Source organism: Vibrio sp. 1249-1 (genome assembly GCF_033340495.1).
In genome coordinates this window covers 418,566-804,618 of the sequence record NZ_JAWOWJ010000001.1, presented here as the reverse complement: position 1 = coordinate 804,618, position 386,053 = coordinate 418,566, and the positions used below count along the sequence as shown (strand labels likewise).

Sequence of the window (386,053 nt, the reverse complement as noted above, 5' to 3'; positions counted from 1 at the left end):
ACCCAAACGTTTTTGATCTATAAACTGCATATGTTTCTTCAGATCTGGTAAGTCAAGATACCTCGGTGAACGCTTACATGCAATAAAGACAGCGAAAGACCAGAAAGAAGCCCGTCAAGGGTAGCATTCACCGAATATCCACAAAATCAGGTGCTTACACCTAGTGACAATGTAACGTAACCGACGGGGGGTCGTTTCAGGTGAGACGATCCCTCTGAGAACTCGCTGTGCCCTTTCCTCGCGAAAAAATGACATTTTCAGAATTATTTTTTTCAGTGTACTGACATTAGTGTGAGATATGTCAGTATGAGCACTGCATTATGTTAGACAATTCTGATATATTGTTTGTGCAAAATACAAAATTATAATTAAGGTTGGGTTGTGTCTGGGATACAAATAGATCGCTTGAAGTCATTACTTGAAGTCAATGAAGTGTGTCGTGCTGAAACGGTTGAAACAGGCTTAAAATTATTTCACGGTTGGTGGGAAGGCTGTGTTTCTGTTGTCAGTAGTCTTATCGTTATTGATCAAGAAATCGTAGCAATTAGCAACGACTGGTCTGAGTGTGATGTAGTAGAAGCGATACGGATCAAATCGAGACTTGTCATATCAGATAAGCTAAAACAAATAGAGTCATATCTATGAAAACGAAAGACGCATAAGCGTCTTTTTTTATGCCTATCAATTAAGCATCACTGCCATCGGCATATTGTTTTATCATTCTTGCAATCACACCTTATTGCCAAATAGCCCCAATTAAGGGGCTTTTTTCGTTTTGATCTAAATACTTTCTTTAACATAAGAGAGTGATCATGGCGAAGATAACCAAATCTCCCCAAACTCGCCTGAATATTTTATACGGTATGCTCGAAGAGCTATACGCTCAGCTTGCAGAACAAGGCGTTGTGTACAACGCCACATCTACCCAAGGCGAATCCGTACCAAAACAAAATCCAGCATGGAAAGTCTTTCTAGAAATCAACCAAGAAATTCGAATGATCGAAGTAGAGCAAGGCCGTACGGCTTTGGGCAAGGAGCGACGTAAAAAATTAGCCGCCGAAGCCAAAAAGCTAGAAGCAGAAGCTAATCAACTAGATGCGCCGAAAGACGAAAAAGTAACTCAATTCTTACTCTCTTAGGTGATCGCGATGAACATCATACTAAGAGAAATTGCAGAGCAAGCGTATACAGACGCTTTCGACTATGCAGAACAGATTCTAACGGGCGAAACTCCCGCTTGTAAGAACGTCATTAACGCAATGAAGCGATTCAAAGCTGATCTTCAGCGTTGTGAAGAACAACCCGATTATATTCGCTTTGACAAGCAGAAGGCACTTGAAGCACTCGCGTTCTTCAGCTCATTGCCGCATGTAAAAGGTGAGTGGTCAGGTAAACGCATTCACTTAATGCCGTTTCATAGCTTCATCATCGTCAATATCTATGGTTTCGAGCTAAAGCGCACTAAAGGTTGGACGCGTCGATTCCGAAAGGCACACCTTTCTGTACCGCGTAAATCAGCTAAATCGACTATGGCAGCAGGTATTGCGCTTAACGAAATGATGCGTGATTCGGGTGCTGAAGTTTATTCAGCGGCACGTACTCGCGACATGGCTCGAATTTGTTGGCGTGATGCGGCAGAAATGATCAACAAGTCGCCGATTCTGAAGCAGTTTTTTACATCGAACAAATCAATCATTGAGCAACGCAATGACAACAGCTTTTACAAACCATTGTCGTCTGATACGAACGTTCTTGATGGTTTGAACACGCAAGCAGCGATCATCGATGAGCTTCACTTACTTGATACAGAAGACATCTACGGTGTCATGGAAACATCAATGGGTGCTCGTCGAGAACCACTACTAGTATCGATCACTACTGCGGGATTCAATCTAAACGGTTTCTGTTATTCATTAGAGAAAGAATATCTTGAACCGCTACTACGTGGCGATACAGAAAACGATTCGTTCTTTGCATTGATGTATGGCATAGACGACGGTGATGACGTATTCGACGAAGCAACTTGGTACAAAGCAAATCCAGCACTCGGTATTTCAAAGTCAATCGATGACCTTAGAGACTTAGTTACTCGTGCGAAGCAGCAAGCAAGCGCACTCGTTCAGTTCAAGACTAAGCACTTAAACATGTGGGTCAGTTCTGGACAATCGTGGCTTGATATGGAGGTGTGGAAAGCTGCACCTAAGTCATTACCAGACGAAGAACTGATTCATTACCCTTGTTACGTTGGCATCGACTTAGCACGTGAAACCGACTTTACCGCAATCGTAGCTGTATTCGATATTGGTGATGGTACTTACGACATTAGACCGCACATGTTGTTGCCAGAAGAATCAATTCACAAAGGTTCATCAACATACCAATCGTTACTTGCCAAGTTTGTTGAGAAAGGCGACATCATATTGACTGACGGTAATGTAATGGACGAAGAGACAATCGTTCAAACCGTTCAAAATCTCGCTACTAAATATTCGATAAGAGAAGTTGTATTTGACCCGCAGGGTTCAACTGGTACGCAAGTCAAATTGTATCGTGAAGGTTTTAATGTCATGACTGTTTCGCAGTCAACGAAGACGTTTACACCAGCGATGGTTCGTGCTGAAGCCCTTATTGTTTCTGGACGCTTACGTAACCCACGAAACAGTGCGTTCAACTGGATGATGGGTAACGTTGTTCTGAAGTATCCCGATGCTAAATCTTGCTACCCAGCTAAACCAACCGCAGAAGCAAAAATCGATGCACCAGTAGCAATGCTAATGGGGCTTAATCGTGCCTTGCTGAACGACGACGGCGATATCAACGACTTCATTAACAATCCAATCGTAATTTAGAGGTCAGCATGGGATTTTTCCGTTGGGCTACCAATATGTTCGGGGGTAAATCTACTTCTGTGCAAGGTGGTGGTCAAGTTAACTACCCAGACCAATACCTTCCGTCGCCAAAAGATATTAACGAAGACACGGCATTGCAACTTGCCGTTGTCTATCGCTGTATTGATTTGACTGCGAAAGCTATTGGTGCGATGCCGCTTAATGTCTACGAGACAAAGAACGGTATCAAGTCCCAAGTTAAAAACGACTTGTGGGACTTAATTCAGAATAAACCAAACCCACATATGACGGGACAAGAGTTCAGAGAAACGATGATTCTGAACTTGATGTTACACGGTAACTTCTACGCGCGAATTGCGCGTAACTCAGTCGGCGAACCAGTTGCGTTGTGGGTAATGCCGAGTCAGCGAACATCTCCGAACTTAGATAAGAACGGCAATATCACTTACTTGGAAACGTACGAAGCTGATGGTTCGTTTCAAGAGCGTACGCACAAGTTCGAGAACGTACTGCATATCAAAGGAATGGGTAACGGTCTGACAGGGCTTTCACCGCTTGCTTATCATCGTTCTTCGTTTGGTACAGCGACTGCACAAGACCAATTTACGGGTGATTTCTATCGCTCAGGTGGAAAACCTGGTGGTGTGTTGTATCGCGACGGAGTTATTCCAGAAGCACAGCGTAAATCGCTAGAGCAGAACATCTTACCGCGCATTAGTTCAAACGGTGATGTAGGCAACCACGGCATTTTGCTACTTGAGGGCGGGTTTAAATATCAACAGATACAGCTAACGCCCGAAGACATGAACACGCTTGCTTCTCGCAAGTTTCAGTCTGAAGAAATTGCACGTGTATTTGGTGTGCCATTAGCACTACTGAACATGGGTGAAAACAGCGCAGCGCGTACAGACAAAATCGAAGACGTTTACCGTTCATGGGTAAAAACAGACTTGAAATCACTGATGACCAAAATCGTCAATGCAATTCAGTTCGATGTTATGACTCGTGAAGAGCGCAAGAAGTACACAGTCGAGTTCGAGACTGGCGCAATGTACGACTTCCCGACGTTATCAAAGTCAGTCAACGAATCGGTTCAGAACGGCGTACTTACGCAGAACGAAGCGCGTGAAAAGCTTAATATGCCACGTAAAGACGACCCTGAAGCAGACAAACTTCGTCAGCAAATGCAAATGGTCGCTTCTGACGGCTCAACTTCAAATCAATCTGAGGAATCAAATGGAAATTAAAGAATTGGCACTGTCAGAAGTCAAGATGCAGACAACTGGCGACGACGGCTACCATTTTAAAGGTTATGCATCGGTATGGGACGGCAACGATGCATACAACGACACGATCAAGCGCGGAGCTTATCAAAGCGTTATCGAAGCAGTCAAAGCAGGTACAGCAGAAATGCCGTTGTTGCTTTTTGGTCACGAACACAACTCGATTCCAGTCGGGAAAATCTTAGACATGAAAGAAGATGACCACGGGCTTCTTATTACCGCAGAACTTACACAAGGTTTGTCAGTAGCTGAAGACCTTAAAGCTGCACTGAAACACGGCACAATCAAAGGGCTATCAATCGGTTATTCGCTATCAAAAGACGACTACGAAGTGAAGCAAGAAGGTGGGCGAACTATTAACAACATCACTTATCTTGGCGAAGTATCAATCGTGTCATTTCCCGCAGACCGCAAAGCAAAAATCGACTTGCTAAGCGTGAAAGACGCACTGCAAGAAGTAGATTCACTGAAATCTCTAGAGCAATTTTGTCGTGCTGAGTTCAATTGTTCACGTGAAGCTGCAAAATCGTTCGTAGCACAAGCTAAGAGCGTGATTCTAGCTGCAAACGATGAGCAAGCAGAGATCGAGCGTAAAAACGCTGAGATTGCGGCTGAAGAGCAAAAATCAGCAGAAGAAACCGAAATTCTTACAGCACTTCTGTTGAAACAGCGTCTTGCCTCATAGGCGCTGATTTTTCCGATCTAAATACAAGCAAGAAACAAATCTGATGCAGGCGAGTCAGTCCTGCGTTTTTCCCTGCGTGATGCTGCGGATGCAACTCTGACAACTTTTAAATCATTTCCAAATTTAATTCAAGACACAAGGGAAAACTATGTCTAAAGAAATCCTAGACGCTATTGGTCAAATGGCGACTAAATCTGAAATCGAAGCAACTGTCGCGCCAGTAGGAGAAGAAGTTGCAGAACTGAAATCACGTCTTCGTGATATCGAAGCTAAAACATCTGCGGGTGATCTACACGGCGCAATTGCTGAAGCTAAATCAATCGGTGAACAGTTCGTAGAATCAGACGAATTCAAAGCTATTCGCGAAGGTAAAGCAACTCGTTCACGTATTGAAGTAAAAGCTGCGACTAACGCTTCTGCACTTACTTGGGACCAACGTTTGCCGGGTGTTGTAGCTGCACCACGTCAAGACCTAAGCATTCTTGACGCGCTACCAACACTAGCAGCAAATTCTCACTCACTACGTTATTTCCGTGAAGTACTAAATGGTGGCAACGCAGACGTTCGTGCAGATGAACTAGCAGCGTTCAAAGAAACTGATTACACACTTGACGAACAGACTCTTGATATTCAAGAAGTTGGTCACTTCACTAAACTTTCTGGTCCGATGCAAGAAGACAACGCACTTGTTGTTTCTTTAATCAACACTCGTCTACCAGAACAAGTTGCTGAGAAGATTCAAGACCAAATCGTTAGCGGTACTGGTACTGCTGGTCAAGTTAAAGGTCTGACTCACACTGATAACCATATCGTGTTCACGCCTGAAGCGGGTGACAGCTCAATCGAATCTATCCGTAAAGCAATGGCACAAGCTGAAGCTGGTAAGTACAACCCACAAGTACTAATCATGCACCCACTCGACGCAGCAGCTTTCGATCTAGCGAAAGGTACTGATGGCCATTTTGTTGCAGCTTCTGTACGAGATGCAAACGGTGCTCGTATCTGGGGTCTACCAATCGTTAAGTCAACTGGTATCGCTCAAGGTTCATTCATGCTTGTAGATACTCGCTACGTATCTGTAGTTGCGCGCAACGGTATGACTATCGAATCAAGCAAATCAGATGGTACTGACTTCCAATCAAACATCACAACTGTACGTGCTAATCAACGTGTAGGTCTGATGGTTACTCGTAAAGAAGGCGTGATCTACGGTCAACTAGAATCAGCGGCTTAATCACACGTTAACTAACTGAATGCCTCTCCATCGGGAGGGGCGTTTTTGTTTTAAGGAGCACTACATGAAATGCAATTTATCGTTCGCGTGTGAGTTTGGTTCTTTTGATGTCGGTGATGAAGTGGAAGATGTTCGTGTTCTAAGCAAATACCCGAATTACTTTGCTTCTGCGCCAGTACTTGAGACTAAGCCAGAACCAGTAGCACTCGAAACTAAAACACCGAAGAAGAGAACGCGCAAAGCTAAGGCGGAGTAATGATTGAACTTTCAGAGATCAAGCTTCAGTGCCGAATCGAAATCGAAGATACCTACGAAGACCGTTATCTAGAAATGCTATTAAAAGCGGCGCAGTCGTACATAGATACTTTCTTGAATCAGAAAGTGCGCTGGGACGGTTCGACGGGTGATATCCCTTTGTACCATGACATTAAACTTGCGGTATTAATGCTAATTGGCCACTGGTACGAGAATCGCGAAGCTACAACCGCAATCAATCTAAAAGAAGTCCCGCTTGCTACGAACTGTTTACTTGAGCAGTACCGAGTTATCCAAACTGGTTACTTGAGGGATAGCGTATGAGAGCAGGGCGTTTAAGGCACAGAGTCGAGCTTTACGACATTGTAGAAGCACAAGACAAATACGGTGCGCCAACTAATTCAAGAGTCAAAGTAGGTCAGTTTCAAGCTGATGTTGAACACGAAAAAGAAGTCGTCGATGGAACTCTGCTTCGTCGAAACGTCGAAAGCGTTGTTTTCTTTTGCAGATACAACCGACAGATCAAAGGTCGTCGAGACACGATGTATATCGTGTTCGAGGGTGAAGAGTACGAGATTCAATCAGCAATAGACCCTGACTTCATGAAGCGCACGATGATCATCACAGCGAAGAAAGTCAAGGTAGGTCGTTAATGGCAATGACTAACAGCGGTATTGAAGTAAATGCAATACCAATCAACTTCGACCATTTGAACGAAGCACTCAAAGGAATGGCAGATCACGATACTCGTGGCAAAAAGTGGATGAAAGATGCATTCATGAGAGCGGGTACTGAAGCTTTCAAGCCAGTTGTTAGAGCATCCCGCTCATTCGCACCTCGTGGAAGAACAGGCAATACCAAACGATATCTAACAGCGACTCGTGGTTATTACAACCATGAACCAAAAGTAGTTAAATCAGGGAAGGTAAATAAGAGTAGTCGAAATCAATACATGATCGAGACAACACTTTCACCGAAGTTCGACCAAGCAAACAGATCGAAAACATGGCGCGGTAAGTCATTGCGCTACCCGTTCATGAACGAGGTGGGTGTGCCGTCGCAGAAGTACGGGCGAATGAGTCGAGAACCATATCGAAACTTACACACTGTTCATAGGAAAGCACCAAGAAAAGCAATGGCATTCATGCATCGTGGCTTAGGTACTTCAGCAAATCGAGTCGTCAACATCTGGGCGAAGAGAATGAACTTCTACATCGGAATGTACGCGAAAACGACATACAAATCGTTGCGTGGCGCACGAACAAACTACATCAACACACGAGGCGGCAAAGGCAAGAAATGGCTTTGACATTAGTACACGACAAATTCAAAGCACTGCTTGATACAACGACAGGTGGCAGTGCTTATCCCGTCTATATCCCTCGAAATGCTAGTTACCCTGCTTACGCATTCGCTCAAGACGCTTTGAGTAGAGATATAGATTCGCGACTTCGAGTTACATCGATCTCAACACATTCATTCACGGTGTTTGTAGCGCACGAAGAATATGCACAGTGCCATGCAGCGGCACAAGCACTTCTAAATAAGTTAGACCAGCATAGCGACTCAGACTTCGCTCTTGTGTTGGTAGAAGACTGCCAAGACGGTTTTGACCCCGACATGATGGTCTACACGAAAACGCTAACTATCACCATGAAACACAAGGAACAATAACATGGCAGGTTTAACTGACATTTCTCTTGGTAACTTCACCAAGGTTTATTACGAAGATCTTGATTCTGGCAACGCAGAAGTCGAGATCGCGAACGTTCAATCATTTAGTCACCCATCCGATGAACGAAACATTATCGACGTACCGCAATACGGACAAACGTATCAACGCAAACTAGCAGGTTCAGCATCAACAGGTGCAGCAGAACTAGTTGTTAACTTCAACCCAGCAGACGCGACTCATCAATACCTACTTGCAGAGTACAAATCAGGTCGTATTCAGACATTCAAAGTTGAAGTTCTTGCGGATGAAGCAGGTACGGCGGGTTCTTTCTACACATTCAAAGGTCAAGTTGCGAGTAAATCAGCTTCTGGTGATTTCGACTCAGTAACATCTATCACTTTCAGTCTGTCCGTAGACGGTGCTCTAGGTGATTGGACTGATAACGCTTAATTAACCACTAAATAATTTCACAGAATATGCAGCCCTTCGTTTCTCTCTTTGCGTTGGGCTGCTCTTTAAAGAGGGATAAAAGATGAGCATTAAAGAACGTTTACTAAAACTCAAAGATCACATTCACACAGTCGAAATCGACGGTGAGAAGTACTACTACAAACACATGACTGCACCGCAACTTGCGATTGCTCAAAGCTGTAAATCAGAACAAATGAACAGTGCTGTTTTTGCACTATGCGCTTGTGAAGAAGACGGTTCACCGATTTTCACAATTGAAGAGCTAGACGAAGTAGAAGAATTGCCTATTAGTTTGGTTAGCAAAGTCGTTGATGCAATCTTCAACGGTAATGAAAAAAAGCCGCAAGACGCTTAATCGAACAACCAGACTACAAATTCATGCTCCAACTGGCAATAGCTACAGGATGGAGTCTTGAATACATCGAACAACTGCCTTTCGAAGTACTTGCCGAGTTCAAAGCACTGAACGCATGGCATCCATTTACTGATGACCGACAAGCACACCAGCTCGGGACAATTGCGTCTCTATTGTCGCATCAAGTCTACAAGAAAGGTCTACAGCCACATGAAATGTTCCCTTATTTGCAAAACGGTGTACCTGACTTCTTAGAAGATGAACGGGTATTCAAAGCACGCCAGTTAGTAAATCAGACCGTCATGATGCCTGATAATGTTCGCGTTAAAGCGTTAGAAAACATTCATCTGAAAATTCGTGAAGAAATCGACATTGAGCAAGCAAACGAGTTTCCCGACTTGTACGTGGTCAGGGAGTTGAACAAGTTACTAAGGGAGTAACCAATGTCGCAACAATTAAGTCAAGTTAACGTTCGCCTGACGGCGAACAATATTGACTATATCCGAAAGCTAGTCAAAGCCCAAGACGAAACCAAGAAAAACACCGAAGCAATGGGCAAGCAGTTTGATGCCATGAACAAGAAGATCAAAACTGCTGCTCAGGGTATGGGTTATCAGATTCAGGATATTGCAGTACAGGCACAGCAAGGCACTGACAACTTGATCATCTTGGCTCAACAGGGTCCACAAATCTTATCGCTACTTGGCCCAATGGGTGCGCTTGCTGGTGCAGGTCTTGCTATCGCGTCTGCAATGGGTATGGCTGCTAAAGCAGGTACAGACTTAGACGCAAGCAACGAATCGCTTGTTCGTTCAAGTAAATCTGTCATTGAAAAACTACGCGAAATGGCTGACGAAGCTCAGTATCTGAATACTGTTCAAGTTGAATACTTACAGAAGCAAGATAAAGCAACGATCAAATCACTGAACGAACAAATCACGAAACAGAAAGCTGTAATGGAAACGATTGACCGTCGCGTACAGCAAACTGGTCGTTTGTCTAAAGAAGACCAAAAGCAGTATGAACAAGCTCGTGCTGCAATGAGCGTCTACGAACAAGACTTAAAAGAAGCAGAAGAACGTCATGATAGTTACAACAAAGTACTAAGACGTTCGACTGCTGCAAATGATGACGATGTAGATTCGATCAACCGAAAACACCAAGCAATCGAAGACATGATTGAATCGTATCGCTTGCGTTCAGAGATTCAAGATAAATCAGCACGTCAACAAGCGATAGAAAATGCATTGTCTGAAGCTGGTTCTAATATCTTGCCAAAACAGCGCGAGCGACTTGTCCAGTATATCAATACGTTATACGACAAAATCGACAAGCAGAAAGCAGATGCCAAAGCAGTTAAAGATGCAGCAAAGGCAGAAGTTGAGCGTCAAAAGCAACTAGCTAAGACACAACGCGAACAACGTAAAGCAGCAGCAGAGCAGAAACGCTTCAGAGAGCAACAAGCAGCAGAATTAGTCAAACTTGAGCAACAGCGCATCGAAGAGCGTAACAAGCGTCTAAACGACGTAGCGAAGCAAATAGCGTCGCAACGCAATAGCATGATGACTCCTGAACAGATTGAACTTGAGCAGTTCAGAAAAAATTCAGAGCTTCTAAAAAACGAACTAAGTATGACCAAACAATGGGAATATTCAGAACGTGCTCGAATCAATCAGCTAATTGAGCAAGAACAGCAACGCCATGCTGATTCGATGTCGATGATTAGTACTCAACAGACTATGAACGACTTGAACAACATGAACGTGTTCTTGGGTGGTATGTCTGACATTACGAGCAAGCTTGGCAATATCTCGAAAGAGAACGAAACACTTGCAAAAGTAGCATTCGTTGCCAACCAAGGCATTGCTATCGCGAACACTATTGTCGCAACAGAACTTGCCGCTGCTAAAGCACTTGCTTACACAGAGAACATGACATTACCACAAGCTCTAGCTTCACAACAAGCAATTCGAGCTATGGGTTATACATCTGCGGGTATTATCGCTGGTACAACTATCGGTGGTCTAGCTACTGGTCAGTATCACGGTGGTACAGACTTAGTTCCTGAAAGCATGAACAACAAATCGTTCTTATTGAAAGCTGGTGAACGTGTCGTACAGCCGAAAGCTAACCAAGATCTAACTGAGTATCTTGCTAATAACAAAAGCGGTAACAACGGTACTACGACTATCTCAGCACCAATGACTATCAACGGTAACGTGACAGATAAAGCTTGGTTCGCTACAGAGCTTTCTAAGCACCGCAACTTGATAGCTGCAATGAACGACAAAGTTAAACGCGAACGTCCGAGACGCTAAACGTGGCTAGTAAATCTAAGACTCCTTCGGGAGTCTTTTTGTTTCTCACTAAATAAAACAATAAGGGAGAAACAAATGACAACTCTACATTTACCTGACGAAATCATAATTTCAAACGTGCAAATCAAGCACAACATGCCGAGCTTTAATACCGAATCGATATCTCTGAAAACACGTTCTCGTGATCGTGGATTACATCGTATTGAAGGCTCTTTTGATGTCTCTATTCAAGGGCTGAAAGCACAGAAAGCATGGACAGCATTCATGCTCAAACTACGTGGTCGATATAACACGTTTTATCTCGACTTACCGATGCACTTCAAAAGTGACATTTACAGAAACCCGACTCTAGCAAGCCCAGCAAATATCGGCGCTAACACGATAAACCTTGGTGGTTTGTTTACAGAGATATCAGCAGGCAGTTGTTTCACGATGCTTAATGATCCTAAGACCTATTTCGTAGTCGATGACGTTACGCGAGACGGTGTTGTAGAAATCTATCCCACTTTGATGAAAGAGCAACTTGATACATCACCTGTTGAGTTCGTAGCACCGAAGATCACGTGTCGCCTAGATGATCAAATACCGACTATCGACTACTCAGAAAACGGCTTACTCGTAGAGACAACTATCAACTTTATAGAGGCAATCTAATGGACATCGTTTTAATTTCACTAGATATGACAGCCGCCCCAGCGGGTAGAGTTCATCGTATGTGTACAGCACCGTTCAACGTAACTTACAACGGTTACGAATATATCGGTATTGGCGACATCATCAATATTGATGATCTTGATTTGACCGCTGACTTAACAAGTATCGGTTTAAGTTTCACGTTAGGTGGTATCGACCCCGCTTACCGTAGAGAAATCGATAACAATGGGTTTAAACGAGCGCCGATTGAAGTGCTACTTGCGACAGTGGCAGATGGTACGAACGTAGTACCTGACAACACAGCAATTTTCTATCACAGAGGCACTTGCGATACGCCAAATACGTCAATTGACCACGATACAGGCACGCTTGTTATCAACATCACAACACAGTCAATGCTCGGAAATCTGAAGAAAATCCCCGACTTATGTAGAACAAGTCAAGCAACGCACACAGCAAGACATCCTGGTGATGATTTCTTCAAATTCGTAGCAACTACGGAGCAAGAAGAACTATGGATCTCGTAGCAATCAATACGGTTCTTAGACGTTATCGAAACAAGAAGCTCGTCTATGGCGAGCTTGATTGCAACCTAATGTTTCTTGAAATCTTCGAACCTGAGTTATTCAAAATCATGCAAGGTCGCTACACGACAACGAGAGGTGGCGCTCGTGTAGCGAAGAAAGAAACGGGACATGCCTCAGTCAAATCGTTCGTTATAGCTAGCGATAAATACAAGCAGAAATCATTCAACGCTATATCGGCGGGTGACATCTTGATCAACGGACTTCATGTAGCTATTTGCCTTGGTCATTACACGTTCAATCTCGACGGTGAAGTATTCAAATTAATCGAAACCAGACATTTCAAACACTGTTTGGTTTTTAGTAGGGAGTAACAATGGGACAAGCAGCTATACCATTTGTCGTAGCTACCGCAGTAAGTGCGGGTATCTCGATTTACATGGCATCTCAGTTTGATAACTCGGTCAACGATATAGGTACATCGGTTAATAAATCAGGTACAAGTGCAGCAAGAAACCCTGTTTATGGTACTTGCGTTGCAAATGGCATTCCTGTTTACAACAACGTACAGAACCGTAACCGAGCAAACCTATTAAATGTATTTGCATGTGGTATCGGTGTTACTGGTATTCGACAGTTATACATTGATGATGTCGAAGTACTAGGCAGTGATCTAGTTTCTCGTAGAGAAACCCCCGATGGTGGCACTAATCAGCTACGTTATGGTAGCAGTAGCTTGATCAATGGCTTTGAAAAACAATGTGAGCTTCAATTGCGTGCAGGGTTAGACACTGGTGTTCCAATGCAACTAGCGATTGATTACGGCGATGGTGAATGGACAGATGCAATGCGTGGTGATCGCGTGTGTGCAGTCGCTATTCGTTCTCGTCGTATTGTCGATGAAGAAGCTGTTCGTATTATGGCTGACCAATTCAAGGTTTCGATGCTTGTAGATGGTCTTCCTCTTTACGACCCGCGATATAATCAAATTGGCGAAAAGCAGTTCTATCATACAGACCCTGATATTCCAGAAAATCATCGCGAATGTGGCCGTAACCCAGCATTAGCAATTTTAGATTATCTAACCAATGACTACTATGGCATGGGTAAACCGCTTGAATTCTTCGATATCGAATCATTCAAAGCTGCCGCTACTTGGTGTGATGAAAATGACTTTCATATTGATGGTCAGCTAGACAACACGCAAGAGTTCTCAAAGAACATTGATGATATGTTGAAATGTGCGAACTTGAGTCTAACAAACGGCGGCGATTTCATTCAGTTGCGTTATGAAGACGTAGAAATGCCAGTTCAAGATTTTGATGAGCACAACATTATCAACGGCACGCTAGAGATCACTGAACAAAACTCAAGTGACTACGCAAACGTCATAGAAGTTGAGTTTAATAACACAGAGCTTGATGAAGAAAAAGATGTCTTTACGTTGCCTGAAGATGTAAATAGCGATCCGCAAATCATTGAAGATGGGTTCGTTGAATCGGTAACGCTATCAATGCCACTTGTTCGTTATGCAGGCTCAAAACGCAACGATACTTACTCTCCGATGAAAAAGATTGCTAACCGCGAACTAGCTCGTCGCAAGTATCAGAAACAAATAAGATTTGACGTAGATTTGTATGAAACACCAGTTCGTATCTTTGATATCGTCACAGTGACAGATGAAGAGCTAGGTTGGGAACAAAAAGAGTTTCGTGTTACCGCTATCGAACGTTCGCTATCAAGTGACCGATTCAACATTGCTACGATCTCTCTAACCGAATATGCAGACGAAATCTACTTGGGAACGAGAAATGGTGGGGGTGGTTCGGCGAAGCCAGTTAAGACCGAAGTATCTGCACCTACAAATTTAAACTTCAGCATCGAAGATTACACATCTCGTGGTTACGGAACATTGACTTGGAATCGAACTTGGTTTGAAGCTGATGCCGAGTTTCTTGTTGATTACAAGCGTTCGAGCGAATCTGCATGGACGCGCCTAGGCAGAACGAAAGATAGACTATGGAAAGTAGCTCGCTTGTTCCCAGATAGCTATGACTTCCGTGTCGCAACGCATTCGAATCTGTACGGTACGTCTGATTTTGTTCAAATCGACAATTATATTGTGTCATCGCTAGGTACGTTGCCCAATGTTACTGGCGCGGTAGGCGAGTTCGATGGTCTTGTTTGTGAATTCAAATGGGACGATATGCTTGACCGTCAAGTAGAGGGAGACTTTGAAGATATAAAGCTCGTTCGCGAGGTATTCAGCCATTATAGAGTTTCATTGTTCGACGTGAGTAATGGCGAGAGTCTGATAGATACGTTTACAACTGCTAATAACACGTTTACTTGGACTTATGAACAAAACGTCTCAGCGTCGCTTACACGAAGCTTGAGAGTCAAAGTTGAAATCGTTGCGATAGACGGATCTATGTCTAACATCACGAGTTCAGCTACAGCAACAGCTATTAACGCTCAGTGTGATGTACCTACTGGATTAAACAATTATGGTCGATTGGGTGCAATTTGGTTCAACTACGACCCGAGCGCAGATTCTGATTGGTCCGGTACTGAAATTCACGTTTCAGAAACAGCAGGTTTTGTACCGTCAAGTCAAACACTAGCAGGTGTGCTTGGCAAACAAACATCATGGACATGGTATTACCCAGAAGGAACGCCAGACAACGAAATCAGGTACATTAAAATAGGTCACTTCGACTCTTTCGGCAGAGATAATATCAAGTTCTCGCCAGAACAAGCGATTCAGAATTATCACATCGATAATGATGCAACGCCTTTTGATGATACCGATTTACAGAATCGAATTGCAGCAAATGATGCAGTACTTGCGGCACATGAAGCTGAGTTAGGACAGCATGATGCACGTATGGATGGTCATGACAGTACATTAGCAAGTCACAACTTACGTATGAATGACCATGATACGACTCTTGCTGCACATGAGACGACCATGAACAACTTGCAGTCTGATCTAGATGCAGCAGAACAAGCATTCAGCGAGCAGATACCTAATGTTTCAAATGAACTAAGTCAGCTACGCAATGCAGCTAACGCACCAACTTTACCGAGTGGAACGCCGATTGATACACGTATCAACATCGTAGCTTCGCCTGATAAGACTGAAACAGCCGCTTGGGGCTTGTTTGCTAGTAATAATGGCAAATCGCAGTTTATTGTTGCAGCAGATGAGTTCATTGTTGCTGGTGGTAATAATGGCAATGCAGCAAACGATGATGTTGCTTTCTATTTCTCGAATGGTCAGTTGTTAATTAACAATGCGACAATCAAGAACTTAACGGCTTCGAACATCGCAGCAAACGCGATTAACTCAAGTCATATCGCAGCAGGTTCTATCGTTGCTAGTGACATAGCTACAGGTACGATTACATCAACGCAACTTGCCGCAAATAGTGTAACTGCGAGTGAAATCGCAGCAGATGCCGTGACCGCTTCGAAGATTGCTGCGAACGCTATTACATCAAGTCATATTGCAGCAGGTTCTATCGTTGCTAGTGACATAGCTACAGGTACTATTACATCAACGCAACTTGCCGCAAATAGTGTAACTGCGAGTGAAATCGCTACAAATGCGGTAACGGCTAATAAAATCGCAGCGGGTTCTATAACAGCAGCTAAAATCAGCTCGAATGCCATTGAAACCAATCACTTATCAACGGGAGCTATTACAGCAGCCAAGATTTCATCTGGTGCTATTACTGCAAGTAAAATATCGGCTGATGCAATCAATGGATCACATGTCAGTGCATCAAGCGATATCGTTGTTGGTTCTGGTCATGACATTGTACGTTTGAATGGCTCTGACTCGACTTGGCGTATAGCTGCGGGTAATGCATCTATGTCGTCTTCTCCGTTTAGAGTCGATAAAGACGGTAAGATGTACGCGACTAATGCTGTTGTTTCAGGCTCGGTAACGGCAACGGGTGGTCGTATCAGCGGTTCTTTGTATGTAGGTACTGGAAACAACTCTAGTGATTACACTGTGTGGTACGGAAACAAGCATCCGAATACCAACGGCGAGTCATTCAGAATGGTCAGTGATGGTAAGTATCGTCTTCGTCAATGGTATAACGGACGAACTATTTGGTATCAGAACGATGGTTCAAGTTACTTCTTAGATGTAAACCCAGCGGCAAACACTGCGAAGTTCTACGGAACAGTACAAGCAGAAAAAATTGTCGGCGATATCGTCTCTGCAACAGCTAAAGACATGAATTACCGCAGCAGTAATGCGTCTGTGTCGAGATATTCATGGTTGAATGTTACGCAAGTAACAATAAGTAATTCAAGACCTTATGATCGAACATTGATTATTGAACCGATGAACATCGATTCTATCTTTGTCACGATCTACTCGAATTCAGATGGACAGTACGATGCTATCTATCGTCTGGTTGATGAAAACGGAACCGTTTTCTTCGAAAGTCGAATAGATAATAAGTTTTTCACTGGTAGCACACCACCTTATAAAGCAAGTCCGTCAGTTAGAAGAGTATTTGCTAGTATCCCTGCATATACTCCAGCGGGTGTACTGTACCTTCAGTTTAGATGTACGTCGCGAGATACATTATCAACGCATATTGATTACGACGGTGACAGAAGACTTAATCATAAACTGACTGCTCAGTTGTTCCAAAACAGTAATGAAATCCACTAATTGAAAGACTCCTTCGGGAGTCTTTTTTGTTTCTTCTAAATAAACGTATCAGAGGAGAAACAAGCAAATGGCAAAGATTACTGAACATATCACCGAAACTCGTGGTGATACCATTTTTAGTCCAACGTGGTTCATTCTTGTCGAAGATTTACCGCCAAATGTAACTTATCAAGAAATCGTAACTGGTATTGCTAATGGCACATATACGCCAGTTGACCTAACAGCATACGAAATTAAAGGGCAGGTTCGAGCAACACCCCAAGGTACGGTCGTTCTTGACTTACCGCTAGTCGTTACAGACGACTACAAGCTTTCATTCACGATCCCCGCTGAAATCACCGCAGCATTTACAAACGAAAATCAAAGCTACGGCTACGACATTCAGTTCAAAACAATTGCGGACGGCACAGTAAAAACTTGGATCGCTGGAAAACTAACAATCACAACTGATTACACATACACAGAATAAGGGGGCGACATGCCATCATTTGTCAGTGTGAAGTCTCCGAACTTCGGTTCAGTGGCTCAGATCAACAAAGAAGAAATTACAAACGTTTACAAGCTCGATAATGCTGATATTCAAAGTTACTACAACGAGCAATCGCGAGAATATCGCGACAAAGCACATCTGTGGGCTGAAGAGTCAGAAAACGTTGAAGTTCAACCAAACGAATATTCAGCGAAGCATTACAGCTTGAAATCACGTCAAGCAGCGAATGATGCGTCATTTGCACAAACTAAAGCAGAACAAGCACAAGCATTGTCAGAAAGCGCAGAAGAAGCGGCAGCACTAAGTGAAGTTAATGCATCAACGAGTGAAGCCAATGCCAAATCTAGCGAAACAAGTGCAGCAGAATCGGCTTCAGCAGCGTCACTAAGTGAATCTAATTCAAAAGTTAGCGAACTTGCTGCTAAGGATAGTGAAAATGCTTCAGCCACTAGTGAAGCAAATGCTAAAGCTAGTGAGTCAGCAGCAGCTACAAGCGAAACAAATGCTAAAACAAGTGAACTTGCTGCAAAGTCATCTGCGACTAATGCCGATACGTCTGCATCTGAAGCGAGAGCTGATGCTATTAGAGCAGAAATCGCTGCGGACGCAGCCGCTAGTGCTTTATCACCTAAAGGGGATTGGGATGCCTCGACAGGTCTATTTCCATCGCCAACAATGTCACCAGAGCGTGCAGATTTTTATCAAATTTCTGTAGCGGGAACGATGAGTAACTCGAACGCAGCGCAGCCTGATATCTCAGTCGAAGTTGGTGATCAATTGTATTGGAATCTTGAGAAAGACATCTGGTACAAAATTGATAACACCGATTTGGTTCGCACAGTAGACGGAATGCAGGGTGATGTCGTAATCGACAAATATACAAAAGCAGAAGTCAATGCAATTGAATCGGGATTACAGAATCAAATTGACACAATCACTCCAACATCTATCGGTGCTTTACCTGTAAACGGTACGGCGAACAAAGCTGATAAATGGACTAATGCTCGCAAAATCACTCTAAACGGCGACGCGAGTGGTATGGTATCGATTGATGGTAGTTCAGACGTTACTTTGAATGTCACTGTAGCAAATGATTCACACACTCATGATGACCGCTATTACACAGAAAATGAAGTAGATGCTATCGAGAGCGTATTGCAAAGCCAGATTGATAATCGTATCGATAAAGATGTTGGTTCACTTTCTGAATCCGAAGTAGATGCCTTATTTTCAGCAGGTAAGATCGAGATTGATCGTACTGACTCAAATATTTCAGGTATTGCAGGCACACGCTCACTGATTCACTTACCGAATGGTCAAGGTGGGTTTCAGTTAGCAGCTCGTAGTATTGGTTCAGAGATCCATGTGCGTTCTGCGAATGCAGGGGATGGGACTATTGGCCCATGGGAACGAATCTATACGACAGGGTATAGACCTTCACCGTCTGATATTGGTGCTTTGCCTGACAGTGGTACGGCAGTAGCTGCTGATAAATGGGCTACAGCTCGAACCATAAAAGTAGATGGTGATGTAACTGGTTCAGTTGCTATTGATGGCTCATCTGATGAAACAATTACTACAGAAGTAAACCCATACATCGTATGGAAAGTAGGCACAGTTGATATTACTGATGATGATGTACGTAGCGTTTACTTTATTTTAGATGATTACGATGGAAACGGTTTTTCCGGTAAATTAATTAGTCATCGCAGAACGGGCAACACTTGTTCATTTAACTTTGATGTACATGCTATCAAGCAAACTACAGCAGGAGATAATGGTTCATATCATGCTACGGGTACTATCGCTCAAGATAGTCTAGAAGTTTCTATTGTACGTGTGATGTATGAAGGTGTTGAGAAGTTGGCATTGAAATTTGCTGATGTTCCTCGGTTCCATAAACCAGCACGTTTCACTTTCTTCAATGCAGCATCTGGAGCAGAAAGCCATGATGTTATTTGTGTCACTGATGACAAGATTACGTCAGAATCAGCAGTAGTTGTATCCCAGAGTTCATTTAAGAAAACCTATGGTGTTAACAATACCTACTTGTCTGGTTCACTGACTGTAACGGAAGGTATTACATCTAAGGAAATCAAACATCCAGATAACCCGAGTGAACATGGTACTTACCTATATTCATCGGGATATACCTTTGTTACAGCTAATGAAGGCAATATTGAGTTGCGTCCCAAAGGTCTAACGGATTCTTCGAAACGTTGGACTCTAGATAGTAGTGGTAGAGTAGTTCAATACCATAATGGCGGTTCTGCTTTTAAATTCCGTGATGGAGTAAATTCAGGTACTGGTACATCTTCTTTTATGGAATGGGAACACGATGATGGTGTTCGTCGTGGTTACTTGGGTTACGGTACAGCTAGCAACAATCACATGACATGGAGTAATAACGAAGGTTCTAATGCTATTACTCTTAAAGATAATGGGCGTATTACTTTAAATCCTGGTACTGATAACTCAGTAGATATGGAAAATGCTGCTCTGTACTATGGACGCAGTTACTGTAATTCTGCTGTTGGTGGTTCATGGGGACATGGTTCATATGCTGCTACTGCTTTGCTAAATACAAACTCAGGTTTAGCCTACAGTGTATTCAAGATGGGTGCTGATGGTCCTAAGATGCAAGCATTGGGTGAAGGTGGTAGTACTGTTCGTTTGTACCCAGAAGGCGGTAGTTCAAACTTTATAGCGTGGCAACCGCATAACATGACCCATTACTATACTGGTAATACTAGTATGAGTTGGGATATGCAGGCGCAAGCTAACAATGTAAATACATCTCTTAGGTTACGAGAATCTAATGGCGTACATGGTACTGAGTTTGGTTACGCAGGCGCATCTAGTACTAATGAGTTTTTTCTTAACATGCGTGAAAATAGCGTAGATAAACGTGCATTTAGTATCTATCGTGACCGTAGTCGTGCAATATTCAATACTAACCGTTTGGATGTTGAATCTAGTGGTGCTGAGAAGATGCTTCTGTACCGTTCAGACGGTGATGCTAACGTAAACATCCGTTACTCAAGTAACTTAGGTATTGATGTATGGGCAGGTAAAACTCTAAGTAGTTGGGCTGTTGGTGAAGCTTCAGACCTATCATCAGCAAGTAACCAATGGATGATTATTAGCGGTAGTGCTGCTACATTCCGTGTACCTGTTGTATTGGACGGTGGTTCACCTACAGGTAGCCATGCTATTCGTCGTGATTGGGCTGAAGATAACTTGTTACGTCGTAGTGTACAGAGTGTTACTTCTTCATTGGATTGGAATACACTATACCGTTCAGGACATTCGTCTGTAAATAATGGTACTGGCTCTAACAGCCCTGCCACAACATTGACTGGTTCTGCGTATCCTTATGGTTCCCTATTGGCTATGTCTCATACCAATACAAACAGCGGTGTTAAAACTCAGTTGTATTTTCCACATAACCAAAACTCTCCTGATGCATCATCGCGTCTACCTGTTTACCGTACAGGTTATACCGGTGATTATGGTAACTGGCGTAACCTATTGACGTTCCAATACGCAGAGAACCGATACACTCAGATTTCTTCTGATGAACGTTTGAAGGCTGACATTGAAGAAGTTAAAGGTGCGTTGGACTTAGTGAACCAAATCGGTTCTTACTCATACATCAAAGAGAATGCTGAGGTTACTCAGATGATTGAGGAAGATGGTGAGTATACAGGTTCAGAAGAACACTATCGTTTTGAGATGGGTTTCATTGCTCAAGAAGTTGAGAAAGTGCTACCTCATCTTGTGAAGGAAGATGCTCGTGGTTACAAAGCTATTAAGTCTGATGACAACACCTTGCTTGCGGTAGCTTACCAAGCTATACGCGAAGTTTCACTTGAGAACCAAGAACTGAAAGAACGTCTAGCAGCTATCGAAGCTAAGCTAGAACTTTAATGACAAAGCTCCTTCGGGAGCTTTTTTGTTATTAATGATCGCGACCTTTTTTGTTTCTAAATAATAGATACAACTAAGAGGTTAAGATATGCATCACTATTCAATCAAGATGTGCCGCGGCGATACCTTTCAGAGTGATTATTTCAAAATCTACGACGATTCAATCCCTGATACGCTTTCCGTTCAAGAGTTAGACGAAGCGGTCGCTAATGGCACTTACAAAATCATCAATGTCTCAGACTTAACGATAACCGGTATGGCTCGTAGTGGCTATGACGGACTAAAGATATTCGACTTAGATATCATCAAAGAGTCAGACCGATTTTACTTCGAAATTACCCCGACAAAAACAACTCCACTCAACGGCGGCTCACAAACACTTGTATACGACATTCAAGTAAAAGACGCAGATGGAATTGTCACTACGCTGATCAACGGAACGATTACAGTAATGCCAGACGCAACTACTGAACACGTTTTATAAGGGGGCGATATGTATGTAGTACGAATTCCTAGGAAACGTTTTTCAGTTATCAGAACAAAACGGCCACGTCTAAGTGTGGTAAGGGGGAAAAATGTCATTTAAGACAGAATGGTTAGCTTGGCTAATCCCTCTCGCAGTTGGTTACGGGGTTTTGCAACAACAAGTTACTGAAGGGGCCGAAGTTCAGAAGAGGCTCGATGTCAAAGTCGAAGCAATAACGACAATACAACAAAACCAGCAAGTTGATTTAACTCGCATTAAATCAAACGTTGATCAACACGATAAAGAAATCGAGTCGATGCGTCCGATCTATATCGATTTGCAGAAAACGCTCGCGAGCTTAGATAAAACACTAGCTCGGCAGCAAGTAAAGATGTCAACCATCGAAGATGACATCAAAGAAATCAAACAAGCAATAGTGAGAGACTAATGGCAATCAATCTTAAAGCGATAGCATCGGCAATGAACATCATCACACCGATTGCTAGTAAATTAAAAACTTGGATTTTCTCTGATGGGAAGTTCAATCTGAAAAGGGCAGCAATCTTGCTATTGTCTGCATGTTTAATTGGTGGTTCGGTTCACTATATGGGATATGAGCAAACCGAACAAATCATCGAATTAGTTGATCAAGCGTCTGACATCATCGGTTACGCTGAGTAAACCGTATAACTTGCAATGTAGCTAATTCATTGAAAAAAAGTGTCCTTTTCCATCAAAGCGAGTATTATTGATATCAATATGCATCCAATTTAACTTATCTTGAAAGTAGGGCACACGTATGCAAGATGATGACTCTAAACTACCACGTAAAGGCTTCAGGGCAGTGAAGGCTAGCGGCGCATCTCTATTATATCCAAGCTATTTTGATTCTATGGGTGGACTCGGTGCTTCAGCGTCAAAATCGCACGAGGCAGCATTCGACGCAATCCCAGAATCATCTGGTGCTTATGATGTATTGAAAGAATTAGCGAAAAATGCAAAAACGGATGAGCAGATACAAAAAGTTATCAACGCAACTGAAAAATGCAGAGAGCAAGACGCCGAAACCACGCAGCACATTGTAAAGGCCAACGGCGATAATAATGAGATGTTCAAATATCTCGCTTACGGCATTACTGGTGCAGCGCTGGTAGCGGGTGGTTATGGCTACTATCTAGCAAACAAGAAAGATGAAGACTGAAACATCAAATTAGTGAACGAGCATTGAGCAAGTTTAATATAGCTTGCTCGTTGTATCGTTTGTAAGCAACAACAGCAGATTTTTTCGCGTAGTTCTTATCTTTGTACTTCAATTCTTCAATTACGACACCAGTACCGGACATATGCTCGGGCTCTTTGAACATCTGCCACTGTGTCGTCGTCACGCCTAATTTCATCACATCACTACGTCGCCAACGAAGCACATCATGTTCATCGAGGTAGTCAGATACCGCTTGTTGCACAATGCCTAAATGGTCGGTTTTTTCCCTGATTGCAATACGAGTAATAAAAGTCTGATTGATATTGCACGCTGATTTGAATCGCTCTAATTCACTTTCTAAGCAGTAGACATCTGAAAGTGCGGGATTAGTCAATGTGACCATTTCAAGTGTTTCAGAGTCAACTACGTGAACTTTGCAGTAGACAGTATCGTGTGTGTTATCTTTCACTATATGACGGTATATCTTTTTACCATCTACCATAGTGATTGTTATCAGTTGACCGTCAATATCTATGCGACGTACTAGCTTCTGTACTTTGTCACGTAATTTAATAATCTCTTCGTCGTCTCGCTGTTCTTGAAACTCTGATATCGCAGCTTGCCACTCGGCATAAGACTTGAGATCTACATCTTCAATTACTGCGTGCTTCTTACGTTCAGCCATGATCTCCTGCTCGACTTGCTCTATCTCAAGCTTAGACTTGCGCAATTGCTGCTTAAACTCTGGCGTGAAGAGATCAGGGTCACTCATCAACATCGATTCTTGCTTAGAGTACTTGATACGCATTAAGTCAGCTTTAGATAGCAATTCGTTCAATAGCGTATCGTCAAACTTCTCAGACTCGAATACATGGGTCTGAATAGCATCGAGAACTATACGATCAACAACTCTCAAGCTTATGTAGCTTATGCATGGGTTGAGAATATGTAAGCAGCGATAAAACGCAGGGCTATCTTTTGGAGTAATTCCACCCATAGCGCGACCACAAGAGCAGTAAAGCCGACGAATACCGCCGAGAAGAGTAGGGCGTGCTCTATTACCGTTCGACACGTATTTCTCTTCTTTTCGCAAACTCATTTGGTGAAATTCGAGATCGGTACATACTCTTTGGTAATAGTCTTCCAATTTGTATTCAATATCTTCTAGTTTGACAGAACGCAAGCCAGTTAATGCTTCTTTACGATGAAACGAGGCAACAAGAGAGTATGACCAATCAATGCGTACACCGTCTTTGTCATACCTTGGATGATTTTCTTCAAGATAACGCATGATTTCACGATTACCTTTACCATCGATGATGAGCTTGACAATATCTTTCGCGGCTTGAAAGTACAGACGGTGGGGTTGTACGACTTTATTATCTAGCTGAATCCAGAACGGGTGTTTACCGACGCCGATATCCCATGCGGTTCCGTTTTCGGGCTTCTCTCCGCGTTGAAATTCTTCTATACGATGCAGAGCGTATCGATTAGTAAGATATGCTTTCTTTGCACTTTCTTCATGTGCAGTATTCAGAGCAAGAGTCTTCAGAATAGCACTATGCACACAGTTCGGTTTGTACAGGTGATTATCAATGGTTGTGTAGATATTAACACCTGCCCCGACGATGCGGTTGTATAGATTTTCTGAATCTGTCAGTTCTTGACGACTTAGGCGGTCAAGAGCACGCATTACAATAATGTCGCCTTTCTTGATGCGACCTTTTTCGATATCGCGCACAATTTCGCCAAGCTGACCCGATTCTAAGTTTTTGCCTTTGTAAGACGATACGCCTTCATCTATGTAAATTCTGTCTGATACCGTAGTGTGATATTCTTTAGCAATTCGAGATAAAAGTGCCTCGTCACCTTGGAGAGACATGGACAAACCCTCCAATTGCTTCCCGCTGGAAACCCGACAGTATGCATATAACATATTGATATTCCTACTTTCAATGCATCATTTTTCAAACTAATGTATCACACTATTTTACTTTAAGTGATGCGAAAGAAAGTGTTGAGTCTATTTTTAAAGCACTTTAACCATTCTTGATTTAAAACTATACAGGGTCAGCAATCGCTGGCCCTTTTTTGTTCCGTTTCAATGTTATAGTAATGCAAATCCTTCTGTTAGCAGATGTCAATTGCTTGTAGATTGATGTATAGTTTTGGCTAATGTAACAAGTGACGGTAACAGTTTGATTAAAAAGTTTTTGCTCGGTTTTGCAACTGTATTGCCGCTTTTTTCGGCACCTGCATTTTCCGATTCACTACCAGAAAGAATAGATACGTTTACAGAGCTATTTAACTATGAAGTAGCTCTTAAGTCGTACGATATTCGTATTCTGCAATCAAATTATCCTACCAAGTTACTTGCGCCAGATTCGCTTCTGCCGCAAACGTCTGACTATCCGTTAAAAGATATCCAACAGCTTTACAGCTTGGCGAATACTTGTCGTGGCAAATTACCATTAAGTCCTTTAATTACTGAGCCTTTAGTATTTACAAGAGCGATTTGTAAAGGGACGCAGCTGACACCTCGTTGGTTCTCGCGTAGTGGTCTCATTCACCCTGGTGGTGGGACGTACGCGGCACGTTATGTGGATAAGTATCCAGAACTCAAACCCAAACTATCTCAGTACATGCATATAAAAGAGCGTGATGACGAGGAAGGGGATGAGTTGCTAGAAAGCTTGAAAAACATGGATGACGACGCCATTAATGCTTTGATTGCAGGCGCGAGCATGTTTATTGAAGGTAACGAACTTTGGCTAAGACGTGGTGACCGTTACTTTGTTTTCGAGAAAGATATCTGGCAAGAGAACGTAGCGAATGCGGGTCTGTCATACGCTCTAGCCTCTCAAAGCAAAAGTTGCTTTGTTAAACGAGGCAATATTTGTTGGGATGTAGAAGATCACTCGCAAGTTTTGCGGATCAGTATGATCATACTGGTAATCGCCAATATTCTTTTGGTGATTGGTTGGGCGGTATACCGTTGGAATAGCAAGCGAGAAGAACTACGTAGTAGAATGCTCGTGTTGCAAATTTTAACGCATGAGCTCAGAACACCGATTGCATCTCTATCACTAACGGTTGAGGGCTTTCGTCGAGAGTTCGAGCATTTGCCTGAAAGTGTGTATGACGAATTCCGCAGATTGTGTGAAGATACGCGCCGCCTGCGTCAATTGGCAGAAGCGAGTAAAGATTATTTGCAATCTGATAACCAAATGCTTGCAACAGACTGGGTACCATCCGTTGCAGATTGGTTAGAATTTAAGATCGAAGAAGAATTTGATAGTGCCGTGCTTTTTAACATCAATGAAGATGTGGCTGCTAAAGTTAATGTGTACTGGTTAGGAACTTGTATCGATAACTTGCTTCGTAATGCGCTTAAGTACGGTGTCGCACCGGTTGAATTGGATGTCTCAACTAGTGAAGAAAAAATAGTATTCCAAGTCCGAGATGCAGGAGGCCTAACGGCTAAAGATTGGGCAAATTTGAAGAAACCGTTCGTAAGTAAGAGCGGGTTAGGACTTGGATTAACAATCGTTGAATCTATGGTAGGCCGCATGGGCGGAAAAATGTCCTTAATGGGACCACCTACAACTTTTATATTGGAGATACCTTGTGAAACAGACACTGCTTCTCGTTGAGGACGATAAAAACTTGGCTGACGGCCTGTTAGTAAGCCTGGAACAAGCAGGATATGAGTGTTTACATGTGGAGCGTATTGCAGACGTAGAGCCACAATGGAAAAAAGCTGACTTGGTAATTCTCGATCGCCAACTCCCAGATGGTGACTCTGTACAATGTCTCCCAGAATGGAAACAGATTAAAGACGTACCAGTTATCTTGTTAACGGCACTTGTTACCGTAAAAGATAAAGTTGCAGGCCTTGATTCCGGCGCGAACGACTACTTAACAAAGCCTTTTGCTGAGGCGGAGCTTTTTGCGAGAATCCGTGCACAGCTACGAGCACCGGATTCAGCAGAACAAAGCAACGCTGATAAAGTGATTACAAAAGACTTAGAGATTGACCGCTCGACTCGTGAAGTGACTTATAAAGACGAGCTAATTACGCTTACTCGAACAGAGTTTGATTTGCTGCTATTTTTGGCGTCAAACTTAGGTCGCGTGTTTACTCGTGATGAGCTACTTGACCACGTTTGGGGTTACAATCATTTCCCGACAACACGTACGGTTGATACACATGTACTACAGCTTCGTCAAAAACTGCCAGGACTGGAAATTGAAACACTTCGTGGTGTTGGCTACAAGATGAAAGCATAAGTCGTAATGAAAATACTACTCCCTGTAGTTGTCTCATTAGCGTTAGTGAAACCAGTCCATGCGATGGACTGGTTTCAAACTAACACGCCTTTAACACAGGCACATCAACACTTACTTGAAGATGATCTTGCGGGTATGTTCAACTCTCTTGTTGAACTCTGGCAAACGGAACCAAGTAAAGATTTGACTCCTCACCTTAATGATCTTCTTGGTCAGTCACTATCTAAAAACTGTGGCAAGGCTCTCACTGGTGTAACGCTGCCTGATTGGATAAGTGGTGTGAACGTTATTCGTCAGACTATTCAAAGCCCTGGGCGAGATACATTTAGATTGGTGATCAAGCTAAGAGCTACAACTGACATCGAAAATATTTCATTTAATCGATGGGTGGATGATTCTATATCCGCGGACAGTTCATTCAGCTATGAACAACAGCCGAACGGGACAGAACTTGCCAACGAGCGTAGTTACTCGAAACGCTATAACTTAACAGGTAAGCTTGAAGCTGGTTTATATCACTTAACCGTTGTTTCTACTGATAAACAAGAGTATCGAACTTGGGTAATACTTGGAGATTCAAACTCTTCTCAATATGTTCGTTGGACATCTAAAGAGAATTGGAAAGTAGAAAAGAGCGCACTTCGTAATCCCCATTGTCCATTACCGCAACTTGAAGTCGGTTTGTATGACTACATTGATGGCCAGTACGAGCAAATGTGGAAAAAGACTTACGAGTCTAATTATCCAAATTCATTGGAGCTAGCGGGTGTCCCAAACGATAGATACGTATTGGCGGTAAGTATCAATAGTCGCCGTTGGCAGGGCGATATAATTGTTGAGCAGGCTCAAACTATTAGCCGAACCTATGATCTTTCCCAGGAAGAATAGTTAAAGAAATACTACTTGTGCCGATAAAGGTTCAGGACGAACTAAAATCACAAGTGTAGTATGAAAAACAAATATAAAATTCTTGCCACTTCTGTTGCTACTATTCTTTTCGCTAATGCTGCCTCTGCTGCTACTTATGCGATAGAGGCTCGTAGTGATGCAATGGGTGGCGTTGGTACCGTATCAGCAACTTATCTAACTGCGCCTTTTTTCAACCCCGCTCTTACTGCGATTTATCGCCGAAATGACGATGCAGGCATGATCGTGCCAAGTTTTGGTGGCAGCTACGATGATCAATATGATCTAGTTGATGAGATCGAACGCATCAGCAAATTGACAGACGTCGATGAAATCAAAAAATCGATGGATGCTATCGATGGGAAAAAGACAGACTTTGATCTTGGTGGTGTCGTTGCCATTGGTATTCCCAACAAATTCTTATCTGCAACTGCATACGGTAAGCTATACACTGAATCATTCGTACAACCAAATGTTGATACCTCAGGTACTAATCCATTAGATGATAGCTATGTACAAGGTGTTTCTATTGGCGTGGCTGAAGCTGGTATTTCACTTGCTAAATACACTAATTTCATGAACCAACACCTTTCTTTTGGTGTTACTCCTAAACTTCAGCGTATATACACATACTCATACGCCACGAGTTTTCAGAATTTTGATACTAAAGACTTACGTGAAAATGAGACCGCGGAAACGATGTTTAACTTAGACGCCGGCGCACTTTGGTTCTTTGGCCCATATCGTCTCGGTATTTCAGCGAAAAATTTGATCGGAAGAGACGTTAAAACAAAGTCATTCCAATATGGCAGCGATACGATAAAATCATACGAATATAGCATGCGTCCTGTATACACCGTTGGGGCAGGGATTGTTGCCGATTACTTTACGATGAGTGTTGACTACGATCTTAACGAAGAAAAACGTTTTTCATCCTTTGATGATAATACGCAAATGATTCGAGCTGGTATTGAATTTGATATTTTGCGTCAAATGGCATTACGAGCAGGGTATATGAAGAACTTAGCTCGAAGTAATGACGAAGGAACCATTACTGCTGGTATCGGGTTGTCTCCACTTAAGTTGTTCGAATTGGATATCGCAGCTCAGTACACAAACGAGAACGCTATGGGTGCATCCATTAATTTCCTTGCTACCTATTAATTGAATCGTTATAGTCAGCTCCTCAAAATGAGGAGCTTTTTATGTTTGACGATTTACCCCCTCTATCTCACCAAGAGCAACAACAAGCTGTAGAGAGAATTCAAGAATTGATGGCGAAGGGCACAAGTACTGCAGAAGCTATCAAAATTGTTGCCGAACGGATTCGATCTGAGTACGCAGAAAAACAACAGCAACAAAACTAATCAATTCATGGACAGGGCATACGCCCTGTTTTTTTTGCGTTTCTATTTTCTATTCCTTTACATTCCCAAATACCACCCTGGTTACGCTGTAACTAAAATTTACTATACCTCTATGATTGTAATCTTGTTCAATTACCTTTAAAACTAAATAGCGGGTTAGTAAAATTTTACCTCATCATATTAACCTTGGCTTACACAGTGCAGGTAATTAGGCATTTTTTAAAGAACTTATAAATTAAACTCAATTATATCAATTATTTACCTCGGTCTTTTAATCTGCCAACCATATTGGTCGCGATTGATCTTGTAATTTAATTACAAAGCCCAAGAGAGCCTCGTTCTCAGGCAGAAGATTATGCTAAAAAAAGAAAAAAGAGACACCGTAACTTATAACGATAATTCAACTGGAGTTATTAAATAAGCGATATAAAAACAGTAAGCACTCGCAGACATATGTAATAGATGAAGCGAAATTCATCTTATTGAGCTGCTTTTTTTAGCCGAAATACGTCTCCTGGATTTGAGCGGAGCGTTACATATTGAGCATGCTTAATCTAAAGTAGTTTTACTAAACTAGGCGACGTTGAAGTGGGTAATATGAAACCTCAAGAGTAGTAGAAATCAAGAGTAGTAACGCGTGTTACAACGTAATGTTTTCTGGCATCCTTCCTGTTAAATAGTCCGATAATTAGAGAAGAAATTGGAAAAACATCGTTGATCTTTGGATGAGAGGAAGCAACAAGGTTGCAATGAAAACTATTTGCCTGTTTTACACTAAACTCCTTTAACTATCATGTAGCAGTAGTTTTGATGTTGTGTTCGCTCTATGTGGACTAGACTTAATATGAGAACAAAAACTAACCTAGGGAGGAATGATGGGTTATAAGCACGTTTTGGTTGCTGTCGACTTATCTCAATCTAGCCAAGCCGTTATCGAAAAAGCAATAATGCAAGCAGATAACTCAAGCAGCAAACTCTCATTTGTTTACGTAGATGTTGATCGCATAGTCATGGAAGCGAAGGAAGAGCAAGAATTGGAAAGAAGGCTGCAAGAGCTCGCTGATAAATGCTTATACCCAGTAAACGAGACCATGGTAGTAATAGGCGATCTTCATATAAAACTATCGGGAATCGTCAAAAAAGAGGGGATAGATTTAGTTGTCTGTGGTCATCATCACAACTTATTGAGTCGCTTTTTTTCATCGATACCAAAGGTTGTGAACGAAGTTGAAGCTGATTTATTAATCGTCTATTTAGACGAGTGATCGACAACTCTTGTTCGCACTCATCATTTTTTGTCACTAAAAAGCCGAACGTTTATGTTCGGCTTGGTGTATCGGTGATAATAAAAGTTTTTAGCCAGGAATGATTGATGCCTCATGAGATAAAACAGATGCAGACTCCGCGTTTGACTGCAGATCAAAATGTACGTTAACTTGCACGCCTTCTCGCTCAAAAGTGACATCATCAAAATCGGTCATAGTGATTTTGAATCCATTTCTAGCAAAAAAGCCAGTCACCATAGTTCGCTGCTTAATTTCTAATGCAGACGCGAGTAGCTTATCCATGGCATTCTCCTTGGTTATTGTGGGGATATGGGTAGAAGATACACATAGATTGGTATGAAATCAATTTTATACAAAGTTGCTTTTGATGAAAATTTTAATGTAAGTCAATCTATCGTTTACCCCACGTGATTTATTCCACGCAAAACCTTGATAACAAGACGGCAGAGCATCTCACATTGTGATAGCAAGCATAAAGATGGGGGTGTTAATAAATACCGCTGAAACAATATGTTACAAAGATTAGCGTTAGGCCTAGTTGCGTAGACAACGCAAAATTCTAAATCTGAACAACCGCCCTAAAATGACTCACTCTTCAATACTTGTGATAACTCAGACCTAATAAAAGTAGATATCTCAGCTAGCTTTCTTGGCAAAGGGTTTTGATAAGGGTAGGCAATATACATGGAACGTTCTATATCAAAAGTTTGCGATATTCGGATGTTTTTGTCTATATAGTTACTTTTAATAAGATAGTTTGGAATGACACCAACCCCAACTCCCTCAGAAACAAAGTTTATTAAAATAGAGGTGTTATCAACTTCGATAACATCAATATATTGATTTTTAATTGATTCCTTATTCGAATGATGTTTGTAGATTAATAGTGTTTTGTTGTTGGCATTACTTATCCTAGATATCAAAACATCACTATAATCACCAATTTTATGTGCAATAAGAGTGTCATCAATACATTATTAAGCCTAATCGCTAAATCTACATTGCTTTCTAATAAATTTTCTACATTGTTACTTGACGATATTTCAAAATCAACTTTTGGATATCGTTCTTTTAAGTCTTTAAGAACAGAACCAAAAATAGAAGAGGCTATAGAGTTGGGCATTGTGATTTTAAACTTTCCATCAATGCATTCACTCAACGAGCTAGCTCTGTAATTTAACTCGTGCAAACTCTCTAACGTCTTGATAGCAAGCTCTCTAATGCTTTCGCCATGATCAGTTAAAACGAGTTTCCTTGTTGTTCTGTGGACGAGTGTTACGCCAAGTTGTTTTTCTAATGCTGCTAGCTGCCTGCTGACTTGAGCCTTCGACTTTCCAAGTTCTTTTGATGCCTCTGTAAGAGAGAGGTGTTTACAAATGGCTGCAAAGCAGATCAGCTCATTGTTCATCAATTCCATGATTGTTACCTTTTTGCAACTCTGAGTCACGTTGTCTTTTAACTGGTGGGAAAGTATAACTTGCATCATCGGAGGGGGACAATGATATTTAAAAGCCGCCATGAAATAATGGCAGACTACTATCTTAATAAAACTATATTGGATATTAAGTTAAACCGATATCCTGAAGAAATTAACTCAATCGGATTAAATATAGAAAATAAAGATTTAAAAATAAAGAATTTGTCTCGTGAAATTACTAAGTTGGATTCGGGTGATTTAATTGTTGATTGTGCATCATTGATAATGACTCATTACATATCGAAAAAAGTAATAATAAAAGTTGAAATTGATTTTTTAAATTATAAAGTTAAACGTGTAAGGATATTGAAATATGAAGACTGCAATACAAAATTCGAAAAGATGTGTTTATCAGAAAGATACATTGTATAGAATAATAAATAATATTAGTACTTTGTATACCAAATCACTAGTAAAATTATTTGGTGAAGAGTTGAGAATCCATCATTGCAAACATAAGATTAATGTAAGAACCACTAACGAGTTGAGTGAACATATGAAGAAAGATCTAGGTATAGATTGAAAAGTAGAGAGTTTACATCTGTTAGATTCCTTGTTCCTATAAAACTAATGTAGTACTTACACGTTTGGGTTAAGCAAATGCGTGTCCATGTTGACTCATGTTGAATGAGCAAGATGCAGAACCAACGTGTACTGTGTTGAACGTAACCCAAGATACAATGAAGGAACTTAATTAGCCACACGGTTTTAAAGTTGATGACTGGTTATTATCAAGTTGTCGCTGTGGTGAAATCGAAGTTCACGGTCCATACAAGACAGCTGATGAGGCTTGCAAAGCAGCAACAGCCAAATACGGTGTAACTAAACTGACTTCACCAATGATAATCTTCTAACCCTTAAGTTCGCATTATTCCTATTATGTTAAATTGTATATCGCCGTACGCCAAATGTTGTCTGAGTATGCTCCTATTCCCCTGCAGATTTTAAATTTAAGGGCCTTACTGTGAGCATTAAACATAATGGTTATTTACCATAAAATAGCTAATATCGATCTATCAATCTACGATTGCTTGCTCTTCAATTAGCAACTTATAAAAAATGGCGTCTATTTCTTTAGACGCCATTTTTGTTTACTGGAAATATTAAATTAGCCACCGGCTAATTTGACTGTCATGCCTTTCTTTTCAAGATGTGCCTTGATCTTGTCTCTAGCATCACCTTGAATCTCGATATTGCCATCTTTTACAGAGCCACCACAGCCACAGACTTTTTTGAGTTCTGCCGCTAATAACTTTAAAGGTGCATCATCCAAGTCTAAACCTGTAACAATGCATACGCCTTTACCTTTACGGCCTTTCGTTTGGCGCTGAATCCGAACAACACCATCGCCTTTAGGGCGAGATACTTTTTCTTCTTCCGGTTTAATTCGACCGGTTTCTGTTGAATATACCAGAGTCATTCTATTGTTTCTTTTGTTGTTGAGCTTGCATCGCTTTTTGCTTTGCAACCAAATAAGCTTCGATATGGCGTTGAATAGCGGCTTTACTGCCCTTAATCAGTTTACCATTAAACATACAGTACCAAGAGTTAGGTTGGCCTGTATCGTTTTGAATAGTATAGCCGTTAAAGACCTCTGATTTTGCAACACCAGTTTGCTGCACTCTTTGCCCGAGTGAAGCAAACTCTTTGGGATCAATAATCGATGCGGTGTCACACCACCAATCAATGCTTTTCTTTACCGCCGTCAAACTGCCCTGTAAAACGTGGTTCTTGATTTTAACCTTCCAAACACTGCCATCTGATCCGACTGACTGCAGGTTAAAACCTCTATAATTTGAAATCGCCATACCACTGAGTCATCTGTTTAATGCGTTGATATAATCATAATTGCTACTGAGCAATATTCAAATACGGCTTGAATAATCCTTGCTCTAGAAAACAACTTGTATCATAAAACGCGTCTCGATAACGTTAATCACTTTGCACTGTTTATACAATCTTCCAAGAACTCATGAAATTTGTGCCCGTTGTTTTGAAGCATTTTAGGGAACATTGAGATCGGAGTCATTCCTGGAAATGTGTTTACTTCGTTTAAGTAAATCTCATCATCTTCCGTTAGGAAAAAGTCGATACGAGATAAATGACGAAGATTCATTTGTCTAAATACCGTCTCTGACGCGTGTTGGATGGAATCTAATTGTACTTGAGTTAGATTCTTCGCCTCAACTTCTGTGAGCGAGTGACTTGAACTGCTGTACTTTTCATCGTACGAGTAAAAAGCACCATCAGGCGCGATGACCTCGCCTGGCTTAGTGATATGTAGTTGGCCATTCATCTCATATGCAGCAACTTCAAGTTCTCGAGGTTTTACTGCTTTCTCAACCAACACTTGGTCAGAAAACCCAAAAGCATCATTTACTGCATTAGAAAGCTTGCCTTTTTCTGTGACACTGTAACAACCAACGGAAGAGCCTTGGCGAGCGGCTTTAACAAAAACTTTTCCCCATTTTTCAAAGGCTTTATGAGCTTGAACGTGAGCTTCTTCATCGTTTCGCGTTAAGAATAAGTATGGCGTATTGGGTATGCCGATAGCGTCGTACCAAAGCTTAGATGTGATTTTATTGAAACTATTGCTACTCGCTTCTGGCCCGCAGCCAAGATAAGGAATACCTGCGATTTCAAACAGAGATTGAATGTCGCCTGTTTCGCCAGGAAAACCATGTATACAAGGCACGATGAAATCAATGGTTTGATTAGATTCACTTGAGCACAACTGCTTGGTATTGAGATCCAAGTAAACCAACTCACCTTGGTTGGTCATCCAACCTTCGTTTTTTATTTCTACGCGTGTAACGTGAACGTCTTCAATAAGATTTAGTTGTTGTTCGACAAAGTTTGCAGACAATAATGAAATCTCGTGCTCAGAAGAGCCACCGCCGCATAGTAAAAGAATATTTTTAATCATGAATCCATCTTTCCGTGACCTACAAAAGATACTATTTATTATGATAAACCTTTGAAGTGTGACGTACAGTAATTTTAATGTGAGGAATGTTGTTCGAATAGGATTTGAGCAAATAAATAAGGGAGCTATTCGCTCCCTTATTTGATGTGTTAATTTAATTTGTTAAGCGTTGGGTAAGCTGAGTTTTTGATTGCATCAATGCTTTTAACAAATGGTCTTAACTGCTGAAATTGAGCTGGCAAAGTCGAAATCGCTTGCTTGGCTTCTGCGCTTGTTGCGTAGTCTCCGTATAAAACTGAGAACCACTTAGTACCGTTTACAACTTTGTAGTTTTCCCAAATAGGCTGACCGTTCTGTGGCAGCTTATTTGCAAACTGATCGACTTTAGCTTGGCTACCCACAGCTGCGACTTGAATGGTATAGCCGAATCGTTGAATGCCAGCTTGCTTTTTACTTGGTGGTACGATCTTAACTGGCTTCGCCTGCTCTTTTGGCGTTAGCTTGACTACTTTCTTTTCTTCAGGCTTTGCCGTCATTTTCACAACAGTTGGTTGTACGTCTTTTTCTACTACAGCGTTTTCAGACGCCATAATTGGTTTAGAGATACGATCTGATTTGTAGTCCTCTCGGTAACTTTCTGAGGTCACATCCGTGATGTAAGTTTCAGATGCACAAGCAGAAAGCAGAACTGACAAGCCGATGATTGCGATTTTTTTCATGAAGTAACAAATGCTCTGGATAAATATTACGATAAATCATGCCGATAGCAGGGCCGTTTATCAAGCATCAAATACAATAATCTGTGATTTTGATGTGATGAATAACACAAACTCCATAAGCATCGTACACATTTTCTGCAATGTCTGGTCTGAAGATGTTTTATCAGTAAATTATTCGTTTATGATTGATATGAAACCGAGAAGCCAACGTGACTTACAAACGGCCAGGAGTCAGCATGAATAAACTACATAAACTCTTTAAACCCAACTCTGTGGCCGTTATTGGGGCATCTCAAAAAGCATTGCGAGCAGGACATGTTGTGATGCGCAACCTTCTACAAAGTGGATTTGGTGGCGCGATTATGCCAGTAACGCCGCGATATAAAGCCGTATCTGGCGTGATCGCTTACCCTGATGTAGCTTCCCTGCCCTATACGCCAGATATTGCAATTTTGTGTACGAACGTTTCACGTAACGAGCAATTGCTTAAAGAGCTAGATGAGAGAGGCACACCGTTTGCGATTGTTATCTCTGATGACCCTAATCCTTTAGATATCTCATCATTGAACATTCGAGTCTTAGGCCCAAACAGCTTAGGTATCATCCTTCCTTGGCACAATTTTAACTGCACGTTTTCCCCTGTTGCAGCTAAACCCGGAAAAATTGCTTTCATCTCACAATCCGCGGCGGTTTGTACCACGGTTTTAGACTGGGCAAATGATAAGAACATTGGTTTTTCTTCGTTCATTTCGATTGGGCGCGGACAAGATATCGATTTTGCAGATTTGCTCGACTATTTGAGTATGGATGGAAACACTGAAGCTATTCTGCTTTATGTTGATAATATCCAAGACGCTCGCCGATTTATGTCTGCTGCGCGCGCCGCTTCACGTAACCGACGTATATTGGTGCTAAAAGCGGGCCGCTCTAAAGAGATGAATACTTTTGAGCAGCAAGACGGAGATACACTTGACGTAATTTACGATTCTGCTATTCGCAGAACTGGTATGTTACGAGTCAGCAATACGCATGAGCTTTTTGCCGCGGTAGAAACACTCACGCATTCTGTGCCACTTCGTGGAGAGCGTTTAGCGATCATCACCAATGGCGGCGGCCCTGCTGTTATGTCCGTTGATACTTTGATTGAACGTGGTGGCCAACTCGCAACGCTTGATGACGCTTCCATTGAGCAATTACAAGCAGTACTTCCATCCAACTGGCGTGCTCGAAATCCAATTGATCTGTCTGGTGACGCAACCCAAAAACGCTATATTGATACCATTAACGCACTGATGAATAACGACTGTGCAGATGCGATATTGATTATGCATAGTCCTTCTGCTGTTTCTGATCCTCTTGAAACTGCTCAAGTCGTTATTAATGCAATCAAATCTCACCCTCGGCATAAGCATTTTAATATCTTGACCAACTGGTCAGGAGAACAAACGTCGAGAGAAGCGCGACTGGCATTTACTCAAGCAGGTATTCCAACCTATAGAACACCTGAAAGTGCGGTTGTAGCATACATGCACTTGGTCGAATACAGACGAAACCAGAAACAACTAATGGAAACGCCAACGACGGCAGAGCCATTACATTCTGGAAGTGTGAGTTCAGCAAAAGAGTGGGCAAATGAACGACTACTGGATAAAAACACAGTCACCTTAGATACGCATCAAACCAGCCCATTATTTAAGCTGTTCGGGTTTAACGTTTTGCCTACGTGGATTGCATCTGACGACATTGAAGCTGTTCATATGGCAGAAAATATTGGATATCCTGTTGCGGTAAAATTGCGTTCTCCAGACATTCCTCATAAATCGGATGTTCACGGTGTTGCTCTAAATTTAAGAAACAGTCGAGAAGTTTCCAACGCAGCGCTATCCATTTTAGATACCGTAAAGCTCAGTTACCCTTCCGCCAATGTACATGGGCTGTTAGTACAAGGGATGGCAAAGCTCGGCAGCGCTGAAGAGCTACGGATTAGTATTGCAGTAGATAAAGTCTTTGGACCAGTGATCTTGCTTGGTCAAGGCGGCTCTGAGTGGAATATCGCCCAAGATGCCGTCGCTGCACTTCCTCCTTTGAACATGACGCTTGCGCGCTACCTTGTCGTTGTTGCCCTAAAGTCTGGAAAGATTCGCCTGCAGAAACACAAAGATGCGCTCGATATTACTGAGTTGTCGAAGTTCTTGGTTCGTATCTCCCAAATGGCAGTTGAGATACCAGAAATACAAAAACTGGATATCCATCCAGTGCTAGTGTCCGGAAGCGATTTAACTATCCTTGATGCAGATGTCACACTGTGTAAATACGAAGGAGACGCCCAAAAACGGCTAGCGATTCGCCCTTTCCCGGCAGAGTTTGTCGAAACTGTAACGCTTCGAGATGGCCAACCTATCCTGCTTCGTCCTATCTTGCCTGAGGATGAGCCGCTGCATGCTCAATTCATTAATAGCGTATCGAAAGAAGATCTCTATAAACGTTTCTTTTCTGAAGTTGGAGAGTTCAACCATGAGGCTTTGGCAAACTTTACTCAAATCGACTACGACCGCGAAATGGCGTTTGTTGCGGTAGCGTTTAATACTGACGGACCGTCTATCATAGGGGTAGCCCGCGCATTGATTACACCAGACAATAGTGACGCTGAGTTTGCTATTTTGGTTCGTTCAGATTTGAAAGGAAAAGGTTTAGGCAAAGTGCTGATGCAGAAAATAATCAGCTATTGCAAAGTTAAAGGCACAAAGCAAATGTCTGGAATGACCATGCCAACAAACAGAGGAATGTTGATGTTGGCTCAGAACTTGGGGTTTGAGATCGATGTCCAGTTTGCAGACGGTACGGCAGATATGGTGCTCCCTTTAAATTGAAAAGCGCAGCATTAGCGATGACTTTTACTTCTTACATTCGATAATCAATGGGAATCTAAGAAGTAAAAGTTACGTTGTTACTTTAGTTTCCAATTCTTTTTTAAGTACTGAATACACCAGGATTTTGCCTCACCCATAGTGTTCCGGCGCCATGCCAAAATAATATCCATCGGCTGTTCTTCAGTGCCTTCGATTCGTTTCAATACACCACTATCAATAAGAGGTTGTGCAATTTGGCTTGGTAATGTACCAATACCTAAACCTGCAGTGAGCGCTTCTACTTTTGCCGTAAAGTTGGTGACGGTCAAGCGAGGCTGTTTTTGAATGATATTAATTGAGAGCGCTGGTTGCTCACGTGCGGTATCTGCAATAGCAATAATCCGATACTTTTCTCGCGCTGCTTCATCAAACTTACCACTACGCTTGTGAACATAGTGATCAGCGGAAGCTACCCAATACATACTCATTTTACCAATTTTTTCTGACTTAACTTCTTGAGGAAGCGTATCCAGTGATGGGCAAATCAGTAAATCAGCTCTCCCCGTATTCAACGACTCCCAGCTACCAGCCAGAATCTCCTCTTGCAGCCTGACTCGAGTTGAGCTGACCTCGGCCAGCGCATCAACCATCGGGAAAAAGTTGGATATAGGAATAATGCCATCGAAGGCAATGGTAATATCCAGTTCCCAGCCATTCGCCAATAACGTTGCATCGTTCACTAACTTTTCACTGGCTTGTAAAATGGCTCTTCCTCTTTCAAGAATAAGCTTACCTGCTTCAGTAAAATGGGCTTTGTGACCAGAGCGATCGAAGATAATAATGTCTAAGTCTTGCTCGAGTTTCTGGATTTGATAGCTCAGCGATGACGGGGCTCTGTCTAACTCATTCGCAGCAGCAGCAAAACTCCCTCTTCGATCAATAGCATCTAGAATATGGAGTGCTTCTAACGTAATTGGACTCTGCACATGGCCTCTCTTAATGTGATATTCATCACATTCGTTGTATTTGGATGAACTTATCAAGAACTAACGACAAATAATATAACATATTGATAACTAAAGACTAGGAATGCTCATAGCCAAAGAAGAAGATTCAATACAAACCAATAAATGACAATGGTAATGATAGTAATTACCATTTAGATCCATTAATATCCGCGTGTTGTTACCTATTATGGATCTAAGGTATTGAAGCCAATGTATAAAAAATCAATTTTGTCAGCCTCCATTTTAGTTGCCCTTTCCCATACTGCTTATGCGGAAGAAGCTTCTAAGTTTGAAGAAGTCGTTGTGTCGGCCACCCGTACCAACCAAACCATAAACACTGTTGCTGCTTCTGTTGCTGTTGTATCAGAGAAAGACATCGAAGAAAACATGGTAAAGGACTTGAATGACCTATTCGAGTATACGCCAGGTGTTACTGTTAATGGCACTCAACGCCAAGGCGTCCAAAGTATTAACATTCGCGGGATGGAAGGTAAACGAGTTAAAATCTTAGTAGACGGTGCATCTCAACCAGGTGTATTCAGCGGTGGACCATATTCGTTTATCAATTCTAGTGCCGTTACTGTCGACCCCGATATGCTAAAGAGTGTCGAAATTGTTAAAGGAGCAGCTTCTAGCCTACATGGTAGTGATGCAATTGGCGGTGTTGTCGCATTCGAAACAAAAGATCCGAAGGATTTCCTCAAAGATGGCAAAGACTTTGGTGGTCAAGCTAAACTCTCTTATTCATCGGAAGATAACTCTTTTAGTGAGCATGTAGCTTTAGCAAAGCGTTTCGGTAGTACAGAAGCACTTGTAGCCTTTACACGCCGTGATGGTGCAGAGCTACAAAATTTCTCTAAGGCGCCTTACGATAACTATTCTGTGGACAACCAAGATTATTACAAAAACGATCTATTGGTAAAACTTCAATCTCAATTGAATGACGCTCATCGCTTGGAGTTTTTGGGAGAAGTTATTTACAACGAGACTGACTCAGAGATCGCACATAAAAGTTACAAAAACTTCAACGCTGAAGACACAACCAAGCAAAATCGCATTGGGCTCAAGCACATTTGGTTTGCAGATGCAGCTATCTCGGATACGATCACGTCCAAGCTTACATGGATTGGTAAAGAAGAAAACGGCGTCTCTAATCGCTTTATCGAAGCTAGCCCTGGTTACCCACCTTACGTACCGCCTAGTGGTGACAACCAACAGAAAAAAGATTACGAATATACTGAAGACAAATTTGAATTCGAAACTCAGTTAGATAAAGAGATTCAAAATCACTATATTGTTTACGGAATATCGTACAAACATAGTGACATCAGTAATACCAATCGCGAGTTTAATTCCGATCCTGGCACGCCAGATACTGTTTACGTTTACACACCGGATGCAAAAGAAGAAAGCTTTGGTTTATTCTTGCAAGATGAAATTTCGCTTCTTAATGACAAGCTAATTCTGACTCCAGGTGTGCGTTACGATTACTTCTCTACTAATCCTTCAAATACTTCTGAAGAGTCATTCGAGAAGTTTAGCGACTCTGCATTAACTGGTCGTTTAGGAGCAACTTACTCTATATCGCAACCAGGCACGATCTTCGCGCAAGTGAGCCAAGGGTTCCGAGCGCCATCGTTCGACGAGCTTTACTACACCTACGATAATCCGGCTCATGGCTATACCAACCGCCCTAACCCAAATTTGGGATCTGAAAAGAGTTTGTCTTATGAGCTTGGTTACCGTCATAACACTGCAGCGTCGGCAACTGAAGTAGCGTTCTACTACAGTGATTACAGTGACTTTATTGAGCAAACGTCATCAAACAATGGTGGTTTAACTGAATTCACAAATATCAATATTAGTGAAGCAAACATTAAAGGGGTTGAGCTCTCTAACCGTCTTGATTGGCATGCCATTGCTGGTCTTCCATCAGGCGTGACAACTCGCTTTGTTGCAGCATACACAGAAGGTGAAGATGGTGATGGTAATCCTTTGAACAGTGTAAACCCATGGAATGCCGTAGCTGCTGTAAATTACGATTCACCAAATGCACTTTGGGGGACAAGCCTAAAAGTAAACTACACGGCTAAGAAATCGAACAGTGATATCAACTCTGATGGTGATAAAGGCGGAATCAAAGACCAAGTTGCTTTGCCGTCTGCGACAGTCGTTGACTTAACGGCGTACTACAAACCAATGAAAGATATAACCATTCGTGCTGGTGTTATGAATCTAACGAATGAAGAATACCATCTTTGGAACGATGTTCGCGGTAAGACTGAGTTAAGTCGAGACAAAACGCAAGCTGAGCGTAATTATAACATTAGTGTTAAATACGAGTTCTAAACCTTAAAAACACAAAAGCCAGCGTAATGCTGGCTTTTTTTATGGCTTTCATTTCAAAAATGTAAAGAAAAGTATGAAAAATGAAAGTTTACTGTTTTGCCATCTCTTTTTTCACCATTACTGCTGCTGCAATGATGAAAGTGATGATCAGACCGAGTTCCATGAACTACCCCAATAGCTATGAGAAAATTTATAACCCAAATTAAGAGTCGGGCATAGTTTAACAGCTCTATATATACTTGCTACCTTTTAACCAGTAATTTACGATTTTTTCCGATTTGGATCAAAAAAGACGCAATCACGCGCCTTTTTGTTACTATTATGTAAATTAAAGATTAGGCATCTGGATAACCTTGAGGGTTAGTAGACTGCCAGCGCCATGTATCGCCAGTCATTTCTTCTAGAGTGCGAGTTGCTTTCCAACCTAACTCATTCATCGCTTTTGATGGATCCGCCCAACACTCTGCAATATCACCTGGACGACGCTCAACAAGTTGGTATGGGACATCTTTACCACTTGCGGCTTCAAATGCTTTCACCATGTCCAGTACACTGTAGCCGTTACCAGTACCGAGGTTATAGATATGAAGGCCAGCTTTGCTACCTACTTTTTCTAATGCAGCAACGTGACCATCAGATAAGTCCATTACATGAATATAATCACGTACGCCTGTGCCATCTTTGGTCGGATAATCACTACCAAACACAGAAAGGAACTCTCTGCGCCCTACCGCAACTTGAGAAACAAACGGCATTAAGTTGTTTGGAATACCTTGAGGATCTTCACCTAGCTCGCCTGTTGGATGTGAACCTACCGGGTTAAAGTAACGAAGAAGTGTAATGCTCCAGTCAGGGTTCGCATTTTGGAAGTCGGTTAAACACTCTTCTACCATTAATTTGCTGCGCCCATATGGGTTAGTTGCGCTAGTTGGAAAGTCCTCTGTGATGGGTACAGATGCAGGATCACCATATACAGTCGCTGATGAACTAAATACCAACGATTTAACTCCGGCTTCACGCATTGCATCAACCAATACTAAAGTGCCATTAACGTTGTTGTCGTAATACTCTAAAGGTTTTGCTACAGACTCACCGACGGCCTTTAAACCTGCAAAATGGATAACAGCTTCAATATTGTGCGACTTTAGTGCTTCTACCATCGCCAATTTATCTCTGATATCGGCTTTAATGAAGGTTGGCTTTACACCACATACCTTTTCAATTCGATCTAATACCGTAGATTTACTGTTGTACAGGTTGTCTAGAATCACTGGCGTCATGCCAGCTTCGATCATTTGAATACACGTATGACTACCGATATAGCCCATACCACCCGTAACGAGTACTTTCATTTTATTATTCCTTCTGACGCGAATTGAGTTAGTTTAAAGCTTTGACGTTACGATTTAAACTGTCTCTTGTAATTCGCATCCCATTAATATTGCTTGGCCTTTTCCGGCTTTCTTTGCTTGATACATTGCCGTATCCGCACTTTTTAAAACTCGAGTAGCATCGCGCTCATTTACGCCGACTAATTTTACGCCGATACTAACGCCAACTTTGAGTAAGTGACCTTTGTACTCAATTGGAGCACATATGCTCTCGAGCAACTGTTCTGCTATTCGGGTGACCACTTTTTGATTGGCGGGATTTACCAACATGACAAATTCATCACCAGAAAGTCTTGCGATTAAATCACTATGTCTCGTCGCAGATGTTAGACGCTCGGAAACTTTTTTCAAAACTTCATCACCTGCATCATGACCGTAGGTATCGTTAACTTCTTTAAATCCATCCAGATCGAGGTACAAAACTGCAAATTCGTCACGCAAGTATCCAGAGCGTTGTACTAGTTGTTCCAACTCTAAATGGAACTTAGATCGATTGGCTAACCCCGTTAAAGCATCGTGATGAGCTAAATGCTCCAATCGTTCCATCTCTTTTGCGCCGGAAAGGTCGGTAAGAACAATAACCAGATCATAGAAACCATAGTCTTCACACTTAACGATACGATTGACTCGAGCAAACATCGGTACAAACTGACCAATATGGTTCTTCTCGATAACTTCACCTTGCCAAACGCCATAATTTTCTATCGACTCGATGATACTAGGCATCATTTCCTGTAACTTGCGCCACTTTAGCGTTTGGATGAATGATTTCCCAATAAGCTGATCCACCTCTAAGCCGACTAACTTAGTGACGGCAGGGTTTGCCATCGTAATGACACCGCGATGATTAAGAACAATGAGACCATCTTGGCTGCTTTCAAAAACACGCCCCGCAACACGTTGCCGGTTTATGGCTTCTTCAATTTCGGTGATATCTTGAATCGAAAACAGTAAGTATTCATGTGTCGAGAGGCGACGACTGGTTAGGCTCAACTGCTGTTCGTTATCTGCATTTTTGAGGTGAATATCATCGCACTCTAGGCCTCGACTCAGGATCTGACTCAGCTCATTCGGTGTTTTGGTTTTAATTAGATCACGAATATTGGCATATTTAAGTTCATCTAATTTTTTTTGAAATATTTGCTGGGTCGCCGTATTACAATGAATAACACGTCCGGAATTGTCGGTAATAACTAATGCATGCTGAACAGATTCGATAACCTCTTCTGAAAATGCGCGCTTTTGTTCTAGTGTGTCTAGCGAATGTTGCCGCTGCTTCTCACGTACTGTTAACCTATTCATCATTTGATTGAAAGAGCGCGCGAGGTCTCCAATTTCATCCTTGGCGTAATAGCGAGCTTGATGTTCCGTGTTTCGTCCGTGTGTCACATTCTCTATTACGCGGTTGAGTTCCATCACGGGCTTGAGAACAAGCCTCTCGATACTTATGTAAAAAACAGTGCCACCAGCGATCAGAAACAGAAGAAGTAAAGCGCCATCTTGAAGTGAAGATTGTATGGCTTCTACAATTGGGCGATGAGAAAGCGTAACTCTCATGCTACCAATGACATAGCCATCATGGATAATCGGCTCTAGAACATAAAGAAATTTGGTTGATAAGGCATAGCCTAGAGCGTGCAACCTACTTCTTTCGGTTTGACTGGGAACGGGTGCTAGTGCCCCACTTATCTCCATAACAGCGAATGGTTGGTCATCTTGGTCGTAAAGTTTGACCCGCGTTACATTTGGCTGGTTTAAAAAGTTGGCGAGAATAGTTTGAGCTTTTTGCTTGTCCTTTGTTGTCAGCGCATCTTTAATTGAGAAAGAAACATTGTTAATCAGCTTTCTTGTCTGCTCGACCAGTTCATGCTTAGACGATTGGTATACAGTATACGAGGTGTAACCTTTTGAGATAACAAAGATAGCCGTTAAAAAGACCAGAAGAGGCCAAATAAGCTTCGCTCGTAATGACATATATATTCCTGTCGCAGACAACCACAAAAATGACAGAAGAACCATTATGCAATCTATCACCCATGAAGGGCGACAAGATTAACACGATGCTAATGCAAAATAACCTTAAATTCTCAAAAATTGGATGGAAAAGAAACGAAATACCTCAAAATTCGGATCAACTCAAATAACGGCAACATCTTTATGGACTAACGTGATCTTTTTCGTCACCTATCTGCTCAAAAAGCCTCGTTTTCATGATAGAAGAATGAAGTGAGTCACTGAACCTAGATGCATTTTCCTGCATCGTAAACCCATTGCTTGTGTAGAAATAAAACGTATGACATTGAATAAACAGCAACTTACATTGAACTGTGATATGGGCGAGAGCTTTGGCTCTTGGAGTATGGGCGCAGATGAAGACGTGATGCCCCATGTTGATATGGCGAACATCGCGTGTGGTTTTCATGCCTCCGACCCTAATGTCATGCACGACACTATCACCCTAGCGAATGACAACGATGTTGATATTGGCGCACACCCAGGTTACGCCGACCTACAAGGCTTTGGCAGACGAAGCATAAGCATGACGGGTGATGAAATTACGAACATGGTTATATATCAGGTTGGTGCTTTACAAGCATTATGCCGGGCGCAATACACAGACATCAGTTACATAAAGCCTCATGGTGCTCTATACAACGACATGATGAAAAGTGATGCGATATTTAGAGCGGTAGTAAAGGCGGCAGCACTGTTCAAAGTACCGTTAATGATCCTAGCTTCACAGGAAAACGAAAAATACTTAGAAATCGCAGACGATTATGATGTTCCCTTGCTATTTGAAGCATTTGCAGATCGTTTATACCAAGATGACGGCTTACTGACTCCTAGAACACAGCCCAATGCCGTGTTAAAAAGCGAGCACGCGATACTTGAGCAAGTCCGGACCTTAGCTGACTCTGGGCGTGTCAAAACCGCTTCAGGCGGTTACATATTATTGGAAGCCGACACAATTTGTGTTCATGGTGACAATGAAGAGTCGATCGCGCTGATCCAAAAGATCCGCCAAAGCCTATACGCTGGAGGAAATTAATGCATAAAGAGAAATTTAATATCTCTTTGATCTCCGAGTGCAGTATTTTCATTAAGTTTGATGAGAGTATTTCTGAAAATGCAGTCGGAGAGCTTGCTCGCAGCATAAGAGAAACTTTCGCTTCAATTGTTATGAACGTTGTCCCCTCCTATCAAACTATTCTCATTGATTACTTACCTTTTCGAATCAACGAAAAGAACTTAGTCAATGAGCTGCAACAAATCGTGAGCCAGTTTGATACTCAATCACTTAAGCTTTCCCAGCCGAATCACATTACTATCCCTGTATATTACTCTGAAGAAACCGCGTTAGATCTATCTCGTTTTCAAAAGCGAGGTCTGTCATTAGACGATCTTATTACCCTGCATACGAAAACCGAGTACGCGGTTTCTGCAATTGGCTTTGCTCCAGGCTTTGCATTTCTCTCTGACGTTGATACTCAATTGCACATGGCAAGGCTTGCCACACCAAGAACTCAAGTGCCGGCCGGAAGTGTAGGAATCGCAGACTCTAAAACGGCCGTCTATCCATCAGATAGTCCTGGCGGATGGAACATTATTGGTAAAAGCCCGCTTGCGCTCTTCTCCGACTCTCCTCCTTTTATACCGTTTGAAGTGGGTGACAAGGTCACCTTTAATGCTATTTCAAAACAAGAGTTTATCGATTTAGGAGGCGTACTATGAGTTACGGTGGATTACTGGTGGAAAAGCCAGGACCGCTCTCTTTAGTTCAAGACTTTGGTCGTTTTGGCTTAGCGCATGTCGGTGTGACTCAAGGTGGCCCGGTCGACGACTATGCTTACAGTTGGGCCAACCATTTGCTTGGTAACGTAGTCAATTGCGTTGCGATTGAAATTACTCTGGGTAACGCTTGTTTTATTGCATTGCATAACTGCCACCTTGCTATATGTGGCGGTGACTTAAATGCGAAAATAGATGGTGAACCTATTTCAAATTGGTCTGACTTTACGTTGAAAAAAGGACAGAAGCTTCAGTTCGGAGTCGCAAGGAATGGACTTCGCTCCTACCTAGCGGTTAAAGGTGGATTCAATGTTGCTCAGCACTTAGGAAGCGCATCGACCGTCTTGCGAGAATCTCTAGGTGGTTATGATTCAAATGGTGGCGCTTTGAAAGCTGGTGATATTCTTCCCTTTGTCCCTCATAACTTACCGAAACGTAAACCAAGGCAAATGACGTTTCGCTTTAAGCCAGATTACAACTTACCCATTAAGCTGAGAGTGATTGAAGGCTATCAGAACGAGGACTTTGATGAAGACGCTCGCCAAGCATTTTATAACAAAGCATTCATCATCTCCCCAAATTCGAATCGCATGGGCTACCGTCTTGAGGGCAATAACATTCGTCCACCTTACGAAGGCGTCCTATCAGAGGGAATTGCATTAGGTTCAATTCAAGTACCTAGCGATGGTAACCCTATTGTGCTGCTCAACGATCACCAGACTATTGGCGGGTATCCTAAATTTGGCTGCGTAGCTCGTATTGACTTACCTAGACTGGCACAGGCGAAACCCGGACAAAAAGTCAATTTTGTGAAAGGAGATAGACTAGGCTTGCAAGAAGTATGGTGCCAATGGGCTCAGTTTTTTGGGTATTAATACAACCACTGAGCCCAAACACAGCCGATTATGCAGGCATACCATAACGCACTGCTAAAGCTTGTGGATAGCCTCGCTCTTGAGTGAGTTTAATCGCGTACTGCTCGACCTCTTGTTCAGACCACTTCACAGCGACCGGATGCTGTGTTTCCACATTTTGGTTAGGATCGATGTCAAACCAGAATTGAAGCATTTTTTGCGCTGCGAGTAGTGTCGATGACGCTTTTACCACCTCTATTCTCGCGTAGTGGTTATCTTCAAAAGTCACATCTGCCGCTCTGAGTACTGGGTCTGTTCCGGGAATTTGCTGAGCGCCAAATAATGCTTTTCCTCCTTTTACAGCAGAGTGATAGTCGGGAATGAACTGTGCCATGTGTTTGATGGCGTTGTTCGTTCGCTCTTCTAACACTTCTTCTCTCCAGCCGTTACGGATCTTCGAGAGTAAAGGCATAGGCAGTTCAGGTTGAGCAGATGAGTTCGTGCTCTCCACTAAACCATCTTCAAACAGCGTGATTCCTTTTGTCATACCATGAAGTTGAAAGTAACCATCGCCATAAGGCGTCAATTGAGCCATTCCTTTATCGGTTCCACGCGGGCCATGAAAAATAACTTCTGGCCATTGTTGTTGACAGTCTGCCCACCTCGTAACGTAAGCGGCTTTAAACTCCACCAACCTGTCACGCTTGGCACCAACTGTGTTGTCAATTGAGCCTGTTTCAAAGCCACACGCGTTAACCAAGTAGTCGCATGTCATAAGGTAATCGATACCTTCACGTTCATAGCCAAGTTGCCAGTGTTCCCCCATCCAATCGGCTTGCTTAAACGTTGCTTGTGTGAAGACCGAAGCATTAGGAAGCGTATCTAGTGTTAAGTTGGCAATTGCGGCGAGGCGAAAAACACTCCAACCATATTCTTGAACTGCGACAACAGGATACTTTAGCGCTTCAAGATCAGCATGTTGAGCAAAAGGAATGCACCACTCATCGAAGTTTGTAGGATGACTTGGTTGAGTACGTTGCGCGAGAGCTTCTAGCTCCGCTTTTGAATACAGTTTGTAGTATTCGCTTGGCTCGCCGAGCACTTTATTACTCTCATCTTTATCAACGAGCGTCTGATAAGCACTTTTCACAACCTCTAATCGCGGAACTAGTGTGGATGGGTCTCCACCATCGGAATGAGGAACCGCGATGATTGTCGGACGAATATTCAGTGAAAGCGGATACAGGCGAACAGTATCGATAGATTGTGCTAACAAGTCTAAGCATTGTTGCTCGGAAATCTCTCGATATAAATTACCACCAGCATGCAAATGACAAATGGGTGGACCATTTACTAGTGATACGCCCTTCTCTATTACGGAAACTTTAAAACCCAGCTCCGCAAAATGAATTGCTGCTGTTGCACCTGCTACACCGCCACCAACAACAGCGATATGCTTATCTTTATAACTTGGAAACTCAGACTTCATTGCTTCACTAAAAATTTTATAAGGAAAATTCTTTACTAACGGTGGATTCTACTCGTGTTTGGACTTGATTAAAATCACAAAAAGTTCATGGGTTTGCGAAATATCCAACAGCGCCTGTAAAGTGCATTAAAGTAGAAAAAATTTGCGAAAAAGTACTTGACGACATGGTTAAGAAGACACTTTTTTGTGTCTATGTGAATAAGAATTTCACTGTAAGACCCATGGCGCAAAGCCTGCAGAAACACCCCACTTTTTACCCCATTTAGTTATCCCAAAAGTTATCCACTGTTTTTGTGGATAACTAAAATAAAAGTGTCATGGAGTGTTCCAAACTTGATAACACTCGCTGCGATTAAGTGTTTACTGGCGTTAACAATCTTTTCAACAAACTCATCACTACAAGTGCCAACGTAACAAATGTTACAAGCGGTAAAGCTATCCACAATTCGGGGTGAATTTGTACATTGAGATCGAATCCATATGTCATGACTGCGGCCACACAAACTTCCGCAGCGAATACCGCAACACCACTAGCAATCAACGCCATAATTCCGTACTCGGCCCACAGGGTTGTGTTGATCCGTTTCTTACTTGAACCTAATGTGCGATACAAACGAATCTCTTGTTGACGTTGGGACAAGCTTAACCTCAGTAGAGTAAAGATGAGCAGCAGACCAGCAACAACGCCTAAAAGAGCAAGGATGGTGATTGCTGATACGATTTGCTGAATCAAAGCCTGAATTTTCTCGCCCATAGTTCGGATATCTAAAACAGAGACCGTTGGGTGAGCACGTGACATTGACGTCAACAACGCTTCATTTCCTTCTTCAATCCTATAACTGATGAGGTAAGAACCAGGTAAATTAGCCATCACGTCAGATGAGAAAATAAAATAAAAGTTAGGCTTCATGTCACGCCATTCGACATAACGGATGGTATCTACTACTGCATCGTAATTCTGACTGTTTATTACAAAGCGCAGCGTATCACCGAGTTTGATGCCTAAGTCATTTGCTACATCCGCTTCTACAGATACACTCCCTTTGTTTGTCCATTCACCCGAAAGCACATCATTATATTCTGGTAGGCTGTCTCCCCATGTCAGGTTTAGCTCTCGACGTATCGCGTCAGAACCTTCTCCTTCGTACTCAACCTCTTTGACGTTTTGACCGTTGATCTCTGTTAGTCGTCCACGAATTATTGGATAAGCTTGGGACCGCGTAACTCCATTTTTATCTAGGGTTTCTAGGTAGTTATCGAGCTCATAATCACCAATGTTTAAAGCGAACACATTTGGCGCGTCTGCAGGTAAGGTTCTCTCCCAATCAGCGAGAATATCGCTGCGCACAAGCCAAATGATAGACAGCAACATCAAAGATAATGCCAAAGCACCAAACTGTAGACCGCTGGTTACTGGCGTCCGGTTGATACGACTCAACGCAAGCTTCATTGCAGAATGGGTTGACATACGTGCAAACAGCTTTGTGAGTGTGACGCTAACTGCTGCGAGTACCACAAACAGTACCGCTATACCAGTGAGCACGATCCAAACTAAGGTGTTATCAGCATACAGTAAAAGTAATGGAACAACGGGAACTAGAACAAGTAACATTCGCTTCCAAGAACGTTGCGCTTTGCCCTGCTGTAGCACTTCTAACGCGGGAGTTTTAATCAAGCCTAACAATGGTATACCGAGAGCGGGCACCGTAATCAAGACTGCTGAGATAAATGCCACCAAAAATGGTGTGACGCCGTAACTAGGGAGTGGATCGGGTAATAAGTCTTTGAGTGGAATGCGTAATAAATACTCCAGCCCGCTCCCTAGCAGTAGGCCGACGACACTGGCACTAATGAGAAGGATTGTGACTTGAATAAATAACCACTTTTCAATCCATCGGCGGCTCGCACCAAGACTTTTCAACATCGCAATAGTTTGTGTCCGGCTGTTCACGTAATTTTGACAAGTAAGAACCAATGTTGTCGCCGCCATAATGATGACAATTGCTACGGTCAAAGACAGATACTGCGTCGTACGTTCAAAAACCTCATTACTACGACTGGCAGTATCTTGCGTGCGCCAGCGATCGCTCGGAGAAAGCCGCGTATCATCTTGTAAGCTCTTTAGTGTTTTATCATCGGCTTGTAAAAACAGACGGTATTGAACTCGGCTCCCAACTTGAATTGCTCCTGTTTTATCTACGTCACTTTGATGAATGTATGCAGAAGGCATTTGCTGAAATGGATTAAAGCTCAAGCCAGGTTCCATCAATACTGCGCCTGATACAGTAAACTCGGCATCGCCTATCGTGACACTGTCACCTGACTTTACGCTTAGTTGAGTCATAATCCGTTCATCAAGCCAGAGTTGGTTCTCTTTAACGCGACCGGCTGGATTATTTTCAAGAACGAGCTCTCCCATTAAAGGGTAATTATCATCCACCGCCCTTACAGAAATAAGCTGCATACCATTATCGCTAAATGCCATAGTGGCAAAGCGTGTCATCGTCGAACGGTCAAGACTTTCAGTCGAGGCTAACAACGTGTCCGGAATGGGATTAGCAGACACAAACACCGCATCTGCCGTTAATGCGTCCTTCCCCTGCTTGACGATCACCTGCTCCATTCGTTCTGCTAATGCAGAAAGCGCAAAGATACTCGCAATCACGAGAATAAGAGCAACGCTAATAGGCCAAAGATTCCCCTGCCTTATTTCGCCGAAACTCCAGCGTATCAAACTTTTATTCGACGAGTGCTGTGATGTACTGTTTTGCTCTGTGGATGTTGCTTCACTTGATGATACTGCAGACATTACATCTCCTCCTTAAGCTCACCCGCCTCCATACGATAAATACGGTCACATCGGCTTGCTAGATGACCATCGTGTGTTACTAAAATCAGAGTTGTCCCGTGCTGTTCATTAAGATCGAATAGCAGCTCAATCACTTTGTCTGCGGTTTGATGGTCAAGATTGCCGGTAGGTTCGTCTGCGAACAACAGTTCAGGTTGTGTCATAAATGCGCGCGCTAGTGCAACTCGCTGTTGTTCACCACCAGATAACTGGCTTGGTAGATGGTCGACACGTTTTTCCAATCCAACAGCAGCTAATAATTCCGCTGCTCTTGCTTCATCTTCGGCTTCACCACGTAAAAGACAAGGAAGTGTGACATTACGTAATGCACTCAAACTCGGGATTAACAGGAAACTTTGGAAAACGAAACCTAAAGAGTCAGCGCGAATTTTCGCACGTGCTTCATCGTCCAGTTTTGATAATTCATGACCTAATAAAGTAATTTCGCCTGATGTCGGCGTATCAAGACCAGCTAGCAACGTCATCAATGTTGACTTACCTGCACCGGAAGTTCCGACGATGGCGATTTTTTCTCCTTTTCGGATGTCAACATTTACGTCTTTGAGGATTGTTAATTGTTCTTGATTAGTAGAGACTTGTTTAGAAACCAAATTGGCTTGAACAATAGGTGCATTAAGTACAGGTGTTTGCATGATTCGTATACTTTCCTTAGTTCTATTTTTTTGTTTTTCCGCTACTGCACATGCGAGCGAAAAGCTACTTGTCTTGGGTGATAGCTTGAGTGCAGGCTATCAGATGCCGATCGAAGAGAGTTGGCCTAGCTTACTCCCTGATGCGTTGTCAGAACATGGTCAAGATGTAACAGTTATTAATGCCAGCATTTCTGGCGATACCACTGGCAATGGCTTAGCACGGTTACCTCAGTTGCTAACTCAGCATAGCCCTGACATGGTACTTATTGAGTTAGGTGCCAACGATGGCCTAAGAGGTTTCCCTCCTAAACTTATTACGTCGAATCTTTCAAAAATGATTACCATGATAAAAGATTCTGGTGCGGACGTTGTCATGATGCAAATTCGGGTTCCGCCTAATTATGGTAAGCGCTATAGCGATATGTTTTACGATATCTACCCTAAGCTTGCACAGCATCAACAAGTTGCCTTGATGCCATTCTTCTTAGAGCATGTTGTCACCAAACCAGAATGGATGATGGATGATGGCCTTCACCCAAAACCAGATGCACAACCTTGGATCGCTGATTTCGTTGCTCAAGAATTAATTAAACATCTCTAATTTTAATGGTCTAGCTCAATAAGTTTTACGTAACTTTACGTTAATCTATTTTCAATTCCACTCATCGAGGATAGATAACAACATGCGAATAGAACCGTTAATTCAAGGTGTTGTTGCTCGCTCTGCGCACCCCAAAGGGTGTCATGCATCTATTAAAGAGCAAATTGAATACGTAAAACGCGCCCCACAGATCAAAAAAGGCCCAAAACGGGTTTTGATTATTGGTGCCTCCTCTGGTTTCGGCCTAGCGGCCCGAATCGCCCTAACGTTCGGTGGCGCTAACGCCGATACCATTGGCGTCTCATTTGAGCGTGGCCCTTCAGAGAAAGGGGTTGGGAGTGCGGGTTGGTATAACAACGTCTTTTTTAAGCAAGAAGCAAATCAAGCCGGGCATACCGCAATAAATATTGTTGGTGATGCATTCTCTGGTTCGGTGCGCAATCAAGTGATTGAAGCCATTGAAACGTACTTTGAGGGTGAAGTTGACTTAGTCATCTATAGCTTGGCAACCGGTGTTCGACCTAAACCTAAATCTGATGAGTTTTGGCGCAGTGTCATTAAACCGATTGGTGAGCCTGTCACTGGCGCTTCTATCATGCTGGAGAACGATAAGTGGATAGAAACCACCTTAACGCCAGCAACAGAAGAAGAAGCCAACGCCACCATTAAAGTAATGGGCGGCGAAGACTGGGAAAGCTGGATTGACACACTCATCAATAACGACTCTATTGCAAACGGCTGCAAAACCATCGCCTTTTCTTACATGGGCCCTGACATTACGCACCCAATTTATCTCGATGGTACGTTAGGTCGAGCGAAAATCGATTTACACCAAACCAGTCATTCATTAAACCTCAAACTCGCCAACTTTGACGGCGGTGCTTACGCAACCGTGTGTAAGGCGTTGGTGACGAAAGCCAGTGTATTCATCCCTGCGCTAAGTCCCTACCTGTTAGCGCTTTATCGAGTGATGAAGGAAAAAGGTACTCACGAACGCTGTATTGAACAAATGCAGCGACTGTTTACTACGAAGTTATACGATCAAGAGAAAGTGCCAGTTGACGGCGAACGCTTGATTCGAATAGATGACTTGGAACTTGAACCGCAAGTTCAACAAGAAGTCCACGCTCTTTTAGAACAGATGAATGCTGAAAACTTTAAAGAGATTGGTGATTACCAAGGTTTTAAAGATGAGTTTATGAAGCTCAATGGCTTTAACTTTGAAGATGTCGACTATTCGCAAGACATTTCTATTGAATCGTTAATGTCGCTTAAGCCTTGATACTTGTTACCTGTTTCAAGGATGAGATATGTGACAACTATTCCTAGTCCTGAACACTTTTCAGGACTTTTTTTTGTTTCGAGCCCTAGCCACCCTATACTTAATTAAAAAGCGAGAACAAAATAGAGCAGTCTGCATTTTTAATTCACAGGAAGTGAAACCACGTAAAGGATGACCTATATGGGGAGATTGCAAACATTAGACTACGAAATCCCTGAGTCTATGCGAAGAAGTTGGCAGGAAATCGTCAACTTACTGGCTCAAATAACACACGTACCCACCACATTAATTATGCGTATCCATCCGGATCGCATAGAAGTAAATACATCTAGCGAAACTCTAGGTAATCCTTATCGTACTGGCGATGCAGAGCAGCTTGGTAACGGTTTGTATTGCGAGCAAGTTATAGAACAGAAAGGCGAGCTTGTAATCCCCAATGCGCTTGAAGATGAAGAATGGCAAAATAACCCAGACATCAAACTAGGCATGATTTCTTATTGCGGCTTACCGCTATTCTGGCCAAATGGGGAGACATTTGGAACAATCTGTATGCTTGACTCTGAGAGAAACGAGTACAACGATAGTTACCGTCAGTTGCTTGAAACTTTCAAAGATTCAATCGAAGCACAGCTTTCAGTTGTGTACCAACAACATAAACTTCAGCGACTTAACACCGAGCTAAAGAGTCGAATTGAAAATCGTACCACGGATTTAGCCCAGTTAAGTTACTCCTTAACACAAGAGATTGATCGCCGTAAAGCCGCGGAAAAACAAGTGAGCTACCAAAAAACACATGATCAGGGAACTGGATTTCTAAATCGTTCTGCACTTGAGAACATTGTCCAATACACCTTACAGTCCCTTGATAGTGATCAGCAATCGCTTGTGGTCATCAACATTGGTTTTAGTAACGCTCGCAGTATTCAGACCAGGCACGGGTTCGAGGTCTTTGACAACATTTTAAAAGAATTTCACTCCAGATTAACCAGACACGGTGCTAGCGGATTTATCACTGGTAGACCAAGTTCGAATGACATGGTTTTATTGATTTGGGGAGAGGATATTGAAGCTCGGTTAAATCAACTATTAGATGATATCACTAAAATTAGCGTAGATGGATTTGTCTTCAACAAAACAGAAATACATTTGCACACGTATATCGGTATAGTTCAAGCTTACAAAGATTGCAGCAATGCTAAGCGTATCCTTCAACATGCATGTTACGCGATGCTTCTATGTAAAGAATCCGGCGAACCTTTTAGTTATTTTAGAGAAAATCATTCGGCGGATCTCAATAGTCACAATGAACTGGAAAGTTACCTTTTACAAGCAGTGCGTAACGACGATTTAGTGTTGTACTTTCAACCTCAAGTAGACTCCAAAACACGTAAATGGATTGGCGCAGAAGCCTTGCTTCGCTGGAGACATCCAATACTTGGCGACGTTTCCAACGAAGCATTGATACATATGGCCGAACAAAACGGGCTTATCTTTGAAGTTGGCTCTTTTGTTCTGCGTACCGCGATAGACAAAGCGAAACAATGGTCTGAGTTAATCGATAACTTCAAAATTGCCGTCAACGTTTCTCCCATTCAATTACAAAACGTAAATTTTGCAGAACAAGTGCAACACCTACTCGACACTTTCCATTTGCCAGCACACTTTCTCGAACTCGAAGTAACCGAGAGCGCTCTAATTGCTGATGAAATAGTAGCACGCACAACGTTAAATAAGTTGCATAAACTAGGTGTGACATTGTCACTTGATGACTTTGGTACAGGATATGCTTCGTTCAGCTATTTAAAGAAATATCCGTTTGATGCCATCAAAATTGATAAAAGCTTCGTCCAGCAAATGGAAAAGTCAGATGATGATCGCGAGATCATTTGTTCAATCATACACATTGCAAAAAAACTGGAACTCCAAGTAGTGATCGAGGGCATTGAATCCCACCAACAAGAGCAGTTTCTTATTGGTGAGGGTTGTGATATCGGACAAGGTTTTCTTTATGGTAAACCTATGCCTTGTAATGAATTTGAGCAAAGTTTGTTTAATCAGCGCCTTTCTGGCGGGCAATACGCCTACTCTTCCTAAGCATTCTCTTTACTATGAGGGCGGTGGTTTCTATAATCGCCGCCCGCTTCTATTAAAAGGCCAATATCTTCATGGATCAGTTGACTGCCACGCTTAAGAAAATTGAAAAGCAGAACTACCGAGCTTATCAGCAAATCAAAGGTCAATACGACTTCACTGATTTCACTTTGTTTGTCGATCATGTACAGGGTGACCCTTATGCATCGGCGTCACGTTTTCGTGCGACTCGCGCATGGTCTTTGACTGGTCTTGAGTGGCTAAGAGACGAGTCTCCTGCATTTCAAAGAGGTGCACGTGATTTTATTGCGCGTAGTTTTGAACAGTTTGCTAAACAAGAAAACTCAGTATCAATTTCACTGACAGGCCAAACTGTACTGGATAGCACCGCGGTGTTGTTTACTGAAGAAGGTATTGAACTGCGTTTTCGAGTTAACTTACCGGCTGAAGGTCGTTCAGTATTGGGGAAAAAAGCCAACAACATACTGACTTTCCACCTGCCTAAGTTTATCCGTCGAGCAACTTTAGAGCGTGAACTCGACAAAGCCGCTTTAATTAAGCACTGCCAAGTTGTTGAAGACCAAGATGCCCTGCGAGAACAGTTAGAGGCCAATAACTTAGTCGCGTTTGTCGCAAACGGCAGTATTCTTCCTCGAATTGCAGGTAATTGCGACCTTCCAATGAAAGAAGCCGTTGAGTTTAAAGCCCCTGAATCTCTACAAGCCACTTTACATGCGCCAAACAAGGGCCATGTCACAGGATTAGGAATTCCAAAAGGTATCACACTGATCGTAGGTGGCGGCTTCCACGGTAAATCTACCTTATTAAATGCAATAGAGCGTTCAATTTACGATCATATTCCAGGAGATGGCCGCGAATACATTGTTGCCGATAACAAGGCTATGAAGATTCGTGCCGAAGATGGCCGATGCGTACACCACTTGAACCTGTCGAACTACATCAACCATTTACCGATGGGTAAAGATACGGCGGACTTTTCTACTCAAGACGCATCAGGCTCAACGTCGCAAGCCGCTTGGCTTCAAGAGTCTATTGAAGCGGGTGCAAGCACATTATTGATTGATGAAGATACTTCTGCTACCAACTTCATGATTAGAGATGAGCGTATGCAGGCATTGGTGGCAAAAGGTGATGAGCCAATTACTCCTCTCGTCGACCGCATTGGTCAATTACGAGATGATCTTGATATCTCTACCATTATCGTTATGGGTGGGTCGGGCGACTACTTAGACGTTGCCGATACCGTCATTCAAATGCACGACTACCAAGCCGTTGATGTGACTGAAAAAGCGAAAGAAGTTATCGCTCAGCACCCTACTCAACGCCATAACGAGTCAGAAGAACGTTTACAGACCTTCCCACCTCGAGCACTGAACCGCGTTGCGTTGATGAATATTCTGACTGACGGCAAGTTCCGTGTGAATGCGAAAGGCAAAGAGTCACTTCGATTTGGTAAAGAGTTTACTGATCTTAGCGCTTTGGAACAGATAGAGTCAGCCGATGAAGTCAACACAATTGGCTGGTTATGGTTCCAAATTGCTCAACTTCCAGGTTGGTGTAATCATCCGGCGAAGGAGATTGAAGAAATGCTGTCTGGTGAGTGGCATGCCGCTCTTCCTAAACAAGGCGACTTAGCCAAACCACGCACACTAGACGTTATGGCTGCCCTCAACCGCATGCGAAAATCTCAGTTTAAGTCATCATGCTAGTTTTGATACGCTGACAGAGACAGTTCAATCAAAAGGCAGCTATAGTTAGCTGCCTTCCTTTATCTTTATTCTTAGCGAATCATTCGTTTCTCAGTACATTCCACGCTTCACAAAGAACTCTAAATCTTTCTGCATCGCCATTTTCTCGATCAGGATGCCAACGAAGCGCGAGTTTTCGCCATTGTTTTCTAATTTCCGCAGGCGTAGCGTCAGTGTTAAGTTCAAATAGTGACAGTGCCTTTGTCTTATCTACGCTGGCTACTGACGAACCACCGATGAACTTTTGATAAGTTGTCCAAAATTCATTCAACAGTCGACGCACTTCATCTTCGTCCGCTTCGTAATTGCGCCAATCTAAGTAATACTCACGCAAAGGATCATGAATATCGATCTTATGCCTCAAAGCTTCCATCGAAGACATGAGCTGAATATCCATGGCTTCGACTTGAAGCCAGCTATCCGGATACAGAGTGTCTTGCAGTTGATATAATGCATTCATGATCAGGAAGTTTCTTTTGAATAAATCCTTATCGGGAGAGTCGTCCAGCTTTGAAATATAACCTTGTTCACCCAACGAGCTTGCCAAGGTGTGCACTTTCCAATTAGAGGGCTGTTTTCTCAGAATTTCTAGCATTGGCCAAAGCAGCGGATTTTCTATTGCATGAGGCTCAATACTATTGACAGTACGTTGTCCTTCCATTCATCCTCTCTGACACGAGTTTAGGGCCCCATTCACGGCACAAAAAACATAGTTTCCACTTTGTAGCATAAATGCAAAAAGGCCGATAGTCATTCACCATCGGCCTTTGTAAGGAGATCACGTAAAGGTTAAATAACCCCTAGCTCACGTAAACGTTCCATAAGGTAGCTATGTGCAGTGTAGCGCTCAGATAACACCACTTCCGGCTTTGGATGCAGGAACAACGGTAATGAGATACGTGACTTTTCTTGACGGCCACCCGTAGGGTTGATTACACGGTGAGTCGTTGAAGGGAAATAACCACCTGACGCTTCTTGAAGCATATCACCAATGTTGATGATTAAGTTCCCGAAGTCACATGGTACATCGATCCAATCACCCTCTTTACTCTTTACTTGCAGTCCAGGTTCATTAGCAGCAGGCAAAACCGTTAACAGGTTAATGTCTTCATGCGCAGCAGCACGAATAGCGCCTGGCTCTTCTTCGCCTGTCATCGGTGGGTAGTGAAGCACGCGTAGTAATGTTTTGTCACTGTTATTGATCATTTCTGACAACGCGATAGAGAACTTCTCTTGAACGTCCTTAGGTGCGTACGCTTCAACCCAACCTAATAGCTCTTGAGCAAATGCATTGGCACGCTCGTAGTACTCTAAGATTTCAGCTTTAAGCTGCTCTGGGATCTGCCCCCAAGGGTAAACATGAAAGTACTCTTTGATGTCTTTCACTTTGTGCCCTTTCGCCACTTCAGACACAGAAGGTGGGAAGTAGCCATCTTGGGTGTCTACGTTAAAGTGAAAATCATTCTTTTGATCTGAACAGAAAAACTCATGCCAGTTTTTGTAAATTGACTCTACAAGCTCTTGTGGAATCGGGTGGTTTTTCAACACACCAAACCCCGTTTCTCGTAGAGAGGTAACGAACTGTTGAGCAGCATCGTCAGCAAGATAATCGACAGTTTCCAGTTTCATGGCTTTACTTCTTTTTTATTAGACTGAATCATGGATTCTATGGATGGGCATGTTGTAAATCAAACTTTAATGAAAAGTGCACGCGCAAACGTTTTAATGTTGAGCAGTTTGCCAATAAATCAACATTTTCAGTGATCAAAAAACCCATTAAAATATCAATTGCACACCGTTCAATTAAGTGCAATCATTAACACAATCTATGGAGTCCCACTGTAAGATAAATTGAAGGATCAAATAACTCTATGAAAAGCACCTCGACACTCTTAGGATTAACGATTTTTTATGCCATCGTGTTTTTATTTTCTGCGTTGGAACCTAACTCACGTGCAGTTTGGTTTGCGGAGATTATCCCGGCGATTGGTATTCTTGTTGCTATTTGGGCGATTTCGATTCGCTATCAGTTCAGTAATACGGCTTACTTTTTAATGTTCATCTGGCTCTGTTTGCACACTATCGGTGCGAAATATACGTTCTCCGAAGTGCCGTTTGACTGGTTTAACGACATGATTGGTTCAGAGCGAAATAATTTTGATCGCGTTGCGCACTTTTCAATTGGCCTTTACGCATATCCGATCGCTGAATACTTGATAAACAAAAAACGGTTCAACAAAGCGTTCTCTTGCTGGTTTGCTTTGTTTGCTATCATGTCACTTGCTGCTGGCTATGAGATTATCGAATGGTGGTATGCGGAGTTGGCTGGTGGCGATGAGGGAATTGCCTTTCTGGGCTCGCAAGGTGACATATGGGACGCCCAGAAAGATATGTTGTGCGATACCGTTGGTGCAGTGTTGTCGTTATTCTTAATGTCGGCTCAACGTCGATTCTCTCAACCATTCTAAATAAGGGTTAAACCCATCAACAATTGGAACCTGTACGATTTGAGCTACCTCGTATTCGTGCAGGTTTTCTATTTTCTCTTCCACCAATTCATAAAGTTCTCGACGAGTTTTGATGACTAGCAACCATTCGTTGTCAGTACAAACCTCCCCTTTCCAAACGTAGTGGCTTTCAATAGGCATTGTTTGAATACACGCGGCTAATTGGGCATCTAGCAAACCTTTAATGATCTGATCTCGATTTTTTTCATTACTGGTTGTACTTAAAACCATGCAATAGTCATGTTTCATACTCATTTTCTAGCCCTTTATTATTTCATCGTCACTTTGCCGCCAATCATTTTGTAAGCGGGGGTTCCTCTTACTAGGGTATCTCTTGCAAACTCTTGTCCGCAAGCGGGGCAAATACATGGGGTTTGTGTGAAATCGTCAACAATGCGCTCTTTGAAGCATTTAACCAGTGCGCCTTTCCCGCTTTTACGGTACTTAAATAGTTGAGTTTTACATTTAGAGCAAAAGATATCGACGGTTTTCGTCGGTTGTTTTTTATTCGGTTTCGCCATGGTTACTTTCTATATCCGGTTTGACCCATACATTATTAAAATCAAACCAACCTAAGGCATTACACTTTGCATTTTGTAACGCACCGCTGTGGTCTTTATTCACGCCTAGCCAGCAGTGAAACATAGGAATCACCTGACAGCTTTTTACTAACTGTCGTCCTAGCTCACGCGCAGGAAAGTCTGTGTGCATGCCGGCACGCCATTGATCGACAAGTTTAGCCCATTCACTAAAATCGTAACCTGAACTGAACTTCTCAATATCACTGTAATCCAGGAGCCAGCCCGCCAACGCGTCATTTCGGTTCGTTGCAATGCCCATAGCTTTCACCCAGATATCCACTTCCTCAGGCGCGGGCGGTTGAGAATCATAACAAATAAACTCAACCTCTATACCGTGCGGTTTTAAGAGTGTCTTGATGGCCTTGGCAACTACTGGAAACATCGGATGCTTTTTCTGATACGCTACGGAAATTACCTTATTAGCCTGTGGTACGCTGCCCGCTTCCGCTGGCCTGAGGTCAATCCAACCGGGCTTAAGGCCAAAGGCTTGCAATACTCCCAGTTCCATCACTTTATCTTGTGGAACATGCGCGTAAATCTGGTGACTGTTGAGGGTTTGCGAGAGGAACTCTGCCCAACGTGGATCTTTTGCAATTCCGGTGTTTTTGTTTAGTAATAGGAATGTACAGCCAGGGTCCAGCTCGACTTCATCGGATGAACCTTGTTTATCCATCTTCGGCTTTGACAGGCTTGGATAAACCATTGAAGAATAGGCTTCATCGATTACCCACACCTCCACTTGGTCAAGTAAAGGGCGAAAACCAAAGTAGCCATCAAAAGCAGTCAAAATAAGACGCTTATCATCATTCATTTTAACTTGGAACGGCCCTGTCCCTATCGGTTGTCTATCGAAGCTTTCAGAACGCAAAGCACTCGGTAGCAAAATTTTTGCTTGCGACTCACTCAGAGCCAGAGGAAGGTAGCGATCAGGACGGACGAGCTCAATATCAACGGTCCACTCTTGTGGTGAAGACACCCGCTTTATGTGAGAAAACAAGTTCAAGCTATTTAACGCAAGCACACTTTCAAGAACACAACTAGTTGTTAACGGTTCACCGTTATGAAAGCGTACTCCACGACGAAGATAAAAACGCCAATGTGTATCAGAAATTGCTTCCCACGTGTGGGCTAAATCTGGTTGAAGTTGTTCATTTTCATCAAGGCGAGTGAGTCCGCTAAAAATTTGTCTGGCGATGTGCTGTTCAGAACGCCGCATCGGTTTCTGCGGGTTTAACATCGACAATGGTCGATAATAAGGCAAACGCACGACCTGCTCGCCCTGTCGATGCTGAAGCCCTAAATAACCTTGGATAACCTGCGTCAATCGTGCCGCATCGTTATCAAGCGCATCTAGAGCCTGACCGATTTTCCCTTCATCGAGATAACGCCTGGCGAGGTTTTCGCTGACGTCGCTTCGATTACGTTTAAAAACGAGTTTCGAAAGTTTTCCTCGACCCGCTGCCGGATGCCACTCAATCCAGCCCTCTTCTTCAAGTTTATTTAGAACAATACGAGCATTACGACGTGTACAAAACAACGCTTCGGTGATGTCTTCGAGCTGAACGTCCGTATCGTGACCGGAAAATTTTTCAAACAGTGTTTCGAACTGAACACGTAAACGAGGGCTACTCATAAAGAGGAAATTCTTATCTTGTTGTCGATAAGCTAAGTTTCCTCATTTTTACCAAAAAGTGCAAACATCACACTATAAATTATTGAATATCGATACCAATTTCTCGCGAAAGTTCAGCCAGTTGTACCTCGTTGTCGAGCTTGATAGACCATTTGCACTCTGCTCCATGAGATAAAACAACGTTCGCTCCTCTACCCAGCAACTGAATTGCATCGGTTTGCGCTTGCAAGGTTACCATTGCACTACCGGAGAGCTTAATCACTATTTCACGCTGGGTTGCAATGATTTTTCCTAATGAAAACTCAATCACCATCTTAGTTTATACCGACTTTGTTTTGTGTTGTTTCACAGCGATGGTCAAGCGACTGGTACACACTAAACGGCCTCGCTCATCAGTGATATCGATTTGCCACACTTGCGTTGAAATACCCAGATGAAGCGGTTTTGCCGTACCAATCACATGACCACTTCGCATGGCTCGCACATGGTTCGCGTTAATATCTAAACCGACGCAGTAGCTGCCCTCATCGACAGAGAAGTTTGCAGCCAATGAGCCTAATGTTTCTGCGAGCACGACTGATGCACCACCGTGAAGCATTCCTAAAGGTTGATGAGTAAAGCTGCATACGGGCATGGTTGCTGTAAGGGAGTCGTCAGTGAAATCTGTATATTTAATTTGTAGGTGCTCGATCAGGGTATTTTTTGACGTGGCATTCAGAATCTCTATGCTTACGGGCTTTTTCCATATACTCATTGTTTTACTCTTAGTTTCACAAACTGGTTTGTTAGGTTTTAACGATGTGCTAGGAAGCTAGCATAGACGCTACTTGGGCATAACTTCAAGACGTAACATCTCACCTTCTTTATTAATCAGATGAATAACTTGATCCATGCATCATGTTACTATTTGGGTATATACTATTGCTTCAAAACAAAAAATTAAATGGAGCCTATTATGAAGGTATGGATGAAAGCCTCTGCTCTTTTAACTATCGCGGGTTTAACAGCGTGTAGCGCATCACCGACGGGTCGCAACCAGATCCTGATGTTTTCAGATCAGGAAATGTCATCGCTTGGCGCTAAATCTTTCGAACAAATGAAGAAAGATATCCCAATCAGCAAAGACCGCAAAACGAATGCCTACGTTCAATGCGTTGCCAAACACATCACTGACACCATTCCCGCTCAATCTGGATTTAAAGACTGGGAAGTCGTTGTTTTTGATAGTGAACAAGTCAATGCGTTTGCTCTACCAGGTGGGAAGATCGGCGTGTATACCGGGCTTTTAGATGTCGCGAAAAACCAAGATCAGTTGGCAACAGTCATTGGTCACGAAGTCGCTCACGTCCTCGCTGACCACAGTAATGAACGTCTCTCACAAAGTCAGTTAGCAAATGCCGGGTTGTCTCTAGCAAACGTTGCCATTGGCGCTTCCGAGTACAAACAGTATCAACAAATGACGATGGCGGCACTTGGTGTCGGTGTCCAATACGGTGTTATTTTGCCATACGGTCGTACTCAGGAATCTGAGGCTGATATTGTCGGGCTGGAATTCATGGCAAAAGCAGGTTTCGACCCACGTCAAAGTGTCGATTTATGGAAAAATATGAGTGCTGCATCAGGTGGTTCTCAACCACCTGAATTCTTCTCAACCCACCCATCGCACAGTACGCGCATTAAAGATTTACAAGCAACCATAAATAAGCTGCCTGCGTATAACGCGAAAGCACCAAGATGTGGCTAATTCATTGCTACTATCGTCTACTACTTAAGCTTGCCAAATAAAAAAGCTCCCTAGGGAGCTTTTAATGATTCTAATCAAGTGCCCAATATCTGTAGCGGCAAACTTAACAAACTATCTCCGAGAGTGGCAAAATACCAGATGATAGAAACAAAACCTCCGACAGAGACCAAGTACCAAGCCAGTGAGAATAGCTGCCCATAACGGGTTAATGGCAATAAATGGCTTTGATGTCGAGCTCTCCATTCCATCACCACTTCCAACATTCCCATTAACAATAAAAACCCTAGCAACGTCAGACCGAAATAGTAACTGATAAAAATGCCTAATAAAGCGGTCGCAATACTGCCAACTAACCCGACCCAAGTATTCATTGAGAAGGTAATACTTTTGAGCACATGGCCACCATCTAATGGTAAAATAGGCAGCAGATTAAATAGGTTTAGCAAGGCGTTAAACACAGCAAGCCCAGCGAAGATCACCTCACCAGTCATCCAATAAAGCAAAGTAAAAACAATACTAAGTACTAAACCGAAAAATGGTCCCATGATTGAGATAACCACATCCTGCCAGCGCGTGTTTATCTTTTCGTCACTTAGCGCCAAACCACCTAGGAATGGAATCAAATAGATTCCTTTGGTCTTCATTCCAAAATACTTCATCGCTCTAATGTGACCATATTCATGGAAAACCAAACAAGCGATCAACGCTAGCGCGAACTCGATGGAAAATAGCCAAGAATATGCAGCGAGACTTGCAGACGCTAACGCCACTTTAATAACTTTCGCACTTTTAAGTGCTTTCATCCCAAGAGATACGAGGCCTATTACACTTAAACGCTTTTCGGATGGTGGCGTAACTTCTGGCACTTGGCGCTCGATGTCTTTTTCATTTCGACAACCTTCATTGATGAGCTCACCGTTAATTGTGACCTTGTAACTCAATTCAAACGGTTGCCATGTTAAAGAACACTCCAAATGACAGTTCAGGATTTCCTCACCCGCAGAGAGCTTAAACTGGTGTAGACAAGTCTCTGCGGTATTGTCACTGGCATCGATTTGAGACACCAACGTATTATCCCAATATAACTGCTGCCACCCAGCCATCGATCCTTCGAGCCTTAGCGAACGACCTAAAAATTCAACATTCAGTAATTCCAATGCGGTTCCTATTGCGTCTATTGAATAACTACATAGCGAGCGCGAATTATGCCTGTGAAGTGAAGAAACCGCAAAGCGAGCTATCTCTTGATTTGATCGTTATTTAACTATAAAGCTCGCAAAACAATTCTGGTCGTACCATTCTCTTCAAAAATATAACGATAATACATGCCCTTACAAGCCATCGTTTGACCTATGCATCATATTTAAAACGCAAAATACGCTCAAACTTTGACAAGTTATTAAACATACAATTAACATTACATTTACATCACCGTTGTATTTCGCGTATTAACAATTGGTGTAAGTACCACACAACAATTACAAGGACTTCGGTCCAGCATTATGACACCCTAGGAGGGTCAAGGATGAACAAGAAGCACTGCTCTCTGCTTACAATTTCAATATTGTTTGCGTGTAATGCCCACTCAGCGGGCTTCCAGGTAGCTGAACATTCGGCATCTGGTCTTGGTCGAGCATTTTCAGGTGAAGGGGCTGTCGCAGATAATGCCAGCGTCCTTGCCCGTAACCCTGCAGCAATGACACTTTTCAAAGAAGCTCAATTTTCGGGCGCGTTATCTATCATCGACCCTGAAGTCGATGTGTACGACACTGTAAACAATGAACACGCGAAAGATGTCGCCCCTTTACAGATCGTGCCAGCAGGTTATTACATCAGCCCTATCAATGATAACTGGGCTTGGGGTATCGGTATGTTCACAACATACGGTGTTGCTACTGACTATCCAAATGATATTTCCGCAGGTGATATGGCGGGTGACACTTCCCTACTTTCAGTAAACATCAACCCTAATGTCGCTTACCGTATCAACGAGTCTTTCAGTGTCGGTGGTGGTATCAACCTCGTATACGCTGAAGCAGAGCTGACTCGCCACAAAGGCGCACTCGCCGGTATTTTAGGTGGTAATAAGTCCGATAACCTTGTCGGCATGGAAGGTGAAACTTTCGCTTGGGGTTGGAATGTCGGCGCTTTATTTGAGCTAAATGAAAACAACCGTTTTGGCTTTGGCTACCGCTCTAAGGTTGATCTAGATTTTGATGACGGTGAGTTTAGTAGTTACGACTCTGGTCGAGCTTCATCACCAAAAGTTGATGGCCGTTTAAAAATCTCTCTCCCTTCAATTATCGAATTATCGGCTTTCCATCAACTGAATGAACAATGGGCTGTACATTACGGCTGGCAACAAACCGACTGGAGCACATTTAAAGAACTAAAAGCGACCAGTAACGAATGTAATGACGGAGTATGTTTCTTTAAACCTGAGAAATATGAAGACAACAATCGCTACTCCATTGGTGCAACTTACATACTTAATACAGACTGGACATTCCGTGCAGGCTTTGCGTACGACGAACAAGCAGGTGAAGCGACATTGAGTATTCCTGACAGTGACCGTTTTTGGTACAGCGCGGGCCTAACTTACGCAATGAGTGAGAATTTAACTTTCGATGCAGGCTTTGCACTTGTTAAGAGTAAATCAGGCTCTTTCACTGAGACAAATGCTCTGGGTGAAGAGATTAAGTTTGACTCAGAAGGTACTGCTTACATCAGCGCGGTACAGATGAACTACACCTTCAAATAATGGGATTACGGAGTAAACCAATGAAACACACGTTTAAATTATCAATGCTTTGTTCTGCAATCCTTCTTGCTGGTTGTGGTGATGATACCTCCAGTTCTGGTACTTCCGACAAAGTTCAATTTGAAGATGAAGTCCAAGCATTGCTTGATCGCGAAACATCCATCAGTTTTACGCTTCAAGGAGCGAACGCAGATGTACCGGCACCGTCTTACTTATTAATGGACACAAGCGATGGTACGCTTGGTCTGCCAACTGATGGCGATGATGCTTTAACCAACCCTAGAGCCTCAATGAACACGATGGATGGATGGTCAACGTCTATGCCAATCGTTCTTAACTTCAACGGCGACGGTTTTGCAACGGGCATGCTGTCGTCTGGTGTTAAAGTCATCAAGATTAATCAACGCTTAACCGAGTGGGACCGCAAATCTAACCCAATCGAAGAAGAGCTTGTTCAGAACCAAGACTACGTAGTTCAAGCAAAAGGTAACTCTCTATACATCCAGTTCTTGGCTGCACTTGATGAGTCAAGCGAGTACATTTTTGCGGTCACACAAGATGTTACTGACGTAAATGGTGAGCCAATTGGTACATCTGCAAGCTATGCAACTGGTAAATCGAAAGAGATCGTTTATGAAACTGGCGACCTTGCTTCTGTTCAAGCAGTCACTCAGGCGGTTGAAGGAATTTTTGGTATTGCCAAAGTAAACCCTGCAGACATCGTTTATTCTTCATGGTTCAGCACCCAGTCAGTAGGTGATACGTTAGCGGCAGTCAAAGGAGTAACCGCTACTGGTTTTTCTACTGGCGCAAACACACTAAATACCGTTTACAAAAATGACTCAAACGAAGGTTCAGTTGACTTATCAACGGCCTACACAATAACGCTCGGTGAAACCCAAGACTTTAGCACTGCGCTAGACTCTGACGATGACTTTAGTAAATACATTAGCGATCTAGACGCAGCTAAAACGGCAATTAAAGGCCTTTACATGCAATCAGGTGCCGATGTAAGCGTGACACAAGGTGTGGTAAGACTGCCTCATTACTTGGAAAAAGGCGCAAGCTGGAACATGCAACCAATGGTATCTGCGATGCCAAGCCTAGCGAAGCTAAGCGCAGCATTAGCGGATCCGAACGAGCAAGCAAACATGGTTCAGCAGCTATCAACAGGCGTTTTTGCAAATGATCCTGTTGATGTGACAAAGCTTGCTACAGATCCTACAGAGCAGCTAAAACTTGTTGGAGCTAAGCTTACTCTTACCGATGGTACCCAGCTTGATAGTGAGCGTATTATTACTCGCTACTCGCCTGTTCCCGTAGTGAAATCGGTTGAAGATGTCGAAGTACTGGTCTTCACACCTAAATCTGGCGTCGCGGCAGACGTTGTGATTTATCAACACGGCATCACCTCAGCGAAAGAGAATGCGTACGCGTTCGCGTTCAATATGGTAAAAGCAGGTGTGGCAGTTATCGCTATTGACTTACCTATTCATGGTACGCGCAGCTTAGATGAACAACGTTCCGCAAATGCGAATGTACTGGCTTATCTAAATCTTTCCAACTTAGCCGTTGCGCGTGACAACCTACGTCAAAGTGTTCTGGATGTGTTAGGTTTGCGCGCTAGCTTGGTAGTATCTGCTCAAGGCGGTCTTTTAGCTGGAGGTCCTCTGCAAGGCTTCAACCCAATGACGGGTTCAAAAGTCAAAATGCTAGGTCATTCACTTGGCGGTATTGTAGCTACATCTGCCGTCGCAGCAGCAAACAATACATTGGGCAGCCCTACTGCGGATGCGCTGTACACCTTTAGTTCTGCATCAGTACAGAACTCTGGTGGACAAATTGGTAATTTGTTACTGGGTTCAGACAATTACGGCCCTCAGATCAAACATAACCTCGCTTATGCAGCATCAAAAGACTATGCGAATTACGCTGATGCATCATGTGCGGATCTAGAAGATAAAACATGTTACGAAGCATTTGAGGCTGCGGCAACGGAAGCTCAAGTAGCAGCGCTAGAAGCAGGTTTCTCACAATTTATCTATGCAGCACAGACTACACTAGACACTGTCGATCCGTTCACAAACGCTTCAGATTTAGTGGCATCTGGTTCGCTAACGACACCATTCTTTATGACAGAAGTGGATGGCGATAGCACAGTACCAAACAGCGTTCCAAATGCACCATTCGCGGGTACTGAACCGCTTGCTAATAAGCTAGGGTTGAAGACTGTGAACAGTACGGACACTGATGTGAATGCAACTGCGAGCTTTGTACAGTTTAATGCTACTGCATCGCACAGTACTTTTGCTTCGCCAAATGGCACTCTGTCTGATATTGATCATCATGTAGAGATGCAGATGGAAAACACTGACTTCTTAATGGATGACGCACTAACAGGTGTCACTAACACTTCTGTTTTGAAGTAATCGCAACGCCCTTCCTACCAAAGCCCAGTTTCTACTGGGCTTTTTCATTTCAATTGTATTCAAACCCACTCATATTTCCTCTGCTATAGTTAAAACGATGTCTTTGCCTAACTCACTTGTTTAAAAGGAAAACTCTATGCGCGTATTGACTGTTATTGCCACTGTATTACTTCTTGCTGCATGCGGAAGTAGCCAATATCTGATGTCGACAAATGAAGGGAAAATTATTACCTCTTACGGTAAACCAGACCTGAACGAGGAAACGGGTATGTACGAGTATGAAGACATGGATGGTAAAGAAATGAGTATTTCAAAAGAGCAAATTGTCCAGATTGTCGAACGTTAACGACAGGCCCTCTGTAAATTAGAGGGCTATGTTCTAGCCACCCTCTCTCTACATTTACCTCTTTTAGGTTTGTAATCGTTGTAGAAATTGACACAACCAATTCATAAACCAAAACAATTAATAGTGTCTTTTATACTTCCGTATTATTTATTTAGCGAATATTTTACATCTTCACCTTAATCAGGTTGGAGTATTGTAAAATCTAATCTTTAATTCGCTAACACCCTTTTATTTCTCAGGATAAAGTGGATAATACCGCCACAAAATAACATTACTAAGGTGAGTCCTTATGTCTATTGAAGCTACTCTGCTTGCGCGCTGCGAGTCAAAATGTGAACTGTGTTCTTCTGAATCTCAACTAACTGCATACGCTGTCCCACCTCACGGTAATGTGACGGTTGATACTGCCATCATGGTTTGTGATAAGTGTCTGGGTGAGATCGATGAGCCAAAAGACATTAACCACTGGCGTTGTCTAAACGAAAGCATGTGGAGCCAGGTTCCTGCTGTACAAGTGACTGCATGGCGCCAACTCACTCGCCTAAACACAGAAAGCTGGGCTCAAGATGCTCTTGACATGATGTACATGGAAGAAGAGCAAATGAACTGGGCAATGAAAGGGATGTCTGCTGACGATAAAACGGTTGACTGTAACGGCACTGAACTTAAGAAAGGTGACGATGTAACAGTAATTAAAGACCTACCAGTAAAAGGCACTAACCAAGTAATCAAACAAGGTACAGTGATTCGTGGTATTAGCCTTGGCGATGATCCAAAGCTAGTTTCGGGTAAGGCAAATGGTGGTCAGTCGATGTACGTGATCGCAGAATACTGCCGCAAGAAGTAATATCGCACTTCAGTCATGTCAAAACGGGGCACCAATGGTGCCCCGTTTTTCTATACAACACTTAATCTACTATCATGTCTACCTCCTCTAGAGTGTTTCTTTTCTAGGGCGTAGGTTGAGTAGGCATGTTTTACAAATAAAAAAAATACCGGCTCATAGGCCGGTATTTCTTACACTATTTCAATATCAACGGTACATACCGATGTCTTTTTGAATATGTGCTGACAAGTCTTCTGCGTAGTAACTGCGTGGCGCAGTGTTATCTACAAATAGAATGTCCAGTAAGTGAGCAATCAGTCCTTTGAAGTTAACCGCGTAGGTTTTCTTATCCATAGAGGTTGGTAAAGCTACATTTGTGATTTGCATTGCTTGTGCCATGATTGCCTCTCTTTAAAAGCAGTAGTCTGTTTAGTTGGTTGTATATTAGTCAGTTTCTTATTGTTTAAGAAATGACAAATTTTACCCATTCAAATTAGAATTTCTAATAAAACAAACTCATTACAAAACTCAAAAATACAAATGAATAATAACGGCATAAATAATCACAATTGCTGTAATTACATTGAATAACTGAACATTACCTGCATAATTGCCCCTTAAGCAACAACATATATTTAACAATATTTTTCGTTATTTCTTTTGATTTTAGTGCTTACTTTATATTTTTTGATTAGTAATATTAACGCTAGTTTGACGCTTCGCTTTATTTTTTAGGAGTGATGCAACCACTGCCGATGTCATCACAACAACTAAAAATGTGAGAGACCATGCTGTCGGAATCTCATATTCTGTTCCAACCAATAGCATTTTTACCCCGATAAACATCATGATTACTGATAATGCTGGTTTTAAGTATACAAACTTGTCTAACATTACTTGAAGAACAAAGTACAGCGATCGCAAACCCAGTAATGCAAATACGTTCGCGGCTAAGACTAAAAATGGCTCTCGTGTTACCGCGAATATAGCTGGTATAGAATCCAACGCAAACATAACGTCCATTACTGCAATGACACCAACAACGATCAGCATCGGTGTTGCCACCCACTTACCAGCTTGCTTTAAGATTAAGCGATTTCCTTGGTAGTCATCTGTAACTGGCAATACCTTTCGAATCAACTGCTCCGGATATGGATTAACCTCTTCTGCTTCGCCTTTGTCGCGAGCTAGCTTAACACCCGTCCAAATAAGAAAAGCAGCAAATAAGTACAATACCCAGTGATACTGTGAAAGTAACTGAGCACCAACCGCAATCATGACAGCGCGTAAAACTAGCGCACCTATCACCCCCCAAAGCAATGCTCTCGGACGCAAGTGCTCCGGCACACTGTATTGTGCAAAGATGATGGCAAACACAAACAAGTTATCAACGCTTAACGACTTCTCTAGTAAGTAACCAGTTAAGAATGAAATCGTTGCTTGGTCGTTCGTATAAGCGCTATGTGGCGCGTAAAAGTCCCAGAATAAATAAATAGAACCTGCAAAAACAAAGGCAAGCAAGAACCAAAAAACACTCCAAACGATGGCTTTTTTCATCGTGATAACGCCACCACGTGTTTGATAGATATCAAGCGTAACAAGAACAAGGGTAAATAAACCAAAAGCACCATACATCGCTAATGATTCTTGAAGAGGCACCGATTGGCTCAATTGGGTGGTATTTTCGATAAGAGACATATTTCCTCCCATGGCGGAAGGACTTCGTTTGGTGACCTTCCGCAGACAATAACAACCAACAGCCACATAACGATTATGTGCTGCTAGTCAATGAATGCGTTGGTCTCGTTGAAGTGTTGATGTGAATAAACCACGTAACACCTTTACTTACCGGATAAGCTGATGCTTAACGAGATGACGATAAATAAACTTGCGCTAACTACTCCCCAAACGTCGACATAATAACGCCGAGCGTCAGGCTTTCCAACAAAAAAACCTTGTCTTATCGAAATAAAATTCTTATCAAAAATCAGGAAGCACTATAAAAAGAAAGAAATGGATTCAACCACCTGAACTTTAGTAAACAGACAAAAAGCAGCAAATGGCTCAAGACAAACTCTTCATTGGTTAGAGCCCTAACGGGGAAGATAGATACAAAAAAGGAGCATTACTGCTCCCTTTTGTAACATCCACATTCTTAGCAATTCAAAAGCCGCTTAGAGGCACAAAGTAGACCAGTGTTGACCAAATTGCGATCCAGGCAACCACGACTGCCGTATCTGCCCAATCTTTATTCCACATACTGCCATCCTCATCAACCCATGTAGTAAGTGGAGAGCAGCAAAATGAATACCAGTATCTATTATCGACGTCGCTTTGTGGAAAGTTTGTGACTTTGATTCAAACAGTTTGGCTCATCGGTCAGGAGTTCAATAAAACAATCAGCCATGGACAAACTGGTCACACGCCCTTCTCCTTTCATCTCCTGCAATGCGTCGTACCCCTCTTTCCCTTTCATCGTATAGGCAGAAGAAGTCCCTCGATACCAAACATCATCTTGAACACCTACCCATTGTTTACCATCAAAAATCACTAATGATTGAACTCTTTCACCTTTTGGGGCATCTGCGTGGTACTCGAAGTTTAAATTGTAAGTGTACGGATAACTGCCAGATCCAGTGCCTTCTACGCCATTGTTGAGTGCATTATTTATCGCGCCTTCAAGTGCACGGCGAATAGCGCTGCCTTTTACATCGTAAAAGCCGATAGGAACGGCAAAAGGCAACAGCCGTCCGGCAATGTCTGCCACTGTAATGTTGCCAGGGTTCAAAGAGGTTCGCACGCCACCCGCATTATGAATTGCAAATTGAACGTTATATCCACGTTTGTTTAAACAGTGCAGAAATGATCGGGCAACGGAGGAAGCCAACTCACTCTCACCAAATTCATCGGGAATTCTCACATGACGCTTTTTGGTGTCAACACTAGCAATGACTTGTGACTGTAACTGCCTGACCTGAGGAATATATTTATCGCTCAGGATCGCTTGAGTTTCCGGGTGTTTCTTACAAACCACGACATTCGGTTGACCATGGATGAAGTCGCACGCGGTTTCGAATACACCTTGGTCGAGCTGTTGGTTTAGCGTCGAGTCCCAAAAAATACGTCGACCCAGCAACAGTTCATTTTGTCCACTCAACATCGTTGCTTTACCGTGTTCATCAAACTCAATGACACAGTGCCCCATTGTCAAAGCATGGAAACCCGCTTGCACCACATAGGTATCATTAATTTTGATACCGTAGGGATCGTCTTGTCCTAACCCTATTGATGAAAAATCACCTTGCAACCGGTGGCTGTGTCCACCAACAATTATTCCAATACCTGCAACTTGCTCAGCTAACTCTAAATCACCTTCATAACCTAAGTGGCTCAGAAGAATAATATTTTTTATACCTGATGAATGGATTTGTTTTACGGTCGCCTTGGCGGTTTCAATTGCTGAGTGAAAAGGCGTGTCTGCATCAGGGTTTGCGATGTCGCTCATTTTATCTATGGATAATCCGAAAATCGCGACCCGCTCACCATGGAATTCTTTAACAATGTATTGAGCGCTCTGTGTATCCGGTTGGTAACTATATACATCCTTGCAATCACTGATACGGTGAGGTTTTTTAAGTGATTCATTGGATAAATCCCAGTTGCCAGCAAGCAATGGGAACTGAGTACGTTGGCAAAACAATGCAACTGGCTCATTCCCCATATCTAATTCATGGTTACCTAACGCCATTGCATCAATCTTTAATGCGTTCAATAAGTCGGCATTGGCTTTGCCTTTAAATAGTGAGAAATACAGCGTGCCTTGGAAGCAATCTCCGGCATGGAGGAACAACATCCCATGACCTTGGCGCTGAGCATCATCTCTTAACTGCTCGACTCTGGTTGCGATACGAGAAAAGCCGCCAGCACTGACATAGGGTTCTAGCGTGAGTTCATTGTTTATCTTAAGCTTTAACTGTAATGACGTTGGTTCAAAGTAGGAATGTGTGTCATTGATGTGTGCCAGTTTGATTCTCACTGGCTTATGATTGTTATTCATCTTCATCTTCTCTTTTTTCATTCCTTATAATAATAAGAAGTGAATCATGACAGAATCATGAATTTTATGAAACTGCGATTTAGGATTTCATGTTTAAGTGATCACGATGCTGTCCCCCAGCTTTGAAAGCAAGCCTCGCTTGTAACGGTCTCTATTCAGTAAGAGGCTCTCGTAATTTTGTGAACTGAGCTTAACTCAAAAATTCCGAATTCATATATGCTTAGGAGTAGCAAAATAACTCTCGATAATTCAAATAATTGCAAGGAGGATTGAGATGAGACTAGAACGCATCGAAATCTCCGGGTTTAGAGGCATCAAACGCCTTTCACTCTCTTTTGACGAACTCACCACGCTTATCGGTGAAAACACGTGGGGCAAATCATCATTGCTCGATGCCCTTTCCATCGCACTACCTGCCAATGGCTCATTGTATCAATTCAAACTGAAAGATTTTCACGTTGACTACTCAATTTCTCATCCACAAACACAACACTTACAGATCATTGTTTGTTTTAAAGCACAGGATAAAAACGAAGTAAAAGCGGGACGCTACAGACGCATAAAGCCTACATGGTGCACCAACGAAGATGGTGAGCAAGTCATTTACTATCGTATTAGTGCGTCTCGCGATGAGCACGGCATTAATACAAAGTACGCGTTTTTGGATCATAACGGCAAACCCAAAAAACTTCACCACTCAGAGAAACTCGCTATTGAGTTAATGACACTTCATCCTGTAATCCGACTACGTGACTCCCGACGCTTCCCAGATTTAAACCATGTCAACGGCGATGGTAAAAATGCTCGGATTGAAAAACGAATCAACAACACCTGTCGACGCTTATTGGCTATGCCTGGCCATGTGAATAAAGGTGAGATTCGTAGTAGCCTCGACTCAATGCAAACGCTTGTTGAACACTATTTCGCGTTCAGAAGTGTCAGTAAAGGCAACCCACGCAAACCTCGTGATGGTCTTTTCTATACAAGCCCTTCCTCTGATAAAGGCTTGAGTCAGTTCTTGAAAGAAACCAATGACAAACAAAGCCGCTTGCTTTTAATGGGGTTACTCAATGCCTATCTTCAAGCTAAGGGTCCCACCGATTTAAGGCGCTGTGCGAGACCAATACTGATCATTGAAGATCCAGAAGGTCGACTGCATCCAACTCATCTAGCGAGAGCGTGGTCCTTATTGCAATTGTTGCCAATGCAAAAGATATTAACCACCAACAGTGGCACGTTACTTGGTTCTGTTCCACTGTATTCAATCCGACGTTTAATTCGGTTATCAGACAGAACCATCGCTAAGAGTTTAAACTCAACAAAGTTTGGTCGAGACGAGTTGCGCCGAATTGGTTTCCATATTCGTTTTCATCGTTCAGGAGCATTATTTGCGCGGTGCTGGTTACTTGTTGAGGGCGAAACCGAAGTTTGGCTTTTTCATGAACTTGCTCGTCAATGCGGGTATGACTTGGCTGCCGAAGGGGTTCAAATCGTTGAGTTTGCTCAATCAGGTCTAAAATCACTCATCAAAGTAGCAAAAGAGTTTGGTATTGATTGGCATGTCGTTACTGATGGCGACCCAGCAGGGAAAAAGTACGCGCATGCAGTGCGAGCACAGCTCGACCATGATCAGGAAAGGCATCGACTTACGGAGTTACCCGACCGAGACATCGAGCACTTTCTGTACAACAATGGTTTTGAACTTTTCTTTAAGGACATCATCAAAGTTCCTCATGACCACCCTATCCCTGCTAAAAAAGTCGTAAATCGTGTTTTGAAAAAACATGCAAAACCGGACTTAGCTTTGGCTATTGTTTCTCATTGTGAAGAGAAAGGCATGGAGTGTATTCCTGTTCTTCTGCGCTGGACACTTAAACGCGTTGTTACCATGGCCAACGGCAATACATGAGTTAGGCGTATTTCACACTCAGCGTATTGTCTTGTAATACAAAAAAAGCACACCAATTTGGTGTGCTTGTATCAAACATCATTAATTTTGATTAAGGGTATTGAGAGGGATAAAACTCAATACACAGTGGATACCAATAAGATCGGGGGTTCACTACTGTGCTTGCTCAGCAAGCGAAGAAGAAGTAGCGGTTGATTTCGTATGCAACCATAGCCCTGTCGCTTTCATTAGATAGCCAAACACACCACCTAGCAACAACGATGGAATGACAAGTTGCCAGTTTCCGTCAGCCGCAAATGTTGCGCATGAACCAATAAAAGTACCAGGGATGTACGCGAGCCAAGCCTGTTTAGCTTGAATACACATGAAGAATGCCACAATAGCGGTAATCACATAGCCAATAATTTCCAACCCCACGTAAGTGGAACCGTGAATAATTACCATTGCCCAGAATACGCCTGTCATATTGGTGATTAAGCTGATGCCTAGTCCTTTCAATCCGCTCTTTGGCGCTGCAAAGTAGCTCGTGCAACCTAAAAAACCAGCCCAAGAAAGCAAACCTAAAGAGATGGCGATCCAACCCCATACGCCAGATAAAATTCCAGTAGTAATAGAAATAGCTAAAAGTGTCGTCATGGTAGTCATACCTACTCGGCTATTATCGTACCTATATGGTTCAATAACTGCCTTCATACATTGAAATCAAGGACACATGTTAGATACATCAGCTCAGCTTATCGGTGATATTGATCACAATAAGATATTATTATTTTCACAATTTACATTAAAAGTTTGACGCAACCGATAAATCAACAGATTTAGGGAATAAACCAACTCATCTCGTAGGCATATTTAATCAACCTTTAAAGAACTGAAGGCTTCCCTTTCATCATTCGCAGCCCCTCTCTTTTAATGCAGTCGACTAATGGGTTTTCTGCCATATCTGAACGCCATATAAATGAAAGCGTCCTTTCCATTTTTAACTCAGGTACATTTAATGCCACAAGGTGACCTGCTTCTATATATCGCTCTACATCTAAATACGGTAAGCAAGTAAGGTACTGACCATTAGCAACTAAACTACGTAACACCGGAACGTGTTCGTACTCGCGCCACACATCCAAATCTTCAATAAGGTGGTGAATAGAACTATCAAATGTTTTTCGTGTGCCAGAGCCATGCTCTCTTAGTACCCACTTCGCTTGCTCTAACTGCGCAAGGCTAACAGACTGATTACGCGCAAAAGGATGATGAGAAGCTGCGACAACAGTAAGATGATCACGACACCATACTTCTTGGTGTAAACGGTTATCATCACAGCGCCCTTCAATAATCCCTAAGTCATACTTGTAATCTAATACCCCATCAATCACCCCTTTTGTACTTTGTACACCGAGAGAAATACGCATTTCTGGAAAGTCATTATCAATGATACTGATAAGGTCGGGAACTAAGTGCTCTGCTGGGGTTTGACTCGCTCCCATACGAATCTCACCACTCAATAAATGTTGCTCATAGAAGCCCATTTCAATCTGCAATGCATCTTGTAGCAAGCGTTTTGCTTTTGGTCGTAACCACATCCCCCAATGGGTTAACGCCATTTGCTTGCCTTGCCTCTCAAACAACGGCCTGCCAAGCATCTTCTCTAATTGCGCAAGCGACATGCTCGTCGCTGATTGTGTCAAAGCCAATTTTTCTGCGGCTTGGCTTACACTGCCGGTATCTGCAACTGCGTCGAAAACCGCTAATTGCTTAAGTGAGTAGCGCAAAGTGTCCTCCATTATTAGTGGGTATTTCCCAATTCCCACAATTGTTAAAGCATGCCCCAATAAGCAATAGAGTTCATTTTACCTAGCCCCGTAAAGTTATCAATTAATTTGATGAGGTTTCTAAATATTATCAATTTTACCTTACTAACCGCTCTCCCTATTCTGAGTACGCGGTTCGGGAACACCGCAAGCCTCAATGGTTTTGAAACCGAAGTCATTGAGGCTCTTAATAAAAACAACAATTTCATTTTTGAGTTAATAACCAAGGATTTTTTATGCGATTACAAATTAAGGAGTCAATATGGCGGTGACCAGTTCTCAAAATCACCAGTATTTTTCTCCAAAAGAGATGATGGTTGAAGCGGAAAAATTTGCGTTAAGTAAGGCAAACAAAACCAGCAGTATGACATTAAGCCTCGCCATTATGGCCGGCGCGTTCATCGGGTTAGCATTCTTGTTTTACATCACGGTGACCACCGGTAGTACGGGCGCTGGTTGGGGCTTGAGCCGCCTAGCTGGTGGACTCGCATTTAGCATGGGATTGATCCTCATAGTGATCTGCGGTGGTGAATTATTTACCAGCTCCGTCCTATCCAGTATTTCTTGGGCCAATAAGCAAATATCGTTCGGTAAGATGCTTTCGATCTGGGGCAAAGTTTACGTTGGTAACTTTATTGGTGCGATGTTCCTACTTGCGCTGGTTACTGCTGCTGGTCTTTATCAGATGGATGGCGGTCAATGGGGATTAAATGCGCTTAACATCGCACAACACAAACTTCACCACACTCTCATTCAAGCGTTTGCACTCGGTATTCTCTGTAACCTGTTGGTCTGCCTAGCGATTTGGCTGACATTTAGTTCTGCAAATGCAATGACAAAAGCAGCAATGACAATTTTGCCTGTGGCAATGTTTGTCAGCAGCGGTTTTGAGCACTGTGTTGCGAACATGTTTATGGTTCCACTTGGTATTGTTATCGCGAATTTTGCACCTGAATCTTTTTGGGCATCTGTCGGTGTGCCCGCGTCACAATACACAGACCTAAACATTAGCCACTTTATTACCGCTAACTTAATTCCTGTCACGCTTGGCAACATCGTCGGCGGAGCGGTATTAGTTGGCCTTTCAAACTGGTGTATTTTTCGCCGACCAGAACTAAAAGCAGCGAATATTTCTTCTATCACTACAACTACAACACTGTCGTCAGTTAAGGATTTCACCATGAAAAATGCCTCTTTTGTTAAAGACATTATGAACCCAAAACCAGTCACCATTCGTGCAGAAACGCCAATTGCAGCCGCGCTGGATGTGTTACTTGATAACAACGTAACTAGCGCACCTGTTGTAGACGTACAAAATCGATTAGTTGGCTTCTTCTCTGCTCACGATGTGATGGTAGAACTATGGTGTGAGGACTACATTCCGGTGAAAGACCAAAAAGTCGTCGACATCATGAGCAGAGATGTGGTCGCAATTGACGCTGATGATCGCCTCGTTGATGTTGTGGAATTCCTATGTATCGATAAAGAGCAGTTGTACCCAGCGAGCAGTATGGGTATTGCCACTCGCTTGACGTCTTTGTCTCTCGAAGAACGCGCTAAAAGTATCAAAGTAAGTAAGCCACAAGTGCTTCCTGTGCTTGAAAATGGGCAGATGGTCGGGGTGGTTACTCGTACTGAAGTATTAAAAGCACTACGCCCGATTTTTGGTGAGCGTTTAAACTTAGTGGAAAAAAGTGAGTTAGAAACAGCGTAATTCGCTAAACATTTACAACGTCTATTGGCTTTCAATCGCTATCACTGACTGGTTTATCGATGTTAGTGATGTGATTAAGATAATAAAAAAGCGCTCTTCAAGTGAAGAGCGCTTTTAGTGTATCTAAAAGGAACTAATTACTTCTTAATACCTTCGATATGAAGTTCCATATCGACGTAGCTTGAAGCACCCATTACTGGGATGTCAAAGTCAGCAAGCTCTAGGCGAGTGTTGCCAACAAAGCCAGCGCGCTCGCCGCCCCATGGGTCACTGCCAGCACCAACGAATTCAGCCTCAATAGTAATAGGCTTAGTAACACCGTGTAGCGTTAGATCACCAGTTACATCTAGTTTGCCATTGCCTTTATCAACCACTTTTGTGCTCGTAAAGGTTGCTTCACTGTATTTACCAGCATCGATGAAGTCACCACTACGAATGTGTTTGTCACGTTCAGCATGGTTTGAATCTAGGCTGGTTGTATCAACAACAACATTTACTTTTGAATCAGCAATGTTGTTTTCATCAAAAGAAAAGTCACCAGAAAATGTATTGAAACGACCTTTGATGAAACTGTAACCCAAGTGGCTAACTTTAAAGTTGATTGAAGCGTGAGCACCTTTGGTATCGATGACATAATCTGCAGCTTGCGCACCAAATGGCAGTGCCATAGCGATAGCTAATCCTGTAGCGAAAAGTGACTTTTTCATTTTGAAGCTCCTAACATTTTTCTTAATGTGTTGTCTTTATCGATAAAGTGGTGTTTTAGTGCAGCAATAGCATGTAAGCCTGCAATCAGGATGACTGCCCAAGCTGCATAGAAGTGAATCTCACCTGCAATATCTGATTGGCCTGGGAATAACTCTCCCGCTCCTGGCACGGTGAACCAATTAAACACTTCGATGCCGCGTCCATCAGACGTTGAAATGAGGTAACCTGAAACAAAGATGGTGATCAATAGTAGGTACATGACACCATGCGCTGCTTTAGCAGCAAGCACTTCGTAACGTTTGCCTTCTACCTTTGGTGACGCCGTCACATGTTTCCATACGATGCGTGCCAAAGTTAAAATAGCGAGTAAAATACCGACAGAGCGATGGTAATGCGGCGCAGTTCGATACCATTCGCTGTAATAGCTAAGGTCGACCATCCACAAACCCACTGCAAATAGACCAATAATGCACAGCGCTGATAACCAATGCATCACGCGTGCAGTAAGGTTGTAATTCTTTACCAGTGTATCCATCTCAAGTTCCTAGATATATTCCTAAGTTAATGCTGAGCAAGAAACACTACATTAACCTATTTACGTCATATGAAACAGATTATTTACCATCATTTACATCCAGCCAATGGTACCGTATCTATCAAGTTGTTCGAATTTTTTGAAGGAACTTTAAATCGTTTGTAAAACTGAAACTTACAGCTTAACTTCTTGTTCTATCTCATACAGCTCTTCGGAAACTTCTAACATTCTGCGTTCAACCAGTAACTTAGCATCTTCAACACCCTTGTTATAATAAATTGGCCCTAGTTTTTCTGTAATAAAATCAATTAGAAACTCACTATCGAACTGGCCAATTTCAACATCTAGCTCGTCTTGCATGTAATCTTGAATGGCGGTGGCCAACGCCTCTTTTTGTGCGCGTTCTAGCTTTATCATTTTTTCCCTTTCAAATTTTTGTTCAACTTCTGCTTCTTTCGTGTTGCTCTATTAAAGATTAGACACGGTCATTTGTGGAGAAATTTGGTGTTTAGATCAAGAAGTTGCCGAAGTAAATTAGTCTATTCTCAAAAGACTATGCTAACCTTTTGCAGTTCGTTTTGTAATTATTAAGGGATATTCTTTGCTACTCGACCTAGTTATTCAAAGTGTTAATGATTTTCAAGACGACTGTCTTAAGCTGTGTGAAAAGCATTACCCTGCGGTGCATAACCAAGGCATGAGTGAGCATCATCTTGGTCTCGCTTTTTCAAGAAGGATGGAACATACTTTTCGTCACTTTGGATACAACTGCGTGATAAAGCCAATCGAAGTGTTGGATTCTCCAGACCTTCCCCATCACTATCGAATTTCATCCGACATTGGCACTGTCTGGGTTCTGAGTCACCATATGGTCAGTGCCGGAAAATCTTGCCGGGAAAACTTACTCTCATCAATTACGGAATGGCAGAGTGAATATGGTTATGCCTTACAGCCTAATGACCTACTCTTTTTGGTTTGCGATCATTGGATAAGTCGCAGCAAAACGAGCCGAGAATTGCTTCATTGGTGGATGGGTGAACTACCCGATCAGATCAACGAATACACAGAACAAGGAATCACACTGTACACCAGCGAGTCGCAACTCACGCAATCTTTGGACACTCGATTCGGTATTAGCCCTTGTTACATTAAGTTTGGGCATCCTTTACGGCGTTCGAACAAACAGCAGTTAGTCAGAAAATATTTGCAGTTGTATGCCGTACTGCAATGGTAGCATCAAATTGAAGTGCTGAGATTATCAATTATTTCATCAATTTGTTTGATATCACTCGACAAAGCTACCCATCCATTACCATCGTTCTTGCTTGAGTTAATGAGCACACTTAGATTCATTGCCAATGAAATAGAAAAATTAGCGCGATAACGCTGATGTTGAGACATTGATTTAGGTTGTGGTAACAATGATGAACATCTCGCAACTACTTAGTTGCATCCGGAAAGAAGCCAACGGGCAGTATATTGCGAAATACGCGAACTTCACTCTCCGCAGTGTCTTTCAACCCATATATAAGAACGATATTTCCATCGTTGGCCTTGAAGCACTGGTAAGAATTAGCAATGCCAATGGCACCATGGTTAGGCCAGATCAGTTTTTCCAATCCAAAGCGACTCCCACTCAAGATTTGCTCAATGTTGAACGCTTAAGTCGCCTAATCCATATCAAAAATTTCTCTCAGTCTCGCTTTCACACAAAACAATTGTTTCTCAATGTATTACCGGTAGCGGCAGAGATACTAGTCAAAGACATCACGTATAACCGACTGCTAAAACAAACCATTTATGAATCGCATTTGATGAATGAACAAATCGTCATGGAGTTACTTGAATTGAAGGTGGAGGATGAACTCTCTTTGTCTCAAGCTGCTCGGGAGTTAAGTCTTGAAGGATTTAAATTAGCGATTGACGATTATGGCGTCAATGCATCGACAACTGAGCGAGTGAGAAGCGTTTGCCCAGATATAATCAAGATGGATCGCTCTTTATTGCTAAGGTATGAAAACGGTGATTTTAAAGCGCTTAACGATGCATTATCACTCGCAAAAGCGTTATGCTCTAAAACCGTTATCGAAGGAATTGAAACCGAGCATCAACTTCGCTTAATGAAAAAGCTCGGTTTCGATATGTATCAAGGGTACCTACTTGCTATCCCCCAAACGTTAGACGTCTATGAAGAGGCAAAAACAGCCTGATTATGTAAGAACAAAAATTTGCGCGGTTTAGCGAGAGCTACGTGATTTACCACGATTCTTATGAATCGCCAATTTTGCTTTTAGCTTACGCTTCTCAGATGAACGACTACGACGGCGCCCACCCCCATTTTGTTCAGGCTCAACTTCTTCTACAAGACTTGGTTCGAAACCTGCCAGCCATTCTTGGGGTAAGCGTTGATCAAGCAGGTTCTCGATAGCTTGCAACAAGTACTCCTCATCTCTACTCATCAGAGAAACCGCCAAACCTGACTTTCCTGCTCTTCCAGTGCGGCCAATTCGATGGACATAATCTTCTGCTTTGAATGGCATATCAAAGTTCACGACTTGTTCTAGCTCTTGAATATCTAACCCTCGTGCTGCCACATCGGTTGCAATCAAAGCACGTACCTTACCTTGTTTAAATTCATCCAAAGCTCTTTGGCGGGCACCCTGTGATTTATCACCGTTGATAGAAACCGCTTTGATGCCATCTAACTTGAGCTCTTTCGCTAACTCATCACTGCCTTGCTTCGTTTTTGTAAATACCAGCACTTGCTGCCAATTCCGCGAGCCAATTAAGTACGCTAGCAATTCACGTTTCCGTTTTTTATCCACTGGATAAACCATTTGTGTTACCGTTTCAGCAGTCGTATTTGCTGGTGAAACTTCGACTTCAACTGGCGATTCCATGAGTTTATACGCAATAGTTTTGATTCGCTTCTCAAATGTCGCAGAGAACAATAGGATCTGTTTCTCTGCAGGTAAACGTCGGAAGATGCGCTGCAAGTCAGGCCAAAATCCCATATCTAACATACGGTCGGCTTCGTCTAACACGAGCATACCGGTTTTAGAGATGTTTACGTTACCATTAAACAGGTGATCCAAAAGGCGGCCTGGCGTGGCAATCAAAATATCAGCGCCCTCTTCTAACTTTCTCTTTTGTACGCCAATGCTTGTACCACCATAAACACACACAATGCGAAGTTCTGTTTCTGCCGAGTACTGATTCAAATTATCAAATACCTGCTGTGCAAGCTCGCGTGTTGGAACCAAAATCAATGCTTGAGGTGTGCCGTTAAGTTTCTTTTGCTGAACGGTTTGTATGATAGGTAAACCAAACGCAGCCGTTTTTCCCGTACCAGTTTGTGCAGCAGCAAGTAAGTTTTTTCCTGCAAGGACGTGTGGAATTGACTTTTCTTGCACTGGTGTTGGCGTCACGATATTTAGATTGCCTAGCGTCTCGATTAGCTTTTGTTCGATGCCTAAATCAGCAAAATTAACAGACATGTGTAACCTCATTATTTTTGGAGCGCAGAGTTTACCAGAGCCCCTAAAGCCATACTACTTTTCTATCTCATTGAGTTGAGTCATTAAGCTGTTGCTGAAAATCATACGACTGGCGCAAAACATCTCGATAAAGTGACGAGAACTTCTCTTCTAATTCGGTGTAATCACTTTCAATCACTTTAAATGTTGTGGTTAAGTCTGCCATCCTAGGACTTCTTTGCGACATCCGATGTAGTGCAAATTCTATATTGCCTAGATCTTGATAGGATTGAAGCCATCGGCCATGCCACATTCTGCTGTGGAGCACCAAAAAACGTGGCGGCAAATGTTCATGAACCTCTCGGTTTACTCTCTCGTATGCCGTTTGGACAAAGTGTTCGAGAGGCTCGGAATGAAAGTCGTTCCAGTGTTTTGCAAGGCAATGATCCCAAAACATATCCAAAGCGATAGGTGCAAAACGTCGCGCAACACCAGTGAAATGAGGCTTACATTCGTTGACGATTGGATGATGATCAGTAATACGGTCAACAAATCTATGTAATCTGATGCCGTTTGAGATATCGCGCTCATACAGCTTGCTTGGATCTCCTTTTACGAAGTCTCCAAGCAAGTTTCCCAATAAATGGCTGTTACTGTGATCTGCGATATGCAGGTGGGCTAGAAAGTTCATTCGACGCCAGTTTTGGCCTCTAGGGCTTGGTGTGACATGAACCTAGTATAACGTCAATTACGACGAGATGAGAGTGTTCCGCTATTCGGCTTCGTTGTCTGAGCCAACGTATTCCGACAAGATAATGCCAATTTCAAGCGCATCTAGCAGCTCTAGGCTCTCATCGTTTTGGTATTGGTCGCTCATTGTGACCTCCTTTATTTTAAGCTCTCTTGCTTTTACTTGCTGACGGCCTGACTCTTGCCATATCCACATCAGCAACTCCTTTTTATAGTCTTTATATGACACATTCATGACAGCGAGAAGTAAAGATTTAAAAACCTATGAGCATAATCAAAAGTAAACGATTGCAATTAGGTTTCATATCCGCTTAACACTTTAGAGAAATGACTCTTTTATCAACATTCATGTCAATTTAAAGATATAACATACTGTTATAGGCGTCCTTAGATCTCATTTCTTAAACTAAATTTAGTATTCGTTACATATTTTGCTGATTAACTTCGCATATTTTGTTTCGATATAGCAATAGATTTGGTCAATATCTTTTATCTCTAGTGGAGCTTTAAATGAGAGAAGTTGAGTTTAGAACGATAGACAGGCTGTTTATCAAGATGTCTATCAACGACAAAATGTGGGTTATATTCCTACTGTTTTTAGTAGCCCTCACTTCAGTGGCTGGAAGCCGCTACTTCAATGAAATACAACAATTTGAGCAGCAAGCCATCTCGGCGAGCGAAGCGAAGCTTTCTGGTATCGTTGATGCTCAATCAAACCGCGCTACAGAAATTGACGGCGTATCGAAATCGAACCGCGTAAGCGAGAGTTCTTTTGTCGATGGGTCTGTGACCGCTTATGCCAAGTTGCATTCTGGGGAAGTGATTAAGCTGACTCAAAATGTGTCCACACAATACGAATCGTTAAAATCATCAGCTCTATCGTCACTATTACTCAGCTTCTTATGGGTTATTCCTTTTGCCCTATTCTCTTACTGGGTGGCAACGTTTATCGGAGGAGCTCTGTGGGTTTTATATACAACAACCGAAAAAATTGGTGACGGTGACTTAACCTCTCGTCTTGGTTTCCATCCAGGTCGAGATGAATTCGGTACCATCGGCTGTGCGCTAGACAAGTCTATGGATACCTTAAGTGAACTGGTTAATAGTGTTAAAAATAATGCAACGATGTTGAGCGAGACATCTTCTGCATTCGAAAAAGATATGCAGTTGAGTGAAACCCAGATATCTCATCAATATCAAACGCTTGATTCAGTCGCGACGGCAATGGAAGAAATGACAGCCTCTGCAAAGGAGGTATCAAGTATTTCTCAACAAGCAACGACGCAGTCAGACCAAGATGCCCAGAAGATCGAACTAAGCAGAAGCCGTGTACAAAACGTGATTGGCGAGATAGAGACGTTATCTAGCTATATTGAACAAGCCTCTACGTCAGTAACCAATTTAAACGAGAATACGACGCAGATTAATGACGTGATCACAACGATTAACGCCATTTCAGAACAAACTAATCTGTTGGCACTAAACGCAGCAATCGAAGCAGCCCGTGCTGGTGAACAAGGTCGTGGATTTGCAGTGGTTGCCGATGAAGTACGTACATTAGCAAGCAGAACTCAACAGGCAACAGTAGAGATCCAAGCCATGATTGAGAAGCTTCAAATTGAGAGCCAGAACATTGCTTCAATCACCAACCGAACCGTTCAGCAAGCTCAAACCAGCAGCCAGCTTATTGATGAAATCGGCCATGATGTTACCTCTATTGCCGAGTCAGCACGCTCATTAATGGACATGAGCATTCAGATTTCCACATCTGCTGAAGAACAAAGCGCAGTTGCTAACGATATTGCATCGGAACTTTCAGAAATTCGTAGTCAATCAAGCACAATCAGAGAAGTGGCGGAGCAATCTACCGCTGGCGTCGCTAATCTCACGCAAGCCTCCGTTTCTCTTGGTGAGATATTACAACGCTACCGCACCGCATAACGTTGTGGAACTTATGATCAACAAGGGCTCCTTAAGGAGCCCTTTTCTTTAAACCGTGTTCAACTATTACCTTCGATATTTTCTACGACCTCCAAGTGGATATTTGAAGTGAATCTCAAGTTCTCGCTGTACCGGATGAAATAATGTTCTTAAACAAAGCGTTCCGCTATGCTTGATCTTGCCAATTCCAATTTGCTGCTGGAAAACAATATGAATAATTACAAAGACACAAAAGACATAGAGAACCTGAACTGCCCACTCTGCCAAGGAGATGAATATCTCATTTCATCGGATGGCGAGAAATTCACATGCGCTGCTTGTGGATTTCATACAAAAAACTTCTCATCTATCCAATGTCTACATCAAACGCCTTACCTACAGTCTAAACTTAAGCACATCCACAGCTTGAGTCCGGTTTGCCATTAGTAGGTCAAACAGAGCAGCCACACAGCTGCTCTTTTAATTCATCTAAATGATGGATGCGAATTACACGCTCGTCATCAACAAGATTGATAGCTTCACCATTAAATAACTGCACCGTTTTGATACCGGCGTTTAGTCCCGCCTCGACTCCTTTAGGCGTGTCATCAATATAAAGACAGTCACTTGGTAAAAAGCCCATGCTCATAGCACTGTACATGATTAAATCGGGCTCAGGCTTCCAACTATTCGCATCGAATGCCGAGAACACTTTCCCTCGGAAAGCATCGAGTAAACCGGTTAACTCCAAAGCGTATTCAATTTTATCTTTAGGTCCATTAGACGCCACACAATATTCGATATTATGCGAATCCAAAAACTGAATTAATCGTTTTGCGCCATCCATCGGCTGTAAGTGACGCACAAAAAGAGACTGGACTTCTTCTCGGTATTGCGGCTCTAAAACATCAATTGGGACTTTGATATCTTTCAATTCTTTAGTATCTAAAAGGATGTCAGCGAGCTTTCCTCCTTTAAAGTGAGAAACGCACTCTTCCATCGTTAACTCAGCCCCATGCTGGTTAAATACATTGACGAGCGCTTGGCAACACAGTCTTTCGCTGTCGACCAACGTACCATCACAGTCAAATATCACGCACTTAATATTGGTAATTGCCATAGCCATCTCCAGACGTCTTAAAGGCTCAAGCCCAAGCTGATTTTAAGAATGTTTGGATTAATCTTATTTGAGTTTGGGATTGTTGAAACGACGAGCTTGGCATTTCATGGAAATAGAAGGGAGCAATTACAGTTTTTCTAAGCAAGATCACCCAACGTCATCTTGCTTTACTTTTTATGCACATTGATGTGTAAGTTAGTTTTCGATAACCACTGAGTCTAACAGTTTTTGCTCGGTGCTTAGTCTTTTAGCCAGATCAGCCACAAACGAGCTTTTGTATTTTGATTCAGAAACAGCAACATCAGAGATGAGTGTATTTCCTTCGAGATGGCTAACAATAGCAGCACCAATTGGGACTCCAGATTTAAAACCAACATATAATTCAAAATCTGGCGTGAGGATAATCTGTGTCAGATATTCAATGATCATATCTTTATCATACTGCTGTTCCCAGCGCTGAGATTGCAAGATAGAGAACATAATGGTCAGTCGATGAAAATCGACCAGAAAAATATCGTCGGGGTTAAATTCAGAGTCACTTTCCAGTAGTGTGTCTTTGTCGACTACTTGATACGTTGCTTTTTCTAGCGTTTTGAAATAGACATCGCGCCCTTTCAAACTCTCTGGTGTCGGAAATTCAACTTCGACCAGATCATACAGCCATGTATTTTTACGCTCGATACTGGCTAACTGTTGTTCATTCATCTTGATACCTTCGTTTAGAGCAGTACATTAGCATGAAGCCCGCAACAAACCTAGCGCACATAGACCTTTCCGTGGCTAAATTTTGTTTTAGGTGCAAACCTCTGATAGATTTCATCAATATCTTTCCTAGTTAAGGACAAAAATAATGAAAAAGATGCTGTTAAGTGCATTGCTTGCTACTACTCTAGTTGGTTGTTCAGATAACGATGTTGCTGACGTGGGGCTCGGTTGGTTTACTTTGAAAGACATCAAAGTCGGTGAGTTGAAAGACGAGGTGGTAACAGGTGTCACATGTCACATCGCCTCTATCGAAGCGGATTTCAGCTTAGCAGATCCAAGTGATAGCTCAATATCATGTCGTCAGACTGGCGAAATCACACCGGAAATGATTGCAAAAATAGATAAGAGTAAGTCCGGTGAAATTGTATTTAAGAAGTCAAAAAGCATTTTCTTCAAAACAATGAAGGTTCGCCGTATTTATGATGCCGATAACCAAACCTTACTCTACTTGTCTTATACAACAAAAGAGACCGATGGTAGTTTTAAGCATAGCCTTTCGACAGTCCCACTTTGGGGTACCAAGGCTTACGTTGAGCCAACTGAAGTGAAAAAGTAACGCGGGTAAATTTAGTTAGCGCGGAGCAGGCTCTTTCCGGGCGCTGCTGAGCAACAAGTTTAAAAAACAACCCATTGCAATACGACAAGCGTCATAAATTGCAGCTGCTTTGGTTGCTATTTACTCAGCTCGCTGATTTTTTCAGCGAGCTGACTTCTTTGTAATAAATCGCCACGATTTTCATTTTTTTGTGATACAATCCCGCCTCTTTTTTTTCTCACTCAAGAACAAGCATGAAGTTTCCTGGTCAGCGTAAATCTAAACACTACTTCCCAACTCACGCTCGAGATCCATTAGTAAACCAAATCCGACAGGCACCTAAGCTATATCGCCCAACTATTGTTGGTGTCGGTCAAACCATTGTAGATATCGAAGCACGTGTAGATGACGCGTTTTTAGAGAAATACAACCTGAGTAAAGGACATTCGCTCGTTCTTGAAGAAAGCAAAGCAGATGCACTTTACGAAGAACTGGTTGAGCAAGGCCTGATCACACACCAATACCCAGGTGACACGATTGGCAATACTCTTCACAACTACTCAGTTTTAGCCGATAGCAAATCCGTTTTGCTCGGTGTGATGTCTAAGAACATTCAAGTCGGTTCTTTTGCTTATCGCTACCTTTGCCGTACGTCTTCACGCATGAACCTTAACCATTTACAAACGGTAGATGGCCCTATTGGTCGCTGCTACACCCTAATTTCTCAAGACGGTGAGCGTACATTTGCTATCAACGAAGGTCATATGAATCAACTACTTCCGGAAAGCATTCCTGAAGAGATCTTTGAGAAAGCATCAGCCCTGGTTGTTTCTTCTTACCTAATGCGTGGTAAAGAAGAAGATCCAATGCCTAAAGCGGTACAAAGAGCAATCGACTTTGCTAAGAAGCACGATGTCCCTGTTGTACTTACGTTAGGGACGAAGTACGTTATCGAAGGCAACGCACAGTGGTGGCAAGAATACATTCGCGAAAACATTTCTGTTGTCGCTATGAATGAAGAAGAAGGTGCGGCGCTAACAGGTGAAACAGAGCCGCTAGCAGCTGCTGATAAAGCACTTGAGTGGGTTGATCTCGTACTTTGTACAGCAGGACCAAATGGTCTGTACATGGCTGGTTACACCGACGAGAAAGTAAAACGAGAAACCACACACGACATCCTTGAAAGCTCCCTCGAAGCCTTTAACCAGTACGAGTTTAGTCGTGCGATGCGTAAAGAAGACTGTCAAAACCCAATGAAGGTCTACTCTCACATCGGCCCTTACCTTGGTGGACCACTAGAGATTAAGAACACTAACGGTGCAGGTGATGCAGCCCTTTCAGCCTTACTGCATGACATGGCAGCAAACTCTTTTCACCAAAAAGAAGTGCCTAACTCAGAAAAGCACGAAGTACGATGCTTAACCTACTCCTCACTTTCTCAGATTTGTAAATACGCAAACCGAGTAAGCTATGAAGTGTTGACGCAGCACTCTCCTCGCCTATCGCGAGCGCTTCCTGAACGAGAAGATAGCTTAGAAGAGACTTATTGGGATCGTTAAAACGACAACTTTAAAGCTAAAAATATATCAAGGTCACCATTTGGTGGCCTTTTTGTTTTTATCTAGCACTATAACGAGTAGATTTCGTTAGTATGTCGCACAATACGAAGCAGTAAACTCTTTACAAGCCTAACCGAAACAGTACCATCACCAAGCAGACCTTTGCCTCACAATAATACTCGTTATAACTCAGGTAGTTTTTCAACGCTACCTGTGCCACTTTGGGGATTCTCCATGCAGTCAGATATCGAAATTTGCCGAAACACACCACTTTCTTCTATTGATGTTATCGCGGAAAAAGTAGGACTATTGCCCGAAGAGTATGACACTCACGGGAAGCACAAAGCCAAAGTCCACCCAAAATGTTTGGAACGACTCAAAGCAAATGATGACGGTAAACTTGTACTCGTCACTGCGATCACGCCGACTCCTCTTGGCGAAGGAAAAACCGTTACGACGATAGGACTGGCGCAAGGTTTAGCAAAGCTTAATCAATCTGTTATTGCATGTATAAGGCAACCTTCGATGGGACCCGTCTTCGGTATTAAAGGTGGCGCAGCGGGCGGTGGTTATTCTCAAGTAGCTCCAATGGAAGAGTTAAACTTACACCTTACTGGTGACATTCACGCAGTGACAGCGGCGCACAACCTTGCTTCAGCCGCTCTTGACGCTCGCTTGTTCCATGAGCAACGCGAGGGTTATGATGCCTTTGAATCACGCACCGGGTTAAGAGCACTTAAAATCGACACGGCAAGTATTACTTGGAAACGAGTGATGGACCATAATGATCGTGCACTACGTAAAGTCAAAATTGGCCTCAATGATGCAGGAAAAACCATCAATGGTTTCGAGCGTGACGAAGGGTTCGATATTTCAGCGGCTTCCGAGTTGATGGCTATCATTGCACTAGCCAAAGATTTAAAAGATTTACGTCAACGTATTGGGAAAATTGTCGTAGCGTACGATTTGAACGGAAACCCCGTCACTACGGAAGATCTACAAGTTGCAGGAGCAATGGCAGTAACACTAAAAGAGGCGATTGCACCAACACTGATGCAAACTCTAGAAGGTGTTCCTACGTTGATCCATGCAGGTCCATTTGCAAACATCGCCCATGGAAATTCATCCATTATCGCGGACGATATTGCGCTAAAACTGTCAGGTTACACGGTAACTGAAGCCGGTTTTGGTTCGGATATGGGATTTGAGAAAGCGTGTAACATTAAAGCTGCTGCCGCCAACAAAGCCCCGGACTGTGTAGTGATCGTAGCAACATTACGCGGCCTCAAAGCGAATTCTGGACACTACGATTTACGCCCAGGTATGGCTATTCCAGATTCCATTTTTAATCCGGACCAAGCAGCATTGGAGGCTGGGTTTGAAAATTTAAAATGGCACATAAATAACGTTCATAAATACGGTTTACCTGCTGTCGTTGCCATTAACCAGTTTCCACAAGATTGTGTGAAAGAGCTTAAAGCTCTTGAAGAGCTGATTCACCAATTTAATCCCGAAGTTAAAGTAGCCATCAGCACCGCTTTTTCGCAAGGCGGACAAGGCGCAACGGAACTAGCTCAACATGTTATTGATGCGTGTACCACGCCTGTAGAGTTTTGTCCGTTATACAACAAAGAGCAATCATTACTCGAAAAGCTCATGGCAGTATGTGAAGCGGGCTATGGAGCAACCAATATAGAAATGACTCCTATCGCGACTGAACAGCTCAAACATTTTGAGCAATTAGGCTTTAACAACTTAGCGGTTTGCATCGCGAAGACACCACTATCGATAACCACAGACTCCGCAGTCAAAGGCGCACCAACTGGTTTTACCGTCCCAATCCGCGAGCTGCGCTTGTGTGCGGGCGCAGGATTCGTTTACGCATTATCTGGTACCGTGATGACGATGCCAGGCTTACCTGATAAACCCGCATTTATGAATTTAGATCTTGATGATGAAGGAAATATCATCGGTCTCTCTTAGTACAGTGATAACGTATCGCTATCAGTGAAGTGAGCATATTCATTAAGTGAGTGGTCTACTTACCTACCCACTCACTCTCAACAACTGTGAAAAGAGTTGTCTCAGGCCTTCTACTCTTGAATTGTTGATACAAAGCTCTCCTGCCTTACATCAACGCGCCTGTTTTAGACCTTTAGAGTTAAGACGCTAACCCTAAGCCTTGTTTAGCCATAGTTATTAAGATAGAAAACCCTATTTATCTTCTTGTTTTGTCGCCACTTTACATTGTAAATCCATACTTGTTGACTTCTCCTTTCTACAATTTTGCGCCAATTTGATGCACGGGCTATTTAGCGCTTCACTAATATGGTGCAGTTGTCTTACAGTGAAATTTTAACCTCCTTGATTTTTAAGGAGATATTCTATGGCTCGATTCTTGTAGTAGACTTTTCACTAATAAGCACATTAGCACATGCTTTTCAAAACCTCTGCGTTGCATACCACCTCCTTCAGGTTAGCACCGTTTTGATGCATGTCAGAAAGGGAAAGGGAATACTATGGAAGACGCACTTGCCGTAATTTTAGCAGGAGGGATGGGGTCTAGACTCAGCCCACTCACCGATGACAGAACCAAGCCAGCCGTACCTTTTGGCGGAAAATATAGAATTATAGATTTCACACTAACCAATTGTTTACATTCGGGTTTACGCAAGATCCTTGTTTTAACCCAATATAAATCTCATTCACTTCAAAAACACTTACGAGACGGCTGGTCGATATTCAATCCAGAGCTAGGCGAGTACATCACTGCTGTTCCACCACAAATGCGCAAAGGTGGTGCATGGTATGAAGGAACCGCCGATGCGATTTATCACAACATGTGGTTGCTATCGCGAAATGATGCAAAGTATGTGGTTGTGTTATCCGGCGATCATATCTATCGAATGGACTACGCCGCAATGCTTGAAGAGCATAAAGAGAAAGGTGCTAAGCTCACCGTTGCCTGTATGGATGTTCCCGTAGAGGATGCTTCAGCATTCGGTGTAATGGGCACCGCAGAAAACGGGCTCGTTACTTCGTTTATAGAGAAACCTGAAACCCCACCAACTCTTCCTGGAAGCGCGACCAGAAGCCTTGTTTCTATGGGAATATATATCTTTGATATGGATGTTTTGAAAGAAGCGCTTGAAGAAGACTCAAAACTCGATTCATCAAGCCATGACTTCGGAAAAGACATCATACCTAAGCTGATTGATACGGAATCCGTTTACGCTTATCAATTCTGTGGCAGTAAAGGGCGCGTCGATAAAGATTGCTATTGGCGCGACGTGGGTACCATTGACTCCTTCTATGAAGCGAATATGGATCTACTAGAACCTGTGCCGCCAATGAACCTTTATCAGTCCAATTGGGCGATTCGTACTTACGAGCCGCAGTTTCCACCAGCTCGTACTGTATCGTCGGCCACGGGTAATGAAGGTATTTTTATTAACTCCATCATTGCTACCGGTGTCATCAATTCCGGCGGCTCAGTACAACACTCCATTATTTCTTCTAATGTACGCATTCAAGATAGTGCAACGGTAGTCGATTCCATCATTTTTGATGACGTAGAAGTCGGTGAAGGAAGTCAGTTGGTCAACTGCATAGTTGATAAACATGTTCGTATTCCGCCACATACTCAAATTGGCATCAACAAACTTGAAGATGCGAAGCGATTTAAAATCTCAGACAAAGGTATTGTCGTCATACCCGAAAGTTACCAATTCGATTAAACGACAAACTATCACAACAAAAAAGCGCACGATAATCATCGTGCGCTTTTGTTTAAGTGCCTGTAAACATTAGGCTATAACAAATAATCAATAATAATTAGATGTTACATACCGTTGACCAGCTACCATCTGTACCCGGTTCAGCCGCTGTCCACCAGTTCGCTTGGTAAACCACACCGTTGTGGATGATCTTATCACCTTGGTTAGCGTGGCTTGGATTACCTGCCCAATCCGTTTGTGGCAGAGCTGGGTATGTCACTAAACCTGTCGTATCACACGTACCTGGTTCAGTGGTACCACCACCCGTGCCCGCATTGAGATCACCAATTGGTAGATCTGGCTGTTCAAACTTGAACGCAAACTCTTTACCACCAGAAATCACTGAGTAGTTAGCCGGACCAGAGATTGGTAGGTAGTAAACCATATCAAGCTCGTAAGTGCCGCCCGCTGGCAAGTCTTTCCATGCTGGTAGAGAGAACGACACACGGTGCATTACGCCATCTAAGCCACCAATGTTGTTTGCTCGAGTATGTCCAGAAGCAATCACTTTCAAACCACCACCTGATTGGTCTTTCGCGTTGTCCGGCGCAGATGCTGGGATATCGAATTGGAATTCAGTACCGCCAGGGATCGCTTGACCAGTGTTGTTCGTAAACGTGATTTTCGGGTTAATTGGGTAGTTTTGATCGCCAACTTTGAAGCCGCCAACACTAACAGTAATGTCTACTGCTTCAGTTGGTGTTGGACCAGTCGCTACTTTATTACCGTAAGGCGTCGCAGACTTAAACTTGTCGTAGATAGCTTTGGTCATAGTGTTACCCATGTGGTATTCACCATTACCTGCCGCACAAGCTTGTTCAGTGGCATCTACTGCCGTACGATTACCATTTGCATCCAGTACGTAACAGTTGTAGTCACCGGCTAGTTCCCAGAACATGATACCGCCGATCTCTTTATCGATAACGTAATCGGCTTTCACCTCGATAGAAGCTTTATCTTCCGTAGATAGGAATACGCTCTTCTCTGCGTTCCACAACCAAGGTGCCACAGCAACGCTATCGTAATGACGGGTATAAGTACCAACAAACTTATCTGAAGGATCGTTGACAGGGTCAAGACCGTAAGCAGCTGCGTAAGAGCCCCAAATACCGTTTTCTAGGTTCTTAGCATGCCACATTGGGTTAGAACCAGCGCCCATTTCGTTTCCTTTAGGGTCGGTATCATGCCACATGTTGTCGATACCAATAGCGCCGTGACCACAGTTGTTCTTCTCACCTTCACCTGTGCCCGGTTGGCACTCTGCTTGGTTTGGTAGTGCCGCTCGGCCCCAAAGGCCATTGTCGCCACCAGTAACACCTTGCCAACCACGGGTGTAGTAAGGAACACCAATGTTGATACGACCTGCTGGCATAGAGCCACGGAAGTAATGGTAAGCCCAGTCTGTGTTCAAGTAACCGATACCACCGTATGCAGCAGTGCCGTATACGTTCCACTGCGCTAGCTCAGAGTCTTTACCTGTATCGAATAAAGCCGCGTTATGACCAACGTGATCATTCCAAGCCCCATGCAAGTCGTAAGACATGATGTTTACGTAGTCTAGGTACTTAGTTACATCGAAGGTTTCCATCCCACGTAGCAAGTAACCTGAAGATGGTGCTGCGATAGTCAGCATATAATGAATACCATCTTGCGCGGATGCCGCATCAAGTTTCTCACGCAATACTTTCATCAGCTCTTGGTAAGACGCCCATAAATACTGACGACGTGGTTCCATGAAGTCTTTGTCGTAAGGGTTACCAGCACCAGCCATTGACGTCGGGTATTCATAGTCGATATCCAGGCCATCGAACTTGTACTGACGCATCATTTCAACGGCTGAAGTTGCGAACTTCTCAATACCAGCATGATTAATAGAACCGTCCGCATTCGTCGTCATGGTGTAGAAGCCACCATCAGCTACACGATCGCCGTTCGTATCGAAGTGACCGCCCGTTTCAGCCCAACCACCAATCGAGATTAGCGTTTTAACATCATGTTTTTGCTTGTAAGTTGCTAGTGCACCAAAATGACCTTTAAAACCAAGAGCAGGATCTACCTCAACGCCTGGCCAAGTTTTACCTGTAGCAGGGTTGTTAGGATCATTAACGTCGCCAACGTTTACTTTGCCGTCAGAACCAATGCTCACAAACGCGTAGTTAATGTGAGTAAGTTGTTCCCAAGGAATGTCTTTAACAAGGTAAGTCGATTGTGGGTCGTCACCTGCTCGCCAACTGGTGAAGTAGCCGATTACACGACGTGGGTGATCAGCCCCCATTTTCTCACGGCCTTCTTCGTCATAAATAGAACAGTAAGGAACATCTACACCCGTTGTTTGATAAAGACCATCAGGACGACAATTAGATGTCACTGCGCCGCCGTTTACCGTTAACGTCGCAAGTGCAGAATCTGCTGTTGCTCCAGCATCATCGGTAGCTCTCGCATAAACACTTAATGAGCCAGCTTGTGAAGGGGTTACATCCAGCGTGTATGGCGCTGCTGTAGCAGTGCCAGCAAGTACACCTGCAACATAAAAATCAACTTTAGAAACGGTACCATCCGCATCCGTAGCATTTGCAGTCAGTGTGACGGAACCACCCAGGTCAATAGAGGTCGCAGAAAGCGCGACATCCACTGTCGGCGCTTCGTTACCAGGTTGCGCTGATGCCACAGTTAACGTCACAACACTTGCCGTACTAACGGCACCTGCATCGTCATAGGCCTTGGTAGAGAACTCGTGCTGTCCTTCAGTTGCTGTCCACGATGCAGCATACGGCGCAGACGTTGCCTGACCAACTAATATACCATCAACAAAGAACTCTACTTTGCTAACAGTCCCATCAGTATCTGCCGCATCTGCAGCTAGGTTAACAACATCACCCGCAGTCACAGAAGCCGACGCAGAAGGCGATGTCAGAGTAACCGTCGGGACTTCATTCTGAGGTGGTTCAACCGGTCCAGTGCCATCACAAGCGCCAAGTGTTTCCCACTCGCCCCACTCACCAGATTGCGCTGGATTGTTGTTTTGCGTCCAGTAACGCGCTTTATAAGCATTACCTTCATGCTGAACTTGGTCGCCACCGTTATAAACTTTTGATGATTGCCAAGTTTCTAGAGGGGCACAGTCAACTGCTGCGTAGCTATTGAAGGCCATAAGACAAGAAGCGGTGAGTGTGCTTAGTGTGAACACGTTTTTCACTGCGTTGCCGTTTTTAAGGTGCATAATCGCTCTTCCTTAAGTTATTGTTAAAACAATACTAAATGCGCTAAACGAAGCGCATCTATACTTTTATTTCGACGTAAAATAACTTAAGTACAAGTTGGTGATTTCACACTATCTATTTACGAGTTTTCCACACCGCCTCGCAACAATCCACTAAATGATTGCAACAACGTACCTATTATTTGGCACCAGTAACTAATTTTATAACTCAAATAAATATGTCACTCGCAAATTAATAAAAAAGGTAAAAAAAGTCGCCATTTTGAAATAAAGATCACTAAGCCTTTGTTGACCTTGGCGTTTCATTAAAATGCCGCTTGTACTCGCGACTAAACTGTGATGGGCTCGTGTACCCGACCATTCTCGCTGCATCATTAACACGTCTCCCCTCTAACTGGATCAATTCGCGCGCTTTGTTAAGTCGAACTTTCTTAATATATTGCAACGGAGATTCAAGCGTGACATTGCGAAATGCTTGATGGAAAGCAGACACACTCATGTTGGCTTCTTCAGCCAATGCTTGTACGTTCAACTGTTCATGATACGCTTGATGTACACGATTTAGTGCTTTAGCTACCCTCGCGTAAGAACCTTCTTGATGTGCTAGGTCAAATAAAACATACCCCTCTTTGCTCACCAAAGTACGATACACAATTTCCTCAAGAAGCAACTCGCCAAGCATGATGACATCAAGCTCGTTACACATTGCTTTCATTAACCGTTTGCACGCATCCAACATACCTTCATTCATACGTACCGACTTAAGGCCGCAACGGGTAGCATCCAGACACTTATTACTGAATTTTTCAGCCTCTAATTTTTTAACGAGTTTATGAAGAAGCGTTGGCGAAATATCTATCGAAATGCCAAGTAAAGGCTCATTGTTTGTCGCAAACGCTTCGCACTCTAGTGGCATGGGAACCCCGACAACAAGGTAATCATCGGGCCCATATTGCACTGGTGTATCACCAATATGAATGTTCTTATGCCCTTGACCCAATACGATGATGCCGGACTGATAGACAAACGGCTGGCGATGATTCCCTTTGCTACTGCGATAAAACCATACGCCATCTATCGCTGTTTTCTTCATACCTTCTAGGTCATGCATCCCCTGCTTTTCAACATATTGCTGCATGATATTTGCGAGAGTGTGCATTAGAGCGCTCCATCAATGACCAACGAGTTTGGTCTCTATTATCGTTTCGAGCACTATACTTCCTCTCGACTTTAACTTTCTAGCTCAAGAGCATTAATTTTGTAGAAATAGGCAAATTATTTGCAGAAATCGACCTGTTAACCATCATTAATCAGGACTAATATGCATGTATTCAATCTCCTTCACTGGAAGCAAGAGGGCTAATAATGAACTTTTCTTATGTAAACCCAACCAAGATTTTCTTTGGTCAAAAACAAATCGCAGCAATCAAAGAAGCTATCCCATCCGACCAAAAAGTTTTAGTGGTATACGGTGGTGGCTCCATCAAAAAAAATGGCGTGTACGACCAAGTAGCAGAAGCTCTTGAGGGACATGAATGGCTAGAGTTTTCAGGTGTTGAACCAAACCCAACCAAAGAAACACTCGATAAAGCAGTCGCAATGGTAAAAGAGCATGGTGTTGATTTTATTCTAGCGGTAGGTGGTGGTTCAGTCATCGATGGTTCCAAATACGTAGCAGCGGCATCAATGTATGATGGTGATGGTTGGGATATCATGATTGGTAAGCACCAAGTCACTGAAGCGACGCCTCTAGCTGCAATTTTGACATTGCCAGCAACAGGCTCAGAGTCAAACATGGGCGCAGTTATCACTAAAAAAGAAACTCAAGACAAACTTCCGTTCATGTCTCCAGCAGTGCAGCCAAAATTTGCCGTGTTAGACCCAGATGTAATGAAAACACTGCCAGAACGCCAGCTTATCAACGGCATTGTTGACGCATGGGTGCACGTATGTGAGCAATACTTGACGCTTCCTACCGGTGCAATGGTTCAAGATGGTTACGCAGAAACACTGCTGAAAACTTTAAAAACACTCGGAGAACAGTTTGCGGAACGAGACGACGATATGTGGCGCGCAAACTTAATGTGGTCTGCTAACCAAGCATTGAATGGGTTAATTGGTAGTGGCGTTCCACAAGACTGGGCGACACATATGATCGGCCATGAATTAACCGCTCTATGGGGCGTTGATCATGCGCGTTCTCTTGCAATTGTCCAACCATCGTTACTTCGTAACCAAATGCAGTTTAAGCGCCCTAAGTTAGAACAAATGGGTCGCAACGTATTTGGTCTTGAAGCAGGTGAGGATTTAGCAGAGCGCACAATCGAAGCTATCGAAGCGTTTTATCATCAACTTGATGTCGCAACTAAGCTCGAAAACTATGGTGAGAGCCGTGAACAAGCTATCGATGCCATCATTGATCAACTAAACAAACACGGCATGACTGTTTTAGGTGAAAACCAGGCGATCACACTTGAACGTAGCCGAGAAATCTTAGAGTTAGCTGTCTCATAACTGCAACAATTCTTCACTGCCCTTCCTAGGGTTTAACGGTATTGTGACTTAACAGTCACAATACCGTTTTTTTATGCTATTTTGTAAGCCACATCACGTTCAAAACGAGGAGGCTTCTAAAAACAACGATTCCCTCCAGACAAAAAATCGGCCGTGTTGGTTAGTAAAGAGACAACTGTCCAGCTTTACACAAATAAAAATAATTGAGATCAAAGAACGAGTTAACTCGTTAATTAAGTTTTGATTTGTTGTAGTGATGTACTACATAATTTTGTCTGTTCGAGAAAACACTTTATGTGGCTAGTTGTTGTCGTATTAGCATTCATACATATCATCAGTATCCGTAAAGGCTCTAAATGGCTCTTTTACGTTTCTAAACCATTACCAGTACTCTGTATGCTTGGTATTTTAATTCAGTCCCCGGCTTACCCAATGCCATATGCGCATTGGATTTTGATTGGCTTATCGCTCTCGTTGCTTGGTGACGTGTTATTAATGCTCCCTAGAGACAAGTTCATTACAGGATTAGTGCTCTTTTGCTCTGCCCATCTCTCCTATAGTTATGGTTTTGCCATCATGTCAGCGTGGCATTTTACACCTTGGCTCCCAATTGCCTTGTTCGGACTCGGTATATGCGTCTACTGGTTGTTCCGACCGGATCTCGGTAAAGAGAAACGGCCAGTTGCCAGTTATATATTGGTACTGATGACTATGTGCTGGGCTTCGATCGAGTATTATTTGAGTGGGAAAACACAATCCTCCTCTTTTGCAGTGCTCGGAAGCTTTATCTTTATTATCTCTGGCATCGTATTGGCTTTCGAACGCTTTGGAGGACGGTCAATATTTTCACGACAAGTTGTCATGGTGACCTACTATTCTGCACAGACATTAATGGTTATGTCTGTTGTTGCGATTGTTGTTCGTTATCCGTATCTCGTTGAACTGAGTTAGTCATACTCTAGACTGCACCAACATTAAAGAAACATGGATGTATCTTGTAAGCGATCTGAATAGAGTCTTAAAATCATCGCCTAAACATTAGCTTATTCTTAATGAAATTACGTGCACAACTTGCTATTGTAAAAGGATATTTTTCCGTTATAGCGTGCCCCTTTGAAAGAGAATACTCCCGTCGTTGAGTTTAGCGACGTAAATAAGTGGTATGGCGATTACCACGCTCTAAAAGACATCAACTTCTCCGTGCATTCTGGCGAGATCGTCGTGGTGTGTGGCCCTTCAGGTTCCGGAAAATCAACGCTCATTCGTTGCATCAACCATCTTGAATCGATTCAAGATGGCCAGCTTCATGTGTTCGACCAGCCTTCTCACGCAAAATCTCTCAAGCCCGGTAAAATCGGCATGGTGTTCCAACACTTTCACCTTTTTCCTCACTTGACTGTACTGGAAAACCTCACCTTAGCGCCGATTCGCACACTCAAATTATCAAAACAAGAAGCGGAAAAACGCGCAAAACATTACCTAAAGCGAGTCAATATTGAAGAGCAAGCGAGTAAGTATCCTATCCAGCTTTCTGGCGGTCAGCAGCAACGCGTCGCGATTGCCCGCTCCTTGTGTATGGAACCGGATTTACTCCTGTTTGACGAGCCAACTTCAGCGCTTGATCCGGAAATGATCAACGAAGTGTTGGATGTCATGGTTGAGCTGGCTCAAAGCGGAATGACGATGATTTGCGTCACGCATGAAATGGGATTTGCCAAAAAAGTAGCGAACCGCGTGGTATTTATGGATGAAGGCCAAATCGTGGAAATGAACTCTCCAGTCGCCTTATTTGAGACACCACAGCATCCACGAACCCAAGCATTTTTGAACCAAATTTTAAGTTACTGATGATAATTCGCGTAATCAAACCTGTCCTTCAAGCTTTACTGCAAATGACGCTCCTCTTCATCGCGATTGTGTGGGTGTTGGACTCTGGTGCCGACGCTATGGGCTACCAATGGCAATGGGAGCGCGTACCTGATTACATCGCTTTTTATGAAGATGGCGAATGGTGGCCGGCAGAACTTATTGATGGGCTATTGGTCACGCTTAACATCTCGGCTATTAGTCTATTTTTTACCTTAGTATTAGGGTTAGTTACCGCGTTACTAAGGCTGAGCGATTCGAAAGTCGGCAATATTATTGGTACAACTTACGTCGAAGTAATACGTAACACGCCATTGTTGGTGCAAATCTATTTACTCTACTTCGTGTTTGGCCCCGTGATTGGTTTGGACCGATTCAGCACTGCCATTTTGGCATTATCCCTTTTCCAAGGTGCCTACACTGCAGAAATATTCCGCGCAGGTTTAAACAGTATTCCTAAAGGGCAATTCGAAGCAGCACAAACACTCGGGTTATCACCGTTTTACACCTACAAAGACGTGATTTTGCCTCAGGTTTTACAGCGCACATTACCGCCATTAACCAATGAAGTGGTTTCTTTGATCAAAAACTCTTCCATTGTAAGCGTGATGGCGATTTTTGATCTGACAACACAGGCACGCAACATCGTCTCAGAGACGGCGATGCCGTTCGAAATTTGGTTTACCGTGGCAGCAATTTATCTTGCTCTCACTCTGTCACTTTCTGGCTTGTCTGCATGGCTAGAACACAAACTCGGAGCCAGTTGGCGCAAATTATAAGGAGATAACATGAAGTTATTCAAAGCGACCATTACTGCATTATTAGGGCTAGCCATCGCTATGCCTACTCTCGCGAAAGAAGGTGTTGCCACACCCAATGTAGATCAAATCAAAGAACGAGGCACTTTGCGCGTTGGTATGTCAACATTTGTACCTTGGGCAATGCGTAACAAGCAAGGTGAGTTAATCGGTTTTGAAATCGATGTTGCCAAACGCTTAGCACAAGATTCAGGTTTGAAAGTGGAATTCGTACCGACTGCGTGGGATGGCATTATTCCCGCACTACTGGCGAAAAAGTTCGACGTGATCATCGGTGGCATGTCGGTTACGCCTGAGCGTTCCAAAAGCGTGTTGTTTACTGAGGCCTACTCGCACTCAGGCGTTCAAGTAGCAGCAAACAAAGAACTCGCCTCTGGTTTTAGCGAATTTTCGGATTTTGATTCACGACGCGTAAAAATTGCGGCTCGTCGCGGCGCATTCACCGTTCAAGTAGCCAGAGAAACCTTCCCGAAAGCGAAGATCCTGCAATTCGATGACGACGCACAAGCGTTCCAAGAGGTGCTGAATGGTAACGCACACGCGGTCATTGCTTCTAGCCCAAAACCAGAACATGAGACAGTGAAACACAGCGACAAACTATTCCTTCCATTCTCTGAGCGACTATCACAAGGTAACGAAGCCTTTGCAGTTCGCTTGGGGGAAGAAGATAAAAAGGCCTTTTTCAATAAATGGATTGAAGCAAGAACCCAAGATGGATGGTTAAAACAACGTTATGAATACTGGTTCTCGACATTAGATTGGCAAGATCAAGTCGCGCAAGGCCAGTAATCTAAATGGCTCGTGGACGCCGCGAGCCTATACTCTCCAATCATCCATTTTACTTTTCCATCATCTATCGGAGTTAAATTTTTGGGCGAACACACTACCACTCGCACTGCACCCGCGAAATCCAGCACAGGCTACCTTTTACCGCAATTAAACACACTAGACTGGGTACTACTTGTTATGTGCGGTATCGGTGGTGTTTGGCTGTACCATCGGTCCACTATTGGTGTGCATTATTTGTGGCAGTGGAAAGAGGCGCTTGAATTACTTTTCACGCCTAGAGCAGATGGTGGTTTGCCCTACTTCTTCCAAGGTTTGATTTCGACGTTAAGGCTCAGTATTTGGGGCATCAGCTTCGCATTAGTGTTTGGCACTTTGTTAGGCTTAGCACGCTTCTCTCGTTCCGTATGGTTGCGCACACCTGCCAATGCGTTTATCCAGTTAGTGAGAAACATCCCTCCGTTGGTGTTTGTTTTTATTTTCTACTTTTTCATATCTAACCAATTGATCCCGTTACTCGGTTTGGAAGATCTTCTACGAAACTACAACGGCGAACCAAATGCGCTACAGCGCTTTCTGTTTGGGCCTTCGAACCTTTGGGAAAACCTTGCCTCTGGCGTGTTATGTGTCGGCTTACTCTCTTCTGCCTACATTGCAGAAGTTGTGCGCGGTGGTTTACAAAGTATCGACCAAGGTCAGTGGGAAGCGGCTGACTCATTGGGCTTGTCTCGGTGGGTGAAATACCGATTTGTTATCGCGCCACAGGTGCTTAAATCAATAACACCTGCACTTGCCGGTCAAACCATCGCTTTGGTGAAAGACACCTCTATTGTTTCACTGATTTCGATACAAGAAATGACATTTGTTGGGACAGAGATGGCAAATTCATCAGGGTATATATTTGAAATTTGGCTGATTGTCGGCCTTGCTTACTTCTTAATCTGTTTTGGTCTGTCACTTATTTTTCGCCATATTGAAGCAAAATCGGAAGCCATTTCAAATTAACTCAACCACATATGTAATTAGGCACATTTGATTCTTCAAATCAGAATTGCACCCTGTTACATTGGCAAGATGCTAAATTTTCGGCGTTTTTCATGGAGTTAAAGAATCAATCCGACTACGAGCGATACATAAAACAAGATAATCTTGGTGAATATTACGTAGTTCTCAATCAATTCACTTTTCACAGTGTTTATCAGCCAATTTTTGATAGACGCCAACGTATTATTGGTATGGAAGCCTTACTGCGTATTCGTGGCATTGATGGTTCCCTAATTCGTCCTGATGTATTTCTGGCCAATAGTGGTCTTGATCCCTACTTTCGCTTATGTGTAGAGTTTTTATCTAGAGCAATGCACATTCGAAATTTTGCACGCTATTTCGCAGGGACGCCGATCAAACTGTTTCTTAACGTCATGCCTCAAACGCTACTCACACTAACCAAAGACATGGGCTTTAAAGATAACGGCCTGCTTTACAAACGCCTTTCCGAACTTGGTATGAGCCCATCAGACGTAGTTTTTGAAGTAGTCGAAGAGTCATGCGGAGATACGGATTTATTAATCAAAGCCGTACAGTTAATGAAAGCGAATGGTTTTATCTTTGCTATCGATGATTTTGGCGCCCAACATTCTGATATCGCACGTGTTCAGCAGCTCTGCCCTGACATCATCAAAATCGATCGTTCCTATTTGCTAGACTACTGCGCCGGAGAAACCTTTTCCATACATAGCGCCGTTGATCTAGCGGATCATATGGGAGCAAAAGTCATTATAGAAGGGGTTGAAGAAGACGTGCAACTACAAGCTATGTATCAACTTAATTTGGATTATTACCAAGGCTTTTACTTAGGAAAGCCTTGTGCCATTCATCACTGGACAGATAGCCTAAACATCGAGACGACAGTGCATTAACACTGCCCACTTACAGCACAGTGAAACCAAAAAAGCGCCGATATAATATGCTCGGCGCTTTTTAGTTTTACTCAGATGTCACTTATTTAGTTAAGCGTTCATTTCCCTAGAAAAAATCAATAGAATTACGTCCGCTCTTCGGATCACGAGTGGCTTGCGGTTTGTCTTCTTTTTTGCCTTTCTTAGCAGACTGAGACAACGCTTCTTTCTGCGCTTTACGCTCTTTATGTGCCGCTTTACGGCCTGTTGATTTAGGCCCAGAGGCTTTGGGTGACTTACTTTGACGAGACTTATCTTTACGAGAAGACTGTGCTTCTTTTTTCGCTTTCTTTTCTGCTTTTTGCTCTGCCGTTTCAGGTTCGGTTACTGGCGCATCGCAAACCACAACATAATATTCCTGGTTAAACTCAAAAAAGTCACCATCATACATCTTGCGGCGCTTACGTGTTTCTAGTTCACCATTCACCGCGACGTAGCCTTCCTCAATGATATGTTTTGCTTCGCCGCCACCGCTGACCAAGTTTGCGATTTTAAAAAGCTTGTACAGTTCGATTGGATGCGCATCAACATCGATGCCAATCGCTTCGATCTCAATCTCTTCGCCTTCTAAATACTCTTCGTGGTCGTAATCTTGGGTCATGTTACTTACTCTTACTATTTGATGCCCTGAAGTTTAAACGCAATGCTTAAAAATAGAAACCTCTGCCGATGTTCAATCACCGATTCGCCTTGGCGTTTGAGCACCTCTTAACCCATTTAACTTGTCGCTCGTTAGCTTGTATCTCGATGCGTAGCTCAAACGAAGCTGCAATTACGCAACCTGAAGGTATATACTCTCTAAGTTATTGTTGAAAAGAGCGAATACTTTGTCTCAACCAAGTAGAATTACCTTTGTCACTGCGAACTTGTTTAATTTTGTCGCACCGCCTAACGCCTACTATGATTTCGAGAACATATACTCGTTAGAGCAATGGCGAGACAAACTTTCGTGGACGCAACGTCAAGTTGAAAAACTGGAAGGCGACGTGATTGGCTTACAAGAAGTGTTCAGTATCGAGAAGACCCAGGCATTTTTTTCAACCATCGGCTACCCCTACTTTGCGACCGTTGACACCCCACATGTTGAAGATGAGTACATTTACTCAAGCCCTGTTGTGGCAATCGCATCTCGGTTTCCAATAGAAAAAGTACAAGCGGTAGAGTTTGACTTAGCAACGCTTGAGCCTTTTGGAGTAAGTGTTGTTCCAGAGTTCAGTCGCAAACCTATCTATGCCCAAGTAATACATCCTGTACTTGGTCATATCGCCGTTTACGTAACGCACCTGAAATCTCAACGCCCGGCCGACTCAGAACAACCAGAAACGTCTAGCACGATTATTGGGCGCTGGTTATCCACCCAGCAAAGAGGCTGGGAAGCAGCGATGTTAAGAGACGCGATGCAAAAGAGGTATCGAAAAGAACCAATGCCGACAGTGTTAATGGGCGATATGAATCAACCTATCACTCCTATCAGCGTTAACAGCGCATTGGTATCCAATACTGGTGACAGCGTCACTGAATTACAACTCAAAGATGGTTGGTTGTTGCAAAGTGACACCCTGAAGGATGAACGCCCAGCCACGCACTATCATTTTTCCACTGGGAATGTACTCGACTATATCTTGCTCTCACAAGAGTTTGATACCTTATCAGATATATCGGTTGCCGAGGTTGTTGACTATCAGGTGTCTAACCAACATCTGATCAACCCGATTTATGACAGAGATAAAAACGCCAGCGACCACGCATTTGTGGCGCTGACTGCTGAAGTAAAGCTTTGAGCAACCTATTTAGTTACTTAGTGACGTTTCACAATTTTACGCGGGATAAGTTCTACGCCAGGCTTGTAACGCTTGGCGGAAGCGTTGAGTGCTAACTCCATTGCGCTGTCCGCGATCAACTCAAACTGTTGAGGCAAAGAGTTGATTTTCACAGGCAAGAAGTCCAGCAGTCGATTATCACCAAATGTTGCTAAACGCACCTTTCCCATCAGTTCTGGTTTTTCTAGCATTACATCCAACACACCTTCTAACAGTGTGTATGACGTTGTGACAATGGCATCTGGCAATGCGTTCTCTATTAACCATCTCTCTAAGACTTTCTTGCCTTCTTCCCGGGAGAAGTGTTGTCCATAACCCACTGTTGCCGTTTTACCACCTTGTTGAGAAGCAGATAGAAAACCGAGCTCACGCTCTTTTGAGACTTGAAGATCTTGCAATGCACCGATTAAGCCAATGGACTTAATATCCTCTGACAGTACTGACTGAGTGAGTTCAAGTGCGGCATCAAAATCTTCGCTGATGACACAACAAAAGTGCTCATCATCCATTGGACGGTCTAGCGCGATAACTGGCGTACCAGAATTTTGCAACTTAAGGTAATACTCGTTTGCAGTGGGCATACCACTTGCCACAAACAACGCATCAATACGACGACTGACTAATGCTTCCGCCACCTTTTGCTCTGTATCAGGATCATCATCAGAGCAGCCAATCAAAATTTGGTACCCCGCTTTCCGAGAGTTTTGCTCTATCAGCTTTGCAAGACGCGCATAACTGGTGTTCTCTAAGTCTGGGATGATAAGCCCAAATGAGCGTGAATTACCTGCCCGCAAGGAAGACGCCGCATGATCTGGCTTATAATTGTACTCTTCTACAACGGCCATCACCTTTTTCTGAGTCTTCTCGCTGATGCGGTATTTCTGCGCTTTTCCGTTAATCACATAGCTTGCAGTTGTCTTAGAAACACCCGCTAATTTGGCTATTTCATCCAGTGTCATATTCTAAACCTTATTCTGTGCGCGCGATCATATTAATACATCAACGATCTTTCGATAAGTTGAATTATAAGCTGAACCGATTCAGTATAAAAGCTGAAAGGATTCAGCAAAACTTAAAAATTGACGTAAATCACCCGAACACGCAACAAACCAATTTGTGAGCTAGGCTATAGGACAGCGGCAAAGGCTCGTTTGTTAACGTCAGTTTTTAAAACAGTTTTTCTGAGTCTTTTAAAAAATTTACCAACAAGCTGAATCGATTTAGCTTGAAATATAAAAGGTTTGAGGAGTGATAAGCGCTCAGAAGAAGCGGCGTTCAACTTCTCACACAGAGTACATTTTTAAATTGATACCTTAAGGCTGGAGAAGCACCATGCTTAAGCTAAATAAGAACGACATTACCCTCTCGCAATCAGCGACAGATAAGTTTGAAGCAATAAAGAGTATTGCTCATAGCCTGACTGATAAAGGCCTAGTTGAACGCGGTTACGTTGAAGGCATGCTAAACCGTGAAAACCAAAACTCTACGTTTTTGGGGAACGGTATCGCCATCCCGCACGGTACAACCGACACTCGTGCAATGGTGAAAACAACGGGTGTTGCTGTGCATCACTTCCCACAAGGTGTCGACTGGGGTGATGGCAATACTGTGTTCGTCGCTATCGGTATCGCAGCTAAATCTGATGAACACCTTGGCATTCTTAAACAGCTCACCAAAGTGCTAGGCGCAGATGGCGTAGAAGAGCGTCTGCGTAATGCAAAAAATGAAGACGAAATCATCGCCCTACTGCACGGTGATGTTCAGCTTGAAGCAGACTTTGACGCTTCTTTAATTCAACTGATGTTCCCTGCGAGCGACATGCTACAGATGAGTGCTGTTGCAGGTGGTCTGTTGAAAAATACGGGATGTGCTGATAACGAACTCGTTGCCGATCTCGTTACCAAACAACCAACTCACTTAGGTAATGGCCTGTGGTTAATTGGCAGTGACAAACATGTCACTCGCACAGGTGTGTCATTTGTCTCGACGGCAAACGACTGCGAATATGAAGGTCAAAAAGTGCGTGCACTTTTCGCGTTCGCAGCATGTAACAATGCTCACCAACCTATCCTAAAAACGCTTTCTAATATTGTGTTTAACAATGAACACGGCAAGCTTTTAGATGCATCAGTAGAACAGATTCTTGCTTTGTTCAAAGGTGAAGAAGTCACAGCCGCATCTTCAGAAGAAGGCAATACCGCTGTATTTAAAATCAAAAACTCTCACGGCCTACATGCTCGTCCGGGGGCAATGTTAGTCGCAGAAGCGAAAAAGTTTGAATCCACTATACGTGTTGCCAACCTAGACGGAGATGGAAAAGCAGTAAACGCGAAGAGCCTAATGAAAGTTATCGCGCTGGGCGTTAAGCACGGTCACCAACTTCAATTTACAGCAGAAGGCCCTGATGCGCCGCAAGCCTTGGAGTCTATCGGAAATGCAATCGCTTCTGGCCTTGGTGAAGGTTAAGGATCCGATATGACAAACAAAACAAATAAGGTTGTCACTATTACGCTCAACCCGGCATTGGATTTAACAGGTTCAGTAAATGAACTAAACGTTGGTTCCGTGAGCTTAGTACAGCAAAGCAATCTCCACGCTGCAGGTAAAGGTGTCAACGTAGCAAAAGTGTTGAGCGATTTAGGCGCAGATGTCACGGTTACCGGCTTTCTTGGTAAAGATAACCCTGAGCTATTCCATCAGCTTTTCAATGACATCGGCGTTAAGAATGAGTTTGTAGAAGTACAAGGTGCAACTCGTATCAACGTCAAGCTCGTTGAGGCTAATGGAAACGTTAGTGACATTAACTTCCCTGGTGTTCAAGTTACGGCAGAAGAAATCGCGCGCTTTGAAGAAACCCTATTCCGCCTTGCTGAAACACACGATTACTTTGTATTGGCAGGCAGCCTACCGGGCGGTGTTACTGCAGAGCAATGCGCTGCATGGATAGAAGCACTGCATCAACAAGGCAAAAAGGTGTTGTTCGACAGTAGCAAAGCCGCATTGAAGTCAGGTATTGATGCTCACCCATGGTTAATTAAACCTAACGATGAAGAACTTGGTGATTTTGTTGGCGAACATCTAGCAACACCTGAACAGTGCCAAGCTGCAGCGCAAACACTGAGCGACAAAGGCATAGAAAACATCGTGGTTTCTATGGGACCTGACGGTGTTATGTGGCTCAACCAAGGCGAATGGCTTAGTGCAAAACCGCCTCGAATGCATGTCGTGAGCACCGTTGGCGCAGGCGATACGCTGGTCGCTGGCTTGTGTTGGGGCCACATGCAACTGATGCCTAAAAACGATTTATTGCGCTTCGCTACGGCACTTTCTGCTTTGGCAGTTAGTCAAGTTGGCGTAGGGCTAACCAGTCAGGAAGAACTGGAAAATATCAAGCGACAAACTGAAGTTAGCGCGCTTTACCCTATTACAAACTTAGAACAAAACTAAGGAACAGAAGGTTATCGTATGAATATTGCCATTATTACTGCCTGTCCGAGCGGTGTAGCAAATAGCATCCTTGCGGCAGGATTACTAGAACAAGCCGCCGCAAAATTAAACTGGAATGCCAAAATAGAATGTCAATCAAGTGTGGTTGAACCAACACTATTGACGGAAGCTGACGTTGAACAAGCAGAAGTCATTGTCATTGCGGCAAATACTAGCGTCGACACTTCTCGTTTTGTAGGAAAAAAGGTTTACCAAGCGGAAATTAGCGAAGTAGCAAAAGACGCAACTGCGTTTCTCCAGCAAGCGGTTGAAAACGCCACTTTACTTGAAAAAGCAACCACACTTGCAGCCCCTATCACTACAGATACAACATCAGCATCAAAGAAGATTGTTGCAATCACGGCATGCCCTACTGGCGTTGCGCATACCTTTATGGCGGCAGAAGCTTTAGAAGAAGAAGGCAAGCGTCGTGGCCATCAAATCAAGGTGGAAACTCGTGGTTCAGTTGGCGCTAAAAACCAACTGACTGAGCAAGAAATTGCAGACGCCGATCTGGTGATCATTGCTGCGGATATTGAAGTGCCACTTGATCGCTTTAACGGCAAAAAGATGTACCGCACGAAAACAGGTCCAGCTCTGAAGAAAACAGCCGAAGAGATGGACAAAGCATTCGAGCAAGCCACGGTGTATCAACATTCTGGTTCAGCTAACTCTTCATCTTCCACCGAAGAGAAAAAAGGCGCTTACAAACACCTAATGACGGGTGTTTCGCACATGCTTCCTGTCGTCGTTGCAGGTGGTTTGATCATCGCTCTATCTTTCGTGTTCGGTATTGAAGCATTTAAAGAAGAAGGCACACTAGCAGCAGCCTTGATGAACATTGGTGGTGGCTCTGCATTCGCATTGATGATTCCTGTACTTGCTGGTTACATCGCGTTCTCAATTGCTGACCGTCCGGGTCTGGCTCCTGGTCTTGTTGGCGGTATGCTAGCAAGTTCAACGGGTGCTGGTTTCCTAGGTGGTATCGCAGCTGGCTTCATTGCCGGTTATGCAGCGAAGCTCCTTGCGGACAAAGTAAAACTCCCACAATCGATGGAAGCGCTTAAACCAATTCTGATCATTCCATTTGTAGCAACATTGTTCACTGGCCTTGTCATGATCTACATCGTAGGCGGCCCAGTTTCAGGCATCATGAACGGCCTGACTGACTTCCTAAACAACATGGGCTCTGACAGTGCAGTACTACTGGGTATTATCCTTGGCGCAATGATGTGTTTCGACCTAGGAGGCCCGGTAAACAAAGCCGCTTACGCATTTGGTGTTGGCCTTCTGGCTTCACAAACTTACGCACCAATGGCGGCAATCATGGCCGCAGGTATGGTTCCTGCGCTAGGTATGGGTTTAGCGACCTTCATTGCGAAGAACAAATTTGAACAAAATGAACGTGAGGCAGGTAAAGCATCATTTGTCTTGGGCCTGTGTTTCATCTCTGAAGGCGCAATTCCATTTGCTGCGAAAGATCCAATGCGCGTGATTCCATCTTGTATGGCAGGTGGCGCGCTTACTGGTGCCCTATCGATGCTATTCGGTGCGAAATTAATGGCACCACACGGCGGTCTATTCGTGCTGCTAATTCCTAACGCAATTTCACCAGTATTAATGTATTTAGTGGCTATTGCAGCGGGTACAGCGGTAACTGGCTTTACTTACGCATTCTTAAAAAGCAAAGCAGAAGCGAAACAAGAAGTCGCAGCTTAATTAGAGCGACTCCGGTTAACAATGCCACCCTCGAATTTGGCATTTAGCACCTCCCTTTAATTCCGGTTAAGGGAGGTGTTTTTTATTCCGCAGCCGGAACGGCTACAATGTCTACTTCCCCACTGCTCATATCCACCGTTGCTTGATAAGCGCTATGCGGGTCACCGTAGTGCTTGAAGGTAAAGTGGTAAACGTTAGCTGGCGTCCACAAGGTTTTTGATTCTGCGGGCAGAATGTCATAGCCGTCTTGCTGATAAAGCTCTGTCGCCATTACATTTGCGATTGCCGCCTGCTGGTTAGCGTCTCGATCCACCTTTGGCTCTAGTGACGGGTTACTTGGATAAGACTCACCGTTGTAACTCATGAGTCGATAGGAGCCATTACTCCAAACGATAAAGTCCTGCCAACCATTACTGTAACTGTCGGCTAGTACAATAGGCGTGCGAGTTACCGACATTCGATTAATAACGTTTCCCTCATTATCAAACATATATGCAGAGCAGCCACCACTACCACAGAAATAGCGATCTTGAAGCAACACTATGTGTTCTGCCTTGCCGTCGCTGTTTAGGTCGGCGCTACCCGATAGATAACGTAGATTGTCTTGCTCGAGCGACAGCCCTTCAGGGGCTAAAACCTTACTATCAATCCAACTGGAAATGACTTCAGCACTAACACTGTTGACTTTAGGGGCAGGTTGTTTGGTTTCTGTCGGCATGCTATCCGTCGCGGTGCAGCCAACCAAGGTGAAAGAACCAATGAAGAAGAGTCCGTTTAATATGCGCTTATTCATGTAATCTCAATCTTTGATGTGTCGTTACATGAGTATACGCATGATTTGCATTGTAATCGTAAGAAAATCATTAAAATCAAGCAAATGAATGGTTTGGTATATATTAGTAAGATCAAAAAAGCCCCGAAGAAAACCTTCAGGGCTAGGCAGGAAGCTGGCAAATAGCCAGGAGTCCCTATGCAGTGGTCGGTTTTACCCTAAACAGAATTGCAAACATCACTGGCACCACTATCAGTGTCAGTACAGTAGCAAAACCAAGACCTGCCATAATCGTTATTGCCATCGAGCCAAAGAAGGCGTCGAAGACCAGTGGAATCATCCCCAAGATAGTTGTTAGCGCAGCCATACTTACCGGACGAACGCGGCTTATCGCACTATCAACAATCGCGAGGTAAGGATCTTTACCTGACTCCAACTCAAGGTTAATTTGGTCAAGCAACACAATACCGTTTTTCAAAATCATGCCACTTAGGCTTAACAAACCAAGGAATGCTGTAAAACTGAACGGCATGTTCGTGGTAAGCAAACCAAAAGCAACGCCAATGATCGCTAACGGAACGGTGAACCAAATTACCAACGGCTTTTTGATTGAGTTAAACAATAAAATAGTAATGATGAACATCAACAAGTAACCCATCGGCAATGAACCGAATAGGCCTTCTTGTGCATCTTTGGATGATTCGTACTCACCACCCCATGTGATTTCGTATCCTTCTGGAACATGCAATGCCATCACTTTAGGCTGTACACGAGCAAATAAGCTTGCTGCCGTGTCGTCACTCAACACATCATGGTCCGCGAGAACGGTTAACGTACGCTTACGGTCACGACGCTGAATTAGCGGCTCACTCCAATCCAGTTGAACGCCATCAATCACTTGATCAACCGGAATATACGTTTGCAACGAAGGACTCCAAATGGTCACGTTTTGTAGTGATTCAAAATCTACGCGTTCTTCTTCAGGAAGACGTGTCATAATTGGCAACGTATGTGTACCATCACGCAAGTAACCTAAGGTGCTACCACCAAACGCCATTTGCAGTGTGCTTGAAAGATCTTCTTTCGAAATACCTAAGCGACGAGCTTTAGACTCGTTGAAAACGGGTACAAGTTCCTTGGTGCGCTCTCGCCAATCGTGACGAATGTTTCGGGCACCAGGGTCGGTATGAAGGATGTCTTCAACTTGCACCGCCAAGTCACGTAAAACTTGTGGATCAGGGCCAGTAATACGCGCTTCGATCTTAGACGCTGGTGATGGACCAAATTCCATCAATTTAAACTGGAACGTAGGCGCATCAAATGTTTTCGCCAGATTCGCATCTAACTTATGCAGCAAACCAAACATTTTCTCACGGTCAGTCGCGCGAACTTGGAACTGAGCGTACGCTTCGTAACTTTTTTCTGGTTGATAGGTTAAAGCAAAACGCTGTAGACCCTGCCCAATCGAAGCAGAAACAAAGTCAATATCATCTTGCTGACGAATGTAGCTTTCGACCTCTTCAGCTTTTTTGATCGTTTCACGGATGTCAGTACCCTCTGGCATCCACATATCCACGTAGAACATCGGCGTATTCGATGGTGGGAAGAACTGCTGTTTTACATTACCAAATGCCACGACAGCACCCACTAACAGCGCCACCATGCCAGCAACGGTAAGCCAGCGGAATCGTAATGCAAATTTCAGCGATGCCCCAAATACGACAAACAACCAGCCTTTATAAGGATCATCTTCGCTAGTACCCTGCTCTTTGTTTTCCTCTTTCAACAAAAGATCGGCAAGGAAAGGCGTCAGTGTAATAGCGGTAATCCAGCTTAAAAATAGGGAGAAACACAGCACCCAGAATAGAGAGCCCATGAACTCACCTGTCGCATCTTGCGACAAACCGATAGGTGCAAAAGCCGTAATTGCAATAACAGTTGCGCCCAGCAAAGGCCATTGTGTTTGCTTTACAATATCGACAGCCGCTTGAACTTTGGTACGCCCTTTCTTTAGGCCAACCAATATGCCTTCCACGACAACAATCGCGTTATCAACCAGCATACCTAAGGCAATAATTAACGCGCCAAGAGAAATACGATGCAGTTCGATGTTGTTGTAATTCATCAAAATGAAGGTACCAAATACCGTCAATAACAACACAACTCCAATGATGACACCACTGCGTAAACCCATAGTAAACAGCAACACAATGATTACGATCGCCACTGCCTCCGCTAGACTAATTACAAACGCTTTAACAGATTCATCCACCTCATTGGCTTGGTTGTAAAAGTAGTTCATATCGATGCCAGCAGGCTTGATAGACTCAAGGCTCGCGAGCTCCGCATCCAAACGTTCACCAACCTCAACCACGTTCACACCCGATGCAAACGAGATACCGATATTAATCGCTTTTTGACCGTTAAAGAGTACGACGTTGCTTGGCTTCTCTTGAATACCGCGAGAAATCGTTGCTACGTCTTTTAGACGAATTAGATTTCCTGTGTCACGGCCATGAATGATCAGATTTTCTAGTGCTTCTACAGTGTTTAAAGTGCCGCTTGGGCGAATAACAAGGCTTTCGCCATTGACCATCACTTCACCTGCTGAAACCACATTGTTTTGCTGGTTCAACAAGCTCGAAACCACATTCATGTCTAAGTTCAGTGCAGCAAGGCGATCAAGTGAGATCTCAACGAATAGCATTTCTTGCTGATCGCCCGTGATGTCTACCTTACCAACACCATCAACAAGCTCGATTTCACGGGTCAGGTAATCCGCATAACGTTTCAGCTCTACATAGTCGTAATCGTCACCAGTGAGCATTAACATCACGCCATAAACGTCACCGAAATCATCAATGATCTGTAAAGACTGAACACCTTGAGGCAATGATGGTCGTAAATCATTAATTTTACGGCGCATTTCATCCCAAATTTGCGGCAGTTCATCAGGACCATAGTCCATTTCCATGCTCACCGTTATTTGAGACATACCATTAGAAGACGTAGAGGTAATTTTGTCGATATAAGGGAGTTTTCGAATCTCTTTTTCTAGAGGATACGTCAGCTCTTCTTCAACTTCTTTTGACGTCGCGCCAGGGTATGTTGAGATGATCATGGCATCTTTGATCGTAAATGCCGGGTCTTCTAATCGTCCAAGCTCCAAAAATGACGTTAAACCACCAACAGCAAGGATAATAATGAACAACCAGCTGATGACTTTGTTTTTTATTGAATACTCAGCAATGTTCATTATTGGTTATTCTCCACAACATCCACATGTTTACCTTCGCGTAATTTACGCAGATTTGAATTAATCAGAATATCGCCCTGGCTAACACCTGACGACACAATGGCTCCATTGCCATTCACTTGAGAAATCATGACAGGCACTCGTGTGACAATGTCACCTTCTTTTTTCCACACAAAGAACTCATTCCCTTCACTGCCTGCTTGAAGCGCCGTGACAGGAACACTGTAACCATCGATAGAGGTAATGCCCGCCTTCACCATATCGACCAAAACGCTTACGCTGGTTCCCGGCAATATCTCTGTTTTTGGCTGTGGCATCGTCAAGTACATTTCGTAGGTTTGAGTTTCAGCGTTGGGTTCACTTGTGTGCTCTAAATAGTCCAAAGCAAATCTGCCATCGATGCCGGAGAAGGTTGCTCTAGGCTTGTAGCTCATGCTGTCTGAGTTTGGGTCTACCATCGCTAAAACATTGTCGGAAAGCTCAATACGCACGTAAACCAAATCGTTTTGGTATAGGTTTAACACGGGTTCACCAATTGCCACACGCTCAAAACGTTCTTTGAAAACATCGGATACTTTACCGGCGAACGGGGCGAATAAACGGGTGTAATTCAATTGATTGGTCGCGTTATAGAAAGTAGCCTCAGCTAGCTCTTTATTGGCGGTTAGCTCATCAAGTTCCGCTTTTGAAATCATTTGACGTGCATGCAAGTCTTCACCGCGTTTAAGCTGACGAATTGCGAGTGTGTATTGTGCTTCTGCGTCATTCACGGCTTGCTTCTCTTTGCTATCATCTAGCTTTGCGAGCATTTGCCCCTGCTTCACAACGTCACCCGCTTTAACCAATACGTGCTGAACTTCCCCAGCGCGGCGAAATGCCATTGGCGTTTGCTCTGCAGGCACTACTATGCCTTTGAACGCGCGATGTTGCCTTTGTACTGGTGCATCCACCGAGATAGTCGACACAAAAAGTGGCTGCTCGACGATAGCTTGGTTTTCATTTTTGCACCCTGTTAAAACTGCAAGTGCAATCGCAGAGATCGTAAGTAGAGAATGTTTCATTAAATGCCTCCCTCACGAACCCAAGCTTTCACCACTTGTCCTTCAACCAGTCTCTCAACACCAGCAATAACAACGTAATCATTGTTATCAAGCCCGGCTTTCACACCACCTGCTGCGTCAAGTGACACAGTGACTTTATTGACCTGCTGCGTGCTTCTGTCCATTACCCAAACTTCACCTTGCGTCCCATTTTTGTTGACCCAAGCAGACTGAGGTAACGTCATCGCGTCCGATACATGTTGTTTAGCAATGTGTACCTGCCCAGTCATACCTGTCAGCAAATTGCGATCTTCTGGTCGAGTGATGGTCACGATCGCCTCATAACTATTGGTATCGATGTTTGGCTGCGTCGAAATTTCTTTAAATTGCCCAGGGATACGTTTTCCTGGCTCGCTATCCATCGTCACCCACATATCGGAGTTTTGCAGTGACTCAAGTGATACAGATTCCGCATAACTTACTGGCAAGGTGAACGACACATCCAACGTCGTGTTATCAATGAGATTCAAGATCTCCTGCTTCTCTGCTACTACTTGAAACGGGTTGACATAGGTATATGACACAATGCCATCAAACGGTGCGTGAATTTTGGTATAGCTCAAATCGGTTTTAGCTTGTTCGTAGTTCGCCAATGCCGCTTTATATTGAGTTTCTTTCTGATCGTACTCATCAGTACTAATGAGTTTTTTTCCGTAAAGGTTTTTCGCGCGGTCCCATTGTGTTTTCGCTAACGCGTACTGCGCTTGAGCGGCATCTAACGCAAGCTGAAGATCTTTAGGGTCTAACGTTGCGAGCACTTCACCTTTTTGGACTTTTTGACCCATGCGTACACGTAATTCATCAACCTCTCCACCAACCTGAAAAGAAAGCTGCGCGCGATGTGTTGCATCAATACGCGCTAAAAAGGCGTGCGAGTCTTCAAGTTCTAGGTCTTTCACCGCCAGTAATTTTACAGGTTTGATTAAAGGTTCAGACGGCTCAGAAATGGCTTTATTACACCCAGTTAGCATCCCAGAAAGACTTAATGTCACCACTGCGCCAACTAAAGTGCGCTTTAAATGTTGTTTTCGCACCCGCTTTCTCCGTAGGTTTTATATATTACACAGCCGTGCAGTATAAGCAGAATTTGAAATTGATCAACATATTTTCCAGGTGGATAGCAAATTAATTAGTCAAAGCGTTCGGTTTCTGGTAAAAGTAAGCGCGTGATTAATATTCGGGAAAATTCGAACTATGAATGAAAGAAAGCAGGGGCGTAGAAGTGCTGAAGCAGCAGAACAAACTAAGTGTCTGATCCTTAAAGTGGCAGCAGATATGTTTTGTGAACTTGGTTACGAGCGTGTCTCGCTGCGCAATATCAGTGAAAAGGCTGGTGTTTCACATAGTTTGATCCGTCACCACTTCGGCAGCAAAGAGAAAATCTGGCAAGCGGTTAGCGATGCAATGGACGAGTTCATGCAGTGCTATATGGCTGAACTCATCAATGAAATGCCGGAGAACACACCTTCGAATAGAAAAATTTATCTGTTTATGGTTCGCATGCTAGCATTTGCTCTCGTCAATCCTCATCCAGTACAGATGATCGCCGATGCCATTCGACAAGGCGATGACGGTGCTCTACTGCAGTATTTCTTAAAGTCAAAAGATGAGTTCGCTGCAATATTTACCGGAATTTTCGAGCAGTACAACAGCGAAAACCCTAATGCACAATTTGATCAGTGGGAATCAAAGTGGCAAATGTTGATCTTCGCACATGGTGCTGTCAGTCTCGCGCCAATGATGCAAGAAACATGGCCGGATATTGCAGATAATCGCGAAAAACTGCTGATCAAGCATTGGGAATTGTTTAATACCATTATGGCCTCTCAATTTGGGATCCCAAAAGAAGAGATGATTCATCCGGAAAAGCTTGAAGATATCGTTATTGATATGTGCTGTACTATTGATGAAGCAGTAAACTAAAAGCAAACAAGCGAAAAGAAGACATAAAAATGCCGAGCTACAAAGCTCGGCATTTTTGTTTCAATTCGTTTTAACCACGGTAGTAGCGTTGTGGTACGAACGGCATTTTTTCAACTGTCATTGGTAGCATTTTGCCACGCACTTCAGCGAACACTTCAGTACCAATCGCCGCCAAATCCGCACGAACATACCCCATTGAGACTGGCTTACCTGCATTCGGGCCCGCCGTACCGCTGGTTACAACGCCAATTTTAACGCCGTCAGCATCAAACAGTTCAACCCCTTCACGCACTGGCGCTTTGGTTTGACCTACTAGACCCACACGCTTACGCGCCACATCTTTAGTCTCAATCTGCTTAAGAATAATGTCTGCGCCAGGGAAACCACCTTCACGTTCACCACCAATACGACGAACTTTTTGGATACCCCATAGCAAGCTCGCTTCAACAGGTGTTGTTGTTGTGTCTAGGTCATGACCGTATAGACAAAGGCCACACTCAAGACGAAGTGAATCACGAGCACCAAGGCCAATCCATTCAACTTCATCTTCCGCAGTCAGTTTACGTGCTAGCTCTTCCGCTTTGTCAGCAGGAACCGAGATTTCGTAACCGTCTTCGCCTGTATAACCACTACGAGAAACAATGCACTCGGCGCCTAAAATATCGACTTTACGAATATCCATGAACAGCATTTCAGAAACTTCTGGTGCAAAACGCGCCAATACAGCCGCCGCTTTAGGGCCTTGGATTGCAAGTAGAGCTCGGTCTTCGATAATTTCTAGCTCAACACCAGATGGTAAATGCGCTTGTAGGTGTGCGATATCTTGCGCTTTACATGCTGCGTTCACAACCACAAACAGATGATCGCCTAGGTTAGCCACCATCAAGTCGTCCATGATGCCGCCCTCTTCATTAGTGAAAAAAGCGTAACGCTGTTTACCAGACTCAAGATCCACAATATCCACTGGAACTAATGTTTCTAGGAACGCAGCTGCACCGTCACCAATTAGGCGAAGCTGTCCCATGTGAGAAACGTCAAACAGACCTGCCGCATCACGAGTATGTAAGTGTTCCTTCTTTACGCCTAGAGGATACTGAACAGGCATATCGTAACCCGCGAACGGGACCATTTTGGCACCAACTTCAACGTGAAGTGCGTGTAGTGGTGTTTTCAGTAGTTCTTGAGTCATTTTCGTCTCCATTTAGATAGACCCGAGAATGCTATCGGCATTCGATGTGTTTCCAATAATAAACATGGCTCATTCTATTTTGCACGAACAAGACGTAGATCGACTTGCAAAAGTGTGACTCTTAACATTTTAATCACAACAAATCGTACAAAAAAAGCGCTTTAATGAGCAAGTTCTCATCAAAAAAGCGCCTTTTCATCATAACGACCACCAACAGCAATCGTTTGCTTTCACTATAGGAAATTTACAAGTATTTATCACTATTTGGCTGTCACCCACAAAATGAGCGCATCTTCTTCGCTAACACTGGTCAACATATGTCCCATATTTGCATCGTAATAAACGCTGTCTCCCTCGCTTAAAACAACAGGTTCGTAAAACTCAGAATAGAACATGACCTCACCAGATAAGATAAGCAGAAATTCTTCGCCATCATGACGAACCCAGTCTTTATATTCATCAAAACTACGAGCTCGAATTTGGCTCTTAAACGGCATCATTTTCTTGTTGGAAAGTTGTGTCGCGAGCAGTTCGTGTTCATAGGTTTGTGTTGGGTGTGGTTTACCTTCATTCTTCTTGGTAACATCCCTGCGCCCTGTCGCTACCTTTTTTCTAGGTGGCTCAAAGAGTTGTGGCATGTCAATTTGTAAGCCAAGTGCCAATTTTTGCATCGCTTGAAACGTCGGGGAGATCTGCTCATTTTCTATTTTGCTCAGTGTAGATCGAGCAAGCCCGGTTCGCTGACTGGCCTCTTCTAATGTGATACCGAGTTTCGAGCGGATATCCTTAATACGCTGGCCCAGTTTTAACGGCTCGATATTTTGGTCATGTTGCTCTTTTGCCAACGTCATCGATGGGTATTCATCGTAAATACTTTCTGCCATAAATCCCTCTATAGATATCCATATTTTTTGTCTTACTCGCATTGTGCATGAAGCACATAGTGGATAGAAGTCCACCAAGTGAATTAAAGCGTGCTCTTGTTAACAAATTTTGAAATCTTGTTTCCTATAGGAAATTTTTGGTTGATTGTTCCCGTCACAGGCGCTATGTTACCAACTTGTTAGATGTAGAGATGCATATTTCCGTAAGAGATTGGTAAAGGAAACACGCAATCCAACGGAGTTTTTGCCCAAATTTAGGGCCGGATGTTCACTCTGTTCTGCTACGCAGTTCAGCTGTTTTTGAGGACAAATGAACCACAACCGCAAATCATAACTCATCTATTGCGGGTTCATTTTCAGATTTGGAAGGTCAACTACCATGAATAAGAGTTACCCTAACCACAGCTTGGAAAACTTTTTCTCTACCAACCTCTCTGCGACAGATGATGCTGTCTTTGCTGGAATTCAAGCGGAATCCGCTCGCCAAAACGAACAAATCGAACTTATCGCTTCTGAGAACATTGTTTCTAAAGCGGTAATGCAAGCTCAAGGCACATGCCTAACAAACAAATACGCTGAAGGTTACCCAGGTCGCCGTTACTATGGTGGTTGTGAGCACGTAGATACAGTGGAAGCCATTGCTATCGAACGCGCAAAAAAACTTTTTAATTGTGAATACGCAAACGTTCAACCACACTCAGGCGCGCAAGCAAACGGCGCAGTAAAACTGGCACTGCTTCAACCTGGTGACACCATTCTTGGTATGTCTTTAGACGCAGGTGGTCACCTGACGCACGGTGCACGCCCTGCACTTTCTGGTAAATGGTTTAACGCAGTTCAATACGGTGTTGATCGCGAAACACTGGAAATCAACTACGAAGATGTTCGTGAGCTAGCACTTGAGCACGAACCTAAAATGATCATCGCAGGTGGTAGCGCCATTCCACGTACTATCGACTTTGCAAAATTCCGTGAAATCGCAGACGAAGTAAATGCAATTCTTATGGTCGACATGGCGCACATCGCTGGTCTTATCGCAACAGGCGCACACCCTAGCCCACTGCCACACGCACACGTTGTTACGACTACAACACACAAAACATTGCGTGGCCCTCGCGGCGGTATGATTCTTACTAACCACGAAGACATCATTAAGAAAATCAACTCAGCCGTATTCCCTGGCCTACAAGGCGGCCCACTGATGCACGTTATCGCAGCCAAAGCGGTCGCATTTGGTGAGGCGCTTGGCCCTGAATTTAAAACTTATATTGATTCGGTGATCAATAACGCAAAAGTCCTAGCGGAAGTATTGCAAACTCGCGGTTGCGACATCGTAACTGGTGGCACAGACACGCACCTAATGCTGGTTGACCTTCGTCCGAAAGGGTTGAAAGGCAATAAAGCAGAAGAAGCTCTAGAGCGTGCTGGGATCACATGTAACAAAAATGGCATCCCATTCGATACAGAGAAGCCTATGATTACATCGGGCATCCGTTTAGGAACGCCTGCGGGTACAAGCCGCGGCTTTGGCGCTGAAGAATTCAAACTCATCGGTAATTGGATTGGTGACGTACTGGACGGTTTAGTGAACAACCCTGAAGGTGACGCAGAAGTTGAAAAACGCGTTCGCAAAGAAGTAAAAGAACTTTGCAGTCGCTTTCCTCTATACCAGTAAACGATTTTTTTGAAATCATAATAATTCCTGACAAGTTATTCGGAGATTAAGCAATGGACAAAACACTGAAGTTTGCAGATAGCCACGAGTGGGTACGTGACAACGGTGACGGCACAGTAACAATTGGTATTTCTGAGCATGCACAAGAAATGCTAGGTGACGTGGTATTCGTTGACCTACCAGACGTAGAAGACGAAGTTGAAGCAGGTGAAAGCTTCTCTCTCGTTGAATCTGTAAAAGCAGCGTCAGACATCTACGCACCAATCACTGGTGAAATCGTAGAAATCAATGAAGAACTAGAAGACAGCCCAGAGCTAATTAACGAAGAGCCGTACGAAGGTGGCTGGATCGTAAAAGTGAAGATGTCTGATGTATCTGAACTAGATAACCTGAAAGACGCAGACGAATACCTAAACTCTATCGAAGAAGAGTAATTAGGATGTGACGAAAGCTGTTCCCTAGCCTGTTTAGAGAACAGCTTTTTTTCTAGGTTCGGACGTATAATTTAATTTATCAGTAACGCAAATCCGTTACCCGAACCAAGGAGTAGGTAAAGGACAATGACTGAATTACTTCAAAGCCTCAGCACACAAAACGAGTTCGTTGCTCGCCACAATGGACCAAACAAATCTGACCAACAGAAAATGTTGGAAGCGATCAACGCAGTTAGCCTAGATTCGCTTATCGACGAAACCGTACCAGCACAAATTCGCCTAGAGCAACCAATGAGCTTGGCAGAAGCGAAAAGCGAAGCAGACATGCTGGCAGCAATGCGTAAGTTCGCCGATCAGAACCAAGTTAAACGTACATTCATTGGTCAAGGTTACTACAACACCTTCACGCCGAACGTAATTCTACGCAACGTGATGGAAAACCCGGGCTGGTACACTGCTTACACCCCTTACCAACCAGAGATCTCACAAGGTCGTTTAGAAGCACTTCTAAACTACCAACAAATGGTGATGGATCTTACTGGTATGGAAATCGCGAACGCGTCATTGCTTGATGAAGCAACGGCAGCCGCAGAAGCGATGACACTTTGTAAGCGTGCGGGTAAAAGCAAGAGCAACGTATTCTTCGTTGCTGACGACGTTCACCCACAAACCATCGAAGTGGTAAAAACTCGTGCGAAATTCATCGGCTTTGAAGTCTTGGTTGGTTCTTTAGAATCACTACCAGAGCAAGACGTGTTCGGCGCACTAGTTCAATACCCAAGTACAACAGGTGAAGTTCGTGACCTAACGGACATCATCGCTAAAGCGCAAGCAAACAAAACACTAGTGACTGTAGCAACGGACCTTCTTGCTTCTACCCTACTTAAACCTGCAGGTGAAATGGGCGCAGACGTAGCAATCGGTTCAGCACAACGTTTTGGCGTGCCGATGGGTTACGGCGGTCCACACGCTGCTTTCATGGCAACGCGTGATAAGCACAAGCGTACAATGCCTGGTCGTGTTATCGGTGTTTCTATCGATACCAATGGTAACCAAGCACTGCGTATGGCAATGCAAACGCGTGAACAGCACATCCGTCGTGAAAAAGCGACATCAAACATCTGTACTGCTCAAGCACTGCTAGCGAACATGGCGTCTTTCTACGCGGTTTACCACGGCGCAGAAGGTCTACGCACGATTGCTCGTCGTACGCACCACATGACAGCCATCCTAGCCGCTGGCCTAACTAAAGGCGGCTTCGAGCTTGCTCACAACAGCTTCTTCGACACCATCACTATCAACACAGGTGCACAAACTGAAGACCTATACGCGAAAGCACTAGCCGCAGACATCAACCTACGTAAGTTGGGTACTCAGCTAGGTGTGAGCTTCGACGAAACCACAACCGTGGCAGATGTAGAAGCCCTATTCGCAGTATTCGGTGTGAAAGAAGAAGTCGCAGCACTATCAACTGAAATCGCAGGCAACGAGTTTGCAGCCATTCCAGAAGCATTGCGCCGCACAACAGAATATCTAACACACCCTGTGTTTAACACGCACCACAGCGAAACACAGATGATGCGTTACCTAAAACAGCTAGAGAACAAAGACTTCTCACTCACGCACGGCATGATCCCACTGGGCAGCTGTACGATGAAGCTGAACGCAGCAGCGGAGATGATTCCAGTAACTTGGCCTGAGTTTGGTTCGATCCACCCGTTCGCACCAGCAGAACAAGCAGCTGGTTACGCAGCACTCGCAAAAGATCTTAAAGAAAAGCTATGTGAAATCACTGGCTATGACGCATTCTCACTACAACCAAACTCTGGTGCATCGGGTGAGTACGCAGGTCTTATCGCGATTCAACGCTACCACGAAAGCCGTGGCGAAGGTCACCGCAACGTATGTTTGATCCCAAGCTCTGCGCACGGTACTAACCCTGCAACAGCATCTATGGTGTCAATGAAAGTGGTTGTGGTTAAGTGTGATGAAGAAGGCAACATCGACATCGACGACCTAGCAGCGAAAATCGAGAAACACAAAGACAACCTATCAAGCATTATGATCACTTACCCTTCTACGCACGGCGTTTACGAAGAGAAAGTGAAAGAAGTGTGTGAAATGGTTCATGCCGCTGGTGGTCAGGTTTACCTAGACGGCGCTAACATGAACGCGCAGGTTGGTCTAACATCACCAGGCTTCATCGGTTCAGACGTTTCTCACCTAAACCTACACAAAACCTTCTGCATCCCGCACGGTGGTGGCGGTCCGGGTATGGGTCCTATCGGTGTGAAATCTCACCTAGCTCCTTTCTTACCAGGGCATATTGAAGACGGTGTAGAAGGCGCAGATTTCGCAGTATCAGCAGCAGATATGGGTAGCGCTTCTATCCTGCCTATCTCTTGGGCTTACATCGCAATGATGGGTGAAGCTGGCCTAACAGATGCTACAAAAGTAGCAATTCTGAACGCAAACTACGTGATGGAAACACTTCGCCAACACTACCCTGTTCTTTACCGTGGCAAAAATGGCCGCGTAGCGCACGAATGTATTATCGACATTCGTCCGCTGAAAGAAGAAACAGGTATCAGCGAAGAAGACATCGCGAAGCGTCTAATGGACTACGGTTTCCACGCACCAACTATGTCGTTCCCTGTAGCGGGCACGCTAATGGTTGAGCCAACGGAATCGGAAGATCTAGAAGAGCTAGACCGCTTCTGTGATGCGATGATCGCTATCCGCGAAGAAATGGAGAAAGTGAAAAACGGTGAATGGCCACTGGATAACAACCCACTTGTTAACGCGCCACACACACAAGTTGATCTTTCAGCTGAAGATTGGGACCGCCCTTACTCTCGCGAGATTGGCTGCTTCCCGTCTAAAGCGACCAAATCTTGGAAGTACTGGCCAACGGTAAATCGCGTAGATAACGTATACGGTGACCGTAACCTAATCTGTTCATGCCCAAGCATCGATAACTACGAAGATTAATTTTTGTAGAATCTAAATAAACAAAGGCGAACCGATTGGTTCGCCTTTGTTTTTGGTGTGCCGCCCTAACATTTGTTGATACATCGAGAAGGAATGATGGCTAGTTATTGTTTGCACAAAAGTGATTTAGAAATACAGTGACTTCTGAGAACCTTTGAATTAGCACTAATATCTCAGAGCCTTAAAAGCTTGTTGGAAACTCCTCATGAACACTATGTTATGCAGGTGCTGTGTAGTTTCTCAGTTCAGTTGCAGTAAGTCCCACTTATTACCATAGAGATCTTGGAACACCACCACTGTCCCGTATTCTTCCACACGAGGCTCTTCATTAAATACAATACCATTTTTCTTCATCAACTCGTAGTCACGCCAAAAATCATTAGTTTGCAGAAACAGGAAAACACGACCACCTGTTTGATTTCCTACTGCATGCGTTTGCTCCGGTGTACTCGCTTGAGCTAAAAGTAGGTTTGTACCATTGGAGTTTGGAGGAGAAACTTGAACCCAGCGTTTACCACAACCTAGGTTGGTATCTTCAACCAGAGTGAATTGAAGTTTTTGAGTATAGAATTCGATAGCATCGTCGTAATTTTCAACGACTAGAGCAATGTTTCCGATTTGCTGCTGAACAGTTTTGGCCATGATGATTTCCGCTGTGTCAAAACGCTAATTGTACGCTATTTTGAGACTTTTCCAGAAAGCACGTAACGCCTTGCAAATGTTTAAGGCACACAATACGAATGTTTACGCGCGGCGCCTTTGTCACTAGAACCGACAAACAATATAGCTGCCACCAGTGTCGAATCTTGATTGAGCAACTTATTAAAGCCTTAGCTATAACTCAAGAGTAAACCTCTAACCTAATAACGAAGGCTGCTCGTATACCATGGTATTATAGTTCTTCTAGTTTTCCCTTAGCTAAATCTTCTTGTTGCTTAAGGAACATGAAGAAGTTTGCCTCACTGATAAACGGGTTACCGCTTGTGCCGAGCTTCTTCCTATTTTCAAAAAGGAAATTTTTATGTGGATGGTTCGAAAGGTTAACGTTCACAATAGGTGCCTGTAGTGAAATTTTTCTAATTTTCTCCATGCTAGTCAGGAACTGGCCAATAACTTCTGGATCATTGCTACTTACGCTATGCCCACCAACGATAAAAGCACGATATTGTTCGCCATTATCTTCAACAGCGAAGTCTAAGGAATAATCACCTTCCGTGTGGCCAGGTGTGAGATAGAACTTAAACTCATGTCCACCAATAACCATAGAGCTATCGCTTTTTATCTCTATGTCTAAATTTGGAGGAAGGAACTTGTTCTCACCTTCGCTTTTGTTTGATTGCTGTATAGATAGTTCATGAGCGCTTTTGGTCATCACGACTTTGGAACCATACTTCTCTTGAAGTAACTGGGCGCCCCCAACGTGGTCAGAATGCCCATGAGTTACCAATATGTGCGTTATTGGCTTATCTTTTAGCCCTAGCTTCTCTAGGTTGATAGGTATCCACTCAGAGTAAGGGAAGTCAAGCGTATCAATGATAACAAGTCCGTCTTCTGTAGCAATGGCATATGATGAGACCCACTTGTCTCCTACATAATAGACATTATCAAACATCTGAAATGGTTCTACATAACCGTTCTTATCATTCATTGCTGGAACATATTGACTTAAGGAAGCAAAAGACGAAGCACTGAAAAGTAAACCTACAATAATTTTTTTCACGAAATCGCACACAAATATATCCTTAATAATTTCTTATAGAACTTCGCGGATGAGAAAGCTCTAAACGATTTTCAGAGGCAAATACAACTGCAAATACTTTCTACTTAGCTTGAGTTTTAGCTGACCGAATCACTTGTAAACTCGAATCCTATTAACTGCCTATGTATTCATGATTCTTTTAGAGGTTAAATAAATGAACTCAATTGAAGCAGAGTCATGAAGCTTCACTTGAGGTTACCGGCACAGCACAATGTGATAAACCTCTTTCAAGCAAACATTTGAATGCGATTTTTCCAATTTAAGACATGTTCAATAAATGCATCAACTCTTGCAGGCCTTTTATCGCGGTCTCGATACATAATGAATACTTCTTTACCCGAGCATTGCCATTCTGGCAACAAAGGCAGCAGGTTATGTTGATCATGATTTAGCTCATGAAAGTAATAGGTTGGAATCCAAGCAATTCCTAAACCATGGATGACGGCGTCTCTAACTAGTAGTACATCATTTGAAGTGAATTGAAACTTTAGCGGACGATCAAATGTTTCATTGGTGATTTGATTAACTAATTTCCATTGGCTGTCGTTGTTTACCGTAATTAGGCGATGATGAACAAGTTGTTCTGGATGGGTAATCGGTTGGTGTTGTTCTAAATAGCTTCGTGATGCACAAAGCGCAAATGGAATCGACCATAATTTCTGAGCAATCCAGTCTTGTTCAATAAGATCACCAAGACGAAAACTAACATCGACACGGTTAGATACAAGATTGATTTTTTCATTCTGTACATCTAAATCGATACATATCTTCGGATGTTGCTCTGCAAATTCATAAACGCACCGCTTTAACCACATCTGTGTCATGTTAATTGGCGCTGATATTTTGATCGTTCCGCTTAAAGACTGACGCTCAGTCGCAATTCTCGATGTCACATTATTTAAGCTAAGAAGTAACGGCTCACAGAGTTGATAATATTTTTCGCCATCAGTTGTTAACGCAAAGTGGTGTGCACTGCGGTTAAATAGTCTGCAATTTAAGTTTGTTTCCAGCCTTTTTAACTTCCGGCTTAGCGTGGCTAACGGGACATTAAGACGCTCAGATCCTTGTGTTAGGCTTTGATAGCGAGCAACAGAAACGAATAACAAAAGGTCATCCAAAGAGTGACGTTCCATATTTGGGATTAACCCTCTTAAATTTGGCTATTAAAAATCAAATATGAAATATATAGCATTATCGCGTCAAGTTAATTTTTATCAGGAAGATCTATGTCTAAGCATTTATCAATTTGGTGCGGTGTTGTTGTCGCTATCTTTTTTTGGTCTAGTAACTTTAACGTAATAAAGGCTATTAATAGCGATGTCTCTCCTTTGGATTCAGCGACGTTACGATTTTCCGTTGCAGCTTTAATACTCTTACTGATAAGAGGTACTAAACGCTCTCCATATGGAGCCAAACTCACACGAAAAAGTATGTTGTCGTTGTTTGTTATAGCAACCGTGGGTGTAACTATCCAAAACTTCTCTATTTTCTCTGCAATGAGATTTACTACCCCAGTTAACGCAGCGGTTGTTCAGGCAAACCTACCACTTGTCACTATCTTGTTGTCGGGCGTTATTCTCAAGACTTCCATTTCGGTTAAAACTATTTTAGGTGCACTAATCAGTTTTTGTGGAGTGGTAATCGTCATTACAGGGGGAAATATTCATTCTATTAGCAGCAATAGTAATATTGGTTATCTATACATGTTATTTGCTTTAATTAGTGGGTGTTTATACACAATTCTAGCGAAGCGTTTAACATCTCATATCCCAGTAACTCAGCAGTTACGTTGGGTGTTAAGTATTGGTGCCATTCAAATGGTCGCTATAGCGATGTACCACGGCGACTTTAGCCGTAGCTTAAATGCCATAACATTTAAAGACCTAGCATTAATAGCTTACATGAGCCTGTTTGGAACTTTGATTGCTTATTACTTTTGGATGAAAGGCGCTATCGTTCTTGGTCCAGATAAGATGTCTCCATTATTTAATATTATGCCGGTATTCACTCTACTGATTTCGTTCATTTCTGGTGAGCAGGCTCAATGGGAAAATGTTTTAGGCGTCTTTATCGTTGCGGCTGGTGTGTATATAGGTAACTCAGCACCTTTTGCTCGTTTACGGAAGGTGGTGGAGTAAAAATAGACGCCAACCTTAAGTCCATTATTTAGAGCAATACTTTGTTAATTGGCATAAGTTTTCTTGGTTTCCAATAGGTACACTTTTCGCTTTCGTCGTTCACTCTTTTATCTAACTTTATTGAGTGCATGTCGAAAATCTTCAATCTTTTGCTAAGAGCGTTTTTTACTATGTAAAAAACAGAGGAGAATGGCCATGAAAAAACGACTCAACTATATTGAAGTAGCGCCAAAAGCAATAGAAATCCTATACGCTCAGGAAGCTTACTTCCATGAACAATTTAGCCAATCAGAAACTATGAACATGATCATATGGGAACTGGTTAAGTTACGCATATCGCAAATCAATCAATGTGCATTTTGTATCGACATGCATAGTAAAGATGCGCTTAAGTTAGGTGAAAAGCCGGAACGCATATGGGGGCTTAGTGCATGGAAAGATATGCCATTCTACAGCGATGCAGAACACGTTGCACTAGGTTGGGCTGAATTACTAACTGCTGGCCTACCAGTAGATGATGATAGCTATCAGCTGACCTTGAATACCTTTGGAGAAGAAGCTATGGTCAACCTAACAATTGCGATCAACGCGATCAATAGTTGGAACCGAATAGTTAAGGCATTTAAGCCAAAGGTTGGAGTCTATAAACCTCGATAATTCTATTTGACGGTTCTTACTTGTAAGCCACTGCTTATACCTCAACTTAATAGGATGAAAAGTACATGTGTATCACTTTCTCATTTAAGTTGAGGTTAAATAGGATGATTCATTTGAACTTAGAATTTGATATTTTAAAACCTCAAAAGGCTTTAGCTGGCTATGTTCAAGCCATTTGGTCAGCATCCGTCAAACCTGATACGACGCAAACCGTACGTAAACAATTACTCAGTGATGCTGGTACAGGTGTGGTATTCATTTTACAGAATGAAGTACAAATAGATGGTGAGTGGCAGACGCCGGGGGTTGTCCTACTGCCTATAAGCATTCTGGCACATCAGGTCTGCCTACCGCCAGGCGCGGTGATGACTGGCGTACGCTTTCATCCTGCTGTTGGTTATCAACTATTTGGTAAACGTCTAGAACAGCTATTGCGGATTCAAGACGACCACCCTTTGGCTTCTTCTGCACTAGCAACATTTGAGTCTCTGCAAACAGCTCGTTCGCCATATGCAAGGATTTCTACGTTATATCGCTGGGTTCAAACACTGATTGAGGAATATGAACCGCAGTATGTCGGCCACATTATTGAACAACCTACAGGGACCATCAGTCAGCGCCAGAGAGAGCGCAATTTTCAGAAATGGTTGGGGATTACTCCTAAACATTACCAACGCATTAAACGAGTGAAGCACACTTTAGAGCAACTCCGAGCGCAACCCGATCTTACTTTATCGGAATTGGCGCTGGAGCAAGGCTTTTCCGATCAAGCACACATGACTAGAGAGTGTAAGCAGATTGCGCGCATGACACCGAAGCAGTATGTCCGAAAGAGAAACCTCTAAGCCTTATTAGCTTTCTACATCAAACCCAATTGATTCAGAATCGACGATATACTTGCTACAATGTTCGATCATATATCACCTACTTTTTAGAACGCTCATTCCAGCTTGATATGAGCTGGTTAGCTCGCTTTTGATGCCGCGTGCTGCTCTACCATAAACGCGATCACTTCTTCGTTTAAGCAAGATTTGCTGATGTATTGGCGTTGTTTACCAAGGTGAAGGATAAAGCCCAAATCAGTTTGTTCGAGTTGGTCGATTTCATTCCAAGCGAGGCTGCGGTCAACTTTACCGCTTTTGTAGCGCACGCCATCTGCATTCACTTCAAACACCACTTTACTGCCGCGGCTTGAGCTGATGGTTTGACGCCACAGCCACCAAGTTCTTTTGAAGTAAACGCTGCACGCTTCAATCACACTCAATACGATAAAGAACCAACCGACGTAACCGTTAGGTAGCAGTTCAAACTCCAATAAAACCACACCAAAAATTAGAAAGAGGATCCCTTTCAAATACGCTTGCGGGAACTTAACTGGCTGGCTAGTTTGATCATAACACTCAGCAAAAAATGGCTTGTCGAGTGTGTATTCTGTAGTGAATTCGAAATCTTTAGACATGTATGGTTACTTCAAGGCTTCTGTAAATGAGTATTCTTGGTTGCACTCTTGCAACGCGAGCATTGTAGCGCTTCTCTGGCTTTATCTTTAGCCCTTTTGATGCTGTTTTGTAAATCAATGATAACGAAACATTAGAAGACCTCGGTGCACTCGCCAAGATCAAACAAGGCGAACCATTTGGCTCGCCTTGTTAATTAATGACCTATATGACTTATGAGGTTTTCTACTTTAGAGGGTCGTTGTCTGGCAATGCACTGTGTATCCAGACTGCCAGTCGGTGTTTGATGCTTGCGCCGTCTAGCTTGCTTTCCGGTAATGGGGTGATCTGTTTGGCATCAACCAAGAATAGGTAAATCGCTTTTACTCTTAGAGGTTGTGGTGACTGAGGAAGGTCAAAGCCTTGTAGCTTCGCCATCTTCCCACCAATCTCTAGTGCCTTCTTAACCAGTTTGTCTTCATTGTGAAGTTTGGAGCTTTTTGACATTGATAAATCCTCTTCTTCGCTTCAATTAAGAATACATGAAGTGTCGCGTATGGCGTGTTAGTAAGCTCGCATATTGATAAGTTTATGCCTTCTTACCGAGTAACTGATTGAAAAACGACCTTAATTCGTCATCACCAAGATTGAGCAGGTAGTCACCAATATACCATTCAACAATCGATTGATTTGGATGTGCCGTGACTTGCGGGTTACCAAACCAAATGCCCTTTTCCGTGGCAAACGTGTGTTGGAGTTCTTTCAACTCTTCGCAGCTAAATGGCAGGATAAGGTGCAACATATTTGCTTGAGGCTGGGTTGGTCTTACCGCCAAAGATGGGAACTCATCAATGATCTTGTAGATTTGTTTTGTTCGCTCAAACAGAGCCCGCAGCTGCGCCAACCTTTCATCGAACGGCATTGCCGCAGACACTACATAAGGTGTTCCATTAATGATTTATTTAGAACAGAGATCATGCTCACCGTAAACGAGCCACTTTGGCAAATATGCGGTTTCTGGAATTGTCCAGCCATACTTATCGTATGCCAATGCAGCAAGACCAATCAGTTTCAAAGAAACATTCCCTTTTGGCGAATAACGAACATCTTCATTCATGTAGAACTGGTAATGCGCCTCTAACGCATCTCTCAGTGCTTCTTGATAATGCGCCTCATCGCCATCGATAATGGCAACAAACACATTCACAAATGGAATAAACAAAGAGTGTACATATGGCACTCTGGTTGATTCTAAGTATTGCGGGGAGGATTTCTCCATCACAGTTTGCAATAACTCTGGTAACGCTGATGAATTGCTAAATACACCGTTAACGAACTCGACTAGCGCAACATCGAATGGATCTTTTAAACGCACTAACGACTCATCCATGATGGTCATCAGCTCTACGCAGCGCCAATCTCTCGCAGCCATCGCTAAACAGATTTCATCCAACCATGCATCCATTGTTCCTTCTGCAACAGAACGGTTACCTACTTCCGAAAAGTGTCGGTGCCCAACGGAGAATTCAACCACTTTGTCTGAATGATTGGCCAGCAAGTACACGTTATTCAGTAACTCAAGTGCTCTTTTTATATAAGCTGGCGAGGCCTGATGTTGTCCGTATTTTGAAGCAGTGAAGAATGAATCAAGCGAATACCAAGCGTCGCCTTTCATTCTTTTGAGAGGTTGCTGATAAAAAGATTGTTTTTCATCAAGCATTTCTTCCCAGAAGTTGTAAAAATCTTCATCTTCCTCACGAAAAATACGCAATTTTCTTTCTTCAGGTATATCTAAATAGTGATTTTTTATTGTTTCCATCGTTCCCTAGCCTCGCATTATAAGTTGTTCTAATTTTTTGCTATGATGATATTCATCCTCAAAATCAAGCCGTGAATGATGCCGAAGTTGATTTATAAAATCAATTTATAATCAGTATGTTGTATCGAAAGTTAATGCTTAATTGAAATGAATCGAAAAGCCGAAAAACATTTGAAATATAAGGCTACCGCACAAGCCGCGATGGGTAAGCCAGAACGTACCTGTCCATAAACAGTGGACGACGAACACTGACTTTGTGGAGTAAAGATAGACAGATATTCACCATTGTGTTCGCCTTTCTTTTTCTGTCGCTTTCGATAATACTCTTGCGCAACATTACTCAGCTGGAAAATTTTATGCCTCAAGCAAACTCTGTGGTCGTACTCGACTTTGAAACCACAGGTCTCTCTCCTACTTTAGGTGATCGCGCAATAGAAATTGGTGCAGTAAAGTTAGTCAATGGCGAGGTTGTCGATAGTTTTCAGCAACTCATGAATCCCGGTTTCAGAGTGAGTTCTTTTATTGAGAACTACACCGGCATTACCAACAATATGTTGCGATCGGCACCAAGCTGCGAAGAGGTAATGGCGTCATTTAGTGAGTTCATTGCTGGCGAGAACCTTATCGCTCACAACGCGTCCTTCGATAAACGATTTTTAGATGCAGAGCTTGAACGAATCAACTGTGGTTATTCGGGTGAGTTTGCTTGCTCCTTACTGGTAGCAAGACGGCTCATTCAAGAAGCCCCATCACATAAGCTAGGTGAACTTGTTCGCTATAAAAATATCGACAACGACGGTGTTTTCCACCGTGCACTAGCCGATGCGCAAATGACAGCCAAGCTTTGGCTCTTAATGGTCGAAGGGATAGAAAACTCAGGCGTCGAAAAACCAAGTTTTCAGTTGATGCAAACAGTTAGTAAAACAGCCAAAGGAAAAGTCGACCTGCTACTCGCCAAAAGCCGTGCGTAACCCCCTCCGAACTAAAAGCTGGTTCTAGTCTCTTCGACGTTTAAGTGATTTTCGATATACATGCGATATTGGTTATCCCAGTGAACTTCCTAATCCGAAAGCGGTAGTTCGCTGGTCTCACCAACCAAACTGGCTTACTATGCCAGGTACCTAAAACGCTTTGTGAGTCACTCATGAGCAGAAAAAATAACAAAAATCTCAGCATTCTTCTTAAACTCAACACCTTTATTGCACCGTATAAATGGCGGGTTGCGGCGGCCTTGGTTGCCCTTGTTGCGACAGCAAGTTTGACGTTATCCGTTGGCTATGGAGTACGCATACTTATCGACCAAGGCTTTGCTCAGCAATCATTGCAAGAGCTTACCAATGCGATTCAGTTTATTGTCGGTGTCACATTGTGTATTGCCATTGGGACTTTCTTTCGCTTTTACCTTGTCTCTTCCGTAGGTGAGCGCGTTAGTGCGGATATTCGCCTTGCGGTGTTTAACCATGTGATTACGCTGCATCCGAGCTATTTTGAGACCAACAGTAGTGGCGACATTATGTCGCGCTTGACTACCGATACCACATTGCTGCAAAGCATTATTGGTTCATCGTTCTCGATGGCGATGCGTAGCGCTTTGATGTGCTTTGGGGCCATCATAATGTTGTTTGCCACTAACGTTAAGCTCACGCTGATTGTGCTTGCTTCTGTGCCTTTGGTTCTGGTTCCGATTTTGTTTTATGGACGACGCGTGCGTGCGCTCTCTCGCCAAAGTCAGGACTCAATGGCCGATGTCGGAAGCTACGCTGGAGAAGCGATAGAGCATATTAAAACCGTGCAAAGTTTTAGCTCAGAGTCGCATGAACGAGCGGCTTTCGCTGTCGAGGTGGAAAAAGCTTATGAAGTAGGTAGACAGAGAGTAAAGCAGCGAGCGATCCTGATATCAGGCGTTATTGTGATTGTGTTCAGCGCGATTGCAGGCATGCTTTGGGTAGGCGGCAGCGATGTGATTCACGGAAAAATGTCTGCGGGTGACCTAGCCGCATTTGTGTTTTATGCCATTATGGTTGCCTCATCGACTGCAACCATTTCCGAAGTCATGGGTGAATTGCAAAGAGCCGCAGGTGCTACCGAACGGCTGATTGAGATCCTTCAAGTAGCCAGTGATATTAAAGCGCCAAGCAACCATTTGCCTGTCCGTGCCGACATGCCTGCTGAGGTTAACTTTAATTCAGTGAGTTTCAACTACCCTTCTCGCCCAAATCAACCAGCTATCAAAGAGTTAAATCTAACCGCTGATCAAGGAAAAGTGTTGGCGTTGGTCGGCCCTTCTGGTGCAGGTAAAACAACACTATTCGAACTGCTGCAACGCTTTTATGATCCGCAAAAAGGGCAAGTGTTGTTTGGTGGTGAAGATATTCGACAGTTCGATCCAAACGAGCTTCGACGTCAAATGGCGCTCGTACCACAACAACCAGCGCTGTTTAGCCATGATGTTTTCCATAATATTCGCTACGGTAATCCTGAAGCGACGGATGAACAAGTTATCGAAGCCGCGAAAAAAGCCCATGCCCATGAGTTTATTGAGAAGCTTCCCGAAGGCTATCACAGCTTTTTAGGGGAGCGCGGCGTTAGGCTATCAGGCGGACAAAAGCAGCGCATTGCGATTGCTCGCGCGATTCTAAAAGATCCAAAAATCTTACTGCTAGACGAAGCTACCAGCGCCCTTGATAGTGAAAGTGAACATCACGTTCAGCAAGCACTTGAAGCTCTAATGAAAGGACGCACAACGCTGATTATTGCTCATCGTCTTTCGACTATCCAACATGCGGATAAAATTGCGGTGCTCGACAATGGCGAGTTAGTCGATGTTGGTAACCACCAATCATTAATGCAAAGCTGTGAGTTGTATCAGCGACTTGTGGCATTGCAATTTAAGCACTTGGAGTAACGCCTAGTTAAGCGTTCAAAAGTAAGCAAAGGCGGACCAAATAATTTAATAACAGGAGTTTAACGATGTTTTTGTGTCAGTCCAGCGAGCCTTGGCGAGACTAAGAATCTAGCTCTGAGTGGTTAATGAGATAATTTAGACCATGAAGAGCTAGGATAGAAGATCCCACATCATGTCCCATCGTCGCTGTACAAGGTGACGAAATACAAAAGATGCCACTCGCAGTTAAACGAGCGGCATTAAACCAAGCAGCTCGCCTTTTAACAAAGGAATTCCAGTAAGAATCCAGTAACCAGCGTATTCTCCCTTCAACTAGAAACACTCGTTCACAACTACCATATAAAACCCAATCAACTTCATTTGTAACAATTAAGGTTTCAAAAATAGGAAATCATTACTGAAAAAGTTTACCGCGTTTTGTGTTGCTATCTATGGTTACAATGTTTGAGACATCAATGCCTTCAAACCAAGCAACACAAAAGCGGCACCGATATGAACAGCGAAGCGAAACAACTATTTTCTTATCTATGTCAGCGATACGATGCGCTTTCTCAAGAGCTTGAGTCTCGCCCTTTTCCTGAATTTTCTGAGACTATTACTCATCCTCTTGGGCACTGTTTAGTCCGTTGCCCAGCAGGTAGCCAACGCTTTTCTATTGTAGCAGTCAACTTTGCACCCTCCGTTCGCGGGCAAGGCGTGCTTACTGCATTTATCGACTACATCAAAAGCAATCCTTACCACTACCAAGGTGTTGAGGTTGCAATCATTGAAAACAAGAACTTAGCTAAACGGCTTTTGTCTCTTGGCTGGAAGTACAAGTCCCTGTTTGGCAAGATTTTCTTCGCTAGCAAGCCAACCCTAGTAAAGGACTTTCAGTCTGCGTAATAGTTATTACGAAACCGCATCGACATCCAAAGTAAAACCATCACTCAAAATCCGTAAGCATGTTGAAAAAAACTTGGCGATCTTCTGCAGTACTTCCTCGATGAGCAGTGTATTCAACGTGCGCGTCTGCGCTGGCTTTTGGGGATAGATTGATGCCCCATAACGCATTAATTTGGTTTGGTACGATGGAATAACGCATATCAACAATTCGCATTTCATTATTCGGATCCGTCGCTACAAAACCGTTTGAAAACCAACGGAAACGTTCGATGTCTCTTGCTTGTTGCGATTGCGGGTTTAGCCACGGAAATTGCTCTTTTATATTTAACTTTGGAGTTGATTCGCCAGGGTAAATTTTTATTGAACGCCCCACCCTTACGGCATCTACATAGTAGCTCTCTTCCGTTTCATAAATTAGTTTCCAAACCAAAAGATTGCTAAAGCTTGGTTTGGCTTTTAATTGTATAGCGTTGTGTTGTCGCTCTTTGACGATTTCCCAACCAGCTGCTTCTGCTCTATCTCGTTGGATCATTCCAAGGCTTAGGTAAGCCAGACACCATAAAAATGCAATGCGGGCATAGTTTGGGCTTCGCTTCAGTGCAGCAAACAAAAGCAATATTAAAATAGGGAGTGTGAACGCGGGGTCGATTACCGAAATAGTGTTCCAAGCATAACGCGTGTTGCTTATCGGCCATAGAAGCTGTGTTCCATAACTGGTGCATGCGTCTAATAACGCATGGGTACTATAACCAAGCGCGCAGTAAAACCAACTCTGCCGGAAGCTTAGTCCTCGCTTTTTTGCGAACAATGGATACAACACCAAAGCACAAATGAAACTACCAAACGGGATAAACAAGAGCGAGTGAGTAAATTGGCGATGGTATTCCAAATACAGCAAAGGATCAGTTGAAGAACGGATTAGCACATCTAAATCCGGAGCCATCCCAGAGACCACGCCCAACACGCCAACAACTGCAAGGTTTCGCTTGTTGCTCACCGCCAGTGGCAAAGCTGCACCCAATAAACCTTGCGTTAACGGATCCATCGTTCACTTCCTTTAGATAGATGAAGCTCAGCTGGAAAGCGTACACGCTCAATAGTCGGTTCCAATTTAAAAACCAGAAGGTTCTTCGACATAAATTATCCGCATTTAAGTGGAAAATAATACACGACTTAGTCATGCATTTGCTTGTTTAGCAACAAACACCTTGATTTAGTGTAAGAAGGAATCACGCCGTTCGCTAGTGAACGAACAAATCTGAGTCTAGGCTTGTTTGGTATTTCAAACCCGAAGGTTTATCTGACGCGAAAAAACAAGGCGATCCAAATGGCTCGCCTTGTTTCTAATTTACTGAACGATAAACGACAGGTGTTTAGTCTTGAGGATTCTCTTTCGCGTTGATTTCAGCGTAAGTGTGCAGCAGCTCCGTCAATGTTTTTACCCACGCAAAAACATCCGAAGGTGCATTTTCGATTAGTTTTTCCACTAGCGCACAGTGTGTTTCTAGCGTGATGGCCTCTTCCAAACGGAATGAGATCGCGTAGAAATGCCAAAGCACCAATCGCGTCATTCGCTCGCTATTTTGCTTTGCGTTGTCTGAGTCATCAAACGCTTGTTGAATTTCACTCAGTGCGATTGCTGTCATGCGTAGCATTGCATCAAGACGTGCAGACAACATGCGGTCTTCACTATCCACTTCTTCTTGATCAAAAGTGAACAGCTCATTCATCACGTCTTCTGGCACCATTTTACTGATCATACGAGCACTAAACTCTTCCAGCTCATGGCGAGGCATAGTTACAAGACAATCGAAGGTGTAATCACGAAGCATAAAATCACTCTAGGTTAGAAATCAATTTCAGCCTCGCATTCTAAATATTGAAATTTCAATTGCCAGTGTTAATTTCTATCCATCTACGAAAAACTACAAAACACCGTTGATTGCAATACCAACACCAATCCGCTGCTGATTATGATCATAGTCGATCAAGCTCTTACCATAACCCGCTGAGTATTGTGCGTACCCCTGAACTTTGCCCCAAATCGGAAATGACACACCCAGTTCTGCAAAACCCTTATGTGTTTGAAAGTTCTGGCGACCTAAAAAGGTAAACTCGTAACCATTCCACTTGTAAGCACTCGATAGCTCAAAGTGTCCCATATAGTCTTCGATATCCGGGTTATCATCACCTTTGGGATCATTAGGCGATGTCTTTTCATCTTCAGGTATACGCCACCAAGGCTGGATAGAAACCGCAAAATTGTCTTTTGCAAAGGTTAAGTTGGCATAGACACGGTTCCAACTGCGCGATAGCTCCTGTCTCTGACCGTTAGACTCATGTTCAATACCAAAACCTAACCAAGTCGAACCATCAAGTGGTTTCCAGTCTGTTGGGGTGTAGTAAAAAAGCTCTGGACGATAATTGGTTTCACGGAATGGACGAGATGCTGCACCCGTGTATACCTGCCAAAATGATTTAAGAGTCATTCCAAAAAACAGACCATCGCCATCAAACAACAAGTCATCATAGTTCATTGGTACTTTAAAACTGATTTGGAACTCCGCCTCTTCCTTACGCAGTTCATCGCCGTATTTGGTGTCGGCATACGCGCGTTTATTTACACGATCACTGTATGTAAACGGAAGAATATAGTTAACGCGATGCGCGACTAGGCTAAACGGTTCGAACGCGTTTTCTCGTTCTGATTCCAAACGCTTGTCGACCAAACTTTCCTGAAGTTCTTCAGGCTCTTCAATTTCTGGATCTGCGGGCACTGTGCTGGTTACTGTGTCAAGCTCACACTGCGCGCGAATGCTCTTTATGGTTTCTTCACCTTTGCTTTGCTTTATTTTGTCTAGCAAACATAAATCATAAGCACTGGCTGTTTCTCCCATCGCAACTGGCGCTGCCAATAAACTCAGTATTGATATCCCTGCCACTTTTGAAGCCATCTGAAACCCTTAATATTCTTTATGTCAAACCAGATAATTTTAGTTTTTCTTGGTAAACCGCTTGCCATTCTGACGTTAAGGCAATGTTAAATGTCCGCCGACTTTACGTCTTGGATAAATGCAACAGACTTTAGACATATCGGTCAACTATGAGCAAAGCGCAAAAAACAACCAAGAGTTGAGCATCATAGATAAAAACCACTCGTTTGCATGATGCTCATTTTATCTATGCAAAATACTGGCTCGTAACTTTGATTGCAAACCCGGCTATGAATAAACCCAAACCATAACCCAAATGCGCCAATGTGCTAAGAAAACGGGCTTTCCAAGGTGTTGGGGTTTTACTCGCAGCAAAACCAAATCCTAGACAAGGTTGAATGACCAAAAATGGGAAGATCAACGTTACCACGCCTGTAATTAAGCTGGGCATTAGACTGGGCTCTACCAACCAATGATGACCAAAAACAGTAACGTGAGCCAAAGCGAAAGTAACGCCGATGGCATAATGCAAAAACCAGCCCAGTGACTTTTCTCCCGGCATCGCCTCTGACGCCATAATTGGCGCATGCATAAGCTTTCCTTGGGGCATGTACAAAACCCAGCGCGCAACCAACGCATAGTTTAATGAAGGAATACCAAACACTCTCCTTTGTAACCATGCCCATAAATCCATTATCAAAGTGGCACCAATCCCTATTAGCACCGCTTGCAATCCCATTAAAAGCAGCATTTTTCTCTCCTCAAGTTTTTGATTTGTTAAGGTCTTAGTTGCATGCTACAACTTAAAGCCAACTTGAAGTCAATGGGGAATAATATGGATATTGCAGAAGTGGTTAGAAAATCAGGATTGCCGACTTCAACGCTCAGGTACTACGAACAGCTGGGGTTAATTCGCTCGATAGGAAGGAATGGATTGAGACGCCAATATTCACCAGAGGTACTCAATACACTCAATTTAATTAGTTTGGGGCGTATCGCTGGAATATCGCTTAACGAAATGGCAGAAATGTTGAATCAATCAGAAGTTTCAAAGCCATATATCGATCGTGACTTACTAACGAAAAAGGCACTTGAGATTGATGAGCAAATAAAACGTTTGAAAGCGGTGCGAGACAGCCTAAACCATGTTGCCACCTGCCCTCATGAGTCACATATGGACTGTTCTTCATTTCAAAGGCTTATGAAGGTCGTAAAGCGTTATGTCCCCCAAAAGCAGAGATAAACCGCTCTCCCTACCGTCCTATTCTTGATTTACAAGGAAGTAACTCGCGGTTGTGAGTTACTTCCTTTCATATTACTTAGCTTGCGATTTTACGTACTTCTTCACTTTTTTCATCGCCATTTTTTGCTTCAGCGGTGAAAGGTAATCAATGAACAAGTTACCAGATAGGTGATCAATTTCGTGCTGCATCACAATCGCCAAGAACTCATCGCTCTCGATTGTAATCGGGTTGCCATCACGGTCTAGTGCAGAAACAACAACTGACGTGTAACGCTCTACATCTGCGTAGTACTCAGGAACAGATAGGCACCCTTCTTGACCAAGTGCTTTGTTTTCTCCGCTCACCACTTCTGGGTTAACCAAGATTAAAGGATCATTGCGTTCGTCAGAGATATCGATGACAACAACCGCCTCTTTTCTGCCTACTTGGGTTGAAGCTAAACCGATACCATTGCCCGTTGCGTAAAGTGTTTCTAGCATATCGTCTATCAGCGTTTGTACTGTCGATACATCAGTGACTTTTTCTGCTTTTACTTTAAGCCTTGGGTCTGGAATGGAGAGAATTTCGAGGACTGCCATACTTACCTTTCATATCTATAAATCGTAATTCGTGGCGAATTATACACACGTTTCTCGATACATAAACCTGCTAAGCTATCTTGCGCACAAGGCATAAACCATTAACTCAAACTACAACACAATAAATGGGTTTGCCTTTTAGATAAAAATCCTACAAACAGGAAACTAAAACGCCAGCACATTATGGCTGACGTCTTGTCATGATCCTAATTGAATCGTTTGTTGTATTTTATCTACTGACTTTCCTTGGCTTTGAGTAATACTCTAATCGCCATTTTCTCACCACTTTTTAAAATTAAGTAGGCGATGCCAATCGTTATTAGCATTATGATAGCAATAAAAATACTTACCCCACCGAGCTCAGATAATAAATAAAACGGAGAAATATCTAACGACATTAAGATAAGAGAGAACACTACCAAACTTGCTAAAGTCCACAGTAAAACAGCATACCATCTTGTTTTTGATGGCATTACATCTCCAGTCTTGTAGCCGAAGTAATAACCAACACTCATGGCTGGGATTAACGTGCTAAGAAAGCCTGTACCACTCATTTCTATCCCAACAATATATTCAATGGCCAACAGCAATGCAGCCCAACAAACGGACGCCAGACACAACAGAGACGTAACAAGAAGTACCGATGGTGGCTGGTTTATTTCTGATTCTGAATAGTTATTTTTTAATTCCACTTTCATTTCTTTCCATTTATTTGAATAAAATAAGCGTTTTAGATCATGCTTCCGCTTGGACAACCTAGAGAAACAACACCACAAGAAATACAACTTGTAGCTTTTTAAATAGTTTTATTTTCATTTAACCTAGATTCCAACTAACTGTTATTTTTAATAACTAAACCCTCTCTCTCAAATTGTATATTCAATAAGTTTACTCATATGGGCCCAGTGCAACCATGTTAATACGTTCTATGTATCAGAAACAATTCATTTATTTCCAATGACACTAGTGAGATCATGCGACGTGATTGGAATCTCACTTAAGTTTTCATGGACCTATCGCGCTGAAAATTGAATCCTCTACCTGTCATAGAATAAAAAGCCGTCAAAACCAGTGATTCTGACGGCTTTTTGTAAGCGCCCCGTGGGCATTACCTACACCATTATTGCTTGAAGCTTATCTAGTGACAGACCTAGATAGCTAATAGTCGCACTTGCTGTCGGAGGATTTTATTGGCTTTTACGTGGACTTTAACCAACACATCACCATCGACCAACCTAAGGTCGAATATTGGTGAATGTCGCGCTGGTGACTCCATCACTTTGTGACGACAACGATTTTACGTCTGCGCTAAAGTAATATGGATTAAGTGGCATTTTATTCTCTGCTGGTCGCGCGTAGTAAAGCTTGGCAGGCTGTTTTGCCATTTGTTGCGCGTACAAATACCCGACCAACGCATGTTCAAACTGGTGGTAACCATTTCCCCAATGGAACGCTTTGGTTGATTTAGGGCTTAGACCGACGCCTCCATATTGATGATCCACCCATGCATCCATAAAAGTGGGTAACGTGTATTGAAGCGTTTCTTTCATCGAACCATCAACAAGGGAAACTGTCATTGCCGCTTGATCGAGCTCTGCCCATTCCCAAGACGAGCTATAGTGCTTGTATGGTCTTGATTGCCAAGCAGGAATGCTCTCTTGCGTCCATTTACTCTGCCATTCTGGTGAGAAAAGCGCTTTGACTTGCTCAAAGTTTTGCTGGTATTGCGCTTGCTTAAGCGTGTGTTTCATTCCTTTGAAACCAAACTCTGTCCAATTGGAATTTTCCAACAACTGACCAGTGAGATACGTCATCCAATACGCTTTGATGGTGTGTCCAAAATCATTGTGTTTCGCATCTGGCATCATTACCGCTTTGTGGTGTATCGCGCCATAAAAGCGCTGCTCTTTGACGGAATAGTAGTTATCTAGCATCACTTGCGTCAGCCATTGCAGATCTTGCTTCCACTTGGCTTGCGCTGGCGGTGGTAAAAGTGGCGTCATTAACAACAGGTAGCCATTAATTTGGTCAAGTTGAGCGACTAACTCTTGCTGCTTCTCACTTTCCCCATCACCATCTTTCAAAACCCACGCCAGACCGCGATCATCGCTTCGTCGGTATTGTTTAAATATAAACGCTTGCTGGTCGATAAGCGCTTGTTCGACCTTTGGGTCTTGCGTTAAGTAGTAGTACATCGCCAACCCCACCAAAGCGTAAGCTTGGTCTTGAGAAGTTCGTTGTTGCCACTTCATCCCCGGTTTTCCACTACGCGTAAAGCTCACAAAGCCGCCGTTTTTCTCATCTTGTAGGTGATCAATCAGGTAATAAGCCCCTTTCTTTGCCAGCTCTAATGCTTGCTTGTCACCCGTAAGATGAAAAAGCACGCCATAAGCGTAAGTTTGGCGCGATTTCATGCGGGTGTATTCGCGATCGAAGTGCGGGCTAATCCACCCTTTGTTTAATTCTTCACACGGCTTTTGTGGGTCGAGAATGACACCGTTATCACAACGAAATGTCGGAAAATTCCCCGCAGGTTGCCCATGCGCGCTTTCCATCATCCAATATGGGGCTAGGCCATTCGTCACATGGTTTAACCAATCATCCCCCGAAGGCAGGTCTACATCAGCAAAGCTGCTCATGCTCGTCGTTGCGAGCAATAAGGTAAGATATTTAAAAGACATAACACTCAATTAAGTTATTGAATTTTATCCAGTATAAATAACTCCCTTTACGCATATTGTTGTCGTGCTCACAATCGCCTTACGCATATTGTTGTCGTGCTCACAATCGCCTTACGCATTTGTTTGCATCAATCATCTTTCAGCCTTGTTCGATAACTGAGCCGAGAATAAACGCTACTCTGTCTTCGACTGATATTTTGGGCACTTCGATCAATTGATAACCAAACTTGTGGTATGCATCGACCATCTGTTGATACGTGGCGACCGCTTCAGAAAAATCTTGCTTTCGCTCTTCGTCGTTGCTGAATATCGACGTCCACGGTGGAAAAATGAACACTTGAGAATGATAACGAAGCATCTGGCAATGCGTGATGAGCTCATGCGAGATTGGAAGTTGTTCCAACTTACTGTAGCCATATACGTCCACAATACTGCGATCAAAAAACACATTCCCTTGGTGGACATTGAAAGCTCGGTAATTGCTCACTTCTGCCTTCATCATTTCGTCTCGAAAAGCTTGTTTGTCATTCCAAGGTAATGCTGAACCGTGATTGGCAACCTGCGTTTGTATTATTTGACGGCCGGTTTCTGGCGCGCAGATAAAGCCTTGTGTTTTTAGTTGTTCGATAACCGAGGTTTTTCCTGCACCGGGACCACCAGTGAATACGATGAGTTTATTCAAAATTGTTTCCTTATTTTTTTGTTTGAGTGAAGTAATGCGTGTACAGCCAAGAAAATTGGCATCATCTGGCGTTTGAAATTGGCATTTGGCACGCCAGCGTTAAGCGAGATCGGTAGTGGGAAATTTGGGGGAATAGAACTGGGCAGTGAAGAGATATACAAAGTAAGAACCGAAACGACGTGTTCATCGGTTATGGAAAACGGAGGAATGCTGAGTGAAGCAAGCTCGCCCAAAATACTGGGTTGGGAAATGGTGCGATTGGTTCTGCTAGTTAACGCGTCAATTGGATATTTATATCAAGAAAATGGCACCTAAGCCTAAGAACGCAAAGAAACCAACGACATCGGTAACGGTCGTCAATACTACCGAGCCAGCCACGGCGGGGTCAATGTTAAACTTTTTCAACGTGAATGGTATCAACGTACCCGATGCCGCGGCCGCCAAACTATTGAGGAAAATGGCACAGCAAATAATAAGCGCCAATGGCAAAGAGTCAAACACCATGTAAACGACACCCGCGATCACCAATCCCATAATTAAACCATTAATGGTGGCGATTTTTAATTCCTTATTCACCAATAGCTTCAAGTTACTTTGGTGCAAGTGGTTTAGTGCGATACCTCGAATGGCCACCGCTAAGGTTTGGCTACCCGCGATGCCGCCCATACTCGCCACAACGGGCATTAAGATCGCAAGCGCAACGACTTGCTCGACCACATTATCAAAAAGCCCAATGATGGCGGAGGCTACGAAAGCGGTCAGCAAGTTAATCACCAACCAAAGTGCTCTTAGCCTTGTCGCCACGCTTAATGGTGTGAACAAATCTTCTTCGCTTCGTACGTTTTCTGCCACTACAGCTTGTAGGCTGAGTTCGCGCAACGTAATCGCAATGGTCGCCATCGACAAGACGCCCATAATTTTGCCACCAGCCATGATAGGAAACCAATGTGCTCCACCATCAATCGAGACTTGTTTGCTGACGCTTTGAATCGTTTGAATATCTTCTAGAATTGGCGTAACTACGGTCAAGTCGGTAAGTTTGATATGATTTTCGTGCAGCAATAGGGTATGCGGCTCTATCGTACCAATCACACCACTCGCATCACGCACAATAATCAACCGCACTGGACTTTGCCCACGTTTTAGCAGCTCGGTTTTGATGCCTCCTACGCTGTTTTTAGGGTTTGCGACCAGAAAGTGAGGCTCGGCATAACGTCCAACTTTGTTGTCTGCATACGACAATGCTTGTTGGATATGCGCGACAGACTCTTCACTTTGATCAATAAGGTATTCATCTACAAATTCGGTCGGTAGAAAGTCCGCAAAGATGATCAGTTCTGAATCCGTTATGTACGCCAAGCGTTCATGTTGTAAGTCTTTATTGAGTGATTGATGAATGTGCTTGGCGGTGTCGTATCGGAGCAAATTTAATACCGTCCAATACTTCTCAGGCGGCACTGCTTCTATGACACGTTTACGGTAAGCAATGTTGACCGATTCCAAAATGTTCGCAATCTGTGCTTCTTGATAGTCTTTCAAAAAGCTCAAGTCTTCGGTCGATTCTATCGCTTTAATGATCTCAGCAAGCAAATGTGGCACTTTGCGGTTAATTTGCAATTGGTTGGAATCTATCATTACTTTTACCTATAGCTTTCACTACCACATTCGCCGCATTGACGATATGTGCTATCCGAAGGCATGAATTCTTGATGTTAAAATTCTAGGCGATAGTTGACTTAATTGCGGAATTTATATTTCGCTCGCAGAAACAAAACGCCTCTGCATCAGTTCATGGTATAGACTTGAATGTGTGTCAGGCTCATTCGCCTTGTTTGATAATGGAGTAATCAATGGCACCTGTATTTTTTCTGACTCAGCAGGCCGCCTTACCAAGTCGTAAGGTGCTTCGTAAAGTGATTCAATTTTCGACAGCGCTGGCTCAGCCTATTGTAGTTTTAGTGGAAGACCATCGCCGAAGTGAAGATCACGCATTCGCTCATTTTCTCAGTTTCAACTCTGACCATATAGAAAAAAGACAAGCTGAGTTTGAAGCTTGGACCTTAAAGTTCAACGCATTAATTGTCGAACTTTGTGAAGAAGAAGAGCTTGAAACACCAAAGCTCTCTTACGAGCATTTCAAAGGGAGCCATTGGGTTGAGCAAGTTGCGAAACGGCTTGTTGACCACACTGACTTACTGCTCGTGGGACACTTTAACAAACACGAGATTCAAACGATGCTCACAGAACTAGCACAACAAGATTGCGACTTGTTGCTACTGAGTGAGCGGTCATGGCCTTCTCACGCCAACATGCTTTGTGCAATCGACCCACTTCATCGAGGGGATGAAAAGTCGATAGTAGATAAAGCCATCGTCTCGCGAGGCTCAAAATTAGAACAAACCTTAAGCGGGAAAATGACGCTCGTTTACTGCCGATACGTCGCACCATACCTCTCTCGCTATCGTGCAGAGATATTAAGCAATCAAAAAGCAGGCATTACAGATTTTATTAGTGCGCAAAAGTTAACGCGAGTTCCATTACTATTACCGGAAGGAAACCCTGAAACGGCGTTACCAAAAGCAGTTAAGCAATCACAAGCAGCGATTTTGATTATGGGGGCATGTAAACGAAGCATGTCATCTCAATTTTGGTCTGGCAGCACTGTAGACACGTTACTTGACCAACCACCTTGTGACCTACTGTTGGTCAACAGCTCCAAGGGCTGACTAGGTATTCCCTATTAACCAACCCTTTCAATACCAAGCGCAGTTATTGGCTCTTTACATCTTCTAACTGCGCGGCTTCATGCTCTGCGTTCAAGGCTTGTTTCTGCTGCTGTTTTATCTCATCCCAACTGCGTCCCGACTCAATCGCAGATACACGCTGATCGTATTTGTTGCAGGCTCTTTCGAGTACTTTCTCAGGATCTATACCCTTTTCTCTTTCCAGCGCTTTTAATACGTTAAGGTAGTTCCACAACACATCGCCTAACTCGTCTTCCAAATGACAAAGGCGATCCTCACGAATCTCTTCGCGGACTTCATCAACTTCTTTGCCAATGGCCTCCAGATAAGTCTCTACGCCTTTAAACCAAGTGTTGGTTTGGTCATATTGAGATTTTCTCGTCGCAATTGCATACAGCTCATCAAATTTCTTCATTGCCTCTCCGTAGAACACGTTTTTATTTATGCCTTTTTAGGACGAATAAACTTCCCTTTAGCCGTCACTCTAACTTCGCTATTGACCCGCAATTGAGCCACCAGTTGATATATACCGCGTCGTTCACCTTCACAGTGTGCAGTAATCGTGACTCGATCATCTAACTGAATAGGTGCATGGTAGCGCACATCCAACTGCGCCGTAAGGGCTTGAATGTCTCTAGATAACAAACAATGCGTCATTGCACCATCGAGAAGCGAACTGGCAATACCACCATGCAACAGGTCTGTGTAACCTTGATGACGCGGTAAAACGTGAAACTCTCCGACAACAGAACCATCGGCTAGGTATTGGTAGTTCACGGCCAAAGAGTTCGGATTCACATTAATTGAAGAACAAACCGTACATTGATGATGAGATTCGTGAGTGTAATGACAATAGCTGTTTGTGGACATGATAGTTACTCGGTTTCTCAAAAGAGTAATTAGCATATGCCAACAATTAAAAAGAAACGGCGAGTAATCTTTGTTTGCATGTTGCAGGGCCAGCAACCTCGCTTTTCATAACACTAAATAATCATTTTAATAATTAACGATAATTTCCAGTTTATTTAGAGTGGCGATATGGTTTGCATAGTGATTACGCAACGTTATGAAAAGGCGACTTATGAAGTTTCTCCACACGATGATCCGTGTAGCTAACCTAGACAAATCTATCGAATTTTATACAAAAGTTCTGGGAATGAGTGTTTTGGATCGTTTTGAAAACCAAGAATACCGTTACTCACTGGTGTTTGTTGGTAACACTGATCAACCAGATAGCGCGACCATCGAGCTAACTTATAACTGGGATACCGACAGTTACGACTTGGGTAACGCATTCGGACACATGGCACTGGGGTCTGAAGATATTTACGCCGCTTGCGAAAAAATTAAAGCGCTTGGTGGCAACGTTACTCGCGAGCCAGGTCCAATGAAAGGCGGAGAAACTCACATCGCGTTCATTAAAGATCCCGATGGTTACCAAATCGAACTCATCCAAACTCAAAAATAACGAGGTTTCCTATGACAGACGCATTATTTCAACCCATTCAACTTGGCTCTCTCTCATTAAAAAACCGTATCGTTATGCCTCCGATGACGCGCTCTCGTGCTTCTCAACCAGGTAATATCGCTAACGATATGATGGCGACCTACTATGCTCAACGTGCTGAAGCGGGCCTAATCGTTGCTGAAGGCACACAAATTTCGCCAATGGGTCAAGGCTATGCATGGACACCAGGCATTTACAGCCCAGAGCAAATTGCTGGCTGGAAAAGGGTAACTAATGCGGTGCACGAGAATGGCGGCACTATCTTCGCGCAATTGTGGCACGTTGGTCGCGTGACTCACCCTGATAACATTGGCGGTGAGCAACCTATTTCTTCTTCTGCGCTAAAAGCAGAAAACGTGAAAGTATTTGTCGATAACGGCACAGACGAACCGGGTTTTGTCGACGTGGTTGAGCCACGTGAAATGACCAAACAAGACATCAAGAACGTTATTGAAGAGTACCGCCAAGCCGCCCTAAACGCGATAGAAGCCGGATTCGATGGTATCGAGCTTCATGCAGCGAATGGCTACTTGGTTAACCAGTTTATCGATTCTGAAGCGAATAACCGCACCGATGAATACGGTGGCTCTATTGAAAACCGTCTGCGTTTTCTTGGTGAAGTGATAGAAGCGATTACGCAAGCTATTGGCGCTGAGCGTGTTGGTGTTCGTCTTGCACCATTCACTTCGTTAAATGGCACCGTTGATAGTACGCCAGTCGAAACCTACACCGCCGCTGCAGCGCTGCTTGATAAACTCAATGTGGTTTACATTCACATTGCAGAAGTAGATTGGGACGACGCGCCAGACACTCCGCACAACTTTAAAACCGCAGTTCGTGAGGCGTACAAAGGTACACTGATTTATGCCGGTCGTTACAACGCTGAAAAGGCGCAACACGCGATCGAAAGTGGTTTAGCTGACATGATTGGCTTTGGCCGTCCGTTTGTTGCAAACCCAGACTTACCAAGCCGCATCAAACATGGCTATCCACTGGCAGAACATGACCCTGCCACATTGTTCGGCGGCGGTGAAAAAGGCTTAGTGGACTACCCTGCGTATCACGCGGGTTAATTCATCTACGTAAAGCTGATTCGCAACTCGCGACAAACCAATAGCTAACCCAAAAGAACCTTGCTCTTCCCCCTGTGACGCCAAGATGCAGGGTTCTTTTTAGGCAAGCCACCAGAATTAACGTCTTTGACAAGATGTACAACCTCGGCACGCAGAGCGCGTCGTTTTACTGAGCAAACGGCGTTGTACTTTACAGTAAGCATTCTTTAAAGCACGACGACCTGAAAACCAATCATCCGGTTTAGTGAGGATTAAGTAGCCGTTAAACCTCTTAACCAACTCGGTTCGGTTGTTTTCGATAAATCGGCTATCAAACTCGATGTCGAAGTAATCCAAAGCCTCTTCGATACAAGTAAAGCTGGCAATTTTTTCCTGAATCGTATTCTCTGTCATCGTTTCTTTAGCGTAATCATTTTCAATGAAGTCTAAGTGCCTCGCGCTTTACGTTCTTTGATTTAGCGCTTCTTAAGATCATTCTTTATGGGGTTTCCATATTGAAATTCAATTTGGGAATTCGTTAACCCACCTAGCATTTTCATTTTGACAATCACTTTAAGGCACTGATTTAAATAAACATTATTTCTGGTTCATATTTTGCTCTACTTCATTAAACGGAATGTTGGAGCAACACGATATGACTTACAGAGCAGAAGTAGACGGATTAAGGGCGATTGCTGTCACGTTGGTGATTTTGTTTCATGCAGGAGTTGAGCAATTCGCTGGTGGCTTTATTGGCGTCGACGTGTTCTTTGTGATCAGCGGCTATTTGATCACTGCCATCGTGATTAACGACTTAGAAAACCAGAAGTTCAGCCTTGGTGATTTTTATGAGCGACGCATTCGTCGCATACTCCCCCTCTTACTGGTGGTGATCGCCGTCAGCTATTTGATGTCTTGGTGGCTATTTTTGCCGCAAGCACACAAAGACGTTGGTCAATTTGCAGTGTCTTCCATTCTCTCTTCATCCAACATTCTTCTGTATTTGAAAGGCCACAATTACTTCGGTTTAGAAGATCAAGCCAACCCGCTGTTCCACACATGGAGCTTGGGCGTTGAAGAACAATACTACATTGTCATTCCTTTGCTACTCATGCTACTCGCTCGTGGCAAAAACGCGTTTTACCTGACTTTTTTTATCACGGTATTTGTGCTGAGTTTGATGACTATTGTCTACGCGAGCAACGATCCTGATTTCGCTTTTTACATGATCTTCTCTCGCGCTTGGGAGCTGGCAACCGGTTCATTACTCGCATTAGTGATGAGAAAAGTCCAAGTTCAATCTAACGATACTCTAGCAACCATTGGCATCGTTTTGATATTGGCTTCCTCGCTTTTGTTTGAAAAATCGCAAGATGGCGCGGGCATTACGCTGCTGGTGCCGGTCATCGGTAGCGCGTTGGTGATTTTGTTTGCCTCTAAAGACAATGTCTGCGGTAGATTACTGAGCCTAAAGTGGGTCGTGTTCGTCGGCTTAATCAGCTACAGCTTATACTTGTGGCACATTCCATTATTTGTCTTTTACCGCTACGTGTTGGACACAACACAAGACATCAATATCCCACTTTACGTTGTCACTCTTTTTGTACTTTCTTACTTCACTTGGCGCTTTATTGAAAAGCCGTTCCGTAGCCGAAAAGCCATGAGCATGCGCACTGTGTCCGCGGTTATTGTGTTGTTGACGTTGCCCTTGCTAACGCTCGGCGTTATCGGTCATCAAAACGGTGGTTTTCCAGAAAGAAGCGCATTTTTCGAGGCTATGCGCGTTAACAACGGTTATGGTTTAGATTGCAACGGCAACACCAACGTTAACGATGTGTGCTCGTCTGCGCCGCAGCCCGCCATCGCTGTGTTAGGCAATAGTCACAGCATGGTTTACGTGAAGCGTCTATCCGAAGTAACACCAACTGGCGTGGTGCAACTTACTCAAGATTCCTGTGCGGTCGGTTATGTCGACATCCTAGAAGCTGCTGGCTCAATTTCTTGCCGACAGTTCTTCAATGAGGCTGTCGATACAATTCTAAGTACCCCTTCCATTCGTCGCGTTGTTATCTCTTCTAATTTCAATAAAGAGCTTTCACAAGCCGATTATGAAGCATCATTAACCAAATTATTGAATGAACTGAAAGGAAAGGAAGTGGTCGTTTTCGGTCCAACCCCTTCTGCACCGTTTGCGGTAGGAGAATGCCTTTGGAAAGCGCGTTTGTTTGGCGAGACAGAAGAGTCTGCCTGCGACTTTTCTCCCAAACAACATCACCCTCAAAACGTGGCGAAGTTAGTTAACTACTTTGAGCAATTTGAGCACGTTGAGTTTGTCGACTTGACCGATGCCATTTGCAGAAATGGCGTATGTCGAATGAGAGTTGGAGCAAACAATGCGATGTATACGGATGACAGCCATTTATCTTACAAAGGTGCTGAGTTGGTGCTTGGGCATTACCTCAACACTACAAATGAAGCGCAACAGTTCACTTACGACCGACAATAACCAAGGAAATAAACTTTTATGCTTCAGCGTTTATCTCAGGTAAGCGCTGAATGCTTTAAAGCAAGACAAAGCTAGGCGTCTATTTGAAAATGCGCGGATCAAACGCGAAATCGAGCTTTTCGGCTTTCTTGATGATCTCTTTCATTTTGGGATGATTTGGATTCACCACGTAGTTTTTATCACGAGGTGAAATCGTTGAAGGCACTTGCAGCGCGGCAAACTCTGGATGAGGATCATTGAGAAACTGATCACCAATGTACTGCGTAGACTCGCTCGCCGGTATTGCTCGCCACGTCACAGGGAGATCTTCTTCATCTAAGGTGGCGATGAGGTATTCTGGCATTTCAATACGATATAAATCGTAAAGTTTGGTGATAGCAGGATCGTTGTTTACGTGAACAAACACTTCCAACGAGCAAAGGGATTCCGATTCAGAGAAGTAGAGGGCTTCGGTTCCTTTTGAGTTCCATCGCCCTCCAAATAACTTTGCGCCAACGGGGCTGAATGGCGTGTCAGCAAATTTCTTTTGTGTGAGACGATAGAGCTTCATATTACGAGAATACCCCGTGCTCTAAACGGCCGATCAAATCTTTTACGATTTCAAAATCCACCGTGGTCGAGACCATATCAAGTGGACGTTTTCCACCTAAGCCATACACATTCTCTCTCATCCATTTTAACGCGCGCTCTTCGTCGTCAAACAGTTCTGTCGCGAGTTTCAATAACATCGCTAATCGATAGATTGCATCACTTTCTTGCGTATTGAAGCGTTCATCGTTTTTTAGACGACGCTTGATCGTGCTAACAGGTATCAATGTGACGTTTTGAAACTCACTCTGAGAAAGCTTCACACGCTCAACAATATTGCGATACACCTTTGGCTCAAAGCCTTTGTGAACCGCATCAGTGCGACCTGTTTCAGCGTCTTCAATACCCAACATAAACCAGAAATTGGCTTTATGAGGTTGTTTCGGTTTGAAGCTTTTTAATGCTGCAGTTGCCATATCAAGCTCCTATGGTTCATATGGTCCAGTTATTATGGTTCAAATGAGCTTAACTTTCAATCAAAGTAACAATCAAAGTAAAAAGATAGGTAAAGAAAAAGGCGAGCTTTTCGCCCGCCTCTCTTACTTATTCATCAACCCATCTACCGACGGGCATCGTTTCACTTATTGCAAGTCAAAACGATCCGCGTTCATGACTTTCGTCCATGCGGCGATGAAGTCATGGATGAATTTTTCCTGATTATCATCTTGCGCATACACTTCCGCATACGAACGCAGGATCGAGTTTGAACCAAAGACAAGATCCACTCGAGTAGCCGTCCACTTCACAGCGTCGGTTTTACGATCACGGATTTCATATTGATTAGCACTCACTGGTTTCCACGTATATGCCATGTCAGTAAGGTTCACGAAGAAATCATTCGACAAAGTGCCGACTCGGTCAGTAAATACGCCCTCTTTTCCACCGCCGTAGTTACTGCCTAGAACGCGCATACCACCGATAAGTACCGTCATTTCTGGCGCCGTAAGCCCCATAAGCTGAGCACGATCTAATAAAAGCTCTTCTGGCTTAACCGCGTAGTCTTTCTTCAACCAATTTCGGAAACCGTCAGCAACAGGCTCAAGTACTTCGAACGATTCCACATCCGTCATCTCTTGGGTGGCATCACCTCGGCCTGGCGCGAATGGTACGGAAACATCATGACCTGCGGCACGCGCAGCCAGTTCAATACCTACGTTCCCAGCAAGCACGATAGCGTCTGCAACACTACAGCCCTCTTCTGCTGCTATTTTTTCTAGCACCGCAAGAATACGTCTTAGACGTTCAGGTTCGTTCCCTTGCCAATCTTTTTGCGGAGCCAAGCGAATTCTCGCACCATTTGCGCCGCCTCGGCGGTCAGAGCCACGGTAAGTACGCGCACTATCCCAAGCCGTGCTTACTAGCTCACTAATGGATAGGCCACTTGCTTCGATTTTTGTTTTCACTAAATCGACATCGTAGTCTGTCTTACCTGCAGGCGTTGGGTCTTGCCAAATAAGATCTTCGCTTGGCACATCAGGGCCGAAATAACATGATTTTGGTCCTAGATCGCGGTGTGTCAACTTAAACCAGGCACGAGCAAAAACGTCATCAAAGTACGCTGGGTCATTTTGGAACTTTTCTGCAATCTTGCGATATTCAGGGTCCATTTTGAGCGCCATATCGGCGTCGGTCATGATTGGATTGTAGCGCTTAGAACCGTCTTCAACATCGACAGGCTTGTCTTGTTCTTCAATGTCGATTGGCTCCCATTGCCATGCGCCGGCTGGGCTCTTTTTCAGTTCCCAGTCATACTTAAATAGTAGGTGGAAGTATCCGTAATCCCATTGTGTAGGGTGTGTTGTCCAAGCACCTTCAATACCACTCGTTACCGCGTCACGGCCAATACCACGTGTTTTGTGATTAATCCAGCCAAGACCTTGCTCATGAACGTCTGCTGCTTCGGGCTCTGGGCCAAGGTTTGCGGCATCACCATTACCATGACACTTACCCACCGTGTGACCACCAGCTGTGAGCGCGACGGTTTCTTCATCGTTCATTGCCATTCGCGCAAAGGTCACTCGCATGTCATGTGCTGTTTTGAGAGGATCTGGGTTACCGTCTACCCCTTCAGGGTTCACATAGATAAGACCCATCATTACCGCAGCAAGCGGGTTTTCTAAATCTCGCTCACCAGAGTAGCGGCTGTTATCAGCGTCACTTGTGGCTAACCATTCTTGCTCAGAGCCCCAGTAAGTGTCTTTTTCTGGGTGCCAAATGTCCTCTCGTCCAAACGCAAAGCCAAAGGTCTTAAAACCCATGGATTCGTACGCCATGTTACCGGCAAGGACAATCAGGTCTGCCCAACTTAGTTTGTTGCCATATTTTTTCTTGATTGGCCATAAAAGGCGTCGAGCCTTATCGAGGTTGGCGTTATCTGGCCAAGAGTTGAGAGGAGCAAAGCGTTGGTTGCCTGTAGCAGCACCGCCACGGCCATCCGCAATACGATAACTGCCCGCTGCATGCCATGCCATTCGGATCATTAAACCACCGTAGTGTCCCCAGTCGGCAGGCCACCAGTCTTGGCTATCAGTCATTAAATCTTTTAAATCTTTTTTAAGTGCTTCGACATCTAGCTTTTTCAGTTCTTCTTTGTAATTAAAGTCCTGACCAAATGGGTTGGTTTTGGAGTCGTGTTGATGCAGGATGTCTAAGTTCAAGGCATTCGGCCACCAATCCATCACCGACTTATCTGTAGATGTTTGCCCACCATGCATAACTGGACATTTACCTACCGAACCGCCGTTTGCTTTGCTCATATAATGCTCCTTCGTGTCGTGGTTGTGGTAACCACTCTTTGTTATTCAATAAATCGAATATCCACCTCAAACAGCGTAGTTCATACACTGTTTTTTTAGTTAACGCCAAGTCAAAATTTCAAACATTTCAGCGAATAAATAATTGTTATCAAACATTTACCTATATGCAGAAAATATGGATAGAGATCAGTTTAAGTCCATACCTGAATACTTAATCCCAGACAGCCTCGCCATGTTGTGATCCCAGGTCGCTAAATCATGATGACTAAATTCATTCAGAGCGTGATGACCACACGCCCTCGCCATGACTTTCATGAGCTCGACCGAGGATTCGAAGAAATTTTTCAGTTGCTGGGATGACTTTTCAACGTCGAGACGCTGCCTCAAATCGGCATTTTGTGTCGCAATGCCTGCTGGGCAATTATTGGTGTTGCAGATGCGAGCCGCGACACAACCGATCGATTGCATCGCACTGTTTGCTATCGCTACTCCGTCTGCTCCAAGTGCCAACGCTTTGACAAAATCCGTAGGAACTCGCAACCCACCGGTGATGATTAATGTGACACAGTCACTTACGCCTTTTTCATCTAAGTACTTACGTGCACGAGCTAATGCAGGGATGGTGGGCACACTAATATGATCACGGAGCATAGTTGGCGCCGCACCCGTGCCACCACCGCGACCATCTAAGATGATGTAATCAGTCCCAGCATCAAGCGCAAACTGAATGTCTTGCTCAATATGGTTGGCACTGAGTTTAAATCCAATTGGAATACCGCCTGTGATGCCACGAACTCTGTCAGCAAACTTTCTGAAATCGTGAGTAGTGTGAAGATCTTTGAACGTTGGTGGTGATATCGCTGGTTGTCCCTCGGGGATGCCTCTCACCTGAGAGATCTTACCTACATTTTTATTTGCAGGCAGATGACCACCCGTGCCCGTTTTTGCTCCTTGCCCACCTTTAAAGTGAAACGCCTGAACATTAAGAAGCTTAGATTCGTCGTAGCCAAATTGAGCACTAGCAAGCTCATAGAAATACCGTGAATTAGCGGCTTGTTCTTCCAGTAACATGCCACCCTCACCAGAGCAAATCCCAGTCCCTGCCAACTCTGCACCTTTTGCTAGTGCAATTTTCGCCTCTTCAGAAAGTGCGCCAAAACTCATGTCCGACACCAACAAAGGAATGGCGAGTCTGAGCGGCTTACGCGCGTTTGGTCCCACAATCAACTCGGTAGACACAGGAACGTCTTCCAACAACGGTTGTGTCGCCATTTGCGCCACCATGATTTGTATAGCATCCCAATGTGGTAGCAAATGCCTAGGAACCCCCATTGCAGCCATCGGACCATGATGACCGAGTTTAGAGAGTCCTTCTCTCGCTAATTGGTGGATAAACTCGAGGGTTGGTTCTTCTTGAGTAGCAGACGCCGTTGGTTTGTCTCTTTTCTCTCGCTTTTGTTCCGGTCCCTCTTTACCGACTTGCTCTGCGGTAAATCGCTTGTGTGTACCATCACAAAAAGGAGCATTGGCGGTATGCTTACATTGGCAGAGATAGGCATCTTCGTCTTTTTCCGCACTAAAGCTCATTGGCTTTAAGCCGGTTCCCGAATGAGACCCATCGCAGTAAGGTTGATTTTTAGAACGCCCACATCGGCAGAAGTAATATTCTTGCCCAGCTTTCAACTCTACTTTGATCGGCTTGTTATCAGCGATGATTGGCTTGCTCATGTTGCCCCCTATTTATTATTGTTAACCATGCTTTCTCGCTGGCTTGCAATAAGCGTAGAACAGGAGCGTAAAGAGCGTCAGTGTAGCCGAGTAAAATGCGCGATTGTCGCCCGACTAACCTATACTTTTTATGGGTCTCATACACGTGGAGGCTATATGACGATTGCAACCCGATTAGATGAATATTTGACTGAGCATAACATTCACTTTCAAACCGTGAATCACAGCCACAGTCATAGCTCGCTACAAAGTGGTGTTGCAGCAGGTGTGCCTTTAATGAATATCGCAAAAGGTGTGATTCTTGAGGATCATGAAGGGCGTCATATGATGGCGGTCTTACCTGCCAACAACAAAATCAGTTTGTCGAGATTAAACGACGAGTTTAACGCCACCTTCCACTTGGTGAAAGAGCGTATGGTTTACCGACTCTTCACCGATTGTGAACACGGCGCTATTCCACCGATTGGTAGTCCTTACCACATGTCGACAGTTTGCGATGAAAGACTAGCAAACTTGGAACATGTCTACCTTGAAGCTGGCGATCATGAAACTCTGATTAAGCTGGACCGAAAGGCGTTTAAAGAACTGATGAACGACTGTAGATATCTAAGATTCAGCAGTGAAGTTCTGCATTAAACTTGCCAAGATCTCTCGACACTTCCTGAACAAGGCTCTATCAACAAGAGCCTTTCTTTGTTTTGTTGGTAGCACGCGATGGAAGTTTCTCGGACTTTGGTGCCCAGCGTTTCAGAGCATATAGAAACAAAAAACCGCCTATTCGGGCGGTTTTTTATCAATCAAATCATAATTATTATCGAACAAAGATCTTTTGGATCGCTTTTATCGCCATAGCCCTACGGCGCATTAATACGCTCGTTCTTGGCAACCATTTCGGTGTGTGAAGAATGGTTTTCGCATGACTAAAAGTTCTGAATCCTTCCTCTCCGTGATAATGCCCAATACCCGATTCACCAACGCCACCAAAAGGCGCATCTTCAGCGCCAACATGTAAAACCGTATCATTAACGCCGACGCCACCACTGTGGGTGTTGCGTACAATATGTTTGATAGTCGATTTGTCGTCCGACATAACATACAGCGCAAGTGGTCTTTGGTGCTGATTAATGTAGTCAATCGCTTCATCAACGGCATTGTAGGGCTTAACAGGTAGAAATGGCCCGAAGATCTCCTCTTGCATGATTCGCATATTCGGCGACACATCCGTGACCAAATGAGGATACAGAAGTCGTTCCTCTTGGGGCGACGCCTCAACAGTGTGAAGGTTAGCACCTTGCGCTTTTGCATCCTCAAGTAGCGCAGTCAAACGATCATATTGTCGTTGGTTGACAATATGGGTCAGCTTTTGATTCTTGTTGGATTTTAAATAGAGCTTTTCAAAACGTTTTAAGAATAGCGAAATGAACTCTTCGACACGTTCTTGCGGTACAAATGCGTAGTCAGGCGCGACACAAATCTGGCCTGCATTAATGCATTTACCAAACAAGATAGCATCAACGGCTTTCTTCATGTCTGCATCTTTTGCAATGATCACCGGGGACTTTCCACCCAACTCTAACGTCACCGGGGTAAGGTTTTCCGCTGCCGCTTTTGCCACTGCGCGACCAACACTCGTAGAACCCGTGAACAAAAGGTGATCGAATGGCAGTTGGCTGAATGCTTGTGCGACGTCTGCTTCACCCTCAAAAACTTCGACATACTCAGACAACCCACGGCAAATATCGACGATGACTTTATTGGTTTTTGGCGTAAATTCGCTGAGCTTCATCATCACGCGGTTGCCAGCAGCCAATGCTGTCACTAAAGGCGCAAGGCTCAAAATCACAGGAAAGTTCCACGGTGAAATGATCCCGACGACACCTAACGGTTGATACTGAACGGTGACTTTAGAAGGTGCGAGCAATAAGCCGGATTCGCGCTTGCTGGGTTTGCACCATTTTTTTAGTCGTTTGAGGGTATAATTAATATGCGAGACCGTTGGCAAAACGTCGGTCATAGCGGTATCAAATTCTGAGCGATAGCCAAAATCGTCACTTAACGCTTCAACCAGCGCTTGTTTGTTCTCAAGCAGCGATTTTTTTAACAAAACGAGGCGCTGTTTACGTTCATCTAAACTAGGATAAGGCTCGGCTGCATATGCCGCTTTTAAGCGTTCGAGGCTTTGCTGTAACAAGTTATCTACTTCAACCTCTGTGATTGCGTTCATGATGCTTCTCCTAGCCTAGTTTCTACCAATGACGCCCCAAGTTAACACGAGCGCAACAATGTTACTATTGTAGCGCTCGTGAAGTTAGAGTTCGAACTCTGATTAAAATATCTCTAGGGTGGATACTACGTCAAACGTAGTTCATAAATGCCTAGTCGTTGAGAGCGGTCAAGCATATCGAACTCATGATCAACGTATTCTTTTAATGTGGCGCCTGCACGCTCAGCAATATTGATGCTAGCGATGTTATCTTCCATACAATGGAACTGAATGAATTGTGCGTGCCCTTTCTTCTTCAAGAAAGGGATCAATACTGCGAGTACTTGATCAATCACACGATGGCCTCGCCCATTGTTAGCAAGCCAGTAGCCAATTTCAGTAACACGTGTATGTGAATCCACACCTTTAATGCCAATAACACCCGTAAGCTGCTCATCAAAATAAATTGCACACCAGTGGGAATCAAGCGCGTTACTGTTCACTCGCTGGGAAATGTAGTTCACGGCCTCTCGATGATTCGTGACAGAATCCGTCCAAGGTAGATAGCCCTCAAGGCTCTCTCGGTGAGTGTTCACAACCTCTAGTAAAGCGGACGCGTGTTTCGTGTTGAGGGGCTCAATTGAGACCCTTTGCGAGACGGAAAAACGCTTCTGTAAGTGATTTCCTTGATACGTCTCTTGGCATGTAACTTCATCCATAGATGTTATTCCTTTTTATTGTGAACGCTCAGCGCAAATCCTAACGCTTCATTTTATGAGAACAAACCTCTCTATAAAAACTAATCAAAGCCGTTGCCGTTCATTTAGCCCTTTTGATCGATCAGCGTAAATGGCGTTAGTGATGCCACATCTACATAATGCTTCCATACATGTTCATAGAGGTGATGCTGATTGGCAAACGGAGCCAGCTGCTTAGCTTCTTCAAGCGTACACCAGCGATACTCTGTATGCTCTTCGTTAAGAACAACTGATTGGTTAGGCGGACAAAATAGCACAAAACATGGGATAACCATGATACGGTTATTTTTTGCTTCGTAGAACTGCTCTAGAAAGTCTGCTGTATGTAACTCAACTTGGTCAATTAGTGTCTCTTCTTTTAACTCTCTTAAAATGGTTTGCCACCCGGCTTCACCCGCTTCGATACCACCTGCAACATGGCACCAATAGCCACCTTTTACGCGTTTGAGTAACAGCATTTTTTCTATGCCATCAATTTTTGAAATGACAACGCCTGAAACATGCGTTGCTTTTATCGGGATCATGTAAGCTCCTTAAATATCGAGTTTTTATTGTTACGCTGAGAGAGGCAGATTAATTGCTACGTATTTTACTGTTTATTCATCTTGTCGACAGAAGTGTTTGAGTTGAGAGGATTTAATCGCTAACTAAGTATGCTAAAGTGAGATCTGTCGCAACAAATGAGCAGTAAAATGTCCAATTCATTCAACACTATGATTCCCATCGGTGTGCGCTTTATGGTGCTTTCCGCGTTCGGCTTTGCTCTGATGTCGGCTACAGTAAAGCACGTCGGCAACTACGGTATCCCCGTTTTTGAAATCGTTGCAGCAAGAGCGCTCGTTTCACTTATCATTAGTTATTTCGATGTAAAGCGAAAACGAATTTCTGTATGGGGCAATAATAAGCCATTACTATTTGCACGCGGTGCTGTGGGTACGATGGCTCTGATGTGTGTATATTATTCAGTGACCACCTTACCTTTGGCAGAAGCGACGATATTCCAATATATTCATCCGGTATTTACTGCACTACTCGCCGTATTTTTCTTGAAAGAGCGCATCCAGCCGTCAACTTTCCTTTGTATTGCGTTGTGCTTACTCGGCATCTATATCATGGTAAGCCCAGAAACTGGGCAAGGCTCAGATAGCGCTTTACCAATGTTTAGCGTCATGATTGCGATCTTAGGCGCATTTGGTAGCTCAATTGCCTACGTCATTGTCAGAAAACTGAGTCAGACAGAAGACAGCTCAGTGATCATTTTCTATTTCCCGTTGGTTGCTCTCCCCGCTTCACTCTTACTGATTGGCGACGATTTTGTAATGCCCGATCTATATCTGACTTTCATGTTGGTTCTAGTTGGTGTCTTTACCCAAATTGGACAATTGGGGTTAACCAAAGCGATGCAAACTCAACAAGCGGGTAAAGCCTCCGCTTATTCGTATATCCAGATCGTATTTTCTGTGTTGTTGGGCATCATTTTCTTTGGCGAGGTTCCGATCATTTGGACGTACGTCGGTGGCGGTCTGATTGTTACAGGCGCATTAATTAATGCGTTTGGTCATCACTTACGGTTACCTTTTATTAAGCGCAACGCTTGATATACCTACCCAGAACCGTAAACACGATATTTAGAAAAACAGCCAGAGTGACTCTGGCTGTTTTGTGTTTAGCCTAACGTTAAGCTGATATTTTTAACCCTGCGATACCAGCGACAATCATTAGCAAGCTTAAGGCTTTGATAAGTGTTGCTGGCTCATTGAACAGATAAATACTCACGACTGCCGTGCCTATTGCGCCAATCCCTACCCATACGCCATAAGCAATGCCTAAAGGCAAAGTTCTTAACGCAATGCCAAGCAACCAAAAGCTCAATAACATAAAGACAATAGTGAATGCCGAAGCACCGAATTTGGTAAACCCTTGTGAATATTTAAGACCGACAGCCCATGCGATTTCACACAAGCCCGCAATGAAGAGAATTCCCCAAGCCATGTCACATTTCCCAACGAGATGGGGTCGTCCCCGAGAAAAGATAGAGCGGTGAGGTCGTCCTCACTTCTGATTGACTGCTTATTATATACAGAAATTTAAACATAAAAAATAAAACACGGCGATAAACATACAACTCAAACATCTCATGTACGCTTAAATTCTACGCTTTTCTTTTTAACGGTGGCGGACTCTCTATTTCGCATCAATAACGACACCGTTTTTTAACAATTTACATATAACCTTCTGGTGTTGAAAGTGTTGCATTTATTGCACAAATCACACAAAAACTAATTGAACATGTAAATATGAAAACGTTTGTGTGACTAATATCGCTTAAAACAATGACTGATGACTTTAATATTCAGCCGAATTAATTATAAGGTATGACGTACCCATGAAAGCAATCAAAACCTCTATCGCTATCCTTGTTGGCGCCGCTCTACTATCTGGATGTAATGACGATACTGAATACGTCAATGTTCAGCCTAAAGAAGTAAAAATAGCGACTTACAACCTCTCTTTTGACCGCGCTACCTTCGAAACTTTGGTAGATGAAATGCAAATTGAACCAACGCAGCAAACTGCGTTGGTCACCTCTTATTTAGACGGTTCAATCGCAGCCGAAGACAAAACCACTGCGGAAAAAGTCATTCAAATTCGTAACGTTGCAGCAATCATTCAAAAGAATCGTCCTGATGTTCTTATGATGGCGGAATACAACAACGAGGGAACAGGCGAAAACAAAGCAGCCATTGAAGGATTCCAGAAGAACTACTTGTCTGTCGCGCAAAGCATCAATGGCGCGGGCGGTGAAGCAAACCTTGAGCCTATTGAATACCCTTATGCTGAATCTTACTCAACTAATACAGGGTTGTTGAGTGAGTTTGATCTCGACAACAACGGAACCGCAGGTCAAATGCCAGGTGATGCATGGGGCTTTGGCATGTACCATGGTCAATATGCATTTGCCCTTATGTCTAAGTATAAAATTGACACAGCAAACACACGTACATTCCAAGCATTTAAATGGAAAGATATGGAAGGTGCGAAAATTCCAACCATTACTATCTGCGATGGTTCGCAAAAGATTCCAGACGGCATGAAGTGTGGTGATGAATGGTACTCAGCGGAAGAATGGGATCAAGTGCGTCTATCTTCGAAAAACCACGTTGACGCACCAATCATCATTCCAACTCGCAACGGCGAAGAAGTTGTACACTTGTTGATGTCTCATCCTACTCCACCAGTATTCGACACCGGTAAAAACAAAGCGCAAAACGCAGCAGAAGTGGAGTTTTGGCATCATTACATTCAAGGCAAAGACTATTTTTACGACGATGCGGGTAAAACAGGTGGCTTAACGAACGGCGCTAAATTCGTAATGATGGGTGATCAAAACCTTGATCCAGTGTCTGGTGACGGTATTAGCTCTGTAATGCAAGAGCTGCACAACGATCCATTGGTTAATCAAACCGTGATGAATGGTGAGCTTTACCCAACAAGCTTTGGTGCAGCCGAACACGCTGTTGACCGCAGCTCAACTCACCCATATCCGAATCGCATCACTTCAACGTTTGGCTTAGGGGTAGACTATGCCTTGCCTTCAGCAAATTTGAATGTAATAGACTCTGGTGTGTACTGGTCAGCGTCTTATGAAGAAGGGCGTAAACTATTTAACGATGCACGTATCGGTAAGTATGGTGATGGTAAAGATGTATCTTCTGACCATCGCATGATCTGGATTAAAGCACAGTTCTAGATTGCATAAAAAAAAGCCAACCACAAGGAGTCGTGATTGGCTGTATATATTTGTGAACAAGATGGTTCACTAACAACGTCAGTTGGCTAGGTGACCCTCGGCTTAGAAAGGGTCACTCATACTAAAGCATGAGGCGTGCCAACTTTTCAGCGCACAAAAACAGGTTGTTATTTAATCACTTTCATTAAAACTTAACCAATAGCTACTGTTTGCTCACAGAATAAATTGCAATTTGCAAACTACCATTGGCATTTCGCAATAAACCTGATCTTTAGCTCTTGCTTTTATTGCTTCCTAGCTAAGTCGCGTGCAAGGATTAACGCAAGTCCGAATACTTGCAAGAAGAGTCCGATATTCTTGTACCAAGCGATCTTTTCATCCTGCTTTGCCATTACCTCATTGAGCCCTACATTCTCAATGTAGTAATTATCGATGCGGTCTCTATACGAAGCTTGTGCCTGATTTATCTTTGACATTAGTTGAGGAAGTTGATCAATTTTTATTTCATCCGACTCGTTATGAACCCAAGAAGATAAATGCCCTGCTAATACCTCTTCTAGCTCTAAAGGTATCGCTACGCTATGACTTATGTGCACATGCAGCAGTAAAGCTTCTCTTTTCCTTTCTAGGGTTTCCACACTGTTCCATGCGAGTTGGATGGAATACAAGTTTTCTGCTGTTTGCTCTGCGAGCTGCGAGTGCTGTTTACCCAACTTATCAAGGACTAAGCTAGTAACGATGATCGCGCCAATATTCAGTACTAATCCAATCAGAACGAGTACCCAAGGTGGTGGAATGTAACGTCGCAGACTTACCATAACTTATCGTATGGCAGGTAAATCATATTTAACACAACCAATGAAAGTATCACCAGAAATGTCACCTGCATCCCTCTAATGCGCTTTTTCAAGTCTTTTCTCAATATGCCTTTAGCATGAATAACTCGACCAATTACAAAAATAATACCGGTGAGATGTATCCATGTTGGGTAAGCACTATTGAATTCTAAAAGTGCCATTAAAATTAGGGTGATGGGGATATATTCTGTCGCATTGCTCTGGGCACTACGAGCAATTTGTAGAGCCTCTACCCCACCATCGGCATAAGCAATTTGATTTAAGCGACGTTGCTTAATTACTTGAACAGCCAACCAAATAATGAGTATTGCGAGAATGTTGGCATACAGAGCTGTGATCATATGTCGTCCTTCTTGATCTGGTTTTCACTAATATAAGCGTGTCACTTGGCTATAACTATAGCGGTATCATTATGATAATGCGTCAAATAATCTCAAGTTATGATTTCTATTCGGGCAAAAAACGAAAGCCAATGCTTCATGACATTAAAAATGCCCTCGAATGGAGGGCATAAGAATAAAGAAGCTAATATGTGAGAATATTGAAACCACTATAAGGGGTGTTTGACCAGCTTTTTGCGCCGATGCCCTTTGATAATACTTTCAAAAATTGTGAACAACAGCCCTACCCAAATAAATGCAAAGGTCACCGCTTTCACTTCGTCAAACAACTCGCCAAAAAACATAACTGCCAACACAAACTGCAAGCTTGGCTCGATGTATTGCATTAGACCGACGGTTGATAAATTAGTTATACGTATTGCGATAGAATAAAATACGAGTGGTAAAAGTGTGATAGGTGCACTGCCAAAATACAAAAGCAATGTTGTGGTATCTGTGCCCGAAGCCAGTTCGCCAGTTGCCCATTGTTTATAGAGCAAATAGGCGAGTGCAACTGGAGTCAGTAACAACGCCTCAACAAACAAGGTTGTACTCCAGTCATAATTTATCTTCTTCTTGTACAGCCCATACAAAGCAAAGAACAACCCCATCGTTAGTGCGATAACGGGCAGCTGACCATAGTGAATCACTTGGTACATAACACCAATTGTTGCCAGCACGATTGCAATAAGTTTGCCTTTTGAGAGCTTATCCCCAAGAATAAATACGCCCAGCGCAACAGATACTAATGGCCCAATAAAGAAGCCTAAGCTGGCATCGATGACCCGATGATGGGTCAAAGCCCAAGTGAACGCACTCCAAGAAATACACATCAAACTGCTCGCCACAAACGTGTACCACAAGGATTTTTTATCAAGCCAGATTTCTTTCCAATTCAGCCCTCGACGGGTTATCCCAAGTACAATTAGAAACCCGACAGGTACAGACCCAATGATTCGCCATGCTAGCAACTCATCCATAGAAGCATTTGGTAAATAACGATAATAAATTGGTAGCAATCCCCAGATCACAAAGGAGAATGCTGCCATAAAAGTGCCATAACGAGTGTTATTCATAAAACTATCGCCCATCTAAACGACCAAATTTGGCGTAAGTAAACAAGTCCGCCATACATAAAAAGGAATGCAATCCCGCAGTGACTTTATGATGCAGATGGCATTATTGGCTCAACGCTTGTACGACGGCGGTAAAGCCACTCACAAAACACAACATAAGTGCCCCAAACCGAATCTTTTCTTTTGGTAACGACTGGGTAGTTTTCATTGCTAGCCAGTAACCAAGCGCCGCAGCAGGTAATAGAGGAATAGTAATGACCAAATGATGCAATGTGAAGAAGCCCACTGGGATTTGTACTATTAGTGAAATAATCGAACTGAAAACAAAAAAAGCCGATAAGTTGCCGCGTAACTGATTCGCTTCTTGATGCTGCAACAATAACGCCATCGGAGGGCCTCCAATCGCAGAACTGGTACCAAACAACCCAGAAAAGAAACCAGCACATGTCATACGCGAAGGCGTAGGCTCAACCCGAAACGGTAAAACACTCACCACGACTGCAAACAGCACCAACAAACCAATCCAAAGCGTGAGAGTTTGTGTAGATACAAAAAAGAGTAGCAAGCCACCAGCAATTGATCCCGGCACTCGCCCAATCAACGCCATCTTTAAGCCGCCGATTTCAACACTACTGCGGTGCTTCATCGCATTCATCAACGAAATAAATAACGCGACTAAACAGATTGGCGCAGGAACATATTCTGGCGCCCAAAGAATCAGTAAAGGTGCGGCAACAATAGCCAAGCCAAAACCGATTGCGGTCTGGACATAAGAGCCAAGAAATATCAAACCTATTGCAAGGAAGTTTATCGAATCGAATTCCATTTAGATTATTCTTATATTTGAAAAATAAACACAAAACCAAAGCACATTCGCATGCCGAATACCTCAGGCACACTGCGATATGAATTCCGCGTAGCATTCATCAAAGTGAATAAAAAGACAATCCATTTGTGCGGTTCGCCCTCATTTGCATTTTGTATTTCATTCCACTGATGTACATGTTTGCTTACATCGAAGAGGATTCATGCTCGCCTGTTCACGCAGCATTTCTTCAGCGGAATTAATGACCTCTTAAAATCTAGCAGAATTAGACCCGTGAATTCTCCGTAGCATTTAATGGATTCAGTCAATTAGTGCGGCGTCGGTATAGCACTTTACAACTCACCTCCTTATACTACTGATCGATTTATCATTACCGTACTTATTTACACAATAAACAAGTGTACGGTCAGTGTTTTTCTACCTTTAACTTGCTGTGAAAATAATATGAAAAAACAAACGGGATTTACTCTAATAGAGTTAGTCGTAGTTATTGTCGTGCTCGGTATTCTTGCTGTCACTGCCGCGCCACGCTTTTTAAACCTTCAAAGTGATGCACGTGAAGCTCGTTTGGAAGGAATGAAAGGCGCTATTGCGTCAGCATTAGGCGTAGGTTATGGGAAAATGGCGATTGCGGGATTGGAAAGCAAGCCTTACGTTTCAAACTTCGTAGACAGTGCTTTAATGGCAGATTTACCATTTGACGGCTGTAATATTGGTGGTTCAAAGCGCTGTGTTTTTTTATATGGATACCCTGATTCTGATAGCGAATCGATGAAGTTACTCGTGCAAGGACTGAACGAAGAAGACTCGGATTGGAAAACATTTCATCACCCGGCTGGTTCAACAACTCGCGAAATGGTCATTGCTGCAGCCGACGAAAAAAATAGTAGCCTAACTCAATGCGGAATTTTATATGGGCCACCGCAGACTCCAAACGAGAGTTACACCTTAGATATTCTTCCCTGCCCTCAATAAAAATAAGGCTGCCAATCGGCAGCCTTATTTGTTTCATCTGATCGGTTTTTTACGCAAAGTTAAACACGTATTTATCCATCATATTCACCATGCGGCCAATCTCTGGCTTGGTAATCGTATCATTTGCGCCAAGAGATAGTGCTTTCGCTCGGTTATCCTCACTCATCAATGACGAGAACATAATGATCGGCATTTCATGAAACGCTTCGGTATCTCGTAGTCTCTTCACTAAGTGCATACCATCCATTCGAGGCATTTCTACGTCCGTAACCACCGCATCTAATAGCTCTTTAACTGGCAAGTTTTCTTCTTTCGCAACCTCGATCAAGCTCATCAACTTCTCATGCGCCTCACCACCGTCTTTACATGTGATCACATTGTAGCCTGAAGAAGCTAATGTATCTTGGATCAAAGAGCGAATAAATGCTGAGTCATCCACCACCATGATCGTTTTAGCATTACGCTTACCGACCATTCTCTGGTTGAGATCCACCGACTTGTCCCCTTTCACATCGTATTTTTCCATACTCAATTCTGGGTTGATGTCTGCGATGATTTTTTCAAAGTCGAGAATCATGATCAGGTTGCCTTCTTTACGGACAACGGCTACTACACAATCTTGTTCGCCCGCTTCCAAAAACTGACTTGGTGATTCCACATCATTCCAAGAGATGCGATGAATACGCGAAATGCTGTCAATTAAGAAGCCGTTGGTCATTTTGTTGAAATCCGTAACGATTACAAACTTGCGCTCCAGATCTTGTCGTGTTGGTACACCTAACCAACCAGCTAAATCCACTAAAGGCGTCAGTACATCTCTGGATGAGAACACACCAATCATATGAGGTTGTGCGTTTGGATAATCGGTTGTTTCTGGCACGCGAATCACTTCTCGTACTTTCGCAACGTTAATGCCGTAATAACAAGTTTTTGTGCTGCCATCTGGCAATGTTTTTTCTAAATGAAACTCGATGATTTCAAGCTCATTGGTACCACTTTCTGTCAAAATGGTGCTGGTTACGTTACTCATAAAGCCAATTATCCAACCAAAAATACGCATCAGAAAAAGTTTGATGCAAACGCCATGAGAAGCCATTCTCTGGCTAAAAATCCAAAAGTCCTTTTTAGTCGTTACAACAAAATTTGTAAACCATCAAAAGGACGGCTAACGCACATTTCCATACCAAACCATGTAAAATTGTCTCATTTTTGAACACGAAATTATGAGTGGCCAAAGTGCGAATTAACACCTCCACTTTTAGCGGCCGAGTCAATGAAAAGTTTAGAAATAATTTGAAGTGATGTTCAGCGTCAATAGCCAAACCTATCCAACAGATATCAGTGCAAAGTTGGCTAGCGTGCTCATGCCTGGTGTAGAACAAGCTCTCTTCAAGTGGCTTGGTATAAAACTGCGCTTGCTAACACACGGGTTTAAATCGAAGCGCTAGAAACATCACAAGAAAATCTGAAGGCATAGAACACTGAAAGAATACTTTCAGTTTGTTAGTTTTCTGTCAGCGTAAGTTTTAAGCAATTATCCTATCACTAGGTGCTTCAATACCTGAGCTCGTTATTCCCATAATCAAGACACTGATTTTCACTTTTGGAAAGAGTCATTTTCCTTCCTCTTAGCAAGGTTTTTCCTACAATCCTATTCATCCAATTGCGCTGTTGCCTGACAGCACACTAGTTGATGTATTAGGTGAGGTTAACTTTGAATAATGTTCTTATTATCGACGCTCAACCATTGTATAGCGAAGCTCTTGCTTCTCTAGTTGAATCTGTAGTCAACACAGCTGAAGTGATTCAAACCACTGACAGTGCGGAAGTGATGGATCTTGTTCGAGGCCAAAAGATTGATTTGATTATTTTAGACGTAGTGCTTGGCGACCGCGATGGTATGCGTTTAGCCAAAAACATTTTAGCGACAGGATATCGTGGCCGACTGTTATTTGTTTCTTCACGTGACTACTCGAGTCTTTCTAAAGCAGCGTACGAAATGGGCGCAAATGGCTTCTTAAGCAAACATGAAACAAGAGAGACCATTATTGACGCAATTGTGAGTGTTTCACGCGGTTACTCAATGTTTAAGTCGACTCACACACCATCGTCGGGTAACGTAACACTTTCAAATCGCGAAGCCATGGTGTTCCATTATCTTGTACAAGGCTACTCAAATAAGAAGATTTCTGAACAACTTTCACTCAGCGCTAAAACAATCAGCACCTACAAAACGCGTATTCTGAAAAAGTACCATGCGGACACGTTGATTGAACTTCTGCATACTATTCCTCAGTTAGAAAACATTGAGTTTTGCCGCTAAGCGCTCATGTATTTTGCAATAGCACCGATTAACAACTGGTGCATTGCATCATGTCTTAAGCTTTGCTTCACCTGTACAACCACTTTTGGCCAGTCATCTGGGTAAAAATGCTCTGGCACTCTTATAAATTTATATCCATCAATTGGCGCCTGATATTCAAGTAGCACGGTTGCGGCGCTTTTTTGCTTAATTAGCTTCAATACGCTGCTTACGTTGTCTAGAGCCGCAATACGGTTGATGACCATACCGTGGCTTTCCATTGCACGCTTAACGAGCTGCTCTTTCTCTTTCCAACCGATAATCTCTAACATGATAAAGGGAAGTTTGGCCGCTTCTTCCAGAGTGGTAATTCCCAGCTCTTCAGGGACAACTACCACAGCAGGCGCATAGCCGATGAACTTCTGATAAACAGATTTCGGAACATCCTCGTTGAAGTAATGTAATTGCGCATCCACTTTGCCTAGGATTATCTCTTCTATCGTATACTCTGTAATCGTTGCTATCGAAATGTGCGCCTTGGGAAACAGCGCCATTAAATCCATTGCAAGTAAATGCCCAAATGAGTATTGAGCGGTTTGCGGTAAACAAATGGTGATGTCTTTTTCGTAATTTTCCGGTTCAAACTCATCTCTAATTAGACAAGTTTCAAGCTTCTCGAGTGCATCGGAAATTTTAGGTAATTGACGTTTTAAATAGTCCGTCGGTTCCATGTGGTGAGGATGCCGAATAAACAATTCATCGTTTAGCTGGAGTCGCAATCGGGCAAGGTATTTGCTAATTGACGCTTCGCTCTTCCCCATCGCTTTCGCAACGGGCTTGAGCTGACGGTGCTTATCCAGTAAGACAAGTATTTTAAGTAAGTTTAAGTCGAGATCTTTGTTCACGCGCGACACCAGATGTAAGGTCGAGAATAAATAGAGCAATCACTATTTGTTGACTGCTCTAATATAAAAGACCACTCATTCTGTTTGGTCAAATTAATCAAACAGTTATGTCATGGTTATGTTCCGTAACTTAACATTTAGTCAATACTAGACCTGCTTAATGGGACTTTTGTCTGTGTTTTTTCATCTCATAGAGATCTTCATCTGCACGTACAATAACGTCCTGAAGCGTTTCGTGTAACTCATTCGCCGCGATACCAGTACTCACACTAACCTCGATATCCAAGGTCTTTAGTCGGTTATCTTTAACGACACTACGAAGCTTCTTCGCCAATATTGAAGATTGGCTGATACTGCAACCTGGCAGAATCGCAACAAACTCATCACCACCAGTTCGAACTAGATAATCACTATTTCGAAACACTTTAGACATAGCACCAGCAATAACCCCAATAACTTCGTCCCCTACATGGTGGCCGTAATGGTCATTGATTCGCTTGATCCTATCGCCATCTATTGCAATGACGGAATATGGCGCGGTTTCCAAACGACGTTTGAACTCGCTATCTTGAAAAACTCTGCGGTTAAACAATCCCGTTAAATCATCTTTCGTCACGTTCGTCAGTGCTTTCGCGAGGCGAAGTTTGCTCTCTTTAGATTCATAAGCTTTGTTGTAATACGCTAAGGTTACGAAAAAGAAGATGATAAACAAGAACACGTAATCCAATACAATTTTACTGAATGGGTACATGTAAACGATAAGATTGTTGTTGTCTGCGACATATGATTGGGTGTACGCGAATGATGGAAAGGGGTAGCCAGCGAAATAAATCACCATTTGTTTGTTCCCATTCGCTATTTGAACATCCACCGCTTTCCCATCATTATAAAGCGGCGAGAGGTATAATTGTTCCGAGAACTCTCCCACTAACTCACCTTGAAAGTAAACCGGACTCATGATGCTTATCGCCATGTCATCGGAGTATGTCGTTTTAAATGGTAGGGAAAACAATACCCGGTCCGTTAGTTGCTCTTTCCACGCGGCTAACACACAAGAATAGTTACTTTTACACCAATCAACATCAAATGTGGCTTTCACTCCCTCTAGCGCTTCAATCGGTCTCTCTAAGATGAGTTTGTTTCCAGTATAAGAACGAAAATACATAACGGCATTTTGTCGATTGAACGCATTTGATAAATACGCTTCAGCCTGATGAAGCGATTTCCGTGCAACAGCTTCAACGTAATTGAGTTTTTCATAAGGTGACAGGGAGTAAATCGCATCTTGAAAGCTCAGCTCTGTTTGCGCTTCTACTTCACTCACGCTCATGCCTTTGTATTGCTCGAGCTGCGCTTCCGTCAATAGCCCCATGAGAATTACTTTTTGTTTTATTTTGGCTAAATTATTCGCGTAAGTGTTGAACTGCTTTACTTCATAAGAAATTAACACCGCACCAATCATTGTGACAGAAGTGACGAATAGTAATGTTGCGATGAAAAGAGACAACGCGATACTTTTAAGTGTCATGATGCGGTCTTACGCCCCCGCCACTCTTGTTAGCTCAACAATGTTCTTTACGTTAAATTTATCCAATAGACGGCGTTTGTATGTGCTGACTGTTTTGTCACTTATTGATAGCACTGAAGCGATTTCTCTATTGGACTTTCCTTGTAGTAAATACTTCATTACTGCACTTTCTCTGCTTGAAAGTTGTGGCATTTCTCGAACGCTGTTAACAACTTGCTTAAATTTGAAGAAGGTATACCCCTTCTCTACCGCTTCTATCGCGTCTTTAAGAATGTCGTGATTTTCCGATTTACACACATAGCCATCAGCGCCAGAACGAAAAGCCATTTGGCTGTACATTTGGCTAGTTTCAGCGGAGAAGAAAATGACTTTGCCTTCATAACCATGGGATTTGATACGTTTGTAGAAATCAAACCCATCGCAATCTGCCAAGTTCACATCTAAGATCAACAGTTGAATTTCTTCCTTTTTCAATATTTGTAATGCCATCTTCGCTGATGTTGCAGTAAATACCCCATTTGTTTTCCCTAACTCTTCCAACAACGACTTGATTGCAACACAAACGAGAGGATGATCGTCAAAGATCAAGTAATTCAATTTATTCATATCTTTCATTTAGTATGGTTATGGCTTCTAGTGGCATGGGTTTATCAATGTAGAAGCCTTGGCAAAGATCAATCCCATACTCACGTATCGCTTGCAGTGTGACTTCGTCTTCAATACCTTCCGCGACCAGTCGTATATTCAAACTTTTCGCTAACGCGCAAATAGCAACAACGATGTTGCGTTTTTTGATGTCGCATTCGACACCTTGTACAAACGAACGATCGATTTTTAACTCGTTGAATGGCAGTTGAGCCAGTTTTTCAAACGTTGATGAACCCGTGCCAAAATCATCTATTGAGACAGTGACACCGTTCATCCTCAACTTGAGTAAATTCTTGTACAGGGACGCGCTAGTCTGAAATGTATCTCGCTCTGTAATTTCAATGGTGATTTGTGATGGGTCAATCTCGCTCTCTAAACATTGCTGTAAAAAGTAATGAGAGAACGCCGTATCTTCTAAATTTTCATGGTCTACATTGATGGATACGTTTTGCGTCAATCCGCGGTGTTTCATGTCATAGATAACATTACTCAATACAGCTTGAAACAACTCTCCTGAAAGGCGGCAACGCTCTACAATTGGCAAAAAATAATGAGGGGGTAACACACCATAAATAGGATGATTCCAACGCGCGAGCGCTTCATACCCAAGCACTTCCCCACTTTGCACATCGACTAAAGGCTGGTAATAATTTTTCACTCGCCCTTCAGCCAGAGCAAACAGGAATTCTTGATCTTCTACTTCAATAGGTTGAGCAAAGCTGACTTGTTTCGCTTTTTCATCTTTTATTTTACACAACAAATCAACGACTTCATTTTCATCGTATGGCTTAGGCAGCTTCCCCAATACTTCAAAACTAAATCCCTCGCACATGGCTCTTACCGCAGAAATAATGGTCAATTCCATTGCACTGACCAGTACAACTTGCCCCTGGTACTGGACTTCATCGAGCATTTCCATCATATCGATACCGTCTTTTCCGGGCATTTGGATATCACAAAAAATTACGTCAAAATGTTGTTCCTGCACACTCTGAATAGCAGCATCCACACAGTTAAAAGGGATGACTTGCGCGCAATAGCGATCCAATATTTGCGAAAGTATTGTGGTTTGTAGCGGATGGTCATCAATCACCATCACATTAAGTTGTGTATTCATTTGTCTCTACCCAATAGTTTATGTTTTCGATCTCCTGCTCGATTCGTAAAATTAGCTCCGCTGTTCGCCTGTCAAACTCCGCAGCAGTAACTCGTTCTGCCTCAATACAAAGCTCAGCCAGCATGCTTACCCCTATCGCCCCAACCGCTCCTTTGATGCCATGAATGACCCGTTTTTTGTCTCGCTCAGTCGATGCGGCGTTTAAGTTTTTTATATCTGTAGACATTGATTGACTAAACACGCGCGCAATCTCTTTTGCGTCCTGTGCTTTGAACCGTTTAATCCAGCCGGGCAGCCTACCCCTCTCTTTTTCGCCAATAAATGGAATCAAAACGGTTTTTAATTGATTAAGGTCATAGGGCTTGTAGAGCACATCATCAATCCCGATATCCTGTGTGCGCTCAATGGCAAGACGAGCATCTTCTGCTGTCATACCGATGATTGGAATTGCTTTAAATTCGGAGTTTTTCACGTGCCTAACAAGCTCATAGCCATCCATTTCTGGCATATGAAAATCGGTCAGCAGCAACACAACGTTTTCATCTTGGTTGATGTATTCCCATGCTTCGCGGCCGTTATTCACAATGACAGGTTCGATTCCAAGTTCATGAAGCTGCATTGCTATCACACTTTGGTTAATGGGATTATCTTCTGCGACCAGTACCGTGCCGAGAACCCAAGAAACCACTTCTTGATTTACGTCACTAAGCTTGGTTTCTTGCTGCGTTTGGCTGAGCAAATTGAACAATGTATCTGGATATTGAATCTCTCTTAGCGTAAGACTGCCAAGTACCCTTTGTTCGTCACGCAGCATTAGGCCATTAAAACTGGCATCGCTGTCGTGTATAGGGTGAAGGTTCGCCACCATTGTTTTTAACGTCGCTGGACGCATTTTCCACGCGTTACACCACTGGCGAATATTAAGTGGTAAGCTCTCGCTATACGTCCAGTTCAAACAAACGTCTGGCTCAGAGTCGCAATGCTCAATTGGCAGTCTGACAGTAATCGTCGTGCCCAAGCCAAATTGTGAATCGAAGCAGAGCACGCCGCCCATGCAGTCGATCAATCGGTCAACAATGCTTAGCCCCAATCCAGTACCGCCATATTTACGCGTAATAGTGTCATCCGCTTGAACAAAAGGATTGAGGATGCCTTCGAGTTGGTCATCCGTCATGCCGATACCTGAATCCGCCACTTTCAAAATAAGCTGCTTTTCATGAAGAATGACACTGATTCCAACTTCTCCTTCGGCAGTGAATTTCACCGCATTGGAGAGTAGATTGGTGGTAATTTGCACCAATCGCAGCGCGTCGATTTCAATGAAAGCATTCGAAAATGGTTTGATTGTCACTTTGTAATCCAAACCTTTCGCAAGCGCTCGTGGTTCAAAGCTTCGAAACACATCGCACAAGGTTTTAAGCAAGTCGGTCTTAACTGGGGCGACGGTTAAGTGCCCTGCCTCTAACTTTGAATAATCCAGTACTTCGTCTACTAGCGTATTCAAATGATTGAGCGAGCGTATGGCTTGGGCAATTAACTCGCGATTTGAATCTGCCGTCACTTGGCGATTTAGCAAATCGAGGATGCCGTGTGCTGCCGACAATGGCGTTCTTAATTCGTGACTCATGGTTGCCAAAAAGTTTTCGCGCGCACGTACCGCGGTTTGCGCTTCTTTTTGCGCATCGATTAACGCCTGCTCACGTTCTTTTTGCTGGGTAATATCTTGAATAACAGTCAGTACAAACTTGTTCTTACCGCTAGGAGAAGCGATGACTTTGCGTTCTCGATATACATGTTTAATATCAAGTTCACAGCCCGACGAGGCAACCTCTTCTGAAATACGCTTTCCAGCGATAACAGTGGTTAGTTCATCAAAATTATTCACCAGAGGAGCGTGCGCAGAATCACTTTTCAACTTACATTGTTGGCACTGTTTACTGTTGTAGTTGGCACAATTGCTCATCTCCATATGGTTATTTTCACTATGGATAAAAACCAAGCTATTGATCTCTTTGATGATGTCCATCAGCCATTGCTTTTCCGCTTCCTCATTGTCAGCATTAAATTCGGCTAACCTCACTTTAAGTCGCATGTGAGATAAGATGAAATACGCCGCAATTAACATGAGACAGAATATGAATGAACCAGCAACAACAAATGTAGCGATCTGCTCCGCGTCATAGCCATAAGTCAGTTTGAAGCTTCGGTGAGAACGCAGCAGTTTTTCGATCTCGTTAGAATCAATGGTTTCGATGATGCTGTTCAACATGTGTTGAAGTTGTGTATTGTGGTTTGCAACCGCAAATGCATTAGAGAACGTCAAAACGTCCTCCGCATTGATCACCAAGCCATCGACTTGATCTTGTGCAATCATGTTGTGAACGATGTCGTCAGGAATGTAAGCCACATCCAAAACGCCCGATTTCAAATCGGTAAGCAGCTTTTTCAAATCATCATAATGATCAACTTGGCCTTGCTGCCAAGTGCCCAAATGAACTAACCCTTGCTTTTTCAAAGTGAGCAGAATACCCGCTTCTTTCAGTGCAGATTTATCGCGCTTGCTCTGCTCCGCTTGGATAGCCACGTAATTACTGTGCATGAATGGTTTAGTGAACAACCAATCTGACTTAGGTAGCTCACCCACATAAGAGATGGGGACTATATCGGCATCAAATGCCGTTAATCCATTTGAAAGGCTCGACGTCGGCTTCACATACTTAAAGCTCAAGCCAGTACGAGACTGCAATAAGTCGACAAAATCTGGAAAGAAGCCATCTAACTCGCCCGTTTGCGAATCTCGGTAGAGAAACGGATAAGCTTCGTCACTGCTGCTGTAAGTTATCACTAGTTTGTTTTGATGATTACGTCGGTAATCTACCAATAACTTATCACTGATATGGTAAGGATTTTTCGAGGCGACGGAGCGAATGTTTTTTCCATTTTGCTCCCACTGAAGGATTTTGTTGATGTCATCGATCAGACTCTGTTTGTCCAACGAAGCGATAAAACTCACCTCTTCGTTTTTCAACCAACTGGGAATATCGACAACCCCTTTTACAATGTCATTCAAATCCAAATATTGGGTAATACCAACATAAGTGTAAATCAGCGCGTTCGCTTTACCTCGCTTAACTTCATTAAACGCCTCTAAACGTGTTTTAACATAATGTATCTTATCGATACCACGTTCAGTGAGGTTGTCACAATACACACTGCCCTCAACACACACCCATTTAAGATCACGCGCATCACTATCTCGGTAAGTGGCATTCCGATACCAAACAGCGATAGTGCTCGAAAAGAAAGGCATCGAAAACAAGAAACGCTTTTCTCTTGCTGCTGTTTTACTAAATCCAACCGCACCATCAATCTTCTTGCTTTCGACATCCGCAAGTAAAGACGGAATATGCTTGTAAGTCCGAAGTTCTAACTCATAATCCAAAGCTTTAGTAATGTTAGACAAATACTCAAGACTAATTCCGTACGAAGGACCAACGCTACCGTCAAACGAGTCTTTAGCTTCGTCTTGCGCAATAACACCAACGATGACCTTCGGTTTAGGACTCTGTTTGGCAGTTGAGCAAAAAGAACTCGCTAAAAAAATTAAGGCGACGGACGATACCGTAATACTTCTAAGAATACTGAGCATGACTGCTTCCTCTGAATGGAAGCTCAGACTAGTTTTTGTCAGATAAAAGTCAAACTTAGCTCAATAGTGAAATAAAAATAACACTCTGATATAAAAGTAAAAAACCAAAATTCGTCAGAACAATCTGACAACACAATCCACCTTTGACTACACAGCGTTTGCGTTCGGTCTCTCACCCAGACGGATATTCACTGCGAGTCGGTATACATAAGGGATGTGTGCTTTTAGGTTTGCACGCCATAGCTTTTTACTTTCATCTTGAATGATTCATCATCATTCCATGATAAACTGGCGTATTAACATGAAAGAAAGCTCAACTCCGCGGTTTCGAGCAGCTTGAAGTAAACACAGTTTTAGAAAATGCGTTCTAGTATTGTATTACTCAAGACTCACATTGCTACTTTTACAACCGCTGGAGCATTAGAAAAATTAAGGTATTAAATTCAAATGGTTAATAACTCAATCCAGTGGTTTCCTGGCCACATGCACAAAGCACGTAAAGAGATCGAAGAAGCAATCCCTCAAGTGGATGTGATCATCGAAGTACTGGATGCTCGTATTCCTTTCAGTAGTGAAAACCCTTTGATTTCTCAAATCCGTGGTGACAAACCTGTCGTTAAAGTTTTGAACAAACGTGATTTGGCCGATCCAGAATTAACTCAACTGTGGATTGAGCACTTGGAGCAAGAGCAACATGTAAAAGCAATGGCGATCACGACTTCTGAACCACAAGAAGTGCATCGAATCATGGAGCTTTGCCGCAAACTTGCCCCACACCGAGAAGAAATTGGTAAAAACATTCGCACCATGATCATGGGCATCCCAAACGTTGGAAAGTCGACGATCATTAACACCCTCGCAGGTCGAACAATCGCTGTAACAGGTAACCAACCCGCGGTTACACGTCGTCAACAACGTATCAACCTGCAAAATGGCATCGTATTATCTGATACTCCAGGGATTTTATGGCCAAAAGTGGAAAATCCACACAGTGGCTTCCGCCTTGCGGCTACTGGCGCGGTAAAAGATACAGCGATGGAATATGACGAAGTCGCATTCTATACCATTGAATACCTAGCAGCTCATTATGCAGACAAACTTAAAGAGCGTTATCAAATTGAAGAGCTTCCAGAATCAGATATCGAGATCATGGAAGAAATTGGTCGTCGCCGCGGTGCACTACGTGCAGGTGGACGTGTTGACTTGCACAAAGTATCAGAGATCTTATTGCACGAACTTCGTCAAGGCACTTTGGGCCAAATTACATTAGAACGCCCAGAAATGATCACTCAAGAGCTGATTGAAGTCGAGATTGAAACCGCCCGTAAAGAAGAAGAGAAAGCGAAGCGTAAAGAAGAGCGTCGTAAGCGCTATTTACGTAATAAGCGATAAGCTTGTCTCTTATCTACTCATGTTTCAAGGCGCGATTTTCGCGCCTTTTTTGTTATCTAATGCGCCCATTTTTTTCACTTTTCAAACTTTATATTCCTCATCCAAAATCCCAGATATGAAGCACGAAAAAACACCGCAAAATCGCCGTATAAACTTTAAGCACAAACTAGTTTAGACCCCGGGCCCCTATAGAGTTACAGCCACCATCCAACCCTCAAATGTCGAGTTTGCAAGGGTCTGCAAACTTATGCAACCTGGTTAGTGACACTCTCCCCAAAATCCGCAATATGAATAAGTGTCAGCGCTGGCGTTTTTCCATATGAAGAAGAGATTTATTATGAGTGAAACTATACAAAGCAAACCACTTCCCTCCTTTATCGAGGAACGCCTAGATTTTTATATTCAAGATCTAATCGAACCGAATGAGAACAAAAAACACCTTGTTCTTGGTAAACGCCCACCGTGTAATGCCGTTGTCCTGCAAAGCAATGATTACCTTGCACTGTCTCATAATAAGGAGATTCAAAACGCGCATCGTGATGCGATTTCCCAGCACGATGACAACGTCGTGATGTCCGCGATTTTCTTACAAGACGATGAATCGAAACCTGTATTTGAAACGCAACTAGCCAGTTTCGTTGGTATGCCTAGTTGTCTACTTTCTCAATCTGGTTGGGCTGCGAATGTCGGTTTATTGCAGACTATTTGTGCACCGAACATACCTGTGTACATTGATTTCTTTGCACATATGTCTTTGTGGGAAGGCGCACGTATTGCCGGAGCACAAATTCATCCGTTCATGCATAACAACACCAGTCACCTAAGAAAACAGATTTCACGTCACGGTTCAGGGATCATTGTTGTGGATTCGGTTTACAGCACTATCGGGACCATCGCTCCTCTACGTGATATCTACGAAATAGCACAGGAGTTTGACTGCGGCCTGGTTGTAGATGAATCACACTCTTTAGGTACACACGGTCCACAAGGTGCGGGGATACTGCAGGGTCTTGGCTTAACTCATAAGGTAGATTTTATTACCGTTAGTCTTGCCAAGACATTTGCTTATCGTGCTGGCGCGATTTTAGGCCCAGAAAAACTGGCGAAGACGCTTCCATTTGTGGCGTACCCTGCAATATTTAGTTCTACCGTATTACCGCAAGAGATCATTCGGCTAGAGAAAACACTGGAAGTCATAAGAAAATCAGATGATAAGCGAGATATTCTGTTTGAAAGAGCCAAGTCTTTAGCCGTTGGTTTAAAACGCATTGGATTTACTATTCGCAGTGAATCACAAATTATCGCATTAGAATGTGGTAACGAGAGAAACACTGAGCGAGTCCGCGACTTTCTCGAAGAGCGAAATGTTTACGGCGCAGTGTTTTGCCGCCCTGCAACTGGAAGGAACAAAAACATCATCCGTTTTTCAGTCAATGCAGACATGACAGCTGCTGAAGTTGATCATGTACTCACTGTCTGCCAACAAGCATTTGCACACCCTGACTTAGAGTTTGTGTAAGTTAGTGTGTAGATAAAACTAAAGAGCTCAACAGTTTTGCTGAGCTCTTTATTCGTGTTATTCGTTGTGAGCAACTCGCCTCAAGAAAACAAGTCGCGAATGATTAGATCCAGTTTGCGATTTTATCGAACAAACGATTTTTATCCGCCGGTTTTACGATGAAGTCAGACATACCCGAAGACCCAATTTTGTCCAACGTGACAGGTGAACTATCCCCTGTATGTGCAATAATAGGTACCGACGCATAGTTTTTATCCGAGCTTCGAATTCGCCTAGACGCTTCTACACCATCCATAATTGGCATTTCGATATCCATCAGAATGAGATCAACATCTTCTTGCTCTAGTGTATCCAGAGCCTGCTGCCCGTCTTCTTTCTGAATCACTTCAAAGCCTTGCTTTTCAAGTAACATTGCCGTGAATTTACGCAAAGATTCATTATCATCCACGACCATAATTGTGCGCTTATTTGAATTATCTAACGTCACCGAGGCCGTTGGTGTCGGTACATAGCTTGAATCATATAAGAGACGCTCAATAGTTGGTTTAGTATTCAATAACCAGGCTTGCGTTTCGATCCAAATAGGTTCATATGCAGCCTTACGTGCTCTCTGAGTCGGATGATGCTCAAAAAGATAAACTATGCGTGCTTCAGTGAAAGACAAGAGAGATTCTAATCTATCCAATTGGTTTGCTCTTGGATCTAAGCTCTCAAGATCGATAAAAATCAGATCGAATTCGAACTCGTACTCTTTCTTTTTGAGTACTTGGTTGGCATCTAAAATCGTCGAGTCAAAGCCCATAAAACGGCTAATATCTGTTACTTTAGACACCAAGATATCTTGGCTAGTCACCGTTAGAATGGTTTTGAGTTTAGTCAGATCGTTTTTGATTTCAGTAACGGTATCAGATGTCGTTAGTGGGAAAGTTAACGTAAATTGAGACCACTCCCCTAACTGAGATTGACACTCAATGTTCCCCCCAAATGAACGCATGACTTTTTTACAAAACGGTAGACCCAAACCATAACTTCCTGATTTGCCAGTGGTGTAAAAGTCTTGAAAGATATTGCGTAGAACATCAGGAGCAATGCCAGCACCATTATCGGTTACAACAATTTGATTAAAGCGTTCTGAACTTATCATGGATACATGTATGTGAAAATCTTCAGATTTACGGTGATGGAAGGCATTCTTGAAGAGGTTATACATAACGTATTTAAGTAATGTATCACTACCTAGAAACTCAAACTCACTTCTCGCATCCAGCGATATGGCAAACCGATCAGTGGCACGTTTATAACTGAAGCTTTCAATTGCCTGTTCAACGACCGAGTGAACTGAATATTTTTTGAAGCTAGAACGAGAAACTCGATTTTCATCAATCGAAGTTAGCAATAAATCGATGGTTTCATTACCCGATTGGATAATGTTCATTGCATCCTGACTCACTTCACGTAATAAGGTGACATCCTCTACACTCATGACGTACTGCTCTTTTCCTGCCTCTTTCATGTTGGGCAAGATCGACTGGATAACATCTATTGAAGTGCAAAGCCCACTCAACGGGTTACGCATTTCATGTGCGATCCCTGCCCCGAATGATTTTGCCAGCGAGACTTTCGCTTCATGTTCAACTTGGTTACGAAAATAGAACAAATTACCGAAGACATAAATAAACAGAAAGATTGGCACATGAGTCCAATCCATGGTCAAGTCAAGATGGAACCCTTTTGCAACCCAAGCGAAGAATGTTGCTAAACCTATCCCAGCAAAGGTTTGAGCAAACATGACCCTAGTAACATGAACCAGTAAAATGTGTAAGAAAATTGCAGACATAAACGACATAACCCATACATTGGACCAGTCATTCATCAGTAACATATAAAAAAAGAAAAACGGTAAGCACAGCGTTATCGTCACTTGGTAGTAAATAGGAACATAATCTCTCCAAGTCGATGATAAGCGGTTTCTAAAAATGATGCCGAAAAACAATAACGAGCAAAACAATCTAAGAGATAAATTTTCATAAGCCTGTGGAAAGGCAAACTCCCAGACAAAGTAGTACAGCGGAAAGCCAAGAAACCCCATCCAGCCAACGAGAGTTAGGTTTGGTTCTGCATATTGATAAACCTTACGTATCGAGTCCATATAATCTGTTTTGCTTACTCCGCCTGACGCACAATAGTGTGATTTTGATTCACTTTTATCGTTTTATTATTAACTAATTATATATTAATCATCATTTATAAGCAGCGCGAAATGACGTAAACAGCTCGCAATACTTATCTTTAGTTTCAATCTTTTAAGACAGCTACACTTGATTTACAACCAAATAAACAAAGTTGCATATAGTTTAGTGCAATTTTGCGATAATCGCTCTGTATCCAATTGGATGTTAATCTCATTTTGTGTAAGAAACTTAAGTCGCGCCTTTGGCACGACTTTCCAACGATTCAAAAACAGCACTCACCGCATATAGCGTGGTGAAGAACAATTGGCTTGGGGTGTGTTATGAATTCTGTCCAGATAAAAAATGTCATTTTTGATGTAGGTAATGTGTTGGTACGCTGGTCTCCAGTAGAAATCGTTCGCTTAACATTTGGTGGTTCCGTAGAATCAGAGAAAATGGCTCAGATGCTATTTTCATCACAAATCTGGAAAGATTTAAATAAAGGGACGATCTCCGAAAGGGAAGCAAAACAGCGTTATCAACGTGAACACCAAGTAACGACGGAAGAAATGGACCGCTTCTTTTATTATGTAAAACACACTCAAATACTACTTTACGGCAGTATAGAGCTGTTAAAACGAGTAAAAAGTGCCAGATATGGCGTATATGCGCTCACAGACAACATCAACGAAATTGTGGAACATCTTCGTACTACCTATGAGTTTTGGCCACTGTTTGATGGAGCAATCATCTCTTCTGAAGTTCAATTACTAAAACCACAAGCGGAGATCTACCAAACTCTACTTTCAAATTATCAGCTTAACCCCGAAGAGACAGTATTTATTGATGACATGCCTTACAATGTTGAAGGTGCCCGAGCAGTTGGCATGGCTGCTATTCAGTTTGAAAATGCTCAGCAATGTGAGCTCGAACTAAAAGCCATGGGGGTTAACTTCTAGAAAGCTTTTAATAAAACATAACGTTAGGGTGCATAAACAAAAAAGAGCAGTGTTGAGACTGCTCTTATCTAATGTTTTAGAACGCTAGGTTAGGAGTAAATCACGTTTTCCTCAATCCCACTAACTAATGACTGGGCGTTCTTCCAACGGAATACTTTTTCTAACACCTCTTTGCCATCAGGTGCGCGCCAAGTTCGCTCTTGATCCTCTTGTCCACCAATGTGGCGATAGAATTCAATCGCAGAAATGTTTTGCGACACAACTTCTAAATAAAGACCTGTGTCTTTAAAGTACTGCTGTTGCCATTCTGCGACAGCAAGTAATAGCTGCTTACCAATCCCACGACCACGGTAACTGTCATCAACATGCAATGCGTCAATAAAGGTTCCACGCTCGAAATCATGGTTGCCGAACACACAAACAAAGCCAAGTAGCAAACCTCCCTCCTCCGCCAAGACAATGTGCTGATTGAATGGTGGGTTGGTCAAACGGGTTTGCCAAATCAGTAGTTTGTCGTCAATCGCTTCTTTCTCAAGATAGTTATCACTAAGAATGCCACGGTAATGACGCTTCCAGCTATCCGCATGAAGATGTGCAATGCGCTCGTAGTCCTTATATTCCGCTAATCGTAAATCCATTACGTATTCCTATTTTCTTACATTTTTGCTTCTTTATAGAGTCTCGGTATATTCCACCTTTATAACACTTGTTTCTTGGCAGATTTTATACACCTTAAGCCAGAGCTCATTTTTTAATACTACTCATTATTCAATTAAAAGCAAAATATCCCATCAAGTTCCTTAATCTACACCCAAAGGAATAGTCACATTTGTCTAACTTTAATTTGACTTACATGTGTACGCTGATATTCTGGCGAACAGTTGTTAGCTCAAAGTTAGGGATACACCTGTGACTCAAAACAAACCACCTGTTATCTGGTTGAATACATTAATATTTTCTGCCAGTTTTGTTCTGACTTTTATTGTAATGCCTTGGTATGCATATCATTTTGGACTGGGTTGGGAACATCTAATTTGGGGAGTGATTGCATTTAGTTTTACTAACCTTTCTATTACAGCAGGCTATCATCGTCTCTGGAGCCACAAAACATACGAAGCTCATCCTATTTTGCGCGCCATTTTTGCGATTGGAGGAGCATTTTCTTTGCAAAATAGTGCATTACATTGGTCTTCTGATCATCGTGTGCATCACAAACATGTCGACAATAACGATAAAGATCCGTACTCAGCCAAGCGGGGTTTTTGGTATTCTCACATTGGGTGGATGTTACGTGATTACAATAAATCAAAGGAAAACGAATATACAAACTGCCGTGACCTAAAGCGCGACAAAATCGTCATGTGGCAGCATAAGTATTATGTTCCACTTGCCCTACTGACTAATATTGGTTTCCCAGTCATACTAGGACTGATCTACGGTGATATCTGGGGGATGTTATTGGTCGTTGGTGCAGCTCGACTCTTTATGAGTCACCATACAACTTTTTTCATTAACTCCCTCGCACATATTTGGGGTAAGCAAACTTTCACAGACAAAAACACTGCTCGCGATAATGGTGTACTCGCCTTTTTCACATTTGGAGAGGGTTACCATAATTTCCATCATATTTTCGAGAATGACTATCGCAATGGCGTGTATTGGTGGCATTACGACCCAACGAAGTGGTTGATAAAGTCATGTTCTTGGCTAGGACTCACATCTAAGTTGCGCACAACGCCTACATTTAGAATTGAAAAAGCCCGTGCGAGTCAACTTTTGAAGAAAGCAAGAGAAAAGCTAGAATCGAAACCGAACACGCAAACAATCCTCGATCAGCTACAGCACGAGTTTGATACTTTAGTTCATCACATGCAGGAATACTACGAGATGCGCAAAGAAGTACTCGGTGCCAAAACTGCCAGTGTGGTAAAAAAATACGAATGTTCTGTAACGAAAATGAAGTACCAGCAAATTAAAGCAGAGTTCGAACGGCAGCAACGTAGTTGGAACCTTATGGTTCGTCGATACGCATAGTTTATCCTCATTCTTACGATTACTTAGCTTCGCTTCGGCGAAGCTTTTTTGTTGTGAAGAGTGTTTTCCAATAATTGCTTACTGAGTAAAGTCTTTTTCCTATTGTGAATCAATTCACTCTTTATTCATTCACTTTCCTAGTCATATTTTCCTTCCTATAAATAGCTTCAAACCAGCACGTAACACTTAGAAAACCAAATTCCAACAATACAATCTAACGAAATTATTTATTAAATTATTATTTGTCTCAGATCATGCAAGCCCCATATTTGTCTCGTGCCACAGCTAAGAATTCTGTAAATTCCTTGTCATAAACTGAAACAGTTTCTTTCTTTTTTACATAACATTCGGAGATCCCTATGTTAGAGCTCTTAATTGGCTTAGTGGTTACCATTGCGGTGGGTTACTTTATTGTCAAAGGCTATAAAGCTGCGGGCGTGTTACTGACCGCTGGTATTGCTTTACTTCTTATGACTGGCGTTTTGGGGCACGACGTGCTGCCGTCAAAAATCACCTCAACTGGTAACATGGTGACAGATGCGCTTGAATACGTGAAATACATGCTTCAATACCGCGGTGGCGGTCTTGGTATGCAAATCATGCTGCTTTGTGGTTTTGCGTCATACATGACTCATATCGGCGCGAACAACGTGGTAGTGAAACAGTTCTCTAAACCGCTTTCTGTCATCAAGTCTCCTTACGTCCTTTTGGTAGCGGCTTACATTGTGGCGTGTTTAATGTCTCTTGCGGTAAGTTCTGCAACAGGCCTTGGCGTACTATTAATGGCGACATTATTCCCAATGATGGTCGCGATGGGCATTTCTCGTCCAGCAGCCGTTGCAGTGTGTGCCTCTCCAGCGGCAATCATCCTTTCTCCGACTTCTGGTGATGTTGTTATCGCAGCAGAAAAGTCTGGTTTAGAGCTTGATGTGTTTGCGGTACAAACTGTGTTGCCTGTTTCTATTTGCGCAATCATCGTCATGGCAGCGGCAGCGTTCTTCTGGAACAAATACTTAGATAAGAAAGAAAATACACCAATGGAAAAAATTGATGTATCAGAGATCAAAGCTGACGCGCCAGCGTTTTATGCAGCTCTTCCATTTCTACCTATCATCGGCGTTTTCCTATTCAACGGTCGTACCATTCCAGGACTTAGTCTAGACATCTACACTATTGTGGTTGGTTCGATTTTCCTTGGAGCTCTGATCCATTATGTTGTAAATAAGTTCGATGGTAAGAAATCACTAGAAGATTTAGATTCTTGTTACGCAGGCATGGCTGACGCGTTCAAAGGCGTTGTGATGCTTTTGGTTGCCGCAGGGGTTTTTGCACAAGGTCTGATGTCTATCGGTGCTATCGATAACCTACTTCATCTAGCAGATAATGCTGGTGCAGGCGGCGTTGCTTTAATGCTTATTCTAACTGCATTGACAGTTGCAGCAGCAATTGCAACGGGTTCGGGTAACGCGCCTTTTTATGCGTTCGTGGAGTTAGCACCATCTTTGGCTGCGAAAATGGGACTAAACCCTGCTTTCCTAATTATCCCGATGCTTCAAGCATCAAACCTAGGCCGTACTATCTCACCAGTATCTGGCGTAATCGTTGCGACATCAGGTATGGCAAACATCAGCCCGTTTGAGGTTGTAAAACGCACATCCGTTCCAGTTCTAGCAGGCCTTATCACGGTGATTATTGGTACTATGGTGCTTGTTCCAATGAGTGCCTAACGGTATTGCCACGATCAAACTAAAAGCAATATCCGAACAAAATTACGTTTAATTAAAAACGCCAGCAAATGTGCTGGCGTTTTTTTTATTCTAATGTGTTGATTTACGCTGACTTAAATCGGTCAGGAATCTTAGTGATGCTCTCTCTGTAGCTAAACCATAAGTAGGTAACGGCAAGCGAAAAGAATAAATATGAAAGTGCGAATACGATTGGAGACGTGATTAATTCCGCGGACATTCCCCACATCACACCGACTACGGTTATCGTCAACTTAGAAAGCATACCGCAAATGAGTAGGAATAAAGCAAGCTGTGGAAAGCGCGAGCTGCGAAATGCGAAGAAATAACAGCTACCTACCGCTAAAGAAGCAATAGATAAGCCCAACATAAATGAATGGATGTGGTCTGCTGATGCGATACCAGCGGATACCGAAGCCATGAGTAATAGGAACAGTTTCATAAGTCACCTCACAACAAATCTAAAAAGCATCCCTTCATAAATGAAAACTCATTTTTCACTATATTCTGCGCCTAAAATCAGCAATTACAAGTTACTTTTTTGCTCACTTAATGTACATAAAAGCTAATCAGCTTCAATTATTACAAAAGGTTAACAATTAAAAATTAGGAAACCCTTTGCATCTGATACTTACGACAGTCAGATGATAAATTCGCCATTTTTTGTTACAGATGGTTAACATGGAAACATTTAGAAATTTTTTATTTGAAATGTGAACTGTGCACTCAACAGCGTAAAACCTCTCTCTCTTGACTCATCATTCGTTATTAGCGAACAAAAAACATCACTTTTTTACAACGTTCTTACTACATACAAAACCATGAATTCACATCCACTTTTAATGTTGCAAATTATTTTATCAGTAACCGTAAAAAGAGATTCCAATCACATATTTATTGGTTATAATCCGCGCTCATTGCGTTAAACGTTGAAAAACGCAAACTAATTTTGAGAAAAAACATCTTTAAACCAACCTTCTTTGCGGCATTGCCAATAAGAGGAAAAACTGAGAATAAAAATGAGCAAGATTGATAAAGCTATGCGCATCCTGTTAGCAGGGTTCTGTATCAACCTTTGTCTTGGCATCCTGTATGCTTGGAGTGTATTCAACAAGGCACTGGTAACTGAATCAGGCTGGAGTGCTGCAGAAGCTTCTGCACCTTACGCAACTGCAACCATCACTTTCTCTATCTGTCTTCTTATTGCAGGTATTCTTCAAGACCGCATGGGCCCTCGAATGATCCTTATCCTAGGTACTGTTCTTACAGGTCTGGGCATGATCGCGTCTGGCTTTGTTGACACTCCACTCATGCTGAACATTACCTTCGGTGTGATCACAGGTGCAGGTATCGGTTTTGGTTACGCATGCCTATCACCTTCTGCGATGAAGTGGTTCCACGCTTCGAAGAAAGGTATGGTTAACGGCATTATTGCGGCAGGTTTTGGTCTAGCGGCTATTTACCTTGCGCCAGTAACTTCTGCGCTAATAGACAGCATGGGCATTCAAACTAGCTTTATGGTTCTTGGTGTTGGTATCCTAGCGATTGCGGTTCCTCTTGCAGCAACCATCAACAACCCACCAGCAGACTACACACCTGCGGAGCCTAAAGTAAAAGAAGGCCAAGCACCTAAAGCGGTGAAAAAGTCAGATGACTTAACTTGGAAAGCAATGTTGAAAACACCACAGTTCTACTCTCTATGGATCATGTACGCGTTTGCAGCTTCTGTTGGTCTAATGATCATTGGTAACATCACGACAATCGCAAGCGTTCAAGCAAACTTGCCAAACGCGGTTTACCTAGCGTCTATTCTTGCTGTATTTAACTCTGGCGGTCGTGTTGCCGCGGGTATGCTTGCAGATAAAATCGGCGGTGTTCGTACGCTTCTACTCGCGTTCGTTCTACAAGGCGTAAACATGGTGCTGTTCGCGACGTTCGACTCTGAGTTTACACTGATCATCGGTACAGCAATCGCAGCGGTAGGTTACGGCACACTTCTAGCGGTATTCCCTACTCTAACGGCTGAGTTCTACGGTCTGAAAAACTACGGCACTAACTACGGCGTGCTTTACACAGCATGGGGTATCGGTGGTGCAATCGGCGCAGCGGTTGTTGGTTTCTCGATGACAAATGGCGACGGCTACACCTTGGCTTACACAATTTCTTCAGCAATGATGGCAGTATGTATCGTACTAGCGTTCATCACTAAGCCATTGTCTGAAGCGAAAGTAGCACAGCTAAAAAACGCATAATTGCGAATTGATTTGATAGCGAAAAGGCTTAACCTATGGGTTAAGCCTTTTTTGTTATCGGTCGTTTATGGAAAGCCCTATCGAACTTGCACCAGACTACTATCTAGAGAACTTCTTCAAGCTGACTCATCACGCAATAACTTGGTACAGCGATTTACTGGCCAAGGAAGAACACGCATGGCTTTGCTCGTTTGATTCTTTGAGCAAACACGCCCAGTGCCTTTTGGTGCGTTTATACAGCCGAAAGGGATGTTGGTTTCGAAGTGATAAGCTGAGTTATCAAGAAATACCTTCTATCAATGAAGCACTGGCAGAATTGAGTCAGCATGAGTTTGTAGCCCTTTCCCCACCCCTTTCTCATCAAGAGTTAGCGGCTAATTTACTGACCAAACCAGAAATCTCCACGCTTTATCCCGAACTGCCGAAATCACTCAAGAAAGACGCCCTTGTCGAACATTTGAGTAATACGGAATTTGATCGTATAGAGCGGCTTGAGTTTACGATCGTCAAACTCAATTCTGCTCATATGATCGACGTGTTACTCACTCTGTTTTTTGCCAACACCCATCAAGACTTAAGTCAGTTTGTGCTTGATGACTTAGGTTTGCATCAGTTCGAGCAATATCAATTGAGTAAAGTGCGCCGTTTCTTTGATTCACGTGAGCAAATAGACCGCTTAATTGAACTGAGCCAGTTGGCCAACCTGTACTGGCAATTTGACCGAAAAGACAAAGCCAATCTCGACTTATTAATTGAGGCAATGCCTCAGCCGGTTAAACACCGTTACGTAGATCGTAAACGCGAGCACATGTTGAATGACATAGCACGTGATTACGAACGGCTTAATGATCTAGAGACCGCCCTATCTCTATTTGGCCAAACTCAACTCACACCGAGCCGAGAACGACGCGCACGTATCTATGACAAATTAAACCATGATGATTTATTTTGTGACATTGTCACAGATATGCTTAACTCACCGATCGATGTGTCTGAGCTCGAAGTTGCACAAAAACTTGAGCAACGGTTAAAACGAAAACAAGGCGAGAAAGTGCCAAGAGTGACGAAGCCAACCTGTACGGAATACCGCCTTGAACTGGATTTATCTCAACAGAGAGTCGAACTCGCCAGCAAAGCGTATTTTGAGTCCTTAGGCTGGACAGTATTTTACACCGAAAATGCACTGCTTAATGCATTACTTGGTCTCACTTTTTGGGATGCGATTTTCGCTCCCATCGAAGGCGCATTCATCAATGCCTATCAACATCGTCCTCTGGATTTGTACCATTCTGATTTTGTTACCAAGCGCCAAGCTTTGATAGATGCGGCGTTTGACGAATTGGAAACGGGTAACACTCATACGTTATTGACAAAGTACGATGAGAAGTTTGGTATCAGCAATCCATTTGTGCATTGGAGCTTAATAAGTAAAGAACTACTCGAAACAGCACTCGATACAATCCCAACTAACATGTTGATGGCGCTATTTAAAATACAATTGAGTGACCTAAAGCTTTACCGCAATGGGATGCCTGATCTGATTGCTTTTAAAGGAAACGAGTTCGAATGGATTGAAGTAAAAGGGCCGGGCGATAAACTCCAAGACAACCAATGGCGTTGGATTAAAGAGTTTACTCGCCTTAATGTGCCATTTGCGGTGTGTTACGTCGCCGCAAGTTAACTCTCTTTATATAAAGAGCTTGGCGCATATTCATTAAAACAATTTCTTTTTTACCGCACCTTGCTCTTTTTCTGAAATATTTTTGTTTCTTCACGATCACTTCACGCTTCATCACACACAATGCGCTTCTACTCATTAAGTTGATTTGAAGAGGCAAATAAAAATGAACAAAACCATTCTTGCGTTACTCGTTACCTGCTCAGTTTCGGTATCTGCGGCTCCTTATGTAGGTCTGGAATATGGACTAGGCACCACTGACCATGACTTGGAACCTCACTTTTCATCTGAAAATGTAACACTTAACCCAGAACTTGAGGATGGTATTTTCTCAGGATTTATCGGTTACTCGTTTAATGACAATTGGGCAATTGAGCTAGGTTACAGCCAGTTTGACCTTGATGACGGCCGTTCTAAGAACCTTGGTATCAAGACAATTGATGGCAAAGATTACCATCATGAAATGGATTGGGATTCCTCTATCACAGCCAAACAAGTCTCGCTAGCACCAGTGTTTAGCTATGCATTAAGTGATAAATGGACAACAAAATTCAAAGCGGGTTTAACTTACACGCAATACGACGCCAAGGTTGCTCAACATCAAGAATATGAGCTTGTCGCGAATGACGATGTGGAAATAAGCAACACGCTTTTCCATAGCTCGAAGAAAAGCAACGAGTTAGGCGCAATGTTCTCTGTGGGCGCGGAATACCAAGTGTTGCCAAAGCTCACCATTGGCGCAAACGCTAAATACCAACTAGGCAGCTACGCAAACACTGCATCCTTTAACGTAGGCACAGCTTATTACTTCTAATATAAGGAGATGACAATGAAAAGAGTATTGTTAACATCCATGCTTGCCCTACTTTCAAGCTCGGCTTTCGCCGCGTTTAATGGTCCAGAAGTCAGTGCAATCAATACGGTGAAAGAGGCGCGCAACGCAACCGACGACAGCGCTGTAGTGCTAACCGGGCATATTGTTCAATCATTTGGTAACGAGACTTACTTGTTCAAAGACAACACTGGTGAGATCGAAGTAGAGATCGACAACGAAGATTGGATGGGTCAAGAAGTGACACCAAAAGATACCGTAATGATTCGAGGAGAGGTTGACGCAGATTGGACAACTACGCAGATAGACGTTGAGACAATTCAAAAACGTTAAGAAGCTGACTGATACCTCAACACAAATAACACAGCCACATTTTAGTGGCTGTGTTACGCAATAATCATGGAAAACGCTCGTTTAGCTAGTCAAGCAAGGACAATCTTGCGGTACGACTAATCGTATACTCTTAGGCTGAACATCAAATCTAATGGTTCTCGAACGATAAGGTTCTCCATCTAAATTAAGAGGTAATGGATTCGGGAAGTCTATCTCCAACCAGCTTGCTCTTGTGTACTTCACAAACTCTCCTTTCTCACTCGGGTTATTGATCTCGTCGATTACTTTAGGCAGCTCATGAGGTAAAAATGGGCGCACCAATGTTAGATCCATCAGCCCATCATTAATCATCGCTTTTGGAGCTAACTCTTGCCCACCTCCAGCAAGGCGCCCATTACAAAACGCACCGAGCAACATTTCTCCCTGATACGCACCACCTTCAATCGTTATTGTTCCGTCATATGGTTTAAAGCCAAGTGCTTTTACAACACCAGTTAGCGTGTAAGCTCCGCCGCCAAGAAAGTTTTTGAGTTCAACAGGCGTTTCTGCTGTAACTTCTGCGCCAAACCCTGCTGTTGCCACGTTAATAAAGCAGCGATCGTTCGCTTTGACGCAATCGACCAAAGCGGACTGCCCCTCAACAGCAAGAGATAAAGACGCCTTAATGGAATTAGGTACTTGAATAGCGGTAGCAAAGTCATTGGCGGTACCAAGGGGAATAATGGCTAACTCAGGGCGTTTTTCTTCGTCAATTTGAATAACCGCAGAAGCCGCCTCATTGACGGTCCCATCGCCACCAGCGACAACAATACGTTCAATGCCTTCATCAACCGCTTCTTTCACTAGCCGCGGCATGTCTTGAGATTCCCACGTCACACGCACCTGCACGTCGATGCCTTTGTCTCTCATTTTCATGATTGCATCTCTTAACTCTGGATTCCCAGCTTTTTTTCCGTTAAGGATGGCACGTATTGTCTTTTTCATTGCACTTCCTATTGGTTGATGACTTTTCCTGCTTGCTTAATCTGTGAACGCAACCACTGATGGGCGCTGTCGTTTGTGCGACTAGGATGCCAGATTGTACAAAGCTCATACATTTGTTCATCAAATGGCATTGATAAAGATTTAACATGATAGGTGTTATTGAACAAGTTGATCATCGACTCTGGCATTAAACCAATGTATTCACTACCACAAATAATTGGGAGCATTTCTAATACGCCTGAGGCTCGATACTTAATCTTTCTCTTATCCAAGTCGACAATGTCATCGGCGTTTAACAAGCTCTTACGACTCTGCCACTGCGAAACCACTACGTGTTCTTCTTCAAAAAATTGTTCAGCCGTAATCTCGTCATTCAGGCGTGGATGCGTTTCGCTACATACCACCACCAAACGCTCCGTAAGTACAGTTTCCAGTTTTAGCACCGTTCTTGCTCTTGGTGTGATATCAATGATCAAATCGTATCGTTGTAACCGCAGATCACTTTCAAAATCTTCCGTAAAAAGCGGATGTACTTCTAATGCAACATTTGGCGCCGACACACGGATTTGTTTCATGACTTGAGGTAGCAACTCAAAACTTGCAACGGACACACAGGCAATAGAAAACACTCTATTCGACACTTTAGGGTCAAACTCACTAGAGGCCGATAATGTCGAAGTGAAATTTTGTACTGAAGCTAGAAGAGCAGGATAAATATCCATCGCAAACGAGGTAGGCTCGACACCTTTAACGCAACGATGAAACAATGGATCATCGTAGATATCACGTAGCCTTGCTAGCGCTTTACTCACCGCAGGCTGGGTGATGTTTAAACGCGCCGCCGCCCGAGACAAGTTACGCTCTTCATAGATGGCAGTGAAAATGGGAATAAGATTAAGGTCGGTCGGTTTCATGCTATTAAATTTTTCAAAAGTCACTTTCTCTATTTTAATCTAACAGCATGATCCTTCACGTAGCCAAGTGCAATAAATGGGCGGTATCGCTTGTTTTAATGAGTTTTAACTCAATTTTGACGCACTTCATTCACCACATAAACTGGCACCATAGTGCAACGTAAAGCTTGACTTAGGCTTTGCCTAGGTAAGGGGTAAGAAACTCGCTGACTTCCTCGCCGCATAAACCAGTTTCTACCTCTATACCTGCTTGTTTTAGAATCTCGATACCTCGACCACTGTTGCGTGGGTCGGGGTCCAATATGGCTACGACGACTTTGCTTATGCCGGATTTGACTAATGTCACCGCGCAAGCTGGCGTGCGACCAACAAACGAACACGGTTCCAGCGTAACGTATGCCGTCACCGATTCTAACGAGCCTTGATACGCATTCAGCGCTTCCACTTCCGCGTGATTGCCACCAATCGCTTGAGTATGACCTTCAGAAACGATTTGATTGTCTTTCACTAACACACAGCCAACCGGCGGGTTGGGTTGACATTCAGGAAGCGCATTTTTGGACACTTCCAATGCGCGGCGCATAAACTCTTGGCTCATTTGAACTCTATTCTCTAATAAAAACGAGGCGCTATATTAGCGCCCCGTTTTATTCATTGCCATCTCTTCCAATGACTTTGTCCAGTTCTGGTAACGCTCGCGGAATACGGAATTTAAAGCGTTTTTGTTTGGTCTGGACTTTGCGCCACATCGACTTCAGTAAATGAGCGCTATTTTCACCATTTTGCATTCGCGACGCACTTTTTTGCCACGATTCACTCGTATCGGCTTTGGTCATTTCTAGCTCGGCCGTATTTAAACGCAATTGTTTGTACAATATGGTCCTTGCTTCAGACCAACGTTTAGCCTTTAACAAACGGTGGAACGTCAGCCATGCTGGTGTCGGTCTGTTGCGGTAGTAACGTTTAATGGCTACCAATGAAATAATCACAAAACCCAGAAATACAAGCGTGGATACAATCCATGCAAAGTACGTTTTGATGAAGGATTTCAACGTGTGCTTCGCAGCAAATGTTTTGCCCTCTAACATCACCGTTTCCACTTGCTGAGTCTTACTGTTCCACCAACGAAACTCATAATCAGGCAGGGTTAATTCACCACCTTGTTGAATCACGTACACGCTCTCTTCTGTGCGTGTTGACTGGTAATCACCACGTGTTTGCGTATCTGTCAAACGGTGGGGTTGAGGATACGCTTGATAACGGGTTGTTGATTCTCCTTTCAACAAGTCTGGTAGCAATACAGATAGTGAATCTTGAGCCGAAATGGTGATTTTACGCGTGATTGCATCCCCAACTTTGAGTGACTCAGTGGAGGTATCCCACTCTTGCTTTACCTCTACATCTGTTGCAGAAAACCAAGGTGTCTCACCACTCAGCAGGCCCGATGGCAAGGCGGTTTTGAACTTAATCGGCTGCGTGTAAAGTGTGCCTGACACCTTCTCGCCGTCCGGCGCAGACACCTGAACGCCCACTGCGACAGGTGGAATCACAAAATCACCAGAAGCTTGAGGATACAAAGTCACTTCCCAGCGTTGACGCGACCAAGTTTGCCCCTCTTTTTGCTCAGTAAAGTTGGTTGCTAGTTGATTACGCTGTTTGGCGATAACATTGGGCATTTCAATATTGCCAATTCTCGTACCCCCCGTAAACCAACGCGGCGTTGCCACTTCGATGGTTAAAATAACTTGCTCATTGACGCTAAAGCTTGGTGTTTTACGCTTCTCTCCAGCCGTTGGTTGTTGACCAACCCACGCTTGTAACTCTACACCATGCTCTCGTTGAACGTCACGAATATCTTGAGCTAACACACTACTGCTCAGGAGGAAACCGAAACAGATAACTACCCACAAGGGTAAAGCAAAGGGCGTAAAACGGTGGCTTTTCATCATTGCACCGCCTCCTCTGTATTTTCGCTCGCAGTAGAGGTTGATTCTCCGGTTTCTATTGAACGCAATTGAATCTGAAACTTCGCATTTAAGAAGTATTTAGGATCCGCTTCGACTCGCTTTAACCATTTGTCGGCTAATTCTTGGCTACCTATGATGTCGTCTGCATTTAACGTCTCTTTAATCATCAACTCCGCTGACGTTTTTTCATCCGCCCCTTCTGCGGTTTGAGGGTTATCGCCTAGCTCGGTTGATGCTTCTTGCTCTGTTCCTGCCTGACTCTCACTCATCCGGTTGATGTCCTCTACAATACCACCAATCACTTTCAAGTTATGCTCAACATCCGGTCTTAGCCTCTCGCTCAACGTTGGCTTGTTGGCTAGGGATTTTAACAAGTCACGTGCAGCCAAATATTCACGCTGACGCGCCAATGCACTCGCCGCATTATAAAGACCGTAATCTCGAACCTCTTCGGACGGGTCGTTTTGCATTTCCAAAAACGCACTGTGGGCGAGTTCAAACTCGCTAGCGTAGTAGTACGCCGTGCCTTTGCGTAATGGATTGACAAAGTGTTTCGCGGCTTCTAAATACGCTTGTTTGTTAAACAAACGCTGTCCTTGTTGGTCTGGCGTTAGCCACAAATCCCACCACCATTGCGCTACCTTGTCGAAAGCCGTCACTTTTTGCACAACTTGTGGCTGCTCGGCTTTAACAGAAATGTTCTCCGCCAACGCACTGGTTGGCATCAATAACGTGCCGCTCACCATTACAATCACGCACCACTGCACTAACCACCCTTTTCTAAACCACAGCATCATGATCAGCGCGATTGGGAACAGAAGCTGATATCCCATGTCTTTCCAAGGCATTGAAGATTCGCCATTAAGCTGCATATTGCGCTCAACGTATCGATTCAGTTGCTCGATATCACTATTATCGACGGTCACTTCCACCAATCGACCGTTAGTCTGACTAGCCAGTTTTTGTAGAGAATCCAAATCCATTGGGTTGTTACTCACAATGTCAGCATTCCCTGCCGCAAGAATTAACAGTTGATAAGGTTTGCCCGAGAAATACGCTTGGTATTGCTCAATCGTGGCCGGGTTCACGCCGTCACTCACCAACAGAACAGTGGAGCCTGGTTGACCTTGCAATTGTTGGTCAATTAACGGCAATGCTTTTTCGGCAAGCTTACCTTGCACGGGCATAATTTCTGGCGTAATGGCCGCCAAAAACGGGTCAAATACTTTGCTGTCTTGAGTTATAGGCATCGCGACATGAGCACTGCCCGCGAACACGACTAAACCCGTTTTTCCGCCTTTTCGCGCGGCTAGCAAATCGCGTATTTTCTGTTTGGAACGCTCAAGGCGGCTTGGTGGGAGATCTTTTTGCAGCATCGAGTCGCTGTTATCAAGCACCACAAGCATAGAGGCTTTATCTTCGCCAAAGGGGGAAGATTCACGTTGCCACGTTGGGCCTGCACAAATCACAATGGCGATGAACACAATCAGCATCAAGAGCTTAAGCGGCAGTTGCTTACGCCAGCCTCGCTCACCTATCGTCAAAGCATTGCGTAAATGTTCGGGCAGAATATCCTTCCAGCTTGGCTTGCTTTCTTCTCGCCAGCGTAACCACACCAAGAAAAACATGGGGACCAAAGCCAGTAACCACAGTGGTCGAATAAAATGAAACTGCGTAAAGAATTGCGTCCAACTAAGAGAATCAAACATCGCTCTCTCCTAATGATGATCGTGTAACAGCCCTTCTTTTGAGTGTTGCGACGCTGAACGCGAGCAAATGCATGATGACCACTAACGCCATCAAATAATGATGAAGGCTTTGTTTTGGGCGGTATGTAGTGCTTTCGTAAAGTTGAGGTTCCAGTTTGCCAATTTCGTCGTAGGCAGCCGATAGTTCATCACGGTTGAGTGCTTCAAACGCTTCACCGCCGGATTCTTTCGCAATGCGATGAATTGTGTCCATATCCAACGCGGTTTCACCTATCGTTTCCGGATCACCCATCGCAATCACGTGCACTCTCACGCCTTTGGCTTTCGCAACTTTCGCCGCATCAATCGGTTCAACAAAACTGCCCGTGTCGTTACCATCGGTTAATACAATCGCGACTTTTTCACGGTTTTGATCTTGTTCTAAAGCACCACGCGACTTATCGCTTTGCTCAAAAACTTTAATCGCTAAGCCAATCGCATCACCAAGATGGGTACTCTGCCCTGCCATTGCCACATCGGTTTGGTTAAGCAGTTCGAGCCACACTTTTTGGTCTGCGGTAAATGGCGTTTGCACGAAAGCAGCATCACCAAAAAGCACCAAGCCTAATCGGTCACCTTTACGAGACTGAACAAACTCCGACAGCACTTCTTTTGCCGCATCAAGACGAGAAATTTTTTCGCCTGTACGTGAGGTGAAATCTGGCTCGGCCATGGAGCCCGAAAGATCCACCACCACCATCACATCGCGCCCTAAACTCTCGCGAACTTGAGGCTCGCCTAATACGGTGGGTTTTGCCATCGCACACACCACCAAAAGCCATGAGAGAATTAACGTTGCTCGTTGCCACCAACTCGGGATCAACTGGCTTGCACCTTCTGATGGCGTCTCGCCAATCGCTTCCACCAGCTGACTAAAAAACGGCACTTTGATCGCCATTTGCTTAGTGCGATATGCAGGCACCAAGTAGTACACCACCAACGGCAAGGGCAAAACCAGAAACCACATTGGGTGAGCAAATTCAAAACCAGACAAACCAGTTATCGATGCAAGAAGATCATTCATGTTGACCTCCCTGATGTGCTTTGCGTTTCAATCGTGGTGATTTATTTGCCGCGCTTTTTTGAGCATCACAACGGTGCTCACTCACCCAGTTTTTCGCACGAGCAATAAGCGTTACTCGCTCTTCGTTGGTTAGCGTAACGCTTGGGTCAACAATACTTTGTAGCCAGCACTTTGAAAGCTCATCGTTAAAAACCATTTGCGAGTTTGCTTGAGAGTCTCTGGTTTGCGGATACAGCGCATCGAGCTTGCGCAGAAAGGCGGTATCAAACAATTTCGCGTTGCGACTATCAATATGAATCAGCACTATTTTAAGCACAGAGAACAATACTTTTGGCATGTCTTTGTCGCTCGGGTTGATTTGCGAAATCGCCAGTAGAGCTTCTTTTCGGTAACGATTATGCCACCATTGCCGAGCCAAGCGATATGCGAAATATACCAATGCAATGAACGCAACCGCCGCTAAAATTTTCCAGCCAATAGTTTGCGGGTACCAACTCACGCTAGATGGTACGGCCACATCATGCAGCTCTCTGAGTATGTAGGTACTTGGAGGTGTAGGAAGATCACTCATTTAACGCCCTCCTACCAGTTTTTGGAATTGTTTAATGTGCTCACCTGTCGTATCGAGTTCGATGTGCGGAAGGTGTTTCATCGCCATAAGTTGAGAGAGTGATTGACGCTGTAAGCTAGTTCGAGCCTCAAGCTTTGCGCTCGCAGCTTCTACCTTTGCTTTGCTGTCTAAATTGAGTTGATACTGCCCGTCACCAACCACCCATTTCGATTTTGCCAAATCGTCTGGTAGCGCTTGTTCTAATGGGTCACTGACCATCACTGCAAGAACATCGTTGTGCTGTTGTAGCTGTTTAAGGTGATCAAGGTGGTGCTCCTCGCAGTCGCTCCAGTCGCTGATAAAAATCAAAGTGGATTGCTTGAGCTTCATGCGTTTAATAAGCTCAATCCATTTACTGAACGTTACTTTTTCGGAATTGCAGGAGTCCACATTGAGCGATTGATTGGCTTTAGCGAGACGTTTAAGTTGCGCCAGAAGATCGTTTTGCGAACGCTGTGCCTTGCTGTGAAACAACGCCTGCGGGGATGCGATGACAAAACCGACTCGGTCGCCATCTTTTAATACTCGCCACCCACACATCGCTGCGATCTCTGCCGCGACAACTGATTTCATTACTTGCGTCGAAGCAAAAAACATTGTGCTTCTCTGGTCGACACACACGATTACGTTGCGATCTTTTTCTTCTGTATAGCTGCGCACGTGCGGCTTACCTGTACGCATCGTAACTTTCCAATCAAGGTTACGAATATCGTCACCCAATTGGTAATGGCGCAGCTCTTCGAAGTTCAATCCACGACCGCGAAACAACGAATTGTGTCGGCCAGAGAGTACGCTACCCGCTTTTAGATGAGGAAGTAAACTGAATGATTCTGCTTGTGCTTGCAGACGTACTAAACGAGCATAATCGCAGTACAAACGGGGATCCATCCCCTGTGATTTTGGCGCAAGAGTTGGCTTAGCCATAATGCCTCCCACTTACCCAATTTCTACACAGTCTAGCAGCTCTTGTACGACTCGTTGATGATCGACCCCATCTGCCAGTGCATCGTAGGTCAAAGAAAAACGGTGGCCCAATACAGACGGAACCATGGCACGCACATCGTCAGGAGTAACGTGGTCACGTCCTTGCATCCACGCATACGCACGAGCGCATTTGTCGAGTGCGATAGAAGCACGAGGACTAGAGCCAATCTCAATCCATTTTGCTAAGTTTGAATCGGCATAACGCTCTGGCTTACGAGTCGCCATCACTAACGCAACGATGTAGTTTTCCACTAGGTCTGATACCACGATGTTTGGTAACTGACGACGCGCTTCTAGCACCACGTCTGGCTCGATGTGTTTTGGCGTAATAATTTCGCTGCTGGTTTCCGCACCCAATTCTTCACTGCGCACCAAACGAATGATGTCACGTTCTGCGTCATCTTCTGGATAATCGACGGTAACCTTCATGATAAAGCGGTCCATTTGCGCTTCTGGCAGTGGGTACGTGCCCTCTTGCTCTACTGGGTTTTGCGTTGCAAGCACCATAAATAAGTCTGGCAATACGTGAGTTTTATCGCCTACTGTGATTGTGCCTTCGGCCATGGCTTCAAGCAGTGCCGCTTGTACTTTGGCAGGTGCACGGTTGACCTCATCAGCAAGTACAATGCTGTTAAAAATGGGCCCAGGTTGAAAGTGGAGTTGCGGCTTACCATCCAGCTCTTGATAAACCTCAGTACCCGTCACGTCAGATGGTAAAAGATCCGGCGTAAACTGGATTCGACCAAAACTGGTGTTTAACAAGTTCGCCAACGATTTTACGGAACGTGTTTTTGCCGTTCCCGGTAAACCTTCTAGCAGAATATGCCCATTTGTTAATAACCCGATGACTAAAGCTCGAACCACATGGCTTTGTCCAATGACGCTTTTTTCTGTTTGTTCGATGAGTTCTTTTATCGCTTGTTGTGCGTGGTTCATAGGATACCTTTTCAATGGTTTAAGCCGTCTTTTCGATAGTTAAGTATAAGAACAAATGAAATAACTTAAGGTTATATTCACTATGTTATCTTTGCGGTTCTTGAGATTGGAGAAGTTGTGCAAGACCAACCAACATCGGTAACGCATAATCAAAGAACATTTTGATTCCCGAACACAAATAGTTTAGACCACTCTCACCATTCGGCGTTTTGATCAAACGGTTTTTTGGGCACTCACCCCAACAATAAGGCAAGTAAGGGCATTGCTTACAATACGTCGGCAATGAATCGCGTTTTGCCATGCCAAAAGTATATTGTCTTGTAGAGAAGGCCATTTCATTCAGTGAGTGTTCATGAATGTTGGCGAGTTTGTATTCTGGATACACATAGTGGTCGCAACTGAACACGTCGCCATTGTGCTCAATCGCCAACCCTTTGCCACAAAACTCCGCCGTCACGCAAAGCTGAGACGGTTTCCCCATTACTTGCGCCACCGCGGTTTCAAACAGATTAACCAGCACACGGCCAAGATCGTTATTCACCCACTCTTCAAAGGTCGCCATTAAAAAGCGTCCCCAGTCTTCAGGATCGACTGACCAATCCGTTACAATCGACATTGGATGCCCCGGTTTAGCCAGATCACTGCCTTTGGTTGGGATCATCTGTTCGTTCCAAAACTGCGGCGCGGTTGTTTGGAAGTTGTTGGCTTCTACCACCGGCGCAAACTGAATATAAGTCACACCCAATTCTTGGGTTAAAAATCGATATACTTCGAGCGGGTATTTCGCATTGTGACGATTCACCGTGACCAACGCGTTGAATTTCACGCCATGCGCTTTGAGCTTATCTACCGCTTTCATCACGAGATCAAACGTTGGCTTACCGCTGCGGGTTTTGCGATATTTGTCGTGCAGCTCTCGTGGTCCATCAATCGACAAGCCAACTAGGAAGTTGTGCTCTTTTAAAAACGCACACCACTCATCGTTTAGCAAAATGCCGTTGGTCTGAAGATCGTTTTCAATGCGAACGCCTTTCGGCTGATGTTTCTTTTGCAAAGCTACGACATTGCGGAAATAGTCCAACCCAAGCAGCGTCGGCTCCCCGCCCTGCCATGAGAATACAATTTCTTCGCCATCCTGACTTTCGATATAGCTTTTCACGAACGCTTCCAGTGTTGCGTCGTCCATTTTTGGCTGCTTTTCTTGGTGCAGTAGATTTTCTTTATGCAGATAAAAGCAGTACTGACAATCGATGTTGCACTTTGCTCCGCCTGGCTTTGCCATCACATGGAATCGACGGTCATACGCGCCCAGAACCGGCGCTTTAGACGCCGTTTTAAGAGGAACAATAGGCATAGTAGTAGAATGGCGAGGGGAAATCTTACTCATACGTTTCTCACTATTACATATACCCAAATAACCTCCTGAGCGCTGTACAGCAAAAGTGAAGCTATTTGGGTATATAGCGCTCCAAAAAGCGCTATATAATCTTAATTTACTTAGAAGACTTAGGTACGAACGAACCTGCTTCCATACGAGGCGGGAATTCTTTGAATGTACCCATCACCTCTTTCACTGTATCCATTGCTGGCATCATTAAGAATGAACGCTCGTACATCCAACGAGAATAACCCATGCCTTGATCGCCTCGTTCAAATGGATCAATGCTCAAGTCAAAGATCAGTGGCACACGAAGTTTAGTGAACGGCTTACGCCATACATCCATACCCGTTTCATTCTCTTGAATCATAAAGTGGAACTTGTACTTTCCTTGGCGCAATGCCACAAGATCGCCGTCGTCGCTCCAGTAAACGAACTCATTTCGTGCGGATTTGTCTGACTTACCCGTTAAATATGGCAGTTGGTTGTAACCGTCTAGGTGAACTTTGTAGTCCATATCGCCAACTTTTTTGCCTTTTAGCAGTTCGTCTTTAACTTTGGTATCACCTGCCGCAGCAACTAGTGTCGGGAAAAAGTCCTCTAATGACATCATGCCGTTGAATGTTTTACCTGCCTCAATTTTTCCAGGCCATTTAATCAACATTGGCACACGGAAACTCCCTTCCCAGCCAGTGTTTTTCTCTGAGCGGAACGGTGTCATCCCTGCATCCGGCCACAAATCCACCATAGGGCCGTTGTCAGTGGTGTAAACAATGATTGTATTGTCATCCACACCTAACTCTTTGATCTTGTTAAGTAGCTGACCGATTTGGTCATCGTGCTGCTTAACACCATCCGCGTAGAAACCGGCACCTGTTTTACCTTGGTATTCTTCAGGAACATGTGTGAAGTTGTGCATGCGAGTGGTGTTAAACCAAGTAAAGAACGGCTTGTCCGCTTTTACTTGTTTTTCTATGAAGCTCTCAGCGGCATCAAGAAACTCACCATCAACATTTTCCATACGCTTACGCGTTAGTGGACCGGTATCTTCGATTTTGCCATCAGCGTAAGAATGGATAACGCCACGAGGGCCAAATTTCTTCTTGAACTCCGGATCTTTAGGGTAATCCACGTTCTCTGGCTCTTCTTCTGCGTTCAAGTGGTATAGGTTGCCGAAGAATTCATCAAAACCGTGGTTGGTAGGAAGATGCTCGTCTCGGTCACCTAAATGGTTCTTACCAAATTGTCCGGTTGCGTAACCCATTTGTTTAAGCACGGTTGCAATCGTCGGATCTTTTTCCGAGATACCTTCCGGAGCGCCTGGTAAGCCCACTTTTGATAGACCTGTACGTTTTGGCATTTGACCAGTGATGAATGCAGAACGGCCTGCTGTCGAGCTTTGCTGCGCGTAGAAGTTAGTGAACTTCGCACCTTCTTTAGCAATGCTATCGATGTTTGGCGTGTTGTACGCCATCATGCCTTGGTTGTAGGTACTAAGGTTCCAGTAACCAACATCATCACCAAAGATGACAAGAATGTTGGGTTTGTCCGCTGCATGTGCAACTGCAGATGCAGCGCCCAAAGCTAACGTACATGCGTTAAGTACGAGTTTTTTACTGCTCGTTTTGGTCGCATTTTTCATATTATCTCCAAGAGTTCGCTAGTGCGTAAAAATGGTATTCGCTTTTCAATACCATTGTTGATATAAGATAAAGCACTAATTTCAGGCGATAAATGCAGTCAAAATTAGTTAACCTATAAATTAAATTTATGAGTGACGTTATGGACTTGAATTTGATCCAAACTTTTCTTGTTGTTGCGGAGTTTCAATCTTATACAAAAGCCGCGGAACAATTAGGGCTTACACAACCTGCTGTGAGCGCTGCAATAAAGCGTTTAGAGCAAGTCGTCGATAAGCAATTATTCGTTAAAAAAGGGCGAGGTATCGCACTAACCTCCACCGCTTATCAATTACTGCCGCAATTCCAGCAAGCGGTTAATATTATTGACAATGCGATATCTGATAAAAATCATTTTGAAGTGTGTTGTTCGGAAATTTTGTTGCACATTATGGACCCGATAAAGAACACTATTTTTTATGAATCACCACCCGAAAAATTCCTATTATTTGAGCTGTTAAGACAACAAAAAGTCGATCTAGTAATCGATACGGTGATCACGAAAGATGCAGCGTTTATTATTGAAGATGCCTATGAGGAAGAAGCCGTGGTTATCTGTAGTGAGAACCATCCCCGTGTACACGGCACGCTCACAAAAGAGCAATTTTATGAGGAAACTCACTGTTTATTTTCAGGAAAATGGAACAACATGTCGGGGTTCGAGCAACTAGCAAAGGAAACAATTCAAGAAAGAAAAGTCGACTTGATCACCTCTTCGCTAGCGGGCATGGCGCTGTATGTCGCCCAAAGAGACAGTTTAGGGATCGTGTCTCAATCTTTTGCAAACAAGTGGAGCAAAGCGCTCAAACTTCAAATTTTGCCCTGCTCCATTTCGATACGCTCTATCCCTTACAAGTTCGTTTACCATAAGCGAGAGGTAAACAACCCAGCCCACATCGCTCTACGTGAAAAAATCAAAGCCAACTTAACGGCAGCCCACTACGAACCAATTTGTTTATAAATCTTGTCAATTGAAGCGTTAGGCGTTTTCGTCATCAAGCTTTCTACAAACCTGAATAGATAGAATTTTACAGATAAAAAAAGAGGCTCACGTTAATGAGCCTCTTTCTAGATGTGGAACTTCACTTAGCTTTTCTTACTTATTTGGGTTCTCTTTTAGTTTCTCCATCACTTGATCGAGCGAGAAGCTTGCTGCTTTTTGCCTTGGTGGGAACTCTTTAAACGTTTCAAGGAATCTGCCAACGTAAGCTTGCGCAGGAACAAGCATGTAAGCACGGTCTAGCATCCAATCATAGTAAGTGTTAGAAGTGATATCAGCCACTTCGTAAGGATCCATACGCAAGTTGAAGATCTTAGGAACACGAAGTGTGGTGAATGGTTCAGCCCAAATACGCAACGTGCCTTTTGCTCGTTGCTCCATAAAGACCAGCTTCCATTTGTTATAACGAAGTGCAGTTAAGTCTCCATCATCTGAGAAGTAAAAAATTTCTTCACGTGGGGCCTTATCCTCTTTACCAGTCAAATATGGTAGGAAGTTATAGCCGTCTAGGTGAACTTTGAATTTCTTACCATTCGCACTATAACCTTTGAGCAATTTCTCTTTGATATTGTCATCACCCGCGGCAGCAACGAACGTTGGCATCCAGTCCATGTGATGCATGATATCATTCGAAACAGAGCCAGCTTTAATTTTACCCGGCCAACGTACCATCGCAGGAACCCGGTACGCACCTTCCCAGTTGGTATTTTTCTCTCCACGGAATGGCGTTGTGCCTGCATCTGGCCACGAGTTCATGTGTGGGCCATTATCGGTGGAGTAAAAGACGATTGTGTTGTCTTTAATACCCAAATCATCCACTTTTTTCAGCAGCTGACCTACATGATTATCATGCTCGACCATACCATCTGCATACTCGCTGATGCCTGTTTTTCCAGAGTTCTCTTCTTTCACATGAGTACGGAAGTGCATACGAGTTGCGTTCCACCAGACAAAGAAAGGTTTTTCAGCCTTGACTGCACGATCCATAAAGTCGAGTGCCGCATCTAACGTCTCTTCATCCACGGTTTCCATGCGCTTGCGAGTTAGAGGTCCTGTATCTTCAATTTTGCCATCAGCGTACGAACGGATAACACCGCGCGGACCGAACTTTTTACGAAACTCAGGATCTTTAGGATAATCGACGTTTTCTGGCTCCTCCTCGGCGTTCAAGTGATAAAGGTTGCCAAAAAATTCATCGAAGCCGTGATTAGTAGGAAGGTGCTCATCTTTATCACCTAAGTGGTTTTTACCAAATTGCCCTGTCATATAGCCCATCGGCTTCAGCATTTCGGCAATGGTTGCGTCCTCTTCCTTCAAGCCAAGATCAGCACCTGGAAGCCCCACTTTACTCAAACCTGTTCTAAGAACGGTTTGGCCCGTAATGAAAGTAGAACGGCCCGCTGTACAAGATTGCTCACCGTAATAGTCAGTGAACATCATGCCTTCTTTGGCGATACTGTCTATATTTGGTGTTTTGTACCCCATCAAGCCAAACGTGTAAGCACTGAGATTGGACTGGCCAATATCATCACCCCAAATGACGAGAATATTTGGTTTCTCTGCTGCGATACTGCTACTTGTCGCACCGATTAAAGCGGCGGCAAGAATCGCTAATCGGCGTTTAACGCCATATTTCGCTGTCATATAAACCTCTGTGTGTATTAGAAAAGTGCTTCCTGCAACAGAATGTATAGTTCACAAATAGCGGATAAGCGAATTTACTAAATGAGAATTCTTTCTATCTTCGCCTAACATTACACCGTTATTTGTAGCTAATACGCACTCCAATAGCACTTTAGTTCAGAGCGCCATCGCACCATTCATCACTACTGTTAATCTCAAATATTAAGATTGTCTACGCATATCACAGTGCCCATAAAGTACCTGATTGCTTTTATATAAATATTAATGATAATACGTTTTACTACCATTAATAATTAAGGTGCCCGCGTGCTTGACTCCAAGGTTTCAAATGGAAAAACTTACCAATGCCAACACAACGGCGTTCACCATAATGATGAGGAGCTATTACTAGATAAGCGCACTCACTCTGTGGTACTCAATTACTTGCCAAACAAGAAATCTGTTCAGTTAACAAGCATTCAATTTAAGCTGCTGCAAACTCTCACTCACCATCAAGATCAAGTACTTAGTAAGCATTTTCTTTACGAAACAGTACTAAAACGTGAATTTACTGAACATGATCGAGCACTCGATATGCACATGAGCAGAATGAGAAAGCGTCTAGTTCACGAAGGCGTTCCAACAGACAGAATTCAGACAGTCCACCGCCAGGGTTACATTTTCAAGCGCTCAGACAATCAACAGAAAAATTAACGCTAATTGGCCCAACTTTTGGTAATTGACCGCTTATTTTGCTTTAATTAATGCAAATTCGAATCACGTAAAATAACTCAATGAATTTGCGCTTAATTTTTACACTTTGCATTGCTACTTTGTTTGCCGGCTGTGCAACCTATGCTGGTCTTAACTATGACCAACTGTTTGGTCCACAGCTCGTGCGTGAACGCACAGTTGACGTGGAAACCCCTCAAGCAAACTTCTTCCAAAGCGAAGTTAAACCCATTATGGATAACCGCTGTGTCGTCTGCCACGCGTGCTACGATGCACCATGTCAACTTAAGCTCTCTTCTGTTGAGGGCATTGACCGTGGTGCGAGTAAAGCACTGGTATATGAAGGAACAAGACTCACAGCCGCAGCACCAACACGCTTATTCGAAGATGCAGAAACAACCCAAGAGTGGCGCGATGCGGGTTTTCATCCGGTTCTCAACGAACGTGATCAAAGCATGGCAGCCAACATTGATGCAGGCCTTATCGCACGTTTGCTACAACAAAAAGAGCGCCACCCATTGCCTGACCAAGTCCAGTTAGAAGGCTTTGACTTTTCGATAGACCGAGAGCAAACCTGTCCAACGATTGAAGAATACGAGCAATACGAAAAGGATAACCCGACCTGGGGAATGCCTTTTGGTATGCCAAACCTATCAAACAGTGAATACCACACACTCATGACTTGGTTGGAAAACGGCGCAATAATGAACGTTCACCGACCTGTTAGTGAGAAAGAGCAAGCGCAAATAGATAAGTACGAAGCATTACTTAACCACTCTGATTTGAAAAATCAGCTGATGGCTAGGTATATATATGAGCATTTGTTTTTATCTCATCTCTACTTTTCGGAACTCGATGAAGATCCCCGATTCTTCACGCTCGTCCGCTCTGCTACACCACCAGGACAGCCCGTCAAACGTATTTCAACGCGTCGCCCGTACGATGATCCAGGGGTTGAACGTGTGTTTTATCGAATTATTCCAGAGCAAGGGACCATCGTAGATAAAACTCACATGCCATTCGCGTTAAACAAGCAACGCATAGAGAACTGGAAAACTTGGTTTATTGATGCTGATTACATGGTTAGTCAGCTACCGAGTTATGAACCAGAAGTTGCTGCAAACCCGATGACATCATTCATCGACCTTCCAGTGAAGTCGCGCTTTAAGTTCATGCTAGATAATGCACAAAATACAATAATGGCATACATCAAAGGCCCAGTTTGTCGTGGCCAACTGGCATTGAATGTTATCAATGATCGCTTTTGGGTGTTTTTCCTTGATCCAGATAAAGCAGACATCCCAGAAGTAAATGAGTTTTACCGATCTCAGGCTGATAATCTAAAACTACCGGCAGAGCAAGAAAGTAACACGCTACCTGTTACCAACTGGGTCAAGTACGCGCGTCAACAAGCTCGCTACCTAGAGGCTAAATCTGAGTTCACTAATAACTGGTTTAAAGAAGGTGAAAACCTATCCACCGATGTAATTTGGGATGGTAATGGCACCAACCATAATGCGGCATTAACGATATTCCGCCATTTTGATAGTGCTTCTGTTGTTCAAGGGTTAGTTGGTGAGCAGCCTAAAACAGTGTGGATTCTTGACTACGCGCTACTAGAGCGTATCCACTATTTGCTTGTTGCTGGGTTTGACGTTTACGGTAACTTCGGCCATCAGCTCATGACACGAATGTTTATGGACTTCTTGCGTCTAGAAGGCGAAAGTAACTTTATCTCGTTGTTACCCGCCGATATGCGCCATGAACTTCAATCTAGCTGGTATAAAGATCAAAGCCCGCAGTTGAGTGACTTTTTACAACGAAATGTGAAGCCGTTTAACCAACCAACCAGCGTTCAGTATAAGAGTGACGATCCAAAAACGGAGTTGGTGGAGTTGTTGAGCGAACATGTTTCAGATGTGCTTCTGCCTCGCTACGAAATTCAAGACACGGCTCTTTCTGCGAGTAGTGAAAAGCAACTAAAACGTATTGACCACGTTCGTGGTGAAGGCCTAAAAACCGTTCCGCAAATCACTATGCTTATGGTGAGAAGTCAATCAGGGGAAGATGAACTGTTCACCTTACTTCACAACAATGCACACACAAACATCTCTAGCTTGTTTGATGAAGAAAGTAACCGTGACTTTGCTAACGATGATATGACCATTGTACGCGGCGTTGTGGGAAGCTACCCTGCGGCATTTTTCTCGATCAACGAAAACCAAGTAAAAGATTTTGTCGATCAATTTAGTGCCATCCAAAACGAGTCCGATTACGTTAAGTTATTGGATAATTTTGCGATTCGTAGAAGCTCAGAAAAATTCTGGTCATTTAGCGATCGTTTACACAATTGGTACCGTACAAAACAACCGATCGAATTTGGATTACTTGACTATAATCGTTTTGAGAATCGATGATGATTTAAGGGGGTTCTCATGGGTATCCGAGATAACATTGCCGCTCTTGAACAACAGATTTACGTTGCTTGTTCTGAGGGAGACTACGAAACGGTCAATATGCTTGAGCATCAACTCGAATACTTGCGTGGCAAAGTGGAACATCCTTTTGATGATGACCCTTATGCCCTAGACACTCGATTCGAGTGGGAAGATGACATGACCGAATAGAAAAAACCTCCGGAAAGCCGGAGGTTTTTTTATTTTCAATGCTCGATGGATTACTTCGCCATTAACTCATCCAGAGCTTGAATTGATGCAGACACTTGAGAAACTAAATCATCTTTAGTCGCATTATAGGTATCTAAAGGTTGAGCCGCGGCTTCAATTGCTTGGCAAGCGTTCATTAATGCAGTTAGTCCTAAACTTCCCGCGCTGCCCTTTAATTTATGGGCAAGGTTCTTTACTTCTTTACTATCATTGTCCTCAGCAGACGCTTGCAGTTTGCTTAATACATCAGTGCTGGTGGATCTAAACAGATTAATAATGTGCAACATCTTATCTCTGCCCAAGATTTTCATATCGGACTCAATCACGCTCGGATTAATGATAACCACATCGGGTTCCTTTTTTTGGGGCGCTTGAACGACCTTTGATTGTAGCTCTTGTTCTTGAGGCGAAATTTGATCAAACGGGGTACAGTCGGCATTTTGTGGCAACAACAACGGCTTTCCGTCTAGCGCATCCTGAATCAATGCCGCGAGTGCCTCTTTTGCCAATGGCTTAGGCAAGTACCCGTCAAAACCAGCGGCTAGATAGCGCTCAACTTCTTCCGCAAAAACGTGCGCAGACACTGCAATCATTGGCGTGACGGCAAGCGCTTTATTGGCCGGCTTATCACACTCAATCCGCTTTAAGCGTTGGATCAACTCAGTTCCATCACAATCAGGGAGGTTGATGTCGACTAAAGCGATATCAAAATCCTGTGTGCTGATCAGTTGCTCTGCTTGTGAGCCGTTTTCCGCCATCACGACTTGATGCCCCATGCTTTCTAGAAAACCTTCCGCGACCACTCGGTTGACTTCATTATCTTCTACCAGCAAGACCTTTGCTTTCACTTTGCAACGTGCGGTTGCCACGGTTCCTGTTTCAACAGGTTCGCTTTCCTCTAACGGAATAGAGAACCAGAATCGGCTACCATTTCCCTCTTCGGAATCGACTTCTAAAACACCGCCCATCGCTTCAATGATTCGCTTACTGATGGCAAGTCCAAGCCCCGTACCTCCAGTTTGGCTCATCCCACCTTCAGCTTGCGTGAAGGCATCAAACAACGTTCTCTGGTATTTTTTGGCAATTCCTATTCCAGTGTCTGATACTTCAAACAGGACTTGCGACTCGTCCTCAGGGTTCAGGCTAACGTAGATATCAATTTCTCCTTCGTCAGTGAACTTAATCGCGTTACCAACAAGATTGTTCAGCACCTGACTGATTCTGGTGACATCCCCTTTCCAGTAGCGACTAACATCACTTTCAATATGGTAGGAGAACAGCAGCTTCTTCTCTTGTGCTCGACTGTTCATTAACTGGAAAGTGTCCTCCACCATTTGGTGTAAATCAAAGCCCATGTGACGAATTTCTAAATGCCCCGCTTCAATCTTGGAGTAATCCAGTACATCATTAAGGATCGCGAGCAACGTTTTACCACTACGATTAATGATTTCCGCATAACGCTTTTGAATTGGGTTGAGGCCTGAGTCAATCAACAAGCGTGCTGTCCCCAACACTCCGTTCATTGGCGTTCTTATCTCATGGCTCATCGTCGCCAAGAATGCCGATTTTGCTCGGCTCGCTTGCTCTGCTTGCTTGCGAGCTTTAGCGTGATTCAAAACCTCTTCATTCAAACGGCGGTTTGCTTGTTTTAACTGCGAAGTGCGCTGCTCAACGAGCTCTTCTAAATGCTCTTTATGCTCCTCAAGCTCTCGCTTGGCTTGAGCTTCACCCTCTGCTACCACTTTTAGTGCTTGCGCGGTATTACGAGCCGTGATGATGGCCTGCCCCATATGCGCCAACTCATCTTTGCCTTTCACTTCCAACTCAACCGCTAAGTTACCCTGCGCCACAGACAGCAACGCAGCGGAATATTCAGCTAACCGCTTCACAACAGAAAGGTACACCACACGCCATAAAATCAGCACCAATACAATCAAACCAACAATTGAAATAACGGTTAAAGACCACTGAGCGAATTTCAGTGTGCTGGTCAATTGGTCTACAGCGACGGTAGTGGTTTTGTTTGAATCATCAACCAATTTGTTGACCGTGCCATTAAGCTCTGAGAACAACTCTAATGTCTTTTGCATCAGTTGTTGTGACTGTTCGTTATTCTCGTATTGCTGCATCAGTATAGAAAATACGACCTGACGCTTACCAAGCTCTATGAGCAGTTGGCTCATTTGCTTAGAGCGCGTAGGATCTTCCACAGCGAGTACACGGCGTTGCATGATTTTGAGGTTGCTATCGAAATCACTTTGAACCTGTTGAATTCGCTCAATATTCGTTAATGTCCGAGCCTCTTCAATCTGATTCAACATTTTAAAGGCCAACAAGTGCAGTTCATGCAATCGCTCAGTCAGATCAAGATCGACCTCCACCAGTGCATCTAGCGCCTGATAAACTTGCGATTTTTTATTCGATTCTAATAAGTCATAAATATGCGTGACGTTAGCAACAGCAATGGTGCTTGTATTCTGAACTTGCGTACGAGTTAGTTGTTCTAGCTCTTCACTGAGCAGACGCATTTCTTCAACACGAGTATCTATCTCTTTTGCAAGCCACAGCTTTTTTTCAACCGAAACACCGAGTTCTGCCAAATTGTCGATAACGTTCTGGACGTTATTCTCTAAAGCTTCTAACAATTGAGAATCGAACGACTCACTCCCGAGCTCCTTGATGTGAGTGAGTAAAGACTCGAGCTGTTCGAACAGCACTCGCCCTGACTCCTTTCTTTCCTGCTCGTTTCTTGCGTTCGACAACATTTGTACAGACGAAATAATACGAGTACTCAACTCAGAGACTTGCCTCGCCTCAATCATGGCGGGAATCGCAGAATCCACGACATTTCTTTCGGTTTTGGCAACCAAAGAAAATCCAGACACACCAATAAGTGCCGATAACATGACCAGTATTGCCATCGCAATGAAAGACAACAAAAGTTTACGACCGATGCTTGCAGTTGCTAGCAGCATATTTTCATGACCTTAATGTTCGTGTTCAGCGACATATTACGTTATATTTTGCAGTGTTTACTTAATCTATGCCAACGAACTTCATTTCATGGTTAAAAATCAACACGCATTTCGCACATTTTTCAAACATTCTGCAGCCACTTTAACCCTCGTTGCTTCTTTGCCAGCGGTTGCCGCAGAGAAAATATGTGCAATATACCCTCACCTAAAGGATTCATACTGGTTGTCAGTAAACTATGGAATGGTGTCCGAAGCGAAAAGAGAAGGTGTCGAGCTACGAGTCCTTGAAGCGGGCGGCTACCCAAACAAAACCCGTCAAGAACAACAACTCGCACTGTGTAACCAATGGGGAGCAGATGCGGTTATCCTTGGGACCGTGGACCCACAGGCTTACGAGCATTCACTTAAAAATTGGGTGGGGAATACTCCCGTTTTTGCTACTGTGAACCAACTCGACTTGGATGAAGAACAAAGTGAGTTGCTAAAAGGGACTGTCGGTGTTGACTGGCATTGGATGGGATACGAAGCGGGTCAATATTTGGCAGCTCGCCATCCAAAGGGGTCAGGAAAAACCAACATTGCCTTACTTTTGGGGCCGCGAACTCGTGGTGGTACGAAACCCGTTACTGCCGGATTTTATGAAGCGATACAAGGAAGTGATATCAACATTGTTGACTCATTTTGGGCAGACAACGACAAGGAGTTACAACGTAACCTAGTTCAACGTGTGATCGATATGGGAAATATAGATTACATTGTTGGCAGTGCAGTGGCGATTGAAGCGGCCATCAGTGAGCTGCGCAGTGCCGGCAAAGCTGAGGAGATCGGTTTAGTTTCTGTGTACTTAAGTCATGGTGTATATCGAGGCCTGTTACGTAACAAAGTGCTCTTCGCACCAACAGATAAAATGGTGCAGCAAGGTCGGCTTTCCGTGATGCAAGCAACGCATTACTTAAGAGGTAAAACGTATGACAAACATGCCTCACCAACCATCAAACCACTGACTCCGAAGACGCTTCATGACGACACGATCGAAGAATCGTTATCTCCGTCAGAATATAGGCCGACATTCCGTGTTAAGGCTGTTGATTGAAAGACCAAAAACGTGTTCTATTGAGTCACAACAATTTTAAAATCATACAAACGGAAACATCTTGATGCAAAAAACCATTCGTACCATGCCAACCCATAAACATGTGGCTTTGGTCGCTCACGACAACTGCAAACCTGAGCTACTTCGCTGGGTAAAAGAAAACAAAGAAAAGCTACAGAGTCACTTCCTTTACGCAACTGGCACGACAGGACACATGCTGAGTAAAGAAACTGGACTTGCGATCAAGAGCATGATCAGTGGTCCGATGGGCGGTGATCAACAACTAGGCGCTCTCATTTCAGAAGGCAAAATCGACGTTCTCGTTTTCTTTTGGGATCCACTGAATGCCGTACCTCACGACCCAGATGTTAAAGCGCTTCTTCGTATTGCTAGTGTTTGGAATATTCCTGTAGCAACGAACCGAGCCACCGCTAAGTTCCTGTTTAACTCCCCTCTTCTTGAGCAAGAAGTAGACATCGAAGTACCGGATTACGAAGCCTATCTTGCTGAGCGCATGTAAGCTTTGATGCCAACCGAATAAAGCAAGGGCGATACCAAGTATCGCCCTTGCTGTTTTTAACATTCTAAACGTTGCATTTAACGGGAAGTCACGATGGGATAGTCACCATTAACGAGCTCTTGAACGAATGCAGATCCCGCGCCAGTATGCGTGATCCAAACCTTCTCTTTCGCACGTGTAATCGCCACGTAAAATAGCCTGCGCTCTTCTGCGTAAGGGAATTTGTCTTTGGACTCCGTCAACGCACCATCAATGTGAATTTGCTTCTTCTTAGCGGGGAATTGCCCCTCATCCACAGAAAGAATAATCACAAAGTCAGCTTCGCGTCCTTTACTCGCATGGCAAGTCATAAAGCGAATATCGAGATTAGGGAAACGTCGCAACCAATCGTCGAACAAATCGGGCTTATGATAATGGTTACGTCCTAGCAATAAAACTGACTTGGTTTGCTTGGCTTGTTGATTCAAGTGATCCAAGATCTTTTCCACTTGATTGCTCGGCGCGGTATGTACGCTCTTCTGCTTGCGTTGTTTGTGGCTGTTTAGTGTTTTCGGCAACTGCGATGGGTTTTGCTGCACGAATGTATTCGCTACATCACCAATCTGATTGTTGAAACGATAAGTTGTATCTAAGTGATGAACGGTAGAGTGAGCAAAGCGTTCTTTAAAGCCAGTGATAAGATCGACATCCGCTCCTGCAAACTGATAGATCGCTTGCCAATCGTCGCCAACAGCAAATAACGTGGCACCTGCTTGTTTCTGAGTGGATTCACACAGTGCTTCAATCAATGCCAGACGATCTGGAGAGATATCTTGATACTCATCGACCATAATAAAGCGCCATGGCGAGACAAACTTCCCTTTATTCACATAATCTGTCGCACGACTGATCATGGTTGGGAAATCCACTTGGTTGCTTTCTTTAAGCATTTTCTGCCACGCTGTAAAACATGGCCAGCATAAGGCGAGTTCACTATTTAAACGCGTATAGTCTTGGTGGTTTACGAGCTTTTCTTGTACTTGCTTTTTGGTCAACCCTACCGCCGCTAAATGAGACAGCTGCGAATCTAGCCAAGCGATCAGTTTTGGATTTTCTGAATGGCTTCCTAACTCATCATCCCCTTTTAGGTACGCAATCGGCCATTTGTCTAAATGTTTTTGCCAACGTTTAAAGTTGGTGGGTGTCATCCAATGTTTTTTCAACCAGTCTACACACCATGCCGTTCGTTGATTTTCGTCCAACGCTAAAGGGCTAATTTCGACAGGTTGCTGTTCGACTTGTTTAAGAATATACAAGCCCAACTGATGGAATGTGTTGACGCGCACACCGTCTGCCGCCATGCCCACTTTATCTACTAAGCGTTCTTTCATTTCAGTCGCCGCATCACGACCGAACGCTAACATGAGAAGCTCTTCTGCTTGAGCCTGATGGCTTTGCAACAAATAGGCAACTCGTGCGGTTAAAACGCTGGTTTTGCCCGAGCCGGCACCAGCAAGAACTAAGTTGTGGTCGTCGTTGAGTAATACCGCATATTGCTGGGATAAATTCAAAGGAGAGGATTCAATTTGATTAAACAGCACTTCCCAATTTGGACGTTCTGCTTCTAGCCAATCGCGATTACGCTCACCAAGCGCCTCAGAGGTATCAATGAGCCAAGGCTCTATTTGCGACATACGATTCGGCATTCGCATTTTGGCTTCTTCTAGGGTGGTTTTCATCTCGCTTAACTCTTGGTTAAGGCTTTCAACCCAGGAGACCACTTGAGAATGCGATAAGTAAGCAGGCAAGTGCTTTAGTTTGTAAAGCTCTTCTTCCCACTTAGGTAGATACTCAGCCAGTTTTCGGCACTGAGTGTTGTGCCACTCTTGATATTGACGAACGGCCTCAAGCGCGAACTTTCGGCATTGTGGCCACGGTAAACCTTGGACTAGCCAGCTTTGTTGTTTGCCTTCGTGTTCATGAGCAAAAAACTGTAAAGAGCTCCATAATAACCCACGCTTTACGCTAACTTTGCCATTCCAGATCGTAAAAGGAATATGTTCTTCACTGCCTATCGAGCTTAATAAAACACTGTTCTCTTTTATTTCGACGTGATGGTACTCATTTTGAATAAAAAACTGTGCTTTGCTAGTGGCAGTGAGCTGCATGAAACGTGCGCCTTTTAATTTAGAAGTTGTCGATTTATATCATTTTAAGGCGCCAAATTGTAGCAATGGCGAGCACCTAAGTAAGCATCTTCTTTTATTCTTTAATAAAATTCACATTACTGTCGATTTAGTAACCTAAAGCTCATTCTATTTGAAGCTGACTTTACAATTATAGACACATTGCGTGGCTGCTTTAGTATAAGTCAATGACATCCCTGTTGATTTTATCAGCAACCACGAATTTTTCTTAAAGTAAATCATAAACGCGCTATAGTGGGTTTGGTAGTATTCCCCCGTTCTTCATCGGAAACATAAGGCGCATTGTGCAAGCAACTTCTAAATTTCGGCTCTATTGGGCAAACAAGACCATAAATTACAGCGTTCTTATCCTAATCACCTTACTGGGTGTAGTTATCCCGACTTGGTACTTCGAGCAAAACACGCTGATCACGCCGCTAATACTGGGCGTTATTGCTGCTGCTTTGGCAGAGAGTGATGATAGTTTCACTGGGCGCATCAAGGCGCTGATTCTGACCTTTCTCTGTTTTGCGCTCGCCGCTTTCTCAATTGAAATCTTGTTCGACACCCCTTGGGCATTTGCATTAGGGTTATTTATCTCAACCTTTGGTTTTATCATTCTTGGGGCGATAGGTCCTAAGTACGCGAGTATTGCTTTTGGTTCGTTGCTGATCGCTATTTATACTATGCTTGGCGCACATGAAAGCACCAACATTTGGTTTCAGCCACTACTGCTTTTGACTGGTGCCGCCTGGTATTACTTCATGTCCATGATTTGGCAGATATTTTGGCCTCTTCAACCGGTGCAACAAAGCTTAGCCAATGTGTTCTTCCAAATGGCGAATTATCTTGATGCGAAAGCCAAGCTTTTTCACCCTGTGACCAACTTGACGCCACAACCGCTACGGATTGAAGCTGCAAAATGCAATGCTGCCACGGTTACGGCACTAAACGCTTGTAAAACCACATTACTTAACCGATCGAAACGGGGTCACATTGATGGGCCTAGTGACCGATTTTTAAATATTTATTTCATCGCTCAAGACATTCACGAACGAGTCAGTTCTAGCCATTATCGCTATCAGGATTTAGCGACCGAATTTGAACGTTCTGATGTGCTGTTTCGTTTTAAATATCTTTTGGAGTCTCAAGCCCAAGCGTGTCGTGATATTGCACTAGCCATTCAGCTAGGAAATGAATACTCCCATACCGATCAATCTATTCTGGCATTAGCTGAAGTACAAAACTCTCTTGCTTATCTAGAAGAACAAAAGCAAGGGCACTGGAAACGTCTTCTGATGCAGTTAACATATTTATTCAATAACTTAGCGACGGTAGAAAAACAGCTTAATAACATTAACAACCCAGATGTTGAAGGCCTCGAAGAAGATACCCTCGCCGATACCAACCCACACACGCTAAAAGCGATGTGGCAGCGTATATCAGCAAATTTACACAAAGATTCGATGCTGTTTCGGCATGCATTACGTATGTCAATTGCCTTAACGATTGGCTATGGAATCATTCAAATATTCAACATCGACCGAGGTTACTGGATACTCTTAACCACTTTATTCGTATGCCAACCGAACTACAGTGCCACTCGCCAAAAATTGACGGCAAGAGTAATAGGTACATTAGCTGGTTTGTTGATTGGTGTACCATTGCTGACTTTTTTCCCTTCTCAAGAAAGCCAGTTAGTATTTATCGTTATCTCTGGTGTGATGTTTTTCGCCTTCCGGATGAACAACTATGGGTACGCGACTGGTTTTATTACACTGCTCGTCCTCTTCTTATTTAATCAACTAGGTGAAGGTTACGCAGTTGTCCTTCCTCGACTAGCAGATACCCTCATCGGGTGTGTACTTGCAGTAGGAGCTGTATTAGTTATTTTGCCCGACTGGCAGTCGAGAAGGCTTCACAAAGTTATGTCGGATGCGATAGAGGCAAACAAGCAGTATCTCGATCAGATCATTGGTCAGTATAGAATCGGCAAGAAAGACAATTTGAGTTACCGTATCGCTCGCCGCCAAGCCCACAATAATGATGCCTCACTCTCTTCTGCGATTAGTACGATGCTGGCGGAGCCTGGCAAATATCGCGCAGCTGTTGATGAAAGTTTTCGCTTCCTAACGTTAAATCACGCAATGTTGAACTATATTTCTGCATTAGGCGCGCACAGAACTCGCATCGAAGATGAGTCAATTCATAAACTCGTTTTAGATGCTCACCGTTGTATTCATCAGCATCTGGATGTACTTCATAAACAGCTTCACCAGCATTGTGAGGAGTGTGACCTATCTAATATTGATGATGCTGGACTCGAGCAACGCTTAAACGAATGGCGCGATGAAGACGACAGCTCTGCCCGCATGGTATTGCAGCAACTTCATCTTATCTATCGCATGCTCCCAGAGCTTCATTCACTTGCTAGTAAGTTTGCCGTCAGGGTAAGTTAGTAACATTCAAACCATATGTAAGAGGGAAGCGCTATATCGCTTCCCTTTTTCTTTTTACGCTTCCATCTACCCCAAAGTGGGTAATTATGTACCTTCTTAGGAAAAATCTGACGTATCACTTAACACACTTTGACAATATTCGGACAAAAAGCAATCGATCAAATTCTAATCTATTTTGGTTGAATAAATATGTTGTATCCAAAGGATGAAGAATTTCGGGCAACGACGGATAAACCGAATCACGACGAAGGTATTGAGATGAACGCACAACAATTTAATGAACTTAAACAAAAGCTCAGTGATTTAACGGCAAGTCAGTTAAAGTCATTACAAGGTGAGATCAGCGTGAAACTAAATAAAGCGCAAAAACCGGTTCTATCTGGTGAAGAAAGAGAAATGCTTGCCAAACTGTTTGCCTAATCAAGTCATTGATATAAAACACTTGAACGTTTTATAAACTCCACCTATGCTCTCACTATCATAATGTTGGGAGTAGTGATATGCCTGTATCAGGAATTCAATCTGGACACCACATCGTTCAGATGTCACAACAAATGGCCGAGAAAGCTGCACATGGCATTTACAATAATGTAAGTAAGGTAAAAGAAGAGCTTTCTGATCACAACATCGATTTAGCTGCGGTTGCGGATGTCGCAATAACAGCCTCAACACCTAGCCTTCCCTCTCAAAAAGTTGAATCTCTCATCAACCTAGCACAAGCCGCTGGTTATAACCGAGTTGGCGCGTCTGTCATAGAGAAAAACAATGAAATCATTGGCAGCTTGCTAGACATCCACGTTTAGGCGATTTAACGTCAAATTATCGCTATTTTAATTTCCAACTATCACTATAACGTCGTAACAAGATAACCCCTTTGCTTCGCTCTTTCTTTCTATTTCGATTCAAATATCTCCTGTTTAAAATCAAGCTTTCCCGAAAAAAATGGGCGGCTTATCAGAGCCGCCCATTTTTATGTTGCATACAGGTTTATCCGTTATCAATAACACCGTTGTTGAGCAATGACTCTACAATCTCGTTGGAGCTGAGACCGTTGAAGTCGATTGAAGTACCTAAGTTTTCCACGACAATAGTCTGTTGAACATTTGCATCCGTCGTAATGTTCAGAGAAACACTTTCCGTCGATGCATCGTAGTCTGCCGAAATGTGACCAAGCAGATCATCCATGTCGATCATTGAGTTATTGAGATCAGAGATAACTTCACGTAAATCGATACTGTCTTCGTTAACAGTGAAGTCAGTAATGGTATCCACTGCCCCTTCATCAACGGAATCTACCGTCCACTTGAAGATATCGCTGCCGTCTCCACCCGTTAAGATATCTGAGCCTAAGCCACCGATAAGAACGTCATCGCCATCGCCACCCAGAATAACGTCGTCACCGTCGCCACCAATCAAATTGATACCTGTGTCTCCACCGACTAAATAGCTGTCGTCCACTGCGGTTGACTGGTCAATATCGTCGCTATCACTACTCACATCCAAACTAATTTGGACAGGTGAAGACTGCGCCTCATCGCCATTAGATTCCGTTGATATCGCCGTAAGCGAAATATCGTAAGAACCGACATCAATACCACTGTTAGTATCTGTTGCGACAATTTCTAGCGTATCAATTTCATCGCTTGGTACTGTCCAAGTGGTACCATCGAAGCTAATGCCTGATGGAGAAACGCCACTTGTTACCTCAGCACTAGCTGGTACGCCCGTTAGCTCCAAAGACAGCACCTCGTCAACATCAGTAAGCGCCGCCATGATTCCGACAATCGCTAAACCTTGACTGCTCGCGGTTTGGCTAGCCGCAATTTGACGAATGTAATTAAACTGAGGATTGATACTCAATGTAGGTGCATCAGCTACAGGTGTCACATTGATAGTGAAGTCTTGATTCGCCTCCAATGCGGTACCCGATGCATTTTCGAAGTACACGCCGTTGTCTTCGACTTTCACCGATAAAGTGATTGAAGCTGCGTTGACATCTCCTGCATCCACAAATACACCCTCAGAAGCGTCTGTTGCTCCAAGAACGGAGTTAATATTATCTGGTGTGCCCATTAGGGTTATTTCACCAGCCATCCCCGCCCCAACAGTCACACCACTACCTGCTGGCGGCTCGACACGAAGGTCGCCCTCGGTAACTGTAAGAGTCACGGTCATGCTTTCATTTGCTTGTGCGCCCGCAAAGTCGACGTCACTCACACTAATACCCGTTACTTTCTGGCCATCAGCTTCATTGATCGTATCCGTTACCGACGCTGCAGTGATTTCAGGTGCGTCATTGGTAGCTTCAACATTCAACACTGCTGTGCCCGCGATTGTAATTGGGTCTGGAGCGCCGTTAGTGGTTCCGTCATCTGTGATTTCATAAGTGAAATTAACGTCACCAAAGAAATCTGCTGCGGGTTCAAACGTCCACTCTGTCGCACTCACTTGAGTCAACGTGCCGGAAGTTGGGTCCACTAACGCAACATTATCGACGGTCAAGTTGTCTGACTCAGGATCACTTGCGTTGCTCAGCAACTCAGTAGCCGTAATAGTTAACGAACCACCATCTTCTTCCGTACTACTCAACGTTACCTCTGATGTTACCGGTGCATCGTTCACCTCAGTGACTTCGAAGGTCGCCGTTCCTGACACCGTTTGAGGATCAGAAACACCGTTCGTTGTACCGTTGTCGGTAATGTCGTAGGTCAGATCGACCTTGCCGTTGTAGCCAGGCGCAGGAGTAAATGACCATGTACCTGTTACGTTTTCGAAATCCAATGTGCCGCTGCTTGGGTCAACCAACTGGACATTACTCACCATCAAGGTGTCGTTTTCAATGTCAGAAGCATTCGCTAACAAATCAGCTTGGGTAATTTCAACCGCCGTACTGTCTTCTGCGATATCAGAAAGTACCACTTCAGACGTCGTTGGAGCATCATTGACTTCCGTTACATTGAACGATGCGCTGCCGTTAACCGATTTAGGATCGGATGCACCATTTGTCGTGCCATCATCTGTAATGGTGTACGTGATTTCAACTGGACCGTTGTAATCTGGTGCTGGGGTAAATTCCCACTCTCCCGTGCCACTGTTGAAAGTAATGCTGCCCGAATTCGGATCCGTTAACTGAACATTGCTAACCGTGAGATTATCGTTCTCTACGTCTGTCGCATTCGCAATAAGATCCGCTTCAGAGATGGAGAACACACCACTGTCTTCTTCAATATCCGGTAGCGTCACTGGTGTAGTTTCTGGGGTATCATTCACCGCTGTTACTTCAATATTGAAGCTGCTGCTGTTGGTATTTAGGGTGTCATCTACCCCACCAATTACGATACCTTCATTACCTTGGTCATCGACTGTCACGTCCACCTGAACGTCACCAAAGAAGTTCAGCTCTGGGTTAAACTCAATCAGACCGTCTGCAATGGCATTGTTTAGGTCGGCCACTGTGCCTTTCAGTTCAACGGAGTCCGTACCATCACCGCTCACGGTTAGGTTGTAAGTAGCGATGAGCGTTGGATTAAGCTCCAAGATACCGCTGTCGACGTTCACATTGAGTACGTATTCAGCATTCGGATCATCGAGTACGGCATCAATATCGGTAATGCTGAAACCATCAAGCAGCATTGGCGTATCTTCTGGTGTTTCCACATCCACGGTATTGACGAACTCTGGACGATCGTTCACTGCTTCAACATCAACAGTGACATCAAACTCCTCTGCGGAGCCCAAGCTTTGACTGCCATCGAGCCCAGTATCAACGGCTTGCACTTTGAAATGCAGCGAACCATCCCATGAGTTATCGTTGCGATCACCAGAATTAAACACCACTTGATCCAAGTCTTGAGCATTGATTTCTAAGACAAAAACGCCGCCGCCTTGGTCAGTAAATACTGTCCCATCAGGTAATGAAACGCTCGCCCCACCAGGGACATTTGAGACCTCAACTCTCAGCGTCTCTGGATCATTTTCCTGGTAGTTTGCACCATCTCCGATGGACTCTTTGTTATCAACCACTAACGCATTTACATTAATAACAATGTCTTCGCCCTCATTACCTGCAGCCGAAGTGTCGGGATTCACATCAACATCATCACCAATAGGATTAACAATCAGCGTAAAGTTGTTGTTTCGTTCCGTTGGTACTTGTAGCAACTCCTCTTGAATGAAGACCGTAATACCTATCTCAGCCTCGCCACTAAAGTGTTTTGGCGGTTTAATTTGGATGTCACTCAGGTCAATGGACGTCTGAGTGAGATCTTTTAGTTGAATACTCCATTCGCCCCCACCGTTATTCTTAACAACATAATCAGAGGAATTGGATTTAACGATAAAGTCATCAGGAAGTCCCGTTAACTTGAGTGAAACGAAACTCTCAGAACCGTCATTATCGTTCAGGCTGATCGAAACACCAGAGCCCGATTGATTCAGCGAAATTAAAGTATCTTCGTCACCAATCACCGTGATTGGCTGCGTCGGATCGGCACCTGTAATGGTAATGTCATCAACGACTGGCGTAACTTCAAATGTGACATCGTCAGTGAAGGTTCTTACATCTATATTATCGCCAGAGTTATTCAAGATAGACTGATCAAACACAGCTTCATCAGTAATTTCTCCCTCGATATTAATCTTGACGGTATTTTGGCCACCACCTACGGGGTAATTTTCTTTTGGCTTAAACAGAACATTGTCAAGCGCACCAGCTAAAATCTCAGCTTCATTAAACTCAATACTGGTTCCTAAGCTGTTACCATTGGCATCAACAAACTCACCTAATGTTGTGTCATCAAGCTCTAACTTGATGTTCGTTAGTGTTTCTCGACCACCTTGAGTGTTGTTAAATTGATCGGCAAAATCAACACTCAAGTTAAGTTGGATTAAGCCATCTTCGTAACCAACACCATCCGCCGTGGGAACGTCGTTATTTAGATCAGTTACAGGTTGTTTGTTTGCATCCAAGCCGAAAGTACCAACGATATCTACTTTTACATTCGGTGTGACATCGCTATCCAACGGCTGATCCCCGGCTGAACTCGGAACGTCTGCAACCGGTAAAACCTGAACTGGAAACTGGACATTATTTTCTTTTTCATCACCGGACTCAGTGTCTTTAGTGACGAACCGAATTGGTAATTCGAAATCACCTGCGTAATCTTCTGCCAAGTGCATCGTCAAACCATCAAGGCCAGTAATATTTCCACTCGCATCGATATGGGCTTGGAACACGTATTTGCCATTGACAAAGTCGATATCCGTCCCCGTGATCACCAAACCAGGAGGAATGCCAGGAGCTGAAGGATCGACGATAATAGTCAAGACATCCTCCACGCCATCTGCATTAATCGCATCAACTTTCGACGTTAACTGAGCACCAAGGTTGATAGAATTATCTTCCAACGCTTGAATTTGGACATCATCAGCCACCTGAATCTCTGCCGCTACACTCATTTGTGGTGTGAGAACGGTAGGAAATTCAAGTGTCACATCCGTTTGGCGCATGACCGTCGCATCTTTTTCGTTGCCCAAATCTTCGCCCAAATCATTCACTTCTGCGTAAATGGTTAAGCCAATTTGAGAGAGACCACCGTTATCGCCATCGTCGCTGTCATCGTTTGGTGTTAAATCAAGACCAGACGGCGCTTTAATTGAGAAGTTATCTTCATTGGTTACTGTCCAACGACCTCCGCCTTCATTTAGTGCACCGACGATAACCAATTGGTTGAGGATCTCAGGGTCCACATTGTGAAATTGAACAACAAGTTGAGTCACCACTTCATCTGAAGACGCATCAAACTCTTGATATTTAATGATATGAGCACCAGATTCCCCCCCCATAGAAGTGTTGATCGTAAAGTCAATGTTACCTTGATCGTCTGACTTCACGATATCGGTAGCACCACCACCACTTTCAGTGACAAGCAGACGGGTTTGGTCATCTATTGCCCCCGTCTTATCCTCTGGCTCAACGATTGGATTAACTTGGACATTCACCGTACCATTGATGGTTTTCTCAGCGATACCTTCACCGGGATTCGAAGCGTCAACATATTCATGGTCAATCTCTTTCACAGTGACGGTCGTGGTCAAGTCAAAGTCAGTACTTGAATCCTGCTCCAACTGGACTTGAACATAGCCACTTTGAGAGATTTTAGCGGAAAAATCTTGCTCTGATTCACCGGCTTGCGGTGAAAGCGTTAGTGTTCCAGAAACAAGCGTTTGTGCCACACCATCTACATAGACCGTGCTGCCTGGAGGAAATCCAGAGATGGTTACATCACTAAAGAATTCATCGGTATCAGGGCTTTGTACGAGCGTCGGTTTCCAATCGATGTCAAAGCGCGTATCTTCATCTCCCTCCGATCGAACAACGTAGTTATCTTGAGCATCAATAACGGGTTCGACCTTGATCCTTACCTCTCTTTCAATCACACGACTATGACCATCATTCTCGGTAACAATGATCGTCCCTGTAATCGCAATGTTTTCGGTTGAAGAGGCTTCTGGAATAATTTGAATACCGGAATTAAAATTCAGCCCAGTGATGTTTGCTTCGTAAATCGGTTGACCGTTACCATCATAGCCAACAAAGGTGAGGTCAACGCTTGAACCGTCTGAATCTACGACACGAACACCGTCGGGGATGTTGGACAGGATAACAGTAATGGCTTCTGAATCATCCTGTGGTCTATCGGCAACTTCACCAGATACAACCGAGAAGTTGAGGTTTACAACACCATTCTCTTCAATAGTCGTCTCTATTCCGGCCACATCTCCGTCTACGAATCGGTTCCAAACGTTCCCCGCGTCAATTAATACCGTGTCTGGTATGTCAGCAACACCTTTTACACCAACGATGACGGTCTTACTGCCCAGTGACAACACATCTTCTGTCGTACCGGTAGACAATGATGCTGTGTCTTTCACAATGCCTTCGACATTGAAAGTAAAGTCATCATTGCTGTGCAACGGAGGAAGAACTTCGACGTTCGCTAATTCAGACTCTGGCACTTCGTAATAAAGTACATTGCCGCCTGAATCGGTCACTTCTACTATCTGACTTGGGTTTGCTGAGTCCAGCCACACCAAAGTAACCCCATCAATTGAGAAGTTAGAAATGCGCACAAATAACGCTTCAGAACCATCTAAGTCCGCTGATGGTTTCATGGTGATCACTTCACTTAATTGGAGTGGATCGTGATCAGTGACAGGGTCTACCGTATTTTGAGTTCGAGCATTATCCTCAAACACATTAATTCGGTTTACAGTAAAACTACCTTTATCCGCAACTGGGTTTACATCAATAATGATGGTTTCGGTTTCTGAGCGAGCGGTATCTTTCCCAAGCAGTGGATTGTTGTTTTCCGTCGTAATAGCGGTGACATCAATTCTGATTTCGCCCGAGAAGTTATCTATCGGATCAACTTGAACTTCATCAATTCGGCTTGCATCCACCAGATAAACACCACCGGATTTTGGTATCGCACTACCATCTGAATAGACTAACTCTGCGTTACCTTCTCCTTGTGTAAAGACAAGCTCGTACACAATGCCTTCTGGGTTACTAGTGTCTTGGGTTTCAGCCGTGATGTTAAGTGCGACATTGTTTCCATCTTCATCAACCGAGTAGTTAAATTCGCTGCTTGCCGTCCACGTTGCAATATCTGCGACAGCAGCAACTTCAATGTCTAAACGACCATTAATCGTATGATCTGGCGTACCATTGTTAAGAATTTCCACGCGGATACGAGGATCGATACCAGAAGCATCGGTTGATGTATGACGATCTGGTACGAAGTACAAGTTATCTAACGAGACAAGCTCACCATTGAATGACTGCTCAACATTTGATGCGTCGAGAACAACCGTATTGCCCACAGATGTTAATTCAATGTAGTTGCCACTGCCGTCTCTGTAGTAGAACGTACCGTTGTGAGTATCAGCATCTCGAATAGTGATGTCACCTAAGCTCTCGTTACGGTCGATATCGTGTAAATTGATAACCAAGTCGACTTTCGCAGGGCTAACATCCAGCGTCGACAAGTTGTCCTGAGTATTTGCAGAGTCAACGCCCACAACGACACCATCACGCCCTTGGTCTTCGAACGCAGTAACGGTAGACGTGTCAATTTGCGCATTGCGGTCTCTTATCGAGATATCCACATCGGCATCTGCGATATCGCCATCACCATCGGTTGCAACAACGTTGATGGTGAAATCAATCGAGTCGGTTTCGGTATGGTCAAGGTCGTCATTCGGACGGAATGACACACTGCCATCGGTTCGAACAACCAAACGACCGATTTCAGTATCCACTCCGTCAAGAACCTTGTGAACAAATACGACTTGGTCGCTGCCGTTCAAATCGACAGAATCAGAATCAACACCATTTTGCTTAAAGTAAATGCCTGAATCATCAGCCGAGAATGAAGTCACTTGTGCGCCGTCAGCACCAAGGTCATCATCCCCCTCTACAGGGTCTCGGAATAAACGAACCGTGCGGCTGCCTTGCCCCTCAACACGCGAAATAGATGCATCGTGCAAGGTTGGAACATCATCGGTAATCGTCACTGGTAAGTTAATACCTGCCGTATCACCATCGACATCGGTCGCAAAGACTGGGAGATCAAGTATGAGTGTATCTTCGCCTTGAGTTGAGTGATCTAGCGCACCCTCAAGCGTAAACTTGTAAGAGCCGTCAGCGTTCAAAACTAGTGTGAACACTGAGTTACCATCAGGTGTTTGACCTTGATAAGTAAAGTTGTTGTTGCTTACCGCGGTTTGAACTAAAGTCACCGCAAAACCACCTGAAGTTACTCCTGGTATCGGGTTAGAAGTAAGATCCAGCTGATAAGAGACAACGGTATCTGCCCCTTCCACCGTATCGAAATTGCCCGTTGCTTCTAGGCTGTCTTTGTTGGTTGCCTGAGAGCCGTTGGCAAGGTCATCCTCATCAACAGCCAAAGCATCTGCTGATTTAATTTCGGGAATGTCATCAACTACGGTAATTGGAAGATTCAGTGATGATGACGTGTCACCATCAAAGTCTGTTACTGTAATTGGAATATCAATGACAAGGTTGTTTTCACCTTGAACAGCGTCATGGTCGATTGGTCCCAACAGCTCAAATTGGTAGCTGTCATTATTCGCATCAAGAGACAGCGTGAAGATCTTAGTTGATGTGCCAGTAATAACCGCTTCGTAACTGGTTACTCCACCATTCGTGCTTACTAGATTCAACTCGATGCTGCTGCCGTTCGACGTTAAACCAGACACGACTGCATCGAGGTCTGAAACTTGGTAGCTGACAATCTTGTCTGCACCAGCAACGACCTCAAATCCGCCGTTCAATACCGTTGAATCACTACTTGTCGTGTCAGAGCCACCGGAAAGATCATCTTCATCAACGGTTTGTTGGCTAGAGTCTGTCACTTTCACAATAGCTGGGACATCGTCCACCACGGTGATCGGCAAGGTGATGTTATTGGACACATCGCCATCAAAATCAGTCGCGTTGACTGGGAAGTTAATGACCAACGAGTTTTCATCGTTACCCGCAGGATGATCAAGTGCACCCAACAGTTCAAATTCATAACTGTCTGCTGAACCATTTAGCGTCAGTTTAAAGACGGTGTCCGTCGTACCTTGTACATAAGCTCGGTACTCAATCACACCGTTTGAATTTGAAAACTCAACCAACTCAAGCGGTTGACCACCTGAGGTAAGGCCAGAAACAGGCGATGTTAAACTATCCAACTGGAAGCTAACGATAGAGTCGGCACCATCAGTAACGTCAAAGTTGCCACCAATGATATTGGATTCTGGCGTGTCGTCCGAACCTTGGCTTGGAATATCATCCTCATCCACAGACAAGGTACTACCAGAGCTAATAGCATCAATGGTTGGTTTGTCATCTACGATCGTAACTGGCAAGGTCGCAGTGATGGTATCGTTGTCGCCATCCGTGATCTTCACAGGTAGATTCAACAAAATCTCATCAGAGTTAACCGCGTGATCTAACTGACCAGATAACTCAAAGTCGTATTTACCATCTTGATGAAGTGTCAACGTGAAGACCGTCACTCCACCCGGAGTTTGTCCCACGTAAACAAGCGCGTCAGCAGTTGAAGCGCCAACGTCTTGAGAAAGTGTTACCTCTTCTCCACCCGATTTCAGGTTCGGAATAGGATTTGAGCTCAGATCCAATTCGAAAGCATCAATACCATCTGCGCTAGTGACTTCGAATTCACCTGATACCGTTAACGGCTCTTTAGTGCCATCAGAACCAAGAGGTAAGTCATCTTCGTCGACACGTAGACTTTCAATATTGGTAACAACTGGAACATCGTCCACAACGGTAATTGGCAATGTGAAGGCTGGTGAAGTATCACCATCATTATCTGTCGCCGTCACAGGGAGGTTAATAACAATCTCGTTTTGCTGATTACCATCTGGATGATCAAGCGGCTTCTGTAAATCGAACTCGTAGGTGTTGTTCGTTGCATCCAACGTCAGTTCGAAAACCACTTCAGCAGGATTGCCAGCGACACCTTGGTATACGTTCACGCCGTTTGCGCTAGAAGACAGAACTAAGGTGATAGCGTCACCATCTGAAGTCAGTGACGCAACTGGCGTGGTCAGGTCACTCAGCTGAATAGAAGCAACTTGGTCAGCACCTTCGGTGATATCAAAAGTACCTGAAATAACAGTATCTTCTGCACTTGCAGCATCCGTACCTGCTGGTAGGTCATCTTCATCAACGGTTTGTTCGCTGCCTGCTAGCAAACCATCAATGGTCGGAACATCATCCACAACCGTAATTGGTAAGGTGATGTTGTTCGACACGTCTCCATCAAAGTCAGTCGCGTTTATCGGTAAATTTATGATCAGTTCATTCTGGCCATCAGCATTTGGATGATCGAGACGAGCGAGCAAATCGAACGTGTAGCTGTCATCAGAGGCATCGAGGGTTACACGGAATACTGGTGTCGTCGTGCCATCAATACGAGCTTCGTAAACTGAAACGCCACCTGCGTTTGATACTTCAACCATAACCAGAGATTGACCACCAGAGGTCAGGCCTTGTACTGGCGTCGTTAGGTCAGAAACGCTGTACTCGACAATGCCATCAGAACCATCAGTCGCGATGAAGTTACCGGCAATGCTGTTCGACTGTGTACCATCAGATCCGATTGTTGGGATATCGTCCTCATCAACCGTTTGCACACTTGTTGCTTCGATTCCACCAAGTGTCGGCTTGTCATCAACGATCTTGACAGGAATTGTCTCAGCAGAGGTATCGCCATCAAAGTCTGTTGCGATGATTGGGAAGTTGAGCGTTAACTCATCACTATCAACAGCATGATCGATTGGGCCTTCAAGCGTGAAGTTATAAGAGCCATCAGTGTTCACTGTCAGTGTAAAGACCGACTCGGTGCCTGCTGTTGCTTGATAGGTAAAGCTGCCGTCGCCATTTGCGGTTTCAGCCAATGTGACTGCCACGCCTTGTGATGTGAGTCCAGCCACTGGTGTTGCTGAAGCATCAAGCTGATAGCTCACTACTCGGTCAGAGCCTTGTGTGGTGGTGAAGTTGCCATCGATTGAAATCGGGCCAGTCTGATCCGAACCAATCGTGCCTAAGTCATCTTCGTCAACGGTAATTGCATCGACATCGGTAATGGTTGGCTTATCATCCACGATGGTGACTGGGATCGTTTCTGTGGTGGTATCACCATCAAAGTCCGTCGCGATGATTGGGAAGTTCAGTGTCAGCTCATCACTACCCGTCGCATGGTCGATTGGACCTTGCAGCGTGAAGTTGTATGAACCATCCGCATTAACGGTCAGCGTAAATACTGCTTCAGTTCCTGCTGTCGCTTCATAAGTGTAGCTACCGTCGCCGTTTGCAGTTTCCGTCAGCGTGACGGCCACACCTTGTGATGTCAGACCATCAACTGGTGTTGCAGCAGTATCTAATTGGTAGCTCACTACCCCATCAGAGCCTTGCGTTGTAGTGAAGTTGCCATCGATTGAAATTGGATCTGAGCCATCAGAGCCAATCGTCGCTAGGTCATCTTCATCCACACGGATTGCGTCTACATCAGTGATGGTTGGTTTATCATCAACGATGGTGACAGGTAACGTCTTCGATGAGGTGTCGCCATCAAAGTCTGTTGCGATAATCGGGAAGTCGATTTGCAGACTGTCGCTATTCACCGCATGGTCTAGTGGGCCCTGCAGGGTAAAGGTGTAGCTGCCATCTGGCTTCACCACCAATTCAAATACGGCATTGCCATCTGCTGTGGCAGTGTAAGTAAAGCTGCCATCACCATTTGTTGTCTCAGCAAGTACGACAGGCTCACCATGAGAGGTTAACCCTGCTACTGGATCTGCTGTTGCATCAAGCTGGTATTTAACAACGCTGTCCGAGCCTTCAGTTGTGCTGAAAGAACCCGACATGAACGCATCATCGTTTTGGTCTGAGCCAATTGTAGCGAGATCATCTTCGTCTACTGTCAGTGGAACAACGTTATTAATGGTTGGAACGTCATCAGTAATCGTGACTGGAATGGTCGCGGTCGTCGTATCGCCATCAAAGTCTGTTGCAATGATTGGGAAGTTCAGTACTAACTCGTCGCTGTTTAACGCATGATCCACCGGACCTTCTAGACGGAAGTTGTATGTGCCGTCTGCATTCACGTTCATGGTGAAGACAGGATTGCCATCCGCGGTAGCCACGTAAGTAAAGCTGCCATCGACATTCGCAGTCTCTACCAAAGTAACAGGCTCACCTTGGGAGGTTAATCCCGAAACAGGATCAGAAGTTGAATCAAGTTGGTAACTCACCACTCGGTCTGAGCCTTGAGTAGTAGTGAACGCGCCTTCAACAAACACAGCGTCAGTTTGGTCTGAGCCAATGCCTGATAAATCATCTTCATCCACAGCCAGAGGCACAACATTATCGATGATTGGTGCATCATCCGTAATTGTAACTGGAATGGTTGCCGTGGTCGTATCACCATCAAAATCGGTGGCAATAATAGGGAAATCAATCGTCAGGCTGTCGCTGTTTGCTGCATGGTCAATCGGGCCTTGCAGCGTAAAGTCGTACGTACCATCTGTTGCTACATTCAACGTGAAGACAGGATTGCCGTCAGCGGTCGCAACATAAGTAAAGCTGCCGTCGCCATTCGCGGTTTCCACCAAGGTAATCGCCTCACCTTGAGAGGTCAGCCCCGCAACAGGATCTGCGGTTGAATCCAGTTGATAGCTCACCACTCGGTCAGAGCCTTGAGTGGTCGTAAACGCCCCTTCTACGAACAGATCGCCGCCTGGATCTGAGCCCACACCGCTAAGGTCGTCTTCATCAACACTTAACGCATCCACCGCTGTGATGGTCGGTACATCATCAACAATCGTAACTGGAATGGTTTCAGTAACGGTGTCGCCATCAAAGTCGGTTGCGATAATTGGGAAGTTCAGTGTCAGCTCATCACTATCCACCGCGTGATCAATCGGCCCTTCAAGCGTGAAGTTGTAAGAGCCATCAGTATCTACTGTCAGAGTAAAGACCGCTTCAGAGCCCGCTGTTGCTTCGTAGGTAAAACTGCCATCACCATTTGCAGTTTCTGTTAGCGTGACAGCCACACCTTGCGAGGTTAAACCGTCAACTGGTGTTGATGTGCCATCGAGTTGGTAGCTCACCACTCGGTCTGAACCTTGCGTGGTGGTGAAGTTACCATCAATAGAAATCGGGTTGCTTTGGTCTGAGCCAATTGACGCTAGATCATCTTCATCAACCGTAATGGAATCCACGTCAGTAATAACTGGCTTATCGTCTACGATCGTCACTGGGATAGTGGCATTTGTGGTGTCGCCATCAAAGTCGGTCGCGATGATTGGGAAGTTCAGTGTCAGCTCGTCACTATCTACCGCGTGGTCGATTGGACCTTCAAGCGTGAAGTTATAGCTACCATCAGTATTCACTGTCAGCGTAAAGATCGCTTCAGTACCCGCTGTCGCCTCGTAAGTAAAGCTGCCATCACCGTTTGCGGTTTCAGTCAGCGTGACGGCCACGCCTTGTGATGTAAGGCCGTCAACTGGTGTTGCAGAAGCATCAAGCTGATAGCTCACCACTCGGTCCGAGCCTTGTGTGGTGGTGAAGTTGCCATCGATTGAAATCGGGTCAGTTTGATCTGAGCCAATCGTGCCTAAATCATCTTCATCAACGGTAATCGCATCGACATCGGTAATGGTCGGCTTATCATCCACGATGGTGACTGGGATCGTTTCTGTGGTGGTATCACCATCAAAATCCGTCGCGATGATTGGGAAGTTCAGTGTCAGCTCATCACTGTCTGTCGCATGGTCAATTGGCCCCTGAAGCGTGAAGTTGTATGAACCATCCGTATTCACGGTCAGCGTAAATACAGCTTCAGTTCCTGCTGTCGCTTCATAAGTGTAGCTACCGTCGCCGTTTGCAGTTTCCGTCAGCGTCACTGCCACACCTTGCGATGTTAGGCCATCAACTGGCGTTGCAGCAGTATCTAATTGGTAGCTTACTACCCCATCAGAACCTTGCGTTGTAGTGAAGTTGCCATCGATTGAAATTGGATCTGAGCCGTCAGAGCCAATCGTCGCTAGGTCATCTTCATCCACACGGATTGCGTCTACGTCAGTGATGGTTGGTTTATCATCAACGATAGTGACAGGTAACGTCTCCGATGAGGTGTCGCCATCAAAGTCTGTTGCGATAATCGGGAAGTCGATTTGCAGACTGTCGCTATTCACCGCATGGTCTAGTGGACCTTGCAGTGTAAAGTTGTAGCTGCCATCTGGCTTCACAATCAATTCAAATACGGCATTGCCATCTGCCGTGGCTGTGTAAGTAAAACTACCGTCGCCGTTAGCAGTTTCAGCAAGCACGACAGGCTCACCATGAGAGGTCAACCCAGATACTGGATCTGCTGTTGCATCAAGCTGGTATTTAACAACGCTGTCTGAGCCTTCAGTTGTGGTGAAAGAACCCGACATAAACGCATCATCGTTTTGGTCTGAGCCAATTGAGGCGAGATCATCTTCGTCCACCGTGAGTGGAACAACGTTGTCGATAGTTGGAACGTCATCAGTAATCGTGACGGGAATGGTCGCGGTCGTCGTATCGCCGTCAAAGTCTGTTGCAATGATTGGGAAGTTCAGTACTAATTCATCGCTGTTTAACGCGTGATCGACCGGCCCTTCCAGACGGAAATTGTATGTGCCATCAGCATTCACGTTCATGGTGAAAACCGGATTGCCATCCGCGGTAGCCACGTAAGTAAAGCTGCCATCAGCATTCGCAGTCTCTACCAGAGTAACTGGCTCACCTTGGGAGGTTAGCCCCGAAACAGGATCAGAAGTTGAATCAAGTTGGTAGCTCACCACACGGTCTGAACCTTGGGTAGTGGTGAACGCGCCTTCAACAAACACAGCGTCAGTTTGGTCTGAGCCAATACCTGATAAATCATCTTCGTCTACAGCCAGAGGCAAAACATTATCGATGATTGGTGCATCATCCGTAATCGTGACTGGAATGGTTGCCGAAGTCGTATCACCATCAAAATCGGTGGCAATAATTGGGAAATCAATCGTCAGGCTGTCACTGTTAGCTGCATGGTCAATCGGGCCTTGCAGCGTAAAATCGTAAGTGCCATCTGTTGCTACGTTTAACGTGAATACCGGATTGCCGTCTGCGGTCGCCACATAAGTAAAGCTGCCATCACCGTTGGCGGTTTCCACCAAGGTAATCGCCTCACCTTGAGACGTTAGCCCCGCAACAGGATCAGCCGTTGAATCCAGTTGATAGCTCACCACTCGGTCAGAGCCTTGAATAGTGGTAAACGCGCCTTCAACGAACACAGCGTCAGTTTGGTCTGAGCCCACGCCGCTAAGGTCATCTTCATCGACACTCAACGCATCCACCGCTGTGATGGTCGGTACATCATCAACAATCGTGACTGGAATGGTTTCAGTAACGGTGTCGCCATCGAAGTCGGTTGCGATAATTGGGAAGTTGAGTGTCAGCTCATCACTATCCACCGCGTGATCAATTGGCCCTTCTAGCGTGAAGTTGTAAGAGCCATCAGTATCTACTGTCAGAGTAAATACTGGGTTGCCACCCGCAGTCGCTTCATAAGTGAAACTACCATCACCATTTGCGGTTTCTGTTAGCGTGACCGCTAAACCTTGCGAGGTTAAACCGTCCACTGGTGTTGCTGAAGCATCGAGTTGGTAGCTCACCACTCGGTCAGAGCCTTGTGTGGTAGTAAAGTTGCCATCAATAGAAATTGGATTGCTTTGGTCTGAGCCAATTGACGCTAGATCATCTTCATCAACCGTAATGGTGTCGACGTCGGTAATAACAGGCTTATCGTCCACGATTGTCACTGGGATAGTGGCATTTGTGGTGTCGCCATCAAAGTCTGTTGCGATGATTGGGAAGTTGAGTGTCAGCTCATCGCTATCTACCGCGTGGTCGATTGGACCTTCAAGCGTGAAGTTATAGCTACCATCAGTATTCACCGTCAGCGTAAAGACCGCTTCACTACCCGCTGTCGCCTCGTAAGTAAAGCTGCCATCAGCGTTTGCGGTTTCAGTCAGCGTAACTGCCACGCCTTGTGATGTAAGGCCGTCAACTGGTGTTGCAGAAGCATCAAGCTGATAACTTACCACTCGGTCAGAGCCTTGTGTGGTGGTGAAGCTACCATCAATAGAAATCGGGTCAGTCTGGTCCGAACCAATCGTGCCTAAATCATCTTCATCAACAGTAATCGCATCAACATCGGTAATAGTTGGCTTATCATCCACGATGGTAACAGGCAATACGATTTGGCTTGTGTCACCATCGAAGTCTGTAGCAATAACGCTAAAATCAAGGGTTAAGCTGTTGCTATTTGCCGCATGGTCAATTGGACCTTGCAGCTCAAAACTGTACGAGCCGTCGGTATTCAAAATTAATGTGAAAACTGCACTGCCATTTGCCGTTGCGCTGTAGGTGTAACTGCCATCTGCATTTTGCGTTTCGGCAATGGAAACGGTTTGACCTTGAGATTGCAGGCCATTTAAAGAATCAGCGTTTACATCCAACTGATACTGTACGACGCCATCAGAACCTTGAGTTGTCGTAAACTGACCTTCGACCAGCGTTGACTGTGATTGGTCAGAGCCTACCAAACTTAAGTCATCTTCATCGACGGTAAGAGCGACAACGTCATTAATGGTTGGCACATCATCGGCAATGGTTACCGGTAGAACAAGTGAACTGGTGTCACCATCAAAGTCCGTTGCGACAATAGTGAAGTCTAGAGTTAAGCTATCGCTGCCCACAGCATGATCGATTGGACCTTCAAGGGTAAATGAATAAGAACCGTCAGGGTTCACTTGTAAGGTGAAGATAGCGTCCCCTTCTGCCGTTGCAGAATAGGTAAAGCTGCCATCTGAATTGGTTGTTTCCGTCAGAGAGATAGATCGCCCCTGCGATTCCAACCCATTGAGTGGATCAGTGCCGCTCTCTAATTGATAACTTACAACACGGTCTGAGCCCTGAGTCGTCGTGAAGCTACCTTGCGCGAACACAGAGTCGCTTTGATCGGAGCCAATGCTTGATAAATCGTCTTCATCGACGGCTAGCGCATCAACGCCATCAATCGAAGGAACGTCATCTTGAACTTGAATGACAATTTGCGCAGCTTCTGGTGTGTTCGAACCTTCGGTAATAGAGGAGCGGTCACCATCCGCATCTACCGCGTAAACTGGCAGTGAGAAAGTGAGCGAGTCATCGTTAGCACCCGTATGGTCAAGTTGTTCATACAAGTTGAATTGGTATTCGCCCAATGCAGGTGCATCAATCGCCACATCAAATACGGTAATACGCACACCATCCAGCTCGATGAAGCCTTCGTAAGTACGTACGCCGTTACTCTCGGACGCTAGTTCTAGTTGAACAACCTGCCCTTGAGATTGGAGTTCTCCACCAACATTGAACTCTGTAGGTTCCAACTCATAGTGATCAATGATGTCACTTCCGACCGCTGTCGTGATCGACCCAGTACCACTTGTTACTGCCGCGCCTTCCTGTGAACCTTGGTCAACCCCCGCCTCATCTAAAGACAAGCCTGTCACGTTCTCAATCACTGGGTTATCGCCATCGAGGATGGTCATCGTAAAGGTGTTGCTTGCCGTATCTTGGTCGAAATCGACGATTGTGGTTGGCAAAGAGAGCTCAATCGTATCTTCACCGTTTGTTTGTTCTAACGGCTTAAATTGCTCAAATTGGTAGGTACCATCAGTATTCAAACTGATGGTTAAGACGGTTTCATTCGAGCCCGCAATGGACAAGGTGATAGTACTGCCGTCTTCAGAGAGTACCGCTTCTGTCGCCTGATTATCACTCAGTAGGCCATCGAACTGACTAAGTCCTTCTTGATTAAACGTGACCGTTGCCAATTGATCACTACCAATATCAACAAAGGTGCCAGTAATTGGTGCAGAAGAAGATTCAACGTTTTCAAAAGTAACGTTCTGCGGCGCAGGATCATCGCCATCAATAACGGTTGTCGTAAAATCGATAGGCGCTTGAATGCTGTTACCACCAATATCTGCACCTGTAATATCAAAAGCAATATTGATTTGATCACCGACGATCGATACTTGGCCATCAGCAACAGACGCAACATGGTCAACGCCCTGGCTAATCGTGGTAACGACCTCTAACTCTAAATCACGGCCTAAAGATGTCGCTTCGATCTCGATACGAAGCACTTCGTTACCACCTTGAGTGCCGATAATGGCATTTTGCGCTTCGTCGTAAACGAACGCCACTGGCTGACCACCAGAGGTAATGTCACTATTTAACTCGGTTAACAAAGACTCTAATGAGGACGTTTCAGGTACAAATGAAGCAGTATCAAGTGCGAGATCCCCTGCTTCAACCAGCACACTAGAAGAAATGGTTTGCGGGTAGCTAGATAGAGAAATTGAGCCTTCTGTTACGTTAGATTGCAGTGACTGCCCACCATCAGCAAAGATCGTGACATTCAAACCGTCATCTTCGTCGCGATCATCTTCTCCGCTGCGAGTCGCAGACGTTTCAAAAAAAGTAGACGCGAGTACTTCCGGGTTATTATATTCAACCGTCACGTAGCCAGCATTAGCCGAGCCTTCAGCACCTGTGCCAGCAGCTGTTGCTTCTAAGATAGCGGTAGGGTCAGCTCCGTCTAAAATAGCTTGCTGGATAGCGGCAATATCGTTGGCGTCGAAGTCAGCACTTCCAATAGCCGTTGGGTCAAAAGTCACTAAGCCATTAACTGGAGATTGTACCAATACTGGTTCTAACGGTTCAGAAGAAGGCACAGGAAGACAAGCAACACAATTTGCGTCGACCAGATAAAGCTCATTATTTATCTGTACGTCGAGAGAGGCATTATTTTCTGTGATAATAATCTCGCCAGGTCTTAACTCATCCCCCGCTTTTATGACCTTAACGTTTCCATCCAGGCCCAAAACCAAAACTTCACCTTTGACAGCATTTACAATCGCGCTCTGCGGTACCGTGTGCGTACTCATCTGACCTCCGCTAATGGCTTACGTTTCCCATTAACCTTTTTAGATAATTTCTTATTAATTTAGTGCGGCATACTGCACACCTTTATACGATTAAACTAAGTATTGAATCATTAGACAATCGATAAATACCCTACTACCGAGCAACATAAGTAAAACTTACTCGTAGTCACAGAAATGTGACACATGTGCTGACGCGTAGATATCGAATAATTATATGAAATTGATACCTTATTCTGATTAAGTGTAGTTGTTTTAAGAAAAGAAGATAGATGAAATCATTCAGCTAAACGCCAGACTGCCGGTTGCGATCAATAATGGAAGAAAAGCAATGAGAATGTTGTATACACCGGAGCGTGATGACATCTTAATCAATATCGGTGACGAAAAAAACGTAACGATTAAATATTGAACAACATAAATTGCAGGACAAAATGCAACGATACAAAAGTGGCTTACGATATGAATCCCCGCACACCACGAGTTCGGTTTTGTTCTGATATACAGCAAAAAAAACACGACCAAGCTAATAATAAAATACATAAACACAGCACTTGAAAATAATTATCATTTTCAATCATATGTAAATATTCCCTTACTTTCAATGGTGTTTGAGCTATTAATGTCATCGTTATTATCAATCAACACAATAAGTAAAATTATCAGTAATTCCAGTCCTAAACGTTTGCGTAATCGCTAACCTTCTCTTAACCTTGATTTGAGGCTTTTATCACGGTTTTTCCATTGATATAGTGCGTCCATACAACAAAAAAAGACCATTCGAGGCATGGAGCTTCCTCATTAATCTCAAGATGAGAAGAATTGGTACCGACAAAATTCGGCAGATTTTAAGAGGGTCAAAAAATGGACATGAATATGGTTGAGATTTTAGGTTATGCAGCTTCAATCATGGTCGCTATTTCGCTAACTATGAAAGATATTGTTAAGCTTCGTATCCTTAACTTTATTGGTTGTGCGCTATTTACTGCTTACGGACTAATGATTGATTCTTGGCCTGTAGTACTAACTAACGGTTTTATAGCTTGCGTTAACATCTACTTCCTAGCAAAAATGCAGCAGGAAAAAAAAAGCCTAGAGCCTGAGAAAGCGCAATAGCATTCAAACAATAAAAGCCCGCAAATCATAAGATTGCGGGCTTTTGCTTTTAACATTCCCTTTCTATCACAGCATCCTTAAACGAGCGCTAACGAACCCAGCTAAGTGCTAGTGTTTCTCGACGAGAAAACATGTCCACATGCGATGAAATGATCGCCTTAACCGTATTCAGTTTCTCTTCTGAATCCGCCTCACAGGTTATAGTTAAGCTAGATGCACAAAGGTTAAACTCAGCTTTTCCCGTCGGAAATGTCACCAAACCGCTATTTTCATTCCAAGTAGCAGGAACTTTTCGTCCAAAATGCCGACAAAGCGTCACTAAGTATTTGTCAGCGTGTTCGCTATCTATTCGGGTGCTTTCTTTAATCATGAACTTACTCGTTACTTTGAAACGTCCTATGAAGAACCTTGTTAGAATTGATAAGCTGCAGAGAGCTTGAAGTTGCGACCCGGCTCGTAGTCATCAAGCGTGAAGCCACGTGCAGTACCAGAACGAGACGCGTGAGAGCTGTACAACTCGTCAAATACATTATCAATACCAAAGGTCACCGACAGTCCATCAATATCAGACGGCACCCATTGAGCGTATAGATTATGTACATCATAACTTGCTTTCTTTGGCTGACCATCAAAGACGTTGTCTTCCTCTAGAACAAACATTGAGTTCCACCCGAAGATCGTTTCTAAAGCGTCTGACTGGTAATCCAAAGTTAGAGCAATGCTATCACCCATATCAATGCTACGCCCATTGCCCCCAGCAACAGGACCACCAGTATTCTTGTTTTTGGTGTCCGACTTAGAGTAAGAAAGTTTGCTGTTAAACTTGTCGTAACCATAAGAAGCACTTGCTTCAAAGCCTTTAATCTCAACATCACCTAAGTTGTAAATCAGGTAAGTTTGAGTCGCGTTTTGATACTGGTCTGCAATGTAATCATCAATTTCCGTTTGGAATACCGTAATATTCGCCCCAAAGAAATGCTTATCAAAGGTTTTATCAAAACGAACACCACCCTGCGTGTTCAATCCCGTTTCTGGCTTTAGCCCATCCTCTAAAAATGCAACGTCTTGGTAAGCAATAAAGGTTTCCATTAGCTCTGGACCTTTAAATAGAGAACGTGCACTCGCAAACAACGTCCAATCTTGAGTCACCGCCCACTCTGCTGCTAGAGCCCAAGTCACATCATCATAATTACTGGTTCCTGTCTCAGCTTTGCGTTTGTAATCATCAAAGCGCATACCTGCGGTAATAAAGAAGGCATCAGAGAAGAAGAACTGATCTTCTACAAACAGTGCGGTTGAAATCGCCGATTCGTCCATAAACTTACGACTACCGTAGTAACTCGAAGACGTTTTATCCATGTAGTCGAAGCCATAAGTGACTCGATTATCAAACTCACCTAACATAACATCTGACTGGAATTTGCCATTCAAACCAAAGTTTTGGTTTTTGGCGGTGTTCTTTGATAAACGGTTCGAGGGCCAACGAGGGGCCATCACCGTTTCGTCACGTTTAATTTCTGTCTCGGTATTATAAAGAGTGACGTTTCCTTGGTGTTGTTCGCCTCGCAACTCGTAACTCAAGGTAACGGTATCGCGGTCATAATCCGTAGGGATAAGTAACTTGCTCGACAGGCTATTATTTGCACTACCAGACATATCAGGACGCGGACTGTAATCTCCACTGTCTCGGTACATGTCATAAGAGAGCTCAAAACGATGGATGTCATTTAGTTCATACCCCAGCTTAGCCAGAATGTTGTAAACATCACCTGCAGCACCATAGGTTTTATTGCCATCACCATCTTCAAAATCATCACGCGTAACGTAATGGCCATAGACCATCGCATCAATGTTTTCGGACAAAAGTCCGTACAGTGTCAACGAACCTTGCTGGTTGTCGTTAGATGCATAGCCGCCATAAACACGCGCACCAAACTTTTCATCGTAACGAAGTAAGTCACGAGCGTCTTTCGTTTCAAAGTAAACCGAACCGCCTAACCCGTTTTGAGTCACAGAGTTATTACCTACCTGAATGTCCGCAGATTTGAGAATGTCAGGGTTCAGCGTCAAGTTACCAATATGATGGAACATGCTCGCATGCTGAGAAGCACCGTCAAGACGAATGTCCAAATCGGTTTCGCTCAAACCACGAATCGTAATACGTTGATTCACAGAGTGTGTTCCACCAACATCTACACCGGGAATATCGCGCAGTAAATCAGACATATGATCCGCTTGCTTCAGTGACATGTCGTCCGCAAACATCGACTCAGTGTTGCTGGAAACTTTCGTTCCCCATACAACGACCTCTTCAAAATGTGACTCAGTATCTTGAGCTAAAACAGGGGTTGATAGCGCCATTCCCACTGCAAGGCAAAGGCTTGAAAGCTTGATAGGTGAACAAGCAGGGCTTTCCATAACTTCATTCCTAAATATTAATGATAATAATTCTCAGGTATAATAAGCATGAGTTTTATAAATACAAAGGCGATTTGGTTATGCGAAATCGCACAAGTGTTATGAGGAAGTGTCAAATGCAGGAAGTCACAACAAAACGAACTAAAATTGCCAAGATAGCTTTAACCCAAAGACTAGAGGCGACAGAGAAACAATGGATTGTCACGCAAGGCCAACCTTGTCAAACTCAACTGGCCGAAGGTAAGTTCCTATCATATCAGTACAATGATCAAATTTTTGTTCATGGCGGGCGTTGTCTAGAACTTATTGATTCGAATATTGTTTCTACTGCACACGCCTCACTGCTGGTCACTATTCTTTTAGAAGGTAGACTCTCGTTTGGCTACGACGATTTGCAATTTGATTTAGACGCGAGCGACGGCCCTAAGGGTGTAGTGGTGAACTTACTCAAACCTGCAAATTTTCGTCGTTCACTGCTCAAAGATAACCTCATTAATAAGATCAACATATTGGTTAAGCCCCAATGGCTAGAGGCCCGCCTTGAGCAAAATTGTAGTCATCGAGCCTTTTTTAACTCTCATCAGGCGTTTCAACTGTTGGAGCCTAACCAGACGCTATGCGAGCTGGCCGAAACGTTAACAAATAGAGAAACACCGCAAGAGTTCCAAGAAAAGCTAGAGGTCGAAAGCTTGATCTATCAAATATTACATCAAGCCACCAAGCAAATTCCTAAGAATTTCAGTGCTAAAAACAGCAGTATTGAACGACACATTGATGGTCGAATTGAGGATATTGTCAGCTATATTGAAACTCACCTTGATCAAGAACTACGCTTGGAAAAGTTGGCGAGCCAATTCTCAATGAGTGTTTCAAACCTGCAGCGCCGATTTAAACAATCACTTAATATGACCATAAACGGCTACATTCGTTTTCGACGTCTTGAGATTGCTAGGCAACATTTGGAACGTGGCCTAGTGACGATAACAGAAGCCGCCTATGAAGCCGGATACCACCACCCTTCTAACTTCACTTATGCCTTCAAAAAGGCATTTGGTGTGCCACCACATGAAGTGATTAAAGAGTAAGGGGACTCTAGGTAACTGACTGTTATTTAGGAGTGTCTTATCCACAACATCGGTATATACTCGCCTTAAACGTTATGGAGGTTAAACATGAATATTGGTGCTGTCGCGAAGCTCACAGGGCTTTCATCTAAGTCGATTCGATTATATGAAGACAAAGGGATCATATCTCCACCAGCGCGCAGCGACTCTGGCTATCGCGAATATTCAGATAATCATATTCAAGAGCTTAACTTGGTATCACGCGCAAAAAGCGCAGGCTTTTCGTTGCAAGAATGCAAAGAGTTCGTACAACTTGCTCATAACCCCAACCGCAAAAGTAGTGAAGTAAAAGCAAGAACCATGGACAAACTGAGAGAGGTTGAAGAAAAAATTGCACACCTCATGGAGATCAAAACGCAACTTGAAGGTTGGGTTTCTTCTTGTCCTGGAGATGCAGAGAGCCGATGCCCAATCATAGACGAGCTCACCAAGTAAGCCCGCCTATCTATTGATCTCGTTAAAAACGAACTAGCTCGCTTAATGATAAGTACACATACGCTTACCGTTTAACTCTATGATGTTAAATGGCGTTTCGTAGATGTCCTCTAGCGTAGACGCTTGAATAACCTCTTCAACCGCACCACTCGCCACAACTTTACCTTTCTTAAGCGCCAATATGACATCTGAGTAACACGCCGCGAAATTAATATCATGAATCACGACCACCATAGCTTTATTCATGTCATGGGCTAACTGCTGCACAACTTTCATGATCTGAAGAGAGTGTTTGATATCTAAGTTATTAAGAGGTTCATCAAGAAAGACATAATCTGTATCTTGTGCAATCACCATAGCAATAAATGCAAGCTGTCGCTGACCACCACTTAATTCATCCAAGTATTTGTCTTGAATATCTTGCAAATCTAAGTAGTCGATCGCTTTTTCTATGACCTCATGATCTTCTTTAGTCAGATTTCCTTTAGAGTATGGGAAACGACCAAAAGAGACTAACTCTTTTACGGTAAACCGCATTGTAATCGAGTTAGCTTGGCGAAGTACTGCCAGTTTTTTCGCTAGCTCTTTTGTGTCCCATTCCGCGATTTCCTTGCAATCAATGATAACACTACCGCCATCTCGCTCCGTTAAGCGCGAGGCCATAGATAACAGCGTGCTCTTTCCCGCGCCATTTGGACCGATAATCGATGTTACCTTGCCCTTTTCAAACTGAGTATTGGCCTCGTCTACGACTTTGTTTGAACCGAAAGCCTTCGTTAATTTGTCTATTACTATCATATTTATACAACTTTGTTTTTCAGCAGCAGGTATAAGAAATACGCACCGCCGATAAAGTTAATTACGACACTCAACGTCGTCTCAAAACTGAACACGTTTTCGATTATCCATTGCCCAGCAAGTAGTGAACTGATGGATAGAAACGAACATCCGACCAATAGCGTTTTATGTTGGTAACTTCGGAACATTTCTCGGCTTAAGTTGGTCACTAGTAAACCAAAGAACATGATTGGCCCTACCAAAGCCGTAGAAATAGCAATCAAAACCGCCGAGATAATAAACACATTTCTCGTCACTTTAGGTACATCAACACCCAAACTTTTCGCATTGTCTTGGTCGAGCCAAAACACATCTAAAGTGCGATGCATCCTAAACAACAACCTACATGCAAACATCAAAGCCGGAGCACTAAAGTAAACCAAGTTCACTTTGACATTATTGAAACTGGCGTACAGTTTCGACTGAACAATTGCATATGTGTTTGGGTCCATCAGCAAAGAAAAGAATGACGCCGCATTGGAAAATAGCTGACCAAAGATCAAGCCGACCAATAGCAACGTAATCAAGTTCTTGCTGCCTTTTGAAAAGTAAAACCCAAACAGCAGTAGCGAAAACGACACCATTACAATTACTGCAATCGCGAAATTGACGTACAAGTTAAGAACTAAGGTACTCAACCCACCAAAAATCAACACGATCAAAATTTGGGTTAACACATACAGCGCATCAAAACCCATGATACTTGGCGTTAAAATTCGGTTGTGCGTAATGGTTTGAAATACAAGTGAAGACTGAGCAATGGCCACACCCGCTAGCACTATCGCCAATACTTTAGGAACTCTACGAGACAAAAAATATTGGTAGTTGTCAGCCGTTAGCCCAATACCAATAAACAGACACGCGAAAAGAATCGCAATGCCACTTAGCAGCAGGATTTTCGTTGAATCACGCATGTTGCTTACCTCGCAACAACATTGCGATGAATACCACGCCACCCAATATGCTAATCACGATAGAGATTGGCATTTCATGAGGGAAAATAATTAAACGACTCACCAAATCGCAACACAACACTAAAATGGCCCCATACATGGCCGTAAGCGGAATGTTCTTTTTGAGGTTATCGCCATAAAAGTGACTCACGAGATTCGGTACAATCAGCCCTAAGAATGGCAACTGGCCAACAATCATCACGACACTTGCTGACATGATGGACACCAATAGCACGCCAATCGTCACAACCTGCTGATAATTCAAACCCAAGTTAATCGCGAAATCTTTTCCGATACCTACGGCAGAGATCCTTGCGGCAAAAAGATAGCTGAGGATAACCATTGGTACCGCGATGTACAGCAGTTCAAAATCACCACGCAAGATGTTGGCGAAGTTTGCGACTGTCCAAGCATTCAGACTTTGAAGTGCATCATATTTGTAAGCGATAAACGTAGTCATGGATTGGATGACATTGCCGAAAATAATCCCGACAAGTGGCACAAAAACCACGCTCTTAAATTGAATGCGCTGAATAAAGAAAACAAACGCCAGCGTCCCAAATACCGAGATGCCGAACACGAGCCAAAGGTGATTATCATTACCAAAGAAAACCACGCTCAGTACATAGCCCAGCATGGCACATTCGATCGTACCAGTTGTAGAAGGTGCCGCAAATCGGTTCTGGCTGATTTGCTGCATGACAAGACCCGCAATACTCAAGCCAGCACCAGCAAGCAATATGGCAAATAAACGTGGTATACGGCTGGTAAAGAAAAGTTCTAATGCTTTCTCATCACCTGAAAAGAGTTGTTGGGGCGTCATGTTTGCCACCCCAACAAATAACGAAACCGTGCTTAAAACCACAAGGGTTAGCAATAACTTCTTCAAAGTTAACCTCTGCTATCTTGGATTACAGTTCAACGGTTTGCTTTATCTCACTGACCATTTTTTCTGTTGCTGTCACACCAGACATCGACAAGTACCACGCGTCCACATCTAAATAAGTGATTTTATGATTTTTATATGCCGCAGTCGCTTTGACTAAGTCGTTATCCATGGATTTACGAATATCGTTATCCGGCGTACCTGTCAGAGAATTTCGGTCAACCACGAGAATATTTTTCGGGTTAGCTTCACGAATAAACTCATAAGAAATGACATCTCCGTGAGTGCCCGTTTTCACGTGCTCAACCGTTTCCAAGAAGCCAAAGTCGTTATAAATGACGCCAAATCGCGACTGGGCACCAAACGCGCTGATGTTGTCACCCATGCTCAAAATCGTTAATGCATCATTTTTGTTCGATTGGTTGTAGTCACGGATTGCTTTAAATTGAGCATCTAGCGCTTCAATTTTCTGCTCTACTTTTTCTTCGATATTGAAGATCTTACCAATATTGCGCCATTGCGCTTGCGTGCCTTCCCAATAGCCTTGGTTCTCTTTCGCCGCAAAAACAACTGTAGGGGCAATTTCACTCAGCTCTTCATATTTCGCAGACGCTCGCGGACCAACCAAAATCAAATCCGGTTTTTGCATGTAGATGGTTTCAAAATCAGGTTCAAACAAACTACCCGCAGAGGTGTAGTTATCTTTGCTGTATTTTGAAAGGTAACTAGGAAGATTAGAAGAGTTAGATACTGCAACAGGATCGATACCAAAGTTGTCCAACGCATCTAGCGGGCCAAAGCCAATCACAACCACACGCTCTGGGGATTGTTCTAGCTCTGTTTGACCCATGTAGTGGTCAATCACAACTTTAGCAGCGAAAGAAGGAGAAACAGTAAATAACGACAGCATAGCCGCACCAACGAATTTTTTCATTTTGTTAAGCCTTAATGAGATCTATTATCATACGCGTTCGCAATATAACGCTACTCTTTAATGCATTCAACAAAATTTAAGGTACTTTACATTAGTTACGTTTACTCAAGACTTAGATATATCAAAGACTTATAAAACCCATCAGTTCCAATACCTGGGCGTATCATTCATGCGCTTCAATAAACGCTTTGAGTGCCAGCTCATCAATAATCTCCAAACCGTTGTCCGTTTTTGTAATCAATCCCTTTTCAATCAAGTCCTTAACTGCACGTCGATAGACTCGGCCTGAGGTACCAAACCGCTCAGCCTCTTGGTTCACTTTATCAAAACCACCAAGCAACTTATCCGTCTGATTACGGACGAGAAGATCATAGGCAATGTTGTAAGTAATGGGATGCAACAAACGGTTAGTGTAGATATCCATGGAGTCTTGATAATCCTCAACCAATGCTGAAGCGAAGAACACCATCATTTGGGGATGATTTTGCAGTGCTTCGGTTAGTTTTTGGATACAGATAACATCAACCTGCATATGTTCATCTGCTATCACATTCCATTGACAAGGAGTCTGAGTGAAGAACTCCATTTCACCATAAATATGATAGTCGCAGTTAGCTTCCCCTAATTGAAAACGTCGTCCATTTGCGGCCAATATGTTCATCGAGACTCGACCTACTGGCACAACATACAAGTACTGAAGTTGCTCACCTTGGCGGAGAATTGCTTCCCCAGCATCAAAGTAACGCGAATTTATTTGGCATTGATAAATCAAATCGCGAAAGGTGGCACTCTTTTCTTCAAGGTATGTTTTGAAGCGACCAGTCGGATAAGGGCTGATTTTCATTTTCTGCTCTCTCAGAAAAAGTTACGGACAACTATTTAAGGTGGATTGTACCCCGTAATTCCAAATAAAAAAGCGACAGTGACCTGTCGCTTTACATCTATTCTGTTTATGTGACTTACTGAGATAGAGACTGGCTAACGCTGAGCAACCAAGGCTTCTAATGCCGTAATCGCGGCACTCTTCTCACCTTGCATCATTACTTTGGCTTCATCAACGTACTGACCAACACCTTCTTTCACATCTTGTTGATACAGCACCACGTTGTTTAATATCGAAGCCACATGAAGGCCTCGTAGTCGACCGACCGTAAACAGCGCAGAGGTTTCCATATCGGCACCTAAGATGCCTTTCTTGTTCCAATGTTGGCATATTGCATCTTCGTCATCGGTATAGAAACTGTCGTGAGAACGCACCACACCAAAATGATAATGCACTTTTTGCATCGACAAGTAACGCTCAACTTCCTTTAACAGTGAAAAGCTTGCGTAGGCTGGATAAGACGAATCGACATACGCTTTAGAGCCGCCCTCATCTCTTACCGCGCCTTCGGCAATGATCAACTCGCCAAGGTGAATGCCTGATTGCATTGCCCCCGCAGATCCAACGCGTACCACATGAGTCACACCGCACTGTTTTAGCTCTTCCACTGCGATGATCATCGATGGCGCACCTATACCTGTACTACATACTGAAACAGGCTTGCCTTTGTAGTTGCCGGTAAACACACGGTACTCGCGGTTTTCCGACACCATTTCTGCATCATCAAATAATGCCGCGATACGATTCGCTCGATCTGGCTCGCCGCATACAATAACGAGGGGAGCGATTTGTGTTTCATCCACTCCGATATGAGGTTGTTTGGCCATTTTTCGTTCCTTACGCAGCAGCGTGCGCTAAGGTTTTATCGCCATTGCGCTTAGCGCTACGAGCCCACTCACGCGTGCCATTGGCAGCGATGAACATAAGAATCGCGTACTGAACAGACATTGCGTAAACACCTTGCGTCGCGTAGATACCCACACTGATAATGTTAATCACAACCCATAGAATCCAGTTTTCGACGTATTTACGTGTCATCAGAATTTGTGCAACAACAGAAAGTACTGTCATGGTTGCATCCCAGAACGGGAACGCGTCAGGTTCAAGCACCGGTTCAGCCAAGCCAGCACCAAAGAGATTCAAGCTATCAACAGCAATGTTTGCTAGCGCAAAGAAAAATGGGTCGATATAGATCGTTAATAATGCGATACATGCAACGCTAATAGAGGCAGTAGTAATAAGTTTCTGTTTATTTAACCAGCGAACCTCCAGCGTTTCACCTTGTGCGTTTGGACGGGTCCACGCATACCAGCCGTAAATGTTCGCACAGAAGAAAAACAATTGAAGAAGCAATAATCCGTATAACTGAATTTGAAAAAAGATAACGGCAAAAAGCGTGACATTCAGCAAACCGAATAAGTAGTTGATGGTTTTTTCTTGGCTGGCAAACCAAATGCAAAGCAGTCCAAAAACGGTACCGAAAGCTTCGATCCAACTCATTGCGTAGCCGTCGCCGATCGGAATGTTAACGAGAGTATTATTAATATCGAGTAAGGCAAAGAGGTCCATAACATGTCCTTTATTATTTTGTTTGGATTACGCTTATATTAGAGCGTGATCCCCAACAAAAAGGAGGACATTTGTCCTCCTCTTGATGCACTCGATCATAATTCAGTTCAATGTTTACTTGAAAACAATAAATGATGCTATTGAACGATGTTGGAAATAGACGTGCCTATGAATCCAAGCCTAGATAGCGTTTTTTGAATGCAGAAGCTGATGCAAATAAAGCTGACGCCAAAAGTGTAATAATAAAGCCAATTGCGTACTCAAATGCTTCATTAACCAGTAGCTGATAGCAGCTCACAAAAAAAATCAATACAACTGTAATAACATTAACTCGGTGAAACCAAGGGTGTTTTACAGATAACTTAGCGTAACCTTTTGATAACATTTGACTAATCCGCCAGACAACAATTAATAGTTTTATTTATAATCAACGACGATAGTAAGGCTTTATCGTATAAAGAGAAACGACTTTTTTAATTTTTTAGCTCAACATCACACGTCATTCAGTGAGGTTTGACTTTAACCTCTTGACGCTTTTTCGTTCCACTAGAGTCGGCTCTAATTGTACGACCTGTGCCTCTGTTGACTTTTCATCCAACTTTCGGACAAGAGTCTCAACGGCAGCCTGCCCCAAACGGTACTTAGGCTGATGAATGGTAGTTAGCGATGGCGACATAAATTTCGCGATATGGATGTCATCGTAACCAATAATGGACAGGTCGTCCGGCACTTTAATATCGAGCTCATTTGCGGCGTTAATCACCCCCATCGCCATCATATCGTTAGAGACGAAAATCGAGCTAGGTAATGCGCCACGCTGAGCCATTTTTTTGAACGCTTGATACCCACCCTCACACTCGAAGTCCGATTCAATGATCCAATTGGCATTAAATTCCAAGCCAGCTTCGTTCATTGCTCGCTTATAACCTTCGTATCGCATTTGCGCTTGGTGTTTAATCAAAGGGCCAGTGATGCACCCAATTTCGGTATGGCCGCAATCAATTAAGTATTTCGCCGCTAAGTAACCGCCACGAAGTGAGTTGTCTTGGATTTTATCGCTTGTAAATAGCATCGGCCCCCAGTCCATTACCACAACTGGGATATCTGGGTAACGCTCAAATACATCGATACGCTCTCCTTCTAGCGACGAGCACATCAAGATCAAACCATCGACACGCTTTTGCAATAGCGTATTAATGGATTGACGCATACGTTCGTTATCACCCTCGGTGTTACATAAAATGAGGCTGTAGCCTTTTTGGTAACAGCTACGCTCTACGCCTTTTACGACTTCGCCAAAGAATGGGTTGGTTGAGGTTGTCACGAGCATACCAATGGTTTTGGTACGATTGACTTTGAGGCTACGCGCCAACGCAGAGGGCGCGTAGTAGTTAAGCTCTTTTGCGGCATTGTTAACGCGTTCAGAGATCTCTTCGCTCACAAAACGCGTCTTGTTAATAACATGGCTCACTGTTGAAGTGGAAACCCCTGCCAGTTTTGCGATGTCTTTCATCGTCGCCATGTTACTACTCCTATTTTAATGAGGCGTTGTGCGCCTTATTGTTCAGCGAGAAACGCGTCCACCTCTTCGCGGGTTGGAATCGACGTTTGCGCGCCAAAGCGGGTCACAGAAATTGCAGCCGCCGCATGTGCAAACTTAATCGCTGATTCTAAAGGTAAATCTTCTAGGAGACCAGTGACGAATGCCCCATTAAATGTATCGCCCGCAGCGGTAGTATCCGTCGCTTCAACGCGGAAACCCGAGATGATTTCGCCTCGACCGTTTTGGCTTAACCAAACGCCTTTTGCACCGAGTGTGATCATGACAATTTCTATACCTTTACCATGTAGCACATTCGCCGCTTCTTGCGCGCTTTCGTTGTCTGTTACAGTAATACCTGTCAGAACTTCAGCTTCCGTTTCATTTGGCGTAATCACGTCAATGTAAGACAGTAATTCATCTGACAGTTCGCGAGCTGGCGCTGGGTTCAGAATGACATTGGTTTTGGCATCTTTCGCGATTCGCGCGGCTTTCTCAATGCCGCACATCGGCGTTTCCAATTGCATTAGCAAGTAATCTGCTTGGCGAATACGCTCTAAATCTGGCTCAATCGCTTCTGCTGTCAGTTTGGCGTTTGCTTCAGCTGAAATGCAAATGCTGTTCTCACCACTGTCCGACACTTGAATCATCGCGATACCTGTCGGGCAATTTGGCTGCATCTTCACACCAGTGATATCGATGCCGTCCATTTTGAAGTTTTCGCGAATGTTAATGCCGAATGAGTCGTCGCCCACACAAGCGATAAAACCGATGTCTGCATTTAATCGCGCCGCCGCGACGGCTTGGTTGGCACCTTTGCCACCTGGGATAACTTGATAGTTGCGACCATGCAGCGTCTCGCCTGGGCGAGGGAAAGAAGGCACTTGAAGAACATGGTCAGCGTTTACACTACCTAACACCACTAACTTATTCATACGGTTATCCTCGGTTCTGAATGAACCCTTTTTAAAAACTGTTTAGGAAAATACATTAGATGACTTTAACTTCTCTTCCTGACGAAGGAGTCTCGATAAAAAGCCAAAGGCATCTATACCCCACACTTTGCAGTATTTTGGGTAAATTTGCCCTCACCTCCTAAACGACAGATATAAACGGAGGAGAGAGCAAAAATTAGGATGATTTATTGGAACTTGAAACTTACTTAGTGACTACTTTTAGTGGTACTGGGATGTACTCTTCTACTTCTTCACCTTTCAAAACTTTGTCAGCCGTTTCAACACCTAAAGCACCGATAAGGTCTGGTTGCTGAGCAATAGTTGCCGCTAGTTTGCCACGATTAACTGCTGCAATGCCGTCTTCCGTACCATCAAAACCAACGATAACGACATCTTTGCCAGAAGCTTGAACTGCGCGAAGTGCACCTAGCGCCATTTCATCATTCTGTGCAAATACCGCTTGTACATCCGGGTTAGCCGCTAGCAGGTTTTCCATTACGTTTAGACCTTTTGTGCGGTCAAAGTCAGCTGGTTGGCTAGCAAGAAGATCCATATCGCTGCCCTTCACGGCATTCATAAAGCCTTCACCGCGCTCACGCGCTGCCGATGTGCCCGCAATACCTTCAAGTTGAATGACTTTTGCTTTTTCGCCGACTTTTTCCATGATGTAGTGGCCTGCCATTTCACCACCAATTACGTTGTCCGACGCGATGTGACTCACAACTTCACCACGGCTTGCACCACGGTCTAATGTCAACACAGGGATCTTAGAACGGTTCGCCATACGAATTGCATTAGACACTGCATCAGAATCCGTTGGGTTGATAAGAATTGCTTTTACGCCGCGAATACTTAAATCCTCGATGTTCGACAGTTCTTTACTCGGGTCATTTTGCGAGTCCAGTACAATTAAGTCGTACCCCAATTCTTTCGCTTTTGCTTCCGCACCGTCTTTCATCGTTACGAAGAACGGGTTGTTTAGCGTCGAAACCACAATCGCCATGGTATCTTGAGCTTGCGCCGCTACCGATACGGTTGAAGAAAGAAGTGCAGCAGAGATAAGAGTTGCAAGTTTTTTCATCGTTCTAGTCCTTTGTGTAGGGTGAGCCAGTACACGTCCCCTGACTCGGTTTGTATTCACTGTTTTATATATACAGATTGTTATGAATTACTTGTTTTTGTTGTCTACCAATACCGCCAGCAAGATAACCACTGCTTTTGCAATCATTTGGTAGTAGGAAGAAACATCAAGTAGGTTAAGTGCATTGTTCAAGAAACCGATGATCAGCGCACCAATCAAGGTACCCATGATACGGCCTTTACCGCCCATCAAGCTGGTACCACCAAGAACAACCGCTGCGATAGCGTCTAGCTCGTAGCCCATACCTGCTGTTGGCTGCGCCGAAGAAAGACGAGACGTTACAATAATGCCTGCAAGCGCTGCTAACATACCGCAGATGGCGTAGACACCAATCTTCACTCGGTCTACATTGATACCTGATAGGCGAGTCGCAGACTCATTGCCGCCTAGTGCGTAAACATAGCGACCAAAGCGCGTGTGGTTAAGTAAATACCAAGCCGCAGCGAACACAACCACCATTAACCAAACAGGAACTGGAATGCCTAGCGCGTAGCCAGTACCAAACCATGCGAACGCATCCGCGGTGTCAGTAAAGCCTGTCGAGATTGGACGACCTTCGGTGTACACCATGGTCACACCACGTAGTAACGTCATGGTAACCAGCGTAGCGATAAATGCCTGCACCTTACCCTTCGCAATAATGATACCGCTGATCGCACCTAACGCTGCACCTGCGACTAAAGCAGTTGGAACCGCCACCAGCACCGGAACCTCAAGCGCAATCATGCTTGCCGCAAAGGCACCACACAATGCCAATACCGAACCAACACTTAAGTCGATGCCTGCTGTTAAAATAACTAATGTCATACCCACTGCGATAATGGCATTCACGGAGGTTTGACGAAGAATGTTGAGAATGTTGTCGACCGTAAAAAAGTTCGGGTTCAAAAATGACACAACAACGATCAGAAAGATCAAAGCTATCAGTGATTTTTGCTCAATCAGCCACTCTTTTGTAAACAACTTCTTGTTGCCAGTTTCGGTTGGTTTGCTCATGGTATTCGTACTCATGCTGCTTCCTCATTGATCTCTTTGCCTACGGCACAGGCGAGTAATTTTTCTTGATCGGCGTCTTTCGCATCAAATTCGCCAGTGATACGACCTTCATGCATCACTAAAATACGGTCGCTCATGCCGAGCACTTCAGGCATCTCGGAAGAAACCAAGATGATGCTCATGCCTTCGGCCTTAAACTTGTTGATGAGCTGATAAATCTCTTTTTTTGCTCCGACATCAACACCACGTGTTGGCTCATCCAGAATCAGAACTTTAGGTTTCGTCATTAACCCTTTCGCAATCGCAACTTTTTGCTGGTTACCACCAGATAAGTTGCCGATGATTTGATCTCGCGTTGGGGTTTTAATGTTGAATAACTTAATAAAATCTTCCACTGCAATCACTTCGTCGCTGTGTTGAATCTGGAAGCCTTTGGTCAGCTGGTTTAGCGAACAAAGTGACATGTTCTCCTTAACCGAAAGACCTAAAACCAAACCATCGCCTTTGCGATCTTCAGAGATGTAAGCGATACCATTTGCCAAGCCATCTTGCGGGCTAACCGGGTTAATAGTTTTGTTATCAAGATTGATAACACCATGCTCACTAGGTAATGCGCCGTAAATGACTTTCATGAGTTCAGTGCGGCCTGCGCCCATCAAGCCAGAAATTCCAAGAATCTCACCACGCTTGAGAGTAAAGCTCACATCCTGAACGCCAGACCCAGTCAAACCAATGACTTCAAGACAAGTTTCGCCATGTTGGACATCAATACGTGGATATTGCTCTTCTAATTTTCGGCCAACCATCATTTCAATTAGGCCATCTTCATCAGTGTCGGACACCTTGCACTCACCGATAAACTTACCATCACGAAGCACGGTAATGTCGTCACAGATTTCAAAGATTTCTTTAAGACGATGCGAAATGTATACGATGCCGCATCCTTGCTCGCGAAGCTCATTAATCACTTTAAATAGTGATTCCGTTTCGGTATCGGTCAATGCGTCCGTTGGCTCATCCATAATGATGACTTTCGACTCAAACGAAAGTGCCTTTGCAATTTCCACCATTTGTTGTTCACCAAGGCTTAAATCGCCAAGCAATGTTTTTGATGAGTGCTTTACATTCAGACGTTTTAAAAGCTTGTCAGCTTCGTCATACATTTTGCCCCACTGGATACGCCCTAAGGAGCCAGTGAACTCTCGTCCCAAGTAAATATTTTCGGCAATCGTCAGTTCAGGAATCAGGTTCAGCTCTTGGTGAATAATGCTAATACCAGCTTCCTGTGAATCGCGTGGACCTTTAAAGGCCGCCGGCTGACCTTGATATTGAATGCTCCCCGCATCCATGTGGTAAATGCCTGTCAACACCTTCATTAACGTTGACTTGCCTGCTCCATTTTCACCCATCAGCGCCATAACACGGCCTGGATAAACATTCAGGCTTGCTTTGTCGAGTGCTTTTACGCCCGGAAACGCCTTCTCAATTTCGCTTAGTTGTAGAATGGCTTGAGTCATAATCTGTCCTCAATATCTCTGGCTTAAAAAACCACGCCCGCTTGGAAAATAACGTTCGCATATGGCGAGCATTCGCCGGTTCTTACGATAGCGCGACTTTGGGCCGTGCGTGCTTTAAACGCTTCATGTGACACGTAGCTCACCTCAATAGATTTGCCCGTCTCTTCACTCTCTTTGCTCAGTTCGTTGAGCAACGCTTCATGCAAAACTGGGCTTGCATCAGAGAACTCTTCCGCAATGATGACCCCTTCGATTTGGGACTCAGATAGAATTACGCGAACAGTATCAAGAAAACTTGGTACCCCATGCGTTAGCGCCAAATCGATTCGCTGAACATGCTCTGGGATTGGTAGACCAGCATCACATATCGTGATCTCGTCGGTGTGGCCTAGCGTCGCCACCAAGTAAGAAATATCTGAGTTAATTAGGGTACTTTTTTTCATCTCATCGACCTTTCGGTTACACGTTCATACAACCATGAGCGCCTGTCTTAAAGTGTTTTCGTTATTAACAGAAAACTCATCGAAACGTTTCGATGAAATAATAATTCGTCATCGCAATTTGACCAGTGTGAGATCGATAAGGTGTGAGAATGATCTGTAATTCAATTGTCATTGAATAGGAAAAGTGCACTTGAGTCACACTTTACCATCGAAACGTTTCGATGATGGTATTTCCCTGTCATTACGGTTAGGTTTTATACAGGGAGGAAGGAAAAGAGACGTCCAACTACTGAGAAAACCTCTAGTTAATAAGCTCGAAACCTTTCACGTCATCACAATTCTTAGATAGCTGCCTGATTTTGGAGAACGCTCACCTTACAATCTGGTTACAATTTGCCAAAACACATCATCCGTTCAGTACCTTACCTGGTACGCGACGTTTGTAGGGACACAAACGGAAACTAAGAACCATAATGAAGTTAAGCAATAGAGTCATTTTGCTTGTCGCGCCAGTGATCTTATTAAGCGCGTTAGTATCTAGCTATATTATTTATAGCATTCAAAAAGTGACGCTCATCAAGCGGGAAGACAGCTATATTCAGTTGCAGATGGAAAAGCTGGCCGGGCAGTTTCGACAAGCGAATATTTTTCTTAATAGCTATGCCTATACGCTCAGTAAAAGTGATGTATTACAAGACTATTTGGTTAATCATAACAACCCCTATCGTGAGCGAGTCTTGTTTAATCGATTAGACGAGACCGCTGAAGTATTAAGCCATGGTTACAAAGGCGATGCGAGCATGGCGATCCTCGACGGCAAACAAAACCTTCTCTACTACACAGAAAACAAATATTACGAATCATCGGGCGTGGTCGACCCAAAGGTATTAGAGTACATATCACGAAGTTTCAATGACAGAGAGGCTTTCAGTCACACTGGCTTTATTTATAACTCCAGTGGACAAAGCATTCTTCTTCAATATGAGGTCGTCGACAAAAGAACGGGGACTCACCCTTTGAGCTTTGACTCGAAAAATGTGTTTTTTGTGGTAGTTTCCGTATCACTTGAAGCCTTTAACGAGATTAAGCATGACATCGAGTTTGACACACACAGCGTGATTACTTTCGCCGACAAACCCATTTATCTTGATATTCCTCTCGCTCAAACCATTGAGCTGCTGCCGCACTTTTATGCCGTGCTTTCTCCTGCCGAATATTTAATGTGGAATAAAGTCGATAAAGTGTGGCTAGAACTTGCTTTCTCCTTTGGCGTAGCGGCGTTTTTCACCATCACATTAATCATTTTGGTGTTGTACCGCTATGTGTTGCGCCCTGTTTCTCGCCTTGATAAGCAGCTGAACGAACTTGAATCTAATCAACGTGACAATATTGAAAAGCTAGAAACAAACGATGAAATAGGACGCCTCTCTGCACGCTTTTTTGATATGTATGAGGAACTTAATGTCATCTATAAAAAGACAAAACGCCTAGCTGAAACGGATCACCTGACGCAACTCGCCAATCGCCATCGTTTTCATGAGCTTGCCACTCGTGAACTTATCTCCCCTTCGCAGTTTCTGTGGGTTGTTTACGTCGATCTTGATAACTTTAAATACGTGAATGATAAATACGGGCATGAATTGGGAGATAACTTATTAAAAGTGTTCTCATCACACATCAAGAATGCCTGTCAAAAGTTCTCGCACGATTACAACAGCCCCTGCTTTGCCGCCAGGTTATCTGGTGACGAATTTGCAATTTTGCTGAGCTCAAATCAAGAGGTAAAACGCTTGCCTGATTTGCTTGCATCAGAGTTACTAAAACCAATTAGTAATCTCAGTTCATCTTGGAGTAATTCATTTCCCGTTACGGCAAGCGTAGGTATTGCACAATATCCTCAAGACGGTACTGACATCGCGAAGTTACTCTCCAGTGCCGATGCGGCTATGTATCAAGCAAAACGGGCAGGGAAAAATCAATACGCCTATTATTCAGCCGCTCTCAATATTGAGTCTCAAAGACGAAGTCAGCTTGAACGTGCGCTCCGAAAAAGCAATGTAGAGGAAGAATTCCACCTTGTTTTTCAACCCTATATGAACAATCGAAGCAACGAAATTGAGGGGTTAGAAGTCTTGTTGCGCTGGGAAGCCGAAGGTATCGGCCCTATCCCCCCAAAGGAGTTTATTCCAATTGCAGAGCAAGCCGGATTATTTGATAAAATTGACCGCTGGGTTTTCGCCAATGCAACGGCGGAATACCATCAATTAAGGAATATTTTCGGTAAGGATATTGTTCTTTCGGTCAATCTTTCATCAGCAGAGCTAAACTCAATAGAAATGGCAAACTACATCCATGAACAAGCGACACTGCACAGTGTTAAACCAGAATGTATTGAGATAGAAATAACCGAAACCTTTGCCGCAGAACAACAAGGCACGGCCCTACTTGATGAGCTATCAAAACGTGGCTACCGTCTTGCAATTGATGACTTTGGTTCTGGTTACACATCGTTAACTCAGCTCGTTCAGTATCCGGTTCAAAAAATCAAATTTGATCGAGAGTTCCTCGTTACATTGATGAACACCAACAACGGACATGTGATCAAACCTATTATTGAGCTATGCCATGCCCAAAATAAAACGGTTACAGCAGAAGGTATTGAACACAATATGATGCATGAATGGTTATCGGCATACCGCTGCGACTATATGCAAGGCTATTTATTTGGCAAACCAATGACTAAAGAACAATTGAGCTTGTGGTGGCAATCGGCAAATGACGACAGTCGATTTGATGCGTCCATGGTCAGCTCAATTAGGGTTTCAAGAACATAAGTTAAGGGGAGAAGTACAGCAGTCACAGCTGTGGCGGCTGTATTTAGTTGTATATGAGCTTCATTGATAGATGCTCAGCTTTTGTTCCCCCATACCTATATCTATGACTTTAGTTGAGTAAATTACTATTTATTCGTTTTTAAACCAGCACTTCCTTGAAATCCAAACCGGTCAAATTCAGCGCTTTGACGCTATCGTACAAGCCACCTTTTTTGTCCGTGCAAAACGTTCTGAGCCCAGCACCTTTTACTCTGAACAAATCAGATTCATTAACGGCTTCTCTATTCAAAACGAGTTTCTTAAACGGTCTAACACGACTTAGCTTACCATGACGAAGATTATACTCGGTAGCAGAGGTATCAATGGCATCAATTTGAGTGACAATGTTTAATGCTCGCCAAGGCTTTCCTTGTAGATTTAATGGTAAAAATTCGACATTCTCGCTCAACACATCGAGCTTATCCGCAATAGAAGCGGATACAGCAAGAGTAAAAGATCCCCATGCTGCAATATCAGGCCTGGGCAATGGCTTTTCACCCATAACGTCTAACCATTCAATATCAATACTTTTCCAACTGGCTTTAACAGACTCTCCATAGAGTTGGATAGGTTTGCTTGCCGTTACTTGAAGAGACATTTCCAATGGCGACTCTTGCAACATTGCAAAATCATTAACATTGGGAGTGACAATAAACACTTCATTAAATGCTGTCATAACCGTCCTTAAATAAATTCTAGCGCTTTTCTTAATGAGATGAGCGCTTTCACACCAAACCAAACCGAGCATAATAGATAGAGTTTAATTTCATGTTCAAAAATTTAATGAATTAAGATCTGGCGTTCTTATCTTTTAATTTCGAAGTTTTATTATTTATATATTTTAATCCACACGATAGAATTATTTTTTCAATTTTTACTATGTACCCTTCCTTATGTAATCGAATAAATTAGAAAATAAACAATAGCACGCATCACTTCACTTTTGTCGAGCTCATCACTCTCACTTAAACGATACATTCACAAGTTCAATTTTTGTACGACTTAGACTTAGCTTTGTCAATCGTGAATTAAAAACAACCGATTCACCGCTGTTTTACTGCCTTTTCTTGCCACCCTGTTGTTTATTCATACATTATAAATGCACTTATACACATAACGATTCGGCGTTACGATTTGTTACGAGTTAAATCACAAACTTTTGAGGTATTGGATAAAGCGTAGAAAAAGAAAACACATTGAAATAAAAAGAGTTTCTAAAGTACGAAAAATAAAACGCCATTTTTATAAATTAGCAACTTCACAAATATCCTTAAACACAGTTTTATTAATTACATATATCAGATATTATTTACGCCGAAGTTTATAGAAACCATCGTTAAACTTCATATTTTTTATAAGTTTCAATTAGTTAGTTTTTAACTCGAAAACTTATCGTCAACCCAATATCAAGCACCTAAGCGTGCAATAAGAAACATTGGGAATAGAATTATATTGATGTGCATGTTGTTTTAACGAATGCATGAAGCAATCGGTAAATTTGTAACACCATAGAGTTTTATTTAGCCAAGATGAAAAAGTTAATTATATTATTTACATGTGCGCTGTTGTCTGTCTCACCTTTTGCTTTTGCAAAACAATCAGATAACGAACCCAGGGATCATTTACGACCAAAGCAAGTTGAACATGTGTTTAAACAAGCCAAGCTAGATGGCATAGTAGACTTTAAGTTGTTCAGTGACGCTTACATCGCTTATCAGAAGACACCCGATAGAAAGAAGTCGGTACTAACGATCATCGACTATAGTAAACCATCAACTGAAAAGCGTTTTTATGTGGTTGATTTAGATAAAAAGAAGCTAATCTACAATACGTATGTTTCTCACGGCGTGAACAGCGGAAAGAAAACAGCGACACAGTTTTCAAATGTCGTGAACTCGCGAAAAACATCATTGGGCACTTTTTTGACTGATACCACTTACTACGGCTCAAATGGCTATTCACTTCGATTAGATGGGCTAAGCTCTGGATTAAACGACAAAGCTCGCGAGCGTTACATTGTCGTGCACGGTGCCGATTACGCAAACCCTTCCTTCATCAAGAAGAATGGATACCTCGGACGCAGTTGGGGTTGCCCTGCTTTGCCAGAGAAGTTGTCTCGCGAGATCATTGACACCATAAAAGGCGGCAGCGTTATTTACGCAAGTGCATAATATCGATGCGACACATATGGGGAAGAAAAAGAAGATTCTATTTCTTCCCTAGTAATAATCCTGTTAGCTTAATCGTCCTGTGCAACGACTCTCTTTCCATTTTCGCTTACTCGAAAGTGAAAATTATTGTGTTATTCGCTGATATACCTAAGTGCGATCAGAAAACTCTGTTCATCCCCCTTCCATCTCGTTAGTATACGCTGAGTTGATCAGACACTGGCTTTCATCGTTATCATAGTGCCACTAAGATTCCTTAATCATGGTGGGTAACTGTGGCTTTATATGTTTAGGGTTACTTCTTGCGTTATCTACACCGTATATTATTGATGCTTTCTTTGTCCCTGCTCTCAGGGCTCATCACAGCTTCATATGCGCATGAGTGGCACCACACCAAACATTACACTTCCGAGCGCTTACTTAAACTCTCTCAACAAGACGATTTTGAGCTAGCACACACTGATTTTCATGCCTCAGCTTCTCTGAGCTCTTGGGGTTCAGAAAGTTACTACCTACATATAAAGCGCGAGTTGTTCGGGCTTGTCTCCTGTCGCCGAACATCAGCTACTGATGGCGTTTTATCATCAGATTTTACTCCTGATTATTTTTTACTTATTGCTTTCTCTTCTCCACCACTACTGGAGTTGGCAAAACAAGCATCTCGCTTACCTCTAGACAGTTATGGCGGACTCATGAGTCAACGCTCTCTTTATCGCCTCTCAGGAAGAAAGGAAGCGAACTTAATGTACGTCTTTACTCATGGTCGCAACGTCTTCTCTGTTGTTTAACTTTTTATGACATACAGAGAACACGAAAATGTAACGATAAGAACCAATATGCTCATTGTTACTAGAACCAATTTGAGGTCCATATAATGACAAGAATCGCTACAACCATCGCACTAGCATTACTATTTGCAGCGGGCTCAACCTTAGCAAACACAGAAACTAAGCCAGAAGAAATGAGTAACGACACTCTGTTAGAGTGTGCCAACGTTTCTAACGCACGTATTGCAGTTCCGGAACACAGAGCGATGTTCAGACACTACTTAATGTCTGAGAGAGACTACAGCTTTGACCAGCTATCGTCTGCCGAACTTGAATTTAAAGCAGCAGATAAGAATGAGTCTGAAGTAGAGAACATCTACAAGTCTCAGTGCAAAGAAGTTGGCGAATACCTATATAGCATTGGCTATTAAATTCGAAACCCTAACGACACTCAAAAAGAAAGGCGCATACATTGCGCCTTTCTTTTTACTGACAAAAACCTGTCGATTAGATGTCTAATCTGCATACAAGCTTAAAAGTGCAAATCAAGTAAACTTACTGAGAAAACTCAGACACATCCTTGGGTTTACAGAACGCTCGACGTGCTTTAACAAACAAGAAACTAAGCACTCCAATCACAAGAGTAATTATTGGTGCCGCCATTAATAGCATTGTGATTGCTTTGCTCATATTTTCCGGTAGCAAAGGAAGTAATGAACCAAAACCGCATAATATCAGCGTCCATAAAATCGCACTCAGCTACGCAAAGTAATGGAATTTACTAATACGTTTCACTCGCAACCCCATCATTAATGGCAATAGGGAACGAACAACCGGAATAAACCGCGCGCACAAAAGCGCAACCAATCCATGTTTACTGAGTAATACGTCGACTTGTTCCAAACGCTTTTGAGGAACCGCGCTCACCCAACCTTGGACCTTAGGTAAGCGATTTAGCCACTTGCCTTGTAAATAAGCCGCCCAACTTCCCAATCCCGCACTAACAGCTATCACCAACATGATCATAATTGGGTCAAGGACGCCAACCGCCGCCAGCGTACCGGATAATACGACGACACTGTCGCATGGGAAAGGTGCAGCAGGAATAAAACCACTTTCCAAAAAAATAATCACAGCAACAACAAAATAAACTAAACCTGCACTGCCTGGCGCCATTAACGCCGTGAAATCTTGATGCCAAAAGGCACTCAAGACCTGAATTATCGAATCAAACATAAACCGCTCCTAAGCATAATTAACCAAAAGTTGCAAAAACATGGAATGTGTTAGCGAGCATGTATAAAGCGGTATATAAAATTCGATTCTTTTCTCACGCCGATTCTGTATTTAAAGTGAGTAAAAATACTTTCAATACAACAACCTAAAGCCTCATTGCCGATGCGTTTTAGCCGCTTCATCGAGTAAATTGCCGAACGATGCGCCCACCATGCTACATCAAGCATTTCAAACCATTCGGGTTCTACATCGTCGTTCGAGCTCATTTCCTTAGCATGGCTAACCCTCAATACATTCCGGCTGTTTAAACTCGGATAGTCTTGTTGTATTGGAGAGATAGGATATTCTGAAAAGTGCTTCGACTTAGCGTCAACAGCAATATTCTGGTTATGAAAGGAAAGAAAATTTGGGTGTGAGTGCGCCAGGCTCATGCTCGGAGCCAACAAGCAGAAAAGTAGTCCGAGTAAAGCAATCAGAATCGTACGCACAAAGGTAACCAAAACCAAAATAATAAGTTCTTTTAACCCTGTGCGTAACTATTGGCAATTAGTATTCTTAATCGTTAAGAATACTAATTATTTTTCACCGTAAGGGTAGCTTTCAAACATCTTCGCGATTTCTTCTTGGATGAGAGATTCTCTTTTCTCAGAGCTCATTGACTCAGACAGTTTACGACTTGAAACGCCTTTCCAAACGACTTGATTAGCCTTTGCATCAACCAGTTCAACCACCAACTTCCCATACTTACGTTCTTTATATCTTTCTGGGCTTGAAGTGATCACACCAAAGCTATTCCAGCCATAGCCAAAGCTCACCGACGATCCTGAAGAAACAAGCTCGGATTCTTCTACGATATCATGATGTACGTAAAGGTCACCGCCACTATTTACCTTAATTAAACCCTTACCCTCAAGCTGTTCAGCAAGCCCTTGCTCAATACGTCGACCATCAATACTGGTAGGAGCTTCCGCCTGAGCACCGAAGTCAAACGTTCTGTAAGCTGAAAAGTCGGCTTGTTTATCTACATCAGTTGTAACGGTAGTACAAGCAGATACCAGCATCACCACCAGCCCTAATATCAAACCTCTCATCATGTTAAATCTCCTTTGGTTAAGCTGACTGTTTCAGCAGAATTACCCTGTGTTATACATACGCATCAACAGTAAAAAGTAATCATTTCAATATCTAGTCTTGACCATGAAACGTGACTGTTCAATAAACGAGATTAACCTTTACACAGAAAATCTTGAATATCATCAACATCTAAACACCTAAGAATTCGGTGTTTACGACCTAATTGGAAGCCCCTAGGCTTAGTAGCGGAATCGCGAGTGCCACAAAAAACCAGAGACAATGAACACTTTAACATCAGTCCGCTACTTTTTTAGGCAACTGACAAACATTTGATGAGAAAAGACTTTTCTTTTTCGTCCAGTGTGGCATATTAACTGAGTCCTATCGATGCGCGGGCATCGTATAATGGCTATTACCTCAGCCTTCCAAGCTGATGATGCGGGTTCGATTCCCGCTGCCCGCTCCAATCTCTTTATCTCAATTTACTCATAAAAATCCGATGGCGGAGCGAAAAAACGGCGGCAGCGTTGTTTCCATGATAAGTTTGGTCGAGTTACGTCATAAAACATGTCTTTCCATTCTGCAAACGTCACGCGGATGGGATTAAAGCTGTTTACAGGTTTAGAAACCCCATACCGAACCGTTTCCACCTCTGGTTCAAACGTTCCGAACATTCGATCCCAAATAATTAATACACCCGCATAATTTTTGTCGATGTACTGACGGTTCACACCATGATGAACGCGATGATGAGACGGCGTGTTAAATACCCACTCTAGTGGCCCGAGCGAACGAATTGATTGGGTGTGAACAAAAAACTGTAAGCCCAGATTAAACAACACAACGAAGACAACCCATTTTGGCTCAAAACCAATAATCACCAAGGGCAACCAAAAAATCCACATCCCCGCTAGCGGATACATTAAACTTTGACGAAAGGCGGTACTGAAGTTCATTCTTTCCGAACTGTGATGAACAACGTGCGCGGCCCACATCCAACGAATACGATGGCTAGCCCGATGAAACCAGTAATAGAAAAAATCTTGCAGGACAACAAGTAAAAGAAAAGCTGAGACGCTCATTTCGATATCAAACAAACGCCAATCAAACCACCACAAATACAACTGAGCAATCAGTAAACCCGTGAGTATGTCTGTCGCTTGGTGTAAGCCCGCAAGAACAAAATTACACGCTACTTCAGGGAAGTAATACGTCGCGCTTTCAGGCAAGCGTCCCCTTCTTTGTCCGAACCAATATTCGGCAAGCATGCAGAAAAAGAAAACTGGAGCCAGAATCATCAGAAGTAATTCTGGGCGGTCCATCAACTGCGTCCAATCCATTATGTTTCTACCATTTTGCATAGTGATCTTCAGTAAGACCCATAACTTCTTCTAACTGATGTTTGATGCCATTTCCATCGATAAGATAGCCAGAGAAATAACCGATGTACTGACGAAAGTTACTTTTGAGAAGCCAAAAATTTTTCTTCTCTGAGCGTCGATTCAAAGGCGTGAACTGTAAGTTAACTCGTTTATCTTCAGACGTAATATGCCACTTTTGCCCTTCATCACTTCGTGAAAACTGAAACTGCACAGGTTGCAAAAAGTGACGCTGACCATTAATCCACAATACATTTTCGCAATAGCCAGTTTCATTAACGCCAGCTGCCAAATTCAACCCCAGACGCCTGTCATCCTCAAAGCAATTGATACTCGCCCAGCGCCAACTTGTTTCTCGCCGCATGTACCCAGCGGAAAAATCGTAACCAGCAGCCACCTCTGAAAGATCTTGCTCTTTTCCTAATATGAACAAGTTACCGTCTACTGCTAACGCATTGTGCTTCTGAGTATATGTCCAACCCGCATAACCTGTTGGCGTACACAACATTAATGGCAAACTCATATTTTCTGGACGTAAATAGAGATCCGCATTGACTGACTCTGTCACAAAGTGGACGTGCCAAATACCATCCTTAATAGAAAACTGAACTCTTTTATTAGCAAGATGGGCAAGACTGCACCAACTGGAAGGCTGAGTTTGATAACCTATATTAAAAGGTTTCAACCATTGTTGCTCAATCAACTTATTCTTTTTAATATCAAACAGGTAGAAAAAGCCGGATGCTAAATACCGTATATCAGCAATCGCTACTCCAATGACGTAATCAGGTGTGACCAAATTGACGAACTGAAACTGCTTATAATCGCGGTAACGGCGCCACTTAGACACTGGCTTATCCATCTCATCAAGGTAGGTAAATTTATCTAGCTGTAACGATGTTGGAATTCCATCAAGGTGGCCAAACGCTGGTAGACCATTCTGCTGAATAAACGAGTTCAGAACCTTAAGCTCATCCATATAGTTGTCTTTTCACAAGTTATCACACACACAAACTTTAACATGACGTTAACATAAACAATTTGCGTAACTGCACAACAACATCGACTAAAGTGATTTCTGCTTGTTATATGTGAAACTGATCACTCAACCACCCGCTTACTTAGCTAGCCCTACCTATCTCAACCAACACAGCCTGGGTTAGAAGCTGCACATTCTCATCCGCAGGAAAGACCACTACAACCATTGAATCTTGGTCAAAATCACTATTTAATGGAAATACATTCATATAAACTGATTGCTTATTCACATCAAGGAAGAAATCTATGTCATACATACACGATACTATTGTTGCGTTGCAACACAGTAGCCCTGCGCAAAAAGAATTTTACCAAGCGGTAGAAGAAGTATTAACTTCTCTCGCGCCGGTAATAGAAGGCAATAATAAATATAAGGAACAAGCGATTATCCAGAGGATCGTCGAGCCAGAACGTCAAATCATGTTTCGAGTTCCTTGGGTTGATGATGCTGGAAATGTACAAGTAAACAAAGGTTATCGAGTTGAATTCAACTCTGCTTTGGGGCCGTACAAAGGAGGATTGAGATTCCATCACTCAGTCAATGCGAGCATCATAAAATTTCTCGGCTTTGAGCAAATTTTTAAAAACGCACTGACTGGCCTTCCTATCGGTGGCGGCAAAGGCGGTTCAAACTTCGATCCTAAAGGAAAATCCGACGGCGAGATCATGCGATTTTGCCAATCATTTATGAACGAGTTGTACCGTCACATCGGTCCTACCACCGATGTGCCCGCAGGCGATATCGGTGTCGGGGCGCGCGAAATTGGCTATATGTTTGGTCAATACAAACGATTGACGGGCCGCTACGAAGGTGTGCTTACAGGCAAGAGTCTGCTTTGGGGTGGCTCACTCGCCAGAAAAGAAGCGACAGGATATGGCGCCGTCTATTTTGCAGAATGCATGCTCAACGACCGCAACGATTCATTGAAAGGGAAAACTTGTCTCGTTTCTGGTGCTGGAAACGTGGCTATCTACGCCATTGAAAAACTGTACCATATGGGAGCAACGCCAGTTACATGCAGCGACTCTCGAGGTACGATCTATCATGAGCACGGTATTGATCTTAAGCTCCTAAAACAACTGAAAGAAGTGAAAAGAGCAAGCTTAGAAGAATATTTAGAAACTTACCCTGAAGCAGAATACACACCAGAGGGCGACTATCCTAATGAAGGACATGCTGTTTGGCGATATCAGGCTGATGCTGCCTTCCCTTGTGCGACTCAAAATGAATTAACGTCAGACGACGCACTGGCTCTTATCGAAAACGGATGTATTTTGATTAGTGAAGGGGCGAACATGCCAACCACCCGTGATGCTGCCAATATTATCGTGGACTCGGACATAGCTTATGGGCCTGCAAAAGCAGCCAATGCAGGCGGCGTTGCAACCAGTCAACTTGAAATGGCGCAAAACGCCAGCATGCAAAACTGGACGTTTGAACAAGTGGATAGTCAGTTGCAAACCATCATGAAAAATATTTTCATCAATGCAAACGAAACCAGTAAAGAGTTTGGCCAACCTGGAAATTTAGTTTTAGGCGCCAACATTGCAGGCTTTAGAAAAGTCGCTGATGCAATGATTGAGCAAGGTGTCGTCTAGATGAACGAGCCAGCAGGATGACTGCTGGCTTAATATAACTCCGCAATAGGCCGCGCTTTTTGATAAAGAGCTCCACTTAATTCGCAATAAGCGTTGTCACTTCTGTTTTAACGGAGTTGGCGATAAAACAATTCTCATGGGCCATGTGGTGCAGTTTTTCTAATTGAGATGGTGTCGGTTGTTTTTCACCCGAAAATGTTATCTTAGGGTTTAACGTTACCTTTGATACCCACTCTTTTCCGTTTTCGCCTTTTTCAAGCTCCCCTACCGCTTCATCGAAGTAACTGTCCACAACATAACGTCGCTTTGCTGCAATAGACAGGAAAACGAGCATATGACAACTAGAAAGTGCCGCGACAAACGCTTCTTCTGGATCAACGTTTTCTTCTACGGATAGTGGTAATGGTACTACGTGGGGAGATGGAGATGCTGGGACTTGCAACCCTCCATCAAATTGCCAAATGTGTGCCCTACTATACTTATTATCACTAAACTCTTCGCCAGCTTTACGATGCCATTTGATTAAAGCGGAATGCTTACTCATTCTAACTCCCTGATTTTCCGACGACGAATCAACACTATCCGTCCTTGCCACAGTAAACCACAACAAAATGAGTTAAGGAAAGCATCGCACTCACAGGGACTATAAAATCTGTTGAGGATCGGCATTGTTCTTCTGGATATCATCCAAAAGTCTATGAGACTGATGGATGTTGACCTGTAACCGATTGATCAGCATCTGCAACTGCTCAATCTCGGGACTTTGGTTGGCTTTAAGTTGAGTTTCCAGGGCCTCCGTTTGGCTCGCCAAAATAGGTAAACTTAGGTTCAGTGCCATCCCTTTCGTTTTGTGCAACGTCAGCTCTAATGAAGCAAAGTCTTCAGCCATAAAGTATTCAATAAGTTCATCAACAGAAGTCTCAAAATCGACAATAATGCTTTTTAGCAACTCGTCGAGCGCTTCTGGCTCATCTCGTAAAGAAGTAAACATGCCTGAACGGGAGAGTTCTTCCTCTGTTAACCTTAAGTTCTCGATTGGCTTACGTTGCAATTGAAGCACATTGCTGTCACTCGTTAGTGGCGGATTCTGTTTCGGTTCGAGTCTGGCGGCAAACTGTTTGAGAGCGTCTGAAAAGCTCTCATGCTGTAGCGGTTTCGTAAGCACATGGTCTGCTCCTGCTTCGATAAAGCTATCGTGAGCTTCACGAAATACGTCTGCCGTGTACGCAAAGAGTAATGTCTTGATACCTAACTCTTGTCGGATAACGCGTGTCGCCTCAACGCCATTCATCTCGGGCATATGGTTGTCCATCAAGATCAGGTCGTACTCGTTCTCTTTCGCCTTTTTAACCGCGATTAATCCATTTTCTGCAACATCCACTTCATGCCCAAGCTTTTCGCAAAACCCTTTTGCCACAATGGCATTCACACGGTTATCATCAGCAAGTAGTATCTTTAAATGGTGTGATTTTGCGCGAGGTTTCGGTGCTTCTTGCTGCTTTTTCGGAGCAGATTCTACCCAAGGAATCGGCAACTCAACGATAAATTGACTTCCAACGCCTTCTATACTCTTCAGAGTAATATGGCCACCCATCAAATCGGTTAGTTTTTTGACGATGGCTAACCCAAGCCCTGTTCCGCCGAACCTTCGAGTCGTTGATGAGTCTGCTTGCTCAAACGAGTTAAAAATATGCTCGTGCTTGTCTGGCGCAATACCAATACCGGTGTCGCTCACGCGCATGACCAACAACTGATTCGATTCATCTAACTCAGTTCTAACCAGCACATGCCCTTCATTGGTAAACTTCACCGCGTTACCGGCGAGATTAAACAAGATCTGTCGTAAACGCGCACAATCTCCAGTAAATTCAGTATATTCAGAAACCTCGTTTTCCAAGATTAACTCGATATTTTTTTCATCAACAAGTGGTTTTATTGCGCTACACACCGGAGAAAGCACTTGATCGAGCTTAAACTTAGCTTGCTCAAATTCCAGTTTGTTTTCTTCAACTTTAGAAAAATCCAAAATATCGTTGAGGATAGTCATCAGATGCTGGCCAGAGTCAAGAATAACCCTAATGTGCTCTTTCGTCGTCGGCTCTTTGGTCTCTTCTGCAATCATTTGAGAAAGCCCTAGTACGCCATTCATCGGCGTTCTTAGTTCGTGACTCATTGCAGCAAGAAAATTTGATTTCGCTTTTGCCGCTCGCTCGGCTTTGTTTCTCGCCTCTTCAATTTCAAGATTCAACTGTTTTAAGTTATGCATTCGGTGATGTGACTGATAAACAAACGCGCTAACTAGAAACATCACCGCGATAAATACAAACAACCACGTAAAACGCGCCTCACTTTGAGCAATATTGAGTAACCGATGCTCTGAGCTTTCGACAAACTCAATATAAGTGTGATCAAGCAGTTCATTCGTCAGCAATTCAATTCTTTTATCACTCGTTTGAAGCCGTTTAAGGAAGTTCGCTTCTTTTTCACTCTCAACTTCAGTTTGTGTTAGAAGCAACTGGTTGAGAAATTCAAAATAACGACTGCCACCCAATGATTGACCGCTCTCGGTAGAAACCTCTTGCTGATATAAATTGAACAACATGAGTAATGCATACCGATTTTCTACCTGAACACCAATTAACATATCAAGCTTCAACGTTGTTTGAAGCACTCGCTCCTTAAACTGTTCAAGCGTATCCCTAACTTTTATACGATTGGGTGTCACGGGAAACCAAACTGATGCCTTTGATGATTCCAACAGTGCCTGTGCTGCGATTTCTATCTCTACTAAAGATGTTGTTAACTCATAGTTTTTCCTATCTTCAACGGCATATCGGTTCACGATAACATCACGCTCTTCAATCAACTCATGTCCGATATTCATTAGCCCTGCATGAAATTCTTGAGCGTTTTTTGAATTCATATACGACATATACGCCAGTGTGCAGCACGTCAGTATCCCAATAAAAAAGCAAAAGTTGATCAGTTTGAATTTATTCATTTTCCAACACCTCTAAAATTATGGGTCTAGGTGCTGTCAACGACTGCAAGAATGCTTCAATGTCCGCGACATTCTCATCGTTCATCGTTATACCGAGCTGGGTTTTAGCCATGATTTGTATCGCGTCGGATAACTTATCGACTTGCCCATTATGAAAATAAGGACTCGTTAGCGCGACATTGCGTAAACTGGCTACTCTAAAATAGAATCGCTCTTCATCTTCTATCGTAACGAGTTGCCGGCCCGAGTCCTCTACTACTGGCTTATCCTTGAAATAGGCGAACCTTTGGATCATCGCTCCGCCGATATTTTTGCCCTGATGACACTGCACACAACCTGAAGTCTGAAATGTTTTCCAACCTCTGATTTGCTGTTCACTCAGTACATGCGTGTAACCCAATAAGTAAGCATCGAATGGTGCGCCAGGCGTCTGCAGCCCTTCAACAAACTCCACAATAGCGGACTTGATATTATGAACGTTAATCGGCAATTCATCGTCACGACTAAATAGCGCTTGATAATGTTCACTCTCTTTTACATATTGCTCTATTGTTTGCCAGTTTGAGTCCATTTCCATTGGATTATGGATTGGACCATCAATCTGAGCCATCAAGGTGTTTTCCGTTCCATCCCATAAAAAACGATAATTTAACGCCGCATTAAACACTGTTATAGAATTTCTAATTCCATCACCTTTCACCCCCGTAGAGACTGGTGTATTTTCAGCGCCATTGGTTTGCAGATTGTGGCATGTCGCGCAGCTGACATTACCATTTGACGATAATTGAGGATCGCGGAAGAGATGCCAGCCAATTCTCGCTAGCTTAATATCCACATTAGGATCACCCTGTATGGGCTGAACTAGGGAGATATCACCTAACATCTTCGCGTTTCTTGCGGTTGTTGTTTGGCTCAAAATGAGTGTTACAACAGCTAGTGCGATTGCGCTGAATTGCCTCATCAACTACATACCTTAAACTTGTCATTGATATGAATTTAGTTGCATTTTGGCGTTTTTTCCACCGACAGGAAGTTGAAAAAACGAGTTAAGTATTGCTTTGTTTAAGGCTTTGGTTGAAGAGGGAGTAATAAGGCGAATAGGAAGAAACCTATCGCCTTATGAGTAGCTAACGTATTGAAATCTGAGTTTAGTGTAGAAAAGCCAAAAACCGTTGAAACCAAGTCACCTCTCCATAGGAGATCAGATCGAAAATAGTAAAGAAAACGGCACAGATAACGGCCAACTTAATCAAACGCTGAACAATAAACATAAACATCACAATTACCAATAATTTGCTTTAGTTTACTATCTCACACAGCGTTTATATATAAAAAAGTAGTCTCCTAATTAGCCTCGGCAGCTTATTCATTAGAACCTATACTCAAGCATCTCTAAGTTATTTGGATATACTTGAATTAGGATTTCAAAAAGTCCCTGTGACCACACAAGGAGGACTGCATGAAACGACTATGGATATGGTTCTTACCTTTACTCTTGATGGCCAGTCAAGCACTGGCGAATACTGTTTGGATTGTTCCTGTCAAAGGCGCTATAGGGCCTGCTACTAGCGACTATTTATCTCGTGAAATAGAAGAAGCTCAACTAAACGGTGTCAGTTTAGTGATCTTAGAGATGGACACACCAGGCGGCTTAGATAGCGCAATGCGAGATATTATTCACGCGATTACCACCTCCTCCACTCCAATTGCGACTTGGGTTGGCCCGTCAGGATCTAGAGCGGCTAGCGCAGGGACATACATTTTACTCGCCAGCCACGTTGCCGCCATGGCTGAAGCCACCAACCTTGGCGCGGCAACGCCCGTCGCGTTAGGTGGTGCCCCTCAGCCCCCTTCATCGGATGATGGCAAAGATCAAAACGCGGAAGAAACGTCAGAAGGAACCAACGAAGGTTCAGAGAAAGTTCCCGCGAAAACCGCAATGGAGAAAAAGGTGATTAATGATGCTAGAGCCTATATTAAAGGCTTAGCAAAGCTTCATGGCCGAAATGCAGAGTGGGCAGAGAAAGCAGTGAGCGAAGCAGCGAGTTTGGACGCCACAGAGGCATTGGAATTAAACGTTATTGATTATATAGCCAACTCACCAGAGGATTTAGTCAAAGCCATTGATGGACAAACTGTTAAAGTTAACAATCGTGATGTGACATTGTCACTGGAAAATCCCGTATGGATTGAAAGAACACCCGATTGGCGAGCAGAAATGCTAGCCGTTATAACCAATCCAAACGTTGCCTACATTCTAATGCTCATCGGCATCTACGGTTTACTTCTTGAATTTTACAACCCAGGAATTGGCTTACCCGGTGTGCTAGGTGGGATTTGTCTGCTTCTTGCCATGTACGCACTACAAATGATGCCCGTCAACTACGCAGGTCTTGGTCTGCTGTTACTCGGTATTGCACTAATGATAGCGGAAGCATTCAGCCCGAGCTTTGGTATTTTGGGCTTAGGCGGCGTTGTCGCCTTTGTACTCGGTTCGATATTTCTCATGGACAGTGAGTTACCAGGATTCCAGATCGCCCTTCCTTTGATTTTTGGTATTGCCATATTTTCCGTGGCTCTAATCGTGCTGACCGTCGGCCTGCTGCTCAAAATTCGTCGCCGGCGTGTAACGACGGGTTTAGAGACTTACCCTGGGAAGGTCGCCGTGGTAAGCGATGACTTTATCGATGGCGAAGGACGCGTTCAACTCAACGGTGCGTTATGGCGAGCTAAAGCCAAAGACCATCAACAATTCAAACAAGGTGATCACGTCACCATTGTTAATGTTAAAGGGCTGACCTTAACTGTGATGCCTGATGACCGCCAAAATAAATAGGAGGCGCTTTATGATGCTCTATACCGTTGCGGTGATCGTGGTGCTGCTGTTCGCACTAGCGACCCAAATGTTCAAGGTTTTGAGAGAATACGAACGTGGGGTTGTGTTCTTTCTTGGTCGATTTCAAGAAGTCAAAGGACCTGGTTTGATCATCCTTATCCCATTTATTCAGCAAATGGTGAGGGTTGATTTACGTACTGTCGTTTTGGATGTGCCGACACAAGATTTAATTACCAAAGATAACGTTTCTGTGCGCGTCAACGCGGTCGTTTATTTTCGCGTAGTCGATCCTCAAATGGCGATTAACAATATTGAAAGCTACAGCGATGCCACCAGTCAGTTAGCACAAACCACGCTGCGCTCGGTATTGGGTCAGCATGAACTCGATGAATTGCTATCAGAGCGAGAACGCCTCAATAAGGATTTACAATCCATTCTCGATCAACAGACTGATGACTGGGGAATCAAGATTGCTACGGTTGAAGTCAAACATGTTGATTTAAATGACAGCATGGTCAGAGCCCTAGCCCGTCAGGCAGAAGCAGAACGTAACCGTAGGGCGAAGATCATTCACGCTACTGGTGAGTTAGAGGCTTCAAATAAATTAAAAGAAGCAGCGCAAATGCTCAACGAAGCACCGAATGCACTGCAATTACGTTACATGCAGACACTCACTGAAATCACTACAGACAAAACATCCACTATTATTTTTCCAATGCCGATCAATCTTGTCGAAGCTGTCAGTGATATCGCCGAAGCGGTGAAAAAGAATAAAGAGACACAAGATAAGTAAGGTTCTGACCCTAGGAAGTAACGACCACTCACGTTACTTCCTTATTTGGAACTCGCTTTAAGGATGTGCCCATCTTCTTTATCACACTCTTGTTTCATTACTTCTAAGCCCGTTTTAAAGCATGTTCGCCAAGCGGTTTCAACATCGGTATCGTACCCGGAATCACACTGTCGAACCGTTTCTAACGAACTCTCAAGCCAAACATCAAAATCCTGCGGCTCTATACCAATTTCGGCACTTGCATGCTTTTTCCCATACTTTTCCACCATTTTGTGCGCTTCGGTCGAGGTATCTGCCATCATAAAAAATACGATAGACCCTCTAAGCATTCTCACTTGTTGGTGCATGTCTATACCGTCAAACTTCTGTCTAAAGTTGGCGCTTTTCGACCATAAATTTTTGTAGAACAAGTCGAAAAACTCCTGATCTGAAGCACAACGTTCATAGCTATCATTAAAAACTTCAATCACGTTCATGTTGCTTTCCCCTACGCCTCAATATGAGTTTAATTTAATATCAAATAAAAGCTTCCAAATAAGGACTTTTAAGTTTCAAATCGATCAACTCACATCGATTTTCAACAAAAAGTAAAAAGTGATTTAAATAAACACCCTCTTATCAATGAAAAAATATCCATTATCATGAACCCATATTCGAGGTACGCATGGTTGTCGATGCTAGTGCATCCTCATCTGTCATCACATAAAGAGGATATAAACGTGTCCCATCAAATCATTACCGATCTAAATAACCGTTACACTGCAAAAAAATATGATGAAACCAAGCGCGTTTCTCAAGAAGACATGGCGATAATCAAAGAAGCACTGCGTTTGTCGGCGTCTTCTATCAACTCACAACCATGGAAATTCATCGTTATTGAAAGTGATGAAGCGAAGCAACGTTTCCACAATACGTTTGCAAATATGCACCAGTTTAACCAACCACACGCGAAAGCCGCATCACATACGATTCTGTTTGCTTACGATCCTAAATTTACTAAAGAGAAATTTGCGAAACGTGTGGATGCAGAAGTAACATCTGGCCACTTGCCAGCGGAGATGTACAACAACTTTATGGGTGCTTACGCTTTTGCCGATGCAAATACGGACGAAAATGGCTTCAACGGAAACTGGACAAAAGCACAAGTCTATTTGGCACTAGGCAACCTACTACACACATTGGCACGACTAGGCATTGATTCAACACCGATGGAAGGTGTCGATCCGGCTCTGATTGGAGAAGAGTTTAAAGAAGAGCTCGAGGGCCATATTTGTGAAGTTGCGCTGGCGATTGGCTACCATAAAGATGGGGAAGATTACAATCATGGTCTTCCAAAAGCGCGCCTTGCAATGGATGACGTAATTACGACTCTATAGTCGACCATTGTCTTAGCTTAGCGACTTAAATCATTGTTTAAACTAAAAAGAGCCGCACATTAATGCGGCTCTTTTTTACTTGGTTCTGCGTCAACTTTACGCAACTTGCTCTGACTTAAAATTACCAAGCAATGCATCGTAAAGTTCATTGTCGCTTAACACACCAACCAGCTTATTATCTTCAACCATAAGCAGAGGCTGATTGCTACGCTGTTTAAGTTCAATCGCTTCTCGCATACTGATTTCTGGACTAACCTGAACCAGAGAGTTTTCATTAACTTCGTCAAGGTTCGAAGAATCGCTCTTCCATTGAATCAACGATTTATCTTTATCCGCTAAACTTAACCCCTTGCTCTCTTGTATCACCCAAATATCTTTATCAGGGCAAATCAGAACACGCGTATCTTCGCGAACCAAATCGTCACGCATTAAGGAACGTCCCTTCAGCACATTTAATGGATTAGTGTGAGCAACAAAGTCCGCCACATAATCGTTTTCTGGAGCAAGAATGATCTGTTCTGGCTTGCCATGTTGAATCAGCTTTCCTGATTCCATAATGGCGATGTTGTTACCGATTTTAAGTGCTTCATCCAAGTCGTGACTCACAAAAAGAATGGTTTTGTTTAGCTTTTCCTGAAGCAGAATCAATTCATCTTGAAGCTGAGCACGAATCAATGGATCAAGTGCTGAAAACGGTTCATCCATTAACAAGATATCAGTGTCCATCGCGAACGCTCGCGCTAGGCCAACACGCTGCTGCATACCACCAGAAAGCTCGTGCGGGAATTTGGTTTCCCACTCAGATAAACCGACCATTTCGAGCTGTTCACGCGCCTTTTTACGACGCTCTGCTTTACCAATGCCTTGCATCTCTAGACCAAACGCTACATTGTCTAACACCGTTAACCAAGGCATCAATGCAAACTTCTGAAACACCATGGACACGCGGTGCGTACGAAGGTGGCGCAGTTTCTGTTCGTCACAGTTAGAGAGCTCAACCATATCGTCGCCATCTTTAATTTTCAGAGAGCCACGAGAAATATCGTTCAATCCGTTAACCGTTCGCAGCAAACTTGATTTACCCGAGCCTGAAAGCCCCATCAAGACACAGATCTCACCCTGTTTCACGTTCAGCGAAACATTATCAACCCCAACCACTTGGCCAGTTTCATCAATGATTTCTTGTCGAGATTTCCCTTGATCTAGTAGTGCTAGCGCCTGTGCTTGTTGCTGACCAAAAACGACATCAAGATTTTTAATAGTAATAGCGTCCATGATTATGCCTCCTTCTGGTTTGGTGCTTTACACAAGCGGTCAAGAATGATGGCAACGAGTACAATCGCTAAACCAGCTTCAAAACCTTGTGAAATGTTTACCGTATTCAGTGCACGTACGACTGGCTTACCAAGCCCATCAGCACCAACAAGCGCCGCAATGACCACCATAGAAAGAGACAACATAATGCACTGCGTAACGCCAGCCATAATACTTGGCAATGCCGCAGGTAACTCCACCTTAAACAGTAGCTTCATGCGGCTGGCACCAAATGCTTTACCCGCTTCAAGTAGCTCCTCCGGCACTTTAATAATGCCGAGGTACGTCAATCGAATTGGCGCAGCGATAGCGAAAATGATGGTCGAGATTAGACCAGGGACAATACCCAATCCAAACAGAACCAAGGTTGGAATTAGGTAAACGAATGTCGGGACGGTCTGCATTAAATCGAGTATTGGCCGCAACAAGGTGTATAACCAAGGACGGTGCGCCGCCATAATGCCCAACGGCACGCCAATTAATACGGAAATCGTTGTCGCTGCAAACACAAGGACAAAGGTTTCCAGCATTTCTTGCCAGTAACCAAGGTTGAGAATTGCGAGTAAGGCCAACACGATAAATACGACAAGAGGAATGCTGCGATGTAAGAACCAAGCAATTGCCGCCGTCATAATGATTGGCGCTGCAGGTGGCATCCATTTAAAAATGTCCACCACGAAAAGAATGATCGTTTCAAGTGTAATAGAGATTGCATCGAAAAAACCCGATGCATTGATGGTTAACCAATCGACGCCAGTTTCCATCCATTGGCCCAACGGTAGTTTGTTGTCCGTAATAAAATTCAAAATAAAACCTTTGTGTTAATGAAGCGGGCAAAACTGCCCACTTTCTTTTAAAAAAACGAGCTCAAATACTGCTTATTAAGCGTTTGTTTTTAAGTAGTTTGTAATAGCTGTTAGCGCATCTTGGCCATCCACCGTTTTCACGCCCTCTAGCCACGCTTCAATTTGCTCTTGGTTTGCATTCAACCATGCTTGCGCTGCTTTTGATGGCTTCTGTTTCTGGTTAAGAATCGCTTCCATCAGTTCATTTTCCATTTCTAGGTTAAACTCTAGATTTTTCACTAGCTGACCTACATTTGGACACTCAGCGAGGTAATTTTTACGTACGTTTGTGTAGACGTTCGCGCCGCCGTAGTTAGGACCGAAGAAGTCATCACCACCCGCTAGATATTCCATTTCAACGTTACTATTCATTGGGTGCGGCGCCCAACCTAGGTACACAATCCATTGATTGCGGCGTGCGGCACGTGATACTTGAGACACCATGCCAGCTTCACTGGACTCAACTAGGCTGAAATCTTTTAGGCCGAATGCGTTACTATCAATCATTGACTGAATTAAGCGGTTGCCATCGTTTCCAGGTTCAATGCCGTAAATGCGGTCTTTAAATTTGTCGGCATGTTTTACTAGGTCAGCGAAGTTGGTTACGCCTGCGTCATAAACGTATTTTGGAACCGCTAGCGTGTACTTTGCGCCAACGAGGTTCGCGCGTACGGTTTCAACAGTACCTGCATCACGGTATTTCGCGATATCACCTTCCATCGTTGGCATCCAGTTACCTAAGAAAATGTCGATATCGCCATTAGCCATAGAGGAGTAAGTTACAGGCACAGACAGAAGATCGGTCTTCGTTTTGTACCCCAACCCTTTAAGTAACTCTGATGTAACGGCAGTGGTCGCTGTGATGTCAGTCCAACCTACATCTGCGAAACGAACCGTTTCACATTGGTTGGCGTAAGCGCCTGTTGCTAAAGTACTTAGTGCAATTGTTGAGAAGATTTTTGTCATCTTAGACATGTTGAATTCCTTGTAATGATTACTGACTTTTTCATTTTATGAGATCGAATCGAGATCTCTTTTTGGCGGATGCATTCGTTGCATCTCTTGCCAGTCCGGTGCAATCCAAACTGGTACGTTGTTCGACGTTTCTAGGGCGTTATCCAAAATCATATCCGCGGCGCGTTCTGCCACCATAATCGTTGGCGCATTTAAATTACCGTTCGGAATGGTTGGGAAAATAGAAGAGTCCACCACACGCAAACCTTGAATACCGCGTACTTGGCATTGCTCATTTAAGACGGCTAATGGGTCATTATCTGCGCCCATTTTGCAGGTACAAGATGGATGGTAAGCACTCTCGACGTTTTGCTTCACCCATTCATCAATCTGTTCATCCGTTGTGATGTTCAGACCGGGTTGGATCTCGTCCCCACGAAACTCATCCATGGCTGGCTGATTGAGGATCTCGCGAGTAAGGCGAATACAATCACGCCAATCCTGCTTATCTTGTTCAGTGGAAATGTAGTTAAACTCAATCTTCGGCTTATCATTCGGATTCGCAGAGACAACCTCGACCGACCCGCGACTTTCTGGCTTGTTAGGTCCAACGTGCACTTGGAAACCATGACCATCAAAAGCAGCTTGCCCGTCATAACGCATTGCCGCTGGCAAGAAGTGATATTGAATATTTGGCCACTTTAGCCCTTCTCGAGAGCGGATAAACGCACACGATTCAAAGTGGTTAGTAGCACCAAGGCCTTTGCGAGTTAATATCCACTCAGTGCCAATCAAGCCCTTGCTCACCAAACCTAATTTGCTGTTGAGCGTGATAGGTTGCTTACAGTGATATTGGAAGTACACTTCTAAGTGATCTTGCAGGTTTTTACCTACCCCCTCCAACGAGTGTTTCACCTCAATGCCCGCTTTTTCTAATACTGCCTTAGGGCCAATGCCTGAAAGCTGCAACAGCTGAACGGAGCCAACCGAACCCGCACTCGAAATCACTTCATTATTCGCAAAACATTGCTGAATTGAACCTGACTTTTCAAATTCAACGCCTACCGCTTTCTTTCCTTCTGAACCAGTTTCTTCTAATAAAACTCGATGAACCGTCACCCTCTTCATTAGGGTGAAGTTTTTGCGTTTTTTAGCACGGCTTAAGTATGCATTAGAGGTCGAAGCGCGTACGCCTTTGTCGACCGTCATATGCATTGGGCCAAAGCCCTCTTGCTGATAGCCGTTGTAATCTTTTGTTTCTGGGTAGCCCGCTTCTTTGCCTGCATCAATAAAAGCTTGGTACAGTGGATTGAGCTTCATATCGTTGCCGTTACATGTGCCGACTGGACCGTGATCGCCCCGATATTTATCAGCACCACCAATCCAAGACTCTGCTTTACGGAAATAAGGCAAACACGACTGATAGTTCCAGCCTTTCGCGCCTTCCTCTTCCCACTGGTCAAAGTCACAAGCGTGTCCGCGAACGTAAACCATGCCGTTGATGGATGAGCTACCACCCAGAACTTTTCCGCGAGGGCAATGAAGTTGACGGCCATCCAACCCTTGCTCTTCAACCGTCTCAAACTGCCACGCGTATTTTTCAGTGTTCATCGGGTAAGAAAGCGCTGTTGGCATTTGGATAAAAATACTTTTATCCGACCCACCCGCTTCGAGTAATAGGACCGAATTTTGACCACTTTCACTTAAGCGATCCGCTAACACACAGCCGGCCGAACCCGCACCGACGATGATGTAATCGTAGTGTTGTTGCATTTTTATTCTCCTAGGAGTTAATACTAATCACCCTAGATAAGTGAACGAAATTAGCGTAGGAAAAATGCTTGAGAACAAGGCGGAAATTTTGATAAGTAGTTAACCTACAATCAAAATTGACAACGTAGTTATCGAGCATTTTAACAAGCTAAAGTGGTCAGTTATCTACTATGAGTAGTATCATTTGTAAGGGCTTTCGAAGTCGCTTAGCTGAACCAGAACACTCTTCGTTTGTGTGTAATGTTTAAGGGTTTCGACTCCGTTTTCACGGCCAACACCTGATTGCTTGTAGCCGCCAACTGGCATTTCTGCAGGTGAGTCACCCCATGTGTTCACCCAACAAATACCCGCTTGAATTTGATGGATCACACGGTGCGCACGAGATAGGTTTTGAGTAAATACACCTGCCGCTAAGCCATAATCGGTGCCATTTGCACGCGCAATCACTTCCGACTCATCGCGGAATTTCAGAACTGACATTACCGGGCCAAAGATTTCTTGTTGAACGTGGCTCATGTCATCATCGCAATCAACAAATACGGTTGGAGCAACAAAGTTACCATTAGCTAGGCCATTGTCTGTTACTTTGTAGCCGCCAGTCAGTAACGTCGCGCCACTCGCTTTCGCGGCTTCAATCGCTCCTAAAACTTTCGATTCATGATCTTTAGAGATTAGCGCGCCAATCTGCGTGTTCTCATCAAGCGGATCGCCGACGACTAACAGCTCGGTTCGGGCTTTAAGTTGTGCGATAAAGTCATCATAAATACCTTCATGGACAAATACGCGTGTACCGTGCGTACAAACTTCACCTTGGGTGTAGAAGTTCGCCACCATGGCCGCAGAAACGGCATCGTTTAACTTCGCATCATCAAAAATAATCAGTGGAGACTTACCACCAAGCTCCATCGTTACTTGTTTTAGTGTCTTAGCGCTGTCACTCATGACGACTTTACCGGTGCCTGACTCACCCGTGAATGACACTTTTGCGATATCAGGATGCGCCGTTAGCGTCTGTCCTACTCGGTAATCCCCTTGCACGACATTAAATACGCCATCTGGCATGCCCGCTTCTGAATAAATTTCGGCGAGCTTAAGCGCCGTTAATGGTGTTTCTTCTGATGGCTTGAAGATCATTGCGTTGCCCGCAGCCAGTGCTGGCGCCGATTTCCACATCGCAATTTGAATTGGATAATTCCAAGCACCAATACCGGCGCAAATGCCCAATGGCTCACGACGTGTATAGAAAAACTGATCGTCGCTGAGTGGCTGCTGTTCACCTTGTAGACTTGGAGCAAGTCCCGCATAGTACTCAAGAACATCGGCACCTGTTGTGACATCAACCGCGATAGCTTCTTGAATTGGCTTACCAGTATCTGCCACTTCCAATGCAGCCAACTCGTCATTACGCTCACGTAAAATGGCAACGGCTTTGTGTAAAATACGGCTGCGCTCAATCGCAGTCATCGCCGACCATGCAGCAAAACCTTTTTTTGCCGATTCAATCGCTGCTTGAAGATCGTCTTGGTTCGCTTGTTTAATATTGGCCAATGGCTCACCATTCGCCGGATTGTAAGTGGTGAAGTGTTCATCTGAACACCCGTCGTACATCGCACCATTGATATAGTGTGCTTTCATTTCCATTTTGAAGACCTGTAACTTTTATATTTTTTCAGAATAAAACGTAAGTTGTTTTTCGAGATAATCGTTGATGATGATTCTCGCTCTTTCTGCATCAATGCCGTGCGGGTTGAGCGTTCCGCGCAGCCAAATTCCATCAATAAGTGATGCAATACCATGAGCAACCAATTCAGCCTGCTCTGCATTTAATAATGCTTTGAGTTCTTTTCTTAGATGGGACAATAGACGTCGTTCGTTGACACGCTGCAAACGCTTGAGCTGCTCGTCATGCATTGAGTACGACCAAAACGCCAGCCAAGTCTTAGCAACTTGGTTTTCTGCCTGATAGCCGACAAAGTTACCATCAATGATGGCGTTAATTCTTTGGTGATGAGCATCACTTGGCAGCTCACGTAACTTCTGTGTGATAGTGGACGAAAGCTGACGCAAGATTTCGCGCATCGTTTCCTCCAGCAATCCGTGCTTACCACCGAAATAGTGGTTGATAATCCCCGTTGATACACCGGCTTCTTTGCTGATTAACGAAATACTCGCCGCGTGTAAACCGACTCTATCAATCACTGACATTGTCGCTTTCACAAGCTGCGGTTTTCTGATTTCAGGCATCCCCACCTTTGGCATTTTGCGTCCCTGTTATTTTTAATTGAACGGTTAGTTAAATATAAAATGCCTGAAAATTAATTCGAACTCAAATTATTTTTAAAGAAAAATGTTAGTAAAAAAGGATGAAAAGTTGAGGGTGTACGAAAAATTGCTCGGTAAGAACTTGTCGGGATAACTAGATTTCAGTTTAAGAACAAACAAATAAAGCAATTAAAATCAATCACTTAAATATCAATCCATTTTTAAAACGATGATGAACGAGTTGATTTTTGAACAACAAAAATCTGTGCCACAAAAAATTTATATCGACCACTAATCATTTCACCTGTACATGGTTTGTTTGTACAAAGAATAGACACACTAGTTTGTTATAGTTTTGTAGACACAAGTGGCATTCGCACTTTGAAGGTGAAGGAGGCAAAAAGAGAGGTTATATTGAACGCCATGAATATGCGATTCGATATCCTTAAGCCATTTTTAAGTAATATCGCCAAGTGACTTTAAGATTTTAGATTCAGCGTTTTATATTCGAAGCAAGGATCTCAAAGTCACTTGGCTATCAAAGTAAATGGGAGGGATAAGTTCAGATTCATCGTGCGATGAGCCTGAACTTTTGATTTCTGTTACGCTAGCGAGCGACCTTTCACGCAGTTGCGTCCGTTCGCTTTCGCTTGATAAAGCAATTTATCGGCCTGATCGCAAAGTGATTTAAAGCTCATCTCATTATCTTCAGTGGTAACGACTCCAAAACTACAGGTCACTCTCACTTCTTCTTTCTGTTCCGTAACAAAGCCATGTAGGGATAAAGCGCTACGTAAACGTTCGGCAGTAATAAGGGCGTTTTCATGGTCTGTATTGGGCATAACAACAACAACAAACTCTTCACCACCAAAGCGAGCAACAATGTCGTTCTCACGTACAGTTTCCTCCAACACTTTGGCAACGCCCGTTAGTACGGTATCTCCAAACACATGCCCATAGGTATCATTTACCTGCTTGAAATAATCCACATCGATTAACGCTAAAGTTACTGGCCCCGATTGTGGTTTATTTGGCACCATTTTCTGTTTATCGAGTTTGCTATCTACCCATTTATTTAAAGCTAGATAACCGTACTTAACTTGCTCGACTTGCTCAAAAACAAAGTGTTGTATTTTTTCTTGCTTAGATTGAGGTACCGGTTTCTCTTTTCGCTCACGCCTCACTTCTACTGGCTTAGTGAACCAGTCCTCTAAAAAACGGCGATTGAACAACCCTGTCAATGTGTCTGTCTTTGCGAGGCGACGCATTCTCAAACGCGAGCGATTGACGACGAGAAATACTACCGCCATCAAAAATAGAACACCGATGAGCGCAAGTAGCGCTTCACCCAATAAGTAAAAAGTACGACGGTTATTTTCTAGCTCCATACGCTGCAAAACATTGTTCCAGTTGAGATCTTCGTTCTCATATTCAAGTCGTTCCAACTCAAATAACGTCTGCTGGCGCTCAAGATTTTCAACTTCTCTTTGATTGCTAAATTGGATAAATTTATCGTGATAGTTACCGTAAGTTTCGAATGCTAGTTTAAAGTCATTGCTTCCCGCATAGGCCATAGCGGCGACTTTTAGTAGCTCCATTTGCTGTTGCTTGACGTATCGACTCTCTATAATCTCCGGCAGCATTGGCGCGATCATCGCTAAAAGTATTTCAAATTGCTGCTGCTCTAACATATATTCGGCTTGTAACAACTTAAATGTTGCCAAATACGCGCTAGACGTTTCTCTGTACTGTAAATTCTCCGCCAGCTTCAAGTGGTTAACCATCTTCTTTTCTTGTTTCGTCTCGCGATATAAAGCTGCAAGTTCAAGGTTAACTCGAAATCTAAAGCGTCCATCACCGATAATTTGAGCCAGCTTTAACGCTCGCTGATATGACGCTATCGCCTCTTCGTATTGGAACTGTGCTTTATGAAGTTTCGCTATCGTCAAAACGCTCAACAACTCATTGAACGACATACGCCTATCCCTAAAATAGCGATATGCTTGTTCCAAAAGCGCCTCAGATCGGTCGTAACCCTGAATTTTGACAAGTACGTCACCTAGCTCTAGTGCTGCACGTTCGACCAGCCCGTGAACACCTGAAGATTCAGCCGCATCCATGGACGACATAAGTGCAGCATAGGATTTTTTAAACTCACCTTGCTCATCGTAATAGCGTCCTTTTAGCAACAGGATTTCTGATTCAAGTTGCTTATCACCATTCTCACGCGATGTTTCCAACAAGCTATCCAACGCAGAAAGCGCGGTATCGATATCGCTCTTTCCAACCATAGTTCGCATCTGAATCAACTTAAACAGGAGATACTCATGGCTCTGTGGACGCACAAGCTCCAATCCTTTTTGAACGACACTCTGACTCTCTTCTACGCGCCCTAGCAGCTCTAAAACCGTGGCCTTGGCAAGCCAGTAACGCACCAACAGCGCTGTTGGTTGGTTTTGTAGTAAAGACTCTTCTTCTAACGCTTCAATCAAAGCTAAAGAACTCTGAGGTAATGCGTAAATTTGATTTTCGATGCCTTCTAACGACTGTAAAAACTTACCTTCCTGTTCCACCTTTTCTGTGGAGGCCTGAACAGAAAAACACAGACACCCCAATAATAGCGGCATCGTCCTAAGCGAATGAAATAGTGACATTATTGCTCTTCCCTAATGGGTAGTTACTTCAGTGTAATTGAGAATTCTGATTATTTATTATTAAGACAACTGAAGGTTATTCAGTCAGCCTCATATTCCCATGTATTTTGCGCTGAATAATAAATCACCATCTTTAGATGCCGAAATAGTTTTCGGTTACAATATGACCAATAAGAATGTTTTTTACACACCAAGAATGACGATCTCGTTAGTGAGACAAAAGATCGTCTTAGTTGTGAGTTGATACATTTACATGACAAGCAATATAGAACTAACCATTCACATTAGAAATAGAATCAATTTTTATACCGTTCGATGAGATAGCAGTCGACCATGCATCCAATACATTTTTCAGATAGAAGCAATAAAAGAAAGGAGAAAATGGAAGGAAGCGGACAATCAAACTCGCTCCCCTTTTTTATGTTGCAGAAGGGGTTACATTCGCATTCCGCCATCGACTTCGAACACTCTTCCGGTCACGAATTCGTTGGTTAACACGTATTTTATGGTCGATGAAATTTCATCCGCCAAACCTAAACGTCCAACCGGAATCATTCCGATTAAACGTTCCATCGCTTCAGGTTTTATTTGGTCTGTCATGGCAGTTTTGATGACACCCGGAGCAATCGCCACTGAGCGAATTCCGAAACGCCCTAACTCTTTCGCCCACACCGTTGCCATGGTGGCTACCGCCGCTTTAGATGCTGAATAGTTGGTTTGACCAATATTCCCGGCACGCGCAACGCTGGATATGTTGATCAGAACCCCTTTGCTATCGGTGTTCAGCATTACCTTGCTCGCTTCACGGCCACACAGGAAAGTGCCTGTTACATTCACATCTAGAACAGACTGAAATTGTTCCAGCGACATCGTGTTAACCTGACCATCTTTGACTTTAATGAACATACCATCACGCATAATACCTGCGTTATTGATAACGCCATTGAGCTGCTTGAAATCTGCCTCAATTTGCTCAAAAGCAGTGCACACCTGCTGTTCGTCAGTCACGTTCGTCACATAAAAACGAGCGGTAACGCCGAGAGATTCACATTCCGCTTTCGTTTCAGCCAGTTGATCTGAATTGAGGTCGATAAGCGCAAGATGAACGCCATTTTCCGCCAGTGACAGTGCCATTTGTTTACCCAGCCCCTGCCCTGCCCCCGTGATCGCAATGACCTTATTTGCTAACTCCATAAGCGCTCCTTAGGCCTGATTTTGCTTTTGGTAGAACTCAAACAAGCTCGAAAAATCTTTTTGCCCGTTGCCCTGACCGTTGTGAAAATTAAACAGATTACGAGCCAAGCTGCCCATTGGCGTTGATGTTTGACTGGCAACCGCCGCTTCCATCGCAAGACCCAGATCTTTAGCCATTAACTGGCTCATAAAGCCGCCTTGATAACCATTGCTTGCAGGCGTATTTTCCATCACACCTGGACAAGGGTTGTAAAGCTCTAGCGCCCAGTTACGCCCTGAACTTTGCAACATGATGTCGGAAAGCACTTTGGGATCGAGTCCGTTTTCCATCCCTAAATTGAGTGCTTCACAGGTGCCGCTCATCAAAATGCCCAACATCATGTTATTGCAGATCTTCGCCACCTGACCAGCTCCAACATCGCCCGCATGGAAGATGTTTTTACCCATGTGGCTAAGCACCGCTTTGGCTTGAACAAAGTTCTCTTGTGAACCGCCAACAATGAAAGTTAACGTACCTGCTGCTGCGCCCGCAACGCCACCAGATACTGGTGCATCAACAAAACTGATACCAAGTTGCGATGCTTTTTCGCCAACCAAACGAGCAGTCGCAGGATCGATGGTGGATGAATCAATCAGCAAGGTGCCTGATTCGACGCTATCTAATATGCCATCTTGACCAAGATAAACGCTTTGAACGTGTTGGCTCGCTGGCAGCATAGTGACAACCACATCAACACCTTGTACTGCCTGCTGAACGGAATCGGCACTTGAAGCGCCCAATGCGGTCAACTCCTCAACTGCGTTTGGGTTCAAATCAAATACTTCGACGTTCAAGCCCGCTTTAAGTAGATTCTTAGCCATAGGCGCACCCATGTTACCAAGGCCAATAAATGCAATTTTGTCCATATCGTATTTCTTCCTTGTACTAAAGTGCCGCTATAGCTACCGACGATGCGGTCAGTGGGTATTCTGCTGAGTCAATTGGCGAGAAGAAGCGCTCCAAAACTTGTGGCGTTACGTCAGAAACCGTGCGATGTTGCCAAGTCGGTTGATTGGTTTTATCAATAATCAGCGCACGAACCCCTTCTCTAAAATCACCTTCTAAGCCACAACGTAGTGTTAGGTTAAATTCCATATCAAAACACGCTTTCAAAGAGAGGTTTTGATACTGCGTTAACTGCTGATAAGTGATACTGAGCGACAACGGACTGCCATAGTTCAGTGACTTCTGCGCATTGACGAACCACTTGTTATCAACGTTAGCACGGCTGATTGCATCAACAATTGACGCTAAGTCACCCGAACATAACTGCTCAATCAATTCCGCATAGGGCATCAACATCCCTTCGGTTGGCTCGTCCACGTGTACCGAACGCAGCGTAGTGGCGATTTTTTCGTTGATGTTCGCTTCACCTTTCCAACTTACCAATGCAAGCAGATCCAGCAGCACTTGCTTGTTTTCTGGCTGTGCAATCCATTGGCTTAACCCCAACGCTTTCATATCTGTTGCGTTAATTTGGCAAGCAGTCAAACTTAAGAACAGTGCCAAATGTTTTGGCAACTGGTTCAGGAAGTACGTCGCGCCTACATCTGGGTAAAGGCCAATTTTAATCTCTGGCATTGCAAAGCGTGTGGTGGTTTCTGCTACGCGATGGCTGGCACCCATAAACAGGCCAACTCCCCCGCCCATCAAATAACCATGTCCCCACGCGATGATCGGTTTTGGATAAGTATGAATAAGATGGTCACAGCGATATTCGAGGTCAAAGAAGGTTTCCATCGCTGAAAACGCAGAATCAAAGTCTTGCTCTTTGTTTTCAAGTGCACGGTAGATCGCTTGAATATCACCACCAGCACAAAACGCTTTTTCACCTTGAGCATGCAAGAATACCGCGATGACGCTGTCGTCCGTTTGCCATTCATTAAGCTGTTTGTACAACTTCTCAATCATCACGTAACTCAACGCGTTGAGAGCTGCTGGGTTATCAAGCTCTAGCACACCAATAACAGAGCCATCTGCGCACTCAAGTTTTGAAACATTTACTGTACCTGTCATTTGGCCTCCGCTAGCTGTTTGTCCATTGTGGCTTGCGCTTTTGCAAAAACGCATTCACACCCTCAGTCTGATCTTGTGTATTGAACAGCTGTAAAAACAGTTCACGCTCCAAAACCAATCCAGCTGCATGAGTTTGGCTGCGTCGACCTTGAATGAGCGTTTTGCACGCAGACACAGATTTCGGTGATTGACCTGCAACACGCTGTGCTAGCTCCATAGCCGCTTCGAGTGCTTGACCTTTCGCCACCACCTCTTCGACTAACCCAATTTTTTCCGCTCGCTCGGCCGTCACACGCTCGCCACACAGGATCATACGCTTCGCCCAACCTTCACCTACCAACGCGGTCAGGTTTTGCGTCCCACCCGCACACGGCAACAAACCTACCGATGCTTCAGGAAGTGCCATTTGTACTTGTTCTTCTGCGATACGAATGTCACACGCCATCGCCACTTCCAGACCGCCGCCCATCGCATAGCCATTAATTGCTGCGATAGAAACCCCATCGAATGCAGAAAGCGCTTCAAACGCTTCACCAAATGCGAACGCCATGTTTGCTGCTTGTGATTTATCACCCGATGCAAAGTTATTAAGATCTGCTCCAGCAGAAAAGAATTTCTCGCCTTCGCCTGTTAAAACCAACGCATAAATAGAGCGATCATTACTAAGTTCAATTGCCAACTCTTTTAGCTGATTCAAAGACTCAAGCGTCCAAGTGTTCGCTGGCGGATTACTAATCGTGAGCTTGGCAATATGCGCTTCGCGCTCTAATTTGATTTGTGCCGTCATAATCTTTCAGTCCTTTTTAATTTCTTTAGGTAAGGCTGTGTCTCGCTGACTAAAGCAGCTCAACGCCTTCCGTTAGTAATCGTCTTGCGACGATCAGACGCATGATTTCGTTGGTACCTTCAAGGATTTGGTGAACACGAACGTCTCGGAAATGGCGCTCGACTGGATATTCTTTGATGTAGCCATAGCCACCGTGAATTTGCAGCGCCTGATCGCAGACTTTAAAGCCCACATCAGTAGCAAAGCGTTTTGCCATGGCACAGTACGCACTTTTTTCTGCGTGCTGGGCATCGAGTTTAGCGGCAGCGAGTCGCACCATTTGACGCGCAGCGACCAGCTCAGTCGCCATATCAGCAAGCTTGAACTGCAACGCTTGAAATTGCGCCAGTGAACGGCCGAACTGTTTGCGTTCGTTCATGTATTGCTTGGCTTCGTTCAGTGCTTGTTGCGCAGTACCGACGGAACAAGTAGCGATATTGATTCGACCACCATCAAGGCCAAGCATGGCGAACTTAAAGCCCTCTCCCTCTTCACCCAACAGATAGTCAGCCGGAATGCGGACATTTTCGAAGGTAATCATGCGAGTTGGCTGGCAGTTCCAACCCATTTTGGCTTCTTTTTTACCGTAGCTAATGCCTTCGCAATCAGCAGGAACAACGAATGCAGAAACGCCACCCGCTCCTTCACCACACGAACGCGCCATCGCGACGAGAACATCTGTATCACCCGCACCCGAGATAAACACTTTTGCTCCATTGAGGACAAACTCATCGCCATCACGCACTGCGCTAGTCGTTAGAGAAGCGGCGTCAGAGCCGGCATTAGGTTCGGTTAAACAGTAGGAAGCGAGCTTTTCACCCGAAATTAGATCCGCGCTAAATTGCTGCGCCACTTCGGCTTTGGCAAAGCTGGTTATCATCCACGTCGCCATGTTGTGAATGGTCATAAACGCAGTAGTCGCGGTACAACCCATAGCCAACTGCTCGAAAATGATCGCCGCATCCAAACGAGATAACCCCAAGCCACCATGCTCTGGCGGCGTATAGATGCTCAGAAAACCAAGTTCACCTGCTTGACGCAGTACGTCTTTAGGGAAATGATGGTTTTCATCCCACTCGGCCGCATGAGGCGCTAACATTTGGTCTGCAAACTGCTTTGCTACTTCGGCAAACGCGAGTTGATCTTCGTTTAATTCAAAATCCATCTTGAAGTCCTAAGGTCTAATTCGTTGCATTTGTATCCGAGCCAAGCCCACTTAAACGGTGGCGCTTGGCTAGAGGTGTCGCTAATCCAGTAATTAGCTAAGTTGAATGGTCATGTTTGGACCGCTTGGAATGTCATCTTCAAACCAACGCGCGGTGACAGTTTTCGTCTCGGTGTAGAAGCGAACCGCTTGTTTACCGTAAGCATGCAGGTCGCCGTAGAAGCTGCCTTTCCACCCAGTAAATGAGAAAAATGGCAATGGCACTGGAATCGGCACGTTGATGCCTACGTTACCTACTTCGATATTGTGTTGATACTTTCTCGCGGCAGCGCCGTTCGCCGTGAAAATAGACGTACCATTACCAAAGCGGTTTGCATTGATCAGTTCAATCGCTTCATCTAGGTCATCCACTTCCATAGTTAACAGTACAGGCCCGAAAATTTCTTCCTGATAAATCGACATGTCTGTGGTCACGTTAGTAAACAGTGTTGGCCCCACCCAGTTACCGTTCGGGAAGCCAGGTACTTGGCAGTCTGTCCCGTCCAGAACACAATTCGCGCCTGACGCTTTGCCTTCATTAATCAGATTCACCACTCGCTGCTTCGCTTGAGGGCTAATCAGTGGACCATAACCAGCGGTTTCATCATCCCACGCGCCAGGCTGAACCTGAGCTAACGCCTCTTTAAGCTCTGGAATCCATTCTTTGGTTTCGCCGACAAATACGGCAACCGAAATCGCCATACAGCGTTGGCCTGCAGCACCAACTGACGCGCCAACTAGGTTATTGATGACTTGCTGTTTGTTTGCATCCGGCATGATGACCATGTGGTTCTTAGCACCTGCAAATGACTGCACGCGTTTCAGGTTGTCTGTACCTGTTTTGTAGATGTACTCACCAACGGGCACAGAGCCAACAAAAGAGATCGCACGAACAACTGGATCAGTCAGAATGCGGTCGACTTGCTCTTTGGTCCCGTGAACAACTTGCAATACGCCTTTTGGTGCACCAGCTTGTTCAAATAGCTCTGCCAATTTCATTGCAGTCAGCGGAACTTGTTCCGAAGGTTTTAGAATAAAGGTGTTGCCACAAGCGATCGCCATCGGGAACATCCACAATGGGATCATCGCAGGGAAGTTAAAGGGTGTGATGCCAGCACAAACACCGAGCGGTTGAATGTAAGAGTAACCATCAATATTGGTCGCGACGTTTTCCACCGTTTCGCCCATCATTGAGCTACAAATGTTCGCCGCTTGTTCTACGACTTCAATCCCACGCCAAATGTCACCCTTTGCATCCGCGAGGGTTTTGCCTGTCTCACTTGAAAGCAGTATCGCCAACTCATCGTGTTGCTCTTTTAGCAAATGTTGGTAACGCAGCATCAATCTAGCACGCTCCGGCGCTGCAACTTCTTTCCAGCGTTTGAACGTTTCTGTTGCGCTGGCAATCGCCGCATTCATTTCCGATTCCGTGGCACAAGGTACTTGTGCAATCACTTCGTTGGTTGCCGGGTTGGTTACATCTAGCCATTGTTTTGAATCGGAGATGGCAAATTCACCACCGATATACTGCTTTACTTGTTCTGTCATGATGACATCCTTGTATTTTTCAGCTTGTTACTGACTACTGTTATGTAAGTGAAACTTTGTTGAGAGTGATTTAGCAGATTTCAATCGCGATAGCGGTAGCTTCGCCGCCGCCAATACAAAGCGATGCAACGCCACGCTTACCACCAGTTTGTTTTAGCGCATGAATCAAAGTGACAAGGATTCGATTGCCACTTGCGCCTATTGGATGCCCCAGCGCACAAGCCCCTCCGCGAGGGTTCACTTTGCTCTCGTCCAGTTCGAGTGCTTTTACCGCGTATTGAGTCACGACAGCAAAAGCTTCATTGATTTCCCAAAGGTCCACGTCCGATTTGTCCCAGCCCGTTTTTTCCAGCAGCGATTCAATCGCGAAGACTGGTGCGATGGTGAACTCATCAGGCTGTCTTGCATGCGTGCTGTACGCGACAATTTTGGCTAGAGGCTGAAGGTTTTCCTGACGACCAAACTCACTATCGACTAAGATCATTGCCGACGCACCATCCGAAATGGAACTAGAGTTTGCTGCGGTTACGCCGCCATCTTTGGCAAACGCAGGGCGTAAGGTAGGAATTTTAGTGACGTCGAGTTTGCTCGGTTGCTCATCATCTACAACCAAGGTTTCGCCGCGCCGACTTTTTACGTTAACAGGCACGATCTCTTCTTTGAACAAACCTTGTTCGATTGCTTGCTGCGCACGAGTCACCGACTGTTGCGCCCAGGTATCCATACTTTCACGGCTGAACTGATACTTTTGCGCCGTCTGTTCTGCAAAGACACCCATCAGCTCGCCTTGGTAGGCATCCTGCAACCCATCATAAAACATGTGATCAAGCACTTGCTCGTGACCTAAACGGAAACCATCACGCGCTTTCTTTAATAGATAAGGAGAAGACGACATGTTTTCCATGCCACCAGCGATGACAGCATGCGCATTACCAGATTGAATAAGGTCATATGCCAGCATCACGGTTTTCATACCCGATCCACAAACTTTGTTCAGTGTCGTACAACCAATCGATTGTGGCATTTCAGCTTTAAGGCTTGCTTGTCTTGCAGGCGCTTGCCCCACACCGGCGGGTAAAACGCACCCCATCAGCACTTCGTCTATTTTGTGCACATCGAGTTGGCTTTCGGCTAGCGCCCCTTGAATGGCTTTCGCACCGAGTTCCGTGACATCTGTTGAAGCTAATTCACCTTGAAAAGAGCCGATAGGCGTTCGCTTAGCGGCAACAATCCATGTTTCATTTTTCATTCCATTAACCTTTTGTTGACGTTTACGTCATAACTATACTAACATTTACGTTAACGTCAAGTTTGAGGTTATTGTTTGTTCGAGTGATTCTTTGATTTCGAGTAAATGCGAGTGATATCAAGGCTCAAGAGTGGATGTTGTTTGTTTACTTTAACGTTAACGAATTGTATATTCATGTAAATGTTATACGAAAGTCGTAAGGTTAAGGAATGAACACATTTAAGATCAGCGAGCTCGCGAAAGAGTTCGACATTACTACTCGAAGCATTCGCTTCTACGAAGATTTAGGTCTCCTAACTCCAGAACGTAAAGGCAACACTCGAATCTACAATGGTCGTGATCGAATTCGACTAAAACTGATTTTGCGAGGTAAGCGATTGGGCTTTTCTCTTGCAGATATCAAAGAGTTATTTGAACTCTACGATACCGATCAAAGTACTGAGCAGTTGAACTATATGATTCGGTTGATCGAAGAGAAGAAGGCAGCATTGCAACAGCAAGCAAACGACATTCAAGCGGTAATGATGGAGTTAAATGCTGCGCAGTTGCGATGCCAAAACACACTGAGATCCATGAAAGGCGAAAAAGTCACCTAACACCTCAACTCTGGGATGTAGGTGACGTAAAGGCAAGGACACGCAATGAAATCTACCTACTCTTCCCTGAACTTTGTTTATGACGAAAATACCGATTTGCTTCGCGAGCAAATCAATAGTTTTGCTGCAAGAGAAATTGCGCCGCTAGCGCAATCTATCGACCAAACTAACGACTTTCCAAACCATCTTTGGTCCAAATTAGGTGACATGGGTCTTTTAGGTGTGACCACCAGCGAAGAGTTTGGTGGTGCTGGCATGGGCTATCTCGCCCACGTTATCGCTATGGAAGAAATCAGCCGAGCATCCGCTTCGGTTGCGTTAAGTTACGGCGCTCACTCCAACCTTTGCGTCAACCAAATCCACCGTAACGGCACACAAGCGCAAAAAGAGAAATACCTACCTAAGCTCATCTCCGGTGAACATATCGGCGCCCTTGCTATGAGTGAACCCGGCGCCGGCTCTGATGTGGTCTCTATGCAGCTTAAAGCCGAACGTAAAGGCGATATTTTCCTGCTAAACGGCAACAAAATGTGGATCACCAACGGCCCTGATGCACACACCTATGTTGTCTACGCAAAAACCGACCCAAGCCAGCACTCCAAAGGCATCACGGCATTTATTGTGGAACGCGGATTCCCTGGATTTACTCAAGCACAAAAACTCGACAAGTTGGGTATGCGCGGCTCGAATACGTGTGAGCTGGTCTTCCAAAACTGCGAAGTCCCTGCGGAAAATATTCTCGGCGAAGAAAACCAAGGCGTGAAAGTATTGATGAGCGGCCTCGACTACGAACGTGTGGTGCTTGCAGGCGGCCCACTTGGCATCATGCAGGCGTGTATGGATATCGTTGTGCCTTACATTCACGACCGTAAACAGTTCGGTAAATCCATCGGTGAATTCCAGCTAGTTCAAGCAAAAATCGCGGATATGTACACACAAATGAATGCCGCTAAAGCGTATGTTTACGCCGTCGCTGCCGCTTGTGATCGTGGTGAAACCACACGTAAAGATTCTGCTGGCGCGATCCTCTACAGCGCAGAGCTGGCAACCAAGATGGCACTGGATGCGATTCAACTACTTGGCGGTAACGGCTACATCAACGAGTTTGATACGGGCCGTTTGTTGCGAGATGCCAAGCTGTATGAAATCGGTGCGGGCACTTCAGAAATTCGCCGCATGCTTATTGGTCGCGAATTGTTTAACGAAAGCGCCTAATCAACATACCTAGGCGTTCTGAATCTAAATAAATTCCTTATTCAACCTAAATCTTATTCAACATAGATAAAGGCGGGTGGTGTCACCCGTCTACCGAATGGAGATCGGCTATTTATGGCTTGTTTGACGACCAATATTAATACCCATTCAGAGCAGTATCAGGAAAACTACCGCTCTATGGCGTCGCTCGTGGATCAACTCTATACCGTGACTGCGCAAATCGAAGATGGTGGCGGCGAGAAAGCACGTGAGCATCAGCAGAAGAAAGGCAAACTTCCGGTACGTGAGCGCATTCTTGCCCTACTCGACCCTGGTTCGTCCTTTCTAGAAATTGGTCAATTTGCTGGCTGGGATGTGTATCCAGATTACGTTCCATGTGCTGGAGTGGTTGCAGGTGTGGGTGTGATTGACGGCACTGAGTGCATGATCGTCGCGAACGACGTGACGGTAAAAGGCGGCAGTTACTACCCACTCACCGTGAAAAAGCACTTAAGAGCACAAGAAATTGCAGAAAAATGCCAACTGCCGTGTGTTTACTTAGTCGATTCTGGCGGCGCTAACCTACCCCGCCAAGATGAGGTATTCCCAGATAAAGACCATTTTGGCCGTATTTTCTACAACCAAGCCCGTATGTCGGCCAAAGGCATTCCACAAATTGCGGTGGTCATGGGGCTATGTACCGCTGGCGGCGCTTATGTTCCTGCCATGTGCGACGTATCCATCATAGTCAAAGAACAAGGCACGATTTTTTTGGCAGGTCCACCTCTTGTAAAAGCAGCGACAGGTGAAGAAGTCAGCGCGGAAGATCTTGGTGGCGCAGACGTTCATTGTCGCACCTCTGGTGTGGCGGACTATTACGCAGAAAATGATCACCACGCGTTAGAGTTGGCAAGACAAGCCGTTTCTCAAATTAACCACTTGAAACCCGTTCAACTCAAGCAAAAAGCACCACAGGAACCACGTTTTCCTGCCCAAGAGCTGTACGGCATCGTCGGAACCGATCTCAAAAAGCCGTTTGATGTTAAAGAGGTCATTGCCCGAATTGTTGATGATTCCCAGTTCGATGAATTTAAAGCCTTGTTCGGCGAAACCTTGGTCTGTGGCTTTGCCCATATTCACGGTATGCCGATTGGCATTGTCGCTAACAACGGCATTCTATTTTCGGAATCAGCACAAAAAGGCGCGCATTTTATTGAGCTGTGCGCACAACGCAAAATTCCTCTGCTTTTCTTGCAGAACATCACGGGCTTTATGGTCGGTCAGAAGTACGAAGCCGAAGGCATCGCCAAACATGGTGCGAAAATGGTAACTGCTGTTGCGTGTGCAGACGTGCCGAAGTTTACCGTAGTGATTGGTGGCTCGTATGGCGCTGGGAACTACGGCATGTGTGGCCGCGCTTATGATCCAACCATGATGTGGATGTGGCCAAACGCGCGCATCTCCGTCATGGGTGGAGAGCAAGCGGCTGGCGTGATGGCGCAAGTGACCCGCGATATCAAAACTCGCAAAGGTGAAAGCTGGAGCGCGGAGGAAGAAGAAGCGTTCAAACGTCCAATTGCGGTGCAATATCAGACTCAAAGCCATGCATACTACGCCAGTGCTCGTTTGTGGGACGACGGCATTATTGACCCTGCGAAAACCCGTGATGTTGTCGGCATTGCTCTGTCTGCTGCGCTTAATGCGCCGATACCAGACAGCAAATTTGGCATCTTCCGTATGTAGTCGGATGCAAGGCAAACCTTAACTCCTCGCGAATACCGATGTTTAACAAGTAATGGTTAGCGAGCATTGAAATACAGACTGAAATGTCAGACAAAGGAAGTCACATGACCGGACTACTGCTTGAAAAAGACAGCAATGGCGTTGCCTGGTTGAGCCTGAATCGGCCAGAAAAACACAACGCGTTTAATGACGCATTGATTGCCTCACTAATTGAGACACTAGAACAGCTCGAAAAGGACGATTCTCTCCGTGCACTGGTGTTAACTGCACAGGGAAAACACTTTTCTGCGGGAGCAGATCTTGGCTGGATGCAGTCAATGGCCGCCAAAACCGAAAGTGAAAACCTGCAAGATGCACAGCAACTAGCAAAACTTTTGCATACGCTGGATACCTTTAGCAAACCAACCATTGCTATGGTGCATGGCGCTGCATTTGGCGGCGCACTTGGGCTTATCTGCTGCTGCGATATCGCTATTGGTACACCTGAAAGCCGCTTCTGTTTGAGTGAAGTGAAGCTCGGTTTGTTACCCGCCACCATCGGACCTTACGTAATCCGAGCGATTGGACAACGACAAAGCCGACGCTACTTTTTAACCGCGGAACTGATTGATGCCGAAACCGCACTATCGATGAGTATTCTTCATCAGATAGACGCTCAACCACGTGAAGCCGTCAATCGCACCATTGATCACCTGCTTAACAACGGTCCACAAGCCATGCAGGCAGCAAAAACGCTCTGCTTACGTTGTGACAATCAACCTATCGAGCATTCATTAATTGAATACACCAGCCAAGCTATTGCAACCGCCCGCGTGTCCGCAGAAGGACAAGAAGGACTGAGTGCATTTTTTGAAAAGCGCGCCGCCAATTGGAGGAATCATGTTTAAAAGAATACTGATCGCAAACCGCGGTGAAATTGCCTGCCGAATCATTAAAACCGCAAAAAGCATGGCTATAGAGACGGTTGCCGTCTATTCCGAAGCGGATCGCAGCAGCTTACATGTTAAACAAGCGGATTTCGCTGAATTCATTGGCCCCGCTCCGGCGAGTGAATCGTATCTCGATATCGATGCGATTATCGGCGCTGCGAAAAAATGGCAAGCCGATGCTATCCACCCTGGGTATGGTTTTCTTTCCGAGAACCCGAAACTGGCGAAAGCGTGCAGCGAAAATGGCATTGTTTTTATTGGCCCTTCCACCAGCGCAATTGAAGCAATGGGTTCGAAGTCGCAAGCCAAAGCCATCATGTCAGAGGCGAACGTACCATTGGTTCCGGGCTATCACGGCACAGACAACAGCATAGAGCATTTATTAGCAGAAGCGGAAAAAATCGGTTACCCAGTGATGCTTAAAGCAACCCAAGGGGGCGGCGGTAAAGGCATGCGAGTGGTCAATAGCGCAGCCGAAATGCCTCTGGTCATCGACGGTGCGCAGCGTGAAGCACTTTCAAGCTTTGGCGATAAGCAGCTTCTAATCGAAAAATGTATATTGCAGCCTCGCCACGTTGAAGTTCAGGTATTTGCTGACCAACATGGCAACTGTGTCTATCTTTCTGATCGCGATTGCTCCATTCAACGCCGTCACCAAAAAGTAGTCGAAGAAGCACCAGCTCCCGGTCTTAGTGATGAACTGCGTAAACAAATGGGTGAAGCTGCGGTTCAGGCCGCTCAAGCGATCGACTATGTTGGCGCTGGCACGGTGGAGTTCTTGCTCGATAGCCGCGGTGAGTTTTACTTCATGGAGATGAATACCCGTCTGCAAGTTGAACACCCTGTTACTGAATTGATCACCGGTGTTGATTTGGTGGAGTGGCAATTAAAAGTCGCAGCTGGCGAGCATTTACCTATTTCGCAATCTGAAATCACCCACAACGGTCATTCAATTGAGCTGCGAATTTACGCAGAAGATACAGACAATGACTTTATGCCGTCGACTGGCCGCATTGATTACTTAAAAGAACCCGTATCAGACAGTAGTGTGCGCCTAGCGTGCGTACGCGTTGATAGTGGTGTTACCCAAGGCGATAGCATCAGCGAATATTACGATCCAATGATCAGCAAACTGATCGTCTGGGGGCAAACTCGTGATATCGCGCTAAAGCAGCTTAAGCAGGCGTTAACTCAATATCACGTACGTGGCGTAACGACAAACATTGGTTACCTGCACAGCATTGTTTCGCAGCCAGCCTTTGCCGAGATTGAGCTCGATACAGGTTTCCTCGTCACACATCAACAAGGCATAAATGAGCAGCAAGACGTGTCGGATTCAATCTGGCTTACATTGGCGGCGGTTGCTCGCTGGAATGATCTCATTTCAAAATCAGACAGCTCAACGTTACCCGCGCCAACCAAACGAGGTTTTAGACTGTCAGTTGACAACGTTTACCGATTTAACTTCACGGATGCCAAAGCCAACCATCAGGCACGTTTGCAACAATCATCGCAAGATACAGGATCTCACTTCACTGTCCGATGTGGTGAGGAGCTGCATCAGGTTATCCTGCTTGAAAGTGACAACCAGTTTATCGTCGATATTGATAATGTGCGTTACACCTTTAATGCACTTAGCGATGAACAAAGAACAACACTATTTTATCTTGGTCAGCAGCGCACGTTCGCTCATCAACCTAACTTTGACTCTGCAAAAGATGTAGATGATGAACTCAGTCCAACCGCACCACTCAACGGCATAATTTCAGCAGTTATGGTGGCTAAAGGTGACGAAGTGGCGGCGGGCGATCCGCTTTTGGTACTCGAAGCAATGAAAATGGAATACACCATCACGGCTCCGGTCGCAGCAACAGTCGACGAATTGTTTTATCAGCACGGGGACCAAGTACAGCACGGTTCCATACTGCTGAATTTGTCTTTGATATCGGATAACGTCAGTGAAGATAAGGAGCGCGAATATGCTACCAGCGAAGGTTAATATCGTCGAAGTCGGCGCTCGTGATGGTCTGCAAAATGAAACGGCAGTGACGCTGGTTGATAAAATCCGTTTGATTAACCAACTAAGCAGCAGTGGCTTAAAGCATATTGAGGCGGGATCTTTCGTCTCTCCAAGGTGGGTGCCTCAAATGGCCGATTCCGATCAGGTGTTTGCTGGTATCTCAAAAAAGCCTGAAGTGGTTTATAGCGCGCTCACACCAAATCTCGCAGGGTTAGAACGTGCGCTGGAAAGCGGTGTAAAGCGAATTGCGGTGTTTGGCTCCGCTTCAGAAACGTTCAGCCAGAAGAACATCAACTGCAGCATTACCGAAAGTCTCGCTCGATTTGAGCCCGTTATCGAATTGGCGAACCAGCATAACATTCCTGTACGCGGGTACTTGTCTTGTACCATGGTGTGCCCATATGAGGGAGTAATCAAGCCAGAGCAAACTACCAAGGTCGCCAATACGTTGTTTGATATGGGATGTTATGAGATTTCGCTCGGTGATACTGTCGGTAAAGCAACGCCTAATCGCGTTATCGCCATGCTGGATTCGTTGTTAACGCTACTGCCAAAAGACGCGCTCGCAGTACATTTTCATGACACTTATGGGCAAGCATTAGCCAATATCTATCAAGCCTTGTTAATGGGCATCAACACCATTGATAGCGCAGTAGCGGGGCTCGGCGGCTGCCCTTACGCGAAAGGAGCCAGTGGTAATGTTGCAACGGAAGATGTACTTTATCTGTGTGAGCAACTTGGGATTGAAACAGGCGTTGACCTTAGCGTCATCAATGAAGCGGGTTGGCAAATTTGCCGTGCGTTAGGAAAGTCTCCTGCTTCTAGGGTCGCATTGGCTCTAGGCGATCCGTATAGCTTGTAAATCATCAACAACCAATCAGGTAATGTATTTCAACGGGCATGCAGACGTACGTGCCCGTTTTTTATTGTTACTCATAAAAACCTTAACGCTCAACGGTCTTCATCACATTAATTAGTGCCTGATTTCAGCTACAATTTAGTTTCAAAGCGAACGTATAAAACAGGATCAGGTAAATGCTCATAACATTTCGTTGTCGAAGCCACTCAAACGTCACAATGTTTGGTGATATTGCATTAGATATGCTCAAAATGATGGGTCACAGCGGCACGGTGCCGGGATCAATTTCCGCTCAAGATGTTCCTGACGCGTTATCAAGATTAACTTCTGCTCTATCTGCGAAAAATGCAGCTGAAGAAAATCTCCATACTGATGTAGACGAAGAGGAAGAACAAGCAGAGCCCGCGGTAAGCCTAGGACGCAGAGCGTTTCCACTGATTGAGTTGCTAAAATCAGCAATCAAAGAAGAATGCGAAGTCATGTGGGACAACCAATAACGCCTTCAAACTGGTTTCTAACGAGGTGAATCCGTGTTGTGACCGCCTCGCTTTGGTTGCTCGACACCAAGATAAGAACACCAATACCGCTTATCGCCCTATCCGTTTCTCTCCCTAGACAACTTGATTTGCCCATCAATGTGCACATCTCGTTGTGGAAACGCGATTTCAATGCCGTGCTTTTCGAAAGCTTCGTAGATTTCAAAACGCATGGCACTTGCGACCGAGCGAATACCGCCCTCAACCGTTGAGTTAATCCAAAAATAAGATTCGAAGATCAAAGCATTGTCACCAAAGTCTTGAAAAAACACATCTGGCGCTGGCGAACTCAGAACTTGCGCTTGCTGCGAAGTCACTTCCGCCATTAAGGCAGCAACCTGTTTGACATCGCTCCCATACGCGACACCGACGACGACAGAGCCACGAACTAATCTGTCGCATAACGTCCAGTTGATCACCACGTTCTCAATCAACTGACTGTTGGGTATGAGCATATGAACACCATCGGTTCGTCTGATTCTCGTTGAGCGTGTATTTATTTGCTCGACAGTGCCTTTGGCGCCCTCAACCTCTAAAAAGTCCCCAATTCGGATTGGCTTTTCACCAATCAAAATCCAGCCACTTATGAAGTTGTTAATGATGTTTTGCGCACCAAAACCGAAGCCGATAGCGATGGCACCAGACAGAAAGGCAAACGCGGTAATTGGCACATTTATCATCGAAAGTGTGGTCATAAAAATAATGGCGAGAGCGATGACAAATAATATCCGTTTAACCAAATGAATCACGTTTGGGTCTTTCCCCGATGAAGACATTCTTGACGTAACGGTTTTGATCAAAATTTTCGATAACCATAAAGCGACAATGACCCATGTCGGCACCATCAATATCGCCCACAACGTGATAGGTTGTTCGTTAAAGGTAAACAGTGTTGTTTCCAAAAATGAAATGACCCGTTCGAACATAAAGTGCTCACTCTTGATTCATCGTTGCCAGCAAGCCAGAGCGCATAAGTCTTATATTTTTAGCCCAATCGATAGCGCAAGCGGCTCAATTAAGTTCTTCTTATTAACTATATTGTAATCTATACAAAACGCTTCGAGTGGTTTCCCACTTTGGCTTCAACCGATTAAGCCATTTAGGGAGTACGTCTTTGTGAACTAAACGAGCCAATAAACCAACTGAATACGCAAGGCAAATCAGTGATAACTTTCTGATTTTTAAGCATCAAATTTTCACTTCGAATCACCTTCAATTATTATGCACCTTATTGCGAATAACATTGATGGAATGATTGTTATGTCAGAACTGACTCGGATGCGCTCTGGAGAAACCTATAATTGTCTGGATGAAGAACTAAAGCTAATGCGCGCCAAAACTGCGCAGCTTGTCTTCCAATTTAACCACGAGCCAAACCCAGATATCCGTAGACAACTATTGGCGGAAATGGGCGTCCAATTAAAAAACAGCGCCTGTATAGAGCCACCGCTTCAACTTACCTACGGTTGTCACTTGTCCATCGGAGAAAACACCTACATCAACTGGGATGCCATTATTCTGGACAATGGACAGGTTGAGGTTGGCGCGAACGTCATGATTGGGCCTAGAGTGCAAATTTACACAGCCGCTCATTCACTCGATACGCAAAGGCGCTTAGCTGGAGATGAGATCGCCAAACCGGTCAACATCGGCAATAACGTTTGGATTGGTGGGGGCGCTATCATACTGCCAGGCGTGACCATTGGCGACCAGGCCATCGTTGGCGCTGGCTCTGTCGTAACCAAAGACGTTGTGCCGGGCGATCGAGTTGTCGGAAATCCGGCGCGCTCCATTAAACCAAAAAAACTGAAGAAAGTCGCTATTTCGCCAAATGGTCGCGAATAATATTGGCAAGCAGAATGAGAGCATGAACGTATTTGTCATTGAGCTCAAAAGAAGCGTTAAGACGAATACAGTGATCGTATTGTTCTGTCAGGCTGAACATCTTTCCCGGTGCGATGCTGATATTACCTTTTAGTGCTTCTCGATATATTGGCAAGGCATCAATATGCTTGGGGAGCTCTAACCAAATAAAGTACCCGCCGCTTTGGCTTAACACGTTGACTGCTTCAGGTAACAGCTCACTGAGCAGACCCGTCATCTTACTTTTGCGTTCAAACAGCTTTTTCCGTAACTGCTTCAAATGCAATTCATAATTGCGGCTTGTTAAATAATGCACCAATGTCATTTGCACTGGTGCACTCGTCGCTAATGTACTCATTAGCTGTAACTTTTGTACCTCTAGCGCCCGCTTTCCCGCCGCAACCCAACCAATACGTAGCCCTGCGATTAATGATTTTGAAAACGAGGAGCACAACATGGTATTGCCCGTGTCATCAAACATTCTTAGTGGGTAAACCGAGTCATTCTCAGCATGCAGTTCGCTGTACACATCATCTTCAATTACTGGCACGTTATATCGCTGTGTCAGTTCAATCAGCTTTTGTTTTTTCTCGTTGGAGAGCGTAAAACCCAGAGGATTCTGGAAGTTCGACATCAGCCAGCACGCTTTCACATCATGCGTTTGCAGCGCTCGTTCCAATGAGTCTAGGTCAATGCCCGTGACTGGGTCTGTTCTTACTGAGAGCGCTTTCAAACCTAACCGCTCTAAGGATTGCAAAGCGCCATAGAATGCAGGCGACTCCACAACCACCCAATCTCCCGGTCTTGTACAAGCTTGCAAACTGAGCGTTAACGCCTCCAGCGCGCCTGCCGTAATGACAATTTCATCGGGTGAAATTTCAATGCCTTTCGCAGCATAACGCTTCGCGATGATGGTGCGTAATTGTTCGTTTCCCGGCGGTAAGTTATCAAAGGTGGTGGAAATCGGCATATTGCGAGCGGCTGCGCTCATCGCCCGATTCACGTGATATCGTGGGTACAAACTTGGGTCTGGATAGGCAAAGCCAAAATTGATCATGGATGGATTTTTACTCGCCTGCAGAACATCAAAGATAAACTCATTGATGTCTACCTGCTCTGTCCACGAAACCGCGGCTGGCGCTTGGGGTTCATTTGAACTCTTAATATTGGGAGCGACTCGATAACCAGAGCGCGGCTGTGACGTTACCCAGCCTTGAGATTCCAGAATTTGATAGGCATGCAACACCGTCATCAAGCTTAAACCCGAGTGTTCAGATTGGCGACGCAGAGAAGGCAGCTTGTCACCCGGATGCCATATCCCCGATTTTATCTGCCTTTTAAGCTGTTCCACTAACTCTTGATACTTCGCCAAACGCAAATCCCCTTCCCTAAAGCCGAATTCAAAATAATAACACTTCAATATTTAATCTGTTATAGGTTTATAGTCACTGTCTGTACCTACTTCCCTCATTCCGCTCCTTTTAAAATAGCTCTCTCATAAAACTTAAAAGATCAAAGGAAGTTTAATGTTTGGCCTCGACGCATTTATGCTTGCACGGATACAGTTCGCCTTTACGGTATCCTTTCATATTATTTTCCCCGCTATCACCATAGGTTTGGCCACCTATCTCGCCGTGCTGGAAGGCTTATGGCTAAAAACACGTAATCCCGATTACCAAAAGCTCTATCACTTCTGGTCGAAAATTTTTGCGGTTAACTTTGGAATGGGTGTTGTATCTGGTCTTGTCATGGCCTATCAATTCGGCACCAACTGGAGTGGTTTCTCCGACTTCGCTGGTTCTATCACAGGCCCATTACTGACTTATGAAGTGTTAACGGCTTTCTTTCTCGAAGCCGGATTTCTTGGCGTAATGCTGTTTGGGTGGCGTCGCGTCGGCGAAAAGCTGCACTTTTTTGCAACCTCGATGGTGGCGTTAGGAACGATCATTTCGACGTTCTGGATTCTCGCCTCCAACAGTTGGATGCAAACGCCACAAGGCTATGAAATTATCGACGGACGTGTGGTGCCAACCGACTGGTTTGCTATCGTTTTCAATCCTTCATTTCCTTATCGTTTGGCGCACATGAGCGTCGCGGCTTTCGTCAGTTCAGCACTCTTTGTAGGCGCGTCAGCCGCTTGGCATTTATTGAGAGGCAATCAATCGACTGCGGTAAAAACCATGTTTTCGATGTCGCTCGGGATCTTAGTGTTCCTTGCGCCACTCCAAGCCGTGATTGGCGATGTGCACGGGCTAAACACTCTGGAACACCAGCCCGCCAAAATCGCTGCCATCGAAGGACATTGGGATAACAGTGATGGCAAACCAACCCCATTGATATTGTTCGGCATGCCAAACATGGAACAAGAACGCACAGACTATGCCTTAGAAATTCCTGTTTTAGGAAGTTTGATCCTACGCCATAGTTTAACTGAGCCAATCCCGGCGCTGAAAGACTTCCCGAAAGAGGAACGACCGAACTCACCTATCGTCTTTTGGTCATTTCGAATCATGGTCGGGCTAGGACTTCTGATGATTTTACAGAGCTTCTACAGCATATGGTTACGAAAAAAGAACACGCTTTATACCTCGCGTTGGTTCCTCAAGTTTTCATTATTTATGGGGCCATCTGGTCTTATCGCAATACTCGCTGGCTGGTTTACGACAGAGGTTGGTCGGCAACCTTGGGTCGTTTATGGCGTACAAAAAACGCGTGATGCGGTTTCTGCACACGGAGACCTACAAATGAGCATCAGCCTGCTGTGTTTCCTGGTTGTATACAGCTTGGTATTTGGTTTTGGTTATTACTACATGATCCACCAAATCAAGAAAGGCCCCGATGCAATCGAACACGATGAGCACGACATGACGACCGTTTCAGGCCGCATCTAGAATTTGTCACAAAGTTAAGGTAAAGAATATGCATTTTGATTTATCCGTGATTTGGTTCGCGATCATCGTTTTTGCCACTTTGATGTACATCATCATGGATGGCTTCGATTTGGGTATTGGAATACTGATGCCCTTCATCAAGGATGAAAAACAAAAAGACGTCATGGTCAACAGTGTCGCGCCAGTTTGGGATGGCAACGAAACTTGGATTGTGCTTGGAGGCGCATCTCTATTTGGCGCTTTTCCGATGGCTTACGCGGTGATTATTGAAGCGCTAACCATCCCTTTAACGTTGATGTTGATTGCTTTGATCTTTCGTGGCGTCGCATTTGAGTTTCGCTTTAAAGCATTGGAAAACCACTTAAAGTTCTGGGATCGCTCTTTTATGGTCGGCTCGATTTTAACCACGTTTTTCCAAGGCATCGTTGTTGGCGCGGTAATTCAAGGCTTTGCGGTGGAAAACCGCGTCTTCGTAGGTAGCCAACTCGACTGGCTCAGCCCTTTTCCCATCTTTTGTGGTTTGGGTTTAGTCGCAACGTACGCGCTGCTTGGTAGCACATGGCTCATCATGAAGACGGAAGGTGAACTGCAAAACACGATGCACCGCTTCACTAACAAAACACTACTGGCGATGATCTCCGCATTAGTCATTGTGAGCGCTTGGACTCCACTTGCTTACCCTGCCATTGCGGAAAGATGGTTTTCTCTGCCTAATTTGTTCTACTTACTGCCCGTACCTGTCATTACTGGGCTGGTATGTTTGAAGATTGCCGACTCCGTTAAAAAGCGTAAAGAGCGCAGCCCTTTCGTGATGGCGTTAGTGATCGTGATTCTCGGGTTCGCTGGGCTTGGCATCAGTATCTGGCCAAATATCATTCCTCCTAGCATATCAATATGGGAAGCAGCGGCTCCTGCAAGCAGTCAGCGCTTTATGCTCGTTGGAGCAGTGATCATCATCCCGATCATTCTGGCTTACACCTTTTGGAGTTACTACGTCTTCTCCGGAAAAGTAAAAGAAGGCGAAGCGTACCATTAACGAGTTGATAAGGAGTGAGTATGAAAATCAAAAATTGGTGCCGCCAATGGGCTTGGATGGTTGGAATATGGGTCGTTAGCGTCGCTGCATTAGGGTTAGTGTCTATGTTATTTCGCGTCATGATGACCGCTGCAGGGTTAAAATCTTAGCTCGGCACGTTTAAGTCAATAAAAAATGGATGCCTCTAGATCTTGTGTAAGAGCTAGAGGCGTTTGCATTCAAGTCCGACTTTTCACGTGTGCAGACAATACGATCGTAGATTCTAAACCGCGAGCCACTTCAAAATAACCACCAGCACGAGATAGCTGACGAGCCGTCAATTTTTCTTTGCCTAGCTTTTCAAACCAATAAGGCGCTAATGAGCACTGAGCCGAGCCTGTGGCAAGATCTTCTGAAATACCGATTTTAGGTGCAAAGTAACGCAGCACATAGCTACTATCAGAACTTTGAGCCGTCACGATGACCGCATGAAACTCATCAATTTTAATCAGCTCATCAAAGTTAGGTTGATAGCGAACAACATCATCTTCTGATTCGAGAGCAACAACCAAATCACGCGTTGTAAAAGCATCTACGGGGTCATTGGAAAAGCCTGAAATACCCAAGGGGATGGCATGAGGCTTGGATTGCCAACTTGGCATCACGATCCTGTACATTCCATCAAGTTCAGTAACGATAATATGGCCATACTGGCTTTTTAGAATGACCTCATTCTGATGATAGTTGGAAATGATTGCAGCGCCTGCGCCCAAACTTCCGTGTCCACATAGGTTGATCTCTCCTTCTAGGCTAAACCAGCGAATGTGGTAGTCACTGCCAGACTGAACCATAAATGATGTGACAGGTTGAGCGACCTGATGAGTGATTTGAAGTAATTCAGAATCACTCAGCCAGTGATTTAGTTCGACAACGCCACATGGGTTACCTTGAGCTAACTCATCACAAAATACATCATATATTTGTGCTTTAATCATCCGCCATCCTTACTGTTTAACCATGCATTAAATCAAGTTCCTCGTCATTATCATCTCGATGAAACGAGAGTTCAGCTATCAATTCAACTTGTTGTAGGTAATATATACGACAAAAGAATCGCAATCTTCAGTAAGTTTTGTTCGTTGGGTAGAATCGACTGGCTATATGACTCATCTTTAAGCCCCAACATGACCGATGTTCGTGGCTACTTTTAACGCTTGTTTATTGAGATTAGACGCCTCCCAAGCAACGACAACACGACTGGTTAGGGGGATATCATCAATCTCGGCGACTGTCGCGGAATCATCGAGATGTTCAGCCAGTGAGCGCGGAACGAGAGCGATACCTAACCCAGCCTGCGCCATGGCAATCGTCGTACGAAGTTGCGGTGCTGCGAACTGTGGTTCGAGCCTTACTCCTGCGTCGGCAAAAAGTGTGCTCATGCCATCAAACAATGCGGGTCCAGTCTCTCGTGGAAACAGTAAAATTTTATGGCCTCTCAACTGTTTCATCTGGATACAGGGATATTTTGCCAGTTCGTGGCCCGCCGGAATCACTGCGACAAACGGGTCGTTAAACAACACCTTATGCTCAAAAGGCTCACTGGCGTAACAGGGTAGCCGCATGATTGCGAGATCAAGTTGTTTGCTTTTTAACTGAGTGGCAAGCTCTGGCATTGATAGTTCCGCCGTCTGTAAATGAACCCCATTCTCTTGAATACGCCCAATCCTCTCCAATACCTTAATGCAGGTTGATGTTGACGTCGCGAACCCAATTTTAACCTGCGTATTTTCACCACGGGCAATCTGTCGGGCTTTTGCTTTAGCGCGTTCCACATCAGCAAGAATATTTACCGCATCCGTATAAAAGACTTGCCCTGCATGGGTCAGTTCTACTCCTCTAGACAAGCGCTTAAATAAGTCCACGCCAAGCTCGTGCTCTAGCTTTTTGATTTGTTGACTCAAAGGAGGTTGCGCAATCCCTAACTGTTCAGCTGCTCGGGTAAAGTGACGAGTCTCGGCGACCGCGACAAAATACTTCAGGTAGCGAAATTCCATATATTTTCCATATCAAAATAAATCTTTTTTATATTGGATTTAGCGCCGTGTAGAAGTCAATCTAAATATACTCTTCATTGCATAACTGGTCTTACTCATGCGTGGATTTTATAACCCTCTATGTGCTTGTTCGCTTGAAGTAGCGAAAGAATTTTCTGAATACCATCACGTTACCGGAGATGGTGAGATTTATCAGACTTCGTTAATGAGTGCTTTGATCGCTGGTGTTTACGAAGGCTCGACAACCATAGAAGAACTGCTGAAACATGGGGATTTTGGTTTAGGTACGTTCAATGAATTGGATGGTGAGTTGATTGCGTTTGATAAGGAAGTTTTTCAACTCAAGTCGGATGGCTCCGCAAACCCGGCAGACCTGGCGCAAAAAACGCCCTTTGCTGTCATGACTTTTTTTAAGCCTGATATCGAGCTGCCACTGACATCGCGCATGTCACGTCATGAAGTCCATAGCATCATAGACGAGATGGTTCCAAGCGATAACCTATTTTGCGCAGTGCGCATTGATGGCGTTTTCGATTCAGTTCGTACTCGCACCGTACCTAAACAAACACGCCCTTATCGGCCAATGCTTGAAGTGGTCAAAGAACAACCAACGTTCAGCTTCACGCATAAGCAAGGCGTGGTCGCCGGCTTTCGCAGTCCTAAATATACGACTGGCATCAATGTGCCCGGCTATCACGAACACTTTATTACCGATGACCGCCAAGGAGGTGGTCATATTCAGGATTACAGCATTTCGTCAGGGTTCCTCCAGATTGGCAAAGTCTCGCGGCTAGTGATTGATACCCCGGTATCGACAGACTTCCTCAACGCCAATTTGGCTCCGGAAGATATAAATACCGCCATAGAAAAGGCGGAAAAGTAACAAAGTCAGGCAAATAATAAGGACAACAAATGCAATCCAAGCCTTCAAATAAAAATGGAGCTCAGTTGATCGCTCAACAGCTAGAGTCTCTCGGCATTAAGTACATTTTCGGTATTCCCGGTGCAAAAATTGATCGACTGTTCGATGCGATTGAAGACACTAACATCCAAATGATTCCGGTACGCCACGAAGCTAACGGCGCATTTATGGCGGGCGTTATGGGAAGACTAACCGGCAAAGCAGGCGTCACCATGGTTACGTCAGGCCCTGGCTGTGGAAATCTAGTTACGGGGGTGGCAACAGCAAACTCCGAAGGCGATCCGCTGATTGCTATCGGTGGTGCGGTGAAACGAACTGACCAGCAAAAACAAACACACCAGAGCATGGATACCGTCAGTATTTTTCGCTCTATAACTAAGTTCAGTGCTGAAGTGCAGCATGTGGACGCCGCAAGCGAGATTATGGCGAACGCATTTCGTATCGCAGAGTCAGGTCGTCCTGGGGCTTGCTTTTTGAGTCTCCCCCAAGATGTTTTATCCGAGCAAACCCAAACGGACATTATTGTCCCCTCGCCTTACACACAGCCTGGTTGCGCTGACATCGCAGCAATCGAAGATGCGGTCAGTCGAATCAGTAAAGCAAAGCGCTGTGTGGTTTTACTTGGCCTTCACGCGAGCCGCAGTCAAAACGCTGCTGCTATCGCCCGATTTCTTCAAAATACGCAGCTACCCGTTGTCGGCACTTACCAGGCCGCCGGCACGGTAGATATCAATTACTATCATCACTTTGCTGGGCGTGTCGGTTTGTTTAATAACCAACCTGGCGATGTTTTACTGCGGGACGCCGATTTAATTCTCACCATCGGCTTTAGCCCAATAGAGTATGACCCTGAGCTTTGGAACAGCCACCGCAACCCAGTGATTCACCTCGATATTGAACCAGCAGAATACCAACTTAATTATCAACCTTGTGTTGAAATCGTCGGAAACATTGCGCAGTCATTAGACAAAATGGGCAGCTATATCTCTGAATATGCTCGCCTTTCCCCAACGGCACTTTCAGTACTGGAAGAGGTAGCACTGCAACGGCAAGTGATCAAGACCTATCCCAATGTCTATAACAAGCAAGGGTTTCATCCACTGGCGCTAATTAAAGCCATGCAATCCATCATCACACCAGATACCACGCTATGCCTTGATATGGGGAGCTTCCACATCTGGATCGCTCGTTACTTAAGCTGTTTTCGAGCTCGCCAAATGCTGGTGTCTAACGGCCAACAAACGATGGGCGTTGCACTCCCATGGGCCATTGGTGCCAGCCTACTAAAACCTGGTAGCAAAGTGGTATCGATATCAGGAGACGGCGGTTTTATGCAATCGAGCATGGAGTTAGAAACCGCGGTTAGACTGAACTGCAATATCGTCCATATTGTGTGGGTTGATAACGCCTACAACATGGTAGAAATGCAAGAGGTCAACAAATATCAGCGCTGCTCTGGTGTGAAATTTGGACCAATTGATTTCAAGGTCTACGCCGAATCATTTGGCGCGAAAGGCTTCGCAGTGACTAGTCAACACGAATTACTACCGACATTGAATAAAGCCATGGATGTTGAAGGACCAGCAGTGGTGGCTATCCCCGTAGATTACAGCGACAACGACAAACTGATGTTGCCGCGCACAGAGAAAAATCAAGATCCCGTTTTTGTAAGTTTCGAAGGAGAAATCGCATGAGAGGATTAAAAAATAAAGTCGCACTCGTGACTGGCTCTGCCAATGGTATTGGTTTGGCCATCGCAAAACGTTTGTATGAAGAAGGCGCAAACGTCGCTCTTGCCGATTGGAATGAAGAGCAGTTGGCAAACGCCGTTGAGGGCTTTGATAAACAGCGTGTGTCGGCACATTCCATTGATGTTTCTGATCCAGACAAAGTCGCAGCACTGATTTCTGATGTTGTTACCCGTTTCGGTAAACTGGATATTTTAGTAAACAATGCAGGCGTACATGTCCCTGGTACCGTGATTGAAGGTAGTGTGGAAGACTGGAAGAAGATCTCTGGTGTAAACATTGACGGCGTCGTTTATTGCGCGAAGTTTGCGTTACCTGAACTCTTAAAAACGAAAGGTTGTATGGTAAATACCGCGTCCGTTTCCGGTTTGGGTGGTGACTGGGGTGCCGCATTCTATTGCGCGAGTAAAGGCGCAGTGGTGAACCTTACCCGAGCGATGGCATTGGACCATGGTGCGGATGGGGTAAGAATTAACGCCGTATGCCCAAGCTTAGTAAAAACCAACATGACGAACGGCTGGCCGCAGGACATCCGCGATAAATTCAATGAGCGCATTGCGCTTGGCCGAGCAGCCGAACCTGAAGAAATTGCGTCTGTCGTAACTTTCTTGGCAAGTGATGACGCATCTTTCATTAATGGCGCAAACCTACCTGTAGACGGCGGTGCCACCGCATCAGATGGTCAACCTAAAATAGTATAAGCATGAAATAGACAGATCAGTAAGAGACGTTCTACTACCTTTCGGATCGATGCTGATCTGTCGCTTTACGCTCTGAGCACATAACCCGTGCCAGCAATAAACTCAACCACTCAACCGCTGTTAGAGATATCTCAACAACTTAAAACCAGCAACGAGAAATTAATTTTTCACACAAACCGACAAACTATGTGAGCATTCCATCAGGCATAGAGTGAAGACTTATATATCAGCGATTCACAAAGAACCAGAAAGTTTCCGCGAATACTTCTTCAAAAAGATTAAAAGCGACTAACACTTCTGCCACACCATCCATTGCTCTCTGCCTTTAAAAACCTCAACACTGTTTGCCACCACTGAGGACTTCACAAGTTCAAACGTGGGCTCTAGAAAAGCTGCCAACTCCCCACTTCGCAAACAAAATGGAGGGAAGCGTGATAGGTAATTATCATCAATGACGAAAAAACCAATTAGAAAACCTCCGCTTGGCAATAATTTATCCACCATCGAAAAGTATTCTGACCACATATCTCTCGGTAGTGCTGCGAGAAAGGCCCGCTCGTAAATGACATCAAACGAGTGAGAAAAATCGGCATTAAATACATCACCCAATACGACTTTATCTTTGTAGTTACCTAACGTTGATTGCGCCATTTTTACCGCTTCTTGGCTGTAATCCATCGCGATCACGTCATGCCCATATTGAATAAAAGTGCTCAGTTCATAAGCGGCACCACACCCAGGAATAAACACTGACTGGCCTACATGAAGTGAATTGTCGAGATAATCCTTGAGTTCTTGAGGTGTCGATTGGGCATCCCAAGGCATAGTGCCTCGGATAAACAAATCATCCCAGAATTGTGTGTTAATCATTGGTGCCTGTTTCATTTACCCGCTCCCTGATTGCGGTAGTAAAAAATAAAGGGATACGCAGCGCAATGTGATATCCCTTTTCTAGCCTTTTGTCTGACGTTGTTAGTTTTTTATGACAACCACTTTCTACTGCACTTATGCCACCAATGAGTTAACTGCGAAGATCATTGATTAACGGCTGCTCCGCTTGGTTCGGTACAAACTGGACATTGCCTTTCAGTTTAGTGACAGACTGGAGTGTTGCTTGAATGTCCTCTGCTGATACATGCACATCATGACAACAGAAAGTAATGGCATCGTTGAAGCCATCGCGCTCAATTTTCAAGGAGCCTTTAATATCGTGGCGACGACAGACTTCTTGGATCTGATGCGGATAAACAAACAGCCCTTTTACTTTCACCGCGGAGTCTGCTCGTCCCATCCAGCCCTTAATTCGTGCATTCGTGCGTGAAGAATCAGAACTTGTCTCTAGATATGCCGATAAATCTCCCGTTGCGTAGCGAATCAGCGGGAACTTCTCATCAAGCGAGGTTACAACGACTTCACCGACTTCTCCCGGTTGTACAGGAACACCATCAGGATCAACGATTTCAACAATAATATCTTCGGCAATCACTAATCCTTGTTCACCAGACACTTGATAAGCAATCAAACCAAGCTCTGCACTTGCGTAGGCTTGAAAGACTGCAATGCCTTTTTCCTCAAACATCTGTTCCATGTCTGCTGTAACCGCTTCACCAGAGACCAGAGCTTTCTCAAAGCTAGGCAGCTCATTGTATTTCTCTTGGTACTTTTGTAGCAACGTCAGCAAATACGAAGGTGTGCCAGTGTAACCATTAGGTTGAAGCTGTTTAATTGCCTCTATTTGCGCTTCGGTATTGCCTACTCCAGCCGGAAATACCGCACAGCCACAAGCCCTTGCGCCACCATCCATAATAAATCCGCCAGGAGAGAAATGGTAAGAGAGCGTGTTATGCACTAAATCACCCGCACAGAACCCAGCAGCGTGAAACGCGCGCCCCATACGCCAGAAATCGGCCTCATCCGTTTGAGCCTCATACAACGGCCCAGGAGATTGGAATACGCGCGCCATTTGACCAATGGCAACGCTATTTAAGCCACCAAACGGCGGTTTAAGTTGCTGCTGATTAGGTACATTGAACTTACGTGTAATCGGGAACTGAGCAAGCCCTTCACGATTGTTTGCCAATGTAGGATCTAACTCAGAAAAATGCGCTGCGTAATGTTCGCTATTGGCTTTCGAATTCTCAATCAGTGCTGGCAAACGTTGAAACAGCGACTCTTCTCGCGCCTGTAGAGACAACGATTCTTTCGCATCAAATAGTTCGTTCATCCTTGCTCCTTACAACCAACGCTTACGACGTTTGTAAGATTTCAGATTCTTAAAGCTCTTGCGATCTTCATCGCCGCCGCCAAGGTAGAATTCTTTTACGTCTTCATTGTTTAGCAATTCGTGCTTGCTGCCATCTAGTACGATTTTGCCTGATTCCATGATGTAACCGTAATCGGCCGCTTGAAGAGCGAAGTTGGCATTCTGTTCAACCAAAAGCATGGTAATGCCTTGCTCTTTGTTGATCTTGTTAATAATGCTGAATACTTCTTTAACTAGCAGCGGAGAAAGCCCCATAGACGGTTCGTCCAACAAAATCATCTTCGGTCGAGCCATTAACGCTCGGCCAATCGCTAACATTTGTTGCTCACCGCCAGACAAATAGCCCGCCAGGCCAGTGCGCTCTTTGAGTCGCGGGAAATAGTCAAACACCATTTCGATGTCTTGTTCAACTTCGTTGTCAGTGCGTGTATAAGCGCCTAAGCGAAGATTTTCTATTACCGTCATATCTTCAACAATTCGGCGCCCTTCCATAACTTGGAAGATGCCCGAACGGACGATCTCTTCCGGGCTTTTGTTGTCTATACGCTCGCCCATGAAGTTGATTTCGCCGCGCGTCACTTCACCATCTTCGGTTTTCAATAAACCAGAAATGGCTTTCAACGTTGTGGATTTACCCGCACCGTTGGCGCCCAGTAAGGTCACAATCTGCCCTTTTGGAACTTCTAAACTCACACCGCGAAGTACTAGTATTACTTCGTCGTAGACGACTTCAATGTTGTTCACTGAAAGCAGTATTTCTGCCGGTTCGATATTCGTTGCTAATTCAGCCATCAAGCTACTCCTTGCTAGGGTGAGAGTGTTCTCTCACCCATCCTTATTTTCAGTAAGCTTTGTTATTAATAAGTCGTAGATTAGTAACCTAGCCAATCGTCACGACGTGACAATGTCACCTGAGATACTTTCTTAATATCAACTGCGCCGCCATCGTTGTTGCCCATAAAGACGTTCACGGTTGTTGTGCCTCGGTGATCTTCCGGTTTCCAGTTCGCAGGGACACAAACACCTTCTAAGCCTTGTGGTACCCAGTTGTCATGGACATACATGCCCTTCTTGATGTTTTCACCTGTGATACCACCGTTGTCTTTCGCCCACTCCATTGCTTCTTTCATATAGAACGCAGAACAAATACCGCGAATGTAATGGTGAGTTCTGAATTCGCCCGGCTCTGATTCAGACTGCTTAGAAATCTCACGAACCAGCTTCATGCCCTCATTATCATCTCCCCAAAACGCCGTCATACCCGGGAAAACGTAATCTTTAAGGCCATCGCCTGCTGCTTCAAGCACTGGCTTGTCGCCGCCCCAAATGTTTGCCATGTACTGGAACTCTGTCCCAACCGTGTTACAAGACTTCACTAGTGAGATAACCGAGCTACCGATATTAGCAATGTAACCATAGTTGGTGCCTGACTCTTTCAGCGACAAACATTGCGCTTTGAAGTCCCCTGGTTTTAGTGACACAACGACTGGGTTTTGCACATCAAAACCAAGCTCTTTAGCGTACTCTGCACACGCTTCTTTTGGCGCATTCGGGAATGGATGGTTATCGCCAATGTGCGTAAATTTCGGCGCACCTTGATTGCCCTTAGATTCCCAATCTTCTTTCGCCCACTTAACTAGCGCACGGCACGCATCTGAGTACGACGCACCATAAAAGAAATTATAAGGCGCTGGTTTCGCGGTTTTTGGGTTTTTGCCAGTTGGGTCAGTTAAGTGACCAGAGTAAGAAGCAGAGAACACCGGCACTTTGTCTTTGGTGACAAACGAAATAAGTGCTTCGGTATCCGCCGTACCCCAACCTTGCAGCGCAACCATGTCTTTACGCGCCACCCAACGTTTATAGTTAGAAATCGCCACTGGTACTTTGTACGCCATGTCTACTGTTTCAAATTCGAGCTCGGTACCGTTAATGCCACCGTTTTGGTTAATCCAACGCAATGCGTCTCGCACGCCAGAACCATAAGGCTTGCTCACATAGGCAGTTGGTCCAGAAAAGTCGACTAATTGCCCGACAAACACAGAATCTTTTGCCCAAGTTGTGGTAGTAAACAGTGCAGATGACAGCACCAACGTTGTCGCTAAATGTCCTTTGTTCATAACTCGTTGTCCTTGTTATTGAGGTATATTCCACTTAATTCCACGTTAATATGAGAACGGATAGTGTTTCCAATATGCTCGAATCTGTTGCCAGCGATGCGATAATCCTTGAGGTTCGAAAATGAGGAACAGCATGATGACTAAACCAATCGCCATTTCTTTGAAGTAAGCCAGACCATCAGTGAAAGCGGTGGTATCACCAAACGCTGAAAGCCCCGTTACGCCAAACTCTAAAACTTCAGGCAGCAGTACGATAAATATCGTCCCCATCAGCGTACCTTTGACTGAGCCTAAGCCACCAATGATGATCATTGCCAAGAACTGGATAGACATCATGATGGTGAAGCCTTCTGCTGATACAAACCCTAGATAATGTCCGTAGAGTGCGCCCCCGATGCCAGCATAGAATGCACACACTCCAAATGAGAGCAGACGATACTTAGTTAGGTTGATGCCCATGATCTCTGCTGACAGATAGTGATCTCGTACTGAGACAAACGCGCGACCGTCACGAGAACGGATTAAGTTTGATGCCCACATATACATGAAGATCAGCGCAAACAGAGCGATATAGAAAAAGCTTTCGTCAGTCGTAAACTCAAAGCCAAACAAATTAATTGGGTTCGCGCTAGCACCGTATGAGCCGCCACTGAACCAATCTGCGCGAGCAAAGAAGTCCTCTAGAATAAACTGCGCCGCCAACGTTGCGATAGCTAGGTATAAACCTTTAATTCGAGCCGCTGGCAGACCAAACAGCATCCCCACAATCATGGTTAAGTAACCCGCGAGCGGAATCGCAAACACGACTGGAATGTTAAACTGGTTATTTAACCAAGCCGATGCAAAGGCGCCAAAGCCAAAGAACGCACCGTGACCTAGCGAGATTTGTCCGGTAAAACCAACCAGAATGTTTAAGCCCAATGCCGCGATACCGAGGTATGCAATCTGAATAAACAGGTTTAGGAAGTAAATATCCAAGACCAGCGGTGCTGCCAGCATGGCGATGACACCAGCAATCGCAAGGCTTCTGATGGTTTTGGTTTCAAAAATTGGCGTATCGCTTTTGTATGTGGTTCGAAAATCCCCACATGGGCGCATGCTAAGTTGAGCCATGTTATTTCTCCTTAAATACGCTCAATATCTTTGGTACCAAACAGGCCATATGGCTTGAAGGCAAGAATGATTAACAGCACATAGAATGGTGCGATGTTGTACAGGTTACCCACTTGCAGGTATTGGCTATCAAAAAACTCAGCCAAGTTTTCTAGCACCCCGATGGTGATACCACCGACAATTGCGCCGACTACCGAATCTAAGCCACCTAAAATAACGGCTGGGAAAACTTTGATACCAATAATGGATAGCGCGTCAGATACGCCGTTAACGATACCGATAACAATCCCTGCTGTTGCAGATACCATTGCCGAAATGGCCCAACTGATGGCGAACACTTTCTTGATGGAAATGCCAAGACTCTGGGCTACTTGCTGGTTAAATGCCGTTGCGCGCATTGCCAGACCCATTTTGCTGAATTTGAAGAACCAGTAAAACGCGCCCATGATGAGCATTGAGAAGATCAAACTCAGAATGTAAGCAAACTCAACATTCAAACCTCCGATATTCACCACGTTGGTTTCAAACACTTGCGGGTACGACACAGCAGAGACGCCAAATATCCACTTCATCAGCGCTTGGAAAAACATCGATAGACCGATGGTCACCATGATCACAGAAATAATCGGTTCACCAATCAACGGTCTGAGCACAATGGTTTGCACGGCGATACCAAAAATCATCATGAACGCGAGCGTGAGTAAAAAGCCAATAAAGAACGGTAACTGTAGGTGCACCAATGCCGCCCAACATACCCACGCGCCAATCAACAAGAACTCACCCTGAGCAAAATTGACCACCTGGGTCGATTTGTAAATCAATACAAAGCACATGGCGACAACGCCATACAACATGCCAACGATCACGCCATTAATGACGAGTTGCAGTAATAAATCCGTATTCACTATGCGATCCTCCGTTGTTCGCTATCCACTAGTGTTGGCTCATGCTCAATAAGCGTTTCAATAACTAGCGACGTTTGAATGCGTGTTTTAGTGCCATCTTGATAAGTGATCACTGTATCGACATCGACTTTTGGATCGTCGCTGTAGATGGTTTCGATGATGTCTCCGTATTTCTCTGCAACCACACCACGACGCACTTTACGCGTACGAGTTAACTCGCCATCGTCGGCATCCAGCTCTTTGTAAAGTAGAATGAATTTGCTGATCTTCTGTGCATCCGGTAGGGATTCGTTCACTTTTTGAACTTCTTCACGAATCGCTTGGTACACTTCTGGTTGAGCAGATAAGTTGGTGTAGTTGGTAAATGCCAAGCCGCGTTGCTCTGCCCACTTCGCGACGATCGCATAGCGAATACAGATGATGGCAGACAGCCAAGGTCGACCTTTACCTACCACCACGGCTTCTGCAATAAACGGCGAGAACTTGAGTTTGTTTTCAATGAACTGCGGAGAGTAGCGGTCGCCGTGGCTGGTTTCCGACATATCTTTCAGACGATCAATCACCACCAAGTGACCGGAATCTTTAAAATAGCCCGCATCGCCTGTGTGCATCCAACCATCTTGAACATCTTCATCATATGCTGCTTGGTTGTTTAAGTAGCCAGTAAACATGCCTGTACTTTTCGCGATGATTTCACCAACGCCATTGCTGTCTGGGTTGATGACTTTCACTTCTGCATTATCAAACGCAACGCCAACCGAATCATAGTCCACGTCATCGGCTTGGTGGACGGTGTACGCACCACACATTTCGGTTTGACCGTAAAGCTGCTTGAGTGGTACACCGATCGCTTGCAAGTAACGGAAAGTGTCAGGCCCCATCGCCGCGCCGCCCGTTGCAGCAGATGTTAGGTTCGAAAAGCCTAAACGGTCTCGCAAAGCACGCAAAAGAATCCATTCGGCGAGTTTAGAACGTTTGCCCTGCTCTAACGCTTTGTTGGCTAAGCTCATGCCCAGTTTGTACATCTTTTGCTTAAACGGTGTCGAATCCATCATTCGTGCAGACACGTCTGCCACAATGTTTTCCCACACTCGCGGCGCTAACAGCACAAAGTTTGGACCGATTTCACGCAAGTCGGACATCATGGTTTCTTGTTCTTCCACAAAGTTAACGATTTGACGAGAAATCAACGCCTGACCAACCACGTAAACCTGCTCCATAATCCAAGGCAAAGGCAGAACAGAAACGTAGTTGTCGCCTGGGGAACGAGGGTCTGCACGCAAGTAAGCCGCACAGTGATCCAAGAACGTGCCACTGTGTAGCTGAGCCAATTTTGGTTTAGAAGTCGTACCCGACGTTGTACAAAGAATTGAAAGATCGCTGCCTTTGGTTTCAACAACCATATTGAGATATTTGTCTGGGTCCGCTTTATCAATCAGCTGACCTTTTTTGTAGACCTGTTCAACATCAATCAATCTTGGATCATCGTATTTACGCATTCCACGAGGATCGCAGTAAATAATGTATTCAACGCTAGGAATTTCATCACCAAGCTCAAGCAGCTTGTCGCATTGCTCTTCATCTTCGGCAATCACGACTTTTGCTTTGGCATAGTTGATAAGGTACGCCACCTCTTCGTGCATAGAATCTTGATAGATGCCCAGCGAGAAACCTTTGATCGCATGTGCCGCTAACTCGCCCCATACCCATTCCGGGCGGTTATCACCTAGCAAACCAACGACATCTTGCTCACCAATACCCAAATCTCGTAGTGCCAGTGCCATCCACTTGACGCGGTTTTCATAATCTTTCCAAGTGAACTCTCGCCATATACCAAACTCCTTTTCACGCATTGCGACTTGTTCGGGCCAGTTCTTGGCATTGTGTTGCAACACTTTTGGAAAGGTATCTAAGCGGGTTATATCTGCCCAATCATTATGTTGCTGTGCCATTATGCACTCTCCTCTAATGTCGGTAACTCTTCGCCTAAGTACGCTTGTTTCACATGTGGGTTGGCCATCACTTCTTCAGGCTCACCCGTAGCAATGTGTTTACCGAAATCCAAAACCAAAACGCGATTAGAGATGTCCATGACCACGCCCATGTCGTGCTCAATCATGATGATCGTGATATCTAATTCTTCATTCAGATCCATGATGTAACGTGCCATGTCTTCCTTTTCTTCCAAGTTCATACCTGCCATTGGTTCATCAAGCAGCAGTAACTTAGGTTTTAAGGCAATGGCACGAGCAAGCTCTACACGCTTACGTAAGCCGTAAGATAGCGTGCCTGCAGTCGCTTTTCGGATGTGCTGGATTTCTAGAAAATCGATCACGTCTTCCACATATTTGCGGTGCGCCATCTCTTCTTTCTGCGCATTGGAGAACCAATAGAGTGGCCCCGTGACGAAGTTATTTTTCAGTAGGTGGTGTCGGCCAACCATGATGTTGTCCAGTACCGACATATGAGAAAAGAGCGCTAAGTTTTGGAAGGTTCTTCCCAGCCCTAACTCAGCTCGTTGGCTTGGTGTACGTTTAGTTACGTCATCTCCAGCGAAGATTACAGAGCCTTTGTTTGGTGTGTATCGACCAGAGATGCAATTGAGCATTGAGGTTTTACCTGCACCGTTTGGACCAATGATTGAAAAAATTTCCTTTTCATTCACATGGAAGCTCACGTCAGTTAAAGCTTTCACCCCACCAAAAGCCAATGAAATATCGTTTACCTGCAACAGAGGCGATTCCGATACCATAGTTGATCTCCCTTTCGTTATTTAAGTGCGTTCCATTGAGCACTATTTGATCAAACCTAACTTTGATACTGGTAACCGCTTTTACACCTATGCATCAACTTTGTATTCAGTTTACGTAAACGTCAATTTAAAATCAGAATAGTGCCTGAAAGATTAAGTTGCAATCGAGTTCATCGAGAAAGATTTGAACTAACGCAAACTTTAAGTAAATAAATTGTTAATAAAAATTATTCTCAAACGCTTACATATTTGGATAGTTAGGACCACCACCACCTTCTGGCGGAGTCCAGGTAATATTTTGACTTGGATCTTTGATGTCGCACGTCTTACAGTGGATACAGTTGGCCGCATTTATTTGCAGCTCTGGCTGCTGCTCCCCCTGTACGATTTCATACACGCCAGCCGGACAATAGCGCTGTGCTGGCTCTGCATATAATTCAAGGTTCTGCTCAATAGGGATCCGCTGGTTCTCCAGTCGTAAGTGGCATGGTTGATCTTCCTCATGGAAGATATTGGATAGATAAACGGAAGAGAGGCGATCGAAACTTAACACGCCATCAGGCTTCGGATAGACAATTTCATTGCTGTTTTCCGCCAATAACAGAGACTGATGATCAGGCTTATCACAGCGGATATGCCACTTAGCTTTACCTTTTAACACGTTATGTTCCAGCAGCGCTAAACCACCGCCCAGCCACGATCCAAAGCGGTGGATTCCACTTGAGAAGTTACGTGCTTGATAAAGCTCTTCATACAGCCAAGACTGTTTGAAATGCTTTTGATAATCAGCAGTAACTGACTGACTCTCAAGGGCTTCACATACTGCTTCAGCGGCAAGCATTCCAGATTTTATTGCGGTGTGTGTGCCTTTGATTTTAGCGCCGTTAAGTGTTCCTGCATCACAGCCAATTAACAAGCCACCAGCAAACTGCTGCGTGGGAAGCGAATGAAAGCCGCCCTTGGTAATCGCTCTCGCGCCATAGCTAATACGCTTCCCATTTTTGAGGTATTGCTCAATCAACGGGTGGTGTTTAAAACGTTGAAACTCATCAAATGGACTCAAGTGCGGATTCTTATAATTCAAGTCAACAATCAACCCGACGGCAACTTGGTTTCCCTCTAAATGGTAGAGATAACTGCCACCTGTAGCTTCATTTGATAACGGCCAACCTAATCCGTGCACTACTAAACCTTGCTGATGCTGCTCTGATGGGATTTCCCACAGCTCTTTAAAACCGATAGCGTAGTGTTGAGGCGTTTTCTCTTCAGCAAGATTAAATCGGTTAATCAACTGCTTACCAATATGCCCCCGTGCGCCTTCAGCAAATAAAGTAAACTTCGCTCGCAGTTCAATACCAGGTTCGAAATTTTCTTTTTGTTCACCATTTTTATCTAATCCCATATCGCCCGTGATCACGCCACAAACACGACTATCTTCATCGATGATCGCTTGACTGGCGGTAAAACCTGGGTAGACCTCCACCCCCAAGTTCTCAGCCTGCAACGCCATCCATCGGCATAGACTGCCCAAACTTATGATGTAATTACCTTTGTTATGTAACGTATTAGGCACCGCCCAAGAAGGCAGTTCATGACCATTGATGTCATTGCCTAGATAGTAGGTTTTATCTTGGTTTACTTTGGTATTGAGCGGAGCGCCTTTCTCTTCCCAGTCGGGAAAAAGCTCATCCAAACTCCGCGTTTCAAACACCGCACCCGATAAAATATGCGCTCCAACTTCAGAACCTTTTTCTACCACGCAAACAGAGAGGTCTTGTTTTTTTTCTGCTGCTAATTGTTTGATTCGGCATGCCGCAGACAAACCTGCGGGACCAGCGCCTACAATCAGAACATCAAATTCCATGCAGTCTCTTTCCATGATTGCATTCCTTTTTCTTTGCATGTTGCCAACTTGTTAATCAACAATATATTTAAAGTTGACGCAAACGTAAAGGTAAATTAACATCATTTTAAAGACGTCATCACATCGTCTTCACTGTAAACACATAGTCTTCACTGTAAAAGGAATCTAACGTGAAAATACTAGTGCCAATCAAAAGGGTCATTGATCCCTACGTTAAAGTTCGCGTGAAAGCGGACCATAGCGATGTTGAAACCAATAACGTCAAGATGACGATTAATCCATTTTGCGAAATAGCCGTTGAAGAAGCCGTACGACTAAAGGAGCAAGGTATTGCAGATGAAGTCATCGTTGTCAGTGCTGGCGGTAGCCAGTGTCAGGAGCAACTACGTACCGCGCTTGCATTAGGCGCCGATCGCGCTATTCATGTCGATACTGAAGACAAAATAGAGCCATTAGTTGTTGCTAAGCTGCTCAAAGCTCTAGTTGAGCAAGAACAAGCACAGCTTGTGATTACGGGTAAACAATCCATTGATACGGACAACAACCAAGTGGCTCAGATGCTGGCCGCCCTACTTGACTGGCCTCAAGCAACTTTCGCTTCCGACGTGAAGATTGAAGATCAAAAAGTTCAGGTCGTGAGAGAAGTGGACGGCGGCTTGATGACGGTCGCGATGAACTTACCTGCGGTGATCAGTACTGACTTACGCCTGAATGAACCGCGTTTTGCCTCTTTGCCTAATATCATGAAAGCTAAGCGCAAGCCGTTAGATACCATCACACCTGACAGTCTGGGTGTTGAAGTGGTATTTAGCCAAACCATTCAAGAAATCACACCGCCAGCGCAAAGAAAAGGTGGCATCAAGGTTGAATCTGTCTCAGAGCTTCTCGATAAGCTGCGTAACGAAGCGAAGGTGATTTCATGAAGAACTTAATCATAGCAGAGCATGACAATAACCAATTGCATGCGGACACACTCAAAGTGGTTAATGCAGCAAAACAAGTCAGCCAAGACAATGTTTTGATCGTAGTGGGCCACCAGTGTGAAGAAGTCGCTCAGCAAGCTTGTCGCGTTGATGGTATATCAAACGTAATTTGTGTCGATTATGAGCAACTTAAGCATCAATTTGCCGAGAGTATCGCACCTATTGTAGTGAGTATTGCTGAAGGTTTTGACGCAATCTGGGCTAGCTCATCATCAAAAGGGAAAGACCTTGCACCTCGAGTAGCAGCGAAGTTCGGCGTTGGGCAAATTTCCGATATTGTCCAAGTTATCGATGAAAACACTTTTATCCGCCCTATTTACGCAGGAAACGCATTTGCCAAAGTGACCACCAGCGACAAGGTTCGCGTCATCACCGTGCGCGCGTCTGCGTTTGAGCCGGTTACTTGTCGCAACCAAGCTGATATTAAGCATCAGCAGGTCACTATCTCAGCTCCAATGGTTGAATTGGTTTCTGTCGATAAAACCGTGTCAGAACGTCCTGAATTAAGCGCGGCAGAGGTGGTTGTGTCAGGTGGACGCGGGGTCGGTAGCAAAGAGAACTTCGCGTTGATCGAACAAGTGGCCGATAAACTAGGTGCTGCCATTGGCGCTTCTCGCGCGGCGGTTGATGCCGGGTTTGTTGCCAACGACTTACAAGTGGGTCAAACCGGTAAAATCGTTGCACCTAAGCTTTATATAGCGGTTGGGATTTCCGGTGCCATCCAGCATCTTGCAGGAATGAAGGAATCCAAAGTGATTGTCGCGATCAACAAAGATCCAGAATCTCCTATCTTTGAAGTTGCCGACTATGGATTGGTTGGTGATTTATTTGAGGTACTACCTCAGCTTGCCGAACAACTTTAAACGATCAGATAAGGGGCGAACACTGCTATGTTCGCCCCTTTATTTTGTTTTGGTCATATTCAAAAGAATTGAAATTAGAGGGACCTATGCCAAATTCTACACCTATTTGGTCACCATCTGCTGAGCGCGTCAGCAATAGCAACTTATTACGGTTCATTGAAAAGGTTAATAAAGACAAAGCCGAAGGTGCCGTAATCAACAATTACCCGTCTCTACACCATTGGTCCATTGAGCACAATGATGAATTTTGGCGACATACTTGGCAGTTTTGCAACGTAATCGGAGATATGGGTTCGCAAATCAAGAGCCTTGGCAGTCCCAAATGGACACAAACAGGTTCTAGTCATCACCATGTAAATAGAGACACAGTATGGTTTGCTGACGCCACGCTGAACTACGCAGAGAACCTCCTATCTCAGGCTGAACAAGCACCAGAGCGTGAGTTTATTGTTTTTAGCAATGAAAGCGGTGAACACCGACAACTCACCGGTAAACAGTTGCTTGAACAAGTTTCCGCCATTCAACAATGGCTACTCAATTGTGGTGTCGGTAAAGGCGATGTCGTTGCGGGTTATTTGCCCTACCTTCCTGAAACCGTTATTGCCATGCTGGCCACCACCAGTCTTGGTGCCATTTGGACTTCAACCTCTCCTGATTTTGGTATCGATAGTGTCGTAGAGCGTTTTGGTCAGGTCAAGCCGAAAGTTCTTTTTTGCTGTGATGGCTACCAGTTCGGAGGCAAAGCTTTCGATATGACGGACAAGAACACCACTCTTAGTAGTAAGTTAAGCAGTGCCTCCGAAGAGACTACTATTAGCGTATGCCAAATCGAATATTTACAAAACGCTAAGAGAGCTACCACTTCTGACTTTGTCTCTTGGTCCGATATTACTCACCACTTTTCTCCACAATCAATTCAATATCAACCAACGCTGTTTAATGACCCATTATTCATTTTGTATTCTTCTGGTACAACAGGTCAACCTAAGTGTATTGTTCATTCCGCAGGCGGTACCTTGCTCAATCACCTCAAAGAACATCAACTGCATTGCGACATCAAATCGCAAGACAAGGTTTTCTACTACACAACATGTGGTTGGATGATGTGGAACTGGCATGTTTCCGCTCTTGCGAGTGGTGCAGCCTTAGTGATTTACGACGGTAGTCCGGTTTACCCTGATCACTCCGTCTTATGGCGATTAGCTGAAGAACATAACGTGTCGCTGTTTGGTACTTCAGCGAAATACTTAGAGGCACTGGAGCAGGCAAACTGCTCTCCAAAACTAGAACATAACCTGAAGTCACTCAAAACTCTGTGCTCAACTGGTTCGGTGCTTTACCCAGAACAATTTAATTATGTCTATCAGCACATCAAGCAGGACTTGCATCTCGCTTCTATCGCTGGCGGCACAGATATTTGCGGATGCTTTGTACTTGGAAACCCTATTTCACCAGTTTACAAAGGTGAATGCCAAGGCTCAGGGCTGGGAATCGACGCACGTGTTCTAGAGGATGATGGACATACTATTACGCAAAAACGCGGCGAACTGACTTGTAATAACTCGCTACCTAACTTCCCTATTGGCTTCTGGCACGACAACGGCGAACGTTATCACAACGCTTATTGGAGCAAGTTTACCGATATCTGGCACCATGGCGACGATGTGATGCAAACCGAACATGGCGGCTTTATTTTTTATGGCCGTAGTGACGCAACCTTAAATCCAGGCGGCGTACGAATCGGTACCGCTGAAATCTACCAGCAAGTGAACGCGTTACCCGAGGTTGAAGACTCCATCGCTGTCGGCAAGTTAAACCAGCAGTCTGAAGAAATCTGGTTACTAGTAAAACTCGCTCACAACGTCGAGTTAACCCAACAACTCACCGATTCAATTCGCCAAACATTGAAAACAAAATGTTCACCGCGCCATGTCCCACGACAAATTTTTGCTATCAGTGATATTCCTAAAACGCGCTCAGGCAAATTGGTTGAGCTAGCAGTGAAACAATTGGTAAACGGACAAGCTGTAAAAAACATTGGTGCTATTGCTAACCCAGAAGTACTGGAAGAAATTAAAACGCTTTTCAACATAGAAAGTGGCGCCACTGTCACTTAGAGACTCAACAAGTCTTCCAACAATACAGACGGGTATAACCTAACTGTATTTTTAGCTCGCTCGATAACTCCTCCCCACTTTCGTGGAAACTGCGCGAAATATGCTTCATGTACACAAAAAAGGTGAGATAATTCTATCTCACCTTTGAGCCATATGAGCTGGAGCATTAGTTTGGGGGTTAAGCTTTTATCAGTTGGCTCATATCTTCGCGAACTTGTGGCACCGTTAAACCAACGATGATTTGAAGGCTCTCTTGATTTCTAACAATATTCACCGCTCCGTGCTGTGTGAAAAATGCGTTCTCCTTTACCAGAGAGACATCTTTAACTTTAACACGCAGACGCGTCGCGCAATTAGTTAACAAGTCAATGTTTTCTTTTCCACCCAAACCTTCAATAAAGGCACTAGCTTGTGACGGACTTGCGCTACTGTTATGGACCGCTTTCGTTTCTTTGTAGTCAGCTTTTGAATACAACTTACTATCTGCACCTTCACGCCCCGGAGTAAGTATGTTGTATTTTAAAATAAGCGCGCGAAACGTAACAAAGTAAACACCAGTAAACATGAGACCAATAATAATCTGAATCACGTATGTTCCTGCATGGTTACCAGCCAAAGGCAACCAGTTTTGGAAAATGAAGTCTATCAAGCCAGTCTGAAAGTTACCGGAAACACCAAACATAAAGGCGATCGTTGCCATTGTCGCAGATAACAACGCATGCAAAGCAAACAGCGCAGGTGCGATAAATAAGAATGTAAACTCTATTGGTTCGGTGATCCCTGTAAGAATTGCTGTGATTGCGGCTCCGAGCACTAACCCCATCACCATCTTTTTATTTTCTTTTTTCGCAACTGAATAGAGTGCTAGTGCGATACCCGTACAACCAAACACTTTACCCATTCCCGTCAACATCAAACCACCCTGAGGAAATTGTGTCGTTAAACTTTCCGAGTTCTGGGCGAATGTCTGTATATTTTGAATCCAATAGGCAACCGTTCCGCCATCGACTGCAACTGGCCCATAAAAAACGGGACCATATACGAAATGATGCAACCCCGTTGGTATCATGATTCGCTCTAAAAACGTAAATAGCCATACCCCTAACGATCCAGCAGAAACCAAAAATGATTGCAGATTATTAATACCATGCTGAATACTTGGCCAAGTCAAACAAGTTAGAATTGCCATCACGACCATAATTGGGAAGCTAATGATCACAACCAATGGCGTTCCGCCAAATACAGCCGCCCAATCCGGTAGCTTTTTATCAAAGAATCGGTTGTGAACCCAAACAGAGAGACTTGCAATTAAAATCGCACCTAGCAAGTTGGTATCAAGCGTTAGAATGCCACCAACTTCAGTCAAGCCTCGCTCACCTTCCGTATAGTTAACGCCCAGTTCTGGCCCCCAAAATTGAAGGATTCCACCAATAACGTAGTTATACGTAATGTAGGAAACAAGTGTTGCAAGTACAGCGCGACCAGATGCTTTTTTAGCTAAAGCGATAGGTAACCCAACGGCAAAAATAAGTGCCATATTTTTAAATACAGCGAGAGATGCCTGTAAAATGATCGTCGAGACTTTAACCCAAGCACTCCCCTCTAGTGCCCAAGGGAACACTTCTTGATTTAACAGCACAACAGAGAAACCCAATAACATGCCCGCTGCTGGAAATAATAGAACGGGTACAAACATCGCGGCCCCGAACCTTTGAATAATGTCTTTCATATAAACCTCTTGTTTCATTCACGGAGCCTACAAGTAGGCCCCGAACGTCCAGTTGTTATTGAAAAAATTGAGGAAGGTAGGCTTTATTTTCTTCTAGTAATTGTTTTGTTATTTCTTTAGCTTTTGGCACATTAACCACGGTACGGTTAAGTGTGAGTGCATTAATCAGCTTTTGCTGACTTCCTTCGTACCAAGCATCCACGACTAATTTCTCGTAACCAAGTTGGCTCTCAATCATGGCTTTTTGGAAGGTTGGGATTTTTCCTACAGTAAAAGCTTTCGGTCCATCACTAGTTAGCGCAGCTGGAACTTCTACCATGGCGTCATTTTGTAAATTTGTAATAGCACCATTATTCGGTACGATGACGAGATACACATCGCTCAAGTTGTAGGCAAGCGAAGCCGCAACTCTCACCATGTATCGACCATGGATATCGGCATGCAGTGTTTCGTGCTTCGTGGTGCCCGCTTCAATTATTCTTGCGTTCAATTCGAACACTCGTTTCTCACGGCCGTTAATTACCTGCCTTGCGCGAGTATTATTGATATCCTCTTTCGCCACCATTTTTTCAGGGTACAAATAGTATTGAAGATACGTATTCGGCAAAAACTCTGGATTATCAGCAAGCATTGTTCTCATGTTTTTGAATGTGGCTTGCCACGATGGGTCATCCGCTATTTCCGCATCAACCGCACTGATCCCTTCTTTTAGGATGATATTTTTAATTTTATCCGTTAAGTCTTCACCCTGTTTGTTACGAATTTTGGTAAACCAGCCATAGTGATTAAGCCCAAAATATTCAGGAACAAAGTCCCAAATTTCACACCCTAACAATTGCGCATAGCTGACCATAATCGCTGCTGGCATATCACAAATATTTAGAATTCGCTTATCATGCGGAAATTCACGATTTAAAGCTTCAGCGACAATTGCCGCTGGGTTGGTGTAATTAAGAATCCACGCATCTGGACACGTTTGTCGGATCTCGTTCACTAGCTGGATCATATCGCCGATAGAGCGAAGTCCATATGCCATTCCTCCCGCGCCACATGTCTCTTGCCCAACACAAGAGTTGGATAGCGGGATTTGTTCATCGCGCTCGCGCATGGCCAACCCACCAGTGCGGATCTGTATAAAGAAAAAGTCCGAATCTGCGAATGCGACAGATTTATCCGTTGTATAAACAAACTCTTCAACTTCTGGATAGTGTTCTCGCAATAGAATTTCAGTAGCTAATGCATTCGACTCTTGGCGTTTCTCATCTATGTCGTAAAACACGACTTTTGCGAGTGGAAAGTTATCTTTTTCGGCAATAAGGCTGTTCATCATACCAAGTGTGTATGTACTGCCAGCACCAACAATCGTTAATTTTTGACGTTTCATTTCGCTACCTCAAATGTTTATCCTGAAAATGTATAAAGTAAGTATTAATACTTTTATGATACATTTAAAGTATAAGCACAAAGATACGAGATAAAAATCACACAAAGATCCTAAGGAAAAGTATTAACTACATCTCAGATCACATTCTTGCTATCATGGTCCAAGACTTAGCGAGGTATTATGAAACCCAAATACATAGACATTGCGGAACGATTAGAAAAAAAGATCAAAGATGGGGAACTACAACCGAAATCGATGCTTCCAAAAGAGAGTGATTTGCAAGAAGAGTTTTCCGTAAGCCGCGTAACCATCAGAAAAAGCTTACAAATTCTGGTCGACAATAATTTAATTAGTCGGACAAGAGGTAGTGGAACTTATGTAAACGATCTAAAAGCCCAACATGATGCCTTACATTTGCTGGGTTTTATCGAGGAAGTCAGTAAACAGGGGAAAACGCCTAGCTCTCAAGTCATAAAGTTCGAACTTAAAAAGCCGAATGAGCAGGTTGCTAAGCAGTTAAATCTCTCGCCCAATGATGATACATATGAAATACATAGACTCAGATGTATTAATGATGAGCCTGAAATTTACGAAGTCACTCATATGCCAGCAATGTTATTTCCAGACTTGAGCATAGCCATAATGAATGGTTCTAAATATGAGTACATTGAAAATAGCAAAGGATTGAAAATTGCGAAAAGCAGTCAGTCTGTCAAACCGTACTTGTTAGATGCAGAGACGGCCTCATACCTGAATGAATCAGAAGCTTCCCCTATTCTAAAAGTTGAGTCCACTGGTTACCTAGAAGATGGTCGTGCATTTGAATATACCGTCAATTACTTCCGACTTCATCAATACAGCTTCGAGTTTATTTCAACTAGGGCGTAGTACTATTCGACGCTAATGGTTAATCATTACGCCAAATCTTATATCCGACCTCTCGCATTGCTCTGCCGAGCAGGTGGGAGGCGACTGGCGCAGTGAGAACGATAAACAACATCGTACCGATAACCCGAGAGATCACGGTAACTTCAGGGAGTGAGAAAGCGACCGCTAATAACAAGCAGCTCACTCCGACAGTTCCAGCTTTGGTCGCTGCATGCATTCGGGTATACAAATCAGGAAGCCTCAGGACACCTAGACTTGCAACCAAGGTCAACAATGTTCCTAAGCATAAAAATAGTCCAATCAACACGTCCATTATTCTTTCTCCTTTCTTTTAACGATCAAACGTGCAAATGCGATCGTGCCGAGAAATGCGACCAAACCTAATGTAATGGCGATGTCTAACAGAGCGTCCTCACCGCTGTCTAAGGTGTAAACCGTAATAAATCCGATAGTGATAAATGAAATCAGATCTAACGCCACAACTCGATCAGCTAGCGTTGGTCCTAGAATTAAACGAGCAAAAGCCATAACAAAGCTGAGTAGTAGCCCAGAATAGGCAAAAGTGACCGTTATTTGCAGCCAACTATCCACGCGTCACCTCCAAAATTCGATGCTCTAACCCATCTTTAATTCCGCGAATAACCTCTTCATGTTCAGGTGCAAACATGGCATGAACGATAAGATACTTTTTATCAGCCGTAACATCCAAACTAAGCGTACCCGGTGTTAAAGAAACCATGTTCGCCAGTAATGTGATTTCTAGGTCAGAATCGACCTCCAGAGGGACATAAACGATATCAGGCTGACTCAAATGAGTAGGTGTCACGACGTCCCACACCACTTTCGCAACCGATATAACCATTTCATAAGCGAAGTACACCAATAACTTCAATGCAGATGCAAAACGTTGAAAATAGCTCGTTTTCAATCCAAATGGTTGACTCAACCTTAAAGCAAAAAAGCCGACCGTAAATCCGACAACAAAATTCAGACTCGAATAGCTGCCATTAAGCATCATCCACGCTAACGCTAAGAAAAAATTGAGGAATAGATAGATCATGCATTTCCTCCTAACACCACTCTGATGTATTCAGTCGGATTTAACAGTTGTTCTGCAGCTTGAACGGAAAATTGATAAAAAGGCTCCGCCACTAAGCCAATGATTAGCGTCAACGTTGTCAATACAATAATTGGAACGCAGTACAACCAATGTACTTTGGCCTGCAGAGTCTGTTCTGGCTTCTCTCTAAATGGCTTTTTCCAAAATGCCTCACTCCAAATTTTCGTCATCGAGTAGACAGTAAGCAACCCCACCAATAACGCGGTACCTGCTAACCAGTAATACTCAGCCTGTATGCTCGACTTGATGACCAATAGCTTTCCCCAGAAACCCGATAGCGGTGGGAAACCGGCCAGAGAAAACGCAGGGACAAGAAACAAGAACGCTAACCAAGGCATAGCTTTGTATACCCCACCCAAATGTTCAAGTTGACTAGAGCCATATTTGCGCTCGATGAATCCACCTATTAAGAACAAATTCGCTTTTACAATGATGTGATGAACAATGTAGAAAATGGCACCGGCTAAAGCTAAGGGAGTGTAAATAGCCAACCCCATGATCATATAGCCTATTTGGCTAATAATATGAAAAGAAAGAATTTTCTTAATGTCGAATTGGCTAGCCGCTCCTAAAACGCCCGTTAACATGGTTAGCCCTGCGACCCAAATTAACGTCGGTTGCCAGCCACTCTCGGAGAGCGGAAATACTAAGGTGAAGACTCTTATCAACGCGTATACACCGACTTTAGTAAGCAACGCGGCAAACAGTGCAACCACACCGCTTGGTAACGTGTGATAAGAAGCTGGCAACCAAGCAAATAAAGGAAAGAGTGCCGCTTTAATAGAGAAGGCAAACAAAAACAGCGCGGACAGCATCATGTTGATGCTCAATTCATTTTCCCCTACTTTGGTGTAGAGATCGGCCAGGTTCAAGGTGCCCGTTGCGCCATACAACAAGCCGATAGCAAGCAAAAATACCAGCGTCGAAATCAGGTTCAACATGACGTACTTTACTGCACCATCAACTTGAGTTTTCGTTGCATCTAACACCATTAAACCAAATGATGAAATGAGCATGACCTCAAACCAAACATACAGATTAAAAATATCTCCAGTCAGGAAAGCGCCATAAACGCCAGCAAGCAACATGTGCATTAACGCATGGTAATTGCTATAGGAGGGCTTTCGGTGAAGGTCCGCCATCGCGTAGAAAACACATATCGCACCAATCACCGCCGTTATCATCACCATAGCAACGCTGAGGTAATCTGCGACAAACACGATACCAAATGGCGCACTCCACTGACCAAAAGCAACGGCTTGAATACCATTATTTATGATGTTTTCTGTGAGAAAGCCCGCTACGAAAAGGTTCGAAATCGCACTTACTCCGCTCAACCACTCAACACTTTTTGTTGAGCGACGGACGAAGAAGATAGTCAACGCCGTACTCAGCGAGAGAACAACCGGTAACGTAAGCAAAATCGAACTCATTGACCCTCCTCAGAACGTTGCATTTCATCGACGTTTGCAGTTCCAGTGTCTTTATAAGCTCGATAGAACAGCATTAAAGCAAAAATAAGCAGTCCAAAACCGATGACTATCGCAGTTAAGATAAGCGCTTGAGGTAAAGGATTTGCCGCGCTATCTGGTGGTAAAAGAGCATTATCGCCAATCAATGGCGGTTCTCCGGGCGTCAGCCTCCCAGCGGTAAAAATAGCAAGGTTAACCGCACTACTGAGTAACATGATGCCGAACAAAAGACGCAAGATATGCTTTTCAAGCATTAAATAAACACCTGCTGCGACAAATACTCCAACGACAACACTCCAGACTATTTCCATCACTCTAGCTCCTCATTAATACGAAGCAGCATACCCATCACGCCACCTATAACGGCAAGGTAAACACCAACATCAAAAACCAATGGCGTCCCTAGTGGTATCACATCTTTCCACCACAGTCCGGTCAAAAACGGTTTATCAAACGCAAAGCTCAAAGCACCAGAAACTAAGCTCAATGCGATGCCAGATAACGCAATGAGAAACGGCTTGAAATACAACCTAGAACGAACGTATTTCGGTGATTCCGCGAACATGAGAAGTGATAAACCAATAACGGCAATCAACGCACCAATAAAGCCACCACCCGGTTCATTATGACCACGTAACAACAGATACACTGAAAATACGAGCATGAGTGCCGAAACAATGTGTGCCGTGGTTGCAAAAATTAATGATTGGATACGATTTTGCTTTTTCGCTCTTGTCTTAAGCAAACTCACTGCCGCAATCCCTGCAATAACAACGACAACAACTTCTCCCAATGTATCAAATGCGCGAAAGTCGACCAGAATAACGTTAACAATGTTTCGCCCATGTCCACCCGGGACACTGTTTTCTGCAAAGAAATCTGACACCGAAGAGTCCATCGGCTGAGACGTGATTCCTAACAAAAGTAAAGTAACCGAAACACCTATCACACCTGCTATGCAAATATTCGCTACTTTACGTTTTATTGAATGCTTGGGCACGGTGGTTAGACGTGGCATATGACGCATTAACAATGCAAGAAAGACCACCATTAATGTTTCCACTAACAGTAAAGTCTTCGCAACGTCCGGGGCGCTATAAATCATAAAAACAAGCGTGGTCATGAAGCCAATCATACCAAGCGCAGAAATCGCAAGAAGTCTTGCGTGGGACAACGTACATACGAGCGCAGCACCAATCAACAATAAGGCAATACCAATCTCATAGAAAGTGACACTTGAAAGTTCGCCAACCAAAGGCAGAGGAATAAGCGCTACCTGACTCAGTAACGCAACGGCAAGTACCGTGAAAAATAATAGGACATAGCGACTCAATTTCTTTTGCTGTAACCGCGCCGTTTGCCACTTCGCCACTGTCATCATGCCATCTAATAGTCGTTCAAAAATATTCTCCGCTTTGGGGACGAATAGATGTAACCGCTGAAAAAATGCAAACACAGCTGGATAAACACGGTACACCACATACCCCAACGCTAGCGTAATAACGCTTAACACTAACGGTACATTCACGCCATGCCATAGTGATGTTTCTTTAAGAGTTGCTGTGGGCAGAATGTCAGCAGAGCCCGGAAAAATAATATTGCGATCTAACCAATTCAAACCGAATAACGGAACTAGGAGGCTGCCAACTGCCAAGAGCAAAGGCGAGATCCACATGGCTTTTTTTGTCTCAACTGGCTTAGTTTCAATCGGCACGAGATCACGGCGAGCAAAGAATGGTCTCGCAATAAGCATAATGGTTAGCGCGACCATCAGTATATTCACGATTAAAAGTACAAAGGCGATCCAGTTATTGAGCTCTACTGCGGACTTGTACATGTATTCTTTGCTCAAAAAGCCTAACAACGGCGGGAACCCCGCTTTAGACAATGCAGCCAAACTCCCCGCAACCATGCTGATGACGAGAACTGACTTCAGACCGTACAATTGATCAATATCTCGTGTTCCTGTCGCTTTGTCGATATTACCCACCACCATAAACAGCGCAGCTTTATAGAAAGAGTGAGCGAGAATAAACATCAATACCGCACTAACGGCCAAATCTGTGCCCATACCTAGTAATAATGTTAATTTACCCAAAGCAACATTCGTGCTGTAGGCTAGCATCAGCTTCAAGTCAGTTTGTTTTAATGCGACAAATGTGCACCAAATGGCCGTGATACTCCCAGTGATGACTAAAGCATAAAACCAGATCTCGCTGTGGGCATAAACTGGCGATAAACGTGCTAATAGGTAAATGCCTGCCTTTACCATTGTTGCCGAGTGTAAATACGCACTGACCGGAGTGGGAGCTGCCATCGCGTTAGGTAGCCAAAAATGAAACGGGAATTGCGCAGATTTAGTAAATGCACCGAGTAGTATGAGCACTAGAGATGGGATAAACCATTCATGCTGCGCAATAGTGTCTGCCTGCTCGATAATGGTATTTAGCTCATAACTCCCAGCCATTGCTCCCAGCAAGATAAGACCAGCTAGCAACGCTAGTCCACCAGCACCGGTAACAATCAGCGACTGCAAGGCGTTTTTCCGAGACGTTTTATTTTCGTGATTAAACCCGATCAGTAAGTAAGAAGTGATGGTGGTGAGTTCCCAGAAAACAAATAACAACAGAATGTTATCGCTCATCACAATCCCTAGCATGGCAAGCATGAATAGGGTTAGATACAAATGAAAGGAAAACCGGCTATCACTTTCTCGTAAATAAGCCAAAGCGTAGATTTGAATCAGTGCGCCAATCCCACTGATCAGTCCCGCAAAAAGAAATGAAAGACCATCTAATCTAAAGCTAAGGTTGATATCGAGGCTTGGTATCCATTCCGCATTCCAGCTCACGCCTGCAGGAGTATAGATATAGAAGAGAAAAGAGAAGATTAAAACTGGCAGCGCAGGGAAAATCAGTAAGACCAACTGATTATCTAGGTTTTTCGGTAGGTTTTCTTTACCCGTTATGTTATTCAACATCGCAGCCCATTCGTTATTATAAGAAGATACGCCCTATCCGGCGCAAATGACAAACTCCACTGTATTGTTTTAGCCCAAGCGCTTCAAAAACGATCATGAAACCAAGGGAAAAGTAGCAAACAGTAATCACTGAGTGCTACTTAGAGGAACGCCGATACAAACCGCTATTTGCTGTCTGCTACGGCATAAGAACGTAGGTCACTACTTACGTGTTCTTGGCTGAATGTATATGGATTATCGTCATCAGCTAACTCGAATGCATCGTAGGTGCAGTCACCGATATCATTTCTCGGACAAACATAAACATTCGAACGTTCTATCATTTCTGTGTGGCATTTCGGGCATAGGTTTTTCATGTCACTCTCCTCTGATAACTTATTGATACATTGATAATTCCATGTTCTAGAGATCCATCTCCCTCCTTTACCTAAAACATCACTTAAACCCAACTTTGTTACACCCCAATTACTGAATCGGTGAGACAAAACCATCGGGCTTAAGAGCGACCAAACTACAGTTAATCGATTGCAAAATATTTTCAGCCGTATTACCAATGACATAGCCAGATATACCAGTTCTCGCTAAGGTTCCCATTACCAGCACGTCTACCTCAATACTCTCTACGTAATCTGGAATCTTTTCGTCGGGTTTTCCATGCAGGTGGTGAATCACAATTTCACCTGTAATCCCAGACTCCTCCAACAGCTGTTGTAGAGCTTGTTTATGATCGGCTTTTGCCTTATCGAGTTCATGTTTCAACTCAGCATCATCGACTTGAATCCAAGCGTTACCATTAAGGTAGTTTTCTAAGTAATACTCCCAGCAAGAAATCACGTGTAAACGACTATCGCAGGTGTCGGCTATCGAACGCGATAATTCGAGTAAACGCACGGCTAATGAGTGCTGTTCATCGCTTGCCGTTAATGGGTCGATAGCCACAGCAACACGGCGTTTATCTCTTGGCTTATCAATTGGTCGGTGCAACCAAAGCGGACAAGGGCATTTTCGTAACAGAGTCATATCAATAGCTTTGAAACCCTCAGCACCTTCACCGAGCGGTTCAGCTTCTTTGATGATGAGATCTTTGTTATCAGCTAATGCTTCTTGAATAATACAGACAGCGGGCTTTTCACTGCTTTTCACAGTAAGAGGAAATGCGAGATCCTCTTCAGAGAGTCCCAGCTTCTGTCTGTATTCGTGAATACTTTGTTTGAGGGAGTCTTGCAGCGATTGCTCATAACTTTGCTGATACTGGATCATGTCTGTTGGGAAATCAGGACACGCTATTAGCCCTGAGACAGGCACTTTGTTGCTAGATGCAATCCTCATCGCTTGTTCGAGGGCGTCACTATGGCCTGGCAATCCTTGTGTTGCAAAAAGTATGTTTGCGAATCGTTTCATACACACCTCCTTGTTTGGTTAAATATTAACCACCCACAAAGTATAATACCTAACGGATAATTGTAACGGCTTGTGACGTTGATGAAATCAATTCTCATTAAGAGACGGATATTGCTTCATTTTGTTTTACGTCACACTCTCCTTTCTTCACAACTATCGCCTTCGACCTAAATAAATTCCGCTACCTAAAATTGAGACCAAATAAAAACCCAAATTACTCAAAGTTTTTTCTCACCTTGAGTAACTTGGGTATAAGCAATAACACACTTAGTGTCCGGATTTAAATGGATGACCTAAATTTTCACGCAACTTAGTTTAAAGATGCCATCTCAATCACGAATCGATATGCAAAGTTTTACGGCTTTAGTGACCTAAAATCGCCGTAACTCAATGTTAAGGTTGTTGTTTTGTCGGTGCCAAAGCAATTTCACGAACACATACACCTTGCGGTTGCTGATAAGCAAACAGCACTGCTCGTGCAATGTCGTCTGCTGCCAACACGCCGCCCATATCCACCTTCCAAGCGTCATAGCCATCTTTAATATCTTGAGACGTTGTATGTGAAAGTAATTCCGTTTCCACTGCACCAGGTGCAATCGTCGTAACGCGAACATTCGATGACGCAACTTCTTCACGTACGTTTTCAGAAATAGCATGAACCGCAAATTTGGTACCGCAATAAGCAGCATGATCAGGGAATGTTTTCTTGCCCGCGATAGAGCTGATGTTAATGATCGTACCACTGTTACGTGCTTTCATAGGTGCTAGGACGGACTGCATGCCATTGAGCAAACCAATTACGTTCACATCAAACATGCGCTTCCACTCCGATGCTTCCTGAGTATCTATCTGACCGAGAAGCATAACGCCTGCGTTATTTACAAGTGCATCTACCGGACCATACAACGCTTCAGCTTTCTCAATTGCAGCCTCAAAAGAAGCTTTGTCGGTCACATCTACCTTTTCACAAAGCGTATTTGGTAAGTTTAATGCTTCCAAACGTTCTACACGTCTTGCTAACAAAAGAAGAGCATGGCCCTGTTCACTGAAGTGACGTGCAATCGCTTCACCAATGCCTGAACTAGCGCCTGTAATAACAATTAACTTTTTCATTTTGAATCCTTAATCGAACGGTTTACATCAGTGGCGGTAAGTTTAAGAAAACTTTGTTTGTTGATATATACCGGCCTAGTTGAAACACTGTTGTTATACTGCAACAATACTTTTTTGAATTATGAAGAAGTCATCATGCAAACACACATCAACCTTGCGGATATTCGCTCTTTCGTCCTAATCGCTCAACTAGGAAACTTCACGAAAGCAGCAGAGCAACTTGGCGTTTCTCGCTCACACGTTTCACGTCAAATAACAAATCTGGAGCAACAGATTGGTGTCACTTTGCTACAAAGGACCACTCGAACACTGAACCTCACCGAAGCAGGCAAGGTTCTGTATAAACAGTGTGAAACTGCCCTTCACAATATTGATCAAGCTGTTATGGCAGTGGTTGATGATGTAGAAGACTTAAGAGGTGACATTCGTATCAACTGTGTGGGGGGCTATTTAGGAGAAGACGTTGTCGCAGATATCGTTGCTCAATTTCTAATCCAACACCCACAAGTGAGCATTAACTTAGATTTTAGTAGCCATCGTGTCGATTTAATCGCGGATGAATTCGATATCGCTTTTCGAATGGGAAAGTTAGACGACTCCAACTTTATCGCTCGCAAACTGATCGATGTGGAAATGGGGACATACGCAAGCCCAAACTATTTAGAAACATATGGCTATCCTTCTCATCCAAAGGACTTAGAAAAACACGTTTGTTTGACAGGTAGTGTGACACGGTGGGCATTTGAGAACACGAATACAAAGCAGTCAACGGAACACCAGATACGTGGACAGTTACGATGTAAGAGTGGCAGAGTAATGATAAAAGCAGCCTTGGCGGGAAATGGCATCATCCGTGTGCCAGCACTTTATTGTCAACAAGAACTCCAGACAGGCAAGCTAAAAGAAGTGTTTACCAATTGGAGCATTCCGAGTGTGGAATTTTCACTCCTTTATCATCACGACCGACATCAACCAAAACGCATCCGAGCCTTTGTTGATTTTACTACGCAATACTTTCGCAAACTGCAGAGTAAAGACAAGTAACCTGCACGTTGGTACCTGTCTATGTATGCTTTATAGGCTGAGCCTGTGAACCTGGGGTTTGTTCTAGAAAGAGTGTGAGCATTTTGACGCTTAAGGCTTGGTTTTCATAAACGTCAGAGGTGTTTGTCCAGTTTGCTTTTTGAAAAATGCAATAAAAGCACTGTCTGACGAAAACTCCAGCCAATCGGCAACTGCGCTGACTGGCATGCCCGTTGATAACAATTCAAATGCTTTTAAAAGCCTCCACTGTTGCCGCCAATCTTGATAATTCATGCCCGTTTCCGACTTAAATAATCGTGTTACCGTCTTGGTGCTCGCCCCTACTTTGTTTGCAAGAGTAATAAGCGAAGGAGCTAGAAATGAAGGTTCAACCAACTCTCGACGAAACGTTGTTAAGCGCCGATGCGATGGCAAAGGCAACTGAAACGAATAACGTTTCGCAGCATAAAACTCCTCCCAAAAAAGCGCCGTCGTATTTACCATCTCGCTGCTAGGCTTATCCCACTCCCAAAATGACATTTTATCAATAAGAGCTTGGAGTAAATTATTCACTTCTATCATCGTGATCTTACTTGGACAGGCAAACTCCTCACAATCAAAATACAAAGATCGATACGCCACCACATTCGTCATTAGTGCGCGATGCGGCGTATTAGGTGGGATCCAAACCGCCTTTGTCGGTGGCAAAATACAAATCGAGTCTTCCAGAGCAAAACTCATACAACCTTGAGGTGCGTACAATAACTGCCCTTTCTTGTGCATATGCATACCTGAGTCGTGCTTGCCAATATCCGCAGCAATTCCCACTACATAATTAGTAATCTTGTCTGCATCAAATTGTGTTCTTTCGTTAATAAGCGCCATTTTGTCCGAATATTGATGTATTTGGTTTTTATGTTGTTATTAGATCAATCATAGCCTCATTTATACTGCCCGCCAACTTCATTAACGATGGGTAACAATATGAATACTAAGCCCTCTTTATGGCTCATGCTGGTTATGTTGATGTTTCCGCAAATTGTAGAAACCATCTATAGCCCAGCGTTGAGCTCAATCGCTCTATCATTTGATGTAAACCACGCACAAGCAGCCCAAACATTGTCGATCTACTTCCTAGCTTTTGCCATTGGCGTTGTAGTTTGGGGAGTTCTCGCAGATAAACTGGGAAGAAGGCCCACCATGCTTATTGGGCTCTTTATCTATGGTTGCGCATCTTTACTCGCAACTCAAACCGAAAGCTTTGCTGTTGTCATGGCCGCGCGAGCCCTAAGCGCATTTGGTATCGCGGTAGGATCCGTTGTCACACAGACCATGCTTCGTGACGCGTTTGACGGTCAAGAACTGAGTAAAGTCTTTAGCTTAATGGGGATGGGTATATCAATCAGCCCGGTAGTTGGCATGCTATTAGGCGGGCAGCTTACAGCGCTTGGTGGATACCGTTATGTGTTTTTTGCCTTGTTTTTAATCGCGTTAGTATTGCTCGCTTATAACGTTATTAAGCTTCCTGAAACACAGAAGGAACAGACACCAGTACGGTTGCATCAACTTAGCTGGAAAATGGTAAGAGACGCGCGAATTTGGCGCTCAGGATTATTGGTTGCTTTGTATAACATTGCTCTATTTTCTTATTACCAGCTTGGCGCATTTACTTTCTCAGCACTTGGGTATAACTCCGAACAATTTGGATACAGTGGCATGGTACTGGGGTTAGGCACTCTGCTTGGGAGTTATTTAAACAAATCCCTAGTGTCTAAAAATGTTCGAAAAAGCCAACTACTTTGGCTCTCAGCAGTATTGCTTAGTTTGGGATCAGTCGGTGTGTTGATTCTGAGCCAATCAATCTGGTTTGTTGCTCCAATGGTGTTAGTCGTCATGTCTTATGGGATTGCGATACCCAATACACTCAGTGACGCACTCGTTGATTATAAACAACAGGTAGGTAGCGCAGGCGCTTTATTTGGGCTCATGTACTACATCATGATCGGGACGGGATTAGCGATGGCTGGAACAGTACAAAACTTAGGTGTCGTTCTATTATCATGTAGCTGTTTAGCGATTTTATTAGCGTTTTCTAAAAGGCAAGTTCATACCAACTTGTGACCAGATACTACACATTGCTTGCCTAATCTTCCGAAGATTGGTCTACATCTTTTCTAACAGTTAACTAAAACGTAAATAAAAAGCGCCTTTCGGCGCTTTAATTGTCTACAGCTCTTATTGCCATGTTGGCTCACCGTACTCTTCACAACGTTGCTTGTCGTAATTTTCAATGCGCCCGCGTTTACCTACAAACTGAACCTGAACAACCATTCCAGCTTCAACATATTCACTGAAATAATCGCAAGAAACACGAAAACTAGTATCGCGTATAACAATTGGTACCCATTCATAACCGCCGCTGCGTGGTAAGTAAGACTTGAAGGTAATGACCCCGTCATCTGAAACGTTGATTTCTTCATCATATTCATTCAACTTATAAAAACGTTGTCCATCAAACTCTGCCTTTGCTTTTTCAATTATTTCCTTCGTTGCTGTCGATTGCATCGGCGTATTTGAGACCAGTTGACACCCAACAACAGATGTCAATACGGACAAAGCCAAAGCGAGTTTAGTTATTTTATTCATTTACCTAACCACTGTATAATTATTCAACACTTACCATTTTAAAAGGAGGGAGACCATACTTTATTTTAAAGAAAATAAAAAGCGCCTTTCGGCGCTTTTTATCTGAACATTTCTTATCCAAACGTCTCGAGTAGATTTTCTAGAAAAGCTAACTTTTTATTACAATGAATTTTATTTAGGCTCTCACCGGAATCTATTGCTATTTAACCCCAAGCTTCAAACTCATTAGGCTTTACGTGTTTTATTTTTAATCTAACGTTGGGATCCAGAGCTGTTTCAGTTCCCAATTCACAGTAGTACTCAACAGCATTTTCATCTTCAATCATGTCAACGAAGCTAGCAACGACACTCAACCGTCCACCACCTCTAGTCAATGAAAAGTACGCATTCTTGTTTTCATTTACTTCAAATTTCAAAGGAATGAATTCAGGTTCTTCAAGAGAAATATCTATCCATTTATAGTTATCTAAACTCTTCCCCTTTCGTGGGGCATAAACTGTTTTCAACCCATTTTCGTCAACAACGAAGTACATCGAATTCTCGGCTTGATTAAAACAAGCTTTCAAGCCACCGTCTTTATTTTCCAAATTACATGTAAATACAACAGGGTCTTGTTCGCAGTCTGCATTTACAAAAAATGGTAACGGAAAAATAAATAAAAACCCCACTACCTTAATAAATTTACAAACCATATTAAACTTAAGTTTATCGACTGAATTTAAAAATAAAAACAATACTGAGCCTTGTCAAAATAGAGAACGCGAACATACATCGGACATTCCAAAAAATGAAACATTCATCAACAACTACTCTAGTCTTCTATACTGTTCATAAGTTAATGTCGATCGTCATATCTTGTACAGATTTATATAAATTGTTAACTATAAAATCAGAGAGTGCTCTTCTATCATAACTTTCCAAATTAATAATACTCTCTGGAGATTGCACATTGACTTTATATATCGTTTTTTTTCCTTCTCTTTTATCAAAACTCTCTTCGAGATATAAAACATCGGTTAGAACAATTTTATTATTTTTGTAAGAATAAACCAAAACAAAACTATAATTAGAATTATCTTCCTGTGTTGTTGTTAATATAATATTGTTTCCAACATTTTGGTCGACTGAATAACCCAGTTTCTTTACTAGAGTATTTGATATAATCAATTTATAATTAATATCATCTTCTAAAATATCAGGATAATTACTCTCATTGCCTGAAATCGTTGATATTTGATTATCACCAAGCAATATATCTTGACCTAAAAAACGTTGCTCAGATTTTGAAAAGTAATAATCTCCATCAATTTTATTTACCTCAATTTCAACTTTTTTATTTTTAAGATCTATTAAAAATAAATCTTCAACTTGAGAAAAAGAACTAAAGCTAAATAAAGCTGAGGATATAAATACGATCAACCTTACTAAAAATTTATTCATTACATAAAACCTCATATATATCCAAAAAATACTTTGTTCTTTTTTCTTTGTCAGAACGTGGAAGGCGTGAGTTAACAACATTAGTGATACTATTTGTACTAGCTATAGTTCCGGACACTTTCTCATTCAAATTATTAACATCCCAAAAGCCAAGAGCAGCTAAAAAACCTTCTTTGGTTTTCAAAACCGAGTAAGGGTCATCTGAAATATTAAAACCCAAGTCTTGAATTTTATTTTCCAATCTAGTTTGAACAGCGTCATAGTTATATTTCCAAGTTAACTGTATAAACCCCTTCCCCTTATACCTCAATCCAGAAACGTCCCCTCCCTTGACGAGTACAAAATGGCCATCTGGTGAGTCACAAGAATAAACACGTTTCGCTATCTCATCTTCCTGAGGAAGCTGGCTATAATAATAGCTTCTTCTTCTCACATACTTTTTCTTATCCGCCTGTGAAAGTGCTTTGTATTCACTTTCATCAATTCGTATATAGCCAAGACTAACTGCTTCTTCAGGGTATTTATTGAAGTAACGCTTAAACATTTCTTTTAACCTATCGACAGAATACCATAAGTCCTCTTCATTACCTTCTAGTTTCGAACCAACTTCAGCTCTTATCTGAGCAAAAAATTGTGCTGCTCGTTCATTGGTATTTATTTCAAAGCTACTAGCATATTTATTAAATAAGTCACGCACTTCTTCTCTTTTACTGAGGGAAGAATCTGGAAACATCAGGTTCATTTGCTTTTGAGTCACGTAGTAACCCGAAACAAAAGAATTAACAAAAGGCCAATAATGCCAAAGGCTCTTATCATCGCTTAGTTGCAAATCACCTTGTAAATCTTGCATCCATGAGAACTTATCTGCTCTTTCCAGTTCGAATTGCGAGAAAAGATCAAAGCTATCCATCACTTGATCGCGCCATGGGGAGTTACGGTAGTCCTCTATAGTCACAAAACCAGCGGAGCACTTAATATCTAGAGCTTCCTTTGCGGTCTGATGGATTGATTCATAAAGACTTTGTGACGACTCTGTATGCCAATCTGTAGGATGTTTCACAATAAATCGCTCAAAGTGTTTACGCTTACCGTCTAAGTATACTTTGGCATCGCGAGCAGTGAACGAGGAGAAGTCCGTTACTTGATCTTCTGTCACAGATTCAAGTAATTGCTGAATAAACGAATTACTCATATCAACGGCACCGCTACTATCGGCCCCATCGAGAACAACAAGTGGATTTTCTTCCGCATTTTTGGGAGAAATCTGTTTTTTGAAAAATTCGGGCGGCTCCTCAAAAGAGAACATCTCGATATGCACACGATTATCTTCTTTCTTAGTTCCAATTGCATCGTTACTGTACTCATGCAGTCCCATGTAACCGATATCTTCCCCAGCTGAAACCTTTATCCCCTCTCTAAATAGGAGTGGGAGTAAAGAAACCACACTACCGTCCCTAATCATTGCCGCCTTGTCCGACATCCATTTAGGTTCTGAAACTGGTTCTGATAGGACAGCAGAGGAATCTTCTAAAATGTCAAAGTCACTATTGAGACCCGAAGCAAACCAAACAATCTTGTTTAACAGTGCTTTTTCGCTACCACTTGCCGATTTACCATTCTCTACCACACGGCACTTTATCATTTTGTAGGTATTTTTGTCGATCTGGTATGGATGGGTCTCCTTCTCTTCTGCATACAGGTATTCAAGTAATGTTCCTTTAGACATCGACTGTTTTTTTTCACCAGAATTAGTAGGCACATCACTATGTTTGAAAGTGCGTACATTTCTCGCTTCTTGTAAACGGTAACGCGTGGTTATAGATGAATTGGCGCCAATATCTGAAGGTGGCGCAAGGTGCATATAAAGTGTATAGAACTTAAATACATATTCATTATCTTCGGGGTTTACAGCCTCATGCTCGATAAGCACAAAGTTATTACTATACTTAAACTCTTGCTCTTGGTACGTTGATGTTAGGTAATCAGGATTTATGCGAAATGCCACTATTTTTCCATCAAGCATCGCTTGAATAGGTCTGAGCCCTTTCCCCCACGGTAACATTTTTGATGTTAAGTGAATGCCACTATGCCAACCGTACCCTTGTCCTATTAAATAACGACCGCTCTTAGCTTGATCAAACAATTTCGTAAAATCACTGAGCGTGTAGTAAGCGTCACCTTCTCGTTGCGCTATCGGAAAAACTGCATCCATGATTTAAATGTCCTAGTCAGAAAAGTTATCGTCAAAAGTGACAAATGATGGGCGGTTCAAGTTGTTTGACTTCGTGTACACCACCGCATTAACCCTACCTAAATTAGTAGCAAAGCTAGATTGGCTCGCTATGTTAACGGTACTCCCAAGGGCCATTGCCGATATAGAAATTAGGGTGTCATTTTTGGTTTCGAAAATTTGGCTAATGACGTCAGGAAGTGCTTGTTTGAAGTGGTTAAGTGCTTTTTTATAACCGTTTATACCCTCTTCAACAGAACTCAACGACCTTGCAGAAGCTTGGCTTTGTATGAAATCTAAACGACCGATGATTTCACTGTTTAGCTCATCGATGTATGAACAGATTTGATTGTTTATCAACGTCCATAAAACAAACTGCAAATACTTCACAGTATTCCCAGTCCCTAAAAAGCGAAGCTTCGCTAATAATTCATAGGGAGGCTCAAACACATCAGCTTGATATAAGACTCTCAATATATCGCCATTTTCGTGCACTTGCTCCAAGAGCAGTTCAACTAAAGGTTCGTATTTCTCTAGCGCAGTAGTATCAGTTTGGATGTGATAAAGTGCCGAAACATAAGCATCAGAAAAATCTTTAGAGTGATTTTGACTAATCGCATAAGGAGACGATATACGGCTTTGCTCTAACACAATATCTTTAAAGTCATCATCACTGAAGGATGGGGACATCAATATGCCCCAGTCATTAGCAACCCCAACACGATCTTCCCAAAATGGCGAGCGGCGACCTGCTACAAACGTACAAAAATCATTCGGATCAGGGTAAGTTTCCGTAACAATATTTTCAGCTAAAGATTGGTTCGGGGTGTAAGAGTCTTGAGTTTCGCTGAGCACTAACCTGCATTCTTTTAGAGCGAGACCATTAACAGATGCTTTTCCGCTAGAATCCAGCACTCCACTCCCAATGACAGCACCTGAAGGTTCGACTAAAGAAAATTGTGCATTAGAGTAAGGGAGCCCATTTGGATATTTGCATTCTATATCCAGCGTATACGTCCCTTCCTGCTCTTCACTCACAGAAACCGATGGGTTTTGTGCGCCGCCAAGACACACAGTGTTGGCTTTGTTCATGGTCATTTGATCGGACAGGCGACATACGCCCTTACCTTCAAATTTAACCGTTGGTGAGGCTGAAATGAATTTTGCTTCAGCTTCTATCGTGCCAGAGGAAACGCCTTTTCTGTCACCGCCCGCATCGCCGGTACTTTTTGAGAACGTACTGCCCTTGATAGCGACACTGTTACCGCCATCCATAGAGACTGTCGTAGTCCCACCAGCAAGGTCTGCTGATTTAGCATTGTTGCCATAAGGGATAGGGACGACTGGCTTGCCGACCTTAGTTAAACAAACATCTGGGAGCGTTGCATTCGCTTCACCACCTGAGCCTTTATGAACTATCGAAAGTCCATTCGCACCAACTGTTACGCCCATAACCAATCCATTTGAATTTTATTGATTGAATGATAAAAGAGATCGCAAACTGCAATCTCTCTAAATAACTAGTGAATTTCACTAAAAGACCAGTGATATTCACAATAAACCCTAAAACTGGCAGAAGATCTCATTTTAGATCTCTGGTTATCTATACATTTCAAGCAGTTGCTGGAATTTTAAGTCTATGACGATGTAGGTTGCCGCATACATAAGCGCAAACGTCATCGCACTAAGACTCAAGATCAGCTTGGGTGAAATTACCCTTTTCAACGGCTTCTTTAGGTATTTAGCTTTAAGGTTGATTAAAGAAACTTTTTCTTGTTCTGCTAGGCGGTCATCTCGCACTAATCGATAAATGGTGCTGCCAATTTCCGCTAACTTTTCGTTGCCACGCTCTTCACGGCCGTACTTGCCTTGGAAACCAAGTTGAAGCAATAAATAGAGAAACTCTATAACGTGACGGTATTTGCGAGGGTCGGCTTTTAAGCGGTCGAGAATAACGAAAAACTTGTCACCACCAGATGTTTCGTTGTGGAATTCAGACAGTAAGCTGTTCTGGCTCCAGTGACTATTTGCCCCCCACTCTTGTCGACAAACAGATTCATCAATCGCCGCACACAAGCAGTAACGAATAACAAGAACCGAAGCACGATCGAGCTCCATTTCATTAAGTTTTCGTTCACCTTTTCGAATCTCACGTGCCACTTGTTCACGAAATGGCATCGGGTCATCAAGCCAAGGGATCGAAGACATACAAGACAGACTGGCTATCAACCATGAGAACTGGTCCACTAGCGGGTTAATACCCATGTTGTCGATAGATAGATCTTGTACTGCGATGTTTCTCGACAAGTCAGGCGCTGGCATTACCTCCATTGGTTTGCCAGGCTCTGGTTGGAATAAGACTACGGTGACGTCGGTTTCTGCGTAACTCATAGACGAACGGCCCAAAGTTGCAATGATAAGTTAGCGAAATCGCCCGCAACGTGAATCGCAATCGCAGCAGTGTTCTTCAATGCCATCCACTCTTCGCCCGTTTTATCGAGCTCGAAATAGGTGTAGCCAGCGTGATACGGCAGCGCGCGTGGCACAACTGGCATTGGTTTGATCTCAATCCCAGGCAGTTGAAGGTTAATCAAGTCACGTATGTTATCGATAGAACCGATCTTCGTTTGGCTGACAAACTGGGTATGCAGAACATCCAAGGTCACGTCGGCTTTAACTGCGAGGATAAAGGTTGTCGTATCAATGATCTTATTGTCAGGGATTGCTGCCGTTCTGATGCCATAGTTCTGATCTTTTAAGGTCAGTGGAATTGCTCTTTGCTCAGACATCACGCTCAATGTCATTTTCGCACTGTCTAGGACGCGAGAAAGACAGCTAGTAAGATCACCATGATTGTACTTCGTAAACTCAATAGGTCGGCGTGTCGTTGAGCACAGCGTCGAAAGCTCACCCTCTGCCTGAAGAAGAATTCGATACAAAGACTCAGGATGCACAGCTTCTGTGCTTGCGAAATGCCAAAACAAGGGTTCGTATCGGTTGAGCGCTTGCAATAGCATAAAGTCAGAAACCGATGATACGCCTTGTTGATCCACCACCCCTAATCGCTGAACTATCGATTCCGCGCGATGCTTCAACATAGAAGCAAACTCGGTCGCAAATTTACTCAGTACTGTCGACGCATGAATATCGATGCAGGTAGGAATGAAACTATCATCTAAGATCACGCTGCCATCAGGCTTCACTTCTGAGATCTTTAAGATCGGAATAGACGTGTAAGCACTCTTATCTTCATGATCGTACATTAAGCAAAAGTTAAGCTTACCGACGACGATATTTGCCATGTCTTCCGAATCATAACAAGCGTCAACCGCTTCTTGAGATTCCATCGTATAGCGCGCACCGTCTTTTTTGGTACCAAATAACTCAGAACGTTCCGATGGTAACGGACAGCACAAATAAACGACTTTATCGGCAATCGAAGGATCTACATCTTTCACTTCAGGCAGCTCAGCAAGCAACGGAAGCTCAAATGGTGTCCGGTCTTGTAAAATACCTTCAGCACGAGTAATACCGATTTTACCCAGTGCTAGTAACTGAGAGTTGATTTCTAAACGTTTAATTCCCCAATGCAAAGGCGATGCATTGGCACTCAGTAGGCTCGATAGTTTACTTTGCGAACGATCGAGTTGTTGAAAATGCTGCGGCTTCATGAACATTCCATCTTGCCAAACAACTGGATTGTATAAAGACATGTTTCTATCCCTTAAAAGTAAACCTGTTCAATGCCGCGAGTGTTATCAGAGATTAACTCACTGCCTTCTAACTTGAGCTTGATGTAGTACTCGCTCTTCTCTTCAATAACTTCCACTTTTCGCCAAGACGAACCATCAATATCACGAAAAGCCACTGAAAAACCGACGGCACGAGTGTCAGGGTCTAGAGTTAGCATTTCATGAACTTTTCCACCTGGCTGTATTTGATATTCGTAACGTTTGATGTACTCATCACCCAACGACGCTTTATCGCTCTCAAACAAGGCAAAGAAATCTAAGCTTCGGAACAATACTGGCGAACTTAATTCGTGAAGACGGAGAATAACTGGAGATGACTGGCCCCCATTTCTCACATTGAGTACAGGTGATGCCTCAATAACCAATTCAATCGACGAAGTTTCTGGTGTGATACCAGTGGACTCTTTAAATTGATCCCACATGGAACAACCGGACAACATGGCAAATCCGAGTAATACGGCGATACTACGCATGGTTTCCCTTAATCACTTTGTTATAGTTTTTCTTAATCAGCCCTTTTAAGGATGTTTCATTAAGCAGGCGACGATTATTAGTGTAGAAATCTAGGTATTCGGCCCACAGCTTTGACTTAGTTGAGAACAAAGACTGGCTAGCGACCCTGTTAGCAAATGCTACGGGATCGTTCGTTTCTGACTGTTCTAAAATGAGCTCATTCAGTGCTTTGTTAAACATAACTTGGTGGTCGTTCAGCTCATCGAGCATTTGTTCAACCAGTTCATTTGGAGCCAGTAATTGCTGACTATTCAAAGTAAGCATTAGCTCTGCAATGTTCGAGTTAGCCTCACTCGCACTCTGCTCATCTTTTAACGATTCCACTTCGTGCAACTCTTTCTGTAGGTTATCAATACATAAACGCAAGCAAGTGCCCATTTGCTTGAATAACTGCGCCTCGTTTGTCATCAACTCTGGGTTTCGAATACCCAAACCATCAAAAAACGCTTGCGCTATATCTTGAGAGCAAACGGCCGCATCAGTATCGACTTGTGCTTTCGTCGTACTGTTTATCGCGTGCTCTGCCGTAGGTATTTGAAGTTGCTGATTAGTGTTAGGAGAAGGCGTAAAAGATTGGGTCATCTCTTCCCATTTTGACCCTGTGTTAGCCTGTTCTACGACCATCTCAGTAACATTATGCGTACGATGTTGTCTTTGAATCGTGCTATCTGGGGCTACCGTGCCAGGTTGCATCACCTCAGCTGAGGCAATATCGGCTCTATGTGCCTTACCGCTTTCTGGCGCTAATGCATCATTGACTGATGCGTTACTCTTGGTTTCCGCAGCCATCCAGTCTTCAGGGATTAGGCTTGGCTGATCGAATTCGGAATATATGCTGAAACTGTCATCGACCACCTGACGCGTGTTTTCCACGGTTCTAGGTTGTTCAGATTCTGTACGCTCATTATCACGAATTAAGTAATCGTCATCTCGCTGCATCGAAAAGTTAAGGTGAGCAACAGGATCATGACAATCAATGTCATCCTGTTTAGTCTCCATAAACAAATCTTCTAAGGCACCGACTTTTTCTTCCTCTTCGACAACCGCATCTCCTAGACTAACCAGAGGATCGCTAGATACTCGCTCAGGAGCAATATCAGCGGCGATGTCTAGTGTTGAGGTAACGTGCTCAAGAGAAACACCAATCTCATATTGCCCTAAAGAAATGATGTCGCCATCAACTATCGCAACGGGTTGATTTTTTAGTATTTTATTCCCATTTACCATTGTGCCGTTAGTTGATACGTCACTTATATAGTAGGTATCTCCATACACGCTGAGCAAACAATGAGTGCCCGATATAAAGCGGTTGTGATCGGCTAAAGACACGCTACAGCTTGGGGAACGACCTATCGAACCACCACTCTCAGGCATTTCAATATGCTTTGCACCGGTGTATTCCTCTGGACATTTTGAGATAAATAAAACTAGCTGATTTGAGTACATTTACGAACCTCAAAAGAGCAAAGAAACTGATAGTTCAAGCCCACCAATTCCATCATTTACAACCGGAAGGATATAAGAGGCCTGCGGGATAATTTGTATATGGGCGTCAGGATTACTGCCTAACTTTATAGCAGTACCAAGGGTCACAACCGCACCTAACTCAAACTGGTCGATATCTTCAACACTCTCATAACGATAGCCCTCTTGGTCTACTTGCCAACGATTAGAATATTGCGAGTAACTGACAGACAAGCCCGCACCAACATATGGCGTGAAAACACTCCAAGAAGTCAACGCATATTGAGGAACAACACGAAGTTCATAGTTCGTCGCTTCTTGATATAAGCCGTTTGCTGGCGCTTCAATATCTTCTGCTAGATAGTTTAGCCCTAACCACCAACGCCAACGGTTATTGTTTTCATCAATAGGACGAGTATGAACCAAGCCGAACCTAAGCGTATCCTGCTCACCACTTTTACCTTCATCGTATTTAATGCTATCGATAGTCAACATACTGGTAGAGAGTCCATATCGCTCCCCTTTTGCCATTGCAACAGAAGAAAATAGACACATGGCTGAAATCAGCCCAATTTGACTTGGTTTTAGCATTTCGTCCCTCTAGGAAAACCGATATTCTACTTAGAGGCGAAAGATATCAATTATATTCTCTTTTTCAATAAGCCTAAAAAAACACCTATAATTTAATACATTTCAACTATCAGGTTGGTTGTTTTACCTACAAACAAAAACTAAAGAACCGACTACAGATTAAGTGACGAGACAGTAAATATTTCTATTTAAATAGAAGTAGCAGAATTTGATTGCTAATTGAACAAAACGTAATCTCCGATAACAATTTAGTTACTTTTTAATCAACGTTCTCATCTTCATATATAAGTTTCTTCTTATAAATAGACTTAACTATTGATATTAATATTATGAACAAAGATCACACTAAAAGTAATTTAATTTCTTTTAATGAATTTTTATTATCTAATCCGCTTATTTTGTCTATAGAATTGCGGCAGATGTGCACTGCTTATAATTTAATATAACAGTAGTGAAATCCTATATAACTTAATACTTCTATATGATCAGTTGGAACTTTCCTTATGTTTTTTACCGACTTCGCTCGAAGACCAATCGATGAAAATAACCCAAGCGGCTCTAATCCTAATGGTTCTGAGGATTTTGACGAAATTAAACGTCAAATAAACAACCTGAATAAAGTCACAGGGAGAGTCTCGTGGAAAACGGTTCAAACACTCTCAAAAAAGATCTTGAGTACCCAAGCGAAAGACCTACGTTGTTGCTGTTACTTTACCGTTGCGTCAACCTATAACGACGGCTTAAGAGGCCTTGTTGAAGGGTTAAACTCAATACTTGATGTGTGTGTCGTATATTGGTTCAACGCGTATCCAGAGCATTCAAAGTCAAAGGCACGAATGAGCGCTATTGAATGGATGGTAGAGCATACTGAAAAACGAATTAATAAGCATCGGGCGTTACCAGAAGAGCTTCCATTGATAGAGGCAGCACATCAATTATGCTTGAGGATTGAGGAAGAGCTTCGTCTTCATTACGGTATTGAAGCGCCGTCATTAGGTCGCATTCGCCGTATTTTGAATCAATGGATTGAGCAGATAAAAGAACAACAAATTGCGGCTGAGTTACGCGAGGAAAAACAAGCCAACACTAGCGCTCCTGCAGCAACGCAGAAGGCACCTGAAATTAAAGTGAATGTGTCTCCCTCTCCGGCACCGGTGCCATCACCCAACCTAAATAGCCAAGAGAAAGCATCACCGGCAAAGTCTGGTCGATTTATGATCTACTTCGTTATTGGTTTGATTGTTACTGCGATATGTTCACATTTCATGTACGAGCAACAACGTTATCGAACATTGGAACAAAAAATTAATCAAGCTTCACTTAATGAACTTGTAAATTTGGTCGCCTCGTTAGATTACGAAAATAAAAAATATGCTCAGTCATTGAAAACGCAGGCCATTAATCGTGTCGATATTATGATGAATAACTGGTTTTTAGACTCGGCAAAAGTAAGTAACGTCAGCGAGCTCGATAGCTTGACCAATGAATTAATCGCAATCTATCCAGATTCGTCTTCTGCACAGCAGCTACGTCAAAACTTTTTGACACAGAGCGCCCATTTAGAAGACCAGTTTATGGATGTTTATAAGCGATTCTCAGACGCAAGAACGGTGTTTGCCAACGTAGCTAGACAGAATGTAGATAAGAACTCTGAAAAGGCGTACGAATACAGTAACTCGTTATTCCCGCTTTTAGGTCGTATTGAATACGCTGAAAAGTATTCACAGCAAAAGGAAATTGACCGCGCAACCCTTTTACTGAACATCTACCTATATAAATTGAGTCAGCTACAAGCTGAAAAAACTGACAATAAATAACAATACAATTAAAGAAGTTTTAGGCTTATGTTCAAACAAAAACTGTTTAGAAATCCAGTGGTGATTTCTACTATATTGATGTTTTTAGTGGCTGCAATTATCACCACTATTTATCTGCTTTTTCTTGACGAAATCGACCAACTTTATCTTTGGCTGACCCTTGGTGCTATCGCCATTGTTTACGTCACTTTTCAATTCACATTATGGTTGAAGAAAAAGAACAACGCTAAAGCTCAACATTTGGAAACCGAGGAAGAAGCACTTTCTATGGTTATCCAGCCTCTTCTTGCTAACTCAGGCAAGAAACCAATTTACCTGATGCTTGGTAATAAAGGGTCAGGGCGACGTCAATTTTTATTTAATTCTAGTGCAATTAAACCGATGGATCGCACTAGAACCGCAAAGAATGACTTTTTTGAATGGTACGAATCTGACAGCGCTGTATACATCAAACCAGACCAACGCTTAGTGTTCCAGGAAGTATCAAGCAGTGATGCTTCTTTATGGAATACGTTCATTGAAGAAGTTATTCATCATCGACCTCGAAAGCCATTTTCAGGCTGTCTATTCTTCACCGATTTCGAGTTCATGATCGTCTCTGAGCCAGAGCAAAAAGAGTACACCATTTCGTCGTTATTGGCGCGCTTGAGTACCATCAACTCTAAAACGTCTTCAGCATTGCCAATCTATTTGATTATGTCAAAGCTAGACAAGTTAGATGGCTTTAAAGAATACATGCACTTTAGCTCTCTCAAGACACGTGTTGAGTTCCTCTCTATCCCACTAAAAGAAGCCAAAGGTGTGTTTGCAGAGTACTACCGCGATAGCTATCGAAATCTAGTGAGAGTGCTTGAAAGTAATGCGCTAGATGCATCCGCTAATTCAACGGACATTGATGAGAAACAAGCAATACTCGCTTTCCCTAAGCAGTTTGAACTATGTCAGTCTGAAGTCAGCTATGTGCTTGAGCGTCTATGTGATGTTAACAACGGTGTCTATTCACTAGACATCCGTGAGATTTTCTTTAGTTCGAGTCTGCAAGGCGGTCGCAAGTACAATTTACTTGCAAAAAGTTGTAGTAATTACTTCAACTTACCTATTATCGCGTCAGAGCATACTCAGTTAACAGAAACGCCTTATTTCTCTCGCTTTCTGATTGATTCACAAATATTGCCGGAAAGCGACTTTGCGGGCGAAAACAAGACCTATCTTCGTCTAATTCAGAGACAAAGCCGTTTGGCAATACTCGGCTCTATTATCCTGCTTACTGGGGGCAGTTACTTCTTTTTCACGACATTAGACAGTAACTTACATGTGATGAATCAACTCTTGAGTATCGATGACAAATCACAAATAGAGCAAGATGCAAGATTCGATGAGCTTTTAGCGAAGGCGACGAAAGCAATAGAGCCTTCTTATGGGGCGTGGCTTAAAGGTTCTAAGGCTTTGGATGAAGAGATATTACCACTCAACATTAGCCGTTTGGATCAAAGCACTCGCATCGCTTACGAAGCATTACTTAAGGACGTTGCTCAACAGTTGATACCTCTCATTGAGAAAGGTTACCGTCTACAACTGACACAAAATCAAAACACTTTTACACGCGCTTTACCTCTATTGAAGGGGTATCTAATGCTAAACGATCCAACAAAGCGTGATATCCGTTTTTTGCGTCATCAAACTCTCCAAATGATGAACGATTTGAGCAACCAAAGTGACGTCGTCAATCAGACGATGCGCTATTTGGACGCTTACTTTCGCACACAGTTTGATCCAATTGATATCAATATGGATCTTGTTCGTGCAACACGTCGCTCATTGCTAGCAAATTCGAATGTTGATCTCGTTTATGCAGGCATTTTAAACGAAGCAAATTCGATTGATTTAGGAACCCTAGATCTGCAACGAGCTGTGGGTTTTGAGTTTAGCAATGTATTCAACACACCAATCGATAGTGAACGCTTGATCGTAGATAAGATCTATACCTCCACTGGTTTTAGCACTTTTTATCGACCACGCGTGGACCTAATGTCACAACAAGTCATCAGTGACAACTGGGTTTTAGGTCTGTCACAACACGTTATTCCTACTAGTGAAGAACAAGAAGCCTTCAAAGAGGAAGTACGTAAAAAATATACTGACGACTACATCAGTAATTGGCGCAATGCGCTGAGTGAACTAAAAGTCCAGAACTATGACAATGTCGGCGACCTAACGAACGCGATAGACTTAATCTCGGGCCCTTCTTCACCAATGACAACCGTACTGAAGCAGGTCTATGCCAACACACAATTTTCACCCGTTGGTGAAAAAAATGCTCTGATTTCAAAGCTAGACCCGAAACTCGTGGCAGCGGCAGACTCCGCATCAGACGCAGTAGAGGAAGTAGTTAAGCCTGATTACTTGTTGATGAAACGTGTTGAACAAGCTTTTCACTTATTAAACCAACTTCAGGTCAGTGAAACACCAAACTCCCCTACTCCTTGGGATGAGACCGTAACTGCGCTAAGCCGTGTTCGCACGTATATGAAAGACATCGCTGATGCACCTGACCCGCAAATGGCGGCGCTAGCGGCAGCTCAGCATCGAATGAACAGCAGTGAAGCTGACCCATTAATCAAACTTAAACAGATTGCCCAAAAATCACCGGAACCCGTTCGTAGCTGGTTGTTAGATGTGGTTCAACAAAGCTGGTCAGTCATGATTAAAGAGTCCGCTAAAGGCATTCAAACCCAATGGTACAGCGAGATTTACACCAAGTTTAAAGAGATAGGGCTAGGACGATACCCATTTGATCTAACAGCGACCGAGGAAATCTCAATTGAAGATTTTGAATTACTGTTTGCTTCAGGTGGCTTGTTAGACACATTTATTCAGAAAAATTTTGCACCGTTCTACGATACCAATTTGTGGACGCCAAAACAGGTGGATGGCGAGACGATGCCAATCTCTCCGGCTCTGTTAGTGCAACTGCGTAACTATAACGTTATTCGAGACACATTAATTAATAAAAGCACTAACCGCGTTCATATTCCGTTTAGTGCAAGAGTACTCGATCTTGATTCTAGTGCGATTAGAGCGAGCTTAAAAATTGCAGATACCAATATAAGTTACTACCACGGTCCAAGCCGCATTCGTGAAATGGCATGGCCACCGCAAAATGGTGACTTCAATATTAGTATCACACTCCAGGATGTAACCGATGAAGGCAGACAGCACGTTTTAAATAAGAGTGGTCAATGGGCGATATACAGATTGCTAGGTGACTCGACCTTGACAAACACTCATAACGGCAGCTTTGTCAGTGACATAAAAGTGTCAGGGAGGGACTTGAGCTTACGCATCACTCCGTTGACACAGAAAAACCCATTCACTCTTGCTGAGCTGTATAACTTTACGCTCCCAGAGTCGATTTAATAACAATATAAAAACAAAATAGGCAGAACACATGATTTCAAACATGACTTTACAAGGTTTAGATAAATTAGATCGAAAAATACTTTCAAGTCTATTGTCGAATGGGCGAGAGTCGATTGCGAATCTATCCCGAAACATTGGTTTGTCTCGAACAGCAGTAGCAGAAAGAATTAATCGTTTAGAAAAGACCGGTATTATCAAAGGCTATACCGCACAGATTCGTGTAGAAAATGAAGGGCGAAAAGCCGCTAGTTATCTACTGATCTCTTGTGAAAAGGGTAAGAAGAATGATGTAACGAATGCACTTAAAGAAATCCCTGAGGTTCGCTTAACGAGCGTTGTTGGTGGCAACTTTGATATTATTGCCCTAATTGAAGCGCCCGACCTGCAGTCTATTCATCATCTTTGTAATGAAATTGAATCATTTAACGGCATTCAAAGGCTTGATACTACCGTTGTACTGCACCAGCCGATCAGTCGTTAAGCTTTTCTGACCTCTTCGAGGAAAACATAAAGGGCCGCTCGTTGAGCGGCTTTCTTATATGCTTCCGATAAGTCGAATTTTGGCGTCTTTATCACCTGGGTTGCCAAGCCAGAACGTTTGACCTAGTTGGTTCCCTTCTCCATTACCCAGTTTGTTTTCTGGAATACTGTCGAGGTTAACTGTCAACTTTAGGTCCCACGACATTGGGTCACGCAGAATAAAGCGCATCAAGCCCACCAGCGTCTTATGTAACTCACCATCGTAGGAAAACTGCTTAAACGTTTCAAAATCAATGTTGTCGATACACAAGTTAAACTTGCCGTTCAAATCCGCAATGCTTTGTCCCAAGTGTAAGCTTTGCCCCAATACACAATTGGAACGATTGAGTTTGTTACGCTGGCTTTCAGCGATTTCTACGCGTCTATAAACCCATTCTTCGATTCGCACATTCGGCAGTGAAAAGTAGTGCGAAACAATACCGGAAATAAGCTTGGGTGAGCGTGTACGCGTAGATAACTGGTTCACGTAAGACAGAACTTTCGCTCGATCTAACTCCGCTACTTCACAATCTTGCATAACGCTTGACAGACCAGCCAAATGCAGTATGCGCCCAGAAAACGCATCGCTCGCCCCGCTTTTGTACTGCACGTGATATCGGTATTTCTTCCAAACACGATACAGTAAGCTTGTATAGCGGTTGTGGAAAAAGTCGAAGAAATCCTTCACTGGGTTATCATCGGGATCACGACCGACGAGTTTCTCAGTGTAAGACGCAGGCAGGGGCGAGCTTGAACCATGCAAGCCAAGAAAGTTCGTCTCAATACGTGAATATTGCTGTCCGTTTCTTTCCATATGAGTAATAAAGTCCATATCACTCTTTGGAAAGCACAGGTTTGGCGACACGCTGAACTCAATTCGCTCTTGGTGAAAGTATTTGTTCTCGCCCACGGCAACAAAGTTTGAGTTTGGCTCCAACTGGTAGTGTTTCTCCAACAGCAACACCGCTTGGTAGAAACTAAACTCATTCGACTTATCAGAAAGTGTGTTAATCATAGTATTGTCTGCTGCCCGATTAGGCTTGCCCAGTTGTAAACCTCGCCCGTCGCTTCATCGAACACCTCTAGTTCGGTAAAGGAGTTCACACTCGAATACAAACGGATAAATTCATTCAATACCGTGGCCATAAGGAACATATCGCCTTCATTTACGAAGAACTTAGAGTCCGTCACGAGCTTGAATTGGTTACCACGCACAGATACACCACGAAATACGCGATCGATTGGTTTCATCTCTGACGAAATAATGCCATCAAGTCGATGAATCGACGCGCGGTGGGCTTGTCTATCGACTCGAGAGTGGAAGTCGTAAGTCGAGAGCAACACTTTCAACACATCGATATTGGCCAAAGACAAGTAGTTGAGCGACATATTGGCAATCAACTGCCATTGAAGTTCACCATTAACCTGAGGACTTACTGACTGTGTTGGCTTAGTAATGTTTTTAAACGTCGCATACGTTGGCGATTTGTGCGTCGCGTAAGTGATGTCTCCTACTGACAGGCGCTCCGCTAAGTCCGCGTTACTGCATTGCAGTTTCATCAATACTGTTTCAGTCCCTAAATCCGCAATGTCGCCATTGTGAGTATGGAATGAGATATAGCGCTCTAACCCTCTTCCGCTTACTCGCTCGCCCACTTTGGATTTGTAGAACTCTCGCTTATCACGCTGGTTGATTTGGTGCTCAAACGATTCAAATTCAATCAGTGGTTTTCGGCGACGCTCGTCTTTACTCCAGCTCTCCACTTGCTCAATGGAATAAACCTCGTAATGCTCCTGAGTGTTACTTTGTGGACGCACCTTGTACTCGTTTCGTCGATGCTCTAAACGGATTGGATCGCCGTCTTTTTCAAACAAGTTAACGGCAGGTGTGCAGTGCAACCTTAAGTGTTTATCTTTAAGCACCACCTCTGAAGGCAAAGCACGCTTAAAGTGGAATTTGATTTTGACCGTACTGCGCTGTGGAATGCCTTTTAGCCACTCTAAGCCTTTAATGTCGAAGAACATGAACTTATCTGGCAAAGAGAAGAATTCTTGCAGCAAACGGTAGCCTGCAAAGGAATTTTTGCTGTAAGGCAACAGCGCCTCGTCCTCTTCATGCCCGACTGGCTTAACGTATTCTGGCCCTAAACGATGTTTGTAGCCGCCACCAACATCCAACTCGACGTGATCTAGATAACGGAACAGCCATAAGAAGACAGTGCGAGTAATATGAATCTCACCATGCAGGTGCAATCGCAGCGTGTCTAAACCTATCCGAGACAGCTCAAGGCCATGCTCCGTCGATAACGTCACATCAATCATCGAGCTGGTGCGGCTGTTAGTTTGTTCGATGTTAGTAATCGTAATTGGGTATAGATTGACGTCATAACAAGTACGGAACAAACACTGCGTGCCTTCTACCTGCTCGCTGGCCATTTCCGCACCACGTTTCACCACGGTTTTCTCAGTAACACTTCCGGTATGCGGTTTTAGTTCGCTAATACACAAAGACGGAATCGAACGCATGTAATGTGGCCACAGCAAAGTCATCAGAGATTGCGTAAGCTCAGGCAGTTCATCGTCAATCTTTTCGCGGATGCGTCCGGTCAAAAAAGCAAAACCTTCCAGCAATCGTTCGACATCTGGATCAAAAGTTCCTTCAGAGAGAAAGTGAGTTAACTTCGGATGATATTTGGCAAACTCACTACCCGACTCGCGTAAATACGTGAGTTCATCTTGAAAGTATTTACTGTTACTCAAGTGGCACCTACTAAACGTTAAATTGGCCGTCGGTTCCCATGTAGACATCGATCGACATTGGGACTTTACCGCCGTTATGGGAAACTTCGCCGCGAATACCAAAGCCGAGTTGTAATGGATTATGGTGGTCTTCACGGTAATGAACCTCGACATTCAGCAGTCGGGGCTCAAAGCGTTCTATGGTTGACGTGATGTTTTTTTGAATATGGCGAACGAGGTTTGTGTTGTTAGAAAGTACGTCGTTAAAATCTGGCAGACCATACTCATTGTCGATCATTGCGTTGCCGGAGTGCGTATTCAACAAGTCAGCGAGATGCGAGTGAATGGATTCAATCAAATGCTTATGAGACACCACTTTCTCGTAGCAGTTTTTTGGTTCTCCTAGCTCGATCCGCTCTAAAAGACGGTAACCTTTTTCCATATGCGGTCCTACGAAAAAAGCAGCCAGTCTTCACTGGCTGCTTGATGGTTTCAGTAATGGGTTATTGGTCTAGCTTACCAACTAGAGACAAGTCGAAGCTTGCGCCCATGTACTTGAAGTGAGGACGTACAGACATCGATACTTTGTACCAGCCTGGATCGCCTTCTACGTCTGATACTTCAACCTTCGCAGCGCGAAGTGGGCGGCGACCACGAACTTCCGCTGGCGGGTTCTCCTGGTCAGAAACGTATTGACGAATCCACTTGTTCAATTCGATTTCTAGGTCAGAACGCTCTTTCCAAGAACCAATTTGCTCACGCTGTAGCACTTTGATGTAGTGCGCTAAACGGTTGATAATGAACATGTAAGGAAGCTGAGTGCCTAGCTTGTAATTCATCTCGGCTTGTTTGCCTTCCGGCGTGTTCGCAAACACTTTTGGTTTTTGAACAGAGTTTGCAGAGAAGAACGCCGCGTTGTCAGAACCTTTACGCATGGTTAGCGCAATGAAGCCTTCTTCCGCTAGCTCGTACTCACGACGGTCAGAAACCAGGATCTCGGTTGGGATCTTAGTCTCGATTTGACCCATAGCTTCAAAGTTGTAAACCGGTAGATCTTGTACAGTACCACCGCTTTGAGGACCAATAATGTTCGGACACCAACGGTACTTAGCAAATGATTCACTGATCTTAGACGCCATCGCGTACGCTGAGTTACCCCATAGGTAGTTATCATGGCTGTCTGTCACTTGCTCATCGTAGTCAAACGCCTTAATTGGGTTATCTTCAACAGAGTAAGGCGTACGTAGCATAAAGCGAGATGTACATAGACCTAGGTAACGTGCATCTTCGTGCTCACGCAGACCACGCCATTTCGCGTACTGTGGACCTTCGAATACAGACTTAAGATCTTTTAGGTTTGGCAGCTCTTCGTAGCTGTCTAGACCAAAGAATTTAGCCGATGCCGACGTGATGAATGGTGCGTGAGACATTGCACCTACGTTCGCCATATATTCCATCAGTTTGATGTCAGGCGACGAAGCTGACATAGCGTAATCACAAATGACGGCGCCAACAGGTTTACCACCGAACTGGCCGTATTCACGTGTGTAGATTTGCTTGTACAGGCCAGACTTCACCACCTCTGGCGCGTCTTCGAAGTCATCAAGAACTTCGTCTTTCTTTGCAGAGATCAGTTCGATTTGAATGTTCTCGCGGAAGTCAGTGTGATCAACCAGGTACTTAAGGCCACGCCACGTTGATTCAATCGCTTGAACTTCTTCGTTGTGAAGAATTGCATCAACTTGCTTAGACAATTTTTGGTCGATTTCAGAGATCATCAGATCAACCAGAGATTGGTCGACTTTCTCTGTGTTCGAACTACTTAGTAGCTCACTGATGAATGCTTCTACGCCGCGTTTTGCAACGTCAAAACCTTCATCACTTGGCTTTAAACGTGTTTCGTTAAGAATGCTATCCAGAAGTGAGCCTGATTCAACTAAGGCTGCTTCTTGTTCTGGCGCTTGTGCTTCTGCAGACATGATATCCCTTACTCTTCTTTCGCGTCTTGGTCGTTGCCAATGCTTAGTTCATCCAACAGTTTCTTTCTCGCTTCTTCATCTTGAAGAACCGATGCGATCTTCTTACGGAACGCAGGAACATTTCCTAGAGGACCTTTCAGTGCAACCAAGGCTTCGCGAAGCTCAAGTAGGCTGTTTAGTTCAGGTACACTTTTCGCGATCGCTTCAGGAGAGAAGTCCTTCATATTTTGGAACGTCAGATCAACACCAATCTGGCCGCCTTCTTCATCAGAAAGACGGTTTTCAACGTTGACTTTAACGTTTGGAGACATGCCCTCTAGCACTTCGTTAAAGTTGTCTTTGTCGATGTTAATTGGAGTACGTTCTTCAATTGGTGTCTCATCTGCACGCGCAGTAAAGTCGCCAACTACCATCATGCTTAGCGGCAGCTCTACGTCTTCTTGCGTATCGCCAGTTGCTGGAACATAACGGATATTAATTCGCTCTTTAGGAGCCACCGAGCCGTCACGTGACATAATTCGTTCCTTATCTAACTCTTTAATTAGTCGTAAATTGCTTTCCACTCTTCATACTTCTCAGGTAGAAGATCCTTGCTTCCAAATAACCGATGGAGTGTTTTTCGAATTAGGTCTTCTAACTGTGACGATAAGTGGGGTTCCCAGCTCGCGAGATTAAACGCTTTTTGTACTTCCCACCCCTTCTCAAGATACGGCAAACACAAAGGGTATAATCCAACAGACTGGTAAGCTGCTATCAATTGCAAATACAGCATGAACTGCCCACGTCCCGAGCTATCCAGCTCAAGTTTGCGGGCAAGCTCTGCGGCACATTCCCCTAGATTTTCTAGAGTGATATCCTCCATTGGCAGCGAGTCTTCCTGCGAAATCACAACCGTTTGAACAACGGGTTGAGAAGTCGAAGAAGTAGTATCTTGAGTCGATAACCAGCTCAAGGTCGCTTCATCTGCAAATGGTATAGAATTCTTAAATGAGAGGTGCTCGATGCCCTCTAGCGATTCAACAAAACGCGTCACTTCTTGTTTCACAGCAAGCGCTGCATCATCAAAGCCCAAGTTATTAAGCATCGAATACACGAAGTAATGGCCCGTCAGCCAAAACGGCGCATCCGTTAATGTGCGCTCCAAACGCTTAATGGTGTCGATGTCGCTTTCTTGTTCAGCTTTATCTCGGTATTCCGCTTGTTGATCGGACGACACTGCCAAGCTCAAAGGCGTTTGATTATTTTGGTGGTCGGGTAGACCATCAATGTCATCCCAAGTCAGATGACGATAAATCCGGTAAGCCAGCGGATCACTTGGGTTCGCATGAAGCATGACTTCCGCAACCTTCTTCAAGGTGCGCTTAGAAGCCGTAGGCGAAGAGAAGTCCGTATCGACATCGACTTCTTTTGCTACCGCTTTCTTAACTGGCGCAGGTTTAGGGGCCGGCGGAACCGCCTTCACCGGTGCGGTTTGCACTTCATTCTGCGCTGGCGTTTCTTCGGCAGCAGACTGCGTAGCTGGTGCAGGCGCCGCTTGTTCAACGTTAACGACTGCATCATCGCTCTGCTCATCAGCCGCCGCTTGTTGAGATAAAACATTGAGTTGAGTGCGAATCTCAAAGAAATCCGCTTCTGAGTCTTGATAAACCTCGTCGTACTGACGCTGCACTTCTTCAATAGTCGAAATGCAGTTTGATACCAAATCCCATGACTGAGCACTTTCCGCTAACTTGCTGCTGACCAGTTTAAACTGATGGTTCAACCATTCGACCGCGCCATCTCGACCCCGCTTTCGGGAAGGATACAATTCAACGCCAAAGCGACTTAACGCCTCACTAAGCAGCTTCAGACCTTGTTCAAAGCCTTGCAGACCAAACTCTTCTGTTAGCGCGCGAACGAGGTAACAAATGGCTTTTAAGTCTTTACTGTGGTGCTCTAGAACTTCAGTCGCGTGCGTTTTTACCACGCTCCAATCTACTGTTTCGCCAAACAAGGAACCGAATTTCTTCACTTCGGATTCCATCATTTCATAGCAAAACTCGTAACGGGCATCGTTACCCACTGGAGATTCATCAGAAATAGGATTAAGCAGACGATCGATATCAATGTTGGACAAAGTTCACGTCTCCTTCAGTCAAGTAATCTCTCAACGCACGCGCTACCGCAATTGCGCCATTTGCTGGCTTAGATAATCGATGGCTCTGCTCTATCGCATCCGACGCCATGCTATCTAGAATTTTCGTGATTTCTGTAAATTTACTTGGTGCATTCCGTTCTAAATCGGCAAGGGATTCATGTAGCTTTTGTTTGTCGTAAACGGATTGCTCCATCACGGTGCTAAACAAAATAAATTCGCTTCTTGCGACGATTAAATCTTTTATTTTTTTGTCTAGTTCTGGCGTATTCCCGAAGTAGGCTTTGGCTAATTCAGCTTCTTCAATTGCTTTGGTGTAAAAGTGCGCCTCTGCATGTTTATCGATGGAGTCATTAATATTTTCCATCACAGCCTTTGGTAAGATTTGGTTGTAGAAATAGGCTTGTGACTGGTTTAACAACCATGCCTCTTTCATTTCATTTTCTGCGAGCTTAGCTTCACCATCTAAAATTAAGCGAGCAATCTGCTTATCTCGACTGCCAGCTATGGCAGATACTCTCATGGAATCGATAGACGCGACATTTAACCCAGACATCACTTTAGTCAACGCCTCATCTGCATATGGAAACAGGGCACCGTCACGAACAAGGGTTTCTCGCAAGGTGACAAGCTCCTTACGTAATTCGACTAATGCCATTGGTAAGCCATCCGCTAACGATTGATACGACGTTAACTGAGCCTGTTTTTCTTCATATAAATTCGAGAGGCTTAACTGCTGAGCTTGATATGCTGTTCGATAAGCTTCTGTCATATCAATACTCTGAGTAGCTTGAGACAATTCTTCTTTGATTTTCCATGGAGGCTGAGCCAAAAAAGAAGCCGTTTCAGAGGGCGTAATAACGTGAGTTACAGTAGTGACACCTCGGGAAAAAATGGCATCCAATTGATCTTTATTCTGTTGATACAAATAACTTCCTGCTGTTGCCAGCACACTCAACACTAAGCTCGCCTCTAATATTTTAAAGCGACCATACGCCGTTTTATCATTTGGCTTACAGTGTGTAAGCAGCAAATCCGCGTTACGCAAGCTACTGAAAATTGGTGCGTTAGAATTTGAGCTAATTGATTGCGTATCGATTCGCGCTAACTGTTGAGCAAAAGAAATAGCGGTATAGCCATGCCCTCTTGGTTTGTTGATGACTTCTTTCAGCAATTTCCAAATATGAACCGGGATCAAAGCTGGACGCTTTCGGTCTTTTAACTGCTTATTCCAAGCATCACCAAATATTGAGCCTAAAAATAGATGTCCAGCGAGCAAAGCGAGAGAGTAAACATCATCTTGCGGTTCCGCGATGCCAGTTTCTATATAAAGAGGGGAAGCGTAGCTCAAGCTTGCTTCTGCGTAAGGTTCTGTCTCTCCAATGTAACGAGCAGCGCCGAAATCAATGAGCTTAACGTAATCGCCTTCACTCACTAATACGTTAGATGGTTTAATATCAAGATGGCAGATACCTCTTGTATGCATAAACTCTAGAGCGCCAGCGAGTTGATACACCAACCAAGCGATGTGGTCGTGGCGGAAGCCTTTAGAAGAATGACGCTCCATTTTTTCTGCCAGTGACTCACCTTGGATCCACTCGTACATCAAATATGGGCGTTCGAATTCGTTGCCGATTTTTACAAAGTTAGCCACGCTAGGGTGTTGAGAAAGCTCCAGCCTGCTCGCTTCGTTAATCAACATTTTGCTCGCAAATTCTGGCGAGTCATCATTGATAACTTTGCAACAGATTTGCTTCTCTGGCTGCCCTTTTTTTGCAAGATGGTAAACCGTTGTCTTACCATTTTTAGAAGGAAGCTTGTCTAATACATCAAACTGTGAAAAAAGCACGTACTCAAGCTTCGGCTTATTTTTTTCTGCTAGCCTTTGCTCATTCAGTTTCTTTTTCTCAATAGCTTTAACAACCAACTGATCGATATATCCTTTGGCTGTACTCTGATTATTAGACACTTAGTACTCTTTCATAGAATAAATATTATTAGAGTTGAATAATATTTTCTTGAACGTACTTGTATCAAGGTTGGTATTTAAAACAAACAGTAAGCCTATTATTTTAGTTATTATTACTAACTTATTAGACCTTTTTACTTACGCTTTCACTGCATGAGTTATACGCTTTTTCGTGTTACAAACTTCAACCTAATAATATGAGTATATTTTCATTGCCATTTGATCGATGAGTGCCCGCTAACATTGCAGTAATTGGAGAACTCCTTTGTCACCATGAAAGTCGAACATTAACAACGTAGTTGGTTGCTTAAAGTGGTGCTCTCTGACCGCAAAGGCAATTAAAGCGAGAGAAGAACAACTGCCCATTGTGCCCCACAACTCATTGATAAGCTGCGGTTGTTCTGGGTTCGTGAATCGTTCTGCTTTAGCCCCCAGAGCAAAACCGTAATCTTCCGAATGCATGCGCAGGTTCGTCATATCGGAATACACTTCACCAAATGAATCAAGCTTTTTACTCGCACGTTGAACAAGTCGAAACATGCCTCTTCGGTCTGAAGTGTTTAATTCCGTATCAATGTAGCCAAGCTGCGCTTGAGGCTTAAGTTTCAATGTTTCTACGGTGTTTTTTCGACAAAGAATTAAACCCGCCCCACCCTCGCTCGGAATAACGCCCCATGGATTATTGGTACTCATTACCATCGCATCGTCGATGAGTGTTTGCATCGAACTCACCAAGGAATCGACACTGATACACATCATAGCATCATATTTATCCAATGATTTCATGGCCTGGAGAACGAAACTGGGCCCACTGGCATGAACAGCATTCACCACAGAGAGAAATTCAGCATAGTTACTTTCACCAAGCCATTCTTGCACCTTTACTAGTGAAACAGACGCAGGCACCGCTATAAGCAAAGGTATTGGTCTCAATGAACGTGGTAACTGTGCTAACAATGAATCAAGCAAGTGGGTGATTAACTCACACGTTTTCGCAAACTGCTCACTTTCTTTGGTGTATTCGATTTTGGCGTAAGTAAAACGCTCGATACCATCATCCCCTAAACATTGGTCGAATCTTCCTAAATCAGCATACGAAACTGCACTAGCAATATCTAAATTCATACCGGTTGGCGTCATCACTTCCATCCCTAGCACGTAACGGCCTGTTGAATTATGCATGCTCGCTTACCTCTTCCAACTTAGTGATCGATGTCGACACCAACAAATGCTCCTTGCCCTGACAAGGAAACGCAGCGGTGTAACTGATTGATATAGTTTTCTTTTCCACATCAACGAATAAGGTGTACATCGCCATATCAGCTTGAAAACTTTGATCTTTGAACGTCGCGATCGCACGGTATTTTTCTTTAGGAATTCGAAATGAAAGCGTGTCATCATGACAAAAGCCACTCATCATCAAACGCTCCCCCCCACGAAGGAAGCCTTTGCACTGTTGATCAATAGGCGCGCTTTGGAAGAACCGCTTATCAAAATCGAGTGGCAACATTGGCTTGCGATTCTCAATCCAATCGTCATCGAACGTGCCGGCCAGCTTCTGACGCGACTCAAAGAACGGATGCACAGGCCCGAACCCCGCAACGCGTAGCTTTTTCGCGGCGGCACTCCAGTCCTCTCGGGGATAAAAAATCGAGGGTACTTTCTGTTCAAGCAATTCTTTGTTGGAGTCGGCAACCCCACCACCTATTCGGTTACGTAAATCACCGCCTACCGCGCAAGTGTAATCAATGTCTTTTTCAATAAATGGGACTGGATTGCTCAGCGTGATACTGCCAGCATGCTCAACCCATACGCGTTCCCCGTGAATAGCGAGAATCTTATCGATATGACCATCAATCAACACGCGACACTCTTGGTATGTCACTGGCTTTTTCGCGTAACTGCGCGCTTTGCCGTAAACAAGTACATCTGTGTTGTCTTTGGTATACGCGAACTCGTGGTCAACTTTCATCGCAGAGAAGCCTTCTTCGCCCAAATATTGGGGATCATCGAAGATTTCACTTTCACCTAATTCGTGCCAAACCACACCATCGAATTGCCATGTGCGTTTGGCGACTACAACCCAGACTTCATCGCCGTTTTCGTCACGTTGAAAACGACCTTTAAGTGATAGCTCAGGGTGCGCCTCAATATCCCATAACTGCATTGCTATTCCTTAAGTTGAATCGTTCGCTCGCAGAAGGTGCGGCCTTTAAATTGTTGAAGTTCCAGTCTTGTTGATGAATCGGCATTGCCATATCCCAAGGCACGTAGGCTCTGGATTGAATACAGAGTTGACGCCATAGCCAATCTCGGAACAGCACATCAACGTTAGCATCTTGCATCGCAGCTAACGTAGACTCGAAGCTCAATGCGTAACCCAAGCGGCTTGGTAGATTTTGGATGTATTTTTCATCTTCCACCCACTCATTAAGAAGATCGACGATCTCTTCCCATTCATACTCGACACCAACATCTTGCGGATTCAGAGGAAGAAGCTTTCCGTAGACGACATACAAGGCTTGAAGCCAAATTTCACCTTCAGCTTCCTCCAGACTTTCCAAGTGCTCGATGATTTGGGGCACCAGTTTCCAATTACCACCCAGCGCAAAATCAACAGGTGCTAATGAAGAAGAGATATCAAACGCCTCAAACTCTTTTAACTCAAGTAACTTGGCATAAGTGAGCACTTGCGCTGATGGTAATCCATTTGGTTCGATGCCAAAGCACTGACGGAACCAAGTGCCTCTGTCACGTTTGGTAATCAAACGTTCAAATAGATATTGTTCGCTGCCTGCATTGTCATTGAGCCAATCAATCCCCTCTTTCACGTCTTGTAAAGCGAGCAGTGGCAAAGCAACATGAGAGCTAATGATGCTGGCTTTGTGCCAGCGCTTGATGAGAGAAACACTTAATGTTTGACGTACACGTAAGCATTCAAAGTAAAACGCACTGGATGTCGCATTACCCTCAATAAGCTCCGAAAGCGTGCTATCCATAGATTCAACCGGAGATTGTACGGCAATGACCATTGCGGTTTTAGCGTCAATATCTTCGAGTAAACTCAATCCGCACAAAAGGTTATCCAACTCTGAGCCCAACTCGCCCTGTAGCATCAGCCAGCTGTAGATTTCTGGCTCCTGGCCTCTTAACTGATGAATCAACCCCGGTGCTAGCCGATAAAACGACAAGTACACCTGCTTCAGTTCTTCAATTTGGCGTTCGATCAGCTTGAGATACGCCAACTCACGACTTGGATAACCCCTTTTGTGAATTTGAACTCGCTGCCTGATTAAAAACCCGATACTTTCAGAAGCAATGGACAGCTTTTCATTACAGAAATCCAGCCATGTTACTGGCAACTGGGAAAGGTCATTCACAGCGCGATCAGCTTTTGCTAACGCGCCTTCGACTTCTTGATTGGTTATGGGTGCCTTTAGGTGCTCGACACCGATTCTTTGTCGCATCTAGTTATCCGTTATTAGCGTGCCATAGCGCGATTGCAATTAGTTAATACAAAGTAATTAGCTAACTCGACGTAAATTAGCTAATGCTAGGTAATTAGTTAATTGCGATCGTTCCGCCTTGAATTTTTTGTGCTTTTTCTGCTTGAGAAGTGACGTACTTCGCTTTAGTGGTAATTCGTCCATCGCGCCCGCTATAGCGAGTTTCTGTCTCACCACTTTTGACTACCAACTCTTGTTCTGTCTCGATAACCATCTTCTTCGCTCGCAATACAAACTCGTCAGAGTCATCCAGAATGGAGAAGAAAATGTCCGTCACAAGAGGCAAGCTTAAGTCGTCGTTCAAAAATTCAACTCGACAACTTAATCGATTATCGATAGCCATTTGCAGCTCAGAACGACGAAAGCCACGTCCTAGTCTCGCAGTGAGTGGCTGCTTAAATGGGTTACCATCAAAATCAACTCGCACACTGCCCGTAGACTCATTGATAGCCACTATTCTTCCAAAACGCGAAAAGCAAGCCGTTGATTCGGCTTGCTGCTCTGATATTACTTCTGTTGTAAGAGGTTGTTTTTCCATTGTTAGTTAACCACTACGTTGCCACCTTTCACGACGACTTTGTCACTGCCTTCGATCGTAATAGCCGAGCCTGATAACTTTATTGAACCATCACTGTTCATCACTAAAGAGGAACCACCCGTTTTCAATACAATCTTGTCGCCACTGATAATTTGCGTTGCACCATCAGCTTTATAAGCGGTGTTCCCTTTCACTGATACCGTTAAGTTGCCACCAACCGTCTGGTTATCATCCGCACCAATATCTGAACTCTTAGACGCACCGATAGTAAGGTTACTGTTTTCGCCAATATCTAAGTCATCATTTTTACCGATCTTAGTCGTACGGTTATCACCAATTTCTAAGTCAGAATTGTTTTTCACATACTGGGCTTCGTTCGCGTTGTATGTAACGGTAACGTCTTGCTCGACTGTCTCGGTAAACGTACTGTTTACCTGTGTCGTTTTATGCCCATGAATGGTTTCTTTATGGTCACCATGAACTTCATTCGTTTGGTGACGTGCAACCTTCAAGAATTCATCTTGACCGATATCACGGTAACGGTTGTTGAGCACCTTGGTCGACATGTCTTTTTGAGCGTGAATATAGACTTCTTCTTGGTTCGCTTCGTCTTCAAAACTCAACTCGTTGTAACCTGTTCCTTTGTGCGTTTGCGTGCGGAACGTGGTACGAGTTTTGTTTTCTGGCAAAGAGTACGGTGGGAAATGCAAACCGTTGTAAACTGCGCCCGTAACTAACGGACGATCTGGGTCCCCCTCAAGGAAAGTTACTACGACTTCGTGGCCAATACGCGGCAAATAAACTGCGCCCCATGTTGGCGCCGCCATGGATTGGCTTACACGAATCCAACAGCTTGAATGCTCGTTGTTATCACCGTAGCGATCCCAATGGAACTGTACTTTCACTCGACCAAGCTTGTCGGTGTAAATCTCTTCACCTTCTGGTCCTACAACGACCGCCGTTTGAGGGCCATCCACTACTGGTGCCGCTAGTTTAGGCGCTTTAAACACCACATCACGTGGAATACACGAGAACTGGTTGTAGTAAGTGGTTGGCATACCACTCGCTTCATCTTCATGCACTTGCGGATCTTGACCTGTGTGCATTACGGACAACATGAGGTAATCGCGGTTAATCTCAGAACGCGGGTGGTCACTGACGTTAAAGCTGTAACCAGATGCTAAGCGCATTACGTCACTCGTTGCTTCCACTTGTTGATTATCGACTATGTGTTCCGACATCCACTCCGTGGTTCTCACCTGCCCCATCAGCGGGTCGACGTATCGTCCAGGATAATCAAACTGCTTGAGATCTTGGTCTAGCTCGCCAGCCTGTGTCATCTCTTGTGGAATTTTAGGGTGTTCGTAGTTGTAATCTGTGTACGTAACCTGTCCCGTTCTAACGCGGTTAACTAACTCGAGATCAGAGATATGTTCGCGATCGGCAACACCGCCACCATCGGCATGATAAACAATCGGCCCAATGTAAGAAGCATTTAGTGGCGAGCTTATCAAAGGTGCAATCGCGTCATTACTGTCGACAATGACCATCGTATGATTTGAATCGCTATGGTCAAAGTAATACCACATACCGTGTTCAGCCATCATACGCTGCACGAAGTGCAAGTCAGACTCACGGTATTGCAGAACGTATTCTTTTGGAGGATAAGTACCCGACACTTCAAATCGGTAATCGGTGACTGCTCCATCATCGAGTACTTCTGTGATGATGTCTTGCGCTGACTTTTGCTGGAAAATACGACAATCTTGGCGCTGAGATAAGAACCAAGCTTGAGGAACCAAGACTAATTGATAACGAGAAAAACGACGTCCAGTCCCTAAGTAACGAACTTCATTCACCACGCCGTTGAACACACGCGCAGCCCCAACACCTTGTCCGTAAAGTGTCAATGTTCCTGCTTTACGTATTAACTCATCGAACGAGATATCTGGATCAAGTGAAAGTAATGAGAGATTGATGTGGAAAGGCTTAGATAACTCTTCATGAACATGAAAGCTCTCAACCCGAAATTCATGCCCACATCCAGGCACTTCAAATTTAAATTCTACGTCATTCACCATATCTTTTACCTGATACAAATAATCGAATTAGGGCCAACAATCGTTGGCCCTGAATCTTTACGCGACGAGCAATTAAGCTTCGCGTGGAGCACGCCAGTCGTCGTTACCCGCAGTACCACAGTTTTCGTGAGTTACTTCGATCGCACGGTAAGTGAACTTAAGCACTTCTTCTGTCACGCGGTCAGCTGTTGCTGCGTCTTGACAGTGGTTCATACGAGTTTGGATATCGACAAGTAGCGCATCAATCAATTTGATTGAGTAGTAGTGCTCTTGTTTACCTTGAACTGAAGTACGGTAGAAGCGGATCACACACTCAGGAAGTTTTTCGCCAGATACTAGTGCGTTGAATAGTAGTGGAGATGAGCGATCTTGAACTTTAGTTACAACAAGTGGACGGTGTACACGTTGACCAGTTGGCTGACCACTTTGTGGATCACGTGGAACTGTTAGCACGTGATCAAGTTCTTGTACTAGGAACTCATCAACGTGAGCTTCTTGCCATGTGTTACCTACTGAATCTGCAGAGTAAGTATCTTTAGTAATATGGCCTTGAGTCTCACCTTGGATAGACATATATGCTGGAGTTGGCATCGCTATTTCCTTTTCTAAAATCTGTTTTGTTTAAATCACCAAATCGCTTATCACCGCGACTAGTTGGTATAATCAAAGTCCGTGCCAACTTTAAAAATCAAACAAAAACAACAACTTAAGTAATTACAGGCATTGTTCACTAATATATTGAGTACAATTTATTGGATAAAAAACCAAAAAGTTGGATTAAGATAATAATAAATTGTTCTAACTTTAAAAAGTGAAAATAACCATATAAAACCGTGTAAATAAAGTCATTAAAACTAATAAATCCGACACTTTTACTATCAATTAATTTAGAATAACAACGCCATTAAAATAACCACAAACATTAATGTCACAATAATCATTAAAAATAACCAACAAACGATAGTCAAAATATCTTGATAAAAAAAGAACGCAATTACTTTTAGTATAATAGCCGCTACCTCTTTTCCTCTAAAGAATAAAATGGCTATGATAAATATAAACCTTTCTTCATTAATTCAGCGTCTACACCCGATTGCAAAAGTAGCATTAGAAGACGCCGCTGCACTTGCAGTCTCTGAAAAAGCAAACGAAGTTCAAATTGAGCATTATTTACTGAGTCTATTAGAAAGGCCAAATAGTGATTTTGACGTCTTATTGAGTCATTTTGATTGTTCTGAGAACTTATTAAGACAATCGGTTCGATCCACACTCGACACCAACGCCAAAGGAAATGGCAGCAAACCTGTTTTTTCTGCTTTATTAATCGAATGGTTGCAAGAAAGTTGGCTGGTTTCTTCTTTAGATCTATCCGAAACACAAATCCGCTCTGGTGCCCTGCTCCTTACTCTTGTTAGCAACCCTCTCCGTTACGGCCAACATGGTTACGCCTCTATCCTTGAAGCGGTAAACCCTGACAGCCTTAAGCGTAACTTTGCAGAGCTAACAAGCCACTCTATTGAGGCGCAAGTTGCTACTTCAGAAAAAACACAAGCTCGTGAAGATGGTTCAGCACTGAGCAAGTTCACAACCGACTTCACTGGTAAAGCACGCAAAGGCGAAATCGACCCTGTTTTCTGCCGCGACCAAGAAATCCGCCAAATCGTGGACATTCTTGCTCGTCGCCGTAAAAACAACCCTATTGCTGTTGGTGAACCGGGCGTTGGTAAAACCGCAGTAGTAGAAGGCTTGGCACTTAAGATTGTACAAGGTGACGTACCAGACAACCTCAAAGGTGTTGAGCTTTACGGCCTGGACATGGGTCTTCTGCAAGCTGGTGCAAGCGTAAAAGGCGAATTCGAAAAACGCCTAAACGCAGTATTGGATGAAGTGAAAAACTCGCCAACCCCTATCATTCTTTTCATCGATGAAGCACACACCCTTGTTGGCGGTGGTAACCAAGCGGGCGGCAGCGACGCGGCAAACTTGCTAAAACCAGCCCTAGCGCGTGGTGAAGTGAAAACCATCGCTGCGACAACATGGTCGGAATACAAGAAGTACTTCGAGAAAGATCCTGCTCTTGCGCGTCGTTTCCAATTGGTGAAACTCGACGAACCGTCTCCTGAGCAAGCAGCATTGATCATTCGTGGTCTGCGCCCAGCATACGAGAAGTCACATAACGTTTACGTGCGTGACGATGCTATCACTGCTGCGGCAGCACTTTCTGCTCGTTACATCTCTGGCCGTCAACTGCCAGACAAAGCGATCGATGTACTAGATACGGCGTGTGCACGAGTGAACATCAGCCTTAATGCCATTCCTGCTTCTGTTGAGACTCTGCAGCAAGAACTTGCAGCTCAACAGCGCGAGCTTGAAGCACTTGAGCGTGATGCTCTGCAGCAAACTGGCGACAAGCACAGCATTGCTAACATTCCAGACCTAAAACTGGCAATGGAAACAACGAAAGAAGAGCTAGCAGAACAAGAAGCGCAATGGCACAAAGAAAAAGAGCAGATCCAAGAGATGATTGCTCTACGCTCTCGCTTACATGAACTGGTCTTTGGCGAAACAAATGAAGAAGAGCTTGTTGCAGACGAAGATTCAGAACAAGAGCAAGACGTTTCTCCATATGCAGAAATGGATGAAGAAGCCGTTCGCATTGCCATTTCGGCCTGCCAAGAACAGCTAGATGTAATCCGCAATGGCAACCCACTGGTTCACTTTGAAGTGGGCCCAGATGAAGTCAGCCATGTGATCTCGGACTGGACTGGTATTCCAATGGGTAAGATGCTTCAAGACGAAGCAGAAACCACGCTAAAACTGAAAGAAAGCCTAACACAAAGCATCAAAGGCCAAGAATACGCTATCGATGCACTGTCTGAAGGCATTCAAACTGCGAAAGCTGGTCTAGGTAACCCAGACGCACCAACAGGCGTATTCCTGCTGGTTGGCCCAAGTGGCGTGGGTAAAACCGAAACGGCTCGTGCGATCGCTGATCAAATGTTTGGTGGTGAGCGCTTTATGACGACCATTAACATGTCTGAGTTCCAAGAGAAGCACACGGTATCTCGCCTAATCGGTTCTCCTCCGGGTTACGTAGGTTACGGTGAAGGCGGCATGCTGACAGAAGCGGTTCGTCAACGTCCATATTCTGTTGTTCTTCTTGATGAAGTGGAAAAAGCCGACCCTGAAGTGTTGAACCTGTTCTACCAAGTGTTCGACAAAGGCACGCTGAACGACGGCGAAGGCCGCACAATCGACTTCAAGAACACGCTGATCATCATGACCAGTAACCTTGCGACGCATGAGATCGAATCTTTGGTTCATCAATCCAAAGACATCGATGCAAACATCATCGCAGAAGCTATTCGCCCTACTTTGAACCAACACTTCAAGCCGGCGCTGTTGGCACGTATGTCAGTACTACCATTTGTTCCGCTGTCTGATGAAGCAATGACAGAAATTATTCACCACAAGCTGAACAAAGTTTCTCAGCGTCTACAGAGCCATCACAAGTTGTCTCTGAGCTACGAAGAAAGCTTGGTTGAGTTCGTACTAGGTAACTGTCGCCTTGCTGAAACGGGCGCGCGTAACATCGACGCGGTCATCAACCGTCAGTTGCTGCCGCAACTATCGACTCAGCTATTAGTGCATGACAAGGATGATTCACATACGCAAATCGAAGTGTCTGTCGATGAGCAAGGAACACTAACCTATGCGTTCAGCTAACCATAGCGAACTTAGTAACGCCCTACTTGCGATCAGTCAGTCTTTGGCTGATCGCAGCCAGCTTACCCAAACCTTGGATGCTGTGTTGACCGCTGCGAGACAAATGACCCTCGCAAAGCACGGCATCATTTATGTTTTGGACCAGACTGGCCAGGCGTTGATTCCAAGTACCGCTCACCATAACGATAAAACGATTGTTTCCCACCCTTGGGAAGCATTACAGTTAGACTCAGCCAGTGAGAACGATCCATTCAACTTTGCCATTCGTAATGGTGAAGTGGTGTTGATTAACGAGTTGTATAAGTACAACGGCTATGACTGCGAAAGCATCTATCAAACAGAACAGACACTGGGATTAAAAAGCGAGAACTTACTGGCTTGGCCTTTGATTGATAGCGAAAGCAAAACCATTGGGCTGTTAGTCTTACTCGATTTGAACGTCATCGACAACGAGGCAGCCTTGACGGAGTTTTGTCGAATGGCAGCGAGTAATATTCGCCAAGCCGTTTGGTTAGAGCAATACGGGCAAGTAATAAAAAATCTCAATGCCGACAATCAAGCCCTAGTGCGCGAGAACACTCAGCTCAAAAAACGTACCCAGAAAGCCTATCAAGGTCCTATTGCAGAGAGCGAAGAAATGCTCAATGTCTTGAATCGTCTTGATAAGGTGCTATCTCTTCCTGTCGACGTTCTGTTGCGTGGTGAAACGGGCGCTGGTAAAGAGGTGATCGCGAAATACATTCACGAAAACTCTAACCGTTCAGAACAACCTTTGATCGTTCAGAACTGTGCGGCTATTCCAGAGCAGTTATTGGAATCTGAGCTTTTTGGGCATAAGAAAGGTTCATTTACGGGCGCAGACAAAGACAAAGTCGGTTTGTTTGAAGCAGCCAACGGCGGCACGCTTTTCCTAGATGAAATTGGCGATATGCCAATGCTACTGCAAGCAAAATTGCTGCGTGTGCTACAGGAACGTAAAGTTCGCCCAATCGGCACTAGCAAAGAGATTGAAGTGGACGTGCGCGTTATCGCTGCAACCCACTGTAATCTTATGCAGCAAATCAAAGATGGCGGATTCCGTGCCGACTTGTTCTATCGCTTAAATGTCTTCCCTATAACATTGCCGCCCCTGAGAGCCCGTAAGTCGGACATTATTCCCCTTGCTGAACATTTCGTGCAACACACAACCAACACGCTAGGTTTGCCGCAAGCGCCAGGGTTAAGTGCCAATGTACGTAAACAGCTGCTTGCCTACCAATACCCAGGGAACGTGCGTGAGCTTAAAAACATCATCGAGCGCTCGGTACTACTGTCCGATTTTGAAACCATCACTCATATCGAGTTTGGTGAACAAACCCCAGAAGATGTACCAACTGTCGAAGTGAAAGCAGCCTCACCTACTCCAGAACAACCTGCTTATGAGCAGCCAGCACAAGCGGATTTAGAAGATGCTTCAAAGAGCCTTAAGGATGTTGTCAGCCAATACGAGCGCACAGTGATCATCGATTGCTTAAATGCGTGTAATTGGCACACCAAGAAGGCCGCTGAGCGATTGGCGCTGCCAATGAGCACTCTCAACCATAAGATGAAGAAATACGATATTTCTGCAGCGGGTTAA

General features: G+C 43.9%; 323 protein-coding genes, 1 tRNA gene and 4 pseudogenes. 142 read left to right on the top strand and 186 right to left on the bottom strand.

All coding sequences use genetic code 11. The features are described 5' to 3' along the window. Positions 1–381: 381 nt before the first annotated feature. The 25 genes from R7Z50_RS03525 to R7Z50_RS03405 all read left to right on the top strand — a co-directional run bounded on the left by R7Z50_RS03525 (position 382) and on the right by R7Z50_RS03405 (position 23,086). Entirely contained in the window at positions 382–645 is a 264-nt protein-coding gene (locus R7Z50_RS03525) for a hypothetical protein (RefSeq protein ID WP_213965213.1), read from the top strand. 167 nt (positions 646–812) lie between these two features. Continuing rightward, complete coding sequence (locus tag R7Z50_RS03520; RefSeq protein WP_318148879.1) at positions 813–1,139, top strand: hypothetical protein; 327 nt, start codon at positions 813–815, stop codon at positions 1,137–1,139. A 9-nt stretch (positions 1,140–1,148) separates the two neighbouring features. Then, entirely contained in the window at positions 1,149–2,849 is a 1,701-nt protein-coding gene (locus R7Z50_RS03515; protein WP_318148878.1) for a terminase large subunit, read from the top strand. Between the two features lie 35 nt (positions 2,850–2,884). Next, complete coding sequence (locus R7Z50_RS03510; RefSeq protein ID WP_318148877.1) at positions 2,885–4,096, top strand: phage portal protein; 1,212 nt, start codon at positions 2,885–2,887, stop codon at positions 4,094–4,096. Beyond that, complete coding sequence (locus R7Z50_RS03505) at positions 4,086–4,817, top strand: HK97 family phage prohead protease (RefSeq protein WP_318148876.1); 732 nt, start codon at positions 4,086–4,088, stop codon at positions 4,815–4,817. Before R7Z50_RS03510 ends, R7Z50_RS03505 begins: the two co-directional genes overlap by 11 nt. 148 nt (positions 4,818–4,965) lie before the next feature. After that, positions 4,966–6,051, top strand: a complete 1,086-nt coding sequence (locus R7Z50_RS03500) for a phage major capsid protein (protein WP_318148875.1) — start codon at positions 4,966–4,968, stop codon at positions 6,049–6,051. A gap of 64 nt (positions 6,052–6,115) precedes the next feature. Next, the gene (locus tag R7Z50_RS03495; protein ID WP_077281037.1) at positions 6,116–6,307 is read left to right on the top strand and encodes a hypothetical protein; all 192 of its coding nucleotides are present in this window, start codon (positions 6,116–6,118) and stop codon (positions 6,305–6,307) included. Beyond that, complete coding sequence (locus R7Z50_RS03490; protein WP_318148874.1) at positions 6,307–6,630, top strand: head-tail connector protein; 324 nt, start codon at positions 6,307–6,309, stop codon at positions 6,628–6,630. Before R7Z50_RS03495 ends, R7Z50_RS03490 begins: the two co-directional genes overlap by 1 nt. Then, complete coding sequence (locus R7Z50_RS03485; RefSeq protein WP_077281039.1) at positions 6,627–6,959, top strand: head-tail adaptor protein; 333 nt, start codon at positions 6,627–6,629, stop codon at positions 6,957–6,959. The genes R7Z50_RS03490 and R7Z50_RS03485 overlap by 4 nt, the downstream gene beginning before the upstream one ends. Beyond that, entirely contained in the window at positions 6,959–7,615 is a 657-nt protein-coding gene (locus R7Z50_RS03480) for a hypothetical protein (protein ID WP_318148873.1), read from the top strand. Before R7Z50_RS03485 ends, R7Z50_RS03480 begins: the two co-directional genes overlap by 1 nt. Next, positions 7,606–7,980, top strand: a complete 375-nt coding sequence (locus R7Z50_RS03475) for a hypothetical protein (protein WP_213899911.1) — start codon at positions 7,606–7,608, stop codon at positions 7,978–7,980. Before R7Z50_RS03480 ends, R7Z50_RS03475 begins: the two co-directional genes overlap by 10 nt. Before the next feature lies 1 nt (position 7,981). After that, entirely contained in the window at positions 7,982–8,431 is a 450-nt protein-coding gene (locus tag R7Z50_RS03470) for a hypothetical protein (RefSeq protein ID WP_238966412.1), read from the top strand. 82 nt (positions 8,432–8,513) lie between these two features. Further along, positions 8,514–8,807, top strand: a complete 294-nt coding sequence (locus R7Z50_RS03465) for a hypothetical protein (RefSeq protein ID WP_077281043.1) — start codon at positions 8,514–8,516, stop codon at positions 8,805–8,807. Positions 8,808–8,830: 23 nt separating this feature from the next. After that, on the top strand, positions 8,831–9,247 hold the full coding sequence (locus R7Z50_RS03460) for a hypothetical protein (RefSeq protein WP_213966219.1): 417 nt from the start codon (positions 8,831–8,833) through the stop codon (positions 9,245–9,247). Positions 9,248–9,250: 3 nt separating this feature from the next. After that, positions 9,251–11,125 (top strand): hypothetical protein, encoded by a 1,875-nt coding sequence (locus R7Z50_RS03455; RefSeq protein WP_318148872.1) that lies wholly within the window; start codon positions 9,251–9,253, stop codon positions 11,123–11,125. Positions 11,126–11,200: 75 nt separating this feature from the next. Further along, positions 11,201–11,779, top strand: a complete 579-nt coding sequence (locus tag R7Z50_RS03450) for a hypothetical protein (protein WP_318148871.1) — start codon at positions 11,201–11,203, stop codon at positions 11,777–11,779. Beyond that, positions 11,779–12,306: a hypothetical protein gene (locus R7Z50_RS03445; RefSeq protein ID WP_213899905.1), complete on the top strand. Its 528-nt coding sequence runs from the start codon at positions 11,779–11,781 to the stop codon at positions 12,304–12,306. The genes R7Z50_RS03450 and R7Z50_RS03445 overlap by 1 nt, the downstream gene beginning before the upstream one ends. Next, complete coding sequence (locus R7Z50_RS03440; RefSeq protein WP_077281048.1) at positions 12,294–12,677, top strand: DUF6950 family protein; 384 nt, start codon at positions 12,294–12,296, stop codon at positions 12,675–12,677. Before R7Z50_RS03445 ends, R7Z50_RS03440 begins: the two co-directional genes overlap by 13 nt. A 2-nt stretch (positions 12,678–12,679) precedes the next feature. Then, the gene (locus R7Z50_RS03435) at positions 12,680–16,999 is read left to right on the top strand and encodes a phage tail tip protein (protein ID WP_318148870.1); all 4,320 of its coding nucleotides are present in this window, start codon (positions 12,680–12,682) and stop codon (positions 16,997–16,999) included. A 67-nt stretch (positions 17,000–17,066) separates the two neighbouring features. Beyond that, positions 17,067–17,468, top strand: a complete 402-nt coding sequence (locus R7Z50_RS03430; protein ID WP_077281050.1) for a hypothetical protein — start codon at positions 17,067–17,069, stop codon at positions 17,466–17,468. 9 nt (positions 17,469–17,477) lie between these two features. After that, positions 17,478–21,419, top strand: coding sequence for a tail fiber domain-containing protein (locus tag R7Z50_RS03425; protein WP_318148869.1), 3,942 nt, complete (start codon positions 17,478–17,480; stop codon positions 21,417–21,419). 88 nt (positions 21,420–21,507) lie between these two features. Beyond that, positions 21,508–21,903, top strand: coding sequence for a hypothetical protein (locus R7Z50_RS03420; protein ID WP_140289627.1), 396 nt, complete (start codon positions 21,508–21,510; stop codon positions 21,901–21,903). A 91-nt stretch (positions 21,904–21,994) separates the two neighbouring features. Continuing rightward, complete coding sequence (locus tag R7Z50_RS03415) at positions 21,995–22,333, top strand: hypothetical protein (RefSeq protein WP_158156453.1); 339 nt, start codon at positions 21,995–21,997, stop codon at positions 22,331–22,333. Continuing rightward, positions 22,333–22,566 carry a hypothetical protein gene (locus R7Z50_RS03410; protein ID WP_158156455.1) on the top strand — a complete coding sequence of 78 codons (234 nt, stop codon included), beginning with the start codon at positions 22,333–22,335 and terminating at the stop codon, positions 22,564–22,566. The genes R7Z50_RS03415 and R7Z50_RS03410 overlap by 1 nt, the downstream gene beginning before the upstream one ends. Positions 22,567–22,684: 118 nt before the next feature. After that, positions 22,685–23,086 carry a hypothetical protein gene (locus R7Z50_RS03405; RefSeq protein WP_077281055.1) on the top strand — a complete coding sequence of 134 codons (402 nt, stop codon included), beginning with the start codon at positions 22,685–22,687 and terminating at the stop codon, positions 23,084–23,086. A 4-nt stretch (positions 23,087–23,090) separates the two neighbouring features. Here the strand turns inward: R7Z50_RS03405 and R7Z50_RS03400 are convergent, their stop codons facing one another. Further along, entirely contained in the window at positions 23,091–25,022 is a 1,932-nt protein-coding gene (locus R7Z50_RS03400) for a recombinase family protein (RefSeq protein ID WP_318148868.1), read from the bottom strand. 262 nt (positions 25,023–25,284) lie between these two features. Here R7Z50_RS03400 and vxrA point away from each other — a divergent pair, with 262 nt between their 5' ends. The 6 genes from vxrA (at position 25,285) to R7Z50_RS03370 (ending at position 30,914) form a co-directional block, all read left to right on the top strand. Next, positions 25,285–26,739, top strand: coding sequence for a sensor histidine kinase VxrA (gene vxrA / locus R7Z50_RS03395; RefSeq protein WP_053308075.1), 1,455 nt, complete (start codon positions 25,285–25,287; stop codon positions 26,737–26,739). Further along, positions 26,714–27,376 carry a response regulator transcription factor VxrB gene (gene vxrB, locus R7Z50_RS03390; RefSeq protein ID WP_005376251.1) on the top strand — a complete coding sequence of 221 codons (663 nt, stop codon included), beginning with the start codon at positions 26,714–26,716 and terminating at the stop codon, positions 27,374–27,376. The genes vxrA and vxrB overlap by 26 nt, the downstream gene beginning before the upstream one ends. Before the next feature lie 6 nt (positions 27,377–27,382). Next, positions 27,383–28,264, top strand: a complete 882-nt coding sequence (locus tag R7Z50_RS03385) for a DUF2861 family protein (RefSeq protein ID WP_005388048.1) — start codon at positions 27,383–27,385, stop codon at positions 28,262–28,264. Positions 28,265–28,324: 60 nt separating this feature from the next. Beyond that, positions 28,325–29,446, top strand: a complete 1,122-nt coding sequence (locus R7Z50_RS03380; RefSeq protein WP_005388052.1) for a conjugal transfer protein TraF — start codon at positions 28,325–28,327, stop codon at positions 29,444–29,446. Positions 29,447–29,487: 41 nt separating this feature from the next. Beyond that, entirely contained in the window at positions 29,488–29,649 is a 162-nt protein-coding gene (locus R7Z50_RS03375) for a YoaH family protein (protein ID WP_005376257.1), read from the top strand. Between the two features lie 875 nt (positions 29,650–30,524). Further along, positions 30,525–30,914 carry a universal stress protein gene (locus R7Z50_RS03370; RefSeq protein ID WP_017634770.1) on the top strand — a complete coding sequence of 130 codons (390 nt, stop codon included), beginning with the start codon at positions 30,525–30,527 and terminating at the stop codon, positions 30,912–30,914. 90 nt (positions 30,915–31,004) lie between these two features. Here R7Z50_RS03370 and R7Z50_RS03365 read toward each other — a convergent pair whose 3' ends face one another. Further along, a complete protein-coding gene (locus R7Z50_RS03365; RefSeq protein WP_065275314.1) occupies positions 31,005–31,217 on the bottom strand; it encodes a hypothetical protein in 213 nt (70 codons plus the stop codon). Positions 31,218–31,513: 296 nt separating this feature from the next. Further along, positions 31,514–32,352, bottom strand: a pseudogene (locus R7Z50_RS03360) (LysR family transcriptional regulator). An 81-nt stretch (positions 32,353–32,433) separates the two neighbouring features. On the opposite strand from R7Z50_RS03360, the gene R7Z50_RS03355 reads away from it, so the two are divergent. Then, positions 32,434–32,784, top strand: coding sequence for a hypothetical protein (locus R7Z50_RS03355; RefSeq protein WP_065275312.1), 351 nt, complete (start codon positions 32,434–32,436; stop codon positions 32,782–32,784). Positions 32,785–33,520: 736 nt separating this feature from the next. Here R7Z50_RS03355 and yciH read toward each other — a convergent pair. From yciH to R7Z50_RS03335, 4 genes are all read right to left on the bottom strand, one after another. Next, positions 33,521–33,832: a stress response translation initiation inhibitor YciH gene (yciH, locus tag R7Z50_RS03350; RefSeq protein WP_005376292.1), complete on the bottom strand. Its 312-nt coding sequence runs from the start codon at positions 33,830–33,832 to the stop codon at positions 33,521–33,523. Position 33,833: 1 nt separating this feature from the next. Further along, on the bottom strand, positions 33,834–34,220 hold the full coding sequence (locus R7Z50_RS03345) for a DUF3319 domain-containing protein (protein ID WP_005376294.1): 387 nt from the start codon (positions 34,218–34,220) through the stop codon (positions 33,834–33,836). A gap of 128 nt (positions 34,221–34,348) precedes the next feature. Further along, on the bottom strand, positions 34,349–35,338 hold the full coding sequence (locus tag R7Z50_RS03340; protein ID WP_047101118.1) for a D-alanine--D-alanine ligase: 990 nt from the start codon (positions 35,336–35,338) through the stop codon (positions 34,349–34,351). 149 nt (positions 35,339–35,487) lie between these two features. Further along, entirely contained in the window at positions 35,488–36,057 is a 570-nt protein-coding gene (locus tag R7Z50_RS03335; protein ID WP_005390018.1) for an SPOR domain-containing protein, read from the bottom strand. Positions 36,058–36,293: 236 nt separating this feature from the next. Between R7Z50_RS03335 and R7Z50_RS03330 the strand changes: the two genes are divergently transcribed. After that, positions 36,294–38,927, top strand: coding sequence for a bifunctional acetate--CoA ligase family protein/GNAT family N-acetyltransferase (locus R7Z50_RS03330; protein WP_206969491.1), 2,634 nt, complete (start codon positions 36,294–36,296; stop codon positions 38,925–38,927). Between the two features lie 77 nt (positions 38,928–39,004). Here the strand turns inward: R7Z50_RS03330 and R7Z50_RS03325 are convergent, their stop codons facing one another. Then, a complete protein-coding gene (locus R7Z50_RS03325; protein ID WP_017634152.1) occupies positions 39,005–39,892 on the bottom strand; it encodes a LysR family transcriptional regulator in 888 nt (295 codons plus the stop codon). Between the two features lie 231 nt (positions 39,893–40,123). Between R7Z50_RS03325 and R7Z50_RS03320 the strand changes: the two genes are divergently transcribed. Next, positions 40,124–42,262 (top strand): TonB-dependent hemoglobin/transferrin/lactoferrin family receptor, encoded by a 2,139-nt coding sequence (locus tag R7Z50_RS03320; RefSeq protein ID WP_033907072.1) that lies wholly within the window; start codon positions 40,124–40,126, stop codon positions 42,260–42,262. 335 nt (positions 42,263–42,597) lie between these two features. Here R7Z50_RS03320 and galE read toward each other — a convergent pair whose 3' ends face one another. Continuing rightward, positions 42,598–43,614, bottom strand: a complete 1,017-nt coding sequence (gene galE / locus R7Z50_RS03315) for a UDP-glucose 4-epimerase GalE (protein ID WP_005376309.1) — start codon at positions 43,612–43,614, stop codon at positions 42,598–42,600. Positions 43,615–43,668: 54 nt separating this feature from the next. After that, complete coding sequence (locus tag R7Z50_RS03310) at positions 43,669–45,627, bottom strand: diguanylate cyclase domain-containing protein (RefSeq protein ID WP_318148867.1); 1,959 nt, start codon at positions 45,625–45,627, stop codon at positions 43,669–43,671. Positions 45,628–45,946: 319 nt separating this feature from the next. On the opposite strand from R7Z50_RS03310, the gene R7Z50_RS03305 reads away from it, so the two are divergent. The 3 genes from R7Z50_RS03305 to R7Z50_RS03295 are packed head-to-tail and all read left to right on the top strand — an operon-like array spanning position 45,947 to position 48,317. Continuing rightward, on the top strand, positions 45,947–46,702 hold the full coding sequence (locus R7Z50_RS03305; protein WP_005386314.1) for a 5-oxoprolinase subunit PxpA: 756 nt from the start codon (positions 45,947–45,949) through the stop codon (positions 46,700–46,702). Then, entirely contained in the window at positions 46,702–47,385 is a 684-nt protein-coding gene (locus R7Z50_RS03300) for a 5-oxoprolinase subunit B family protein (RefSeq protein ID WP_005386313.1), read from the top strand. The genes R7Z50_RS03305 and R7Z50_RS03300 overlap by 1 nt, the downstream gene beginning before the upstream one ends. Further along, complete coding sequence (locus R7Z50_RS03295; protein WP_005376316.1) at positions 47,382–48,317, top strand: biotin-dependent carboxyltransferase family protein; 936 nt, start codon at positions 47,382–47,384, stop codon at positions 48,315–48,317. The genes R7Z50_RS03300 and R7Z50_RS03295 overlap by 4 nt, the downstream gene beginning before the upstream one ends. A 28-nt stretch (positions 48,318–48,345) precedes the next feature. On the opposite strand, the gene R7Z50_RS03290 is transcribed toward R7Z50_RS03295, so the two are convergent. The 3 genes from R7Z50_RS03290 to R7Z50_RS03280 all read right to left on the bottom strand — a co-directional run bounded on the left by R7Z50_RS03290 (position 48,346) and on the right by R7Z50_RS03280 (position 53,286). After that, positions 48,346–49,785 (bottom strand): FAD-dependent oxidoreductase, encoded by a 1,440-nt coding sequence (locus tag R7Z50_RS03290; protein ID WP_042520863.1) that lies wholly within the window; start codon positions 49,783–49,785, stop codon positions 48,346–48,348. 352 nt (positions 49,786–50,137) lie between these two features. After that, positions 50,138–52,594, bottom strand: a complete 2,457-nt coding sequence (locus R7Z50_RS03285) for an ABC transporter permease (RefSeq protein WP_318148866.1) — start codon at positions 52,592–52,594, stop codon at positions 50,138–50,140. Further along, a complete protein-coding gene (locus R7Z50_RS03280; RefSeq protein ID WP_047101137.1) occupies positions 52,594–53,286 on the bottom strand; it encodes an ABC transporter ATP-binding protein in 693 nt (230 codons plus the stop codon). The genes R7Z50_RS03285 and R7Z50_RS03280 overlap by 1 nt, the downstream gene beginning before the upstream one ends. On the opposite strand from R7Z50_RS03280, the gene tesA reads away from it, so the two are divergent. From tesA to R7Z50_RS03260, 4 genes are all read left to right on the top strand, one after another. After that, positions 53,285–53,887 (top strand): multifunctional acyl-CoA thioesterase I/protease I/lysophospholipase L1, encoded by a 603-nt coding sequence (gene tesA, locus R7Z50_RS03275; RefSeq protein WP_005376324.1) that lies wholly within the window; start codon positions 53,285–53,287, stop codon positions 53,885–53,887. The genes R7Z50_RS03280 and tesA overlap by 2 nt on opposite strands. 82 nt (positions 53,888–53,969) lie before the next feature. Beyond that, positions 53,970–55,169 (top strand): enoyl-ACP reductase FabV, encoded by a 1,200-nt coding sequence (gene fabV, locus R7Z50_RS03270; RefSeq protein WP_132936450.1) that lies wholly within the window; start codon positions 53,970–53,972, stop codon positions 55,167–55,169. A 180-nt stretch (positions 55,170–55,349) separates the two neighbouring features. Next, positions 55,350–57,263 carry a sensor domain-containing phosphodiesterase gene (locus R7Z50_RS03265; RefSeq protein ID WP_047101140.1) on the top strand — a complete coding sequence of 638 codons (1,914 nt, stop codon included), beginning with the start codon at positions 55,350–55,352 and terminating at the stop codon, positions 57,261–57,263. Positions 57,264–57,334: 71 nt separating this feature from the next. After that, a complete protein-coding gene (locus R7Z50_RS03260) occupies positions 57,335–58,990 on the top strand; it encodes an ABC-ATPase domain-containing protein (RefSeq protein WP_064369257.1) in 1,656 nt (551 codons plus the stop codon). Positions 58,991–59,069: 79 nt separating this feature from the next. On the opposite strand, the gene R7Z50_RS03255 is transcribed toward R7Z50_RS03260, so the two are convergent. Then, positions 59,070–59,690 carry a DNA-J related domain-containing protein gene (locus R7Z50_RS03255; protein ID WP_005376328.1) on the bottom strand — a complete coding sequence of 207 codons (621 nt, stop codon included), beginning with the start codon at positions 59,688–59,690 and terminating at the stop codon, positions 59,070–59,072. A 128-nt stretch (positions 59,691–59,818) separates the two neighbouring features. Then, the gene (locus R7Z50_RS03250; protein WP_005376329.1) at positions 59,819–60,658 is read right to left on the bottom strand and encodes an isopenicillin N synthase family dioxygenase; all 840 of its coding nucleotides are present in this window, start codon (positions 60,656–60,658) and stop codon (positions 59,819–59,821) included. 242 nt (positions 60,659–60,900) lie between these two features. Here R7Z50_RS03250 and R7Z50_RS03245 point away from each other — a divergent pair, with 242 nt between their 5' ends. After that, positions 60,901–61,497 (top strand): DUF2238 domain-containing protein, encoded by a 597-nt coding sequence (locus tag R7Z50_RS03245; RefSeq protein ID WP_005376330.1) that lies wholly within the window; start codon positions 60,901–60,903, stop codon positions 61,495–61,497. Here R7Z50_RS03245 and cutA read toward each other — a convergent pair. From cutA to R7Z50_RS03220, 5 genes are all read right to left on the bottom strand, one after another. Continuing rightward, entirely contained in the window at positions 61,459–61,791 is a 333-nt protein-coding gene (gene cutA, locus R7Z50_RS03240; protein WP_017634166.1) for a divalent-cation tolerance protein CutA, read from the bottom strand. The genes R7Z50_RS03245 and cutA overlap by 39 nt on opposite strands. Positions 61,792–61,805: 14 nt before the next feature. Beyond that, on the bottom strand, positions 61,806–62,057 hold the full coding sequence (locus R7Z50_RS03235) for a hypothetical protein (RefSeq protein WP_318148865.1): 252 nt from the start codon (positions 62,055–62,057) through the stop codon (positions 61,806–61,808). Beyond that, positions 62,041–63,750: an SgrR family transcriptional regulator gene (locus tag R7Z50_RS03230; RefSeq protein ID WP_318148864.1), complete on the bottom strand. Its 1,710-nt coding sequence runs from the start codon at positions 63,748–63,750 to the stop codon at positions 62,041–62,043. The genes R7Z50_RS03235 and R7Z50_RS03230 overlap by 17 nt, the downstream gene beginning before the upstream one ends. A gap of 79 nt (positions 63,751–63,829) precedes the next feature. Then, a complete protein-coding gene (locus R7Z50_RS03225) occupies positions 63,830–64,063 on the bottom strand; it encodes a DUF3389 domain-containing protein (protein WP_005386281.1) in 234 nt (77 codons plus the stop codon). Between the two features lie 6 nt (positions 64,064–64,069). Further along, positions 64,070–64,504 (bottom strand): hotdog fold thioesterase, encoded by a 435-nt coding sequence (locus tag R7Z50_RS03220; protein WP_005376340.1) that lies wholly within the window; start codon positions 64,502–64,504, stop codon positions 64,070–64,072. A gap of 201 nt (positions 64,505–64,705) precedes the next feature. Between R7Z50_RS03220 and R7Z50_RS03215 the strand changes: the two genes are divergently transcribed. Next, positions 64,706–65,494, top strand: coding sequence for a M48 family metallopeptidase (locus R7Z50_RS03215; RefSeq protein WP_017634168.1), 789 nt, complete (start codon positions 64,706–64,708; stop codon positions 65,492–65,494). 74 nt (positions 65,495–65,568) lie between these two features. Here the strand turns inward: R7Z50_RS03215 and R7Z50_RS03210 are convergent, their stop codons facing one another. Continuing rightward, positions 65,569–66,597, bottom strand: a complete 1,029-nt coding sequence (locus R7Z50_RS03210; RefSeq protein ID WP_005376346.1) for a site-2 protease family protein — start codon at positions 66,595–66,597, stop codon at positions 65,569–65,571. Positions 66,598–67,019: 422 nt separating this feature from the next. On the opposite strand from R7Z50_RS03210, the gene R7Z50_RS03205 reads away from it, so the two are divergent. The 4 genes from R7Z50_RS03205 to R7Z50_RS03190 all read left to right on the top strand — a co-directional run bounded on the left by R7Z50_RS03205 (position 67,020) and on the right by R7Z50_RS03190 (position 71,877). After that, on the top strand, positions 67,020–68,255 hold the full coding sequence (locus R7Z50_RS03205) for an outer membrane protein transport protein (RefSeq protein ID WP_005376347.1): 1,236 nt from the start codon (positions 67,020–67,022) through the stop codon (positions 68,253–68,255). Positions 68,256–68,275: 20 nt separating this feature from the next. Continuing rightward, positions 68,276–70,684 carry a VolA/Pla-1 family phospholipase gene (locus R7Z50_RS03200; protein ID WP_206969529.1) on the top strand — a complete coding sequence of 803 codons (2,409 nt, stop codon included), beginning with the start codon at positions 68,276–68,278 and terminating at the stop codon, positions 70,682–70,684. A gap of 136 nt (positions 70,685–70,820) precedes the next feature. Beyond that, a complete protein-coding gene (locus R7Z50_RS03195) occupies positions 70,821–71,030 on the top strand; it encodes a YgdI/YgdR family lipoprotein (RefSeq protein WP_005376349.1) in 210 nt (69 codons plus the stop codon). A gap of 289 nt (positions 71,031–71,319) precedes the next feature. Then, the gene (locus R7Z50_RS03190; protein WP_005376350.1) at positions 71,320–71,877 is read left to right on the top strand and encodes a PhnA domain-containing protein; all 558 of its coding nucleotides are present in this window, start codon (positions 71,320–71,322) and stop codon (positions 71,875–71,877) included. Positions 71,878–72,063: 186 nt separating this feature from the next. Here R7Z50_RS03190 and R7Z50_RS03185 read toward each other — a convergent pair whose 3' ends face one another. The 3 genes from R7Z50_RS03185 to R7Z50_RS03175 all read right to left on the bottom strand — a co-directional run bounded on the left by R7Z50_RS03185 (position 72,064) and on the right by R7Z50_RS03175 (position 75,919). Next, positions 72,064–72,255 carry a hypothetical protein gene (locus R7Z50_RS03185; RefSeq protein WP_318148863.1) on the bottom strand — a complete coding sequence of 64 codons (192 nt, stop codon included), beginning with the start codon at positions 72,253–72,255 and terminating at the stop codon, positions 72,064–72,066. Positions 72,256–72,534: 279 nt separating this feature from the next. Then, positions 72,535–73,554, bottom strand: a complete 1,020-nt coding sequence (locus tag R7Z50_RS03180) for a TerC/Alx family metal homeostasis membrane protein (RefSeq protein ID WP_025767786.1) — start codon at positions 73,552–73,554, stop codon at positions 72,535–72,537. A gap of 622 nt (positions 73,555–74,176) precedes the next feature. Beyond that, on the bottom strand, positions 74,177–75,919 hold the full coding sequence (locus R7Z50_RS03175) for a bifunctional UDP-sugar hydrolase/5'-nucleotidase (RefSeq protein ID WP_318148862.1): 1,743 nt from the start codon (positions 75,917–75,919) through the stop codon (positions 74,177–74,179). 268 nt (positions 75,920–76,187) lie between these two features. Between R7Z50_RS03175 and R7Z50_RS03170 the strand changes: the two genes are divergently transcribed. Beyond that, positions 76,188–77,822 (top strand): ATP-dependent endonuclease, encoded by a 1,635-nt coding sequence (locus R7Z50_RS03170; protein ID WP_017634174.1) that lies wholly within the window; start codon positions 76,188–76,190, stop codon positions 77,820–77,822. A 153-nt stretch (positions 77,823–77,975) separates the two neighbouring features. Here R7Z50_RS03170 and R7Z50_RS03165 read toward each other — a convergent pair whose 3' ends face one another. Both R7Z50_RS03165 and R7Z50_RS03160 read right to left on the bottom strand, forming a co-directional pair. After that, complete coding sequence (locus R7Z50_RS03165) at positions 77,976–78,458, bottom strand: DUF1097 domain-containing protein (RefSeq protein WP_318148861.1); 483 nt, start codon at positions 78,456–78,458, stop codon at positions 77,976–77,978. 227 nt (positions 78,459–78,685) lie between these two features. Beyond that, positions 78,686–79,591: a LysR substrate-binding domain-containing protein gene (locus R7Z50_RS03160; protein ID WP_005376369.1), complete on the bottom strand. Its 906-nt coding sequence runs from the start codon at positions 79,589–79,591 to the stop codon at positions 78,686–78,688. A 301-nt stretch (positions 79,592–79,892) separates the two neighbouring features. Between R7Z50_RS03160 and focA the strand changes: the two genes are divergently transcribed. Then, positions 79,893–81,344, top strand: coding sequence for a formate transporter FocA (gene focA / locus R7Z50_RS03155; RefSeq protein WP_025767788.1), 1,452 nt, complete (start codon positions 79,893–79,895; stop codon positions 81,342–81,344). Positions 81,345–81,481: 137 nt separating this feature from the next. Here the strand turns inward: focA and R7Z50_RS03150 are convergent, their stop codons facing one another. The 3 genes from R7Z50_RS03150 to R7Z50_RS03140 all read right to left on the bottom strand — a co-directional run bounded on the left by R7Z50_RS03150 (position 81,482) and on the right by R7Z50_RS03140 (position 83,004). After that, positions 81,482–82,051 carry a YceI family protein gene (locus R7Z50_RS03150; RefSeq protein WP_017634178.1) on the bottom strand — a complete coding sequence of 190 codons (570 nt, stop codon included), beginning with the start codon at positions 82,049–82,051 and terminating at the stop codon, positions 81,482–81,484. Beyond that, the gene (locus R7Z50_RS03145; RefSeq protein WP_025767789.1) at positions 82,048–82,587 is read right to left on the bottom strand and encodes a cytochrome b; all 540 of its coding nucleotides are present in this window, start codon (positions 82,585–82,587) and stop codon (positions 82,048–82,050) included. The genes R7Z50_RS03150 and R7Z50_RS03145 overlap by 4 nt, the downstream gene beginning before the upstream one ends. Positions 82,588–82,761: 174 nt before the next feature. After that, a complete protein-coding gene (locus tag R7Z50_RS03140; RefSeq protein ID WP_005390155.1) occupies positions 82,762–83,004 on the bottom strand; it encodes a DUF2164 domain-containing protein in 243 nt (80 codons plus the stop codon). A 184-nt stretch (positions 83,005–83,188) separates the two neighbouring features. Between R7Z50_RS03140 and R7Z50_RS03135 the strand changes: the two genes are divergently transcribed. Further along, positions 83,189–83,821, top strand: coding sequence for a hypothetical protein (locus tag R7Z50_RS03135; protein WP_005376385.1), 633 nt, complete (start codon positions 83,189–83,191; stop codon positions 83,819–83,821). Positions 83,822–84,008: 187 nt separating this feature from the next. Continuing rightward, positions 84,009–84,797, top strand: coding sequence for an EAL domain-containing protein (locus tag R7Z50_RS03130; RefSeq protein WP_213883438.1), 789 nt, complete (start codon positions 84,009–84,011; stop codon positions 84,795–84,797). Between the two features lie 27 nt (positions 84,798–84,824). Here R7Z50_RS03130 and R7Z50_RS03125 read toward each other — a convergent pair whose 3' ends face one another. The 3 genes from R7Z50_RS03125 to R7Z50_RS03115 all read right to left on the bottom strand — a co-directional run bounded on the left by R7Z50_RS03125 (position 84,825) and on the right by R7Z50_RS03115 (position 87,009). Continuing rightward, positions 84,825–86,084, bottom strand: coding sequence for a DEAD/DEAH box helicase (locus R7Z50_RS03125; RefSeq protein ID WP_005376383.1), 1,260 nt, complete (start codon positions 86,082–86,084; stop codon positions 84,825–84,827). 67 nt (positions 86,085–86,151) lie between these two features. Beyond that, entirely contained in the window at positions 86,152–86,754 is a 603-nt protein-coding gene (locus R7Z50_RS03120) for an ACP phosphodiesterase (RefSeq protein ID WP_262606041.1), read from the bottom strand. Positions 86,755–86,835: 81 nt separating this feature from the next. Further along, on the bottom strand, positions 86,836–87,009 hold the full coding sequence (locus R7Z50_RS03115) for a hypothetical protein (RefSeq protein WP_005376381.1): 174 nt from the start codon (positions 87,007–87,009) through the stop codon (positions 86,836–86,838). 314 nt (positions 87,010–87,323) lie between these two features. Here R7Z50_RS03115 and R7Z50_RS03110 point away from each other — a divergent pair, with 314 nt between their 5' ends. After that, positions 87,324–88,754, top strand: a complete 1,431-nt coding sequence (locus tag R7Z50_RS03110) for a methyl-accepting chemotaxis protein (protein WP_005376380.1) — start codon at positions 87,324–87,326, stop codon at positions 88,752–88,754. A gap of 430 nt (positions 88,755–89,184) precedes the next feature. Here the strand turns inward: R7Z50_RS03110 and R7Z50_RS03105 are convergent, their stop codons facing one another. Continuing rightward, on the bottom strand, positions 89,185–89,853 hold the full coding sequence (locus R7Z50_RS03105; protein WP_031778921.1) for an HAD-IA family hydrolase: 669 nt from the start codon (positions 89,851–89,853) through the stop codon (positions 89,185–89,187). 195 nt (positions 89,854–90,048) lie between these two features. Beyond that, the gene (locus R7Z50_RS03100) at positions 90,049–90,558 is read right to left on the bottom strand and encodes a hypothetical protein (RefSeq protein ID WP_005376378.1); all 510 of its coding nucleotides are present in this window, start codon (positions 90,556–90,558) and stop codon (positions 90,049–90,051) included. Between the two features lie 145 nt (positions 90,559–90,703). Between R7Z50_RS03100 and R7Z50_RS03095 the strand changes: the two genes are divergently transcribed. From R7Z50_RS03095 to glgC, 4 genes are all read left to right on the top strand, one after another. After that, the gene (locus tag R7Z50_RS03095) at positions 90,704–91,174 is read left to right on the top strand and encodes a CreA family protein (protein ID WP_005397614.1); all 471 of its coding nucleotides are present in this window, start codon (positions 90,704–90,706) and stop codon (positions 91,172–91,174) included. A gap of 233 nt (positions 91,175–91,407) precedes the next feature. Next, entirely contained in the window at positions 91,408–92,712 is a 1,305-nt protein-coding gene (locus tag R7Z50_RS03090) for an inosine/guanosine kinase (RefSeq protein WP_005376376.1), read from the top strand. 234 nt (positions 92,713–92,946) lie between these two features. Beyond that, positions 92,947–94,695, top strand: coding sequence for a formate--tetrahydrofolate ligase (locus R7Z50_RS03085; protein ID WP_186585332.1), 1,749 nt, complete (start codon positions 92,947–92,949; stop codon positions 94,693–94,695). Positions 94,696–95,231: 536 nt separating this feature from the next. Beyond that, complete coding sequence (gene glgC / locus R7Z50_RS03080; protein ID WP_033906540.1) at positions 95,232–96,449, top strand: glucose-1-phosphate adenylyltransferase; 1,218 nt, start codon at positions 95,232–95,234, stop codon at positions 96,447–96,449. A gap of 97 nt (positions 96,450–96,546) precedes the next feature. Here glgC and R7Z50_RS03075 read toward each other — a convergent pair whose 3' ends face one another. Together R7Z50_RS03075 and R7Z50_RS03070 are read right to left on the bottom strand one after the other, a co-directional pair. Next, complete coding sequence (locus R7Z50_RS03075; RefSeq protein ID WP_318148860.1) at positions 96,547–99,708, bottom strand: chitinase C-terminal domain-containing protein; 3,162 nt, start codon at positions 99,706–99,708, stop codon at positions 96,547–96,549. A 277-nt stretch (positions 99,709–99,985) separates the two neighbouring features. Then, positions 99,986–100,867 carry an AraC family transcriptional regulator gene (locus tag R7Z50_RS03070; protein WP_206969532.1) on the bottom strand — a complete coding sequence of 294 codons (882 nt, stop codon included), beginning with the start codon at positions 100,865–100,867 and terminating at the stop codon, positions 99,986–99,988. 206 nt (positions 100,868–101,073) lie between these two features. On the opposite strand from R7Z50_RS03070, the gene R7Z50_RS03065 reads away from it, so the two are divergent. From R7Z50_RS03065 to R7Z50_RS03035, 7 genes are all read left to right on the top strand, one after another. Continuing rightward, the gene (locus tag R7Z50_RS03065) at positions 101,074–102,222 is read left to right on the top strand and encodes an iron-containing alcohol dehydrogenase (protein ID WP_318148859.1); all 1,149 of its coding nucleotides are present in this window, start codon (positions 101,074–101,076) and stop codon (positions 102,220–102,222) included. Between the two features lie 294 nt (positions 102,223–102,516). Further along, on the top strand, positions 102,517–103,173 hold the full coding sequence (locus R7Z50_RS03060; RefSeq protein WP_005376394.1) for a lysoplasmalogenase: 657 nt from the start codon (positions 102,517–102,519) through the stop codon (positions 103,171–103,173). 162 nt (positions 103,174–103,335) lie between these two features. Beyond that, on the top strand, positions 103,336–104,070 hold the full coding sequence (locus R7Z50_RS03055) for an amino acid ABC transporter ATP-binding protein (RefSeq protein WP_053349123.1): 735 nt from the start codon (positions 103,336–103,338) through the stop codon (positions 104,068–104,070). Then, the gene (locus R7Z50_RS03050) at positions 104,070–104,867 is read left to right on the top strand and encodes an amino acid ABC transporter permease (RefSeq protein WP_053349124.1); all 798 of its coding nucleotides are present in this window, start codon (positions 104,070–104,072) and stop codon (positions 104,865–104,867) included. The genes R7Z50_RS03055 and R7Z50_RS03050 overlap by 1 nt, the downstream gene beginning before the upstream one ends. A 9-nt stretch (positions 104,868–104,876) precedes the next feature. Continuing rightward, positions 104,877–105,695, top strand: a complete 819-nt coding sequence (locus R7Z50_RS03045) for a transporter substrate-binding domain-containing protein (protein WP_053349125.1) — start codon at positions 104,877–104,879, stop codon at positions 105,693–105,695. Positions 105,696–105,776: 81 nt separating this feature from the next. After that, a complete protein-coding gene (locus R7Z50_RS03040) occupies positions 105,777–106,697 on the top strand; it encodes an amino acid ABC transporter permease (RefSeq protein WP_053349126.1) in 921 nt (306 codons plus the stop codon). A gap of 92 nt (positions 106,698–106,789) precedes the next feature. Beyond that, the gene (locus tag R7Z50_RS03035; protein WP_053349127.1) at positions 106,790–107,608 is read left to right on the top strand and encodes an EAL domain-containing protein; all 819 of its coding nucleotides are present in this window, start codon (positions 106,790–106,792) and stop codon (positions 107,606–107,608) included. 106 nt (positions 107,609–107,714) lie between these two features. Here R7Z50_RS03035 and R7Z50_RS03030 read toward each other — a convergent pair whose 3' ends face one another. Beyond that, the gene (locus tag R7Z50_RS03030; RefSeq protein WP_005376400.1) at positions 107,715–108,248 is read right to left on the bottom strand and encodes an RNA-binding S4 domain-containing protein; all 534 of its coding nucleotides are present in this window, start codon (positions 108,246–108,248) and stop codon (positions 107,715–107,717) included. A gap of 226 nt (positions 108,249–108,474) precedes the next feature. Between R7Z50_RS03030 and R7Z50_RS03025 the strand changes: the two genes are divergently transcribed. Further along, a complete protein-coding gene (locus R7Z50_RS03025; protein ID WP_053349128.1) occupies positions 108,475–109,428 on the top strand; it encodes an endonuclease/exonuclease/phosphatase family protein in 954 nt (317 codons plus the stop codon). Between the two features lie 17 nt (positions 109,429–109,445). Here the strand turns inward: R7Z50_RS03025 and cra are convergent, their stop codons facing one another. Beyond that, positions 109,446–110,426 carry a catabolite repressor/activator gene (gene cra / locus R7Z50_RS03020; RefSeq protein WP_318148858.1) on the bottom strand — a complete coding sequence of 327 codons (981 nt, stop codon included), beginning with the start codon at positions 110,424–110,426 and terminating at the stop codon, positions 109,446–109,448. A 373-nt stretch (positions 110,427–110,799) separates the two neighbouring features. Here cra and fruB point away from each other — a divergent pair, with 373 nt between their 5' ends. The 3 genes from fruB to fruA are packed head-to-tail and all read left to right on the top strand — an operon-like array spanning position 110,800 to position 114,672. Then, the gene (gene fruB / locus R7Z50_RS03015) at positions 110,800–111,933 is read left to right on the top strand and encodes a fused PTS fructose transporter subunit IIA/HPr protein (RefSeq protein ID WP_262671361.1); all 1,134 of its coding nucleotides are present in this window, start codon (positions 110,800–110,802) and stop codon (positions 111,931–111,933) included. A 9-nt stretch (positions 111,934–111,942) separates the two neighbouring features. Further along, positions 111,943–112,914, top strand: coding sequence for a 1-phosphofructokinase (gene pfkB, locus R7Z50_RS03010; RefSeq protein ID WP_042520798.1), 972 nt, complete (start codon positions 111,943–111,945; stop codon positions 112,912–112,914). A gap of 18 nt (positions 112,915–112,932) precedes the next feature. Beyond that, positions 112,933–114,672, top strand: coding sequence for a PTS fructose transporter subunit IIBC (fruA, locus tag R7Z50_RS03005; protein WP_005376409.1), 1,740 nt, complete (start codon positions 112,933–112,935; stop codon positions 114,670–114,672). Positions 114,673–114,754: 82 nt separating this feature from the next. On the opposite strand, the gene R7Z50_RS03000 is transcribed toward fruA, so the two are convergent. The 4 genes from R7Z50_RS03000 to R7Z50_RS02985 form a co-directional block, all read right to left on the bottom strand. Beyond that, positions 114,755–115,465 (bottom strand): hypothetical protein, encoded by a 711-nt coding sequence (locus tag R7Z50_RS03000; protein ID WP_065275269.1) that lies wholly within the window; start codon positions 115,463–115,465, stop codon positions 114,755–114,757. A 175-nt stretch (positions 115,466–115,640) separates the two neighbouring features. After that, a complete protein-coding gene (locus tag R7Z50_RS02995) occupies positions 115,641–118,700 on the bottom strand; it encodes an efflux RND transporter permease subunit (protein ID WP_005386052.1) in 3,060 nt (1,019 codons plus the stop codon). Beyond that, complete coding sequence (locus R7Z50_RS02990) at positions 118,700–119,761, bottom strand: efflux RND transporter periplasmic adaptor subunit (RefSeq protein WP_213866360.1); 1,062 nt, start codon at positions 119,759–119,761, stop codon at positions 118,700–118,702. The genes R7Z50_RS02995 and R7Z50_RS02990 overlap by 1 nt, the downstream gene beginning before the upstream one ends. Continuing rightward, on the bottom strand, positions 119,761–120,834 hold the full coding sequence (locus R7Z50_RS02985) for an efflux RND transporter periplasmic adaptor subunit (protein ID WP_318148857.1): 1,074 nt from the start codon (positions 120,832–120,834) through the stop codon (positions 119,761–119,763). The genes R7Z50_RS02990 and R7Z50_RS02985 overlap by 1 nt, the downstream gene beginning before the upstream one ends. 160 nt (positions 120,835–120,994) lie before the next feature. Between R7Z50_RS02985 and vdeR the strand changes: the two genes are divergently transcribed. Beyond that, positions 120,995–121,723: an efflux transporter transcriptional repressor VdeR gene (vdeR, locus tag R7Z50_RS02980; RefSeq protein WP_005376423.1), complete on the top strand. Its 729-nt coding sequence runs from the start codon at positions 120,995–120,997 to the stop codon at positions 121,721–121,723. A gap of 70 nt (positions 121,724–121,793) precedes the next feature. Here vdeR and gcvT read toward each other — a convergent pair whose 3' ends face one another. Both gcvT and R7Z50_RS02970 read right to left on the bottom strand, forming a co-directional pair. Further along, positions 121,794–122,912: a glycine cleavage system aminomethyltransferase GcvT gene (gene gcvT, locus R7Z50_RS02975; RefSeq protein WP_017820967.1), complete on the bottom strand. Its 1,119-nt coding sequence runs from the start codon at positions 122,910–122,912 to the stop codon at positions 121,794–121,796. A 260-nt stretch (positions 122,913–123,172) separates the two neighbouring features. After that, positions 123,173–123,796, bottom strand: coding sequence for a helix-turn-helix domain-containing protein (locus R7Z50_RS02970; RefSeq protein WP_005376429.1), 624 nt, complete (start codon positions 123,794–123,796; stop codon positions 123,173–123,175). A 379-nt stretch (positions 123,797–124,175) separates the two neighbouring features. Here R7Z50_RS02970 and R7Z50_RS02965 point away from each other — a divergent pair, with 379 nt between their 5' ends. The 3 genes from R7Z50_RS02965 to gcvP all read left to right on the top strand — a co-directional run bounded on the left by R7Z50_RS02965 (position 124,176) and on the right by gcvP (position 128,896). Continuing rightward, complete coding sequence (locus tag R7Z50_RS02965; RefSeq protein WP_169628825.1) at positions 124,176–125,471, top strand: serine hydroxymethyltransferase; 1,296 nt, start codon at positions 124,176–124,178, stop codon at positions 125,469–125,471. Between the two features lie 53 nt (positions 125,472–125,524). Further along, positions 125,525–125,905, top strand: a complete 381-nt coding sequence (gcvH, locus tag R7Z50_RS02960) for a glycine cleavage system protein GcvH (protein WP_005376432.1) — start codon at positions 125,525–125,527, stop codon at positions 125,903–125,905. Positions 125,906–126,031: 126 nt separating this feature from the next. After that, complete coding sequence (gcvP, locus tag R7Z50_RS02955; protein ID WP_017820968.1) at positions 126,032–128,896, top strand: aminomethyl-transferring glycine dehydrogenase; 2,865 nt, start codon at positions 126,032–126,034, stop codon at positions 128,894–128,896. Between the two features lie 240 nt (positions 128,897–129,136). Here gcvP and R7Z50_RS02950 read toward each other — a convergent pair whose 3' ends face one another. From R7Z50_RS02950 to R7Z50_RS02940, 3 genes are all read right to left on the bottom strand, one after another. Further along, positions 129,137–129,538: a VOC family protein gene (locus R7Z50_RS02950; RefSeq protein ID WP_206969552.1), complete on the bottom strand. Its 402-nt coding sequence runs from the start codon at positions 129,536–129,538 to the stop codon at positions 129,137–129,139. A 250-nt stretch (positions 129,539–129,788) separates the two neighbouring features. Continuing rightward, positions 129,789–130,616, bottom strand: coding sequence for an MBL fold metallo-hydrolase (locus R7Z50_RS02945; RefSeq protein WP_225455282.1), 828 nt, complete (start codon positions 130,614–130,616; stop codon positions 129,789–129,791). 266 nt (positions 130,617–130,882) lie between these two features. Beyond that, positions 130,883–131,788 (bottom strand): LysR family transcriptional regulator, encoded by a 906-nt coding sequence (locus R7Z50_RS02940; RefSeq protein WP_025767809.1) that lies wholly within the window; start codon positions 131,786–131,788, stop codon positions 130,883–130,885. A gap of 93 nt (positions 131,789–131,881) precedes the next feature. On the opposite strand from R7Z50_RS02940, the gene R7Z50_RS02935 reads away from it, so the two are divergent. From R7Z50_RS02935 to R7Z50_RS02925, 3 genes are all read left to right on the top strand, one after another. Beyond that, complete coding sequence (locus R7Z50_RS02935; RefSeq protein ID WP_206969554.1) at positions 131,882–132,793, top strand: DMT family transporter; 912 nt, start codon at positions 131,882–131,884, stop codon at positions 132,791–132,793. A 195-nt stretch (positions 132,794–132,988) separates the two neighbouring features. Next, positions 132,989–133,450: a carboxymuconolactone decarboxylase family protein gene (locus tag R7Z50_RS02930; protein ID WP_047104117.1), complete on the top strand. Its 462-nt coding sequence runs from the start codon at positions 132,989–132,991 to the stop codon at positions 133,448–133,450. 104 nt (positions 133,451–133,554) lie between these two features. Further along, complete coding sequence (locus R7Z50_RS02925) at positions 133,555–134,295, top strand: helix-turn-helix domain-containing protein (protein WP_196363361.1); 741 nt, start codon at positions 133,555–133,557, stop codon at positions 134,293–134,295. Positions 134,296–134,414: 119 nt separating this feature from the next. Here R7Z50_RS02925 and R7Z50_RS02920 read toward each other — a convergent pair whose 3' ends face one another. The 4 genes and pseudogenes from R7Z50_RS02920 to R7Z50_RS02905 form a co-directional block, all read right to left on the bottom strand. Next, a complete protein-coding gene (locus R7Z50_RS02920) occupies positions 134,415–134,909 on the bottom strand; it encodes a YcxB family protein (RefSeq protein ID WP_005388773.1) in 495 nt (164 codons plus the stop codon). A 223-nt stretch (positions 134,910–135,132) separates the two neighbouring features. Then, positions 135,133–135,393, bottom strand: coding sequence for a DUF5062 family protein (locus R7Z50_RS02915; protein ID WP_005376453.1), 261 nt, complete (start codon positions 135,391–135,393; stop codon positions 135,133–135,135). An 82-nt stretch (positions 135,394–135,475) separates the two neighbouring features. Beyond that, positions 135,476–135,832: pseudogene (locus tag R7Z50_RS02910) on the bottom strand (threonine aldolase); the annotation flags it as partial. Between the two features lie 12 nt (positions 135,833–135,844). After that, positions 135,845–136,705, bottom strand: coding sequence for an immunity 49 family protein (locus tag R7Z50_RS02905; protein WP_031781244.1), 861 nt, complete (start codon positions 136,703–136,705; stop codon positions 135,845–135,847). Between the two features lie 356 nt (positions 136,706–137,061). Here R7Z50_RS02905 and R7Z50_RS02900 point away from each other — a divergent pair, with 356 nt between their 5' ends. The 3 genes from R7Z50_RS02900 to R7Z50_RS02890 all read left to right on the top strand — a co-directional run bounded on the left by R7Z50_RS02900 (position 137,062) and on the right by R7Z50_RS02890 (position 140,495). Further along, positions 137,062–137,676 carry a PolC-type DNA polymerase III gene (locus R7Z50_RS02900; protein WP_005376459.1) on the top strand — a complete coding sequence of 205 codons (615 nt, stop codon included), beginning with the start codon at positions 137,062–137,064 and terminating at the stop codon, positions 137,674–137,676. A 173-nt stretch (positions 137,677–137,849) separates the two neighbouring features. Beyond that, positions 137,850–139,610: an ABC transporter ATP-binding protein/permease gene (locus R7Z50_RS02895; RefSeq protein ID WP_186585349.1), complete on the top strand. Its 1,761-nt coding sequence runs from the start codon at positions 137,850–137,852 to the stop codon at positions 139,608–139,610. A gap of 492 nt (positions 139,611–140,102) precedes the next feature. Then, on the top strand, positions 140,103–140,495 hold the full coding sequence (locus R7Z50_RS02890; RefSeq protein WP_005376463.1) for a hypothetical protein: 393 nt from the start codon (positions 140,103–140,105) through the stop codon (positions 140,493–140,495). 40 nt (positions 140,496–140,535) lie between these two features. On the opposite strand, the gene R7Z50_RS02885 is transcribed toward R7Z50_RS02890, so the two are convergent. The 4 genes from R7Z50_RS02885 to R7Z50_RS02870 form a co-directional block, all read right to left on the bottom strand. Next, positions 140,536–141,540, bottom strand: a complete 1,005-nt coding sequence (locus R7Z50_RS02885; RefSeq protein WP_206969559.1) for a metal-dependent hydrolase — start codon at positions 141,538–141,540, stop codon at positions 140,536–140,538. Positions 141,541–141,868: 328 nt separating this feature from the next. Continuing rightward, positions 141,869–142,327: a hypothetical protein gene (locus R7Z50_RS02880; protein WP_005388759.1), complete on the bottom strand. Its 459-nt coding sequence runs from the start codon at positions 142,325–142,327 to the stop codon at positions 141,869–141,871. Between the two features lie 93 nt (positions 142,328–142,420). Then, on the bottom strand, positions 142,421–143,449 hold the full coding sequence (locus R7Z50_RS02875) for a phospholipase A (protein ID WP_017820977.1): 1,029 nt from the start codon (positions 143,447–143,449) through the stop codon (positions 142,421–142,423). 226 nt (positions 143,450–143,675) lie between these two features. Next, positions 143,676–144,179, bottom strand: coding sequence for a DUF2938 domain-containing protein (locus R7Z50_RS02870; protein ID WP_005376471.1), 504 nt, complete (start codon positions 144,177–144,179; stop codon positions 143,676–143,678). 84 nt (positions 144,180–144,263) lie between these two features. On the opposite strand from R7Z50_RS02870, the gene R7Z50_RS02865 reads away from it, so the two are divergent. Beyond that, a complete protein-coding gene (locus R7Z50_RS02865; RefSeq protein WP_021707542.1) occupies positions 144,264–144,671 on the top strand; it encodes a helix-turn-helix domain-containing protein in 408 nt (135 codons plus the stop codon). 72 nt (positions 144,672–144,743) lie between these two features. Here R7Z50_RS02865 and def read toward each other — a convergent pair whose 3' ends face one another. The 5 genes from def to R7Z50_RS02840 all read right to left on the bottom strand — a co-directional run bounded on the left by def (position 144,744) and on the right by R7Z50_RS02840 (position 150,248). Beyond that, on the bottom strand, positions 144,744–145,250 hold the full coding sequence (gene def, locus R7Z50_RS02860) for a peptide deformylase (protein WP_005388756.1): 507 nt from the start codon (positions 145,248–145,250) through the stop codon (positions 144,744–144,746). A 233-nt stretch (positions 145,251–145,483) separates the two neighbouring features. Next, positions 145,484–145,948, bottom strand: coding sequence for an ABZJ_00895 family protein (locus R7Z50_RS02855; RefSeq protein ID WP_017635325.1), 465 nt, complete (start codon positions 145,946–145,948; stop codon positions 145,484–145,486). A gap of 537 nt (positions 145,949–146,485) precedes the next feature. After that, positions 146,486–147,931 (bottom strand): AGE family epimerase/isomerase, encoded by a 1,446-nt coding sequence (locus tag R7Z50_RS02850; protein WP_318148856.1) that lies wholly within the window; start codon positions 147,929–147,931, stop codon positions 146,486–146,488. 139 nt (positions 147,932–148,070) lie between these two features. Further along, positions 148,071–148,613 (bottom strand): AAA family ATPase, encoded by a 543-nt coding sequence (locus tag R7Z50_RS02845; RefSeq protein WP_213867683.1) that lies wholly within the window; start codon positions 148,611–148,613, stop codon positions 148,071–148,073. Between the two features lie 291 nt (positions 148,614–148,904). Further along, complete coding sequence (locus R7Z50_RS02840; RefSeq protein WP_256900072.1) at positions 148,905–150,248, bottom strand: magnesium transporter; 1,344 nt, start codon at positions 150,246–150,248, stop codon at positions 148,905–148,907. Between the two features lie 215 nt (positions 150,249–150,463). Here R7Z50_RS02840 and R7Z50_RS02835 point away from each other — a divergent pair, with 215 nt between their 5' ends. Next, a complete protein-coding gene (locus tag R7Z50_RS02835) occupies positions 150,464–151,339 on the top strand; it encodes a universal stress protein (RefSeq protein WP_213905128.1) in 876 nt (291 codons plus the stop codon). A gap of 43 nt (positions 151,340–151,382) precedes the next feature. Here R7Z50_RS02835 and R7Z50_RS02830 read toward each other — a convergent pair whose 3' ends face one another. Further along, positions 151,383–151,772, bottom strand: coding sequence for a MazG nucleotide pyrophosphohydrolase domain-containing protein (locus R7Z50_RS02830; RefSeq protein ID WP_005376487.1), 390 nt, complete (start codon positions 151,770–151,772; stop codon positions 151,383–151,385). A 26-nt stretch (positions 151,773–151,798) separates the two neighbouring features. Continuing rightward, a complete protein-coding gene (locus R7Z50_RS02825) occupies positions 151,799–152,227 on the bottom strand; it encodes a PaaI family thioesterase (protein ID WP_086047438.1) in 429 nt (142 codons plus the stop codon). A gap of 211 nt (positions 152,228–152,438) precedes the next feature. Here R7Z50_RS02825 and gloA point away from each other — a divergent pair, with 211 nt between their 5' ends. After that, the gene (gene gloA, locus R7Z50_RS02820; protein ID WP_318148855.1) at positions 152,439–152,825 is read left to right on the top strand and encodes a lactoylglutathione lyase; all 387 of its coding nucleotides are present in this window, start codon (positions 152,439–152,441) and stop codon (positions 152,823–152,825) included. Positions 152,826–152,836: 11 nt separating this feature from the next. Then, entirely contained in the window at positions 152,837–153,937 is a 1,101-nt protein-coding gene (locus tag R7Z50_RS02815) for an alkene reductase (protein ID WP_318148854.1), read from the top strand. A 117-nt stretch (positions 153,938–154,054) separates the two neighbouring features. On the opposite strand, the gene R7Z50_RS02810 is transcribed toward R7Z50_RS02815, so the two are convergent. Beyond that, the gene (locus R7Z50_RS02810; RefSeq protein ID WP_017635333.1) at positions 154,055–154,330 is read right to left on the bottom strand and encodes a nitrogenase-stabilizing/protective protein NifW; all 276 of its coding nucleotides are present in this window, start codon (positions 154,328–154,330) and stop codon (positions 154,055–154,057) included. Positions 154,331–154,571: 241 nt separating this feature from the next. On the opposite strand from R7Z50_RS02810, the gene R7Z50_RS02805 reads away from it, so the two are divergent. After that, positions 154,572–156,422: an acyltransferase family protein gene (locus tag R7Z50_RS02805; RefSeq protein WP_206958813.1), complete on the top strand. Its 1,851-nt coding sequence runs from the start codon at positions 154,572–154,574 to the stop codon at positions 156,420–156,422. A 79-nt stretch (positions 156,423–156,501) separates the two neighbouring features. On the opposite strand, the gene R7Z50_RS02800 is transcribed toward R7Z50_RS02805, so the two are convergent. From R7Z50_RS02800 to R7Z50_RS02785, 4 genes are all read right to left on the bottom strand, one after another. Next, complete coding sequence (locus R7Z50_RS02800; RefSeq protein WP_005376497.1) at positions 156,502–156,972, bottom strand: RES family NAD+ phosphorylase; 471 nt, start codon at positions 156,970–156,972, stop codon at positions 156,502–156,504. A gap of 1 nt (position 156,973) precedes the next feature. Continuing rightward, positions 156,974–157,426, bottom strand: coding sequence for an antitoxin Xre/MbcA/ParS toxin-binding domain-containing protein (locus R7Z50_RS02795; RefSeq protein WP_017820987.1), 453 nt, complete (start codon positions 157,424–157,426; stop codon positions 156,974–156,976). Positions 157,427–157,591: 165 nt separating this feature from the next. Continuing rightward, positions 157,592–159,766, bottom strand: a complete 2,175-nt coding sequence (gene katG, locus R7Z50_RS02790) for a catalase/peroxidase HPI (RefSeq protein WP_206969579.1) — start codon at positions 159,764–159,766, stop codon at positions 157,592–157,594. Between the two features lie 186 nt (positions 159,767–159,952). After that, positions 159,953–161,494, bottom strand: coding sequence for a glutamate synthase-related protein (locus R7Z50_RS02785; protein WP_318148853.1), 1,542 nt, complete (start codon positions 161,492–161,494; stop codon positions 159,953–159,955). 156 nt (positions 161,495–161,650) lie between these two features. On the opposite strand from R7Z50_RS02785, the gene R7Z50_RS02780 reads away from it, so the two are divergent. Next, positions 161,651–162,130, top strand: coding sequence for an aminoacyl-tRNA deacylase (locus R7Z50_RS02780; protein WP_005376501.1), 480 nt, complete (start codon positions 161,651–161,653; stop codon positions 162,128–162,130). 175 nt (positions 162,131–162,305) lie between these two features. On the opposite strand, the gene R7Z50_RS02775 is transcribed toward R7Z50_RS02780, so the two are convergent. The 3 genes from R7Z50_RS02775 to R7Z50_RS02765 form a co-directional block, all read right to left on the bottom strand. Continuing rightward, the gene (locus R7Z50_RS02775; RefSeq protein WP_017820990.1) at positions 162,306–163,718 is read right to left on the bottom strand and encodes a coniferyl aldehyde dehydrogenase; all 1,413 of its coding nucleotides are present in this window, start codon (positions 163,716–163,718) and stop codon (positions 162,306–162,308) included. Between the two features lie 125 nt (positions 163,719–163,843). Beyond that, the gene (locus R7Z50_RS02770; protein WP_025767834.1) at positions 163,844–164,416 is read right to left on the bottom strand and encodes a GNAT family N-acetyltransferase; all 573 of its coding nucleotides are present in this window, start codon (positions 164,414–164,416) and stop codon (positions 163,844–163,846) included. 104 nt (positions 164,417–164,520) lie between these two features. Continuing rightward, positions 164,521–164,979, bottom strand: coding sequence for an NUDIX hydrolase (locus tag R7Z50_RS02765; RefSeq protein ID WP_005376504.1), 459 nt, complete (start codon positions 164,977–164,979; stop codon positions 164,521–164,523). 168 nt (positions 164,980–165,147) lie between these two features. Here R7Z50_RS02765 and R7Z50_RS02760 point away from each other — a divergent pair, with 168 nt between their 5' ends. Next, positions 165,148–166,053 carry a DMT family transporter gene (locus tag R7Z50_RS02760; RefSeq protein WP_005376505.1) on the top strand — a complete coding sequence of 302 codons (906 nt, stop codon included), beginning with the start codon at positions 165,148–165,150 and terminating at the stop codon, positions 166,051–166,053. A 79-nt stretch (positions 166,054–166,132) separates the two neighbouring features. On the opposite strand, the gene R7Z50_RS02755 is transcribed toward R7Z50_RS02760, so the two are convergent. Beyond that, positions 166,133–166,447: a DMT family transporter gene (locus R7Z50_RS02755; RefSeq protein ID WP_005376506.1), complete on the bottom strand. Its 315-nt coding sequence runs from the start codon at positions 166,445–166,447 to the stop codon at positions 166,133–166,135. Positions 166,448–166,841: 394 nt separating this feature from the next. Here R7Z50_RS02755 and R7Z50_RS02750 point away from each other — a divergent pair, with 394 nt between their 5' ends. Next, the gene (locus tag R7Z50_RS02750; protein WP_005376507.1) at positions 166,842–168,206 is read left to right on the top strand and encodes an endonuclease/exonuclease/phosphatase family protein; all 1,365 of its coding nucleotides are present in this window, start codon (positions 166,842–166,844) and stop codon (positions 168,204–168,206) included. A gap of 284 nt (positions 168,207–168,490) precedes the next feature. Here R7Z50_RS02750 and R7Z50_RS02745 read toward each other — a convergent pair whose 3' ends face one another. The 4 genes from R7Z50_RS02745 to R7Z50_RS02730 form a co-directional block, all read right to left on the bottom strand. Then, complete coding sequence (locus R7Z50_RS02745; RefSeq protein ID WP_005376508.1) at positions 168,491–169,024, bottom strand: hypothetical protein; 534 nt, start codon at positions 169,022–169,024, stop codon at positions 168,491–168,493. Then, entirely contained in the window at positions 169,018–169,404 is a 387-nt protein-coding gene (locus R7Z50_RS02740) for an MAPEG family protein (RefSeq protein ID WP_206958808.1), read from the bottom strand. Before R7Z50_RS02740 ends, R7Z50_RS02745 begins: the two co-directional genes overlap by 7 nt. Positions 169,405–169,613: 209 nt before the next feature. After that, complete coding sequence (gene rarD, locus R7Z50_RS02735) at positions 169,614–170,519, bottom strand: EamA family transporter RarD (protein ID WP_104976592.1); 906 nt, start codon at positions 170,517–170,519, stop codon at positions 169,614–169,616. A gap of 103 nt (positions 170,520–170,622) precedes the next feature. Further along, complete coding sequence (locus R7Z50_RS02730) at positions 170,623–171,345, bottom strand: sulfite exporter TauE/SafE family protein (protein WP_042520743.1); 723 nt, start codon at positions 171,343–171,345, stop codon at positions 170,623–170,625. A gap of 444 nt (positions 171,346–171,789) precedes the next feature. On the opposite strand from R7Z50_RS02730, the gene R7Z50_RS02725 reads away from it, so the two are divergent. After that, a complete protein-coding gene (locus tag R7Z50_RS02725) occupies positions 171,790–172,320 on the top strand; it encodes a prepilin-type N-terminal cleavage/methylation domain-containing protein (protein ID WP_170896956.1) in 531 nt (176 codons plus the stop codon). Positions 172,321–172,369: 49 nt separating this feature from the next. Here the strand turns inward: R7Z50_RS02725 and R7Z50_RS02720 are convergent, their stop codons facing one another. Further along, on the bottom strand, positions 172,370–173,350 hold the full coding sequence (locus R7Z50_RS02720) for a chemotaxis protein (protein ID WP_025998672.1): 981 nt from the start codon (positions 173,348–173,350) through the stop codon (positions 172,370–172,372). A 684-nt stretch (positions 173,351–174,034) separates the two neighbouring features. On the opposite strand from R7Z50_RS02720, the gene R7Z50_RS02715 reads away from it, so the two are divergent. Continuing rightward, entirely contained in the window at positions 174,035–174,643 is a 609-nt protein-coding gene (locus R7Z50_RS02715) for a response regulator transcription factor (protein WP_318148852.1), read from the top strand. On the opposite strand, the gene R7Z50_RS02710 is transcribed toward R7Z50_RS02715, so the two are convergent. The 5 genes from R7Z50_RS02710 to R7Z50_RS02690 all read right to left on the bottom strand — a co-directional run bounded on the left by R7Z50_RS02710 (position 174,640) and on the right by R7Z50_RS02690 (position 182,469). Beyond that, the gene (locus R7Z50_RS02710; RefSeq protein ID WP_318148851.1) at positions 174,640–175,527 is read right to left on the bottom strand and encodes a LysR family transcriptional regulator; all 888 of its coding nucleotides are present in this window, start codon (positions 175,525–175,527) and stop codon (positions 174,640–174,642) included. The two genes, R7Z50_RS02715 and R7Z50_RS02710, sit on opposite strands and share 4 nt — an antisense overlap. A 157-nt stretch (positions 175,528–175,684) precedes the next feature. Continuing rightward, positions 175,685–177,055: a GGDEF domain-containing protein gene (locus R7Z50_RS02705; protein ID WP_054701765.1), complete on the bottom strand. Its 1,371-nt coding sequence runs from the start codon at positions 177,053–177,055 to the stop codon at positions 175,685–175,687. Between the two features lie 9 nt (positions 177,056–177,064). After that, complete coding sequence (locus tag R7Z50_RS02700; protein WP_017635347.1) at positions 177,065–177,661, bottom strand: response regulator transcription factor; 597 nt, start codon at positions 177,659–177,661, stop codon at positions 177,065–177,067. Next, the gene (locus R7Z50_RS02695; protein WP_318148850.1) at positions 177,654–178,820 is read right to left on the bottom strand and encodes an EAL domain-containing response regulator; all 1,167 of its coding nucleotides are present in this window, start codon (positions 178,818–178,820) and stop codon (positions 177,654–177,656) included. Before R7Z50_RS02695 ends, R7Z50_RS02700 begins: the two co-directional genes overlap by 8 nt. Next, positions 178,804–182,469 carry an ATP-binding protein gene (locus R7Z50_RS02690; RefSeq protein WP_206969589.1) on the bottom strand — a complete coding sequence of 1,222 codons (3,666 nt, stop codon included), beginning with the start codon at positions 182,467–182,469 and terminating at the stop codon, positions 178,804–178,806. The genes R7Z50_RS02695 and R7Z50_RS02690 overlap by 17 nt, the downstream gene beginning before the upstream one ends. Positions 182,470–182,916: 447 nt before the next feature. Between R7Z50_RS02690 and ylqF the strand changes: the two genes are divergently transcribed. Then, positions 182,917–183,861, top strand: a complete 945-nt coding sequence (gene ylqF, locus R7Z50_RS02685) for a ribosome biogenesis GTPase YlqF (RefSeq protein ID WP_005376521.1) — start codon at positions 182,917–182,919, stop codon at positions 183,859–183,861. Positions 183,862–184,198: 337 nt separating this feature from the next. Then, on the top strand, positions 184,199–185,380 hold the full coding sequence (gene cqsA / locus R7Z50_RS02680) for an alpha-hydroxyketone-type quorum-sensing autoinducer synthase (protein ID WP_206969598.1): 1,182 nt from the start codon (positions 184,199–184,201) through the stop codon (positions 185,378–185,380). A gap of 103 nt (positions 185,381–185,483) precedes the next feature. Here the strand turns inward: cqsA and R7Z50_RS02675 are convergent, their stop codons facing one another. Further along, positions 185,484–187,529, bottom strand: coding sequence for a response regulator (locus tag R7Z50_RS02675; RefSeq protein ID WP_065275248.1), 2,046 nt, complete (start codon positions 187,527–187,529; stop codon positions 185,484–185,486). A gap of 363 nt (positions 187,530–187,892) precedes the next feature. On the opposite strand from R7Z50_RS02675, the gene R7Z50_RS02670 reads away from it, so the two are divergent. After that, positions 187,893–188,510, top strand: coding sequence for an HAD family hydrolase (locus R7Z50_RS02670; protein ID WP_054577832.1), 618 nt, complete (start codon positions 187,893–187,895; stop codon positions 188,508–188,510). A gap of 89 nt (positions 188,511–188,599) precedes the next feature. Here the strand turns inward: R7Z50_RS02670 and R7Z50_RS02665 are convergent, their stop codons facing one another. Beyond that, complete coding sequence (locus tag R7Z50_RS02665) at positions 188,600–189,148, bottom strand: GNAT family N-acetyltransferase (RefSeq protein WP_005376525.1); 549 nt, start codon at positions 189,146–189,148, stop codon at positions 188,600–188,602. 271 nt (positions 189,149–189,419) lie between these two features. Here R7Z50_RS02665 and R7Z50_RS02660 point away from each other — a divergent pair, with 271 nt between their 5' ends. Continuing rightward, positions 189,420–190,544, top strand: a complete 1,125-nt coding sequence (locus R7Z50_RS02660; protein WP_005376527.1) for an acyl-CoA desaturase — start codon at positions 189,420–189,422, stop codon at positions 190,542–190,544. 359 nt (positions 190,545–190,903) lie between these two features. Beyond that, positions 190,904–192,271: an anaerobic C4-dicarboxylate transporter DcuC gene (gene dcuC / locus R7Z50_RS02655; RefSeq protein ID WP_005376528.1), complete on the top strand. Its 1,368-nt coding sequence runs from the start codon at positions 190,904–190,906 to the stop codon at positions 192,269–192,271. Positions 192,272–192,374: 103 nt separating this feature from the next. On the opposite strand, the gene R7Z50_RS02650 is transcribed toward dcuC, so the two are convergent. Beyond that, positions 192,375–192,731, bottom strand: coding sequence for a hypothetical protein (locus R7Z50_RS02650; protein ID WP_005376535.1), 357 nt, complete (start codon positions 192,729–192,731; stop codon positions 192,375–192,377). A 577-nt stretch (positions 192,732–193,308) separates the two neighbouring features. On the opposite strand from R7Z50_RS02650, the gene R7Z50_RS02645 reads away from it, so the two are divergent. From R7Z50_RS02645 to R7Z50_RS02630, 4 genes are all read left to right on the top strand, one after another. After that, complete coding sequence (locus tag R7Z50_RS02645) at positions 193,309–194,541, top strand: OFA family MFS transporter (RefSeq protein WP_017635352.1); 1,233 nt, start codon at positions 193,309–193,311, stop codon at positions 194,539–194,541. A gap of 67 nt (positions 194,542–194,608) precedes the next feature. Beyond that, the gene (locus tag R7Z50_RS02640) at positions 194,609–196,222 is read left to right on the top strand and encodes a VRR-NUC domain-containing protein (RefSeq protein WP_206969607.1); all 1,614 of its coding nucleotides are present in this window, start codon (positions 194,609–194,611) and stop codon (positions 196,220–196,222) included. A gap of 163 nt (positions 196,223–196,385) precedes the next feature. After that, positions 196,386–197,033 (top strand): AcfA family outer membrane beta-barrel protein, encoded by a 648-nt coding sequence (locus R7Z50_RS02635; RefSeq protein WP_318148849.1) that lies wholly within the window; start codon positions 196,386–196,388, stop codon positions 197,031–197,033. 15 nt (positions 197,034–197,048) lie between these two features. Continuing rightward, a complete protein-coding gene (locus R7Z50_RS02630) occupies positions 197,049–197,384 on the top strand; it encodes a YgiW/YdeI family stress tolerance OB fold protein (protein ID WP_130546257.1) in 336 nt (111 codons plus the stop codon). A gap of 81 nt (positions 197,385–197,465) precedes the next feature. On the opposite strand, the gene yegS is transcribed toward R7Z50_RS02630, so the two are convergent. The 11 genes from yegS to R7Z50_RS02575 all read right to left on the bottom strand — a co-directional run bounded on the left by yegS (position 197,466) and on the right by R7Z50_RS02575 (position 209,571). Continuing rightward, positions 197,466–198,368 carry a lipid kinase YegS gene (gene yegS, locus R7Z50_RS02625; RefSeq protein ID WP_318148848.1) on the bottom strand — a complete coding sequence of 301 codons (903 nt, stop codon included), beginning with the start codon at positions 198,366–198,368 and terminating at the stop codon, positions 197,466–197,468. 8 nt (positions 198,369–198,376) lie between these two features. After that, the gene (locus tag R7Z50_RS02620; RefSeq protein ID WP_053349403.1) at positions 198,377–199,282 is read right to left on the bottom strand and encodes a LysR family transcriptional regulator; all 906 of its coding nucleotides are present in this window, start codon (positions 199,280–199,282) and stop codon (positions 198,377–198,379) included. Between the two features lie 172 nt (positions 199,283–199,454). Continuing rightward, complete coding sequence (locus R7Z50_RS02615) at positions 199,455–199,880, bottom strand: bifunctional diaminohydroxyphosphoribosylaminopyrimidine deaminase/5-amino-6-(5-phosphoribosylamino)uracil reductase RibD (protein ID WP_005376542.1); 426 nt, start codon at positions 199,878–199,880, stop codon at positions 199,455–199,457. A gap of 49 nt (positions 199,881–199,929) precedes the next feature. After that, positions 199,930–201,231, bottom strand: coding sequence for a BatD family protein (locus tag R7Z50_RS02610; RefSeq protein ID WP_065275243.1), 1,302 nt, complete (start codon positions 201,229–201,231; stop codon positions 199,930–199,932). Then, positions 201,228–202,958 (bottom strand): VWA domain-containing protein, encoded by a 1,731-nt coding sequence (locus tag R7Z50_RS02605; RefSeq protein WP_065275242.1) that lies wholly within the window; start codon positions 202,956–202,958, stop codon positions 201,228–201,230. Before R7Z50_RS02605 ends, R7Z50_RS02610 begins: the two co-directional genes overlap by 4 nt. Then, complete coding sequence (locus R7Z50_RS02600) at positions 202,951–204,021, bottom strand: vWA domain-containing protein (protein ID WP_065275241.1); 1,071 nt, start codon at positions 204,019–204,021, stop codon at positions 202,951–202,953. The genes R7Z50_RS02605 and R7Z50_RS02600 overlap by 8 nt, the downstream gene beginning before the upstream one ends. Next, positions 204,014–204,592, bottom strand: a complete 579-nt coding sequence (locus R7Z50_RS02595; RefSeq protein WP_017635361.1) for a DUF4381 domain-containing protein — start codon at positions 204,590–204,592, stop codon at positions 204,014–204,016. The genes R7Z50_RS02600 and R7Z50_RS02595 overlap by 8 nt, the downstream gene beginning before the upstream one ends. Further along, a complete protein-coding gene (locus R7Z50_RS02590) occupies positions 204,593–205,555 on the bottom strand; it encodes a DUF58 domain-containing protein (RefSeq protein WP_053349173.1) in 963 nt (320 codons plus the stop codon). Positions 205,556–205,567: 12 nt separating this feature from the next. Next, a complete protein-coding gene (locus R7Z50_RS02585) occupies positions 205,568–206,551 on the bottom strand; it encodes an AAA family ATPase (protein WP_005376549.1) in 984 nt (327 codons plus the stop codon). A gap of 85 nt (positions 206,552–206,636) precedes the next feature. After that, complete coding sequence (locus R7Z50_RS02580; protein WP_053303500.1) at positions 206,637–207,938, bottom strand: anaerobic sulfatase maturase; 1,302 nt, start codon at positions 207,936–207,938, stop codon at positions 206,637–206,639. Between the two features lie 106 nt (positions 207,939–208,044). Continuing rightward, positions 208,045–209,571, bottom strand: coding sequence for an arylsulfatase (locus R7Z50_RS02575; protein ID WP_017635363.1), 1,527 nt, complete (start codon positions 209,569–209,571; stop codon positions 208,045–208,047). A 140-nt stretch (positions 209,572–209,711) separates the two neighbouring features. Between R7Z50_RS02575 and R7Z50_RS02570 the strand changes: the two genes are divergently transcribed. Then, entirely contained in the window at positions 209,712–210,569 is an 858-nt protein-coding gene (locus tag R7Z50_RS02570) for a LysR family transcriptional regulator (RefSeq protein WP_318148847.1), read from the top strand. A gap of 135 nt (positions 210,570–210,704) precedes the next feature. On the opposite strand, the gene R7Z50_RS02565 is transcribed toward R7Z50_RS02570, so the two are convergent. Further along, positions 210,705–212,252, bottom strand: coding sequence for an arylsulfatase (locus tag R7Z50_RS02565; RefSeq protein ID WP_005376560.1), 1,548 nt, complete (start codon positions 212,250–212,252; stop codon positions 210,705–210,707). Between the two features lie 306 nt (positions 212,253–212,558). Between R7Z50_RS02565 and R7Z50_RS02560 the strand changes: the two genes are divergently transcribed. The 3 genes from R7Z50_RS02560 to R7Z50_RS02550 all read left to right on the top strand — a co-directional run bounded on the left by R7Z50_RS02560 (position 212,559) and on the right by R7Z50_RS02550 (position 215,590). Then, positions 212,559–212,945, top strand: coding sequence for a winged helix-turn-helix domain-containing protein (locus R7Z50_RS02560; protein WP_017635365.1), 387 nt, complete (start codon positions 212,559–212,561; stop codon positions 212,943–212,945). 80 nt (positions 212,946–213,025) lie between these two features. Beyond that, positions 213,026–215,380: a fatty acid cis/trans isomerase gene (locus R7Z50_RS02555; RefSeq protein WP_017635366.1), complete on the top strand. Its 2,355-nt coding sequence runs from the start codon at positions 213,026–213,028 to the stop codon at positions 215,378–215,380. 18 nt (positions 215,381–215,398) lie between these two features. After that, a complete protein-coding gene (locus R7Z50_RS02550) occupies positions 215,399–215,590 on the top strand; it encodes a hypothetical protein (protein ID WP_005376565.1) in 192 nt (63 codons plus the stop codon). Between the two features lie 50 nt (positions 215,591–215,640). Here R7Z50_RS02550 and torS read toward each other — a convergent pair whose 3' ends face one another. Next, positions 215,641–218,604 carry a TMAO reductase system sensor histidine kinase/response regulator TorS gene (torS, locus tag R7Z50_RS02545; RefSeq protein ID WP_053307617.1) on the bottom strand — a complete coding sequence of 988 codons (2,964 nt, stop codon included), beginning with the start codon at positions 218,602–218,604 and terminating at the stop codon, positions 215,641–215,643. 43 nt (positions 218,605–218,647) lie between these two features. Between torS and torT the strand changes: the two genes are divergently transcribed. Together torT and R7Z50_RS02535 are read left to right on the top strand one after the other, a co-directional pair. Beyond that, complete coding sequence (gene torT / locus R7Z50_RS02540) at positions 218,648–219,697, top strand: TMAO reductase system periplasmic protein TorT (RefSeq protein WP_262591580.1); 1,050 nt, start codon at positions 218,648–218,650, stop codon at positions 219,695–219,697. A gap of 64 nt (positions 219,698–219,761) precedes the next feature. Beyond that, the gene (locus R7Z50_RS02535) at positions 219,762–220,217 is read left to right on the top strand and encodes a methylglyoxal synthase (RefSeq protein ID WP_005376571.1); all 456 of its coding nucleotides are present in this window, start codon (positions 219,762–219,764) and stop codon (positions 220,215–220,217) included. A 77-nt stretch (positions 220,218–220,294) separates the two neighbouring features. On the opposite strand, the gene helD is transcribed toward R7Z50_RS02535, so the two are convergent. Further along, the gene (helD, locus tag R7Z50_RS02530; protein ID WP_005376572.1) at positions 220,295–222,364 is read right to left on the bottom strand and encodes a DNA helicase IV; all 2,070 of its coding nucleotides are present in this window, start codon (positions 222,362–222,364) and stop codon (positions 220,295–220,297) included. A 323-nt stretch (positions 222,365–222,687) separates the two neighbouring features. Between helD and yccS the strand changes: the two genes are divergently transcribed. The 3 genes from yccS (at position 222,688) to R7Z50_RS02515 (ending at position 225,644) form a co-directional block, all read left to right on the top strand. Beyond that, a complete protein-coding gene (gene yccS, locus R7Z50_RS02525) occupies positions 222,688–224,841 on the top strand; it encodes a YccS family putative transporter (protein ID WP_005376573.1) in 2,154 nt (717 codons plus the stop codon). Between the two features lie 189 nt (positions 224,842–225,030). Then, positions 225,031–225,261 carry a hypothetical protein gene (locus tag R7Z50_RS02520; RefSeq protein WP_005376575.1) on the top strand — a complete coding sequence of 77 codons (231 nt, stop codon included), beginning with the start codon at positions 225,031–225,033 and terminating at the stop codon, positions 225,259–225,261. An 80-nt stretch (positions 225,262–225,341) separates the two neighbouring features. Then, the gene (locus R7Z50_RS02515; protein ID WP_017635368.1) at positions 225,342–225,644 is read left to right on the top strand and encodes a hypothetical protein; all 303 of its coding nucleotides are present in this window, start codon (positions 225,342–225,344) and stop codon (positions 225,642–225,644) included. Between the two features lie 184 nt (positions 225,645–225,828). Here R7Z50_RS02515 and R7Z50_RS02510 read toward each other — a convergent pair whose 3' ends face one another. Then, entirely contained in the window at positions 225,829–244,449 is an 18,621-nt protein-coding gene (locus tag R7Z50_RS02510) for a retention module-containing protein (protein WP_318148846.1), read from the bottom strand. Positions 244,450–245,310: 861 nt separating this feature from the next. Here R7Z50_RS02510 and R7Z50_RS02505 point away from each other — a divergent pair. Next, the gene (locus tag R7Z50_RS02505) at positions 245,311–245,562 is read left to right on the top strand and encodes a YgjV family protein (protein WP_005376619.1); all 252 of its coding nucleotides are present in this window, start codon (positions 245,311–245,313) and stop codon (positions 245,560–245,562) included. Between the two features lie 88 nt (positions 245,563–245,650). On the opposite strand, the gene R7Z50_RS02500 is transcribed toward R7Z50_RS02505, so the two are convergent. Next, positions 245,651–245,932, bottom strand: coding sequence for a DUF2218 domain-containing protein (locus R7Z50_RS02500; RefSeq protein ID WP_005376622.1), 282 nt, complete (start codon positions 245,930–245,932; stop codon positions 245,651–245,653). A 41-nt stretch (positions 245,933–245,973) separates the two neighbouring features. Next, a complete protein-coding gene (locus R7Z50_RS02495; protein ID WP_005382608.1) occupies positions 245,974–247,980 on the bottom strand; it encodes a TonB-dependent siderophore receptor in 2,007 nt (668 codons plus the stop codon). 116 nt (positions 247,981–248,096) lie between these two features. On the opposite strand from R7Z50_RS02495, the gene R7Z50_RS02490 reads away from it, so the two are divergent. Both R7Z50_RS02490 and cueR read left to right on the top strand, forming a co-directional pair. Next, positions 248,097–249,065 (top strand): AraC family transcriptional regulator, encoded by a 969-nt coding sequence (locus tag R7Z50_RS02490; RefSeq protein WP_318148845.1) that lies wholly within the window; start codon positions 248,097–248,099, stop codon positions 249,063–249,065. Between the two features lie 87 nt (positions 249,066–249,152). Next, positions 249,153–249,539, top strand: coding sequence for a Cu(I)-responsive transcriptional regulator (cueR, locus tag R7Z50_RS02485; RefSeq protein WP_005376627.1), 387 nt, complete (start codon positions 249,153–249,155; stop codon positions 249,537–249,539). A gap of 42 nt (positions 249,540–249,581) precedes the next feature. On the opposite strand, the gene vctC is transcribed toward cueR, so the two are convergent. The 13 genes from vctC to rbsD form a co-directional block, all read right to left on the bottom strand. Continuing rightward, positions 249,582–250,337, bottom strand: a complete 756-nt coding sequence (gene vctC, locus R7Z50_RS02480; RefSeq protein WP_005376629.1) for an iron chelate ABC transporter ATP-binding protein VctC — start codon at positions 250,335–250,337, stop codon at positions 249,582–249,584. Positions 250,338–250,339: 2 nt separating this feature from the next. Beyond that, positions 250,340–251,290, bottom strand: a complete 951-nt coding sequence (gene vctG, locus R7Z50_RS02475) for an iron chelate uptake ABC transporter permease subunit VctG (protein ID WP_318148844.1) — start codon at positions 251,288–251,290, stop codon at positions 250,340–250,342. Further along, positions 251,283–252,218, bottom strand: coding sequence for an iron chelate uptake ABC transporter permease subunit VctD (gene vctD, locus R7Z50_RS02470; RefSeq protein ID WP_017820306.1), 936 nt, complete (start codon positions 252,216–252,218; stop codon positions 251,283–251,285). Before vctD ends, vctG begins: the two co-directional genes overlap by 8 nt. Before the next feature lie 22 nt (positions 252,219–252,240). Further along, positions 252,241–253,149 (bottom strand): siderophore ABC transporter substrate-binding protein, encoded by a 909-nt coding sequence (locus tag R7Z50_RS02465; RefSeq protein WP_005376635.1) that lies wholly within the window; start codon positions 253,147–253,149, stop codon positions 252,241–252,243. A 163-nt stretch (positions 253,150–253,312) separates the two neighbouring features. Continuing rightward, entirely contained in the window at positions 253,313–253,993 is a 681-nt protein-coding gene (locus tag R7Z50_RS02460) for a Crp/Fnr family transcriptional regulator (RefSeq protein WP_318148843.1), read from the bottom strand. A 134-nt stretch (positions 253,994–254,127) separates the two neighbouring features. After that, complete coding sequence (locus tag R7Z50_RS02455) at positions 254,128–254,859, bottom strand: nucleoside phosphorylase (protein ID WP_017635382.1); 732 nt, start codon at positions 254,857–254,859, stop codon at positions 254,128–254,130. Between the two features lie 10 nt (positions 254,860–254,869). Next, positions 254,870–255,601, bottom strand: a complete 732-nt coding sequence (pnuC, locus tag R7Z50_RS02450) for a nicotinamide riboside transporter PnuC (RefSeq protein ID WP_025767870.1) — start codon at positions 255,599–255,601, stop codon at positions 254,870–254,872. Between the two features lie 499 nt (positions 255,602–256,100). Further along, positions 256,101–257,123, bottom strand: coding sequence for a substrate-binding domain-containing protein (locus R7Z50_RS02445; protein WP_158155931.1), 1,023 nt, complete (start codon positions 257,121–257,123; stop codon positions 256,101–256,103). Positions 257,124–257,158: 35 nt separating this feature from the next. Continuing rightward, positions 257,159–258,076 (bottom strand): ribokinase, encoded by a 918-nt coding sequence (rbsK, locus tag R7Z50_RS02440; RefSeq protein WP_005373140.1) that lies wholly within the window; start codon positions 258,074–258,076, stop codon positions 257,159–257,161. Between the two features lie 223 nt (positions 258,077–258,299). Then, a complete protein-coding gene (rbsB, locus tag R7Z50_RS02435) occupies positions 258,300–259,178 on the bottom strand; it encodes a ribose ABC transporter substrate-binding protein RbsB (RefSeq protein ID WP_005373143.1) in 879 nt (292 codons plus the stop codon). A gap of 87 nt (positions 259,179–259,265) precedes the next feature. Further along, positions 259,266–260,249: a ribose ABC transporter permease gene (gene rbsC / locus R7Z50_RS02430; RefSeq protein WP_005382618.1), complete on the bottom strand. Its 984-nt coding sequence runs from the start codon at positions 260,247–260,249 to the stop codon at positions 259,266–259,268. Beyond that, positions 260,246–261,751, bottom strand: a complete 1,506-nt coding sequence (gene rbsA, locus R7Z50_RS02425) for a ribose ABC transporter ATP-binding protein RbsA (RefSeq protein WP_005373147.1) — start codon at positions 261,749–261,751, stop codon at positions 260,246–260,248. Before rbsA ends, rbsC begins: the two co-directional genes overlap by 4 nt. Positions 261,752–261,774: 23 nt before the next feature. After that, complete coding sequence (gene rbsD, locus R7Z50_RS02420) at positions 261,775–262,194, bottom strand: D-ribose pyranase (protein WP_005382620.1); 420 nt, start codon at positions 262,192–262,194, stop codon at positions 261,775–261,777. A 473-nt stretch (positions 262,195–262,667) separates the two neighbouring features. On the opposite strand from rbsD, the gene R7Z50_RS02415 reads away from it, so the two are divergent. Next, positions 262,668–265,028, top strand: coding sequence for an EAL domain-containing protein (locus tag R7Z50_RS02415; RefSeq protein ID WP_053307610.1), 2,361 nt, complete (start codon positions 262,668–262,670; stop codon positions 265,026–265,028). 139 nt (positions 265,029–265,167) lie between these two features. Here the strand turns inward: R7Z50_RS02415 and R7Z50_RS02410 are convergent, their stop codons facing one another. Further along, complete coding sequence (locus R7Z50_RS02410; RefSeq protein WP_318148842.1) at positions 265,168–265,743, bottom strand: imm11 family protein; 576 nt, start codon at positions 265,741–265,743, stop codon at positions 265,168–265,170. 853 nt (positions 265,744–266,596) lie between these two features. Here R7Z50_RS02410 and R7Z50_RS02405 point away from each other — a divergent pair. The 3 genes from R7Z50_RS02405 (at position 266,597) to R7Z50_RS02395 (ending at position 268,433) form a co-directional block, all read left to right on the top strand. After that, positions 266,597–267,238 (top strand): murein L,D-transpeptidase catalytic domain family protein, encoded by a 642-nt coding sequence (locus R7Z50_RS02405; RefSeq protein WP_017633652.1) that lies wholly within the window; start codon positions 266,597–266,599, stop codon positions 267,236–267,238. A 326-nt stretch (positions 267,239–267,564) separates the two neighbouring features. After that, positions 267,565–268,023 (top strand): hypothetical protein, encoded by a 459-nt coding sequence (locus tag R7Z50_RS02400; RefSeq protein ID WP_318148882.1) that lies wholly within the window; start codon positions 267,565–267,567, stop codon positions 268,021–268,023. Between the two features lie 86 nt (positions 268,024–268,109). Then, positions 268,110–268,433 (top strand): hypothetical protein, encoded by a 324-nt coding sequence (locus tag R7Z50_RS02395; protein WP_005373158.1) that lies wholly within the window; start codon positions 268,110–268,112, stop codon positions 268,431–268,433. A gap of 124 nt (positions 268,434–268,557) precedes the next feature. On the opposite strand, the pseudogene R7Z50_RS02390 reads toward R7Z50_RS02395, so the two are convergent. The 3 genes and pseudogenes from R7Z50_RS02390 to R7Z50_RS02380 form a co-directional block, all read right to left on the bottom strand. Continuing rightward, positions 268,558–269,238, bottom strand: a pseudogene (locus R7Z50_RS02390) (DedA family protein). A 50-nt stretch (positions 269,239–269,288) separates the two neighbouring features. Continuing rightward, on the bottom strand, positions 269,289–269,726 hold the full coding sequence (locus R7Z50_RS02385; RefSeq protein ID WP_225455293.1) for a hypothetical protein: 438 nt from the start codon (positions 269,724–269,726) through the stop codon (positions 269,289–269,291). An 87-nt stretch (positions 269,727–269,813) separates the two neighbouring features. Then, positions 269,814–270,332: a DUF4136 domain-containing protein gene (locus R7Z50_RS02380; RefSeq protein WP_005382627.1), complete on the bottom strand. Its 519-nt coding sequence runs from the start codon at positions 270,330–270,332 to the stop codon at positions 269,814–269,816. Between the two features lie 371 nt (positions 270,333–270,703). Between R7Z50_RS02380 and R7Z50_RS02375 the strand changes: the two genes are divergently transcribed. Further along, positions 270,704–270,778 (top strand) — tRNA-Gly (locus R7Z50_RS02375). 16 nt (positions 270,779–270,794) lie between these two features. Here R7Z50_RS02375 and R7Z50_RS02370 read toward each other — a convergent pair. Continuing rightward, the gene (locus R7Z50_RS02370; RefSeq protein WP_318148841.1) at positions 270,795–271,652 is read right to left on the bottom strand and encodes a sterol desaturase family protein; all 858 of its coding nucleotides are present in this window, start codon (positions 271,650–271,652) and stop codon (positions 270,795–270,797) included. A 7-nt stretch (positions 271,653–271,659) separates the two neighbouring features. Then, positions 271,660–272,670: a DUF2804 domain-containing protein gene (locus R7Z50_RS02365; RefSeq protein ID WP_064354710.1), complete on the bottom strand. Its 1,011-nt coding sequence runs from the start codon at positions 272,668–272,670 to the stop codon at positions 271,660–271,662. A gap of 305 nt (positions 272,671–272,975) precedes the next feature. Here R7Z50_RS02365 and gdhA point away from each other — a divergent pair, with 305 nt between their 5' ends. Continuing rightward, a complete protein-coding gene (gene gdhA, locus R7Z50_RS02360; RefSeq protein ID WP_005373174.1) occupies positions 272,976–274,328 on the top strand; it encodes an NADP-specific glutamate dehydrogenase in 1,353 nt (450 codons plus the stop codon). A gap of 76 nt (positions 274,329–274,404) precedes the next feature. On the opposite strand, the gene R7Z50_RS02355 is transcribed toward gdhA, so the two are convergent. The 3 genes from R7Z50_RS02355 to R7Z50_RS02345 form a co-directional block, all read right to left on the bottom strand. Beyond that, positions 274,405–274,872 (bottom strand): OsmC family protein, encoded by a 468-nt coding sequence (locus R7Z50_RS02355; RefSeq protein WP_017820322.1) that lies wholly within the window; start codon positions 274,870–274,872, stop codon positions 274,405–274,407. Positions 274,873–274,971: 99 nt separating this feature from the next. Next, the gene (locus tag R7Z50_RS02350) at positions 274,972–277,329 is read right to left on the bottom strand and encodes an ATP-binding protein (protein ID WP_262602372.1); all 2,358 of its coding nucleotides are present in this window, start codon (positions 277,327–277,329) and stop codon (positions 274,972–274,974) included. Then, positions 277,322–278,290 carry a cytochrome-c peroxidase gene (locus R7Z50_RS02345; RefSeq protein WP_005373180.1) on the bottom strand — a complete coding sequence of 323 codons (969 nt, stop codon included), beginning with the start codon at positions 278,288–278,290 and terminating at the stop codon, positions 277,322–277,324. The genes R7Z50_RS02350 and R7Z50_RS02345 overlap by 8 nt, the downstream gene beginning before the upstream one ends. Positions 278,291–278,788: 498 nt before the next feature. On the opposite strand from R7Z50_RS02345, the gene R7Z50_RS02340 reads away from it, so the two are divergent. Further along, entirely contained in the window at positions 278,789–280,165 is a 1,377-nt protein-coding gene (locus R7Z50_RS02340; RefSeq protein ID WP_005382635.1) for an NfeD family protein, read from the top strand. 10 nt (positions 280,166–280,175) lie between these two features. After that, positions 280,176–280,958 carry a slipin family protein gene (locus tag R7Z50_RS02335; protein WP_005373196.1) on the top strand — a complete coding sequence of 261 codons (783 nt, stop codon included), beginning with the start codon at positions 280,176–280,178 and terminating at the stop codon, positions 280,956–280,958. Positions 280,959–280,999: 41 nt separating this feature from the next. Here R7Z50_RS02335 and R7Z50_RS02330 read toward each other — a convergent pair whose 3' ends face one another. Continuing rightward, entirely contained in the window at positions 281,000–281,434 is a 435-nt protein-coding gene (locus R7Z50_RS02330; RefSeq protein WP_318148840.1) for a globin, read from the bottom strand. Positions 281,435–281,677: 243 nt separating this feature from the next. Between R7Z50_RS02330 and R7Z50_RS02325 the strand changes: the two genes are divergently transcribed. Further along, positions 281,678–282,334 carry an NAD(P)H-dependent oxidoreductase gene (locus R7Z50_RS02325; RefSeq protein ID WP_042523604.1) on the top strand — a complete coding sequence of 219 codons (657 nt, stop codon included), beginning with the start codon at positions 281,678–281,680 and terminating at the stop codon, positions 282,332–282,334. Positions 282,335–282,430: 96 nt separating this feature from the next. On the opposite strand, the gene choV is transcribed toward R7Z50_RS02325, so the two are convergent. The 14 genes from choV to R7Z50_RS02255 all read right to left on the bottom strand — a co-directional run bounded on the left by choV (position 282,431) and on the right by R7Z50_RS02255 (position 300,213). Continuing rightward, a complete protein-coding gene (gene choV / locus R7Z50_RS02320; protein WP_042523602.1) occupies positions 282,431–283,609 on the bottom strand; it encodes a choline ABC transporter ATP-binding protein in 1,179 nt (392 codons plus the stop codon). Between the two features lie 2 nt (positions 283,610–283,611). Next, the gene (gene choW, locus R7Z50_RS02315) at positions 283,612–284,454 is read right to left on the bottom strand and encodes a choline ABC transporter permease subunit (RefSeq protein WP_005392552.1); all 843 of its coding nucleotides are present in this window, start codon (positions 284,452–284,454) and stop codon (positions 283,612–283,614) included. A gap of 75 nt (positions 284,455–284,529) precedes the next feature. Continuing rightward, positions 284,530–285,468: a choline ABC transporter substrate-binding protein gene (locus R7Z50_RS02310; protein ID WP_005382646.1), complete on the bottom strand. Its 939-nt coding sequence runs from the start codon at positions 285,466–285,468 to the stop codon at positions 284,530–284,532. 36 nt (positions 285,469–285,504) lie between these two features. Next, positions 285,505–287,220 carry a choline dehydrogenase gene (gene betA / locus R7Z50_RS02305; RefSeq protein WP_318148839.1) on the bottom strand — a complete coding sequence of 572 codons (1,716 nt, stop codon included), beginning with the start codon at positions 287,218–287,220 and terminating at the stop codon, positions 285,505–285,507. 180 nt (positions 287,221–287,400) lie between these two features. Beyond that, a complete protein-coding gene (gene betB, locus R7Z50_RS02300) occupies positions 287,401–288,861 on the bottom strand; it encodes a betaine-aldehyde dehydrogenase (protein ID WP_285335111.1) in 1,461 nt (486 codons plus the stop codon). Positions 288,862–288,879: 18 nt separating this feature from the next. Next, the gene (betI, locus tag R7Z50_RS02295; protein ID WP_031778820.1) at positions 288,880–289,479 is read right to left on the bottom strand and encodes a transcriptional regulator BetI; all 600 of its coding nucleotides are present in this window, start codon (positions 289,477–289,479) and stop codon (positions 288,880–288,882) included. 605 nt (positions 289,480–290,084) lie between these two features. After that, entirely contained in the window at positions 290,085–292,109 is a 2,025-nt protein-coding gene (locus tag R7Z50_RS02290) for a diguanylate cyclase (RefSeq protein WP_411979499.1), read from the bottom strand. A gap of 462 nt (positions 292,110–292,571) precedes the next feature. Further along, on the bottom strand, positions 292,572–293,330 hold the full coding sequence (locus R7Z50_RS02285) for an SDR family oxidoreductase (RefSeq protein WP_005373217.1): 759 nt from the start codon (positions 293,328–293,330) through the stop codon (positions 292,572–292,574). Between the two features lie 9 nt (positions 293,331–293,339). Beyond that, complete coding sequence (mmsB, locus tag R7Z50_RS02280) at positions 293,340–294,236, bottom strand: 3-hydroxyisobutyrate dehydrogenase (RefSeq protein WP_033906449.1); 897 nt, start codon at positions 294,234–294,236, stop codon at positions 293,340–293,342. Positions 294,237–294,255: 19 nt separating this feature from the next. Next, positions 294,256–295,386 (bottom strand): enoyl-CoA hydratase/isomerase family protein, encoded by a 1,131-nt coding sequence (locus tag R7Z50_RS02275; protein WP_318148837.1) that lies wholly within the window; start codon positions 295,384–295,386, stop codon positions 294,256–294,258. A 10-nt stretch (positions 295,387–295,396) separates the two neighbouring features. After that, positions 295,397–296,173 (bottom strand): enoyl-CoA hydratase, encoded by a 777-nt coding sequence (locus R7Z50_RS02270; protein ID WP_017633670.1) that lies wholly within the window; start codon positions 296,171–296,173, stop codon positions 295,397–295,399. 49 nt (positions 296,174–296,222) lie between these two features. Further along, complete coding sequence (locus tag R7Z50_RS02265) at positions 296,223–297,377, bottom strand: acyl-CoA dehydrogenase family protein (protein ID WP_318148836.1); 1,155 nt, start codon at positions 297,375–297,377, stop codon at positions 296,223–296,225. A gap of 93 nt (positions 297,378–297,470) precedes the next feature. Further along, complete coding sequence (locus R7Z50_RS02260) at positions 297,471–298,964, bottom strand: CoA-acylating methylmalonate-semialdehyde dehydrogenase (protein ID WP_005382664.1); 1,494 nt, start codon at positions 298,962–298,964, stop codon at positions 297,471–297,473. 70 nt (positions 298,965–299,034) lie between these two features. Next, a complete protein-coding gene (locus R7Z50_RS02255; protein WP_213905101.1) occupies positions 299,035–300,213 on the bottom strand; it encodes a thiolase family protein in 1,179 nt (392 codons plus the stop codon). 209 nt (positions 300,214–300,422) lie between these two features. On the opposite strand from R7Z50_RS02255, the gene R7Z50_RS02250 reads away from it, so the two are divergent. From R7Z50_RS02250 to R7Z50_RS02220, 7 genes are all read left to right on the top strand, one after another. After that, positions 300,423–300,809, top strand: coding sequence for a MerR family transcriptional regulator (locus R7Z50_RS02250; RefSeq protein WP_005373242.1), 387 nt, complete (start codon positions 300,423–300,425; stop codon positions 300,807–300,809). A gap of 45 nt (positions 300,810–300,854) precedes the next feature. Beyond that, entirely contained in the window at positions 300,855–302,024 is a 1,170-nt protein-coding gene (locus R7Z50_RS02245; RefSeq protein WP_005373245.1) for an isovaleryl-CoA dehydrogenase, read from the top strand. A gap of 114 nt (positions 302,025–302,138) precedes the next feature. After that, positions 302,139–303,746 (top strand): carboxyl transferase domain-containing protein, encoded by a 1,608-nt coding sequence (locus R7Z50_RS02240; protein ID WP_104980574.1) that lies wholly within the window; start codon positions 302,139–302,141, stop codon positions 303,744–303,746. 104 nt (positions 303,747–303,850) lie between these two features. Then, positions 303,851–304,633, top strand: a complete 783-nt coding sequence (locus R7Z50_RS02235; protein WP_318148835.1) for an enoyl-CoA hydratase-related protein — start codon at positions 303,851–303,853, stop codon at positions 304,631–304,633. Further along, positions 304,626–306,674 (top strand): acetyl/propionyl/methylcrotonyl-CoA carboxylase subunit alpha, encoded by a 2,049-nt coding sequence (locus R7Z50_RS02230; protein WP_318148834.1) that lies wholly within the window; start codon positions 304,626–304,628, stop codon positions 306,672–306,674. The genes R7Z50_RS02235 and R7Z50_RS02230 overlap by 8 nt, the downstream gene beginning before the upstream one ends. Then, positions 306,655–307,557, top strand: a complete 903-nt coding sequence (locus R7Z50_RS02225; protein ID WP_213895754.1) for a hydroxymethylglutaryl-CoA lyase — start codon at positions 306,655–306,657, stop codon at positions 307,555–307,557. Before R7Z50_RS02230 ends, R7Z50_RS02225 begins: the two co-directional genes overlap by 20 nt. A gap of 173 nt (positions 307,558–307,730) precedes the next feature. Further along, on the top strand, positions 307,731–308,051 hold the full coding sequence (locus R7Z50_RS02220) for a DUF1840 domain-containing protein (RefSeq protein WP_025767896.1): 321 nt from the start codon (positions 307,731–307,733) through the stop codon (positions 308,049–308,051). Between the two features lie 98 nt (positions 308,052–308,149). Here R7Z50_RS02220 and R7Z50_RS02215 read toward each other — a convergent pair whose 3' ends face one another. Continuing rightward, positions 308,150–309,016: a mechanosensitive ion channel family protein gene (locus tag R7Z50_RS02215; RefSeq protein ID WP_005373258.1), complete on the bottom strand. Its 867-nt coding sequence runs from the start codon at positions 309,014–309,016 to the stop codon at positions 308,150–308,152. A 334-nt stretch (positions 309,017–309,350) separates the two neighbouring features. Here R7Z50_RS02215 and R7Z50_RS02210 point away from each other — a divergent pair, with 334 nt between their 5' ends. Then, the gene (locus R7Z50_RS02210) at positions 309,351–309,935 is read left to right on the top strand and encodes a sugar O-acetyltransferase (protein WP_182015883.1); all 585 of its coding nucleotides are present in this window, start codon (positions 309,351–309,353) and stop codon (positions 309,933–309,935) included. On the opposite strand, the gene R7Z50_RS02205 is transcribed toward R7Z50_RS02210, so the two are convergent. Beyond that, complete coding sequence (locus tag R7Z50_RS02205; RefSeq protein WP_213961564.1) at positions 309,910–311,325, bottom strand: PLP-dependent aminotransferase family protein; 1,416 nt, start codon at positions 311,323–311,325, stop codon at positions 309,910–309,912. The genes R7Z50_RS02210 and R7Z50_RS02205 overlap by 26 nt on opposite strands. Before the next feature lie 154 nt (positions 311,326–311,479). Here R7Z50_RS02205 and R7Z50_RS02200 point away from each other — a divergent pair, with 154 nt between their 5' ends. The 3 genes from R7Z50_RS02200 to R7Z50_RS02190 are packed head-to-tail and all read left to right on the top strand — an operon-like array spanning position 311,480 to position 314,029. Then, complete coding sequence (locus R7Z50_RS02200) at positions 311,480–312,844, top strand: cytochrome ubiquinol oxidase subunit I (RefSeq protein WP_182015882.1); 1,365 nt, start codon at positions 311,480–311,482, stop codon at positions 312,842–312,844. A 28-nt stretch (positions 312,845–312,872) separates the two neighbouring features. Beyond that, positions 312,873–313,880: a cytochrome d ubiquinol oxidase subunit II gene (gene cydB, locus R7Z50_RS02195; protein ID WP_047101326.1), complete on the top strand. Its 1,008-nt coding sequence runs from the start codon at positions 312,873–312,875 to the stop codon at positions 313,878–313,880. A gap of 20 nt (positions 313,881–313,900) precedes the next feature. Next, positions 313,901–314,029, top strand: a complete 129-nt coding sequence (locus R7Z50_RS02190; RefSeq protein ID WP_005373267.1) for a DUF2474 domain-containing protein — start codon at positions 313,901–313,903, stop codon at positions 314,027–314,029. Between the two features lie 69 nt (positions 314,030–314,098). On the opposite strand, the gene R7Z50_RS02185 is transcribed toward R7Z50_RS02190, so the two are convergent. Then, complete coding sequence (locus R7Z50_RS02185) at positions 314,099–314,854, bottom strand: PhzF family phenazine biosynthesis protein (protein WP_318148833.1); 756 nt, start codon at positions 314,852–314,854, stop codon at positions 314,099–314,101. A gap of 177 nt (positions 314,855–315,031) precedes the next feature. Next, positions 315,032–315,913 (bottom strand): LysR family transcriptional regulator, encoded by an 882-nt coding sequence (locus tag R7Z50_RS02180; RefSeq protein ID WP_158173446.1) that lies wholly within the window; start codon positions 315,911–315,913, stop codon positions 315,032–315,034. A 97-nt stretch (positions 315,914–316,010) separates the two neighbouring features. On the opposite strand from R7Z50_RS02180, the gene budA reads away from it, so the two are divergent. From budA to R7Z50_RS02165, 3 genes are read left to right on the top strand one after another with little or no spacing between them, the layout of a single operon-like run. After that, positions 316,011–316,796, top strand: a complete 786-nt coding sequence (gene budA / locus R7Z50_RS02175) for an acetolactate decarboxylase (RefSeq protein ID WP_318148832.1) — start codon at positions 316,011–316,013, stop codon at positions 316,794–316,796. A 29-nt stretch (positions 316,797–316,825) separates the two neighbouring features. Continuing rightward, on the top strand, positions 316,826–318,529 hold the full coding sequence (alsS, locus tag R7Z50_RS02170) for an acetolactate synthase AlsS (protein ID WP_206970189.1): 1,704 nt from the start codon (positions 316,826–316,828) through the stop codon (positions 318,527–318,529). Then, a complete protein-coding gene (locus R7Z50_RS02165; protein WP_033906433.1) occupies positions 318,526–319,284 on the top strand; it encodes an SDR family NAD(P)-dependent oxidoreductase in 759 nt (252 codons plus the stop codon). The genes alsS and R7Z50_RS02165 overlap by 4 nt, the downstream gene beginning before the upstream one ends. Positions 319,285–319,572: 288 nt before the next feature. Here the strand turns inward: R7Z50_RS02165 and R7Z50_RS02160 are convergent, their stop codons facing one another. From R7Z50_RS02160 to R7Z50_RS02120, 9 genes are all read right to left on the bottom strand, one after another. Next, positions 319,573–320,169, bottom strand: coding sequence for a methyltransferase domain-containing protein (locus R7Z50_RS02160; RefSeq protein WP_033906432.1), 597 nt, complete (start codon positions 320,167–320,169; stop codon positions 319,573–319,575). Between the two features lie 136 nt (positions 320,170–320,305). Continuing rightward, the gene (locus tag R7Z50_RS02155) at positions 320,306–321,508 is read right to left on the bottom strand and encodes a phenylacetate--CoA ligase family protein (protein ID WP_033906431.1); all 1,203 of its coding nucleotides are present in this window, start codon (positions 321,506–321,508) and stop codon (positions 320,306–320,308) included. A 9-nt stretch (positions 321,509–321,517) separates the two neighbouring features. Continuing rightward, the gene (locus tag R7Z50_RS02150) at positions 321,518–322,339 is read right to left on the bottom strand and encodes an ABC transporter ATP-binding protein (RefSeq protein WP_005373283.1); all 822 of its coding nucleotides are present in this window, start codon (positions 322,337–322,339) and stop codon (positions 321,518–321,520) included. Positions 322,340–322,419: 80 nt separating this feature from the next. After that, the gene (locus R7Z50_RS02145; protein ID WP_033906430.1) at positions 322,420–323,664 is read right to left on the bottom strand and encodes an ABC transporter substrate-binding protein; all 1,245 of its coding nucleotides are present in this window, start codon (positions 323,662–323,664) and stop codon (positions 322,420–322,422) included. A gap of 45 nt (positions 323,665–323,709) precedes the next feature. Continuing rightward, positions 323,710–324,777: a branched-chain amino acid ABC transporter permease gene (locus tag R7Z50_RS02140; protein WP_005382737.1), complete on the bottom strand. Its 1,068-nt coding sequence runs from the start codon at positions 324,775–324,777 to the stop codon at positions 323,710–323,712. An 11-nt stretch (positions 324,778–324,788) separates the two neighbouring features. Beyond that, entirely contained in the window at positions 324,789–325,682 is an 894-nt protein-coding gene (locus R7Z50_RS02135) for a branched-chain amino acid ABC transporter permease (RefSeq protein WP_005373295.1), read from the bottom strand. Next, the gene (locus R7Z50_RS02130; protein WP_005373296.1) at positions 325,682–327,634 is read right to left on the bottom strand and encodes a long-chain fatty acid--CoA ligase; all 1,953 of its coding nucleotides are present in this window, start codon (positions 327,632–327,634) and stop codon (positions 325,682–325,684) included. The genes R7Z50_RS02135 and R7Z50_RS02130 overlap by 1 nt, the downstream gene beginning before the upstream one ends. Further along, positions 327,634–328,434 (bottom strand): ABC transporter ATP-binding protein, encoded by an 801-nt coding sequence (locus R7Z50_RS02125; protein WP_005373297.1) that lies wholly within the window; start codon positions 328,432–328,434, stop codon positions 327,634–327,636. Before R7Z50_RS02125 ends, R7Z50_RS02130 begins: the two co-directional genes overlap by 1 nt. A gap of 241 nt (positions 328,435–328,675) precedes the next feature. After that, positions 328,676–330,313: an electron transfer flavoprotein-ubiquinone oxidoreductase gene (locus R7Z50_RS02120; protein ID WP_033906429.1), complete on the bottom strand. Its 1,638-nt coding sequence runs from the start codon at positions 330,311–330,313 to the stop codon at positions 328,676–328,678. A gap of 155 nt (positions 330,314–330,468) precedes the next feature. Between R7Z50_RS02120 and R7Z50_RS02115 the strand changes: the two genes are divergently transcribed. The 3 genes from R7Z50_RS02115 to R7Z50_RS02105 all read left to right on the top strand — a co-directional run bounded on the left by R7Z50_RS02115 (position 330,469) and on the right by R7Z50_RS02105 (position 334,261). Next, a complete protein-coding gene (locus R7Z50_RS02115) occupies positions 330,469–331,221 on the top strand; it encodes an electron transfer flavoprotein subunit beta/FixA family protein (RefSeq protein WP_042523555.1) in 753 nt (250 codons plus the stop codon). Beyond that, complete coding sequence (locus R7Z50_RS02110; RefSeq protein ID WP_318148831.1) at positions 331,218–332,144, top strand: electron transfer flavoprotein subunit alpha/FixB family protein; 927 nt, start codon at positions 331,218–331,220, stop codon at positions 332,142–332,144. The genes R7Z50_RS02115 and R7Z50_RS02110 overlap by 4 nt, the downstream gene beginning before the upstream one ends. Positions 332,145–332,230: 86 nt before the next feature. Beyond that, a complete protein-coding gene (locus R7Z50_RS02105; protein ID WP_318148830.1) occupies positions 332,231–334,261 on the top strand; it encodes an acetoacetate--CoA ligase in 2,031 nt (676 codons plus the stop codon). Between the two features lie 178 nt (positions 334,262–334,439). On the opposite strand, the gene R7Z50_RS02100 is transcribed toward R7Z50_RS02105, so the two are convergent. Then, positions 334,440–335,990, bottom strand: coding sequence for an alpha-glucoside-specific PTS transporter subunit IIBC (locus R7Z50_RS02100; RefSeq protein WP_225472997.1), 1,551 nt, complete (start codon positions 335,988–335,990; stop codon positions 334,440–334,442). Between the two features lie 55 nt (positions 335,991–336,045). Continuing rightward, complete coding sequence (locus tag R7Z50_RS02095) at positions 336,046–337,374, bottom strand: 6-phospho-alpha-glucosidase (RefSeq protein ID WP_005373308.1); 1,329 nt, start codon at positions 337,372–337,374, stop codon at positions 336,046–336,048. A 180-nt stretch (positions 337,375–337,554) separates the two neighbouring features. Here R7Z50_RS02095 and R7Z50_RS02090 point away from each other — a divergent pair, with 180 nt between their 5' ends. Continuing rightward, positions 337,555–338,262: a GntR family transcriptional regulator gene (locus R7Z50_RS02090; protein ID WP_054730587.1), complete on the top strand. Its 708-nt coding sequence runs from the start codon at positions 337,555–337,557 to the stop codon at positions 338,260–338,262. Positions 338,263–338,281: 19 nt separating this feature from the next. On the opposite strand, the gene mnhG is transcribed toward R7Z50_RS02090, so the two are convergent. The 9 genes from mnhG to R7Z50_RS02045 all read right to left on the bottom strand — a co-directional run bounded on the left by mnhG (position 338,282) and on the right by R7Z50_RS02045 (position 346,348). Continuing rightward, positions 338,282–338,575: a monovalent cation/H(+) antiporter subunit G gene (gene mnhG, locus R7Z50_RS02085; protein ID WP_005373314.1), complete on the bottom strand. Its 294-nt coding sequence runs from the start codon at positions 338,573–338,575 to the stop codon at positions 338,282–338,284. After that, positions 338,575–338,853 (bottom strand): cation:proton antiporter, encoded by a 279-nt coding sequence (locus R7Z50_RS02080; protein WP_005373317.1) that lies wholly within the window; start codon positions 338,851–338,853, stop codon positions 338,575–338,577. The genes mnhG and R7Z50_RS02080 overlap by 1 nt, the downstream gene beginning before the upstream one ends. Then, entirely contained in the window at positions 338,846–339,322 is a 477-nt protein-coding gene (locus R7Z50_RS02075; RefSeq protein ID WP_005373320.1) for a Na+/H+ antiporter subunit E, read from the bottom strand. Before R7Z50_RS02075 ends, R7Z50_RS02080 begins: the two co-directional genes overlap by 8 nt. Then, the gene (locus R7Z50_RS02070) at positions 339,319–340,815 is read right to left on the bottom strand and encodes a Na+/H+ antiporter subunit D (RefSeq protein ID WP_186585403.1); all 1,497 of its coding nucleotides are present in this window, start codon (positions 340,813–340,815) and stop codon (positions 339,319–339,321) included. The genes R7Z50_RS02075 and R7Z50_RS02070 overlap by 4 nt, the downstream gene beginning before the upstream one ends. Further along, positions 340,812–341,165, bottom strand: a complete 354-nt coding sequence (locus tag R7Z50_RS02065; protein WP_017633704.1) for a Na+/H+ antiporter subunit C — start codon at positions 341,163–341,165, stop codon at positions 340,812–340,814. Before R7Z50_RS02065 ends, R7Z50_RS02070 begins: the two co-directional genes overlap by 4 nt. Then, a complete protein-coding gene (gene mbhE, locus R7Z50_RS02060; protein WP_206970217.1) occupies positions 341,165–343,834 on the bottom strand; it encodes a hydrogen gas-evolving membrane-bound hydrogenase subunit E in 2,670 nt (889 codons plus the stop codon). The genes R7Z50_RS02065 and mbhE overlap by 1 nt, the downstream gene beginning before the upstream one ends. Positions 343,835–343,998: 164 nt before the next feature. Further along, the gene (locus R7Z50_RS02055) at positions 343,999–344,190 is read right to left on the bottom strand and encodes a hypothetical protein (RefSeq protein ID WP_005373328.1); all 192 of its coding nucleotides are present in this window, start codon (positions 344,188–344,190) and stop codon (positions 343,999–344,001) included. A 109-nt stretch (positions 344,191–344,299) separates the two neighbouring features. Then, positions 344,300–345,235, bottom strand: coding sequence for a universal stress protein (locus R7Z50_RS02050; protein WP_005373330.1), 936 nt, complete (start codon positions 345,233–345,235; stop codon positions 344,300–344,302). Between the two features lie 393 nt (positions 345,236–345,628). Next, entirely contained in the window at positions 345,629–346,348 is a 720-nt protein-coding gene (locus R7Z50_RS02045; protein ID WP_005373333.1) for an SDR family oxidoreductase, read from the bottom strand. A gap of 135 nt (positions 346,349–346,483) precedes the next feature. Here R7Z50_RS02045 and R7Z50_RS02040 point away from each other — a divergent pair, with 135 nt between their 5' ends. Beyond that, the gene (locus tag R7Z50_RS02040; RefSeq protein WP_005373334.1) at positions 346,484–347,392 is read left to right on the top strand and encodes a LysR family transcriptional regulator; all 909 of its coding nucleotides are present in this window, start codon (positions 346,484–346,486) and stop codon (positions 347,390–347,392) included. Between the two features lie 90 nt (positions 347,393–347,482). On the opposite strand, the gene R7Z50_RS02035 is transcribed toward R7Z50_RS02040, so the two are convergent. After that, positions 347,483–348,256, bottom strand: coding sequence for an AraC family transcriptional regulator (locus tag R7Z50_RS02035; RefSeq protein ID WP_065275213.1), 774 nt, complete (start codon positions 348,254–348,256; stop codon positions 347,483–347,485). 99 nt (positions 348,257–348,355) lie between these two features. On the opposite strand from R7Z50_RS02035, the gene R7Z50_RS02030 reads away from it, so the two are divergent. Further along, a complete protein-coding gene (locus R7Z50_RS02030; protein ID WP_065275212.1) occupies positions 348,356–349,492 on the top strand; it encodes a multidrug effflux MFS transporter in 1,137 nt (378 codons plus the stop codon). Positions 349,493–349,606: 114 nt separating this feature from the next. Here R7Z50_RS02030 and R7Z50_RS02025 read toward each other — a convergent pair whose 3' ends face one another. From R7Z50_RS02025 to R7Z50_RS01980, 10 genes and pseudogenes are all read right to left on the bottom strand, one after another. After that, entirely contained in the window at positions 349,607–350,017 is a 411-nt protein-coding gene (locus tag R7Z50_RS02025; RefSeq protein WP_054577796.1) for a hypothetical protein, read from the bottom strand. Between the two features lie 203 nt (positions 350,018–350,220). Beyond that, a complete protein-coding gene (locus R7Z50_RS02020; protein WP_225477451.1) occupies positions 350,221–350,751 on the bottom strand; it encodes a hypothetical protein in 531 nt (176 codons plus the stop codon). Positions 350,752–350,845: 94 nt separating this feature from the next. Then, positions 350,846–351,457 carry a hypothetical protein gene (locus tag R7Z50_RS02015; protein ID WP_065275211.1) on the bottom strand — a complete coding sequence of 204 codons (612 nt, stop codon included), beginning with the start codon at positions 351,455–351,457 and terminating at the stop codon, positions 350,846–350,848. After that, entirely contained in the window at positions 351,450–353,669 is a 2,220-nt protein-coding gene (locus R7Z50_RS02010; protein ID WP_242532903.1) for a hypothetical protein, read from the bottom strand. The genes R7Z50_RS02015 and R7Z50_RS02010 overlap by 8 nt, the downstream gene beginning before the upstream one ends. A gap of 893 nt (positions 353,670–354,562) precedes the next feature. After that, positions 354,563–355,139 (bottom strand): annotated as a pseudogene (locus tag R7Z50_RS31560) (DUF4150 domain-containing protein); the annotation flags it as partial. 147 nt (positions 355,140–355,286) lie between these two features. Then, entirely contained in the window at positions 355,287–356,078 is a 792-nt protein-coding gene (icmH, locus tag R7Z50_RS02000; protein ID WP_005373354.1) for a type IVB secretion system protein IcmH/DotU, read from the bottom strand. Continuing rightward, complete coding sequence (tssK, locus tag R7Z50_RS01995; protein WP_005373357.1) at positions 356,075–357,400, bottom strand: type VI secretion system baseplate subunit TssK; 1,326 nt, start codon at positions 357,398–357,400, stop codon at positions 356,075–356,077. The genes icmH and tssK overlap by 4 nt, the downstream gene beginning before the upstream one ends. Before the next feature lie 11 nt (positions 357,401–357,411). After that, on the bottom strand, positions 357,412–357,912 hold the full coding sequence (gene tssJ, locus R7Z50_RS01990; protein ID WP_005386118.1) for a type VI secretion system lipoprotein TssJ: 501 nt from the start codon (positions 357,910–357,912) through the stop codon (positions 357,412–357,414). Continuing rightward, entirely contained in the window at positions 357,905–359,398 is a 1,494-nt protein-coding gene (locus tag R7Z50_RS01985) for a type VI secretion system-associated FHA domain protein (RefSeq protein WP_225477456.1), read from the bottom strand. The genes tssJ and R7Z50_RS01985 overlap by 8 nt, the downstream gene beginning before the upstream one ends. Positions 359,399–359,407: 9 nt before the next feature. Continuing rightward, on the bottom strand, positions 359,408–360,007 hold the full coding sequence (locus tag R7Z50_RS01980) for a hypothetical protein (protein ID WP_206970225.1): 600 nt from the start codon (positions 360,005–360,007) through the stop codon (positions 359,408–359,410). Positions 360,008–360,510: 503 nt separating this feature from the next. On the opposite strand from R7Z50_RS01980, the gene R7Z50_RS01975 reads away from it, so the two are divergent. Genes R7Z50_RS01975 through R7Z50_RS01965 form a run of 3 tightly spaced genes read left to right on the top strand, consistent with a single transcriptional unit; the run spans position 360,511 to position 365,725 of the window. After that, positions 360,511–361,824: a type VI secretion system ImpA family N-terminal domain-containing protein gene (locus R7Z50_RS01975; RefSeq protein WP_137282736.1), complete on the top strand. Its 1,314-nt coding sequence runs from the start codon at positions 360,511–360,513 to the stop codon at positions 361,822–361,824. A gap of 27 nt (positions 361,825–361,851) precedes the next feature. Then, positions 361,852–365,241 carry a type VI secretion system membrane subunit TssM gene (tssM, locus tag R7Z50_RS01970; protein WP_206970238.1) on the top strand — a complete coding sequence of 1,130 codons (3,390 nt, stop codon included), beginning with the start codon at positions 361,852–361,854 and terminating at the stop codon, positions 365,239–365,241. A gap of 31 nt (positions 365,242–365,272) precedes the next feature. Continuing rightward, a complete protein-coding gene (locus R7Z50_RS01965; protein WP_005373369.1) occupies positions 365,273–365,725 on the top strand; it encodes an Lrp/AsnC family transcriptional regulator in 453 nt (150 codons plus the stop codon). A gap of 54 nt (positions 365,726–365,779) precedes the next feature. On the opposite strand, the gene tssG is transcribed toward R7Z50_RS01965, so the two are convergent. The 13 genes from tssG to R7Z50_RS01900 form a co-directional block, all read right to left on the bottom strand. Continuing rightward, positions 365,780–366,778, bottom strand: a complete 999-nt coding sequence (gene tssG, locus R7Z50_RS01960; RefSeq protein ID WP_005373373.1) for a type VI secretion system baseplate subunit TssG — start codon at positions 366,776–366,778, stop codon at positions 365,780–365,782. Beyond that, positions 366,775–368,523 carry a type VI secretion system baseplate subunit TssF gene (gene tssF / locus R7Z50_RS01955; protein WP_017820373.1) on the bottom strand — a complete coding sequence of 583 codons (1,749 nt, stop codon included), beginning with the start codon at positions 368,521–368,523 and terminating at the stop codon, positions 366,775–366,777. The genes tssG and tssF overlap by 4 nt, the downstream gene beginning before the upstream one ends. Before the next feature lie 10 nt (positions 368,524–368,533). Next, positions 368,534–368,944 (bottom strand): type VI secretion system baseplate subunit TssE, encoded by a 411-nt coding sequence (gene tssE / locus R7Z50_RS01950; RefSeq protein ID WP_005373376.1) that lies wholly within the window; start codon positions 368,942–368,944, stop codon positions 368,534–368,536. A 61-nt stretch (positions 368,945–369,005) separates the two neighbouring features. Next, a complete protein-coding gene (gene tssC, locus R7Z50_RS01945; protein ID WP_005373378.1) occupies positions 369,006–370,481 on the bottom strand; it encodes a type VI secretion system contractile sheath large subunit in 1,476 nt (491 codons plus the stop codon). An 8-nt stretch (positions 370,482–370,489) separates the two neighbouring features. Then, a complete protein-coding gene (tssB, locus tag R7Z50_RS01940; RefSeq protein ID WP_005373381.1) occupies positions 370,490–370,996 on the bottom strand; it encodes a type VI secretion system contractile sheath small subunit in 507 nt (168 codons plus the stop codon). Positions 370,997–371,022: 26 nt separating this feature from the next. Next, positions 371,023–372,597: a type VI secretion system protein TssA gene (gene tssA / locus R7Z50_RS01935; protein ID WP_005373383.1), complete on the bottom strand. Its 1,575-nt coding sequence runs from the start codon at positions 372,595–372,597 to the stop codon at positions 371,023–371,025. Then, positions 372,584–374,584, bottom strand: a complete 2,001-nt coding sequence (locus R7Z50_RS01930; RefSeq protein WP_005373385.1) for a serine/threonine protein kinase — start codon at positions 374,582–374,584, stop codon at positions 372,584–372,586. Before R7Z50_RS01930 ends, tssA begins: the two co-directional genes overlap by 14 nt. Before the next feature lie 237 nt (positions 374,585–374,821). After that, positions 374,822–375,766, bottom strand: coding sequence for a hypothetical protein (locus R7Z50_RS01925; protein WP_005373388.1), 945 nt, complete (start codon positions 375,764–375,766; stop codon positions 374,822–374,824). Then, positions 375,759–376,751 (bottom strand): DUF2169 domain-containing protein, encoded by a 993-nt coding sequence (locus R7Z50_RS01920; RefSeq protein WP_318148829.1) that lies wholly within the window; start codon positions 376,749–376,751, stop codon positions 375,759–375,761. Before R7Z50_RS01920 ends, R7Z50_RS01925 begins: the two co-directional genes overlap by 8 nt. Next, the gene (locus tag R7Z50_RS01915) at positions 376,732–378,051 is read right to left on the bottom strand and encodes a hypothetical protein (protein ID WP_213901148.1); all 1,320 of its coding nucleotides are present in this window, start codon (positions 378,049–378,051) and stop codon (positions 376,732–376,734) included. The genes R7Z50_RS01920 and R7Z50_RS01915 overlap by 20 nt, the downstream gene beginning before the upstream one ends. 94 nt (positions 378,052–378,145) lie before the next feature. Beyond that, complete coding sequence (locus R7Z50_RS01910) at positions 378,146–378,628, bottom strand: hypothetical protein (RefSeq protein ID WP_025767908.1); 483 nt, start codon at positions 378,626–378,628, stop codon at positions 378,146–378,148. Positions 378,629–378,630: 2 nt separating this feature from the next. Continuing rightward, the gene (tssI, locus tag R7Z50_RS01905; protein WP_005373412.1) at positions 378,631–380,709 is read right to left on the bottom strand and encodes a type VI secretion system tip protein VgrG; all 2,079 of its coding nucleotides are present in this window, start codon (positions 380,707–380,709) and stop codon (positions 378,631–378,633) included. 72 nt (positions 380,710–380,781) lie between these two features. Further along, the gene (locus tag R7Z50_RS01900; protein ID WP_005373415.1) at positions 380,782–381,300 is read right to left on the bottom strand and encodes an Hcp family type VI secretion system effector; all 519 of its coding nucleotides are present in this window, start codon (positions 381,298–381,300) and stop codon (positions 380,782–380,784) included. 456 nt (positions 381,301–381,756) lie between these two features. Here R7Z50_RS01900 and tssH point away from each other — a divergent pair, with 456 nt between their 5' ends. Beyond that, positions 381,757–384,435 carry a type VI secretion system ATPase TssH gene (gene tssH, locus R7Z50_RS01895; RefSeq protein WP_318148881.1) on the top strand — a complete coding sequence of 893 codons (2,679 nt, stop codon included), beginning with the start codon at positions 381,757–381,759 and terminating at the stop codon, positions 384,433–384,435. After that, positions 384,422–386,053: a sigma-54-dependent Fis family transcriptional regulator gene (locus R7Z50_RS01890; RefSeq protein ID WP_258509911.1), complete on the top strand. Its 1,632-nt coding sequence runs from the start codon at positions 384,422–384,424 to the stop codon at positions 386,051–386,053. Before tssH ends, R7Z50_RS01890 begins: the two co-directional genes overlap by 14 nt.

Coding starts and splice junctions, on each gene's coding strand:
- R7Z50_RS03520 (WP_318148879.1), top strand. CDS start 813: ATGGCGAAGATAACCAAATCTCCCCAAACTCGCCTGAATATTTTATAC.
- R7Z50_RS03515 (WP_318148878.1), top strand. CDS start 1,149: ATGAACATCATACTAAGAGAAATTGCAGAGCAAGCGTATACAGACGCT.
- R7Z50_RS03510 (WP_318148877.1), top strand. CDS start 2,885: ATGTTCGGGGGTAAATCTACTTCTGTGCAAGGTGGTGGTCAAGTTAAC.
- R7Z50_RS03505 (WP_318148876.1), top strand. CDS start 4,086: ATGGAAATTAAAGAATTGGCACTGTCAGAAGTCAAGATGCAGACAACT.
- R7Z50_RS03500 (WP_318148875.1), top strand. CDS start 4,966: ATGTCTAAAGAAATCCTAGACGCTATTGGTCAAATGGCGACTAAATCT.
- R7Z50_RS03495 (WP_077281037.1), top strand. CDS start 6,116: ATGAAATGCAATTTATCGTTCGCGTGTGAGTTTGGTTCTTTTGATGTC.
- R7Z50_RS03490 (WP_318148874.1), top strand. CDS start 6,307: ATGATTGAACTTTCAGAGATCAAGCTTCAGTGCCGAATCGAAATCGAA.
- R7Z50_RS03485 (WP_077281039.1), top strand. CDS start 6,627: ATGAGAGCAGGGCGTTTAAGGCACAGAGTCGAGCTTTACGACATTGTA.
- R7Z50_RS03480 (WP_318148873.1), top strand. CDS start 6,959: ATGGCAATGACTAACAGCGGTATTGAAGTAAATGCAATACCAATCAAC.
- R7Z50_RS03475 (WP_213899911.1), top strand. CDS start 7,606: ATGGCTTTGACATTAGTACACGACAAATTCAAAGCACTGCTTGATACA.
- R7Z50_RS03470 (WP_238966412.1), top strand. CDS start 7,982: ATGGCAGGTTTAACTGACATTTCTCTTGGTAACTTCACCAAGGTTTAT.
- R7Z50_RS03465 (WP_077281043.1), top strand. CDS start 8,514: ATGAGCATTAAAGAACGTTTACTAAAACTCAAAGATCACATTCACACA.
- R7Z50_RS03460 (WP_213966219.1), top strand. CDS start 8,831: ATGCTCCAACTGGCAATAGCTACAGGATGGAGTCTTGAATACATCGAA.
- R7Z50_RS03455 (WP_318148872.1), top strand. CDS start 9,251: ATGTCGCAACAATTAAGTCAAGTTAACGTTCGCCTGACGGCGAACAAT.
- R7Z50_RS03450 (WP_318148871.1), top strand. CDS start 11,201: ATGACAACTCTACATTTACCTGACGAAATCATAATTTCAAACGTGCAA.
- R7Z50_RS03445 (WP_213899905.1), top strand. CDS start 11,779: ATGGACATCGTTTTAATTTCACTAGATATGACAGCCGCCCCAGCGGGT.
- R7Z50_RS03440 (WP_077281048.1), top strand. CDS start 12,294: ATGGATCTCGTAGCAATCAATACGGTTCTTAGACGTTATCGAAACAAG.
- R7Z50_RS03435 (WP_318148870.1), top strand. CDS start 12,680: ATGGGACAAGCAGCTATACCATTTGTCGTAGCTACCGCAGTAAGTGCG.
- R7Z50_RS03430 (WP_077281050.1), top strand. CDS start 17,067: ATGGCAAAGATTACTGAACATATCACCGAAACTCGTGGTGATACCATT.
- R7Z50_RS03425 (WP_318148869.1), top strand. CDS start 17,478: ATGCCATCATTTGTCAGTGTGAAGTCTCCGAACTTCGGTTCAGTGGCT.
- R7Z50_RS03420 (WP_140289627.1), top strand. CDS start 21,508: ATGCATCACTATTCAATCAAGATGTGCCGCGGCGATACCTTTCAGAGT.
- R7Z50_RS03415 (WP_158156453.1), top strand. CDS start 21,995: ATGTCATTTAAGACAGAATGGTTAGCTTGGCTAATCCCTCTCGCAGTT.
- R7Z50_RS03410 (WP_158156455.1), top strand. CDS start 22,333: ATGGCAATCAATCTTAAAGCGATAGCATCGGCAATGAACATCATCACA.
- R7Z50_RS03405 (WP_077281055.1), top strand. CDS start 22,685: ATGCAAGATGATGACTCTAAACTACCACGTAAAGGCTTCAGGGCAGTG.
- R7Z50_RS03400 (WP_318148868.1), bottom strand. CDS start 25,022: ATGTTATATGCATACTGTCGGGTTTCCAGCGGGAAGCAATTGGAGGGT.
- R7Z50_RS03385 (WP_005388048.1), top strand. CDS start 27,383: ATGAAAATACTACTCCCTGTAGTTGTCTCATTAGCGTTAGTGAAACCA.
- R7Z50_RS03380 (WP_005388052.1), top strand. CDS start 28,325: ATGAAAAACAAATATAAAATTCTTGCCACTTCTGTTGCTACTATTCTT.
- R7Z50_RS03375 (WP_005376257.1), top strand. CDS start 29,488: ATGTTTGACGATTTACCCCCTCTATCTCACCAAGAGCAACAACAAGCT.
- R7Z50_RS03370 (WP_017634770.1), top strand. CDS start 30,525: ATGGGTTATAAGCACGTTTTGGTTGCTGTCGACTTATCTCAATCTAGC.
- R7Z50_RS03365 (WP_065275314.1), bottom strand. CDS start 31,217: ATGGATAAGCTACTCGCGTCTGCATTAGAAATTAAGCAGCGAACTATG.
- R7Z50_RS03355 (WP_065275312.1), top strand. CDS start 32,434: ATGATATTTAAAAGCCGCCATGAAATAATGGCAGACTACTATCTTAAT.
- yciH (WP_005376292.1), bottom strand. CDS start 33,832: ATGACTCTGGTATATTCAACAGAAACCGGTCGAATTAAACCGGAAGAA.
- R7Z50_RS03345 (WP_005376294.1), bottom strand. CDS start 34,220: ATGGCGATTTCAAATTATAGAGGTTTTAACCTGCAGTCAGTCGGATCA.
- R7Z50_RS03340 (WP_047101118.1), bottom strand. CDS start 35,338: ATGATTAAAAATATTCTTTTACTATGCGGCGGTGGCTCTTCTGAGCAC.
- R7Z50_RS03335 (WP_005390018.1), bottom strand. CDS start 36,057: ATGAAAAAAATCGCAATCATCGGCTTGTCAGTTCTGCTTTCTGCTTGT.
- R7Z50_RS03330 (WP_206969491.1), top strand. CDS start 36,294: ATGAATAAACTACATAAACTCTTTAAACCCAACTCTGTGGCCGTTATT.
- R7Z50_RS03320 (WP_033907072.1), top strand. CDS start 40,124: ATGTATAAAAAATCAATTTTGTCAGCCTCCATTTTAGTTGCCCTTTCC.
- galE (WP_005376309.1), bottom strand. CDS start 43,614: ATGAAAGTACTCGTTACGGGTGGTATGGGCTATATCGGTAGTCATACG.
- R7Z50_RS03310 (WP_318148867.1), bottom strand. CDS start 45,627: ATGTCATTACGAGCGAAGCTTATTTGGCCTCTTCTGGTCTTTTTAACG.
- R7Z50_RS03305 (WP_005386314.1), top strand. CDS start 45,947: ATGACATTGAATAAACAGCAACTTACATTGAACTGTGATATGGGCGAG.
- R7Z50_RS03300 (WP_005386313.1), top strand. CDS start 46,702: ATGCATAAAGAGAAATTTAATATCTCTTTGATCTCCGAGTGCAGTATT.
- R7Z50_RS03295 (WP_005376316.1), top strand. CDS start 47,382: ATGAGTTACGGTGGATTACTGGTGGAAAAGCCAGGACCGCTCTCTTTA.
- R7Z50_RS03290 (WP_042520863.1), bottom strand. CDS start 49,785: ATGAAGTCTGAGTTTCCAAGTTATAAAGATAAGCATATCGCTGTTGTT.
- R7Z50_RS03285 (WP_318148866.1), bottom strand. CDS start 52,594: ATGTCTGCAGTATCATCAAGTGAAGCAACATCCACAGAGCAAAACAGT.
- tesA (WP_005376324.1), top strand. CDS start 53,285: ATGATTCGTATACTTTCCTTAGTTCTATTTTTTTGTTTTTCCGCTACT.
- R7Z50_RS03280 (WP_047101137.1), bottom strand. CDS start 53,286: ATGCAAACACCTGTACTTAATGCACCTATTGTTCAAGCCAATTTGGTT.
- fabV (WP_132936450.1), top strand. CDS start 53,970: ATGCGAATAGAACCGTTAATTCAAGGTGTTGTTGCTCGCTCTGCGCAC.
- R7Z50_RS03265 (WP_047101140.1), top strand. CDS start 55,350: ATGGGGAGATTGCAAACATTAGACTACGAAATCCCTGAGTCTATGCGA.
- R7Z50_RS03260 (WP_064369257.1), top strand. CDS start 57,335: ATGGATCAGTTGACTGCCACGCTTAAGAAAATTGAAAAGCAGAACTAC.
- R7Z50_RS03255 (WP_005376328.1), bottom strand. CDS start 59,690: ATGGAAGGACAACGTACTGTCAATAGTATTGAGCCTCATGCAATAGAA.
- R7Z50_RS03250 (WP_005376329.1), bottom strand. CDS start 60,658: ATGAAACTGGAAACTGTCGATTATCTTGCTGACGATGCTGCTCAACAG.
- R7Z50_RS03245 (WP_005376330.1), top strand. CDS start 60,901: ATGAAAAGCACCTCGACACTCTTAGGATTAACGATTTTTTATGCCATC.
- cutA (WP_017634166.1), bottom strand. CDS start 61,791: ATGAGTATGAAACATGACTATTGCATGGTTTTAAGTACAACCAGTAAT.
- R7Z50_RS03235 (WP_318148865.1), bottom strand. CDS start 62,057: ATGGCGAAACCGAATAAAAAACAACCGACGAAAACCGTCGATATCTTT.
- R7Z50_RS03230 (WP_318148864.1), bottom strand. CDS start 63,750: ATGAGTAGCCCTCGTTTACGTGTTCAGTTCGAAACACTGTTTGAAAAA.
- R7Z50_RS03225 (WP_005386281.1), bottom strand. CDS start 64,063: ATGGTGATTGAGTTTTCATTAGGAAAAATCATTGCAACCCAGCGTGAA.
- R7Z50_RS03220 (WP_005376340.1), bottom strand. CDS start 64,504: ATGAGTATATGGAAAAAGCCCGTAAGCATAGAGATTCTGAATGCCACG.
- R7Z50_RS03215 (WP_017634168.1), top strand. CDS start 64,706: ATGAAGGTATGGATGAAAGCCTCTGCTCTTTTAACTATCGCGGGTTTA.
- R7Z50_RS03210 (WP_005376346.1), bottom strand. CDS start 66,597: ATGGCTGGGTGGCAGCAGTTATATTGGGATAATACGTTGGTGTCTCAA.
- R7Z50_RS03205 (WP_005376347.1), top strand. CDS start 67,020: ATGAACAAGAAGCACTGCTCTCTGCTTACAATTTCAATATTGTTTGCG.
- R7Z50_RS03200 (WP_206969529.1), top strand. CDS start 68,276: ATGAAACACACGTTTAAATTATCAATGCTTTGTTCTGCAATCCTTCTT.
- R7Z50_RS03195 (WP_005376349.1), top strand. CDS start 70,821: ATGCGCGTATTGACTGTTATTGCCACTGTATTACTTCTTGCTGCATGC.
- R7Z50_RS03190 (WP_005376350.1), top strand. CDS start 71,320: ATGTCTATTGAAGCTACTCTGCTTGCGCGCTGCGAGTCAAAATGTGAA.
- R7Z50_RS03185 (WP_318148863.1), bottom strand. CDS start 72,255: ATGGCACAAGCAATGCAAATCACAAATGTAGCTTTACCAACCTCTATG.
- R7Z50_RS03180 (WP_025767786.1), bottom strand. CDS start 73,554: ATGTCTCTTATCGAAAATACCACCCAATTGAGCCAATCGGTGCCTCTT.
- R7Z50_RS03175 (WP_318148862.1), bottom strand. CDS start 75,919: ATGAAGATGAATAACAATCATAAGCCAGTGAGAATCAAACTGGCACAC.
- R7Z50_RS03170 (WP_017634174.1), top strand. CDS start 76,188: ATGAGACTAGAACGCATCGAAATCTCCGGGTTTAGAGGCATCAAACGC.
- R7Z50_RS03165 (WP_318148861.1), bottom strand. CDS start 78,458: ATGACGACACTTTTAGCTATTTCTATTACTACTGGAATTTTATCTGGC.
- focA (WP_025767788.1), top strand. CDS start 79,893: ATGGCGGTGACCAGTTCTCAAAATCACCAGTATTTTTCTCCAAAAGAG.
- R7Z50_RS03150 (WP_017634178.1), bottom strand. CDS start 82,051: ATGAAAAAGTCACTTTTCGCTACAGGATTAGCTATCGCTATGGCACTG.
- R7Z50_RS03145 (WP_025767789.1), bottom strand. CDS start 82,587: ATGGATACACTGGTAAAGAATTACAACCTTACTGCACGCGTGATGCAT.
- R7Z50_RS03140 (WP_005390155.1), bottom strand. CDS start 83,004: ATGATAAAGCTAGAACGCGCACAAAAAGAGGCGTTGGCCACCGCCATT.
- R7Z50_RS03130 (WP_213883438.1), top strand. CDS start 84,009: ATGATGAACATCTCGCAACTACTTAGTTGCATCCGGAAAGAAGCCAAC.
- R7Z50_RS03125 (WP_005376383.1), bottom strand. CDS start 86,084: ATGTCTGTTAATTTTGCTGATTTAGGCATCGAACAAAAGCTAATCGAG.
- R7Z50_RS03120 (WP_262606041.1), bottom strand. CDS start 86,754: ATGAACTTTCTAGCCCACCTGCATATCGCAGATCACAGTAACAGCCAT.
- R7Z50_RS03115 (WP_005376381.1), bottom strand. CDS start 87,009: ATGTGGATATGGCAAGAGTCAGGCCGTCAGCAAGTAAAAGCAAGAGAG.
- R7Z50_RS03110 (WP_005376380.1), top strand. CDS start 87,324: ATGAGAGAAGTTGAGTTTAGAACGATAGACAGGCTGTTTATCAAGATG.
- R7Z50_RS03105 (WP_031778921.1), bottom strand. CDS start 89,853: ATGGCAATTACCAATATTAAGTGCGTGATATTTGACTGTGATGGTACG.
- R7Z50_RS03100 (WP_005376378.1), bottom strand. CDS start 90,558: ATGAATGAACAACAGTTAGCCAGTATCGAGCGTAAAAATACATGGCTG.
- R7Z50_RS03095 (WP_005397614.1), top strand. CDS start 90,704: ATGAAAAAGATGCTGTTAAGTGCATTGCTTGCTACTACTCTAGTTGGT.
- R7Z50_RS03090 (WP_005376376.1), top strand. CDS start 91,408: ATGAAGTTTCCTGGTCAGCGTAAATCTAAACACTACTTCCCAACTCAC.
- R7Z50_RS03085 (WP_186585332.1), top strand. CDS start 92,947: ATGCAGTCAGATATCGAAATTTGCCGAAACACACCACTTTCTTCTATT.
- glgC (WP_033906540.1), top strand. CDS start 95,232: ATGGAAGACGCACTTGCCGTAATTTTAGCAGGAGGGATGGGGTCTAGA.
- R7Z50_RS03075 (WP_318148860.1), bottom strand. CDS start 99,708: ATGCACCTTAAAAACGGCAACGCAGTGAAAAACGTGTTCACACTAAGC.
- R7Z50_RS03070 (WP_206969532.1), bottom strand. CDS start 100,867: ATGCACACTCTCGCAAATATCATGCAGCAATATGTTGAAAAGCAGGGG.
- R7Z50_RS03065 (WP_318148859.1), top strand. CDS start 101,074: ATGAACTTTTCTTATGTAAACCCAACCAAGATTTTCTTTGGTCAAAAA.
- R7Z50_RS03060 (WP_005376394.1), top strand. CDS start 102,517: ATGTGGCTAGTTGTTGTCGTATTAGCATTCATACATATCATCAGTATC.
- R7Z50_RS03050 (WP_053349124.1), top strand. CDS start 104,070: ATGATAATTCGCGTAATCAAACCTGTCCTTCAAGCTTTACTGCAAATG.
- R7Z50_RS03045 (WP_053349125.1), top strand. CDS start 104,877: ATGAAGTTATTCAAAGCGACCATTACTGCATTATTAGGGCTAGCCATC.
- R7Z50_RS03035 (WP_053349127.1), top strand. CDS start 106,790: ATGGAGTTAAAGAATCAATCCGACTACGAGCGATACATAAAACAAGAT.
- R7Z50_RS03030 (WP_005376400.1), bottom strand. CDS start 108,248: ATGACCCAAGATTACGACCACGAAGAGTATTTAGAAGGCGAAGAGATT.
- cra (WP_318148858.1), bottom strand. CDS start 110,426: ATGACACTGGATGAAATAGCCAAATTAGCGGGTGTTTCTAAGACAACT.
- fruB (WP_262671361.1), top strand. CDS start 110,800: ATGCTTAAGCTAAATAAGAACGACATTACCCTCTCGCAATCAGCGACA.
- pfkB (WP_042520798.1), top strand. CDS start 111,943: ATGACAAACAAAACAAATAAGGTTGTCACTATTACGCTCAACCCGGCA.
- fruA (WP_005376409.1), top strand. CDS start 112,933: ATGAATATTGCCATTATTACTGCCTGTCCGAGCGGTGTAGCAAATAGC.
- R7Z50_RS03000 (WP_065275269.1), bottom strand. CDS start 115,465: ATGAATAAGCGCATATTAAACGGACTCTTCTTCATTGGTTCTTTCACC.
- R7Z50_RS02995 (WP_005386052.1), bottom strand. CDS start 118,700: ATGAACATTGCTGAGTATTCAATAAAAAACAAAGTCATCAGCTGGTTG.
- R7Z50_RS02990 (WP_213866360.1), bottom strand. CDS start 119,761: ATGAAACATTCTCTACTTACGATCTCTGCGATTGCACTTGCAGTTTTA.
- vdeR (WP_005376423.1), top strand. CDS start 120,995: ATGAATGAAAGAAAGCAGGGGCGTAGAAGTGCTGAAGCAGCAGAACAA.
- gcvT (WP_017820967.1), bottom strand. CDS start 122,912: ATGACTCAAGAACTACTGAAAACACCACTACACGCACTTCACGTTGAA.
- R7Z50_RS02970 (WP_005376429.1), bottom strand. CDS start 123,796: ATGGCAGAAAGTATTTACGATGAATACCCATCGATGACGTTGGCAAAA.
- R7Z50_RS02965 (WP_169628825.1), top strand. CDS start 124,176: ATGAATAAGAGTTACCCTAACCACAGCTTGGAAAACTTTTTCTCTACC.
- gcvH (WP_005376432.1), top strand. CDS start 125,525: ATGGACAAAACACTGAAGTTTGCAGATAGCCACGAGTGGGTACGTGAC.
- gcvP (WP_017820968.1), top strand. CDS start 126,032: ATGACTGAATTACTTCAAAGCCTCAGCACACAAAACGAGTTCGTTGCT.
- R7Z50_RS02950 (WP_206969552.1), bottom strand. CDS start 129,538: ATGGCCAAAACTGTTCAGCAGCAAATCGGAAACATTGCTCTAGTCGTT.
- R7Z50_RS02940 (WP_025767809.1), bottom strand. CDS start 131,788: ATGGAACGTCACTCTTTGGATGACCTTTTGTTATTCGTTTCTGTTGCT.
- R7Z50_RS02935 (WP_206969554.1), top strand. CDS start 131,882: ATGTCTAAGCATTTATCAATTTGGTGCGGTGTTGTTGTCGCTATCTTT.
- R7Z50_RS02930 (WP_047104117.1), top strand. CDS start 132,989: ATGAAAAAACGACTCAACTATATTGAAGTAGCGCCAAAAGCAATAGAA.
- R7Z50_RS02925 (WP_196363361.1), top strand. CDS start 133,555: ATGATTCATTTGAACTTAGAATTTGATATTTTAAAACCTCAAAAGGCT.
- R7Z50_RS02920 (WP_005388773.1), bottom strand. CDS start 134,909: ATGTCTAAAGATTTCGAATTCACTACAGAATACACACTCGACAAGCCA.
- R7Z50_RS02915 (WP_005376453.1), bottom strand. CDS start 135,393: ATGTCAAAAAGCTCCAAACTTCACAATGAAGACAAACTGGTTAAGAAG.
- R7Z50_RS02905 (WP_031781244.1), bottom strand. CDS start 136,705: ATGGAAACAATAAAAAATCACTATTTAGATATACCTGAAGAAAGAAAA.
- R7Z50_RS02900 (WP_005376459.1), top strand. CDS start 137,062: ATGCCTCAAGCAAACTCTGTGGTCGTACTCGACTTTGAAACCACAGGT.
- R7Z50_RS02895 (WP_186585349.1), top strand. CDS start 137,850: ATGAGCAGAAAAAATAACAAAAATCTCAGCATTCTTCTTAAACTCAAC.
- R7Z50_RS02890 (WP_005376463.1), top strand. CDS start 140,103: ATGAACAGCGAAGCGAAACAACTATTTTCTTATCTATGTCAGCGATAC.
- R7Z50_RS02885 (WP_206969559.1), bottom strand. CDS start 141,540: ATGGATCCGTTAACGCAAGGTTTATTGGGTGCAGCTTTGCCACTGGCG.
- R7Z50_RS02880 (WP_005388759.1), bottom strand. CDS start 142,327: ATGCTTCGTGATTACACCTTCGATTGTCTTGTAACTATGCCTCGCCAT.
- R7Z50_RS02875 (WP_017820977.1), bottom strand. CDS start 143,449: ATGGCTTCAAAAGTGGCAGGGATATCAATACTGAGTTTATTGGCAGCG.
- R7Z50_RS02870 (WP_005376471.1), bottom strand. CDS start 144,179: ATGCTGCTTTTAATGGGATTGCAAGCGGTGCTAATAGGGATTGGTGCC.
- R7Z50_RS02865 (WP_021707542.1), top strand. CDS start 144,264: ATGGATATTGCAGAAGTGGTTAGAAAATCAGGATTGCCGACTTCAACG.
- def (WP_005388756.1), bottom strand. CDS start 145,250: ATGGCAGTCCTCGAAATTCTCTCCATTCCAGACCCAAGGCTTAAAGTA.
- R7Z50_RS02855 (WP_017635325.1), bottom strand. CDS start 145,948: ATGAAAGTGGAATTAAAAAATAACTATTCAGAATCAGAAATAAACCAG.
- R7Z50_RS02850 (WP_318148856.1), bottom strand. CDS start 147,931: ATGTCTTTTAAATATCTTACCTTATTGCTCGCAACGACGAGCATGAGC.
- R7Z50_RS02840 (WP_256900072.1), bottom strand. CDS start 150,248: ATGATAGATTCCAACCAATTGCAAATTAACCGCAAAGTGCCACATTTG.
- R7Z50_RS02835 (WP_213905128.1), top strand. CDS start 150,464: ATGGCACCTGTATTTTTTCTGACTCAGCAGGCCGCCTTACCAAGTCGT.
- R7Z50_RS02830 (WP_005376487.1), bottom strand. CDS start 151,772: ATGAAGAAATTTGATGAGCTGTATGCAATTGCGACGAGAAAATCTCAA.
- R7Z50_RS02825 (WP_086047438.1), bottom strand. CDS start 152,227: ATGTCCACAAACAGCTATTGTCATTACACTCACGAATCTCATCATCAA.
- gloA (WP_318148855.1), top strand. CDS start 152,439: ATGAAGTTTCTCCACACGATGATCCGTGTAGCTAACCTAGACAAATCT.
- R7Z50_RS02815 (WP_318148854.1), top strand. CDS start 152,837: ATGACAGACGCATTATTTCAACCCATTCAACTTGGCTCTCTCTCATTA.
- R7Z50_RS02810 (WP_017635333.1), bottom strand. CDS start 154,330: ATGACAGAGAATACGATTCAGGAAAAAATTGCCAGCTTTACTTGTATC.
- R7Z50_RS02805 (WP_206958813.1), top strand. CDS start 154,572: ATGACTTACAGAGCAGAAGTAGACGGATTAAGGGCGATTGCTGTCACG.
- R7Z50_RS02800 (WP_005376497.1), bottom strand. CDS start 156,972: ATGAAGCTCTATCGTCTCACACAAAAGAAATTTGCTGACACGCCATTC.
- R7Z50_RS02795 (WP_017820987.1), bottom strand. CDS start 157,426: ATGGCAACTGCAGCATTAAAAAGCTTCAAACCGAAACAACCTCATAAA.
- katG (WP_206969579.1), bottom strand. CDS start 159,766: ATGAGCAAAGCAAACGGCGGTTCGGTAGGTAAATGTCCAGTTATGCAT.
- R7Z50_RS02785 (WP_318148853.1), bottom strand. CDS start 161,494: ATGAGCAAGCCAATCATCGCTGATAACAAGCCGATCAAAGTAGAGTTG.
- R7Z50_RS02780 (WP_005376501.1), top strand. CDS start 161,651: ATGACGATTGCAACCCGATTAGATGAATATTTGACTGAGCATAACATT.
- R7Z50_RS02775 (WP_017820990.1), bottom strand. CDS start 163,718: ATGAACGCAATCACAGAGGTTGAAGTAGATAACTTGTTACAGCAAAGC.
- R7Z50_RS02770 (WP_025767834.1), bottom strand. CDS start 164,416: ATGGATGAAGTTACATGCCAAGAGACGTATCAAGGAAATCACTTACAG.
- R7Z50_RS02765 (WP_005376504.1), bottom strand. CDS start 164,979: ATGATCCCGATAAAAGCAACGCATGTTTCAGGCGTTGTCATTTCAAAA.
- R7Z50_RS02760 (WP_005376505.1), top strand. CDS start 165,148: ATGTCCAATTCATTCAACACTATGATTCCCATCGGTGTGCGCTTTATG.
- R7Z50_RS02755 (WP_005376506.1), bottom strand. CDS start 166,447: ATGGCTTGGGGAATTCTCTTCATTGCGGGCTTGTGTGAAATCGCATGG.
- R7Z50_RS02750 (WP_005376507.1), top strand. CDS start 166,842: ATGAAAGCAATCAAAACCTCTATCGCTATCCTTGTTGGCGCCGCTCTA.
- R7Z50_RS02745 (WP_005376508.1), bottom strand. CDS start 169,024: ATGGTAAGTCTGCGACGTTACATTCCACCACCTTGGGTACTCGTTCTG.
- R7Z50_RS02740 (WP_206958808.1), bottom strand. CDS start 169,404: ATGATCACAGCTCTGTATGCCAACATTCTCGCAATACTCATTATTTGG.
- rarD (WP_104976592.1), bottom strand. CDS start 170,519: ATGAATAACACTCGTTATGGCACTTTTATGGCAGCATTCTCCTTTGTG.
- R7Z50_RS02730 (WP_042520743.1), bottom strand. CDS start 171,345: ATGGAATTCGATTCGATAAACTTCCTTGCAATAGGTTTGATATTTCTT.
- R7Z50_RS02725 (WP_170896956.1), top strand. CDS start 171,790: ATGAAAAAACAAACGGGATTTACTCTAATAGAGTTAGTCGTAGTTATT.
- R7Z50_RS02720 (WP_025998672.1), bottom strand. CDS start 173,350: ATGAGTAACGTAACCAGCACCATTTTGACAGAAAGTGGTACCAATGAG.
- R7Z50_RS02705 (WP_054701765.1), bottom strand. CDS start 177,055: ATGACACTTAAAAGTATCGCGTTGTCTCTTTTCATCGCAACATTACTA.
- R7Z50_RS02700 (WP_017635347.1), bottom strand. CDS start 177,661: ATGAATAAATTGAATTACTTGATCTTTGACGATCATCCTCTCGTTTGT.
- R7Z50_RS02695 (WP_318148850.1), bottom strand. CDS start 178,820: ATGAATACACAACTTAATGTGATGGTGATTGATGACCATCCGCTACAA.
- R7Z50_RS02690 (WP_206969589.1), bottom strand. CDS start 182,469: ATGCTCAGTATTCTTAGAAGTATTACGGTATCGTCCGTCGCCTTAATT.
- ylqF (WP_005376521.1), top strand. CDS start 182,917: ATGGTTAATAACTCAATCCAGTGGTTTCCTGGCCACATGCACAAAGCA.
- cqsA (WP_206969598.1), top strand. CDS start 184,199: ATGAGTGAAACTATACAAAGCAAACCACTTCCCTCCTTTATCGAGGAA.
- R7Z50_RS02675 (WP_065275248.1), bottom strand. CDS start 187,529: ATGGACTCGATACGTAAGGTTTATCAATATGCAGAACCAAACCTAACT.
- R7Z50_RS02670 (WP_054577832.1), top strand. CDS start 187,893: ATGAATTCTGTCCAGATAAAAAATGTCATTTTTGATGTAGGTAATGTG.
- R7Z50_RS02665 (WP_005376525.1), bottom strand. CDS start 189,148: ATGGATTTACGATTAGCGGAATATAAGGACTACGAGCGCATTGCACAT.
- dcuC (WP_005376528.1), top strand. CDS start 190,904: ATGTTAGAGCTCTTAATTGGCTTAGTGGTTACCATTGCGGTGGGTTAC.
- R7Z50_RS02650 (WP_005376535.1), bottom strand. CDS start 192,731: ATGAAACTGTTCCTATTACTCATGGCTTCGGTATCCGCTGGTATCGCA.
- R7Z50_RS02645 (WP_017635352.1), top strand. CDS start 193,309: ATGAGCAAGATTGATAAAGCTATGCGCATCCTGTTAGCAGGGTTCTGT.
- R7Z50_RS02640 (WP_206969607.1), top strand. CDS start 194,609: ATGGAAAGCCCTATCGAACTTGCACCAGACTACTATCTAGAGAACTTC.
- R7Z50_RS02635 (WP_318148849.1), top strand. CDS start 196,386: ATGAACAAAACCATTCTTGCGTTACTCGTTACCTGCTCAGTTTCGGTA.
- R7Z50_RS02630 (WP_130546257.1), top strand. CDS start 197,049: ATGAAAAGAGTATTGTTAACATCCATGCTTGCCCTACTTTCAAGCTCG.
- yegS (WP_318148848.1), bottom strand. CDS start 198,368: ATGAAAAAGACAATACGTGCCATCCTTAACGGAAAAAAAGCTGGGAAT.
- R7Z50_RS02620 (WP_053349403.1), bottom strand. CDS start 199,282: ATGAAACCGACCGACCTTAATCTTATTCCCATTTTCACTGCCATCTAT.
- R7Z50_RS02615 (WP_005376542.1), bottom strand. CDS start 199,880: ATGAGCCAAGAGTTTATGCGCCGCGCATTGGAAGTGTCCAAAAATGCG.
- R7Z50_RS02610 (WP_065275243.1), bottom strand. CDS start 201,231: ATGATGAAAAGCCACCGTTTTACGCCCTTTGCTTTACCCTTGTGGGTA.
- R7Z50_RS02605 (WP_065275242.1), bottom strand. CDS start 202,958: ATGTTTGATTCTCTTAGTTGGACGCAATTCTTTACGCAGTTTCATTTT.
- R7Z50_RS02600 (WP_065275241.1), bottom strand. CDS start 204,021: ATGAATGATCTTCTTGCATCGATAACTGGTTTGTCTGGTTTTGAATTT.
- R7Z50_RS02595 (WP_017635361.1), bottom strand. CDS start 204,592: ATGAGTGATCTTCCTACACCTCCAAGTACCTACATACTCAGAGAGCTG.
- R7Z50_RS02590 (WP_053349173.1), bottom strand. CDS start 205,555: ATGGCTAAGCCAACTCTTGCGCCAAAATCACAGGGGATGGATCCCCGT.
- R7Z50_RS02585 (WP_005376549.1), bottom strand. CDS start 206,551: ATGAACCACGCACAACAAGCGATAAAAGAACTCATCGAACAAACAGAA.
- R7Z50_RS02580 (WP_053303500.1), bottom strand. CDS start 207,938: ATGAGTAAGATTTCCCCTCGCCATTCTACTACTATGCCTATTGTTCCT.
- R7Z50_RS02575 (WP_017635363.1), bottom strand. CDS start 209,571: ATGAAAAATGCGACCAAAACGAGCAGTAAAAAACTCGTACTTAACGCA.
- R7Z50_RS02570 (WP_318148847.1), top strand. CDS start 209,712: ATGGACTTGAATTTGATCCAAACTTTTCTTGTTGTTGCGGAGTTTCAA.
- R7Z50_RS02565 (WP_005376560.1), bottom strand. CDS start 212,252: ATGACAGCGAAATATGGCGTTAAACGCCGATTAGCGATTCTTGCCGCC.
- R7Z50_RS02555 (WP_017635366.1), top strand. CDS start 213,026: ATGAATTTGCGCTTAATTTTTACACTTTGCATTGCTACTTTGTTTGCC.
- R7Z50_RS02550 (WP_005376565.1), top strand. CDS start 215,399: ATGGGTATCCGAGATAACATTGCCGCTCTTGAACAACAGATTTACGTT.
- torS (WP_053307617.1), bottom strand. CDS start 218,604: ATGCTGCTAGCAACTGCAAGCATCGGTCGTAAACTTTTGTTGTCTTTC.
- R7Z50_RS02535 (WP_005376571.1), top strand. CDS start 219,762: ATGCAAAAAACCATTCGTACCATGCCAACCCATAAACATGTGGCTTTG.
- helD (WP_005376572.1), bottom strand. CDS start 222,364: ATGCAGCTCACTGCCACTAGCAAAGCACAGTTTTTTATTCAAAATGAG.
- R7Z50_RS02520 (WP_005376575.1), top strand. CDS start 225,031: ATGTTGTATCCAAAGGATGAAGAATTTCGGGCAACGACGGATAAACCG.
- R7Z50_RS02515 (WP_017635368.1), top strand. CDS start 225,342: ATGCCTGTATCAGGAATTCAATCTGGACACCACATCGTTCAGATGTCA.
- R7Z50_RS02510 (WP_318148846.1), bottom strand. CDS start 244,449: ATGAGTACGCACACGGTACCGCAGAGCGCGATTGTAAATGCTGTCAAA.
- R7Z50_RS02505 (WP_005376619.1), top strand. CDS start 245,311: ATGGACATGAATATGGTTGAGATTTTAGGTTATGCAGCTTCAATCATG.
- R7Z50_RS02500 (WP_005376622.1), bottom strand. CDS start 245,932: ATGATTAAAGAAAGCACCCGAATAGATAGCGAACACGCTGACAAATAC.
- R7Z50_RS02495 (WP_005382608.1), bottom strand. CDS start 247,980: ATGGAAAGCCCTGCTTGTTCACCTATCAAGCTTTCAAGCCTTTGCCTT.
- R7Z50_RS02490 (WP_318148845.1), top strand. CDS start 248,097: ATGCAGGAAGTCACAACAAAACGAACTAAAATTGCCAAGATAGCTTTA.
- cueR (WP_005376627.1), top strand. CDS start 249,153: ATGAATATTGGTGCTGTCGCGAAGCTCACAGGGCTTTCATCTAAGTCG.
- vctC (WP_005376629.1), bottom strand. CDS start 250,337: ATGATAGTAATAGACAAATTAACGAAGGCTTTCGGTTCAAACAAAGTC.
- vctG (WP_318148844.1), bottom strand. CDS start 251,290: ATGCGTGATTCAACGAAAATCCTGCTGCTAAGTGGCATTGCGATTCTT.
- R7Z50_RS02465 (WP_005376635.1), bottom strand. CDS start 253,149: ATGAAAAAATTCGTTGGTGCGGCTATGCTGTCGTTATTTACTGTTTCT.
- R7Z50_RS02460 (WP_318148843.1), bottom strand. CDS start 253,993: ATGAAAATCAGCCCTTATCCGACTGGTCGCTTCAAAACATACCTTGAA.
- R7Z50_RS02455 (WP_017635382.1), bottom strand. CDS start 254,859: ATGGCCAAACAACCTCATATCGGAGTGGATGAAACACAAATCGCTCCC.
- pnuC (WP_025767870.1), bottom strand. CDS start 255,601: ATGGACCTCTTTGCCTTACTCGATATTAATAATACTCTCGTTAACATT.
- R7Z50_RS02445 (WP_158155931.1), bottom strand. CDS start 257,123: ATGGCGACGATGAAAGACATCGCAAAACTGGCAGGGGTTTCCACTTCA.
- rbsK (WP_005373140.1), bottom strand. CDS start 258,076: ATGAATAAGTTAGTGGTGTTAGGTAGTGTAAACGCTGACCATGTTCTT.
- rbsB (WP_005373143.1), bottom strand. CDS start 259,178: ATGAAAAAACTTGCAACTCTTATCTCTGCTGCACTTCTTTCTTCAACC.
- rbsC (WP_005382618.1), bottom strand. CDS start 260,249: ATGAGTACGAATACCATGAGCAAACCAACCGAAACTGGCAACAAGAAG.
- rbsA (WP_005373147.1), bottom strand. CDS start 261,751: ATGACTCAAGCCATTCTACAACTAAGCGAAATTGAGAAGGCGTTTCCG.
- rbsD (WP_005382620.1), bottom strand. CDS start 262,194: ATGAAAAAAAGTACCCTAATTAACTCAGATATTTCTTACTTGGTGGCG.
- R7Z50_RS02415 (WP_053307610.1), top strand. CDS start 262,668: ATGAAGTTAAGCAATAGAGTCATTTTGCTTGTCGCGCCAGTGATCTTA.
- R7Z50_RS02410 (WP_318148842.1), bottom strand. CDS start 265,743: ATGACAGCATTTAATGAAGTGTTTATTGTCACTCCCAATGTTAATGAT.
- R7Z50_RS02405 (WP_017633652.1), top strand. CDS start 266,597: ATGAAAAAGTTAATTATATTATTTACATGTGCGCTGTTGTCTGTCTCA.
- R7Z50_RS02400 (WP_318148882.1), top strand. CDS start 267,565: ATGCTTTCTTTGTCCCTGCTCTCAGGGCTCATCACAGCTTCATATGCG.
- R7Z50_RS02395 (WP_005373158.1), top strand. CDS start 268,110: ATGACAAGAATCGCTACAACCATCGCACTAGCATTACTATTTGCAGCG.
- R7Z50_RS02380 (WP_005382627.1), bottom strand. CDS start 270,332: ATGATGAGAGGTTTGATATTAGGGCTGGTGGTGATGCTGGTATCTGCT.
- R7Z50_RS02370 (WP_318148841.1), bottom strand. CDS start 271,652: ATGGATTGGACGCAGTTGATGGACCGCCCAGAATTACTTCTGATGATT.
- R7Z50_RS02365 (WP_064354710.1), bottom strand. CDS start 272,670: ATGGATGAGCTTAAGGTTCTGAACTCGTTTATTCAGCAGAATGGTCTA.
- gdhA (WP_005373174.1), top strand. CDS start 272,976: ATGTCATACATACACGATACTATTGTTGCGTTGCAACACAGTAGCCCT.
- R7Z50_RS02355 (WP_017820322.1), bottom strand. CDS start 274,872: ATGAGTAAGCATTCCGCTTTAATCAAATGGCATCGTAAAGCTGGCGAA.
- R7Z50_RS02350 (WP_262602372.1), bottom strand. CDS start 277,329: ATGAATAAATTCAAACTGATCAACTTTTGCTTTTTTATTGGGATACTG.
- R7Z50_RS02345 (WP_005373180.1), bottom strand. CDS start 278,290: ATGAGGCAATTCAGCGCAATCGCACTAGCTGTTGTAACACTCATTTTG.
- R7Z50_RS02340 (WP_005382635.1), top strand. CDS start 278,789: ATGAAACGACTATGGATATGGTTCTTACCTTTACTCTTGATGGCCAGT.
- R7Z50_RS02335 (WP_005373196.1), top strand. CDS start 280,176: ATGATGCTCTATACCGTTGCGGTGATCGTGGTGCTGCTGTTCGCACTA.
- R7Z50_RS02330 (WP_318148840.1), bottom strand. CDS start 281,434: ATGAACGTGATTGAAGTTTTTAATGATAGCTATGAACGTTGTGCTTCA.
- choV (WP_042523602.1), bottom strand. CDS start 283,609: ATGGACGCTATTACTATTAAAAATCTTGATGTCGTTTTTGGTCAGCAA.
- R7Z50_RS02310 (WP_005382646.1), bottom strand. CDS start 285,468: ATGTCTAAGATGACAAAAATCTTCTCAACAATTGCACTAAGTACTTTA.
- betA (WP_318148839.1), bottom strand. CDS start 287,220: ATGCAACAACACTACGATTACATCATCGTCGGTGCGGGTTCGGCCGGC.
- betB (WP_285335111.1), bottom strand. CDS start 288,861: ATGGAAATGAAAGCACACTATATCAATGGTGCGATGTACGACGGGTGT.
- betI (WP_031778820.1), bottom strand. CDS start 289,479: ATGCCAAAGGTGGGGATGCCTGAAATCAGAAAACCGCAGCTTGTGAAA.
- R7Z50_RS02290 (WP_411979499.1), bottom strand. CDS start 292,109: ATGCCGCTATTATTGGGGTGTCTGTGTTTTTCTGTTCAGGCCTCCACA.
- R7Z50_RS02285 (WP_005373217.1), bottom strand. CDS start 293,330: ATGGAGTTAGCAAATAAGGTCATTGCGATCACGGGGGCAGGGCAGGGG.
- mmsB (WP_033906449.1), bottom strand. CDS start 294,236: ATGGACAAAATTGCATTTATTGGCCTTGGTAACATGGGTGCGCCTATG.
- R7Z50_RS02275 (WP_318148837.1), bottom strand. CDS start 295,386: ATGACAGGTACAGTAAATGTTTCAAAACTTGAGTGCGCAGATGGCTCT.
- R7Z50_RS02270 (WP_017633670.1), bottom strand. CDS start 296,173: ATGACGGCACAAATCAAATTAGAGCGCGAAGCGCATATTGCCAAGCTC.
- R7Z50_RS02265 (WP_318148836.1), bottom strand. CDS start 297,377: ATGGATTTTGAATTAAACGAAGATCAACTCGCGTTTGCCGAAGTAGCA.
- R7Z50_RS02260 (WP_005382664.1), bottom strand. CDS start 298,964: ATGACAGAACAAGTAAAGCAGTATATCGGTGGTGAATTTGCCATCTCC.
- R7Z50_RS02255 (WP_213905101.1), bottom strand. CDS start 300,213: ATGAAAAATGAAACATGGATTGTTGCCGCTAAGCGAACGCCTATCGGC.
- R7Z50_RS02250 (WP_005373242.1), top strand. CDS start 300,423: ATGAACACATTTAAGATCAGCGAGCTCGCGAAAGAGTTCGACATTACT.
- R7Z50_RS02245 (WP_005373245.1), top strand. CDS start 300,855: ATGAAATCTACCTACTCTTCCCTGAACTTTGTTTATGACGAAAATACC.
- R7Z50_RS02240 (WP_104980574.1), top strand. CDS start 302,139: ATGGCTTGTTTGACGACCAATATTAATACCCATTCAGAGCAGTATCAG.
- R7Z50_RS02235 (WP_318148835.1), top strand. CDS start 303,851: ATGACCGGACTACTGCTTGAAAAAGACAGCAATGGCGTTGCCTGGTTG.
- R7Z50_RS02230 (WP_318148834.1), top strand. CDS start 304,626: ATGTTTAAAAGAATACTGATCGCAAACCGCGGTGAAATTGCCTGCCGA.
- R7Z50_RS02225 (WP_213895754.1), top strand. CDS start 306,655: ATGCTACCAGCGAAGGTTAATATCGTCGAAGTCGGCGCTCGTGATGGT.
- R7Z50_RS02220 (WP_025767896.1), top strand. CDS start 307,731: ATGCTCATAACATTTCGTTGTCGAAGCCACTCAAACGTCACAATGTTT.
- R7Z50_RS02215 (WP_005373258.1), bottom strand. CDS start 309,016: ATGTTCGAACGGGTCATTTCATTTTTGGAAACAACACTGTTTACCTTT.
- R7Z50_RS02210 (WP_182015883.1), top strand. CDS start 309,351: ATGTCAGAACTGACTCGGATGCGCTCTGGAGAAACCTATAATTGTCTG.
- R7Z50_RS02200 (WP_182015882.1), top strand. CDS start 311,480: ATGTTTGGCCTCGACGCATTTATGCTTGCACGGATACAGTTCGCCTTT.
- cydB (WP_047101326.1), top strand. CDS start 312,873: ATGCATTTTGATTTATCCGTGATTTGGTTCGCGATCATCGTTTTTGCC.
- R7Z50_RS02190 (WP_005373267.1), top strand. CDS start 313,901: ATGAAAATCAAAAATTGGTGCCGCCAATGGGCTTGGATGGTTGGAATA.
- R7Z50_RS02185 (WP_318148833.1), bottom strand. CDS start 314,854: ATGATTAAAGCACAAATATATGATGTATTTTGTGATGAGTTAGCTCAA.
- R7Z50_RS02180 (WP_158173446.1), bottom strand. CDS start 315,913: ATGGAATTTCGCTACCTGAAGTATTTTGTCGCGGTCGCCGAGACTCGT.
- budA (WP_318148832.1), top strand. CDS start 316,011: ATGCGTGGATTTTATAACCCTCTATGTGCTTGTTCGCTTGAAGTAGCG.
- alsS (WP_206970189.1), top strand. CDS start 316,826: ATGCAATCCAAGCCTTCAAATAAAAATGGAGCTCAGTTGATCGCTCAA.
- R7Z50_RS02165 (WP_033906433.1), top strand. CDS start 318,526: ATGAGAGGATTAAAAAATAAAGTCGCACTCGTGACTGGCTCTGCCAAT.
- R7Z50_RS02160 (WP_033906432.1), bottom strand. CDS start 320,169: ATGAAACAGGCACCAATGATTAACACACAATTCTGGGATGATTTGTTT.
- R7Z50_RS02155 (WP_033906431.1), bottom strand. CDS start 321,508: ATGAACGAACTATTTGATGCGAAAGAATCGTTGTCTCTACAGGCGCGA.
- R7Z50_RS02150 (WP_005373283.1), bottom strand. CDS start 322,339: ATGGCTGAATTAGCAACGAATATCGAACCGGCAGAAATACTGCTTTCA.
- R7Z50_RS02145 (WP_033906430.1), bottom strand. CDS start 323,664: ATGAACAAAGGACATTTAGCGACAACGTTGGTGCTGTCATCTGCACTG.
- R7Z50_RS02140 (WP_005382737.1), bottom strand. CDS start 324,777: ATGGCTCAACTTAGCATGCGCCCATGTGGGGATTTTCGAACCACATAC.
- R7Z50_RS02130 (WP_005373296.1), bottom strand. CDS start 327,634: ATGGCACAGCAACATAATGATTGGGCAGATATAACCCGCTTAGATACC.
- R7Z50_RS02125 (WP_005373297.1), bottom strand. CDS start 328,434: ATGGTATCGGAATCGCCTCTGTTGCAGGTAAACGATATTTCATTGGCT.
- R7Z50_RS02120 (WP_033906429.1), bottom strand. CDS start 330,313: ATGGAAAGAGACTGCATGGAATTTGATGTTCTGATTGTAGGCGCTGGT.
- R7Z50_RS02110 (WP_318148831.1), top strand. CDS start 331,218: ATGAAGAACTTAATCATAGCAGAGCATGACAATAACCAATTGCATGCG.
- R7Z50_RS02105 (WP_318148830.1), top strand. CDS start 332,231: ATGCCAAATTCTACACCTATTTGGTCACCATCTGCTGAGCGCGTCAGC.
- R7Z50_RS02100 (WP_225472997.1), bottom strand. CDS start 335,990: ATGAAAGACATTATTCAAAGGTTCGGGGCCGCGATGTTTGTACCCGTT.
- R7Z50_RS02095 (WP_005373308.1), bottom strand. CDS start 337,374: ATGAAACGTCAAAAATTAACGATTGTTGGTGCTGGCAGTACATACACA.
- R7Z50_RS02090 (WP_054730587.1), top strand. CDS start 337,555: ATGAAACCCAAATACATAGACATTGCGGAACGATTAGAAAAAAAGATC.
- mnhG (WP_005373314.1), bottom strand. CDS start 338,575: ATGGACGTGTTGATTGGACTATTTTTATGCTTAGGAACATTGTTGACC.
- R7Z50_RS02075 (WP_005373320.1), bottom strand. CDS start 339,322: ATGATCTATCTATTCCTCAATTTTTTCTTAGCGTTAGCGTGGATGATG.
- R7Z50_RS02070 (WP_186585403.1), bottom strand. CDS start 340,815: ATGAGTTCGATTTTGCTTACGTTACCGGTTGTTCTCTCGCTGAGTACG.
- R7Z50_RS02065 (WP_017633704.1), bottom strand. CDS start 341,165: ATGGAAATAGTCTGGAGTGTTGTCGTTGGAGTATTTGTCGCAGCAGGT.
- mbhE (WP_206970217.1), bottom strand. CDS start 343,834: ATGTTGAATAACATAACGGGTAAAGAAAACCTACCGAAAAACCTAGAT.
- R7Z50_RS02055 (WP_005373328.1), bottom strand. CDS start 344,190: ATGAAAAACCTATGCCCGAAATGCCACACAGAAATGATAGAACGTTCG.
- R7Z50_RS02050 (WP_005373330.1), bottom strand. CDS start 345,235: ATGAAACGATTCGCAAACATACTTTTTGCAACACAAGGATTGCCAGGC.
- R7Z50_RS02045 (WP_005373333.1), bottom strand. CDS start 346,348: ATGAAAAAGTTAATTGTTATTACAGGCGCTAGTTCAGGCATTGGTGAA.
- R7Z50_RS02040 (WP_005373334.1), top strand. CDS start 346,484: ATGCAAACACACATCAACCTTGCGGATATTCGCTCTTTCGTCCTAATC.
- R7Z50_RS02035 (WP_065275213.1), bottom strand. CDS start 348,256: ATGGCGCTTATTAACGAAAGAACACAATTTGATGCAGACAAGATTACT.
- R7Z50_RS02030 (WP_065275212.1), top strand. CDS start 348,356: ATGAATACTAAGCCCTCTTTATGGCTCATGCTGGTTATGTTGATGTTT.
- R7Z50_RS02025 (WP_054577796.1), bottom strand. CDS start 350,017: ATGAATAAAATAACTAAACTCGCTTTGGCTTTGTCCGTATTGACATCT.
- R7Z50_RS02015 (WP_065275211.1), bottom strand. CDS start 351,457: ATGAATAAATTTTTAGTAAGGTTGATCGTATTTATATCCTCAGCTTTA.
- R7Z50_RS02010 (WP_242532903.1), bottom strand. CDS start 353,669: ATGGATGCAGTTTTTCCGATAGCGCAACGAGAAGGTGACGCTTACTAC.
- icmH (WP_005373354.1), bottom strand. CDS start 356,078: ATGAGTTACGCAGAAACCGACGTCACCGTAGTCTTATTCCAACCAGAG.
- tssK (WP_005373357.1), bottom strand. CDS start 357,400: ATGTCTTTATACAATCCAGTTGTTTGGCAAGATGGAATGTTCATGAAG.
- tssJ (WP_005386118.1), bottom strand. CDS start 357,912: ATGCGTAGTATCGCCGTATTACTCGGATTTGCCATGTTGTCCGGTTGT.
- R7Z50_RS01985 (WP_225477456.1), bottom strand. CDS start 359,398: ATGTACTCAAATCAGCTAGTTTTATTTATCTCAAAATGTCCAGAGGAA.
- R7Z50_RS01980 (WP_206970225.1), bottom strand. CDS start 360,007: ATGCTAAAACCAAGTCAAATTGGGCTGATTTCAGCCATGTGTCTATTT.
- R7Z50_RS01975 (WP_137282736.1), top strand. CDS start 360,511: ATGTTTTTTACCGACTTCGCTCGAAGACCAATCGATGAAAATAACCCA.
- tssM (WP_206970238.1), top strand. CDS start 361,852: ATGTTCAAACAAAAACTGTTTAGAAATCCAGTGGTGATTTCTACTATA.
- R7Z50_RS01965 (WP_005373369.1), top strand. CDS start 365,273: ATGATTTCAAACATGACTTTACAAGGTTTAGATAAATTAGATCGAAAA.
- tssG (WP_005373373.1), bottom strand. CDS start 366,778: ATGATTAACACACTTTCTGATAAGTCGAATGAGTTTAGTTTCTACCAA.
- tssE (WP_005373376.1), bottom strand. CDS start 368,944: ATGGAAAAAGGTTACCGTCTTTTAGAGCGGATCGAGCTAGGAGAACCA.
- tssC (WP_005373378.1), bottom strand. CDS start 370,481: ATGTCTGCAGAAGCACAAGCGCCAGAACAAGAAGCAGCCTTAGTTGAA.
- tssB (WP_005373381.1), bottom strand. CDS start 370,996: ATGTCACGTGACGGCTCGGTGGCTCCTAAAGAGCGAATTAATATCCGT.
- R7Z50_RS01925 (WP_005373388.1), bottom strand. CDS start 375,766: ATGCATAATTCAACAGGCCGTTACGTGCTAGGGATGGAAGTGATGACG.
- R7Z50_RS01920 (WP_318148829.1), bottom strand. CDS start 376,751: ATGCAGTTATGGGATATTGAGGCGCACCCTGAGCTATCACTTAAAGGT.
- R7Z50_RS01915 (WP_213901148.1), bottom strand. CDS start 378,051: ATGCGACAAAGAATCGGTGTCGAGCACCTAAAGGCACCCATAACCAAT.
- R7Z50_RS01910 (WP_025767908.1), bottom strand. CDS start 378,628: ATGGAAAAACAACCTCTTACAACAGAAGTAATATCAGAGCAGCAAGCC.
- tssI (WP_005373412.1), bottom strand. CDS start 380,709: ATGGTGAATGACGTAGAATTTAAATTTGAAGTGCCTGGATGTGGGCAT.
- R7Z50_RS01900 (WP_005373415.1), bottom strand. CDS start 381,300: ATGCCAACTCCAGCATATATGTCTATCCAAGGTGAGACTCAAGGCCAT.
- tssH (WP_318148881.1), top strand. CDS start 381,757: ATGATAAATATAAACCTTTCTTCATTAATTCAGCGTCTACACCCGATT.
- R7Z50_RS01890 (WP_258509911.1), top strand. CDS start 384,422: ATGCGTTCAGCTAACCATAGCGAACTTAGTAACGCCCTACTTGCGATC.